Origin of the sequence: Hyphomicrobium sp. NDB2Meth4, assembly GCF_900117445.1 — a bacterium.
Classification (GTDB): Bacteria; Pseudomonadota; Alphaproteobacteria; order Rhizobiales; family Hyphomicrobiaceae; genus Hyphomicrobium_A.
In genome coordinates this window covers 417910-867371 of sequence record NZ_FPEJ01000001.1, presented here as the reverse complement: position 1 = coordinate 867371, position 449462 = coordinate 417910, and the positions used below count along the sequence as shown (strand labels likewise).

Annotated in this window: 434 protein-coding genes, 3 tRNA genes, 2 pseudogenes and 1 riboswitch (1 of these 440 running past the window's edge); of the genes and pseudogenes, 213 read left to right on the top strand and 226 right to left on the bottom strand. The window is 63.2% G+C overall.

The annotated features are described in order from the left end of the window. The 4 genes in view from NDB2M4_RS04165 to NDB2M4_RS04150 are tightly spaced (at most 59 nt apart) and all read right to left on the bottom strand, a layout consistent with a single transcriptional unit that may run on beyond the window. Positions 1 to 741: the 5' portion of an esterase-like activity of phytase family protein gene (locus NDB2M4_RS04165; protein WP_171988016.1), read on the bottom strand. The gene continues 399 nt to the left of window position 1, outside the view; the window shows 741 of its 1140 coding nt (coding positions 1-741); the start codon lies at positions 739 to 741; its stop codon lies beyond the left edge, outside the window. Beyond that, the gene (gene cobT, locus NDB2M4_RS04160) at positions 738 to 2621 is read right to left on the bottom strand and encodes a cobaltochelatase subunit CobT (protein WP_072370483.1); all 1884 of its coding nucleotides are present in this window, start codon (positions 2619 to 2621) and stop codon (positions 738 to 740) included. The genes NDB2M4_RS04165 and cobT overlap by 4 nt, the downstream gene beginning before the upstream one ends. Before the next feature lie 4 nt (positions 2622 to 2625). Beyond that, positions 2626 to 3630, bottom strand: coding sequence for a cobaltochelatase subunit CobS (gene cobS / locus NDB2M4_RS04155; RefSeq protein WP_072370480.1), 1005 nt, complete (start codon positions 3628 to 3630; stop codon positions 2626 to 2628). Between the two features lie 59 nt (positions 3631 to 3689). Next, a complete protein-coding gene (locus NDB2M4_RS04150; RefSeq protein ID WP_072370478.1) occupies positions 3690 to 4328 on the bottom strand; it encodes a J domain-containing protein in 639 nt (212 codons plus the stop codon). A gap of 99 nt (positions 4329 to 4427) precedes the next feature. Between NDB2M4_RS04150 and NDB2M4_RS04145 the strand changes: the two genes are divergently transcribed. Continuing rightward, positions 4428 to 4703 (top strand): BolA family protein, encoded by a 276-nt coding sequence (locus tag NDB2M4_RS04145; protein WP_072371792.1) that lies wholly within the window; start codon positions 4428 to 4430, stop codon positions 4701 to 4703. A gap of 181 nt (positions 4704 to 4884) precedes the next feature. On the opposite strand, the gene NDB2M4_RS04140 is transcribed toward NDB2M4_RS04145, so the two are convergent. From NDB2M4_RS04140 to NDB2M4_RS04125, 4 genes are all read right to left on the bottom strand, one after another. Beyond that, positions 4885 to 5118: a hypothetical protein gene (locus tag NDB2M4_RS04140; RefSeq protein ID WP_072370475.1), complete on the bottom strand. Its 234-nt coding sequence runs from the start codon at positions 5116 to 5118 to the stop codon at positions 4885 to 4887. Positions 5119 to 5228: 110 nt separating this feature from the next. Further along, complete coding sequence (locus tag NDB2M4_RS04135) at positions 5229 to 6566, bottom strand: HlyC/CorC family transporter (protein ID WP_072370472.1); 1338 nt, start codon at positions 6564 to 6566, stop codon at positions 5229 to 5231. A 99-nt stretch (positions 6567 to 6665) separates the two neighbouring features. Beyond that, entirely contained in the window at positions 6666 to 7802 is a 1137-nt protein-coding gene (gene aroB / locus NDB2M4_RS04130) for a 3-dehydroquinate synthase (protein WP_072370469.1), read from the bottom strand. After that, positions 7799 to 8377 carry a shikimate kinase gene (locus NDB2M4_RS04125; protein WP_072370467.1) on the bottom strand — a complete coding sequence of 193 codons (579 nt, stop codon included), beginning with the start codon at positions 8375 to 8377 and terminating at the stop codon, positions 7799 to 7801. The genes aroB and NDB2M4_RS04125 overlap by 4 nt, the downstream gene beginning before the upstream one ends. Positions 8378 to 8576: 199 nt before the next feature. On the opposite strand from NDB2M4_RS04125, the gene NDB2M4_RS20145 reads away from it, so the two are divergent. The 10 genes from NDB2M4_RS20145 to NDB2M4_RS04080 all read left to right on the top strand — a co-directional run bounded on the left by NDB2M4_RS20145 (position 8577) and on the right by NDB2M4_RS04080 (position 18678). Then, on the top strand, positions 8577 to 8723 hold the full coding sequence (locus NDB2M4_RS20145; RefSeq protein WP_171988015.1) for a hypothetical protein: 147 nt from the start codon (positions 8577 to 8579) through the stop codon (positions 8721 to 8723). 13 nt (positions 8724 to 8736) lie between these two features. Continuing rightward, positions 8737 to 10497 carry a hypothetical protein gene (locus NDB2M4_RS04120; protein ID WP_072370464.1) on the top strand — a complete coding sequence of 587 codons (1761 nt, stop codon included), beginning with the start codon at positions 8737 to 8739 and terminating at the stop codon, positions 10495 to 10497. 220 nt (positions 10498 to 10717) lie between these two features. Beyond that, positions 10718 to 11644: a site-specific tyrosine recombinase XerD gene (locus NDB2M4_RS04115; protein WP_072371789.1), complete on the top strand. Its 927-nt coding sequence runs from the start codon at positions 10718 to 10720 to the stop codon at positions 11642 to 11644. Between the two features lie 107 nt (positions 11645 to 11751). Then, complete coding sequence (locus NDB2M4_RS04110) at positions 11752 to 12720, top strand: acetyl-CoA carboxylase carboxyltransferase subunit alpha (RefSeq protein WP_244536035.1); 969 nt, start codon at positions 11752 to 11754, stop codon at positions 12718 to 12720. A gap of 188 nt (positions 12721 to 12908) precedes the next feature. After that, positions 12909 to 13922, top strand: a complete 1014-nt coding sequence (locus NDB2M4_RS04105; RefSeq protein ID WP_210186505.1) for a L,D-transpeptidase family protein — start codon at positions 12909 to 12911, stop codon at positions 13920 to 13922. Positions 13923 to 14001: 79 nt separating this feature from the next. Then, a complete protein-coding gene (locus NDB2M4_RS04100; protein WP_072370455.1) occupies positions 14002 to 14853 on the top strand; it encodes a L,D-transpeptidase family protein in 852 nt (283 codons plus the stop codon). A gap of 155 nt (positions 14854 to 15008) precedes the next feature. Next, positions 15009 to 16220 (top strand): L,D-transpeptidase family protein, encoded by a 1212-nt coding sequence (locus tag NDB2M4_RS04095; protein WP_139247079.1) that lies wholly within the window; start codon positions 15009 to 15011, stop codon positions 16218 to 16220. 155 nt (positions 16221 to 16375) lie between these two features. Continuing rightward, positions 16376 to 16960 carry a TIGR00645 family protein gene (locus NDB2M4_RS04090; RefSeq protein ID WP_072370449.1) on the top strand — a complete coding sequence of 195 codons (585 nt, stop codon included), beginning with the start codon at positions 16376 to 16378 and terminating at the stop codon, positions 16958 to 16960. Between the two features lie 12 nt (positions 16961 to 16972). Continuing rightward, positions 16973 to 18088, top strand: a complete 1116-nt coding sequence (locus NDB2M4_RS04085; protein WP_072370446.1) for a saccharopine dehydrogenase family protein — start codon at positions 16973 to 16975, stop codon at positions 18086 to 18088. Positions 18089 to 18144: 56 nt separating this feature from the next. Further along, positions 18145 to 18678 (top strand): VOC family protein, encoded by a 534-nt coding sequence (locus NDB2M4_RS04080; protein ID WP_072370444.1) that lies wholly within the window; start codon positions 18145 to 18147, stop codon positions 18676 to 18678. Between the two features lie 33 nt (positions 18679 to 18711). Here the strand turns inward: NDB2M4_RS04080 and NDB2M4_RS04075 are convergent, their stop codons facing one another. The 6 genes and pseudogenes from NDB2M4_RS04075 to secA form a co-directional block, all read right to left on the bottom strand. Continuing rightward, positions 18712 to 19452 (bottom strand): capsular polysaccharide synthesis protein, encoded by a 741-nt coding sequence (locus NDB2M4_RS04075; protein WP_171988014.1) that lies wholly within the window; start codon positions 19450 to 19452, stop codon positions 18712 to 18714. Between the two features lie 332 nt (positions 19453 to 19784). Next, positions 19785 to 20343, bottom strand: a pseudogene (locus NDB2M4_RS04070) (invasion associated locus B family protein). 126 nt (positions 20344 to 20469) lie between these two features. Then, the gene (locus tag NDB2M4_RS04065) at positions 20470 to 25194 is read right to left on the bottom strand and encodes an autotransporter outer membrane beta-barrel domain-containing protein (RefSeq protein WP_072370438.1); all 4725 of its coding nucleotides are present in this window, start codon (positions 25192 to 25194) and stop codon (positions 20470 to 20472) included. Between the two features lie 107 nt (positions 25195 to 25301). Then, positions 25302 to 25607, bottom strand: coding sequence for a hypothetical protein (locus NDB2M4_RS04060; protein WP_072370435.1), 306 nt, complete (start codon positions 25605 to 25607; stop codon positions 25302 to 25304). 717 nt (positions 25608 to 26324) lie between these two features. Next, positions 26325 to 26519, bottom strand: coding sequence for a hypothetical protein (locus tag NDB2M4_RS04055; protein ID WP_072370432.1), 195 nt, complete (start codon positions 26517 to 26519; stop codon positions 26325 to 26327). A gap of 245 nt (positions 26520 to 26764) precedes the next feature. After that, positions 26765 to 29695, bottom strand: a complete 2931-nt coding sequence (gene secA / locus NDB2M4_RS04050) for a preprotein translocase subunit SecA (RefSeq protein WP_072370429.1) — start codon at positions 29693 to 29695, stop codon at positions 26765 to 26767. A 418-nt stretch (positions 29696 to 30113) separates the two neighbouring features. Between secA and NDB2M4_RS04045 the strand changes: the two genes are divergently transcribed. The 4 genes from NDB2M4_RS04045 to NDB2M4_RS04030 all read left to right on the top strand — a co-directional run bounded on the left by NDB2M4_RS04045 (position 30114) and on the right by NDB2M4_RS04030 (position 34241). Beyond that, positions 30114 to 31082, top strand: a complete 969-nt coding sequence (locus tag NDB2M4_RS04045; protein WP_072370426.1) for a peptidylprolyl isomerase — start codon at positions 30114 to 30116, stop codon at positions 31080 to 31082. 147 nt (positions 31083 to 31229) lie between these two features. Next, positions 31230 to 32264 carry a MerR family transcriptional regulator gene (locus NDB2M4_RS04040; protein ID WP_210186504.1) on the top strand — a complete coding sequence of 345 codons (1035 nt, stop codon included), beginning with the start codon at positions 31230 to 31232 and terminating at the stop codon, positions 32262 to 32264. Between the two features lie 57 nt (positions 32265 to 32321). Next, positions 32322 to 33569: a bifunctional glutamate N-acetyltransferase/amino-acid acetyltransferase ArgJ gene (gene argJ, locus NDB2M4_RS04035; RefSeq protein WP_072370420.1), complete on the top strand. Its 1248-nt coding sequence runs from the start codon at positions 32322 to 32324 to the stop codon at positions 33567 to 33569. Positions 33570 to 33584: 15 nt separating this feature from the next. Next, entirely contained in the window at positions 33585 to 34241 is a 657-nt protein-coding gene (locus tag NDB2M4_RS04030) for a thiopurine S-methyltransferase (RefSeq protein WP_072370417.1), read from the top strand. A gap of 98 nt (positions 34242 to 34339) precedes the next feature. On the opposite strand, the gene NDB2M4_RS04025 is transcribed toward NDB2M4_RS04030, so the two are convergent. Then, on the bottom strand, positions 34340 to 34534 hold the full coding sequence (locus NDB2M4_RS04025; protein WP_072370414.1) for a hypothetical protein: 195 nt from the start codon (positions 34532 to 34534) through the stop codon (positions 34340 to 34342). Positions 34535 to 34934: 400 nt separating this feature from the next. Between NDB2M4_RS04025 and NDB2M4_RS04020 the strand changes: the two genes are divergently transcribed. Continuing rightward, a complete protein-coding gene (locus NDB2M4_RS04020; protein ID WP_171988013.1) occupies positions 34935 to 35999 on the top strand; it encodes a D-alanyl-D-alanine carboxypeptidase family protein in 1065 nt (354 codons plus the stop codon). Between the two features lie 21 nt (positions 36000 to 36020). Here the strand turns inward: NDB2M4_RS04020 and gshB are convergent, their stop codons facing one another. The 3 genes from gshB to rsmI form a co-directional block, all read right to left on the bottom strand. Further along, positions 36021 to 36962: a glutathione synthase gene (gshB, locus tag NDB2M4_RS04015; protein ID WP_072370408.1), complete on the bottom strand. Its 942-nt coding sequence runs from the start codon at positions 36960 to 36962 to the stop codon at positions 36021 to 36023. 87 nt (positions 36963 to 37049) lie between these two features. Continuing rightward, entirely contained in the window at positions 37050 to 37433 is a 384-nt protein-coding gene (locus tag NDB2M4_RS04010; protein WP_072370405.1) for a YraN family protein, read from the bottom strand. Next, complete coding sequence (gene rsmI, locus NDB2M4_RS04005) at positions 37430 to 38365, bottom strand: 16S rRNA (cytidine(1402)-2'-O)-methyltransferase (RefSeq protein WP_072370402.1); 936 nt, start codon at positions 38363 to 38365, stop codon at positions 37430 to 37432. Before rsmI ends, NDB2M4_RS04010 begins: the two co-directional genes overlap by 4 nt. Before the next feature lie 177 nt (positions 38366 to 38542). Here rsmI and NDB2M4_RS04000 point away from each other — a divergent pair, with 177 nt between their 5' ends. After that, positions 38543 to 39805 carry a penicillin-binding protein activator gene (locus tag NDB2M4_RS04000; RefSeq protein WP_072370399.1) on the top strand — a complete coding sequence of 421 codons (1263 nt, stop codon included), beginning with the start codon at positions 38543 to 38545 and terminating at the stop codon, positions 39803 to 39805. A gap of 153 nt (positions 39806 to 39958) precedes the next feature. Here NDB2M4_RS04000 and NDB2M4_RS03995 read toward each other — a convergent pair whose 3' ends face one another. Continuing rightward, positions 39959 to 40345, bottom strand: coding sequence for a hypothetical protein (locus tag NDB2M4_RS03995; protein ID WP_139247077.1), 387 nt, complete (start codon positions 40343 to 40345; stop codon positions 39959 to 39961). A 350-nt stretch (positions 40346 to 40695) separates the two neighbouring features. Further along, positions 40696 to 41562 (bottom strand): tRNA glutamyl-Q(34) synthetase GluQRS, encoded by an 867-nt coding sequence (gene gluQRS / locus NDB2M4_RS03990; RefSeq protein ID WP_072370393.1) that lies wholly within the window; start codon positions 41560 to 41562, stop codon positions 40696 to 40698. Between the two features lie 167 nt (positions 41563 to 41729). On the opposite strand from gluQRS, the gene NDB2M4_RS03985 reads away from it, so the two are divergent. Together NDB2M4_RS03985 and NDB2M4_RS03980 are read left to right on the top strand one after the other, a co-directional pair. Then, positions 41730 to 42398: a DNA-3-methyladenine glycosylase family protein gene (locus NDB2M4_RS03985; RefSeq protein WP_072370391.1), complete on the top strand. Its 669-nt coding sequence runs from the start codon at positions 41730 to 41732 to the stop codon at positions 42396 to 42398. A 145-nt stretch (positions 42399 to 42543) separates the two neighbouring features. After that, positions 42544 to 43104 carry an HNH endonuclease gene (locus NDB2M4_RS03980; protein ID WP_072370389.1) on the top strand — a complete coding sequence of 187 codons (561 nt, stop codon included), beginning with the start codon at positions 42544 to 42546 and terminating at the stop codon, positions 43102 to 43104. A 256-nt stretch (positions 43105 to 43360) separates the two neighbouring features. Here NDB2M4_RS03980 and NDB2M4_RS03975 read toward each other — a convergent pair whose 3' ends face one another. The 8 genes from NDB2M4_RS03975 to rph all read right to left on the bottom strand — a co-directional run bounded on the left by NDB2M4_RS03975 (position 43361) and on the right by rph (position 49091). Further along, positions 43361 to 43573 carry a hypothetical protein gene (locus tag NDB2M4_RS03975; protein WP_072371783.1) on the bottom strand — a complete coding sequence of 71 codons (213 nt, stop codon included), beginning with the start codon at positions 43571 to 43573 and terminating at the stop codon, positions 43361 to 43363. A gap of 1003 nt (positions 43574 to 44576) precedes the next feature. Then, entirely contained in the window at positions 44577 to 45098 is a 522-nt protein-coding gene (locus tag NDB2M4_RS03970; RefSeq protein WP_072370385.1) for a disulfide bond formation protein B, read from the bottom strand. Between the two features lie 23 nt (positions 45099 to 45121). Next, positions 45122 to 45700 carry a YqaA family protein gene (locus NDB2M4_RS03965; RefSeq protein WP_072370382.1) on the bottom strand — a complete coding sequence of 193 codons (579 nt, stop codon included), beginning with the start codon at positions 45698 to 45700 and terminating at the stop codon, positions 45122 to 45124. A gap of 9 nt (positions 45701 to 45709) precedes the next feature. Beyond that, positions 45710 to 46906, bottom strand: a complete 1197-nt coding sequence (hemW, locus tag NDB2M4_RS03960; RefSeq protein WP_244536034.1) for a radical SAM family heme chaperone HemW — start codon at positions 46904 to 46906, stop codon at positions 45710 to 45712. Next, positions 46893 to 47516, bottom strand: a complete 624-nt coding sequence (locus NDB2M4_RS03955; protein ID WP_072370376.1) for a non-canonical purine NTP pyrophosphatase — start codon at positions 47514 to 47516, stop codon at positions 46893 to 46895. Before NDB2M4_RS03955 ends, hemW begins: the two co-directional genes overlap by 14 nt. Further along, the gene (locus NDB2M4_RS03950; RefSeq protein WP_072370373.1) at positions 47513 to 47938 is read right to left on the bottom strand and encodes a VOC family protein; all 426 of its coding nucleotides are present in this window, start codon (positions 47936 to 47938) and stop codon (positions 47513 to 47515) included. The genes NDB2M4_RS03955 and NDB2M4_RS03950 overlap by 4 nt, the downstream gene beginning before the upstream one ends. Next, entirely contained in the window at positions 47935 to 48363 is a 429-nt protein-coding gene (locus NDB2M4_RS03945) for an anthrone oxygenase family protein (RefSeq protein WP_072370370.1), read from the bottom strand. Before NDB2M4_RS03945 ends, NDB2M4_RS03950 begins: the two co-directional genes overlap by 4 nt. 14 nt (positions 48364 to 48377) lie before the next feature. Then, the gene (gene rph / locus NDB2M4_RS03940) at positions 48378 to 49091 is read right to left on the bottom strand and encodes a ribonuclease PH (RefSeq protein WP_072370367.1); all 714 of its coding nucleotides are present in this window, start codon (positions 49089 to 49091) and stop codon (positions 48378 to 48380) included. A 157-nt stretch (positions 49092 to 49248) separates the two neighbouring features. Between rph and hrcA the strand changes: the two genes are divergently transcribed. From hrcA to rplS, 9 genes are all read left to right on the top strand, one after another. Further along, positions 49249 to 50307: a heat-inducible transcriptional repressor HrcA gene (gene hrcA, locus NDB2M4_RS03935; protein WP_072370365.1), complete on the top strand. Its 1059-nt coding sequence runs from the start codon at positions 49249 to 49251 to the stop codon at positions 50305 to 50307. A 69-nt stretch (positions 50308 to 50376) separates the two neighbouring features. Continuing rightward, a complete protein-coding gene (gene grpE, locus NDB2M4_RS03930) occupies positions 50377 to 50979 on the top strand; it encodes a nucleotide exchange factor GrpE (protein WP_072370362.1) in 603 nt (200 codons plus the stop codon). A 236-nt stretch (positions 50980 to 51215) separates the two neighbouring features. Then, complete coding sequence (gene dnaK / locus NDB2M4_RS03925; protein WP_072370359.1) at positions 51216 to 53141, top strand: molecular chaperone DnaK; 1926 nt, start codon at positions 51216 to 51218, stop codon at positions 53139 to 53141. 220 nt (positions 53142 to 53361) lie between these two features. Further along, positions 53362 to 54495, top strand: a complete 1134-nt coding sequence (gene dnaJ / locus NDB2M4_RS03920) for a molecular chaperone DnaJ (RefSeq protein ID WP_072371780.1) — start codon at positions 53362 to 53364, stop codon at positions 54493 to 54495. A 16-nt stretch (positions 54496 to 54511) separates the two neighbouring features. After that, the gene (locus NDB2M4_RS03915) at positions 54512 to 55099 is read left to right on the top strand and encodes an NADPH-dependent FMN reductase (protein ID WP_072370356.1); all 588 of its coding nucleotides are present in this window, start codon (positions 54512 to 54514) and stop codon (positions 55097 to 55099) included. Between the two features lie 28 nt (positions 55100 to 55127). Continuing rightward, entirely contained in the window at positions 55128 to 55841 is a 714-nt protein-coding gene (pyrF, locus tag NDB2M4_RS03910) for an orotidine-5'-phosphate decarboxylase (RefSeq protein WP_072370353.1), read from the top strand. A 36-nt stretch (positions 55842 to 55877) separates the two neighbouring features. After that, complete coding sequence (locus tag NDB2M4_RS03905) at positions 55878 to 56165, top strand: DUF1330 domain-containing protein (protein WP_072370350.1); 288 nt, start codon at positions 55878 to 55880, stop codon at positions 56163 to 56165. A gap of 66 nt (positions 56166 to 56231) precedes the next feature. After that, on the top strand, positions 56232 to 56948 hold the full coding sequence (gene trmD, locus NDB2M4_RS03900; RefSeq protein ID WP_072370347.1) for a tRNA (guanosine(37)-N1)-methyltransferase TrmD: 717 nt from the start codon (positions 56232 to 56234) through the stop codon (positions 56946 to 56948). Positions 56949 to 57230: 282 nt separating this feature from the next. Next, positions 57231 to 57884: a 50S ribosomal protein L19 gene (gene rplS, locus NDB2M4_RS03895; RefSeq protein WP_072370344.1), complete on the top strand. Its 654-nt coding sequence runs from the start codon at positions 57231 to 57233 to the stop codon at positions 57882 to 57884. 147 nt (positions 57885 to 58031) lie between these two features. Here the strand turns inward: rplS and NDB2M4_RS03890 are convergent, their stop codons facing one another. From NDB2M4_RS03890 to nifH, 23 genes are all read right to left on the bottom strand, one after another. After that, positions 58032 to 58328 (bottom strand): ferredoxin family protein, encoded by a 297-nt coding sequence (locus NDB2M4_RS03890; protein ID WP_072371777.1) that lies wholly within the window; start codon positions 58326 to 58328, stop codon positions 58032 to 58034. Positions 58329 to 58386: 58 nt separating this feature from the next. Next, positions 58387 to 59694: an FAD-dependent oxidoreductase gene (locus NDB2M4_RS03885; protein WP_072370342.1), complete on the bottom strand. Its 1308-nt coding sequence runs from the start codon at positions 59692 to 59694 to the stop codon at positions 58387 to 58389. A gap of 10 nt (positions 59695 to 59704) precedes the next feature. Further along, positions 59705 to 60811: an electron transfer flavoprotein subunit alpha/FixB family protein gene (locus tag NDB2M4_RS03880; protein ID WP_072370339.1), complete on the bottom strand. Its 1107-nt coding sequence runs from the start codon at positions 60809 to 60811 to the stop codon at positions 59705 to 59707. Positions 60812 to 60829: 18 nt separating this feature from the next. After that, on the bottom strand, positions 60830 to 61675 hold the full coding sequence (locus tag NDB2M4_RS03875; protein WP_072370336.1) for an electron transfer flavoprotein subunit beta/FixA family protein: 846 nt from the start codon (positions 61673 to 61675) through the stop codon (positions 60830 to 60832). Between the two features lie 178 nt (positions 61676 to 61853). Further along, on the bottom strand, positions 61854 to 62210 hold the full coding sequence (gene nifW / locus NDB2M4_RS03870) for a nitrogenase stabilizing/protective protein NifW (RefSeq protein WP_072370334.1): 357 nt from the start codon (positions 62208 to 62210) through the stop codon (positions 61854 to 61856). A 10-nt stretch (positions 62211 to 62220) separates the two neighbouring features. Further along, positions 62221 to 62997: a serine O-acetyltransferase gene (cysE, locus tag NDB2M4_RS03865; protein WP_083555728.1), complete on the bottom strand. Its 777-nt coding sequence runs from the start codon at positions 62995 to 62997 to the stop codon at positions 62221 to 62223. After that, positions 62982 to 64166: a homocitrate synthase gene (gene nifV / locus NDB2M4_RS03860; RefSeq protein WP_072370331.1), complete on the bottom strand. Its 1185-nt coding sequence runs from the start codon at positions 64164 to 64166 to the stop codon at positions 62982 to 62984. Before nifV ends, cysE begins: the two co-directional genes overlap by 16 nt. Continuing rightward, positions 64159 to 65346 (bottom strand): cysteine desulfurase NifS, encoded by a 1188-nt coding sequence (nifS, locus tag NDB2M4_RS03855; RefSeq protein WP_072370326.1) that lies wholly within the window; start codon positions 65344 to 65346, stop codon positions 64159 to 64161. The genes nifV and nifS overlap by 8 nt, the downstream gene beginning before the upstream one ends. A gap of 29 nt (positions 65347 to 65375) precedes the next feature. Then, a complete protein-coding gene (locus NDB2M4_RS20420) occupies positions 65376 to 65759 on the bottom strand; it encodes a NifU family protein (RefSeq protein WP_072370323.1) in 384 nt (127 codons plus the stop codon). Positions 65760 to 65786: 27 nt separating this feature from the next. Next, positions 65787 to 66107 carry a HesB/IscA family protein gene (locus NDB2M4_RS03845; RefSeq protein WP_072370320.1) on the bottom strand — a complete coding sequence of 107 codons (321 nt, stop codon included), beginning with the start codon at positions 66105 to 66107 and terminating at the stop codon, positions 65787 to 65789. 179 nt (positions 66108 to 66286) lie between these two features. Further along, the gene (gene bfr / locus NDB2M4_RS03840; RefSeq protein ID WP_072370317.1) at positions 66287 to 66784 is read right to left on the bottom strand and encodes a bacterioferritin; all 498 of its coding nucleotides are present in this window, start codon (positions 66782 to 66784) and stop codon (positions 66287 to 66289) included. Between the two features lie 109 nt (positions 66785 to 66893). Next, positions 66894 to 67232, bottom strand: coding sequence for a (2Fe-2S)-binding protein (locus tag NDB2M4_RS03835; RefSeq protein WP_072370314.1), 339 nt, complete (start codon positions 67230 to 67232; stop codon positions 66894 to 66896). 156 nt (positions 67233 to 67388) lie between these two features. Next, positions 67389 to 67979, bottom strand: coding sequence for a Fur family transcriptional regulator Irr (gene irr / locus NDB2M4_RS03830; RefSeq protein ID WP_072370311.1), 591 nt, complete (start codon positions 67977 to 67979; stop codon positions 67389 to 67391). Next, complete coding sequence (locus tag NDB2M4_RS03825; protein ID WP_072370308.1) at positions 67979 to 68695, bottom strand: nitrogen fixation protein NifQ; 717 nt, start codon at positions 68693 to 68695, stop codon at positions 67979 to 67981. The genes irr and NDB2M4_RS03825 overlap by 1 nt, the downstream gene beginning before the upstream one ends. A gap of 9 nt (positions 68696 to 68704) precedes the next feature. Beyond that, on the bottom strand, positions 68705 to 69007 hold the full coding sequence (gene fdxB, locus NDB2M4_RS03820; RefSeq protein WP_072370306.1) for a ferredoxin III, nif-specific: 303 nt from the start codon (positions 69005 to 69007) through the stop codon (positions 68705 to 68707). A gap of 40 nt (positions 69008 to 69047) precedes the next feature. Further along, positions 69048 to 69254 (bottom strand): CCE_0567 family metalloprotein, encoded by a 207-nt coding sequence (locus NDB2M4_RS03815; protein WP_072370303.1) that lies wholly within the window; start codon positions 69252 to 69254, stop codon positions 69048 to 69050. 15 nt (positions 69255 to 69269) lie between these two features. Next, a complete protein-coding gene (locus NDB2M4_RS03810; RefSeq protein WP_072370300.1) occupies positions 69270 to 69740 on the bottom strand; it encodes a NifX-associated nitrogen fixation protein in 471 nt (156 codons plus the stop codon). Beyond that, positions 69733 to 70143: a nitrogen fixation protein NifX gene (gene nifX / locus NDB2M4_RS03805; protein WP_072370295.1), complete on the bottom strand. Its 411-nt coding sequence runs from the start codon at positions 70141 to 70143 to the stop codon at positions 69733 to 69735. The genes NDB2M4_RS03810 and nifX overlap by 8 nt, the downstream gene beginning before the upstream one ends. A 40-nt stretch (positions 70144 to 70183) precedes the next feature. Continuing rightward, the gene (gene nifN, locus NDB2M4_RS03800) at positions 70184 to 71557 is read right to left on the bottom strand and encodes a nitrogenase iron-molybdenum cofactor biosynthesis protein NifN (RefSeq protein WP_072370291.1); all 1374 of its coding nucleotides are present in this window, start codon (positions 71555 to 71557) and stop codon (positions 70184 to 70186) included. Positions 71558 to 71564: 7 nt separating this feature from the next. After that, the gene (gene nifE, locus NDB2M4_RS03795) at positions 71565 to 73229 is read right to left on the bottom strand and encodes a nitrogenase iron-molybdenum cofactor biosynthesis protein NifE (RefSeq protein WP_072370288.1); all 1665 of its coding nucleotides are present in this window, start codon (positions 73227 to 73229) and stop codon (positions 71565 to 71567) included. 68 nt (positions 73230 to 73297) lie between these two features. Beyond that, positions 73298 to 74857: a nitrogenase molybdenum-iron protein subunit beta gene (gene nifK, locus NDB2M4_RS03790; RefSeq protein ID WP_072370285.1), complete on the bottom strand. Its 1560-nt coding sequence runs from the start codon at positions 74855 to 74857 to the stop codon at positions 73298 to 73300. A gap of 66 nt (positions 74858 to 74923) precedes the next feature. Beyond that, positions 74924 to 76387, bottom strand: a complete 1464-nt coding sequence (gene nifD, locus NDB2M4_RS03785; RefSeq protein ID WP_072370283.1) for a nitrogenase molybdenum-iron protein alpha chain — start codon at positions 76385 to 76387, stop codon at positions 74924 to 74926. Positions 76388 to 76461: 74 nt separating this feature from the next. Beyond that, the gene (gene nifH, locus NDB2M4_RS03780) at positions 76462 to 77355 is read right to left on the bottom strand and encodes a nitrogenase iron protein (RefSeq protein WP_072370280.1); all 894 of its coding nucleotides are present in this window, start codon (positions 77353 to 77355) and stop codon (positions 76462 to 76464) included. A 419-nt stretch (positions 77356 to 77774) separates the two neighbouring features. On the opposite strand from nifH, the gene NDB2M4_RS03775 reads away from it, so the two are divergent. Genes NDB2M4_RS03775 through NDB2M4_RS03765 form a run of 3 tightly spaced genes read left to right on the top strand, consistent with a single transcriptional unit; the run spans position 77775 to position 79053 of the window. Further along, positions 77775 to 78218 (top strand): response regulator, encoded by a 444-nt coding sequence (locus tag NDB2M4_RS03775; protein ID WP_072370277.1) that lies wholly within the window; start codon positions 77775 to 77777, stop codon positions 78216 to 78218. An 8-nt stretch (positions 78219 to 78226) separates the two neighbouring features. Further along, positions 78227 to 78577 carry a thiosulfate sulfurtransferase GlpE gene (locus tag NDB2M4_RS03770; protein WP_072371771.1) on the top strand — a complete coding sequence of 117 codons (351 nt, stop codon included), beginning with the start codon at positions 78227 to 78229 and terminating at the stop codon, positions 78575 to 78577. Next, a complete protein-coding gene (locus NDB2M4_RS03765; protein ID WP_072370275.1) occupies positions 78574 to 79053 on the top strand; it encodes a hypothetical protein in 480 nt (159 codons plus the stop codon). The genes NDB2M4_RS03770 and NDB2M4_RS03765 overlap by 4 nt, the downstream gene beginning before the upstream one ends. 107 nt (positions 79054 to 79160) lie before the next feature. Here NDB2M4_RS03765 and NDB2M4_RS03760 read toward each other — a convergent pair whose 3' ends face one another. The 18 genes from NDB2M4_RS03760 to NDB2M4_RS03675 form a co-directional block, all read right to left on the bottom strand. Then, a complete protein-coding gene (locus NDB2M4_RS03760) occupies positions 79161 to 79532 on the bottom strand; it encodes a hypothetical protein (protein WP_072370272.1) in 372 nt (123 codons plus the stop codon). A gap of 30 nt (positions 79533 to 79562) precedes the next feature. Continuing rightward, positions 79563 to 80483, bottom strand: coding sequence for an SIR2 family NAD-dependent protein deacylase (locus NDB2M4_RS03755; RefSeq protein ID WP_072370269.1), 921 nt, complete (start codon positions 80481 to 80483; stop codon positions 79563 to 79565). After that, positions 80480 to 80698 carry a hypothetical protein gene (locus NDB2M4_RS03750; protein ID WP_072370266.1) on the bottom strand — a complete coding sequence of 73 codons (219 nt, stop codon included), beginning with the start codon at positions 80696 to 80698 and terminating at the stop codon, positions 80480 to 80482. The genes NDB2M4_RS03755 and NDB2M4_RS03750 overlap by 4 nt, the downstream gene beginning before the upstream one ends. A gap of 23 nt (positions 80699 to 80721) precedes the next feature. Further along, positions 80722 to 81027: a 2Fe-2S iron-sulfur cluster-binding protein gene (locus NDB2M4_RS03745; RefSeq protein WP_072370262.1), complete on the bottom strand. Its 306-nt coding sequence runs from the start codon at positions 81025 to 81027 to the stop codon at positions 80722 to 80724. A gap of 47 nt (positions 81028 to 81074) precedes the next feature. Continuing rightward, entirely contained in the window at positions 81075 to 82226 is a 1152-nt protein-coding gene (locus NDB2M4_RS03740; protein WP_072370259.1) for a DegT/DnrJ/EryC1/StrS family aminotransferase, read from the bottom strand. Next, complete coding sequence (locus tag NDB2M4_RS03735) at positions 82223 to 82492, bottom strand: hypothetical protein (protein WP_072370256.1); 270 nt, start codon at positions 82490 to 82492, stop codon at positions 82223 to 82225. The genes NDB2M4_RS03740 and NDB2M4_RS03735 overlap by 4 nt, the downstream gene beginning before the upstream one ends. A gap of 2 nt (positions 82493 to 82494) precedes the next feature. Further along, positions 82495 to 82707, bottom strand: a complete 213-nt coding sequence (gene nifT / locus NDB2M4_RS03730; protein WP_072370253.1) for a putative nitrogen fixation protein NifT — start codon at positions 82705 to 82707, stop codon at positions 82495 to 82497. Next, a complete protein-coding gene (locus NDB2M4_RS03725; protein WP_072370251.1) occupies positions 82704 to 83042 on the bottom strand; it encodes a nitrogen fixation protein NifZ in 339 nt (112 codons plus the stop codon). Before NDB2M4_RS03725 ends, nifT begins: the two co-directional genes overlap by 4 nt. Then, on the bottom strand, positions 83039 to 83359 hold the full coding sequence (locus NDB2M4_RS03720) for a nitrogen fixation protein NifZ (RefSeq protein ID WP_072370248.1): 321 nt from the start codon (positions 83357 to 83359) through the stop codon (positions 83039 to 83041). Before NDB2M4_RS03720 ends, NDB2M4_RS03725 begins: the two co-directional genes overlap by 4 nt. A 38-nt stretch (positions 83360 to 83397) precedes the next feature. After that, a complete protein-coding gene (locus NDB2M4_RS03715) occupies positions 83398 to 83937 on the bottom strand; it encodes a hypothetical protein (protein ID WP_072370245.1) in 540 nt (179 codons plus the stop codon). Positions 83938 to 83945: 8 nt separating this feature from the next. Continuing rightward, on the bottom strand, positions 83946 to 84299 hold the full coding sequence (locus NDB2M4_RS03710; RefSeq protein ID WP_072370242.1) for a HesB/IscA family protein: 354 nt from the start codon (positions 84297 to 84299) through the stop codon (positions 83946 to 83948). A 13-nt stretch (positions 84300 to 84312) separates the two neighbouring features. Next, positions 84313 to 84537 carry a 4Fe-4S dicluster domain-containing protein gene (locus tag NDB2M4_RS03705; protein ID WP_072370239.1) on the bottom strand — a complete coding sequence of 75 codons (225 nt, stop codon included), beginning with the start codon at positions 84535 to 84537 and terminating at the stop codon, positions 84313 to 84315. A 23-nt stretch (positions 84538 to 84560) separates the two neighbouring features. After that, the gene (gene nifB / locus NDB2M4_RS03700; protein ID WP_171988034.1) at positions 84561 to 86057 is read right to left on the bottom strand and encodes a nitrogenase cofactor biosynthesis protein NifB; all 1497 of its coding nucleotides are present in this window, start codon (positions 86055 to 86057) and stop codon (positions 84561 to 84563) included. Between the two features lie 363 nt (positions 86058 to 86420). Then, positions 86421 to 87662 carry a cysteine desulfurase gene (locus NDB2M4_RS03695; protein ID WP_072370234.1) on the bottom strand — a complete coding sequence of 414 codons (1242 nt, stop codon included), beginning with the start codon at positions 87660 to 87662 and terminating at the stop codon, positions 86421 to 86423. A 1-nt stretch (position 87663) separates the two neighbouring features. Next, entirely contained in the window at positions 87664 to 89001 is a 1338-nt protein-coding gene (gene sufD / locus NDB2M4_RS03690) for a Fe-S cluster assembly protein SufD (RefSeq protein ID WP_072370223.1), read from the bottom strand. A gap of 4 nt (positions 89002 to 89005) precedes the next feature. Then, positions 89006 to 89764 (bottom strand): Fe-S cluster assembly ATPase SufC, encoded by a 759-nt coding sequence (gene sufC, locus NDB2M4_RS03685; RefSeq protein ID WP_072371768.1) that lies wholly within the window; start codon positions 89762 to 89764, stop codon positions 89006 to 89008. A gap of 30 nt (positions 89765 to 89794) precedes the next feature. Then, the gene (gene sufB, locus NDB2M4_RS03680; protein WP_072370220.1) at positions 89795 to 91276 is read right to left on the bottom strand and encodes a Fe-S cluster assembly protein SufB; all 1482 of its coding nucleotides are present in this window, start codon (positions 91274 to 91276) and stop codon (positions 89795 to 89797) included. Further along, positions 91251 to 92087, bottom strand: coding sequence for a 4Fe4S-binding leucine-rich repeat protein (locus NDB2M4_RS03675; protein ID WP_072370217.1), 837 nt, complete (start codon positions 92085 to 92087; stop codon positions 91251 to 91253). Before NDB2M4_RS03675 ends, sufB begins: the two co-directional genes overlap by 26 nt. A gap of 454 nt (positions 92088 to 92541) precedes the next feature. Here NDB2M4_RS03675 and NDB2M4_RS03670 point away from each other — a divergent pair, with 454 nt between their 5' ends. Beyond that, the gene (locus tag NDB2M4_RS03670; protein ID WP_072370214.1) at positions 92542 to 92748 is read left to right on the top strand and encodes a TOBE domain-containing protein; all 207 of its coding nucleotides are present in this window, start codon (positions 92542 to 92544) and stop codon (positions 92746 to 92748) included. Here NDB2M4_RS03670 and NDB2M4_RS03665 read toward each other — a convergent pair. After that, a complete protein-coding gene (locus NDB2M4_RS03665; protein WP_244536033.1) occupies positions 92725 to 93375 on the bottom strand; it encodes a DUF2478 domain-containing protein in 651 nt (216 codons plus the stop codon). The two genes, NDB2M4_RS03670 and NDB2M4_RS03665, sit on opposite strands and share 24 nt — an antisense overlap. A gap of 196 nt (positions 93376 to 93571) precedes the next feature. Here NDB2M4_RS03665 and modD point away from each other — a divergent pair, with 196 nt between their 5' ends. Next, positions 93572 to 94417 (top strand): ModD protein, encoded by an 846-nt coding sequence (gene modD, locus NDB2M4_RS03660; RefSeq protein ID WP_072370211.1) that lies wholly within the window; start codon positions 93572 to 93574, stop codon positions 94415 to 94417. A gap of 33 nt (positions 94418 to 94450) precedes the next feature. Here the strand turns inward: modD and nifA are convergent, their stop codons facing one another. Then, positions 94451 to 96187, bottom strand: a complete 1737-nt coding sequence (nifA, locus tag NDB2M4_RS03655; protein WP_072370208.1) for a nif-specific transcriptional activator NifA — start codon at positions 96185 to 96187, stop codon at positions 94451 to 94453. Between the two features lie 407 nt (positions 96188 to 96594). Between nifA and map the strand changes: the two genes are divergently transcribed. From map to asnB, 3 genes are all read left to right on the top strand, one after another. Then, positions 96595 to 97419 (top strand): type I methionyl aminopeptidase, encoded by an 825-nt coding sequence (map, locus tag NDB2M4_RS03650; protein WP_072370206.1) that lies wholly within the window; start codon positions 96595 to 96597, stop codon positions 97417 to 97419. Between the two features lie 16 nt (positions 97420 to 97435). Continuing rightward, positions 97436 to 98164: a RadC family protein gene (gene radC, locus NDB2M4_RS03645; RefSeq protein WP_072371765.1), complete on the top strand. Its 729-nt coding sequence runs from the start codon at positions 97436 to 97438 to the stop codon at positions 98162 to 98164. Positions 98165 to 98518: 354 nt separating this feature from the next. After that, complete coding sequence (gene asnB, locus NDB2M4_RS03640) at positions 98519 to 100516, top strand: asparagine synthase (glutamine-hydrolyzing) (protein ID WP_072370204.1); 1998 nt, start codon at positions 98519 to 98521, stop codon at positions 100514 to 100516. A gap of 44 nt (positions 100517 to 100560) precedes the next feature. Here asnB and NDB2M4_RS03635 read toward each other — a convergent pair whose 3' ends face one another. Then, positions 100561 to 101364, bottom strand: a complete 804-nt coding sequence (locus tag NDB2M4_RS03635) for a phytanoyl-CoA dioxygenase family protein (protein WP_072370201.1) — start codon at positions 101362 to 101364, stop codon at positions 100561 to 100563. Between the two features lie 179 nt (positions 101365 to 101543). Further along, a complete protein-coding gene (locus tag NDB2M4_RS03630; protein ID WP_072370198.1) occupies positions 101544 to 101855 on the bottom strand; it encodes a YciI-like protein in 312 nt (103 codons plus the stop codon). 150 nt (positions 101856 to 102005) lie between these two features. On the opposite strand from NDB2M4_RS03630, the gene NDB2M4_RS03625 reads away from it, so the two are divergent. Continuing rightward, positions 102006 to 102767 carry a hypothetical protein gene (locus NDB2M4_RS03625; RefSeq protein WP_072370195.1) on the top strand — a complete coding sequence of 254 codons (762 nt, stop codon included), beginning with the start codon at positions 102006 to 102008 and terminating at the stop codon, positions 102765 to 102767. Between the two features lie 57 nt (positions 102768 to 102824). Here NDB2M4_RS03625 and NDB2M4_RS03620 read toward each other — a convergent pair whose 3' ends face one another. Next, the gene (locus tag NDB2M4_RS03620; protein ID WP_072370192.1) at positions 102825 to 104057 is read right to left on the bottom strand and encodes an argininosuccinate synthase; all 1233 of its coding nucleotides are present in this window, start codon (positions 104055 to 104057) and stop codon (positions 102825 to 102827) included. A gap of 264 nt (positions 104058 to 104321) precedes the next feature. On the opposite strand from NDB2M4_RS03620, the gene NDB2M4_RS03615 reads away from it, so the two are divergent. Then, on the top strand, positions 104322 to 104573 hold the full coding sequence (locus tag NDB2M4_RS03615; RefSeq protein WP_072370189.1) for a hypothetical protein: 252 nt from the start codon (positions 104322 to 104324) through the stop codon (positions 104571 to 104573). A gap of 35 nt (positions 104574 to 104608) precedes the next feature. Here NDB2M4_RS03615 and NDB2M4_RS03610 read toward each other — a convergent pair whose 3' ends face one another. The 7 genes from NDB2M4_RS03610 to NDB2M4_RS03580 all read right to left on the bottom strand — a co-directional run bounded on the left by NDB2M4_RS03610 (position 104609) and on the right by NDB2M4_RS03580 (position 111585). Further along, on the bottom strand, positions 104609 to 105322 hold the full coding sequence (locus NDB2M4_RS03610) for a hypothetical protein (RefSeq protein WP_072370186.1): 714 nt from the start codon (positions 105320 to 105322) through the stop codon (positions 104609 to 104611). 119 nt (positions 105323 to 105441) lie between these two features. Then, positions 105442 to 105945 (bottom strand): hypothetical protein, encoded by a 504-nt coding sequence (locus NDB2M4_RS03605; RefSeq protein ID WP_072370183.1) that lies wholly within the window; start codon positions 105943 to 105945, stop codon positions 105442 to 105444. Positions 105946 to 106189: 244 nt separating this feature from the next. Beyond that, positions 106190 to 106621 (bottom strand): hypothetical protein, encoded by a 432-nt coding sequence (locus NDB2M4_RS03600; protein WP_139247076.1) that lies wholly within the window; start codon positions 106619 to 106621, stop codon positions 106190 to 106192. A 5-nt stretch (positions 106622 to 106626) separates the two neighbouring features. Next, positions 106627 to 107835, bottom strand: a complete 1209-nt coding sequence (gene rlmN, locus NDB2M4_RS03595) for a dual-specificity RNA methyltransferase RlmN (RefSeq protein ID WP_139247075.1) — start codon at positions 107833 to 107835, stop codon at positions 106627 to 106629. A 136-nt stretch (positions 107836 to 107971) separates the two neighbouring features. Beyond that, a complete protein-coding gene (locus tag NDB2M4_RS19910) occupies positions 107972 to 108175 on the bottom strand; it encodes a hypothetical protein (RefSeq protein WP_139247074.1) in 204 nt (67 codons plus the stop codon). Between the two features lie 209 nt (positions 108176 to 108384). Next, the gene (locus NDB2M4_RS03585; protein WP_072370174.1) at positions 108385 to 109728 is read right to left on the bottom strand and encodes a hypothetical protein; all 1344 of its coding nucleotides are present in this window, start codon (positions 109726 to 109728) and stop codon (positions 108385 to 108387) included. A gap of 105 nt (positions 109729 to 109833) precedes the next feature. Continuing rightward, a complete protein-coding gene (locus NDB2M4_RS03580; RefSeq protein WP_072370171.1) occupies positions 109834 to 111585 on the bottom strand; it encodes a cation:proton antiporter domain-containing protein in 1752 nt (583 codons plus the stop codon). Between the two features lie 301 nt (positions 111586 to 111886). On the opposite strand from NDB2M4_RS03580, the gene NDB2M4_RS03575 reads away from it, so the two are divergent. Further along, positions 111887 to 113155 (top strand): hypothetical protein, encoded by a 1269-nt coding sequence (locus tag NDB2M4_RS03575; RefSeq protein ID WP_072370168.1) that lies wholly within the window; start codon positions 111887 to 111889, stop codon positions 113153 to 113155. A gap of 121 nt (positions 113156 to 113276) precedes the next feature. Continuing rightward, on the top strand, positions 113277 to 114341 hold the full coding sequence (locus tag NDB2M4_RS03570) for a dipeptidase (RefSeq protein WP_072370166.1): 1065 nt from the start codon (positions 113277 to 113279) through the stop codon (positions 114339 to 114341). 56 nt (positions 114342 to 114397) lie between these two features. On the opposite strand, the gene NDB2M4_RS03565 is transcribed toward NDB2M4_RS03570, so the two are convergent. From NDB2M4_RS03565 to hslV, 5 genes are all read right to left on the bottom strand, one after another. Further along, the gene (locus NDB2M4_RS03565) at positions 114398 to 116707 is read right to left on the bottom strand and encodes a TonB-dependent receptor (protein ID WP_072370163.1); all 2310 of its coding nucleotides are present in this window, start codon (positions 116705 to 116707) and stop codon (positions 114398 to 114400) included. Positions 116708 to 117373: 666 nt separating this feature from the next. After that, the gene (gene hslU, locus NDB2M4_RS03555; RefSeq protein WP_072370158.1) at positions 117374 to 118690 is read right to left on the bottom strand and encodes an ATP-dependent protease ATPase subunit HslU; all 1317 of its coding nucleotides are present in this window, start codon (positions 118688 to 118690) and stop codon (positions 117374 to 117376) included. Positions 118691 to 118746: 56 nt separating this feature from the next. Beyond that, positions 118747 to 119808 carry a hypothetical protein gene (locus NDB2M4_RS03550; protein WP_072370155.1) on the bottom strand — a complete coding sequence of 354 codons (1062 nt, stop codon included), beginning with the start codon at positions 119806 to 119808 and terminating at the stop codon, positions 118747 to 118749. A gap of 17 nt (positions 119809 to 119825) precedes the next feature. Beyond that, positions 119826 to 120149: a DMT family transporter gene (locus tag NDB2M4_RS03545; RefSeq protein WP_072370151.1), complete on the bottom strand. Its 324-nt coding sequence runs from the start codon at positions 120147 to 120149 to the stop codon at positions 119826 to 119828. Between the two features lie 30 nt (positions 120150 to 120179). After that, positions 120180 to 120761, bottom strand: coding sequence for an ATP-dependent protease subunit HslV (hslV, locus tag NDB2M4_RS03540; protein WP_072370148.1), 582 nt, complete (start codon positions 120759 to 120761; stop codon positions 120180 to 120182). A 125-nt stretch (positions 120762 to 120886) separates the two neighbouring features. Between hslV and hisB the strand changes: the two genes are divergently transcribed. Genes hisB through hisH form a run of 3 tightly spaced genes read left to right on the top strand, consistent with a single transcriptional unit; the run spans position 120887 to position 122681 of the window. Next, positions 120887 to 121483: an imidazoleglycerol-phosphate dehydratase HisB gene (hisB, locus tag NDB2M4_RS03535; protein WP_072370146.1), complete on the top strand. Its 597-nt coding sequence runs from the start codon at positions 120887 to 120889 to the stop codon at positions 121481 to 121483. A 26-nt stretch (positions 121484 to 121509) separates the two neighbouring features. Then, a complete protein-coding gene (locus NDB2M4_RS03530) occupies positions 121510 to 122025 on the top strand; it encodes a DUF2628 domain-containing protein (RefSeq protein ID WP_072370143.1) in 516 nt (171 codons plus the stop codon). 2 nt (positions 122026 to 122027) lie between these two features. Beyond that, on the top strand, positions 122028 to 122681 hold the full coding sequence (gene hisH / locus NDB2M4_RS03525) for an imidazole glycerol phosphate synthase subunit HisH (RefSeq protein WP_072370140.1): 654 nt from the start codon (positions 122028 to 122030) through the stop codon (positions 122679 to 122681). 375 nt (positions 122682 to 123056) lie between these two features. Here hisH and NDB2M4_RS03520 read toward each other — a convergent pair whose 3' ends face one another. After that, on the bottom strand, positions 123057 to 123419 hold the full coding sequence (locus tag NDB2M4_RS03520; protein WP_072370137.1) for a hypothetical protein: 363 nt from the start codon (positions 123417 to 123419) through the stop codon (positions 123057 to 123059). Between the two features lie 165 nt (positions 123420 to 123584). Continuing rightward, positions 123585 to 123893, bottom strand: coding sequence for a hypothetical protein (locus tag NDB2M4_RS03515; protein WP_072370134.1), 309 nt, complete (start codon positions 123891 to 123893; stop codon positions 123585 to 123587). Between the two features lie 152 nt (positions 123894 to 124045). On the opposite strand from NDB2M4_RS03515, the gene hisA reads away from it, so the two are divergent. From hisA to hisF, 3 genes are read left to right on the top strand one after another with little or no spacing between them, the layout of a single operon-like run. Then, entirely contained in the window at positions 124046 to 124783 is a 738-nt protein-coding gene (gene hisA / locus NDB2M4_RS03510) for a 1-(5-phosphoribosyl)-5-[(5-phosphoribosylamino)methylideneamino]imidazole-4-carboxamide isomerase (RefSeq protein ID WP_072370131.1), read from the top strand. A gap of 53 nt (positions 124784 to 124836) precedes the next feature. Beyond that, positions 124837 to 125268, top strand: a complete 432-nt coding sequence (locus NDB2M4_RS03505) for a nuclear transport factor 2 family protein (protein ID WP_072370128.1) — start codon at positions 124837 to 124839, stop codon at positions 125266 to 125268. Positions 125269 to 125302: 34 nt separating this feature from the next. Beyond that, positions 125303 to 126082, top strand: a complete 780-nt coding sequence (gene hisF / locus NDB2M4_RS03500) for an imidazole glycerol phosphate synthase subunit HisF (protein WP_072370125.1) — start codon at positions 125303 to 125305, stop codon at positions 126080 to 126082. A gap of 18 nt (positions 126083 to 126100) precedes the next feature. On the opposite strand, the gene NDB2M4_RS03495 is transcribed toward hisF, so the two are convergent. Then, positions 126101 to 127759 carry a putative bifunctional diguanylate cyclase/phosphodiesterase gene (locus NDB2M4_RS03495; protein ID WP_280173523.1) on the bottom strand — a complete coding sequence of 553 codons (1659 nt, stop codon included), beginning with the start codon at positions 127757 to 127759 and terminating at the stop codon, positions 126101 to 126103. A 395-nt stretch (positions 127760 to 128154) separates the two neighbouring features. Next, positions 128155 to 128946 carry an endonuclease III gene (gene nth / locus NDB2M4_RS03490; RefSeq protein ID WP_072370119.1) on the bottom strand — a complete coding sequence of 264 codons (792 nt, stop codon included), beginning with the start codon at positions 128944 to 128946 and terminating at the stop codon, positions 128155 to 128157. A gap of 30 nt (positions 128947 to 128976) precedes the next feature. Here nth and NDB2M4_RS03485 point away from each other — a divergent pair, with 30 nt between their 5' ends. Together NDB2M4_RS03485 and NDB2M4_RS03480 are read left to right on the top strand one after the other, a co-directional pair. Next, positions 128977 to 129513 (top strand): DUF2244 domain-containing protein, encoded by a 537-nt coding sequence (locus NDB2M4_RS03485; RefSeq protein ID WP_083555723.1) that lies wholly within the window; start codon positions 128977 to 128979, stop codon positions 129511 to 129513. Positions 129514 to 129648: 135 nt separating this feature from the next. Next, positions 129649 to 129906, top strand: coding sequence for a hypothetical protein (locus tag NDB2M4_RS03480; protein WP_072370116.1), 258 nt, complete (start codon positions 129649 to 129651; stop codon positions 129904 to 129906). A 19-nt stretch (positions 129907 to 129925) separates the two neighbouring features. On the opposite strand, the gene NDB2M4_RS03475 is transcribed toward NDB2M4_RS03480, so the two are convergent. The 4 genes from NDB2M4_RS03475 to NDB2M4_RS03460 are packed head-to-tail and all read right to left on the bottom strand — an operon-like array spanning position 129926 to position 131946. Then, the gene (locus NDB2M4_RS03475) at positions 129926 to 130321 is read right to left on the bottom strand and encodes a VOC family protein (protein WP_072370113.1); all 396 of its coding nucleotides are present in this window, start codon (positions 130319 to 130321) and stop codon (positions 129926 to 129928) included. A gap of 26 nt (positions 130322 to 130347) precedes the next feature. Beyond that, the gene (locus tag NDB2M4_RS03470; protein WP_072371757.1) at positions 130348 to 130833 is read right to left on the bottom strand and encodes a DM13 domain-containing protein; all 486 of its coding nucleotides are present in this window, start codon (positions 130831 to 130833) and stop codon (positions 130348 to 130350) included. Between the two features lie 55 nt (positions 130834 to 130888). Further along, entirely contained in the window at positions 130889 to 131494 is a 606-nt protein-coding gene (leuD, locus tag NDB2M4_RS03465; protein ID WP_072370110.1) for a 3-isopropylmalate dehydratase small subunit, read from the bottom strand. Between the two features lie 20 nt (positions 131495 to 131514). After that, a complete protein-coding gene (locus tag NDB2M4_RS03460; protein WP_072371754.1) occupies positions 131515 to 131946 on the bottom strand; it encodes a hypothetical protein in 432 nt (143 codons plus the stop codon). A 464-nt stretch (positions 131947 to 132410) separates the two neighbouring features. Here NDB2M4_RS03460 and NDB2M4_RS03455 point away from each other — a divergent pair, with 464 nt between their 5' ends. The 3 genes from NDB2M4_RS03455 (at position 132411) to NDB2M4_RS03445 (ending at position 137105) form a co-directional block, all read left to right on the top strand. Then, positions 132411 to 133628 (top strand): aminotransferase class I/II-fold pyridoxal phosphate-dependent enzyme, encoded by a 1218-nt coding sequence (locus tag NDB2M4_RS03455; protein ID WP_072370107.1) that lies wholly within the window; start codon positions 132411 to 132413, stop codon positions 133626 to 133628. 17 nt (positions 133629 to 133645) lie between these two features. Continuing rightward, a complete protein-coding gene (locus NDB2M4_RS03450; protein ID WP_072370104.1) occupies positions 133646 to 136216 on the top strand; it encodes an FtsK/SpoIIIE family DNA translocase in 2571 nt (856 codons plus the stop codon). Between the two features lie 136 nt (positions 136217 to 136352). Continuing rightward, a complete protein-coding gene (locus tag NDB2M4_RS03445; protein WP_072370100.1) occupies positions 136353 to 137105 on the top strand; it encodes a LolA family protein in 753 nt (250 codons plus the stop codon). A 298-nt stretch (positions 137106 to 137403) separates the two neighbouring features. On the opposite strand, the gene NDB2M4_RS03440 is transcribed toward NDB2M4_RS03445, so the two are convergent. Beyond that, on the bottom strand, positions 137404 to 137910 hold the full coding sequence (locus tag NDB2M4_RS03440; protein WP_072370097.1) for a Crp/Fnr family transcriptional regulator: 507 nt from the start codon (positions 137908 to 137910) through the stop codon (positions 137404 to 137406). A 178-nt stretch (positions 137911 to 138088) separates the two neighbouring features. After that, complete coding sequence (locus NDB2M4_RS03435; protein WP_072371751.1) at positions 138089 to 138775, bottom strand: response regulator transcription factor; 687 nt, start codon at positions 138773 to 138775, stop codon at positions 138089 to 138091. 110 nt (positions 138776 to 138885) lie between these two features. On the opposite strand from NDB2M4_RS03435, the gene NDB2M4_RS03430 reads away from it, so the two are divergent. Then, positions 138886 to 139434 (top strand): L,D-transpeptidase family protein, encoded by a 549-nt coding sequence (locus tag NDB2M4_RS03430; protein WP_072370095.1) that lies wholly within the window; start codon positions 138886 to 138888, stop codon positions 139432 to 139434. Between the two features lie 206 nt (positions 139435 to 139640). On the opposite strand, the gene NDB2M4_RS03425 is transcribed toward NDB2M4_RS03430, so the two are convergent. The 3 genes from NDB2M4_RS03425 to tesB form a co-directional block, all read right to left on the bottom strand. Continuing rightward, positions 139641 to 140954 (bottom strand): ammonium transporter, encoded by a 1314-nt coding sequence (locus tag NDB2M4_RS03425; protein WP_072370092.1) that lies wholly within the window; start codon positions 140952 to 140954, stop codon positions 139641 to 139643. A 61-nt stretch (positions 140955 to 141015) separates the two neighbouring features. Continuing rightward, a complete protein-coding gene (locus tag NDB2M4_RS03420; protein WP_072371748.1) occupies positions 141016 to 141354 on the bottom strand; it encodes a P-II family nitrogen regulator in 339 nt (112 codons plus the stop codon). 240 nt (positions 141355 to 141594) lie between these two features. Continuing rightward, positions 141595 to 142494, bottom strand: a complete 900-nt coding sequence (gene tesB, locus NDB2M4_RS03415; RefSeq protein ID WP_072370089.1) for an acyl-CoA thioesterase II — start codon at positions 142492 to 142494, stop codon at positions 141595 to 141597. A 111-nt stretch (positions 142495 to 142605) separates the two neighbouring features. Here tesB and NDB2M4_RS03410 point away from each other — a divergent pair, with 111 nt between their 5' ends. Both NDB2M4_RS03410 and NDB2M4_RS03405 read left to right on the top strand, forming a co-directional pair. Beyond that, positions 142606 to 143871 (top strand): FAD-dependent monooxygenase, encoded by a 1266-nt coding sequence (locus NDB2M4_RS03410; protein WP_072370086.1) that lies wholly within the window; start codon positions 142606 to 142608, stop codon positions 143869 to 143871. A 51-nt stretch (positions 143872 to 143922) separates the two neighbouring features. Further along, a complete protein-coding gene (locus tag NDB2M4_RS03405; protein ID WP_072370082.1) occupies positions 143923 to 144453 on the top strand; it encodes a dihydrofolate reductase family protein in 531 nt (176 codons plus the stop codon). 11 nt (positions 144454 to 144464) lie between these two features. Here NDB2M4_RS03405 and rimM read toward each other — a convergent pair whose 3' ends face one another. From rimM to NDB2M4_RS03380, 5 genes are all read right to left on the bottom strand, one after another. After that, the gene (rimM, locus tag NDB2M4_RS03400; protein WP_072370081.1) at positions 144465 to 145022 is read right to left on the bottom strand and encodes a ribosome maturation factor RimM; all 558 of its coding nucleotides are present in this window, start codon (positions 145020 to 145022) and stop codon (positions 144465 to 144467) included. Positions 145023 to 145042: 20 nt separating this feature from the next. Beyond that, positions 145043 to 145411, bottom strand: a complete 369-nt coding sequence (locus NDB2M4_RS03395; RefSeq protein WP_072370078.1) for a hypothetical protein — start codon at positions 145409 to 145411, stop codon at positions 145043 to 145045. Between the two features lie 96 nt (positions 145412 to 145507). Further along, positions 145508 to 145888: a 30S ribosomal protein S16 gene (rpsP, locus tag NDB2M4_RS03390; RefSeq protein ID WP_072370075.1), complete on the bottom strand. Its 381-nt coding sequence runs from the start codon at positions 145886 to 145888 to the stop codon at positions 145508 to 145510. Positions 145889 to 145934: 46 nt separating this feature from the next. Beyond that, a complete protein-coding gene (gene ffh / locus NDB2M4_RS03385) occupies positions 145935 to 147512 on the bottom strand; it encodes a signal recognition particle protein (protein ID WP_072370071.1) in 1578 nt (525 codons plus the stop codon). Between the two features lie 570 nt (positions 147513 to 148082). Then, complete coding sequence (locus tag NDB2M4_RS03380) at positions 148083 to 149234, bottom strand: PQQ-dependent sugar dehydrogenase (RefSeq protein WP_072371746.1); 1152 nt, start codon at positions 149232 to 149234, stop codon at positions 148083 to 148085. Between the two features lie 54 nt (positions 149235 to 149288). Here NDB2M4_RS03380 and dapF point away from each other — a divergent pair, with 54 nt between their 5' ends. The 6 genes from dapF (at position 149289) to NDB2M4_RS03350 (ending at position 154829) form a co-directional block, all read left to right on the top strand. Then, complete coding sequence (gene dapF / locus NDB2M4_RS03375; RefSeq protein ID WP_072370068.1) at positions 149289 to 150155, top strand: diaminopimelate epimerase; 867 nt, start codon at positions 149289 to 149291, stop codon at positions 150153 to 150155. Positions 150156 to 150290: 135 nt separating this feature from the next. Further along, on the top strand, positions 150291 to 151547 hold the full coding sequence (gene mtaB, locus NDB2M4_RS03370; protein ID WP_072370065.1) for a tRNA (N(6)-L-threonylcarbamoyladenosine(37)-C(2))-methylthiotransferase MtaB: 1257 nt from the start codon (positions 150291 to 150293) through the stop codon (positions 151545 to 151547). After that, positions 151544 to 152623, top strand: a complete 1080-nt coding sequence (gene ftsY / locus NDB2M4_RS03365) for a signal recognition particle-docking protein FtsY (RefSeq protein ID WP_072370062.1) — start codon at positions 151544 to 151546, stop codon at positions 152621 to 152623. The genes mtaB and ftsY overlap by 4 nt, the downstream gene beginning before the upstream one ends. Positions 152624 to 152715: 92 nt before the next feature. Continuing rightward, positions 152716 to 153459 (top strand): inner membrane-spanning protein YciB, encoded by a 744-nt coding sequence (locus NDB2M4_RS03360; RefSeq protein WP_244536032.1) that lies wholly within the window; start codon positions 152716 to 152718, stop codon positions 153457 to 153459. Positions 153460 to 153512: 53 nt separating this feature from the next. Continuing rightward, a complete protein-coding gene (locus tag NDB2M4_RS03355) occupies positions 153513 to 154097 on the top strand; it encodes a septation protein A (protein ID WP_072370059.1) in 585 nt (194 codons plus the stop codon). Between the two features lie 171 nt (positions 154098 to 154268). Continuing rightward, positions 154269 to 154829, top strand: a complete 561-nt coding sequence (locus tag NDB2M4_RS03350) for a MarR family winged helix-turn-helix transcriptional regulator (protein WP_348533029.1) — start codon at positions 154269 to 154271, stop codon at positions 154827 to 154829. 72 nt (positions 154830 to 154901) lie between these two features. Here the strand turns inward: NDB2M4_RS03350 and NDB2M4_RS03345 are convergent, their stop codons facing one another. The 13 genes from NDB2M4_RS03345 to NDB2M4_RS03285 all read right to left on the bottom strand — a co-directional run bounded on the left by NDB2M4_RS03345 (position 154902) and on the right by NDB2M4_RS03285 (position 167947). Beyond that, entirely contained in the window at positions 154902 to 155930 is a 1029-nt protein-coding gene (locus NDB2M4_RS03345) for an aspartate-semialdehyde dehydrogenase (RefSeq protein ID WP_072370053.1), read from the bottom strand. Positions 155931 to 156117: 187 nt separating this feature from the next. Beyond that, positions 156118 to 157230, bottom strand: a complete 1113-nt coding sequence (gene leuB / locus NDB2M4_RS03340) for a 3-isopropylmalate dehydrogenase (protein WP_072370050.1) — start codon at positions 157228 to 157230, stop codon at positions 156118 to 156120. Between the two features lie 96 nt (positions 157231 to 157326). Then, positions 157327 to 157920: a DUF4337 domain-containing protein gene (locus tag NDB2M4_RS03335; RefSeq protein ID WP_072370047.1), complete on the bottom strand. Its 594-nt coding sequence runs from the start codon at positions 157918 to 157920 to the stop codon at positions 157327 to 157329. A 24-nt stretch (positions 157921 to 157944) separates the two neighbouring features. After that, positions 157945 to 158610, bottom strand: a complete 666-nt coding sequence (locus NDB2M4_RS03330) for a 2,3-bisphosphoglycerate-dependent phosphoglycerate mutase (protein WP_072370044.1) — start codon at positions 158608 to 158610, stop codon at positions 157945 to 157947. Positions 158611 to 158654: 44 nt separating this feature from the next. Next, positions 158655 to 159449 (bottom strand): 4-hydroxy-tetrahydrodipicolinate reductase, encoded by a 795-nt coding sequence (gene dapB, locus NDB2M4_RS03325; RefSeq protein WP_072370041.1) that lies wholly within the window; start codon positions 159447 to 159449, stop codon positions 158655 to 158657. A gap of 201 nt (positions 159450 to 159650) precedes the next feature. Further along, on the bottom strand, positions 159651 to 160160 hold the full coding sequence (locus tag NDB2M4_RS03320) for a GNAT family N-acetyltransferase (protein WP_072370039.1): 510 nt from the start codon (positions 160158 to 160160) through the stop codon (positions 159651 to 159653). 145 nt (positions 160161 to 160305) lie between these two features. Then, positions 160306 to 160758, bottom strand: coding sequence for a phasin family protein (locus NDB2M4_RS03315; RefSeq protein WP_072370036.1), 453 nt, complete (start codon positions 160756 to 160758; stop codon positions 160306 to 160308). 197 nt (positions 160759 to 160955) lie between these two features. After that, complete coding sequence (locus NDB2M4_RS03310) at positions 160956 to 162290, bottom strand: ATP-dependent DNA helicase (RefSeq protein WP_244536030.1); 1335 nt, start codon at positions 162288 to 162290, stop codon at positions 160956 to 160958. A gap of 121 nt (positions 162291 to 162411) precedes the next feature. After that, positions 162412 to 162669, bottom strand: a complete 258-nt coding sequence (locus NDB2M4_RS03305; RefSeq protein ID WP_072370033.1) for a PepSY domain-containing protein — start codon at positions 162667 to 162669, stop codon at positions 162412 to 162414. Between the two features lie 76 nt (positions 162670 to 162745). After that, positions 162746 to 164572, bottom strand: coding sequence for a translational GTPase TypA (gene typA / locus NDB2M4_RS03300; RefSeq protein ID WP_072370031.1), 1827 nt, complete (start codon positions 164570 to 164572; stop codon positions 162746 to 162748). Between the two features lie 94 nt (positions 164573 to 164666). Beyond that, entirely contained in the window at positions 164667 to 165422 is a 756-nt protein-coding gene (locus tag NDB2M4_RS03295; protein ID WP_072370028.1) for a hypothetical protein, read from the bottom strand. Positions 165423 to 165486: 64 nt separating this feature from the next. Continuing rightward, positions 165487 to 166818 (bottom strand): MFS transporter, encoded by a 1332-nt coding sequence (locus NDB2M4_RS03290; protein ID WP_072370020.1) that lies wholly within the window; start codon positions 166816 to 166818, stop codon positions 165487 to 165489. Between the two features lie 31 nt (positions 166819 to 166849). Next, positions 166850 to 167947 (bottom strand): hypothetical protein, encoded by a 1098-nt coding sequence (locus NDB2M4_RS03285; protein WP_072370018.1) that lies wholly within the window; start codon positions 167945 to 167947, stop codon positions 166850 to 166852. A 238-nt stretch (positions 167948 to 168185) separates the two neighbouring features. Here NDB2M4_RS03285 and trxB point away from each other — a divergent pair, with 238 nt between their 5' ends. Further along, on the top strand, positions 168186 to 169157 hold the full coding sequence (gene trxB / locus NDB2M4_RS03280; protein ID WP_072371740.1) for a thioredoxin-disulfide reductase: 972 nt from the start codon (positions 168186 to 168188) through the stop codon (positions 169155 to 169157). A 75-nt stretch (positions 169158 to 169232) separates the two neighbouring features. Further along, entirely contained in the window at positions 169233 to 169481 is a 249-nt protein-coding gene (locus NDB2M4_RS03275) for a hypothetical protein (protein ID WP_072370015.1), read from the top strand. A gap of 57 nt (positions 169482 to 169538) precedes the next feature. Here NDB2M4_RS03275 and NDB2M4_RS03270 read toward each other — a convergent pair whose 3' ends face one another. After that, a complete protein-coding gene (locus NDB2M4_RS03270; protein ID WP_072370012.1) occupies positions 169539 to 170408 on the bottom strand; it encodes an SMP-30/gluconolactonase/LRE family protein in 870 nt (289 codons plus the stop codon). 179 nt (positions 170409 to 170587) lie between these two features. Here NDB2M4_RS03270 and NDB2M4_RS03265 point away from each other — a divergent pair, with 179 nt between their 5' ends. Continuing rightward, positions 170588 to 171478, top strand: a complete 891-nt coding sequence (locus NDB2M4_RS03265) for a LysR family transcriptional regulator (protein WP_072370009.1) — start codon at positions 170588 to 170590, stop codon at positions 171476 to 171478. 397 nt (positions 171479 to 171875) lie between these two features. Further along, complete coding sequence (gene leuC, locus NDB2M4_RS03260) at positions 171876 to 173291, top strand: 3-isopropylmalate dehydratase large subunit (RefSeq protein ID WP_072370007.1); 1416 nt, start codon at positions 171876 to 171878, stop codon at positions 173289 to 173291. 48 nt (positions 173292 to 173339) lie between these two features. Here leuC and NDB2M4_RS03255 read toward each other — a convergent pair whose 3' ends face one another. Continuing rightward, the gene (locus NDB2M4_RS03255; RefSeq protein ID WP_072370005.1) at positions 173340 to 173570 is read right to left on the bottom strand and encodes a DUF1127 domain-containing protein; all 231 of its coding nucleotides are present in this window, start codon (positions 173568 to 173570) and stop codon (positions 173340 to 173342) included. A 106-nt stretch (positions 173571 to 173676) separates the two neighbouring features. Between NDB2M4_RS03255 and NDB2M4_RS03250 the strand changes: the two genes are divergently transcribed. The 7 genes from NDB2M4_RS03250 to NDB2M4_RS03220 all read left to right on the top strand — a co-directional run bounded on the left by NDB2M4_RS03250 (position 173677) and on the right by NDB2M4_RS03220 (position 178760). Then, the gene (locus tag NDB2M4_RS03250) at positions 173677 to 174603 is read left to right on the top strand and encodes a LysR family transcriptional regulator (protein ID WP_171988009.1); all 927 of its coding nucleotides are present in this window, start codon (positions 173677 to 173679) and stop codon (positions 174601 to 174603) included. Beyond that, positions 174600 to 175397, top strand: a complete 798-nt coding sequence (locus NDB2M4_RS03245) for a class I SAM-dependent methyltransferase (protein WP_072369999.1) — start codon at positions 174600 to 174602, stop codon at positions 175395 to 175397. The genes NDB2M4_RS03250 and NDB2M4_RS03245 overlap by 4 nt, the downstream gene beginning before the upstream one ends. A 2-nt stretch (positions 175398 to 175399) precedes the next feature. Continuing rightward, positions 175400 to 175816, top strand: coding sequence for a metallopeptidase family protein (locus NDB2M4_RS03240; RefSeq protein WP_244536062.1), 417 nt, complete (start codon positions 175400 to 175402; stop codon positions 175814 to 175816). 139 nt (positions 175817 to 175955) lie between these two features. Continuing rightward, a complete protein-coding gene (locus tag NDB2M4_RS03235) occupies positions 175956 to 176480 on the top strand; it encodes a hypothetical protein (RefSeq protein ID WP_072369996.1) in 525 nt (174 codons plus the stop codon). Positions 176481 to 176596: 116 nt separating this feature from the next. Then, a complete protein-coding gene (locus NDB2M4_RS03230) occupies positions 176597 to 176845 on the top strand; it encodes a SemiSWEET transporter (RefSeq protein ID WP_072369993.1) in 249 nt (82 codons plus the stop codon). Between the two features lie 240 nt (positions 176846 to 177085). Beyond that, positions 177086 to 177421, top strand: coding sequence for a helix-turn-helix domain-containing protein (locus tag NDB2M4_RS03225; protein ID WP_072369990.1), 336 nt, complete (start codon positions 177086 to 177088; stop codon positions 177419 to 177421). Continuing rightward, positions 177414 to 178760, top strand: coding sequence for a type II toxin-antitoxin system HipA family toxin (locus NDB2M4_RS03220; protein WP_072369987.1), 1347 nt, complete (start codon positions 177414 to 177416; stop codon positions 178758 to 178760). Before NDB2M4_RS03225 ends, NDB2M4_RS03220 begins: the two co-directional genes overlap by 8 nt. A gap of 135 nt (positions 178761 to 178895) precedes the next feature. Here NDB2M4_RS03220 and NDB2M4_RS03215 read toward each other — a convergent pair whose 3' ends face one another. Together NDB2M4_RS03215 and NDB2M4_RS03210 are read right to left on the bottom strand one after the other, a co-directional pair. Further along, entirely contained in the window at positions 178896 to 179783 is an 888-nt protein-coding gene (locus NDB2M4_RS03215) for an LURP-one-related/scramblase family protein (RefSeq protein WP_072369984.1), read from the bottom strand. A 95-nt stretch (positions 179784 to 179878) separates the two neighbouring features. Further along, on the bottom strand, positions 179879 to 180571 hold the full coding sequence (locus NDB2M4_RS03210; RefSeq protein ID WP_072369981.1) for a YggS family pyridoxal phosphate-dependent enzyme: 693 nt from the start codon (positions 180569 to 180571) through the stop codon (positions 179879 to 179881). 77 nt (positions 180572 to 180648) lie between these two features. Here NDB2M4_RS03210 and leuS point away from each other — a divergent pair, with 77 nt between their 5' ends. The 5 genes from leuS (at position 180649) to NDB2M4_RS03185 (ending at position 186818) form a co-directional block, all read left to right on the top strand. Beyond that, complete coding sequence (gene leuS, locus NDB2M4_RS03205; RefSeq protein WP_072369978.1) at positions 180649 to 183270, top strand: leucine--tRNA ligase; 2622 nt, start codon at positions 180649 to 180651, stop codon at positions 183268 to 183270. Positions 183271 to 183387: 117 nt separating this feature from the next. Then, positions 183388 to 183828, top strand: a complete 441-nt coding sequence (locus NDB2M4_RS03200; RefSeq protein WP_171988008.1) for a hypothetical protein — start codon at positions 183388 to 183390, stop codon at positions 183826 to 183828. 62 nt (positions 183829 to 183890) lie between these two features. Beyond that, positions 183891 to 184922, top strand: a complete 1032-nt coding sequence (gene holA, locus NDB2M4_RS03195; RefSeq protein ID WP_072369972.1) for a DNA polymerase III subunit delta — start codon at positions 183891 to 183893, stop codon at positions 184920 to 184922. A 110-nt stretch (positions 184923 to 185032) separates the two neighbouring features. Further along, on the top strand, positions 185033 to 186034 hold the full coding sequence (locus NDB2M4_RS03190) for an adenosine kinase (protein ID WP_072369969.1): 1002 nt from the start codon (positions 185033 to 185035) through the stop codon (positions 186032 to 186034). 205 nt (positions 186035 to 186239) lie between these two features. Beyond that, positions 186240 to 186818 carry a YjbH domain-containing protein gene (locus NDB2M4_RS03185; RefSeq protein ID WP_139247072.1) on the top strand — a complete coding sequence of 193 codons (579 nt, stop codon included), beginning with the start codon at positions 186240 to 186242 and terminating at the stop codon, positions 186816 to 186818. Between the two features lie 105 nt (positions 186819 to 186923). On the opposite strand, the gene coaA is transcribed toward NDB2M4_RS03185, so the two are convergent. The 7 genes from coaA to mnmE all read right to left on the bottom strand — a co-directional run bounded on the left by coaA (position 186924) and on the right by mnmE (position 194313). Beyond that, complete coding sequence (gene coaA, locus NDB2M4_RS03180; RefSeq protein ID WP_072369963.1) at positions 186924 to 187877, bottom strand: type I pantothenate kinase; 954 nt, start codon at positions 187875 to 187877, stop codon at positions 186924 to 186926. 38 nt (positions 187878 to 187915) lie between these two features. Next, entirely contained in the window at positions 187916 to 188236 is a 321-nt protein-coding gene (locus tag NDB2M4_RS03175) for a phosphoribosyl-ATP diphosphatase (protein WP_072369960.1), read from the bottom strand. Between the two features lie 97 nt (positions 188237 to 188333). Continuing rightward, complete coding sequence (locus NDB2M4_RS03170) at positions 188334 to 189212, bottom strand: ParB/RepB/Spo0J family partition protein (RefSeq protein WP_072369957.1); 879 nt, start codon at positions 189210 to 189212, stop codon at positions 188334 to 188336. Between the two features lie 23 nt (positions 189213 to 189235). Then, positions 189236 to 190054 (bottom strand): ParA family protein, encoded by an 819-nt coding sequence (locus NDB2M4_RS03165; protein ID WP_072371734.1) that lies wholly within the window; start codon positions 190052 to 190054, stop codon positions 189236 to 189238. Positions 190055 to 190056: 2 nt separating this feature from the next. Beyond that, positions 190057 to 190731, bottom strand: a complete 675-nt coding sequence (gene rsmG / locus NDB2M4_RS03160) for a 16S rRNA (guanine(527)-N(7))-methyltransferase RsmG (RefSeq protein ID WP_072369954.1) — start codon at positions 190729 to 190731, stop codon at positions 190057 to 190059. Further along, complete coding sequence (mnmG, locus tag NDB2M4_RS03155; protein ID WP_072369951.1) at positions 190731 to 192602, bottom strand: tRNA uridine-5-carboxymethylaminomethyl(34) synthesis enzyme MnmG; 1872 nt, start codon at positions 192600 to 192602, stop codon at positions 190731 to 190733. The genes rsmG and mnmG overlap by 1 nt, the downstream gene beginning before the upstream one ends. A 379-nt stretch (positions 192603 to 192981) precedes the next feature. Then, the gene (gene mnmE / locus NDB2M4_RS03150; RefSeq protein WP_072369948.1) at positions 192982 to 194313 is read right to left on the bottom strand and encodes a tRNA uridine-5-carboxymethylaminomethyl(34) synthesis GTPase MnmE; all 1332 of its coding nucleotides are present in this window, start codon (positions 194311 to 194313) and stop codon (positions 192982 to 192984) included. Between the two features lie 78 nt (positions 194314 to 194391). On the opposite strand from mnmE, the gene NDB2M4_RS03145 reads away from it, so the two are divergent. Then, positions 194392 to 196422, top strand: coding sequence for a thioredoxin domain-containing protein (locus NDB2M4_RS03145; protein WP_072371731.1), 2031 nt, complete (start codon positions 194392 to 194394; stop codon positions 196420 to 196422). 138 nt (positions 196423 to 196560) lie between these two features. Then, positions 196561 to 197532, top strand: coding sequence for a sterol desaturase family protein (locus NDB2M4_RS03140; protein ID WP_072369945.1), 972 nt, complete (start codon positions 196561 to 196563; stop codon positions 197530 to 197532). 96 nt (positions 197533 to 197628) lie between these two features. Here the strand turns inward: NDB2M4_RS03140 and rho are convergent, their stop codons facing one another. The 3 genes from rho to hemE all read right to left on the bottom strand — a co-directional run bounded on the left by rho (position 197629) and on the right by hemE (position 200735). Next, positions 197629 to 198894 (bottom strand): transcription termination factor Rho, encoded by a 1266-nt coding sequence (gene rho, locus NDB2M4_RS03135; RefSeq protein WP_072369942.1) that lies wholly within the window; start codon positions 198892 to 198894, stop codon positions 197629 to 197631. 230 nt (positions 198895 to 199124) lie between these two features. Then, positions 199125 to 199655 carry a protoporphyrinogen oxidase HemJ gene (hemJ, locus tag NDB2M4_RS03130; protein ID WP_072369939.1) on the bottom strand — a complete coding sequence of 177 codons (531 nt, stop codon included), beginning with the start codon at positions 199653 to 199655 and terminating at the stop codon, positions 199125 to 199127. Between the two features lie 3 nt (positions 199656 to 199658). Further along, a complete protein-coding gene (gene hemE, locus NDB2M4_RS03125; RefSeq protein ID WP_072369936.1) occupies positions 199659 to 200735 on the bottom strand; it encodes a uroporphyrinogen decarboxylase in 1077 nt (358 codons plus the stop codon). 435 nt (positions 200736 to 201170) lie between these two features. Here hemE and NDB2M4_RS03120 point away from each other — a divergent pair, with 435 nt between their 5' ends. From NDB2M4_RS03120 to dnaQ, 5 genes are all read left to right on the top strand, one after another. Beyond that, positions 201171 to 202028, top strand: a complete 858-nt coding sequence (locus NDB2M4_RS03120) for a pyruvate, water dikinase regulatory protein (RefSeq protein ID WP_139247071.1) — start codon at positions 201171 to 201173, stop codon at positions 202026 to 202028. Positions 202029 to 202173: 145 nt separating this feature from the next. Then, entirely contained in the window at positions 202174 to 202788 is a 615-nt protein-coding gene (locus NDB2M4_RS03115) for a Maf family protein (RefSeq protein WP_072371728.1), read from the top strand. After that, positions 202785 to 203621, top strand: coding sequence for a shikimate dehydrogenase (locus tag NDB2M4_RS03110; protein ID WP_072369931.1), 837 nt, complete (start codon positions 202785 to 202787; stop codon positions 203619 to 203621). Before NDB2M4_RS03115 ends, NDB2M4_RS03110 begins: the two co-directional genes overlap by 4 nt. Beyond that, complete coding sequence (gene coaE, locus NDB2M4_RS03105; protein WP_072369928.1) at positions 203615 to 204232, top strand: dephospho-CoA kinase; 618 nt, start codon at positions 203615 to 203617, stop codon at positions 204230 to 204232. Before NDB2M4_RS03110 ends, coaE begins: the two co-directional genes overlap by 7 nt. Positions 204233 to 204264: 32 nt before the next feature. Continuing rightward, positions 204265 to 204981 (top strand): DNA polymerase III subunit epsilon, encoded by a 717-nt coding sequence (gene dnaQ / locus NDB2M4_RS03100; RefSeq protein WP_072369925.1) that lies wholly within the window; start codon positions 204265 to 204267, stop codon positions 204979 to 204981. Positions 204982 to 205253: 272 nt separating this feature from the next. Here dnaQ and NDB2M4_RS03095 read toward each other — a convergent pair whose 3' ends face one another. Beyond that, positions 205254 to 205922 (bottom strand): DUF2865 domain-containing protein, encoded by a 669-nt coding sequence (locus NDB2M4_RS03095; protein WP_072369922.1) that lies wholly within the window; start codon positions 205920 to 205922, stop codon positions 205254 to 205256. 90 nt (positions 205923 to 206012) lie between these two features. Then, positions 206013 to 206987, bottom strand: a complete 975-nt coding sequence (locus tag NDB2M4_RS03090) for an NADPH:quinone oxidoreductase family protein (RefSeq protein ID WP_072369919.1) — start codon at positions 206985 to 206987, stop codon at positions 206013 to 206015. Between the two features lie 106 nt (positions 206988 to 207093). Between NDB2M4_RS03090 and NDB2M4_RS03085 the strand changes: the two genes are divergently transcribed. Beyond that, entirely contained in the window at positions 207094 to 207669 is a 576-nt protein-coding gene (locus tag NDB2M4_RS03085; RefSeq protein WP_072369916.1) for an RNA methyltransferase, read from the top strand. Between the two features lie 61 nt (positions 207670 to 207730). Continuing rightward, positions 207731 to 208234: an invasion associated locus B family protein gene (locus NDB2M4_RS03080; protein ID WP_072369913.1), complete on the top strand. Its 504-nt coding sequence runs from the start codon at positions 207731 to 207733 to the stop codon at positions 208232 to 208234. A gap of 23 nt (positions 208235 to 208257) precedes the next feature. On the opposite strand, the gene NDB2M4_RS03075 is transcribed toward NDB2M4_RS03080, so the two are convergent. The 3 genes from NDB2M4_RS03075 to NDB2M4_RS03065 all read right to left on the bottom strand — a co-directional run bounded on the left by NDB2M4_RS03075 (position 208258) and on the right by NDB2M4_RS03065 (position 211060). Further along, positions 208258 to 208929: a Smr/MutS family protein gene (locus tag NDB2M4_RS03075; RefSeq protein ID WP_083555711.1), complete on the bottom strand. Its 672-nt coding sequence runs from the start codon at positions 208927 to 208929 to the stop codon at positions 208258 to 208260. Beyond that, the gene (locus NDB2M4_RS03070) at positions 208899 to 210113 is read right to left on the bottom strand and encodes a murein transglycosylase A (protein WP_072369907.1); all 1215 of its coding nucleotides are present in this window, start codon (positions 210111 to 210113) and stop codon (positions 208899 to 208901) included. The genes NDB2M4_RS03075 and NDB2M4_RS03070 overlap by 31 nt, the downstream gene beginning before the upstream one ends. Positions 210114 to 210319: 206 nt before the next feature. Next, a complete protein-coding gene (locus tag NDB2M4_RS03065; protein WP_072369904.1) occupies positions 210320 to 211060 on the bottom strand; it encodes a Tim44/TimA family putative adaptor protein in 741 nt (246 codons plus the stop codon). A 155-nt stretch (positions 211061 to 211215) separates the two neighbouring features. Between NDB2M4_RS03065 and NDB2M4_RS03060 the strand changes: the two genes are divergently transcribed. Together NDB2M4_RS03060 and secB are read left to right on the top strand one after the other, a co-directional pair. Further along, positions 211216 to 211788: an FxsA family protein gene (locus tag NDB2M4_RS03060; protein ID WP_083555709.1), complete on the top strand. Its 573-nt coding sequence runs from the start codon at positions 211216 to 211218 to the stop codon at positions 211786 to 211788. A 99-nt stretch (positions 211789 to 211887) separates the two neighbouring features. Then, the gene (gene secB / locus NDB2M4_RS03055) at positions 211888 to 212400 is read left to right on the top strand and encodes a protein-export chaperone SecB (protein WP_072369901.1); all 513 of its coding nucleotides are present in this window, start codon (positions 211888 to 211890) and stop codon (positions 212398 to 212400) included. A 177-nt stretch (positions 212401 to 212577) separates the two neighbouring features. On the opposite strand, the gene thpR is transcribed toward secB, so the two are convergent. Further along, positions 212578 to 213156 (bottom strand): RNA 2',3'-cyclic phosphodiesterase, encoded by a 579-nt coding sequence (gene thpR, locus NDB2M4_RS03050; protein WP_083555706.1) that lies wholly within the window; start codon positions 213154 to 213156, stop codon positions 212578 to 212580. Between the two features lie 17 nt (positions 213157 to 213173). After that, positions 213174 to 213974 (bottom strand): arylesterase, encoded by an 801-nt coding sequence (locus NDB2M4_RS03045; protein ID WP_244536029.1) that lies wholly within the window; start codon positions 213972 to 213974, stop codon positions 213174 to 213176. Between the two features lie 30 nt (positions 213975 to 214004). Here NDB2M4_RS03045 and NDB2M4_RS03040 point away from each other — a divergent pair, with 30 nt between their 5' ends. The 3 genes from NDB2M4_RS03040 to NDB2M4_RS03030 all read left to right on the top strand — a co-directional run bounded on the left by NDB2M4_RS03040 (position 214005) and on the right by NDB2M4_RS03030 (position 218168). Continuing rightward, positions 214005 to 214700 (top strand): ABC transporter ATP-binding protein, encoded by a 696-nt coding sequence (locus NDB2M4_RS03040; RefSeq protein WP_244536061.1) that lies wholly within the window; start codon positions 214005 to 214007, stop codon positions 214698 to 214700. Continuing rightward, positions 214697 to 217270: an ABC transporter permease gene (locus tag NDB2M4_RS03035; RefSeq protein WP_072369892.1), complete on the top strand. Its 2574-nt coding sequence runs from the start codon at positions 214697 to 214699 to the stop codon at positions 217268 to 217270. The genes NDB2M4_RS03040 and NDB2M4_RS03035 overlap by 4 nt, the downstream gene beginning before the upstream one ends. Positions 217271 to 217424: 154 nt before the next feature. Further along, positions 217425 to 218168, top strand: a complete 744-nt coding sequence (locus tag NDB2M4_RS03030) for a Bax inhibitor-1/YccA family protein (RefSeq protein WP_072369890.1) — start codon at positions 217425 to 217427, stop codon at positions 218166 to 218168. A gap of 227 nt (positions 218169 to 218395) precedes the next feature. On the opposite strand, the gene NDB2M4_RS03025 is transcribed toward NDB2M4_RS03030, so the two are convergent. After that, the gene (locus NDB2M4_RS03025) at positions 218396 to 218785 is read right to left on the bottom strand and encodes a DUF2794 domain-containing protein (protein ID WP_072369887.1); all 390 of its coding nucleotides are present in this window, start codon (positions 218783 to 218785) and stop codon (positions 218396 to 218398) included. 457 nt (positions 218786 to 219242) lie between these two features. Here NDB2M4_RS03025 and NDB2M4_RS03020 point away from each other — a divergent pair, with 457 nt between their 5' ends. Then, the gene (locus NDB2M4_RS03020; RefSeq protein WP_083555701.1) at positions 219243 to 221390 is read left to right on the top strand and encodes a M3 family metallopeptidase; all 2148 of its coding nucleotides are present in this window, start codon (positions 219243 to 219245) and stop codon (positions 221388 to 221390) included. Between the two features lie 117 nt (positions 221391 to 221507). On the opposite strand, the gene NDB2M4_RS03015 is transcribed toward NDB2M4_RS03020, so the two are convergent. Both NDB2M4_RS03015 and acnA read right to left on the bottom strand, forming a co-directional pair. After that, positions 221508 to 222284, bottom strand: coding sequence for a DUF1223 domain-containing protein (locus NDB2M4_RS03015; RefSeq protein ID WP_072371719.1), 777 nt, complete (start codon positions 222282 to 222284; stop codon positions 221508 to 221510). Between the two features lie 349 nt (positions 222285 to 222633). Continuing rightward, positions 222634 to 225336: an aconitate hydratase AcnA gene (acnA, locus tag NDB2M4_RS03010; protein WP_072371717.1), complete on the bottom strand. Its 2703-nt coding sequence runs from the start codon at positions 225334 to 225336 to the stop codon at positions 222634 to 222636. 265 nt (positions 225337 to 225601) lie between these two features. Here acnA and ccmA point away from each other — a divergent pair, with 265 nt between their 5' ends. From ccmA to NDB2M4_RS02985, 5 genes are all read left to right on the top strand, one after another. Next, on the top strand, positions 225602 to 226258 hold the full coding sequence (gene ccmA / locus NDB2M4_RS03005; protein ID WP_072369884.1) for a heme ABC exporter ATP-binding protein CcmA: 657 nt from the start codon (positions 225602 to 225604) through the stop codon (positions 226256 to 226258). Continuing rightward, positions 226255 to 226920 (top strand): heme exporter protein CcmB, encoded by a 666-nt coding sequence (gene ccmB / locus NDB2M4_RS03000; RefSeq protein ID WP_072369881.1) that lies wholly within the window; start codon positions 226255 to 226257, stop codon positions 226918 to 226920. The genes ccmA and ccmB overlap by 4 nt, the downstream gene beginning before the upstream one ends. A 149-nt stretch (positions 226921 to 227069) precedes the next feature. Then, positions 227070 to 227834 carry a heme ABC transporter permease gene (locus NDB2M4_RS02995; protein WP_072369878.1) on the top strand — a complete coding sequence of 255 codons (765 nt, stop codon included), beginning with the start codon at positions 227070 to 227072 and terminating at the stop codon, positions 227832 to 227834. Positions 227835 to 227838: 4 nt separating this feature from the next. Further along, positions 227839 to 228018, top strand: coding sequence for a heme exporter protein CcmD (gene ccmD / locus NDB2M4_RS02990; RefSeq protein ID WP_072369875.1), 180 nt, complete (start codon positions 227839 to 227841; stop codon positions 228016 to 228018). Positions 228019 to 228037: 19 nt separating this feature from the next. Next, positions 228038 to 228622: a DsbE family thiol:disulfide interchange protein gene (locus tag NDB2M4_RS02985; protein ID WP_072369873.1), complete on the top strand. Its 585-nt coding sequence runs from the start codon at positions 228038 to 228040 to the stop codon at positions 228620 to 228622. Positions 228623 to 228883: 261 nt separating this feature from the next. Here the strand turns inward: NDB2M4_RS02985 and NDB2M4_RS02980 are convergent, their stop codons facing one another. Continuing rightward, positions 228884 to 229534, bottom strand: coding sequence for a carbonic anhydrase (locus NDB2M4_RS02980; protein WP_348533028.1), 651 nt, complete (start codon positions 229532 to 229534; stop codon positions 228884 to 228886). 217 nt (positions 229535 to 229751) lie between these two features. On the opposite strand from NDB2M4_RS02980, the gene NDB2M4_RS02975 reads away from it, so the two are divergent. Beyond that, positions 229752 to 231311, top strand: a complete 1560-nt coding sequence (locus tag NDB2M4_RS02975; RefSeq protein ID WP_072369870.1) for a SulP family inorganic anion transporter — start codon at positions 229752 to 229754, stop codon at positions 231309 to 231311. 70 nt (positions 231312 to 231381) lie between these two features. On the opposite strand, the gene nhaA is transcribed toward NDB2M4_RS02975, so the two are convergent. After that, positions 231382 to 232620 carry a Na+/H+ antiporter NhaA gene (nhaA, locus tag NDB2M4_RS02970; RefSeq protein WP_083555907.1) on the bottom strand — a complete coding sequence of 413 codons (1239 nt, stop codon included), beginning with the start codon at positions 232618 to 232620 and terminating at the stop codon, positions 231382 to 231384. 29 nt (positions 232621 to 232649) lie between these two features. Further along, the gene (locus tag NDB2M4_RS02965; RefSeq protein ID WP_072369867.1) at positions 232650 to 233477 is read right to left on the bottom strand and encodes a bifunctional hydroxymethylpyrimidine kinase/phosphomethylpyrimidine kinase; all 828 of its coding nucleotides are present in this window, start codon (positions 233475 to 233477) and stop codon (positions 232650 to 232652) included. Between the two features lie 274 nt (positions 233478 to 233751). On the opposite strand from NDB2M4_RS02965, the gene NDB2M4_RS02960 reads away from it, so the two are divergent. The 7 genes from NDB2M4_RS02960 to NDB2M4_RS02930 all read left to right on the top strand — a co-directional run bounded on the left by NDB2M4_RS02960 (position 233752) and on the right by NDB2M4_RS02930 (position 240731). After that, complete coding sequence (locus NDB2M4_RS02960) at positions 233752 to 234651, top strand: HpcH/HpaI aldolase/citrate lyase family protein (protein WP_072369864.1); 900 nt, start codon at positions 233752 to 233754, stop codon at positions 234649 to 234651. 179 nt (positions 234652 to 234830) lie between these two features. Continuing rightward, complete coding sequence (locus NDB2M4_RS02955) at positions 234831 to 235889, top strand: MaoC family dehydratase (RefSeq protein ID WP_072369862.1); 1059 nt, start codon at positions 234831 to 234833, stop codon at positions 235887 to 235889. 273 nt (positions 235890 to 236162) lie between these two features. Further along, positions 236163 to 236579 (top strand): succinate dehydrogenase, cytochrome b556 subunit, encoded by a 417-nt coding sequence (gene sdhC, locus NDB2M4_RS02950; RefSeq protein ID WP_072369860.1) that lies wholly within the window; start codon positions 236163 to 236165, stop codon positions 236577 to 236579. Continuing rightward, positions 236579 to 236959, top strand: a complete 381-nt coding sequence (gene sdhD, locus NDB2M4_RS02945; protein ID WP_072369857.1) for a succinate dehydrogenase, hydrophobic membrane anchor protein — start codon at positions 236579 to 236581, stop codon at positions 236957 to 236959. Before sdhC ends, sdhD begins: the two co-directional genes overlap by 1 nt. 6 nt (positions 236960 to 236965) lie before the next feature. Beyond that, positions 236966 to 238837: a succinate dehydrogenase flavoprotein subunit gene (sdhA, locus tag NDB2M4_RS02940; protein WP_072369854.1), complete on the top strand. Its 1872-nt coding sequence runs from the start codon at positions 236966 to 236968 to the stop codon at positions 238835 to 238837. A 337-nt stretch (positions 238838 to 239174) separates the two neighbouring features. Next, positions 239175 to 240023, top strand: a complete 849-nt coding sequence (locus NDB2M4_RS02935) for an SDR family oxidoreductase (RefSeq protein ID WP_072369851.1) — start codon at positions 239175 to 239177, stop codon at positions 240021 to 240023. 141 nt (positions 240024 to 240164) lie between these two features. Further along, positions 240165 to 240731, top strand: coding sequence for a hypothetical protein (locus NDB2M4_RS02930; protein ID WP_139247070.1), 567 nt, complete (start codon positions 240165 to 240167; stop codon positions 240729 to 240731). Between the two features lie 76 nt (positions 240732 to 240807). Here the strand turns inward: NDB2M4_RS02930 and pqqA are convergent, their stop codons facing one another. After that, on the bottom strand, positions 240808 to 240897 hold the full coding sequence (gene pqqA, locus NDB2M4_RS02925; protein ID WP_068459738.1) for a pyrroloquinoline quinone precursor peptide PqqA: 90 nt from the start codon (positions 240895 to 240897) through the stop codon (positions 240808 to 240810). A gap of 289 nt (positions 240898 to 241186) precedes the next feature. On the opposite strand from pqqA, the gene NDB2M4_RS02920 reads away from it, so the two are divergent. Continuing rightward, positions 241187 to 241657 carry a hypothetical protein gene (locus NDB2M4_RS02920; protein ID WP_072369842.1) on the top strand — a complete coding sequence of 157 codons (471 nt, stop codon included), beginning with the start codon at positions 241187 to 241189 and terminating at the stop codon, positions 241655 to 241657. Between the two features lie 141 nt (positions 241658 to 241798). Next, positions 241799 to 242119 carry a hypothetical protein gene (locus NDB2M4_RS02915; protein WP_072369840.1) on the top strand — a complete coding sequence of 107 codons (321 nt, stop codon included), beginning with the start codon at positions 241799 to 241801 and terminating at the stop codon, positions 242117 to 242119. Positions 242120 to 242156: 37 nt separating this feature from the next. Here the strand turns inward: NDB2M4_RS02915 and NDB2M4_RS02910 are convergent, their stop codons facing one another. Next, positions 242157 to 242567: an NUDIX domain-containing protein gene (locus NDB2M4_RS02910; RefSeq protein WP_072369838.1), complete on the bottom strand. Its 411-nt coding sequence runs from the start codon at positions 242565 to 242567 to the stop codon at positions 242157 to 242159. Positions 242568 to 242701: 134 nt separating this feature from the next. Between NDB2M4_RS02910 and NDB2M4_RS02905 the strand changes: the two genes are divergently transcribed. From NDB2M4_RS02905 to NDB2M4_RS02895, 3 genes are all read left to right on the top strand, one after another. After that, positions 242702 to 243310, top strand: coding sequence for a hypothetical protein (locus tag NDB2M4_RS02905; protein WP_072371708.1), 609 nt, complete (start codon positions 242702 to 242704; stop codon positions 243308 to 243310). A 123-nt stretch (positions 243311 to 243433) separates the two neighbouring features. Further along, positions 243434 to 244213, top strand: coding sequence for a succinate dehydrogenase iron-sulfur subunit (locus NDB2M4_RS02900; RefSeq protein ID WP_072369835.1), 780 nt, complete (start codon positions 243434 to 243436; stop codon positions 244211 to 244213). Between the two features lie 219 nt (positions 244214 to 244432). Beyond that, complete coding sequence (locus NDB2M4_RS02895; protein WP_072371705.1) at positions 244433 to 244816, top strand: VOC family protein; 384 nt, start codon at positions 244433 to 244435, stop codon at positions 244814 to 244816. A 501-nt stretch (positions 244817 to 245317) separates the two neighbouring features. Here NDB2M4_RS02895 and NDB2M4_RS02890 read toward each other — a convergent pair. Further along, on the bottom strand, positions 245318 to 245518 hold the full coding sequence (locus NDB2M4_RS02890; RefSeq protein ID WP_072369834.1) for a hypothetical protein: 201 nt from the start codon (positions 245516 to 245518) through the stop codon (positions 245318 to 245320). A 279-nt stretch (positions 245519 to 245797) separates the two neighbouring features. Then, a complete protein-coding gene (locus NDB2M4_RS02885; protein WP_244536028.1) occupies positions 245798 to 246373 on the bottom strand; it encodes a GNAT family N-acetyltransferase in 576 nt (191 codons plus the stop codon). 267 nt (positions 246374 to 246640) lie between these two features. On the opposite strand from NDB2M4_RS02885, the gene zapE reads away from it, so the two are divergent. Then, positions 246641 to 247765, top strand: a complete 1125-nt coding sequence (gene zapE / locus NDB2M4_RS02880) for a cell division protein ZapE (RefSeq protein WP_072371702.1) — start codon at positions 246641 to 246643, stop codon at positions 247763 to 247765. A gap of 19 nt (positions 247766 to 247784) precedes the next feature. On the opposite strand, the gene NDB2M4_RS02875 is transcribed toward zapE, so the two are convergent. Continuing rightward, positions 247785 to 248618: a matrixin family metalloprotease gene (locus tag NDB2M4_RS02875; protein ID WP_139247067.1), complete on the bottom strand. Its 834-nt coding sequence runs from the start codon at positions 248616 to 248618 to the stop codon at positions 247785 to 247787. 238 nt (positions 248619 to 248856) lie between these two features. Here NDB2M4_RS02875 and mdh point away from each other — a divergent pair, with 238 nt between their 5' ends. The 8 genes from mdh (at position 248857) to lpdA (ending at position 258629) form a co-directional block, all read left to right on the top strand. Then, positions 248857 to 249822 (top strand): malate dehydrogenase, encoded by a 966-nt coding sequence (mdh, locus tag NDB2M4_RS02870; protein ID WP_072369825.1) that lies wholly within the window; start codon positions 248857 to 248859, stop codon positions 249820 to 249822. Between the two features lie 35 nt (positions 249823 to 249857). Continuing rightward, on the top strand, positions 249858 to 251057 hold the full coding sequence (gene sucC, locus NDB2M4_RS02865) for an ADP-forming succinate--CoA ligase subunit beta (RefSeq protein WP_072369822.1): 1200 nt from the start codon (positions 249858 to 249860) through the stop codon (positions 251055 to 251057). A gap of 21 nt (positions 251058 to 251078) precedes the next feature. Next, positions 251079 to 251321, top strand: a complete 243-nt coding sequence (locus tag NDB2M4_RS02860) for a hypothetical protein (RefSeq protein WP_072369819.1) — start codon at positions 251079 to 251081, stop codon at positions 251319 to 251321. 132 nt (positions 251322 to 251453) lie between these two features. Further along, entirely contained in the window at positions 251454 to 252380 is a 927-nt protein-coding gene (gene sucD, locus NDB2M4_RS02855) for a succinate--CoA ligase subunit alpha (protein ID WP_072369817.1), read from the top strand. A 100-nt stretch (positions 252381 to 252480) separates the two neighbouring features. Then, on the top strand, positions 252481 to 255447 hold the full coding sequence (locus NDB2M4_RS02850; protein WP_072369814.1) for a 2-oxoglutarate dehydrogenase E1 component: 2967 nt from the start codon (positions 252481 to 252483) through the stop codon (positions 255445 to 255447). A 47-nt stretch (positions 255448 to 255494) separates the two neighbouring features. Then, entirely contained in the window at positions 255495 to 256757 is a 1263-nt protein-coding gene (gene odhB, locus NDB2M4_RS02845) for a 2-oxoglutarate dehydrogenase complex dihydrolipoyllysine-residue succinyltransferase (RefSeq protein ID WP_072369811.1), read from the top strand. 29 nt (positions 256758 to 256786) lie between these two features. Next, positions 256787 to 257215: a VOC family protein gene (locus NDB2M4_RS02840; protein ID WP_072369808.1), complete on the top strand. Its 429-nt coding sequence runs from the start codon at positions 256787 to 256789 to the stop codon at positions 257213 to 257215. A 13-nt stretch (positions 257216 to 257228) separates the two neighbouring features. Continuing rightward, the gene (lpdA, locus tag NDB2M4_RS02835; RefSeq protein WP_072369805.1) at positions 257229 to 258629 is read left to right on the top strand and encodes a dihydrolipoyl dehydrogenase; all 1401 of its coding nucleotides are present in this window, start codon (positions 257229 to 257231) and stop codon (positions 258627 to 258629) included. A 153-nt stretch (positions 258630 to 258782) separates the two neighbouring features. Here the strand turns inward: lpdA and NDB2M4_RS02830 are convergent, their stop codons facing one another. The 4 genes from NDB2M4_RS02830 to NDB2M4_RS02815 form a co-directional block, all read right to left on the bottom strand. Further along, complete coding sequence (locus tag NDB2M4_RS02830) at positions 258783 to 259835, bottom strand: TraB/GumN family protein (RefSeq protein ID WP_072369802.1); 1053 nt, start codon at positions 259833 to 259835, stop codon at positions 258783 to 258785. A gap of 120 nt (positions 259836 to 259955) precedes the next feature. Next, positions 259956 to 260912, bottom strand: coding sequence for a tyrosine recombinase XerC (locus NDB2M4_RS02825; protein WP_072369800.1), 957 nt, complete (start codon positions 260910 to 260912; stop codon positions 259956 to 259958). Positions 260913 to 260988: 76 nt separating this feature from the next. Beyond that, complete coding sequence (locus NDB2M4_RS02820; protein ID WP_072369797.1) at positions 260989 to 261339, bottom strand: chaperone modulator CbpM; 351 nt, start codon at positions 261337 to 261339, stop codon at positions 260989 to 260991. A 3-nt stretch (positions 261340 to 261342) separates the two neighbouring features. Continuing rightward, positions 261343 to 262308, bottom strand: a complete 966-nt coding sequence (locus NDB2M4_RS02815; protein ID WP_072369794.1) for a DnaJ C-terminal domain-containing protein — start codon at positions 262306 to 262308, stop codon at positions 261343 to 261345. A gap of 223 nt (positions 262309 to 262531) precedes the next feature. Between NDB2M4_RS02815 and NDB2M4_RS02810 the strand changes: the two genes are divergently transcribed. Beyond that, the gene (locus tag NDB2M4_RS02810) at positions 262532 to 264772 is read left to right on the top strand and encodes a primosomal protein N' (protein WP_072369790.1); all 2241 of its coding nucleotides are present in this window, start codon (positions 262532 to 262534) and stop codon (positions 264770 to 264772) included. Between the two features lie 14 nt (positions 264773 to 264786). On the opposite strand, the gene NDB2M4_RS02805 is transcribed toward NDB2M4_RS02810, so the two are convergent. Then, complete coding sequence (locus NDB2M4_RS02805) at positions 264787 to 265497, bottom strand: HNH endonuclease (protein ID WP_072369787.1); 711 nt, start codon at positions 265495 to 265497, stop codon at positions 264787 to 264789. Between the two features lie 412 nt (positions 265498 to 265909). Here NDB2M4_RS02805 and NDB2M4_RS02800 point away from each other — a divergent pair, with 412 nt between their 5' ends. Further along, positions 265910 to 266467, top strand: a complete 558-nt coding sequence (locus tag NDB2M4_RS02800) for a DUF1523 family protein (protein ID WP_072369784.1) — start codon at positions 265910 to 265912, stop codon at positions 266465 to 266467. Positions 266468 to 266655: 188 nt separating this feature from the next. Here the strand turns inward: NDB2M4_RS02800 and NDB2M4_RS02795 are convergent, their stop codons facing one another. Further along, positions 266656 to 267771, bottom strand: a complete 1116-nt coding sequence (locus NDB2M4_RS02795) for a type III polyketide synthase (protein WP_072369781.1) — start codon at positions 267769 to 267771, stop codon at positions 266656 to 266658. 421 nt (positions 267772 to 268192) lie between these two features. On the opposite strand from NDB2M4_RS02795, the gene NDB2M4_RS02790 reads away from it, so the two are divergent. After that, positions 268193 to 268498: a hypothetical protein gene (locus NDB2M4_RS02790; RefSeq protein ID WP_072369778.1), complete on the top strand. Its 306-nt coding sequence runs from the start codon at positions 268193 to 268195 to the stop codon at positions 268496 to 268498. A gap of 122 nt (positions 268499 to 268620) precedes the next feature. Here the strand turns inward: NDB2M4_RS02790 and NDB2M4_RS02785 are convergent, their stop codons facing one another. Continuing rightward, positions 268621 to 269334, bottom strand: a complete 714-nt coding sequence (locus tag NDB2M4_RS02785; RefSeq protein ID WP_072369775.1) for a GntR family transcriptional regulator — start codon at positions 269332 to 269334, stop codon at positions 268621 to 268623. Positions 269335 to 269885: 551 nt separating this feature from the next. Between NDB2M4_RS02785 and NDB2M4_RS02780 the strand changes: the two genes are divergently transcribed. After that, the gene (locus tag NDB2M4_RS02780) at positions 269886 to 270194 is read left to right on the top strand and encodes a formate dehydrogenase subunit delta (protein ID WP_171988007.1); all 309 of its coding nucleotides are present in this window, start codon (positions 269886 to 269888) and stop codon (positions 270192 to 270194) included. A 101-nt stretch (positions 270195 to 270295) separates the two neighbouring features. Here the strand turns inward: NDB2M4_RS02780 and NDB2M4_RS02775 are convergent, their stop codons facing one another. Together NDB2M4_RS02775 and NDB2M4_RS02770 are read right to left on the bottom strand one after the other, a co-directional pair. After that, positions 270296 to 270913 carry a PadR family transcriptional regulator gene (locus NDB2M4_RS02775; protein WP_072369771.1) on the bottom strand — a complete coding sequence of 206 codons (618 nt, stop codon included), beginning with the start codon at positions 270911 to 270913 and terminating at the stop codon, positions 270296 to 270298. A gap of 507 nt (positions 270914 to 271420) precedes the next feature. Beyond that, positions 271421 to 271705, bottom strand: a complete 285-nt coding sequence (locus NDB2M4_RS02770) for a hypothetical protein (RefSeq protein ID WP_072369768.1) — start codon at positions 271703 to 271705, stop codon at positions 271421 to 271423. Positions 271706 to 272037: 332 nt separating this feature from the next. Between NDB2M4_RS02770 and NDB2M4_RS02765 the strand changes: the two genes are divergently transcribed. The 7 genes from NDB2M4_RS02765 (at position 272038) to NDB2M4_RS02735 (ending at position 277841) form a co-directional block, all read left to right on the top strand. After that, on the top strand, positions 272038 to 272598 hold the full coding sequence (locus NDB2M4_RS02765; RefSeq protein ID WP_072369765.1) for a F0F1 ATP synthase subunit delta: 561 nt from the start codon (positions 272038 to 272040) through the stop codon (positions 272596 to 272598). A 101-nt stretch (positions 272599 to 272699) separates the two neighbouring features. After that, the gene (gene atpA, locus NDB2M4_RS02760) at positions 272700 to 274235 is read left to right on the top strand and encodes a F0F1 ATP synthase subunit alpha (protein WP_072369762.1); all 1536 of its coding nucleotides are present in this window, start codon (positions 272700 to 272702) and stop codon (positions 274233 to 274235) included. A gap of 123 nt (positions 274236 to 274358) precedes the next feature. Beyond that, positions 274359 to 275240 (top strand): F0F1 ATP synthase subunit gamma, encoded by an 882-nt coding sequence (locus NDB2M4_RS02755; protein WP_072369759.1) that lies wholly within the window; start codon positions 274359 to 274361, stop codon positions 275238 to 275240. A 15-nt stretch (positions 275241 to 275255) separates the two neighbouring features. Then, complete coding sequence (locus NDB2M4_RS02750) at positions 275256 to 275660, top strand: organic hydroperoxide resistance protein (protein ID WP_072369756.1); 405 nt, start codon at positions 275256 to 275258, stop codon at positions 275658 to 275660. Positions 275661 to 275682: 22 nt separating this feature from the next. After that, positions 275683 to 277116, top strand: a complete 1434-nt coding sequence (gene atpD / locus NDB2M4_RS02745; RefSeq protein ID WP_072369753.1) for a F0F1 ATP synthase subunit beta — start codon at positions 275683 to 275685, stop codon at positions 277114 to 277116. A gap of 49 nt (positions 277117 to 277165) precedes the next feature. Continuing rightward, positions 277166 to 277429, top strand: coding sequence for a hypothetical protein (locus tag NDB2M4_RS02740; RefSeq protein ID WP_072369750.1), 264 nt, complete (start codon positions 277166 to 277168; stop codon positions 277427 to 277429). A 16-nt stretch (positions 277430 to 277445) separates the two neighbouring features. Further along, positions 277446 to 277841: a F0F1 ATP synthase subunit epsilon gene (locus tag NDB2M4_RS02735; RefSeq protein ID WP_072369747.1), complete on the top strand. Its 396-nt coding sequence runs from the start codon at positions 277446 to 277448 to the stop codon at positions 277839 to 277841. 156 nt (positions 277842 to 277997) lie between these two features. On the opposite strand, the gene NDB2M4_RS02730 is transcribed toward NDB2M4_RS02735, so the two are convergent. From NDB2M4_RS02730 to NDB2M4_RS02715, 4 genes are all read right to left on the bottom strand, one after another. Then, the gene (locus NDB2M4_RS02730; RefSeq protein ID WP_072369744.1) at positions 277998 to 278549 is read right to left on the bottom strand and encodes an RNA pyrophosphohydrolase; all 552 of its coding nucleotides are present in this window, start codon (positions 278547 to 278549) and stop codon (positions 277998 to 278000) included. A 125-nt stretch (positions 278550 to 278674) separates the two neighbouring features. Then, positions 278675 to 279181, bottom strand: a complete 507-nt coding sequence (locus tag NDB2M4_RS02725; RefSeq protein ID WP_072369741.1) for an RNA pyrophosphohydrolase — start codon at positions 279179 to 279181, stop codon at positions 278675 to 278677. A 105-nt stretch (positions 279182 to 279286) separates the two neighbouring features. Beyond that, positions 279287 to 280675: a S41 family peptidase gene (locus tag NDB2M4_RS02720; RefSeq protein ID WP_072369738.1), complete on the bottom strand. Its 1389-nt coding sequence runs from the start codon at positions 280673 to 280675 to the stop codon at positions 279287 to 279289. After that, positions 280675 to 282111 (bottom strand): murein hydrolase activator EnvC family protein, encoded by a 1437-nt coding sequence (locus NDB2M4_RS02715; protein WP_072369735.1) that lies wholly within the window; start codon positions 282109 to 282111, stop codon positions 280675 to 280677. The genes NDB2M4_RS02720 and NDB2M4_RS02715 overlap by 1 nt, the downstream gene beginning before the upstream one ends. Before the next feature lie 187 nt (positions 282112 to 282298). Between NDB2M4_RS02715 and NDB2M4_RS02710 the strand changes: the two genes are divergently transcribed. The 6 genes from NDB2M4_RS02710 (at position 282299) to NDB2M4_RS02685 (ending at position 286770) form a co-directional block, all read left to right on the top strand. After that, a complete protein-coding gene (locus tag NDB2M4_RS02710) occupies positions 282299 to 282493 on the top strand; it encodes a twin transmembrane helix small protein (protein WP_072369732.1) in 195 nt (64 codons plus the stop codon). Between the two features lie 64 nt (positions 282494 to 282557). Next, complete coding sequence (locus NDB2M4_RS02705; protein ID WP_072369729.1) at positions 282558 to 283139, top strand: cob(I)yrinic acid a,c-diamide adenosyltransferase; 582 nt, start codon at positions 282558 to 282560, stop codon at positions 283137 to 283139. A gap of 28 nt (positions 283140 to 283167) precedes the next feature. Then, positions 283168 to 283872: a rhomboid family intramembrane serine protease gene (locus NDB2M4_RS02700; protein ID WP_072369726.1), complete on the top strand. Its 705-nt coding sequence runs from the start codon at positions 283168 to 283170 to the stop codon at positions 283870 to 283872. A 233-nt stretch (positions 283873 to 284105) separates the two neighbouring features. Further along, positions 284106 to 284858 carry an electron transfer flavoprotein subunit beta/FixA family protein gene (locus NDB2M4_RS02695; protein WP_072369723.1) on the top strand — a complete coding sequence of 251 codons (753 nt, stop codon included), beginning with the start codon at positions 284106 to 284108 and terminating at the stop codon, positions 284856 to 284858. Next, complete coding sequence (locus NDB2M4_RS02690) at positions 284858 to 285799, top strand: electron transfer flavoprotein subunit alpha/FixB family protein (protein ID WP_072369720.1); 942 nt, start codon at positions 284858 to 284860, stop codon at positions 285797 to 285799. Before NDB2M4_RS02695 ends, NDB2M4_RS02690 begins: the two co-directional genes overlap by 1 nt. A gap of 41 nt (positions 285800 to 285840) precedes the next feature. Then, on the top strand, positions 285841 to 286770 hold the full coding sequence (locus NDB2M4_RS02685; RefSeq protein WP_072369717.1) for a 3-hydroxybutyryl-CoA dehydrogenase: 930 nt from the start codon (positions 285841 to 285843) through the stop codon (positions 286768 to 286770). 137 nt (positions 286771 to 286907) lie between these two features. On the opposite strand, the gene NDB2M4_RS02680 is transcribed toward NDB2M4_RS02685, so the two are convergent. Further along, entirely contained in the window at positions 286908 to 287681 is a 774-nt protein-coding gene (locus NDB2M4_RS02680) for a pyrimidine 5'-nucleotidase (protein ID WP_244536027.1), read from the bottom strand. Further along, the gene (gene argB, locus NDB2M4_RS02675) at positions 287678 to 288625 is read right to left on the bottom strand and encodes an acetylglutamate kinase (protein WP_072369714.1); all 948 of its coding nucleotides are present in this window, start codon (positions 288623 to 288625) and stop codon (positions 287678 to 287680) included. The genes NDB2M4_RS02680 and argB overlap by 4 nt, the downstream gene beginning before the upstream one ends. Before the next feature lie 283 nt (positions 288626 to 288908). Between argB and NDB2M4_RS20575 the strand changes: the two genes are divergently transcribed. Continuing rightward, the gene (locus NDB2M4_RS20575; protein WP_072369711.1) at positions 288909 to 290846 is read left to right on the top strand and encodes a Clp protease N-terminal domain-containing protein; all 1938 of its coding nucleotides are present in this window, start codon (positions 288909 to 288911) and stop codon (positions 290844 to 290846) included. A gap of 26 nt (positions 290847 to 290872) precedes the next feature. On the opposite strand, the gene yihA is transcribed toward NDB2M4_RS20575, so the two are convergent. From yihA to rpmH, 4 genes are all read right to left on the bottom strand, one after another. After that, positions 290873 to 291517: a ribosome biogenesis GTP-binding protein YihA/YsxC gene (yihA, locus tag NDB2M4_RS02665; protein WP_072369708.1), complete on the bottom strand. Its 645-nt coding sequence runs from the start codon at positions 291515 to 291517 to the stop codon at positions 290873 to 290875. A gap of 35 nt (positions 291518 to 291552) precedes the next feature. Further along, complete coding sequence (yidC, locus tag NDB2M4_RS02660; protein WP_072369705.1) at positions 291553 to 293403, bottom strand: membrane protein insertase YidC; 1851 nt, start codon at positions 293401 to 293403, stop codon at positions 291553 to 291555. A 124-nt stretch (positions 293404 to 293527) separates the two neighbouring features. After that, complete coding sequence (gene rnpA / locus NDB2M4_RS02655) at positions 293528 to 293902, bottom strand: ribonuclease P protein component (RefSeq protein WP_072369702.1); 375 nt, start codon at positions 293900 to 293902, stop codon at positions 293528 to 293530. A 68-nt stretch (positions 293903 to 293970) separates the two neighbouring features. Further along, positions 293971 to 294105, bottom strand: coding sequence for a 50S ribosomal protein L34 (gene rpmH, locus NDB2M4_RS02650; RefSeq protein ID WP_072369699.1), 135 nt, complete (start codon positions 294103 to 294105; stop codon positions 293971 to 293973). Between the two features lie 252 nt (positions 294106 to 294357). Between rpmH and NDB2M4_RS02645 the strand changes: the two genes are divergently transcribed. The 3 genes from NDB2M4_RS02645 (at position 294358) to NDB2M4_RS02635 (ending at position 297648) form a co-directional block, all read left to right on the top strand. After that, a complete protein-coding gene (locus tag NDB2M4_RS02645; protein WP_072369696.1) occupies positions 294358 to 295839 on the top strand; it encodes a dihydrolipoyl dehydrogenase family protein in 1482 nt (493 codons plus the stop codon). A 24-nt stretch (positions 295840 to 295863) separates the two neighbouring features. Beyond that, positions 295864 to 297453 carry a sensor histidine kinase gene (locus NDB2M4_RS02640; RefSeq protein ID WP_072369693.1) on the top strand — a complete coding sequence of 530 codons (1590 nt, stop codon included), beginning with the start codon at positions 295864 to 295866 and terminating at the stop codon, positions 297451 to 297453. A 118-nt stretch (positions 297454 to 297571) separates the two neighbouring features. Next, a tRNA-Arg gene (locus tag NDB2M4_RS02635) sits at positions 297572 to 297648 on the top strand. A gap of 40 nt (positions 297649 to 297688) precedes the next feature. Here the strand turns inward: NDB2M4_RS02635 and NDB2M4_RS02630 are convergent. Beyond that, positions 297689 to 298615, bottom strand: coding sequence for an AraC family transcriptional regulator (locus NDB2M4_RS02630; protein ID WP_072369690.1), 927 nt, complete (start codon positions 298613 to 298615; stop codon positions 297689 to 297691). 99 nt (positions 298616 to 298714) lie between these two features. Here NDB2M4_RS02630 and NDB2M4_RS02625 point away from each other — a divergent pair, with 99 nt between their 5' ends. After that, complete coding sequence (locus tag NDB2M4_RS02625; protein WP_072369688.1) at positions 298715 to 299458, top strand: SDR family oxidoreductase; 744 nt, start codon at positions 298715 to 298717, stop codon at positions 299456 to 299458. A 73-nt stretch (positions 299459 to 299531) separates the two neighbouring features. On the opposite strand, the gene NDB2M4_RS02620 is transcribed toward NDB2M4_RS02625, so the two are convergent. Further along, positions 299532 to 300299, bottom strand: a complete 768-nt coding sequence (locus tag NDB2M4_RS02620) for a DsbA family protein (protein WP_072369685.1) — start codon at positions 300297 to 300299, stop codon at positions 299532 to 299534. A gap of 547 nt (positions 300300 to 300846) precedes the next feature. Here NDB2M4_RS02620 and NDB2M4_RS02615 point away from each other — a divergent pair. From NDB2M4_RS02615 to NDB2M4_RS02605, 3 genes are read left to right on the top strand one after another with little or no spacing between them, the layout of a single operon-like run. Continuing rightward, on the top strand, positions 300847 to 301815 hold the full coding sequence (locus tag NDB2M4_RS02615; RefSeq protein WP_083555892.1) for an HlyD family secretion protein: 969 nt from the start codon (positions 300847 to 300849) through the stop codon (positions 301813 to 301815). Positions 301816 to 301834: 19 nt separating this feature from the next. After that, complete coding sequence (gene rbbA / locus NDB2M4_RS02610; protein ID WP_072369681.1) at positions 301835 to 304585, top strand: ribosome-associated ATPase/putative transporter RbbA; 2751 nt, start codon at positions 301835 to 301837, stop codon at positions 304583 to 304585. Then, the gene (locus NDB2M4_RS02605; protein ID WP_072369678.1) at positions 304586 to 305719 is read left to right on the top strand and encodes an ABC transporter permease; all 1134 of its coding nucleotides are present in this window, start codon (positions 304586 to 304588) and stop codon (positions 305717 to 305719) included. Between the two features lie 16 nt (positions 305720 to 305735). On the opposite strand, the gene NDB2M4_RS02600 is transcribed toward NDB2M4_RS02605, so the two are convergent. The 3 genes from NDB2M4_RS02600 to NDB2M4_RS02590 all read right to left on the bottom strand — a co-directional run bounded on the left by NDB2M4_RS02600 (position 305736) and on the right by NDB2M4_RS02590 (position 312610). Next, the gene (locus NDB2M4_RS02600; protein WP_072369675.1) at positions 305736 to 306611 is read right to left on the bottom strand and encodes a transglutaminase family protein; all 876 of its coding nucleotides are present in this window, start codon (positions 306609 to 306611) and stop codon (positions 305736 to 305738) included. Next, positions 306608 to 309172, bottom strand: a complete 2565-nt coding sequence (locus tag NDB2M4_RS02595) for a circularly permuted type 2 ATP-grasp protein (protein WP_072369672.1) — start codon at positions 309170 to 309172, stop codon at positions 306608 to 306610. The genes NDB2M4_RS02600 and NDB2M4_RS02595 overlap by 4 nt, the downstream gene beginning before the upstream one ends. A gap of 144 nt (positions 309173 to 309316) precedes the next feature. Further along, positions 309317 to 312610 carry a transglutaminase family protein gene (locus NDB2M4_RS02590; RefSeq protein ID WP_072371691.1) on the bottom strand — a complete coding sequence of 1098 codons (3294 nt, stop codon included), beginning with the start codon at positions 312608 to 312610 and terminating at the stop codon, positions 309317 to 309319. A 195-nt stretch (positions 312611 to 312805) separates the two neighbouring features. Between NDB2M4_RS02590 and NDB2M4_RS02585 the strand changes: the two genes are divergently transcribed. Continuing rightward, positions 312806 to 313846: a zinc-binding metallopeptidase family protein gene (locus NDB2M4_RS02585; RefSeq protein ID WP_072369669.1), complete on the top strand. Its 1041-nt coding sequence runs from the start codon at positions 312806 to 312808 to the stop codon at positions 313844 to 313846. Positions 313847 to 313858: 12 nt separating this feature from the next. Here NDB2M4_RS02585 and NDB2M4_RS02580 read toward each other — a convergent pair whose 3' ends face one another. Next, on the bottom strand, positions 313859 to 315274 hold the full coding sequence (locus NDB2M4_RS02580) for a hypothetical protein (protein WP_139247065.1): 1416 nt from the start codon (positions 315272 to 315274) through the stop codon (positions 313859 to 313861). 208 nt (positions 315275 to 315482) lie between these two features. Here NDB2M4_RS02580 and NDB2M4_RS02575 point away from each other — a divergent pair, with 208 nt between their 5' ends. Beyond that, positions 315483 to 316319 carry a GGDEF domain-containing protein gene (locus NDB2M4_RS02575; protein WP_072369666.1) on the top strand — a complete coding sequence of 279 codons (837 nt, stop codon included), beginning with the start codon at positions 315483 to 315485 and terminating at the stop codon, positions 316317 to 316319. Between the two features lie 75 nt (positions 316320 to 316394). Next, complete coding sequence (locus NDB2M4_RS02570; RefSeq protein ID WP_072369663.1) at positions 316395 to 317750, top strand: Nramp family divalent metal transporter; 1356 nt, start codon at positions 316395 to 316397, stop codon at positions 317748 to 317750. A 131-nt stretch (positions 317751 to 317881) separates the two neighbouring features. Here NDB2M4_RS02570 and NDB2M4_RS02565 read toward each other — a convergent pair whose 3' ends face one another. From NDB2M4_RS02565 to NDB2M4_RS02555, 3 genes are all read right to left on the bottom strand, one after another. Further along, entirely contained in the window at positions 317882 to 320956 is a 3075-nt protein-coding gene (locus tag NDB2M4_RS02565) for a MexW/MexI family multidrug efflux RND transporter permease subunit (RefSeq protein ID WP_072369660.1), read from the bottom strand. 9 nt (positions 320957 to 320965) lie between these two features. Beyond that, positions 320966 to 322105: an efflux RND transporter periplasmic adaptor subunit gene (locus NDB2M4_RS02560; RefSeq protein ID WP_072371686.1), complete on the bottom strand. Its 1140-nt coding sequence runs from the start codon at positions 322103 to 322105 to the stop codon at positions 320966 to 320968. Positions 322106 to 322291: 186 nt separating this feature from the next. After that, positions 322292 to 323362 carry an ROK family protein gene (locus NDB2M4_RS02555; protein WP_072369657.1) on the bottom strand — a complete coding sequence of 357 codons (1071 nt, stop codon included), beginning with the start codon at positions 323360 to 323362 and terminating at the stop codon, positions 322292 to 322294. A gap of 152 nt (positions 323363 to 323514) precedes the next feature. Here NDB2M4_RS02555 and NDB2M4_RS02550 point away from each other — a divergent pair, with 152 nt between their 5' ends. Next, the gene (locus NDB2M4_RS02550; protein ID WP_072369654.1) at positions 323515 to 323946 is read left to right on the top strand and encodes a low affinity iron permease family protein; all 432 of its coding nucleotides are present in this window, start codon (positions 323515 to 323517) and stop codon (positions 323944 to 323946) included. A 5-nt stretch (positions 323947 to 323951) separates the two neighbouring features. Here NDB2M4_RS02550 and otsB read toward each other — a convergent pair whose 3' ends face one another. From otsB to NDB2M4_RS02525, 5 genes are all read right to left on the bottom strand, one after another. Then, entirely contained in the window at positions 323952 to 324779 is an 828-nt protein-coding gene (gene otsB / locus NDB2M4_RS02545) for a trehalose-phosphatase (RefSeq protein WP_083555682.1), read from the bottom strand. A 15-nt stretch (positions 324780 to 324794) separates the two neighbouring features. Next, a complete protein-coding gene (locus tag NDB2M4_RS02540) occupies positions 324795 to 325883 on the bottom strand; it encodes a carbohydrate kinase family protein (RefSeq protein WP_072369648.1) in 1089 nt (362 codons plus the stop codon). 42 nt (positions 325884 to 325925) lie between these two features. Next, positions 325926 to 327380 (bottom strand): alpha,alpha-trehalose-phosphate synthase (UDP-forming), encoded by a 1455-nt coding sequence (locus tag NDB2M4_RS02535; RefSeq protein ID WP_072369645.1) that lies wholly within the window; start codon positions 327378 to 327380, stop codon positions 325926 to 325928. 90 nt (positions 327381 to 327470) lie between these two features. Continuing rightward, positions 327471 to 329282: a glycoside hydrolase family 15 protein gene (locus NDB2M4_RS02530; RefSeq protein ID WP_072369642.1), complete on the bottom strand. Its 1812-nt coding sequence runs from the start codon at positions 329280 to 329282 to the stop codon at positions 327471 to 327473. A 315-nt stretch (positions 329283 to 329597) separates the two neighbouring features. Continuing rightward, complete coding sequence (locus NDB2M4_RS02525; protein ID WP_083555680.1) at positions 329598 to 330488, bottom strand: SDR family NAD(P)-dependent oxidoreductase; 891 nt, start codon at positions 330486 to 330488, stop codon at positions 329598 to 329600. A 164-nt stretch (positions 330489 to 330652) separates the two neighbouring features. On the opposite strand from NDB2M4_RS02525, the gene NDB2M4_RS02520 reads away from it, so the two are divergent. Next, positions 330653 to 330991 (top strand): hypothetical protein, encoded by a 339-nt coding sequence (locus NDB2M4_RS02520; RefSeq protein WP_139247064.1) that lies wholly within the window; start codon positions 330653 to 330655, stop codon positions 330989 to 330991. Positions 330992 to 331006: 15 nt separating this feature from the next. On the opposite strand, the gene NDB2M4_RS02515 is transcribed toward NDB2M4_RS02520, so the two are convergent. The 5 genes from NDB2M4_RS02515 to cbiE form a co-directional block, all read right to left on the bottom strand. Continuing rightward, positions 331007 to 332335, bottom strand: a complete 1329-nt coding sequence (locus NDB2M4_RS02515; protein ID WP_072369636.1) for a hypothetical protein — start codon at positions 332333 to 332335, stop codon at positions 331007 to 331009. Positions 332336 to 332681: 346 nt separating this feature from the next. Then, positions 332682 to 333488, bottom strand: a complete 807-nt coding sequence (gene cobA / locus NDB2M4_RS19905; RefSeq protein WP_072369633.1) for a uroporphyrinogen-III C-methyltransferase — start codon at positions 333486 to 333488, stop codon at positions 332682 to 332684. Further along, entirely contained in the window at positions 333485 to 334255 is a 771-nt protein-coding gene (gene cobM, locus NDB2M4_RS19900; protein ID WP_072369630.1) for a precorrin-4 C(11)-methyltransferase, read from the bottom strand. Before cobM ends, cobA begins: the two co-directional genes overlap by 4 nt. Further along, positions 334252 to 334635, bottom strand: a complete 384-nt coding sequence (locus tag NDB2M4_RS02500) for a cobalamin biosynthesis protein (protein WP_072371681.1) — start codon at positions 334633 to 334635, stop codon at positions 334252 to 334254. Before NDB2M4_RS02500 ends, cobM begins: the two co-directional genes overlap by 4 nt. Beyond that, positions 334632 to 335879: a precorrin-6y C5,15-methyltransferase (decarboxylating) subunit CbiE gene (gene cbiE, locus NDB2M4_RS02495; protein WP_072369627.1), complete on the bottom strand. Its 1248-nt coding sequence runs from the start codon at positions 335877 to 335879 to the stop codon at positions 334632 to 334634. The genes NDB2M4_RS02500 and cbiE overlap by 4 nt, the downstream gene beginning before the upstream one ends. On the opposite strand from cbiE, the gene NDB2M4_RS02490 reads away from it, so the two are divergent. Continuing rightward, positions 335878 to 336654 carry a cobalt-precorrin-6A reductase gene (locus NDB2M4_RS02490; RefSeq protein ID WP_072369625.1) on the top strand — a complete coding sequence of 259 codons (777 nt, stop codon included), beginning with the start codon at positions 335878 to 335880 and terminating at the stop codon, positions 336652 to 336654. The two genes, cbiE and NDB2M4_RS02490, sit on opposite strands and share 2 nt — an antisense overlap. Here the strand turns inward: NDB2M4_RS02490 and cobJ are convergent. From cobJ to NDB2M4_RS02445, 9 genes are read right to left on the bottom strand one after another with little or no spacing between them, the layout of a single operon-like run. Continuing rightward, positions 336621 to 337382: a precorrin-3B C(17)-methyltransferase gene (gene cobJ, locus NDB2M4_RS02485; RefSeq protein WP_072369622.1), complete on the bottom strand. Its 762-nt coding sequence runs from the start codon at positions 337380 to 337382 to the stop codon at positions 336621 to 336623. The two genes, NDB2M4_RS02490 and cobJ, sit on opposite strands and share 34 nt — an antisense overlap. Beyond that, the gene (locus NDB2M4_RS02480; protein WP_072369619.1) at positions 337379 to 338140 is read right to left on the bottom strand and encodes a precorrin-2 C(20)-methyltransferase; all 762 of its coding nucleotides are present in this window, start codon (positions 338138 to 338140) and stop codon (positions 337379 to 337381) included. The genes cobJ and NDB2M4_RS02480 overlap by 4 nt, the downstream gene beginning before the upstream one ends. Further along, on the bottom strand, positions 338137 to 338769 hold the full coding sequence (locus NDB2M4_RS02475) for a precorrin-8X methylmutase (protein ID WP_072369616.1): 633 nt from the start codon (positions 338767 to 338769) through the stop codon (positions 338137 to 338139). The genes NDB2M4_RS02480 and NDB2M4_RS02475 overlap by 4 nt, the downstream gene beginning before the upstream one ends. A gap of 13 nt (positions 338770 to 338782) precedes the next feature. Then, complete coding sequence (cobG, locus tag NDB2M4_RS02470) at positions 338783 to 340057, bottom strand: precorrin-3B synthase (RefSeq protein ID WP_083555677.1); 1275 nt, start codon at positions 340055 to 340057, stop codon at positions 338783 to 338785. Next, positions 340054 to 343488 (bottom strand): cobaltochelatase subunit CobN, encoded by a 3435-nt coding sequence (gene cobN, locus NDB2M4_RS02465; protein WP_072369610.1) that lies wholly within the window; start codon positions 343486 to 343488, stop codon positions 340054 to 340056. Before cobN ends, cobG begins: the two co-directional genes overlap by 4 nt. 8 nt (positions 343489 to 343496) lie before the next feature. Next, positions 343497 to 344534, bottom strand: a complete 1038-nt coding sequence (gene cobW / locus NDB2M4_RS02460; protein ID WP_072369607.1) for a cobalamin biosynthesis protein CobW — start codon at positions 344532 to 344534, stop codon at positions 343497 to 343499. Continuing rightward, positions 344531 to 344929, bottom strand: coding sequence for a DUF1636 family protein (locus NDB2M4_RS02455; protein WP_072369604.1), 399 nt, complete (start codon positions 344927 to 344929; stop codon positions 344531 to 344533). The genes cobW and NDB2M4_RS02455 overlap by 4 nt, the downstream gene beginning before the upstream one ends. After that, positions 344919 to 345668: a CbtA family protein gene (locus NDB2M4_RS02450; protein WP_072369601.1), complete on the bottom strand. Its 750-nt coding sequence runs from the start codon at positions 345666 to 345668 to the stop codon at positions 344919 to 344921. Before NDB2M4_RS02450 ends, NDB2M4_RS02455 begins: the two co-directional genes overlap by 11 nt. Before the next feature lie 9 nt (positions 345669 to 345677). Continuing rightward, positions 345678 to 345851 carry a CbtB domain-containing protein gene (locus NDB2M4_RS02445; RefSeq protein ID WP_072369598.1) on the bottom strand — a complete coding sequence of 58 codons (174 nt, stop codon included), beginning with the start codon at positions 345849 to 345851 and terminating at the stop codon, positions 345678 to 345680. 31 nt (positions 345852 to 345882) lie between these two features. Then, positions 345883 to 346078, bottom strand: a riboswitch (cobalamin riboswitch). 97 nt (positions 346079 to 346175) lie between these two features. Between NDB2M4_RS02445 and cobO the strand changes: the two genes are divergently transcribed. The 3 genes from cobO to cobF are packed head-to-tail and all read left to right on the top strand — an operon-like array spanning position 346176 to position 349089. Next, positions 346176 to 346787: a cob(I)yrinic acid a,c-diamide adenosyltransferase gene (cobO, locus tag NDB2M4_RS02440; RefSeq protein WP_072369595.1), complete on the top strand. Its 612-nt coding sequence runs from the start codon at positions 346176 to 346178 to the stop codon at positions 346785 to 346787. Further along, positions 346787 to 348307 (top strand): cobyric acid synthase, encoded by a 1521-nt coding sequence (locus NDB2M4_RS02435; protein WP_072369593.1) that lies wholly within the window; start codon positions 346787 to 346789, stop codon positions 348305 to 348307. The genes cobO and NDB2M4_RS02435 overlap by 1 nt, the downstream gene beginning before the upstream one ends. Then, a complete protein-coding gene (gene cobF, locus NDB2M4_RS02430; RefSeq protein ID WP_072369591.1) occupies positions 348304 to 349089 on the top strand; it encodes a precorrin-6A synthase (deacetylating) in 786 nt (261 codons plus the stop codon). Before NDB2M4_RS02435 ends, cobF begins: the two co-directional genes overlap by 4 nt. A gap of 99 nt (positions 349090 to 349188) precedes the next feature. Here the strand turns inward: cobF and NDB2M4_RS02425 are convergent. After that, a tRNA-Thr gene (locus NDB2M4_RS02425) sits at positions 349189 to 349264 on the bottom strand. Positions 349265 to 349716: 452 nt separating this feature from the next. On the opposite strand from NDB2M4_RS02425, the gene NDB2M4_RS02420 reads away from it, so the two are divergent. Then, a complete protein-coding gene (locus tag NDB2M4_RS02420) occupies positions 349717 to 351075 on the top strand; it encodes an ATP-binding protein (RefSeq protein WP_171988005.1) in 1359 nt (452 codons plus the stop codon). Beyond that, complete coding sequence (locus tag NDB2M4_RS02415) at positions 351072 to 351719, top strand: response regulator transcription factor (RefSeq protein WP_072369586.1); 648 nt, start codon at positions 351072 to 351074, stop codon at positions 351717 to 351719. The genes NDB2M4_RS02420 and NDB2M4_RS02415 overlap by 4 nt, the downstream gene beginning before the upstream one ends. A gap of 72 nt (positions 351720 to 351791) precedes the next feature. Here the strand turns inward: NDB2M4_RS02415 and NDB2M4_RS02410 are convergent, their stop codons facing one another. Then, positions 351792 to 352409, bottom strand: coding sequence for a response regulator transcription factor (locus NDB2M4_RS02410; RefSeq protein WP_072369583.1), 618 nt, complete (start codon positions 352407 to 352409; stop codon positions 351792 to 351794). Positions 352410 to 352519: 110 nt separating this feature from the next. Here NDB2M4_RS02410 and NDB2M4_RS02405 point away from each other — a divergent pair, with 110 nt between their 5' ends. After that, positions 352520 to 353920 (top strand): histidine kinase, encoded by a 1401-nt coding sequence (locus NDB2M4_RS02405; RefSeq protein ID WP_072369581.1) that lies wholly within the window; start codon positions 352520 to 352522, stop codon positions 353918 to 353920. A 25-nt stretch (positions 353921 to 353945) separates the two neighbouring features. Here NDB2M4_RS02405 and NDB2M4_RS02400 read toward each other — a convergent pair whose 3' ends face one another. From NDB2M4_RS02400 to hemC, 8 genes are all read right to left on the bottom strand, one after another. Then, positions 353946 to 354908, bottom strand: a complete 963-nt coding sequence (locus NDB2M4_RS02400; protein ID WP_072369579.1) for a PQQ-dependent catabolism-associated beta-propeller protein — start codon at positions 354906 to 354908, stop codon at positions 353946 to 353948. A gap of 87 nt (positions 354909 to 354995) precedes the next feature. Beyond that, positions 354996 to 356783: a quinoprotein dehydrogenase-associated putative ABC transporter substrate-binding protein gene (locus NDB2M4_RS02395; RefSeq protein ID WP_072369577.1), complete on the bottom strand. Its 1788-nt coding sequence runs from the start codon at positions 356781 to 356783 to the stop codon at positions 354996 to 354998. 87 nt (positions 356784 to 356870) lie between these two features. Next, positions 356871 to 358769, bottom strand: a complete 1899-nt coding sequence (locus tag NDB2M4_RS02390; RefSeq protein WP_072369574.1) for a PQQ-dependent dehydrogenase, methanol/ethanol family — start codon at positions 358767 to 358769, stop codon at positions 356871 to 356873. Positions 358770 to 359392: 623 nt separating this feature from the next. Continuing rightward, complete coding sequence (locus NDB2M4_RS02385; RefSeq protein ID WP_072369572.1) at positions 359393 to 359665, bottom strand: hypothetical protein; 273 nt, start codon at positions 359663 to 359665, stop codon at positions 359393 to 359395. A 252-nt stretch (positions 359666 to 359917) separates the two neighbouring features. Next, on the bottom strand, positions 359918 to 361564 hold the full coding sequence (locus NDB2M4_RS02380) for a heme biosynthesis protein HemY (RefSeq protein ID WP_072369570.1): 1647 nt from the start codon (positions 361562 to 361564) through the stop codon (positions 359918 to 359920). 25 nt (positions 361565 to 361589) lie between these two features. After that, positions 361590 to 363329 carry a hypothetical protein gene (locus NDB2M4_RS02375; protein ID WP_072369569.1) on the bottom strand — a complete coding sequence of 580 codons (1740 nt, stop codon included), beginning with the start codon at positions 363327 to 363329 and terminating at the stop codon, positions 361590 to 361592. Positions 363330 to 363408: 79 nt separating this feature from the next. Next, positions 363409 to 364146, bottom strand: coding sequence for a uroporphyrinogen-III synthase (locus NDB2M4_RS02370; protein WP_072369566.1), 738 nt, complete (start codon positions 364144 to 364146; stop codon positions 363409 to 363411). Beyond that, positions 364146 to 365087, bottom strand: a complete 942-nt coding sequence (hemC, locus tag NDB2M4_RS02365) for a hydroxymethylbilane synthase (protein WP_083555675.1) — start codon at positions 365085 to 365087, stop codon at positions 364146 to 364148. Before hemC ends, NDB2M4_RS02370 begins: the two co-directional genes overlap by 1 nt. A gap of 134 nt (positions 365088 to 365221) precedes the next feature. On the opposite strand from hemC, the gene tsaD reads away from it, so the two are divergent. The 8 genes from tsaD to NDB2M4_RS02320 all read left to right on the top strand — a co-directional run bounded on the left by tsaD (position 365222) and on the right by NDB2M4_RS02320 (position 374079). Further along, entirely contained in the window at positions 365222 to 366313 is a 1092-nt protein-coding gene (tsaD, locus tag NDB2M4_RS02360) for a tRNA (adenosine(37)-N6)-threonylcarbamoyltransferase complex transferase subunit TsaD (protein WP_072369562.1), read from the top strand. A 55-nt stretch (positions 366314 to 366368) separates the two neighbouring features. Continuing rightward, entirely contained in the window at positions 366369 to 367364 is a 996-nt protein-coding gene (locus NDB2M4_RS02355; protein ID WP_072369559.1) for an NAD(P)H-dependent glycerol-3-phosphate dehydrogenase, read from the top strand. An 83-nt stretch (positions 367365 to 367447) separates the two neighbouring features. After that, positions 367448 to 367891: an EVE domain-containing protein gene (locus NDB2M4_RS02350; protein ID WP_072369556.1), complete on the top strand. Its 444-nt coding sequence runs from the start codon at positions 367448 to 367450 to the stop codon at positions 367889 to 367891. Further along, positions 367888 to 368568 (top strand): class I SAM-dependent methyltransferase, encoded by a 681-nt coding sequence (locus NDB2M4_RS02345; RefSeq protein WP_072369553.1) that lies wholly within the window; start codon positions 367888 to 367890, stop codon positions 368566 to 368568. The genes NDB2M4_RS02350 and NDB2M4_RS02345 overlap by 4 nt, the downstream gene beginning before the upstream one ends. A 232-nt stretch (positions 368569 to 368800) precedes the next feature. Further along, positions 368801 to 370756 (top strand): acetate--CoA ligase, encoded by a 1956-nt coding sequence (gene acs, locus NDB2M4_RS02335; protein WP_072369548.1) that lies wholly within the window; start codon positions 368801 to 368803, stop codon positions 370754 to 370756. A gap of 165 nt (positions 370757 to 370921) precedes the next feature. Beyond that, entirely contained in the window at positions 370922 to 371779 is an 858-nt protein-coding gene (locus tag NDB2M4_RS02330) for an alpha/beta hydrolase (protein WP_072369545.1), read from the top strand. Between the two features lie 84 nt (positions 371780 to 371863). Further along, positions 371864 to 373210 (top strand): NAD(P)/FAD-dependent oxidoreductase, encoded by a 1347-nt coding sequence (locus NDB2M4_RS02325; protein WP_072371678.1) that lies wholly within the window; start codon positions 371864 to 371866, stop codon positions 373208 to 373210. Then, on the top strand, positions 373207 to 374079 hold the full coding sequence (locus tag NDB2M4_RS02320) for an SDR family oxidoreductase (protein ID WP_072369542.1): 873 nt from the start codon (positions 373207 to 373209) through the stop codon (positions 374077 to 374079). The genes NDB2M4_RS02325 and NDB2M4_RS02320 overlap by 4 nt, the downstream gene beginning before the upstream one ends. Position 374080: 1 nt before the next feature. Here the strand turns inward: NDB2M4_RS02320 and NDB2M4_RS02315 are convergent, their stop codons facing one another. Both NDB2M4_RS02315 and NDB2M4_RS02310 read right to left on the bottom strand, forming a co-directional pair. Continuing rightward, positions 374081 to 374791 (bottom strand): extensin-like domain-containing protein, encoded by a 711-nt coding sequence (locus NDB2M4_RS02315; protein WP_072369539.1) that lies wholly within the window; start codon positions 374789 to 374791, stop codon positions 374081 to 374083. A gap of 89 nt (positions 374792 to 374880) precedes the next feature. Further along, on the bottom strand, positions 374881 to 375069 hold the full coding sequence (locus NDB2M4_RS02310; RefSeq protein ID WP_072369536.1) for a DUF1674 domain-containing protein: 189 nt from the start codon (positions 375067 to 375069) through the stop codon (positions 374881 to 374883). 107 nt (positions 375070 to 375176) lie between these two features. Between NDB2M4_RS02310 and htpX the strand changes: the two genes are divergently transcribed. From htpX to NDB2M4_RS02280, 6 genes are all read left to right on the top strand, one after another. Next, positions 375177 to 376127 (top strand): zinc metalloprotease HtpX, encoded by a 951-nt coding sequence (gene htpX / locus NDB2M4_RS02305; RefSeq protein WP_072369533.1) that lies wholly within the window; start codon positions 375177 to 375179, stop codon positions 376125 to 376127. Then, on the top strand, positions 376127 to 377521 hold the full coding sequence (locus NDB2M4_RS02300) for an RsmB/NOP family class I SAM-dependent RNA methyltransferase (RefSeq protein WP_083555885.1): 1395 nt from the start codon (positions 376127 to 376129) through the stop codon (positions 377519 to 377521). The genes htpX and NDB2M4_RS02300 overlap by 1 nt, the downstream gene beginning before the upstream one ends. 136 nt (positions 377522 to 377657) lie before the next feature. After that, a complete protein-coding gene (locus tag NDB2M4_RS02295; protein WP_072369531.1) occupies positions 377658 to 379376 on the top strand; it encodes a heparinase II/III family protein in 1719 nt (572 codons plus the stop codon). Further along, the gene (purH, locus tag NDB2M4_RS02290) at positions 379373 to 380959 is read left to right on the top strand and encodes a bifunctional phosphoribosylaminoimidazolecarboxamide formyltransferase/IMP cyclohydrolase (protein ID WP_072369528.1); all 1587 of its coding nucleotides are present in this window, start codon (positions 379373 to 379375) and stop codon (positions 380957 to 380959) included. Before NDB2M4_RS02295 ends, purH begins: the two co-directional genes overlap by 4 nt. Positions 380960 to 380978: 19 nt before the next feature. After that, positions 380979 to 381476, top strand: coding sequence for a GNAT family N-acetyltransferase (locus NDB2M4_RS02285; RefSeq protein ID WP_171988004.1), 498 nt, complete (start codon positions 380979 to 380981; stop codon positions 381474 to 381476). Between the two features lie 88 nt (positions 381477 to 381564). Beyond that, a complete protein-coding gene (locus NDB2M4_RS02280) occupies positions 381565 to 381912 on the top strand; it encodes a hypothetical protein (RefSeq protein WP_072369508.1) in 348 nt (115 codons plus the stop codon). Between the two features lie 29 nt (positions 381913 to 381941). Here the strand turns inward: NDB2M4_RS02280 and NDB2M4_RS02275 are convergent, their stop codons facing one another. The 5 genes from NDB2M4_RS02275 to NDB2M4_RS02255 all read right to left on the bottom strand — a co-directional run bounded on the left by NDB2M4_RS02275 (position 381942) and on the right by NDB2M4_RS02255 (position 386187). Further along, complete coding sequence (locus NDB2M4_RS02275; RefSeq protein ID WP_072369507.1) at positions 381942 to 382466, bottom strand: hypothetical protein; 525 nt, start codon at positions 382464 to 382466, stop codon at positions 381942 to 381944. Between the two features lie 62 nt (positions 382467 to 382528). Then, complete coding sequence (locus NDB2M4_RS02270) at positions 382529 to 383929, bottom strand: MFS transporter (RefSeq protein WP_072369506.1); 1401 nt, start codon at positions 383927 to 383929, stop codon at positions 382529 to 382531. Positions 383930 to 384027: 98 nt separating this feature from the next. Then, positions 384028 to 384645 (bottom strand): TPM domain-containing protein, encoded by a 618-nt coding sequence (locus tag NDB2M4_RS02265; RefSeq protein ID WP_072369505.1) that lies wholly within the window; start codon positions 384643 to 384645, stop codon positions 384028 to 384030. A 51-nt stretch (positions 384646 to 384696) separates the two neighbouring features. After that, positions 384697 to 385524, bottom strand: a complete 828-nt coding sequence (locus NDB2M4_RS02260; protein WP_072369503.1) for a TPM domain-containing protein — start codon at positions 385522 to 385524, stop codon at positions 384697 to 384699. A 33-nt stretch (positions 385525 to 385557) separates the two neighbouring features. Further along, entirely contained in the window at positions 385558 to 386187 is a 630-nt protein-coding gene (locus tag NDB2M4_RS02255) for a LemA family protein (RefSeq protein WP_072369500.1), read from the bottom strand. Positions 386188 to 386432: 245 nt separating this feature from the next. On the opposite strand from NDB2M4_RS02255, the gene NDB2M4_RS02250 reads away from it, so the two are divergent. The 3 genes from NDB2M4_RS02250 (at position 386433) to NDB2M4_RS02240 (ending at position 388140) form a co-directional block, all read left to right on the top strand. Further along, positions 386433 to 387311 (top strand): ParA family protein, encoded by an 879-nt coding sequence (locus tag NDB2M4_RS02250; protein WP_072369497.1) that lies wholly within the window; start codon positions 386433 to 386435, stop codon positions 387309 to 387311. 17 nt (positions 387312 to 387328) lie between these two features. Beyond that, complete coding sequence (locus tag NDB2M4_RS02245) at positions 387329 to 387787, top strand: hypothetical protein (protein WP_139247062.1); 459 nt, start codon at positions 387329 to 387331, stop codon at positions 387785 to 387787. Between the two features lie 104 nt (positions 387788 to 387891). Further along, complete coding sequence (locus tag NDB2M4_RS02240; protein WP_072369491.1) at positions 387892 to 388140, top strand: hypothetical protein; 249 nt, start codon at positions 387892 to 387894, stop codon at positions 388138 to 388140. Here the strand turns inward: NDB2M4_RS02240 and fabI are convergent. The 3 genes from fabI to NDB2M4_RS20140 all read right to left on the bottom strand — a co-directional run bounded on the left by fabI (position 388125) and on the right by NDB2M4_RS20140 (position 390148). Continuing rightward, positions 388125 to 388898: an enoyl-ACP reductase FabI gene (fabI, locus tag NDB2M4_RS02235; protein WP_072369489.1), complete on the bottom strand. Its 774-nt coding sequence runs from the start codon at positions 388896 to 388898 to the stop codon at positions 388125 to 388127. The genes NDB2M4_RS02240 and fabI overlap by 16 nt on opposite strands. Before the next feature lie 138 nt (positions 388899 to 389036). Further along, the gene (locus NDB2M4_RS02230) at positions 389037 to 389615 is read right to left on the bottom strand and encodes an NYN domain-containing protein (RefSeq protein ID WP_072369477.1); all 579 of its coding nucleotides are present in this window, start codon (positions 389613 to 389615) and stop codon (positions 389037 to 389039) included. Positions 389616 to 389692: 77 nt separating this feature from the next. Continuing rightward, on the bottom strand, positions 389693 to 390148 hold the full coding sequence (locus NDB2M4_RS20140) for a Spy/CpxP family protein refolding chaperone (RefSeq protein ID WP_171988003.1): 456 nt from the start codon (positions 390146 to 390148) through the stop codon (positions 389693 to 389695). Between the two features lie 457 nt (positions 390149 to 390605). Between NDB2M4_RS20140 and NDB2M4_RS02220 the strand changes: the two genes are divergently transcribed. From NDB2M4_RS02220 to NDB2M4_RS02210, 3 genes are all read left to right on the top strand, one after another. Then, entirely contained in the window at positions 390606 to 391331 is a 726-nt protein-coding gene (locus NDB2M4_RS02220) for a response regulator (RefSeq protein WP_072371672.1), read from the top strand. Then, on the top strand, positions 391328 to 392575 hold the full coding sequence (locus NDB2M4_RS02215) for an ATP-binding protein (RefSeq protein ID WP_072369473.1): 1248 nt from the start codon (positions 391328 to 391330) through the stop codon (positions 392573 to 392575). Before NDB2M4_RS02220 ends, NDB2M4_RS02215 begins: the two co-directional genes overlap by 4 nt. Positions 392576 to 392760: 185 nt before the next feature. Continuing rightward, on the top strand, positions 392761 to 393558 hold the full coding sequence (locus NDB2M4_RS02210) for a DUF2189 domain-containing protein (protein ID WP_083555667.1): 798 nt from the start codon (positions 392761 to 392763) through the stop codon (positions 393556 to 393558). Positions 393559 to 393683: 125 nt separating this feature from the next. Here NDB2M4_RS02210 and NDB2M4_RS02205 read toward each other — a convergent pair. Both NDB2M4_RS02205 and NDB2M4_RS02200 read right to left on the bottom strand, forming a co-directional pair. Further along, a tRNA-Gly gene (locus NDB2M4_RS02205) sits at positions 393684 to 393758 on the bottom strand. Between the two features lie 118 nt (positions 393759 to 393876). Next, positions 393877 to 394287 (bottom strand): hypothetical protein, encoded by a 411-nt coding sequence (locus NDB2M4_RS02200; RefSeq protein ID WP_139247061.1) that lies wholly within the window; start codon positions 394285 to 394287, stop codon positions 393877 to 393879. 159 nt (positions 394288 to 394446) lie between these two features. Between NDB2M4_RS02200 and NDB2M4_RS02195 the strand changes: the two genes are divergently transcribed. The 6 genes from NDB2M4_RS02195 to NDB2M4_RS02170 all read left to right on the top strand — a co-directional run bounded on the left by NDB2M4_RS02195 (position 394447) and on the right by NDB2M4_RS02170 (position 400686). After that, a complete protein-coding gene (locus NDB2M4_RS02195) occupies positions 394447 to 394941 on the top strand; it encodes a prolyl-tRNA synthetase associated domain-containing protein (RefSeq protein ID WP_072369459.1) in 495 nt (164 codons plus the stop codon). 211 nt (positions 394942 to 395152) lie between these two features. Next, entirely contained in the window at positions 395153 to 396064 is a 912-nt protein-coding gene (gene trxA / locus NDB2M4_RS02190) for a thioredoxin (protein ID WP_072369457.1), read from the top strand. A gap of 40 nt (positions 396065 to 396104) precedes the next feature. Then, positions 396105 to 396788 (top strand): LON peptidase substrate-binding domain-containing protein, encoded by a 684-nt coding sequence (locus tag NDB2M4_RS02185; protein ID WP_072369455.1) that lies wholly within the window; start codon positions 396105 to 396107, stop codon positions 396786 to 396788. Positions 396789 to 396802: 14 nt separating this feature from the next. Continuing rightward, the gene (locus NDB2M4_RS02180; protein ID WP_072369454.1) at positions 396803 to 397018 is read left to right on the top strand and encodes a Trm112 family protein; all 216 of its coding nucleotides are present in this window, start codon (positions 396803 to 396805) and stop codon (positions 397016 to 397018) included. 95 nt (positions 397019 to 397113) lie between these two features. Then, positions 397114 to 399501, top strand: coding sequence for a PAS domain-containing hybrid sensor histidine kinase/response regulator (locus NDB2M4_RS02175; RefSeq protein WP_139247060.1), 2388 nt, complete (start codon positions 397114 to 397116; stop codon positions 399499 to 399501). 216 nt (positions 399502 to 399717) lie between these two features. Continuing rightward, on the top strand, positions 399718 to 400686 hold the full coding sequence (locus tag NDB2M4_RS02170; RefSeq protein WP_072369450.1) for a l-ornithine N(alpha)-acyltransferase: 969 nt from the start codon (positions 399718 to 399720) through the stop codon (positions 400684 to 400686). A 20-nt stretch (positions 400687 to 400706) separates the two neighbouring features. Here NDB2M4_RS02170 and NDB2M4_RS02165 read toward each other — a convergent pair whose 3' ends face one another. The 3 genes from NDB2M4_RS02165 to NDB2M4_RS02160 form a co-directional block, all read right to left on the bottom strand. Then, positions 400707 to 402596, bottom strand: coding sequence for an EAL domain-containing protein (locus NDB2M4_RS02165; protein WP_171988002.1), 1890 nt, complete (start codon positions 402594 to 402596; stop codon positions 400707 to 400709). A gap of 143 nt (positions 402597 to 402739) precedes the next feature. After that, positions 402740 to 402871, bottom strand: a complete 132-nt coding sequence (locus NDB2M4_RS20570; RefSeq protein WP_280173520.1) for a hypothetical protein — start codon at positions 402869 to 402871, stop codon at positions 402740 to 402742. A 78-nt stretch (positions 402872 to 402949) separates the two neighbouring features. Then, complete coding sequence (locus tag NDB2M4_RS02160) at positions 402950 to 403921, bottom strand: response regulator (protein WP_072369445.1); 972 nt, start codon at positions 403919 to 403921, stop codon at positions 402950 to 402952. Positions 403922 to 404112: 191 nt separating this feature from the next. Here NDB2M4_RS02160 and NDB2M4_RS20565 point away from each other — a divergent pair, with 191 nt between their 5' ends. After that, a complete protein-coding gene (locus NDB2M4_RS20565; protein ID WP_072369442.1) occupies positions 404113 to 405372 on the top strand; it encodes an ATP-binding protein in 1260 nt (419 codons plus the stop codon). A gap of 69 nt (positions 405373 to 405441) precedes the next feature. On the opposite strand, the pseudogene cqsA reads toward NDB2M4_RS20565, so the two are convergent. Continuing rightward, positions 405442 to 406659: pseudogene (cqsA, locus tag NDB2M4_RS02150) on the bottom strand (alpha-hydroxyketone-type quorum-sensing autoinducer synthase); the annotation flags it as partial. Between the two features lie 362 nt (positions 406660 to 407021). After that, on the bottom strand, positions 407022 to 407675 hold the full coding sequence (locus NDB2M4_RS02145; RefSeq protein WP_072369436.1) for a glutathione S-transferase family protein: 654 nt from the start codon (positions 407673 to 407675) through the stop codon (positions 407022 to 407024). 161 nt (positions 407676 to 407836) lie between these two features. Here NDB2M4_RS02145 and phaZ point away from each other — a divergent pair, with 161 nt between their 5' ends. Next, positions 407837 to 409066 (top strand): polyhydroxyalkanoate depolymerase, encoded by a 1230-nt coding sequence (gene phaZ, locus NDB2M4_RS02140; RefSeq protein WP_072369433.1) that lies wholly within the window; start codon positions 407837 to 407839, stop codon positions 409064 to 409066. 254 nt (positions 409067 to 409320) lie between these two features. Here phaZ and NDB2M4_RS02135 read toward each other — a convergent pair whose 3' ends face one another. After that, positions 409321 to 411603 carry an NADP-dependent malic enzyme gene (locus NDB2M4_RS02135; protein ID WP_072369428.1) on the bottom strand — a complete coding sequence of 761 codons (2283 nt, stop codon included), beginning with the start codon at positions 411601 to 411603 and terminating at the stop codon, positions 409321 to 409323. Between the two features lie 330 nt (positions 411604 to 411933). On the opposite strand from NDB2M4_RS02135, the gene mutS reads away from it, so the two are divergent. Beyond that, positions 411934 to 414642, top strand: a complete 2709-nt coding sequence (gene mutS / locus NDB2M4_RS02130) for a DNA mismatch repair protein MutS (protein WP_244536025.1) — start codon at positions 411934 to 411936, stop codon at positions 414640 to 414642. A gap of 40 nt (positions 414643 to 414682) precedes the next feature. Beyond that, positions 414683 to 417472, top strand: coding sequence for a [protein-PII] uridylyltransferase (locus NDB2M4_RS02125; RefSeq protein WP_072369422.1), 2790 nt, complete (start codon positions 414683 to 414685; stop codon positions 417470 to 417472). 27 nt (positions 417473 to 417499) lie between these two features. Here NDB2M4_RS02125 and NDB2M4_RS02120 read toward each other — a convergent pair whose 3' ends face one another. Both NDB2M4_RS02120 and NDB2M4_RS02115 read right to left on the bottom strand, forming a co-directional pair. Then, positions 417500 to 418621 carry an OmpA family protein gene (locus NDB2M4_RS02120; protein ID WP_072369419.1) on the bottom strand — a complete coding sequence of 374 codons (1122 nt, stop codon included), beginning with the start codon at positions 418619 to 418621 and terminating at the stop codon, positions 417500 to 417502. 102 nt (positions 418622 to 418723) lie between these two features. Beyond that, positions 418724 to 419383 (bottom strand): rhomboid family intramembrane serine protease, encoded by a 660-nt coding sequence (locus NDB2M4_RS02115; protein WP_072369417.1) that lies wholly within the window; start codon positions 419381 to 419383, stop codon positions 418724 to 418726. A 136-nt stretch (positions 419384 to 419519) separates the two neighbouring features. Between NDB2M4_RS02115 and murJ the strand changes: the two genes are divergently transcribed. The 28 genes from murJ to NDB2M4_RS01975 all read left to right on the top strand — a co-directional run bounded on the left by murJ (position 419520) and on the right by NDB2M4_RS01975 (position 449150). Continuing rightward, a complete protein-coding gene (gene murJ / locus NDB2M4_RS02110; RefSeq protein ID WP_072369414.1) occupies positions 419520 to 421106 on the top strand; it encodes a murein biosynthesis integral membrane protein MurJ in 1587 nt (528 codons plus the stop codon). A gap of 328 nt (positions 421107 to 421434) precedes the next feature. Continuing rightward, complete coding sequence (trpS, locus tag NDB2M4_RS02105) at positions 421435 to 422493, top strand: tryptophan--tRNA ligase (RefSeq protein WP_072369407.1); 1059 nt, start codon at positions 421435 to 421437, stop codon at positions 422491 to 422493. A 175-nt stretch (positions 422494 to 422668) separates the two neighbouring features. Next, positions 422669 to 423178, top strand: coding sequence for a universal stress protein (locus NDB2M4_RS02100; RefSeq protein ID WP_072371668.1), 510 nt, complete (start codon positions 422669 to 422671; stop codon positions 423176 to 423178). A gap of 126 nt (positions 423179 to 423304) precedes the next feature. Further along, positions 423305 to 423859 (top strand): NifU family protein, encoded by a 555-nt coding sequence (locus tag NDB2M4_RS02095; protein ID WP_072369402.1) that lies wholly within the window; start codon positions 423305 to 423307, stop codon positions 423857 to 423859. Between the two features lie 79 nt (positions 423860 to 423938). Next, entirely contained in the window at positions 423939 to 424526 is a 588-nt protein-coding gene (locus tag NDB2M4_RS02090) for a malonic semialdehyde reductase (RefSeq protein WP_072371666.1), read from the top strand. A 58-nt stretch (positions 424527 to 424584) separates the two neighbouring features. Then, positions 424585 to 425280, top strand: coding sequence for a tRNA (adenosine(37)-N6)-threonylcarbamoyltransferase complex dimerization subunit type 1 TsaB (gene tsaB, locus NDB2M4_RS02085; protein ID WP_072369399.1), 696 nt, complete (start codon positions 424585 to 424587; stop codon positions 425278 to 425280). Next, the gene (gene rimI / locus NDB2M4_RS02080) at positions 425277 to 425765 is read left to right on the top strand and encodes a ribosomal protein S18-alanine N-acetyltransferase (RefSeq protein WP_083555659.1); all 489 of its coding nucleotides are present in this window, start codon (positions 425277 to 425279) and stop codon (positions 425763 to 425765) included. Before tsaB ends, rimI begins: the two co-directional genes overlap by 4 nt. A gap of 80 nt (positions 425766 to 425845) precedes the next feature. Beyond that, positions 425846 to 426289 (top strand): Fur family transcriptional regulator, encoded by a 444-nt coding sequence (locus tag NDB2M4_RS02075; RefSeq protein WP_072369396.1) that lies wholly within the window; start codon positions 425846 to 425848, stop codon positions 426287 to 426289. A 17-nt stretch (positions 426290 to 426306) separates the two neighbouring features. After that, positions 426307 to 427188 (top strand): lyso-ornithine lipid O-acyltransferase, encoded by an 882-nt coding sequence (locus NDB2M4_RS02070; protein WP_083555656.1) that lies wholly within the window; start codon positions 426307 to 426309, stop codon positions 427186 to 427188. Between the two features lie 149 nt (positions 427189 to 427337). Beyond that, entirely contained in the window at positions 427338 to 428684 is a 1347-nt protein-coding gene (gene miaB / locus NDB2M4_RS02065; RefSeq protein WP_210186510.1) for a tRNA (N6-isopentenyl adenosine(37)-C2)-methylthiotransferase MiaB, read from the top strand. A gap of 118 nt (positions 428685 to 428802) precedes the next feature. Then, complete coding sequence (locus NDB2M4_RS02060; RefSeq protein ID WP_072369393.1) at positions 428803 to 429798, top strand: PhoH family protein; 996 nt, start codon at positions 428803 to 428805, stop codon at positions 429796 to 429798. Positions 429799 to 429806: 8 nt separating this feature from the next. Beyond that, complete coding sequence (ybeY, locus tag NDB2M4_RS02055; protein ID WP_083555654.1) at positions 429807 to 430391, top strand: rRNA maturation RNase YbeY; 585 nt, start codon at positions 429807 to 429809, stop codon at positions 430389 to 430391. Positions 430392 to 430393: 2 nt separating this feature from the next. After that, positions 430394 to 431482, top strand: a complete 1089-nt coding sequence (locus NDB2M4_RS02050) for a hemolysin family protein (RefSeq protein WP_072369390.1) — start codon at positions 430394 to 430396, stop codon at positions 431480 to 431482. Further along, positions 431479 to 433152 (top strand): apolipoprotein N-acyltransferase, encoded by a 1674-nt coding sequence (lnt, locus tag NDB2M4_RS02045; RefSeq protein ID WP_083555651.1) that lies wholly within the window; start codon positions 431479 to 431481, stop codon positions 433150 to 433152. The genes NDB2M4_RS02050 and lnt overlap by 4 nt, the downstream gene beginning before the upstream one ends. A gap of 195 nt (positions 433153 to 433347) precedes the next feature. Further along, on the top strand, positions 433348 to 433779 hold the full coding sequence (locus NDB2M4_RS02040) for a helix-turn-helix domain-containing protein (protein WP_072371658.1): 432 nt from the start codon (positions 433348 to 433350) through the stop codon (positions 433777 to 433779). 150 nt (positions 433780 to 433929) lie between these two features. Continuing rightward, positions 433930 to 435138: a methionine adenosyltransferase gene (gene metK / locus NDB2M4_RS02035; protein ID WP_072369386.1), complete on the top strand. Its 1209-nt coding sequence runs from the start codon at positions 433930 to 433932 to the stop codon at positions 435136 to 435138. Beyond that, positions 435113 to 435847 carry a tRNA (guanosine(46)-N7)-methyltransferase TrmB gene (trmB, locus tag NDB2M4_RS02030; RefSeq protein WP_083555649.1) on the top strand — a complete coding sequence of 245 codons (735 nt, stop codon included), beginning with the start codon at positions 435113 to 435115 and terminating at the stop codon, positions 435845 to 435847. The genes metK and trmB overlap by 26 nt, the downstream gene beginning before the upstream one ends. A 177-nt stretch (positions 435848 to 436024) precedes the next feature. Beyond that, positions 436025 to 436627 carry a ribosome maturation factor RimP gene (rimP, locus tag NDB2M4_RS02025; protein WP_072369383.1) on the top strand — a complete coding sequence of 201 codons (603 nt, stop codon included), beginning with the start codon at positions 436025 to 436027 and terminating at the stop codon, positions 436625 to 436627. A gap of 4 nt (positions 436628 to 436631) precedes the next feature. Next, positions 436632 to 438284: a transcription termination factor NusA gene (gene nusA, locus NDB2M4_RS02020; RefSeq protein WP_072369381.1), complete on the top strand. Its 1653-nt coding sequence runs from the start codon at positions 436632 to 436634 to the stop codon at positions 438282 to 438284. 32 nt (positions 438285 to 438316) lie between these two features. Beyond that, positions 438317 to 438958, top strand: a complete 642-nt coding sequence (locus tag NDB2M4_RS02015; RefSeq protein WP_244536024.1) for an RNA-binding protein — start codon at positions 438317 to 438319, stop codon at positions 438956 to 438958. A gap of 41 nt (positions 438959 to 438999) precedes the next feature. Further along, positions 439000 to 441771 (top strand): translation initiation factor IF-2, encoded by a 2772-nt coding sequence (gene infB / locus NDB2M4_RS02010; protein ID WP_072371654.1) that lies wholly within the window; start codon positions 439000 to 439002, stop codon positions 441769 to 441771. A gap of 189 nt (positions 441772 to 441960) precedes the next feature. Further along, positions 441961 to 442362, top strand: a complete 402-nt coding sequence (gene rbfA, locus NDB2M4_RS02005; RefSeq protein WP_139247057.1) for a 30S ribosome-binding factor RbfA — start codon at positions 441961 to 441963, stop codon at positions 442360 to 442362. Between the two features lie 6 nt (positions 442363 to 442368). Next, the gene (truB, locus tag NDB2M4_RS02000; protein WP_072369375.1) at positions 442369 to 443280 is read left to right on the top strand and encodes a tRNA pseudouridine(55) synthase TruB; all 912 of its coding nucleotides are present in this window, start codon (positions 442369 to 442371) and stop codon (positions 443278 to 443280) included. A gap of 191 nt (positions 443281 to 443471) precedes the next feature. Then, positions 443472 to 443741 carry a 30S ribosomal protein S15 gene (rpsO, locus tag NDB2M4_RS01995; protein WP_072369373.1) on the top strand — a complete coding sequence of 90 codons (270 nt, stop codon included), beginning with the start codon at positions 443472 to 443474 and terminating at the stop codon, positions 443739 to 443741. A 160-nt stretch (positions 443742 to 443901) separates the two neighbouring features. Next, the gene (gene pnp / locus NDB2M4_RS01990; RefSeq protein ID WP_072369371.1) at positions 443902 to 446124 is read left to right on the top strand and encodes a polyribonucleotide nucleotidyltransferase; all 2223 of its coding nucleotides are present in this window, start codon (positions 443902 to 443904) and stop codon (positions 446122 to 446124) included. A 59-nt stretch (positions 446125 to 446183) separates the two neighbouring features. Beyond that, positions 446184 to 447686 carry a sensor histidine kinase gene (locus tag NDB2M4_RS01985; RefSeq protein WP_083555646.1) on the top strand — a complete coding sequence of 501 codons (1503 nt, stop codon included), beginning with the start codon at positions 446184 to 446186 and terminating at the stop codon, positions 447684 to 447686. Next, positions 447670 to 448116, top strand: a complete 447-nt coding sequence (locus NDB2M4_RS01980; protein ID WP_139247056.1) for a response regulator — start codon at positions 447670 to 447672, stop codon at positions 448114 to 448116. The genes NDB2M4_RS01985 and NDB2M4_RS01980 overlap by 17 nt, the downstream gene beginning before the upstream one ends. Beyond that, the gene (locus tag NDB2M4_RS01975; RefSeq protein ID WP_072369367.1) at positions 448113 to 449150 is read left to right on the top strand and encodes a response regulator; all 1038 of its coding nucleotides are present in this window, start codon (positions 448113 to 448115) and stop codon (positions 449148 to 449150) included. The genes NDB2M4_RS01980 and NDB2M4_RS01975 overlap by 4 nt, the downstream gene beginning before the upstream one ends. The last annotated feature ends 312 nt before the right edge of the window (positions 449151 to 449462 follow it).

Below are 449462 nucleotides of genomic sequence, written 5' to 3'. Positions count from 1 at the left end.
CCAGATCCAGCCGACGTAGCGCCCTTCGTCGTCACGCATGCGCTCTGAGAAGGCGACGAGCTTGCCTTCGTTGGCGCCGCCGCGGAGAACCGCGATGGCTTCAAATCCGCCGTTCGCGGGCATGTCGCGGCTGGACTTGGGCAAGGAGACTTTGCCGCGGGCCGGTGAGAGTTCGCCGTCCTTGATGTCGTAGCGGGTGATGCGGTGCTTGCGCTCGAACGATATGAAAGCGCGGCCGTTCTGCGTCGTGCCCTCGGCGAGGGTCAGGCCTTCGGCGTCGCTGTCCCGCTTGCGCGAAAGCGGATCGCCAGCCTTCGACTGGATCGCGCCCATGCGCACATCGGTCATGGCCGAGGGCGCGCCCTTGGCGTCGTACGTTAGCTTGCCATCCATCCAAGCGCCTGCGTCGGAGATGGAGAAGAAACCCTTGCCGTCGGGATCGAGCACGAGGCCCGACCAGCCGCCGAAATATTCAGATGGCGATGTCAGCACGAGGCCGCCGCGCCAGGTGAGCTTGCCGAATTTGGCTTTGTCGCGGGTGATGCGATCGAAGCCCGCGAGCGGCTTGGCGTTGACGGTGATGGGACCGGTGACGAGGTCGACCATCGACGGCTTGGCGCCGAACGCGACGCCAGCACCGACAGCGCCAACGGCACCGATGACCGCGATGACAGCAGGCAGGCGTAGCCGCCGGCCGCCGTGAGAAGTCGACAACGTCCGCAAACGCTCACGCAAATTCAATTGACATGTCTCCGGCCCGGCAGGCGGCGCTGACGCTCGTCGTGACCTTTTTCTTCGAACAACTCGACGAGCTTGTCGGTCATGGCACCGGCCAGTTCGCTGGGATCGGTGATGGTGACGGCGCGGCGATAATAACGCGTGACGTCGTGGCCGATGCCGATGGCGATCAGTTCCACGGGAGAGCGCGTCTCGATCTCGTCGATGACCTGGCGCAGGTGCTGCTCCAGATAGCTGCCCGAATTGACCGACAAGGTGGAGTCATCGACCGGGGCACCGTCGGAAATCATCATCAGGATGCGACGCTGCTCGGGACGGGCCAACAGGCGGCGATGGGCCCAGGCCAGCGCTTCGCCGTCGATGTTCTCCTTCAGCAGACCTTCACGCATCATCAGCGCCAGCGAACGCTTGGCGCGACGCCACGGTGCGTCGGCGGTCTTGTAGATGATGTGGCGCAGATCGTTGAGGCGGCCAGGGCCCGGCGGCTTGCCTGCGGCGAGCCATTGCTCGCGTGCCTGCCCGCCCTTCCATGCGCGCGTCGTGAAGCCGAGGATCTCCACCTTCACGCCGCAGCGCTCCAGCGTGCGGGCAAGGATGTCCGCGCAGCAGGCCGCGACCATGATCGGGCGGCCACGCATGGAGCCGGAGTTGTCGAGCAGCAGCGTGACGACGGTGTCGCGGAATTCGGTGTCGCGCTCGTGCTTGAAGGAGAGCGCGTGCATGGGATCGATGATGACGCGCGTCAGGCGCGCGGCGTCGAGCATGCCTTCCTCGAGGTCGAAGTCCCAGGCGCGGTTCTGTTGAGCAAGCAAACGGCGCTGCAAGCGGTTGGCGAGGCGAGCGACAGCGCTCGATAAAGACCGCAGCTCGCGGTCGAGGTAGGCACGCAGGCGCTCAAGCTCCTCGGGCGCGGATAGCTCCTCGGCCGCGATCTCCTCGTCGAACTGGCGCGTATAGACCTTGTAGCCAAAGGCCTCCGGGTTATCGAGCACCGAGTTATTGGGGCGCCACGGCTCGGGCGTCTCGAACTGCTCGAAATCATCGAGCATCTGATCGAGGTCTTCGTCGCTTGCCGATTCCGACATCTCTTGCGTCTCGGAAAGCTCGCCCTCGGCGTCGCCCTCCTCACGCTGCTGGTCACTCGACTCGTCGCCGAGCTCTTCGGACTGCGTTTCGCCCTCGTTGCCGTCCTTCTCGTCTTTTTCCTCTTCCTCGCTCTCGTCGCGCTCCGTCTCGACGCCCTCTTCGGCCAAGTCGAGCGCGCGCAGCAGATCGCGAACGAGACGGCCGAACGCCTCCTGGTCCTCGGCGAGGGTGTCGATGCGTTTGAGCAGGTTCGCTCCGCGCTGCTCAATAGCTGGACGCCATACGTCTACGAGTGCCTGGGCCGTCTCGGGTGGTGGCAGGCCGGTGAGGCGCTCGCGAATGAGAAGGGCGACGGCATCCTCCAGCGGAGCGTCGGCAGGGGTCCGCGCTTCCTTGTAGCGACCGTGCGAATACTGGTCTTCGAGGCGCGCAGTGAGATTTTGCGCCATGCCCGGCATACGGTTCGCGCCGAGCGCTTCGACGCGAGCACGTTCGGCGGCTTCGAACACGAGGCGCGCTGAGCCGCTATGCGGCGCCAGCTTGTTATGAATTTTGACGTCGTGGCAGCCTGCGGTCAGCGCGAAGCTGTCTGCCCAGCCACGGATGACTGCGATCTCACGCTTCGAGGGTACTCGTGACGGCTCGGGAAGCTGCACGCGCGTTGAGGTGTATTCGGGCGCACCGGGCGCGAAGCCGACGTCGATGTCTCCCTCGCCAGCGACCGCGCGCAAGCAAAGCCCGATGGCCCGCTTGAGCGGCTCGGTCGGTGCCTCCTTGCGCTTGGGCGCATTACTCATGAGGTTAGCTCAGCGCGACGTTGGCTGCGCTCTCGGGCAGCTCCTCGCCGAACGAGCGCTGATAGAACTCGGCGACCAGCGGACGCTCGAGTTCGTCGCACTTGTTGAGGAAGGTGACGCGGAAAGCGAAGCCGATATCGCTGAAGACTTCGGCGTTCTCCGCCCACATGATGACGGTGCGAGGGCTCATCACGGTCGAGAGGTCGCCATTGACGAACGCGTTGCGCGTCAAGTCGGCCACGCGAACCATGTTCGCCACCTGCTTACGCTTGGCCTCGGTCTTGTTGAACGACTTCACCTTCGACAGGATGATGCGCACCTCGTCGTCGTGCGGCAGATAATTCAGCGTCGCGACGATCGACCAGCGGTCCATCTGACCCTGGTTGATCTGCTGCGTGCCGTGATAGAGGCCCGACGTGTCGCCGAGGCCGATGGTGTTCGTGGTCGCGAAGAGACGGAATGCGGGGTGAGGGCGGATCACCTTCGACTGGTCGAGAAGCGTCAGCTTGCCGGATACCTCGAGCACGCGCTGGATGACGAACATGACGTCGGGGCGACCGGCGTCGTACTCGTCGAAGACAAGCGCGGTGTTGCTCTGCAGGGCGTACGGCAGAATGCCTTCGCGGAACTCCGTCACCTGCTTGCCGTCTTTCAGCACGATCGCGTCCTTGCCGACGAGATCGATGCGGCTGACGTGGCTATCGAGGTTGACGCGGATGCACGGCCAGTTGAGGCGCGCGGCCACCTGCTCGATGTGGGTCGATTTGCCGGTGCCGTGATAGCCCTGAACCATCACGCGGCGGTTGTGCTTGAAGCCGGCGAGGATGGCGAGGGTGACCTCGCGGTTGAAGAGGTAGTCCGGGTCGAGATCCGGGACGTGCTCGTCAGGCTTGGAGTAGGCCGGGACTTCGAGGTCGGAGTCGATGCCGAAAACCTGGCGCACCGACAGCTTCATGTCAGGAAGGTTTGCCGGCTTGCCCTCGGCACCCGACTGGGTCTGCACTCGCATCTAGCAGTGTCCTCGGAGTGGTGCGGGCAGCGAAATCGGTGCGGCAGCAGTACCGGATTTCAGGCGAGACCCGCTTGCTTCAGAAAGTTATAGGCTTGGATGATCTCACGCAACTTCTCACCCGAGCGTGCATCCCCGCCATTAGCATCGGGATGGTAAACCTTCACCAACTCCTTAAACCGCGCCTTAATGTCCTCACGCGAGGCCTGGGGCGGAAGGTTTAGCGTCTGCAGGTGCTTCTTCTCGAGCGGCTTGAGCTGGCGCTGGTTCTCGCCCGACTGCTCGCGCTCTCGGGCGCGCTTGGCGAAAAAGCCATGCGGATCAAGCGTGCGGAAGGCGAATTTGGCCGCGGTCGAGGCCCTTGCCATTGCCGGGTCGGTGCCAGTTGGGTTGGAGCCCACCTTCCAGGTCGGCCGGTGACCGGTGGAGGCGCCCTTCTGGAAGTCCTCGACCTCGCTGTCCTTCATGCCGTCGAAGTAGTTGTACGAGGCATTGTACTGGCGCACGTGGTCCATACAAAAATGGTAATACTGGCCGTCCTGGCCGCGGCCACGAGGCGCGCGGTGATTGCCCGGGGCGGTGCAGCCCTTCCATTGGCAGCGCGGGTTCCGCTTTTCCTCAGCCGAAGCCTGAGCCTCGGAGCGCTCACGCTTGGATGCGACGCGGATGCTGTCGAAGTATTTTGAGTTCAGCTTCATTGTAGGCGAAGTATGATCTGCGCCGTGGTCCCGCACAAGCAGATCGACCATGAGGGCAACGCACTATTTTTTTCTGACAGCTCGACGAGGCAACCCGAAATGAGTCTGCAATCACGCATGCACGAAAAGCTGATGACCTCGCTCCACCCGACGCGTCTCGACGTGGTCAATGAGTCGCACCTCCACGCCGGTCATGGCGGATCGCCTGGAACGGGCGAGAGCCATTTCAGCCTTCTCATCGTGTCGAGTGACTTCTCGGGAAAGTCGCGCGTGGAGCGGCACCGGATCGTCAATCATCTGCTGCAGGACGAGTTCAGAGATGGGGTGCATGCGCTGGCAATCAAGGCGCTGGCTCCGGGGGAAAAAGTCAGCTGACGTATTTTACGAGAGACTTTGTGTGCGGGAGAGGCGCGCAAAGTGAGATCCGCGCCTTGGCGCAGGCGCCCTTGGTGCCCGAGCATTGCGCGCTGCGCTTGCCCACCTGGAGATAGAAAATCTCGCCTCCGCGTTTGCGAAGGCGAGATGAAAGCACTCAATCGTGCTTAGACCGAGGCGCTTAGTGCCAGCGGTGCCAACGACGATGGTGGTGATGGCGGTGCTTCTTGTAGTAGCGCTTCTTGTACCACTTGCGATGATGGCGATAGTGGGCCTTCTCGACGACACTGTTGTCCTGGCTGACGGTCGTCATCTTGCCAAGAACGTTGCCGGAGACCGGGGCAGCCTGTGCGCTACCGACAGCGGCGAACACGAGCGCACCTGCGACGGCGGCGAGGGGGAGAAGTTTCTTCATAGTAGCTCCTTTTTCTGCTGCCGCTGCCTCCACACTCTGTGATGCGGGCGGCAACGGTGCTCGGATCATTTCGTGTGACCCGCACGCAGATTTGCGGTCCGCACCTGAACCTAATCTGAATGGCCTGGAGCCTTGCCGTGCGGCGATCCGTGCTCACGCAAGCCGCTGCTGCGTGAAGCGGGAGTTGCCGCAGTGCTTATGCGCAGAGCAGTGATTTTGTTGCGCGCCTTGCGCAGAATCTCGAACCTACGCCCATAGAACGTGAACACTTGGCCGGGCTCGGGAATGTTCTGCGCCTCGTGGATGACAAGACCGGCAATCGTCGTTGCCTCCTCATCCGGCAAGTCCCATCCCATTTGCCGATTGAGATCTCGAACGGCCACCGTGCCGTCGACGTTCACAGTGCCATCCGCTTGGACGCGGATCGCTGCTTCGTGCGTATCGTGCTCATCGGCAATCTGGCCAACGATCTCTTCGAGAATATCTTCGAGCGTGATGAGGCCCTGCACTTCACCATACTCGTCGACGACGAGCGCCATCTGCGCTTTGCGCTTCAAAAACGCGTTGAGCTGATCCTTGAGCGGCGTGGTGTCGGGAACGAACCAGGGCTCGACGGCGAAGCTCATGATGTCGAGCTTGGCCACGTCCCAGCTGGAGCGGCCTAGCGCTGCGAACAAGTCCTTTGCGTGCAGGACGCCAACGATGTTCTCGGGCTCGTCCTTCCAGATGGGCACGCGCGTATACTGGCTGCGCAGCAACTCATCGATGACTTTCTGTGGCGGCTCGTCGGCATCGATGGTGTCCATCTTGGTTCGATGCACCATGATATCCGAGACCTGCAGGTCGCGAAGATCGAGCACACCGCCGAGCATGTCTGCGTCGTGACGCGCCACGCTACCTTCTTTTTTCTGAAGCTCGATGGTGCCGCGAATTTCCTCGTGCGCAGCAAGAATGTTTGCCTCGTCGTCGGCGTGCGAGGGTGTCAGCTTGAGAATGAGGCGCACGATGAACTCGACGCCCATGGTCAGCGGACGCAGCACGACGATCAGCCACTGCATCAATGGCGCGACGGCGAGCGATAGCCGATCAGGATATGCGAGGGCATAGGTCTTAGGCAGCACCTCCGCGAAGACAACAACGAGCACAGTGATAACAACGGTCGCATAGACGACGCCAACATCGCCGAGCAGGCGTATGAGCAGGCTGGTCGTCAGTGCAGAAGCGAGGATGTTGACCAGATTGTTGCCAAGCAGAACCGTGCCGATGATGCGCCCCGGCGCGGCAAGAAGCTCGTTCACCTTTTTGGCTCGCGCGTTGCCTTCAAGCTCGAGCGTGTGCATGCGCGCCCGCGACGCGGCGGTGAGCGCGGTTTCGGAACCCGAGAAGATCGCGGAAAGCACGATCAGGACAGGGACCGCCACGAGGATGAGAATGGTTTCGACTGACATCGAACCTAGGTCTGCGCCTCCGTTGCAGTTGCCGACGCACCTTTGGCGTCAGCGGTACCGCACTCTTAGCACAGCCAGCGCGACGGATCGTTAGCGGCGCTATGCCCCGTATTCGGAGGCCAGGAAGGCCCTTGTATCATCGCCCGATATGTCACGGGCGACGAATGCCTCGCCGATCCGGTGCGCGAGGATGAAGGTCAGCTTGCCTTGGCGGACCTTTTTGTCCTGGGCCATGAGCTTCATCAGCGTATCGATGTCGGGATTTTCGCCAGGGATGTCGGCGATGCGCGTCGGCAGGCCGACGGCGGCAAAGTGGGCGGCGACGCGCTTCGGTGCGTCCGCCTCCGAGCAAACGCCCAGCGCCTTGGAGAAGCGGAACGCCTGGCACATGCCGATGGCGATCGCCTCGCCGTGCAGAAGGCGGTCTGAGTAGCCGCAGAAGGCTTCGTAGGCGTGGCCGAATGTATGCCCCAGGTTGAGCAACGCGCGCTCGCCCTGCTCGGTCTCATCGCGGCTGACGACGCCGGCCTTGGCCCGCACGCTGGTTTCGACCGCCCTAGTGAGCGGCTCGTGCTGCAGAGCGAGCACATCGCGGTGGTTCTGGTCAAGCCAGGCGAAGAACGGCGCGTCGCCCAGAAGGCCGTACTTGGCGACCTCGGCATAGCCGGCGCGCAGCTCGCGCTCGGGCAAAGTCTTCAACGTGTCGGTATCGGCGAGCACGAGGCCAGGCTGATGAAATGCGCCGATGAGGTTCTTGCCCTGCGGCGTGTCGATGCCCGTCTTGCCGCCGACGGAGCTGTCGACCTGAGCGAGCAGCGAGGTGGGGATCTGCACGAAGCGGACACCGCGGCGCAGGATGGAGGCCGCGAAGCCGGCGAGGTCGCCGATGACGCCGCCGCCCAGCGCAACGACGAGATCGCCGCGCTCCAGGCCAAGCTCCAGCAGGCGCTCGCTGAGCGGCTCGAGAATGCGAAAGCTCTTGGTCTTCTCGCCCGGCGGCAAGATGATCGAGCCGACGTGGCGGCCATCGGCTTTCAGCGCTGTTTCGAGAGTTGCGAGGTGGAAGCTCGCGACGTTCTCGTCGGTGACGATGGCGCATCGGGCGGCACCCAGGCGCTCGCCGATCAGCGCAGCGGCGCGGCCGAGAAGGCCAGGGCCGATCAGAACGTCGTAGGCTCGGTCGCCGAGCGGGACGCGAACGGTGCGGACATCAAGTGTTGCGGCGGGCGCGTTCATCGAGCGACCTCAGAAGAATCGACCAGGGTCTCGCCCAGCCGGTCGACAATTTCCCCGACGATGACCTCATGTGGAACGTCGCGGCTTTCAACGGTGATGTTGGCCTCGGCGTAGACCGGATAGCGCTTGGCCATCAACTCTTGCAGCACGACTTCGGGGTCGCCCGCCTTGAGCAATGGACGATTGCCGCGGCGGCCTACACGGCGCACCAGCAGCGGCAGGTCGGCCTTGAGCCACACCGATACGCCGTTCTCGGCGACGCCGGCGCGGGTTTCGTCGTTCATGAAAGCTCCACCACCGGTCGCCAGCACCTGGGGGCCTGAGCGGAGCAGGCGTGCGAGAACTTTACGCTCGCCCTCGCGGAAGTAAGGCTCACCGTGCTCCGAGAAAATGTCCTCGATGGTCTTGCCGGCAGCCTTCTCGATCTCCTCGTCGGCATCGACGAAGGGCAACGACAGGCGCGCGGCAAGGCGGCGCCCGATAGCTGACTTGCCGCAGCCCATGAGACCGACGAGCACGACCGACCGCTGCCCGAGTGCGGAGCGGATGGCCTGCGAGGATTGTGCTTCTGACATTATCGGTCTCTTTCAGATGGCCCGAATCAGCGGATGGGGCAAAGGAAGTCAAGTCCAACCGCCCACAGGCCAATTTCGAGAAACCGCGGACCACAATTGCCCATGGTGCTCTGGCCGCCTACTTTGGATTGCAAACGAGTGCAAGTCATAATGGCGCCAACTTGCCGAGTGACCAAAGTCCTGGGGGACGGGAAAGCAAATGCCCAGCTTGTTCCGGTTTCTGTTCATTGTCGGCACCACCTGCGCGATCATCGCTGGTGGACTGTACATCCTGGCAACCGAATTCGAACCGCATACGCGCACCGTCACGAAGCCCGTCCCCGGGGTCAAAGTGCGTACCGAGTAACCCGGTTGTTGCCATGCGAAAGCGCCGCCCATTCGCCGTAGCTTTCGCTATCGCAGTCGCGCTCCTGGCCGTTGGGCCGAGTGGAACCGCCGCCCAAGCCCAAGACTGGGACCCGTTCGGAACGAGCAGCCCGCCGGCGCGAGAGCGCCCGCGTGAGGCGCCGGGCGGGGGAGACGACATCATCCGACCGCTGGGTGACAGCGGCGCCTCGGCGGTGGAGCGCGGGGACCTCACGCCCGTCATGGCGCAGGACGGCTCGGGGCTGCCGTACGAGCTGTGGCAGGGCCTCGACGTCAAGAGGCTGGAACAGCTCATCTCGGAAATCGACATGCCGCCGCGATCGCCCGCGCTGCACAAGCTGTGGCTGCGGCTGATCACGTCGAACTTACCGCCGCCGGAAGGCGGGGTTAGCGATCAGCAGTTCCTGGCGCTGCGGCTGGAGATCCTCTATCGCGCCGGACTGCTTGAGGATGCAGCGCGCTTGCTCGCAAGCCAGTCAGCCAACGATCCCCTCGTGGCGATCCTATCGGCGCGTAATTCCATCGCGCTCGGCGACAAGGATCGCGGGTGCGAGGCGATGAAGGCGGGTGGCGCTACTCCCAGCCTGCTGCCAAAGCCAATCCGAGCCGATGCGGCGCTGATCTCGGGTTACTGCGCGGCCGCGGCGGGCGATGCTGCAGGAGCCGGGCTTGCCGCCGAGATGGCCCGCGAGGAGGGCGTGAAAGAGGGCATTGGGTTGGCCGCTCTCGATGCTCTGTCGATGGGGGTCAAGCCGCACACGAAAGGCGAAGGGCGCACAGGGCTTATCGACTATCGGCTGGTGCAGGCGGCGGGCGGTAGCGTCGATGCCAAGGAACTTCGCACGAGGGCGACACCAGCACTGCTGGCGGCGCTCGCACTCGACGGGAACGCTGCGCCGGCTGAGCGTCTGGCTGCGGCGGAGGCGGCGGTCATCGTCAATGCGATCACACCGCAACAGCTTGCAGACATCTATCGTGCGCAAGGCGGCGGCGAGGCCGTCGTGTCCGATGCACAAGGCGCCGACAGCCCTCAACGGCGTGCGGCGCTATTCGTTGCCGCAGAGCACGAGATGACGCCGCAGAAGAAAGTGCGACTAATCCGGTCGTTCGTCGATGAAGCGCATCGTGCGGGCTTCTATCTCATGGCGCTACGGATGGTGGCACCGGCGTCAGACAGCATCATCCCCGCGCCCGAGCTGAGCTGGTACGCGGAAACAGGAATCGAAGCGGCGCTCGCATCTGAGAACTTCGGCAAGGCTCGGCAGTGGGCTGCGTTTGGAGCCTCGGCGAATGGCGGTGCGGGCAGCCTCAATCACTGGCTGGCGTTGATCGACATTGCTGAGGGTTCAAAAGGCAGCGGAGAAGCCGATCTTCAATATGTCGAGGATCTCGCCGTGCGCGGACGGATGGACGCGACGCTGCTACATCGCCTGGCGACCGTGCTCGATGCTTTGGAGTTCAACGTGCCGTTCCCGTTGTGGGAGGCTGCGAGTAAAACACCGCAACCGGCGGGCGGCTACCTGCCGGAAACCGGTGTGCTGACCGAATTGCAAGACGCGGCAAAGAAGCAGCAATTCGGGCGCACTGTCTTGCTGGCAATGAAAACGCTGGGACCAAATGGCTCGGAAGGCGCGCACATGATCGCGCTCGGCGATTCAATCCGCGCGCTGCGCCGGGCCGGGCTCGACGCCGATGCGCAGAGCCTCGGATTCGAGGCGCTGTTCGCGAGTTGGCCTAGGGCTATTAGTAACTGAGTGTTGAGCGACTCAAGCTGAGAGAAGCTTTGTGTGCGTTTGGTGTTGCACAGGCTGAGAGCCGGCGTTCGCGCCCGGCGCCCTTGGCGCCTTGCCGCCTGACGGCGGCGTGAAGCTCGATCTATCCGTCATCGTGATGGTGGCGCGTTTCGATAGCTTGAGTGGCGGTGCGACGTGGAGAAAATTGCGGGCGGATGGCGGATCGCGCGTCGGTGGGAAAATGAGCGCAGAACAGCGGCACATCTATGCGTTCCTGGAAATGAAGGCCGTCGAGCGCGGGGCAGCGGCGAATACGCTGGAGGCGTACCGGCGTGACCTTGACCAGTTTGCCGCTCACCTCGACACGCGAGGCATGGCGCTGACGACTGCAACAAATGCGGACTTGTCCGGCTGGCTTGCTGGACTATCGGAGTCCGGACTTAGCCCGGCGTCCCGTGCGCGCGCGTTATCGGCCGTGCGCCAGCTCTACAAGTTCCTGCTGGCTGAAGGACATGTCGAGAACGATCCGACGCATGGGCATTCGGGGCCGCGCAAGAAGCGGGCGCTTCCCAAGACGCTCAGCGTCGCCGAAGTCGACAAGCTGATCACCACGGCTGCGCAGCGAACAGAAAGCGCCTCTGGGATCGATCAGGTGCGCGCGCTGCGCCTCAATTGCCTGATCGAGATGTTGTACGCGACGGGCATGCGCGTCAGCGAGCTGGTGTCGCTGCCCCGCGCGGTGCTGGCCGGCGATGCGCGCGTGCTCACCATCAAGGGGAAGGGCGGGCGCGAGCGGCTGGTGCCGCTCAACGCGTCGGCGCGGGCGGCCCTGGAGCGCTACCTCGCCGCGATCTCGGGCGAGGGGCGGGTTTCCAGCAAGTGGCTGTTCCCGTCGAAGAGCGCCGAGGGACATTTGACGCGGCAGCGGCTGGCGCAGGACCTCAAGGCGCTGGCCGAGGAGGCTGGCCTCGATGGAGAGCGGGTAAGCCCGCACGTGCTGCGGCATGCGTTCGCGAGCCACCTGCTGGACCGGGGCGCTGACCTCAGATCGGTGCAGCAGCTGCTTGGCCATGCCGACATTTCGACCACCGAAATTTACACGCATGTGCTTGAGGAGAGGCTGAAAAAGCTGGTGCATCAGCACCATCCGCTGGCCAAGAAGCCGTGAGCCGCCGAGACAGGGGACGTTAAGACCCGCGGCGGCCGTGCCTTGACAGGAAAGAAAAGCTGGCGCGAATGTCCGCCAACCCCAGAGTTTACCGCCGAGAGGACCGCTTGGATCGCTCCCCCATCCGCACCTACCTCGACTTCGAGAAGCCAATCGCCGAGCTGGAAAGCAAGGTCGCAGAATTGCGCGCGCTCGAGGGCGAAGACCAGCCCGTTTCCATTGCGGATGAGATCAAGAAGCTGGAGCAGAAGGCCCGCGCGGCACTCATCGACACCTATTCCAAGCTTACGCCATGGCAGAAGACCCAAGTTGCACGTCATCCTGACCGGCCGCACGCGCTCGACTTCGTGAAGTCGCTGATCGAAGATTTTACGCCGCTCGCCGGTGATCGCTATTTCGCCGAGGACGAGGCCATCGTGGGCGGCCTCGGCCGATTCCGCGGGCGCTCGGTGATCGTGATGGGGCACGAAAAAGGCTCAGACACCGAAAGCCGCATCCGCCACAACTTCGGCATGGCCAAGCCCGAGGGCTATCGCAAGGCCGTACGACTGATGCAGATGGCCGAGCGCTTTAACCTGCCCGTTATTACTCTCATCGACACCGCTGGCGCTTATCCGGGCGTGGGGGCCGAGGAGCGCGGCCAGGCCGAGGCCATCGCCCGGTCAACCGACTGCTGCCTTTCTATCGGGGTGCCGCTGATCTCCGTGGTTATCGGCGAGGGGGGCTCGGGCGGCGCTATTGCCATTGCCACGGCCAACCGGATCCTGATGCTGGAGCACGCGATCTATACGGTGGCCTCTCCGGAAGCTGCTGCGTCGATCCTGTGGCGGGACTCGGCCAAGGCCATCGATGCCGCCACGAACATGAAGATCACCGCCCAGGATCTCGACCAGCTCGGGGTGATCGACGTCATCATCACCGAGCCCGTGGGCGGCGCCCATCGTGATCGAGAATCAATTATGAAGGCGACAGGGGATGCGATCGCGCGCGCCCTATCGGAGTTCGAAGGCAAGACGCCGGTCGAGATCCGCCGTCAGCGGCACGCGCGCTTCATGGAAATTGGCCAATCCATTTAATGGGTTAGCGGTCATCTCCTCAGGTTCGGCGACGGGAAGTGTCAAATTCCCGTCCAATCTGGCGTCTACCTGTGAGGCGTCCCTACACTAGCGCTACGTACAACAAGCGCGTTAGGGATTCCGTAACGCTAACGATTTGTTAAGGTTTGGGGATCGATGGTGATCACCGTGCGCCAGGGGCACTGCGTATGCGTATGATCATCCTTGGCTCTGAGATTAGAGCCCGAATTCTAGCCGCGCTGGCGCTTGTCGCCACCGCTGTCGCGCTGGCCGCTTGCGGCTCGGGCGCGCCGACGCTTACTGCCGCCGAACAGCCGCTCAGCCGCGAGACGATGTCCATGCTGGGCCGGAAGGGCATGGATACGGGCGCGCCGATCTTCGTGCGCATCTTCAAGGAAGAGTCCGAGCTCGAGGTGTGGAAGCAGCGCGATGACGGGCGCTTCTATCACTTCAAGACCTATCCGATCTGCAATTGGTCGGGAAACCTGGGCCCCAAGACAGCGTATGGCGACCACCAGGCGCCGGAGGGCTTCTATCGCGTCTCCGCGGCGCAGATGAACCCGAACTCGCAGTATTACCTCGCGTTCAATCTCGGCTATCCGAACGCTTACGACCGCGCCCTGCAGCGCACGGGCGATGCGCTGATGGTGCACGGCAAGTGCAAGTCGGTGGGCTGCTACGCGATGACCGATGCATTGATGGAAGAGATCTACCTGCTGGCGCGCGAGTCGCTGCGCGGCGGACAGGACGCATTCGAAGTGCACGCGTTCCCGTTCCGGATGACGCAAGTGAACATGGCGCGTTTCGAGGGCAACCCGAACATGCCGTTCTGGAAGACGATGAAGCAGGGTTATGACTTCTTCGAGAAGTACCGCATCCCGCCGACGGTTGCCGTGTGCGAGCGGCGCTACATCGTCAACGTGAAGATGCCGGCTGACGCATCGGCGATCCGGCCGGACGGGCGCTGCCCGCACTTCCAACGCCCGAACTACACGCCCTTCACACCCAAGCCGTACGAGCAGCAGATCGCAGAAGAGCGCATTGCCGCACCTGGACCGAAGACGCGTCAATTCGCGAATGTCGCGCCGCAGTCGCTCCCCGCCAGCGAAAGCGCGCAGAATGCGTATCAGCCTGCATTTGGCCTCGGCGGACCTGTCGAGACCGGCAGCACGTCGACGCCGGCTATAGGCTTTTCCCAATAGTGCCCGCGTGGCAGCCCATACGCGGCGTTACGCTGCGGCTGGAGCGATTGCCTGAACCGGCCGGCTTCGGCATTGTTTCATGATGTCGACCCGTAAACGCCGCTGGCCTGCGGCATTGGCGTTCGGCGCCCTCGTACTCGTTTCGATCGGGGCGTTCGCCTTTTTCTTCTGGCCGCAGATCTACGCTCTTCTCGAAGAGGAGCTGATCTACCGGCAGAAGGCCCACAACTGGAAAACGTACGCCGCGGGCGAAACGCTGCCGGGCACGCCTGACCTTGCCAATCTTTCCGGGCGGCTCGCTGGCAAGGATTTGAAGCTCGGCTCACCCATCTTCATTCGCGTCTTCAAGCGCGAGTTCGAGCTGGAGATGTGGGTGAAGCGCGGCGACCGCTTCGAGCTTTTCGAGACCTATCCCATTTGCATGTGGTCAGGCGCGATCGGGCCGAAGCTGAAGCAGGGCGACAAGCAGGCGCCCGAGGGCTTTTATACGGTCGATTCCACCGCGCTAAACCCGAACAGCCAATATCGACGCTCGTTCAATCTGGGATTTCCCAACGCGTTTGACCGGGCACATGGTCGCACCGGGTCACTCCTGATGATTCATGGCGATTGCCGCTCCATCGGCTGCTACGCAATGACCCATCCTGTTATTGATGAAATTTGGACGCTCTTGACCTCGGCGCTCAGCGCTGGTCAAAAGCGGGTTCAGGTGCAGGTATTCCCGTTCCGCATGACCGAGACAAATATCTCTCGCCATGCGGAGAATCCGAACATCGGGTTCTGGCGGCAGCTACGGGTAGGGTACGACGCCTTCATGCGCGATCGTGTCCCTCCGGTCGTGAGCGTCTGCGACGGACGCTACACAATTCGGCCTGCAGGCGGGGACAGCGACGGCAGCGCGCCTATCACAGTGAGCTGCCCTGCGACGTGAGTCGCAGTTGACAATCGCTGCTCATTTTTTCACCTGCCCAATCATGCCAGCACGAAGAAAGTAAGAGAGTTCAACATGCTGACACGTACGGTAACAATTCGCACTAAGTGCAGATCAAATACCTGCACTGGCACGCGACGTGCAAATCCGACTGCATGACGAAACCGATCGCTCACATAAAGCGCACTGCTCTTACCGTGTGCGCAGCTGTCGCCGTCCTGGGACATTTAGGGACCGCGTCAGCTCTGTCGCTGGACATCAACGACATCGCCGAAGTGCGCAAGGAGCGCAAAAAGGCGAACGCTTCAGGCAAGCTGCCACTTCCCGGCACGCCGGACCTGAAGCGGCTTGATGACCGTCTTGCAGAACAGGGTGTTGCCGAGGACGCTCCGCTCTTCATCCGCGTGTTCAAAGCCGAGTCCGAGATGGAAGTCTGGACCGGCGATGAATCGGGACGCTACTCGCTCTTCGCCACCTATCCGATCTGCTACTGGTCCGGCACGCTCGGGCCGAAGCAGAAGGAAGGCGACAAGCAGGCTCCGGAAGGCTTCTACACCGTCAATATGGAGCAGAGCATCCATAAGGGCGCGAAGTGGGAGAAGGCGCTCAACGTCGGTTACCCGAACGCGTTCGATAAGGTGAACCTTCGCTCGGGTTCGTACATCCTGATCCACGGCGGTTGCGCTTCGATCGGATGCTTCGCGATGACGAACGCCGTCAGCCAAGAGATCTACAAGCTGGCAACGCAGGCGCTGGAGGCGGGCCAACCGCACATCCCGGTGCATGTGTTCCCGTTCCGGATGACGGAGGGGAACCTCGCCAAATACAATGCTCCTGAATGGCGCAGCTTCTGGGCGAACCTGAAACAGGGCTATGACCTCTTCGAGCGGACACACCGCCCGCCGCGTGTCAGCGTCTGCGGTCCACGTTATGGTTTCACGCCCGCCAGCCGCCTTGAAGCGCTGAATCCGGGGCCGATCGAAGTTTGTCCCGAGACGGCACAGGTCATCGCCGACCTGTCGCACATCAACAAGCGCGTGGCGGAGCAGCCTGAACCACAGACGGAGACGGCGGAGATCAAGACGGCATCGCTTGCCGGGCCGGCGTCCTATCTCGGTGGTCCGATCACAGCGTCCGTCGTGAACAACCGGAGTGGCGAGAACTTCGAGCAGCAGCTCGCCCCGCGCAAGCCGCGTGAGGGCCTCAGCGAGACGCTGACCCGGCCGCTGCCCTGTTCGCTCGCTATGCCTGCGTGCCGTCGTTATGCCGCTCTGCGTGAACAGATCGCTCACAAGATAACGGTCGAACTCGACGAGTCGGATCGCTCGGTGAAAAAGAAAAAGAAGAAGCGCACGGCACATCGCTGAGGCAGCCGTCCGCGCACGAAATTGCGCCGACCCTGCCCGGGATCGTCAACATTGAGAGGGCCCGGTGCCGCATGTGGCGCCGGGCCCTCTTGCTTGCGGCTCATTCGGGCGCCATGCGATACACGCGAGAACAGACAACATAGGCGGGACCGGACATGAGCTCATTCCCAAAGCAGATTGAACGTCTCATCGAGACGGCTATTTTCGCGAGCCGCTGGATATTGGCCCCGTTCTATCTGGGGCTTGCCCTTTCGCTGTTCGTATTGCTGATCAAGTTCCTGTTCGAGCTGGTGCACATCGCGGAGATGGCGTTTACCGCGACCGAATCTCAGGTGATCCTGGGTCTCCTCGCACTCGTTGATCTCTCGCTGACGGGCTCGCTGATCGTGATCGTGATCTTCTCGGGCTACGAAAACTTCGTCTCCAAGATCGACCACACTGGGCATCGCGACTGGCCTGAATGGATGGGCACGATCGACTTCACGGCACTGAAGATCAAACTGCTCGGCTCCATCGTCGCCATCTCGGCGATCCAATTGCTGAAGCAGTTCATGTCCATCAATACGGTGAGCGACAGAGATCTCTTCTGGCTGGTGGTGATCCACGTTGTGTTCGTGGCGTCGAGCGTGCTGCTGGCTTTGTCTGATCGCATTTCTGGCGCCAACCACGGCCATGCAGAACCCGCGTCCGGCGCACCCGAAGCTTCGCCCTCTTCGACAGCGGCGAGAAAGCACGCTTAGCTCCGCGACAGCATGGGCCGCATCGTCGTCCTGGGTGGCTATGGGGCTTTCGGCGCGCACGCGGCCGAGCGATTGGCCCGCGATCCCGCGACAGAAATCGTCGTCGCCGGGCGATCGCTCGCAAAGGCGCGCGCGCAGGTGGCGAAGCTCATCGCAGGAGGCGCACGCGCGTCCCTTGAGCCGGCAGAGCTCGATGCAATGCGCGCGACTGGTGAGCGGCTACGCGCACTTGGTGCCGAAATCGTCATCAATGCATCCGGGCCGTTCCAAACTCAGGACTACAGCCTAGCGCGTGCGGCGATCGCCGCTGGCTGCCACTACATCGACCTTGCCGATGCGCGCGCGTTTGTTTGCGGTATCAGCGTCCTCGACGATGAGGCCCGCGCCGCAGGCGTCCGTGTCATCAGCGGGGCGAGTTCAGTGCCCGGTCTGTCGTCGGCAGTTGTGCGGTACATTGGTGACGGACTGGCGCTGGACGAAGTGCACATCGGCATATCACCGGGGAATAGCTTCGATCCCGGTGTGGCAACGGTCGCCTCCATCGTGAGCGCGGTGGGCAAACCCTTCACCCGGCGTGTCGATGGACGGGTGAGCATCGCGCATGGCTGGCAGGGCTTGCACCGGCATCGCTTTCCCGAAATCGGCGTGCGTTGGATGGGCGATGTCGATGTGCCCGACCTCGAGCTGATACCCGCGCATTACCCGCAGCTCTCGACCGTGCGTTTCACCGCAGGGCTTGAAGTCGGCCTGTTTCACTTGGGGCTGTGGTGTCTGTCGTGGCTCGGCCGGGCCGGCGTGCTGGGCTCGGGGGACGTGCTGGCGAAGCCGTTGCTTGCCGCGAAACGCAGTCTTTCTTTTCTTGGCTCCGACAGCGGCGGCATGTTCGTACGCGTCGCTGGCCGGGACAGCGAGGGCAAACGGCGCGAGCGCGTCTGGAATCTCATCGCGCGCGGGGGGCACGGGCCGTACGTGCCGGCCATCGCGTCTGTCGTGCTGGCAAAGAAGCTCCTGGCGGGCAGCGGTCCACCCGCTGGGGCGATGCCGTGCTTTCAGCTGTTCAACCCCGCCGACTTCGAAGCCGAGGTGCGCGACCTCGACATCAGATGCTTCGTCTGTAGGGAGGGATGAAATTCGGACGGGGAGGGCCAACATATGGCGGTAGCCAGGAATTCTTTGAGGACAGCATGACCGCTGATGCGACCGCCCCGATCAAGCCGCTCGAGCCGGAGCTGACGCCGCGTCCCGTCGATGCCGGTGTTCGCATCGGGCACGTCCATCTCAAGGTCGCCGACCTCGACAGGTCGTTGGCGTTCTATTGCGGCGTTCTCGGCTTCGAGTTGACGCAGCGCTATGGCAGGCAAGCCGCGTTCGTCTCCGCGGGCGGCTATCATCATCACATCGGTCTCAATACGTGGGAGAGCAAAGGCGGCTCGGCTCCCCCGTCGGGAACGACGGGGCTCTACCATGTCGCCCTTCTCTACCCGACGCGGGCCGCGCTCGGGGATGCGCTGCGGCGGCTGATCGAAGCCGGGATTACGCTCCACGGTGCCAGCGACCATGGGGTCAGTCAGGCTCTTTACCTTAATGACCCAGACGGGAACGGGATCGAGCTTTACTGGGACCGGGATCCGAAGGATTGGCCGCGCCTAGCCGACGGACATTTATCCATGGACACGCGGCCACTCGATCTTGACGCGCTGCTGCAGGCGGCGGAGTAACCCTCAATTCGTCGTGGCGCCGAGACCGAGACACTAAGAATGGTGCTGTCGTCCGAGCTCCTGCGCTCTTTGCAGAAGAACACTGTAACGCGAGTCCTGATCGAACCCCCCGTGCCTGATCTTATGCGTCAGTTTCAGAAGTGGGGTCCTACTGCCATCCAGAAAAGGAGCGTCTTCAGGGCTGAGCGGAGCGGGGAGTTTCTGCTTATAGGGCGTCATGTAGTGGGGGAGATCCGCTGAAATCTTAGGAGTAGCGTCCCAAATCTCCTTCACACCGGCATGGAGGCGATAGATATCGGCGAAAAGGTAGTGAAACCAGAAGTAGTGATGGCGACGAAAACGCCATCTCCAATACGATTGGCTCGCTTCGTACCAGCGCAAAACGATTTCATTGGATGCTTCTGCGGCCAGAAACCAGCTCGCAATCATTCGGTCGGGTCCGGGCGTGTCGAAGGCAAAGAACCCCTGGGAAGCAGCATCGGGGAGCCATTCATCCAGCGGCTTCAGGCAATAGACGGTCGCATCCACCCATACGCCGCCGAACTTCCGCAAAAGCGCAATTCTCAGCAGATCGCTTCTAGCGGCCGCAGGAACATATCGCAGAGAGATCGAAATCCGCTCCGAGCGGCCGAGGAATGAATCTATGGAACGCGCGTCGATGCACTGGATTCGCCAGTCAGGATTGTGATGTGCCCATGTCGTCAAGCACGCTCGCACGATTGGCGGTGCATTTTCCCAACCTTGCAGCCAGAGCATCCATATCGTCTTTTCCATCCAGCACCGTCCAACAAATAAAAGGATGTGGCTGAGACCGCCGCCCCAAACCTGCGCCGCCAGGCGCAATGCCCCAAGTCCCATAGCCCTGCGCATAGCCAGGGGCAAGGTTCGCCCCTCGATTGGACTAACGGATGTCCGCGATCACAACCGAGGCAGTCACGCGCGGATCACACGGAATCGGGCGCAGTAGAAGGAAACCGAACAAAAAACCTCACCGCGATGGCGCGGTGAGGTTGATCTGGTTCGACGCCGAGTGATCGGGGTCAACGAGTTTCGGAAGCCGTTGCGGCCGCCTAGTCCCCAATCATGCCGCTCTCGCGCGCACTGCATTAAGTTCCGTCTTTCAGCAGCTTGTCGAGAGCCCGCGCAACACCCTTTGCCGAGAACTTGATCACGACGGGTGTCGCCTGAAGGCTCTGCAATGTCATCGACATCTCTGACGACTTGCGAAGCTGCCCGATCATCGAGTTCGACGATGCCGAGGCACCCGTTCGGGAGACACGTCCTGACCGGCACAGCGACACCTGGCTGGCCGTCCAGCGAGAGCTTGATGCCCTCGTTCACCGCGAACCCCAGCGGCGTTTGCAGATTGGCGACCAACTTCCCTGCTTTGTCCTTGCCTATCGAAAGCGCACCGATGAGCTGGCGTGTCTTCGTGTTGCTGAGGCTTTGCGAGATCGCGCAGCTCTTCTGACCGTCCGCCGTTTGTGCACACGCCAGCACCCAATCGTCGAACGCCTCCTTCCACTCCTTCTGAGCGGCTGACTTCGCCGCCACGGGAGCTTTGGGAGCCGTCGTCGTCGGCTTGGACGGGTCGCTCTTGGTCTGTGCATAGGCACACGGCGAAAGAGCCAAGCCAAGAAACACGAGCGCAGCAATCCGCTTCATAGGGCACACTCACAAATCCAGCACAGAGAAATTCGGCGCGCCTGGGAAAGGCGGCCAGTGGCAGACGATGGAAAACAAAATAGGGGGAGAGACCAGCGGCCTCTCCCCCATGACTGCCTGGGGCCGTTACCAGTTGACCCGGAGCCCGGCACTGCCGGCGTAGCCGCGGAGATTGTCTTCGCCGAACTGGGCATTGCCCTTGACGAAGCCGCTGACGCCATCAGCACCGAGGCTGAAGACATTGAGACCGCCGGTGACCTCGCCGAACGTGCCGCCGGCATCGTCCGCGGCGGTGAGATCATAACCACCGCTCGACAGGGTCGCCTTGTTGTCGGCTTCGAACTCGTGCCAGGCGCTCGCTCCGATGAAGGGCTCGACCTTGTGGCCGCCGCTCACGAACGAGGTGCCGACGCGAAGGCCAAGCCGGCCGCGCAGACTGTTGCCATCCTCGAAGTTGACCGTCGTGCCGTAGATGGTGGCGTTGTCGAGGTCAGCTTCGACGTAGGACAGGGTTGCGCCGGGCTCGATGAAGCCGCCCGCGTAGTTCATGCGGTAGCCCGTATCGATCACGCCGCCGACGGACAGAACGTCCTGCTTATCATGCGTCGACAGTCCGGTGTTGGTGTAGTTCGCGTACTCGTACTTGCCGATGTTGGCCATCACCTTGCCGTCGATGAACAGGCCGCCCTCGATCCATGTCGCGTAGGCGCCGACGAGGCCGGTGCGATAATCGACGTCGGTGGTGGATCCGTCGAAGTCGAGGCTCGATGCGACGTAGCCGCCCATCGCGCCGATCATCCATGCGCCGTTGGCCGTCTCGTGCCCGAAGTCGTAGCCGCCGACGATGCCGTAGCCATCCTGGTTCGACTTGACCTCGAAGTTGCTGGTCTTGCCCAGAATGGTCCAGCTGTAGTTCTGCTCACGCTCGGTGGTGTTGCCGAGAACCTTGGCCCAGGCCCCTGGCGTCACGCTCCTGGAGCACACGGGCGTGCTGTCCTTGATGCTGCCCATCATGGCGCACTTCTCGGTGGCGGCGGAGCGCAGATCGGCGGTGCGATCCAGCCATACGCCGGCTGAGTTGTGCCACATGTTCTGTGCGGCGGTGATGAGGTGCGGCAGCTCGAAGAAGGTCTGGTCGGGCGTCGAAGCCAACAGCCAGTCGAACGAGCTCACCTGCACGCGGTAGAGGTCGTAGGTGAAGAGGCCTTTGTCGATCGGGCCACCTTCCAGATAGAAGGCATCGGGATCGCTGTTGCCCTCGATGTGCGCGACGAGGATGCCGGTCGGGTTGTAGGCGCCCGGCCCCGCATTCGTGTCGTTCACCTGCAGCGCCGTGACGCCGGTCGTGTCGCCGTTGACGATCAGCAGGTCGGAGGCAGAAGTCGTCGCCGCGGCGAGGAAGGTATCGATGGCGTAGCGGCTGTAGCCCGACCCATTGAACGAGTTGCCGGTCGTGTTGGGCACACCGATCTGCACCACGTCGCCGATGTCGTTGCCGTAGTCGACGAACCCGAGATCCACCGGCGTGACGAACCCGTAGCCCGAGGTGCCGTTCTGCATGCTCAGCACGCCGCCGTTATTGTTGAAGGCGAGGTTCTGGCCGATGAAGTTGCCACCCAGGAATTGCGTGAAGCCGGTGACATTGAAGATGCCGGAGTTGTTCACGCTATTGTCGTTGCCCAGCATCCCGTAGACGTTGAGGCCCGTCGAGTTGAACTCACCCGCGTTATTGATCGCATTCGTCGGGCCGATCATCGCGAACACCGTGAACGGACCGGCATTGATCGTGCCCGTCGAAGTGTTGTTGACCTCGTTGCCCGTCGCGCTGACGTAGAGGTTGAGACCCGACGTATTCCAGGTCGTGCTGCTGGTGTTGTTCACCGTGTTGGCGCCAACCGCCGCCAGCTGCATGTTGCCGGTGATCGTGCCGTCGTTCTGCACGGTGTTGGATCCGCCGGCGAGGCTCTGGATCACGCTGGCGTAGGTCGAGCCGCCATCCGACTGAATAGTGCCCGTATTGTTGATGTTGACGTCGCCGTCGGTCGCCACGCGGATGGTCGGATCGAACAGCGTGCCGTCACCCTGCACCAGACCGGCGTTGGTGATGGTCACGTTGTTGTCGCCCAGCAGCGAGAAGCCGGTGACCTGCACCGCCGTGCCGTTGTTGGCGAGCACGCTGCTCCCCGCGCCGACGTTGACGGCGATGTCGTTGTTGGCGAATGGCGTCGAGATATCGATGCCGTTGCCGTTGGTGGCCGTCAGCGTCTTCCCGTCTGCAAGGCTGACCGAGATGTTGTTTTCGTCGGTCGTGTTCACACCGCTGAGGGTGCGGAAGATGGTGACGCCATCGTCAGCCGCCGTAGCATCCGCGCCGAGCGTGACGTTGATCTGGCCGCTACCGCCGAGCTTGGTGATGTCCACCGCGTCGTCGCCGGCATTCAGCGTTCCATCCTCGTTCGAGGTGACCGAAATGTTGCCGTTGTTGATGAAGTTGGTGACGTTGATCGCGTCATCACCCGTCGCCGTGCCGGTGTATCCGCCCACCGCGCCCTTGACGTTCACGGTCGTGTCGCCAGGTCCGATGTTGGTGGCGAGGATGCCGAGGTAATCGGACTGGATCGAGCCACCCGGGTTGACGTTCACGAACACGCTGCCGCCGCCGATGTTGCCGGCGTAAGCGCCGACCGCCCAAGCCTGCACGGTGTTGTTGACGTCGCTGGTGGCAGTGCCGTTGCCGATGGTGAAGCTCGACACGCCGATCAGCGGCGGATCGATCTTGCCGTTGGCAGTCGCCGTGGCGTCGCCGCCGATCGAGAAGGCCGCGATACCATATAGGCCGTTGTCTGCGGTCACCTCACCGTTGTTCGTCGCCTTGGCGTCACCGCCAATAGCCGTCGAGATGATGCCGCTGCCGTTGTGGGCAATGATGGCACCTGACTCTACAGTCGAGTCCCCGCCAACTGCGGTCGAGATGATGCCATCTGTCAACGACTCGACCGTACCTCCTGCGCCGCCGGTCACGCTCGAATGGCCGCCCAGCGCCAGCGAGAACACGCCGATACCACCGTCGTTCTTCACGTTCTCGCCGCCGAGGTTGACAGCCGAGTCACCACTGCCCGAGCCAAGGTCCACTGCTGAGCTGAACACACCGAACGCGCCGTTGGCCTGAACAGCTCCGTGCATGTCGATGACCGAACCACCGTTGATCGCCAGGCCGAACACACCCGTGCTGTTGTCAGACGTTACCGTGCCGGTGTCCAAATCGACGTTGCCGTTGACGGACAGGCCGGTGACAGCCGTCCCATCTGACTTCACCGTGCTGCCCGCGCCGCTGACGATTGCGTTGCCCTTATTGGCCGCTGCGATGACGCCGAGACCACCCGCACTCGTATTGGTCGTGGTGGTGCTGGCGAGATCGATGTCGGCGTTGCCGTTTCCAGCGAACGCACCGACGCCGAGGTAGCCGGCCGTCTTCACGTCGCCGTGCGCGTCGATGTCTACACCGGCATTGGTGCTGAGGCCGACGACGCCGCTTCCTTTGGCATCGACTGTTCCGTAGTCGATTGTCACTGCGCCTTGACCGAGACCCGCGATGCCGACGTTGAGCGGACCGGCAACCGTTTGCGTAACCATGCTGCCCGTTGCGTCGATAACGACCTCACCAGTACCGAGGTTGAGACCCAACAGGCCGATGTTGTCGGCGGTGACGTCAAAGCCACCCGTGTTCAGTGTCGCATCCATGTTGCCGCCGAGCACGACCGCCATGGAGCCGATCAGCGGCGGATCGATGGCGCCGCCCAGAGTGACGCTCGCCGCGCCGGAGTTCGAAATCGCAGCCACGCCGACCGTTCCGCCTGGCGCGACGGAGGTCAGTCCATGGGTCGTGACAGTTGCGTTGCCGCTACCGAGGGCGACGCCAATCACGCCTCCGCTGAGGTTTAGTGATGTCGTAGGCACCGCGATGCCGCCACTGCCGGCGTGCGTCTCGCCGGAGTCTACGGTCACATTGCCGGTGCCCACAGCGACGATGCCTGGGCCCGTTTCCGATTTGACATAGGACGAACTATTGCCGTCGACCTTAATGTCACCGCTAAGGCCTGCGGCCAGGATGCCAAACCCACCGTTGGTGATGACAGACCCGCTCTTGTTGTCGACGGTTATGCCATTGCTGCCGGTATCGAGCACAGTTGCGCTGATGCCGCCGGTTGTGCCGTAGACTTTACCGTCGTTGACGATGTTGATAGTGCCCGCGCCCGCTGGGCTGACCAATGGAATTGGAACGCCGGTGTTCGCGATGATGCCGATGCCGCCTACAGGCGTGGCCTGCGTGCCAACGGTGCCATGGTTCGTGATGCCAATGTCCGCGCCCGATCCGTCAGTGACAGCGAATATGCCATGTGACCCGGCGCTAATGGACCCCGTGGTGTCATTTAGGATGGTTGCCGTGCCGGCCGTGGCGGTAACGATGCCGCTTCCATCGCGGGAAAATATTGCGCCCTTATTGTCGACTCCGGCGGTTCCAAGCATGCCGATGGTAACGGCATCGTCGATAGAATTGATCTGACCAGTTGCAGCGTTATTGACGGCGCCATTTCCGGCGCCGCTCAGCAAAACACCCCTGTCGCCGAGCAGACCGGCCGATTTCTCTCCGATAATGTTGTTGTTGTTTACAGTGAGCGTGCCTCCGCCCAGGCCCGTGCTTAGATTTATCGCGGTTCCGCCGGCATAAATTTTGCCGTCATTTGTGAGCGTGACGGTTGTACTTCCGAGGCCATTAAAATCCAGGACGTCGCCGAGAATAAAGATGCCGTCATCTGCGGCCCAAACCTGCCCGGAAGACGAGACGTCCATGGTAACAGTGCCGCCCCTCGTCAGAGCGTCCGAAATCGCTGTTCCGTTCGTGCTTTTAATCGGCCCTTCGATTGTCCAACTCTGGGTGGCGTTGTCATTCGTGTGGACTATTCCGACCAGGTTTCGTCGCCAGTGATCGAACTGTTCGCGTCTGGCATCGAGAACGACAGGTTCGTACCGAAAACAGCGGCGCCAACGCTGGTGTTGAAGAAATTATTGTCGGAGACCATCGCATTGGGTGCGATTGTGATGTTGATGCCGGCGCTGTCAGTGCTTGTAACGTTCTCACCATCGGTATCTGAGCCGGTGCAGTTAAACGTATCAGGCGATGGGGAGCCACTGACGTCAGCGGAGCAAGCAGCCATCGCCCTCGGCATCGCCATCAGCAGGACGGCAGCGGCCGCGCTGCACATGAGCGCGGCTCTGAGGCTTCGTCCGATATGTCGGATGGGTGGTGCCGGTGGATGGCCCGCTTGCTCGAAGCCGCGACCGGCAATAGCGCGAGACGCAATTCCACTCGCTACAGGAACGCAACGCATACAAACCCCCAACATGAACTCAACGCAACTGACGCCCGTTTCTTTTGGGCACTAAACTGACTTCGATTCCGACCTTCGGGCGCGCGGCCCTCGATCGGTGCCCCTCTCGGGGGGCCAAATCCTCGACGCCGCAGAAAATGAAACTGGCGTCCTTCTCCCCTCGAGATGCGGTTGCCGTCGCCGGCTGAAATCCGCACCGCTCCCGACCCGCCGCAGAAATAATTGGCGCGGATGGGTTGCAACTCAGAATAAGTACAACTCGCTCATCCGGAGCAAGATGCTTCGTTGACTGAACATTAGATGGACGCAGCTAGTGGCGCCGCAGTCACTAGCGAAGAAATGCCCATTTTATAAGGGTTTTTTCGATGTTTGCGCCGCACGCGTGCGGCTCGATCTATCCGAAGAAATAGGTTTCGCGAGCTGGCGAATTTCAGCCCGCCTGGGCTGGGACCCGCCTCCTCACGCCGCCAGCGGAATTGGCAGCGGTCACAGCGCCGAACGGACCTGTCAAACGCGCGGCATCCGCGGCAGCGGACCGCTGGCCGCGGGCTTGACGGTCCCGGCGGAGACAGGTGGCGTGCGCGCGAGGCGCTACTTGTGGCGCGTCATGCGACGGGCTGCGGTCAGTTCCAGGATCGAGCAAAGGCCGACGAGCGCGACGACCAGCATCACCGCGATGGTGCCGCGGAACACGTTGAAGTGCGTTGCATCCTCAGCGACGAACAAGCTGGCGATAGCTGCAGAGACGACGAGGATCGGACCGAGAAGCCAAGCAATTGCCGACATGAAACCCTCCTAAAAGGAGAGAGGTCGCCCGTAGCGTCAACGAATTGAGAGCGGCCTCTCAATGTCTCAGCACAGAATCTTATGACTTCGAGCACCGGCCGGTTTGTTCCAGATCATGTCGCGACGACGTTATCGTTGCGGCAGATGCAGGGCAGCGATGCGCTTTCGCGACCGGAGCCGAAAACAAAAAACCTCACCGCGATGGCGCGGTGAGGTTGATCTGGTTCGACGCTGAGTGATCGGGCTCAGTCTGTCTTGCCGTGGCAGTGCTTGTACTTCTTGCCAGAGCCGCACGGGCAGGGCGCATTGCGGGCGACGCGACCCCACGTGGCGGGATCGGACGGATCGACCGACGTCGTCGTCTTGCGCGTCTGCAGCGGCGGACGGCGGTCGGGAGCCGCGGGTACCGGGCCGCGGGCCTCGGCGGCGATCGCAGCGTCAGCCAGAGCAAGCTCATCCAGGCCAGACAGCGGATCGATGTGGTGAGCGTGCATCTCGGGAAGCTCGGCCATCTGCAGCTCTCCCTGCGCCTCGGGCGAAGCGAGCTCGATGTGCATCAACTGACCGGTGGTAGCCTCGCGCAGGTTGCCGAGCATCGCCTCGAACAGGACGAACGCCTCGCTCTTGTACTCGTTGAGCGGATCGCGCTGGCCGTAAGCGCGGAAGCCGATCACCTGACGCAGATGCTCGAGCGTGACGAGGTGCTCGCGCCAGAGGTGATCGAGGGTCTGCAACAGGACCATCTTCTCGATCTGGCGGAAGTTGGCCTCGCCGATTTCCCTTTCCTTCTGCGCCGCCTTCTCGTCGACGGCTTCGAGGATGCGCTCGGCGATCTCCTTGTCGGCGATGCCTTCTTCTGCGGCCCAGTCCTCGATCGGCAGGTCGACGCCGAAGATGCCGTTGATCGCCTCGTGCAGCGCCTTGACGTTCCACTGCTCGGCGTAGGCCATCTCGGGGATGTTCTGGCGCACGAGCTCATCAACGAGCTGGTGGCGCATATCCTTCACGGTCTCGGAGACGTCTTCCTCGCCCATGATGTCGATGCGCTGCTCGAAGATGACCTTGCGCTGGTCATTCATCACGTCATCGTACTTGAGGATCTGCTTGCGGATGTCGAAGTTGCGCGCTTCGACCTTCTTCTGTGCCATCTCCAGGGACTTGTTCATCCATGGGTGAGTGATGGCCTCGCCCTCCTGCAGGCCGAGCGTCTTCAAGACGCTGTCCATGCGGTTGGAGCCGAAGATGCGCATGAGGTCATCTTCGAGCGAGAGATAGAACTTGGAGCGGCCCGGATCGCCCTGACGGCCGGAGCGGCCGCGGAGCTGGTTGTCGATGCGACGGCTCTCGTGGCGCTCCGTGGCGAGCACGTAAAGACCGCCGGCTTCGAGCGCCTTCTTCTTCTGGGCCGCAACCTGGGCCTGGATCTGCTTGCGCTTATCCTCGATATCGGTCTCGGCTGGCTCGCGCCCGGCCTCTTTCTCGGCGGCGAGCCACTCCTTGAGGCTCGCCTCGACGTTGCCGCCGAGCTGAATGTCGGTGCCGCGGCCGGCCATGTTGGTGGCGATCGTCACCGCGCCGGGGACGCCGGCCTGGGCGACGATACCGGCTTCCTGCTCGTGGTAGCGCGCGTTCAGCACCTTATGGGGAATGGGATCGCCGTTGCCCTTGGCGGACCCCAGCTCAACGAGGTAGGCCCCCATTTCGGTAAGGTAGTCCTTGAGCTCCTGCTCCTTGGGCGACTTGAGCTTGTCGGCAAGGGCGAGCGCGTTGCGGCCGAGCTGCTGGATGTACTTTCGATCTTTCAGGAGCTCGGAGAGCTGCTCGGACTTCTCGATCGAGACGGTGCCGACGAGAATCGGCTGGCCGCGGCGGCTGCAGTCGGCAATCGTCTGCACGATGGCCGCGTATTTTTCCTGCGCCGTGCGATAGATCTCGTCGTCCTCGTCGACGCGGCTCACCGGGAGGTTGGTCGGGATCTCGACGACCTCGAGGCCGTAGATATCGAGGAACTCGTTCGCCTCAGTCGAGGCGGTGCCGGTCATGCCGCCGAGCTTCTTGTAAAGACGGAAGTAGTTCTGGAAGGTGATCGAGGCGAGCGTCTGGTTCTCCGGCTGGATCTCGACATTTTCTTTGGCTTCCAGCGCCTGATGCAGGCCTTCCGAATACCGGCGGCCGGGCATCATTCGGCCGGTGAATTCGTCGATGATAACGACCTGGCCGCCTTTGACGATGTAGTCGCGGTCGCGCTGGAAGAGCTTGTGGGCCTTCAGCGCCGAATTGATGTGATGGACGAGCGAGACGTTCTCGATGTCGTAGAGCGAGCCCTTCATCAAGCCGCGCTCGGCGAGCTGCGCCTCGACGCGCTCGTTGCCGACCTCCGTGAGTGAAACCTGGCGCTGCTTCTCGTCGAGCTCGAAGTCCTCGGCGCCCAGAGTGGGAATTACGCTGTCCACGGCCTGATAGAGGTCGGCGCGGTCTTCGAGAGGCCCCGAGATGATCAGCGGGGTGCGGGCTTCGTCGATGAGAATGGAGTCGACCTCGTCAACAATGGCGAACCAATGGTCACGCTGGACCATCTCGCCCTTGTCCATCTTCATGTTGTCGCGCAGGTAGTCGAAGCCCAGCTCATTGTTGGTGGCGTAGGTGACGTCGCAGGCGTAGGCGACCTTGCGCTCATCGTCATCGAGGCCATGCACGATGTTGCCGACGGTAAGGCCGAGGAAGCGGTACACCTGCCCCATCCACTCGGCGTCGCGCTGTGCGAGGTAGTCGTTGACGGTGACGACGTGCACGCCCTTGCCAGCGAGTGCGTTGAGATAAACGGGCAGCGTGGCGACGAGCGTTTTGCCTTCGCCCGTCTTCATCTCGGCGATCTTGCCCTCGTGCAGCACCATGCCGCCGACGAGCTGTACATCGAAGTGACGCTGACCGAGCGTGCGCTTGGCAGCTTCGCGGACGGTGGCGAAGGCAGGGACGAGAAGATCGTCGACGCTGGCGCCTTCGGCGATCTGACGGCGGAAGTCCACGGTGCGCTGCCGCAACTCGTCGTCGCTCAGCTGCGCGATCTCGTCCTCGAGCGCGTTGATGGCATCGACGCGAGACTGATAGCCTTTGACGCGGCGCTCGTTAGAAGAGCCAAAGATCTTTGCCGCAAATCCGCCGATCGTCGAAAGCATTCGAAGTTTTCCCCAAATGTCCGGGCTGTTGCCGGGAGGTATAGGCACTGTGTGCCGAGATATTGTCCCGCTCGCTTGATACGCCGTGACGACAGCCGGGCAGTACGGGTACCCACACGTGCCGCAGGCGGCCTTTTTTGCATTCAAGGCGCCTTGGGCGCACGAAGTCGGCCGCGCCGGAGAGATAAGGAGAGCACCATAGGCTTGTCAACGCATTGGAAACGCTTCCGCAGCGTAGAAAAACAGCGGAAATTCCTTCGCCAAGTGTCCAATTCTTAACTTGGCAGGACTGACAGGCCCCACTATCCATGGCCCCGCAGCCGGCCGGGCCCTGCCGATTTACAAGGTGCACGAACGCGCAATAAACCGCGGGTATTGGTATTTTGCCGTCCGGCCCGCCCAACAATCAGAGATCGCCATGTATCCAGCCATTCCGAAAAAGCGCGCCCTTGCGGGCTTCGCCATCCTCGCCGCAACTGTCCTTTCGGTGCCTGCGCCGAGCGCATTTGCCGACGATGCAAGCGACAAGGTCGTTGTCACAGTTGACGGCAAACCGATCACGGAAGGCGAGATGAAGCTCGCAGAGGGCGAAGTGGGCCAGGATCTCGCCCAGCTGCCGCCGGAAGTGAAACGCCGCGCCCTGGCCGAGTACCTGATCGACAACCGCTTGTTCGCCAATGCAGCGGAAGCCGCCAAACTGGGCGAGACGCCCGAATTCAAGAAGTACATGGACTATCTGCACGAGCGTGCACTGCGCGAGCAGTACTTCGAGAAGTCGCTCAAGGAGAGCGTGACCGAAGAGGAAGCCAAGAAGATCTACAATGCGCGTCTTGCGCAGATGAAGCCGGAGCCGGAGTTTGCCGCGCGCCACATCCTCGTTGCCAGCGAGGAGAAGGCGAAGGAGCTGCGCGCAAAGATCGTCGCCGGCGAGGATTTCGCGAAGGTTGCCAAAGAGAACTCGATCGACCCGGCTTCGAAATCCGAAGGCGGATTCCTCGGCTATTTCGGCATCGGACAGATGGTGCCGGAGTTCGAGAACGTCGTCACCCGGATGCAGAAGGGCGAGCTGTCGGAGCCGGTGAAGAGCGCCTACGGCTGGCACATCATCAAGCTCGAGGATCGCCGCACGAAGGCGCCGCCGAGCTTCGATCAGGTCAAAGAGACAATCATGAACTCGCTGGCTGTGCGCAAGGCACAGGAAGCCTCTGCAGAAATGCGCGGCAAGGCGAAGATCGAGTACGTCGATGCCGACCTCAAGAAGCTGGTCGAGGAACAGAAGAAAAAGCAGGCTGAAGCCATGGAAGCGGCCAAGAAGGCAGTCGAGCAGGGGGGCGCCGCGGCGCCTGGTGCTGCTCCTGGCGCGGCTGCACCAGCGGCAAAGCCCTGATCGCCAGTCTTCCAGGTGGAGTTGCAGCGGGCCGCTCGATAAGGGCGGCCCGCTTGCTTTTTGACCGCCGCAAATGTTGGAAATGGACTTGACCCGTCCCCTGGGGGCGCCTCGATAACGGCCACGGGTCCGGCGAGGAGGCTAACCGTGAGCGGCGAAGCGATGTATCTGAGACCATCCGAAGCGGCTCAGCGGGTTGGTGCTTCCGCGAAAGCGCTGCGCCTTTACGAGCAGCGCGGACTGGTGAAGCCAGTGCGGACCGCCGCGGGATGGCGCGCTTACGGGCCGCAAGAGATCGAACGCGCGGCCGAGGTCGTCGCCTTGCGCGCGATGGGTCTGAGCCTTGCCAGCATCGGCCGGGCGCTCAATGGCGAGGCCGGTGAACTCGAACGCGCGCTGGCGGCACATCAGGCCGCCCTGGAGCGGCAGTCAGCGCAGGTCGCAGCGGCGACAGCTCAGGTGCGCCGGTTGCGGGCTGATCTGGCTCAAGGGAGGGTGGCTGGCGTTGGCGACATATGCCGCGTGGTTCAGCCGAAAAGCGAGGTGAAAGCGGCTTTCGCGTTGCCGTGGCCGTGGGGCGGCGAATGGTTCGAACTGCGGGATGTGCGAGCCATCAACTACATTGTCGGCCCGCTCGGGAGTGGCAAGACGCGGTTTGCGCGCTGTATTGCCGACACGCTGCCGAGGGCGAGGTTCATCGGTCTGGAGCGCGCGACAGATGGCGGCGCCGCGGCGCGTCGGCGGATCGAGGACGATCCGCGGCTGAAAGCGCGCGTTGATGAAGCTTTGGCGTGGCTTATCGAAGATGGCGCTTCGCAGTCCGGGGCGCTGCTTACGTTGCTCGCCGACCTGGAAGCGAGCGATGCGAGCGCGCTAGTCGTCGACATGGTGGAGCAGGGCCTCGACCAGGCGACGCAAGAGGCGCTGATTGCGCATCTGCGCCGGCGTAGCGGGGTTGACCCCGTGCTGTTCCTGATGACGCGCTCGTCCGCCGTGCTCGACCTGGCGGCCGTTAGCGCGGACGAGGGGATCATCCTTTGTCCCGCCAACCACAGACCGCCAACGCGCGTCGCACCGCATTCGGGATCGCCGGGCTACGAGGCCGTTGCCACGTGCCTTGCGCCGCCCGACGTTCGGGCCAGGACGGAAGGTGTCATCGCGTGGCGACCCGAAGTAGCGTAAAGCTGCGCCGCGCGCTTAGTGTTCAGAGAAAACGTTCAGAAACGTCCGGAGCCGACGATGGGCAAACCCGCCCCGATTTCACCATTCGCCCCCCATTCCCTGCCGACCGTACCCGAGGTGCCCGGCGTGCGCTTTGCGACCGCGGAGGCAGGCATCCGCTACAAGGGGCGGACGGACCTGCTGCTCGGCGTGCTGTCGCCTGGGACGCAGGTGGCAGGTGTGCTTACGCGCTCGAAGACGCGATCAGCGCCGGTGGACTGGTGCGCGCTCGGACTGCGCGAGGGCGTGGCGCGGGCGCTGGTCGTCAACTCGGGCAACGCGAATGCGTTCACGGGCAAGAAGGGCCTCGAAACGGTCGTGATCACCGCTGATGCCGCAGCGGCCGCGGTCGGCTGCACACCAGGCGAAGTCTTCATCGCATCAACCGGCGTGATCGGTGAGCCGCTGGAAGCGGAGAAGTTCACGCACCTGCTCGGCAAGCTCGCAGCGGCGGCCGAGCCCGATACATGGCAAGCGGCCGCGCGCGCGGTGATGACGACAGACACGTTCCCGAAGCTGGCGACGCGCACCGCAAAGATCGGCACGCACGAAGTGGTGATCAACGGCTTCTGCAAGGGCGCCGGCATGATCCAGCCAGACATGGCGACGATGCTGTGCTTCGTCTTCACGGACGCCCCAATCGATGCCGCTGCGTTGCAGCCGCTGGTGGCGGACAACGCCGACCGCACATTCAATTGCGTCACCATCGACGGCGATACGTCGACGAGCGATACGCTGCTGGTGTTCGCGACGGGCGAAGCGGAAAAGCGCGGCTGTCCGCGCATCAGTGAAGCCACCGATCCGCGCATTGCCGATTTTGCCGCGGCGCTACACAGCCTTCTGGAAGAACTGGCCATCCTCGTCGCCAAGGACGGCGAGGGCATCACCAAGTTCGTCACCGTGGAGGTGGAGGGAGCGGAAGACGATCGCGCGGCGCGGCGCATCGGCCTTGCGATTGCCAATTCGCCGCTGGTGAAGACGGCGATCGCCGGCGAGGACGCCAACTGGGGCCGCGTGGTGATGGCTGTCGGCAAATCCGGCGAGGCCGCCGATCGCGATAAGCTGTCTATCCGCTTCGGCGACATTCTCGTCGCGCGTGAGGGCGAGCGGGCGCCGAGCTACAGCGAAGAGGAAGTGGCGCTCTATATGAAGCGGCCAGAGATTACCTTGCGTGTCGATCTCGGCATCGGTCCGGGGCGCGCGACGGTTTGGACCTGCGACCTGACGCACGGTTACATCGACATCAACGCCGACTATCGCAGCTGACGGAGGGCGCCCGGCATGGATCCTCAATTTTGGCGCGAGCGCTGGAACAACCAAGAGATCGGGTTTCATCAGAGCGACTACGAGCCCGCGCTGAACAAATATTGGTCTCGCCTGGAGGTGACGCCTGGGGCGAAGGTGTTCGTGCCGCTATGCGGCAAGAGCCTCGACATGGTCTGGCTGGCCGAGCATGGGTTTCAGGTTGTAGGCGCCGAGCTGAGCGAGCGGGCGGTGGATGACTTCTTCGCCGAGCGCGGAGTGGAGCCGCAGGTGCGCCGTGAAGGCAGCTTCGTGGTCAAATCTTCGGGCGCGTATGAGATCTGGTGTGGCGACTTCTTCGAGTTGCCGATGGCGGCTGTCGAGGATGTTGCCGGCATCTATGATCGCGCTGCGCTGATCGCGCTGCCTGCCGAGATGCAGCGGCGGTACGCCGGCAAGATGCTCGAACTTTTCAAGGGCAAAGTGCCGATGCTGCTGATCACGCTCGATTACGATCAGAGCCGGATGTCAGGGCCGCCGTTTGCAACGCCGCGGCAGACCGTCGTCGATCTTTACTCGGATGGCTACGATCTCGTCGATCTGATCTCGAAGGACGTCCTGGAAGGCAATCCGCGTTTCAAGGAGCGCGGCCTCACAGCGCTGACTGGAGCCGCATTCCTGTTGCAGCCGAAGTGATCTGGTGCCGCTCAGCAGAAGCTATAACGACTTCGCCCGCCCGGATCGAACAATCGATGCGAGCGGGCGAGGATCGAACGCGGTGACCGCGAGCGATATCAGTGGTGGCGGTGGTAACGGTGCGCCGGACGGCAAACCTTGACCCACTTCGTCCGCTTCTTGCCCCACTTGAAAACGGTCGTTTTGACCATGTGGCAGCGGTATCCGTCACGGGGCGCTGCATCCGCGGGGGTCGGAGCAGCAGCAAGGGCAAGCGGGGCGGCCAGCAAAGCCATCAAAGCAAAATACTTCATCGATCATCTCCTGAACTTCTTTTCGGTCGCGCATTGGGCTTAAGTGCCGCTTCACTGTGCGCGAACATTGAGAAGAACGGGCCGCGTGCACTACGTCCGTCGCGGTTGATGAAGATTTCTTCTACCTGAACGGCCATTCAGCAACGACCCAGTCAGCGGCGATCATGCCGGCATTGGGCCCTACGATCACCGGCATGGCTGTCGTGATGCCGGCACGAAATGCGGCAAGAGTTGGGGGTGGGCCCCACCGCGATAGCGCCGTATCCGGCCTGGGAACCACACAAAATCGCCCAGGAAAGGTATCGAACAAGCCCGATCGGTTAGCGGGCTGACAATTCGGTTTTTGCCGCACATACTTGCGCGGGCGAGAATCACCGATCAATCGGAGGCGTCGGGCACCTTGACGAAAGGTCTGAGCATTGCGCTGGCGGCGCTGGCGGCATGGACAACCTCAGTCCAGCCCGGACTAGCCGACTCGGCCCTGGTGTTCGACCTCGACGAAGGGCACGTGCTCTACGCCGAGGATCTGGACGCGCCGTGGTATCCGGCCTCGCTCACCAAGATGATGACAGCCTACATCGCACTGGAGGCGATCCGCGATCATCGCGCGACGCGAGAGACGAAGATTTTCATGTCGCCGGCGGGGTTCAAGCAACCTCCTACCAGGCTGGGGCTCAAAGTCGGCAAGGACATCACGCTCGACCAGGCATTGCGCGCGCTGATCATGCGGTCGGCCAACGATGTGGCCGTGGCGATGGCAGAGACGCTCGCTGGCGATGAGGCTTCGTTCGTCAAGCAGATGAACCAGACCGCCGCGCGCCTCGGCATGATGCACACGCATTTCATCAATCCGCACGGATTGCCGGCCGAGCAGCAAGTGACGACGGCGCGCGACATGGGGATTTTGGCGCGGGCACTGTTGCGCGACTTCCCCGAGGAAGCACCGCTCTACGCCATGACACAGACGCAGATCGGCAACGTCACCGTCGGAACGCATAACTCGATGCTGACCGCCTTCGAGGGCGGAGACGGCATCAAGACCGGATACACGTGCGCCTCGGGTTACAATCTGGCAGCTAGCGCTACGCGTGACGGGCGCAAGCTGATCGCCATCGTGCTCGGCGAGCGCAGCAATGCTGCACGTACTGCGCGGGCCTCGGCCTTGCTGGAGCGCGGCTTCAAGACATTCGAGTGGAAGACATCGTTTCCGATCGCGCGGATCGAAAATTATCCCAGCGAAGTGATCGGTGCCGGTTTCGAGCCGGATGCGACGCTGCTGGAGCGCTTCCGCGCGTGCGCTGCTCCTCCGCCCCCGCCGCCGCAAACCGCCGATGCCAGCAAGGCACCAAACAAGCCCGGCGCCGCTTCCTCGGAAGTGAAGAAGGTTTCGGCGCAACCGGCCACGGCGGCGAAGAAGACGACGCACGTGAAGAAGAAAAAGAAAAAGCGCCAACCGCTGGATTAGTGCGGTCCACACGCTCGCGGTTCAGCCACGCTTTGCTTCGATGGCGTTCCAGATGAGGGCGGCGATATCCGCGCCTCCGAACTGCTTCACCTGACGAATGCCAGTCGGCGAAGTGACGTTGATCTCGGTGAGGTAGGGGCCGATCACGTCGATGCCCGTGAAGAGCAAGCCGCGCTTCTTCAACTCGGGGCCGAGCCGGGCGCAGATCTCTTCCTCGCGCTCGGTGAGTTCAGTGGGGACGGCGGTGCCGCCGACGTGAAGGTTGGAGCGCGTCTCGCCGGTCGCGGGGACGCGGTTGATGGCGCCGGCGAATTTGCCGTCGACGAGGATGATGCGCTTGTCGCCGAACTGAACCTCCGGGCGATACTGCTGCACCATGAAGGGCTCGCGGAAGACGGTCTGGAACAACTCGACCAGCGAGGCCGTGTTGGTGTCTTCCTTGGTGAGGCGGAAGATGGCGGCGCCGCCGTTGCCGTAGAGCGGCTTCAAGATGACGTCGCCCATCTCGCGGCGGAAAGCCTGCACGTCGTCGATCGAGCGCGTGACGATGGTTGGCGGCATCAGGTCGAGGAAATCGAGAACGAAGATTTTCTCCGGCGCGTTGCGCACGCTGGCCGGATCGTTGACGACGAGCGTTTTGGGGTGGATGCGCTCCAGCAGATGCGTCGTCGTGATGTAGGCCATGTCGAACGGGGGATCCTGGCGCAGCAGCACCACATCCTGATCGGCGAGATTTTCAATGCGCGGATGCGACAGCTTGTAGTGGGCGCCGACCTTGTCCTCGACCTTGAGCGTCTGGCCGCGTGCGAGCAGCTTGTCGCCGTGCAGCGAGAGATCGGGCGGGGTGTAATAGAACAGCTCGTGGCCGCGCTTTTGCGCTTCGAGGAGAATGGCGAAGGTGGAATCGCCGCGGATATCGATCCGCTCGATCGGGTCCATCTGGCAGGCGACGCGCAGGGTCATCGGGGGAGCTCGCTCGAATGCAACCGGGGCGGAGTTGGTAACCCGGCAGCGGCGCGCACGCAAAGCGGCATTGGCCCGCTGCAGAGATCAGAAGCCGTTCTCGATGTGACGCGGCCAGCGGCGCGGCAGCAGCAGCATGAGGTCGAAGCCCTGCTCGTGGGCCTGGTAGCGGGGGCGGTGGGCAAGCCAGTAATCGGCCGCATTGCGGATGCGGTTGGCCTGGCGGTCGCTGACGGCCGCTTCACCCGCCTCCCGGGTCAGGCGGCGCTTGACCTCGACGAAGGCGAGGCGCTGGCCCCTCACGGCGATGATGTCGATCTCGCCGGCCCTGGTCTTCACATTGCGGCCGAGGATGCGATAGCCCTTGGTGAGCAGAGCTATTGCCGCCAAAAGCTCGGCAAGTCGTCCGCTGCGCAGGCGGGCACGGCGGACGTTCTCGTCGATCCGGCCGGGCCGGAGACCCGACGTCACGGCGCGTCCTTGCGCAGCTTGAGGCCGAGGTCATAGACGCGGCTCTTGGGGACGCCGAGCGCGTCGGCAATGGTCTTGGCGGCGTCGCGCAGGCTCATGGTGGCGAGCGCGTCGGCGAGACGGGCGGCGATGGTCTCGTCATTGACGTCAACCTGTTGCGGCGGCCCAACGAGTATGACCGCCTCGCCCTTGATGGTTGCATCAACCAGTTCGGCCGCCAGCTTATCGAGCGGGCCGCGGCGCACCTCCTCGTGGAGCTTGGTCAACTCGCGGGCGAGGGCGGCAGGGCGGGGACCCAAGACCGTGGCGAGGTCAGCGATGGCCTCGGCAACGCGCGTCGGGGCCTCAAAGAAGACCAGGGTGGCGGGCACGGCGGCGAGTTCGGCGATGCGGGTGCGGCGGCTGATGGTCTTCGGCGGCAGGAAGCCAGCGAACATGAACGCGTCCGTTGGCAGGCCGCCGACTGCGAGTGCCGTCAAAGTTGCGGACGCGCCGGGCAGGGCCTCGACATGGTGGCCAGCATCAAGCGCCTCGCGCACGAGCTTCCAACCCGGATCGGAAATGAGCGGCGTTCCGGCGTCGGAGATGATGGCAATGCGGCGACCAGCGGCAAGCTCCGCCAGGACGCGGGGGCGCTCCCTGGCGGCGTTATGCTCATGATAGGGTCGCGTCGGCACGTCGATGGCGAAGTGGGCGAGCAGCGTGCGGCTATGGCGCGTGTCCTCGCAAAGGATGATCTCCGCGCGAGCCAAAGTGGCGATGGCGCGCAAAGTCATATCGCCGAGATTGCCGATAGGCGTTGCGATCACGTAGAGGCCCGGCGCTAGGCTGCCCGCGAGTTGCTTGCGCATCTCCCCGGCGATGCGCCCGAGGATCGCGCTTTCGTCCCTGGGGGGCTTGTTGGCGTCACTGGCGGCCTCTCCAGCGGTCATGTCAGGTCACTTTCGCAATTGCGGCGTTGAATGTTCACGATAGTGGCTGAGAGGCACTTTTCCTCGGCGAATCGAAGAGATAACCAGAAGGATAGTCGAGTCGTCACGCTGTTCCGCAGCCACCGCCATTGTGACCGCCGCCGACCGACCGGGCAACGCCAGGGGGACCCCGAATAAATGCGAAAGGGCTTGAAGCAGGCCGAGGTCAGCAGGCGCGAGTGCGCGGCAGGCTTGGCAATGTTCGGCCTTTTTCTGGCTGGCTGCTCGACAAGCGGCATGGGACCGGCAGCGCCCAGCGCGGCATTGGCACCCGCTCCGGGTCAACAGGGCGCCATCAGGGCGCCGGTGAAGATCGCACTGCTGCTGCCAATGGGCGGCATGGGCGAGACCGCCTCGGTTGCGAAAAGTCTCAAGCAGGGCGCCGAAATGGCGCTGTTCGAGGTCAACGATCCGAACGTGCAACTCGTCACCAAGGACGACGGTGGCACCGAGGCGCGTGCCCGGGCGGCCGCCGAAGAAGCCATCAAGGATGGGGCTGAGATCATCATCGGGCCACTGCTTTCGCAGTCGGTAAGCGGGGCCGCCGGCGCCGCACGCCAGGCCAACGTGCCGATCCTCGCCTTTTCCAACAATACGCAGGTGGCGGGTAACGGGGTTTACCTCGTCAACTTCCTCGCCGAGCAAGAAACCGATCGCATCGTTTCGTTTGCGGCCTCGCGCGGCAAACGGCGGTTCGCGGCGCTTATCCAGAGCGACGCCTACGGCGACCTGATCGAAGCAGCGTTCCGCAACGCCGTGCGCCGCAGCGGGGGCATCGTTGCCGTCGTCGAGCGCTACCCGCTCGCCGCCAACAGCATGCTGGCGCCCGCCAAGCGGGTGATGGAGGCGATCAAGGCGGGCGAGACCGAGATGGCGCCAATCGATGCGCTGTTCGTGCCGGGCGGGCCCGAGACGCTGCCGCAGATCGGCCCAGTGATCGCTTATGCCGGCATCGACACCAAGAAGGTTAAGTTGCTGGGCAATAGCGCATGGGACTTCCCGACGGTCGGACGCGATGCGGCCTTTGTCGACGGCTGGTATCCGAGCCCTGATCCCGTCGCGTGGCGCGCGTTCTCGGAGCGCTTCGCCAAGACATTCGGCAGCGCGCCGCCGCGCATTGCGTCGGTTTCCTATGACGCGATCAGCTTCGCCATCAGCCTCGCGTCCAATCCGCCGGGCACCCGGTTCACGCAGGCGAACCTGACGCGGGCGAACGGCTTCTCGGGCGTCGACGGCATCATCCGGTTCGGCGCAAACGGCCTAAGCGAGCGCGGGCTCGCGGTGCTGCAGGTCGAGAAGTTCGGCTCCGCGGTGATCGATCAGGCTCCCGCCAGCTTCGAGGCGACGCGCCTGTCGGCCGCGGACCAGATGTCCACCGGTTCGGTTCCCGCACCGAACTAAAGCCCCAACGGTTCCAGGCCTCGCGCCTTCGCGCTCCCATGGTGTGCGGACAGCGCCAATATGCGGCGGATGCTCACGCGCTGGCTTGCGCGGATCCCTGCCTGCGCCAGAATAACGACGACGGCAGGATCCGCATTCTTCCGAGGACGGCGATCAGGCGGCGGCCAGAGCCTTACGGCGACGCTCTGGCGCGGTGCGCTCGGCCTCGGCGAGTACGGCGCGCAGGCCTGAAACATCGGCGGGCAAGCCCATAACAGGGCGCAGGTCGTGCAGAAGCTGCGTCAGCGCATAGTCAGCCGAATCCAATTGGCGCGCGGCCGACTTGTGCAGGCTCTTGACGCGCTGGAAGCTCTCGAGTGCTGCGGTGATTACACCGACAGCACGGCGCCAGTGATCCTCGACGCTGACGCGGACTGGCTCGACCAGACGGACGGCCTCGCGCTGCGTACGCCCGGAAATCTCATGCAGTGCCGTTGCCGTCGAGAAGCTCGACAGCGCAAGGGCAGCAAAATTCTTATAGGCGGCGAGGCGGCGGAGCATGGTTCGGCGGAGCTTTTTTGCGTGCTTCTTTGTCAGCGTTGCATGAGCTACCGCGAGGCGGTGAAGCTCAGTCGAGCTCCGCGAGGCGAACGCGACTGCGCGAAGCCTGACCACGCTCAGCTTATTCGCGTTATTTGACAATAGCTTCGTCCAGTTTGTTTCCATGACGTTGCCTCAAAGAAACGGATGCCGCTGCACTTCAAGGCGTAATCCTTTCAGACAAGCGTTAGCGGAACACTAACCATGACGGAATTCGCTTGCAGCGCCGCGCGATAGCGCGCGCGCCTTCTCAGCCCGCTTCACGGCGCAAACCAAGATAGCGAATAGACTCGATTTTTGATGGGTCTCGGCTATGCCAGCCCGACCATGGCGCGGATGACGGCGGCCGATTTTCCGGCAGCGCGGAGGGCCGAAAGCGCTGTGTCGCCCGCGCTTTTAGAGAGCTTGCGGCCTTCTGCGTCGGCGAGCAGGCGATGGTGATGGTAAACGGGCTCGGGCAGCCCCATCAGCACCTGCAGCAGGCGGTGCAGGTCCGTCGCGGCATAAAGATCTTGGCCGCGCGTGACATGAGTGATGCCTTGGCGCGCGTCGTCGACGACCACGGCAAGGTGGTAGCTCGCCGGCACATCCTTGCGCAGGATGACGGCGTCACCCCAGCGCTCAGGGTGGGCTTCGACGGCCGCGGCTTTGCCGGCCTCGTCCAACTCCGTGAAGGTGAGCGGGGCGCCGCCGAGCCGGTCGCGGACCTTGGCCAGAGCGCGATCCATGTCGATGCGCAGCGCAAAGCGCTCACCGTTCTCCATACGCGCCTCGATCTCGCTCCTGGGCATTGACTTGTGTAGGCCCGGATAGAGCGGTGCGCCGTCAGGATCGACAGCACCGGGAACGGCAGCCGCATCGATCTCGGTGCGCGAGGCAAAGCATGGGTAGAGCAACCCTTGCCCTTCCAGCCATTGCGCCGCCTCGACGTAGGCTGCGAAGTGCTGCGACTGGAACAGTACGGGCTGCTCCCAGGTTATGCCGAGCCATGAGAGATCTTCGAAGATGCCGGTGACGAATTCCTCGCGGCAGCGCGTGACGTCGATGTCCTCGATGCGAAGGAGGAAGCGGCCGCCGGCGCGCTTCGCCATATCGAAGCCCGTCAACGCCGACAGCGCATGACCGAGATGAAGAGGACCGTTGGGACTGGGCGCAAAGCGAAACACTGGAGAGATCATACGAGTGCGTTGCGCCTCAGTTGGGTTTGCCACAGCGGCAGACGCCGGCCGTAGGGATCATCGTTCACTTGTTTAGCAGTCTCGCGCCGCATGTGAACCTGTTCGATTTGCGGCATAGCAAATGGCGACCTACGATCGAGGCTCAGTCACGGAGTATCGCGTCCGGAATGCAAACCAAGCGCACAACGCTGCTACCTGTCGTGCTCGATGACGCGTGCATGCTGAAGGGTGTGCGTGCGCTGACGCGTTCGTGTCCGCACATGCGCATGATGCGGTCGATGACGGGCGTGCCCTCTGTGCGTCGCCATGCTTCCGGCTTTGAAGGCCTAGCGCGCATCGTCGTCGGGCAGCAGCTTTCGTTGGCGAGCGCTCAGGCAATTTGGGACCGCCTGCATCAGGCCGTTCAGCCGATGTCGGCCGAAGCGTCCCTGGCGATGAGCGATGAAGCTTTGCGCACTGCCGGCTTGTCGAAAGGAAAGGTGCGCACGCTGCGGGCGCTGAGCGAAGCGGTCGTCGCCGGGCTAGATCTCGACAGTCTCGCGCACGCGCCGGAGGAAGATGTGCACGCGGCGCTGACGGCGCTGCCTGGCATCGGACCTTGGAGCGCCGATATTTACCTTCTCTTCTGCCTCGGCCGCGCCGACGCATTCGCGGCGGGCGATCTCGCCTTGCAGATCGCCGTCGCCAACGCTTTGAAGCTGGATGAGCGACCTTCGCAGGACGAGCTTTTTGCCATCGCGGAGCGCTGGAGGCCTTGGCGGGGCGTCGCGGCACATCTCATCTGGGCGTACTACAAGGTCGCAGGCCGGCAAGCTGGAACGCGAAAAAGCGCCTAAATGCAGCGCCTTAGATGACTGCGCCACAGGGGCACAGGCAAGCTTGGCGGGGACCTTCACAGAGTTGATATGCGCCGCTAGTATCCCGGCCGAACGTTGAGGAGAACGCGATTCGTCAGGACTAAACGTATAGGACGCCCATTACGTGGATGCGCATGTGGCCATTCCGGATAGCTTTCCGGCCCTCGTCCTAAACGCCGACTTCCGCCCCCTGAGCTACTACCCGTTGTCGCTCTGGAGCTGGCAAGAGTCGGTGAAAGCCGTTTTCTTGGATCGCGTCAACATCGTCTCCGAATACGACCGCTTCGTTCGCAGCCCCACATTCGAGATGAAGCTGCCGAGCGTCGTCTCCCTCAAGACATATGTGAAGCCTGCGCTTTATCCCGCGTTCACGCGCTTCAATGTGTTCCTGCGCGATCGCTTCACCTGCCAATACTGCGGCTGCAAAGACGACCTGACGTTCGATCACGTGATCCCGCGCTCGCGCGGCGGCCAGACACGTTGGGACAACGTCACGACCGCGTGCGCGCCATGCAATCTCGAGAAGGGCGGCGCGATGCCCGAGCAGATCGGCATGCTGCCGAAGCTGATGCCGTATCGGCCGACGGTGTTCGAACTGCATCGCAACGGACGCGCGTTCCCGCCGAACTACCTGCACAAGAGCTGGCTCGACTATCTCTATTGGGATACCGAGCTGGAGCCTTAGTTTTTGCTGACACGAGTGGATGGTGGCTTGCTGTACGGCGGGCCGCTAACAAGCGGGGAGCCGCGCCTAAGGCGCGGGGCGCCTTGCGCCCTTGCCGCTTCGCGGCGCAGTGGTGGCGGCAGCCGGGTTTTCCTTCAATTGAAAAAAGAAAGGCCTCGGCAATGCGATGCCGAGGCCTTCGTCGTTCAGGGGAAGGACGACGAGAAATTCTGATGAGCCGGATGCTCGACGCTCCACATTCGCGGAGCTAGACCGTTTATGCGGCGCGCTTCATCGAAGCGGCACACAGGGATTCCGCTATCGCCTCAACCGTGCGGCTCCAATCCTCAGTCGCTTGATCGGCGGCAAGGCCGAAGGCGCGCAGCGCATCAGCCGGTGCGCCGCCATCGCGGAAGATGCGAGCGCAGGAGGCGCGGGCAACGCCGAGCGCCTGATGCCACTGCAGCGGGTTGATGTGGTTGAAACTCATTTGACGCTTCTCCTGTCTTGCGCCGCCAAAGTCCCGGCGCTTGCTCATTACGCGCCGCTTTCATTGCCCGGGCGCGGGGCTGAAAATCGTTGGCAAGCACACAGAGCGTGCTGACATCACTACGCGAAACCAGGTCATGTGATGAATCGTGGAGGCATGAAGTCTCCGACGCTCCATATGCTTGCCATCTCGTTGGAAGGTCCCTCTTTCCCCTCCGTAACGAATACGCGGCGGCTACCTTGTCGACGCCGACGCTATGGGAACGTCCGTCGATTGAGACGGACTGCCGATAGCGACGATGACTTCACCGACAACATCTGAAAGCGAACGCCACGAATGCGACTGAGATTGATACTGAGACGCCACGGTACACCTCACTGACTTGCTGACTTTTACGCGACTGACGCCACTTATGCGGGCTCTTGAACTCGACTGGCTGCAACCGCCCGGAACTACGCGAAACCATTCATCTCCGGGCGGTTCGCCTCGATTGCACACGCGCTCGGGGGAGAACGCGTCTATTGGGGGAAGTTGGCTTTACGCAAACGGACGCAACACGTGACGCAACGAACGCAACGCTTACAAACGCGATACCAAGACGGGCGGGGGACTTACGCGAGACGCAACAGACGCAGACTTTGACGCAACTTACGCAACTGGCGGGACTGCCGGGGTTCCCGATGTGACTGACGCGGACGCAACGGCGACTTTCGAGACGCGAGGCCACTCAACTCAGACGCAACGGACGCAACACCTACGCAACGCAACTGACTGCTGGGCTCTTCACTCACTCGAACGCGACGCAAACTCACTGTGGCTGTTCAACTCGAACTCGACCGCGTTGTTCCGCGAACGAGGAGGAATAGACCGTTACTTTTTGACCACGGGATGGCGCTGCCGTGACGGACCCACGGTATTTAGCTTGACAGTTGCTGAACGCAATCTGCTGCGGAAAACATCAGTTATTTGTGGATAACTTCGCGCTGTTCACGCGCGAGCGGAATCAGCGCGCGTGCAGCGCTTCATTTGCGGCGCGCAAACCGAGGAACGCGATCATCAGCGATGCGATGACGTTCCATCCGGCGAACGACAGTCCGAACATGCGCCATGCAGCCTGATCGCAGCGCACGACGTTCGTCGTCTTCAGAGCATCGAGAAGATTGCCGGCGTTGGTCGTTAGCGATTGCGGGCCGCTGCATGCGGCCGGGCCCTGCCAAAAGCCCCATTCGACGCCCGCGTGATAGACGGCGAGCGCAGCGTTACCGAAGAATGCGAGAGCGACCAGAATGAACAGCGCGGCGGCAGCGCGTGCCTGCCCAGCGCTGAGGGCAACAAGTCCGAAGAAGAGCAGAGGTACGCCGGCGTAGTAGGCATAGCGCTGCTCGAGGCACAGCTCGCAAGGCTTAAGGCCGCCGATGTGCTCGGAGCCGAGGGCAAGCAAGATGGCAGCGGCCGCGAACAGCAGGGCGAAGCCGCCGGTGCGGTAGGCTGCGTGTACTGTCGGATCCTGCGCCGAGAAAGCCATGAGCCCTGCCTTAGATCACCGAGCTAGAACATGTATTTAACAGCGACGAAGCCGCTCACCAAGACCACTACGAAAACTGTGGTGACCAGGGTCAGGCGGCGCTCGATGAACTCCTTGATCGGCTGGCCAAAGAAATAGAGGAGGCCGGCAACGAGGAAGAAGCGCATGGCGCGGGCGACGATGCAGGCGCCGACGAAGGCGAGCAGGTCCATCTTGGCGACGCCGGCGGCGATGGTCACCACCTTGAACGGAATGGGCGTCGCGCCCTTGATGATGATCGCTGGTACCCCGTACTCGTGCACGAACTGGATGAATCCGTCGAGCGCGTGCTCCTTGCCGTAGAACTTCAGGATCGGCAGTCCGATGGCGTCATAGGCGAAGTAGCCAATGGCGTAACCGAGCAAGCCGCCGAAAACGGAGGTGACGGTGGCGATGGTGGCGTACCACCACGCTTTCTCACGATTGCTGAGCACCATGGGGATGAGCATCACGTCGGGCGGAATGGGGAAGAACGAGCTTTCAATGAACGACACGGTTCCGAGCGCGTAGGGCGCACGCTTGCTGGACGCGGCGCGCATCATCCAGTCGTAGATGTTTCGCATCGGCTCTTTCTACTCGGCGGCGGAAGGAAGCTTCTCGGTCGGAAGATCGAGCGCGAGGCGTAGCACGATCTCATTCAGAATGAAGCGCCCCGATCCGCTCGCTTTTATGCGCTGTGTCCCGGGAATCGCCTCAATGAGACCCTGCTGTGTCAGCTCGGATACAGTCTTGCCCGGCAGCGGGGCGCCGCAAAGCTGTGCGAGCCTCTGCAGGTCAAGGCCTTCGGAAAGGCGCAGGCCCATCAGCAGCATCTCGTCTGCCTGCTCAGGGCGGGTGAGGGGCATTTCCTCGATAATGCCGTGCCCGTCGCGCTCGACGAGCGCCGCCCAGGCTTCAGGGTTGCGCTCGGTGCTGGTGGCGTTGCGCACGCCATCGAGAACGATGCGGCCGTGTGCGCCAGGCCCGATGCCGGCATATTCGCCATAGCGCCAATAAAGCAGGTTGTGGCGGCTTTCCTCGCCAGGCCCGGCATGGTTCGAGACCTCGTAGGCGGGCAGCCCGGCGGCGGCGGTCATCTCCTGAGTAAGATCGTAGAGCGCGAACGCCGTATCCTCGTCGGGGACGATGAGCTTGCCAGCGGCGTGAAGCGCGGCGAACGGCGTCTCTGGCTCGATGGTGAGCTGATAGAGGGACAGGTGCTGGCCGGCGATGAGAAGTGCCTCGCGCAGCTCGGCACGCCATTCGTCCGTCGTCTGTTTCGGGCGCGCATAGATGAGGTCGAAACTGAAGCGATCGAAGGTGGTCCGCGCGATCTCGATCGCAGCTTTCGCCTCGGCGACTGAGTGAATGCGCCCAAGCGACTTGAGGATGTCGTCGCGCAGCGACTGCACGCCAAGCGAGACGCGATTTACGCCCGCTGAGCGATAGCCGCGAAAGCGGCCGGCTTCGACGCTTCCAGGGTTGGCCTCGAGCGTGATTTCGGCGTCGGGCGCGACATGCCAGAGTTCAGCAGCGCGATCGAGGATGGCAGCCACCGTCTCGGGCTGCATCAGCGAGGGGGTGCCGCCGCCGAAGAAGATGCTGGAAACAGTGCGCGGGCCTAACCGCGTAGCGGTGTGCTCCAGCTCGCGCAGGAAGGCGGCGCGGAAGCGTGGCTCGTCGATGCCGCCGAAGCGGACGTGGCTGTTGAAGTCGCAATAGGGGCACTTCTGCGCGCAGAATGGCCAGTGGACGTAGAGCCCGAAGCCGGGATCGTCAGGCGGCGTCATCGAGGACGGCACGCTTGAAGTGCTCGAACGCCATGGTTCGGTGCGAGATGGCATATTTGCTGGCCGGCTCCATTTCGCCGAACGTCTCGGTGTGGCCGTCGGCGACGAAGATCGGATCATAGCCGAAGCCATTGCCGCCGCGCGGTGGCCACACGACGTGACCGTAAACTTTGCCCTCGAAGAACTGCACGTCCCCGTCCGGCCAAGCGAGGCATAGGACAGAAATGAAGTTGGCGCGCAAGGGCTCGCCGTTCCATCCCCGACGCTTAACCAACTCGTCGTGCACCTTCTGCATGGCGATAGAGAAGTCACGCTTGGGGCCGGCCCAGTCAGCGGTGTGGACGCCCGGGGCACCATCGAGGGCGTCGATCTCGATGCCGCTGTCGTCGGCTAGCGCCGGCAGTCCGGAGCCTTCGGCGGCGAAAACGGCCTTGATCTTGGCGTTACCGGTGAACGTCGTTTCGGTCTCGGCGGGCTCTTTGAGGCCCAGGTCCCCGGCGGACACGGCGGCGAGCCCGTAAGGCTCGATGAGCTTGTTGATCTCCCAGACCTTGCCGGGGTTGTGGGTGGCGACAACCAACTTGTCGCCGCGGCTCAGTCTACGCGTCATTCAATTCCCCAGATGCGCGGCTCGGCGAACTCCAGGCAATTGCCCGCCGGGTCGCGGAAGTAGATGGAGCGACCGCCATTCGGCCACTCGAAGTCGGCTTCGATGTGGATGCCCTGGCTCTCCAGGCGCTCGCGCCACTGAGTGATCTCGTCGGCGGTCGCGGCGAAGCAGACGTGCCCCTCGCCATCGGCACCGTGGGGCGGCACGGGAAGCTCAGCATCGTCAGCCGGCGCCCGGCTGGTCATCAGCGGGTTGAAGAACAGAAGCATCTGATCGCCGAGGCGATAGAAGATCTGGCGTCCGTCCGCCTTGGCGGTGGGCTGCATCGCGAGGACGCGTGCGTAGAACTCTTCGATAGCTGGAAGGTCGCGCGCATAGAGCACGGTTTCGAGCAGGCGCGCAGGAGTGGGGGTGACTGTCATGTTGCAGCCCAGATGAAAAGCGCAGTTGCCGCCGCGCCCAATGCGGTTCGGACGGCATGCAGCCGTCCCCACTTCTCGATCAGCGTGCGCGACTGCGCGCCAGCTTGTTCGATAGGCGTATCCATCAGCGTCTTATTGGTCGGCATGATCGCGAGCAAGGTGAAAGGCCAGTTGGCGATGAGCAACAGCGCGCCAAAGAGCCATGCAAGTTCCTGCGACAGCAGCCACTCCAGCATGCCTAAAGCGAAGCCGATGACGGCCAGCGATGCCTGCATGGCGAAGCCGGCGCGGTAGCTGAGCTTCCATTCCTCGAGCAGCGATTGATCGTCGAGGGTGAGACGGGCCGGCTGCTCGGCGAAGTTGATGTAGAACGCCGCGCCCGTGAAGAGAGCTGCGACGGCCAATGCAAATCCGCCGAATAGCATGTCCGGCCCCCTTGTTAGGCGACGGTCAGCTTCTGGAGTGCGACAAGCTCGCCGATGCCCTTCTTGGCGAGCGCCATGAGCTGATCGAAGCTTTCCTGACTGAATGCCGTGGTTTCTGCCGTGCCCTGCACCTCGACGATGCCACCCGATCCGGTCATGACGAAGTTGGAATCGGCATCGGCGGAAGAATCTTCAGCGTAGTCGAGGTCGAGCACCGGCGTGCCCTTGTAGATGCCACAGCTCACCGCCGCCACATGGTCGCGCAGCACGCCGTCCTCGACCATGTCGCGCAGCTTCATCCACTGGATGCAGTCGTGCAGGGCAACCCACGCACCGGTGATGGAAGCGGTGCGGGTGCCGCCGTCGGCCTGAATAACGTCGCAGTCGACGCTGATCTGGCGCTCGCCGAGCTTGGGCAGGTCGATGATGGCGCGCAGCGATCGGCCGATCAGACGTTGTATCTCCTGCGTCCGGCCGGACGGATGGCCAACCGTCACCTCGCGGCGCGTGCGCTCGTTGGTGGCGCGCGGTAACATCCCATATTCAGCTGTGACCCAGCCGCGCCCCTGGCCCTTCAGCCACGGGGGGACCCGCTCTTCGAGGCTGGCCGTGCAAAGGACATGGGTGTCGCCGAACTTGATGAGGCACGATCCCTCGGCATGCTTAGAGACAGCGCGCTCGATGGAGACACGGCGCAGTTCATCGGATTTACGTTTCGAAGGGCGCATTGAGGCTGCCGGACCGGGTTGTTGCTGGGTGCGAAGTCGGCCGAACCTAAGGGAGGGCTAGGCGCGCATCAACCAAAACCGCCGACCATTTGACGAAGCGGGGGCTCGATCCCTAATCTTCCGAGTACTCGAACACGAGGTCGAAAACACCCAAGCGATGTCCGAAAGCGTTAGCGAACTCAACAGGCTCAGCGAACGCTCGCGCGCTATTCTGAGGCAAATCGTCGAATCGTACCTGGAAACCGGTGAGCCTGTGGGCTCGCGGAATCTGTCGCGCGTGCTGCCGATGACATTGTCGCCGGCATCGATCCGCAACGTGATGTCGGACTTGGAGCAGCTGGGGCTAATCGTTGCCCCGCACACGTCGGCAGGGCGGTTGCCGACGCAGCTCGGCCTGCGGATGTTCGTCGATGCGCTGCTGGAGGTGGGCGATCTCACCTCTAAGGAGCGGCGGCAGATCGAAACGCAGATCGCCGGCAAACGCACTACCGGCATCGATGACGTGCTGCGTCAGGTCGGCGAGATGATCTCCGGGCTGTCGCACTGCGCCGGCGTGGTGCTGGCCGACAAGCAGGTGACACGCCTCAAGCATCTGGAATTCGTGATGCTGGAGCCCGGAAAGGCACTGGTGGTGCTGGTGGGCGAGGACCAGACGGTCGAGAACCGCATCATCAACTTGCCGCAGGGGCTGCCGCCATCGGCTCTAATCGAGGCCAGCAACTATCTCAATGCGCATATCCGTGGCCTCACGATTGGAGAAGCTAGGACGCATATCGAGCAACAGCTGCAGTCGGCGCGGGCAGAACTCGACGAGCTGACCAAGCGCGTCATCCAGGCCGGGCTCGCCGAGTGGTCGGGTGCGCTCGATGATCGCAAGAGCCTGATCGTGCGCGGCCAGGCCAATCTGCTCAAGGATGTGAACGCCCAGGAGGATTTGGAGCGTATCCGGCTGCTGTTCGACGATCTGGAGCGCCAGCGCGACCTCGTGCAACTGCTCGGGCTGTCGGAAAGCGCGGACGGTGTGCGCATTTTCATCGGGTCGGAGAACAAACTGTTCTCGCTGTCGGGGTCTTCGCTGGTTGTAGCGCCGTTCCACGACGAGCATCGTAAAGTCGTTGGGGTACTGGGCGTTATCGGCCCGACGCGCATCAATTACGCACGCATAATCCCCATGGTCGACTATACAGCGAAACTTGTAAGCCGCCTGTTGACTTGATTTTTCATCCTTAAGCCTGATATCCGGCTCGCAATCCCTTTAATCCGCCCAATCCCCCGCGGAGAGATCATGGCTGACGAAGACAAGAAGCCCGACCGTGAAACCGCTGCCGCAGGCAACGGTGCACCGACCGGAGACGGCGAAGGCACAGTGCAAGTTCTGGAAGGCCGGATTGCCGATCTGACGGACCGCCTGCTGCGCGCGCATGCCGAGATGGACAATCTGCGCAAGCGGACCGAGCGCGAGAAGGACGAGACAGCCAAGTACGCGATCACCAAGTTCGCGCGTGACCTCCTCGCCGTCGGTGACAACCTGCAGCGCGCGACCGCTGCGGTGCCGGCTGGCGCTGCCGACGCCGACCCCGCGCTCAAGGCGCTGGTCGAGGGCGTCTCGATGACCGAGCGCGAGTTCCTCAATGTGCTGGAGCGCAACGGCGTGAAGCGGATGGAGTCATCCGGACAGCCGTTCAATCCGCACCAACATCAGGCGATGGTCGAGGTGGACCAGCCTGATCTGGCACCAGGAACGATCGTCCAAGTCTATCAAGAGGGCTATAATCTCGGCGATCGCGTACTGCGGCCAGCGATGGTCGTTATTGCGAAGGGCGGCGAAAAGCGGCCGACCGAGGGCAAGGGCGCGCCTGAGCCCAAAGAGTCTGACGACGCTGCCTGATCGTGCGCCGTGTGACTGGCGCCGCGTGATCGATTTGGGTGAAGGCTGGGGAAAATTGACTGCGCAAGCCAGACTTGCGCCCGTTGCGCCGCTTAAAAGCCACCTTATATAAGCGTCGTTTACCGTTTGGATGCTCCATAGGGGGCCGTTTCGGTGCGCAGCTTGCGCCGCCGGATTTCCTGGACGCCGGATAATCGGGTCCGGACGGCCTGCCGCAGAAGGATGAGGATAGGCACATGGCTAAAGTGATCGGCATCGACCTCGGAACCACGAACTCGTGCGTGGCCGTCATGGAGGGCGGCAAGCCGAGGGTTCTGGAAAACGCCGAAGGCATGAACACGACTCCGTCGATCGTGGCCTTCACCGCTGACGACGAAAAGCTCGTCGGCCTTCCCGCCAAGCGTCAGGCGGTGACCAACCCCCTCAACACGTTCTTCGCCATCAAGCGCCTGATCGGACGCCGGTACGATGATCCGATGGTCGAGAAGGACAAGGATCTCGTTCCCTACAAGATCGTCAAAGGCCCCAGTGGCGATGCCTGGGTCGAAGCCCACGGCAAGCAGTATTCTCCGCAGCAGATCTCCGCTTTCATTCTGCAGAAGATGAAAGAGACGGCCGAAGCCAAGCTCGGCGAGAAGGTCACGCAGGCGGTCATCACGGTTCCCGCATACTTTAACGACGCGCAGCGCCAGGCAACCAAGGACGCCGGCAAGATCGCGGGGCTTGAGGTGCTGCGCATCATCAACGAGCCGACGGCAGCGGCGCTCGCCTACGGTCTCGACAAGAAGAAAGATTCCAAGACGATCGCGGTGTACGACCTCGGCGGCGGCACGTTCGATATCTCGGTCCTCGAGATCGGCGATGGCGTGTTCGAGGTGAAGTCGACGAACGGTGACACGTTCCTCGGCGGCGAAGACTTCGACATGAAGCTCGTTGCCTACCTCGCCGACGAGTTCAAGAAAGAGACCGGCATTGACCTGCGCAACGACAAGCTTGCGCTGCAGCGCCTGAAGGAAGCTGCCGAGAAGGCGAAGATCGAGCTGTCGAGCGCCACTCAGACCGAAATCAACCTGCCGTTTATCACGGCCGATGCTTCGGGCCCGAAGCATCTGACGCTGAAGCTCACCCGCGCCAAGCTGGAGAGCCTCGTCGACGACCTCATCGTGCGCACCAAAGGTCCGTGCGAGAAGGCGATCAAGGACGCCGGCCTCAAGGCTGCGGACATCGATGAAGTGGTTCTCGTCGGTGGTCAGACGCGCATGCCGAAGGTGCAGGAAGTCGTCAAGCAGATCTTCGGCAAGGAGCCCCACAAGGGCGTCAACCCGGACGAAGTCGTCGCCATCGGCGCGGCCATCCAGGCGGGCGTGCTGCAGGGCGAAGTGAAGGACGTTCTGCTGCTCGACGTTACCCCGCTGTCGCTGGGCATCGAGACGCTGGGTGGCGTGTTCACCCGCCTCATCGAGCGCAACACGACGATCCCCACGAAGAAGAGCCAGACCTTCTCGACCGCCGAAGACGGGCAGAATGCGGTGACCATCCGCGTCAGCCAGGGCGAGCGCGAGATGGCGGCCGACAACAAGCTGCTCGGCCAGTTCGATCTTGTCGGCATTCCGCCGGCGCCGCGCGGCGTGCCGCAGATCGAAGTCACGTTCGACATCGACGCCAACGGCATCGTGCACGTGTCGGCGAAGGACAAGGCGACCGCCAAGGAGCAGTCGATCCGCATCCAGGCCTCGGGCGGTCTGTCCGACGCCGAGATCGATCGGATGGTGAAGGACGCCGAGTCGCATGCGGCCGAGGACAAGAAGCGCCGCGAGGTGATCGAGGCGAAGAACCACGCCGAGGCGCTGATCCACTCGACCGAGAAGCAGCTCTCCGAGAATGCGAGCAACCCGGCGGTTACGGCTGCCAAGCCGGACGTCGAGAAGGCGATCGCGGATCTCAAGGAGGCCATCGGCTCTGACGACGCCGAGCGCATCAACGCGGCTACCACCGCGCTGGCGCAGGCCGCCATGAAGATCGGCGAGGCCATCTACGCCGGCCAGCAGGGCGCGGGCGGCGGCGATGCCGATGCGGGCTCCACCGCTTCCTCGGCGGGCGATGAAAACGTCGTCGATGCCGACTTCGAAGAGGTCAAGGACGACAAGAAGAAGTCGGCCTGACCCGTCAGCGCGATCAGCGATGATTAAACGCGAGCCCGGCCCCAGCGGCCGGGCTCGTCGTTAGAGGGGTCCACTTTGGCGTCGCAGTGGCTTGCGGCCACACCCTGGCCTCTCCACATACCAAACGCGCCACAAACCCTTCCCCCGCGCGTAAAACATCGCTATTTCCCACTGAAGGGCTAATTCATCTGTGCACCAATTCGAAGGATCCGCGCTGAACATGTCCAAGCGCGACTACTATGAAACGCTCGGGTTGTCCCGAAGCGCGAGCGAGCAAGAGCTGAAGTCTGCCTACCGGCGGCTCGCCAAGGAATTCCATCCCGATTGCAATCCGGGCGATGAGGGAGCCGAAATCCGCTTCAAGGAAGTCAGCGAAGCCTACGAGGTGCTGAAGGATCCGCAGAAGCGCGCGGCGTACGATCATTTCGGCCATGCAGCGTTCGAGCATGGCGGCGGTGGCGCCCGCGGCTTCGGGCCGGACTTTGCATCGTCGATGTCGGATATCTTCGACGATCTGTTCGGCGAGTTCATGGGCGGCCGGCGCGGGCAGCGTTCCCGATCGTCCCGTGAGCGCGGTGCCGACCTGCGGTACAACCTCGAGATCACGCTATCGGAGGCCTACGAGGGCAAGACCGCGCAGATCCGGGTGCCGACCTCGGTTTCCTGTGAAACCTGCTCCGGCACCGGTGCGCGGGCCGGCACCAAGCCTGTCACCTGCCCGACCTGCGGCGGCCACGGCAAGGTTCGCGCGAGCCAGGGCTTCTTCACCATCGAGCGCACGTGCCCCAATTGCCAGGGACGTGGTGAGACGATCGAAGATCCGTGCGGCACGTGCCACGGCTCTGGCCGCGTCACCAAGGAGCGCACGCTCTCGGTCAACATTCCACCCGGCGTCGAGGATGGCACCCGCATTCGTCTTGCCGGCGAGGGCGAGGCGGGGCTGCGCGGCGGCCCGGCAGGTGATCTTTACATTTTCCTGTCGCTGAAGCCGCACGAGTTCTTCCAGCGCGACGGCGCGGACATCTTCTGCAAGGTGCCGATCGCCATGACGACGGCGGCACTCGGCGGACAGATCGAGGTTCCGACCGTCGACGGCGGCGCGACGCGCATCAAGATCCCGGAGGGCTCGGAAAGCGGCAAGCAGTTCCGCCTGAAGGGCAAGGGCATGCCGGTGCTGCGCTCCAAGGTGAACGGCGACATGTACATCCAGGTCGAGGTGGAGACGCCGAAGAGCCTGACGAAGCGCCAGCGCGAGCTGCTCGAAGAGTTCGAGCGCGAGAGCCACAAAGAGACGAGCCCGGAGAGCCACGGGTTCTTCGCGCGCGTGAAAGACTTCTTCGAAGGCAAGAGCTGATCGGGCGCGAGGAACGATGACAAGCACGGTCAGGCTTTTGTTTTTTGCCGGGTCGTCGCGCACCGGTTCGTATAACCAGAGGCTTGCGGAGCTGGGCTCCAAGATTGCCGAGGCGAACGGCATCGCTTCGACCTTCGCCGACATCGGCGACTACCCGATGCCGCTCTATAACGGCGATGACGAAGCGACCTCGGGGCCGCCCGAGAACGCCTACAAGTTCAAAGAGCTGATGGCGGCGCATACCGGTATTTTCATCGCCAGCCCCGAATACAACTCATCGATCACGCCGCTGCTGAAGAACACCCTCGACTGGGTGAGCCGGGTGCGCGAGCCGGGGCCAAGCGGCGCCGAGGTCTACAAAACCCGCGTGTTCGCGCTCGGCTCGGCGTCTCCGGGCGGCATGGGCGGCCTACGCAGTCTCACGACGGTGCGGCAGGTGCTGGAGATTGGGCTGGGCGCCCTGGTGCTGCCGGATCAGTTCGCCGTCCCGCGGGCGAAAGACGCTTTCGGCGCAGACGGGCATCTCCACAACAAGGAGAGCCAGGAAATCTTCAAGGCCCTGATCCAGAAGCTTGCGCGCGCAGCGCATGTGCTGCATGGCTAGGCGCCCATCAACAGCGCCGATACGCACGATGCCTGCACCATCCGCCACCGACCGCCTGATTGTCGCCCTCGACATGCCGACCCTCGAGGAGGCGCAGAGGCTCATCGCCCAGCTCGGCGATTCCGTTCATTTCTACAAGGTTGGGCTGGAGTTGTTGTTTGCCGGCGGGCTCGACCTGGCGCGGGCGCTCAAGGCAGAGCGCAAGAAAGTGTTCCTCGACCTGAAGCTGCTGGACATCGGCAATACGGTCGAACGGGCGGTGGCGAATGCCACCGAGCTCGGGGTCGATTTCCTCACCGTGCACGGCCATGACCTGAAGACCATGCGCGCGGCTGTCGCTGGACGCGGGTCTTCGAAGCTGAAGCTTCTGGCGGTGACCGTGCTGACCAATCTCACCGCCGACGATCTAAAACAGCAGGGCGCATCCGCGAGCCCGGCCGAAATGGTGCTGCGCCGCGCTGAGCTGGCGCGCGAATCTGGGTTCGATGGTGTGATCTCTTCGGGTCAGGAAGCGGGGCACATCCGGGAGACCGTCGGCCCGGGCTTCCTCATCGTCACTCCGGGCATCCGCCTGACGGGAAGCACCACGGACGATCAGCAGCGCATCACGACGCCGGACAACGCGATCAAGGCGGGTGCCGATTACATCGTTGTCGGGCGGCCGATCACGCAGGCCGACGATCCCAAGCTCGCAGCGGAAACTTTCGTCAACCACATCCGCGAAGCGCAGTCGCAGCATTGAAGCGACGCGCGTAACAACGCCGGGAGGAGAACCAAGATGGCCAAAGGTTATGTGATCGCGCATGCGACGGTGACGGACCCCGAGAAGTGGGCGAAGTACGTTGCGAAATCGAAGATCGCGCTCGACAAGTTCGGCGGCGTGCCGATCGTTCGCGGCGGCCGGTGCCGGTTGATGGAAGGCAACGGGACGCAGCGCAACGTGGTGCTCGAGTTCCCAAGCTACGAGGCTGCCGAGGGCTACGCGACGTCGCCGGAGTACGCCGCCGCGAAGGCAGAGCGCGAGGGCGCGGGCACCATCGACATCGTCGTGGTCGAGGGCGTTTGAGCGGTTTACCCCCCTCCCTAGCTCTCCCCCGCAAGGGGGGAGGAAGCATCTTTTGGGAGCACAGCGATGGCGCACTTTCCAGAAAAGGGTGACCGCGCGGCGTGGCGCGTCAGCGTGCTGACGCTCTTCCCGGAGATGTTTCCAGGACCGCTGGGCGTCTCGCTGGTTGGGCAGGCGCTGGAGGCGGGGCTGTGGTCTTTGGCTGCGATCCCACTGCGCGAGTTCGGCGTCGGGCGGCATCGCGCCGTCGACGACACGCCGGCCGGCGGGGGTGCGGGCATGGTGATGCGCGCGGACGTATTGGCCGCGGCCGTCGATCATGTGCGTCAGGGCGAGCCCGACGCGCCGTTGATCTATCTGTCCCCGCGCGGAGAGCCGTTGACCCAAGCGCTGGCTGCCGAGCTGGCGGCGGGGCCGGGGGTAATGCTGCTGGCTGGGCGCTTCGAGGGGGTCGACGAGCGCGTGATCGCCGGGCGCCAGATGCGTGAGGTCTCCATCGGCGACTATGTGCTGTCCGGCGGCGAACTGGCGGCCATGGTGCTGATCGATGCGTGCGTGCGATTGCTGCCGGGTGTGCTCGGCGCGTCGGACTCGCTGGGCGAGGAAAGCTTCGAGGACGGCCTGCTGGAGTATCCGCAGTACACCAAGCCGCGCGAATGGGAGGGCAGGGCCATCCCCGAGGTGTTGCTGTCGGGGGACCATAAGAAGGTCGCGGAGTGGCGGCGCAGCGAGGCCGAGCGGATTACCGCGGAGCGGCGGCCGGATCTGCTCAAGCGGCGCTGAAGACTGCTCTGGCCGCCTCGTAGCGGGCGCCCTGCGAGCGCGCACAAAAGCCTTCGTTGCTTCGGTTAAGAGACGAAAATATAAGGTGCAACCGGCCTGCGACATGGATGCAGCCAGGATTCTGCGCGGGCGGGCCTGAAACGGGCCGTTTGACGCAATCACCGTATCGACAAGCCGCTGGGTTTGGGCTATGACCCGCGGCTAATTCCCCAAGGCTCGCCGTTTAGGGGTGCCGGCCAACGGCCGTGCCCCGGCGGTCTATTTCTACGGTTTAGGTGCCCTATGAACGTTATCCAAGAGCTCGAGCGCGAGCAGATGAGCGCCGTCACGGCCAAGCGCGCTGTGCCCGAATTCGGCCCTGGCGATACCGTCAAGGTTATGGTGAAGGTGATCGAGGGCGAAAACGTCCGCACCCAGGCTTATGAGGGTGTCGTGATCGGCCGCTCCGGCGCCGGCCTCAACGAGAACTTCACCGTTCGCAAGATCTCTTACGGCGAGGGCGTCGAGCGCGTTTTCCCCGTGTACTCACCCTACATCGCCGAGATCGAGGTTCTGCGCCGCGGTAAGGTCCGCCGCGCGAAGCTCTATTACCTGCGTGGCCGTCGCGGCAAGGCTGCTCGTATTCCTGAGCGTTCGGACGCGCGCGCGCGCCGCCTCAACGCTGCCTGGAAGGGCTTCAAGAAGCAGAAGGGCGAGGCCGACGATCTCACGAAGATCAAGGGCATCGACGCCGATCTCGCAGCGCGCCTGCGCCAGCTCAACTGCATCAAGCTGGAGCAGATCGCCAACTTCTCGGACGAAGACATCACGAACGTCGACGAGACGCTGCAGCTCGATGGCCGCATCGAGAAGGACGACTGGGTTGGTCAGGCCCAGGCGCTGATCGCCGAGGCTGCCGCAGCCGAGGTTCCGGCCGAGGAAGAGGCGAAGGCCTGATCAGGCTTCGCTCACCTAGCTGGTGAAATTCAAAACGGCGCGCTTCATCGGCGCGCCGTTTTTGTTTTGGGACTGCGATCATTCTATCGGCCGCGCGCCATTGCGCGCGCGGGCGTTCAGCGCTCGAGCTGAACCCGCCCAATCGGACTAGCCGAACTTGTAGAGCACGCCGTAGCCGCCGCGCGGATAGCTCCACTCGATGTCGCCAGACGGCTCGGCGATGAGGCGGCAGGTGCCGCACTCGACGCAACCGTCAGCGGCGATCTCGACCTGGCCGGCGCCGTTGAGCGCGTAGCAGCCAGCTGGGCATGCCGTGAGGAGCGCGCGCAGCTCCGGCGTCGGGCTGGCGTGCGGGCGCACCTTGATGTGCACGCGCCCGGTGTCGACGAGATATCGGTTCTGGTAGAGCTTGTCCTCGACGCGGACTGTAAGCGGGGCCGTCATATCAACCTCCAATGCCGTTCGCCGACTGAAGTGCGGATGGGTGAATGCTGCGCATGTCTCACCGCCAAGCCCGGGCCAGGCGGAAGCCGTCGGCGAAGAGGCCGAACCAGGAGCGAGCGTTGACGAAGGAGCGGATCGTCTTCTTCTCTTTCTCCACCTTCGGCGTGCCATCGACGCGCACGAAGCTCTGCATCGCCTTGTTGACGAGCTGCGGGTAGGTGAGGAAGAAATTCTGCGATTGCGTGTGAAGCAACGCTGGCATGTCTTTGTATTTCTTCAAATCTTTTATGACGAACGACTTATCCAGCATCTCCTTGTAGAGCGCCAGATTCTGCTCGGTCATCTCCTCGCGGCGCGAGCGCAACTGGAAGATGGCCTCGCCAGCGATGCGGCCCGACGTCATCGCGAGGTTAGAGCCTTCGCGGTGGATGGCGTTGTTGAGCTGGGCTGCGTCGCCGACGACGACCCAGCCATCGCCATAGAGCTGCGGGATGGCCTTGAAGCCCCCTTCAGGGATGAGGTGGGCCGAGTATTCCTTCACCTCGGAGCCTTCGATGAGCGGGGCAACAGAGGGGTGGCGCTTGAATGCGTCGAGAAGGCCGTAGGGTGTTTCGCCGGTGCGCTGGAAGTCCGAGACGAGGCAGCCCATGCCAATCGAGACGCATTCCTTGTTGGAATAGATGAAGCCCATGCCAGTCATGCCGCGGGAGATGGTGCCGGCGGCCTCGATGACCATGCCTTCGTCACCCTTGAGGTTGAACCGCGACTCGATGGTCTCGCGCGGCATGAAGTGCATTTCCTTCACGGCGAGCGCAGTGTTCTCGGGCTTGGGGATCTCACGCAGGCCGGCGCGCGTGCCGAGCAGGCCGGTGACGCCCTCGGCGATGACGACAACGTCAGCGCGGATGAGGCCGCCGGAGCGGTCGGTGCGGACGCCAATCACCTTGCCGAAGGAGTCCTTTACGAGTTCGACGACTGTGGTCTCGCAGAGGACGACGGCGCCGGCTTCCTGCACCTTCTTGGAGAACCACTTGTCGAACTGCGCGCGAATGATCGTGTAGCGGTTTGGGCTCTGCTCGTTGAAGTCCTCGGAGCGATAGTGCAAGCCGACGTGCGAGCGGTCGTCCATCATCCAGAAACGCTGCTCGACGAGATGGCGCTCCAGAGGAGCATCGTCGCGAAAGTCCGGGATGAGCTTCTCCAGCATGTCGGCATAGAGAATGGCGCCCTGCACGTTCTTGGAGCCCGAGTATTCGCCACGCTCCAGCTGCAGAACCTTCATGCCACGCTGCGCCATGGTGAGCGCGGCGGCGTTGCCTGCCATACCGGCTCCGACAACGATGGCATCGAATTTTTCCTCGATCATCGGTGCTCTCCTAGCTCGCAATACGTTCGCTGGTGCTGGCGGACAGGCGCTTGCGGAACGCTTCCGTGAGCGCGGGCAACAACCGCACGGCGTCGGTGACGAGACCGACGTGGGCGAAGTCGAAAATCGGCGCGTTCTTGTCGGTGTTGATCGCAACGATCAGGTCGGCGCCTTCCACGCCGACGCGATGCTGGATGGCACCGGAGATGCCGGCGGCAATGTAAAGGCGCGGGCGAATGGTCTTGCCGGTCTGGCCGATCTGGCGCTCCGCCGGCAGCCAGCCTTTCTGAACGACGGGGCGTGAGCAGCCGTATTCGGCACCGAGCACGGAGGCGAGCTGGCGCACGAGCTGGAAATTCTCGGGCGAACCTAGGCCCAGGCCACCGGCGACGACGACGTCCGCGTAGGCAAGGCTTGACTTGTCCGACTCGCGGTCGGCGATGAACGAGAGCACCTTGGTGACGACATCGTCCTCGACCATGGTGAACGTGTGCTCGATGAGGCGGCCGAGCGGACGCTCGACGCGGTCTGGCATGGACATCACGCGCGGACGGACGGTGGCCATCTGCGGCCGATAGTTAAGCGTGTAGATGGTGCAGAGAAGCGAGCCGCCGAAGGTTGGGCGGGTGGCTGCGAGCGATCCATCAGTGTCGACGTCGAGCGCGGTACTGTCGGCAGTGAGGCCGGTGAGCAGCGTCGTCGCCACAGCGCCGGCGAGATCACGGCCGAGGGTCGTGGCGCCGAGCAGCAGGATTTCGGGCTTATAGGTGTTGACCAGCTCCGTCATTGCGCGAGCGTAGGGCTCGTTGCGATAGTCGGTGAGGACATCGCTCTCGACGATATAGGCAAGGTCGGCGCCATAGCAGCTCGCCTCGGCAGCGGCTTCCTTTACTCCGCCACCTGGGGCGCCGAGGACGACGGCCGCGAGATCAACGCCGAGCTTGTTCGCCAGGTCGCGGCCAGCGCCAAGCAGTTCCCAGGAGACAGGATGCACGACGCCGCGCTCCTGCTCGATAAAGACCCAGACGTGCTTATAGTCTTTGAAGTGCTCGGGCAGCTCTTTCTTGGTGCCGGCACGGCCACCGGCGGCTGCGGGTTTCTTTGGTGCCTCGGCCATCGCGATCCCTCTGCGGTTCTAGTATCCGCGTGCGAGCGTCATCAGTTTCGATTCCAGCTCGGGCTGCTGTTTGAATATTTCGGCGATCAGTGCTTCTGCCGGCGTCGCATCACCCGGCTCGACCATGGTCGCCTTGGTGGCGCGCGGGCTTGGTGCAAACACCTTCTTGACGATGGTGGGCGAGCCGCGCAGACCGCACTTTGCGGTGTCCTCGATGCCGGCGTCTGCGGCGCTCCATTTGACGATCTCGGCGCGGGAGGCCCGGAGGGCATCGTTCATTGAGCCGCGGCGGATTTCGTTGGTGCCCTCCAGCATGGTGATGAGGCACGGCATCTTCGTTGCCAGCTCCTGCACACCGCCTTCAGCGCGGCGCTCCACCTTGATGGTGCGCGCTTCGCCATCGACGTCGGCGATGCGCGATACGTAGGTAAGCTGCGTAAGGCCGAGGCGCTTAGCTATGCCGGGACCGACCTGCGCCGTGTCGCCGTCGATGGTCTGCTTGCCGGTGAAGACGATATCCACAGGGCCGAACGTATCGCCGATCTTCCTGATCGCCGCTGCCAGCGCGAAGGTGGTGGCGAGAGTATCGGAGCCGGCGAAGAAGCGATCAGTGAGCAGCACCGCGCGGTCGGCGCCGAAGGTGAGCGCCTTGCGCAGCGTGTCCTCGGCCATCGGCGGGCCCATGGTGAGGATCGTCACCTGCCCGCCGAGCTTGTCGCGCAGGCGCAGCGCCTCCTCTATGGCGAAGAGGTCATAGGGGTTGATGATCGTCGGCACACCCTGACGCATGATGGTGTTGGTCACCGGGTGCACGCGGATCTGGGCGGAGTCTGGAACCTGCTTGATGCAGACGACGATGTGCATAGCGCGCCATGTCCTCGAAACGTTTCTCTAGTATGAGCAAGCGCCGTACCAACCGGCGGGACTGCTAATTTTTTCTGCGATTACGGCCACTTGTGCGGGTCGCGTTGCCGGAAACGTGTGCAGTGGAGAACGAACATGCGTGTCGGAAACACGACAGTGATCGCGCTCCTTCCGCGACCTATTTGAATAGCGAGTCGAGAGGAACGAACGCGGCTTGTGGCTTTACCTCAGGCTTAGGCTGCACGGCTTCGCGCAGCACCTTGAAGACGCGCTGGTCGATCGGCGTGGACGTGACGAAGTCATCGTAAGCGCGTTCGAGATTGGTGCGGCAGCGATCAGAGATTTCCTCGGACGACAGGCCGGTGAAGTCTTCTTTGGCGAGGTACTGGCCCATACGCTTCAGGATATGCAGACGAGCGACGCGAACGACCTTTTCGTCGTAGGGCAGCCCCAGGATGTTGAAGAAGTCCTCGGCGGAGGATGCTGCATTCAGCCTGGCGAGGATGTCGCTGTCTGTCGTGGCTATCGCCGTCATGGTTCAACTCCTAGCAATTGGGCTGGTGGAAGGGTGCATCGTCGCGCTTGGGCGCTGCACTGTTGCTGTCACGCAGGCGCTTCTGCATGTGCGCGAGACGTGTCTCGAGGAAGTCGATGCGGTCAAGCAGGCTCGCGAGGGCCTCGCCGACGGGATCGGGAATGCGATGGTGATCTAGGTCGATGCGTCCAGCGATGCGGCCGCCCGCGCGCTCGGGGCGGACGATGCGTGCAGGGATGCCGACGAGCGTGACACCCGGGGGAGCATTCTTGACGACGACCGAGTTGGCACCGATGCGCACGCCGCTACCGATGGTGATGGGGCCTAAGATCTTGGCACCGGCGCCGATGACCACGCCATCCTCCAGCGTCGGATGACGCTTCCCGGCGGACCAGGTCGTGCCGCCGAGCGTGACGCCGTGATAGAGCGTCACATCGTTGCCGATGACCGCCGTCTCACCGATGACGACACCTGATCCATGATCGATGAAGAAGCGGCGGCCGATGGTTGCGCCGGGATGGATATCGACGTTGGTGAATAGTCGGCCGAACCAGGCGGTGAGCCGTCCAGCGAACCGCCAGTTGCTGCGCCACAGGCGATTGGCGAGCCGGTGCCAGATGATGGCGTGTACGCCTGGATATGTGAGCAGTGTCTCCAGGTTGCCGCGGGCCGCCGGATCGCGAGATCGGACGCAGCGGACATCCTCAGCGAGCAGCTTAAAGAGGCCGGGCCCCAATTCAGTTTCGCCAGCGACATTGGCCTGCGTGAGATTCACGACTTCGCCCAAGTGCCCCTCCCATTGATGGTGGTCGCCGAAGCGAAGCGCACCTCGCGCCAGATCTGTGTGAGTTCCGCTTCGCCGACCGCCGCCTTGGTCGACGTTGCGAGCGCCCGAACACGCGCGAGGATGGCGGTCATCTCATGTGTATCGGCGTCGAGGTGCATCTCACCAAGGCGCGCGGAGATGGCGGCAAGGCCGGAATGCTTGCCGATGACGATCTGATGCGCGCGGCCGAGGAGAGCGGGATCAAGCGACTGGTACGTACGCCGATCCTTCAGAAGGCCATCGACGTGGATACCGGATTCATGGGTGAAGATGTGATCGCCGACGATGGCCTTGCCGGGCGGAACAGGACGCGCGGCAGCGGCCGCCACAGTCCGCGCAACATGATCGAGGCTCGTCGGGACGATGCCCGTCTGGCGGCCGTAGAGTTGCATCAGCGCGATTGCCACTTCTTCGAGCGGCGCGTTGCCAGCGCGCTCGCCAAGGCCGATGACCGTCACCGAGGCGTGTGTCGCGCCAGCGCGGATAGCCGCGAGCGTGTTGGCGGTGGCGAGGCCGAGATCATCGTGGGCGTGGATCTCGATTTCGAGGTCGGTCGCCCCGCGAAGGCGCTCGACCAGCGAATAGGTGGCAAATGGATCGAGCACGCTTAGCGTGTCGGCGATGCGGAAGCGGCGTGCGCCTGCCGCCCTCGCTGCAGCGGCTACATCGATGAGAAAATCAACGTCGGCTCGCGATGAATCTTCGCCGCCGACGGCGACGTCGAGCCCATTGGCGCGGGCATAGCCGACAACGCGATCGATCTGCTCAAGGACGGCGTCACGGCCGCCGCGCAGCTTGGCTGCGATCTGGACGTCCGAGACCGGAACGGAGAGGTTGACCATGGGCACGTCAGTTCGCAGCGCGGCGTCGACGTCGTCTGTGCGCATGCGGCACCACGCGATGGGGCGCAGCGGAAGCCCGGCATCGACGATGGCCTTGATGGCGGCGATTTCTTCCAGGCCCATCGCCGGAGTGCCGACCTCGGCCTCCGTGACGCCCGCCTCGGCGAGCGCGGCGGCGATGGCGACCTTCTCACGCATGGAGAAGGCGACGCCGGGTGCCTGCTCGCCATCGCGCAGCGTCGTATCGTTGAGGATGACTGGCGTGGCAGGGGCGGCCTGATCAAGCATGGGCGTCTCCCATGGCCGACACGCTCTCTGGCGGGAGCGCCATGTCACGGAGCTTGGCAATAACGCCGGGGATGATGTCGAGGGTGCGATCTATCTCCTCGGCTGTGGTGTCGCGCGAGAGGGAGAAGCGCACACCGCCGTGCAGCGCGGTTTCTGGCACCTGCATCGCGCGCAGCACATGGGATGGCTCAAACGAACCTGCCGCGCACGCCGATCCAAGCGACGCCGCGATGCCGGCGCGGTCTAGCAACAGGACCACGTCCTCGCCGCCGACACCCGTGAAGGCGACGTTGAGGGTGTTGGGGACGCGCTCCGATTCGCCGCCGACGATGAGGCAGCCTGGAATGGCTGCGGCAAGGCTCTCCTGGAAGCGATCGCGCAGTACGCGCACACTGGTCGCCTCATATTCGAGGTGCTGGATGGCGAGCTCGGCGGCCTTACCGAGAGCGACGATGCCGGGGACGTTTTCGGTGCCACCGCGGCGACCGCGCTCCTGTCGACCACCGACTATCTGCGGGGCAATCCGCACCCCTCGGCGCACATACAGCGCTCCGATGCCCTTGGGCGCGTGCAGCTTGTGACCCGAGATCGACAGCATATCGATGGACGTCGACTTCACGTTGAGAGGGATTTTACCCGCGGCCTGCACGGCGTCGGTGTGGAACAGGGCGCCCGCCGCCTTCGCCTTGGCCGCCAACTCGGCCACCGGAAACACAACGCCGGTCTCGTTGTTGGCCCACATCATGGAAACGACGGCGACACGATCGGACAGCGCCGCCTGATAAGCGGCCATGTCGAGTTGGCCACGTTTGTCGACAGGGATGACGTGCAGGCGAACGCCGCTGCTCGACAGGGCGTTGCAGAGCGTCAGCACCGCGGGGTGCTCGACTGCGCTGGTGATGATTTCGGTCTTCCCCGGCGACACCTCGAGCGCCGAACGGATGGCGGCGTTGGCGCCCTCGGTGCCGCCGGAGTTAAACACGATCTCGTCGTCGTGTGCTGCCCCGACGAGTTCGCGCACCTGCCCTCGGGCGAGCCGAACTGCCGCGAGCGGGGTCGCGGCGAACGCGTGCATCGAGGACGGATTGCCGAAATGCTCCTTCAAGAGAGGGAGCATCGCGTCGATCACGCGCGGATCAACGCGCGTCGTCGCGTTGTTGTCGAGATAGATCGCCGCCATGATCCGCCTCGTAAGGTACGCTCGTCAGCTCAACCGACCGGAACAACCCGCAGCGGAACACGAAGCATCGCAACCAGACGCTCCTGGACGCCGGCGATCGTAACGGATGCCATGTGGCAACCAACGCAAGCGCCCGTGAGCTTGACGTAGATGGTGTTGCCCTCGACATCGACCAGCTCGCAGTCACCGCCATCACGCTTGAGGAAGGGGCGGATATCTTCGATGGCCTTCTCGATGAGGGCGATCTTCTCCAGCGAGTCGCCATCCATGACGCGTGGCTCGGCCGGACGGGCCGGCGCCTGGGGCCGAAGCGCCTGAGGAGGGCGTGCCTGCGGCGCTGGACGCGTGAAGCGTGCAGGCACAGTCGGCTCGCGCTTTGTTACGGCTTCAGAAGTTGCAGAAACGTCGTCCACGCATGTTCTCCTTCGCTAAGTCCGAGATCAGCCGAACGACTTGCCGCACGAGCACTTCGATGCGGCATTCGGGTTGTCGAAGGTAAAGCCGGAGCCTTCGAGGCTCTCGACGAAGCCAAGGCGCATGCCTGCCAGGAGGGGAGCGGAGTCGGGATCGATGAAGACCTTCACGCCGCTCGCCTCGATGACGGAGTCATCGGAGCGGGGCTCAGCGTCGAGGCCGATGAGGTACTTGTAGCCAGCACAGCCACCGTTCTGGACCGTGATGCGCAGGCCGGCTTCTACATTGCCGGTGCGCTGCATGGCGGCCTTGATGGCGGTGGCGGCTTCGGTGGTGACATCGATCATGGGTGGACACTCCCTCGAATGGGTTCGCTATGAAGTGCATCGCAACGAGCGTGCCACCACGGTCATCCACCCCATGTCATTGTTATTATTGCGTTATCTCGGCGCTTTCTGCTTGTTAGGATCGCAACAATTGGCGTCGATAGCCGACTCTTTGTCAGCTTTGCTGCAAAGCGACAGCGCTAGTCGGCCTTGCCCTCGACTTCGTTGGCGGGGGCGGCCTGCAACTGGCCGTAGTTCTGGACGCCGATCTTGTTCAGGAGGTCGAGCTGGGTCTCGAGGAAGTCGATGTGGCCTTCCTCGTCCTCAAGGAGTTCCTCGAACAGCTCCATGGAGACGTAGTCCTTGTGCTGACGGCACAGCTCGCGCGATTTCGAGTAGAACTCCTGCGCGACGTACTCGCCCTTAAGGTCGCACTCCAGCACTTCCTTCAGGGTTTCGCCGATCATCAGAGGGGCGATCTCCTGCATCTTGGGGAAGCCTTCGAGGAAGATGATACGGGTAATCAGCTTGTCGGCGTGCTGCATCTCCTCGATCGATTCCTCGCGCTCCTTCTTGGCGAGCTTGGTGAAACCCCAGTCATCGAGGCGGCGGTAGTGCAGCCAGTACTGGTTGACGGCGCCGAGCTCGAGCTTCAGAGCCTCGTTCAGTGCGTCGATGACGGCTTTGTTTCCCTTCATGGATCGTCCCCTTCAAATGATATCTGCCGGGCCCTTTCGGCCGCCCGGATCGGTCTGCGGCCAGAATTGCGGCCTGCTACGTGGATGGCGTGTTTGAATAATCTGTGCGCTAGGCGATCTCGCGCATAGCTCGGGAGCCGCTGTCGCACGCTGCGGCCGCGCGTTCCTTGCCACGCAGGCGATCGCGCCAGGCGTTGAACTCGAGCAGCTTGCTGCGGGCGGTAGCGCTGACGGTCGCCGCGATGAGACCGCGGCGCTCCAACTCGCCTACCTTGTCGTAGATCGTCTCGACGGCAACGGGCGCGCAACCGCAGCAGTTCATGCGTTTGCTCAGATGCCGGAAGACGATGCCGGGTGTCGGGATGGGGGCGTCAGGACGGTTCAGCACGTCAATGAGCGCTGCTTCGATATCCTGGTCGGTAATGATCATGCAGGAACAGACGATCATTGCGTGCTCGCCCTTGTGGCTTGCTCTCCGGCTTCAATTCACCGGCCCCATCTTTAGTTCTTAGCAACCAGCGTGCCAGGACGGTCGTGGTTCCTATTGGCGCGTATTTTCAGTGTTTTTTCGTTGCCTCATGTGCGCAAGACAACAAGCTTCAACCTACACTTCAGAAGCGTTTGTCGGCTTTGCTGCAATCTCAACCGCGGCATCTTCCGTAGGGATCCGGCGCAGACGGACGACAACGTCGACGCGGGCGACCTCGAAACCTTCGGGTGGTGTCGGGGCGCGCTCGAGAATGACATCTTCCGTCTCCGGAATGTCGAAAACGTGCTCCTCGCCTTCGACAAGGAAGTGGTGGTGGGCGCTCGGATTGGTATCGAAGAAGGACTTAGGTCCGGCGACGCCGATCTCGCGCAGGAGCCCGACTTCGGTGAACTGGTTCAGCGTATTGTAGACGGTGGCTAGGGATACCGGCAGCTTGGCGCCGACAGCCTCCTCGTAGATCATGTCGGCGGTGACGTGGCGGTTGCCCTTGGCAAAGAGGATCCAGCCGAGCAGAAGGCGCTGGCGCGTCGGGCGCAGGCCAACCTTGCGCAAAAGCTTCTTGCACGACGACCAGGGGCAGCCATCGGCGCTGTCGTCTGAGGATGAAGCATCGCGCCAATCGATCGCCGATTCCGGCACGGCGAGGAATACGTCGTTCGATTGGCTCATGGTCTCTAACACCTCGGTCGCAGAAACGTCTTTCATCACACCATCACCTTCGGAGAGGGATTCGCCTCCAGCGCGGCGTCACGCTTCCGGCGCGCAAGACGGCTCTCACCGTCCTCGACACCGAAACAATTGTCGAAATCGCTGCAGTCGGTGCACACCGGCGTGGTGCACATAACGAAGCCCTCGTCCTCGCAGAGCATGCGATAGAAAAAGCGCTTCCAGCGCATACCGCGGGTATTGCGCTCGGCAAGCGGCGCGAAATGGCGCTTGAGCATGCGCGACAGCTCATCGCGGTTGCGCAGGCCGAGATCCTCCCACAGGTGGCTCGCCTCCATGGAGCGGCGCGCGATCATGCAGGCTAGCAGCCTGCCGATCTCGCTGCCGGGCCGGCAGTTGGCGAGGAGGAGATCGCGCACCATGGCGAGCTCATCGTCCTCGCTGGCGGCGTCCGCGCGATCCGACCAGTCAAAGTCAGTGTGAGGAAACCACCGGTCGATGAGGTCTGAAAGATCGGATTGCTTCAGCCCGATGCGTTCGCAGAGGGGGCCGTGCTCCAGCGTTGCCACAGCGATGATGCAGGCGAGAACGTGGGCATCGAACTCCCAATCGGTTTCGACGCGGGCGTCGGCCGGGTCGCAACCGGTCAACGCCCGGTATGCGGCCGGTCCACGCTTGGCGGCAACACGCATCGTAGCGGTCGGCGTTGTCCGTTGCCGCTTCTCGCTCGATGATGCATGTGCCGCCGCGGTCATTCCGTCCCCTTATGCTGCGATGCTGCTAGCCGGAGCGTGCGTCTGGCAATTCTTCGGGCAGACGCGCGCGCAAGCGGTGCAGCCAATGCAGTTGCCCGGATTGTCGATCACCATGATCTTGCGCTCGAACTCGTCGTCATCATCGTCATCGCCGGAGAGGGCGACGACTTCACCCTCTTCGTTGATGCCGCACAGATGCATGACGTCGCGGCCGCAGACCTTGAAGCACCGGCCGCATCCGATGCAGGTCGTGGCGTTGATCTCAACGAGGTACTCCGGCTCCCACGGCTTACCATCGCGTCTGGTGAACATCGTCCGTGCCCCTTCCACATTCCGTCAATTCGCGCCGCACTCAGGCGGCGCTGGCCTCAGCCTGTTTCAGTGCTGCACGAGCCTCCTCCAGCGCCTTGTAGGAGTCGTACGTCTCCTGAGCGACTGAGAGGATGCTGGTCCAGTTGATGGGCAGTTCCTCGGAGAGGTCGTGCAGGTTCATTTTCATGTTGGTGGCCTTGGCGGACAGCTTCTTGATGTCGGCCTTCAGCGCGTCGATATCAGCCACGGTCGTGCCTCTTCTTTAGTAGTTCGCGACTTCGGGATACTTGGTGATCATCTCGACAGCGGCGGTGACGAGCTTCTCGCCTTCCTCGGCCATCTTCTCGTAGGTCGGGAAGCCGAAGCGGTGCACGTCGCGCAGGTGCTTGTTGACGACGACGAGACGTCCGGCGGTGAGCACCATGCGGCCGAAGCCTTCGTGGTGCATCTTCATGATCGGCGAGACCATGATGCCAGTTGCGCGCTCAATCGAGAGCCCGACGGCGTTGTAGAAGAGCTCCAGGCGCCACAGCGTCTCGGGATCGGGATCCCCGATGAGGGGGATCTCTTTGCGCTTTTCTTTGTCGAGGATGTATGGCTCGAGCAGGTCGAGGTCAGTCTTTCCCTCCCAGGCGCCGTGCAAATCCTGCGCGCGCCACTGCTTGACCAGCTCCTTGATAAATACCGATTCCGTTTTCGGCTCGGCGACCACTGCTGCTGCAGCCTCAGGCATGTTCCACCTCGTCCTCAAAATCGAAGCTGCGCTCCTGCCCCTTCATCATGGCTTTGCGCAGCCAGGGAGGAGGCGTTCCCTTCAACACGGCTTGCAGCTTGCCGAGGATCTCGACGATGTCCTCGGGCTGGCTAACCTTGATGGGATGAATGTTCTTGGCGACGACGCGGGCTGCGCCCGATCCGCCGATAGCCGCGACATAGAGAATGGCGCAGTCGGCGATGGCATCCAGCTTCGGAAGAAGCTTGTCCTCGTTGCCGTCTTCCTGGAGATCGCCATCGAACTGGATCGCTTCGATGAACTGATGGCCCTCGGGCGACACCTCATAGATGGCGATATTCTTCGCCCAGCCGAAGTGCGCATCGACGCGCTTCAGGTCTTGAGTAGCGAACGCTATTTTCATGTTACCTCCATTGTCGCCATCGCCTGTGTCCAGGCCGGGGCTAATGAGTCGTAACCGACGCACTGGCATCATCACTCGCCTCGTTCGGGATCTTCCATGTGTCGGGTTCTGCCTCGTGCGCGTTGGCAATGAAGATGTTGCCGATGTCGAAGATCAGATCACGCGAGCCGCGATAGCCGACCGTGAGCACGTGGCCGGCACCGAGGCGGTCGAATGTCGGGATGCCGAGGCGGAACAGCGGAATGTGCAGACGCTCTGCTGCCTGGCGCCCGTGGGCGTGAGTGATGAGGAGGTCGCAGTCGGCGGCGCGGTGCTCGAGATCTTCTAGATCGCCGATCAGGACTTCGTCTGTTGGGACGAGCTCCAGCAGCGGAGAATGCGTAGTAGTAATGGCCGCGGTGATTTCGCAGCCAAGCTCGTGCAGCCAGCTGGCCGTGGCCCACAAAAGATCTGGCTCAGCGCCGATGGCGATCTTCTTGCCGCCGAACTGGAAGTGGCCGTCGAGCATGGCGTCGACCAGCTGGCCACGCTGACGACGATAGCGCCGGGGAACTGGGCGGCCGCTGACGCGTGCGAGAAGCGCCATCAGCTCGTCGTTGGGGGCGAGGCCGGTGAGGCGATCGAAGACGACAGAAGGGGCGCCGGTCTTTTCCTGCATGGCGAGCGCTGCAACGCGCATCTGCTCGCCGACGGCAATGGTGATTTCGGCGGAACCCATCGCGGCGATTTCGTCGAGCGAGATACCGCCCAGCGTCGTCGGCGTGAAATCATCGGGAATGTGGCCGTCGAGCGAGCCGGAGAGATCAGGGAGGAACGACGGGGTAAGGCCGAATGCCTCGATGATCTCTCGCAGCTCATCGATGTCGCCGGGCGTCAGGTGGCACCCGGGCAGAACGTTGACGTGACCAGTGCGGCGCGGTGCACCCGGCTGGGGGGCCGAGACTAGGTCTCGCACCATTTGCGTGACAGTCTTTGCCCAGCCGTCCTGGAAGGCATCCTTGAAATCTGGCGTCGAAACATAGACGAGCTTCACGTGGTCGAGCTCGGGATGCTTCTCTCTGATGATGCGGATGAAACCGTCGACGTCGTCGCCCTTGGTCTCGGTGACGCCCGTCGAGCAGATGCCGATGATCTTCGGCTTGGTGCGATTAGAAATGTTGACGATAGCCTGCTCGACGTTCTCGAGGCCGCCCAGCACGGTTGCGACCTCGCTCATGGCCGTGGTCTGCATCGGGATGGCTTCGCGGAAATGGCGAACGAACAGCACCAGGCCGAACGACGTGCACCCTTGAGAACCGTGCAGCAGCGGCATGCAGCCCTCGACGCCCATGAAGGCCAGCGTGCCGCCGATCGGCTGGCTCATCTTGAGCGGGTTGACCGTGCAGGCTTTCTTAGATGTGGAAACCTTTGCCATCAGCGCCTCACGCAGCTTCCGTCACGGACGCGGTCTCGCTGACGCGCGCGAGGATGGACGCAATCGAGCCCGCGCACTTGCCGCAGCCACCACCAGCGTGCGTGTGCTCCGTGATGCGCTCGACCGTCGTCAGCTTGTGGTCGCGGATCGCGTCCTCGATGGTGCCGGTGTCGATGGCCTTACAGTTGCAGACGTTCTGCGCGCGACGCTTCTGCTCGGCCAGCTCCGGGTTGGCCGCAAGCTCGGCTGCTTCTTTGGCTATGGCGGCGTCGGCAACCTCTTCCCAGGTGGTCTCGTCCCAGGGCGCGGGGCGGCGGACCTGCTCCCAGATCGGGTTGGACAGCGCTTTGTCAATCTCGCGCACCAGCTCGACCATGCCGACGTAGCCGGCGTAAGCGTGGTGGCGCTCCTGGTTGATATCGAGCCAGGGCATCTTCGCCTTGAGGGCGATGAACTGCGAGCGGCCGCCCGACAGCATGATGTCGGCCTTCGCCTCCTTGAGCATCTTGTACATCTCGCGGGGCGTCATATCGTCGATCATGTGCGCGTCCTGGCCCATGATCTCCTTGATCTTCTCTTTGTCTTCCTTGGTCGACTTCTTGACGCTGGTGCCGACGATTTCCATGCCGCCTTCCTGCAGCGCGGCAACGACCGACCACGACTTGACGCCGCCGGTGATGAGCAGCACGCGCTTGCCGGCGAGACGCTGCTTGTAAACTTCAATCTCTTTCCAGGCGCGCGCTTCCTCGCGGGCGATCACCGCCTCGGTGCGCTCCATCAGCTCGGCGGGCGCGCCACGTTCGATGAGGAGGCGGGCGATCTCGCGCAGGGAGTCGCTCATGTCGCCGATGCCGTAGAAGGAGCCCTCGAAGTAGGGAATGTCGTAACGCTCCTGCATCTTGCGGGCGATGTTGATCATCGCCTTGGAGCAAACCATCATCGCGGCCTTGGCGCGGTGCGAGCAGGCAACCTCATGGTATTTGGCGTCGCCGGAGATGCAGGCGAGGATGCGGATGCCAAGCTCGTCGAGCAGCGGCTTCACCTGCCATAGCTCGCCGGAGAGGTTGTATTCACCGATGATGTTGATGTCGTACGGCGTCGTGTACTCGGGCTCCTCGGTGCCGATCACGTAGTCGAGGATTGCTTCGCCAGCGAGCTTGTTGCCGAGGTTCTTGGCGCCGACGAAGCCGGGCGAATAGATGGGAACGACGGGCTTGCCGAGCTTTTCGGTGGCGGTCTTGCAGACAGCGCCGATGTCGTCTCCGATCATCGCGGGCACGCACGTCTGATAAACGAAGACGGCCGGCGGATCGTACTTCTCGATGATTTCCTTGATCGACTTATAGAGACGCTTTTCGCCGCCGAAGACGACGTCGGTCTCGTTGATGTCGGTGGTGAAGCTGGTGCGATAAAGCTGCGATCCAGACGACTTGGCGCCGCGGTTGTCCCAGGAGTTGCCTTCGCAGGCGATGGGGCCATGCACCAGATGAGCGACGTCAGTGATGGGTTGGAGTGCGATCTTGGCACCGTCGAAAGCGCATCCGCCGGCGGCACCGCCAGGCGTCAACTGCTTAGTGCAGCCCTTCTTGCGTTCTTTCTCCGACTTGCCTTGGTTCTTCCCGCAGCCGGGCTCGTTGAAGACCTCCTGGATCTTATTGGCGAGCGTGCTCATCGGGATCTCCCAGACAACGGGCCAAGAAGCGGGGCGCCGCCCACCACGAGGGCAGACGGCGCGACCGGTTAGCGGATGATGTCGAACGAGTAGTCGGACTTCGACGGCACGTTCGAGTTGTTGTCGATCTCGTCAAAGATCTTGTCGAGGATCCACACCAGCACGTTGAGGCCGCCCTGATAGCCCCACACCGGATAACGGTGGTGATGGTGGCGATCGAAGATCGGGAAGCCGATGCGGATGAGCGGCGTGCCCGTATCGCGGTCGAGGTACTTGCCGTAGGTGTTGCCGATCAGGAAGTCGACCGGTTCAGTGAAGAGCAGCGAGCGCATGTGCCAAAGATCGCGACCGGCATATGCGTGGCAGTTGGCGCCGAAGGGCGAAGAGGCGAACAGCTCGTTGCAACGCTTCTCCCAGGTCTTGCCGCCGTTGGTCGAGAGAACGTGCACCGGCTCTGCGCCCAGCTCCATGAGGAAGCCGGCAAGGCCGAGCGTGAGGTCGGGATCGCCGTAGATCGCGAACTTTTTGCCGTGGATGTGCGCGCTGGAGTCAGCCATGGCGTCGACGAGGCGGCCACGCTCCTTTGCGAGCTCCTCGGGGATCGGCTTACCGGTGATGCGCGAGATCTCCATGAGGAACTTGTCGGTCGCGGCAACACCGATCGGGTGGTTGAAGGCGACGACTTCCTGTCCCTTGCCCTGGATGTAGGGGAGCGTCTTCTCAGTGCAGAACTCCTGCATCGAGATGGTCGCCTTGGCGTGCACGGCGTTGGCCGCTTCCTCGAGAGTGGTGCCGCCGTCGTACATGCGGAACTCGCCGTCGCTCGGCGTGTCCCAGACGTCGGAGTTGTCACCCAGGATGGTGTAGTCGACGTTCATCAGGCTGAAGATGCGCTTGACCTCGCGCAGGTTGCCTACGGTGTAGCCGTCGAAACCGCCGATGAAGTTGATCGTCTCGTTGGGCTGGCGCTCGAGTTTGGGCGCGGTGCCTGCCTTGCCATCCCAGAAGTGCTCGAAGATGCCCTTCATGACGTTGTCGTAGCCGGTGATGTGGCTGCCGACGAAGGCAGGCGTGTGGGCGAAGGGAACGTCGTACTCCTGCGGAACGGAGCCCTTTTCCTTCGCCGTCTTGATGAAGGCGTTGAGGTCGTCGCCGATGACTTCAGCCATGCACGTGGTCGACACCGAAATCATCTTCGGCTTGTACATGTTGTAGCTGTTGGCGAGGCCGTCGATCATGTTGTTGAGGCCGCCGAACACCGCCGCGTCTTCGGTCATCGACGAAGAAACGCAGGAGCTCGGCTCCTTGAAGTGGCGCGAGAAGTGGCTGCGGTAGTAAGCGACGCAACCCTGCGAGCCGTGCACGAACGGCAGCGTAGATTCGAAGCCAACCGCGGCGAATACGGCGCCGAGGGGCTGGCAAGCCTTAGCCGGATTGACGGTCAGCGCTTCGCGAGCAAAGTTCTTTTCGCGATACTCTTCCGTCTTAGTCCACTCACGGACGCGCTCAACCTCGTCCGCCGGCACGGCATTCTCAAAGTTCTTCTTCTTGTTCTCGAGCATCTCCTTGTATTCCGGCCCGCGGAATAGGTCGAAGTGGTCGAGGACGTTGTCGGCGTTCTGCGCCATGGCGGAATCCTTCCAAACGAATTGGGTGAGGGTGGCCGCGCCCGCTCAAGGCGCGGCCAGCGGTTGTCAGTTCCAAGGAGTCTTTGCGAGCTTCCAGACTGGCGCGTTGATCGCCATGTCCATGTCGCGTGCGAAGATCGCGAAGCCGTCGTAGCCGTGATAGGGGCCCGAGTAGTCCCAGGAGTGCATCTGGCGGAAGGGTACGCCCATCTTCTGGAAGACGTACTTCTCCTTGATGCCAGAGCCGACGAGGTCGGGCTGGATCTTCTCGACGAACTTCTCGAACTCGTAGCCGGTCACGTCGTCATAGATGAGCGTGCCGTCTTTCACGTAGTGCGTGGTGCGCTGGTAGTCGTCGTTGTGGCCGAACTCGTAGCCGGTGCCGACAACTTCCATGCCGAGGTCTTCGTAAGCGCCAATGACGTGGCGCGGACGCAGACCGCCGACGAACAGCATCACCTTCTTGCCTTCGAGGCGTGGGCGATACTTGGCGATGGTGGCGGCCATCAGCGCCTGATACTTGGCGATGACGCGCTCAGCGCCTTCCTTGATCTTGTCGTCGAAGTGGCTGGCGATGCGACGCAGAGACTCGGCGATCTTCGAGGGTCCGAAGAAGTTGTACTCGACCCACGGGATACCGTACTTCTCTTCCATGTGGCGCGAGATGTAGTTCATCGACCGGTAGCAGTGCAGCACGTTCAGCTTGGCTTTGGGCGTTGCCTCGAGCTCAGCAATGGTGCCGTCACCAGACCACTGGGCGATCACGCGCAATCCCATCTCCTCGAGCAGGATGCGCGAGGACCAGGCGTCGCCGCCGATGTTGTAGTCACCGATGATGGCAACGTCGTAGGGCGAGGACTCGAACGGAACCGGCTTGCCGGCAGACTTGTCGAACACCCAGTCGCGAACGGCGTCGTTGGCGATGTGGTGGCCGAGCGACTGCGATACGCCGCGGAAACCTTCGCAGCGAACCGGAACGATGGTCTTGCCGCCGTATTCCTTGGATTTCTGCTTGGAAACGGCTTCGATGTCGTCGCCGATGAGACCGATCGGGCACTCCGACTGAACGGTGATGCCCTTGTTGAGCGGAAACAGATCCTGGATTTCGTCCATGATCTTGGCGAGCTTCTTATCGCCGCCGAAAACGATGTCCTTCTCCTGGAAGTCGGAGGTGAACTGCATCGTGACGAAGGTGTCGATGCCCGTGGTGCCGATGTAGTAGTTGCGGCGTGCGGCCCACGAATACTGGCCGCAGCCCACCGGGCCGTGGCTGATGTGGATCATGTCCTTGATCGGACCCCAGACCACGCCCTTCGAGCCGGCATATGCGCAGCCGCGAATGGTCATGACGCCCGGGATGGACTTGATGTTCGACTTTACGCCGCAGTCGGGCTTACCCTCTTCGTAAGTGCCGATGTGCTTGGCGCGGCGCTTTGCTGTCTTCTCGGGATAGACCTCGAGAACCTCGCTGATGAGCGCCTTGTTGCGTGCCTTGATGTCTTCGAGCTTTTCCGCTGTCGCTAGGCTCATGGTGCTACCTCGAAATTGCCTGCCTAGTCGGTCCCGCCGATGCGGGACCGACATTGGGTGTGTGGTGACGTCGCTTAGGCTGCAGCGCCGGATGCCAGCTCGGCAGCCGTCTTGCCGACCTGAGACTCGTCGACCGCCTTCATGATGCCGTGCTCCATGAGGAGATCTTCGAGCTCGTCCATCGTGATCGGGGTCGGGATGATGCCCTTGCCGATGTTGGCGTCGACCTTCCGGGCGAGCGTGCGATAGTGCTCGGCCTGCTTGGAGTCGGGCGCGTACTCGACGACGGTCATGCGGCGCAGCTCGGCGTGCTGCACGATGTTGTCGCGCGGCACGAAGTAGATGAGCTGGGTGCCGAGCTTCTTGGCCAGAGATTCGGCCAGCTCGAGTTCCTTGTCCGTCTGACGCTCGTTGCAAACGAGGCCGCCGAGACGCACACCGCCCGAGTTGGCGTACTTCAGAATGCCCTTGGAGATGTTGTTGGCGGCGTACATGGCCATCATCTCGCCAGACATAACGATGTAGATTTCCTGGGCCTTGTTCTCACGGATCGGCATAGCGAAGCCGCCGCAGACAACGTCGCCCAACACGTCGTAGGAAACGTAGTCAACGCCTTCGTAAGCGCCGTTCTCCTCGAGGAAGTTGATCGAGGTGATGACGCCGCGGCCGGCGCAACCAACGCCCGGCTCGGGACCACCCGACTCGACGCAACGGATGTCCTCGAAGCCAATCTTCATGACGTCGTCGATTTCGAGGTCCTCAACGCTGCCGGCTTCGGCGGCCAGGCTGAGAATGGTGTCCTGGGCCTTTGCGTGGAGGATGAGGCGCGTGGAGTCAGCCTTGGGGTCGCAACCGACGATGAGGATCTTCTTCCCCATCTGTGCGAGAGCGGCCAGCGTGTTCTGCGAGGTGGTCGACTTACCGATGCCGCCCTTGCCGTAGAATGCGATCTGCCTCAGTGATGACATTATGGTCTCCTTCGTCCCGTGTGTGCGTGTGCGCTAATTGCGCTGGTCCTTCCTGCGGTGTGGCTGCTGTGTGATTTCTGGATGTCGTGCTCGCCCGCATGCGCCCATCGATCCAGCAGCCAACCGCCTGCAATGAAGAGTTTTGCAACGACTGTGCCAGCCTTTTCAGGCGGCTGAATTGCGCGTAATTACAGCCGCTTACGGCTCGCGCGGCGGTGTTGTTGCGAGATGTTCTAAACCCGACATTCGCGCCGGGCTGGGCGACATCGGGGGTGGCGCCTGTATGAAAGAACACAACGCAGATCAGGGACGGGAATGCAGAATCGCCGGTTTGTGCGGGATTTGCGCGGGGCTCTGGCCGGGAGGGCGCTGGTATGAGCTTTGCTTCGCCTCAATGAGGAATAGATGGCGAGGTCAACATGCAGATTGGGGTCGAATCTTCGCGGGCGGTCGAGAACAAGCGCATCTTCGTCGTCGATAACGACGAGATCATCCGCTCAGCGCTGCAATTCATGCTGCACGACGAGAACGAGACGCACGAGCTCAACAGTCTCGACCATGCCTTTCAGAAGGCTGTCGACTGGAAGCCGGATCTACTACTGCTCGGAACGAATGTCGTGCAGGAGAAAGGTACAGCCGTACTGGCGGAAATCGCGACCCGTCTCCCCGACACCAAGGTCATGCTCGTGGCGGACGCCGCAAACGATCCTCTGGCGCTGTCGTGCCTCGAATCCGGGGCGCACGACATTCTTGCAAAGCCACTGACGATCGAATCGGTGCGCTACAAGGTGGACGTGCTGCTTGGGCGTCGTAAGCTGCCGATGCTGTCGCTCGATTTGTTGCAACCCATACAGAGGCTGTGAAAAGCGCCATGCGGGTTCGGGCTGCATTCAAGCGCATCGGCATGGGCGAAGCGCGCAACCTCATAGAAGGCCGCGAGTGTGAGCTTCTGATCCTCGACGTGCGGGATCAAAGAAGCTACGCGGAGGGGCATCTCCCCGCGGCGCGTTGGGTCTCCGACAAGGAAGTGTACGAGCTGCTGACGAGCCATCCGAAGCAGCATCCCGTCCTGATCTACTGTTACCATGGCAATGCCAGCCAGACCTACGCGCAGACGTTCGTCGATTTCGGATTCGAGGATGTGTTCAGCCTCGATGGCGGATTCGAACTTTGGCGTACTGTCGAGGGAGCGCCAGTCGAGATTCCCGGCACTCAGTCATGAACAATGTGCTCGCGCTCGAGAAGCTGATCGACTTCGGCGCGCTGCCCCAATCAATCGACAACTTGGTGCAGCGTGGGGTCGCCGCTTACCGCACAGACCGGGCGGAAGCCGACCGCCTGTTCCGCGAGGCGCTGGAGGAAGGGCCAGAGCATCTGCCGCTCTATTTCTGCCTCTACAAGATTCACACGTATCAAGGCAGCCTCGACCTGGCGTTGGAAGCGGCGGAGGCGGGCTTGCGGGAGGCGGCGCGGCAAGCGGGGTGGGCGGACGATTTTCGTGCGTGGACACCGCCTGGCGAGCCGATCGATGGACCCGGCCGCTTTGCGCTCTACACGCTAAAGGCGCTGGCATTCATACGGCTGCGTCGCGAGGAGCCCGCCGAAGCGCGCGAAGCGCTCCGGCATCTTGAACGGCTCGATCCAACCGGATCAATTGGATGGCCAGTGGTCGCCAGTCTGGCCGATGCGCTGGTGTAGTGCTCTCTCCGTCGTTACATGCACGGCCCGGAGCCACCTGCGCAAAAAAGGAGGCCAGCCTCGCGGAGGCTGGCCTTTGAGAGTTCGTTGCAGAGACGGCTCGCCGCTTAGGCCGGCAGGGCGATAGACTTCACTTCAATTGGGAAGTCGGCAACCGTCGAGATTTCGCTGAGCTTGATCTCGGCCTTGCCAGGGCCGACAGAAAAATCGGCGACTGTCGTACCATCCGCCTTAAATGCGCGCGCAAAGCCCGGTGTGCCGACAGCACTTGCCTTGACGGGATTGCTCTCGAACTGAGGTGCGGCGCTGGCGGCGAACGCGGGTGTTGCGAAGGTGAATGTCGCAAGGACTTCACTGCGCTCCACGGGAGCATCCGCGCTCACCGGACGCGCTACCGAGTAGAACACCAACTTGCCGCCGGCGAGCTCTGCCTTGATCTCGTCGGGGTTCTTTCCCTCAAACGCTGAGGCCACTTTCATCGTCTTATCTCCGTCAATCGTAAAGTGCGATCAGTGTTGCGCCGCCATCCAGGCGCCGTTGGCCGTTGCCTCGCGCGGCTGCACCAGATCGCCGATGAACTTGTCGAGCGGGATGGCGATGCGCTCGATGTTCTGCTCGACCAAGAAGCGTGCCTCGTTGCGGGTCGGCTCATCGGGCAGGACAGCCCAATGCTTGTCCGAAGAGCGCTTCATGATCTGGCGCGCGAACGTGCGCTCGAGCTGGTTGGCGAAACGGCAGCCAAGGAACAGGAAGTGACGACCGCGCCGGATGTTCTGCACCGGCTCGGGGATCGGCGTTTGAATGTCGATCTCTGTGAGCACCTCGACATAGTCGGTGTCGGACACCAGGAAGTTTGCGGCGGGACGCACGGAGCCGAGCGGCTGATAGAGCAACGTTGCCCAGTTTGCTGCTTCGACCGGCGCCACGGCGGGCGGCATGCCTTCGGCGGCGCTGGTCGCTGCGGCCCCGGCGTCCACGCGCGTTCCGTCCGGACGCAGGTAGTGCACCCAGTTGCCGAAGTGCTCCGATTGGCTGACGCCCTGGACGATGCCCCAGGACGGCCGTCCCGCAAGCGCCTGCTGAGGGAGGTCGTCATACCAAGCGTGCACGAGCAGCGGCAGCTTGGGCTGGGCGGCGAAGAACCGGTGCAACACCGTCGGCGGAACCTTCGGGTCGAAGGCTTCAGCCATTGCCTTGGCGACAGTCTTGCGATGCTTGAAGTTCTCGATGAACTGCGCCGCCGCAGATAGGTTATTGCGGATCTTGTGCGGCACGCTCGCCTTCGCGGTGAGGCGTGCGACCAACTGATCTGCGGAGGTCGGCACCGGGCAATCGTCACCGGTGAGCGCCAGTACGCTTGGTCCCAGATACGGGATGAGCGTGCCGGCTCCGAGCGCCGAGCGAATTGCCTCGATGCTGCCTTGGCTCATTGAATCGTTGCTCCGCTCTTGAGCGCTTCAATGCGCGTGCGCGTTTCACGGAAAACGCCGCGGCCGCCGGACAGTGGCTGGTACTGCCCCTTCAGCTCCTCGCTCAGGGTGTCGAACCACTTCTGTGGCGTCGCGCCCGCCGGGCGCTCGCCGATCTCGGTGACGCTGCCGTCCGGCGCAAAACGGACATGCACAAGCACCATTGCCTCTCCCATTTCCGTACTCCTTCTGTTGGCTGTTAGAATCCCGACGAGAAGCCCAGAAGCTCCACCGTCACGTTGTCTGTGCCAAAGCGCGCCTGGCATGCGAGCCGCGATTTCGAGCCGACGCCGACGATGGTGTCGAGCTTCTCGTTCTCAGCGCGCTGAACCTTTGAAAGGCTGCGGCGGCCGTCGTGGACGAAGATATGGCAAGCGCCGCACTTGGCGTTCCCATCACACTTGTGCGCGATGCCTTCCTCGGCGGCGAGCAGGGCATCGAGGACGCGTGCGCCTTCGACGACATCCACTGTTTTGCCGGATGGCATGATCGTCATGGTGGGCATTATTTTGGTCTCCTGGATAATCCGATGGCTGTGTTGTTCGGGTCCGCCTACAGGTAGATGGCGGTACCAGCACCCACGTTGATCGATGCGTCCTTCATCGTTCCGATGATGAAAGCTATCTGCTCTTCAGTCAGGTGAGTGTGGAATGGGAGGGCGACAGCGCGATCAGCCACCTTCTCGGTGACGAACAAACTTCCGCGCCGGTAGCCGTACTCGATGTAGCGGCGCTGCACGTGCAGCGGAGTGGCGTATGCGGCCGCCTCGATACTCTCGGTGTGCAGGTCCTCGACGATGGCGTCGCGGCTGGAGCGCGAGAAGCGAGTACCGAGATGCACGACGTAAAGGAACCAATGCACGACGTCGACGTCGGGGCCGATGTAGGGATCCTTGATGCCCTCGAACGACTGAACGTAATCGTAGTACCAGCGCTCGGCGCGCTTGCGCTTTTCTAGGATGACCTCGAGCCTCTCGAGCTGCACCAGACCAAGCGCGGCCGACATGTCGCTCATGGCGCACTGAAAGGGTGCCGTCATGCCAAAGACCACGGATGAACGGTCCTCGGGGCGGCGGCTGCGCAGCTGCCGCAGTTTGCTGGCGAGGTCGTCGTCATCGGTAACAACCATGCCGCCTTCGCCGCATACGAGGGGGCCTGGCTGTGAGAAATCGAACACGGACATGTCGCCGAAGGTGCCTACCTTCTTGCCCTGGTAGATCGACCCGATGGCCTCGGTGGAGTCCTCGATCAACACGGTGCGATGGCGGTTTGCCACCTCGCGCAGTTTGTTCCATGGCGCCGGATGGCCGTTCACGTTGGCGCCGATGATGGCCTTTGTGCGCGCGCCGATGACGGCTTCCGCCTTCTCGGGCACGATGGTGCCGGCCCAATAGTCGATGTCGGCGAACAGCGGGCGGGCCCCTAGCGCGGCGATGGCGTGGGCGCTTTCGCGCCAGCCATAGGGCGAGGCCACCACCTCGTCGTTAGCTGTTATTCCGGCCGCCTGCAGGGCGAGCACAATGCCCATGGTCCCACTGGATACCGCGACAGCATGCCTGCGTCCGAGGTAGTGGGCGAATGCCGCCTCGAAGCGCTGGACGACCGGCCCGGCGGAGATGCGCGGTGACTGAAGCACCTCGCTCACCGCATCGAGCTCGTCGTGCGTGATGTCGGGATCAGAAAGTGGGATCCACGTGGGCTTCATGACAGCGTCTTGCGCTCCGCTACAACAAGCCCCGTCGCGCGGCTGGGGTCATCGGTGAGGCGCCAGCAATGATCGGCGCTGTCGACCAGGTAGAGGCTGAAGCGGCCGTACTCGCGGAACGGCGTTTCGGTGTCGATGTCGGAAACATCGCAACGCGTGAGGGACAGGTCGGGGAAGCGCTCACGAAGCTCGGCGAATACCGTCTCGGGAGGACGCGTCGTCAGAACCTGTTCAATGTCGGCAATTTCGTCCTGTTCAAGCGACATGACTATTCCCCACTCAGCTTGCGCGCCTCGACCGTGATCGGGAGCATGGTTTCGGGTGCCATCTCGGGAAGCTGCAGCTTCCATCCATTTGCGAGCATGATGAAACCGCCCCACATATCGGGCTTCTCAACCTCGACGATCGGCTCTTCCAAATCCTTCTTGGGCACGTAGGCGGAAAGCTGGCCTTCGTGGCTCCTGCGGATCATCACCTTCATTCACTGGCGTCCTTTTGTTTGACATCGATCGTCGGTGGTGCGCTGGAGAGCTCGATCTCGTTTTCGAGACAGCCGACGATGCGGCGCTCGTTGAACTCGACCAAGTAGATTGCGACGTTCGCCTCGACGTGGCGGCCTACCTGCACGATCTCACCGACGTCGCCGACCTTGGCGAGAAGCTCGTCCTCGGGAACGTCGGGGAAAGAGCCGTCATTGAAGAGATCGACGGTGGCGCGCACGCGCTGGCCCCATTCGAACTTGGGGGCGACTGGCTCGCGCGGGATGACAGCCTCTGCTGGTGCCGCCGTTTCGGCAGTGCTCGTTTGCTCGCTCATAGTTCGGACTCCGGCGCGGATGCTGCCGGCGCGGGCGCGGGCTCGGGATTGGCGGGCTCGAGCTCCTTGCGCTTCATGCCGACGCGATAGCCCGTGCTCACGAACTCGACGCCGTAGATGTAGAACTGCTGCAAGAACGTGCCGATGCTGACCACGTAGCCCTCCTCGCCCTTCTTGACGAGAATCTCGCCGATGTCCTTGCCGGGGAACGTCCCGTCATTTCGGATCGTGCGGCGTGAGCGCACCTTGGCCCCGTAGTCGTACAAAGGCGGGTCGTTGAGCTCGACCGTGTCGCTATCGCGGCTGATGTTCGTCATCGTCGCACCTCGTGGATCAGAAGCGTTTTGCGTTGGTGTCAGTCGTCGTCATCATCGCGGCCCTTGCGCTCGAGCACTTCGAGAAGCACGCGGCCGCCCAGTTTGTTTGTGGGATCGAGATCGAGAAGCTTCTCCACCGCAAGGCGCGCTTCGCCCTCGTTGCCGAGGCGCATATTGAGGTACGCATAGCCCTTGAGCGTGAAGAGATAGAAGCGCGGCAGCACTGCGTCCCAACCGCTGAAATCCGCGTCGTCACGCGCGACGTCGCGCCAATTGCTGCTGAGCCCATTCTCGCGGGCTGCCTTGGCGAGGCATACGCGCGCAACGTCGAGCGCCTCATCGAGACGGCCTTTGTAGAAGTAAAACCGGTAGAGACCGATCAGCACGGCCGCATGGCCCGGGGCGAGCGCCTCGGCGTCACGCAGGTGCTGCTCTGCAAGGTCTGCGTTGTGATAGGACAAGCTCGCCATGCGCAGATGGTGTTCGGCAGCGGCCGGGAGACCTTGACCGAGCAATACGCTCGCGATGAGCGCGTCGTCCGCCAGAGGTGCCTCCATGCTCCTGACCGCTGCCGTCATCGTCGCCCCTAACTCAGCTTGAGCGACGAAGCGTCAACTGCCGGCGCCTTCTCCGAGGAGCAGCCGCACGACTTGGCCTTGGGATCGTGGAACACAAACCCGGTCTGCAGCGGCGAGTCGACGAAGTCGACCGTGACTCCGTCGAGCAGCAGTCGGCTTTCGGCCGGCAGGAAGAACTTGACGCCGCTCACGTCCACGACAGCATCGCCCGAGCGCGGTTGCGTCTCGACGCTGAACTGTGCCGCCAGTCCGGAGCAGCCTCCCGCCGTAACCTCGAGACGGAACCCGCTTCCCGGACCGCCGTCGAAGCGCAACATGCGTTGGATGAACTTCTGTGCAGCGGGTGTTACGCTCATGTCCATGGAAGCGTCCTCCTCAAGCCGGCGCCTGGTAGCGCGGATAGGAGGTGTCGATGATGCACGTATCATCGACCGGGCACACCGCGACGCACTGCGGGATGTCGAAGTGACCGATGCACTCGGTGCACTTCTTCGGGTTGATAACGAACGTGCCGTTCTTCTCGGAGATGGCGACGTTCGGGCATTCCGCCTCGCAAGCCGAGCACGATGTGCACTGCGATGCGACGATCTTGTAGGCCATTTATCAGCTCCAGTTAGTCGAGTTTAAGCGTTGATGAGCGCGCCCTGGCGGATGTCGGCATCGCCACGCGTGACGTGCTCGATCTCTCCGCTCTTCACGCGCTGCAGGTAGTCCTTGAAGTAAGAGATTGCCGACTGCTCGATGAACTCCATCGCGTACTGATCGACGGGCTCGATGCCGGCCTTGAGCAGATCGTTCTTGGGGCAACCGCCGATCTTGGCGACGAACACTGCCGCGCAGTCGTTGATGGCGCGGATGACCGTCTCTAGGCTCGCTTCGTCGCCAAAGCCGCCCTGGCAGTAGAGATCGACGCGGCGATGACCGACGAACTTCGCACCGGAGGTGGAGAGCTCGTAAATCTGGAACTCTTTGGCGTGACCGAAGTGCTCGTTGATGCGGCCGCTGCCCTTGGTGGCGACAGCGACGAGAATCTTGATGTCGCTCATCTCGCCGGCCATCGTGGCAAGCTCTGCCTGCTTGGCTTCAACCTTGGCCTGACGTTCGCCTTCGACCTTCTCCTGATAGGCCTTGCGCGTGTCGAGGTCGTATTTGACGTCCATCTGCATGATCTTGTCGGTGGTGAACTCCGAAGAGCGATCCTCACCAAGCAGACCAACGGCGTCGGCGCGGCACTGACGGCAGTGACGCATCATGTTCATCTCGCCTTCGCAGTCGTCCTGCAGCGCCTTCAGCTCCTGCGCCGTCGGACCACGCTGGCCGGTGAGGCCGAAGACGGTGCCGTGCTCGGGCGCGGAGATGAGCGGCATGATGTTGTGCAGGAAGGCGCCGCGCGATTTGACGGCCTTGTTCACCTCGACAAGGTGCTTGTCGTTGATGCCTGGGATCATCACCGAGTTGATCTTGCAGAGGATGCCGCGCTCGGTGAGCATCTCGAGGCCGCGCAGCTGGTGCTCGGAGAGAATGCGCGCTGCTTCGACGCCCTCGATGCGGCGGTGATTGTAGAAGATCCAGGGATAGATCTTGGCGCCGATTTCCGGGTCGACCATGTTGATGGTGATGGTGACGTGATCGACGTTGAACTTCTGGATCGTGTCGACGTGCTCAGGCAGGGCCAGACCGTTGGTCGATAGGCACAGCTTGATGTCGGGGGCTGTCTGCGAAATCAGCTCGAAGGTCTTAAAGGTCTTGGCAGGGTTGGCGAGCGGGTCGCCAGGGCCTGCGATGCCGAGCACCGTCATCTGCGGGATGGTCGATGCGACCGCGAGCACCTTCTTGGCCGCCTGCTCAGGCGTCAGCTTCTCGCTGACCACGCCGGGGCGCGATTCGTTGGCGCAATCGTATTTGCGATTGCAGTAGTTGCACTGGATGTTGCAGGCCGGCGCAACGGCGACGTGCATGCGTGCATAGTGGTGGTGCGCTTCCTCGCTGTAGCAGGGATGGTTCTTCACCTTCTCCCAGATCTCAGCGGGCATATCGCCCTGACCTGCGCCAGTGCCGCAGCTCGCCTTGCCGCTGCCGCCCTTGGTGCCGCAGCCTTTGTGCTCTGCAATTTCCTGCATCACCTCGTCGAGTGAGCGCGGATCTTCCTTCGCTGCCTCAACGTTGCGTTCAACTAGTCCGTCCATAGTGCCGACCTCGCTATGCCCGTGGTGGCGATTGCATCGGCGGCCGAGCTTTTGTCCCGTGTCGGCCGACGACCCAATCGCCGTCTAGAAAGGCTCTAGGCAACTTGCGTGCCACGCGTCGCACGCTCTCCAACACATTGAAATAACGCCGCTTTCCAATTGTCGCTTGCGATGTCGCGATGCCGACAGCGGCGCGAGAAATGTCGGAGCTGTTGGGAACCCGACATCGGTCAGGAGCGCGCATGCGTCGTGCGTCGCGGAGGCGACGAACGACGAAGTGCGGCGATAGCGGATTGGTCAGGCGAAGAGGTCGCGCGCTTTGATCAGCGCTTCTGCCAGGCGGTCGACTTCGCTGCGCGTGTTGTAAAGCGCGAACGAGGCGCGACACGTGGCGCCGACGCCGAAGCGGCGCAGCAGCGGCATGGCGCAATGGGTGCCGGCGCGGACGGCGACGCCCGATTGATCGATGAGGGTCGCAAAGTCGTGTGCGTGCGCTTCCTTCATTTCGAAGGAGACGATGGCTCCCTTGTCGGCGGCATTGCCAATGATGCGCAGGGAGTTGATCTCGCGAAGCCGCTCGTGAGCGTACTTCGTCAACTCGGTCTCGTGGGCGCGGATGCGCTGCTTCCCGATGGAAGCGATGTAATCCAGCGCGGCGCCAAGACCGATCGCCTCGACGATCGGTGGGGTGCCGGCTTCGAAGCGGTGCGGCGGCACGCCGTAGGTGATCTTGTCCTCGAACACCTCGTTGATCATTTCGCCGCCGCCGTTGAAGGGGCGCATGCTCTCCAGAAGCTCGTACTTGCCGTAGAGAGCGCCGATGGCGGTCGGCCCGTAGAGCTTGTGGCCAGTGATGACGTAGAAATCCGCGTCGATGTCGCGCACGTCGGCGTCGAGATGGACGCAACCCTGCGAGCCGTCGACGAGCACGGGGATGCCGCGCGCATGAGCGAGGCTCACGACCTCCTTCACCGGCACGATGGTGCCGAGCACGTTCGACATGTGGGTAATGGCCACCATGCGCGTGCGTGGCGATAGCAGCTTCTCGAACTCGTCGATCAGGAAGTTGCCGTCGTCGTCGACGGGCGCCCACTTGATAACGGCGCCGTACTGCTCGCGCAGGAAATGCCAAGGAACGACGTTGGCGTGGTGCTCCATAATGGAGAGCACGATTTCATCGCCAGGCTTGATCCGGTCGCGGCCGAACGTATAGGCCACCAGATTGATCGCCTCAGTGGCGCTGCGTGTGAACACAATCTCGTCCGCGCGCTCGGCATTGAGGAACGCGCGCACCTTTTCGCGGGCTTCCTCGAACGCGGCTGTGGCAGCGTTAGACAGATAGTGCAGCCCGCGGTGCACGTTGGCGTATTCGGACGTATAGGCGTATTGCATGCGGCCAAGGACGGCTTCCGGCTTCTGCGCGGATGCAGCGTTGTCGAGATAGACAAGCGGCTTGCCGTGCACGCGCATGCTGAGGATGGGAAAATCCTCACGCACGCGCTCGACGTCATAACTGCCGTTCTTGACCGCTGGATGCATGTCAGTGTCCCCGTGCGTCCATCGTCGCATCGACGATGGCGCTGAGCGCAACGCGGACGCCCTCGCTAGAGATGCCGTCGATCACCTCGCCAAGGAAGGCCTTGATGAGCAGCGCCTCGGCTTCGTCTGCGGGAATGCCGCGGGCCATCAGATAGAACTTCATCTTTTCATCCAGCGCGCCACAGGTGGTGCCATGGCCGCACTGGACGTCGTCGGCGAAGATCTCGAGCTCAGGCTTGTTGTCGGTCTCGGCCGTCTCCGAGAGCAACAGCGCTTGAGACATCATGCGCGCGTCGGTCTTCTGCGCCTTGCGGCGCACCATGATCTTGCCTTGGAAAACCGCGCGGGCGGTGTCGTCCAGAACAGACTTGTATAGCTCGCGGCTCTGGCAACCTGGCGAGGCGTGGTCGAGAACGAGTGTTGTATCGGCGTGCTGGCGGTTCTTGAGCAGGTTCGCGCCGCGCAGATCGACGATTGCGCCCGTCCCGTTGCAGGTGACGAACAGCTGGTTGCGCACCATGGCGCCGCCGCTTGTGAGCGCGAAGTCGCGGAGACGAGCGCCAGCGGCCAGCACCGCGCCGGTGGTCGACACGTGGATGGCGGCAGCGGCATCACTGCCGAGCTTGACGTGATCCAGCTCTGCATCTTCGCCGAGATCGACGTTGATGGCGCTGTTGACGTGGTATTCCTCGGCGCCGAAGGCCTCGTGGCTCTCCAGCAGGGTCAAGCGTGCGCCGGCGCCCAAGGAGACCTGCGAGCGCACGAAGATGCTGGCCGGCTTTTCGGCGCAGTTGGCAAAGACGAGATGGATTGGCCTGGCAATGTGCTTGCCTGCCTCGACGGCGATCACCACGCCGCCCGCCATGAACGCGGTGTTGAGCGCGTACGCGATGTCGCCCTGGCTGACGTTCGAATCGCTAATGCGCTTGACCACCTCGGCATCGCCAGCGGCGAGCGCGTCAGCGAGCGAGGTGATGGTCAGGCCGTCATCGAGCTTGGTGAGATCTGACTGCTCGGCAACGAACGTTCCGTCAACGAAAACGAGGCGGCGCGGCTTGATGGCTGCGAAGGCACGCCCCGCATCGTTGGCGCGCTGGCGCTCTACAGCTCCTGGCGGTGCCGCGAGTGGGCGTGCTTCGCGCAGGAACTGGCGCAGGTCGGTGTACTTCCACTGCTCGACGCGGCGCGTGGGCAGCCCGCACGCCTCGAAGCGCCCAAACGCGGCGGCGCGCTGCGCCTTGACGTTGGCGCTGCCGGGAAGGTCTGCACCGACCTCGGCAAACGCCTTGATGAAGGCTTCGTCGGCGGCGGTTCTAACCGGGCGTGCTTCCATGTTCATCGGTTCACGCTGCCTCTTCTACGTACTCGGCGTAGCCGTTGGCTTCGAGTTCGAGCGCAAGCTCCTTGCCGCCGGTGCGGACGATGTGACCCTTGGAGAAGACGTGCACGACGTCGGGAACGATGTAGTCGAGCAGGCGCTGGTAGTGGGTGATGACGATCATGGAACGATCGGGAGAGCGCAGGCGGTTCACGCCATCGGCGACGACCTTCAGCGCATCGATGTCGAGACCTGAATCTGTCTCATCGAGGACGCATACGCGCGGCTCCAGAAGCGACATCTGCAGTGTTTCGGCGCGCTTCTTCTCGCCGCCGGAGAAGCCGACGTTCACGGGACGCCGCAGCATTTCCGGATCGATGCCGAGCTTCTCGGCCTCGGTGCGGACGCGGCGAAGAATCTCGGGCGAGGAAAGCTCGGGCTCGCCACGCTTCTTGCGCTGCGCGTTGAGCGCAGCACGCAGGAAGGTCATCGTGGTGACGCCGGGAATTTCCAGCGGATACTGGAAGGCGAGGAACAGGCCAGCGGCGGCGCGTTCATCGGCAGCCATGTCGAGGATGTTGGCGCCGTCGAGAAGGACCTCGCCGCCCGTCACGTCATAGTCGGGCTTGCCGGCCAGCACATACGACAGCGTGGACTTGCCGGAGCCGTTCGGCCCCATGATGGCGTGCACCTCGCCTTTGCCGATGTCGAGGTTCACGCCGTGCAAAATCTTCTTGCCGGCAATCTCGGCCTGAAGGTTCTTGATCTGCAGTAAGGGCGTCATTGCATATTCCTTCATCCGTTGCGGGCTGGATCAGCCGACGCTGCCTTCAAGTGAGATGCTGATGAGCTTCTGGGCCTCAACGGCGAACTCCATGGGGAGCTGCTGCAGCACATCGCTGACGAAGCCGTTGACGACGAGGGCGACGGCTTCCTCGCTCGAGAGGCCACGCTGCATGCAGTAGAACAGCATCTCCTCGGAGATCTTCGAGGTTGTCGCCTCGTGCTCGAACTGGGTCGACGCGTTGCGCGCCTCGATGTAGGGCACCGTGTGAGCGCCGCACTCTTCGCCGATGAGGAGGCTGTCGCAGTTGGTGAAGTTGCGCGCGCCGGTGGCCTTCTGGTGCGCCGACACGAGACCGCGATAGGTGTTTTCGGAGCGGCCGGCAGAGATACCCTTGGAGATGATGCGGCTCGTCGTGTTTTTGCCGAGGTGAATCATCTTGGTGCCGCTGTCGACCTGCTGGCGGCCGCTGGAGATGGCGATCGAGTAGAACTCGCCGCTGGAATTGTCGCCGCGCAGGATGCAGCTGGGGTATTTCCAGGTGATGGCAGAACCGGTTTCGACCTGCGTCCAGGCGATCTTGGCGTTGGCGCCGCGGCAGTCGCCGCGCTTGGTGACGAAGTTATAGATGCCGCCCTTGCCGTCGGCGTCGCCCGGGTACCAGTTCTGAACCGTCGAGTACTTGATCTCGGCGTCGTCGAGCGCAACCAGCTCGACCACGGCGGCGTGAAGCTGGTTCTCGTCGCGCTTGGGCGCCGTGCAGCCTTCGAGATAAGAAACGTAGGCGCCCTTGTCGGCGATTATGAGCGTGCGCTCGAACTGACCGGTCTTTTCCTCGTTGATGCGGAAGTAGGTGGACAGCTCCATTGGGCAGCGCACACCCTCCGGCACGTAGACGAACGAGCCGTCGGAGAAGACCGCCGAGTTTAGCGTGGCAAAGAAGTTATCGGTACTCGGCACGACGGAGCCGAGGTACTTGCGCACAAGGTCTGGATATTCGCGCAGCGCCTCGGAGATCGGCATGAAGATCACGCCAGCCTTGGCAAGCTCTTCCTTGTAGGTGGTGGCAATGGAGACGCTGTCGAACACGGCATCGACGGCAACTTTCGGGCGGCCATCGGCGCCGACGACACCCGCCAGCACCTCCTGCTCCTGCAAGGGAATGCCGAGCTTCTCATATGTCTTCAGGATTTCCGGATCGACCTCATCGAGTGAGTTCAGCGTCGGGCGCTTCTTGGGCGCAGAATAGTAGTAGAGGTCCTGGTAATCGATCGGCGGATAGTCGACGCGCGCCCAGTTCGGCTCGCGCATGTTGAGCCAGCGGCGGTAAGCTTCCAGCCGCCACTCGAGCATCCACTCCGGCTCTTCCTTCTTCGCCGAGATATAGCGGACGATGTCTTCGGAAAGACCTTTGGGGGCCTTTTCCGATTCGATCTTGGTCTCGAATCCGTACTTGTACTGCTCGACGTCGATGCGCCGAACGTGATCAACGGTCTCCTGGACGGCCGCCATTCTTCTCTCCGCTAATGCATACGTTGTTGGCGCTCGAGGGCGTCGTGTCGCCGCCAGACTTGGCGCGCTGGCGCGCAAGCTGTTTGACCTCGGGGTCGGGATCGTCCTGAAGGCGCGCCAACACCAATGGCGTGCCGCGCTCTGCGACGACGTAACGGACGCGTAAATCGTCATCTTCGACCAGCGCCATCAATTGCTTGGGCTCCAGCCGTGCAGCGACGGCGACGCGCACCAAGGGATCTGGATCGAACGACATGGCCGGCAGCACGTCCGACTTGATGCGGCGCGCCACTTCGCGGCGCACCTGGGGATCCGAGTCGTGCATGGCGATGGGCAGCACGTCCTCGGGCACGCGCTTTACGGCACCAAGGCGCACCCAGTAGTCGACATCGTGCAGCATGGCGACGAGCGCTGCGCCTTCCAGCCGCTGCGCCAGAACCATGCGCACCTTGCGATCAGGGTCATTGGAAAGATGGGCGATGCGGTTCAGCGGCAGTCGCTGCGCAACCATGGTGCGCACGTCCGGCTCGGGGTCGTCCATCAGAGGAGGCAGCAGGAAGATGCTGGCGTACTTGGCGGCCAGCACGCGCGTCTCGAAATAGGGGTGCTTCAGGTACTTGTCGGCTTCAGCGGGATTTGCAGCGAAGAAGCGATCGATGCGGCGGGCGCGCTGATCGCGGACGCAGATGCGACCGAGATCGCAGCGTGCTTCAGCGCGGATCGGCTCATGCGGGCAGTCGCCACACTGGACAGGGCGGCCAAGCCAATCGATGGCCGCCAGCGCAGCGTTTGCGTCGTCCGCGCCGCTCATTGCCGCGCCTCCGCGGCGAACTTTTCGCTGACGCAGGTCAGAGGCCGGCGCCGTTCCGCGCTGGTTGCGCTGCTGCGTTTTGCAATGATGCGAGACCGTTCGCCTGCGCTGTGACTCGCCATCTGTTCGCTCCGAAAGGCCTGACGACCGAAGTCGTACCGTCACCCTTTCAAGCCGCGTGCCAGAGATTAACTGGTTGAATTTGAATAGTTATAATGTGCGCGTCGGGGATTTCTGTCTGTCGTTCCCGCGACATAGATGGCTGATGCGTGTCGTATGTCCGACACCAGCGGATGACATCGCAGCCGTGGGCGCGGATGTGCTGACAGTGCGGCGAGCGCTGAATAGCCGGAGCGATGATGCGGCATCGCCGGCAATGGCTCGGCGTCGAGAACGGCCCGATAACCAAAGCAGGCAACAATGCCGCGATCGGAATTCAGCAGAGGCAAAGCTCATGAAGCTCAGCGCACGCAACGTGCTCCCTGGTCGTGTGGTCGCCGTGACGAAGGGGTCGACCACCGCTCACGTGAGGGTGGAGTTGGCACCTGGGCTGATCATGACGTCGTCGATCACCAACGAGGCGGTCGACGACCTCGGTCTCAAGGTCGGCGATGCGGTATCGGCGGTGATCAAGTCATCAGACGTTATGATAGGGAAGTAGCCGCGCGTCAGTCGTGTCCGCAGGTGGCGGTTGCGCGGCTGCGGCTTCGAACACCTGCTCGAGGCTGGCCAGCAGGCGCGCGCGACCTTCACGCTGCGATATACCGCGCCACCAATCGTCAATGATGCTGCGCTCGCACGCCAGCGTCGTCCCGTATCCGCCGGTAAAACTGATCCAGTCGTCGTAGCACTTGTCGGAAACTGCGGTGAGGATCGGAAGACCCGCCACCACGGCGTCGGCGATTTCGGCGCGCAGGCCACCGCCACTCGCTTCCTGCTTGGAGAACTTGTTGACTATGACGAGTTCGACGTTCTCGGCGATGGCTCGGCTGACTGCTACGGCAGCGTCCGCCAGGCCGGACGGATCGAGCTTGCAGGCAGATGACGCGGCGCCCAGCGATTGACTGATCGAGATAGAGCGTCCGGTCATGAGGTCGATAAGCGACATTCCGGCCCTGGGATCGGCTGCCTTCTTGCCGTTGAACTGCACGACGCCGCCGATGCGGTGGCCTTCGCGGACGAGATCGGCGGCAAAGCCGGCAAGCAATCCATCGACATCGTCTTCGCCGGAGCGATAGATGACGCCTGCAAGTTTCAGCAGGTGCTCGTGGTAGCTCATAAATTGCATGTCGCTCTCCGCAGATGAGGCCCGCAGGGCCGCTACTCACGATTGAGCAATCTGCATGCCGAAGTGTAGCCGACCATGAAATCGGGCGTAAAGACGGGAAGAGGGGCGGTTGCTACGCGCGGCATTGTCTGAAACCCGACGCACTTGTGGCCAATCCCACGCGCTGCGACTCTAAGTTTCTCAGAGGACCACTGGCATGACTGCGGCATTTCCGAGCGAGCTCGAGGCCCTGCTGGCCGACGACGTTCCCTTTGGCGATTTGACCACCGCGGCGCTTGGCATCGGTGGCGCGGCGGGCCGGATGACTTTCAGGGCGCGCGGACCAATGGTAGTGGCGGAGGTCGAAAGCGCCGTGGCGCTGCTGCGGCTGGCGGGGTGCGAGAGTGTTACGGCGCAGACGCGCTCGGGCGCCAGCCTTGAATCTGGCGCGGAGATCCTCACGGCCACCGGAACTGCGGAAGCATTGCATCGCGGCTGGAAGGTGTCGCAGACGCTGATCGAAGCGTGGTCGGGCGTAGCCAGCGCTGCGCGTGCGATCGTGGAGGCCGCGCGTCGCGTTGCCCCCGATATCGGCATCGCCTGCACGCGCAAGAATACGCCAGGAACCAAATCGTTCGCGGCGCGCGCCGTACAGGCCGGCGGGGCTTCGATGCATCGGCTCGGCTTGTCGGAAAGCGTGCTCGTCTTTCCGGAGCACCGGGCTTTTCTCGCCGACGTTCCTCTCGCCGAGCTCGTTGCGCGTCTGCGGCGGGCGGTGCCTGAAAAGAAACTGGTCATCGAGGCTAAAAGCATCGCCGCGGCGCTTGAAGCGGCGGCGGCGGGCTTCGACGTGATACAGGCGGAGAAGTTCAGCCCGGCGGAGGTCAGAGATCTCGTCGCGGCATTGAAGAGCGCACCGAAGCGGCCACTGGTTGCGGCGGCTGGCGGAATTACAACGGAAAACGCGGCCGAATATGCGGGGACCGGCGCCGACGTGCTGGTGACGTCGATGCCCTACTTCGGGCGGCCGCGCGATGTCGCCGTCACCATAGAGGCTGTGTGAGCAAGGAGAAGTGACGCGCGTTGTCAGCGCGCGTCAGAAGTGGCGGATCTCGATGCCGTGCTTTTTGAGCGCGTAGCCAATCTGGCGCGGCGTCAAACCGAGAATGCGCGCGGCCTTGGCCTGGACCCAGCCCGCCTTTTCCATGGCCTCTACGAGGCGATCGCGTTCGGTCGAGGGAGCGCCATCGCCATCGAGCGCTCCACCCATATCAGACTCTGAAATGGGCGAGCGGGCTTCAGCTGGCACCGGCATCGCCGGCCGCGCCGGCTCCGCCGATGTGGGCATAACGGGAAGTGGGATTTGCGGCTTGGGGCGCTCCGGAAGCGAATTTCCGCCGCCGCCCTTCCACAGCAGCGAAGAGAGGCAGAGATCGTGGCGGCAAGCGAAGTCGTCATCGACAATTGAAGCGCCGGAGGCCAGCGTCGCGGTGCGGAACACGCAGTTTTCGAGTTCGCGCACGTTGCCTGGGAAGTAGCAGGCCTTCAGCACGTCGATGGCACTGGAGGCGAGCTTCAGGTTGCGATTGTTCTCTTTGTTGAAGCGGGTGAGGAAGCTCTCGGCAAGAAGAGGGATGTCACCTTTGCGCTCGCGCAGCGAAGGAATGCGCAGCGGCACGACGCTGATGCGATAGTAGAGGTCGGCGCGGAACGTGCCTTGGCTGACAGCCTCCTCGAGATCGCGGTTGGTGGCAGCGACGACGCGCACGTCGACTTTCTGGGTCTTGGTGCTGCCGATGCGATCGAACTCGCCCTCCTGCAGGACGCGCAGGAGCTTGGCCTGGAACGCAGGCGAAATCTCACCGATCTCGTCGAGGAAGATGGTACCGCCATCGGCAAGCTCGAAGCGGCCTTTGCGCGAGGCGATGGCGCCAGTGAATGCACCCTTCTCGTGGCCGAACAGTTCCGATTCCAGCACCGATTCAGGTAGGGCCGCGCAGTTGACCTTAACGAAAGCTCCCTTGGAGCGGGTCGACAACTCGTGAATGGCGCGGGCGCAGAGCTCTTTGCCCGTTCCGGACTCGCCGCGGAGCAGTACCGTCGCATTCGATTTGGCGACGATCTCGATCTTGCTCAGCAGCGCGCGAATGGCGGCGCTGTCGCCGATGATGCCGGCGACACGCGACCGCTCCTTGCCCGGCTTGACGCTCGTCAGCTCTTTTTCGAGCCGACGGCTCTGATCCATCAGGCGCTCGCGGTCGCGGGAGATGACGCGATGCAGATGGATGGTCTGGCCAATAAGGTTGGCGATCATCGACAGGAAGCGAACGTCGTGATCGGAGCGGAATTCGCTGCCTTTGTCCCACACACGCACGATCGACAGGGTGCCGACGACGCGGTCCTCAATCTTGATGGGAACTCCGATGAAGGAAACGGGCTGCCCATCGGCGGTCGAGGTGGTTTCCCGCGATGCCCCGTGGAAGAGGGGGTGTTCGCCGGCGTTCTCGAGCACCAACGGCATGGACGTCGCAATGATCTGGTCCAGCACCTTGCGGGGCAAGTGCTGGTGACCCTCGTAGGCGACCTCTTCCGTCCATACGGTGCCGACGACCATGCCGGGCACGTCGTCATCGTCAAGGAGGACGATGGTGCCGTGCTGCATGTCGAGGAACGAGGACAGCAGGTTGAGGACGTTGGAAAGTGTCGTCTCGAGCCGCGCCGGTTTGGCGAGAATCTTCGAGACTTCGTAGATGCCGATCAGAGCGACCTCGCCCAGCTGTTTGGGGGCGGGCGCTGACGGCATTACAGTCGTCGGCTGCTTTACAGAAATCATTTCACCGCCTCGCGATATCGACGGTTCGAGGAGACTTGGTGTTCTCCGCTGCATCGCAAAAGCGTAATCGGGAGATCGAAAAGTGTCGCGCCTAAGTTTCCGCCAGCGCGTGATAATCGGAGCGGCAACGTGCACGTTTGGGCCGCAAAGCCCTGTAAAATGGGGCTTCTAGACTGACGGACATCAGGCTAAATCTATTCCAGTTTGAAGTTTTGCGACAACCGGCCGCTGTTGGTCAGCCACTCGATGCGGACCAGGGCTCTGCTCGCACCTCTTGGGACGCCGCAAAGCGCCCATTAAATGGGTGGGCAGGCCGGGTGCATCTAAGTATGCTCCTTGGTCAACAGCGTCCAGCGCTCATTAACGTCATGGTCTCGGCTCCGCCGGGCCAACAGGATTCTTCAGAGATGTCGAATGTTGAAGTCGGCCGCACGGCTGATCGGGATGGAAAGGTCAAGCGGCACGGGCCCGAGGGCTTCGCCGGGATGCGCAAGGCGGGCCAGCTCGCCGCCCAAGCGCTCGATATGCTGACCGAATACGTGCAGCCGGGCGTCACCACAGAAGAACTCGACGAGCGGGTTCTGAAATTTGCGCTCGACAACGATGCCTATCCGGCACCGCTGAACTACCGCGGCTTCCCAAAGGCAATCTGCACCTCGATCAACCACGTCGTTTGCCACGGTATTCCGGGGCCGAAGCCGCTGCGCGAAGGCGAGATCATCAACATCGACGTCACTCTGATTGTCGATGGATGGCACGGCGATACCAGCCGCATGTATCCTGTCGGACAGATTTCGCGCCGGGCCGAGAGGCTGATTTCGGTCACCTACGAAGCTCTGATGCGCGGGATTGCCGAAGTGAAGCCCGGCGCCACGACCGGCCATATCGGCGCTGCGATCCAGGCGTTTGCAGAAGGCGAGCGCTGCTCCGTGGTGCGTGACTTCTGCGGCCATGGGCTGGGACGCACGTTCCACGACCGCCCGAATATCTTGCACTACGGCGAAGCGGGCGAAGGCGTCGTGCTAGAGCCCGGCATGCTTTTCACGATCGAACCGATGATCAATCTCGGTCGGCCGCACGTGAAGGTGCTGCCTGACGGATGGACGGCGGTGACGCGCGATCGCGAGCTGTCGGCGCAGTTCGAGCACAGCGTCGGCGTCACGGAGACGGGCTGCGAGATCTTCACCAAATCGCCCGCGGGCCTCGATTTCCCACGCTTTGCCGCGAGCTGAGGTCAGCACCAACGCCATGCCGGATCGCGAGGAGAGCGGGGTCAACGAACAAGGCGCGCTCTTCAAAGCCGCGACGCCCGATCATGCAGGCCATCGCCAACGGCTGCGCGAGCGCTTCCGCAAGGGCGGCGCCGACGCGCTGCCGGATTACGAGCTTCTAGAACTGCTGCTGTTCCGGGCTCTGCCGCGCAGGGATACGAAGGGTATCGCCAAGCAGTTGCTCGCGCGGTTCGGCACGTTCGCGGAGGTGATCAACGCGCCGGAGCAACGGCTCAAGGAAGTGAAGGACGTCGGCGATAGCGTCATCACCGAATTGAAACTGGTGCGGGCGGCCGCTTTGCGCATGATGCGGAGCGAGTTGGTGCAGCGTCCGGCGCTGTCGTCGTGGAAGCAAGTGCTCGACTATCTCTACGCAGCACAGAGCCATGAGCACCGCGAGCAGTTTCGCATTCTGTTTCTGGACAAGCGCAACCGGCTGATCGCCGACGAGGTGCAGCAACAGGGGACTGTCGACCATACCCCGGTCTATGTGCGGGAGGTGGTGAAGCGAGCGCTGGAGCTTTCAGCGACGGCGATCATCCTGGTGCACAATCATCCCTCGGGCGACCCGACGCCGTCGCGCGCGGACATCGACATGACGAAGCAGATCATCCAATCGGCGGCCCCACTGGGGATCTCCGTCCACGACCACATCATCGTCGGGCGCGAGGGGCATGCGAGCCTCAAATCGCTGCAGCTGATCTGAGCCGTCGCCGCGCGGGCATATTCCCGTGTACAAGCTGGTGGGCTATTCACGGCCCGGAGGGTGCCATTCGGCGCTTGTTGGCGAAGCAGATCGTCGCATGCGGCGGCACTCGTTTAGTGCTGAGACATCCCTAAATTATGCTGTGATGTGAATAACATGCCCGGCTTTGCCTCCCGCGCCTCAATTGGGTGCTGGATGGTCAGGTACTGGCTTTATGGGACGAAGTTGCGTACGCAACGGCCTGCTGCGGCCGATGTTTTGCGACGTTGTGTAACTCACCCTTTACCAGAACATTGTCGACTACAACCTAAGCCGAATCGCGCGGCCTGCGATTCTCGACCCCGATGAGGACCCATGTGCGGCATCGCCGGATTGATCGACCTTAATGGCAAGCGGCAGCCCGACGCTGCAATCGTCCATAGAATGGCTGATGCCCTATGGCATCGCGGACCCGACGAGGACGGCTATCTGATCCGTCCAGGCATCGGCTTTGCCAACCGGCGTCTTTCGATTGTCGGGCTTGGCGATGGCTCGCAGCCGATCTTCAACGAAGATGGCACCGTCGCCGTGGTCTACAACGGCGAGCTGTTCGACTATCCCGAGCGCAAGGCGGAGCTGGAGGCGAAGGGCCACAAGTTCCGCACGCACACCGACACCGAAATCATCGTCCACCTCTATGAGGAGTACGGTGAGGGCGTGTTCGAGCAGCTCAAGGGACAGTTCGCGATTGCGCTGTATGACTTCTCCAAGCGCACCGTGTTTCTTGCGCGCGATCGCGTCGGCATCTGTCCGCTGCACTGGAGCCGTCAGGGCGACTGGCTGTATTTCGGATCGGAGATCAAAGCGCTGCTGGCATCAGGCGCCATCGACGCGGCGCCCGATCCGCGCGGCATCGATCACCTCTTCACGTTCTTCAGCATGGGCACGCGGCGCACTATGTTCGAGGGTGTGCACTCGCTGCTGCCTGGGCATTACCTGAAGATGCAGTTCCGCGGCGACGGCAAGCCCGCGGAGATCGTCGAACGCCAGTATTGGGATTTCGACTTCCCCAACGCGGGCGAGGAACTGGACGGCGATGCCACGACGCTGATCGACGAGTTCGAGGCGCGGTTCCGCCGCGCGGTCGAGATTCGCCTGCGGGCCGATGTGCCGGTCGTCGGTTATCTGTCGGGCGGTGTCGATTCCGCCTACGTGCTGGCGACGGCTTCAAAGCTGCGTGGCTCCCCAGTTCCGAGCTTCACCATCCAGGTGCCCGGCAAGGGCCTGGACGAGACGTCGGATGCGCTGTTCACGGCACGGGCGCTCGGCTGCAAGCCGACGATCTTGCGCTCCGACAGTACGGTGATCGCAAACACCTATCCGCAACTGATCGCATCGACCGATTGCCCGGTGATCGACACTTCGTGCGCGGCCCTGTGGCGGCTGGCGCAGGAGGTCAGCGACCAGGGCTACAAGGTGGCGCTGACGGGTGAGGGATCGGACGAAGGCTTCGCCGGGTACATCTGGTTCAAGCTGCGCAAGCTCAGCTACTTCATGGATGCAGGCGGCACGTACGCATCGGATGCGGTCAACCGCATGTTCCGCATGCGCATGGCGCCTTACATGACGAAGGCACAGCTAAAGCGCATCGACGACATGATGGGACGCGCGCACGCGCAGACGCTAATCTACCATCTCGTTGGGCAGTCGCGCGATCGCTACTTCAGTGCCGAAATGAAGGAGCGCATTGGCGATCACGTTCCTTACGAGGACGTGCCGATCGACGCCGACCGCGTGCGCAAGTGGGATCCGCTCAATCAGTCGCTGTATTACGGCTACAAGGTCCATCTGCCGGGGCTGCTGCTGAACCACAAGGGTGACCGCGTGGCGATGGCGAACAGCGTGGAGACGCGCTACCCGTTCCTCGACGAGGACGTGATCTCATATGTCTCGAAGCTCGCTCCGCGGTGGAAGCTGCGCGGGCTGATGCGCGACAAGTACCTTCTGCGTCATGCCGCTGCGCGCGTGCTGCCGAAGGAGAGCGCGTGGCGCAAGAAGGGCATGTTCCGCGCGCCGCTGGCCGAAAGCTTCTTCATCAATCCGCCGCAGTACGTGCGCGACCTGATGAGTCCGGAGTCGCTTGCCCGAACCGGATACTTCGACGTCGAGACCGTGCGGCGCGACTACGAGGCGATTGGCCGGGGCGAGGACAAGAACATCAACGTGTTCCTGAAGATGGGCCTCACCGGCGTGCTGTCGACGCAGCTCTGGCACCAGCTCTACATGGGCGGCGGGCTGTGCGAGCTACCGCAAAACTCCCCGCGCCCCGAAGTGGAGCGTCCGGCAGCCGTCTCCGCGCCCGCCGCGGCTTAGACGCCTTTAGATCGGGGCGGCGACAGCGCCGCCCCGCGCCTTTTTTACTCGAGCGACCCGAGCGCGTTCCTGATCGCGATCTCGACTGGCGAATAGTCGTCACCCTCAGCGCGCGCTAAGTGCAGCTGCCGTTTCGGCAGGAGGGGCGGCTGCGCCATGATGCGGGGTTCAGTCCCAAAGTGGGGCTGAGCAGAGTGCACCAGGAATGGATGGCACAGATAGACCGTTCCCGCCTCTCCAGTCGCCAGGGTTTCTTCTCGTGATGGCGCAGCTTCAATGACCGGCACAAGTTCTCGCAACGTGAGGCCGGCATCGCCAGCTGGTGCCAACGCTCGCGCAATGTCGGCATGGGAGCCAACTCGAATGCGAGTCGGCGCGTCCCTTTCTCCGACGTTCGAGAAAAGGAACAGCATGAGCAATGCGCGTCCCTTCGAGACGACGTTGACGCGCCAGTCCATGAAGTCTGGCTTCTCCCAATCGAAGCTCACGTCGACATGCCAACCGGTGTCGCCGGGATCGCTTGCAGACGGAAATCGAACTGGAAATGTCCCCATGGCGCGGCAAGCGAGCCAGCGGTCACGTCCCACGAGCTGGTCAAAGGCTGCGTGAAGCACCTCGGTGTTCGCCGCAGCGACGAACGGCGCTTCGGTATACATGCCGAGGCGAATTACCGGCTCGGACCATGTGTGTGGTTCGTCGGGATCGCAGCCGGTGTCACGCCAGATTCTGGCCCGCACCGCCTCCGCAATTGAACGGTCGAACGCCGCGTCAATCTTGACGAAGCCATCGTCGATGAAGTTTTGAATCTGCGCCTCGCTGAGAGGGTGCAATCCATATGTATCGGGCATGCATTTTTCCAAACATCGGCCAGCCGCGCCCACGACGGGGCGCAGTTGCTGGCAATCTGACCTTCAGGTGAGAACGGGCGTCTCTAGGACGAGCGCACTCAGGCTTCGAAGAAGGTCGATGCGATGTGGAAGATGATCATGCTCATGGCGCTTGCAGCTTAACAGAGGCACTGCGGCAATCAACCGACGGGCGGCAGCTTCACTGGCTGGGCGGCATCTTTGCCGACGACGGTGGTCCATTCGCGCACCCACCATCGGGTGACGAGGCCGGCTGCGACGTAGGGATCGGCCTTGGCGAAATTTTCGGCCACCGCGGGGCTGTTTCCGGAAAAGACGATCATGGCGCCGTCGGCGGGATTGGCGAACGCTCCGCCAAGAAACAGCTCACCGCGTTCGATCAGCGGTGCCGCAAGCGCCATATGCGCGGCGCGCAAGGGCTCGCGACGTTCAAGGTAATCGGGGACGTATTCGTAGAAGAGAACGTAGTGCATGCGGTGGGTCCCGAACTGAGGTGACGCGATTGCCGGAGAGGCGACTTAGGTCAGCGGGTGGTTATCGCAATTTCCGGCGCGGGCGATAAGCTCGCCTGATAGCCTTTTTCGCTTCGCTGCTCGCGCACACCGCTGCGCCGTACCAGAGCCATGACATCCGTGGAAAGCGCAGAGCCCGTCGATTTCTTCCGAACCGCGCACGGCCGATTCAGCCAGATGGTCGAAGCGGGACGCGGGCATCCGGGCCTGATCCCAGCGCTCGCGTCAGAAGCGTTCGATCTCTTCGAGGGCAACGTCACGCTGCAGACAGAGGGCCTGCAGGTCCTCGCCTGCCACAAGGGTTGTCCCGCCTGCTGCTGCATCCGCGTGACGGCGACGGCGCCGGAAATTTTCCTGCTAGCCGACTACATCCGACGGGTGGATGCGACAGAGGCCGGCGCGCAGCTCCATCTGCCAGGGCGCATCGCCGAGGCAGATGAGGTTGCGTGCGGACTGGCTTCCGAGCCGCGTATGGCGGCGCAGTGCTTCTGTCCGCTGATGGTGCGGGACAGCTGCATCATTCATCCTGTCCGGCCGCTCGCGTGCCGCGGACATGCCTCGTTCGACAAGATGGCGTGCATCGACGCAGCGGCGGGGCGCGAGGTGGATGTGCCCTTGTCGGAGCCGCACGCGGTGATGCGCAGCCTGGTGCAGAACGCGCTGCAGTCGGCGCTGCGCGTGCACGGGTATGCGTGGCGGGCTTACGAGCTGATTCACGGGCTGCATCTGGCGCTGCAGATGCCCGATGGCGCGCAGCGCTGGCTGCGGGGCGAGGATGCGCTGGAGGAGGCGCTGATCCGCGATACCGATTGGAACGGCCTTGCGGCGGCGTTTGACGGACTCGTCGGCGATGGCGCTGGCGCGCCGGCGTAGATGCAAAAACGGCGACGACCGTGAAGCCGCCGCCGTCTCGTTTTGTCGTCGCTAAATTCAGCCCTTGCGGTCGCGCAGGCCGAGGGTGCGCAGGCGCAGCGCGTTGAGCTTGATGAAGCCGGCGGCGTCCTTCTGATCGTACGCGCCCTTGTCATCCTCGAACGTGACGAGCGTCGACGAATAGAGGCTCTTGGGGCTCTCGCGGCCGATGACGATGACGTTGCCCTTGTAGAGCTTCAGCGTCACTTCGCCCTCGACGTGCTCCTGGCTCTTATCGATGGCGGCCTGCAGCATCTCGCGCTCGGGCGAGAACCAGAACCCGTAATAGATGAGCTCGGCGTAGCGCGGCATCAGCTCGTCCTTGAGGTGCATGGCGCCGCGGTCGAGGGTGATCGACTCGATGGCGCGGTGCGCGTGCCAGAGGATGGTGCCGCCGGGCGTTTCATAGATGCCGCGCGACTTCATGCCGACGAAGCGGTTTTCGACAAGATCGACGCGGCCGATGCCGTTGTCGCGGCCGTAGTCGTTGAGCGTGGCGAGGATGTTCGCGGGGCTCATGGGATTGCCGTTGATGGCGACGGGGTCGCCCTTCTTGAAGCTGACAGTGATGACCGTTGGCTTGTCGGGTGCCTCCTCCGGCGAGATGGTGCGCTGGAAGACGTAAGGCGGCGGCTCGACGTTCGGATCTTCGAGCACCTTACCTTCCGAAGAGGAATGCAGGAGGTTGGCGTCGACGGAGAACGGGGCCTCGCCGCGCTTGTCCTTAGAGATGGGGATCTGGTTCTGCTCGGCGAAGGCGATGAGGTCCTCGCGGCTCTTGAACTCCCAGTCGCGCCAGGGGGCGATGATGCGGATCGACGGCTCGAGCGCGTAGTAGGAAAGCTCGAAGCGGACCTGGTCGTTACCTTTGCCGGTGGCGCCGTGGCAGACGGCGTCGGCGCCGGTGGCGCGGGCGATCTCGATTTGCTTCTTGGCGATGAGCGGGCGGGCGATCGAGGTGCCGAGCAGATAGATGCCCTCATAGAGAGCGTTGGCGCGGAACATCGGGAAGACGTAGTCGCGGACGAATTCCTCGCGCAGGTCTTCGATGTAGATGTTCTCGGGCTTGATGCCGAGCATCAGTGCCTTCTCGCGCGCCGGGTCCAGTTCGCCGCCCTGGCCGAGATCGGCGGTGAAGGTGACGACCTCCGCGCCGTAGGTCTGCTGCAGCCACTTGAGGATGATCGAGGTATCGAGGCCGCCGGAGTAGGCGAGCACGACCTTTTTGATCGGCTTGGGCTTGGAGGTCATGGAGAGCTCGTTCGTTAGGTTGGATGCACTGCGAGTTCAATAAGCGCACCGCCCTGTACGGCATTCCGCACAGCTGCGCCATATCGGCGGGCACCTTGTCGCGCGAAATGCGCGCTTGGGAGAGGTCGGCGGGTCCGGAAGCGGATGTGCTCGGATTGCATCATCCACTCGGCAGATTGCTGGCTGGGTATGTTCGGCCCGTTCAATTTGGTGAGTGTTCCTGTTATATTCTCATTGGTCGTTAGGCTCGGGGGACATCGTTTCATGCGTATTCATTTTCGGCAGATCGCGCTCGCTGCCGCCGTGTTGCTATCGTTCAGCGTCGCTGCCGACGCCGCGGACGAGAAGAAAAAGGTCGAGAAGAAGCCGCCGTCCGAATGCGCGGGGCTCGACAACAGCGCCTGCACGGCTATGGCGCAGTGCTCTTGGTACAAAGAGATCACGATGAAGAACGGCAAGAAGCGCAAAGCGCACTGCCAGAAGAAATCGACACGCTTCAAGAAGAAGACGACTTAGCCCTGACGGCGGCCGCATGAGGCGGCCGAGTTACGTCAGTGCAGCTTCATTGCCGTCAGCATGGTGCCGACATTCATCGGCACGGCCGTGAAGAGCGTCAGCATCTCCATCGGCGGCCAGACGCCTCCGCCGGCGGCGTGACCGCCTTCCGACTGATAGCTGGCGAACGCCTTCTGGATCGACCGGCGGGCCGTCTCGGCGGCATCCATGACGGCTGCGTTGGCTTCGGCGGTCGGCCATGCCACGGCGTGCGGCACGCCTTGCGAGATCATCATGAAAGCCATGGGCCAAGCGGCTGTCGGCGGTGTGAACGGGAACGCCGCCAGCCAAGCCGACATCGGGTCGGCCTTGGTGGTTGCAGGTTTGACGGGAACCGCTGTCATGGCGGTGAGAGCGCCGCTCATGACGTCGGCGAACTGGGCCATCGCCTCCCAGGGGTTGGTCGGCATCGCCGGCGTCTTAGGGGCCGGAGGCGCGACCGGGCCCGGAAGTGCCCACATGAAGGGGTTGGCGGCAAAAGGATTGCTTGCCGGGGCTGCTTTGGATTTGGAGGCCGGCATCGGCACCGGCCACTGCCAAGGCGCTAGCTCACGCTTGGTTGACTGCGGTTGAGGCTGAAGAATGGACGACCAGAAGTTCAGCACCTGGTCGGCGAATGCAGCGTATGCGGCAGTGCCTGCTGCAGAGTAGCCGAACGCTGCCTCAGCGCACTGGCGGGCGAAGCGTTGCTGGAGCTCAGGGTCGAGCATGCGGTGAACCTCTCCTTGCCCCCGCAACACGATATTTCATCAAGAGTAGCCTCTTCGTTGCGTCGCAACAACACAATTGCGCGTGAAAAAGGCTTGGTCTTTCGGTGGTTGCCGGAAGCTCAGGTCGGCTGAGGCGCGGGGGTGTCGCCCTCTGTCGTGTCCGGTTCGGGCGTCGTAGCAGCGGGCGTAGTGCCGCTGCGCCTGCCCCCGGCGCCGCGTCCGGCGAACAGCCAATAGGTGAAGCCGGACAGGATTCCGACAGTTGCGAAGGCGGCAACGGCGTAGTCGTTGAGGATCGAGGGCTGGCCGGGGACCTCATAGAGGAAGATGGCCAGCAGGCCGCCCAACGCGATCGTGGTAGCTGCGAGCACGTAATAGAGAAGCGAGCGCACGCGTGTCAGCTCGGCAATCCCGATGAGGATGAGCGCGAAGGGAAAAGCGAACAGCGCTGAATGGGTTGCGGCGAGGAGCGCGAGGATGCCAGCGTTGGTGAGGCGCTCGGGCTGGGCCTCGGCGGGAAGGTTCGCCAGCTCGATGGGGCTAACGACGAAGGCGACGGTCGCGACGCCGGCGACGAGACAGGCGACGGCAAAGCCGAAAAGAACGCGCAACAGCGTAAGCATGGCCAATCCCACTGGTTTCCACCCCGGCCGGAGCTTACAGGGCCTCGCTCGCGTGGCTCAACCGAAAAAGGCTGGGGCTGGCTAATGGGCGACACAAGCTGAGAGAGGCTTTCTGTGCGGTGGGGGCTGTGCAGGCTGATAGCCGGCGCTCGCGCCGGGCGCCGTTGGCGCCTGGCCGCCTGACGGCGGCTGAGTTTATGGGCGACACAAGCCGAGCGAGGCTTTGCGTCCGGTGGCATCGTGATCAGGCGTTGCGGCCGGCGATGAGCCAGTAGACGAAACCGCCGGCAAAGCCCGCTGTGGCGAAGATTTGCCAGACCAGCGCCTCCGGCGTGGTGATGGTGCCGCTCTGGCCGTAGCGGGCGAGCAGGGGAATGGCCGCGAGCGCGACGCCGCCGCCAGCCACGTAGTAAATCCAAGAGCGGATGCGGGCGATCTCGCCGACGATGACGACGAGAAGCGCAGGGATGAGCGTGAGGCTCGCAATCAGCATCAAGCTCTGATCCATGATGGCGAAGAGCTGTTCGGGATCGTCCGTTTCGATCGGCGCAGCATGGAGGAAGGCGGTGATGCGCTCGAGCCCGAGCGTCACCAGAATGAACATCACGGTGAGCGATGCAGCGAGCATAGCAAACGGGATGACGATAAGCAGGCGCCCGGCAGTTCTCCAGAACACGAAGCTCAGTCTCCGCTGCTTGCGAGCTGCGCGGGGACGGCGCGCTCGGAAGCGCGCTGCTTGATGCTGGCCGACTTGAGCTGGCCGCACGCTGCGTAGATGTCGCGGCCGCGCGGCGTGCGCACCGGGCTTGCGTAACCCGCGCGATTGACCACTTCGGCGAACCGCTCGATCTGGTCCCAATCGGAGCACTCGTACGGTGCACCCGGCCAGGGATTGAAGGGGATGAGATTGATCTTAGCCGGGATGCCGGCGAGAAGGCGCACAAGCTCTTTCGCCTCGGCGAGGCTGTCGTTGACGCCCTTCAGCATCACGTATTCGAACGTGATGCGGCGCGCGTTCGACAGGCCGGGATAGTTGCGGCAGGCTTCCAGCAACTCGGCGATTGGATACTTGCGATTGATCGGCACGAGCTCGTCGCGCAGCTCATCGCGCACGGCATGCAGCGAGATCGCGAGCATGGTGCCCGTATCAGCACCCCAGCGCGCAATTTCCGGCACGACGCCCGACGTCGACAAGGTGATGCGGCGCTTGGAGACCGATAAGCCTTCGCCGTCGGCCGCCACTTCCATGGCAGCCTTGACGTTGTCGAAGTTGTAGAGGGGCTCGCCCATGCCCATGAGCACGATGTTGGTGATCTTGCGCTCGGAGGAGGGCAGCAGGCGTCCATCACCGGGCGGTGTGGCGCCGGGCCAGTCGCCGATGCGATCGCGTGCCAGCATGATCTGGCCGACGATCTCCTGGCCAGTGAGATTGCGCACGAGGCGCTGCGTGCCGGTATGACAGAAGGTGCAGTTCAGCGTGCAGCCGACCTGACTGGAGATGCACAGCGTGCCGCGATCGGATTCGGGGATGTAGACGGTCTCCACCTCGGGCGGGCGACCATCACGCGCTTGCGCGGGCAGTCGCAGCAGCCATTTGCGCGTGCCATCGACGGACACCTGCTCGGAGACGATTTCGGGGCGGCTCAGCGAATAACGCTCGGCGAGATTGGCACGAAGCTCCTTCGCCACGTCGGTCATCTCGGAGAAGTCCCGCACGCCGCGCACGTAAAGCCAGCTCCACAACTGGTTGACGCGCATGCGCAGCTGCTTCTCAGGCACTCCGGCAGCGGCCAGCGCGGCGCGCAGGCCATCACGGGTGAGCCCGGCCAGAGACGGCTTGTCGGCTACGACGGCGTTGGCCCCAGCCGTGGTTTCAAGGGCGAGCGACATGGCAATTCCAAGAGAGAACACCCAAGAGGGCATCCAGGCGAAAGATCTGCCCTTATCTAACGATGCTGCCCTAATACAGCAAATCCCCGGATCCAGGGGACCCGGGGATCTGCATGAAAGCGCGGTTCAGGTCCGGCTAGGCAGCCGGAACCCACCGTCCTGCGACATAGCCAAAGGCAACCGCGTCGGGATGCAGTCTTGCAGACTGATGGAGACCATCGACCTGCTTCACATCACACTCGCCGAGAACTGCTTGGGGGCGGGCTGCTTTGACCACGTCGTGAAAGCCGCTGAGAAGGATCACTCTCTTACCGCGGACTTCGATCTTCGGGCATGCCATGCGTCACCTCCTTCGCAGGAGATCAGCGCCACGGGAGAGACTGGGTTCGGGGGGAGAATTCCAACTGCCAATGGCAGCGACCCGCAGCTACTCCTAATCACCTACAACCTCACTATACGTGCCTATTGCGACACGTAAAATAACTTTCCATTGCATGGGCGTAAGAAGGATGTTGACAAAATTGGAGCTTTGTTGCGTCGCGCAACGCCTCATTTGCCGAGCGGCACGTTCAGCTGCAGCCGACCCATCCAATTGTCAGCGGTCGAGGCCGTTCCACTTTCAACGCCGCCGGTTGCATTCAATTTCGCACCGTCCTTGAGGCCAACAGCTACCCCAGCTTCGGCTTTCAACTGCACATCCGTCGGTCCAACGGTCGTGACTGCGGGATTGAGCGCCTGCAGATCATCGAAGCCGACGAACGCTCCAACCGCGGCGCGCGGCTCGATGAAAGTCTGATCGTCGAGTGCGAAGCGCTTGGAGATTTCAGGGAGCACCTCGACCTTTCCGGTGCCGACGGCTTTGGTCTCGTTGGTCGCAGAGTCGCGCAGGGCATCTTCGATGTAGACGAGGCCGACGCTGGGGGCGACCTTCCAGCCGCCGAACTCACGCGTGCCCGTCAGCTTGCTGCGAACAAGACGGCGGGCGGTGAGGCTGTCATCGATGGCGGCGCTTGCAACGGCGTTTTCGGTTTCGCCCCACGCTGCGCGCGTGTCAAACACGACGCCGGGACCGAGCTTCATGCTCATGTAGGGTCCGAGCATCCAGCCGCGCGCCGCCATCTCGGGCGTGTCCTGGTCGAAGGTTTCGACGCCGCGATCGAGTTGGGCGAGCGCGCCGACCATGATGTCGGGGCTGAGCATCGACCGGGTGCCGAGATAGAGGACGCTGAGGTTGTTGCCGGTATCGAGGCTGCTGTCGTAGGCCTGCATCCGGCCCTCGAGCCAGAAATCGACGATGCCAGGATCGACCTTCTTGTTCCCCTGAGCGGCCGCCGTGATCTCTGACAGGCTGACGGAGAACTCAACGCCATTGGCGCGGCCGTTGTCGCCGACAGACACGTTGCTCGACAGCGGCTTGTCGCCATTGGCAATCGGTGTGGGCGCTCTATCTATGCGGAGCCGATCGGGTTCGCGGGAGTTGAGCAGCGCCTTGCGGCGTTCGAGGAAGGCGGCATTTGCCGCTTCCGTTTGCGTAGAAAGGCAGGTGACGCGGATGCTGCCCGCGCCGACAGCGGCGGAATACTGGAAGGAATAGCTTCCGGCCTCCGGCGCTTTGAAGGTCGCCGATGTGGTCGTCCCGCCGACGAGCGTTGCCGGCGCGCCTTCGCCACCGACAAGAGCAACCGTGGCGCTGGTGGCGGAAAATGTCAGCAGGTCGCCGGATTCGAGCGATATCTGACGCGTGGCCGTACCAGACGCAGAGATCGTGGCATTCAGGGTACCGGCGTTGGTGGCTGCGCAGCCGCCCTCGCCAGCGAGCGCGCTATGCGCATAACCCGCGATGACCGCGGCCGCGGCCAAGCTGGCCAGCAGGCTCTGATATCCATCGATCATTCTCATCGCCCCGCTACGCAATAAACGCGATTCGAAGCCTTTGTTGCAGAGCAAAATCGACGGAAGTATGAAACCGCGCCAATATGTTAGCTGCGCGCACAAGGCTTATGCTGTGCGCCGCTCCTCTGACACGAGGCGCGCGACCATGGTATCGGCGATCTCGCGGGCTCCCTCGACCACCGCGTTCGCCCCGAGTTTGGAGAGATATTCGGTCTCCTCGGAAGAATGGGCGTGGGCGACGATGAAGAGCGAGGGATTTGCAGCTCGGGCCTGGGCGACGATCTGCCCCGCCTCGAAAGCTTCAGGAACGGCGACCAAAAGTGCGCGCGCTTTCGATAGATTGGCGGCAGACAGTGCCGACGGTGCGCTGCCCGCGAGGGCTTCGATGCCAGCAGCGCTCAGCTTCTCTACAATCGCGTCTTTCTCCTCGATGACTACGAGCGGAATTTTGGCGGCGGCCAGTGCCTCGCCGATCCAGCGACCGATGTTGCCGTAGCCGATGAGCACCGTGTGCCCTTCCTGCGTCGTGGCTTCGATTTCGGCCTTCGCCTGACTTGCAACCGGGGCGGGGGCTGGACCTTCGGCCGGTGCAGTCGCAGGCGACGGCTGCGGCGGTGGTTGAGTGGTTGCCGGCGCCGCGGCGGCGCCGTCGCGTGCTTCAAGCCACGGCTTCATGCGATCGAGGAGCATGAATAGCAGCGGGTTGAGCAGAATCGTGATGATCGCGCCAGCAAGGATCAACTCGCGGCCAAGTTGGGGCATGAGCCCCAGAGTGACGCCGAGGCCGACGAGAATGAACGAGAACTCGCCGATCTGCGCGAGGCTTACTGCGATCGTCGCTGCCGTTACCCAGGGGCGGCGGAACAAGCGAACGATGACGAGCGCGGCAACCGACTTGGCGATGATGATGATGGCGACCGTGGTGAGCACCAGGAACGGCGCGTTCAAAAGAATCGCCGGGTCGAACAACATGCCGACGGAAATGAAGAAGAGGACCGCGAAAGCATCGCGCAGCGGCAGGGTCTCGGAAGCTGCCTGCTGGCTCAGCGCGGATTCCGACAGGATCATGCCGGCGAAGAAGGCGCCGAGCGCGAAAGAGACGTCGAAGAGCTGCGCGGCACCGTAGGCGCATCCCAGCGCGATGCTGAGGACCGCAAGCCGGAAGAGCTCGCGCGAACCGCTGTGGGCCACATAGTGCAATATCCACGGGATCACCCGGCGGCCGACCACCAGCATGACGACGACGAACGCGACCAATTTGGCGACGGTGATGGTGAGGGTTTCGAAGATGTTGGTAACGCCGAAAGGGCTGGCGTTTTCCAGACTTCCGTCGAGCAGGGGCACGAGGGCCGGCAGCAGAACCAGCGTCAGGACCATCACAAGGTCTTCAACGATCAGCCAGCCGACAGCGATGCGGCCGCGCTCCGTGTTTATGATGCGCCGCTCTTGCAAGGCGCGGAGGAGCACGACGGTGCTGGCAACAGACAGGGCGAGGCCGAACGTCAGTCCTGCGCCAAGGGGCCATCCCAGAAGATTGGCGAGGCCCATGCCGAAGGCAGTCGCGACGGCGATCTGAAAGATAGCGCCGGGGACCGCGATGGCGCGCACGGACCATAGGTCTTTAAGGGAGAAGTGAAGACCGACACCGAACATCAGAAGGATTACGCCGATCTCAGCCAATTCACTGGCGAGCGACTGATCGGCGACGAATCCAGGGGTGTAGGGGCCAAGCACGACACCCGCCAGCAGATAGCCGACAAGCGGGGAGACGCGGATGCGTTGTGCGATGGCTCCTAGCAGAAATGCGAGGCAAAGACCGACAACAATGGTGGTGATAAGCGGAGTGTCGTGCGGCATTCCTCGGAGCGGTTCCTTCTTCGTTGAGAGCCCATATTACGGACGAGAAGCGAAATTGATACCCACCTGTCGCTGACGGTCGCGTGAACGGGCGCGCTAAATTCACGCGGCTGTGTTGCTTCGGGTGCCGCGTGGGCGTGCGGCAGTTGATCCGTCCGGCGCGAAGGCGCTCGACTGACACCAACCTCCCGCTCGCGATTAACGGTTTCACCGTGCTGGCGCCGCAATCAGAAGACACAGTTTGGGGGATATTTAGCCCGTGCTAAGCAATGGGCATAAGTTGCGTGGGAGAACGCCCAAAATGTCCCTGAGAACGAACGCGCTGGCGACCGCTTGCGCCGTTGCATGCACTCTTTCCGGATCGCTGACAGCCGTCGGCGCCGAGTTCACGTACAACGAGAAGACCAACGCGGACCTCGCTAAGAAACTGAATATTCCCGTCTATTTTGCAGTTCCGAAAAGCGCGTGGGCGCCGCTGCCAAAAAGCTTCAACACCTCCGATAAGCTGGTAGAGTTCAAGCACCCGGACGGCGTCAACGCCAAGGGCGACGTCGGCTTGCGCCTGATCGTGGCGAAGAGATCGGGGTTGGCCGCGCGGTTGGGGAAGAGTGGGCTGGTGCAGACCGGCGACATCCTGCTGACGTTCCGGACCGAGTGGGGCGGCGCGGGGGCTTATCCCAACATCCAGATGGGCATTAGCCACACCGGTTTCGGATATGTCGACAAAGGCGGCACGCTGCGCAATCTCGACAACCCGCTCGATGGCGAATACGTCGGGCGCGGCGACCTGACCAGCGAGCACTACCGGACGCTGAACTTCCTGCACATCATCCGTCCGCGCGATCTAACGGATACGCAGAAGGCCAACCTGCTGGCTTGGGCGACGCGCCTCAACGCCAGCGCCGGCAAGGTCTATCCAAGCCAGATCAGCTTCAACCAGGACTACAACGCACCAAAGTACAAGCCGGGCTCGAACCTCGACTTCGTGAAGCAGTTCGGACAGATCGCGCTCGGGCAGGGCCATTCGGGCAAGCCGCTCGATATGTACTGCTCGGAGTTCGTATTTGCGCTGCTGTCGCTACGCGACTGCGATCCGGCCAAGGACGGCGAAGCCTTCAAGGGCAGCCGCGTGCCTGCGTGCATCAAGATGCCGATGCAGCCGATGAAGGCGACCGGCAACGTGCTGCCGACGCACGGTCGCAGCACGTACTCGGGTCTTGCCGATGGCCCGATGCTGGTCATCGACCAGATGGATTTGTCCGACGAAGCGCGAAAGCCGCTGCTGGAAAGCATCTTTGTCGAGAACCCGGCCGGCATGTCGAAGATGTCCGTTGGTCACCGCAAGGTTGCCGAAGAGATGCAGCCGCGGTTTGAACGGCTCAAGAGTTACTACGTCGGCATGACTGGCCGCATGTGGCAGAACTGGCGCGCGCGCCTGATCGGAACCGGATTCAACTGGGCCGGCATCGCCGAGAACTATTCGCCTACCTCGTACCTCATCAACACGCTGCTGCCCGAGAACAACAACAGGCGCACCATGGACTACGTGGCGACAGTGGTGATCAACTAGAGCCGTTCCGCGGTTCATTGAACCGCGGGCCGGCCCTAGGTCTTTAATTTGTCGTGCTTCTTATCGGAAAACCGGCTCCCACTTTTCCGGAAGCACTCTAAGCGGGACCGCAGCAGACCCCATGAGCATTGATCGCCGGCAGTTCGTACAGGGGGCCGTAGCCGCCTCCTGCGCGCTGTCGCCCATTGCAAGGGCGCAGGCATCGCCGCCCATTTACATCGGCGATATGCACGCGCACCTGTTCTTCTTCGGCATGGGCGCTTCACCGGAGAAGAGGCCGTTAGGTCCTACGATGGCGGCCGGCAACGCGACGCTGGTGGCGTGGTCGCTTGTCGGGGACGTGCCATGGCTGCGCGTCACCCCAAAGGGCATCAAGCAGAATGGTCAGCCCAAGCGCGGCGAAGCCGGGGCGTGGTTCGAGAGCGATCTTGCGCGCATCAAGCAGCACCTCGATCAGCAGAATCTGAAGCTGGTCCTCACCCCCGAGGACATCGACAAGGCGGTGGCAGGCGAGCCGCACGTCGTGCTCACGGTCGAAGGGGCGACATTCGTCGAGGACAATCCGGCGCCGATCGAGCACGCCTATGAACTCGGCATCCGCAGCGTGCAGCTGGTGCACTACATCGAAAATCCGCTGGGAGACTTCCAGACGGAGCGTCCGCAATACGGTGGGTTGACCGATCTCGGCCGCAAGGTGATCGAGACGTGCAATCGGCTGGGGATGCTCGTCGATCTGGCGCACTGCACCGATACGGCGGTGCGCGAAGCGCTAGAGGTCGCCAAGCAGCCGGTGGTCTGGTCGCATTCGTCGGTGACGCGCACGCGGCAGCCGAACTGGAAGATGCCGGTGTGGCAGGCGCGGCAGTTGCCGATCGATACGGCGAAAATGATCGCCGGCAAGGGCGGCGTTGTCGGGCTGTGGCCGATGCGCTCGGATGTAGGAGCGACGCCGGAGGCCTACGCGGAGCGTTTGTGGGAACTGGGTGAGTGGATCGGTATCGATCACGCCGGTATCGGCACGGACATGAATGCGATCGCACGGCCGGCGATCACGAGCTATGCGGACGCGCAAAAGATGGTTCGCTATTGGCAGAAGGCCGGCTTTGCCGATGAGAGCATCCGCAAGCTGGCGATCGGCAATTTCGCGCGGGTGCTGAAGCAGGCGATGAGCGCGCGGGAAGCCTGACGCCGCCGCCACGAGGTGCGTAGGGGGCGGCGCCAGAAGCGCCACCCCCTTCTTTGTCAGAACTTCACTGTGACGCCGGCATTGAAGGAGCGGCCTTCGCCTGCAACAGCCCCGATGGTTCCGACCTGACCGCCGGCCTTGTAGCCGGCCCAATCGACGCCACCCAGCGGCGGGTAGTAGAGCTGGTCGAACACGTTATCGACGCCGACATCGAAGCGCATGTTCTGCCACTCGTAGCTGGTGCGCAGATTGAGGATTGCATATCCGGGCGTCTGCGGCTCATTGCGCAGCTCGTTGATCTCGGCTTTGCGGCTGACCGCAACCAACTCGGCAATGCTCGACCAGTTGCCGAGGCTATGCTGAAGCGCCAGGCGAACGTTGAACGGCATCATGTGATAGAGGTTGTCGCCACTATCGAGGTTCTCGCCGTTGACGTAGCCAACCACGCCCGACACGTCGAAGCGACCGTCTCGCTTGCTCTCCCACAACAGTGCCGAGCCTGACACGTTAACGCCGTAGAGGCGTGCGTCGTGATTGGCGAAGCGCAGGGTGACGAAGTTGGCGTTGGACATCGCGGCGACGTAGTCGGCGTCGATGTAGTCTTCGACGTAGGTGTAGTAGGGCGTGATGTGCAGCATCCAGTCACGATGCGCCTTGTCATGCCAGCCCGCGGTGAAGCTGAGCGTGTGGCCCACCTCGGGGTCGAGATCAGGGTTGCCGATGTAGCCGTTGCCGTCGCCATACCAACCGATCATCGTGGCGGCCATGCTGCCGACACCCCAAGAGTAGCGCTCATAGAGGCTGGGCGAGCGAGTCTTGCGGGCATAGCCGAACTCGTACACCTCGTTCGCCGATGGCTCGTAGCGGGCCATGGCGGTGATGTCGAAGTTCACGTCCGTGCGCGAGCGATCCTTGCTGTTGAAGGCGGCTGCGGCCGCGGCGTCGGGATTGGGCATCATGCACATGCCCATCATCATCATCAGACAGCTGGCATCGCTATAGGCCTGTACGTTGCCGGTATCCATCCAGACGACGTCGTTGCGGGCGCCGATCATGGTGGTCCATGAGCGATCCCAGCGGTGCTCCCACTCAAGGAAGGTGCCGAGGCGATCGCGGCGCCCGCCATTGATGTTCCAATAGGTGTCGGGCCCCATCATCATGCTGCCGGAGAGCGGCGGCCACCAATCGTCCAAGCCCTGGTGGTGGAACTCGTTGCCGATGCGGACCAGATCGGTACTGGAAAGCGGGATCTCCGCCTTGACCGAATAGCCCGCATCGGTGCCTTCGGTGCGCATCGGCATGGCACCCGGTTGCTTGTCCTCGAGGATGTCCATCGCGTGGCTGGTGTTGTGATAGAAGGCGCGCGCGTCGAGGAGACCCCAGTCGAAGCGGCCGACGTAGCGCGCGTTGAGCATCCACGCCTCGTTGTCGACCATGTCCATGCGCTGGTTGATGAACCCCTGGTAGGGGATCGTCGCATAGGTGCCCTGGACGACGAGCAGGTTGTCGGCGTCCTTGGCGGCGAAGGTCAGCGAGTGGTTGGCGGCCTGATATAGGGTCGAGAGGACCGTAGCGCCGTCACCGCCGCGCTCGTAGTCGTCGGCTTTGGTCCAGGAACCAGCGTACCCCACGCTGACGTTCTGTGTCGCGGCGTTGGCTGTGGCAGACACACCGACCTTGTCGCCGTTGCTGCGATAGAACGTCGAGAGAGAACCCGAGGTCTTTACGCCATCGCCCGTGGCGAACTCGGGAATGGCGGATTCGACGACGATGGTGCCGCCAAGGCTGTCGCCGCCCTTGCTGACCGGGGTGACGCCCGCGATCACTTCGGCAGCGACGATCTGCGATGGATCGATGTAGGACAGCGGCGGGTTCATGTGATTGGAGCACGCCGAGGTCACAACCATGCCGTTGAGCAGCACCTTCACGCGGTCGTCGTTGAGGCCGTTGAGGACCGGCAGACTGGACAGTCCGCCACCAGAGAAGATGCTGCCACCGGGCGCACGGCTCATGATCGCTGCCGTGTCGCTGGACGTCGGCGCCTGCGACTGGATGGTCTTGCGGTCCACGCGCGTCGTGTTGAGCGGCACGGCCATGCCCGAATGGCCGACGCCGATATCCGCGGGGCCATGGCCCATGGCGGCGTGATCATCCTCGCCATTGGCATCGCCGGCGGTGGATTGCTGCGCGGACGACTTCTTCGCCACCTTCTTCTTGGTCGGCTTGTTCGGCAGCTGCTTCTGCTCGACGACGACGGGCGGAAGGGCTGTCGAGGCTTCTTGCGCGGATGCCGTTGCACCCGCCGTTACCGCAATGATTGCGACCGCGCTCGCGCAAGCGAGCGGTACGCCGTAACTCCGATACATGAACGCTACTCCCAGGGACGCTACTTGAGCGCGCGCGCTTCAACAGGCGCTGCGACGCTTGACGCAGAACGACGTGGCCGAGGCACGCGTGCAGCATCACGCTGCTGGCGGATTGCCTTCACGATCCACGCGGTCAGGCCTGGGCGGGCGGTCCGCGGCTTCTGGCAGGGATGGTCGTTGCGCTCGCGACATCCTCATGGGAGGCGAGTGCTAGTGGCGCATGAATGTGCGCAGGTGGAGCCACGACGGATGGCGCAGGCGCCAGAGCAAGCTGGAATGCCGCGAGGCCTTTGCAGATGGGGCAGCTGGAAGATGGTGCCCCCGGCGCGGAGGTGCCGGCCGCATTGCTCCCGTCAGTGGTGCAGATTGTTTGTTCGGCCAAGCCGAACTCGGCCGCGAAAAGCTGATGCTCGAATTGCGAGGTGAGGTGAAGGGGCAGGAGCAGCGCGTAGAACGCCAGCCCCAGAAGCGCCAACGCTCCGGCCAGTCGATTACGCGGCAACTGAACTCGACTTTCCATGCGGGCCAAAGTACCGGTCCGGCTGCACGCCGTTCAAGAGCGAGTGCACTGCATCATGCCGAACCTGCAGAGGGATGTGTCAGCGGGAGCACAAAGCGATGCAGATCAGTCCGGCGGCGAATGGCCGTCGGTAGATCCCGCGAACGCTAGAGAATGAACTTGGACAGATCGGCGTTCTTGGCGAGGTCGCCGATGCGATCGTTGACGTATGCCGCATCGACCGTGACCGATTGTCCGCCGCGGTCGGAAGCGTCAAACGAGATTTCATCGAGGACGCGCTCCATCACCGTCTGCAGGCGGCGGGCGCCGATATTCTCGACGGTCGAGTTGACCTGAACGGCGGCGTCAGCGAGCGCGTCGATGGCATCGTCGGTGAAGTTGATGTTCAGACTCTCGGTGGCCAGCAGCGCGATGTACTGCTTGATGAGGCTTGCCTCCGGTTCAGTGAGGATGCGGCGGAAGTCCTCTCGCGTCAGGGCCTGCAACTCGACGCGGATCGGCAGGCGACCTTGCAGCTCGGGCAGCAGGTCTGACGGCTTGGCGACGTGGAACGCGCCCGAGGCGATGAACAGCACGTGATCGGTTTTCACCGGCCCGTATTTCGTCGAAACGGTGGTGCCCTCGATCAACGGCAGGAGATCGCGCTGGACGCCTTCGCGCGAGACATCGCCGGTGGCACGCCCGGAATCGGAGCGCGAGCAGATCTTGTCGATCTCATCGAGGAAGACGATGCCGTTGTTCTCGACGGCGCTTATGGCTTCGCCCGACAGCGTCTCGCTATCGATGAGCTTGTCGCTCTCCTCGGCAATCAGAACGTCGTAGCTGTCGGCGACGGTGACGCGGCGCGGCTTCATGCGCTGGCCGAAGGCCTTGCCGAGCATGTCGCCGAGGTTGATTGCACCGATGGAAGCTCCCGGTGCGCCGGGAATGTCGAACATCGGCAGGCCAGCACCGGGTGCCTCGGACACCTGGATTTCGATTTCCTTGTCGTTCAGCTCGCCGTCGCGCAGCTTCTTGCGGAACGACTCTCGCGTGCCGGGCGAAGCGGCGGGGCCAACGAGGGCGTCCAGAACGCGCTCTTCGGCGTTCTTTTCGGCGCGCGTGCGCACCTCCTTGCGCTTGCCGTCCTTCACGAGCGACAGCGCGACCTCGACGAGATCGCGGATGATGCTGTCGACGTCGCGGCCGACGTAACCGACTTCGGTGAACTTAGTGGCCTCGATCTTGATGAATGGCGCGCCAGCGAGCTTGGCGAGGCGGCGCGAGATTTCCGTTTTGCCGACGCCGGTCGGTCCGATCATGAGGATGTTCTTGGGCAGAACCTCTTCCTTTAGGTCCCCGACGAGCTGCTGGCGGCGCCAGCGGTTACGCAACGCAATCGCCACGGCACGCTTGGCGTCGGCCTGCCCGACGATGTAGCGGTCCAGCTCGGAAACGATTTCACGCGGGGAGAAGTTGGTCATCGGTGGGTCCTGTGGTGTCGTGCGCCGGGCGCCATCTTATCTGGCGCCTTCCTCCGTTATACGGAAGCGGGTGGGACGAATTGGCGGAAGCTGCCGAGAGGCAGCGTATTGACGGCAGCGGCGCGCAGGCGGCGCCACTGGGCCGAGAGTAGCAGCACAAGAGCGGCAAGGCCCAGTAGGGTCAAGGAAACGGAAACATCTTTCGCCAGGCTTTCTGAAAGCAAATAGCCGATGGCGATGCCGGCGTAGGTTAGCCCGGAGACCAGCAGCGCGCGACGATCGAGCACGAGCGCGACCAGACCGAAGGCGGCAAACAGAGCGAGAACGCCAATCGCCTTGGCGACGCCAAGCTCTTCGGCGGGACCGAAAACCAGCGACGTCATGGCTTGTACCAGCAGCGGCGCGGCGAGGAGATGCAGCCAGAAGCCGACATCGGACCGGCGCGTCACGCGTCGCGGGTCAGTCGCGTCAACGCAGGCGGCTGCGACGAAGATGATGGCACCAAGGATGGCCAGCAGCAGGGGTTGATGGTCGCTGGTCCACTGGGCGTCGATCATGCCGCTCGCGCCGACGACCGCGCAGGCGAGCCCGCCAGCGACGATGGCAGTGTCGATCGGTACGTTGAAGCGCCAGCGGTGGAGCGCTGCGGAGAGGGCGGTGCCAAGTCCGCAGAGCAGCCAAGTCATAGAGGTGGTCGGCTCGGCCAGAACGCCAGTCGCCTGCATTGCCACGGCGGCGGCGCCATAGGCGACGATACCGCCGGCCGAGGCGAACATCAGGGATAGTGTTATCGCGGGCAGGGCCAACCGAAGGCGGCGGGCAAACACCTCGGACAGGGCCCACGCTGCGACCATGCCGAGCGCGGCGAAGACAACGCCGGAGCCGAGCGTGCTCGACAGGCCGAAGAGGGCCGAGACGAGAAGCAGGATGCCGATGGCGACGAAGATGTCGTTGAAGCCACCGATGAGGCGGAAGCGCTCATCGTCGGGGTCAATAGCTGCCGATTGATCGGCCGGCGGCGTGGCGGCATCAGCGGCCAGTGCGCGCAGACGGGTCGCTTGCTCGGCGGTGATAATGCCCTGGGCGACGCCAAGGTCGATGTGCTCGTCGCGGATCATGCGGCTCAAGGATGCCGTCAAGCCGAGACGAACTTGAGGCCGACGATGCAGGCAACCAGGGCGAAGAGCAGCATCATGCGCTGCGGCGTTGCGACCTCGCCGAAGGCCCATACGCCGAGGACTGCGGTGCCGGCGGCACCAATACCCGTCCAAACAGCGTAGGCGGTCCCAAGCGGGACGCCTTCGAGGGAGCGGTTGAGGCAATAGAGGCTGAGCCCGGCGAGAGCAAAAAACGTGAGCGTGAAGCCGAGCCTGCTCGGGCTCAATCCGCCCGAGAAGCGAAATGCCGTCGTCGCCGCCACCTCTAGTGCCCCGGCGGCGATTAGGAACATCCACGCCATGCGTCGTCTCCCCTGCGGCGTTACCGGTCTTTATTCGTCCCGCCGCGTGGACGGCAGGCTTTCGATGACCAGGTTATCGTTGGTGTAAACGCATATCTCAGCAGCAATAGCCATGGCTTTGCGGGCAATCGTCTCAGCGTCGAGCGGCTGGTCGAGCAGCGCGCGGGCCGCCGCGAGCGCATAGTTGCCGCCCGATCCGATGCCCATGACGTGGCGCACGGGCTCCAGGACGTCGCCGGTGCCGGTCAAGACCAGGGTGCTTTCGGCGTCGGCAACCAGCATCATGGCTTCGAGGCGGCGCAGATAGCGGTCGGTGCGCCAGTCCTTGGCGAGTTCGACGCAGGCGCGGGTGAGCTGGGCGGGATACTGCTCCAGCTTGGCTTCGAGGCGCTCGAACAGGGTGAAGGCATCAGCCGTGGCGCCAGCGAATCCGCCGATTACGTCGCCCTTGCCGAGCCGGCGAACCTTGCGGGCATTGGCCTTGATAATGGTGGCGCCGAGGCTCACCTGACCATCGCCAGCGATGACCACACGACCATTTTTACGAATGGTGAGTATGGTGGTGGCGTGCCAGGAGCGCGGAGCATCCGCGGAAGAACCAGAAGTTTGCATTGCATTAGCATCCAGACGGCGGGTTTTGAGGCCCGCAAGGCGCTTGCCGCGGCGCTGGAACGGCAGGGCTCAAGCTGATAAACGCTCGTTTCCAGCGAGGCAAGCCATTAGCCAAGAGGCCTAACTTGAAGCGGCAGGCGACGATTTCCCGCAAGACCAAGGAGACCGAGATCACCGCGACGGTCGATCTCGACGGCACCGGCGCGTACGATATCTCGACCGGCGTCGGCTTTCTGGACCACATGTTGGAGCAGCTTGCCCGCCATTCAATGATCGACATCACCCTCAAGGCGAAGGGTGACCTGCACATCGATTTCCACCACACCACCGAGGATGCCGGCATTACGCTGGGACAGGCGGTGGCGAAGGCGCTCGGCGACAAGAAGGGCATCACCCGCTACGCCGACGTGCACCTGCCGATGGACGGCACGCTGACGCGCGTCGCGGTCGACATTTCGGGCCGGCCGTACCTGGTGTGGAATGTGGAGTTCACGCAGCCGAAACTCGGTGAAATGGACACGGAATTGTTCCGCGAGTGGTTCCAGGCGTTTGCGCAGAACGCCGGCATCACGCTGCACGTCGCCAACCTCTACGGCGACAACAACCACCACATCGCCGAGACTTGCTATAAGGGGCTGGCGCGCGCTCTTCGCGCTGCGAGCGAAGTCGATCCGCGCCAGGCGGGCCGCGTACCCTCGACGAAGGGCACGCTTGCCTGCTGACGAACCTTTTCGCGTGAGGCCGTTCCGTGGTCATCTACACCGTGCATGAGCCGCCGAACGCATCGGCCAATCGGCTGGAAAGCGCCGAGCAACTGCTGTTCGTGAAGGACGGCTTTTCCTGGCTGGCGGCGCTGCTGCCAGCCGTCTGGCTGCTGTGGAAGCGGATGTGGCTGGAATTGATCGCCTTCATGGCGCTCGCCGGGCTCATCGTTTGGGCGTTCACGGCACTTGGCGCGCCCGACCTCGGCAATGGCATATTGCTCGCCATGCAGGTGCTGTTCGGTTTCGAGGCGGGCAACCTCTACAGCGCCTCGCTGGAGCGTCGCGGTTGGCCCCTGGTCGGCACGGTGTCGGGTAGCTCGCGCGAAGATTGCGAGCGGCGCTTCCTGGAAGTATGGCTGCCGACGCGCACGGAGATCCCGGCTGCGCCGACTGTCGCCGTGGGTTCTGGCGCACGGCCTTCCTGGACGCAAACCGCGCTGGCGCAAGCCACAGGGATGTTCAAGCGCGGGGATCGCGCACCGGCTGGGACTGAAGCTTAGAAATGCAGCGCGTTGCCATCATCGATTACGGCTCGGGAAACCTTCACTCCGCGGCCAAGGCCTTCGAGCGCGCCTCACGTGAGTGTGGGGCTGATGCCGAAATCAACGTGACGAACGATCCGAAGGTGGTCGCGACGGCGGATCGCGTCGTGCTGCCGGGTGTCGGCGCATATGCCGATTGCAAGCGCGGGCTGGAAGCGGTCGCCGGTATGCGCGAAGCGCTGGAAGAGACAGTGCGCGGCAAGGGGCGGCCGTTCCTCGGCATCTGCGTCGGCATGCAGCTTATGGCGACTCGCGGGCTCGAATTCGAGGTGACGCAGGGGCTCGACTGGATTGGCGGCGAGGTGCGCCACATCGAGCCGAACGATGCGAGCCTGAAGATCCCACACATGGGCTGGAACACGCTGACGGTGATCACGCCGCACGCGCTGCTGGCGGACATTCCGACCGGGCCTCAGGGACTGCACGCATACTTCGTGCACTCGTATCATTTCGTCGCGAACGATCGCGCGTCGGTGGTGGCCGAGACAGACTACGGCGGGCCGGTGACGGCGATGATCGCCCGGGACAACATGGCGGGCACGCAGTTCCACCCCGAGAAGAGCCAGACGCTGGGGCTGAAGCTGATCGCGAACTTCCTGAAGTGGAAGGTGTAGTTTTTACTGGCACAAGCTACGGCGGCTCGCACTCAATGCGCGTGTTGCTCTGCTGAGGGCCGGCGCTCGCGCCGGGGCGCCACGCTTTGCGCCGCCGATTCACGTCCTCACCGTTAAACGCTCGGACGATCGGGGCGCCGTGCGCCCTTGCCGCTTCGCGTCCAAGAGGGCCGCGGTTCACTGGTCCACTTCCCTCGTGCTGGCGAAGCCGGCAGGAGCTCCACTCCCGGCAACGAAAAAGGCCCGATCCGGGGGAACGGATCGGGCCGGGCGCCTCACGCAATACCGGAGGGGGAGACTTGGACTGAGATACGCGGACTGAGAGAACGCAGGGACGCGGGACTAGGGGACGCAACAGCTACTAGAGACGCAAACTCAACAAGCTTCGGCGAGGGGCAGCTCCTGCTGATCGTCGACGAAAGGTTGGGGCATCGGAAAGGCGATGACATTGGTGTCGCCACCGGTTTCGACGCCGGCGCGCCGCTGGCGGAACCAGCGCAGCGCGGTGTTGGTCATGACCGCCTCATCGCGGGTCGCCTGGATGAGGAGGCCGTCATCGGGGTCGAGCATGCCGCGCAGCTGCGCCTCAATCTCTTCCTCGCGGGCGTCTGTCTTCACGTACCAGGTCTGCTCGAGCGGGCGGGCCCACGAATGACCGAGAGCCATGATCTGCTGCGCAAGGATGTGCTTGTTCCGGTGTGGCTGGGCCAGGTCGTAGGAGATGATGAGGGTGCGCATAGCGGTGTCTCTCTGAGCTGGATCTGTGAGGGGAGAGACGCGATACTGGGGTCTGATTGCGCTGCATTTGCGGCGCTGCGAACGTAGGGAGAACATCGCACGATTCAGTGGCGGTGTCCAGCATTTGTTCTCATGCTGTTCTACGTTGTTCTACTCGCGGCAGTGTCATTCGAAGAGCGAAAGCTGACCCTGATGGCCGTCGCGTGGGTGGCGCTGGTGCGGGCCAAAATCGACGCGATCCATCAAGCCCGGATAGCGTTCCTCGAACACTTCGAGGGCCTTAGCGCGGGCGGCGGCGAAGCGCACGCCTTCCCAAATTTCATAGAGGCGACGCGGATCGCAGCCGTAGCGTCGTACGAGGTCCTTGCGTCGAATACGCAGCCAACGGGCGATCCAGATGTCGACGGCATCCGCCTCGGTGAGCGGGCGGCGGGCAAGCGCCTTCGGAACACTATTGAGGAACGCAACGGCCATGGCAGTGACTTGGGTGATCGCTCTCGCGGTTACTAGGGTGGCGGACGTGGCCTTGACTTATCTGGCCACAAAACTTCTATCGCTCGCAATAACAGCGAACTGATGGCCAGCATCTTCTATCCGGCTGGCGAACCGACAGGAAGCCACCGCAAGTGATCCTCTTTCCCGCGATCGATCTCAAAGACGGCAAATGCGTGCGCCTGAAATTGGGCGAAATGGATGCCGCCACGGTATTCAATGACGATCCGGCAGCGCAGGCGCGCACCTTCGAGGAACAGGGCTTCAAGTACCTGCACATCGTCGACCTCAATGGCGCCTTTGCCGGCAAGCCGGTGAATTCGGCAGCGGTCGATGCCATCCTCGATGCGGTGCAAATGCCCGTGCAGCTCGGCGGCGGCATTCGCGACATCAAGACGATTGCGAACTGGATCGACAGCGGCGTCGACCGGGTGATCTTGGGCACGATCGCCGTGCGCGATCCAGAGCTGGTGCGACGGGCTTGCGTCGAATATCCGGGGCGGATCGCGGTTGGCATCGATGCCAAGGGCGGAAGAGTGGCCGTCGAAGGCTGGGCGGAAACGTCCGAGCTGACCGCGGAGGAACTGGCGAAGCGCTTCGAAGATGCCGGTGTGTCGGCGATCATCTACACGGACATCGAGCGCGATGGCGTGCTCAAGGGCCTCAACCTCGAAGCGACGGCGAAGCTGGCGCGTTCGACGAGCATCCCGGTGATCGCGTCGGGCGGGCTTGCCTCCATCGACGATGTGAAGGCGCTGCTGCAGCCGGAATACGCGATGTTAGAGGGTGCGATCAGCGGACGGGCGCTTTATGACGGGCGTCTTGATGCAGGCGAAGCGCTGGCGTTGCTGGCCGCGGGAGCGGGAAGCTAGCCGGGCTCGTCAACGCACGGTAGCCTGTTTACTCAGATGGCCTGGGCCGGTGCATGACATCGCGAGAATCGATCACAAAGGAACGTGCGCTCGAAGTCGTCCTGGCTGCGGAAGCGGCCTGGAATCGACGCGATCTTGCCGCTCTGCGCGAGATGTATACCGAGGATCTGACATACTTCTCGAACTGGGGTGGCGAGAATAATGGTCCCAGGACCATCACCGGCCGGCAGGCCTATCTCCTCCGTCTCGCCGGCCTACGAGATACGAGCGACATCGACATCAAGCTGGTGAGCTTCAGCCTTTCAGGCAATCAGGCGAGAGCGAACTTCGAGTTCACATGGCGCGACCCGCAAACGGGCATGAGTCACAGTGCCACCAGCCGCAACGTCATCGTGTTCTCGGGCGACCGAATCTGCAGGCTCGAGGTCTATCAAGACGCTGCCGCACTGGCTACATTTGCAGCGCTGCTCAAACGACCCCAGTAGGGGGTCTCGATACAATCCCACGACGAAGGCCAAAATGACCCTGAAAACCCGCATCATTCCTTGTCTCGACGTGAAGGACGGCCGTGTCGTCAAAGGCGTCAATTTCGTCGACCTGATCGATGCGGGCGATCCTGTCGAAGCGGCCGCGGCTTACGATGCTGCAGGGGCTGATGAACTCTGCTTCCTCGACATCACCGCGAGCCATGAGGATCGCGACAACATCTTCCACGTGGTGGAGCAGACGGCCGAGCGGTGCTTCATGCCGCTGACCGTTGGCGGGGGCGTGCGCACGATCGAGGACATCGGCAAACTGCTGAATGCGGGAGCCGACAAGGTGTCGATCAACACCGCGGCGGTGAAGAATCCGCTGTTCGTCAAAGAAGCATCCGAGAAGTTCGGCGCTCAGTGCATCGTCGTCGCCATCGACGCCAAGCGTGTCTCGCAACCGGGCGAGACGCCGCGGTGGGAGATCTTCACACACGGCGGGCGCACGCCGACGGACATCGATGCCATAGAGTTTGCAAGGCAAGTTACCGAACTTGGTGCGGGCGAAATCCTGCTGACTTCGATGGATCGCGACGGCACGAAAGCCGGTTTCGATCTGGAGCTGACGCGGGCGATCTCCGACGCGGTGACTATCCCGGTGATCGCGTCAGGCGGCGTCGGCAATCTCGATCATCTGGTCGAGGGGATTACGCAGGGGCACGCGAGTGCGGTGCTTGCCGCATCGATCTTTCACTTCGGCACCTACACGATCGGCGAAGCCAAGCAGCACATGGCCGAAGCGGGCATCGCGGTGCGGCCTGCCAGCTGAGCGGCGCCGCACGTCATCTCAGGCTGCGCAGGTGTGCCGCTGCGCGCATTCCATCAGCACCGCGCCAAGCTCGGCCGCCGGGACCGGACGACCGATGTAGAAGCCTTGCGCGCGCTTGCAGCCTGCACGCGTCACAGTATTCAGCTCGTCAATGGTCTCGACGCCTTCCGCCACCGTGCCCATGCCCAGGTCGTCAGCGAGGCTAGCGACGGCGCGCACCATTGCCGCGTTGTCGCCGTTGCCCGCAGGATGGGCACGTACGAGCGCGCGATCTATCTTCACCTTGTCGAACGGGAAGGACCGCAACGAGCTCAATGAGCCGGTGGACTGGCCGAAGTCGTCGAGCGTGATGCCGACGCCAAGCTCGCGCAGCTCATGCAACGTGTCGCACAAGCGGCCTTTGTCACGGCAGATGAGCCCCTCGCTGATTTCAAGCTCGAGCCGGCTGGCCGGCAAACCGGCGGCCGACAACGCGCCCTCGACGACGCTTGCGAGATCTCCGCTCTCGAACTGCAGCAGCGACAGGTTCACCGTTACAGACAGCTCACTCGCCCAGTGCGTCGCGTCGCGGCAGGCCTGGTGCAAAACCCAACGTCCGATGTCGACGATCGCACCGGTCTTCTCGGCCACGGGCAGGAAGTCGGTGGGGGCGATCAGGCCGTCGTGTGGATGTGCCCAGCGGAGAAGCGCCTCGCAGCTGACGACATTATGCGAGTGCAAGCTGAGGATCGGCTGATAGTGGAGCTGAAACTGATCGCGGCTGAGGGCTGAATGAATATCCAGCTCTAGACGCCGCTGCGCCATGATCTGGCGATTGCTGTCGCGATTATATAGCTCGAATCCGCGACGGCCTGCAGACTTGACGTTATACAGCGCGACATCGGCATTCTTCAGGAGTTCATCGGGCGTGCGTCCGTGGACGGGCGCGCGCACGACGCCAAGACTGGCGCTGACCGTGATGACGTTGCCGAGAATGTTGTAGGGCCTGCCAACGGCAGCAAGGACGCGCTTGGCGAGGCGCTCGCACTGTTCGCTGCGCCCGGCCCCGGATTGTATGATGGCAAACTCGTCACCGCCGAGACGGGCGAGAAAATCAGTGCGCCGGATGCACGAGCGAAGGCGCTGCGCGACGGCCTTCAGCAACGCGTCGCCGATGGGATGGCCGTAGGTGTCGTTGACCTCTTTGAACTCGTCGAGATCGAGCCAGTGCAGGGCCAGCGTGCAGCCTTTGCCCAGTCCCTTCAACGCGTGCTCGAAGGTCTCGCGAAAATAGAAGCGGTTGGCGACGCCCGTCAGTGCGTCGTGGTGCGCGAGCCATTCTATCTTTTCTTCGGCGCGACGCTTTTCGGTGATGTCCTCTTGAATGTCGACCCAGCCGCCATCGGCAAGCGGCTGATACGTCACCAGCAACGTGCGTCCGGAACGGAGGTTCTGCACCTGGGTGAAAGACTGGCCCTGCGCCAGCTTGCCAAGATGCGTCGAAAGCCAATCGGAGAACCGTGCTTCGTCGAGCGCGCAATCGCGGCCAGTGGTCTGGCGCAAGTGATATTGGACGATGTCTCGCAGGTGCGTCCCGGGTTGCGTCAGCTCCTCGGGAAGCTCGTAGATCTGCCTGTAGCTCCTGTTGCAGACAATCAGGCGCTGTTCGGAATCGAACATGGAGAGCCCGCGAACCATATTGTTCAGGGCGAGCTCGAACCAAGCGTTGAGTTGCTCGAGAGTCCGTTTTTGCTCCAGCAGAACGTCGGTGGCGGCTATCTCCGCGGGATCCTGACGCTCGGCGTTAGTTGGACTGCAACCGCAACTGGGTGTGGGTTTCCTACCCATAGAGAATTGTGCCCCTCCACATGCCAGGCTGTGGCCCGTATGCGAGGACGATACGCAGTCATATGTATGCGCTGACTTAAGTGAACGCGCGGCGTTTCAATCAAATGGCGCGGGCGGCGTTAAGGAATTGGCCGCCGAGAGACGCGACTAACCGGTATTTATCGGGCTTCGCGAGCCGCGAACGTTAATGCCGAGCGATTCCTCCAACCTTTGTAGCAATCACAATATGTGTCCGGGCGCTTACCTCAGTCAGGACACGGCGTTTTTGCGTCGAAAAGGCAGATATCGCGAACGAGGCAATCCGGACATTCCGGACACCGCGCTTTGCAAACGTAGCGGCCATGCAGGATGAGCCAGTGGTGGGCGTGTAGAGCGAACTCGGCAGGAATTACCCGAAGCAGATCCTCCTCGACCTCGAGTGGTGTCTTTCCGCTCGATAGGCCTGTTCGATTTGCAACTCTGAACACATGCGTATCGACGGCCATGGTCGGTTCGCCGAAGGCGACATTCAGAACCACGTTCGCCGTCTTGCGGCCGACGCCGGGAAGCGCTTCGAGCGCTGCACGATCATGCGGGACATTGCCGCCGTGGTTGGCGACGAGCTGGCGAGACAACTCGATGACATTGTGCGCCTTGTTGCGATAGAGCCCGATCGTCTTGATGAAGTCGCGCACCTGATCCTCGCCCAGGCGGACCATCTTTTCCGGCGTGTCGGCAATTTTGAAGAGGGCGCGCGTAGCCTTGTTGACACCGGCGTCGGTGGCCTGGGCGGAGAGCACGACAGCTACCAGCAACGTGAAAGGATTAACGTATTCGAGCTCGCTCTTGGGCTCGGGATCGGCTGCTTGAAAGCGCGAGAACATCTCCTGGATTGCGTCTTTGGAGAGGCGCGTGCGGCTGCGGCCCCGCGTGCGCTTAGCGCTCGTCGCAGGCGGCAGCTCGTCGCGCCGCACTTTACCTTTGGCAGGCTTCGCCGGCGCTTTCGCCGCCGCCGCTTTTGTTTGTTGCTTCGCGGCTTGGCCGCCCTGCCTCTTCATAACTGCCGTTCCCCGCGCTAGGCTTGGCAGATGAGCGAAAACCTCGATCCGAGACAAGCGCCAATCGTGCCGCGCACAGAAACGAGCGCGGGCTCGCGCGAGCGAGGCGAATTCCGAGCCGTGCTTTATCCGCATCGCTCGCTGGGGCCGAAGGGGTTTCTGGTGCTGATGATCGCCATCGGCAGCGTGAGCTTCATCACCGGCATGGTGTTCTTGATGAAGGGTGCCTGGCCGGTGTTCGGCTTTTTCGGGCTCGACGTTGCGCTGGTCTACCTCGCCTTTCGCCTGAACTATCGCGCGGGACGGCTCTACGAGAAAATCGACCTCACGCCACAGGCGCTGACGATCACGCGCGTGCATCCTTCCGGCCAGCAGGAAAGCTTCGACTTCAACCCCTACTGGGTGCGCGTCTTCATTGCGGAAGGACCGCAAGGGCGCACCGATCTGCGGCTCGCCTCACATGGGCGCGAGTTCGCATTTGCCCGATTTCTCACCGACGATGAGCGCCGCGAGTTCTCGCATGTGCTGTCGGGGGCATTAGCCGAAGCACGAGCCGCACTGGCCTAAGCGCTGGCGTTCGTTTCCCAAATACCCGGCATTTGAATCAATCCTTCAGCTCAGATCGAGCGTGAAAGCAACCTCGCTCCGCTAACCATGGATCAGCCGGATAAACCGGCATGAGTTCATGCATCGGAGGGACAGATGCGCGGATTATTCGTAGGTGCTCTGGTGGCAGGGCTCGCGCTGACGATGGGCGCTCACTCGGCAGACGCGGGCCGCTACCGGCAGTACAGCAGCGGCGGCGACTGCAAGCCGTACAACGGGCCGTTCGGCTTCTACGGCAACATCTGGTGCCAGCCGAGCGAGTCCTCTTACCTTCGTAACCTCGGTGCGCAGTGGCCGCAGAAGACTCCGAAGAGCCTCCGCTATCCGAAGCCGTCGTCGAACTACGAGTGGTAAGAGTGCAGCACGCGGCCGCTCAGGTGAAGCGGCCGCCGCGTTGCAGGACCTCGATCTTGTAGCCGTCGGGATCTTCGATGAAGAAGAACTTTCCGAACGGCTTTCCATCATGCGTCATCTGCTTGATGTCCTTCGGCGTGAGGCCGGCGGACTTGATGCGCGCGTGCTCCGCTTCGAGATCGTCGACAGCAAAAGCGATGTGGCCATAGCCGTCGCCGAGCACATAAGGCTCGGTGCGGCCCTTGTTGACGGTCAACTCCACTTCGAAGGGCGATTGCGCGCCCTTCATGTAGATGAGGGTGAAGTCGGGGAAATCGGCGCGCTGAGAAATCTCGAGGCCGAACGCTTTGTTGTAGAAGTCGACGCTGCGGGCCTCGTCGAGAACACGCACCATCATGTGGATCGGCTTAGCCACGCGGCCTCCTAGTTTTGCTGCTTGTGCTAGCCCTCGAACGCGAGGTCAGCGGGCGATATCAGAACCCCGAACTGCTGACACCAAATGACGACGCTCGGATAGGCCTTCAAATCCGTCCCCGCGGGGATCGCATATTTTTGGCTGCCCTTGAAGCTGCGAAGCTTTCCGAGATCGACAAATTTTGCGTCTGCCAGATCTGCCGAGGAGCGAACGCCCTGCTTGGGCACAAGGTAGACGTGAAGGTCGGGGCCAGGGCCAACTTCGAAGTCCGGCTCCAAGAACACCACGCCATCATATACCGCGACGCCTCCCTTGCCGTAGTGGACCGGGTCGGATGGGTTGGCGTGGATGAAAGAGCCTTTGGCGAGCCGCGTTGTTTGCTCGGCGGCGGTCAATTGCTCAGTCGCAGGCGGTGGCGGGAAGACGTAGGGGAAAAGGAAAAATCCGAGAGCAGTGCCGAATCCGGTGCCGAGAATTCCGCCCGCGACAAAAGTTAGTGCTGATCGCCACATGGCGCCCTCCCGGTGATCCATCGATAACCGGGATACGGGAGGGCGGGAGCGGCTGTTACAGCCAGGGCCGCGATTCAGAGGCCGACGTCTCGAACTTCTCGATCGCCTGCTTCTTCTCGAGCGTCAAGCCGATGGCGTCGAGGCCGTTGAGCAGGCAGTGCTTGCGGAACGGATCGATGTCGAACTTGATGACGCCGCCATCGGGGCCACGGATCTCCTGCTTTTCCAGATCGACGGTGAGGGTGGCGTTGGCGCCGCGGCTCGCATCGTCCATCAGCTTGTCGACTTCGGACTGCGGCAGCTTGATGGGCAGAATGCCGTTCTGGAAGCAGTTGTTATAGAAGATGTCAGCGAAGTCCGGCGCGATGATGCAGCGGATGCCGAAGTCGAGCAGCGACCAGGGTGCATGCTCGCGCGAGGAGCCGCAGCCGAAGTTCTCGCCGGTGACGAGGAGCGTCGCCTGGCGATAGGCCGGCTGATTGAGGACGAACTCGGGGATCTCCTTGCCTTCCTGGTCATAGCGCATCTCGTAGAACAGGCTCTTGCCGAGCCCGGTGCGCTTGATGGTCTTCAGGAACTGCTTGGGGATGATCATGTCGGTGTCGATGTTGCGCAGCGGCAGCGGGGCGGCGACACCGGTCAAGGTCGTGAACTTGTCCATGCTGGCTTTCTTTCAGCGCCTTACATTCTGAGCCCGTCTGCGAGAGCCTGGAAATAGCCCTCGGCCGAGGCCAAGCGGTCGATATGGGTAGGCTTGCGGCCCGCGACGACGGTTTTCGTCAGCTCCCCTGGCCGAAGCAACTCTAGGCGCCTTTTAACTCCTGCGAGCTTGCGCCCGTCAAGGTGATGCTCGAGAACCTCGACCATTGTTTCGATGTAGCCGCTGATACGCCCGAGTTCGCGCACGGCCCGCTCACGCGCCGACCGGTCGCGCGGGGCTGCCTCGAGCTGCCTCAGGGCCACGCTGGCGCGATCAAGGGTGGCGGCGATCTTCTCGGCGTAGGCCGCAACCCGCGCCCGGCGGGCGCCGTCGAGGGCGCTAAGGGCCGCAAGCCAGCAGTGCACAGTCTCGGCGATCGAGAGGATACAGCGGGCGTATTCGGCGATGGGCAAGGTGTCGCGCTCCGGGTACGAGGCCAAGCTAGCCCGTTGGAGAGGCGCGGGGATTTTTCTCGTATAACCAACGGAACGGTGCGCAGCCGGCCATTTGTCTACGAATTTTTAACCTAAATTATTCACCCTCCGGTTCAGCGCCAATGGCGATCCAATCTGGACCCTCGGAGATGCGTATGTACCGAGTTCTTCTGGCGACCCTCCTCGCCCTCCTAGCCGTTCAACTGTCTGGCTGCACCGGTTCGCTCCGCCTCGGAAGCAGCGTGCATGTCGTTACGGCAGAGCATCTCCTGGCGCGCGGCTGATCGACAAGAGCGCTCGCGCGCCCGCAGTCCCGGCGGCATCACCGATCGTAATTCTCTGACTGCCTGAGCGTAGTCGCTGTAGACGCTGGCTCGCGCGGCCGCTATTGGCAGCGACAGCAGCAGCCGACAGCGGCTGCCGTCGGCACTCAGGGTTCGACCATGGCCACGCCCTCCGGACTGGCAGCGCTTGCCAACGGCGCTGTGCTTTCGCCTTTCACGCAATTGCGGAAGCTGCTGGGTTCGTCTCCAGCCGGGCATCAAGTGCCGATCGATCTGACAATCGGGGAGCCGCGCGAGCCGATGCCGGCGTTCGTGGCGAGCAAGCTGGCCGAGGCCGTGGCGAGCTACGGGCAGTATCCACCGATTCGGGGCACGCAGGCTCTGCGCGAGGCCATCTCGAAATGGTCGGAGCGACGTTACGGTGCCGCCGCGGCGCCGGACGCCGACAGCGAGATTCTGCCGATAAATGGCTCACGAGAAGGGCTTTTCCTTGCCGCGCTATCGGCGGCGGGGCGCAAGAACGTCAGCGGACGGCAGGCCGTTCTGATGTGCAATCCCTATTACAGCGCATACGTGGGCGGCGCCCTTGCGGTCGATGCGGAGCCGGTGTTCCTCAATGCCACCGCGGAAAGCGGATTCCTGCCGGACCTGGATGAGCTGGAGCACGACAAGGCGCTGCTGGAGCGCACGGTGGCCTTCTATCTCTGCTCGCCGGCGAACCCGCAAGGTGCGGTCGCGAGCCGCGAATACATACGGCGGGCGCTCGATCTGGCGCGCGCGTACGATTTCATCTTGTTCTTCGACGAGTGCTATTCCGAGATCTACTCGGATGTGCCTCCGCCCGGAGGACTGGAAGTCGCGGCGGCGACACCGCAGCGGTTCGACAATCTTGTCGTCTTCAATTCGCTTTCGAAGCGCTCGAACCTGCCAGGGCTGCGGTCGGGGTTTTGCGCGGGCGACAGGGAGTTCATCGAAATCTTTGCGGAGCTGCGCAACATGGTGGCGCCACAGGTGCCTGGACCGACGCAGTTCGTGTCCGCCGCCGTGTGGTCAGACGAGGCCCACGTTGAGGCAAACCGGGCGGCGTACCGGGCAAAATACGACGTCGCCGACCGCATTCTGGCGGGCAAGTACGGTTACCAGCGGCCCGCAGGTGGTTTCTTTTTGTGGTTGGATGTCAGCAAGTTTGGCGGTTCTGCTCAGGCAACAGTAACCTTATGGCAAGACGCAGGTGTCAAGGTGATCCCTGGTGCCTACCTGGCGCAAGCCGGGCGCAATGGGATCAATCCAGGAGCAGACTATGTGCGCCTGGCACTGGTCCGCGATGCGGTGACCGTCGGTGAGGCACTCGAACGATTAGTAGTAGTACTTGCGTAGCGTAGAGTACGTTCGAAATGCGTCCCCTCGAGTCAAGCGACCCGAGACGCCTGCTTCCGGCTACTGTCGAAGACAGGCTGATTGGATTGTCAATCCGTGCCGGTGGGCTCGCGCTCCTGGTGTCAGTAGGTGCGGCCTGGGCCAGCCTGCTCACCTGGTCGCAAGCGGATCCCAGCCTGACGCACGCTGCTGATGGAGCGGCAACCAACGCGCTCGGCTCGGCCGGCGCGATCTTTGCCGACGTGCTTCTCAACACATTAGGTTTTGCGGGCGTGTTCGTTCTGCTCGCTCCCATGTTCTGGGGGCTGGAGCTGATGCTCGCCGAGCGCCTCTCCGCTAACCGCAAGAAGACGAGCCTCTTCCCTCTGGCGGTCTTGCTGCTCGCGGGCGGGTTCGCCGCGCTGCCGTTGTCGGCCGGCTGGCCGTTCGGCCATAGCTTCGGCGGCATCGTCGGCGACTGGGTGCAGAGACTGACGGCAACCCTGTTCGACGCCGTGGGCGCTGAAAGCATGCTGCCTCTCGCCGGCCTCGCCTACTTCCTGTGCGGCTTCGGCATGCTGGGCTACAGCCTCGGCCTCGAGCGCGACGACATCATGCGGCTCGTGGAGCGCAGCCGGCGGCTGTCGCGCCGCCGCGGTCCACTGATCCCCGAATGGATGGGCGAATATTTCGCCAAAGCGCAGGTCACTTTCGAGCCGGCCGACAGCGTCACCGAACCCATTCGCTACACCGTTCCAAGCGAGCCTAAACGCAGTGCGCCGCGCCGCGAGCCGTTCCTTCCGGGGCCGGCCACGTTCGAGCGGCCGCAAAATGTGCAAGCTGCGTTCGCCGAGGCCGTGGTCGCACGCCGCGCTGGCGATGACATCCCCGCGGGACGCGACGCAGAATTCGACGACAGCACTGATGCAGAGAGCCGCGCCATAGCCCGCCGCTTTGCTCCGGCCAACGCCAAGCGCTCAGCCGATGGCGAGCCGCAGATCGTCGAGGTTGCGCCAGAAACTGCGAAGCGCGGCGGCAAGGCGAAGCGCTCCAATATGCTTGGCGGCATTGCCCAGACACGCGTGGCGCCCGCTTATCGCGCGCCTTCGATGAACCTGCTGCGCCGGCCGGCCTCGAAGAATACCCCGACGTTCACTCAGTCGGTGCTGCGCGGCACCGCGCGGCTGCTCGAAGAGGTTCTGGCCGACTTCTCCATCAAGGGTGAGGTGCGCGAGATCCGCCCGGGTCCGGTCGTCACTCTGTTCGAACTGGAGCCTGCGCGCGGCACCAAATCCTCACGCGTCGTAGCGCTTGCCGAAGACATTGCGCGCTCGCTGAGCGTGACGTCGGCGCGCGCCGCCATCGTGCCGGGCCGCAACGTGATCGGGATCGAGCTGCCCAACGTGCGGCGCGAGACCGTGTATCTTCGCGACATTTTCGAAGCCAACGCATTCACCGCATCCGACGCGGCGCTGCCGATGGCGCTCGGCAAGTCGATCGGCGGCGAGCCGATCGTGGCCGACCTTGCGCGCATGCCGCATCTGCTCGTTGCCGGCACCACCGGCTCTGGCAAGTCGGTGGGCATCAACGCGATGATCCTGTCGCTGCTCTATCGGCGCTCACCTGAAGACTGCCGGCTTTTGATGATCGATCCGAAGATGCTGGAGCTGTCGGTTTACAACGGCATTCCGCACCTTCTGACGCCTGTCGTGACCGATCCTCACAAGGCCGTCGCGGCCCTCAACTGGGTCGTTGGCGAGATGGAAGAGCGCTACAAGCGCATGGCGGCGCTGTCGGTTCGCAACATCGAGGCGTTCAACGGCCGCGTGAAGAAAGCGCAGAGCCGCGGCGAGCAGCTGACGCGCACGGTGCAAACGGGCTTCGACGAGGCAACGGGCGCTGCCGTCTACGCCGAGCAGGAAATGCCTGCCGAGACGATGCCGTACATCGTCGTGGTGGTCGATGAGTTCGCTGACCTGATGATCGTCGCCGGCAAGGAGATCGAGGCCGCCGTGCAGCGCCTGGCGCAGATGGCGCGCGCTGCCGGTATCCACCTCATCATGGCGACGCAGCGGCCGTCGGTCGATATCGTCACCGGCACCATCAAGGCGAACTTCCCGGCGCGCATCAGCTTCAAGGTCGCCTCGAAGATCGACAGCCGGACGATCCTCAACGAGCAGGGCGCCGAGCAATTGTTGGGTCAGGGCGACATGCTCTATTCGCTGGGCATGGGGCAGATCATCCGTGCGCATGGCCCGTTCGTTTCCGACGAGGAAGTCGAACGGATCGCGGAGGCACTGCGCAAGCAGGGGGTCCCGGAATACATCGACGGAATAACCGATACGCCGCCCGCATCGGACGGTCCGGGTGCGGACGCGCGTGCCACGAGCGAGGACGACCTCTACGACATGGCGGTCGCCATCGTGCTGCGTGATCGCAAGGCGTCGACGAGCTACATCCAGCGGCGCCTGTCGATCGGGTACAACCGTGCTGCCGATCTGATCGAGCGCATGGAGCAGGAAGGCCTGATCAGCGCAGCAGGGAGCACCGGTAAGCGCGAGATCCTGGCGGCCGGCAGAGAGGGTGTCCGGGCGGCCGCAGCGGGCTAGTATATCCTCCGCGGATGCTCGATACGCCTACATCTAGACGCAATGTTCGGCGATGAGCGCTGGCGGGAGTTTTCGCGCGCTCGCGGATATCCTATCAAAGCTGAGTTCGGGACGATTCGGGAGACGTCGGGGGTCCATGCACGAGTTGAGAGCAATCGCAATCGCGGCGATGGCATCCATGTGCTTGCTGGCAGGGCCGGCGAGCGCTGCGGGCGAGGACTCTTCCAAGCCGCTCAATGTACCTGCCCCGGCACCTGCAAGCCCACCGCCGTCCCCAGGTTCAAGCTCCGCATGGAGCGCGGAAGTCGCGCCCGCGAAGGCTGGAGAGGGGCTCAATCTCAATCCGCAGCAAGCCGACCTCGTCCATAAGGTGTCGGACTACTTCAGCAAAATCGACACCTTGCAGGGCAACTTCGTGCAGACGGGTGCCGACAACAAGCGCATGCGCGGCAAGTTCTATCTGATGCGTCCGGGCCGCTTCCGCTTCGACTATGCGCGGCCATCGCGACAAGTCGTCGTCTCGGACGGGCATTACCTCGCTATCCAGGATTACGACCTCAACAACGAGGACCGGGTCGCTCTCGACGACACTCCGTTCCGCCTGCTCCTGCGCAAGGACGTCGATCTCGTACGTGACGCGCGGATCATGGAGGTGCAGCAGTCCGACGACCTGCTCGTGGTCGGGCTGGTCGACAAGGACCCCAATACTCTCGGTCAGATCAAGCTATTCCTTTCCACCAAGCCCGCCCTGGAACTTAAGGAGTGGGTTACCAAGGATGCTCAGGGGCTCGATACCCGGGTACAGGTCTCCGACCTCACCAAGAGCGCCGAGCTGGATGCTGCCTTGTTCAAGATTCAGTCCCTGGGCCGCCCCATGACCATGCCCTGAACACCGCCCACTGTGGCTGTTCGGGCTCTGGGCAACAGGAGGCTGGGGAAAACCCAGGCGGTGCTGGTAACATTTTTGTGATCGGCGCCCCCCGGCTCTATTGAACTTCAGCCCTTTGCGCTTAACTCAATGCAGTCAGGCGATGTCACCCTGTATCGGTAGTGCCCCCCGTCTAGCCGAAAGACATCGTCTGAGGTGCCGGCTTCCCTCCCGGCACCGCGCGCGAAAGCGCTCTCGACGCCCAACCCCTCCCCCCGGGGTTGGGCGTTTTTTCTTTCCCAAATTGTTCAGCCGCCCCTTACCTGGCGGCCTGGAGCGGCAGCCGCGCCGACGCGCGGGTCGCCTGAGGCTTTGCGCCCGAGAGATGGGCATCGGCCCGCTTCAATATCTCAGCCACGTTGCTTAGCCGCTTGGCGAGGTTCTGGGCTATGCGCCCGGCCAAGTCGGGATCCTCCAGCATTTGCTGATGCATGGCATCCCGGGTGAGGTGGACTGCTCGGACCTTGGTGCGGGCGACAACGGTCGAACCAAAAGTAGTCTCGACGAGCATTGCGGCCTCCCCCAACAGGGATCCGGGCGGAATGGGCTCCGACCGCTGGGCCAGCTCAGGTCCGCTGACGCGCACAGCGTTGCCGCCGATGATCACAATCGCCGCATCAGCCGTTGCGTTCTCTTCGGTGATCGTAGCGCCCGGCGTGTAGGAGACACGCTCAGCATGACGGGCAATGCCCGCGAGCTGCAGCGGTGTCAGTCCGCGAAAGAGCGGCAACACGGCCAAGTGTCCGGCGAAGAGCTCCAAGCGCATCCTCTCGCGTGGCGTTCGCGTTCGCGAACTTGTCACCAGCTGGTCCACATTCGATGAAGCGATGCCGGGCACCAGCAAGTGCTCGCAAACTCATGCGATTCGACCCCGTGGGCTATGACTAGCGCACAACAGGGGCCCGCAATGTCCACATGATATCCAGATGCGCTGTGGAAAAGTGTCAGGGAACCAGACGGTAGCCGCCCGTCTCAGTGACGAGCAGCTCGGCGCTCGATGGGTCCTTTTCGATCTTCTGACGAAGCCGATAGATGTGCGTCTCCAGGGTGTGGGTGGTGACGCCCGCGTTATAGCCCCAGACCTCATGCAGAAGCGTGTCGCGGGAGACCACCTTATCGCCGGATCGGTAGAGGTATTTGAGGATCGAGGTCTCTTTCTCGGTGAGACGGATCTTCGCGCCCTTGTCGGTGATCAGCAGTTTGGAGGCAGGCTTGAAGGTATAGGGTCCGATGGCGAAGACGGCATCCTCGCTCTGCTCGTGCTGACGCAGCTGCGCCCTGATGCGGGCGAGAAGCACGGCGAATTTGAATGGCTTGGTGACGTAGTCGTTTGCACCGGCGTCGAGCCCGAGAATCTGGTCGGCGTCAGACACATTGCCGGTGAGCATGATGATGGGCGTCTTGAAGCCTGACTTGCGCAGGTGGCGCACAGCTTCGCGGCCATCCATATCGGGCAAGGAGACGTCGAAGATGACGAGATCGAAGTGGTCCGAACGCGCGTGCTCCATTCCCTTGGAGGCGAGCCCCGCCGTCTCCACCTCAAACTCGTCGTGGAGAAGGAGTTGGTCTTTCAGAGTTTCGCGCAATTCCTCGTCGTCATCGACGATCAGGACGCGTCGGGCATTGCTCATCTTGTTCTTCGCTCCGGCACGGACATAACCGTGAAGCCGCAGACAGTTGGCTGCGGCCCACGACGGCTTTATCTGAGGGATGCGAATAGCACGCGCGCCGGGAAGCTCCAATGAAGACGCAGGGTAGGACACCCCTAACAGGGGCTAAAATCGTCGTGAGGAGCCTTTCGGCCCGATCGACGCGCGGTGTGCTGACTTATGGCACCCTGAGCTTTCCCTGCGTACTGGGGCGCAGCGGGCGGACTGCGCTGAAGCGAGAAGGCGACGGGGCGACGCCAATCGGAGAATTCGCTTTGCGAGAGGCGTTCTACCGGGCCGACCGGATCGGCCGCCCCCGGTTGCCTCTGCATGTCGCCGCGACCCGGCCGAAGGATGGATGGTGCGATGCCGTCGGCGATCGGAACTACAACCGATTTGTTCGCCATCCTTACCCTCAGAGCGCAGAGCATTTATGGCGCCAGGATCGACTCTACGATCTCGTGGTCGTGCTTGGCTGTAACGACAGACCGCGCATCGCGGGGCGCGGCAGCGCGATCTTCATGCACGTGGCGTCGCCAGGCATGAATCCGACCGAGGGGTGCGTTGCGCTCGAGCCGCAGCATCTGCGGCAGCTGATGTCAGCGTTGCGACGCGGCGCCAAGATCAAGATCGTGGCCTGAGGCGCGATTGCCCTTTTCAACCTGATGATTGAGTAGCGGCGCAAGGCGCGGCTGAGGGCGTTGTCGCGCGTCAAGACGCACAAACAAAAAACGGCCCGGAATGCCAGTGGCACCGGGCCGAGTTTAGAGCACGCCTAGGGGAAGGCGCACGCTCGGGAGAAGACACGGGACGCGAGGGGGTTAAGCCTCGCGTCCCGCAGGAGCTACTACTGGATGGACTCGCCATGCAGCGCGACGTCGAGGCCTTCGACCTCGGCGGACTCGCTGACGCGAATGCCGATCGTGAACTTCAGGATGAAGAGGATCACGGCGGTGGCAACGGCCGACCAGACGACGGTGGCGATGACGCCGTAGATCTGGATCGGAACCTGCGCGAAGTTGCCTTCGAGCAGACCGACCTTGCCGCCGTAAGCCTCGGCGGCGAAGACACCCGTCAGGATGGCGCCGACGATGCCGCCGACACCATGTACGCCGAAGACGTCGAGGCTGTCGTCGTAACCGAGGGCCTTCTTCACGCCGGTCGAGAAGATGTAGCAGATGACACCAGCAGCGATGCCGATAACGATGGCACCCTTGGGATCGACGAAGCCGCAAGCCGGGGTGATGGCGACGAGGCCAGCGACGGCACCCGAGGCCATTCCGAGCAGGGTCGGCTTACCATGCACGAGCCACTCGGAGAACATCCAAGCGAGCGCGGCAGCGGCGGTTGCGAGTTGGGTGGTGGTCATTGCGACAGCAGCGCCGGTGCCAGCCGAGAGGGCCGAACCGACGTTGAAGCCGAACCAGCCCACCCACAGAAGCGAGGCGCCGATCAGCGTGTAGACGATGTTGTAAGGCGCGAGGCTCTCGGTACCGTAACCCTGGCGACGACCAAGGATGATGCAGGCGACGAGACCAGCGATACCGGCGTTGATGTGAACGACCGTGCCGCCAGCGAAGTCGAGAACGCCGTCAGAAGCAAGGAAGCCACCGCCCCACACCCAGTGCGCGACCGGAACGTAGACGACGAACATCCACGCGGCCATGAAGATCAGCAGCGCAGAGAACTTCATGCGATCAACGACAGCTCCGATGATGAGCGCCGGAGTGATTGCAGCGAAGGTCAGCTGGAAGCAGGCGAAGACCAACTCGGGGATGGTGCCCGAAAGGCTCGCAGGCGTGACACCGGCAAACAGGGCCTTGGAGAGGCCGCCGATGTAGGCGTTGTTGGCACCGCCGTCGGTGAAGGCAAGCGAGTAACCGGCGAGGAACCAGCAGACCGTCAGAAGGCAGAAGGTGGCGAACGTGGCAGCAAGAACGGACAGCACGTTCTTCTTGCGGACCATGCCGCCGTAGAAGAGCGCGAGGCCAGGGACCGTCATCAAAATAACGAGAACGGTCGAGGTGAGCATCCACGCGGTGTCGCCCGAATTCAGCGTGGGAGCAGCATCCTGTGCCAGCGAGGGCAACGTTGATCCTGCGTAAAGTGCAGCGGCCGCACAGGCGGACGTCGCCAGTCTTTTTAGTCCGTTGAAGTTCATCCTGAAACTCCCCTTCCCTTCCTGTAGTACTTGGACTGCGTCCTTAACGACGGAGCCCGCTTCAAAGCGCGTTATCGTCTGCCTCGCCGGTACGGATGCGTACGGTGTGCTCGATGGGTGAAACGAAGATCTTGCCATCGCCGATCTGGCCGGTCTTGGCAGCGCGTTGGATCGCCTCCAGCGCCTTGTCGACTTGAGCTGACGGAACCACCACTTCCACCTTGATCTTTGGAAGAAAGCTCACGGCGTACTCAGCGCCGCGATAGATCTCGGTGTGCCCCTTCTGGCGTCCGTAGCCTTTGACTTCAGTGACCGTCATCCCCTGGAGGCCAAGGTCGGTCAGCGCAGTGCGAACCTCCTCGAGCTTGAAGGGTTTGATGATTGCCGTGATCAACTTCATGCGTGTCCCTCTCCCTGACGCGTTCACCGCTGCTGCGGCGAACATTTCGTCTTGGTTCTGGTCGAACTGGCCGTTAGCCGGACCCTTGACCGTTGAAAACGGAGTCAAGACGCGTGCCAAGTTGATGGTGTCTGCGCAACCAATTGGATTCGCACAGAAAAATCTGCCGGGTTTTCAGGCGACCCGCTATTTTGCACACTCGAATTGCATTATTTTTGTGCGAATAACAGTTAGTGCCTATCAATTGGGCACGAACGCGGAGGTGCGCTGCCGCATCAGCCCTTCTTGCACGACCGAGGCAATGAGCTGGCCGTCGCGGGTGTAGATACTCCCGCGGCAGAACCCGCGTGCGCCGAAGGCACTGGGGCTGTCCTGGACGTAGAGCATCCACTCGTCGGCCCTGAACGGGCGGTGATACCAGATGCCGTGGTCGAGGCTCGCGAGTTGTACGTCGGCGTCGAACAGGAGCTTGCCGTGCGCGATCAGCGCAGTGTCGAGAAGGGTGAAATCGGAGGCATAGGCGAGAACGGCCTGATGAATAACCGGATCATCGGGGAGCGTACCGTTGGCCCTGATCCAGATGCTCTGGGCGGGCGGCTTCTTCTCGCGGGTGAAATAACGCGACAGGTCGGGAGCACGCATCTCGATGGGGCGCTCGCGGCTCCAGTAGCTACGCATGGCCGGCGGTAGCGCGTCGATGTGCTGGTCGATGACGTCCTTGGGGTTGGGGAGGGCCTCCGGCGGCGGCAGATCGGGCATCTGGGCCTGGTGCTCGAAGCCCGGCTCGTCCTTGTGGAACGAGCTGCTCATCGAGAAGATGGGGCGGCCGTGCTGGATCGCCTTGACGCGCCGGGTGGTGAAGCTGCCGCCATCGCGGATGCGCTCGACGTCGTAGAGGATTGGACGCGCGGGGTCGCCGGCGAGGAGGAAGTAGCCGTGCAGGGAGTGCATCAGCCGGCCGGGCTCTACGGTGCGTGCCGCGGCCACCAGTGATTGGCCGAGCACCTGCCCCCCGAAGACACGCTGCCAGCCCTCTATGCCGCGCGGGCCGAGGAAGAGATTGTCCTCGATGGGTTCGAGGTCGAGCGTCCTGAGGAGGTCTTGGAGCGCGCTCTGCGGTGCGGCATCATTGGTCGACATAGGGCCTCGCTGGGATCTTCGGATGGTGGCGGGGGTGGGGATGCTGGCGTAGGATAGATGGCAACTTCTGGCCTTTTCACCGCACCTTAGCCCCAGACTTCCGGACGAGACATGGCGCAACGAGACACGGCGCAGCAAGACGGGGCGAAACAGGCCCTCAGCTTCGATGTCGCAATTTCAGGTGCGAGCTTCGCCGGCCTAGCGCTCGCATGCGCCCTCACCGATGCGCTCGGGCCTGAATTCAGAATCGCCATCATCGATCGCGTGGCGACGGCTGAGCCTCGCCCGGACGCGAGGGCGTTCGCGCTGTCGGCCGCCTCGCGCCATTTGCTGGAGGCGATCGGGGTGTGGGAGCAGGTTGCCGTCGACGCGCAGCCGGTCGATGGCATCGACATCACCGATTCAGCTCTGGAAGCCGGCGTGCGGCCGGTGCTGCTCGCCTACGACAACACGACTGAAGCCGGCGAAGCAGCAACGCATATTCTGCCGGTTGAGCCCCTGTGGCGGGCTTTACGCAGCGCAGCTGCGGCGCGGAGCGGGATAACACTGCTGGCGCCCGCGGAGGCAAAAGGGTTTGTCGCCGAGGAGGCCGGGGCGCAGCTTACGCTTGCCGACGGACGCGAGGTGACGGCGTCGCTGGTCGTTGCCGCCGACGGACGCCGCTCAGCGCTGCGCGAGGCTGCCGGCATCAAGGTGATCGGCTGGAGCTATCCGCAGACGGGCATCGTCACCACCGTGCAGCACGACCGGCCGCACGGTGCGCGCGCGGTGCAGCACTTTCTTCCCAACGGGCCGTTCGCCATCCTGCCGCTTACCGGCAACCGGTCGTGCATTACGTGGACCGAGGATTCACGTGAAGCAAAGCGCATCATGGCACTCGACGATGCCGGCTTTCTCGCCGAGGTGGAGAAGCGTTTCGGCGGCAAGCTCGGGCGTGTGAGTTTGGCCGGACCGCGGCAGTCGTGGCCGCTGGAGCTTCACCTAGCACGTCGCTACGTGGGTCCCCGATTTGCCCTGGTGGGCGATGCGGCGCATGGCGTGCATCCGATTGCCGGCCAGGGGCTCAACCTGGCTTTGCGCGACGTCGCGGCGCTGACGGAGACGGTGGCGGAGAGCGTGCGGTGCGGATTTGGGGCCGGCAACGCGGAAGGCCTGAAGCGCTATGAGCGCTGGCGCCGTTTCGACTCGGCGATCTCGGCCGGCACATTCGATGCGATCAATCGGCTGTTCGGCAACGACGTGACGCTGCTGCGCTCGGTGCGCGAAGCAGGGCTCGGCATCGTCGATCGCGTTCCGGCACTAAAGCGCTTCTTCGTCGCTGAGGCGGCAGGCCTTACTGGAGAGCTGCCGCGCCTACTCAAAGGCGAGCGGGTCTAGTCGAGCATTCCGACGCCAAATGGCAGCGAAGGCCGGGAGTGAAACGGAATAATGGCTCTACTGGTCTTCGCTATGAACATGTCGTTGGACGGCTACGTCGACCACGACAAGTTTGGGCCCAGCCCAGCGCTTTTTCGTCATTGGATAGAGCACGTTCGAGGCCTGTCTGGCAGCGTATACGGTCGCCGGATGTACGAGGTGATGCGCTACTGGGATGACGATCATTCGGATTGGGGCGCAGACCATCGCGAGTTCGCGCTGGCATGGCGGCAGCTCCCTAAGTGGGTCGTGTCGCGCTCGCTGAGTTCGGTCGGTCCTAACACAACGCTGGTCGAGGGTGATGTCGGCTCCGAGATAATGGGGCTCAAGTCCCAGCTCGATGGAGAGATCACTGTTTCCGGTCCAGAGCTGGCCGGAAGCCTCACTGATATGGGTCTCATCGATCAGTACCGGCTGTACCTCCACCCCGTCGTCCTGGGTCGCGGCAAGCCCTTCTTTGCTGGCCCGCGACCGCCGCTGCGCCTGGCCGCCAGCGATCGTGTCGATGAGAGTGTGATCCGGCTAACGTACGTTCCGGCTTGAGCGGCATGCGTCTAGCCGGCGGCGTTTTCGTCCGGTTCGCCGCCTTCTTCATCATCGTCGTCGGTCGAGATCGGCATGACGACGACAACGCGGCCAGCGGGGACGTCGACGACAGGGACGTAGGTGTCGGTGAAGGGAATGAGCTCGGTGCCGCGCTCGCCGGTGAGCTTCACTTCAAGCAGATCGCCCGCGCCGTAGTTCTGAACCGCGACGACCGTGCCTAGCGTCTCGCCGGCTTCGTTGTCGGCGCGCAGACCTTCAAGGTCGGTGTAGTAATACTCGCCTTCATCGGCAGCGGGCAGGCTGGCGCGGGGCGCGTAGAGGTCGGTGCCGCGCAACGCTTCAGCGCCATTGCGATCATCGACGCCAACGATGTGGGCGACTACGCCCTTGGGTCTCACCCGCAGGACCTTGAGCTTGAATTCCTTCGCGCCGTCGGCGGATTGCAGGGGGCCGTAGGCACCGATGTCGGCCGGCTCGCCAGTGTAGCTGTCTATGACGACATCGCCGCGAATGCCGTGCACGGTGACGATGCGGCCGAGCAGGACGCGCTGTCTTTGGTCGGTCATCAGGGCCGTGGCGAGTTCATCTATGTTGGCGGCGGGCCAAGGTACCTGATCTGCACGCCGAGGGGAGCCCCGTCGATCTGCAGAAACGCGGAGCCTTCACCCGGAGCATCGGCGAAAGCGCCGACCACGTCGAGACTGGCGCCTTCGGGGCCTGCCGTGAAGCCGGTGATGAGGATGCCGCCGGCAGGTATTTCGAGCTGCAGGCGAACCTTGTTGAGGTTGCGCCTGGCGTCGAACTCATAGGTGCCGGAGAACACCGCGCCCATCGGATCGGAGCCCAGCACCTTGCCGTCACGCAGGACGGCGAGGCCGCGGCCTTCCTCGGGCTCGCCATTCAGCGAAGCTGCAAAGCGAAGCGCGTAGAGGCCGTTCTCGAGCATACCTGTCATCCCCCTCGGCAAGGCGCTGATGCCTCGCCGGGGAGATTTTGCACGCCAAGGTTGAACATGGCGTGATCGGCACGCGCAGACTAGTGCGCGCAAACCTTACTCGGCCGAGGCAGCAGCGGCGGCAGCAGCTTCGGCGGCCTTGGCGGCCTTGTCTGCCTGCGCGGCCTCGCGCTCCAGGCGCTTCTTCTTCGGCTTGGCCTTGGACGGGTTGTTCGAGGCCGTGCGCTTCATCAGACCAGCAGCATCGAGGAAGCGAGCGACGCGGTCCGTCGGCTGGGCGCCGACCGACAGCCAATGCTTGCAGCGGTCGAGGTTCAGCTTCACGCGGTTCTCGTCGTCCTTCTTGAGCATCGGGTTGAAGGTGCCGACCTGCTCGATGTAGCGGCCATCGCGCGGCGAGGTGCCGTGGGCGACGACGACGTAGTAGTAGGGGCGCTTCTTGGCGCCGCCGCGGGCGAGACGAATCTTGACGGACATTGCGTTCTTTCCTTCGTGTGTTGTTTCGATGTGTTGGTGTTGAGAGCTACTTTTTCTTTCCCGGAAGACCGGGGAATTTCGGTAGGCCGCCGCCGAGGCCGGGGAGGCCGCCCCCCAATCCGGGGAGCTTGGGAATGCCGCCGGTGAGGCCAGGCAGTCCCTTCGGCAAACCACCGCCTTTGGGGATCGCGTCGCGCAGCTCCTGGGGAAGCTGTTCGAGTGCCTTGGGATCGAGGCGGCCCAGCTCGTCCTGCATGGCGGCCATCTCGGCTTCGCTCGGGGCAGCACCGCGGCCGCCGCCGACGAGCCGATTGAGCATGCCGCGGTTCTTGCCCAGCGACTTCATCATGTCCGCCATCTGGCGGTGCATTTTGACGAGCTTGTTGACGTCCTCGACCTTGGTGCCCGAGCCGGCCGCGATGCGGCGCTTGCGCTTGGCGTCGAGCACCTTCGGGTTGCGGCGCTCATGCGGCGTCATCGAGGTGATGATGGCGTGCTGACGCTTGAGGATGCTGTCGTCGAGGTTCGCTTCGGCGATCTGGTTCTTGATCTTACCCATGCCCGGCAGCATGCCGAGAACGCCGGACATACCGCCGATGCGCTGCATCTGCTTCAGCTGCTCGGCCATGTCGTCGAGATCGAAGATGCCCTTCTTCATCTTCTCGGCGATCTTCGTCGCCTTCTCGGCGTCGATGGTCTGGGCGGCCTTCTCAACGAGGCTGACAACGTCGCCCATGCCGAGGATGCGCGAAGCAACGCGCGAGGGATGGAAGTCTTCGAGTTCGTCCCACTTCTCGCCGACGCCGAGCAGCTTGATCGGCTTGCCGGTGACGGCGCGCATGGAGAGCGCAGCGCCACCGCGGGCATCGCCGTCGGCACGCGTCAAAACGATGCCGGTGATGCCGACGCGCTCGTCGAACGACTTGGCAACGTTGACGGCGTCCTGGCCGGTGAGGCTGTCAGCAACGAGCAGCGTTTCGTGCGGGGTGGCGATGTCGCGCACCTCCGCGGATTCGCGCATCAGCTCTTCGTCGATGTGGATGCGGCCGGCGGTGTCGAGCATGACGACGTCGTAGCCGCCGAGCCTGCCAGCATCGAGCGCGCGCTTGGCAATCTGCTGCGGGGTCTGGCCGGCAACGATCGGCAGCGTGTCGACGCCGGTCTGCTCGCCGAGAATGCGGAGCTGTTCCTGTGCTGCGGGGCGCCGCGTGTCGAGCGAGGCCATCAGCACTTTTTTCTTGTCGCGATCGGTGAGGCGCTTGGCGATCTTCGCGGTGGTGGTGGTTTTACCGGAGCCCTGCAGACCGACCATCATGATCGCAACCGGAGGCGCGGCGTGCAGGTCGATGGCCGAGTTCTCCGAACCCAGCATCGCGACGAGCTCGTCGTTGACGATCTTGACGACCATCTGGCCCGGCGTGACGGAGCGCAGAACCTCCTGGCCAATCGCCTTCGCCTTCACCTTCTCGATGAAGTCGCGCACGACATCGAGAGCCACGTCGGCTTCGAGCAGAGCGCGGCGCACTTCGCGCATCGCCTCGGCGACGTCGCTCTCGGTGAGAGCACCGCGGCGCGTCAGCTTGTCGAGAATGCCCGACAGGCGGTCTGACAGCGATTGGAACATGCTCGTCCTTCACCAGCGGGTGCGGGATCTTCGAGGAAGATCCGTTAGCCCAAACGAAAATGGCATCCGCGGGCGCAACGCGCTGGCGGATGTTGACCCCCCTGCATCATTCGCTCGACATCGCGAGGAGCGCACAGGGCGGCGGCTCTGAGGTCAGGGCCGTCGTGATTGGGGCGGACAATGCCCTCGGGGGGCGGTTTCTGTCAACCTGGGCCCGGTTAGCGGGAGATTTCGCCTAGATTCTGCTGCTCGGCCCGTGCCTGGGCGGCATGCTTGGCCTCGCGGCGGACGCGGCGGCGCCACTGGCGGGCGATTTTAGTGACCCGGCGCAGCGATTTACGCTCGGCGCGCGTGAGACAGATGCACCCACCGCAGCGGGGGCAAGGGCGGGGCGTAACCAACGAGAGTTGTAGCAGCCGGCGGCTGGCGCGGGATATCGGAACTGGAGAGCTGTTAGGGTCGCTCATAGGGTGCTCTTTCGATAGCCGCGGGGTCATCTCCCGCGATTATCCTCAAGTCGCAACCATCCGCCAGGGTTCCCTTCGCACGGGCGCATGTTGTCTCAGGCCGCTATTTCGGCGGCGTGAGACGAAGCACCTCGCCGTCGTCGTCGGTGAGCAGCCAGAGGGCGCCGTCCGGGCCCTGGCGCACGTCCCGGATGCGCTTAACCTTCTCGCGCAGCAACGGCTCGGCGGCGACGACATTGTCGCCATCGAAGACCAGGCGATGCAGCTGCGTGCCGGCGAGGCCGCCGACGAAGGCGTTACCCTTCCATTCGGGGAACAGGTCGCCGTTGTAGAAGGCGAGGCCGGAGGTGGCGATCGAGGGGACCCAATAATAGACGGCGGGCTCCATGCCCTCTTTCTCAGAGCCCTCGCCGATGGGCAGGCCCGAATAGTCGATGCCGTAGGTGATGATGGGCCAGCCATAGTTCTTGCCGGCTTCAGGGCGGTTCAGCTCATCGCCGCCACGGGCGCCGTGCTCGACCGTGTAGAGCTGGCCGTTGTCGGGGCGGATGGCCGCGCCCTGAATGTTGCGGTGGCCGATGGACCAGACCTCGGGTGCCCAGCCGGGAAGCTTGGGGTTGTCGGCGGGAATCGAGCCATCAGCGTTGATGCGGATGACCTTGCCGATATCGTTGGCAGGGTTCTGCGCTTCAGCGCGCAGCTTGTTGCGCTCGCCCGTGGTGATGAAGAGCGTGCCGTCCTTGGCCCAGACGAGGCGCGAGCCGAAGTGGTGGCCGCTCGAAGTGGCGGGCTGCTGGCGAAAGATGACCTTGACGTCCTCGAGCTTGGCGGCGTCACCATCAAAGACGAGCTTGGCACGGGCGACGGAGGTGCCATTCTTGCCGTCCTCGCGCGGCTCGCCGTAAGAGAAATAGATGACGCCGCTCGAGGCAAAGTCCGGCGCGAGCAGGACGTCGAGAAGGCCGCCCTGACCGACGGCCGCCACCTCGGGCACACCGCCGACAGGGGGCGAGAGCTTGCCGTCCTTGGAAATGAGGCGCATGCGGCCGGGGCGCTCGGTGACGAGAAGGCGCCCATCGGGCAGGAACTGCATGCCCCAAGGGTGCTCAAGCCCTTCGGCAAAGGTTTCGAGGTTGAACTTGCTGGGTTGGGCAGGTGCGGGCGCGTCGGTTATCACAGCGGCGGCTGGCGCAGCGCCCCATAGGAGCGCTGTCATAAAAAGCGCCGACAAAGTGCCCAGACGCGGGGTGGTCATCGGCCCGTTCTCCATTCGATTGTCTTTTCTCATCTCTGGGCCATATATGAGCGCATGACCGATACCGCCAGCATTCCATTCCGTAAGATGAACGGCCTCGGCAACGATTTCGTCGTGCTCGACGCGCGCGAGACGTCGCTGGCGCTCGGCGCGGACGAGGTGCGCCGCATCGGCGACCGCAACGGCGGGATCGGCTGCGATCAGATCATTGTCATGGAGCCGTCAAAAAAGGCGGACCTCTTCATGCGCATCTTCAATGCGGATGGGTCTGAGGTGAGCGCGTGCGGGAACGCTACGCGTTGCATTGCCCTCATCGCTGCGGAAGAAAGCGGACGCGACGAGGTCAGCGTCGAGACGAGCGCGGGGCTATTGAAGGCCAAAGTCGACAGCGCCGACAGCATCACCATCGACATGGGCAAACCGCGCTTTGGCTGGAGGGATATTCCGCTCGCCGAGCCGTTCGAGGATACGACAGGTATCGAGCTGCAGATCGGGCCGATCGATGCGCCAGTGCTGCATACGCCGTCCGTGGTGAACGTCGGCAACCCGCATGCGATCTTCTGGGTCAACGACGTGAACGCGCACGACCTCGGACGTTTCGGGCCGCTGCTGGAAAACCACCCGATCTTTCCTGAACGGGCAAACATCTCGCTGGCACAGGTGACGGGGCCCAATAGCCTTAAATTAAGGACGTGGGAACGCGGAGCCGGATTGACGCGGGCCTGCGGGACGGCGGCATGCGCCGCCGCGATTGCTGCGGCGCGCAAAGGCCTTACCGATCGGCAAGTTGCAGTCGAGCTGCCGGGTGGTACCCTCTACATCGAATGGGCCGAAAACGACCACATCATGATGCGCGGCCCGGCAGAGCTGGAGTTTGAGGGGACGATCAGTGCAGATACTCTGTCGCGCGCACCCGTCTAGCGAACGACAAAGTTGTCCGGTATGACCGCCCTGACGTTAACTTGCCGAATATCCCGTTTGCCTCAGGCTCCTCATGCGCGGATCGGCTTGGACGAGCACCGCGCAACAGTTTCAACCGAGGCAACCTGAGTAGTGATGGCCGACCCTCAAGTCATAACGCTCGGCTGCCGACTCAATACCTACGAGTCCGAGGTGATCCGCCGGAATGCCGCGGCGGCCGGGCTCAACGATGCAATCGTCGTCAACACGTGTGCGGTTACGGCAGAGGCCGTTCGCCAGGCCACCCAGACGATCCGCAAACTGCGACGTGAAAATCCCTCCGCGCGCATCATCGTGACGGGCTGCGCAGCGCAGACCGAGCCAGAGCGCTTTGCAGCGCTCGATGAGGTCGACCACGTTATCGGCAACGCCGAGAAGATGAAGGCGGAGACGTTCCTCGGCCTTTCGACGGACGATTGCGAGCGCGTTCAGGTCGATGACATCATGAGCGTGCGCGAGACGGCGGGCCATCTGATCGATGGGTTCGGTTCGCGCACGCGGGCTTACGTACAGGTGCAGAACGGGTGCGATCATCGCTGCACCTTCTGCATCATTCCTTTCGGACGCGGACCTTCGCGCTCGGTGCCTGCGGGCGAAGTGGTGACGCAAATCCGTCGTCTCGCCGAAGGCGGCTGCCGCGAGGTGGTGCTGACGGGCGTCGACATCACCGCTTACGGCGCAGACCTTCCCGGCTCGCCGTCTCTCGGCATGCTCGTGCGGCAGGTGCTGAAGCACGTGCCGGAGCTGGAGCGGTTGCGGTTGTCGTCTATCGACCAAGTGGAGACTGACGAGCACCTGATGCGAGCCATCGCAGAAGAAGAGCGATTGATGCCGCACCTGCATCTGTCGATGCAGGCTGGAGACGATATGATCCTGAAGCGCATGAAGCGGCGTCACAGCCGGCGCGACAGCGAAAAGTTCTGCGCCGAGGTGCGCCGTCTCAGGCCCGACACCGTGTTCGGCGCCGATCTGATCGCGGGCTTCCCCACCGAGACGGAAGAGATGTTCGAGAATTCGCTGAGCATCGTCGATGCGTGCGAGCTGACGTATTTGCACGTGTTTCCCTATTCGCCCCGCAAGGGTACACCGGCCGCGCGCATGCCTCAGGTCGATCGTCCTGTGGTCAAAGAGCGGGCGGCGCGGCTGCGGGAGAAAGGGGCGGCTGCCTTGGCGGCATTCCTCGATAGGCAGGCGGGGTCGGAGGTAGAGCTCCTCATCGAAAAGAGCGGCCTTGGACGCACTCGCCAGTTCGCAGAGATGCGCCTGCCGGTCGACGTCGCTGCGGGGGCGATGGTGCGCGCGCGCGTGAGCGGACACGACGGGCAACGGTTGTCGGGCGAGGTCGTGGCGTGAGCGGGAAAGTGCAAGGCGCATTCAGTCGGCTGTGGGGCGGCAAGCGGGCCGCAGATCAACCGGCTGTAGAGACGGAGACGCCTGCCGCGGTGGAAGCCGACGCTCTGCAGACCGTGGCCGATCCCGCGTCGCTGACTGCCCCGGAAGAAGCTGCGCCCGTGAAAACGAGCTGGTTCACCCGGCTGAAGCAGGGCCTCGGAAAGACATCCACGAAGCTGACGGACGGCATCACCGGTCTCTTCACGAAGAAGAAGCTGGAAGCGGCGACGCTCGATGATCTGGAAGATCTGCTGATCGAAGCCGACCTCGGGATCGCGACCGCCGAGAAGATCATTACGACGCTGCGCAAGGGGCGCTTCGAAAAGGACATCAGCGCCGACGATGTACGCGCCGTTCTCAAGACAGAGGTCGAAGACGTGCTGCGACCGGTGGCCAAGCCGCTGGTGATCGACGGTAAGCAAAAGCCGCACGTCATCTTGATGGTGGGCGTGAACGGGACGGGCAAAACGACGACAATCGGCAAGCTCGCTGCGCAGTTCCGCGCCGAAGGCAAGAAGGTGATGATGGCGGCGGGCGATACGTTCCGCGCGGCAGCCATCGAGCAATTGCGCATCTGGGGCGAGCGAACAGGTGCCGAAGTCGTTTCCGGGGCGACGGGCGCCGATGCCGCCGGCCTCGTCTACGACGCATTCTCGCGCGCAAAAGATGCAGGGGTCGATATCCTCCTCGTCGATACGGCCGGCCGGCTGCAGAACAAGGAAGGCCTGATGGAGGAGCTGTCGAAGGTGGTGCGCGTACTGCGCAAGATTGACGCGACGGCACCGCACGACGTTCTATTGGTGCTGGACGCGACCACCGGGCAGAACGCTCTGTCGCAAGTCGAGGTATTCCGCGAGCGCGCCGGCGTCACTGGGCTGGTCATGACCAAGCTCGACGGCACGGCGCGGGGCGGCATCCTAGTCGCCATCTCGGCCAAGCATAAGCTGCCCGTGCATGCCATCGGCGTGGGCGAAAGCGTCGACGACTTGCAGCCGTTCGATGCGGGCGAGTTCGCCCAAGCCATCGCAGGGAGCTAGCCGTAGCGGCATGGGCAACCTAAATAGCTTGCGAATAGAAAACCTTAAGTGGAACAGGTGATCTGCGGCAGATGAATGCGCTGAAGCGATTTATGCCTTTCAACGCCGAGCAGTGCGTGAACATCCTCAGCGAGTTCGGTCCGCTGGTGTTGATGTTCATCGTGAACGCGATGTACGGCATCGCGGCTGGCACCTGGGCCCTGATCATCTCAACGGTGATCGCCATCGTGACGATGTACGTCGTGCTGCGGCGATTGCCTATCTTCCCGCTGATCGCCTCGACCGTGACCATGGTTTTCGGCGCGCTGACGATCATCACCCATGACCCGATGTGGGTGCAGATCAAAGTCACGATTTTCAATGCAATGTTTGCATTGTTTCTGTTCGGCGGGCTTTGGTTCGAGCGGAACTTCTTCAAGTACGTCTTCGAGAAGACCTTCCACTATACGAAGATCGGGTGGGATAAGTTCACTTGGAACTTCGCGTGGTTTTTCGTCTTTACTGCGGTTGCCAACGAGTTCGTCCGGCTGACCTTCAAGGATGAGCAGATCTACAATTTCCTTGGTATGCAAATGGACGGCGTGGGGATCTGGATCGCGTTCAAAGTCGCGTTGATCATGCCCCTTTCGGGTCTCTATGCCTGGTACCTGACGCGCCTTATGCAGCGCTATCGGATTCCTGAGGACGAAGTAGCCGCGCTGGCGCAAGATGCAGCGTCAGCCCCGGCGGGCGCGGACATGGCAGCCGAGCCTTCCGCCTCGGCCACGCCCAAAGCCGGTCTCCGGGCCGCCACGACCGGCCGGACCGAGAGCGGGCACGAGGCGAACGTAGGATAATTGACTGAGCGCGTCGCACGCAGCGGTCGCGGGACTGGGGAGCCAACCGAACTATGACTGAAGATGCAACCAAGCCGGACGAGGCTTCGGCCACGCGGGCCCAGCTCCTGAAACTTGCCGTCGAGGTCGGACCGCTGGTCGTATTCTTCATCGTCAATGCGCGCGCGGGCATCTTCTGGGGCACGGGCGTGTTCATGGTGGCCACGATCGCTGCGCTCATTGCTTCGCGCTTCATGTTCGGGCGGGTGCCGGTGATGCCGCTCATCTCGGGTGCGTGTGTGATCGTATTCGGCGGCCTGACGCTGTGGCTGCAGGACGACCACTTCATCAAACTCAAACCGACGATCGTGAATGCCCTGTTCGCCGCGGCGCTGTTCGGCGGACTTCTCGCCGGCCATTCTCTGCTTAAAGTCGTGTTCGGGGAGGTATTTCGCCTCAACGAGGACGGGTGGCGCAAATTGACGCTGCGATGGGCGTTCTTTTTCGCTTTTCTCGCGATCTTGAATGAAGTGGTGTGGCGCACAGTCTCCACCGATGCCTGGGTGAGCTTCAAAGTATTCGCGATCATGCCTCTGACGATGATTTTCGCTCTCGCACAGATAGGACTGCTGAGAGCACATGAAATCCCCGCAGACTGAGCTTGGCGCAGCCGGATCATCCTTACGCTGATCTTCTGCCGACATAGTAACGCCAAGAATATTCTTGCGCTTTAGTTGCAAGAATGGGCGTTTTGCTCTGGACGAATTGGGGAAACTGGTATTTCCTCCAGCCCGTAACCTAACTTTCACTCCAAGCCAGCAGGGGCGCGCATGGGGGGTCGACGTGTTGCCGTTCGCGACACTCGAAACGTGCTCGTCTTTGCCCAGAAATCTGAAATGACACGTCACAAGGCAAAGCGAGCAATGGCCGGGGGCAAACTCGAGCGGTCACCTATTCACCTGCTGCATCGAGCTGGCCAGTGTGCAAGCGACATATTCCAAGACGAGATGGGCTCGGGCGACCTGACGCCACGGCAATTCGCCGTGCTGCTGGCCGTCTCGCAGAATGAGGGCCTGAGCCAGACGCTGCTGGTGGAAAAGACCGGCGTCGATCGATCGACGCTGGCCGATATCGTCAGACGGATGCTGAAGAAGGGCCTTCTGCAGCGCCGCCGCACGAAAGAGGATGCCCGCGCTTATGCCGTCAAACTGACGGAGGAGGGCTGGCGGGTTCTCAAAGCCACCGATCCGCTGGCGAAGCGCGTGGACGAGAAAATACTTGGCGTGCTTCCCAACCAGCAGCAGCGCGAACGCTTCATGCAGGATCTCAACCAGATCGTGAAGGCGCTGGGCAAGCTACAGGCGCGCAACGGTCTCGACCGGACCGAATAATCGAAAGCACAAGAAAGCAATTGGCCGGGCAAGTGATGCTTGCCTGGCCAATTCATGTTGCTCGCCGACTGCTCAAGCCGCGTTCGGCAGCAGGTTGCGGTTGATGATCGTCTCGGCGATCTGCACCGTATTCAGCGCCGCACCCTTCAGAAGATTGTCCGACACGCACCACAGCGCGAGCCCGTTTTCGACGGTGGCGTCCTCGCGGATGCGCGACACGAAGGTGGCGAATTCGCCCGCGGCCTCGACCGGCGTCACGTAACCGCCGGGCTCGCGCTTATCCACGACCATCACGCCAGGTGCCTCGCGCAGGATAGCGCGTGCTTCCTCGGGGCTAATCGGGTTCTCGAACTCGATGTTGACCGCCTCGGAGTGGCCGACGAACACGGGCACGCGCACGCAGGTCGCCGTGAGCTTGATCTTGGGATCCAAGATCTTCTTGGTCTCGGCGAGCATCTTCCACTCTTCCTTCGTGTAGCCGTCCTCCATGAAGACGTCGATCTGAGGAATGCAGTTGAAGGCGATCTGCTTCGTGAACTTCTTTGGCTCGACCTCCTGGCCGGGGACGTACATGCCCTTGGTCTGCGACCAGAGCTCGTCCATGGCTTCCTTGCCGGCGCCGGACACCGACTGATAGGTCGAGACGACGACGCGCTTGATCTTGGCGGCATCGTGCAACGGCTTCAGCACGACAACGAGCTGCGCCGTCGAGCAGTTGGGATTGGCGATGATGTTCTTCTTGGTGTAGCCGGCGACAGCGTCGGCGTTCACCTCGGGCACGATCAACGGCACGTCCTGGTCATAGCGCCAGCACGACGAGTTATCGATGACGATGCAGCCCTTGGCGCCGATGCGCGGGGACCACTCCTTGGACACGGCCGAGCCCGCGGACATGAGGCAGAAGTCCGCCTTCGAGAAGTCGAACTGCTCCAGGTCCTGGCATTTGAGGGTTTTGTCGCCGAATGAAACCTCAGTGCCGAGTGAGCGGCGAGAGGCAATGGCATAGACCTCGTCCGCGGGAAATTCGCGCTCGGCGAGGACATTCAGCATTTCGCGGCCCACGTTGCCCGTGGCGCCGACGACGGCGACCTTATAACCCATGGGAGAACCCGATTTTCTTCGATGCAGCGACATGCTGCATTCGTCGGGCTCACTTACGCGCGGTTGCCTGCTGGCGCAAGGGGTGGCGGGGCAGGTCCTGGCCTGCCCGCACCTAGTCTATGGGCCCGCACCCGGCAGCGCCAGCGGGGCGCTTCCACCCGCCGGCCGCGCAGAGCTGGCCGCGATTTCAGGCGGCGAGCTTTTGCAGCTCGGCGAGAATGGCGCTGCCCATCTCGGCGGTGCCGACCTTGGTCATGCCCGGCTGCATGATGTCGCCAGTGCGCAGGCCCTGGGCGAGGACGCCGGCGATAGCCTTGTCGAGCAGATCGGCCTCGGCGCCCATGTCGAAGGAGTAGCGCAGCGCCATGCCGAAGGAAGCAATGGTGGCGATGGGGTTGGCGAGGCCCTTGCCGGCGATGTCGGGCGCCGAACCATGCACGGGCTCGTACAGCGCCTTGCGCTTTCCGGTCTTGGGGTCAGCGGCGCCGAGCGAGGCCGACGGCAGCATGCCGAGCGAGCCGGTGGCCATCGCGGCCTCATCCGACAACACGTCGCCGAAGAGGTTATCGGTGACGATGACGTCGAACTGCTTGGGGTTGCGCACGAGCTGCATGGCGCAGTTGTCGGCGAGGATGTGCTCGAGCTGCACGTCGGGCGCGTAGGACTTGTGAACCGCGGTCACGACCTCGTTCCACAGGACGCCGGTGCGCATGACGTTGCGCTTCTCGGCCGAGTGCACCTTGTTGCCGCGTTTGCGGGCGAGGTCGAAGGCGACCTTGGCGATGCGCTCGATCTCGCTCGTCGTGTAGATCTGGGTGTCGACAGCGCGCTTCTCGCCGTTCTCCAGGGTGACGATTTCCTTCGGCTCGCCGAAGTAAACGCCGCCTGTCAGCTCGCGCACGATCATGATGTCGAGGCCTTCGACCAGCTCGCGCTTGAGCGAGGAGGCATCGGCGAGCGCCGGATAGCAGATGGCAGGGCGGAGGTTGGCAAACAGGCCGAGGTCCTTGCGCAAGCGCAGGAGACCGGCCTCGGGGCGCACCGCATAAGGGACGCCATCCCACTTGGGGCCGCCGACGGCGCCGAAGATCACGGCATCCGCTTTCTGGGCCTTGTCCATGTCGGCGTCGGAAATGGCGACACCGTGTACGTCGTAGGCTGCGCCACCCACCAGGCCGGTGTCGGTGGCGAATTTGACCCGCCCTGCTTTGTTGAGGAAGTCGATGATGCGCTCGACCTCGGCGATGGTCTCGACGCCGATGCCGTCACCGGGAAGCAGAAGCAGATTGTACGTGGTCATTCGCTCGGTGCCTGACTGGAGATTTGAAAAAGCGCGGTAGTGCTATCGCCTCGGCCCCATCGCGGCAAGGGGGGCCGGGGTGCCGGGCTAGGGCGCTCAGCCGATGTAGGGGATGTGATAGAAGAGCAGGAAGCCGTTTAGGGTGAGGACCGTGCCGAGCGCGCTCAGAAGGCCGCTGAGGACCAGTAGAGCGCTTCCTCCCGTGATGATGGCCACGGACGCCAGGACGATGGCGATCTGCAGCATGGCCTGTCCGTAGTCGAAATACGGATCCTTGGACATCGCCAGGTCGCGTTGCTTTTCGAGCTCCTTCGCCCGCGCAGACAGCTCCTTGGTGCCTTCGCCGGTGTCGGGCTCGGACGTATAGCGGGCTTCGTCAGCGCGCAACTTGTTCATGCGCTCGTCGATCATGGCGCGCGCGGCCTCGGGCATGCCTGGCTGCGTCGCGAGCAGGACCTCGAATTCGGAGATCATCAGGCGAATTTCGTGCCGACGGATGTTCTTGGCCTGGAAAAAGGCCCAGGTGTTGGCTGCTTCGATATTGCGTGCGGTGGCGTCCTTTGTGGCGTTTCCACCGCCGACCCCTGCAACGGCGAGGATGACTGCGAGGATGCCGATGTAGACGGCAATCAGTCTATCGCGCTGCCTCTTTCCGGCGTCGACGGCGTCGGCCAAATCCTGGAATGCCATGTGCCCCCCTAATGCAAGCCGGCGTCAGACCATGTCTTCCGGCGGGGCATCAATGCTGCGCGATGGCAGCAGATCGTTACGGTCAACAGGCACGCCATCGGCGCCGAGATTATAGAGGATGGGCGCGCCGGTCGCCAATTCGCGGCTGAGAATCTCTTCGCCGGTCAGATTCTCGAGATTCATGATCAGGGCGCGCAACGAGTTGCCGTGCGCGACGACGAGCACCTTCTTGCCCGCAGCGAGATCGGGCCAAATGCGCGAATTGTAGTAGGGCATCACCCGGTCCTCGGTGTCCTTCAGGCTTTCACCGCCGGGCGGGGGGATGTCGTAGCTGCGCCGCCAGATGCGCACCTGCTCCTCGCCCCAGCGCTGCTTGGCTTCATCCTTGTTGAGGCCGCAGAGGTCGCCGTAATGGCGCTCGTTGAGCGCTTCTTCGAAGACGATCGGGATCTTCTCCTGGCCGAGCTCGGACAGGATGATGTCGAGGGTGCGCTGCGCACGCTTCAATTTGCTGGTGTACGCGACGTCGAACTTGATGCCCTTGGCGCGCAGCATACGCGCTGCCACCAGGGCTTCGATCAGACCCTTTTCGGTGAGGTCGGGATTGCACCATCCGGTGAAAAGGTTACGGCGGTTCCATTCGCTTTCGCCATGGCGAACGAGCACGAGCTGGCGGTCGGCCGGCTCCAATGGCGCCTTAGGGTCTGTAGCTTCGATTGGACGACCTTCCACGATCACAACCCCAGCACGTCAGACATGGCGTAAAGGCCGGGAGCTTTGCCTTGGCCCCATTGCAGCGCCTTCACGGCACCGCGTGCAAAGATCGAGCGATCACCGGCGATGTGAGACAACTCAATGCGTTCCCCGGCGCCAGCGAAGATAACGCTGTGCTCGCCAACCACACTGCCACCGCGCAGGGTGGCGAAGCCGATGTCGCCGCGCTGACGCGGTCCGGTGTGACCGTCACGGGCGCGCACGGCATGCTGGCCAAGGTCGATATTGCGGCCCTCCGCTGCGGCAGCACCGAGCATGAGGGCGGTACCGGAAGGGGCATCCACTTTATCGCGGTGATGCATCTCGACGATCTCGATGTCGAAATCCTCATCGAGGGCTTCGGCCACGCGTCGCGTCAGAGCGACGAGCAGGTTCACACCAAGGCTCATGTTGCCGGCCTTGATGATAGGGGCGTGACGGGCGGCGGCAGCGATGTGCGCCTCGTCCTCGGTACTGAGGCCGGTGGTGCCGATGACGTGAACGGCGCGCGCATTAGCGGCGAGGCCGGCAAACTCCACCGTGGCCTTGGGCGACGTGAAATCCAGGATGCCATCGCAGCGGGAGATGGCCTCGAGGGCATCGGCGGTGACCGGCACCCCCAGCGCCTTCAGGCCGGCGACTTCGCCCGCGTCGGCGCCAATCAGCGGCGAGCCATGACGCTCAACGGCCCCTACGATGGTGCAGCCGGCAGCATGCGCCGCGCGCAAGAGCTCCTGACCCATGCGCCCAGCAACGCCCATCACGGCGACTTTCATCCGGAAACCTCGGTGTCGATCGAAGGATGCGCCGCGATATAGCAGCACAAGCGCCTGTGAGGGAAGTTGAGCGGCATCAAAACTTTGGTTGGACGGTGAAACGTCGCTGCCGGCGCGACTTAATGAACCAATCTGGTGCCTGCAGCGTTGCCCAGGGAGTTGGCCCAAATGGCCCCAAGACCGGGCTTGGCCATGCCGATCTCAATCCCAGCCGAAGGCGACCTTCTGGAGGCGCGCAGTGCCGAATCGCTCGTAGGCCGTGGCGACAGGTCTGCCGCCCCGACCCCAGTAGAAGTCCGACGCGGATGCATTGTCGGCCAGGGCCCAGACGAGCAGACCGCTCAATCTGCGTTCGTCGAGGCGGTAGCGGCAGGCTTCGAACAGGCACTCGCCAAAGCCGAGCCCCTGGTGCGGTGGGGCCATGTAGAGCTCATAGATCTCGCCTTCAAAACGGCCTCGGGTGCGCGAGGGACCCAATGTGGCATATCCAACGACATCACCCGATACTTCGAGGACGAGGTTGTCGCCATCAGACCGCAACGTCTTCGCCCACCAGTCGGAGGTGCGGCGACGTATCATGCTGTCGAGCTGAAGGTGAGGAATGATGCCCTGATAGGCGTTGTGCCAACTCGTGCGGAACACCTCGCTCACAGCTGCGGCGTCGGCCGGCTGGCCGGGTCGGATGTCGCAATGGGATCGTTCGCTCAGCATCTGGATACACTACGCCACAACCGTAAATCAGACTATGCGAGGCTCCCGCAGCAGTTTGCTGAAAGTTGGGCGCACTTGAAACGACAAAGGCCGCGGACATGCCGCGGCCTTCAAAACTCGATCGTCGCGCCGTTCGGCGAAGCGATTAGCCGACCTTCTTCATCTGGTCGAAGGTCTTGGTGGCAGCCGAGTTGAGGCTCTCGAGCGTCTGGCGGCTGATCTTGCTGGACAGCTCGAAGAATTCCTTCGTCTGCGCGCTGGCAGCGGCAAGCTGCTGCTTGAAGAAGTCAGCCTGGAGACGAGCAACCTCGGGAAGCGTCTTGGCTTTTGCCATGGCTTCGGCGGCCTCGAAGGCAGCTTCGGCGTTGACGGTCGCGGTGTGCAGGAACTTCTCGCTGAACGACTTGGCGCCAGCCTGGGCGGCGAGGACGATCTCCTCGACGGCCTTCACGCTGTCCTGCGTCGCGGCGTTCATCTTGGTGTAGGCGTCGCGGGTCTTGGCAACGCTCTCCTCAGCGAAGGCCTGTACGTTCTCGGGGATGCGCGCTTCCTTGGCGGCGGCGAACATGTCCTGGGCCTGGCGGGTGAAATCGTTCATTCTTCTCTCCATTCCACTAATATTTGCGGCCGCGGGCGAGCGGCTTATGAAGTCGGGCACAGGCTGCTATTAGCACCTGTGTACGTCTGGCGAATGATACTCTACACGGTTTTTTGTGCAGTGCAACATAAATGTTTGTGCGCTGCGTCAAAGGCAGTTGGCGGAGGATTACGCCCGGCGCGGGGGACCGTCTTGATCTAGCGCAAGCCGAGTGGAGAAAATCGGTCGCGGTAGCCCATGGCCGATGGGTCGAACATGATGTCCGACGGACGAAGCGGGCGAGCCAGCGCCAGACCTTCGAGGGTACGGCACCGGGAAAGCGCTACATACGCCTGGCCGTGCGCGAAGGTACCCCGACCAAGGTCGATATAGACCTTATCCAGGGTCAGCCCCTGGGATTTGTGGATTGTAAGAGCCCAGGCGAGGCGCAGAGGGAACTGGCGGAATGTGCCAGTAACGTTCTCGACGACCTTTTCGGCGCTTTGGTCGAAGGCATAGCGCCGGGATTCCCAAGAAGCCTGCTCGATCTCATGAGTCTTGCCGTCGAGCTCGATCCAGACGCGCTTGTCCTCGAGGCGGGCGACGCGAGCGATGGAGCCATTGACCCAGCGCCTGTCGGGATCGTTGCGCAAAAGGATGACCTTGGCGCCTTCCTTCAAAATGAGGCTGGCATCGGTGGGGTGGGCACCATCGGAATATTCGCCCGTGATACCGGCTTCATAATTGCGGGCCGGGCTCGGGAGTGCATCGAGGTAGGCCATGTTGATGCGCTGGGCGGCGGCATTGGTCGGCGTCAGGATGACGTAGGGGTCGCCTTCGCCGAGCGTTCGGATCGGATGCGTGCGCTCGTTCAGCGCTTCGAGGTCCTCTTCGGTCGCGTCGCCGTCGCGGATGCGATTGAGCACGGTGAGGAATGTCTCATCGCTCTGGCGGAAGACCTGATCCAGCTCCAGCAGCGAAACGCCGACGCCCTCGTTGAGGGCCGATACCTGAAAGAAGAAGGGTCCGCCGAACTCGCTCTCCAGGTGCTGGGCAACATCGCCCTGGATGACCGGTGGGAGCTGATGCAAATCGCCGAACAGCATCAGCCGCACGCCGCCGAACGCTTCGCGCGGGCGTCCGCGATTGACGCGAAGCGATTGGTCGATGGCCCACATCAGGTCCGAGCGCACCATCGACACCTCGTCGATAATGATGACCTTGAGTTTGCGCATGACGCGGCCATTGCGGCTGCGCTTGATATCGTCGGGACGGATCAGCCGAGGAGGAAACCCGAAGAACGAATGGATTGTCTGGCCGCCGACGTTGACCGCGGCTAGTCCGGTGGGCGCGAGCACGACCGTCTCTTCGGTGATGTGGTCGCGGAGCACACGCAGCAGCGTCGATTTGCCGGTGCCGGCGCGGCCGGTGACGAAGAGATGCCCTTGATCGTAACGCGCGAAATCTATGGCGCGCTCGAACTCCGGCGGCGGTGTCACGCCAGCGGGCCAGGCAATCGGCGTTCCGCTGATCATGTCCTTTGCGTTCGACAACCTGCCCCCGTCACGCTCGCTTGGCCGATAGCTCCAAGTAGTCCCCGCGGCGCCAGAAAACAATCGCGCCGGCCGATCGTGCATCGGCCGGCGCGCATGTAAATCAGTTGCCGACTGGCTTTCAATCGCGCGTGATCGAGATCACCTTGAAGCTGCCGTCGAGCTTCACGTCGTACTGGTTGCCGTCCTTGCACTTGACGTCGTCAGCTTCGAAGAGACTGGAAGCCTCGGTCTCTTTTTCAAACGTGCCGCCTTCGCAGCCCCAATCGGACAGCGTCTGCTTGATCTTGCCGGCTTCATCCTCGGCCGGCTTCGAGTCGGCGAATGCCGGAGCACTGCAGAACGCCAACGCGATTGCCGCAATTGCGAAGTTCTTCATGGAAGTTCCTCCTTCGTTGAGTGCCACGACTCGCTATAACACGCGTATTTTGCGGGGCACACCGCGAATTTGAAACTTAGGCCACGTCGCGATCGCGAGCGCGTTCCATTTTCTTGCGCTCGTTAGGATCGAGCCAACGTTTGCGCAGCCGGATCGACTCTGGCGTCACTTCAACGAGCTCGTCGTCGGTGATGTAGCTCATCGCCTTTTCGAGCGTGAGCTTGATCGGCGTCGTCAGAAGAACGGCGTCGTCCTTGCCCGCAGCGCGAACGTTCGTGAGCTTCTTGCCCTTGACGACGTTGACTTCGAGATCGTTGTCGCGCGTGTGCTCGCCGACGATCATGCCGACATAGACGCGTGTCTGGGCGCCGATGAAGAACGGCCCGCGATCCTGCAAGTTGAAGATGGCGTAAGCTGCGGCCTCACCGTCCGAATTGGAGATCAGCACGCCCGTGTGGCGGCCGGCGATCTCGCCCTTGTAGGGCTCGTAGGCGTGGAACAGCTTGTTCATGACGGCGGTTCCGCGGGTGTCCGACAGCAACTCTGACTGATAGCCGAGCAGCGCGCGGGTCGGCACGTGGAACACGAGGCGCGTGCGTCCACCACCGGAGGGACGCATCTCGAGAAGCGAGCCTTTACGTTCGGAAAGCTTCTGCACGACGATGCCGCTGTGGCCATCGTCGACGTCGATGATGACCTCTTCGATCGGCTCCAGACGCTGGCCGTCCTCGTCTGTCTTGAAGACAACCTTCGGGCGCGAAACGGTGACCTCGAAGCCTTCGCGGCGCATGTTTTCGAGAAGGATCGCCAGCTGAAGCTCGCCGCGACCAGCGACATCGAACGACTCGGCGCCGTCCTTGGAGTCGGTCACCTTGATGGCGATGTTGCGCTCGGCTTCCTTCATGAGACGGTCACGAATGACACGGCTCTGGACCTTGTCGCCTTCTTGACCGGCAAACGGGCCGTCGTTGATGCGGAAGGTCATCGACAGCGTCGGCGGGTCCACGGGCGGCGCCTCGATGGGCACCTCGATAGACGGATCGCACAGCGTGTCGGAAACGGTCGCCTCGCTCATACCGGCGAGCGCTACGATCTCACCTGCGCCGGCCTCTTCGACCGGAACGCGCTCTAGGCCGCGGAAGGCCAACACCTTGGAGACTCGGAACGTCTCGACGACCTCGCCTTCGCGGTTGAGGGCCTTGAGCTGCTGGTTCGGCTTGACGGTGCCCGAGGAAATGCGGCCCGTGAGGATGCGGCCGAGGAAGCTGTCGGCTTCAAGCGTGGTGGCGAGAATGCGGGTCGGGCCCGGCTCCAGTGCCGGCGGCGGCACGTGGCTGACGATGAGGTCGAACATCGGAGCGAGGCTTTCCTGCGGTCCCGCAGGATCGAGCGCCATCCAGCCGTTGCGGCCTGATCCGTACAGCACCGGGAAGTCGAGCTGCTCGTCGGTCGCATCGAGGTTGGCGAAGAGATCGAAGATCTCGTTGAGCACATCCTGATGACGCTCGTCGGGACGGTCGATCTTGTTGATCGCCACGATGGGGCGGATGCCGCGCTTCAGGGCCTTGGAGACGACGAACTTCGTCTGTGGGAGCGGGCCTTCCGAGGCGTCGACCAGCACGACGACACCGTCGACCATGTTGAGGATGCGCTCGACCTCGCCGCCGAAGTCGGCGTGGCCTGGCGTATCGACGATGTTGATGCGGGTGTCCTTCCACACGACGGAGGTGCACTTGGCGAGGATGGTAATGCCTCGCTCGCGCTCCAAGTCATTGGAATCCATAGCGCGTTCCGCAACCTTCTGGTTCTCGCGGAAGGAGCCGGACTGCTTCAGCAATTCGTCGACGAGGGTCGTCTTACCGTGGTCGACGTGAGCGATAATGGCGATGTTTCTGAGCTTCATCCGGGGACTTTGTGCGCTGCAAAAGATGCGCGGACCTAGCATATCGGCGTGTATTCCGATAGGGGCCCTGCCTCAGATGCCGCTTAACCAGGCATTAGGCAGGCTCTTCGCGGGTCCGCAACTGGCCCAGCAGCTCGTCGATTTCCGCCCTGCGGGGCGCTGGGTGTGACGTATATGTAGCGGCTTGCTGCGCTTTCAAGCGCTCGGCTCGCCGGGTTGCCCCTGGCTGCTTCCGGCGACGGGCCGCGTGCGGGATGATCGGATTGTCCGGTTCTCCGATATCGAGCTCGACCAGGAAGCTTTCGCGCAGCGCGTAGAAGGCCTGCAGGATCGCGTCACGGATCAGCTTGCGCTCCTCGGGCGAGACGCCTCCCTTGGCCGGGTCGAGGGTCTGCAGCGCGCGCCGCATATCGTGCAGCGGGGCGTATGGATAAAGGCCGATCAGTTCGTCGGTTTCGCCCACGTTCGCGTAGACGACGCGCATGTTGTCGATGGTCTCGCTGATGCGGCAGAAGGCGGCGAGGTAATCGTCGGGGGTGGGAGCTGACTTCTCGCAGAATGCGAACAGGGCCGACTTGGTACGGACGATGCCGCGCCACTCTTCCTCCAGGCGCTCGATGAACTTGGAGCGCTTCTGGAAGACGTTGGCGAGGTAGGCGGCGACGACCGTGACCAGCACCAGGGACATGTCTTTCAGGTAGTCATAGATGTCGGTGGCAAAGCGCGCCGCCTGGGTGCCTTCGAGGCCGGGGATGCGGGGCGCGAGCTTGGCCGCGACCGAGATCGCAAGGATGACGACGAGCACGACGTAGGTGCGGCGCAGGGTTCTATCGAGCTTCGAGCGGGTCATCGGCGTGCTCCCCAGTTGGAGCGCTACGCATGTGCAAGAATTGCGGCGAAGAGAGGGGCGTGCCCTAGACGTGGCGGTCCATGGCGGACGCGTCGCGCGTGTCGCGCATCAGCGCATAGACGGCGAGCGAGATGGCGATGCAGCCGGTGACGTACCAATAGAAGGCGTGCTCGTAGCCGATCTCTTTCAGGTACAGCGCGACGTATTCCGCGGTGCCACCGAACAGCGCGACGGTGACGGCGTAGGGGAAGCCGACGCCCATGGCGCGCACGCTGGTTGGAAAAAGCTCAGCTTTCACCACGGCGTTGATGGCGGTGTAGCCCGAGACGATGAGGAGGGCCGCCATGATGAGGAAGAACGCCGTCCATGCGCTGTCGGTGTTCTGCAGAGCGGTGAGGATCGGCACCGTCAGAAGGACGCCAAGGACGCCGAACGACAGGAGCACCGGGCGGCGGCCAACGACATCCGAGAGCGCGCCGACAAGCGGCTGCAGGCACATATAGAGAAACAGCGTCGCCGCGGCGATGATGGTGGATGTCTCTTTCGGCAGTCCGACAGAGTTGACGAGGAACTTCTGCATGTAGGTCGTGTACGTATAAAAAGCGACGGTGCCGCCGAGCGTGAGGCCGACGACAATCGCCACCTCGCGCGGATGGCGCAGCAGCCCTTTTAACGGACTTTCACGCACACCCGCCGCGCGCGCTGCGACGAAAGCCTCGCTCTCGTGCATGTCGCGACGCATGAAATAGATGACGACTGCCAGTCCAGCGCCGATGAAAAACGGGATGCGCCAGCCCCACGCGTCGAGCTGCTCAGGCGTCAGCAGGAACAGCTGCAAAGACAGCAGCACCAGCATGGCGAGAAGCTGACCGCCAATCAGCGTGACGTACTGAAAGCTCGAATAGAAACCGCGATGATCGGGGTGCGCAACTTCGGACAGATAGGTGGCACTGGTGCCGTACTCGCCGCCGAGGCTGAGGCCTTGTATGAGCCGCGCCAAGAGCAGCACAACTGGCGCTGCCAGACCGATGGTGGCGTAAGTCGGCGTCATGGCAATGATGAGTGATCCAAAGCACATCATCAGCACCGAGATGGTGAGCGACAGCCGGCGGCCATGGCGGTCGGCGATGTGGCCAAACATCCAGCCGCCGAAGGGACGCATGAGAAAGCCGACGGCAAAGATTGCGGCTGCGTTGAGAAGCTGCGCCGTGGGACTTTCAGACGGGAAGAACGACTTGGCGAAGTAAAGCGCGAAGGCGGAATAGGCGTAGAAGTCGAACCACTCGACGAGATTGCCGGCCGAGCCAACAAAGATCGCCTTGATGCGGCGGGCTGTGTCGGCGAGCGACGTTTCTGGCGTCGCTGTCTTGGCGCCGCCGCCCGCGCGATGATCCATCCTCCGATGTCCTCCTATTGGCTGTGCGTCGCTACGCACGCTTCAGCATCGAGCGCAGTTCGTCGAGGCGCTGCTTGGTCTGCATGTCGATGGCATCCTTGATCGTCATCATCTGCTTTTCGATAACGGCTGTCAGCTCGCCGGCCATGCTTTCGCGTGCAGAAGCATTCATCGTCGCCAGCGTTTCGCGGATATGGGCGAGACCTAAATCACGCTCGATGTGCTGGCCGATGCTCTCGAGGAATTCGCGCGCGAAGTTGGGTACCTCAAGACGAGCCATGGCGGCGAGCGCGCGGCGACGCACAGCCGTATCGGGGTGGGTCAGCGCAGAGCGCATCAGGCGGTTGTTGAGCGTGGTCGGTACGCGCACGAGGCGCTTCTTGACGCTGTCGGGGCTGACGGTGCCGTTCTCCAGCGCATGCGCCATCGAGATTTGATGGCTCCACTGCTGGAAACGCAGCAACAGCGTACGCACGACGATGATCGACAGCGTGACGACGATGGCGATGCGCACGGCGTTTCCGGTCCAGCCGTTGTAGACGATCTGCGCGCTGAGGTTATCGGAGTAGTTGACGAGATTGGCCCACGCGTTGAGCAGCGTGTTGACGATTGGAATCTCGTTGACGACGCAGGCGAGGTATTCGCCGTATTCGCTCGGCAGGCTAGGGCGATGACGGAGGATCTGGGCTAGCCCGGTGTGCTCGACGGTCTGGATGAGCGCCGCGACGCCTAAAATATAGAAGGCGGTCGAGGAGGCGAGGATCGGCACGTTGTTGACTGCATCGAGCGCCGAGAATGTCATCTTGTCGGCGGCGAGCGAGCCCTCCATCACGCGCTTTTCCTCGTACATGATGCGCAGGCTGGAGGCGATGATGAGGATGTGAATGATGAGGAACAGCGACAGCGACCAGAACAGAGGCTGGGTATTGAGTCCGGCGACGGCGAAATAGAGAACGGCGGTGTTGGCGGCGAGCCAAGCTATGACGCGCCAGATGGCGACGTCTCCAGTCTGATGGTCAGGGCGGAAGATGAAGTTGAGGACGCCGATGAGCGGCCAGCAGACGCTCGTCCATGCCTTGTCGAAGGCGCCGAACGCCCGCGTGATCAGTCGCTCCCGTACTTCCGCCATAACGCAAACCCCGTCCCTGGCCCGGTCTCCGGGCTCCCCCATTGCAAGCTAACGTAGCATGGCCATTCGGGACAACGTGTGTCCGGCCAGCTGCAGGCTGAAGGGACGAAAGTGGAGGGCGCGAAGCGTCCCCAGCGAGCCCATTCCGGCGCATTGACCTTGGCCCTTGCAGGGGTCTAACTGCCGCCCAATCTTATTGAACCTTGGCCGCGACCGCGCGGCCGGGCAGGAGGGCGAGATGGCCAATTCCAGGCACGTGAAGGTTTTGATCCTCGGTTCGGGGCCTGCCGGGTACACGGCGGCGATCTATGCGGCGCGCGCAATGCTCAAGCCGCTGCTGATCCAGGGCTCGCAGCCGGGCGGCCAGCTCACAATCACCACGGATGTCGAGAACTACCCGGGCTTTGCCGAAGGCGTGCAGGGTCCGTGGCTGATGGAGCAGATGCAGGCGCAGGCCGAGCACATGGGCACCGAGATCGTCATGGATCTCATCACCAAGGTGGACCTCAAGACCCGCCCGTTCCGGCTCGAGGCCGATTCAGGCGACGTCTATACGTGCGATGTGCTGATCATCTGCACCGGCGCCCAGGCGCGCTGGCTCGGGATCGAGTCCGAGGAGCTGTTCAAGGGCTATGGCGTGTCGGCGTGCGCGACGTGCGATGGCTTTTTCTATCGCGGGAAGGACGTGGTCGTTGTCGGCGGCGGCAACACGGCTGTCGAAGAGGCGATCTTCCTCACCAACTTCGCAAAGAAGGTGACGGTGGTGCATCGGCGCGATCATTTCCGTGCGGAAAAGATCCTGCAGGACCGGCTGGCCAAAAATCCGAAGATCGAAGTGATCTGGGATCACGCGGTCGATGAGATCGTTGGCGCCGAAGAGCCGAAGTCGGTCACCGGTGTAAAGATCCGGAACGTGAAGACGGGCGCGATTACCGAAGTGCCGGCAGACGGCGTGTTCATCGCCATCGGCCATGCGCCGGCGACGGAGCTGTTCAAGGGCCAGCTGGAGCTGACCCGCTCCGGCTATATCGTGACGCGGCCGGACTCTACGGCGACTGCGATCCCGGGCGTGTTCGCCGCGGGCGACGTGAAGGACGAAGTCTATCGTCAGGCGGTGACGGCGGCGGGCATGGGCTGCATGGCTGCGCTCGAAACCGAGCGCTACCTCGCGACGCTTGAGATCGAGGCCGAGACGGAAGCGGCCGAGTAATCGGCGAAGGTCACAAGATTGACGTCAAGCCGTTGAATAGAGGCGCCCTCCAAAAGCGAATCACTGGGGGACGCCATGACTTTCCTGAAGTGTGTTGCCGTGTCCGCTGTGCTGGTGCTCGCCGCCGGCGCCGCATCCGCCAACGAGATGGACGCAACAGCACATGATCTTGCCGCCAAATGCGCGGCCAAGAACGGAACCTTCGATGCGGTTTCGAACGCGTGCAATCTGCCGAGCGAGGATTCGCCGGCGAGTGATCTCGTCATTGGGCCGATGATGACGGTGATCGGCACCGACACGCACGAGGGTTCTGACGGGCAATAGCCTTCATTCGCAATCGTTTGAATGCGCGGCCCGCTTCCAGCAGGCCGCGCTTTTCGTTTATTCGACCTTATAGGCCGCGACCTTGTCTTCCATCATCAGCGGGATGAGCAGCAGCTTGTCGGAAGCGACGTAGCCGATGTCGGCGGTGCCCTGCTTGAGAGCAAGGATCTCGTCGGCTTTGCCGGACCGCGCGATGCGGAACACTTTGCCTGCGACCCAGTCCGAGACGATGAAATCATCGCCGTCGGCTTCGATGCCGTCGAGGTTGCCGACGGGTGCGCCGTCGCCGAGGTTCGACACCTTCTTGTCGGCGAGAGCGACCGAGATGAGGTTGGCGGGCTCGGACTTCGGGGCCGAGGTGCCGGGAGCGCCCCACGCGGCGACGATCAGCTTGTCACCGTCAATCGTGAGGCCGTTGGGGAATTTCAGCTCGGGCCCTTCGAGCCACTTCTCCAGCTTGCCGCCGGCCAGGCGCCAAATGGTGCTGGTGTTGGAATCCGAGATGTAAACGCTGCCGTCCTTGTCGGCGACGACGTCGTTGAGGAACGTGGCGCCGGGCGCCTCGAACTTGGCGAGGATCTTGCCGCTGGCGGGATCGATCTCGACCAGCTTGTCGATGTCGGCGGTGTAGAGCTTGCCACCGGACAGCGCCATGCCCTTCGGCGCATCGAGACCTTTGGCCCATTCGAGTGCGATGATCTTACCGTCGGCGAGCGAAAGCTTTGAAATGAAGCCGTTGCCGTCCTTATCGGTGGGCTGGCCGGCGACGTTGCTGACGTAGGCGAAGCCTTCGGCAGGGACCGGCAATACCGATTCCGGTGTCTTGAAGCCCGGCGTCTCCCAGAGCTTGGCGGGTTCTGCGACTGCCCCCGCAAGCGCTGCTCCGCTGGCAAGCAGAAGAGCCATGGCTGCACCGATCGACTTCATCGCGACACCTCCTAGAGTTCGTTGTTTGAGTTGCTGTTGCTATATAGGCTGCGCGACCGCGTCACCCTACCCATGCGTCCAACGCTGGTCTAAGTTGCACCGCAACAATGTCGATGCGGCCGTCCTGAAGCCTCTTCGTTCAGGGCAGGGATGCTCGGCCAGGACGCGGTGCCCGACCCATGGACTGGGACAAGCTCAGGATCTTTCACGCAGCGGCAGAGGCAGGGAGCTTCACGCACGCTGGTGATGCTTTGCACATGAGCCAGTCGGCTGTGAGCCGTCAAGTCTCGGCGCTGGAACGCGACCTGAAGGTGACGCTGTTCCATCGCCATGCGCGCGGGCTCGTGCTCACCGAGCAGGGCGAGCTTCTGCATCGCACCACCTCCGACGTGATCAATCGGCTGCACACAGCCGAGACGCTACTGTCGGATACGACGTCGAAGCCATCAGGCGAATTGCGCATCACGGCGCCGGTGGGCTTCGGCACGATGTGGCTGACGCCGCGGCTGCGCGAGTTTCACGATCTCTATCCGGAAATCCGCATCGAGCTGCATCTCAACGACGACCAGCTCGATATCGGCATGCGTGCGGCGGATGTCGCCATCTGGACAAGGGAGCCGCCGCAGTCGGATCTCATCCGGCGCATGCTGTTCACCAGCCGGGTGCGGGCGTTCGCCTCAACGCAATACGTTCGCCGGTTCGGTGCGCCGAAGACGTTGGATGAGCTGGATGGACACAGCATCGTCTCGTACAGCGGGCAGCCGGCACAGCATCTCACGGCCATTTCTTGGATCGAGACCGCCGGCCGCGATGGCCGAGGTCCGCGCGAGCCGGCCTTCAGGGCGAACAGCGTGATGGCGTTGCGCATCGCCATCCGGGCGGGCATCGGGATCGGCATGATCCCCGACTACATGACCGAGAACGAGGGGGACCTGGTGCCGGTGCTGACGGAGATCGAGCCGCCGACGCTGCCGATCCTGTTCGTCTACCCGGAGGAGTTGAAGGCCTCCAAGAAGGTGCAGGTGCTGCGCGACTTCATGGTCGCCCAGGCGCGGCAGTGGAAGTTCTGATTTTTCTTGCCTGACACGAGCTGAGCGAGGCTTGTTCCGCGGCTACCGTCGCGCAAGTTGAAGGCCGCGCCAAAAGGCGCGGGCGCCCTTGGCACCTTGAAGCTGGCGCAGGCCCCGACCTGGTCGGGGTGACGTTGAGTGTCGGCGCGCCCTGTAATCCCGTCGTCCTCGGGCGTCTCCCGACGATCCAACCGCCTGGCGTCCCCCCCAGGGCGCGCCGACACTACGGGGGGTTTGCAGCCGGCGCGGCAAGACGCTATCTAACGGGCGGTTTCTTCAGCATCGGCGGCTAAGAAGCGAAAACCTCCACCCTCGTGCGCGGACGACCGCGGCATCAGGGCGGCTCTTTGCGTTGCCCAGGCTGGCCGGTAAGGCCTATCGAAACAAGAGACGCGGCATGGCTAAAACACTCTATGACAAGATCTTCGACGATCACGTGGTCGAGCGTCAGGACGACGGCACCTGCCTGCTCTACATCGATCGCCACCTTGTCCACGAGGTGACGAGCCCGCAGGCGTTCGAGGGCCTGCGCATGACGGGCCGCAAAGTGCGCGCTCCGGAGAAGACGCTGGCCGTCGTCGACCACAACGTGCCGACATCGGATCGCACCAAGGGCATCGACGACGAGGACAGCCGCATCCAGGTCGAGACGCTGGCGCAGAACGCGCGCGACTTCGGCGTCGAATACTTCAACGAGCTCGATAAGCGGCAGGGCATCGTCCACGTCGTTGGCCCCGAGCAGGGCTTCACGCTGCCGGGCACGACGATCGTATGCGGTGACAGCCATACCTCGACGCATGGCGCCTTCGGCGCGCTGGCGCACGGCATCGGCACGTCGGAGGTCGAGCATGTGCTCGCCACGCAGACGCTGATCCAGCGCAAAGCGAAGAACATGCTCGTCTCCGTCGACGGCAAGCTGCCGGCCGGCGTCGGCGCCAAGGACATCATCCTTGCCATCATCGGCGAGATCGGCACCGCCGGCGGCACCGGCCACGTCATCGAGTACGCGGGTGAAGCCATTCGCTCGCTGTCGATGGAAGGGCGCATGACCGTCTGCAACATGTCGATCGAGGGCGGCGCGCGTGCCGGCATGATCGCGCCGGACGAGAAGACGTACGAATTCATCAAGGGGCGCCCCAAGGCGCCGAAGGGAAGCGCGTGGGACGCCGCCATGCGCTACTGGGAGACGCTGCAGACGGACGCGGGCGCGCACTTTGATTCCGTGGTGAAGCTCGATGCGGCCAGCCTGCCGCCGATCGTCACCTGGGGCACTAGTCCGGAAGACGTCGTGTCGATCGCCGGCCTCGTTCCCGATCCGGCGAAGGTCGACAACGAGAACAAGCGCGCCTCCATGCAGCGCGCGCTCGACTACATGGGCTTGAAGCCCGGCACGCGGATGACCGACGTCGGACTCGACGTGGTGTGGATCGGCTCGTGCACGAATGGGCGCATCGAGGATCTGCGCGCGGTGGCGAAGATCGTCGAGGGCAAGAAGATCTCCGATCGCCTCGCTTACGCGATGATCGTGCCCGGATCGGGCCTCGTCAAAGCGCAGGCGGAAGCTGAAGGCCTCGACAAGATCTTCAAGGATGCGGGCTTCGAGTGGCGCGAGCCCGGATGCTCGATGTGCCTCGGCATGAATCCGGACCAGCTGAAGCCGGGACAGCGCTGTGCGTCGACGTCGAACCGCAACTTCGAAGGCAGGCAGGGGCGCCTCGGGCGCACGCATCTGTTGTCGCCGGTGATGGCGGCAGCGGCGGCGCTGGAAGGGCACTTCGTCGACATCCGCTCGTGGAACGGCGGCGCGGTCTAATCCGCGCCTTCATCCGGAGGCGCTGAGCGTTGCGCGGCGCTCTCCGGGTCACTGGCGGTCGGTGGGCAGGTCCCACCAGGGGCGGCTGGCCTCGCCGACAGCATCCGCGCGTGAAACCGCGAAGTCCTTGAGCGCGGCGTCGCCGAGACGCATCAGCTCCCGCCGCTCGCGGGCCACCTGATTGGCGCGCTCGACGAACCTGAACAGCTTTGCAAAGCCCGACCCTGAACGGCGGGAGAGGGTCTTGATGCCGCTCCCTTCCTCGTCTGCCTTTGCCATCGATTCTCCTCCCACGATGCTGGCAAGGCGTATCTAGGGGGCCCACTTCCATAAACATATCGAATGTTTATTATGCTTCGCATCATGGTTGCTTATGGTGCTTGTGATGGCAGCCCTATCTCGAAATATCGACGTTGCCCTGCTGCGCGCCTTCGTGGCGGTGGTGGAAACGGGGAGCGTGACGCGGGCGGCGCATCTGCTCAATCTCACGCAGGCGGCGGTGAGCCAGCAGTTGAAGCGGCTGGAAGAGCTGTTCGGCGTGGCGCTGTTCGACCGTAGCAATCGCGCGCTGCGCACGTCTGCGGAGGGCGAGCGGTTGCTGCCACACGCGCAATCGATGCTGACCATGAACGATGCGGTTTGGGGATTGATGAGCAAGCCGCATTACGAAGGCGAGCTGCGTGTGGGCGTACCCCACGACGTGGTGGAGCCGAACCTGCCGCCGGTGCTCAAGCGGTTCGACAGGGCGTGGCCGAGGGTGCACGTGACGCTGATCTCGGGCATCACGGTCGATCTTCTGGCGGCGCTCGAGGCGGGCGAACTCGACGTCGCGCTGTCGACGCTGCCGGACACGCCCGACAAAGCCGAGCTGCTGCTGCGCGACCCCTTGGTGTGGGTCGGCTCGCCGGGCGGCCAGGCGCACTTGCGCCAGCCGCTGCCGGTGTCGTTCGGCAGCCCAGCGTGCGCGTTTCGCGCCTCGGCGCTGGCGGCGCTGGCGGCGGTTCGGCGGGACTGGCGCCCGGTGTGCGAAGCAACCGTGCTCGACGCCGTCAAAGCCACGCTCTACGCCGACACGGCCATCGCGCCCATGCTGCTGTCTGCGGTTCCGGCCGATCTCACGGTGCTGGAGGCGGCGGACGGTTTGCCGCAATTGCCGCCGTTCTGCATCAACATGCATTTTCACCGCAGCGGACGCTCGGCCGTGGCCGAGGAGTTCGCCGCGTTCGTGCGGCAGGAATTCGCCTCGCGTTACGGCGAGCGGCGGCAGGCGGCATCGGCCGCGGCGGAACAGATTGAGATGGAGCGTCCATGAAGCGATCGCTGGTGCAAGAGCAGTTCGGCGTTTCCGCATCCGACTATGCCAGCTCGGCTGTGCACGCGCGCGGGCCGAGCCTGCAGCGCCTTGTGGACGTCGTCGCTCCGCAGGCGACGTGGCGAGCGCTCGATATCGCGACGGGCGCGGGCCATACGGCGCTGGCGTTCGGCCCGCTCGTCGCGCACGTCGTTGCCTCGGACATCACCGACGAGATGCTGGCGGAGACTGCGAGGCTGGCGGCGGAGCGCGGGCTTTCCAACGTCGAGACGGCGAAGGCGGATGCCAGCAAGCTGCCTTTCGATGATTCGAGCTTCGACCTCGTTACGTGCCGACTGGCGGCGCATCACTTCCCGGACCCCGGTGCGTTCGTTGCCGAAAGCTACCGTGTGCTGCGGCCGGGCGGGACAGTCGCACTGGTCGACAACGTCAGTCCCGACGAGGCCATACTGCCGCTCGCAACACCCGCCGAGGTGATGAATGCAGCGCGGGCATTCAACGTCTACGAGAAGACGCGCGATCCGAGCCATGCGCGGGCGCTGACGGTGGAGGAATGGCACGGACTGATGCAGCAATCCGGATTTACGGTTGCCAGCTCCGAACTGCTCGACCAGCACATTCCGTTCCAGTCGTGGGCGCAGCGCATGCGGTGTACGCCCAAGACGGTGGAAGTGCTGAGGTCTATGCTGTTCGACGATGACCTCCTACGTACATTCCTGCGCCCGCGCGAGGAGGACGGCGGGCTGGTATTCACGCTGCAGGAAGCCATCATCGTCGCGAAGAAACCAGGATGACCATGCAAACAGCAATGAACTGGGAGGGCATTGCCGCCCCCGACCTCGCGACGTTCGAGGAGATGGCGCTGATCGCTTGGGAGCGGCTGCCCGATGCCTTCCGTGCGCCCGCCGGCGACCTGCTCATCCGGGTGGAGGACTTTGCGACCGACGAAGTGCTGGACGCGCTCGACATCGACGATGCGTTCGATCTGCTCGGCCTCTATCAGGGCGTTAGCCTAGAGAAGAAGAGCTTGCTCGATATCGCGCCGCAGCCGGACATGGTGTTTCTCTACCGGCGGCCGCTGCTCGACGAGTGGGCCAACTCGGGCGAGACGCTGGGCGACCTCATCACGCATGTGCTGGTGCACGAGGTGGGCCATCACTTCGGCTTCTCCGATGACGACATGGCGCGAATCGAAGCAGCTGTGGGCAACTGAGACATGCAAGTCGCAATCGGGATAACGCGTCGTAATCCTAATGCGAAATTTGCATAGCTCGCCCCGCAAGCTTGTAAGTGGATCGGTTCGGCGCCATGCTAAGGGGAGAGGGCTATTTCGGGATTCCACGAGTTTGCCGATGATTATCCGCCGCGGCGCGCGCCGCTTGGCCTGGGGCCTCATTGCATTGCTGGCATTGCCGGGTCCGGTGTTCGCACAGGACCCGAAAACGCCGACGCCTGAGGACTACATCGCGCATACCAACGGCGAAGCAACGTTCATTCCCGCCGGAGAGTTCAAGCTCGACGGCATCACGATGTATTGCGGCACGCGGCCGACCGTCATCGACAACAATCTCGACGATTATGGCGCGGCGTATCCCGGCTTCCTGATCATGAACATGCGGCTGCTGTCGCGCGTATCGACGCCGGTGAAGCTGTGGATCTACTCGCACGAGTGCGGGCACCAGTTCCGCGGTCCGGACGAGGAAACCGCGGACTGCTTCGCCGTGCAGCGCGGACGGCGCCAGGGCTGGCTTTCGCCCGGTGGCGTCGATGAAATCTGCCAATTCATTTCGCCGGCCAAGGGCGATGCCATGCATTTTTCGGGCTCACACCGGTGCGAATACATGCGCCAGTGCTTTTCTGAATTCGGCATTCGCTGAAGCTGGCTGTGCCGGCTGCGGCCGATAGGCTAGGCAAGCAACTTTCCAAGCTCGCAAGCGCTTTCCCGGATGGGCGAAAATGTGCCCCACACGGAAAGCCAATAGGATCCCTCAGGATGGTGACGCTGCTCGGGCTGCTGGCCGGTTTGATGACGACGGTCGCCTTCGTGCCGCAGGTGATCAAGACGTGGCGCACGCAGGCGACGCATGACATTTCGCTGGCGACGTTCGCGATCTTCACGACCGGCGTCTTTGCGTGGCTGGTCTATGGGATCGTGATCCGGGATGCGCCGCTGATCATGGCCAATGCGGTCACCTTCGTCCTCGCCGGCACGATCCTCTACCTGAAGATCAAGAACGGGTAGGGCGCCGCGTTCCCGATCGGGCACTTTTGGTCGATTGATGCGTGGTTCTGGCTAGAAGTTCCCGAGCGGGAATATTGGGCGTTGAAGGGGCGGCTGCGGGTGCTTATGTTCCCGATCGGGAATATGGGGTCGCGCTGAGGGGCGAATCCGGTTATAAGTTCCCGATCGGGAATTTATGGGCCGTCGGAGCTTGATCCGGGCCTCCAGGTTCCCGAGCGGGAACTCCGGGAGACTTGGGTCATGGCAGAGAAGCCAACAACAGATCGCCCCGCCACGGAGCTGGAAAAGGCGGCGCGCGCACAGGCGCAGCAGCTCGGGGCCATGGTGCGCGAGCGGCGCGAGGCGTTGGGGATGCGCCAGGACGACGTGGCGCTGGCGACCGGCGTCGGCCATCGCTTCATCGTCGAGCTGGAAGCAGGAAAGCCCTCCTGCCAGCTCGGGCGGGCGCTGGTCGTTGCGGCGGCGGTGGGCCTGCGTCCGTTCGATCTGATGAGCGCCAACAACGGCGACGACAACGCGCTGCTGCCGGACCTCGCCGACGATCTGCCCGACATCGCGGACGACGATCATGGCTGAGCTGCCCGTCTTCTATGAGAGCCGGATGGTCGGCAGCATCCTGGTGCAGAGCGACGGGCCGAGTTTCACCTATGCGCCCGAATGGCTGACGACGCGCGGCGCGTTTCCGATCTCGCTGCTGATGCCGCTGTCGCCGCGGCGGGTGCCGGCCCGGCTGTTCCTGCCATGGGCAGCGAACCTGCTGCCGGAGTCGACGCAGTTGCGCGCCATCGGACTGCAGCTGGGCGCAGCGCCCGAGGACGTGATCGGCATCCTGTCGGAGCTGGGCCGCGATACAGCGGGCGCGCTGTCGATCGGCAAGCCGGGCACGACGAGCACGCACGACTGGAAGCCCATCCCCAACGACAAGACGCTGGAAAAGATCCTCAACGAGCTGCCGTCGAAGCCGTTTCTGGTGGGCGAGGATGGCGTGTCGATGTCGCTTGCCGGCGTGCAGACGAAGCTGGGCGTTGCCATCGACGAGAAGGGACGCATCTGCGTGCCGATCAATGGCGCGCCGTCGACGTGGATCATGAAGCCTGATTCAGAGCGGCTGTTCGGCGGCGTACAGAACGAGGCGCTGTGCCTGGTGCTGGCGAAGCGGCTCGGTCTCAACGCACCGGAGGTCACGACCGGCAAGGCGGGGAAGCGCACCTACCTGATGGTGAAGCGCTATGACCGCGTGGAGCAGCAGGGGCGCTGGCGGCGTCTGCACCAGGAGGATTTCTGCCAGGCGCTCGGCAAGCCGCCGTCGGCGAAATACGAGTCGAACCAGACCGGCGTGCCGGGGCCGACGCTGGCGGAAATATTCGCGACGACCCGCAATGCAATGCAGGCGCCGGACGTCGTCAACCTGCTCGACTACGTGATCTTCAACGTGCTCGCGTGCAACACGGATGCGCACGCGAAGAACTATTCGATGATGATTTCAGGGCGCGGTTTCAAGCTGGCGCCGATCTACGACATCATGTGCGGTGAAGCGTGGGAGCACGTCACGCGCAACATGGCGCAGAAGATCGCGGGGAAGAACCGCGGCGAGCATCTGAAGCGGCGTCACTGGCAGCGATTTGCGGCGGACGTCGGGCTGAATGCCGGCCGGCTCATTGCGCGCGTCGAAGTGCTGGCGAAGGGTGCGCTCGCCGAGGCGCGCAAGGCGGGTGATGACGTTGCGGCGATGCCGGCCGGCGGGCATCCGCTGATCGAGACGGTTGCGGGTGCGATCGAGAAGCGCGCGCGGGCGCTGCTGTCAGGGCTTTCGGATGATGCGGGCGCGGAGCCAGACGCTCCACCGGCAAAGACAAAGCCGGCAGCGAGCAAAGGGCGGCGTGTGTCGAAGCCCAAAGCCGCGCGGCCTGCTTAGAGCGTAATTCAGCGGCTAAAAATCACCCGTGGCGGGTGCCCGCTCGCAACCTTGCGAATGCCTAGAGACGTTTGCGGAAGCTGGCGTGGATGGCCACCTTCGTGGCCATGACGGAGTGCAGGCTAGTCGCCAACTTCAGCGGACGCGGCGGGGGTTCTTGTAGAGGTCGAGCTCCTGGGCATCGAGCTTGGGCTTGACCTTGCCTTTGACGATGTCGCGCCAGAGGCGGCGCATATAGCGGCGACAGTCGCCATTGAAGACCTGCATGGCGCTGAAGAACTGCAGCACAGTGAGCAGGCGGCGGTCGGCGTGCTCGACCTTCACCTTGCCCTTCCACTTGCCGCCGATGGAGAACACCTTGCCATCGAGGTGGCCGATCTTCTTGCCCTGCTGGTCGTAGAGCGTGTAGTCGCCGCCGAGGTTGATGAAGTCGCGCTTCAGCCGATAGAAAATCGGCTGACCGTCGGCGTCAGGAATGAAGAAGCCGAAGTGCTCGGGGAGGAATGGCCACTTGTTGGCCGAGCGCTCGAGGTAGACGACGAAGTCGTCCTGATCGGTGTTGATGGAGAAGACCATCACCGGCTCACCGCGTGCAGCAATCGTCGACTGCAGCGAGCGGCCGATCATCAGGTCCATGGTGGCGCGCCAGTTGAGGTTGTCGGTGAAGAGCTTGAAGACGAGGCGCTTATCGTTCGCTTCGCCCTTCTTCCAAGTGTCCTCGCGATAACCGATGAGGCCGGTGCGCTCGCCGCCTTCAGTGACATCGGCAAAGATGTCCATGTCGGAGGTGAACTGGCGCGACTTGGCGCGATTGCGCGTGTGCTTGTAGACGCCGAACTCAGTGGCGTTGAGGTCGGTGATCCAGATGTCGACGATGAAGTGGTAGTAGCCATTCTTGATGGCCTTGGCGGCGGTCGCCTTGGTGACGCCTTTGACCTTCGTCACCTCGCCGCGGGCATCATTGGCCGCATCGGAGACGGCGGCGTCGGTGCTTGCATCAGCCCGAGCTGCGACAGCGTTCATGCAATGGCCTCCAGCTAGCGAATCAGTTGCTGAAGCCTAGCATCGGGTTGCGCTTGCAAATTTGGCAGGCGCGATTTCGCTTTGGAAAACCACCGTTAGAGCTTCGGGCGGTGGCCGAAGATGGCGCTGCCGACACGGACATAAGTGGCGCCGAAAGCGACGGCGGTTTCGTAGTCGTCGCTCATGCCCATGGAGAGGCCTTTGAGGCCGTGCTCGGCGGCGAGCTTGGCGAGAAAGGCGAAATGGATCGCGGGCTCCTCTTCGACCGGGGGAATGCACATCAGCCCGGCGATCTCGAGCTTCAGCTCGTCGCGACAGAGGCGCAGCAGCTCAGGCAGTTCGGCGGGGGTGACACCTGCCTTCTGCGGCTCCTCGCCGGTATTGACCTGAATGAACAGCTCCAGCGTCTTTCCTTGCTTCTGCATCTCCTCGGCGATGGCGCGGGCGATCTTGGGCCGGTCGATGGAATGGATGGCGTCGAACAGCTCGACCGCCTCTTTGGCCTTGTTCGATTGCAGGGGACCGATGAGATGCAGGCGCATGTCGGGGTACTGCTCCCGCAAGGCCGGCCACTTGCCCTTCGCCTCCTGCACGCGATTTTCGCCGAACTGGCGCTGGCCGGCCGCGAGCACGGGCAGAATCTCCGGCGCATCAAAGATTTTCGAGACGGCGATCAGCCTGATATCGTGGGAAGCGCGGCCGGCTTCCTCGGCCGCCGCTGCAATCTTTGCCTCGACCTCGGCGAGCCGCCCCACGGCTCCGCCCGCCGCTTCCGTGTCTGGTGTCATCGGACCGCCTTGACCAAAGGTGCTTTAGGGCTCATTACGCCGCTCAAAGCCGCTAAATCCTGAGAGTTTGACGCCGTATGGCTACTCAATACGACGCGCCCGCACGCGAAAAGCACTGGCAAGAAGTCTGGGAGAAGGCGGATATTTTCCGCGCTTCCAACAACGACGAGCATCCCAAGTGCTACGTGCTCGAGATGTTCCCCTATCCTTCGGGGCGCATCCACGTCGGGCATTCCCGCAACTACACCATGGGCGACGTCTTCGCACGCTACAAGCGCGCCAAGGGCTTCAACGTGCTGCACCCCATGGGTTGGGACGCGTTCGGCATGCCGGCCGAGAACGCCGCCATGGAGCGGAAGGTGCATCCGGCGGAGTGGACCTACCAGAACATCGACACGATGCGGCGGCAGCTCAAATCCATGGGCTTTTCGCTCGATTGGTCGCGCGAGGTCGCGACCTGCTCGCCGGAGTACTACCGCCACCAGCAGAAGCTGTTTCTCGACCTGCTGAAAAAGGGTCTCGCCTATCGCAAGTCGTCGAAGGTGAACTGGGACCCGGTCGACCACACCGTGCTCGCCAACGAGCAGGTGATCGACGGGCGCGGCTGGCGGTCGGGCGCGCTGGTCGAGCAGCGCGAGCTGACGCAGTGGTTCTTCCGGATCACCGACTATGCCGACGAGCTGCTGGAGGCTCTCGGCACGCTCGACAAGTGGCCGGAGAAGGTGCGCCTGATGCAGGCGAACTGGATCGGCCGCTCTGACGGCCTGATGGTTCGCTTCGCGCTCGACAAGAAGACGGCGCCGGAGGGGGAAACCGAGGTCGAGGTCTATACGACGCGGCCCGATACGCTGTTTGGCGCTTCGTTCGTGGCGCTGGCTCCCGATCACCCGCTAGCGAAGGCCGCGGCGGAGAAGAATCCTGCGCTCGCCAAGTTCTGCGAAGAGTGCCGGCACATGGGCACTTCCGTTGCCGAGCTGGAAACGGCGGAAAAGCAGGGCTTCGACACCGGCATCCGCGCGGTGCATCCGTTCGACAAGAACTGGACGCTGCCCGTCTACGTCGCGAACTTCATCTTGATGGACTACGGCACCGGCGCCATCTTCGGCTGTCCTTCGGGCGATCAGCGCGACCTCGATTTCGCGCGCAAGTACGACCTGCCGTTCAAGCCGGTGATCCTGCCGCCGGGTGAAGATGCAGCGACGTTCGCCATCAACGAAAAGGCCTATGACGGCGACGGCGTGATGTTCAACTCGTCGTTCCTCGACGGCATGACGACAACGGCGGCGTTCGAGGAAACCGCGGCGCGGCTTGAGAAAGCCAAGCTCGGCAAGAAGCCTGTGGGCCAGCGCAAGGTGAACTATCGCCTGCGCGACTGGGGCATCTCGCGGCAGCGCTATTGGGGCTGCCCGATCCCCGTGATCCACTGCGAAAAGTGCGGGACGGTGCCGGTTCCGGAAGCCGACCTGCCCGTCGAGCTGCCGAAGGATGCGACCTTCGACAAGCCGGGCAATCCGCTCGACCGGCATCCGACGTGGAAGCATGTGAAGTGCCCGACGTGCGGCGGAGAAGCGCGCCGCGAGACGGACACGATGGACACGTTTGTCGATTCCTCTTGGTACTTCGCGCGGTTCACGTCTCCGCAGGCCGAGGTTCCGGTCGAGAAGGACGCTGGCGCCTACTGGCTGCCGGTAGATCAGTATATCGGCGGCATCGAGCACGCGATCCTGCATCTGCTCTATTCGCGCTTCTTCACGCGCGCCATGTGCGACACCGGCAACCTGAAGCTGTCGCAGAACGTGCGCGAGCCGTTCGCCGCGCTGTTCACGCAAGGCATGGTCACGCACGAGACCTACAAGTCGCGCCATGGCGGCTGGCTGCAGCCGACGCAGGTGCGGCTGGAGGGCGAGGGGCCTGGGCGCAAGGCGTTCGAGATCGCGACAGGTGAGCCGGCAGTGATCGGCTCGATCGAGAAGATGTCGAAGTCGCGCAAGAACACTGTGGACCTCGACGATTTCGTTTCCCGCTACGGGGCCGACGTGGCGCGGTGGTTCGTGCTGTCGGACAGCCCGCCGGAGCGCGACGTGATCTATACGGACGTCGGCGTCGAAGGCGCGCGGCGGTTCGTACAGCGCATCTGGCGCATCGTCGATCAGGGTGCCGAGGCGACGGTGCCGGCGGGGACGCCGAAGCCCGACAGCTTCGGGCCGGAGGCGACGGCTCTGCGCCGTGCCACGCACAAGGCGCTGGACAACGTCGCCCGCTCAATCGAGAGCCTGCGCTTCAACGTGGCGGTGGCCCAGGTCTACGAGTTCGCAAATGTTCTCTCGTCCGCCCTGGGGAAATCGGGGACAGATTTTGCCTGGGCGCAGCGCGAGGCGCTGGAGTTCCTGGTGCAGATGATCGGCCCGATGATGCCGCATTTGGCCGAGGAAAGCTGGGCGCGGCTCGGATACAACACACTGCTGGCCAATCAGGCGTGGCCAGAGGCCGATCCGGCGTTGCTCGTTGACGATACGATTACCATTGCCGTACAGGTGAATGGTAAGCGGCGGGACGAATTGACGATTGCCCGAACGGCTGATCGTGGGGAGATCGAGGCGGCAGCGCTCCAATTGGACGCTGTGCAGCGGGCTCTCGAAGGGCGACCAGCCAAGAAGGTCATCGTTGTGCCGCAGAAGATTGTGAATGTCGTCGTGTAGGCCGAACACGGGGGACGGCGCTTGAACGCTAGCCGCCGAGGGACGATCCGGGTTTTGTTGGCGTGTGCCGCAGCATCTATGCTCGTGGCAGGCTGCGGTGATTCCGGCTTCCGTCCAATGTACGCTTCGAGCGCCCTAACCGGCGGCCCGGACGTCAATGAAAAGCTTGCTCAACTCGAGATCGCGCCCATCCCGGGCCGCGTCGGGCAGCGGCTGCGCAACGAGCTGATCTATCAGTCTACCGGCGGCGGACATGCGCAAGAGCCGGTGTATCGCCTCGAGATCGTCATCCGCGAGTCGCTGACGCCTACCCTGGTGCAGCAGGACGGTAACTCGTCGGGCAGCGTCTATAACCTCAACACCACGTTCCGCCTGGTGCGCCTCGCGGACAAGTCGGTTGCGCTGCAGGGCCAGAGCACCGGACGCGTGGCGTTCCAGCGCTTCGACAGCGTGTTCGCCAACGTGCGTGCGCGTGAGGATGCCGAGGATCGCGCGGCCAAGACGGTTGGCGATGAGTTGAAGGGCCGTCTGGCAGCCTATCTCTCCGGCAACGCCTGATCGCCTCGTCGTCTCCGGCTTCCATGTTATAGAGCGCGCCTGCAATCGGACGCGCGCACATCATGGTCGCCATCAAAGCACATCAGGCGAATGCCTTCCTAAATCCGCCGGGGCCCAAGGTCCCGGCAGTGCTGTTCTACGGCACCGACGTCGGACTCGTCGCCGAACGCGCGCAGAAGCTTGCGGCGCTGGTTGCGGCGCGCGACACCGGCGAGATCGTGCGCCTGGACGATACCGACCTCGACACCGATCCTGATCGTTTGGCGGTCGAATTGCAGACCATCCCGATGTTTGGCGGCTCGAAGGTCGTGCGCGTTGCGGCGGGCCGAAGGATCAACGCGGCGGCACTGCAGCCGCTGATCGACGGCAACACGCTTACGGCCACATTGATCGTGGAAGCGGGCAACCTGAAGCCCTCCGACTCCATGCGGGCGCTGTTCGAGAAGTCGGCCAAGGCGGCAGCGGTCGCCTGCTACGCGGACGAAGCCGCCGACATCGAGGGGCTCATCCGCGAGGTGCTACAGGCGCATGGGCTCGGCATTACCTCGGACGCGCGAGAGCTGCTGGTGGCGCGCATGGGGGCCGACCGGGTGATGTCGCGCGGGGAGATCGAGAAACTCGCCCTTTACGCATCCGGGAAGCATGAGGTCGATGCCGCTGACATCGAAGCGATCGTGGGGGATGCCTCGGAGCTGGCCATTGACCGGACCCTCAATGCCGCGGCGTCCGGCGACGGGAAGCGGGCGATCGAGGAATTCTCGCGCGCTATTGCCTCAGGTGAGAGCCCGCAGATGATCATCGCAGCACTGCAGCGCGCCGTGCAGCGGCTGCATCGCATACGGGGGGATCTCGATGCTGGGGCGTCGTTCGAAGATGTCATGCGGCAGCAGCGCCCGCCGGTGCACTTCAAGCAAAAGGATGCGTTGGGGCTGCAATGCCGCATGTGGAATTCGCCGCGCTTGAACGAGGCGCTGAAGCGGACCGCCAGGGCGGCGAAGGCTGCGCGGCTCAACTCGGCGCTCGAGGAAGCTATCACCGAGGACCTGCTTCTCGCGGTGGCGGCTTTAGCGCGTCAACGCGCCGGGAGGGCTTAGGGCCATCGGCTGGTTAACCTCTCCAATGGCTTGTTTTGGCTAGCAGGACTGGCGACTTGTCCCGGACGGCCGGGTGCCTATAGTGCGCCCATCTCGAAATCGGGGGGATCATGCAAGAGACGCGGTACGACGTTGTCGGCATTGGCAATGCGATCGTCGACATCATCGGGCGCTGCGACGACGGTTTCCTGTCGAAGCACGACCTAGCCAAGGGCTTCATGCGTCTCATCGATGCCAGCGAGGCGGACAGACTCTATGGGCTGATGGGTCCTTCGATTGAGCGGTCGGGCGGCTCAGCAGCCAACACGATTGCGGGTCTTGCTTCGTTCGGCGGACGTGGTGCCTTCATCGGACGGGTGGCCGACGATCAGTTCGGCAAGGTCTTCTGGCACGACATCCATTCGGCAGGGGTGGCGTTCGATACGAGCCCGGCGGCGAATGGACTGCCGACTGCCGTTTGCCTGATCCTCGTTACGCCCGACGGCGAGCGCACGATGAATACGTTCCTTGGTGCCAGCACCGAGCTCGGCGTTGAAGAACTCAATGCAGAGATGATCGCTGCGGCGAAGATCACGTATTTGGAAGGCTATCTGTTCGACAAGCCGGAGGCGAAAGCCGCGTACTACGCCGCGGCTGAGATCGCGACGAAGGCTGGGCGCAAGACCGCGCTGTCGCTATCCGATGCGTTCTGCGTCGACCGGCATCGCGCCGACTTCCGCAAGCTGATCAAGGACGGCACCGATATCCTTTTCGCCAATGAGAAGGAGATCACGGCCCTCTATGAAGTGAACAGCTTCGACGAGGCCGTGGCGAAGGTGCGCGGTGAATGCCAGATTGCCGTGCTGACGCGATCGGAGGCCGGGTCGCTGATCGTAACGGCGAACGAGACCGTCGACGTTCGCCCGGTGCGCGTTGCCAAGGTGGTCGATGCGACTGGCGCGGGCGATCTCTACGCCGCGGGCTTCCTCTATGGATATACGCGCAACCTCAATCTGGCGGACTGCGGGCGCCTCGGGAGCCTCGCGGCGGCGGAGGTGATCAGCCATATCGGTGCGCGCCCCGAGCGTCCTCTATCTGCGATCGCCCAGCAGGAAGGCCTGCTGCCGCGCTGATGCGGGCGATCGCCCTACGTCAGGTTCGTGATGCAAAGCGAGGGTGCAATTGGGCCACAATAACCACCGATTGCATCGGCTCGCTGCTACAAGACATTTATTCTCCCTAGCAACGCACTGACTCACCAACATAATCCCCACAGACATCTGAGCGATTCGGGTTCGATTTAGATCGTTCTCGTCCAAGGTCATGGGGACCGATTGCATGCCGACCATGCAGCCGCGTTATGGACGTCCGAGGGGCAGTGGCCTCGACGACAGTCAGCAGCTCGAGAGCATTGCCGCCCTCCTTGCGGCCAATCCCGGCCTCAAACCGACGACCGCAATCCGCTCTCTTGGCGTTGAAGATCCATCCGCCATTCGCCGGCTGCGCGACAAGTTTCGCGTGGAGCAGGCGCGGCTGATGGCGAATGCGCGCCCCGAATTCCACAACATCGGACACTCAGTCACCCAAGCCCGCCGCGGCCAGCCTCTGCGCTCGGCGGTCTCTCGGCGGCAGCTCAAGAGTGTCCGCAGCAATGTTCCGGCCGGCCTTCCCAAGGCACCGGACAACGATATCGCCGCCGAACCCGCTCATGTAGCGACGCAGCCGCCGCTGCTCGCGAACTGGTTTGACTTTGGGCTTCGAGCGATGACGACGGCGATAGACCAGCATGCGGTGCTTGCCCAGCACTGGCTGCGTCACCCTGCGGTGGAGAACGCCGTGCGAGCCCAGCTCGCAGTCGGTTCCTTTCTCGTTGCGGTCAGTTCACCGCGAAAACCGCTGACGCCGCGCACTCATTGAGCGGCATCTCCTGCACATCGACCTAGAGCTAGAGCACGTCACTTGACGGGCCGCCTCCCCAAGGCGGCCCTTTTTTTGTCCGGCGACGTCTGCTCGCAGACGAGCTCAGAGCTTGCGCAGCGCGACGGATTCGATGTGGTGGTCGGCGGCCTTGCGCAGGATCAGGCGCGCGCGCTGGCGGGTCGGGAGGATGTTTTCCTCGAGGTTTCTGAGGTTGATCGAACGCCAGATGTCTCGCGCGCGAGCGACGGCCGCATCAGGCGAAAGACTGGCGTACTGGTGGAAGTATGCCGCGGGGTCGCGGAATGCGGTCGTACGCAAGCGCATGAAGCGGGCGACGTACCATTCGCCGATCACTTCGGGTTCTGCGTCGAGGTAGATCGAGAAGTCGAAGAAGTCGGACACAAAGGGGATGGCCTGGCCGTCGCGTGGCATGCGCGCCGGTTGCAGCACGTTGAGCCCTTCGACAATGAGAATGTCCGGGTTCTCAACGACGACCTTCTGGTCCGGAAGGATGTCGTAATGGAAGTGAGAATATACAGGCGCTTCAACGCGTTTTACGCCTGACTTCACACTCGCCAGGAAGTTTAGCAAGCGCGCGGTGTCGAAGCTTTCCGGGAAGCCCTTGCGGTCCATGATCTGGCGCCGCTCCAGCTCAGCGTTGGGCCAGAGGAAGCCGTCGGTGGTGATCTGGTCGACGCGCGGATGATCGGGCCAGCGGGCCAGCAGGGCTTTCAGCACACGGGCCGTGGTGCTCTTGCCGACCGCAACCGAACCGCCGACTCCGATGATGAATGGCACCTTGCCGTCCGTGCGGCCGAGAAACTTCGACGTGACGGAATGGAGCTGCTGGGCGGCGGCGACGTAGAGATTGAGAAGCCGCGACATCGGCAGGTAAATCGTCTCGACCTCGTCGACCGAAAGCTCTTCAATGAGGCCGGAGAGCTGCTCGAGCTCGCTCTCCTTCAGAGTCATCGGGGTATCGGCGCGCAGGCGGGCCCATTCCTCGCGCTGAAAAACGCGGTAGGGCGAGAACTGGAGATCTTCTCGGTTCGGCATCGGGGCCAGCGGCAGGGGCCTGATTGTTATTCGTTATATCAACGCTTAGTGCGCTCGGCCTTTTCTTTCAAACCGGACGTTCCCATCCGTTTGTCCAAGACGGCCAGAACATCGGCGAGCGCTACGTTGCGGCTCTCGAGCAAAACCAGCAGGTGATAGAGAAGGTCGGCGGCCTCTCCCTTAAGCGCCTCGTCACTTTCTCCGACCGCGGCGATGACGGTCTCGACGGCTTCCTCGCCGAGCTTTTTGGCGCAGCGCGCAGGGCCCGCATCGAGCAGCTGACGCGTATAGGAACTGTCGGCGGTCGCCGCGCGGCGGTCCTTAATGGTGGCTGCGAGTTGCAGCAACACGTCGCTCATATGGCGATCCTCAACGGGCGCAAGGGGTTACTGCGCCCGGCAGATGCAGCAACAGGGGCCTCGCGTCAAGCTGAGCGGCCCCCGTCTGGCCAGCCGGTCAGCCGCCGAGGCGCTGGCGGATGTAGTCGAGCTGATCGAAGTTGCCGAACTTGATGACGAGGTTTCCGCTCTCGCCCGAGCCGCGCTTGATCTCGACTTTGAGGCCGAGAATGTTCGACAGATCCTTCTCGAAGGCTTTGGTGTCCGGGTCTTTTTCGCGCGGAATGCGGGGCACGGGCATCGCCGGCGGAATGACATCGCCGCTTTGGACCAGGGCTTCGACTTCGCGCACGTTGAGAGCCTGGTCAATGATGCGCTGAGCCAGCTGGTCGGCGTCGTCGCGCCCAATCAGAGCGCGGGCGTGGCCGGCGGTGAGGCGGCCGTCCTGCACCATGGTCTGGACACCATCGGGCAGCTTCAAAAGGCGCAGCGTGTTGGCGACGTGGCTGCGCGATTTGCCGATGATCTCAGAAAGCTGCTCCTGGCTGTAATCGAATCGCTCGACCAGCTCACGATAGCCGGCGGCTTCCTCGATGGCGTTGAGGTCGGCGCGCTGCACGTTCTCGATGATGGCAAGCTCGAGCACCTCGCGGTCGTCGAGGTCGCGAGCGATCACGGGAACGGTGTGAATGCCAGCGAGCTGAGCGGCGCGCCAGCGGCGTTCGCCGGCGACGATTTCGTAGCCGTTGCCGTCTGGCGAGGGGCGCACGATGATCGGCTGGACGAGGCCCTTGGAGCGAATCGAATCAGCGAGCTCCGTTAGGTCCTCGTTGCGAAACTCCTTGCGCGGATTGAGCTTGCTGGGGCGGACTTCCGCCGTCGGCACCATGCGCTGCTCGCCCTCGGGCGGAAGATGCACGCGCCCGGGCTGCATCGGCTCCCCGATGAGCGAGGCAAGACCGCGTCCGAGGCGGCTCTTCTGCATTGGTGCGTTCATGGTTCCTCTGGGCGTTAGCTCTTCTAGGCCGCCTGGTTACGACGCTCGCGCTCGATGATTTCGGTCGCGAGTTTGATGTAGGCCTGACTGCCTGCGCAGTCGAAGTCGTAGAGAAGAATGGGCTTTCCGTGCGATGGCGCTTCGGCGACGCGGGTGTTACGCGGAATGATGGTCTCGTAGACCTTCGGGCCGAAGAAGGCGCGGACGTTTTCGGCAACTTCGCGCGAAAGCGAAGTGCGCGCGTCGTGCATGGTCAGAACCACGCCCTGGATTTCCAACGATGGATTGAGCGTGGCTCTGATCTGGTCGATCGATTCCTTGAGCTGCGAAATACCCTCGAGCGCGAAGAACTCGCACTGCACGGGAACCAGAACGGCGTTGGCGGCCGACAGCGCATTGAGCGTCAGAAGATTGAGCGAAGGCGGGCAATCGATCAGCACGTAATTGAAGCGCTGATCTTCCGGCAGAGCGCGCTGGCGCGCGATCATGGCGCCAACTGCGTCACGCAGGCGGAACGGCCTGTTCGAATCAGTCAGCTCGGCTTCGATGCCAACGAGGTCGTTGTTGGCGGGAACGACGTAGAGCCCCGGAACGGCCGTGGGCTGCGCGCATTCGATCAGGCCGATACCGCCGGTGAGAACGTCGAAACTCGTTTTCGGGCGGGCTTCGATGTCGATACCGAGGCCCGTTGAAGCGTTGCCCTGCGGATCGGTGTCGATAACGAGAACGCGCTCGCCAATAGAAGCCAGCGCGGTGCCGAGATTGATGGCGGTCGTCGTCTTGCCGACGCCGCCCTTCTGATTGGCAATTGCCAGAGTCCGGGCCTCTCCCGGACGCGTCATGCTCATCGCCGTTGACCCTCCTGCTTAGCCTGCAGCGCCCGGACTACGACGATTCGAGCACCGGCATCTGTCAGGCTGGGCTGCAGCGCACTTTCGAACGCCCACCGCTCCCTGGCCGCATCAACTTCCGTCTCGGCTTCGCGACCCTTCAAAAACAGCCCAGTTGTATGAGCCGAGAAGGCCGGAGCCGCCAATTCAAGCAGACGCGGCAAGGGCGCCAACGCGCGTGCGGTGATCACGTCGACGCCGCCAAGCTTAGTTTGAGTCGCAACTTTTTCGATTCGCTCGGGTTGGATGTCCACAGCTGCTCCAGTGCGACGGGCGACTTCGCGGAGAAAGGCGGCCTTGCGGGTGTCGCTTTCGACCAAAGTCATCTTAGCCCCTTCCCGGTCTGCGAGGAGAATCCCCAAAACGAGGCCCGGAAAGCCGGCGCCGGAGCCCAGATCGAGCCAATTTCGAGCTTCGGGCGGCGCCAGAGCGAGGAGCTGGGCCGAATCGGCGAAATGGCGGTGCCAGATGTCGGCCAGGGTGCTCGGGGCCACGAGATTTATCGTTTTCTGCCACTGGCGAAGCAGGGTCTCGTAGGCGGAAAGTTTCTCAGTCGTTTCACGTGAAACGCCGAAAACGCGAGCAAAATCAGCGGGCGAATCGATTTTCGCGGCAGGGACTGCGCCCATCAGGCGGATTTCCGGGCAGGGGCTGATTTGAGCTGGGCGAGGACGAGAAGCAGGGCGGCCGGGGTGATTCCGTCGATGCGGGCGGCGTGAGCGATCGTGGCCGGGCGGTGCTTATCGAGCTTCTGGCGGACCTCGGTGGAAAGGCCGGGCAGGGCCGCATAGTCAAAGCCCTGAGGAATGGCGAGGGCTTCGTCCCGGCGCAGGGCGGCAACATCCAGCTCCTGGCGCTCGACATAGGCGGCATAGTGGGCATCGACAGCCACCTGGTCGGCGACAGCGGGGGGCAGGGCGGCGATTTCCGGCCAGATGGCGGCGAGGCGGGCCATGTCGACGTTCGGAAGGGCCAGAAGCTCAAAGGCAGTGCGGCGGCGGCCATCGCGATTGACGTCGAGGCCGTGGCGACCGGCTTCCGTCGGCGTGAGAGATAACTTTAAGATCAGCTCCGAAGCCGCTGATAGCGCTTTCTCTTTCTCCGCATACGCAGCGCGCCGGTCGGGGCCCACACAGCCGATCTCGAGACCAAGCGGGGTGAGCCTCTGGTCGGCGTTGTCGGCACGCAGGCGCAGGCGGTACTCCGCCCGCGAGGTGAACATGCGGTAGGGCTCGGTGACGCCGCGGGTGACGAGGTCGTCGATCATCACACCGAGGTAGCCGTCGGCGCGGGAGACGACGAAGTCCGGCTCGCGGCCGCCGGCGAGGATGGCGGCGTTGATGCCGGCGGCGAGGCCCTGGGCGGCGGCTTCCTCGTAGCCGGTGGTGCCGTTGATCTGACCGGCGAGAAACAGGCCTGGCAGGCGGCTAACTTGAAGGCACGGGGTCAGTTCGCGCGGATCGACGTAGTCATATTCGATGGCGTAGCCGGGCCGCTTGATGACGGCATTTTCCAGCCCTGGCATGGTGCGGATGAAGGCTTCCTGCACGTCGGCGGGCAGCGAGGTCGAGATGCCGTTGGGATAGACGGTGTCGTCGTCGAGGCCCTCGGGTTCGAGAAAGACCTGGTGGGTCTCGCGGCCGGCGAAGCGGACGACTTTGTCTTCGATCGACGGGCAGTAGCGCGGCCCGGTCGATGAGATTTGCCCGGAATACATGGCCGAACAGCCGAGGTTGGCGCGGATGATGGCGTGCGCCGCCTCGGTGGTGCGAGTGATGGCGCAGGTCACCTGGGGCGTGGTGATCCGGTCGGTCAGGAAAGAGAAGGGCACCGGGGGATCGTCGGCTGCCTGCTGCTCGAGGCTGTCCCAGGCAATCGACGCCTTCGATAGCCGGGCCGGGGTGCCGGTCTTGAGCCGGCCGAGCTGGAGGCCGAGGGCGTAGAGGCGGTCAGACAGCTTGAGGGCCGGCGCTTCGCCAGCGCGGCCGGCGGGGATTTTTTCGTCCCCCAGATGGATCAGGCCGTTGAGGAAAGTGCCGGTTGTGAGGACCACGGCGCCAGCGGAGAGCCGGCGGCCATCAGCCGTCACGACGCCGCCAACGCGCCCATTGGACACGATCAGGTCCTCGACGCCGCCTTCGACGACTTCGAGGTTCGGCGTGGCGCGGATCGCGGCCTGCATGGCGGCGCGGTAGAGCTTGCGGTCAGCCTGGGTGCGTGGCCCCTGGACGGCGGGGCCCTTGGACCGGTTGAGCAGGCGGAACTGGATGCCGGCAGCGTCGGCGACGCGGCCCATGAGGCCGTCGAGGGCGTCCACCTCGCGCACCAGGTGGCCTTTGCCGAGGCCGCCGATGGCCGGGTTGCAGGACATCTCGCCGACGGTGGCGAAGGAGTGGGTGACGAGGGCCGTGCGGGCGCCCATGCGTGCGGCTGCGGCCGCGGCTTCGCAGCCGGCGTGGCCGCCGCCAACAACGATCACGTCGAACCTAGCGTCTGACATCTGCAAAATCCGGGTGTTGAGCCGCGAACCTACTGGAGAGGGCGTGCCGAATCAAAGGGCCGGATCGTGGTTAAGAGAGTGTTTCACGTGAATCACGACCCGGGCATGCTCGGCAAAGGGCAAGGGCCTGCAGGCGAGTTTCACGTGAAACGTTTTGTTGACAGGTGGCTGGGAATCAAACCGCCTGGACACTTTAACGAGGTGTTTCACGTGAATCGATTTGGCAGCCGGAGTCCGCAAGGGACTCGGTTGGTTAAGAAAATGTTTCACGTGAATCAAAGTTGCTGCATCAACTTATGGTTAATAATCTGTTTCACGTGAATCACGTCTGCCTGCCGGCCATGGTTAATCAAGTGTTTCACGTGAATCGTCGTCCGATCTATTTGCCGATGCAGAAGCGGCCGAAGATTTCGCCCAGGACATCTTCTACATCGATGCGGCCGGTGATGCGTCCCAGCGCACTTGCCGCCTGGCGAAGGTCCTCAGCACGCAGTTCCTGTTCCATCATGTTGCCCTGCATGAACGCATGTACTGCGCTCATGCATTGCGTGAGTTGCTGGCGGTAGCGCTCGCGGGTGATGGCCGGTGTCGTCGAGGCGCCGATGCGGTCGCGTGCAGCTGCCGTGATCGCGGCGACCAGCTGCGGGAGTCCGGCTCCGGTCTTGGCTGAGATGGCGACATGGCCGGCACTCAGGGCGGCGCCGGGGATATCTATTTTGGTGGCGACGGGGATGAGAAACTTGTCCCCGCGGCTGATGTCCTCAGGCGGGGGCGTGGCGACGGGGGCTGTCGCATCGCTCAGCCAGAGGATGAGGTCAGCCTCTCTGGCGTGTGCCAGTGCACGGCGGATGCCTTCCTTTTCGACCTCACCAGACGCGGTGCGGATGCCTGCGGTGTCGGTGACGATGACTGGTAGACCTTCCAGATCGAGACGCACCTCGATGGCGTCGCGTGTCGTGCCGGCCTCCTCGGAGACGATAGCAGCTTCTCTTCGCGCGAGAGCGTTCAAGAGGCTGGATTTGCCGGCGTTGGGGGGACCGGCGAGGACGACGCGGAAGCCGTCGCGCAGGATCTCGCCGCGGTGACCATCATCGAGGTGGGCGGCGATTTCTCCTCCCAGCGTGCGGACGATGGCGAGCGCGCGGTCCGCTGCGTCGGTCGCGACATCGTCCTCGTCGCTGAAGTCGATGGCGGCTTCCATGAGTGCACTGGCTTCGAGGATGTCACGGCGCCAGCCTTCGTAGAGGTTCGAGAGCGCGCCGCGCATTTGTGCCAGCGCCTGGCTGCGTTGGGCGTCGGTCTCCGCGTCGATGAGATCGGCGAGGCCTTCGATCTGCGCGAGGTCGAGTTTGCCGTTCTCGAACGCGCGGCGGGCGAACTCTCCAGGCTCGGCGAGGCGGCAGCCTTCAAGGCTTCCGAGGGCAGAGAGGACGGCTTTGACGACCGCCGGGCTGCCGTGGAGGTGCAGCTCGGCCATGTCCTCGCCGGTCTCGGTGCGTGGGGCGGCGAACCAGAGCACCAATGCCTCGTCGAGGAGGTCTCCGCTGTGAGGGTCTCGGATGCGTCTCAGCGCGGCATAGCGATGATCGGGACGGGGTGGTGACATCCGATCGAGGACATCCCCAGCGCAGGGTCCACTGATGCGGATGACAGCTACACCGGAGTGTCCTGGTGCGGTCGAAAGGGCAAAGATTGTCGTTGGTGCGGCCATGCACTGAACTAGCCGTTAGGGCGTTAAGGCCCCATGTTAGCCGCGGGCCGCGGTTTGGACCGGCAGCAGGGGAAGGTGATGAGCGAGAACCGCCTTAGCAGAGAGACGAGCCCATATCTCCTGCAGCATAAAGACAACCCCGTCCACTGGTGGGCTTGGGGGCCCGATGCGCTCGCCGAGGCGAAGCGCACGGGCAAGCCGATCATGCTGTCTGTCGGTTATGCCGCCTGCCACTGGTGCCACGTGATGGCGCACGAGAGCTTCGAAGACCAGGCGACTGCTGCGGTGATGAACGAGCTGTTCGTCAACATCAAGGTGGACCGCGAGGAGCGTCCCGACATCGATGCCATCTACATGAGCGCGCTGCATACGCTGGGCGAACATGGTGGATGGCCGCTGACGATGTTCCTCGATGCCGATGCGCGTCCCGTTTGGGGTGGCACCTACTTTCCGAAGGATACGCGATACGGCCGGCCTGCGTTCGTCGATGTGCTGAAGCGCGTCGCGGCGGTGTTCCGCGATGAGCCTGAGAAGGTGGCAGAGAGCGCGCGCGAACTAACGGCGGCGCTGAAGAGGGAGCCGCGCGAAGGTGCTGCGGCGGCGACCATCGATGACCGGCTTTTGAAGGATCTCACCGTGCGCCTGGTGCCCGCGGTCGATCCTGTATTCGGCGGCCTGCAGGGCGCACCGAAGTTTCCGCAGTGGAGCTTCTTCTGGCTGTTGTGGCGCGGCGGCATTCGCTACGACCATGCGCCGGCGCGCGAGGCGGTGATACGCACGCTCGATCATATCTGCCAGGGCGGCATTTACGATCATCTCGGTGGAGGCTTCGCGCGCTACTCGGTGGATGCCTTCTGGCTGGTGCCGCACTTCGAGAAGATGCTCTACGACAATGCGCTGCTGATCGACCTGATGACGGAGGTCTATCGCGAGACGCGTTCGGAGCTCTACCGGGTGCGCGTTGCCGAGACGGTCGGATGGCTGCAGCGCGAGATGATTGCAGAGGGCGGCGGGTTCGCAGCTTCGCTCGATGCCGACTCCGAAGGCGAGGAAGGCAAGTTCTACGTCTGGTCACCGGAAGAGATCGTGGGCGTACTCGGTGAAGAGGACGGGCGGTACTTCGCGCAGGCTTACGACGTCACTAAGGACGGCAATTTCGAAGGACACAACATCCTCAACCGACTGCAGCAGGTGCCACTGCGCAGCGCGGAGGAGGAGGCACGGCTTGCGACCTTGCGCGTGAAGCTGCTGGCGGAGCGTGACAAGCGCGTGCGTCCCGGCTGGGACGACAAGGTGCTGGCCGACTGGAACGGGTTGATGATCGCGGCGCTGGCGCGGGCGTCGGTGGTGTTCGGCGAGCCGTCATGGCTGGGGATGGCCCAGCGCGCGTTCGACTTTGTGGTGACGCGCATGAGCCGCGATGGTCGGCTCCTTCACAGCTATCGCGACGGACGCGCCAAAGCTCCGGCGACTGCGAGCGATTACGCGAACATGATCTGGGGTGCGCTCAGATTGTTCGAGGCAACGGCTTCGAAGCACTACTTCGATCAAGCGGCTGCATGGGTAGATGTGCTCAACAAGCACTATTGGGTGGCAGACGGTGGCGGCTACGCGACGTCGGCCGACGATACTGACGATGTCATCGTTCGACTCAGGCCGGGAAGCGACGATGCGACACCAAATGCCAATGCCATCATGCTTGCCAATCTCGTTGCTTTAACAACTATAAGCGGGGATGAGCGATTCGCGGAGCGCGCCGCGGCATTGGTGGCGGCGTTCGCCCCGGAGGTGGGGCGCAATATTGTCGCACATACCGGCCTGCTTGCTGGTGCGTTCGACTATCTGGCGCCACAGCAGGTCGTGATTGCCGGAGATCAGTTTGAAGGTGGTGCAGAGCTGATCAAGGTCATCAGAAGTATTTCTTTGCCCGGGGCTCTAACATACGCTCTGCATGACGCTGCGAGTGGTGCGACATTACCGGGCCTCGCCGGTAAGAATCCTGTTAACCGGGTTGCGACAGCTTACGTGTGTCTTGGGCCGCAGTGCTCACCGCCGCTGACAGCGCCCGACGAACTCGCTCGAACGCTAAAAGAACAACGAAGTCTGTAAACAAGCTCAATACGCGTGAGGTGACATCATAGAGCTGGTTGAGTTTGCCCGTTGGCCATCGCCATTGCGCGCATCTCTGCCGGTAATCGGATGTCGGAGTTAGCTGGAACTCGTGACGCCCCTTTCGGAGACTTGCTGATGTCGGCACTACGCACGATCGTGCGCTACGGCTATGCACCCTTCATGATGTTCGGCCTGACGGCCGCTGCCTATTGGGTGGTTTCCGAGCTTGTGGTCGCGCAGGGCCACACGTGGGCCTATCTGCTGATCCTGCCGCTGCTGGTAATCGCCTATGCTACGGCGTTCGGCGCGGAGAAGATCGCGCCCTTCTTCGATGACTGGAACGATCACGAGACGCACGGCGACAATACCGCCAACTTCCTGCATCTCGTCGTCTACGAGTATCAGGCAACGGTCGGCGTGCTGCTGATCCCGGTGATCTGCTGGCTGTTCCCGTTCCAGGGCCTGTGGCCGACGCAGTGGCCGATGTGGGCGCAGGTGATCATGGCGTTCGTTTTCGCCGACTTCGCGTTCATGGCGATGCACTACATCAGCCACAAGTGGGCTCCGATGTGGCGGCTGCATGCGGTGCATCACGGCGTCGGACGGCTTTACGGCTTCAATGGCGTGCTGCGGCATCCGCTGCACCAGGTGATCGACATGGTGGTCGGCAACATGCCGCTGGTGATCATCGGCATGCCGGTGCCGGTGGCCGTGGTGCTGGGCTTCCTCATCACGGTGACGCTGATTGTGCAGCACTCGAATGTGGATGCACAGCTGGGACCGCTACAGAAGCATCTGTCGATCGGACGCGTGCACCACATGCACCATGTGAACTGGGGCACCGAGGGCGACTGCAACTTCGGGCTCTTGCTGACGATCTGGGATCGCCTGTTCGGCACGTTCCAGCCCGAGCCGTCGCGGCCGATCACGGCCAAGGACATGGGTGTCGACGAGCTGCCGCATTACCCCAAGGGCTACATCGAGCAGGTGCTGCTACCGCTCTACTACAAGCCTGGGCAGGGCGAACCGGAGCGCTATAAGCCGAAGGCGCAGCCGGCCGAGACACCCGCTCAGGAAGCACGCCGCATCGTTGACGCCGCGGAGTAGGTCGGGATCGGAAGAACGACCTATCAGCGACATTGCAGACAAACAAAAAGGGCCGCGTGAAGCGGCCCTTTTCATGTGAAGCGCGCTGGTGCGCGATCAGGTGTTCATCGACTGGAAGAACTCGCCGTTGGTCTTGGTCGAGCGCAGCTTGTCGATGAGGAACTCGATGCCGTCCTGAGTGCCCATCGGGTTGAGGATACGGCGCAGGACGTAGACCTTCTTGAGCTGGTCCTTCGGAACGAGCAGGTCCTCCTTGCGGGTGCCGGACCGGGATACGTCGATCGCCGGGAAGACGCGCTTGTCGGAGACCTTGCGGTCGAGAATGATTTCCGAGTTACCGGTGCCCTTGAACTCTTCGAAGATGACTTCGTCCATGCGCGAGCCGGTGTCGATGAGGGCCGTCGCGATGATGGTCAGCGAGCCACCTTCTTCGATGTTGCGGGCCGCACCGAAGAAGCGCTTCGGGCGCTGCAGGGCGTTGGAGTCGACACCGCCGGTCAGCACCTTGCCAGAGGACGGCACAACGGTGTTGTAGGCGCGACCCAGACGCGTGATCGAGTCGAGCAAGATGACCACGTCGCGCTTGTGCTCGACGAGGCGCTTTGCCTTCTCGATGACCATCTCCGAGACCTGCACGTGGCGTGATGGCGGCTCGTCGAAGGTGGAGGAGATCACTTCACCCTTCACCGAGCGCTGCATGTCGGTGACCTCTTCCGGGCGCTCGTCGATGAGCAGCACGATGAGGTAGCACTCGGGGTGATTGGTGGTGATGGAGTGGGCGATGTTCTGCAGCAGCACCGTCTTACCGGTGCGCGGCGGAGCGACGATCAGAGCGCGCTGGCCTTTGCCGAGCGGGGCGACGATGTCGATCACGCGCGGGGAGAGATCCTTGACGGTCGGATCCTCGGTCTCGAGCTTCAGCCACTCGGTCGGATAGAGCGGCGTCAGGTTGTCGAAGTTGATCTTGTGCTTGGTCGCCTCCGGGTCCTCGAAGTTGATCTTCGAGACCTTCAGGAGCGCAAAGTAACGCTCGCCTTCCTTGGGTGAGCGGATCACGCCTTCGACGGTGTCGCCCGAGCGCAGGGCGAAACGCCGGATCTGCGAGGGCGAGACATAGATGTCATCGGGGCCGGGCAAATAGTTGGCGTCGGGCGAGCGCAGGAAGCCGAAGCCGTCCTGCAGCACCTCGACGACACCCGTGCCGACAATTTCAACCTCTTTGGCGGCGAGCTGCTTCAGGGTCGCGAACATCAACTCCTGCTTGCGCATGGTTGATCCGTTCTCGACGCCGTGCTCTTCCGCGAAGCTCAGCAGCTCCGTAGGAGTCTTGAGCTTGAGGTCTTCGAGCTTCATTTCCTTCATGGAATGCTCCGGAGGGCCACGGCGGATGAGGCGGGATGTGAAAGAGGCCGTGGCCGGAAGGTGGGGGGTTTCGTAAGTCGTGGCAAAGCCACGAGGCGGTCGGCCTTACCCCTTGAGGTGGGGCCTTGGCGACCAACTCATAGGCCTGAGCGGCCCCGAGTCGATGTGGAATTAGCAAGGCTTATAGCAGATCGAAAAGCCAGAGAAAAGCTATTAGGTCAAGATTTAAGTCAGAACGGCTTCACCACAACAAGAAGCACGATGACGATCATGAGGACCGTCGGCACCTCGTTCCACATGCGCCAGGCGCGCTGGGAGGTGGTGTTGGCATCGGCGGCGAAACGACGGACAGAGGCTGAGAAAAATCCGTGCACGCCGGACATGGCGAGTACGAGTGCCAGCTTGGCGTGCATCCAGCCGTCGGAGAAGAAGGCCCCCTGCCAGGCGAGCCAAAGCCCGAGCACCCAAGTGAGCACCATGGCCGGGTTGATGATGACGGTGAGTAGCCGGTGCTCCATGACCTTGAAGGTCTCGGATTGGGCAGAGCCCTTTGGCGCCTCGCAGTGATAAATGAACAGTCGCGGCAGATACAACATGCCCGCCATCCAGGCGATGACGGCGATGATGTGCGCGGCCTTGATCCACAGGTAGGCGGCATCTCCAAAGATGAGCCAGCCCGCCACGAGCAAACCTACCGTGATCGCCAGCGCGACCGCTGCGCGTTTCGCTGGTGAGGCGCTGTGCGGCGGCAGATCGGCCATGGTTCAGACGTCCGGCTTTGAGGAGCGAACGCGCTCGACCAGCTGGGCGACGTGCTCGGGCGGGGTCTGCGGAATGATGCCGTGTCCGAGGTTGAAGATGAACGGTGATCCGCGAAGCGCGTCGATCGTTGCATCGATGCGCGCATCGAGCATGGGACCGCCGGCGGCCAGTAACAGCGGATCGAGGTTGCCCTGCACGGCAACGCCCGCTCTCTGCGCAAGCTCCTGCATCTGTCGCAACGGCATGGCCGTGTCGCATCCAAGTCCCTCGACGCGCGTTTCGTGCGCGTAGCGTTCTGCGTTGCTGCCTGCCCCACGCGGAAAACCGATGATCGGCACCTGCGGGTGGCGGCGTCTCAGCTCTGCGGCGATTCTACGGGTCGGCGCCACCACCCAATCATCGAATTCCCCATCCGGGAGGTTGCCGGCCCAGCTGTCGAAGATCTGCAGGCAGTCGGCACCGGCGCGCACCTGGCCGTCGAGATATTCGATCGAGGTCTCGGTGACGATGTCGATCAGCTGCGTGAAGGTTGCGCGATCGCGGTAGGCGAGGGTGCGGGCGGCGGCCTGGTCGGATGAACCCTGGCCACCGACCATGTAGGTCGCCACGGTCCACGGGGCGCCGCAAAATCCGATCAGCGCCACTTCGGGCGGCAGATCTTGGCGCAGGCGCTGGACGGTTTCGTAGACGCGGGAGAATTTTTCGCCCGTGGCGCCGGGGTTCAGGCGGGCGAGACCGGCGGCGTCGGTGATCGGATCGAGGCGCGGGCCTTCGCCCTCGACGAAGCGGACGCCCTGGCCAAGCGCGTCGGGGACGACGAGGATGTCGGAGAACAGGATCGCCGCGTCGAAGCCATAGCGGCGGATCGGCTGCAGGGTGACTTCAGCGGCAAGGGCCGGCGTGTAGCACAGGTCGAGGAAGCCGCCGACGGAGGCGCGCACTTGGCGGTACTCCGGCAGGTAGCGTCCAGCTTGGCGCATGAGCCAGATCGGCGGTGGCCAGCAGGCTTCGCCGAAAAGGACCTCCAGCAGCTTGCGCTTGGGAAGGGATTTGGCCGAAGCCTGTGCGGGTGCACCCATCTGTACTTAAACCAATCTAGAATCTTAGACTTTTATTTTTACTTCTCTTACCCCAGGGGGTTCTGAGGATTAGCAGTTTGTCCTAGCCTAATCCGAAGGTCGCGCACAGGGGTAGACGAGCGGTTGCTGATCTGGTGGTTCGAAAGGTCCAGAGCCACTAGAGCGATTTATGGACTGTCCAAACAACGCTCTAGGGCATGTTGGGCCGCTGCAACTGCTACGGCGGACATGTTGAGAGGTGCTGGACGAGGGGCCAAGAACACTCCAATCCTCATGGAGAGGCGTACTCCCTGTTGGACAGTCCCGGATTGGGAGAATGTGGGGAGTGTCGTGGACGAAATGACGGGGCTCTGGCATCAAGCCGGCGGGTTGCAGTGCCTCTCTGGATAACTAGGGCGGTTATCAACATTCCATCCCGCTGATATGGCGAGGGTCATGGCAAGCGATTTGCCGAGTTTCTTTCACCTGCATCTCGTGTCGGATTCGACGGGCGAGACGCTCACCACAATCGCTAAGGCGGCATCGGTGCAGTACGCGCTGGTGCGTCCGATCGAGCACGTGCATCCGCTCGTCAGAACTGCGCGGCAGATGAAGCGCGTTTTGCAAGAGATCGAGCAGGCTCCGGGGATCGTGCTCTATACGATCACCAATCATGAGCTTTCCGAGGAGTTGGAGAAGCGCTGCAGCGAACTGAAGATTCCCTGCCTCGCCGTTCTGCAGCCGATCATGCAAGTGCTGGAGAGCTATTTGGGAGCGCCGCGGACACCGACGGTGGCCGGCCAGCATGTGCTCGATGCCGACTATTTCCGGCGCATCGATGCCCTGAACTTCACGATGGCGCACGATGACGGGCACCTGCCCAACGATCTCAATGACGCCGATATCATTGTGCTCGGGATATCGCGGACATCGAAGACGCCGACCTGCATTTATCTCGCCCAGCGCGGATACAAGACGGCCAACGTGCCGCTGGTGCCGTCCATACCGCTGCCCGAAAAGCTGACGAAGCCACATAGCGCTTTCGTCGTGTGCCTGATTGCGAGCCCGGATCGCATCGCTGAAGTGCGGCGGCATCGGGCGATGCTATTGGCCGACCGCAACCTCGGCGATTACGTCGATCGCGACCGCATCAACGCGGAAATTGCCTATTCACGCAAGGTGTGTGCGCAGAACGGGTGGCCGGTGATCGACGTGACGCGGCGGTCGGTGGAGGAGTCGGCGGCCCAAATCCTGAAGCTGCTGCACGATCGCGATGCGGCTAAGGAAGAAGCAAAGAACGTCAGTGATGGTTGAAGACTCTTTAGATTTGCGGTGACGCAAGTGGAGAGAGGCATTTGTGCGGCGATGTTGAACGGGTGGATGGCCGCGCCAAGGGCGCGGGGCCCGTTGGGCCCTTGCCGCTTCGCGGCGAAGAGGCGTGACAAGCGTGGAAGGCAACATGAGCTCGGGTGTGCGGGAGATTGTTCTGGCGTCAGGAAGCCGGGCGCGGCGGGAAATGCTGGCCGCAGCGGGCGTGCCGTTCACAGTGCAGGCCGCGGATGTCGACGAGCCGGCAATTCGCGCGCAGCTATTCGCAGAGGACAAGCATATCGCGCCGGAAAAGATCGCGGAGAAGCTGGCGATTGCGAAGGCGGAGGACGTGAGCGGCAAGCGCGCCGGGTGCGTCGTCATCGGTGCCGATCAGGTGCTGGCGCTCGACGGTGAATTGCTGAGCAAGGCACCGAATATCGAAGCTGCGCGCGAGGCGTTGCAGCGGTTGCGCGGGCGGACGCACGAGTTGCACTCCGCGGTGGTGTTCGCCGAGGACGGCAATGTGAGCTTCACGCACGTTGGCACAGCGAAGCTGACGATGCGGGATTTCTCAGACGGTTTCCTCGATGACTACCTGAACCGTGCGGCCGACCGCGTGACGCAGACGGTGGGCGCCTATGAACTGGAAGGGCTGGGCATCCAGCTCTTTGAAGTGATCGAGGGCGACTATTTCACGATTCTCGGCATGCCGCTGCTTCCGGTGATGACCGAACTGCGCTGGCGCGGGATCTTGTCGACATGAAACGTGCCTGCGTCATCGGTTGGCCTATCGAGCATTCGCGCTCGCCGATCATTCACGGCTATTGGCTGATGAAGTACGGCATCGATGGCAGCTATATCAAAGAGGCGGTGCGGCCGGACGAGGTCGCAGACTTTTTGCGCTCGCTGGACAGGCGCGGCTTCGTTGGCTGCAACGTGACGGTGCCGCACAAGGAGCTGGCCTACGCGATAGCCGACGAGCGCGAGGCCTCGGCGCGCGCGGTGCAAGCGGCGAATACCTTGTGGCTGGAAGGTGGAAAGCTGCACGCTGCCAACACCGACACATACGGCTTCATGACAAACCTCGACCATGCGGCTCCGGCCTGGAAAGCGCATGATGGGCCGGCTTGTGTGCTGGGCGCGGGCGGCGCGGCGCGGGCCATCGTGCACGGGGTGCTCGAAGCCGGCGTGGACGAGGTGCGCATTTTCAACAGGACGCGGCAGCGGGCGGAGGTGCTCGCCGAAACGTTCGGTCCGCGGGTGAAGGTGTTCGACTGGGACGCGCGCAGCGAGGCATCGCGCGAGGCTTGCGTGCTGGTCAACACGACTGCGGCAGGTCTCAAGGGCGCGGGTACGCTGGGAATGGACTTTGCCGGCTTCAATCCGGATTGCGTCGTCGCCGACATCGTCTATGTGCCGCTCGAAACCGAGCTGCTCGCCGAAGCGCGGAAGGAGGGCTTGCGCACCGTGGATGGGTTGGGGATGCTGCTCTATCAGGCTGTGCCTGGGTTCGAGAAATGGTTCGGCGTGCGCCCACAGGTGACTGACGAACTGCGCGCAATTCTCATCGCCGACGTCGAGGGGAAAAAATGCTGATCGTGGGGCTCACTGGCTCGATTGGCATGGGGAAGTCCACAGCCGCAGCTTTCCTGCGCTTGCGGGGCGTGCCCGTGTTCGATGCCGACGCGGAGGTGCACCGCCTCTATGCCAGTGGAAAAGCGGTGGAACGGATCGAGCGGGCCTTTCCGGGAACGACAACGCAGGCGGGTGTCGATCGCACACGGTTGAGTACGGCGATCATCTCGCATCCGGAACGTCTGCGCGAGCTGGAAGCAATCGTGCACCCGATGGTGCGGGAGTCGGAGCGATCGTTCCTGCGCGCCGAGGCGCGGCGGGGCACGCAGATCGCTGTCCTCGAGATTCCGCTGCTCTTTGAAACCAACGCGAACAAGCTGGTCGACGTGGTGATCGTGCTTTCCGCCCCGGCCGAGATCCAGCGCGAGCGGTTGCTCAATCGCGTCGGCATGACGAAAGAGAAGCTGGACGGGCTGCTGGCGCGGCAGATGCCGGATGCCGAGAAGCGCGCGCGGGCCGATTTCGTCGTCGACACGGGCAGCGGGACGGCGGCAAGCGAGGCGCACCTCGACAAGATCCTCGCCGAGCTGGAAACGTGGTCGGGTGAGGCTTATGCCCGCGAGTGGGCTTGACCGGACGAGCCGAATCGCGGCGTCAAAATAGAATGCGCGAAATCATCCTCGATACGGAAACGACTGGTCTCGACCCGCTCAAGGGAGACCGTCTGATCGAGATCGGCTGCATCGAGCTGATCAACCGGATTCCTTCGGGCCGCGAGTATCACTGCTTCATCAATCCCGAGCGCGACGTGCCGAAAGAGGCCGAGAACGTGCACGGGATCTCGACGGAGTTCCTGCGTGACAAGCCGAAGTTTGCGCAGGTGGCGCACTCGTTCCTGGAGTTCATCGCCGAGGATGGGCTCGTCATCCACAATGCGGCGTTCGACATCGGCTTTTTGAATTTCGAGCTGGGGCGCTTGTCGCTCGGGCAGATCGCGATGGATCGCGTCACGTGCACGCTGCAGCTTGCAAAGCGGCGCCATCCCGCGGGTCCGAACAATCTCGATGCCTTGTGCAAACGCTACGGCATCGACAATACCAAGCGCACCAAGCACGGCGCGCTCGTCGACTCGCTGCTGCTGGCCGAAGTCTATATCGAGCTGCTGGGCGCACGGCAGGCGGCGTTCGTCGAGCTATCGATGGGATCGTCGAATGCGCAGGGTGGCGAGATCACGACCTTGCAGCGTGGCAACGCGCAACAGCGGCCGAGCCCGCTGCTGCCTCGCCTCTCGGTGGACCTTGAAAAGGCGCACGCAGAGTTCGTTGCCTCGCTGGGCGAGAACGCGATCTGGAAGAAATTTATGGTCGCCGACGCTGGTTGAAGTTCTGTTCTTTCTAGACTGACACAGGCGTCGAGAAGCTCGCTTTGCGGTGAGCGCAGCGCGAGTGGATAGCCGCGCTTTTTTGCGCCGCCGATTCACGTCCTCGCAGATAGACGCTCGGACGATCGGAGGCGGGGCGCGGGGCCCTTTGGGCCCTTGCCGTTGCGCGGCCAAGAGGAATGCATGCTCACCAGAAGAGCAAGCCGGCGCTAGCGTGGACCCCGACCTCCGTCGGGGTGACGTTGGGCGTGCATCGGTAGGGTGAGGGGCTTCTAATAGCGGCGGAGGCCGCCGTCCCAGGGAGTCTGCTGCGGGCCGTCGTTCTCGCGCATCAGATAACCGCCGATGTCGCTGGCGGGCTGGCCGGCGTAGCGCTGCTCAGAGTTGCGCATCTCGGCAAGCGCGCGATCATCATCCTTGTAGCCCTGATGACGGGCAGCCGTTTCCGCAGACCAAGGCGCGGGTTTGCAGGTGCAGCCCTCCACCAGTTTCTTACGATAGAGGAATGCTGTCGGCGTCTGCGCGTAGGGGCGGCCAGCCATGTCGACCATGGTTTCGATGGTGCCGCCGTTGGTCGGGTAATAGTAGAGCTGCGCTTCGCCATCGCAGCGCGCCTGGCAGGTGCGCGCATCCTGGTAGAGCCGCTCGCGGCCGACATTGTCGCCGATGGGGAAATAGAAGCCATCGCATGTGCGCACGCACAGCGACCGGTAGCGCGTGTTGTCGCGCGGCCAGCCATCCTCGGAATAGCCGTAGCCGTAGTCGAAGCGCTGTCCGCCGTAGCCGAAGTTATACGTCGGCGCTGGCATGCGCTCGGCTGGGCGGGAATTGCCCCAACCGAACAGACGGGAGAAGAAGCCCTCGGCGAAAGCCGGCTCGTACGCGGCAGCAGATGCGGCCAGCGCGCCGAGGGCAATCATCATGGCACGCGACTGACGCATCTCGACGCTGACGCTCCGCAACTAAACTCAACGGACGTAGCATCGGCCCAACATGGCAAATAAAGTCTGAATGCGCGTGTCTTTGCGCGGCTAAATCGTCAGGACGACTTTGCCGACGGCTTGCCGCTTCTCGATGACGGCGAGCGCATCGCGAATGTCATCCAACGCAAAGGTGCCGTGGATGCGCGGATTGAGCTGGCCTTTCGCGACCCAATCGAGCACCTGCACCATGTTGGCGCGGTGGCCGGCTGGATCGCGCTTTACTGCTTCGCCCCAGAAAACGCCCAACGCATCGCAGCCCTTCAGCAGCAACAGATTGAGCGGGATCTTGGGAATGTCGCCGGATGCGAAACCGACGACGAGGAAGCGGCCTTGCCATGCGGTTGCTCGCAAAGCTTGCTCCGATGAGGCGCCGCCAACGCAATCGTAGACGACGTCGACGCCCTTGCCATCGGTGAGGGCGCGCAATGCATCCTTGAGGTCGGTGCCGCTGTAATCGATCGCGTCGTCGGCGCCGTGAGCTTTGGTGACGGCGAGCTTCTCGGGAGAGGACGCAACGGCGATGACGCGTGCGCCCATCAGCTTGGCGATCTCAACCGCCGCAAGGCCGGCGCCGCCGGCGGCACCCAGCACGGCGATACTCTCGCCCGGCTGCAAGCGGGCGCGATCCTTGAGGCCGTGAATGGCCGTGCCGTAGGTGACCGAGACGCCGGCGGCGACGACGTCGCTGACGCCGTCAGGAATGGGGATGACGGCTTCGGCCTTGGCGATGACTTTCTCGCGGGCGCCGCCCCAGCCGATGTAGGCGGCGACGCGCTCGCCAACCGTCAGGCCAGTGACACCCGGGCCCAGCGCCGCAACGGTCCCGGCAATCTCGGCAGAGGGGGAGAAGGGCAGGTCGGGCTTTGACTGGTACTTTCCGCGCGTGATGAGGGTGTCGAAATAGTTGAGTGCGGCAGCCTTAACGTCGATCAGAATCTCGCCGGGGCCTGGCTGCGAAACAGCCAAGTCGTCGATGACGAGCGCGCTGGGACCCTCGAGGCTCTTGCAAAGTGCTGCTTTCATGTAAAACCTCCCGCCAACAGGGTAATTTCGCCCAGAACGCCATCGACTACGCCCTTCCACCACGCCCTGGAGCGCGCCGCAAGCGGCCGCCGGGCACGAGAGCCAAATGACCGACAGACAACAGAGCACCTGGCCGCCCACGCCGCGCGGCTACTTCGCGATCGGCGCGGAGCGCATGTCCAAATCGTTGAACCTCGGCAACCTGATGCGCTCGGCGCACGGGTTCGGTGCCAGCTTCACATTTACGGTGGGGGCGACGTACCGGGCGCTGGAGGCGTTCGCGGATACGTCGAAGAGCCAGCTGCACCTGCCGCACTACAACTGGGCGAGCCTCGACGACATGGCGCTGCCCAATGGGTGCAAGCTCGTCGGGATCGAACTCGTTGAAAATGCAGTCGATCTTCCGAGCTTTAGACATCCGTTGCGCGCCGCGTACGTGCTGGGACCGGAACAGGGTTCGCTGTCGGACGAACTGCTGGCGCGGTGCGAGCACGTGGTGCGCATCCCAACGAAATTCTGCATCAACGTCGCCATGGCCGGGGCCATCGTCATGTACGACCGGGTACGCACCATGGCGCGGTTTCCGGATCGGCCAGTGGGCGAGGGAGGTCCGGTGGCAAAAGCGTCCGCCGATGGATCACGCTCTCGCGAAACCGGGGGTAAGGTGGGCCCCGAAGGGTGACACTCCGGTCACGGGTGCATATGCTCACCTCAAATCGCGCTCAGCTGGGGAGGGGAGCCTTATGCGCACGACAATGGCGTCAGCTATTCTGACCTTCGCATTGGCGACGGCTGCTTCGGCGCAGACCGTCGAACTCGTCGAGAAGCAGGGCTCATGGAGCCTTTATGCGGATGCGGCGACGCCGAAGACGGTGTGCTTCATCGCTGCGCAGCCATTGGCAGTGGAGCCGCTGGGCGCCAACCGCGGCCCGATCTTCTTCTATATCTCTGCGTGGCCGAAGGAAGGCGTGAAGGCCGAGCCGAGCGTGAAGGTGGGCTATCCGGTCAAGCCGGACGCGGACATGAGCGTTACGGTGGGCACCGACACCTTCAAGCTGTTCGTCAAAGGCGAGCGCGGGTTCGTACAGGATCCGAACGAGGAGCTGAAACTGATCGAAGCCTTGAAGAAGGGCTCGAATGCCTTCGTGAAGGCTACCTCAGCGCGCGGCACGGCGACGACGGATACGTACTCGCTGGGTGGCATCAGCGCCGCTCTCGACAAGCTCGCGGCGACCTGCTCGGGCTGACGCGGAGCGATCGGCGGAGCCGGTCAGTAGTCTCCGGGAGTACCGGGGCGCTTGCGAAGGTGCACGTAGAGGGCGCCTTCGCCGCCGTGGCGGATGGCGGCTACGGTGAAGCCGATGATGATCGGGGCGATGTCCGGCTCGGATAACCAGCGCGGGACGTTGCGGCGGAGCACGCCGCGGTCAACGTTTTCGTAGTCGAGGCGCTCGTCGAGCGCAGTGCGCTGTGGCGCGCCCTTCCCGGTGATCACCAGCACCCAGCGCTTGCCGCTTGCGTAAGCGCGGCTGAGGAAACGTGTCAGCGCCGCGTGTGCCTCGCTCTGGCGCATGCCGTGCAGGTCGATGCGGGCTTCGATCTCGATCTTGCCGGAGCTGACCTTGCGCGTCTTCTTGCGTTCGAGGTTCGCGGCTGACGGCGGGGGTGGGGCCTTGGTGATGCGCACCAGGGGCGTCAGCGTCGGCGGCGAGGGCTTCAGGACCCGCGATGGCTCAGCACTTCGGGCCGGCTCTCGTTTTGGCGGTGGGGGTGGGGTCTCGATATCTTCGAGGGCGGCGTGAATTCTGCCCTTCTTGCCTTTAATAGGCTCGATGGAGCGCGCGGTGTGCTCCCAAAGCTCGCGTTCTTCCTTTGAAATACGCGCCCCGGCTTTCTTACCCGGCGGCTGCTTCACTGGGCGGCCTTCACGGTCGTGTGCCATTTCAGGTGCTCGCCGAACCTGATGCCGGATCCGGCCGCCTGGGTCACCGTGGGAAGCAGCACGAAGAAGTTTCCTTGATGCCTCGTCGTGCCAGCGATCTTTCCAGCCGAGGCGCCGGAGCCAAAGTAGATGTCGCCCCGCTCGGGGCCTTTGATCGCCGAGCCTAAGTCCTGAGCCACCATCAAACGATTAAAGCCGCTGCCCTTGGTGGCGTGAGAGAGGTCGGGGACGCTGAGATAAATGGGCGTGCCGAGCGTGTGGAATCCGGTGTCGACGGCAAGACTGCGGCCGGGCGTCAATGGGACGGACATGGCCCCCATGGGGCCGTCGGTGTCGCCGATCTCGCGGAAGAAGATGAACGACTTGTTCTGCCACATGATCTGCTGGCCGCGCGCTTTGTCCTCGCGCAGCCACTTGCCGAGCGCCTGCATGGACATCTTGTTCGCAGGGAGGATCTTGTTGTCGATCAGGTAGCGGCCGATCGAGGTATAGGGATAGCCGTTCTTGCCATCGTAATTGATGCGCACGGTGGTGCCATCGGTGAGATGGATGCGGCCCGAGCCCTGGATGTGCATGAAGAACACTTCGACCGGGTCTTCGAGGTAGAGAAGTTCGAGGCCTTTGCCGGCAAGCGCGCCCTGCTCGATCTCGGCGCGCGTGGGGTAGGGCGAGGTCTCGCCGGTCGATGTCTTGCGCAGATGGGTGAAGCCCGTCTGCTTGGAAGCGCGGTCGGCTTCGTCGACGACATTGGTGAGATCGGTGGGACGCTTGTAGACGGGAGTCTGGAATTTGCCTTGGCGCGTGCGCGAGCCTTCCAGCACGGGTTCGTAATAGCCGGTCAGCAGTCCGGCGGTTTTGGTCTGCACCACGCGATGCGGGGTGAAGTGCGTTTCAAAGAACGTCTTGGCCTTTGCCTTGGTGAGCGATTTTAGGTCCTGCGCGGCCCGGCATGTGGAGGCCAGCTCGCCGACGGGGACGTGGCACTGCGACCGCGTCTTACCCGATGCAGATTTTCCGGCCATGCGAGCAACTGCATCGCAAGACTTGAGGAAGGTCTTCAGGGCGGCGAGGTGATCATCGGTATCCCAGCCGGGGAGATCGGAAAAGGTTGCCGGCTCGAGCTTGGGCTCGTTGCTCTTGGGAGCCTCTGGGGCGGGCGGAGGCGGGGCGGTGTCGTTGCTCATGGCTGCAGGTGCGGAACTGGGAGCGAAGGCGGGCGCGTCGAATGATTGAGCATGGGCGGCCACGGCTGCGGCCACCCACCAACACACAGCAGCCAGGGCGCGATAGCCTGCCATGGTCGCTCGCGTTCCCCCCGTTTGAACCCACCAGCCGCTTTGCCCGCGGCCCAGAGCCTTTCTGCTCGCACGCCCCCGCGTGCAAATCTACCTCAGGCGGGCGACTGCGTGGCAATCAGACGCCAATTCGGATTGGCGCGTGCCTTGGCGGACGAAATATCGCGGCTGAAGGTCCAGATGTCAGTGACCTCCTTAATGCGCTGCGGATCGCCGCCGATGATCGCACCAGCCTTGTCGCGCGTCGCGGAGATGAGTTCGCTGACGAAGCGCACGGTGACAGAGGCAATGCCGCTCTTGAGCTCCGATTCCACGATGTCGGCCTTCTCGATGCCGACGAAGCTTTGGTCAACCTGCTCGCCGCGCGCCTCGCGCTCGGTGATAGCGCGGTTGAAACCGTCGTAGACGTCGCGGCTGAGGAGGTCGCGCAACAGCTTGCGATTGCCTTCAGCAAACGCGGTGACGATCATCTCGTAGGCCTGTTTGGCGCCACGGATGAAGGTATCGGGCTCGAACGCTGGATCCTGGCGCGCGATGTCGACGAGGCCAGCGCGGGCGGCCGGTTCGGCACCCGCGTAGTTCTTGATGCGCTCCTCGGCGTCGACCTCGGTGACTTCGGCGGCCGGTGCAGGAGCCTGAGCATCGCGCTCACGACGGGGCATGGCGACGACGTTGTCGCCCGATGCGGCGGCCTCCTGACGGGCGCGTTCAGTGCGATAGCGCTCGACGCGGGCTTCCTCGTCACCCGTACGGCGTCCCAGGACGCTTCTCAGCTTCAGAATCACGATGACCGCGACTATGAGCGAGATAAGGGTGAAGAGATCGATCTTCTCCATGGACGGCTGCCTTCCTGGCAATCAACAGCGTGACTGGATACGACAGCAATATATGATCGTGTCTTAATCCCGGCCCAAGGGGGCGATGGGCCTCATCCGTCCGCCATCAAGGGGTTTAGAGTGGTCTGACTGCAAGGTAAGGCACAAATGCTGCAATGCCAACCCGATTGCAGGCCGATGGCAACCTGACGGGTGGCATGCTCAACAACCCGCTAGTGCGAGGTGAACAGTCGAAAATGTTGTCGCCGGTGCGCGCCTTTACATTGCTGCTTCTGCTGGGGTTCCCGCTGCTGGAAATTGCCGTGCTGATCGAGGTCGGCGCGGCAATCGGCTTCTGGGCAACGCTAGGGCTGCTTGTTTTGGCAGCAGTCGCCGGGATGCTCATCATACGTAACCAGGGCGTTTCGATGGTCGGGCGAATGTTCGACAGCATGAGCCGGGGCGGGTTTGCCTTCGCCTCGATGGTGGATGGCTACGTCGTTATTCTCGCCGGCAGCCTGCTGATCCTGCCCGGTTTCATCTCCGATGCGCTGGGCCTTGCGCTGCTGGTGCCGCCGCTGCGGCGGCTTATCCTCGGGGCAGTCATTCCCGGCTTCACCGACGCCCGGCGAGACGGCAGGGGCCGGCCGGCCGGCCCGCAAGGAGATCGAGACGCTTCCGGAGCCAAAGAGCCGATCATCATCGAGGGCACATACGAGCGTCTCGATGACGATGACCGCCCGCGTTAGCGCAACTATATCGGCAGGCTCCCACAGCACGATTGTCGCAGCGTTGCCTGCGTGTTAGCTAGCCCGCCTCGGTTGCAACACTCATGATGGAATTCTTCGATGGCCAGCTCCAACAATGGCAACGGCAATGGCAAACCAGACGAGGCCGCTAAGTCTGCCCCGCCGCCGGTTCAGGTGAAGGTCGTCGCGCAGTACATCAAAGATCTCTCGTTCGAGAACCCGAACATCGAGAAGATCATCAAGGATCCGGGCGATCAGCCGAACCTGCAGCTGTCGATCAATGTGGGCGCCAAGGGCATGGGCCCGTCGCTGTACGAGAGCACGATCGATTTCAACGCGCAGGCGGTCAACAAGAACGGCGAGATCTATCAGCTGGAGCTGGTCTATGCAGGCCTGTTCCGGATCGAGAACATCCCCGAGCAGGCGCTGGAGCCGTTCCTCCTGGTCAACTGCCCGACGATCCTGTTCCCGTTCGTGCGCCGGATCGCAGCGGACCTGACGCGCGAAGGCGGCTTCCCGCCGCTGCTGCTCGATCCGTTCGACTTCGCTTCGCTCTACATGAGCCGCCAGCAAGAGATGCGCGCGCGGGCAGAGAACGAATTGAAGAATTAATGTGACACGAGCGGCGCAAAGCTTGTTGTGCCGCGGCCAGTCGCTCGTACGACGTCATCCTCGGGCTTGTCCCGAGGACCCAGCTATTCTCTTGAAGTGAACGTCGGAGCTGGTGGCGCGGTGGATCCTCGGCATGAAGCCGAGGATGACAGCGGATGCATCGCCCGCTGCGTCGGGTTACCAGCCGTAGTCTAGATCGAGGTCGTGGGCGTATTCGCCGCCGCGCAGGTTGAAGGCTTCCTCGATCGCGTAGGGTCCGCCGCCGGTCTTCGGTTTGGCCGAGAAAAGCACGAAGCGCGAGACGATAAAGGGTTTGGTGCGGAAGGCTCCGAGGCGTTGAAGTACGCGCGCCACTTCGTCGGCGCTGGCATATTTCAGGCGCGCGAGCGTGACGTGCGGCTTGAACTGACGGCTATCGGGTGGAAGCCCTGCCGATCGGGCGGCGCGGTCGCAGGCGCGGGCCAGCGCTTCGAGCGGGGCCGACTCCTCGACGCCCGCCCAAATAGAGCGGGGCTCGTTTCCGCCAAAGACGCCGATGCCGGAGAGGCGCAGCTCGAAGGCGTCGAGGTCGATGGATTCCAGGCGATCTGCAAATTCCGTCGCCTGCGGGCGCTCGATATCGCCAACGAAGCGGAGCGTCAGATGCAGGTCCGCCGGGTCGGTCCAACGGCCACCGCCGGGTAGCGGCACCTTGAGCCGCGCGATTTCCTCGCGCTGCTCAGCGGGGATTTCGATGCCCGTGAACAGGCGCGGCATAGCTCGACCTTTCTCAATCAGCTTTTGGGCGTGGCGCGGCGTGCCTCGGCGCGGGCGATCAGTTCTTCCACCGACGGCGTGATCTGGCGGACGATCTCGGAGACGCCCTTGGAGTTCGGGTGCATGCCGTCTTTCTGGTTCAGCTTGGCGTTCAGCACCACGCCTTCGAGAAAGAAGGGATAGAACACTAGAGCGTGCTCTTTGGCGAGATCGGGAAAGATGGCGTCGAAATCGTCGGAGTAGGTGTCACCCCAGTTGGCGGGCGAGCGCATGCCGGTGAGCAGCACGGGAATGCCGCGCTTATTGAGCAGGGCCAGGATCTTCTGCAGGTTTTCGCGCGTGACCTTGGGGTCGATGCCGCGCAACGCGTCGTTGGCGCCGAGTTCGAGGATGACAGCGTCGACGTCGTCGCCGATGGCCCAGTCGAAGCGCGCGAGACCGGCTGCCGTGGTATCGCCCGCGACGCCAGCGTTCGAGATGACCACGTTATGGCCGCGTGCGCGCAGTTCCTTCTGCAGCTGGACGGGAAAGGCCTGACTCTGGCGCAGGCCGTAGCCGGAGGTGAGGCTGTCGCCGAATGCGACAATGCGGACGGGTTTGCCCGATTCTGCGGCGGCGCTCGCAATCTGGATGCCCGCTACGGCACTGAGAAAAACGGCCAGCGCCGTCAAAATGTTGACGAGCGCCGTCTTAGATACCACCTGAGACGAGGCCAAAGCGTTGCTTCCTGCATACATCGGCTTCATGCTTCTCCCCGACAGATCAAGGATGGCCTCAACGTTCCCCCATGACGTAAAGGCGCCGTCAAGTTCAGACAAGCCTTCCCTCCCGGCATACCGCAAAGAGGAATCGTGACCGAGCCGATTGTCGATTTGAAGAACGTGCGCCTCACGCTGCCCAGCAGAGCGGGGCCGGTGAGTATTTTGCGGGATGTCGATCTCAAGGCTCGCGAGGGCCAATCGCTGGCCATTGTCGGGCCGTCCGGATCGGGAAAAACATCGCTGTTGATGGTGATGGCCGGGCTCGAACGGGCGACCAGCGGCCAGGTCAAGGTGGCTGGGCACGACCTCTCCAATATGTCCGAGGATGAGCTGGCGCTGATGCGCGGGGCCTCGCTCGGTATCGTGTTTCAGTCGTTCTATCTCGTGCCGACCATGACGGCGCTGGAGAATGTGGCGCTGCCGCTGGAGTTTGCGGGTGCAGCCGACGCGACGGTGACCGCGCGCGAATTGCTACAGGAAGTCGGGCTCAGCCATCGCATGGAGCATTTTCCGGCGCAGCTTTCCGGCGGTGAGCAGCAGCGTGTTGCCATTGCGCGGGCGTTGAGCCGGCGGCCGAAGCTCATTCTGGCGGACGAGCCGACCGGCAATCTCGACCGGCTGACGGGCGGGCAGGTGATCGACCTGTTGTTCGGCTTGCAGCGGCGGCGCGGCGCGACGCTCATTCTGGTGACGCACGATGAGCGTCTGGCGTCGGCCTGCGAGCGCACGATCCGCATGTCCGATGGGCGCGTCGATACCGACACGGAGGCCGCCCTCACGTGACGGCAGCAGATACACTCAATTCATCACCGAACGCGGGGCAGGTCAGGCTGCCGCTGATCCTTTCGATTGCTGCGCGCGAGCTGCGGGCCGGGTTTTCGGGCTTCCGCATTTTCATCGCTTGCGTGGCGCTGGGCGTGATGGTGATCGCGAGCGTCGGCGCGGTGTCCGATGCATTGCGTGGCGGCTTCGAGCGCCAGGGCGAGGCGATCCTCGGCGGCGATGCGACGCTGGCGCGAACGCACGTCAAGGCCGATGAGGACGAGCGGGCGATCATCGACACGTTCGGGCGCGTCAGCGAGACGGGCACGATGCGTACGATGGCACGGCGCCCCGATGCCAGCGATCAGGCGCTGGCTGAATTGAAGGCGGTGGACGACGCCTATCCGCTGGTGGGCAAGGTCGAGATCGCCGATGGCATCGACCTGAAGGACGCGCTGGCCAAGGGCGCGGTGGTCGATCCGGCGCTGCTGGAGCGTCTGAAGCTCAAAGTCGGCGACGAGATGGGGCTGGGCGATGCGCGGGTGAAGGTTGGCGGCGCGCTGAAGTCAGAGCCTGATGGGATCACCGACCGGCTTACTTACGGTCCGCGCGTGCTGATCTCGGAAGCAACGCTGGAAAAGACGGGCCTGATCAAGCCCGGCACGCTGGTACGCTGGCGCTATGCGGTCAAGCTCGGGGATGCTGCAGCCAGCGATAGCGAGCTACTGGCGCTGCGCAACAGGATCGACAGCGAGCTGCCGGATTCGGGCTTCACGGTTGCGGATCGGCGCGATCCCTCTCCGCAAGTGACGCGCACGCTGGAGCGGTTGCGGCAGTTCCTGACGCTGGTGGGGCTGACGTCGCTGCTGGTCGGCGGTGTCGGCATTGCCAATGCGGTGGCGACGTTCATTGACAGGCGGCGCAAAGTGATCGCGACGATGAAGAGCATCGGTGCGACGAGCCGGATGGTGCTCGGCATTTTTCTCGCCGAGGTGCTGGCGGTTGCTGCGGTGGGTGTCGGCATCGGGCTCGCGCTGGGCATGCTGGCGCCGTTCGTGCTCGACTGGCTGTTCGGCGATCTGCTGCCGATCGCCGCGGAAATGACAGTGACGCCGCTCAGCATCGTGACGGCGCTGGTCTACGGCTTTGGCGTGGCGCTGCTGTTCACGCTGTGGCCGCTGGGCCGCGTGGAGCGCGTCAGCGCTTCGATGCTGTTCCGCGACGAGGTTTCGTCGGAACGGACGCTGCCGCGGCCGTGGGTGATCGTGAGCACGCTCGGCATTGCGCTGGCGCTGTTCGCGTTTGCGGCGCTGACGTCCGATTCGCAGCGCATTGCCATCTTTTTCGCCATTGGACTCGTGGTCGTGTTCGCGGTGTTCTATGCGCTGGGCATCGCGGTGACGTGGCTAGCGCGTCGCGTGCCGCGGCCGCGCTATCCGGAGCTGTCTTTAGCGATTGCCAATCTCGGTTCGCCAGGGGGACTGACGCGCTCGGTGGTGTTGTCGCTGGGGGCGGGGTTGTCTCTGCTGGTCGCGGTGTCGCTGGCAGATGCGTCTTTAGTGCGGGAGCTGCAGCAGCGGCTGCCATCCTCGTCGCCCGACTATTTCGTGCTCGACGTGCCGAAGGACGACTTTGCGGCAATGCGCGGGCTGATCACGCGGCAAATCCCAGGTGCTGTACTGGACGAAGCGCCGATGTTGCGGGGACGGCTGGTGCGGCTCAACGACGTGCCGGTGGAAGAGGTGAAGGCGCCGCCGGAAGCACAGTGGGTGCTGAATGGCGACCGGGGTCTTTCCTATTCGGACGACGTGCCGGCGGGTTCGCGGGTGGTCGAAGGCGAGTGGTGGCCGAAAGACTACGACGGCGAGCCGCTGGTGTCGTTCGAGGCAGAGCTGGCCAAGAAGCTGGGGCTGAAGCTTGGCGATACGGTCACGGTGAACGTTCTGGGGCGCAACGTGACGGCGAAGATCACCAGTCTGCGCGAAGTGCACTGGGAAAGCCTCGCCATCAACTTCGTGATGTTGTTCTCGCCCAACACGCTGCGGGGGGCGCCGCACAACCTCTTGGTGACGGTGTCACTGCCGCCTGGCACCCCGCTGTCCACCGAGGGCGACGCGATGCGCGAGGTGGCGAGGGCCTATCCGTCGATGACGGCCATTCGCGTCAAAGACGTGCTGGTGATGGTCAATGACGTCTTCACGAAGGTGATGACGGCGGTTCGCGCGGCCGGAAGCGTGACGCTGATTGCGGGCGCCCTGGTGCTGGCGGGGGCGCTGGCGACGGCGCAGCGGCGGCGGATCTTGGAGGCGGTGATCCTCAAGACGCTCGGGGCGACGCGGCGGCGGATTCTGACCGCGCACTTCCTCGAGTACCTGATCCTGGCGGCGGTGACGGCGCTGTTTGCGGTGGGTCTGGGGGCCCTCGCGGCGTCGATCGTGGTGACGCAGCTGATGCATGTTCCGTTCGTGTTCTCAGTCGGCGCGGTGGCTTTGGCGCTCGCCGTGTCGGTGGGTCTGGTCTTCCTTTTCGGGGGCGCGGGTACCTGGGCGATTCTACGCGCTCCGGCGGTACCGTACCTCAGATCAGAGTAAGCTATTGAAAAACCATCAAATGTGTTCGACGCAAAAGTGCTGGCTGTCGATTCTTACATTTTCGTAAGCCTTGAAAGGTTCGCAGTGGCAGATCATATTTCGTTACGCGATTTGGCTACGTTTGGCCGAACCAAGGGATCTTAGGGATAGAAATATGTCTCAGCTCGACAACAGGTACGCAACTCCAGCCTATCCGGGCCGCACGTCGGCTGCGGTAGACGAGGGCCTGCGCTCCTACATGCTTGGCGTCTACAACTATATGGCCGCCGGCGTGGCCCTTACGGGCATTGCCGCCTACCTGACGTACTCGTTCGCCGTTTCCGGCGGGCAGATCACGCCCTTCGGCGAGGCGCTCTACAATTCTCCGCTGAAGTGGGTCGTCATGCTCGCCCCGCTCGGCTTCGTGTTCTTCCTCTCCTTCCGCATCGAGAGGATGAGCACCAGTGCGGCGCAGATGACCTTCTGGGCCTTCGCGGCCGTTATGGGCATCTCGCTGTCGTCGATCTTCCTGGTCTTCACCGGCCAGTCGATCACGCAGATCTTCTTCGTCACCGCGGCGACGTTCGGTGCGCTCAGCCTGTGGGGCTACACGACGAAGCGTGACATCTCCGGTTGGGGCTCATTCCTGTTCATGGGTCTGATCGGCATCATCCTCGCCTCGATCGTGAACATCTTCCTCGGCTCGAGCGGCCTGCAGTTCGCGATCTCGGTCATCGGCGTGCTCGTGTTCGCCGGCCTCACCGCCTACGACACGCAGCGCATCAAGGACACCTACTTCCAGGTGGCCGGCAATGCAGAGCTGGCGGCGAAGAGCGCGATCATGGGCGCCCTCAGCCTCTACCTCGACTTCATCAACATGTTCATGATGCTGCTCAACCTGTTCGGTCAGCGCGAGTAGTTCTGAACGAAGACGCAAGAAAGGCCTCGAAGCTTACGCTTCGGGGCCTTTTTTGTTTGGGTGACACGAGGCGGCTGGAAGCTTTGCATGCGGTTGGCCGGGTGCAAGCTGACAGCCGGCGCCAGCGCCGGGCGCCCTTGGCGCCTTGCCGCCTGACGGCGACCGAGCCGCTTCAGCGTCGAAGTTCGTGGAGCCATGGATCCACGGCAGCCGAGGATGACAGGGAGTCAGGCGGAGACGAGGCGGGGCCGGTCGAGGACGCTCAAGACGCGCAGAAGATCGTGGCCGCGTTTGAGGATCAGTCCTGCCGGCGCAACGACGCTGTAGGCGCCTTGCTTGCGGGCAAGCTTGGGGCTCTTCTCGATGCGGTAGAGCGGGATTTCGCTGGAGCGCCGGAAGACCGAGAAGACCGCTTTATCGCGGCCCAGGTCGATAGCGTAGTCGCGCCATTCGCCGGCGGCGACCTTGCGACCGTAAACGGCGAGGATGGCGGTGAGCTCCTGCCGGGTGAATGCCGTTTGACGCTGAGATTCGGGTAGCGGGCCGGATGCGGCCGATGTGCTGCGAGAGCCGCCTGCCACAGGCGGCGCAAAAATTATCGGGTCGGATTCGCTCAATGGCTCCTCCCTGTCGCGATATCGTCATGATTGCGCCGGTTGAGGACGATTTCAAGCACCAGAGTGCCAGGAAACATGCCGTCTGGTGACGCGGAGCTGTGCGCAAAGCGCGCAGGAGAGGGGCACGGAATTACCCCGACATAGTCAAAATCGCTCCCCGACCTCGACAATGATCCGCCCCAAAGCGAAGCGAATGTATCAACAGTTGCCTCAAGACCCGGTCCGAGTAAGCCGCTTGGATTCTCAGCCCCCCAGCCCCCGGGCAGCTTCAGGACCGGGTTTTTAGGTAGCCTTCCCGTTGTACTTCATCCCCCCAAATGGGCCGGTCCCCCACTGGCCCAATTTTTTTGCGTTGCTGCTTTCACGCGGCGGCGCGTGGTTTGTCGCCGCGCGCATCTGGACGTTCACGCGCCGATGTCTACCTTGCATGCAAAGCGCTCGAGGCCGGGCGCGCGGCATGGAGCGGATCGACGTGGCGAAGAAGTCGGAAAAATCGAAGGTAAAGTCGGCGGCGCAGAAGAAGGTTGCCGCGCGGGTGGCGAAGGCGCGTGCAAAACTGCCTGCACGCAAGAAGCCGAGCAATCCGCTGCTGACGCGCTGGAGTGCCGCTTTCGGCATCCCACCGTTCGCGAAGATCGAGCCGCACCATTACAAGGGTGCGTTCGCCGAGGCGCTGAAGGAGCACAAGGCGGACATCGCGCGGATCGCCAATCAGGAAGCGAAACCGACGTTCGCCAACACGATCGTGGCGCTGGAGAAGAGCGGGCGGCTGCTCGATAAGGTCGCTTCGGTTTTCTACAATCTCACCGGCGCCGACACGAACGATGCGTTGCAGGCGATCGAGCGCGAAATGGCGCCGAAGTTCGCCGCACATGAAACGGCGATCATGCTCAACTCCAAGATCTTCAAGCGCGTCGAGGATCTCTACGAGCGTCGCGATACGCTGGGGCTCGACGACGAGCAGCGTCGCGTGCTGGAGCTGCGCTACAAGTGGCTCGTGCGCGCGGGCGCGAAGCTAGGCGCCAAGCAGAAGGCACGGGTCGGCGAAATCAATCAGCGCCTGGCGACGCTCGCCACGCAATTCTCGCAGAACGTGCTGAAGGACGAACAGTCCTGGCGCATGGTGCTGGAAGAGAGCGATCTGGAAGGCCTATCCACGGCACTGCGCGATGCGGCGGCGCGGGCTGCCGCGGATGCCGGGCTTGCCGGCAAATACGTGATCACGCTGTCGCGCTCGTCGATCGAGCCATTTCTGCAGTTTTCGTCGCGCCGCGACCTGCGCGAGCAGGCGTTCAACGCATGGATCCGTCGTGGCGAGATGGGCAAGGACACCGACAACCGCGCCATTACCGCGGAGATCGTGGCGCTGCGCACCGAGTTCGCCAATCTGCTCGGGTTCAAGACCTACGCCGACTACTCGCTGGAAGAGACGATGGCGAAGACGCCCGGCAGCGTGCGCGATCTGCTGACAGCGGTGTGGGATCCGGCGGTGAAGCGTGCCGGTGAGGAGCGCGACGCGCTGCAGGCGCGGGCGCGGTCAGAGGGCAGCAATTTCGCCATCGCGCCGTGGGACTGGCGCTACTTCGCGGAGAAGGAGCGCAAGGCGCTCTATGACGTCGATGAGGCTTCGACGCGGCCGTACTTCAAGCTCGACAACGTGATCGCGGCGGCGTTCGAGACCGCGGGCAAGCTGTTCGGACTGAAGTTCAAGGAGATGAAGGATGCGCCGCGCTACCACGAGGATGTGCGCGTCTGGGAAGTGACGAACAAGCGTGGCGATCATGTCGGCGTGTTCCTCGGCGACTACTACGCGCGGCCGTCGAAGCGTTCCGGCGCGTGGATGAGCGCGTTCCGCTCGCAGTCGAAGGTGGCGGGCGAGGTGGCGCCGATCATCGTCAACGTGATGAACTTCGCGAAGGGTGATGATGCGACGCCGAGCCTGCTCTCGCTGGATGATGCGCGCACGCTGTTCCACGAGTTCGGGCACGGGCTGCACGGGCTGTTGTCCGACGTGACGTATCCGTCGATCTCGGGCACGGCGGTGACGCGTGATTTCGTCGAACTGCCGTCGCAGCTTTACGAGCACTGGCTGATGGTGCCGGCGACGCTGGAGAAGTTCGCGCTTCACCACGAAACCGGCAAGCCGATGCCGCCGAAGCTTTTGAAGCGGATCAAGAAGGCGCGCAACTTCAACCAGGGTTTCTCGACCATCGAGTATCTAGCGTCGGCGTTCGTCGACATGGAACTGCATGCGCGCGAGGACGAGGGCGACGTGGATGTCGGCAAGTTCGAGAGCGAGACGCTGAAGCGGCTGGGCATGCCGAGTGAGATCGTGATGCGGCACCGGATTCCGCACTTCCTGCACATTATGGGCGGGTATGCGGCGGGCTATTACAGCTACCTGTGGTCAGAGGTGATGGACGCCGACGCGTTCGCCGCGTTCGAGGAGGCGGGCGACCACTTCGACAAGGCGACCGCGAAGAAGCTGCGCAAGTTCATCTATTCTGGCGGCAATCAGCGCGATCCGCTGGAGGCGTATGTCGCGTTTCGCGGCCGCCCGCCAGAGATCAAGGGCATGCTGAAGAAGCGCGGGCTGGCGGGTTAGGTTTTGTAAGTGGCGACACGAGCCGAGAGAAGCTTTGCATGCGGCGGGAGTGGTGCGGGTGATGGCCGCGAAGATGGCCATCACCGAGCAAGCGCTTTGGCCGGGATGACAGACTAGCTACCAGAGGCCGGTCCAGGCGGCGCCGATGATGGGGCCGGCTTTGCCCTCCTGAAGGAGTACGATGGCGGCTTCGGTCTCGGGACGCATGATGGCGGTGCGAGCAAGCTGCAGGCTCATCGCCTTGCCGTTCCATGAGCCGACCGGCAGCATTTCGCGGACGATGTTGGTGTAGGTGAGGGTCTTGCCCTTGTTGTCGCCGCGCTCGATCGGCACCTCGGCGCGCTTCTGCACCACGGCGAACCAGATGGTGGCGTCCTTGTAGTGATGTCCGGCTGGGGCGTCGCCGGCTTCGATCTTGATGGAGTTGCGCTCGTACCAGAAGCGCACCGGGATGCGGGCGCCGCGCAGTGCTTCGTCGGTGACCTTGATTGCGTCCTCGATGGCGTCGGCGTTGGAGCCGTTCACGCCGATCATGCCGTTGACGACGACTTGCGGTGTGTAGATGGCGCCATCACCGCGGGCCTTGGCGTAGGCGCGCTGGCGCTCGGAGTTCTTGTCGGAAGCGAGCGTGTCCTTCCAGCCGAGATAGTCCCAAATATCGACTGGCAGCGTGATCGCAATCACGTTCGGCCGTCCGGCGAACCCGGCGAGCACGTGATCGGCGGGCGGGCAGGTGTCGCAGCCCTGGCTGGTGAACAGCTCAAGGACGTTCTTGTAGGGCGGGAAGGACGGGTTAACGCCGGGCGAGACGTCCTGTGCCCGCGATGCGGGGGCCGGCATGAACAGGGCGCAGGCCGCGATACAGGTCAGGGCGATGGTTGGAACTAGCCGCATGGGGGCAAAATACACCGAAAGGGCTTGCTCCATAAGACTAGGCGCAGGGCGTAACGATACAACAGAACTCACAAAGCTGTGTTCGGGGTTTTACTGGGCGACACCATTGGAGAGAAGCTTGTTCGACAGCGGCTGTCGAACACGTTGAGATCCGCGCCACCGGGCGCGGGCGCCCTTGGCGCCTTGTCGCTCTGCGACCAACAGGGTTCGCGGCTTGGTTGGGCTTGGCGCTGCGGATTCATGCCCTCGCTGGCAGGTGCTCGGGCCACCCCCACCCCAGCCCTCCCCCCGGGCCAAGGGGGGAGAGAAGGAGGGCGTGCCGCCCTCCTCCGCGAAAGGGGCGTCAGGGTCAGGCGGCGGCGAGGTTGCGCAGCACGTAGTGCAGGATGCCGCCGTTCCTGAAGTACTCGAGCTCGTCGAGGGTATCGATCCGGCAGATGATCGGCACCTTCTTCACCGAGCCATCGGCCGAGATGATTTCGGCCTCCATCTTCTGGCGCGGCTGGATGGTGGTGAGGCCCGGAATGTTGACGACTTCATCGCCCTTCAAGCCGAGCGTCTGCCAGTTGGTTCCTTCCTCGAACACGAAGGGCACGATACCCATGCCGACGAGGTTGGAGCGATGGATGCGCTCGAAGGATTGGGCGACCACCGCGCGGACGCCGAGCAGGTTGGTGCCCTTGGCCGCCCAGTCGCGCGAAGAGCCGTTGCCGTACTCGACGCCAGCAAAGACTACGAGCGGGATCTCGTCGGCCTTGTAGCGCATGGCGGCGTCGTAGATCGACATCTGCTCGCCCGAGGGATAGTGCACCGTCCAGCCGCCCTCCTTCACGTTGCCGGCATCGTCGCGCACCATGAAGTTCTTGATGCGGATGTTGGCGAACGTGCCACGCATCATGACCTCGTGATTGCCGCGGCGGGTACCGTACTGATTGAAGTCGGCGACGGCGACGTTGTGGTCGGTGAGGTATTTGCCGGCGGGTGACGCGGTCTTGATGGAGCCGGCGGGCGAGATGTGGTCGGTGGTGATCTTGTCGCCGAAGAGACCCAAGATGCGGGCGCCTTTGATGTCGGTGATGGGCGTGGGCGTCTTTTCGATCTGCTCGAAATACGGCGGGTTGCGCACGTAAGTCGATTCATCGTCCCACGAGTAGGTGAGGCCCGATCCGCTGTCGATGGCGCGCCAGTTGGCATCGCCGTTGAAGACGTCAGAGTAACGGTCGAGGAACAACTCGCGCGTGATGTTCTCGATGATGAACTTCTGGATCTCGTGGGAGCTGGGCCAGATGTCCTTCAGGAAAACCGGCTGGCCATCGCTGCCGATGCCGAGCGGTTCTTTGGTGAGATCCTTCTGCACCGAGCCGGCGAGTGCGTAGGCGACGACGAGCGGGGGCGAAGCCAGATAGTTCGCCTGCACGTCGGGGCTGACGCGGCCTTCGAAGTTACGGTTGCCGGAGAGGACAGCAGCGGCGACGACGCCGTTCTCGTTGATGGCGGCGGAGATTTCCGGCGCCAACGGACCGGAGTTACCGATGCAGGTGGTGCAGCCGAAACCGACGAGATTGAATCCGATCTTGTCGAGGTAGGGCTGCAGGCCGGCCTTGTCGAGATAGGCGGAGACGACCTGCGATCCAGGCGCGAGCGAGGTCTTCACCCACGGCTTGGAGGTGAGGCCCTTCTCGGCGGCTTTCTTAGCCAGGAGGCCGGCGGCGATGAGCACGCTGGGGTTCGAGGTGTTGGTGCAGGACGTAATGGCGGCGATGACGACGTCGCCATGCCCGATGTCGAAGTCACGGCCTTTGACGGGCACGCGCTTTGCGAGTTCGCCGGGCTTTTTGTATTCGGTCTCGAGTGCGGTGGCGAAGCCGGAGGAGATGTCCGTCAGGGCAATGCGGCCCTCGGGACGCTTGGGCCCGGCCATCGACGGCACGACGGTTGAGAGATCGAGCTCCAGCGTGTCGGTGAAGACCGGATCGGCCGAGCCAGAAACGCGGAACATGCCCTGCGCCTTGGCGTATTCCTCGACGAGGTCGATGCGCGAAGACTCGCGGCCGGAGATCTTCAGGTAGTTGAGGGTCTCGTCGTCGACCGGGAAGAAGCCGCAGGTGGCGCCGTATTCAGGAGCCATGTTGGCGATGGTGGCGCGGTCGGCGAGCGACATGGAGTCGAGGCCGGGGCCGTAGAACTCGACGAATTTGCCGACGACGCCCTTCTTGCGCAGCATCTGCGTGACGGTGAGCACGAGGTCGGTGGCGGTGACGCCCTCGTTCAGCTTGCCGGTGAGCTTGAAGCCGATCACCTCGGGCAGCAGCATCGACTGCGCCTGACCGAGCATGGCGGCTTCGGCTTCGATGCCGCCGACGCCCCAGCCGAGAACGGCCAGGCCGTTGACCATGGTGGTGTGGCTGTCGGTGCCGACAAGGGTGTCAGGATAAGCGAGGACGGTGCCGTCGGCGTAGGTGCGGGTCCAGACGGTCTGGGCGAGGAATTCCAGGTTCACCTGGTGGCAGATGCCGGTGCCGGGCGGGACGACGCGGAAATTGTCGAAGGCGCCCTGGCCCCACTTGAGGAAGTTATAGCGCTCGGCGTTGCGCTGATATTCGAGCTCGACGTTGTGGGCGAAGGCCTGGGGAGAGCCGAAATCGTCGACGATGACCGAGTGGTCGATGACGAGGTCGACGGGGACGAGCGGGTTGATCTTCTTTGGATCGCCGCCGAGGGCCTTCATACCGTCGCGCATGGCCGCGAGGTCGACGACCGCGGGCACGCCGGTGAAGTCCTGCATGAGTACGCGGGCGGGGCGGAAGCCGATTTCCTTGCCGGCCTTGCCCTTATCGACGAGCCAGGCGGCGACGCCCTCGATGTCAGTCTTGGTGACTGTGCGGCCATCCTCGTGGCGGAGCAGATTCTCCAGGAGGACCTTCATGGAATATGGAAGCTGCGAAATGCCCTCGAGGCCGTTCTTCTCGGCCTCCGGCAGCGAATAATAGGTGTAGGTCTTACCTCCCGCGGACAGCGTCTTGCGACACTTGAAGCTGTCCAGCGACACCAGCTGCGCGTCTGTCAAATTCGTCTCCTTCGTTTCGCAGTCGACGGCCTGCGATAGCCGTTACTCCCCGATCGTCAACCCTGCCGATAGTACGGCGGGGGACGGCGCGCGTTTATGCTGGTAAGGTCGGCAGCTCGGAAGCCTTGTCCACGGGGAACCGATGGCTTATTGCGTCCGACCCGCCAGTCCAGCGCGCATCCATTGCCCATCTTGCGGGATTTTCCCACCCTTTCGCTAGCGCATTCTGACACACGGATGATCAAGAGCCGTGCAGCTCGTTGCTGAAAATCTAACCTTGGAGCGGGGCGCTCGCAGAATTGCGAATGGCGTCTCGTTCGTACTCGAGAGCGGGACAGCGCTGCTGCTGACCGGGCCGAATGGCTCGGGAAAATCAACACTTCTGCGCGCCTTGGCGGGCTATTTGCGGCCAAGCGAGGGAACGGTGAAAGTGCGCGGAGAGAACGGTGCCTTCGAAGGCAGCAGCGAATCCGGCGAAGTCGCCGAGGTGTGTCATTTCGTCGGCCATCTCGACGGGATAAAGACGCACCTGACGGTGAAGGAGAACCTCGCTTTCTGGGCGACGTATCTGGCGGGGCCCGCTGATGCGAAGCAGAGCACGGCGCATCGGGTCGAGGATGCGCTGGAGCAGTTTGCGCTCGATGCGCTGGCGGAAATTCCGGCGGGGTACCTTTCCGCCGGCCAGAAGCGGCGTCTGGGCCTTGCGCGTCTCGCCGTCGCCAAGCGGCCGATCTGGCTCCTGGATGAGCCGACCGTGTCGCTGGACGTTGCCTCGGTGAAGGTGCTGACCGATGCCATCGACGCGCACCTCAAAGCGGGCGGCATGGCTGTGATCGCGACGCATTTGCCGATGGAATTGGCAAGCGTGCGATCGATGCAGCTCGGGCGGGCGCAGGTGCCTGCATGAGTGCGTTTCTTGCCCTTCTCAGCCGCGACCTCCGTCTGGCGGTGCGCCAGGGCGGCGCGCTCGGCACGGCGCTCGGTTTCTACATGCTGGTGGTCACGCTGCTGCCTTTAGGTCTCGGGGCTGACCTCAATCTGCTTTCGCGGATTGCGCCGGGCGTGCTGTGGATCGCGCTGTTGCTGGCAGCATTGCTGTCGCTCGGGCGGGTGTTCTCATCCGACTATGAGGACGGCACGCTGGATGTGCTCGCTACCGGGCGGTTGCCGATGGAACTGGTGGTCGGGGCGAAGGCGCTTGCGCACTGGATCTCTACCGGTATTCCGCTGGCGCTGATGGCTCCGGTGCTGGGCCTGCTGCTCAATCTCGAACTCAGCGCCTACCCGCTTTTGTTCGGCACGATGCTGGCGGGGACGCCGGCGATCTCGTTCATCGGCGCGGTGGGCGCGGCGCTGACGCTGCGGGCCTACCGCGGCGGGCTGCTAATCGCGCTGCTGGTGCTGCCGCTCTATGTGCCGACGTTGATTTTCGGCATGGCGGCGATCAATGGGCTGCTCGGGGCTTCGGGTACGATGAGTGCGTTCCTGATCCTCATCGCCCTGTCGCTGGCGTCGGTGGTGCTGTGTCCGCTCGCCGCGGCCGCTGCGCTGCGGCTGCAGATGCAATAAGAAGGGCAGTAGGCCGTAAGGCAGTAGGCAGTCGGGGTAGGGCGGGGCGAGTTCACCTTACTGCAATGCAGCAGGGCTATTTGCTTGCCTCTGCCGGATTGCCCGTTGTTCATTTGCGCTTCAGCGCGCAACCGCTTAGATCGTTTTCAATGACGCAGACCCTGACCCAGCGACTGGCCAATCCGACCCGCTTCATGGAGCTTTCGGCTTCCGTGTTGCCGTGGGTCGCTGGCGCCGCGGCTCTGGTGATCGGTTACGGGCTCTACTTGAGCTTTTTCGTTGCCCCGCCCGACTATCTGCAGGGCGAGACGGCGCGGATCATGTTCATCCACGTGCCGTGCGCGTGGCTGTCGATGGCGGTGTACGCGATCATCGCCATGTCGTCGTTCGGACTCCTGGTGTTCCGGCATCCGCTGGCGGACGTATCGGCCAAGGCGGCGGTGCCACTCGGCGCGGCGTTCACGTTCCTTGCCCTGGTGACGGGTTCGCTGTGGGGACGGCCGACGTGGGGCACCTACTGGGTGTGGGATGCCCGCCTGACGTCGGTGCTGATCCTGTTTTTTCTTTATCTCGGCCTGATGGCGCTGCGCTCCTCGATCGAGGATGAAGCACTAGCGTCGAAGCTCACGGCGATCCTGGCGCTCGTCGGCATCGTCATGCTGCCGATCATCAAGTTCTCGGTGAACTTCGGAAACACGCTGCATCAGCCCGCTAGCGTGATCCGCGCGGGCGGTCCGACGATCGATACCGCGCTGCTGGTGCCGCTGCTGGTGATGGCTGTGGGCTTTACGCTGATGTTTGTCGCCATGCACCTCAAAGCGATGCGCAACGAAATCATGCGGCGACGGGTGAAGGCGCTGCAGCTTGCCGAGGTGGAACGCGCGCAGGCATCGCAACTGGCGGCGGCGGAGTAGCAGTATGGACCTCGGATTGGACCTTGGGCCGCACGCAAGCTTCATCTGGGCAGCGTATGGCGTCGTCACGGTGGTGATCGGCGCGATGATTGCCTGGCTCATCCTCGATGGGCGCGAGCAGGAGCGGCGGCTGGCAGATTTTGCGGCACGTGGCGTCAAGCGGCGCAGTGCCTCGCGGGCCTGAACAAGAAAGCACAACAGCGATGACCAACGAGCCTGCGCCAAGCACGCGTAAACGCGGTATCGGCTGGGTGTTAACGCCGGTTCTGGTGTTTGCCGGACTGGTGGCGCTGTTCGCCTTCGCGCTGCAGGGCGGAGATCCCTCGAAGCTGCCGTCGGCGCTGCTGGGCAAACCGGCACCCGTGACGGAGTTCGCGCCGCTGGAGGGCCTGCTGGCTGATGAAAAGCCGGTGCCGGGGTTCACGAGCGGCGAACTGGCGACCGGCAAGCCGGTGATCGTCAACTTCTGGGCTTCATGGTGCGCCCCCTGTGCGGAGGAGCAGCCGCTGCTGGTGCAATTGCAGAAGCGCTCGGGCGTTGCGCTGTACGGGGTGAACTACAAGGACGACCCAGTGGCGGCGCGGCGATTCCTCGGCCGCTACGGCAATCCTTTCGCGGCGGTGGGTACCGATCCCAAGGGGCGCGGCGCGATCGAGTGGGGCGTCTATGGCATGCCCGAGACGTTCGTCCTCAACGGCAAGGGTGAGATCGTGTTCAAGCACGTGGGGCCGGTCTCGGTGCAGAGCATCGAGGAGAAGCTGATGCCGGCGATTGTTAGAGCGCAGTGACACGAGCGGATAGAAGCTTGTTCGATGGCAAAAGTCGCGCAAGCCGAAATCCGCGCCGTTCTTGCGCTGCCGATTCACGCCCTCGCTGGTAGACGCTCGGGCGATCGGAGCGACAGCGCCGGGCGCCGTTGGCGCCTGAGCATGGCGCGCTTCGCTCGCCACGCTGGGAGAGTGCTGTGATCCCAGCTCGCATCCCCGCATCGGTCATCCTCGGGACAAGCCCGAGGATGACAGTTCTGGAAGGTCTGAAGCGATCAGGCTCTAGAGCGGGAAGAATTCGCCGCGAGAGTGGTTCAGCACCGATAGCGTGCCGGTGGCGATGTCGAAGTAGGCACCGTGAATGGCCAGCTTTCCTTTGTCCTCGGCCTCGGAGACGAAGGGGAAGGTGCGCAGGTGCTTGATGGAGGTCTTGACGCCCTCCTTCTCCAACGCGGCCTGGCGTTCAGCCTCGGTGGCGGTCTGATGGGCCGCGACAACCCGCAGGCGGGCATCGTCGAGCATCGACATCCAGCGCGAGATGAACTGCGCTTCGGTTTGCTTGGCGGCGCTCTGGTCAAGAGCGGCTTTGACGCCGCCACAACCAGAATGGCCCATGACGATCATGTGTTTGACGCGCAGGTTGAGCACGGCAAACTCGATCGCGGAGCTGACGCCGTGGAACTTGCCACCCGTCTCGTAAGGCGGGATCAGGTTGGCGACGTTGCGCACGACGAAAAGCTCGCCAGGCATGGCGCTGAAGATCGTTTCAGGGTCGACCCGGCTGTCGGAGCACGAAACGATCATGGCCTCGGGGCTCTGCCCGTAAGCGGCCAGCTCTTCGTATTCCTCTGCCTTGGGCAGGAAGTGGCGATGGTGGAACCGGCGGTACCGGTCGGCGAGTTTTTCGGGAAAGCTGCTCATGGTCTGTTCCATGCCCGCTTCTCCAAGCGAAGCGGAGATGTCAAATCGTCCGAGTGGAGCGCCGCGTCAAGCGTTGAGTTAACGCTCGTTTTTCAATGAACGGCGTGCACTTGCTGTGATGCAACTCAGGGTCTATGTTCCGGCCTTCCGGGGGAAATTTGAATACGGAGCACATTGGGGCTGCCGTGCGTCCGCCGGTCTGAATGGGCAGTGAGCGGACGATCACAGAATGAAAGCGTCTTTTTCATCGCAGACTTTCGGTCGCGACTTCATGGCATCGATTGTCGTGTTCCTGGTCGCCCTGCCGCTCTGCATGGGCGTTTCTCTGGCTTCGGGGCTTCCGCCGACAGCGGGCATCATCACTGGGATCATCGGCGGTATCGTCGTCGGCTTTCTCGCGGGCTCGCCGTTGCAAGTGAGCGGACCGGCCGCGGGACTGACAGTGCTGGTATGGCAGTTCGTGCAGCAGTGGGGCGTCGAGATGCTCGGCGTCGTCATTCTGTTCGCTGGCCTGCTGCAAGTTGCGGCAGGTTTGTTGAAGCTGGGGCAGTGGTTTCGAGCAGTTTCGCCAGCGGTCATCCACGGAATGCTCGCGGGCATCGGCGTTCTCATTCTCGCATCGCAGTTTCATGTGATGCTCGATTCAAAGCCGATCGGTGATGGCATCCACAACCTGATCGGCATCCCCGGCGCGCTGTTGAATGCGTTCAGCAGCGGCGGATCGCATCTCACGGCATTCCTGGTCGGCGCAGCGACGATCGCGACGATTTTTGCCTGGGGCGCGCTGACGCCGAAGAGCTGGCGATTGATGCCCGCTCCGCTTGTCGGCGTGCTGGTTGCTATTGCGATCTCGGCTGTGCTGAAGCTCGACATCAAATACGTGGAGGTGCCCGACAACATCTGGTCTGTGACGATCCTGCCGACGTGGGATCGGCTGGCCCGGATCGTCGAGTGGCCCATGATTATCGGTGCAATCTCTATCGCCTTCATCGCTAGCGCGGAGACGCTGCTGTGCGCGACGGCGGTCGATCAGATGCACAGCGGACCGCGCACAAAATATGATCGCGAGCTCGCGGCTCAAGGCGTCGGCAACGCGATCTGCGGCGTGCTCGGCGTACTGCCGATGACGGGTGTGATCGTGCGCTCCAGCGCAAACGTCGAGGCGGGTGCAGTGACCAAATGGTCGGCGATCATGCACGGATGTTGGCTGTTGCTGTTCGTGTCGGTCATTCCTTTCACGCTGTCCTACATTCCGCTGTCGGCGCTCGCGGCGATCCTGGTGTTCACCGGGTACAAGCTGGCTTATCCGAAGATCGTGCCGGCGCTGCTCAAGTTCGGGCGCGGCGAGGTGGTGATCTATTTCGTCACCATCGCGATGATCGTGGCGACGAACCTCCTGGAAGGCGTGCTGGTCGGCCTGGGACTGTCGCTGATCAAGCTGCTCTACGCGTTCTCGCATCTGGAAGTGGGCAGGGACGAGAACGCTGCCGAGAACCGTGTCGATCTGCACCTCAAGGGTTCGGCAACACTGATCCGGCTGCCGAAGCTGGCGGCGGTACTCGAAACGCTCAAGCCCGGGACGCAAGTGCACGTGCACATCGGTGAGCTAGACTACATCGATCATGCCTGCCTCGATCTGTTGTCGAACTGGGATCGCCAGCATGCGGCGAGCGGGGGCTCGCTGACGATCGAATGGGACGAGCTGTCGAAGAAATATCATCAGCGCCGGTCGTCCAGCATCAGGGCGGCGCGGCAGCAGCAGGCAACGGCGAGCAAGCTCAGCGCATAGAGCCGCTGTCGAAATCAGCTGAGAAGATTGCGAGCGCAGCGGGGTGACCGCTGCGCTCGATTCATTTTGCCTACGCGCGTGTCGCGCGCTGCTCGAGGGGCGTGCGTGGTTTGGTTGCCGCCTTGAGGAACAAGTAGCCGGCGATCGCGGATGCCAGCGACCCTAAGATGACGCCGATGCGGATCTCGGCGGCGCGCTCGGCGTCGACGAAGGCCAGCATGCCGATGAACAAGCTCATGGTGAAACCGATGCCGCCGAGCCAGGCAACGCCGAAGAGCTGCGGCCAGGTCGAGCCCTCCGGCTTCTGCGCCAGCCCCATGGCGATAGCTGCGCGCGAGAAGGCAAAAATGCCGACCGGCTTACCGATGAAGAGGCCAAGGGCAATGCCAAGGGGGATGGGGGCGATGAGGTGATAGAACGTCATCCCTGCCAGCGAGACGCCAGCGTTGGCGAATGCAAATAGCGGCAGCACGGCGAACTTGACCCATGGCCCGAGCGCCTCTTCGAGGTTCTCGAGGGTGCCATGCCCACCGCCGGGCGGGCGCGCCAGCGGGACGGCGAGCGCAGTGACGACGCCTGCGAGCGTCGCGTGAACGCCCGATTTCAGCACGCAGACCCAGATGAACAGACCAACGAGGATGTAAGGCGCCGTGCGCGTGACGCCCTTGGCATTGAGGACGGCGAGGGCCGCCACGCCGACACTGGCGAGCCCGAGTGCCTCGACGGTCAGGTGCTCGGTGTAGAAGACGGCGATGACAATGATGGCGCCAAGGTCGTCGATGATGGCGAGCGCGAGCAGAAATACCTTGAGGGCCAACGGAACCCGCGGCCCGAGCAGGGCGAGCACGCCGACGGCGAAGGCAATGTCGGTCGCCGTGGGGATGGCCCAGCCATGCAACGCGATGTCGTCGTTGCGGTTGATGGCCCAGTAGATGAGAGCGGGCACGAGCATGCCGCCGACGGCGGCAATTGCGGGAAGCGAGGCCTGTTTGACGCTTGAGAGCTCGCCAACGGCCATCTCGCGCTTGATCTCGAGGCCGACGAGAAAGAAGAAGACGGCCATCATGCCGTCGTTGATCCACAGCAGCAGCGGCTTGTCGAGATTGAGGGCGCCGACGCGGACCGTCACGGGTGTCGAGAGCAGGGCGTCGTAGAGCCAGCTTGCCCCAGAATTCTGCATCAGCAGGCCGACGATCGCGGCGACGAGCAGAACAATGCCGCCTGCGGCCTCGTGCTGGAAGAAGGCCTTGGCTCCGTCGACGCGCTGAATGATCGTCTTTCTGGGGCGGTTTTGCGTCCTACGGGCCATCGAACCTCTTGTCCTCGCGTTGGTGCCGTTCAGGCGGATGCTGCGGGCAGCACCCGCGCATTGGCCCATAAAGCACTTGCTCCCGCGAGGGGCAATTCATCGCGGCCCATGCTGGCGGCTACGCTGGCGTCCACCGCGGATGCGGAGGCACCAAGACAGTAGGCGGGTGAGAAATCGTTCAGCTGATTGCCGAGGAACATCGACGATAGGAGATCGCCCGTGCCGTGCGGGGCAGAAACGCGGCGGCGCACGTAGCAGGCGAGGCCCTGGTTGTTCTGGAAGAGGATGTTGGCGAGGCGGTTGTCGCTGGCAGGTATGGAGGTCGCGAGGACGGTCGGTACGCCCAGTGCGGCGGCAGCGCGGCGCGCGCTCTCGGGACCGTCGACAGGATCGCCGCCAGACAGCCAGGACAGCTCGAAGCTGTTCGGCGTGGTGATCGAGGCGAGAGGCAGGAGCTGATCGCGGGTGGCCTCGGCGGTCCCGATCGAAAGGTACATGCCCTCCGGGTCGTCTCCGAAGACGGGGTCGCACATATAGATGGCGGCGGCGTTGGCGCTGCGGACGCGCTCGACGGCCGTGCGGGCGAAGCGCACGTGTTCGGGCGTCGGCAGATAGCCAGTGAGGATGGCGGCCGTGTCAGCGAGCCAGCCGTTCGCGTCGGCGGCGTCGAGCATGGCTTGAAGCCGAGCGACTTCGACTTCGCCGCCAGCGTAGTGCGGGTATCCCGGGTGGCTGGAAAGTATGACGGTTGGGAAGGCCATCACTTCGTGGCCGAGCCAATGCAGCGCCGGAACGATGGCGGCAAGGCCGACCGAACCGAATGCAACGTGCGAGGAAAGAGCTAAGATGCGGGCCATGGGGTGACTGTGCCGAAGGTCGCGGCATTCGCCAAGCAGCGAAGCGTCGCGAAGTTGTGCGCGGTGCTTGGTGTTCTGCGGAAGGCACGATATTGTGCGATGCACAAGCGTCCTGATCGGAAGCTCGCGAGCTAAGGGGGCGAGCGAGTTTCCGGAGCAAAAATGGACGTTCTGATCATTGAGTTGCTCGTGCGATTCAGATCGAGAAATTCGTTCGGCGCCCAGCACCTCGTGATGGCGACTTTCTCGATCATCACACAAGAGGGAGCAGAGGATGACCGTCCGCCCGCGACGTAGTGTGCTCTACATGCCTGGCGCCAATCAACGAGCGCTCGAAAAGGCAAAGTCACTTCCAGCAGATGCGCTGATCCTCGACCTCGAGGATTCCGTTGCCCCGGAAGGCAAGGTGGCGGCGCGCGACAACATCTGTGAAGCGGTGCGCGGGGGCGGATATGGCCGGCGCGAACTGGTGATCCGTGTCAACGCCATCGAAACGGCTTGGGGCATGGACGACTTGCGGGCCGCGGCCAGCGTCGAGCCGGATGCCATCCTGGTGCCGAAGGTTTCGACGCCGGGCGATATCGTGACCGTCGCGAAGGTGCTGGGGGCGATCAACGCTCCCCCGAAAGTGCGGCTGTGGGCGATGATGGAAACGCCCAGCTCGGTGCTCAACAACCGCGAGATTGCAGCGCTGGGCGCGGACCCGGAAAACCGCCTCTCCTGCCTGGTGATGGGCACGAACGATCTATTGAAGGAGTCGCGGGCGCGGGCGCTGCATAACAGGATCGCCGTGGTGCCGTGGCTGGCGATGACGATCGTGGCGGCGCGCGCGTACGGCCTCGATGTGCTGGATGGTGTCTACAACGATTTCCGCGACGATGTTGGCTTCCGCGAGGAGTGCGAGCATGGGCGCACGCTGGGAATGGACGGCAAGACGCTGATCCATCCTTCGCAGGTGGGACCTTGCAACGAGGTGTTCTCGCCGACGGAGGAGGAGGTCTCGTGGGCGCGCAAGATCATCGCTGCGTTCGACGAGCCCGCCAACCGGCACAAGGGCGTCATCACGCTCGAGGGGAAGATGGTGGAGCGTCTCCATCTCGTCATGGCGCGGCGGACGGTGGCCATTGCGGACGCCATCGAGGCCATGCGGAAGACGGAAGAGGAGTGGTTTTGAAGGCTGCTGCGGCGCTGGCAGCGGCCGAGGGAAGCGCCAGCTTCTGCCCCTCACCCCGACCCTCTCCCCATGAAGGATGGGGAGAGGGAGACCAGCGTTAGCGGCGAAAAGGCAGTCGACAGAGCGCCTCTTTGTGACTATTCGGCCCCCGAGCCCTCCAAGAAGGACCGATTTCAGCGATGACCTCGACAAAGACCAATCCCGGCAACTACTTCGAAGACTTCAAGTTCGGGCAGCTGATTGTGCACCCGACCCCGCGCACGGTGACGGTGGGCGATGTGGCGCTCTACACCAGCCTTTACGGCACGCGGTTTGCGGTCCAGTCGTCGGATGCGTTCGCAAAGGCCATCGGGTATCCGAAGTCGCCGCTGGACGACCTGCTGACGTTCCACGTGGTGTTCGGCAAGACGACGCCGGAGATCTCGCTGAACGCCATTGCCAATCTCGGCTATGCCAACTGCCGCTTCCTGAAGCCGGTCTATCCGGGGGCGACGCTGGCTTCGACGTCTGAGGTGATCGGCCTCAAGGAGAACTCGAACCGCGAGACGGGCACGGTTTACGTGCGCTCGATCGGCCGCGACGAGACGGGCGATGTGGTGCTCGACTACGTGCGCTGGGTGATGGTGCGCAAGCGCGACAAGGAAGCGCCGGCGCCTGAAGCCATCGTGCCGAAACTGCCTGATCGCGTGGACCCGGCCGAGATCGGCGGCGCGGTACCGAAGCTCGATATCGGCAAATACGACTTCGCGCTGGCCGGATCGCCCTATCGCTGGGGTGACTACGAAGTGGGCGAGAAGATCGCCCATGTCGACGGCATGACGCTGGAAGAGGCCGAGCATCAGATCGCGACGCGCCTCTACCAGAACACGGCGAAGGTGCATTTCAACCAGCACACCGAATCCAAAGGCCGGTTCGGTAAGCGCATCGTCTATGGCGGCGTGGTCATCTCGCTGGCGCGGGCATTGTCGTTCAATGGGCTCAACAACGCGTTCCATCTGGCGGCGATCAACGGCGGCCGGCACGTCTCGCCGTGCTTTGCGGGCGATACGGTCTATGCCTGGTCGGAGGTGCTGGAGAAGGCGGAGCTGCCGGGCCGCACGGACGTCGGCGCACTGCGCATCCGGCTGGTGGCCGTGAAGAACAACGATTGCGCCGATTTCCCGCTGAAGAAAGAGGACGGCCAGTACGCCGAGGGCGTGCTGCTGGAGCTCGACGCCTGGGTGCTGCTGCCGCGTTGATTTTTGCGGGGTGACTCGGGTGGAGAGAAGCATCGCCTGTGGCGGATGTAGCGCAAGCTGATAGCCGGCGTGACTTTTGCGCTGCCGATTCACGCCCTCGCTGGTGGGTGCTCGGGCGATCGGAGCGACTGCGCCGGGCCGTTGGCGCCTGAGCGCCGCAGGCGGCGGTTTGAAGGGCCGATGGGTGCAGGTTGGGCTGGATGTGGCGAATGGCGAATTGCAGGGGGGCGGTCGGCGCGCTAGAACCGCTCTAAACCTAGCGACGAGGACCATATGGCCGGGGTGACACCAGAGCGGACGCGCGCGCGGCCGCTTTCTCCGCACCTGCAAATCTACAAGCCGCAAATCAACATGGTGATGTCGATCGTGCATCGCATCACCGGGACGGCGCTCTATGTCGGCACCGTGCTGCTGGCCTGGTGGCTGTTCGCGGCGGCGACTGGCCCGGAATACTTCGCATTCGTCAACGGCCTGTTCGCCACGTGGTTCGGCATGGTGGTGCTGGTCGGCTTCTCCTGGGCGCTGATACATCACGCGCTGGGCGGCTTGCGCCACTTCGTGTGGGACACGGGCGCAGCCTTCGATATTCCCAGCGTCAATCTTCTCTCGTGGGGCACGATTATTCTATCGGTGCTGCTCACCGGCGCGCTTTGGTTCTACATCGCCTGCGAACGCGGATGGGTGCAGTGATGGCAATGACGACACCTCTGAAGCGTGCGCGCGGTCTTGGTTCCGCACATGAAGGCCCGGGACACTTCATCAAGATCCGGGTGACGGCTGCGGCCAATCTCATCCTAGCGGCATTTGCGGTCGGGCTTCTGGTGAAGCTCGCGGGCGCCGACCTTGCGACGGTGAAGGCGACGATGGCGAATCCGCTCGTCGCCATCGCGCTGATCGCGCTGATCGTGTCGATGACCGTGCACATGCGGCTCGGCATGCAGGTGATCATCGAGGATTACGTGCACGGCGAAGGCATGAAGATGCTGACGCTGCTGGCAAACACATTCTTCTCGGCGGCGATCGCGGCAATTGCGATCTTTGCCGTGCTGAAATTGAGCTTCGGGGGCTAGGCGATAATGGCCGAGAAGAAGAACGGTTCTGCGAAGGCCAACGGCGCAAAGAAGCCGGACAAGGCTGCGGGCCCCGCGGTCACTGGCCATGCCTATCCGATCCATGATCACACCTACGATGTCGTTGTCGTCGGCGCTGGCGGCGCAGGATTGCGCGCGACGTTGGGATGCGCGGAAGCCGGCCTCAAGACGGCGTGCGTGACGAAGGTGTTTCCGACCCGCTCGCACACAGTGGCGGCGCAGGGTGGTGTGGCGGCAGCGCTGGGCAACATGGGGCCCGACGATTGGCGTTGGCACATGTACGATACCGTGAAGGGCTCGGACTGGCTCGGCGATCAGGATGCGATCGAGTACCTGTGCCGCAACGCTCCGGCTGCGGTTTATGAGATGGAGCACTACGGCGTTCCGTTCAGCCGCACGCAGGAAGGCAAGATCTACCAGCGGCCGTTCGGCGGAATGACGACGCAGTTCGGCGAAGGACCGCCGGCGCAGCGGACGTGTGCCGCGGCCGACCGCACCGGTCACGCGATGCTGCATACGCTCTATGGCCAGGCGCTGCGCTACTCAGCGGAATTCTTCGTCGAATATTTCGCGCTCGACCTGCTGATGGATCAGGACGGCGCGTGCCGCGGGATCCTGGCGCTGAACCTCGATGACGGGACGATCCATCGCTTCCGCGCGAAGAAGACGATCCTGGCGACGGGCGGATATGGGCGCGCGTACTTCTCGTGCACGTCGGCGCATACCTGCACCGGCGATGGCAATGCGATGGTGCTGCGCGCGGGGCTGCCGCTGCAGGACATGGAATTCGTGCAGTTCCATCCCACCGGCATCTATGGCGCGGGCGTGCTGATCACTGAGGGTGCGCGCGGAGAAGGCGGGTACCTCACCAACAGCGAGGGCGAGCGCTTCATGGAGCGCTATGCGCCGCACGCGAAGGATCTTGCCTCGCGCGACGTCGTTTCACGCTCGATGACGGTCGAGATCCGCGAAGGACGCGGCGTCGGTCCGGACGGCGACCACATCTACCTGCACCTCGACCATCTCGATCCGAAGATCCTGGCGGAGCGGCTTCCCGGAATCACGGAGAGCGCGAAGGTGTTCGCGGGTGTCGACCTCCGTCGCGAGCCGATCCCGGTGCTGCCGACGGTGCACTACAACATGGGCGGCATCCCGACGAACTTCCACGGCGAAGTGCTGACGTTGAAGGACGGCAACCCGGATACGGTGGTGCCTGGCCTGATGGCGATCGGCGAAGCTGCGTGCGTGTCGGTGCACGGCGCCAACCGCCTCGGTTCGAACTCGCTGATCGATCTCGTTGTGTTCGGACGCGCCGCGGGCCTGCGCTGTGCAGAGACGCTGGAGGCCGGTGCCGCGCAGCCCGACCTTGCTCCAGAGATCACCGATCGTGCGCTGGCTCGGCTCGATCGCTTCCGTTACGCGAAGGGCTCGACGCCGACGGCCGATTTGCGGCTTCGCATGCAGAAGTCGATGCAGTCGCACTGCGCGGTGTTCCGCGATGGGCCGGTGATGGAGGAAGGCGTCAAGCAGATCGGTGAGATCTGGCGGGCTTCCGACGACATCCGTACGACCGACCGCTCGCTGATCTGGAACTCCGATCTCGTCGAGACGCTGGAATACGACAACCTGATCGCGCAGGCGGCTGTGACGGTGACGGGTGCCTTGAACCGGCAGGAAAGCCGCGGTGCGCACGCGCGCGAGGACTTCCCCAATCGCGACGATGCGAACTGGATGAAGCACACGCTGGCGTGGGCCGATTATGGCTCCAAGAACGTGAAGCTGGATTATCGCCCGGTGCACACGTTCACGATGACCAACGAGGTCAAGTACATCGAGCCGAAGGCGCGTGTTTATTAGTTTTGGCGTGACACGGGCTGAGAGATGCTTTGTGTGCGGCGGCTGTCGCGCGAGCTGATAGCCGCGCCTAAGGCGCGGGGCGCCTTGCGCCCTTGCCGCTTCGCGGCCGAGCCGTTCATCCGCGGGTTTTTCCCGAAGACGCCGGTCGTTCGGCTTTGAACGCATCTGATTTATCGGTGGCAAACTTTTACCGCGGAAACCGAGGTTCGCGGCTGCTCTCGGACGGCTCGCGGGTTTCCCAGGCGCGCCCAGTGCGGATATACAAGGCGCTCCTTTCACGTAGCAACCGACCCGCCGGCGCTGCCGGATAGAAGGGCGGCGAGAAAGCGGGGTCGACATGCGCACAGTTCTGATCACGGGGGCATCAGGCGGCTTTGGCCTGCTGACGGCCGTCGAGCTTGCCAAGCGCGGCTGGCGTGTGATCGCTACAATGCGCAATCTGGAGCGCCGGGGCGCGCTCGAAGCAGCGCTGGCTAAATCGGGCGCTGCGCAGAATGTCGATTTCGTGCAGCTCGATGTGACGGATGCGGCGTCGATCGCCAAGGGTGTCGAGGAGACGCTTGCGATCACGGGCGGCTTTCTCGATGCGGTGGTGAACAATGCAGGCGTGGCGGCTGGTGGCGCATTCGAGGACATCCCCGACGTCGAGCTGCGGCGCGTGATGGAGACGAATTTCTTCGGCGTGATGGCGCTGACGAAGGCGCTGCTGCCGACATTCCGCAAGCAGCGGTCGGGGCGCATCCTGATCGTGTCGAGCGAGGCGGCGTTCGCCGGTATGCCCGGCAACTCGATCTATGTCGCGTCGAAGTGGGCAGTCGAGGGGTGGGCGGAATCGCTGGCTTATGACGTCGAGCAGTTCGGGATCAAAGTGCTGCTGGTGGAGCCGGGGCCCTATGTCACCGACATCTGGCAGGCCTCGCCCCGGTTTGCGCCGCCCGAGAGCGTCTATCGGCGGTGGAGTGAGAATGTGTTCCGGGCAGGCGATGGCCACGTTGCTGCGAAGGGGCGTGATCCACAGGAAGTCGCCGTGAAGATCGCCAACGTGCTGGAAGCCGACCGGCCCTCATTTCGCAATCCAGTGCATCGCTTGGCGCACTTCAGTCATTTTGCTCGCGGCAAAATTCCAAGTCAGGCTCTGCGGCGGTTTGTGGAGACTTACCTAGGGCTTAGGCGGGTGCGGCTGTAACCCGGCGGCAACGGAGGTGAAGTCACCGCCGTTCAGGGCCATTGCCAGCCTAAAATCGCGCACGATTTTATGCGAGTTTCTGACGCCTCCAGCCAGATCGGCGCGGGGAGGCGCGTACGCTGACCTATCGGGAAACGAACAATGGAAATCAAATTTGGTGCGCGGCTAGCCGCTATGGCAGCCGCCTTTTGTGTTGTGGCTGTCCTGCCTGCGGCGGCCGCTGAGGATTGCAAAGACACGGTTGTTGCAGAAGGAAAGCCTGCCACACTTCGCGATCTCGGAGCTTATCCGAACTCGCTGCTGGCATGGCGCTCTGCCGTGAAAGAGAAGTTCGGCGGCGAATATAACTCCTGGCGCTATGCCAAGGACGCCAAGGTCGACTGTAAGGAAAAGGGCGGTCAGTGGACCTGCGTGCGCACCGCGAAACCCTGCCTCGACCTGCTCAACCGCACGATCGGCGGCGCCAAGGAAGCAGTGGCCCCGAAGCGCGACTGCAAGTCGGATTCTCTGAGCTCGTACGGCGCGGCTAAGAAAGACAAGAAGGATGCGCTGGAGCAGGCCACGATCGGCTGGGAGCTCGACGTGCGCAAGAAGCATGGCAAGGACTACGCCGTGTGGAAGAACGCGAAGGAAACCGACGTCGACTGCCACGACGTGAAGGCCGGACTGCAGTGCATTGCAGTGGGCACGGCATGTAAGCCGCTCTAAATAAGCTACATCGCAAAAGAAAAGCGGCGACCGAGATACTCGGTCGCCGCTTTCGTATCAGCTTACCCGGTAAGGGTTAGATGATGTCGATCTCGGCCGGCATGTAGGACGTGACCTCGAGGCCAACTTCCTGCTCGCGAACGGCCGGCTTGCTCCAAACCTTCATGATTTCCTCCTGTTGAACGACCGGCGAGCCGCCTGCTCGCCTGTTCCGATAAGAGGAATATAGTGTCGCAGCCTGATAAACAGAAATCGCAATCACGTGAAGTGCCCATAAGAATAGCTTATCGGGTCGATAACGTGCCGGCGGCGTTAAACGCATCCCGCTGATAACCCAGAAAATTTTACTAAAACGCCGAGGTCGCCCTTTGCTGAACTCTCAGCGCGATCATGTAGCTTTCAGCCCGCATCCCGCTCTTTGAAGCGGGAACGAGTTTTCTTAGAGGGGCTATTTCATGCGTGCTGTGAAGTCTTCGCTGTCAGCCATTGCCGTTGCAGTCGCGGCGCTGACCATGTTCAACGCGGCCGCGAGTGCCGAGACCGCGGCCGAAGTTCCGAAGGACTCATACTACGACGATCCGCTGACGCAGGCGGAGCGCAGCGGCATTGCTCAGGAGGAGAACGTGCTCCCGAGCGACGGGCAGGCTTCAGTTCCGCCGTCGGGCGACGATGGCGTCATCCCGGATTCCGCCGTCGACCAGGCGAAGAGCGCACCGCAGGGACCGCCTCCCACGGATGAGGAGCTCGGCCAGCGCGGCGACGACGAGGCCAACGTCGTCATCCAGGACTCGAAGCGCAATTTCAAGGTCACCCACAAGAGCATGGAAGAGTGCATGAAGGACTGGGGGCCGCAGACGCAGATGACGAAGGAAGAGTGGGCGGCGAGCTGCCGGACCACGCTCGAATACTTCCCCGACGGCCAGTGAGTTCGCGCGCGGCGCTTTGAGGGCGCCGCGCCCTCTCCGGCTTCGCGGCCAGACTTGGCTGCGCTAGGTTTGCCTCTACATTGCGATTCGCAGCGGCGCAGATTTCATCCGGCGCCTGCGCGAGCGAGGGAGGACGCCCAAATGGCCTTGACCAGAGCTATCCTGATTGCGGCGGGACTACCGCTGCTGGCTGTTGGAGCTACGGCGCCTGCCGCGGCGGCTATCAAGTGTAATGACGGCAATCAGCTGATCCAGGGCAACTGGATGGCGACGCCGTATTGCCAGGACAAGCTGCTGGCGGAAGTCGCTAATGCGCGCGGGTTCAAGACAACGTTCGCGGCGATCCGTAACAACCCCAACCACAAGAAAGAGCTGTGCCGGTTCCTTTACACGGACATCCGGGTGCAGATGACGTGCCTCGATGCCGGCGTGCCGGAGTATTTCGGCGGTGGGGCGCGGTAGAGGGGCGCGAGCCTTCGCGCGCTCTGATCCGGAAGCGTCAGCCGCCGCGCAGCTTTTCCGCATCGGCGATAATCCTGGCGTGGTCGAACGCCAGCTTCTGCTCTCGCCAGTTGTCGACCCACTCGGCGGCAGCGGCATCGTCGCCTGCTACCGGCTCGGCGGACGCCACGTTGGCCAGGTAGGCAATGGAGCAAGTGTGGCCGCGCGGATCGCGATCAGGGTCGGAATAGACGCCGACGAGCGTCAGCTCGCCCACGTTGAGCCCAGTTTCCTCGCTTAGCTCGCGGCGGCAGCCGTTGTCTGTGGTCTCGCCGATCTCGACAAAGCCACCTGGGAGGGCGTAGGCCCCTTGAAACGGCGGGTTCTTGCGGCGAATGAGCAGCAACCTGCCGCGCCCGTCGAAGACGACGCAGTCGGTGGTGAGCGCTGGCGTTGGAGGAAATGCCATAGGGGCAGTCCTTTTCGGTGCCGTCATGATAGAGGTTCAATGTCGACCAGTCGTGCGCCGGCCGTGATCGGGATAAAAGGGCCAGTTTTCTGATGCGGAGCCGCTTCTTCAAACCGACGGGCCCAACAAACACGATGGCCGATAAGAAACCGGAAAGCCCAAAGCCGCCGGTCAGCGAGGGGGAAACCCGACTGGCGCCTGATCCGTTCACGGCGGTGCTGCCGGCGTTGTCGGCTCTCGGTGCGATTGCTTCTATAGCGACGATCAACTGGACGGCGCAGGAGCGGACGCCCGATCGTGCGCGCTCGAAGCGCAAGGCCGGGACGGCGCTGCGCGACCTCGAAACATGCTGTCTTGGACTGCAGGAGATCTTCCGGCGGTTTCAGCGCAATCCGAAGCTGTTCGCGGGCGAGGGTGCGCCCGCCTCTTCGCCCCTGAAGTTCGGCGTGCACGGGCCGCGGGTCGGCGTCGATGCCGCGCGGCTGTTCCAGCAGCTCATCAACGACGTGGCATCGATGCTGGTGCTGGCCTCGCAGAATGCGTTCGATGTGATGTCGGCGGTCGAAGATGGCGAGATCGAAGCCCCAGAGGAGCTGTTCTTCGGCTTCGGTGAGCAGCAGGAGCGGCTCAACAAGCTGATCCAGAGCCGGGCGACGCTGAAGGTGTCGGTCGATACCGGAGCCGAGGTTGCCGTGCGGCTCACCGAACTGGTGCGCGAGCTGAAGAAGCATCGGCCCGAATAGCCAAGCACTAAAGTAGGGATTCATTTGCCCCGACGCGACGTCAGCGGACGTTGACAGGGGCTGCGCGGCGGCTTCATTTGGGGCATCGCATACCCGTCGGCGCAAGAGGAAGGCTCCCCTTCAATGGTCCAGCTTACGCTTCCCCGCAACTCGACTGTTCAGCGTGGAAAGACCTGGAACCAGCCGGAGGGCAAGGGGACCTGGAAGGAGTTCCGCGTTTATCGCTGGAACCCAGAAGGGGATGAGAACCCGCGCATCGATACCTACTGGATCGACACCGAGCGCTGTGGGCCGATGGTTCTCGACGCGCTCATCAAGATCAAGAACGAGATCGACCCTACGCTGACATTCCGCAGGTCCTGCCGTGAGGGCATCTGCGGTTCGTGCTCGATGAACATCGACGGGACGAACGGGCTCGCCTGCCTCAGGGGCTATGAGGAGATCAAAGGCCCGGTGAAGATCTATCCGCTACCGCACATGCAGGTGGTGAAGGATCTCATCCCCGATCTCACCAATTTCTATGCCCAGCACCGGCTGATCGAGCCGTGGCTGAAGACAGATACGCCGGCTCCGCCGAAGGAATGGCGCCAGTCGCACGAGGACCGGCAGAAGCTCGATGGCCTCTACGAGTGCATCCTGTGCGCCTGCTGTTCGACGTCTTGCCCGAGCTACTGGTGGAATTCCGACCGCTATTTGGGCCCTGCCGCGCTGCTGCAGGCGTTCCGCTGGGTGCAAGATTCGCGCGATGAGGCGACGGGCGAGCGGCTCGACAACCTCGAGGATCCGTTCCGGCTGTATCGCTGCCATACGATCCTGAACTGCACCAAGGCTTGCCCGAAGGGGCTCAATCCGGCCCAGGCGATTGCCGAGCTGAAGAAGCTGATGGTCGAGCGCAGAGTTTAGGTTTTGTGGTGGCACAAGCTGCGGGAAGCTTGCTGTGCGCCCGCCGCTGAACGAGTTGATATCCGCGCCTTTGGGCGCGGGGCCCTTTGGGCCCCTGCCGCCTGCGGCGGCTTCCAGAGCGACACGGGCTTAAGAGACGCTTTGCGCTGCACTCTGATGTTGCCGCGGTGATGGAAGCTTGCGTAGATGACCACCTGCTTGGCTCAGGAGCGGACAATCATGCTCGATCACATCGGCTTCCCGGTTAGCGACTTTGCCCGCTCGAAGGCGTTCTACCTGAAAGCGCTGGCGCCGCTGGGCGTGCGTATCGTGATGGAAGTTGTGCTGTCGGAGGATGGCGAGGACGGCTACGCCGGCTTCGGGATCGAGCGGCCGCACTTCTGGATCGGAACGGGCAAGCCGCTGGTCGGGCGGCTGCACGTAGCGTTTGCCGCCAAGTGCCGGGCCGACGTGCGCGCCTTCTATGATGCCGCGATTGCCGCCGGGGGCATCGACAATGGCGGGCCCGGGCTGCGGCCGCATTATCACGAGAACTACTACGGCGCCTTCGTTCTCGACCCCGATGGGCACAACATCGAAGCGGTGAATCATCTTCCAGAGTGAAGGTGACACGGGCTCGAGAGGCTTTGTATGCCTCGGACTTTGTGCTTTTGGGCGCTGCTTGCGGCTCGGCGCGGGCGCTTTAGCGTTGCCTTATGGGGCGGCCGTTTGGGCTTTTTGGCCTTCGGGATTGGTTTTGCTGAACATTGATCTGGGCTGATTCGGACCCTGATCCGGCGTCTCGTTTCCGCGCCGGCGGGCTATGCAACATTCTGATTCGGGCTAGGCGAGGTAGCGGTTCGGGTGCCTCCGGGAGGGCGCGCCCCGGTTAATCCGGGGGCCTGTTTCGGCCCTCCAAGCGGCGACGATTGGCCCCGTGCGGATAAGGGCAAAAACCGGCCAAAACGCCCGCAAAACCGGAATAGAGCAAATGGCCAAAAGAAAAGACCGGCGGCGCTATAGCGACCACCGGCCTTGAAGGGTTGGAAGGGGCGGGCGCTGTTAAGCGCCCTTCTACTTCCTATGTCGCGCGGAACGAGGGGACTGGCGCGTTACCCGGACTGCTTAGGCAGCCTTGCGGGCCTTCTTCGCCGGCTTGCGAGCAGCCTTGCGAGCGGTCTTGCGGACGGTCTTCGTGGCGGCAGCCTTGCGGGTCGTCTTGCGGGCAGCCGGCTTACGAGCCGTCGTCTTACGGGCAGCCGGCTTCTTGGCAGCAGTGCGAGCCGGGGCCTTCTTCACTTTGCGCTTCACAGCTTTCTTGACCATTGGTGTTCTCTCTTTCTCGGTTTCTATCTCTCTCAGTCCGAATCAGTTTCGAACCAAAAAAATCATGTGCAAGTTCCAACATTTTGTTGACACGAAATTGCAAATTGAAAGCTAACAACACGCGCATTCACTGCCGTGTGTTGCGAGAAATCATCATTTTTGTCGAGTTTCAATGGTCTGCACCGTCTTCTGCAGACTCTGAATGCACTTTCGACTCGTGCATCGCTTCGTGCGCGAAGATCAATTCGCGCACGAAACTGACGGTGCGAGTTGCGAAGTTCAGGCGGCTTTGAGCACGCGCGAGTGCAGATCGAGCACGGCCATCATGTAGCCGAAGCGATCTTCGACGGCCTCGGCGAGGATGGAGAAGTAGTTCGGACCGGCGGGAATGATCTCGCCGACGATCTCGCCGTACTCGAAGCGGAGATCGGCTCCGAAGTGCGCTGCGATCGCTCGCATCTTGCCGTTCTCGGCAAGGCAGCTGAGGCACAAGTGCTGTACGCCCCGGTTGCGGGCGGCGCGAATGACGCGGCCCATGAGCTCGGTGCCGATGCCGTGCTCCTGCAGCGGCTGCTCTACCGAGAACGCGGCTTCGGCTTCGCGCCCCCAAGTGTCGCCGAGCTTCTTGAGTTCGGCAGCGGCGCGTAATTCCGAGCCTTCGAAGTAGCCGTAGACGATGCCGCTCATGTCGACCATGCGCGCGGCATAGTCTTCAATGAAGGAGTCGGACACGCCGTGGGCAAAGCGCATGCGCCGGCTCGCTTTGTCGAGGCGCAGCAGGTGGTCGCGAAATTTCTGCCACTCGGACGGCCATAGTTTGCGTATGTCGCCGGGCAGCTGGTGTTGGTCGCTCATGACGAGGTCCCTCCGCATTTGATCGGACTTCGCCGTCGGCCTCGACGGGTTGGTCCTGTGAACCCGCGCGTATTCGCGGGCAGTGCCGTTCTTTCGTGTTGCGTCGCACAATATGCGTATGTGATGGCGGGATTACCATGTGCGAGGCGCGACCAAGAGGCGCGAGGCCTGCGGCAATCCCCGTGGCATAGGTGGTGACATTGCGTCGCGGGATTGCGGCGTGCCTGAAGAATGAGCAATCCGGCTGATGCGCGGGGTTTGAATCGAATGCAGGAGCTACCGAGCGCGCGTCTGGCTGCGCAGATTGCTGCGGGCGAGTTGGACGCGGATCCGGCGCAACGGGATGCCGCGACGCGGCTGGACGATCTTGTGCGCGCTGTGGATGGGTGGCGGCCGCCAACGAATGGTCTGCGTGCCTTGTTCGCCCGCTCCAAGGGTGCCGCACCACGCGGTCTCTATATGTATGGAGAGGTCGGGCGCGGGAAAACGATGCTCATGGATCTCTTCTTCGCGTGTGCCGACGTCACCCCGAAGCTGCGCTGCCACTTCCATGAGTTCATGGCCGACGTGCACGAACGGATCGGCAAAGCGCGGCGCGAGGTTGAAGGCGATCCCATCCCGCATGTAGCGGCGTCGATCGCCAGCGAGGCGCGTCTTTTGTGCTTCGATGAGCTGCAGGTGACGGACATCGCCGATGCGATGATTCTCGCACGGTTGTTCACGCATCTTTTCGAGCGGCACGTGGTCGTTGTCGCGACGTCGAACTCGGCGCCGCAAGCGCTGTATGAGAACGGACTGAACCGCCAGCTGTTCGTGCCGTTCATTGCGCTGATCGGCAAGTACATGGATGTCATCGAGCTGAAGTCGGCGAAGGACTACCGCCTGGAGAAGCTGGCGGGCCAGCCGCTCTACTTCTCACCAATCGATGATGACGCCAGGGTTGCGATCGATGCGCATTGGGACCGTCTGACAGGGCGCCACCCAGGGCAAAGCGAGACATTAGAGGTGAAGGGGCGGCAGGTGCGGGTGCCGCTCGCCTCGATGGGGGTGGCGCGCTTCAGTTTTGCGGACCTTTGTGAGGCGCCGCTGGGGACCGTCGACTACCTCAAGATTGCGCATGCCTTTCATACGGTGATCATCGACGGTATTCCCGTGATGGCGCGGGAGCAGCGGAACTCGGTGCGCCGGTTCATCAATCTGATCGACACGCTCTATGACAATAAAGTGTGCCTGATCGCGTCCGCGGCGGCGGAACCGGATGCGCTGTGTCTGGACGATGCGGGGGCGAAAGCGTTCCAGCGCACGGCCTCGCGGCTCATCGAGATGCGGAGTGAGGCGTATCTGGCGGACCGCGCCAATCGTGAGGGGGCGACGACGGCCAGCGCCGACTAGGCTGCGGGGGCGACCGTTCTTACCGAGCCGGGTTTATGCTGCCGGTTGCCTCGGGAGGGGCGAATCGCTGCGCCGAAGGCTGCTTGGTGCCGATGCCGAAGGGCCAGCCATTGTCGGGGGTGGGCTCGGGTGCGCCGGTGGCGTCAGCCGGGGCTTCGGCGACGCGGCGTGTGTCGGCGCGTGCGCCATATAGAAGTACGGCACCTTTGACGTCGCCGGGCTGCAGGCCGTGCCGCTTCTCGTCGTAACGATAGGACATGAGTTGCCCGGCGGCGCTGGGATGATCGAGACCGATGGCATGGCCGATCTCGTGGGCAATGGTGTAGCGCAGATCGTAGACCCCGAGGCGGCCGTCAAAGCCGATCTTCCAGGGCTGCTTCGGGTTGAGGCAAATCAGCGAGCGGGCAATCACCTTCCTGTCGGGGCTGGCGGGCTTCAGCTCGACGTTGGTGAATGCGCGGCCAATGGGTTTGGTCTGCGCGCCGATGATGATGTCAGCCTTTGCCGGATCGTCGGTGTAGCGGAAGGAGAGGTTGGCAGCCTTTTCCCACATGCGGAACGCGGCAGCGACCTCGGCGCGGAATTGTGGGGTGGTGATATTGGAAGGCGCATAGGCGTTCTCAGGCGGAAGCATCGAGGGACAGTTGCGTGCTCCCGGCGTTTCCACCGCGCCCTGGGCGAATGCGTAGGTGAGACCCGCCCCCCGACCGAAAGTAGGAGTGCTCCACTTTACGGTCTGGTTTTCGAGATTGAGCAGGCGGAAGCCGAGAAAAGTCGCGGGCTCGGCGGCATTGCCGGTGCCGGCCAGCAGCATCGTTCCGATGGCCGAGAAGGCCAATAGAGCGGCTCGCAAATCCTTCTCCCCCGTGCGTGCGGCGGTGTTCTCGTCGCTGTCCTCGGTCCCTCGCCATTGAGGTCTGCGGCGCAGATGACTGCGCCTCAAATCACAGCAGCACTGGCCTTATGTCCGGGCTTTCCCTGCCACTGGGGCTAGTCTAAACGTAGTCGTGACCGAGTTGTGGCGGTCCGAGGGAGCCGCGGGCCGAAGCCGCACAAATCAATTTTCTTAGATAAGAGGGAGCTTGAGACGCATGGCGCGGACGAAGATCGCCTTGATCGGCGGCGGTATGATTGGTGGAACGCTCGCGCACCTGATCGGCCTCAAGGAGCTGGGCGATGTCACGATCTTCGACATCGCTGAGGGTCTACCGCAGGGCAAGGCGCTGGATATCGCGCAGTCGGGCGCGGTCGAAGGGTTCGACTGCCAGCTCAAGGGTACGAATGCTTACGCGGACATCGAGGGCGCGGACGTGTGCATCGTCACCGCCGGCGTGCCGCGCAAGCCGGGCATGAGCCGCGATGATCTCATCGGCATCAACATCAAAGTGATGGAGCAGGTCGGCGCCGGCATCAAGAAGTATGCCCCCACCGCTTTCGTCGTCGTCATCACCAACCCGCTCGACGCTATGGTGTGGGCGCTGCAGAAGGCCTCGGGCCTGCCGCGCAACATGGTGGTCGGCATGGCCGGCGTGCTGGATACGGCGCGCTTCCGTCACTTCCTGGCGACGGAGCTGGGGATCTCGGTGGAAGACGTGTCGGCCTTTGTGCTGGGCGGCCACGGCGACGACATGGTGCCGCTGGTGCGCTACTCGACGGTTGCCGGCATTCCGCTGCCGGACGTGGTCCGGATGGGTTGGATGCGCCAGGAGCGCCTCGACGAGATCGTGGAGCGTACCCGCAAGGGCGGCGGCGAGATCGTCGCGCTGCTCAAGACCGGTTCTGCCTATTACGCCCCGGCCTCGTCGGCGCTGGAGATGGTCGACAGCTACCTGAAGGACAAGAAGCGCATCCTACCTTGTGCCGCCTACCTCAACGGTGAGTACGGTGTTAAGGGGCTCTATGTCGGCGTGCCGGTGATTGTCGGCGCGGGCGGCGCAGAGCGCGTGATCGAGATCGACCTCAACGCGACCGAGCGCAACATGTTCATCAAGTCGGTGGAGTCCGTGAAGGGCCTCGTCGACGCCTGCACGAAGATTGCCCCGCAACTGGGCGCCTGAAAGTTCACTGCCCGCCTTTAGCATAGGAGCACGGAATGAATATCCACGAGCACCAGGCCAAGGAATTGCTGCATCAGTTCGGCATCCCGACGCCAAAGGGGTTCGCGGCGTTCTCCGTGCGTGAGGCGGGTGAAGCGACGCAGCAGCTGTCCGGTCCGATTTACGTCGTGAAGGCGCAGATCCATGCCGGCGGCCGCGGCAAGGGCAAATTCAAAGAAGCTTCGGCGGGCGAAAAGGGCGGCGTGCGGCTGGCTAAGTCGCGCGCCGAGGTGCAGACGTTCGCTGAGCAGATGCTGGGCGCGACGCTGGTAACGGTGCAGACCGGGCCGGATGGCAAAGCGGTCAACCGTCTCTACGTGACCGAAGGCGTCGAGATCGAGCGGGAGCTTTATCTCTCGGCGCTGATCGACCGCACTACCTCACGCGTTGCCTTCGTGGCGAGCGCGGAAGGCGGCATGGACATCGAAAAGGTCGCGCACGAGACCCCTGAGAAGATCATCTCGGTGACGATCGATCCGGCGAGCGGCTACATGCCGTTTCATGGGCGGCGTATCGCGTTCGCGCTGGGCCTCAAGGGTAAGCAGGTGGGTCAGTGCGTGAAGCTGGTCGGCGATCTCTACAACCTCGTGCTCGCCAAAGACATGAGCATGCTGGAGATCAATCCGCTGATCACGACGAAGGACGGCCAGCTGTCGTGCCTCGACGCGAAGATGAGCTTTGATTCCAACGCGCTCTATCGGCATCCGGACATCGTCGAGATGCGCGATCTCAGCGAAGAAGATCCGGCCGAGGTCGAGGCATCGAAGTATGATCTGTCATACGTGAAGCTCGACGGGACCATCGGCTGCATGGTCAACGGCGCCGGCCTTGCCATGGCGACGATGGATATCATCAAGCTCTACGGAGCGGAGCCAGCGAACTTCCTCGATGTCGGCGGTGGCGCCACAAAGGAGAAGGTGCAGGCCGCATTCAAGATCATCCTGTCCGATCCGGCGGTGAAGGGCATCCTGGTCAATATCTTCGGCGGCATCATGCGCTGCGATATCATCGCGGAAGGCGTGGTGGCGGCGGCGCGCGAGATGGGCATCACGGTGCCGCTGGTCGTGCGCCTCGAAGGCACGAACGTGGAACTGGGCAAGAAGATCATGGCCGAAAGCGGCCTCAAGATCGTGCCGGCCGACGACCTCGACGATGCCGCGCGCAAGATCACCGCGGCGGTGAAAGAGGCTGGCTGAGGCCGGCCGGCTGGCGGTAGCATGGGGCTTCTTTTCATCGTCTTTGCGACGGCAGCAACGGTATGCCTGGGCGTCCTCGCAATCGGTCGGCTGTTGGGTGCGCGCTGGGGCTACGTCGCGGCGGAGATCATAGCTTTCGGCGCGATTGGCACGTGGTGGCTGCTCAATCTGCCCTCCGGCGTGCCTTTCATTCTCATTTTTCCTGGATTGCCGATCGCGGGCGCCGTTGTCGGCGCGCTGTTGCTTTTGGCTGGTCCGCGCTGATCTCGGTCGGATCGCGGCGGGTGCCGAAGTTTGCGGCATCTGGCCAAAAAGTCTGGCTTGATGCACTGCAAAAATGGGCCCAAAGAGAGTGCGAAGGCGGAGCGCTAGTGCTCGGTCGCAACGGGCGGCGATATGGCTATTCTCGTAGACAAGTCCACGAAGGTCATTTGCCAGGGCATTACTGGCAGCCAGGGCACATTTCACACGAAACAGGCAAAGGCTTACGGCACGAAGATCGTCGGTGGCGTAACGCCGGGCAAGGGCGGTTCGACACATCCCGATCCCGAGCTCGCCGATGTGCCGATGTTCGATACCGTCGCTGAGGCGCGTGAAGCGACCGGCGCCGACGCGACATCTATCTATGTGCCGCCGCCGTTCGCTGCCGATGCAATTCTGGAAGCGATCGACGCAGGATTTCCCTTCATCGTCGCCATCACCGAAGGCATCCCAGTGCTCGACATGGTGAAGGTGAAGCGCGCGCTGCAGGGCTCGGGCTCGCGGCTGTTGGGACCGAACTGCCCAGGTGTGCTGACGCCGAACCAATGCAAGATCGGCATCATGCCGGGAAACATTTTCAAGGCGGGCCGCGTGGGCATCGTCTCGCGCTCGGGCACGCTGACCTATGAGGCGGTGAAGCAGACGTCGGACGCGGGCCTTGGCCAGTCGACCGCGGTCGGCATCGGTGGCGATCCGGTGAAGGGCCTCGAATTCATCGAAGTGCTGGAGATGTTCCTCGCGGACCCCGAAACCGATTCCATCATCATGATCGGTGAGATCGGCGGTTCGGCAGAGGAAGACGCGGCAGAGTTCATCAAATCGGAAGCCAAGAAGGGCCGGTCGAAGCCGATGGCGGGCTTCATTGCCGGCGCAACGGCTCCTCCGGGCCGGCGAATGGGCCATGCCGGCGCCATCATTTCAGGCGGCAAGGGCAAGGCCGAAGACAAGTTCGAGGCGATGCGTTCGGCGGGAATTGCCATCGCGCCAAGCCCAGCGGCCCTCGGGACCACCTTGATGGACGTCCTTAAATCGCAAACTAGGCATGCCAAACTCGCTGAGTAGGCATATGCTGCACTGCACACCATATTCCCTGCGGACCGCGCGCCTTCCCCCAAATAGCCGGCGTGGCGATCGCTGCATCAACATGCGTTGAGACCCAGCAATGACCCGCAATCCCCTCAATGAAGCCTTCCTGCGCACTTCGTTCCTAGATGGCGCCAATGCCGCCTATGTCGAGGACATGCAGGCCGAATACGAACGCAATCCCGGCTCGGTAAGCGATGAGTGGAGGCTCTTTTTCGAGAGCCTGAAGGAAGAGCGCTCAGGCGGCGGGGAGAGCGAACGGGGCCCTTCATGGGGTGTGCCGGCGCCGGAATTGCTGGAAAACGGCGAGATCGTCTCGGCGCTGACGGGCGAATACGAAGCGAGCGCGCGTCAGATTCAAGCGAACCTCAAGGCGCGGACGCATGCGCTGGGCTTTGAGATGTCGCCGGCGGCGTCGCTCAGGGCGACTCAGGATTCGATCCGCGCGCTGATGCTGATCCGCGCCTATCGCGTGATGGGGCATCTGGCGGCCGATCTCGATCCGCTGGGGCTGGCCGACCGCAAGGTGCATCGCGAGCTGAAGCCGGAAACGTACGGTTTCACCGAAGCCGACCTCGACCGGCCGATCTTCATCGATCGGGTGCTGGGGCTGGAGACGGCCACGATGCGGCAGATCCTGCGCATCCTGCGCCGCACCTACTGCCGGCACATCGGCGTGCAGTACATGCACATCACCAGCCCGGCGCAGAAAGCGTGGATCCAAGATCGCATCGAAGGCGAGGAAAAGGACATCCGCTTCACCGTCGAGGGCAAGCGGGCCATCCTCAACAAGCTGATCGAAGCGGAGACGTTCGAGAAGTTCTGCGAGGTCAAATACACTGGCACCAAGCGCTTCGGTATCGACGGCGGCGAGTCGATGGCTCCTGCGCTGGAGCAGATCATCAAGCGTGGCGGCCAGCTCGGCGTTAAAGAGATCATCATCGGCATGGCACACCGCGGGCGCCTCAACGTGCTCGCCAACGTGATGGCTAAGCCGCACCGCGCAATCTTCCACGAGTTTAAAGGCGGATCGTTCAAGCCGGACGACGTCGAGGGCTCAGGTGACGTGAAGTATCACCTCGGCGCCTCGTCGGACCGCGCGTTCGACGGCAATAACGTGCATCTGTCGCTGACCGCCAACCCTTCGCACCTGGAAATCGTCGATCCGGTCGTGCTGGGAAAAGTGCGCGCAAAGCAGGACCAGCGCGGATGCGCGCCGGGCGAGCGCACCCCGGTGATGCCGCTGCTGATCCATGGCGATGCTGCGTTTGCCGGGCAGGGCGTCGTTGCCGAGTGCTTCGGCCTGTCGGGGCTCAAGGGGCACCGCACGGGTGGGTCGATCCACTTCATCATCAACAATCAGATCGGGTTCACGACCAATCCGCGGCTTTCGCGGTCCTCGCCCTATTGCTCGGATGTGGCGCGCATGATCGAGGCGCCGATCTTCCACGTGAACGGCGACGATCCGGAGGCTGTGGTTCACGTTGCGAAGATCGCAACGGAATTCCGGCAGAAGTTCCAGAAGCCTGTCGTCATCGACATGTTCTGCTACCGGCGCTACGGACACAACGAGTCCGACGAGCCGATGTTCACGCAGCCGTTGATGTACAAGGCGATCAAGTCGCATCCGACGGTGATCGACATCTACGCCAAGCGTCTGGCCGAAGAAGGCGTGGTGCCGATGGAGGACAGCCAGCGCATGCAGGCGTCGTTCCGTGCGCACCTCGAAGAGGAATTTTCCACCGCCGACAACTTCCGCCCGAACAAGGCCGATTGGCTCGATGGCCGTTGGGCGGGCATGGGATTTGCCGAGGATGACGAGCGCCGCGGCAACACCGGTGTCGACATCGAGCGGCTGAAGATCATCGGCCGGCGCATCACGTCGATCCCGCCCGACTTCAACGCGCACAAGGTGGTGCGGAGGCTGTTGGATCGCCGTCGCGAGATGGTCGATACGGGCGAGGGCCTCGATTGGGCGATGGCCGAGCATCTGGCTTTCGGCTCACTCGTGTCCGAGGGCTTCCCGGTGCGTCTGTCGGGCCAGGATTCAGAACGTGGCACCTTCTCGCAGCGCCATTCGGTGCTCATCGATCAGGATACCGAGCGCCGCTGGACACCGCTGAAGCATGTCGCGAATGACCAGGCGCGGTTCGAGGTGATCAACTCGATGCTGTCGGAGGAGGCGGTGCTCGGGTTCGAGTACGGCTACTCGCTGGCGGAGCCGAATGCGCTCGTAATGTGGGAAGCGCAGTTCGGCGATTTCGCGAATGGCGCGCAGGTCGTGTTCGACCAGTTCATTTCGTCCGGCGAGCGCAAGTGGCTGCGCATGTCGGGTCTGGTGTGCCTGCTGCCGCATGGCTACGAGGGCCAGGGCCCGGAGCATTCCTCGGCGCGGCTCGAGCGCTACCTGCAGCTGTGCGCTGAGGACAATTGGCAGGTCGCCAATGTGACGACGCCCGCCAACTACTTCCACATTCTGCGGCGGCAGATGAAGCGCAAGTTCCGCAAGCCGCTGATCCTGATGACGCCGAAGTCGCTGCTGCGCCACAAGCGCGTGGTGTCGCCGCTCGCCGATCTCGGGCCAGACACGACCTTCCATCGCGTGCTGTGGGACGATGCGGAACACAAGCCGAGCGAGAAGATCAAGTTGGTGTCGGACGAGCGCATCAAGCGCGTCGTGCTGAGCACCGGCAAGGTCTACTACGATCTTTACGAGACGCGCGAGGCCGCGGGCATCGACAATGTCTACCTGTTGCGCGTGGAGCAGCTCTACCCGTTCCCGGCGCGCGCGCTGATGCATGAGCTGAGCCGGTTCCCGCAGGCCGAGATCGTGTGGTGCCAGGAAGAGCCCAAGAACATGGGCGCGTGGAGCTTCATCGAGCCGAATCTGACGTGGGTGCTGGAGCGGATCAACGCGACGTACAAGCGGCCGGTATACGCGGGGCGTCCGGCGTCGGCATCGACGGCGACGGGGCAGCTCTCGAAGCATCTCAACGAACAAAAGACACTTGTCGAAGCAGCATTGACGGGCCCGGCGAACGGGTAAGCGCAACCGTGCGCCAACGATAATTTGGCGGGGAAGTGAGACGGAAAATGGCGACCGAAATTCGTGTGCCGACCCTGGGCGAAAGCGTCACCGAGGCGATTGTCGGAAAGTGGTTCAAGAAGTCCGGCGACACGGTGAATGTGGATGAGCCGCTGGTCGAGCTCGAAACCGACAAGGTGACGGTCGAGGTTCCCGCGCCCGTGGCCGGTGTGCTCGGTGACATCAAGGCGACGGAAGGCGAAACGGTTGCGGTTGGTGCGCTGCTCGGCGCGATCACCAATGGAGCCGGTGCAGCCGCCCCAAAGGCCGATAAGGCTCCAGAGCCAAAGAAGGCCGATGCAGCCCCTGCGAAGGTCGAGGCCGCTCCCGCCGCAACGGCAACGTCGATGCCGCCCAGCCCTGCTGCCAGCAAGAAGCTCGCTGAAGCGGGCATCGATGCCAGTGAGGTGAAGGGATCGGGCAAGCGTGGACAGGTCCTGAAGGAGGACGTTCCGGCGCCGGCCGCGAAGAAGGCGCCCGAGCCCGCGCCGCCGTCGGCTCCAGCTCGTGGGCTGGCTCCAGTTCCCGTTCCGACGCAGCATTTGCGCGTTCCGTCACCATCGAATGATGCGGCGCGCGAGGAGCGTGTGCGCATGACGCGTCTGCGCCAGACGATCGCGCAGCGCCTCAAGGATGCGCAGAACACCGCGGCGATGCTGACGACGTTCAACGACGTCGACATGGGCGCGGTGATGAAACTGCGTAGCGAATACAAGGATCTGTTCGAGAAGCGCCACGGGGTGAAGCTCGGCTTCATGGGCTTCTTCGTGAAGGCGTGCCTGCAGGCGCTGAAGGAGATACCGGCCGTCAACGCCGAGATCGACGGCGATGAGATCATCTATAAGAACTACTATCACATCGGCGTGGCGGTCGGGACCGAGCGCGGCCTCGTCGTGCCGGTGGTGCGTGAAGCCGACCGAATGAGCCTCGCCGAGATCGAGGGACAGATTTCCGACTTCGGTAAGCGCGCCCGCGACGGCAAGCTGAGCATCGATGAGATGCAGGGCGGCACCTTCACGATCACCAACGGCGGCGTTTATGGCTCGCTGATGTCGACGCCGATCCTCAACGCGCCGCAGTCGGGCATCCTCGGGATGCATCGCATCGAGGAGCGCCCGGTGGTGCGCAATGGCGAAATCGTGGCGCGCCCGATGATGTACCTCGCTCTCAGCTACGATCACCGCATCGTCGATGGCAAAGAGGCGGTCGCTTTCCTTGTTCGCGTCAAAGAGTGTCTCGAAGATCCGCAGCGGTTCCTATTGGAGCTCTAAGCCCGTGCGATGGCTAAGGAGCAAGCACCATGGCGGAGGAAGTCATTTCTGCGATCGAGGTCTATTTGACCGTTGAGAATGCGGCCGCGGCGATCGCCTTCTACGAGAAGGCTTTTGGAGCGAAGGTTGCGTACAAGGAGTTGACCGCTGATGGCGCGCGCGTGCAACACGCGTCGCTTTCGGCATTCGGTGGCAACTTCATGCTTTCGGATTATTTTCCCGACTACATCACTGATGTTGCGCCGCGTTCCTCGCCCGAAGAGAAGGGCAGCATGGCGGTGCAGATCAATCTCAATTCGCCGCTGGAAGTCGATGGCGCCATCGCGCGAGCGGCCGCCGCCGGAGCGGTGGTGACGGCCGCTGCGACCGACACTTTCTGGGTCATGCGCTACGGACGCGTGCGTGACCCGTTTGGTTACGTGTGGGCGTTCAGCGCGCCCCTTCCCTTAGGACCTTGAACGGAGAACTGCCGTGGCCGCCTACGATCTGATCGTCATCGGTGCAGGGCCGGGCGGCTATGTGTGCGCCATTCGCGCCAGCCAGCTCGGAATGAAGGTGGCGATGGTGGAGAAGCGGGCGACGTTCGGGGGCACATGCCTCAACGTCGGCTGCATTCCTTCGAAGGCGCTGCTGCACGCCTCCGAGCTGTTCGATGAAGCGGGCCACGCATTTGCCAACATGGGCATCGAGGTGAGCCCCAAGCTCGACCTTGGCAAGATGCTGGAATTCAAAGATGCGGCGGTGAAGGGCAACACCGATGGCGTCGCGTTCCTGCTACGCAAGAACAAGGTGGATCATTTCCACGGCACGGGCCGCATTAAAGGACCGGGCGCGGTCGAGGTGACGTTCATCAACGGCGAGAAGCAGGACGTCGATGCAAAGTCGATCGTGATCGCCACGGGATCGGATGTCGCCAAGCTGCCGGGTATCGAGATCGACGAGAAAGCCGTCGTGTCGTCGACCGGGGCGTTGTCGCTGGAGAATGTGCCGAAGCGGCTTTTGGTGATCGGCGGTGGCGTGATCGGGTTGGAGCTTGGTTCGGTGTGGCGGCGACTCGGCGCGGAGGTGACGGTCGTCGAGTTTCTCGATCGCATCCTGCCGGGCATGGACGGCGAGGTGGCCAAGCAGCTGCAGCGCACGCTTTCCAAGCAGGGCATGGCGTTCAAGCTCGGTCACAAGGTGACAGGCATCAAAAAGAAGGGCGCTGCGCAGATTGTGACGATAGAGCCGGCGCAGGGCGGGGATGCGGCAACGATCGAGACGGATGTGGTTCTCGTCGCCATCGGACGCGTGCCGTTCACGGGTGGGCTCGGACTTGCGGAAGCGGGCGTCAATCTCGATGGCCGCGGGCGCGTGGTGGTGGATGAGCACTATCAGTCGAGCGTGCCGGGCATCTATGCGATTGGCGATGTGATCGAAGGTCCGATGCTGGCGCACAAGGCCGAGGACGAGGGCATTGCAGTTGCGGAGATCCTCGCCGGGCAGGCGGGGCACGTGAACTACAATGTCATTCCTGGGGTGGTCTATACGGCCCCGGAAGTGGCGAGCGTCGGCAAGACCGAGGAAGAGCTGAAGGCGGCTGGCGTCGCCTACAACGTCGGCAAGTTCCCGTTCACGGCGAACGGCCGCGCCAAGGCGAACCAGCAGACCGATGGTTTCGTGAAGATCCTCGCGGATGCTGCGACAGACCGTGTGCTGGGCGCGCACATCATCGGTACCAACGCGTCGGAGCTGATCGCGGAGTGCGCGGTGCTGATGGAGTTCAGTGGCTCGGCCGAGGATCTGGCGCGGACCTGTCACGCGCACCCGACCTTGAGCGAAGCCGTCAAGGAAGCTGCGCTCGCCGTCGACAAGCGCGCTATTCATTTTTAGAGCGACGTCGTCCAACGGTGTTGGAGTTCGCTGATAGCCAGCGCATTTGTCGCCGCTGCCGATTCACGCTCTCGTTGGTAGATGCTCGGGCGATCGGAGCGGGGCGCCGGGGCGCCTTGCGCCCTGGCTGCCGCGCGATGACGAAGACGTGAGTTACTCCACCGGGGTGACGGTGTAGCCGGCGTTACGGATCAGCTCGACGAGGCCAAGGTCGCCGGGAAGATGCAACGCGCCGACGGCGACGAAGACGCCGCCCTTGTCGAGCAGGGGTTCGGCGACAGCGGCCATCTTCGCGTTGCGCTCGAAGATGAGCTTCTGCTGGAAGCCAGCGAAGGCTTCATCGCCAATGCCCGCTTCCTTGGCGAGCGCGATCTGGAACGGCAGTGCGGCGCTGATCTTGCGCTTCAGGTAGAGCTGCACCAGCGTTTCCATCATGTCGTCGGTGCGATCGGCAAAGCGCAGGCTGGAGCGCAGCATGTCGAGCTGCTGCTTCTCGGGGACCGAAGCGAGCGCTTCGATTTGTGTCGAGATGGTTTCGAGACCGATGACGTCCTTGCCCTCGGACTTGCCGATTTCGGCGATCTTCATGTCGAGCACGCGGGCGCCGCTCTGCACCTTGGCGCGCTCGCAGTCCGACGTTGAAAGGATCATGGTAACGATCCACGGCTTGAACAGTGCCGCCAGATCCACCGGCATTCCGGAGCGGCCAATGATGGATTTGACGACGTCGTACTCGCTGGTCGAGAGTAGACCGTCGAGGCGGCGCCCGTCAGTGAACATTACGAGCGGCGCAGACTTGGCAATGACGGTGGACGTTGCGGTCTCGGAGATGTCGGAGACTTCGAGCGCGACTGTCTTTGAAGCTTTGATGGCATCCTTGACGGCTGGTGACAGGCTGGTGACGCGATCGTCGGTCAAATGCACGGTGCCAAACAGGTAGGAGGTCGGGCGGCCTTCCTTCTCGATCTTCCAGAGGATGGCGTCCGCGTTCTTGGCAGAAGCAGCGGCGGCCATGATGGCGGCGTAGGCTTGCGGATTGCGGGCCTCGGTCTCGGCGAGCATGTCGTTGCCGCGGCACGTTTGGGCGGCGGCAGCAGGGGCTTCCTTGTCGGAATCCTTCGACTTGTCTGTGGCGTTGGCATCGGCGGCCGAGAGTGCGGCTGCGACTGCCATGATGGCGACAGCGAAACGCGAACGTAGGCGCATACGACTTTTCTACTCCGGTGCAGCTTGGTGCCTGCTTTTACAGCGCAAGCGCCGAAGAAAAGAGGCAAAAATGCGTCGCCGTTTACCAAGACGTGCTCTGAACGCCCGTTTTACGGGGCTTTATGAGCGCGGGTGAGCTGCGTCATAGACGGCAAGAAGGCGTTCCCGGTCGACTTCAGTATAGGCCTGCGTCGTGGAAAGGGAGGCGTGCCCGAGCAGCTCCTGGATCTGGCGAAGGTCGCCGCCGGCGGACAGAAGGTGCGTCGCGAACGAGTGGCGAAGCGCGTGCGGTGTGGCGGTCGCGGGCAGTCCGAGTTCGCCGCGCAGACGCTGCATGGCGAGCTGGATGATGCGCGGCGACAGTGGCCCGCCCTTGGCGCCACGGAAGATCGGGGCATCGGGTTCGAGCTGATAAGGGCAGAGTTCGCGATAGCGGGCGATGGCTTGGCGCACGATGGGGAGCACGGGAACGAGGCGTTCCTTCTCGCCCTTGCCGACGACGCGAAGCACGTCGCGCTCCACTGTCGGCGCGTCCTTGGTCTTGAGGCTGAGCGCTTCGGCAATGCGCAGTCCGCAGCCATAGAGCAGGAGCAGCACGGCGACGTCGCGGGCATTGACCCAATCGAGTTCGGCTTCACCGCGCGCCTCTACAACTTCTGCAGCCTTGGCGACGGTCAAGGGCTTTGGCACCGAGTGCGGAACCTTTGGCATCGCAAGCTTGAGGATGGCGCGGTTCTCGACGATGTCCTTGGCTTCGAGCCAACGGAAGAGCTGGCGCAACGCAGAGAGCGAGCGCGCGAGAGATCGGCTGACAGTGCCAGTGCGGCGGCGCGAGGCGAGGAAGCCGCGGAAGACTTTGAGATCTAGGCGAGCGAGATCGGCGAGGCAGGGCGGATGGCCGAGGTCGCGGGCAAGAAAGGCGAGGAACTGGCGCACGTCGCGGTCATAGGCTTCGAGCGTCTTGTCGGCGTGACCGCGCTCGTGGCGCAGGTGCGCAAGCCAGGCGGCGACGGCGCGCTCGAGATCGGCGCCGAGCGGCAGCTCAAGCTCTGCGATGTCGTCGGCGGTCGTAGACACGTGCCCCCTCACCGTTCGCTGTGTTCGCGACCTCTCCCCAGCGGGGAGAGGTTAGGCGATTCGAACGGTTGAGAAGTTAATCGGCGTCGTGCGGGTCGGGGCGCGTGGACGTCGTGCGCAGGCGTGCTTCGAGCGCGTCGATGCGATCGAGCAGCTCCAACGCGAGGGCTACGCCCGGCAGGTTGACGCCGAGATCGCGTTGCAGGCGGCGCGCCTTCTCGATGCGCACGATGGTCGTCGCGGAGAAGCGCCACTGCTGCGACTTGGCGCCTTCGGAAAGACCGCGCGGCTCGATCACGCCTTCGTCGATCAGCTCCATCACCCATTCGGCGTGCACGCGGCAGGTGCGCGTGAGCTCGCCAAGCGTGACTTCCTCTTCATCGAGTACGACGAGGGTGGGCTGGCTCTGCTTGGTATCGGCTGGCATCGGTTACACTCCCAAGCCCGCGCGCGGATTGAACGGCATCTCGCGCTCCATTTCTTTATATAGTTCCTTGGCCTTTTCGGTGTCGGCGGGCGGTAGTTCGATTTTCAGAACGGCGTTGAGATCGCCCGGAGGATTGCCGGGGATGCCCTTGCCCTTGAGGCGCATGGTGCGGCCCTTGGTGGAGCCGGGCGGGATCTTCAGCATGACCGCGCCCTCCGGCGTCGGGGCCTTTACCGATGCGCCGAGCGCCGCCTCCCAAGGCGCGATGGGCAGATCAAAGGTGACGTCCTTGCCGTCGACCTTGAAGACCGGGTCGGGCTCGAACGCCACTTCGAGATATAGGTCGCCCGGCTGACCTTTGCCGATGCCGGGCGAGCCCTGACCCGCGAGGCGGATGTGCTGCCCTTCGCGGACGCCTTTGGGGATGGTGACGGAAAGCGTGCGGTTTTTTACGGCGACGTGTCCCGTCTCATCCACCTCGGGCACGCGCAGAGTGATGTCGCGCTTGGCACCGGTGTAGCTGTCGCGCAGCGGAATGACGATCTTGGCGTGATGGTCCTCGCCCTGGGCGTGGAACTCGCGCTGGGAAAAGCCACTGCGGCCGCCGCCACGTGCCCCGCGCGCACGCGCCTGGCCGAACAGGCCTTCGAAGAAATCGGAGAACTGCGAGGGGTCCGCCTCGGTGTAGCCGCCGCCGGAGAATTCGAAGCCCTGATCCCAGTTGGGCGGCGGGCGGAACTGCTGGCCCTGCTGCCAGTTGGCGCCGAGCTCGTCGTAGGCGGCGCGCTTCTCGGGGTCCTTGAGGACTTCGTAGGCTTCGCCGGCGTCCTTGAACTTGGCCTCGGCGCCGGCCTCTTTGTTCACGTCTGGATGAAAGGTGCGCGCCATCTTGCGGTATGCGCGCTTGATGTCGTCCTGCGAGGCGTTCCGCTCGACGCCGAGGATCTTGTAGTAGTCCTTATATTCCATGGGGTAACGCGTTCCTGGAGAGAGCCCGCGATGCCTGGGGCGGCGCCAGCTTAGCTGCAGCCCCTCGATCCGAAGTTAATCTGTGGTATCGGCAAGGAAAATTGTTGCGGCCAGCGGCCGGGTCAACCGCGCGCTGGTGCCGCGCCTTGGGGGCGCCGTCGCAGCGGCCTAGGCTTGGCAGTTCGATTCGCTTTTCAGTCACCGCGGGAGTTTGCGCGCGCCGATGCAGAGTCTGTTCGAGCCTTTGGATGGCGAGACGCGGGCCACTCCCTTGCGGTTGGCGCCGGTGGTGCTCGCGGTCGCACTCGACCAGACGTACGATTACATCGTGCCCGACGATGTGGAGATCGAGCCGGGCTGCTTCGTGATGGTGCCCTTCGGCCCGCAGAGCCGTATCGGCGTGGTGTGGGACCGGCCCGTTGCCAATCCCAATGGCGAGCCGCAAAAGCCGATCGATCCGAAGAAATTGAAGACGATCACCGGTCGGCTCGATGCGCCGCCGCTGCCGCCAATCACGATGCGGTTCGCGGAGTGGATAGCGAAGTACACGCTGGCGCCGCTGGGCATGACGGTGCGCATGATGATGAGCGCGCGGGCGGTGTTCGAGCCGCAGAAGCCGCGCTTCGGTGTGACGATTGTTGCGGATGCGCCGGTGCCGGCGCGGATGACCCCGGCGCGGCAGCGTGCGTTGGACATTGCCGGCGACGGTGCGATCCGCGCCAAGGCGGCACTGGCGCAGGCGGCGGAATGCTCGACGGGCGTGATCGACGGGCTGGTGCAGTCGGGCAATCTGGTCGAGGTGGCGATCCCGGAAAAGCGGCCGCCGGTGCCCGACCCGAAACATCGCGTGACCGAGCTGAGCCCGGAGCAGGCGGTGGCGGTGGACGCGCTGCGGTCGGCGGTCGATGGCGGAAACTTCTCGGTGTCGCTGCTCGACGGCGTGACCGGCTCGGGCAAGACGGAAGTTTATTTCGAGGCGGTGGCGCGCACGCTGGAGCGCGGTCATCAGGCGCTGATCATGCTGCCGGAAATTGCGCTGACCGATCAATTCATGCGCCGCTTCACGGGGCGGTTCGGCGCGATGCCGGTCGAATGGCATTCGGCGCTGTCGGGCCCGGAGCGCGGTCGCGTGTGGCGGCAGGCGGCGAATGGGGAGGCGCGTGTCGTCGTCGGTGCGCGGTCGGCGCTGTTCCTGCCGTTTTCAGACCTCGGCCTCGTCATCGTCGATGAAGAGCATGACAGCGGCTACAAGCAGGACGACCGCGTGCATTACCAGGCGCGCGACATGGCGGTGGTGCGCGGCAGTCTCGGCGGCTTCCCGGTGATCTTGGCTTCGGCGACGCCGTCGATTGAATCGCACGTCAACGCGCGCAATGGGCGCTATCGGCACGTGGTGCTGCCGGGGCGTTTCTCGGGCGCGTCGCTGCCGGACATCACGGCGATCGATCTGCGCGTTACGCCGCCGGAAAAGGGCAAGTGGCTGGCGCCGCCGCTGGTCGAGGCGATGATACGCACACTGGAAGACAAGCAGCAGACGCTACTGTTTCTCAACCGGCGTGGATATGCGCCGCTAACGCTGTGCCGTGCGTGCGGCCATCGCATCGAGTGTCCGCAGTGCACGGCGACGCTGGTGGAACATCGTTTTCGCGGACGGCTGCATTGCCATCACTGCGGCTTTTCCATCGCGTTGCCGGAGAAGTGTCCGAAGTGCGGGGAAGCGGGCTCGCTCGTTGCGTGCGGGCCGGGCGTGGAGCGCGTTGCGGAAGAAGTGGCCGAGCGGTTCCCGGATGCGAAGGTGGCGCTGCTGTCGTCGGATCTCATTCCGGGGCTGACGGAAATGCGCGAGATCATCCGCAGCATCGAGGCGGGCGGCATCGACATCGTCATAGGCACGCAGATCGTCGCCAAGGGGCATCACTTCCCGAACCTTGCGACGGTGGGGATCGTCGATGGCGATCTGGGTCTGGCGCAGGGCGCCGATCCGCGCGCGGGCGAGCGCACGTTCCAGCTTTTGCATCAGGTGACGGGGCGTGCTGGGCGTGCGCTGGCGGAAGGGCGCGGCTATGTGCAGACGTACATGCCCGATCATCCGGTGATGAAGGCGATCATCGAGAGCGACCGCGAGGCGTTCATCGAGCAGGAGATCAAATCGCGTCAGCGCGGAATGCTGCCGCCGTTCGGGCGGTTGGTGGCGCTGGTGGTTGCCGCGCGCGAAAAAGAGACGGCGCAGCTCGTTGCGCGTGACATCGCGCATCGCGCGCCGCGCTCTTCGATGATCGAGGTGTTGGGGCCGGCGGAGGCGCCGATCGCGGTGATCCGCGGGCGGCATCGTTGGCGCTTGCTGGTGAAGGCGCCGCGCGAGATCGATGTGCAGGCGTATTTGCGCGCGTGGCTGGCCGATCTGCCGCCGTTGAAAGGCGACGTGCGGCTGACGGTCGATATCGATCCGTATAGCTTTTTGTAGGGTCAAGCCTTCTCTTATGCACGCGCATTTTGGGCGCGCGGCATCACTTTGACGTAGTAGGTCGAGGCTCTCACCCGGGGGTCGTTGCCGCCCAATTGAATCCCGCCGTAAACTGCAAAACGCCACAGTGAGGCGAGGGGATTGGCGCGATCCATCATTCCTTCATAGATCAGGGCATCCCCTCCAATCGAGGTGACCGGCACTTGGCGCGACGCCCTCAAGTAGAACATCGGTGCATAGAGCTTCTCACCTTCGCTTGTAAGGAGCATTGGCTCGATATCGACCTCATTCGCCACTATGACGTGCCAGTGGTGCCAAATTAGCCCCATCGTCAGGAATGACACCCACGTCTCAATTTGCTTGGTGTCGATTGGAACGATGCTGGTGCGCTCCATGTTGCCCCAAGGCGTGGGTAGCCAAATTGGCTTGTCGATATGCCGCGTAATCTGTGACCGAAGCGCTTGATTCGCCCGCAGCCGCTTCGGGACCATTGTACTCAAAACTTCCAATGCATCGGAGTGCCGACCGCCGAAGGGAAGCACAGTTGTCAGCTCCCATTCGAGCTGCGACTTGGTGTTGTTGCACCTCCTACAGGCCGGGACCGCCGGGAGATTTGAGCGATGACGCTCAAGTACAAATTCGCGTGCCAGCACGTGGTCGCGCGTCTCCGAGAGGCCGACGCCGCCACAGTATACGCAGGTCTTTCCCTTGTATTTCTTGCTCATGGGGAGACGGAACGCCGAGTCGCGCTCGCGGGCAAGCCAAACCCGCTCCCGTCCCGGTGCTGACACTTGCGTGGATTCCGGCCGTCCATGCGAAGCATGGCTCTGCCAATACGCCAGGATCGCGTTTCATTGGAGAGCGGGTGCCAAGTCCGCGTCGCCCCGACGAAAACGCCAGGTTTCGTTGCAGTTCGAGGTCGGTATCACTTTCGGCCTCGAGCACCACAGCTTCTTATGCGATGCGTAATGTTTACGGCGGCGCGCGGCTTTGTCGGCGAGGGCGTGCTTAAGCGCGGACAGAGCCGTCGCCGACGACATGCTCCAGCTGGCGGCGCTCAGCGGAGAATTGCCTTCGCCTCAGCCAGCCGGGTATGCCAACATCGCGGCCCGCGACACGCCCTGTGAGGATTGAAGAATGCTCTACGCTTGGACGTCGATCGGTTTCATCGTCCTGCTCGCTATTCTGCTGCTCGCTTTCGTCCTGTGGCGGAGGGACAGTCTCGTCTTCGCTATCGCTGCGCTGATCGTTGGCGTACCGCTCTGGTTCGCATGGGAGTACGCGCGTCCAACGTGGACGACGGGCGTCATAACCGGAACGGAAGTGCGCCGCAGCGATCCCGATGCGCGCGGCAACACCACTGACGTTCAGTATATCTACATGCGCAACCTGTCCGGCCGGGGTCTCGAACTGACCAACGAGGACTCCTGGTGGTGGTTGAAGCGGAATAGCGACCGCGTATTCAACGATGCCAAGGCAGCCGAAAAGAGCCAGGGCGAGACGACGGTGATGTGGAACCGGTGGCGCTCCACGCTCTTCAGCTTTTATCCGAACGTGCTCGCCATCGGGTCGGCAGGGTCCTGGCCGTTCTGGTCGCTGCGCACCATCGGCTTTTATGGTCTGTCGATCGGTTTCTGGCTGGCGTTTTTTTACGCCTTCATCTGGCTGAGCCGCTCGCGCGCGCCGGACGTCTGATGCGGCTGGCAGCGGCTCGCCAGCATTCTCGACGCCGGACATAGAGTGATGCCGGCATTTCCTGGCGACGGTCGAGCGCGCCGATAGTGACGTGGATGGCCGACTTCTCGGCCATGACGGAAGTGGAGGCGACTGCCTACCTCAACCGGACAGGCGTGCGAGGATGGCAGTTGGGGGCTGATGTCTCGCTAAAGGTCGAGGACGACGAAGTAGCCGGAGAAGCCGGGGCCGAATGCAGCGAGCAGGTAGCGCCCGTGGGCTTTATCGGCGATCGCTTCCTTGAGCACGAATAGCGCTGTCGCCGACGACATGTTCCCGTAGTCCCTCAGCACCTGCCAGGAGTAGCGGAGCTGATCGCGCGGGATGCCGAGCGTGCTTTCTATCGTGGTGAGGAGCTTGCTTCCGCCCGGGTGAAGCAGAAGGCCTTGAAAGTCATTCGGCGACAGGCCTTCGCGCACGAAGAACGGCACCAGACCTTCGATCAGCCGATCGCGCATCAGCGCAGGCAAGTCGGGGCTCAGAACGATGCCGAAGCCATCGTCCTTGATGTCAAAGCCCATGATGTGCTCGGTGCCGGACCACGTGTGCTCGCCGATGGCGCCGATGCGCGCGAGCGCGGTGCCACCGTGGGTGTGCGATGGGTTGTTGCGGTCGCGACTGCGGAGCACGACGCCTGCCGCTCCATCGCCGAACAGCGCCGCGGCGACGAACATCGTCAGGCGCGGGTCGTTGATGCGCAGGCAGAGCGAGCACAGATCGACCGTTAGGAACAGCACGTTCGATCCGGGCTGAGCCTGCGCCATGCGCGCGGCGCGGGACAAGCCGGCGACGCCCCCGCCGCAACCGAAGCCGAAGATGGGCAGGCGCTGAACGTCGGGGCGGAACGGCAGCCGGTTCATCAGACGGGCTTCCAGAGTGGGGATTGAAAGCCCGGTGATGGTGTTGGTGACGATGGTGTCGATGTCGCTCAGCGACAGGCCGGCCTGGGCGACGGCGTCGAGCGCGACTTGTTCCAAGAGGTCGAGCGCGTTGCGCTGGAAGGTTTCTGTGCGCTCCTCCCAGGTGTGCGTGCGCAGGTACCATTCCTTCGGCTCGACGGAGTAGCGGCGCTCGATGCCGGTATTGGTGTAGAGCGCGTCGAGGCGGGCAAACTGCGGATAGATCTTATGGGCGCGCTCGGAGACTTCGGCTTGCCCGGTGACGTGCTTGGGCACGGCGGTTGCGACAGAGGCGATTTCGACCTCGACTTCGGCCTTCGGCGTTCGGGTCCGTCGAACGGCGACGGGCTCGGTGTGTATCGTCATGTCCGACCTGATCCCTGTGCTGTCGCAGCGAAAGGGTCGAGCATGCGTGATCAGTGTACTGATCGCCATGAAAGGTCGCGCGTATAGTGTAGCGGGCGTTGCGAACGGACTAAGTATTTTTCGTGGGTGGGGCTGACCTAATGGGCCGGCCAGGAGGATTTGGGGCTGTCTACCCGTGCCGCCGGAGCGAGGCGCATCGCTTCGCCTTTAGCATAACTTGAGTGGAGCCGCGGCGGCCGCGGGAGTATCGCCGAAGCGTCATATGAGGTGCGAGGCCGGCCGGGTGCTGGCTGCGTGGCAAAAGCGGCACGCGGTCCAGCTCGTTTCAGGCAGCCCTGATTGCCGCAGAGTGAATCTGTTGTGGCGGACCGCGCGCTTAACTAGTTTCGATCGCGGGATAAATTGTCCTCTGGAGGGGCACATGCGCGCGTTGAAAATGGGCTTGGCCGCCGCGGCGGTGATGTTCTCGTTTGCGGCCACGGCACAGGCTGGCGATTGCATCAAGGTGGAAGGGCTGGGCGAAGCCATGACGCATGACATCGCCGAGGTGTTTGCGACGCATGGCCTTGCGAACATCATCTATGGCAAGGGGCGCGTGGGTAAGGGCCCCGTCCACACGAAGTGTGTAGATGGCCCGACCACAACGACGTGCCGTTCGTGGCAGACGGCGTGCAAAGCGACGGCGCCGCATACCTGCCTCGGCGCGTGGCTCTGCTTGCCGATGTGAACGGGTGGTTCGACCGCCGGGTCACGCCTCGCCGTGTTTGCGGTCGATCGCGATCCGGCGCGCCATCTGTAGGGGTGAAGCGTTTGCGTCGGCGACCAATGGGTGCGGCAACGACGCAAACGCTAGTCGATCTTTACGACGTACTTCGCGTCCGGGAGATGAGAGAATCCGATCCGCCGCATGAGCGGCTCGCCCGAGAACGAATAAGCGACCAAGTGCAGCTTCAGGACGACCGAGCGGGCCTTCACGTACAGCGCGTTGGCGACCTTGTCTGTGACTTCGCAGAGGGTCAGCTGTTCGACGGCCTGCCCCAGAATCACACGGTATCTCTGCGCCAGCTCAGCCAAAGTGTAATCGACTAACCCCAAATCGAGATCGATCCCCGGGAACCGCTTCGCGGCAATTGAGATGTCTTCGTATACGTAGGGATTGCCGTTGTGGCTCTTGACCCTCGTGGCACGAAGTACCTTGTCGGATTGTTCGAGCGCCAGCTCACGGCACTCGTCTTTCGAGGCATTGGCGATGCCCTCCTCGAGCGTCTCGCTGATGGCTTGGATGGAGCTGCCGTCATCCAGGCGCAGGAGATCAAAGCGCTGCCGATTGGCGATACCCGTCTGATCTAAAATGAATGTGCCACGCCCTTGGCGCCGGACGATCAGGTGGCTCGCTTCGAGTTTATCGAGCGCTTTGCGCATCGTGCCGGTGCTTACCCCTAGCTTCCTCGCCAGTTCGATTTCGTTAGGGATCACTTGACCCGGCTTCCAAGCCCCTTTCGCGATAAGCCCAATGAGTTCATTGGCTACCTGGCAATAAAGAGGTTGGCGGTTCAGCTGCATGGGATGCTCGTTGTCATGCTGGCGGGGCGGGGCGGCGGCGCATGCGATTTCAATTAAGGATCCAACCAAAATTGAGATGCGTTCATTGATCCCACTCAAACAGTGTCGTGCAAATCGGTGTTCTGTCCACACAGTCCTTTATAGGAGTGCCGATTGGGCGAAGTTACCTGTAGAAAATGTGGTTTCACCGTCAGTTTCGATCCCGCAAATGGCGTGCTCAATCTCCAGTACGATCATGATGCTTGGCGGCTTCAGTGCCAGCATCCGGAAGCGAGCAGCCTTGGCACGTGCCCCGCAGTCCTTGAGCAGATCAGCGCCGCGATGAAAACGATTGCCAAGAATGGGAGCAATGGGAGCTCTGAAGGCTAATCGGCTCTTGCGCGATTGCCGAAGCTTCTGGATCTGAGCGATTGGCGGTGCGTTCGGCGGGCGGCCTCTGGCTGGCCTGAGAGCTCGTACATGGAACAAGAATCGATGACGGATGGTTGGAGGGGCGTAGACTGATCAGTCCGGGCCTTGCACCGGTGCCCGGATCACAAGGGATTCACACCATGGAAACCCGCGACGTCGTCCGCATGGCGAACCAGATCACCGACTTCTTCGCCGTCTATCCTAAATCAGAGGCGCTCGATGGGATCGCGAAGCACATCCACGCAACGTGGGAGCCGCGTCTGCGCAATACATTGAAGGCGCATATCGACAACGGCGGAGAGGGGCTGAAGCCGCTCTGCATGGAAGCGATGATCGGGTACTTCAAGGGAGGCAAGAGCCCGAATGCGCGGCGCGTCGACCCCACCCGGTCGGATGCGCCGAAGGGTGCCGAGCCAAGTTTCGCGCTCGGGGGTGGCGACGGCGGCTAATGGCCGATCGGCATCGCCCGGAAGTGCATAGTTTCGAAGGCCGAAGAGCCGGACCCCGAGAGGCCCGGCTTTTTCTGGCGGGGAGCCAAGTGTGTCGCTGATCAGGCGCTGCGGATGTCCTTGGCGGCGCGCATCAGAATTTCGACAATAGCGGTTTCCGCGTCGGCGCTCTGTTCGAGCTGCTTGGCGGCGACGTCGCGCAGATTTTCCAGAGCAGCAGCGACGAGCTTGGGCACGTCTGCGCCGCGTTCGCTGTCACGCTCGCGGCGTCTGCGAGCGAACTTCTCGCCGATGGCCGCCATACGCTCGAGGATCATGTCGGCGAACTGGCGGTTCTCGGTCAGATACTCGCGGCCGGAGTCGGTGATGGCGTAGGTTTTTTTGGCGCCTTCGCTTTCGGCGGTGGCGTATCCGGCTTCCTCCAGAAACGTCAGCGTCGGGTAGACGACGCCGGGGCTCGGGCTGTAGGCGCCGCTGGTCTTCTCCTCGATGAGCTTGATGAGCTCGTAGCCGTGGCGCGGCTGTTCCTCGATCAGAGCGAGGGTCAGCAGCTTCAGGTCGCCGTGGGCGAGCATGCGGCCGATGCGGAACCAGTCGCGATCATCGCGATCGTGGCGGCCGCCGTGGCCGTGACCGTGTCCGCGGCCCATGCGGCCGTGCCGGCCCCCGGGTGCGCAGCGGTGGTGGCGCTCCTCGCGCTCCATTCCAAATTCTCTCATTCCAAACATTTTCTGTCCTTTGGTGGATTCGATATATCTGAAGATAGTCAGATTTAAGTGCTATCGCAAGATATATCTTTTTGAGCTGGGCGATGCGAGGGCGCGGATCGAGGTGGTCGACTTCGTGCCGGCGCAGGCCGGCACCCGCGAGTGAGCCTCGCCCGGCTCCTCAAGCGAGGCATGTCTGGATCCCGATCTTCATTGGGATGATGGGGGGGCGGGCCGTGCCGCGGGACTTTGCTTGCCCGACGGCGGTTCGAGGGGCTGAAGTCGACATGGATGGATGGGCGACTGCGCGGACATCACGGAAATCGGGCGCGCAGGAGCGCAAAAGAAAAGGGCCAGACCTGGGGGGAAGGTCTGGCCCGGGACTGGCGCGAGGGTGGGGGCGCTCAGTCATTATCTCTGGGGGTCAAAAAAGCGTCGGGTAGTGGCAAATTTCTTGGTTCAGTATTGGGTCGCCGGAGGCGAGGGAGCCTCCGGCGCGGAAGCCGGAGCCGCTGATGGCTAGCGGCGCGAAGCCTCCGAAGCGATGACGCCGAGCATCAGTGCGGCGGCGCCGATGGCGATGTACTTGCCGGTGTTGTCCCTCTTCCGGTAGTGGCGGGCGTAATAGCGATCGCGGCCGTGACGGGGACGATACTCGCCGTAGCCGCGGTCATAGTGGCGGCCGTAATAGTCGCCGCGGTAGCCGCGATCGTGGGCGCTGGCGGCGGTGGCGAAAGTTCCCAGACTGGTTACCGCGATGGCCGCGGCGGTGATGATCGAGGTGAGCTTGCGGGTGGTGGTCATTGTTTTCCCCTGTGATCCGGTTGCCGGCGTCGTCACCGGCTATGAGGGGCATTCAATACTTTTCGGGCTGAACCCGTTCTGAAGGGCACGTGCAGCTTTCGTTCATCTTGAAAATTGCTGGAGTGCCGCCGCGAATGCGGCATTGCGGCGCCTATCACCCGTTGAAGGGCTGCGCGGTGCATGTTAGAGAGGCCGCGCACTTTTGAAGGGGGTGTTCTGGTCGGGTGCCGGGACGCTCTTTTAGTGCAAGAAGAATTCCTCAAAGCGGGGGAGGGTGTGGGCGAGCCGATACGGCCCGATGCCTCTGCCTTGTCCGCGGGCGCGAGATTGACGTGGCAACGGAAAATCAGATGACGTCAGGGGTTGCTGGGCGCTACGCCGCGGCGCTGTTCGATTTGGCGCGCGATCAGGGCGAACTCGACAACGTCGACCAGGACCTCGGCAAGGTTCAGTCGATGCTCGATGGCAGCGAAGATCTCAAGCGGCTGGTGAACAGCCCCGCTTTCGCTGCCGAGGAGCAGGACCGCGCGCTGAAGGCCGTTATGGACTGGGCTTCGGTCGGTGCCACCACCAGCAACTTCCTCCGCGTCGTGGCTCGCAACCGCCGCCTGTTCGCCGCCGAGGACATGATCAAGAATTTCCGGCAGCAGCTCGCGCAGCATCGCGGCGAGATGGTTGCCGAGGTGCAGTCGGCGCAGCCGCTCAACGACGAGCAGCTGGCGACGCTGAAAGACCAGTTGAAAGCGTCCTTCGGCAAGGACGTGCGGCTCGATGCCAAAGTCGACCCCTCGCTGCTCGGCGGTCTGGTGGTCAAAGTCGGCAGCCGCATGTTCGATTCATCGCTGAAGACGAAACTCATGAACCTGAAAGTCGTGCTCAAGGGAACCGACTGATCGGCTGAACCGGCTGCAGCTCGTCTGCGGCCGTTTTTGTGATTGGAAGGGCGGGCAAGGGCCCAGCACGAACAAGAAGCGCTGTAAGGGAAGAGGCAAGTATGGACATCCGGGCCGCAGAGATCTCCTCGATCCTCAAGGACCAGATCAAGAATTTCGGCAAGGAAGCCGAGGTCTCAGAAATTGGCCAGGTGCTGTCCGTCGGTGACGGCATCGCCCGCGTCTATGGTCTCGACAATGTCCAGGCCGGCGAGCTGGTGGAGTTCCCGGGCGGCATCAGCGGCATGGCCCTGAACCTCGAATCCGACAACGTTGGCGTCGTGCTTTTCGGCGACGACCGCGGCATTAAGGAGGGCGACACCGTCAAGCGTACGGGCGCCATCGTCGAGGTTCCGGTCGGCAAGGGTCTGCTCGGCCGCGTGGTCGACGCTCTCGGAAACCCGATCGACGGCAAGGGCCCGATCCAGTTCACCGAGAAGAAGCGCGTCGACGTGAAGGCGCCCGGCATTCTGCCGCGCAAGTCGGTGCACGAGCCGATGGCTACCGGCCTCAAGGCCGTGGACGCCCTGATCCCCGTTGGCCGCGGCCAGCGCGAGCTGATCATCGGTGACCGGCAGACCGGCAAGACCGCGATCATTCTCGATACGATCCTCAATCAGAAGGCGATCAACGCCGCTGCCAAGAGCGACAAGGACAAGCTGTTCTGCGTCTACGTCGCCGTCGGCCAGAAGCGCTCGACCGTCGCCCAGTTCGTCAAGGTGCTCGAAGAGCACGGCGCACTGGAGTACTCGATCATCGTCGCCGCTACGGCTTCGGAGCCGGCCCCGCTGCAGTATCTTGCACCGTTCACGGGCTGCACGATGGGCGAATTCTTCCGCGACAACGGCATGCACGCCGTGATCGCCTATGACGACCTCTCCAAGCAGGCCGTCGCCTACCGCCAGATGTCGCTGCTGCTTCGCCGTCCGCCGGGCCGCGAAGCCTATCCGGGCGACGTGTTCTATCTCCACTCGCGTCTTCTGGAGCGCGCCGCGAAGCTCAACGACGAGCACGGCGCCGGCTCGCTGACGGCGCTGCCGGTCATCGAGACGCAGGCCAACGACGTGTCGGCCTACATTCCGACGAACGTGATTTCGATCACCGACGGCCAGATCTTCCTCGAGACCGACCTTTTCTATCAGGGCATCCGCCCGGCAGTTAACGTCGGTCTGTCGGTGTCGCGCGTCGGCTCGTCGGCGCAGACCAAGGCGATGAAGCAGGTTGCCGGCAAGATCAAAGGCGAACTCGCTCAGTACCGCGAGATGGCCGCCTTCGCTCAGTTCGGCTCGGACCTCGACGCGGCGACGCAGAAGATGCTTGCACGCGGTGCACGTCTCACCGAGCTCCTGAAGCAGCCTCAGTTCTCGCCGCTGCAGATGGAAGAGCAGGTTTGCGTGATCTTCGCTGGTACGCGCGGTTATCTCGATGCGATCCCGGTCGGCGCCGTGACGAAGTACGAGCAGGACCTGCTGAACCTGCTGCGCACCGACGGCAAGGACATCCTCGAGGACATCCGCACCAAGAAGGCGCTGTCTGAGGATACCGAGAAGAAGCTCGTCGCCTTCCTCGACAAGTTCTCCAAGGGCTTTACTGCCTAACTAAGGGTGTCATGGTCGGGCTCGCCCCGACCAACCATCCATCGGCTGGCTCCGGCGCAAGCGGAGATTTGGGTCCTCGGGACAAACCCGAGGATGACAGTGTGAGAAGGAAGGCACGGCCCGATGCCGAGCTTAAAGGACCTCAGAAACCGCATCACCTCGGTGAAGGCGACGCGCAAGATCACCAAGGCGATGCAGATGGTCGCCGCGGCGAAACTGCGTCGCGCGCAGGAAGTGGCGACGGCGGCGCGTCCCTATGCCGAGCGCATGGACCAGATGATCGCCAACCTCGGCTCGCGCATCACCGACAAGGGCTCGGCTCCGCTGCTGGCGGGAACGGGCCGCGATCAGACGTACCTGCTGATCGTGATGACCGGCGAGCGCGGTCTCGCCGGTGGTTTCAACACCAACATCTCCAAGCTCGCCCGCCAGGAAGCTCAGCGGCTGCTCGCACAGGGCAAGACCGTGAAGATGATGATGGTGGGCCGCAAGGGCGCCGAGGCGCTGAAGCGCGAGCTGGGCAACCATTACATCGATCGCATCGACCTGCGCGCCGTGCGCCAGATCGCGTTCGCCAATGCGGATGAGATCGCGGGCAAGGTGCTGAAGCTGTTCGAGGCCGGCGAATTCGATGTCGCGAAGCTGTACTTCGCGGAGTTCAAGTCGGTGATCAAGCAGGACCCCGTGGCTCTGCAGCTGATCCCGGCGAAGATCCCCGAGACGAAGGCACAGGCGACGGGCGGCGCCGAGGCGATCCATCAGTACGAGCCGAGCGAAGAAGAGGTCCTCGGTGATCTCGTCACGCTCAACATTTCGACGCAGATCTTCCGCGGCCTGTTGGAGAACGTCGCTTCGTTCTACGGCGCACAGATGAGCGCCATGGATTCGGCGACGCGCAACGCGGGCGAGATGATCAACAAGCTCACGCTGAAGTACAACCGCACGCGCCAGGCGATGATCACCAAGGAGCTCATCGAGATCATCTCGGGCGCCGAGGCACTTTAGGATCGCAAGGTAGCTATGGCCTACACGACCACAGCGACGACGAAAGGCGGCCGGGACGGGCGCGCAGTCCTCGAGGACGCGAAGCTCGCACTGGCGATGGCGCTGCCGAAGGATCTCGGCGGCTCCGGCGAGGGGCACAACCCCGAGCAGCTTTTTGCCCTCGGCTGGTCGTCGTGCTTCGGCCAGGCGGTACTGCTGCTGGCGAAGAAGCATGGTCTCGACGGACAGGCCGCCAAAGTCACGGTGGCCGTCACGCTCGACAAGGACGCAACGAGTTTCGCGCTGAAGGCCGACATCAAGCTGTCGGTCCCCGGCGGTGAAAAAGAAAAGGTCGAGGCGCTTCTGAACGAGGCGCACGAGATCTGCCCGTATTCGAAGGCGACGCGCGGAAACATTCCCGTGACGCTGTCGGTCGCCTGAACACTTTCTGTTGGAGACGCACATGGCAAACAAAGTTGGTCGCATCCGCCAGGTCACGGGCGCAGTCGTCGACGTGCAGTTCGACGATCACCTGCCGGCCATTCTCAACGCTGTCGAGACGACGAACCAGGGCTCGCGCCTGGTGCTCGAAGTGGCGCAGCATCTCGGCGAGAACACGGTGCGCACGATCGCCATGGACTCGACCGAAGGTCTGGTGCGCGGTCAGGAAGTGCGCGACACGGGCTCTCCGATCATGGTTCCGGTGGGCGATGCCACGCTGGGCCGCATCATGAACGTCATCGGCGAGCCGGTGGACGAAGCGGGTCCGATCAAGGGTGCCGCTGAATATCCGATCCACGCTCAGGCGCCGGCCTTCCAGGACCAGGCGACGGAAGCTGAAATTCTCGTCACGGGCATCAAGGTCGTCGACCTGCTCGCTCCGTACGCCAAGGGCGGCAAGATCGGCCTGTTCGGTGGTGCCGGCGTCGGCAAGACCGTGCTCATCATGGAGCTGATCAACAACGTCGCCAAGGCTCACGGCGGTTACTCGGTGTTCGCCGGCGTCGGCGAGCGCACGCGTGAGGGCAACGACCTCTATCACGAAATGATCGAGTCGAAGGTGAACCTCGACCCGAAGGAGAACAACGGCTCGACCGCTGGCTCCAAGTGCGCACTGGTGTACGGCCAGATGAACGAGCCCCCGGGCGCGCGTGCCCGCGTTGCTCTGTCGGGTCTGACGGTTGCCGAGTACTTCCGCGACCAGGGCCAGGACGTGCTGTTCTTCGTCGACAACATCTTCCGCTTCACGCAGGCGGGTTCGGAAGTGTCGGCTCTGCTCGGCCGTATTCCTTCGGCGGTCGGCTATCAGCCGACGCTCGCCACGGACATGGGCGCCCTGCAGGAACGCATCACCACGACGAACAAGGGTTCGATCACCTCGGTGCAGGCCATTTACGTGCCGGCCGACGACTTGACCGACCCGGCGCCGGCAACCTCGTTCGCGCATCTCGACGCGACGACCGTGCTTTCGCGCTCGATCGCTGAAAAGGGCATCTATCCGGCCGTGGACCCGCTCGATTCCACCTCGCGCATGCTGTCGCCGATGATCGTCGGCGAGGAGCACTACGAGGTTGCTCGTAAGGTTCAGTCGATCCTGCAGCGTTACAAGGCTCTCCAGGACATCATCGCCATTCTCGGCATGGACGAGCTTTCCGAAGACGACAAGCTGATCGTGGCACGCGCCCGTAAGATCGAGCGCTTCCTGTCGCAGCCGTTCCACGTGGCCGAGGTGTTCACCGGCTCGCCGGGCAAGCTCGTGTCGCTCGCTGACACCATCAAGGGCTTCAAGGGCCTTTGCGAGGGCGAGTACGATCACCTGCCCGAGCAGGCGTTCTACATGGTCGGCAACATCGAAGAAGCCAAGGCGAAGGCTGAGAAGCTCGCGGAAGCGGCCTGATCTTAACAACGAACGGGCTCTATTCGAGCCAATAAGAGGGACAAAGATCATGGCTGTGGACGCACCGGCTGGTGGTGACTTCGGCTCCTGCTGCGAGGAGCTGAAAGATGCGATGAGCGGCGAGGAGTTCGAGCCGCTGATCACCGTCGGCGACGACGGCGTGCTTTACATGTCGGTGGGGCTCATCGATCTCGAAGACGAGGAGCCGGGCATGGTGGACCACCCGCTCTTCTTCTGCCCGTTCTGCGGGACGAAGCTGCAGGACGTGGAAGACGTTCGCAGCAAGACCGGCGACAACGGCCTCGACGACTGACAGGATAGACTAGGTCATGGCAGCGACATTAAATTTCGAGCTGGTGACGCCTGAGCGTCTCGTGTTCTCAGGCGAGGCCAACCAGGTCGTAGTGCCGGGTGCGGAAGGCGACTTCGCGGTTCTTGCGGGGCACTCGCCTTTCATTTCGACGCTGCGCCCGGGCGTGCTCGAAGTGACGCTGCCGCAGGGGAGCCAGCGCCTGCTGGTGAAGAAGGGCGTCGCGGAGGCGGATCCTGACCGCCTCACGATCCTCGCTCAGACGGCTGTGCCGCTGGAAGAGCTGACGGGTGAGCGGCTCGCCAGCGAGCTGAGGGCTGCCGAAGAGCAGCTCGCGGCGGCCAAGGACGATCATGCGCGCATGGTTGCCGAGGGGCTGCTCGACGTGCTCAAGCGCATGCAGCTGAAGAGCTAGTTTTTTTTAGCTGACACAGGCTGAAAGAGGCTTGGTGTGCGGCGGTTGGCATGCGGCGGCCGCGCCGGGCGCCTTTCCTCAGCATGCCGGGCTTAGCTCGGCATGCTGACTGCATTGGCGCGTGCGCGCTCCGACGGCGCCCCGTACCAAATTACTTTATTCGGCGGCTATGCGGGTGGGAGAGCTGCGCGCGAAGCGAGCGAATTCCTGCGCCACTTCCTCGTAGACGGGGCGGCGGAAGTCCATCGCAAGGCGTGAGACCTCGGACAGCGGCACCCATTGCCAGGCTTCGAACTCGCGCTTCATCGAAGGAGACTTGGGCTGGATGTCGATCTCGCTGTCGGTGCCTTCGAAACGCATGGCGTACCAGCGCAGACGATGTCCGGCATACTTGCCCTGCAATGCGACGCCTAGAAGCTCGGAGGGGAGCTCATAGGTGAGCCAGCCGGGGATCTCGCCGATCAGCGAGGCATTGCGCACGCCGGTCTCTTCCCACAGCTCGCGGAATGCAGCTTCGCGTGAAGGCTCACGCGGTTCGATGCCGCCCTGCGGGAGCTGCCAGAAGCTTGCAGCCATGTCTTGCCGCTGGCGCGCCCACCGCGGCGTATGTTGGCCGACCCAAACAAGTCCTTCGGCGTTGAACAGCACAACGCCCACGCATGGACGTAGCGGCAGACCGAGGCTTTCCGATTGAGCGAGTGCGGACATGGGCGGTGGTACCGGCTCCCTGTCAAGGGCATTGATCAACGAATCATGCGACAGTTTAGAATGAAAAATCCAGCCATTCTATGGCGTTATTGGCCCAAATTTGCGCCTGTGTGGCGCCCAAGCCGTCAATTCCCAGCCACAGCAAGGCCTTTAAAGGCTTCGACGACGTGGACGTAGACGTCGCGCTTGAACGGAACGATGAGGCTCGTCACCTCTGAAAGTGGGGCCCATTTCCACTCGCTGAACTCGGGCTTGTGGCCGGCCGGGGGGGCAATGTCGATCTCGCTGTCGTCACCGAGGAAGCGGACGGCGAACCATTTCTGCTCCTGCCCGCGATAGCGCCCGCCCCAAGCCTTACCGATGAGATGGTCCGGAAGGTCGTAGCGAAGCCAGCCGTCGGTCTCGCCGAGGATGCGAACGGTGTGCATGCCGGTTTCCTCGTAGAGCTCGCGCAGGGCGGCGCCGGCAGGATCCTCGCCTGGATCAATGCCACCTTGCGGCATCTGCCACCATTCCCCACGGCCTTCCTCCTCACCGGGCGCATCGGCGCGCCGGCCGATCCAGACGAGACCTTCGGGGTTGATCACGGTGATGCCGACGCAAGGGCGGTAGCCGGGCGTAGGTTTGGTCATGGCAGGGCATCCATGCTGCAAGGGTGGCGGCGCAAAAGAAGATGGGCGCCAGTGGCGCCCATCTAAAGCTTCATCATGACGATCGGGTGCTAGGCGCGTTGACCGTCAGTTCTTCGCCTTTTCCTTGGCGTCGTCCGTTGCCGGAGCCGGCGTCGCCTTGGCCGTGATGGCGTCGGTTGCCGTGCCGCGCAGGAACGAGAGTGCGTACTGAAGCTGGGTGTCCTTCTCGGGCTCCTTGGGAACGTAGGCCGACGAACCCGAGACTTCCTTCACTTCCTTGCCGTCCTCGCTGGCTCCGTTCTCCGGGTTACGGAGATGGCCGCGCAGGCTCGCCTCGCCACGGGAACTATCGGCGGCCGAGGTCTGCTTCTTCTTCAGCTCGTCGGGCAGCTCCTGCTCGATGAGGATGTCAGGATCGATGCCCTTGGCCTGGATCGAGCGGTTGGACGGTGTGTAGTAGCGTGCGGTCGTCAGACGGATGGCGCCGTTGGCACCCAGCGGGATGATCGTCTGCACCGAGCCTTTGCCGAACGAGCGCGTGCCGACGATGGTCGCGCGCTTGTGGTCCTGCAAGGCGCCGGCGACGATCTCGGAAGCCGAGGCGGAGCCGCCGTTGATCAGCACGACGATCTTCTTGCCGTCGGTCAGATCGCCAGGGTGAGCCTGAGCGCGCTGCGTCTCCTCGTTATTGCGGCCCTTGGTCAGCACCACGGCGCCACGATCGAGGAAGTCGTCAGAGACGGCGATCGCCTGGTCGAGCAGACCGCCTGGGTTATTACGCAGGTCGATGATGTAACCCTTGAGGTCCTTGCCGATCGTCTTCTTGGCGTTCTCGATGGCCTTCACAAGGTTGGCGTGCGTCTGCTCGTTGAAGGTGGTGATCTTGATGTAGGCGATGTCTTTCTCGTTGTTCGCCTTCACCGCGTTGATGCGGATGATGTCACGCGTGACCTTCACGTCGAAGGGATCATCGGTGCCCTTGCGCACGATGGTGAGCGTGATGGGGGTGTTGACGGGCCCGCGCATCTTCTCGACCGCCTGCTCGAGCGTCAGGCCGACGATCTGCTCGCCGTCGAGGTGGGTGATGAGGTCGTTAGCCTGGAGGCCTGCCTTGGAAGCGGGCGTGTCGTCGATGGGCGAGACGACTTTGACGATGCCGTTCTCCATCGTCACCTCGATGCCGAGGCCACCGAACTCACCGCGCGTCTGCACCTGCATGTCGCGGTAGTTCTTGGGGCTGAGGTAGGACGAGTGCGGATCCAGCGCCGAGAGCATGCCGTTGATTGCGGATTCGATCAGCATGGTGTCGTCGGGCTTCTCGACGTAGTCGGAACGTACGCGCTCAAGCACATCGCCGAACAGGTCGAGCTGCCGATAGAGTTCGGAGTTCTCGGTGGTCGCTGAATACGTGCGCGTGACGTTCAAAAGCGTCGTGGCGCCGGCAAGGCCGGTCATCAGCAGGAACGTCCAGAATGCAAATTCCGTCTTGCGCATTATCCTTGCACCTTTCGATGACCTGCCACCCACCATGGGTCGGGGTCTACGGGCTTTCCGTCCTTGCGAAACTCAACGTAGAGAACGGGGGCGTTGCTTGTCGTGGGCTGAGACTGTTGAGGCCAACCAGTCATTGTTCCTACCGGCTCGGCGGCTAGAACGAATTGGCCTGGTTGGACATCGATCTGCGAAAGTCCCGCGAGCAGGACATGATAGCCACCGCCCGCGTTGATGATCAAGAGTTGGCCATAGCTACGAAACTCGCCAGCGTAAACGATCCAACCATCGCATGGTGACGTGACTTGGGCACCCTGGCGCGTTTCCAGCACTATACCTTTCGACTGGCCGCCGAACTGAGTTTTCTCGCCATAGCCTAAAACCTGGCGTCCTTGAGCGGGTAGCGGAAGGCGCCCAGTGGCCTGAGAAAAGGCGATTTCTGGCTTTATTCGGCCTGGATTCCCGAGTGTCGCACCTGGGCTCAACACGACGACATCAACACCCTTGGACGTGCCACTGGCGGCGTCGGCGGGTGGCGATTTTTGAACGGGCGGAAGCGCTGTCGGTGCGGGGGGAGCGACCTGCGGCGGCGCAGATGAATTTTGCGTAATGTTCGCTGCGGCGACTTCCTTCTGTCGCGCATCGTAGGCTCCGAGGCCCGTGTTGTCCTTCACCGCCTGGTCGAGCTTGCTGATCAGCTCGTTCAAGTCTTTCACACCGCGCGATATGTCGGCGGCTGCCGAGCGCATGCGCGCCAGCTCGGATTGCCGCTGGTCGAGCGTGACCTTCTTCTCTTCCATCAATCCGGCGAGACGCGTGCGCGCATCGCTCAGACGGGTCATCTCGGTTTTCAGCTCATCGCGCTGCGAGCGGATTTCTCCCATCACGCGCGCGAGTTCGGTGAGGCGCGTCGTCAGAACCTTCGCCTGCTCACCGAGTTCGGGGAACGCTGCGGAGAGGAGCATGGCGCTGCGGACCATCTCGAGCGCATCCTCGCGCTGCGTGAACATAACGGGCGGCGGGTTGCGTCCCATGCGCTGCAGGGCGGCGAGCAGCTTGGAGATTTGGCTGTTGCGCTGGTTGAGCGAGCCTTTGAGGATGCGCTCCTGCTCCTGCAACTCACCCAAGCGTGTCTCGATCATGGTGAGCTGCGCTTCGCTCTTCTGGATGAGGTCGGCGGTTTCGAGCAAACGCGAGTTGATGCGCTGGCGCTCGGCAGCCAATTCATCGACGTCGGTTTCGAGCGACTTGGTGCGCTTCTGTACGTCTTCCAGTTCGCTGCGCTTGGTCTCCAGGCGCCGCTTAGCGTCCTCGGCCTGGTCGGGAGCCTGGGCAAAGGCGGGCGTCAACGGCGGGAGGGCAATGGTCGCAATGCCAACGGGAATGCCGGCGGCGAGGCAGTAAAGCCCGGCAATAGAAATCGATCGAGCCAAGTGCAACGGCCGCTACCTCCCCCCTCTAGGTTCTGGCGAAGAACCACCAGAAGCCTCAATTACGGCAATTATGGCGCGCATGAACTTGCCAATGGCTTGCGCCGCAAGGTCAACGATTCGCTGAATATTCGATACGGTTTGCGGGCGGGGGTGCGAGGGCGTAAGGAATGGCTGGAACGGAGCCTGAACGCCTATGGAAACTGCCTTATATCACCTGACGACCTTGACCGTCGCGGCCGTGGTCGTGGTGCTCATGCTGGGACTTTGGAACCTGTCGCGGGGCTCGAACCCCAACCGCAGTCAGAAGTTGATGCGCTGGCGCGTCGGCTTGCAGGCGGTTGCGATCACGGTCATCGTGCTGTTCGCCATAGTTCATAACTATCATTAAGCATTGCCCTGGCGCTCCCTCCCGGTGCGCCGTGCGGTGTTGAGGCCAACTGGGGTCGCAGCGAATGGTCGTACTCAGCAAGATCTACACGCGTACGGGCGACAAAGGGACCACTGCGCTCGGCAGCGGAGAGCGTGTGCCCAAGCACGCGCTGCGGATTTCGGCTTACGGGACGGTCGATGAGACCAACGCCACCGTCGGCATGGCGCGGGTGCACCTGGGAGCGGGACATCCGGGCCTCGATGCCAAGCTGCTGCGCGTACAAAACGATCTGTTCGATCTCGGCGCTGATCTTTGCGTGCCGGACCGGGGCGAGAAGCTCGAATACGAGCCCTTGCGCATGAGCGACGGGCAGGTGAAGCGGCTCGAGGACGAGATCGACGAGATGAATACCGAGCTGAAGCCGCTGCGGTCGTTCGTGCTGCCCGGCGGGTCGCCGGCGGCGGCGGCGCTGCATGTCGCGCGGACCGTGTCGCGGCGGGCGGAGCGGCTCATGGTGGAGCTCTCGGAAGATCCCAGCGAGCCAGTCAGTGCCGCAGCTCTCAAATATATCAATCGCTTATCGGATTTCCTTTTTGTTGCCAGCCGCTACGTAAATGATCGCGGCCGAAGTGACGTGCTTTGGGTCCCGGGGCAGAACCGGTGACCGGTTTTTCAAGCCTGGCAGGCCCTCCGTGTTCATTCCGCTGCGCGATGACAACTCGCTGAAATCCATCCCCTTTCAATACGTCACCGTTTCGCTGATCGCGGTGAACGTATTGGTTTTCCTGTTAGAGATGAGCGGCATGAGCGAAGCCGCGGTGGCGAGCTTCGGCGTCACGCCGCGAGATTTGTTCGGCACGACTGTAGTGCTGGCGCCGACCTCGTTCGGCGACGGAGAGCACGGGGTCAGCACGGGAGCAACGCTCCTTACCTACATGTTCTTTCACGCAGACCTGTTCCACCTCGTCGGGAACATGCTGTTTCTGTGGGTGTTCGGCGACAACGTAGAAGACGCGATGGGGCATATTCGCTTCCTGATCTTCTATCTGGCGTGCGGTGTGTTCGCGGCGCTGTTCCACTCGTGGATGGTGCCGGACAGCGACCTGCCGCTCATCGGCGCCAGCGGGGCGGTTGCGGGGGTGATCGCCGCCTACCTGATGCTGCATCCGCGCGTCAACGTGTGGGTGCTGGCGTTCAAGGTGATCCCGTTGCGCATTACGGCGGGGCTGGTGCTCGGCCTCTGGATCCTGGTGCAAGTCGTCATGGTTTCGATGCCGGACGTGGGGCCGGTTGCGTGGTGGGCGCACATTGGCGGCCTGATTGCCGGTGCGGTGCTGATCCTATTCATGCGTAGACCGGGCGTTCCGCTGTTCGACCGGGGCGCTCAGCCTGCCTGAAGTTCCCGCGCCTTTGGCATCCTAGCGAGCATAATTGGCCGCGGTATGGGCAAAGTGCGCCCAATTGACTTGCATTCTGCGCCCTCGTAGGTTCTCTTTTCGCAGTTGCGAATAGAGCAAACACAAGGCCTGCGACTGGGGAATTCGCGTGATCGGGCGCTTCGGCGTCGCGCCGCACAAGCGATATCCTCGAAGTCAGTAGACCATCAAAGAACGCTTGGAGAGCCGACGGCATGAAGATCCTGGTGCCGGTCAAAAGGGTCGTTGATTACAACGTTAAGATTCGTGTTAAGCCGGATGGCTCGGGTATCGATCTCGCTAATGTGAAGATGTCGATGAACCCCTTCGACGAGATCGCAGTCGAAGAAGCCGTACGCCTGAAAGAAAAGGGCGTGGCAACCGAGGTCGTCATCGTTTCGATTGGTCCGGCGAAGGCGCAGGAGACGATCCGCACTGCGCTCGCTATCGGCGCCGATCGTGGCATCCTCGTTGAGACGCCAGACGCGCCAGTCGAGCCGCTCGCGGTTGCGAAGATTCTCAAGGGCATCGTCGAGGCGGAGCAGCCGGGCATCGTCATTCTCGGCAAGCAGGCGATCGACGACGACTGCAACCAGACCGGACAGATGCTCTCGGCGCTGCTCGGATGGGCGCAGGGCACGTTCGCTTCCAAGCTCGAGATCGCTGACGGCGCTGCCGTCGTCACGCGCGAGGTCGACGGTGGCCTGGAAACGGTGCGCTTGAAGCTACCGGCCGTGGTGAGCACCGACCTGCGTCTCAACGAGCCGCGCTATCCTTCGCTGCCGAATATCATGAAGGCGAAGAAGAAGCCGCTCGACACCAAGAAGCCGGACGACTTCGGCGTCGACATCAGCCCGCGCCTCAAGGTTCTGAAGATCTCCGAACCGGCGACGCGCAAGGCGGGCGTGAAGGTCGGCAGCGTTGCCGAGCTGGTGCAGAAACTCAAAGCCGAAGCCGGAGTGCTCTGATGGCAATTCTTCTGTTGGCCGAGCACACGAACGGCGAACTTCAGCCGGCGACCGGTAAGGCTGTGGCGGCGGCAAAGCAGATCGGTGGCGACATTCACGTGCTCGTCGCGGGTCACAACGCCAAGCCGGCTGCCGAAGCGGCGGCAAAGATCGCTGGTGTTTCCAAGGTGCTGCTGGCCGATGCGCCGCAGCTGGAGCACGGTCTCGCCGAAGAAACGGCGGCGCTCGTCGGGTCGCTGATGGGCAACTATGACGTGCTGGTGGCGCCGGCGACGACGTCGGGCAAGAACGTGACGCCGCGCGTTGCGGCCGTGCTCGACGTTATGCAGATCTCCGACATCACCAAGGTCGTCTCGCCGGACACGTTCGAGCGGCCGATCTATGCGGGCAATGCCATCCAGACGGTGCAGGCGCCGGAAGGAAAGAAAGTCATCACGGTGCGTATCTCGGCCTTCCCCGACGCGGGCGAGGGCGGATCGGCACCTATCGAAGACGTGACGCCGCCGGGTGCTGTCGGCTTGTCGAGCTTCGAGAAGGCCGAGCTGACGAAGTCGGATCGACCGGAGCTGACTTCGGCGCGGATCATCGTTTCGGGTGGTCGCGGGCTGGCCTCGGGAGAGAACTTCAAGAAGTACATCGAGCCGGTGGCTGATGCGATCGGGGCGGCAGTCGGTGCTTCGCGCGCGGCGGTCGATGCCGGCTTCGTGCCGAACGACATGCAGGTCGGCCAGACCGGCAAGGTCGTGGCGCCGGACCTCTACATGGCGGTCGGCATTTCGGGTGCGATCCAGCATCTCGCCGGCATGAAAGATTCCAAGATCATCGTTGCGATCAACAAGGACGGCGAGGCGCCTATCTTCCAGGTCGCCGACTACGGTCTCGTCGCCGACCTGTTTCAAGCTTTGCCGGAGCTTGAAGCTGAGCTGAAGAAGGCCGGCTAGTAGCGGACAAATCGGGCTTCGGATCAGAAGGACTTGCGGAAATGAACGTGGCGGTCAAATCGGCGGACAAGCCGAAGGGCGAACACAAGACTCCCCAGGTCATCAAGAAGGTCGGCATAATCGGCGCAGGGCAGATGGGCACCGGCATTGCCCACGTCATCGCGCTGTCCGGCTATTCGGTGGCGCTCAATGATCTGAAGAAGGAGCGGGTCGACGAGTCGGTCCGCACCATCGAGAAGTTCATGAACCGCCAGGCGGAGAAGGGCCTCATCGAAGCCGATGATGTCGCGCCGGCGCTGAAGCGCATCGGTTTTGCACCGAATTTCGAATCTTTCGGCGACTGCGACCTCGTCATCGAGGCCGCCACCGAGGAAGAGGGCCTGAAGCGCAAGATCTTCACCGACGTCTGCTCGTATCTGAAGCCTGGTACGCTGCTTGCGACGAACACGTCGTCGATCTCGATCACGCGTCTTGCCTCGACGACGGACCGGCCCGAGCACTTCATCGGCATGCACTTCATGAATCCGGTGCCGCTGATGGAGCTGGTGGAGCTGATCCGCGGCATCGCGACCGACGACGAGACGTTCACGGTCACGAAGTCGTTCGTCGAGAGTCTCCACAAGACGGTGGCGGTGAGCGAGGATTTCCCGGCCTTCATCGTCAATCGCATCCTGCTGCCGATGATCAACGAAGCCGTGTACACGCTCTATGAGGGTGTCGGAACGGTGGAGGCGATCGACAAGGCGATGCGGCTTGGCGCGCACCATCCTATGGGGCCGCTGGAGCTTGCCGACTTCATCGGTCTCGATACGTGTCTGTCGGTGATGCAGGTTCTTTACGAGGGCTTGTCGGATTCGAAGTATCGCCCGTGTCCGCTGCTCGTGAAGTACGTCGAGGCGGGTTGGCTCGGCCGCAAGACGAAGCGCGGCTTTTACGACTATCGCGGCGAGACGCCGGTTCCGACGCGGTAGTTTTTTCTTTTCTGCTACGAGTTTCGAGAGAATTGTCGGGCGTCTAACGTCGCGCGAGCTGATGGCCGGCGCTCGCGCCGGGGCGCCTTGCGCCCTTGCCGCCTGACGGCGGCGAAGCCCTGCAGGGCGTACCGGTCTTAGCGCTTGCGCAGCGCTTCAAGGAATTCGGTGAGGTCGTCGGTTGCGTGGTGGATGTGCTCTGGGAGCGCGCGCCACTTGCGCATCTCGGCTTGCGCGGGGTGGTCCATGTAGTCGGAGCGCACGAGCACGGTCGTCATGCCGAGTGCGTGCGCGGCTTCGAGGTTATGGGGCATATCCTCGAACATTGCCGCTTCGGGTGCCATGACGCCGTGGCGCTGGACCATGCGATTGAAGGCGTCGGGCGATGGCTTGGCAATGAACTCGCACGCGGCGATGTCGCAAATGTCTTCCATCAGGTGGAGAACGCCCAGCTTCTCGGCGACGCGTTCGGCGTGGCGGCGCGAGCCGTTGGTGAAGATGATGCGGCGGCCGGGCAGCGCTTGGAGCGCGCTGGCGAGCTCAGGGCTTTCGCTCAGCGGGGCGAGATCGATGTCGTGCACGTATTCGAGGAAGGCGTGCGGGTCGATCTTGTGCAGCTTGATGAGGCCGGTGAGCGTGGTGCCGTAGTCGTGATAGTAGCGCTTCTGCAGGTAGCGGGCGTGCTCGAACGGAACGTCCAGCAGCTTGGCGATGAACTGCCCCATGCGCTGGTCGACCTCGGCGAAGAGATTGCACTTCGATGGGTACAGCGTGTTGTCGAGGTCGAAAATCCAGACACGGGTTGCGTCGAAGCGGCCCTTCATCGAGGCCGCATCGTCAGTGATCGCTGGCGATTGATCTGTGATGCCGGTGCTACGACCCTCAAACCCATCGGTGCGGGTTGCGCTCATTCGGCGGCTGCCTGGGGCCGGCGGCGTGCGCGGCCGAGCAACGTGCCGACGCCGTGCGAGGTGAACAACTCCAGCAACACGCAGTGCGGGACGCGGCCATCGATGATGACGACGGCTTCGACGCCTGCTTCCACAACCTCGATGCAGCCTTCGATCTTGGGGATCATGCCGCCGGAGATGACGCCATCTTTGATGAGCTGGCGGGCATCCTCGATGGTGAGCTGGGAGATCAGGCTCTTGTTCTTGTCGAGCACGCCTTCGACGTCGGTCAGCAGCAGCAGGCGCTTGGCCTTCATGCGGGCGGCGAGGGCGCTGGCGAAGGTGTCGGCGTTGATGTTCAGCGTTTCGCCGTCGCGGCCGATGCCGACGGGAGCGATGACCGGAATGAGATCGGATTTCGAGATCACGTCGACGATGTGCGGGTTCACCTCGATCGGGTCGCCGACGTAGCCGAGATCAACTGCCTTCATGAGGTTCGATTCGGGGTCGGGCATCTCGGTGATCTTCTTGGCGATCATCAGATTGGCATCCTTGCCGCTGATGCCGACCGCCTTGCCGCCCTGGCGATTGATGGCCGAGACGATGTCTTTGTTGATGAGGCCGGAGAGGACCATCTCGACGACCTCGACCGTGGGCTTGTCGGTGACGCGCAGCCCATTCACGAAGTCGGATTTAATCTCCAGCTTCTTGAGCATGCCGGCGATCTGCGGGCCGCCGCCGTGCACCACGATAGGGTTAACGCCTGACTGCTTCAGGTAGACGATATCCTGGGCGAAGGCGTCGGAGAGCGCCGAGTCACCCATGGCGTGGCCGCCGAACTTTATGACAACGGTCTGCTCGTCGTACTGGATGAGGTGCGGCAGCGCCTCGGCCAGGATGCGGGCCTGAAGGTGCGGAGAGGGGCTTTGGTCGGAGGCACCTTGAGGCGGCGTTGTCGGCTTCATATTCCTGGCCCGAATTTGCTGCTGCCGGATAGCGCCGGCCCGACAATGGAAGTCTACACAACTGGAGGCCTGCACTTATACCGACGCGGCCCGCGTCGCCAAGCCCCAGCATCTTAAGCTCACGCTGATTCCCGCCGTGACTTTGCGCCGCCAGCCTGCAACGAATTTCCCCCGCATTCACCTGCTAGAGAAGATGGGAGAAAAGTGCGCTATTCAACTCAGCGGTGACCGGGATTAAGACCCTCCTTTCCGCATCCTCCCACCATCCAGGGGAAGCTCGTTCATGAACGCCGACGGCTTGAGCCGTATCGCCATGTCGTCCGGACTCGCCGCGTCGCTGTCGCGGGCGACCGAGTACGCGCGCGCGCAAGGGCACGGCGAGGTCACGCTCGAGCACATCCTGCTGGCGCTGTGCGACGACCCGGACGCGGTGCTGGTGCTGGCAGCGAGCAACGTCAATCTGTCGGAACTCACCACTGAGATCGGGCGGCATCTCAGCGCGCTGCCGACGCGGCCACAGGGTCCAGAGCGGGACCTGATGGTGGCGGGGGACTTGAAGCGCATTCTCGAAGCCGCTGCGGCCGCTGCGCGCGGCGGGCGTCGGCGCGAGATCAATGGCGCCATCGTGCTGGCGGCGATCATCGGCGATGGCAAAAGTGCCGCGGCGCATGTGCTGAGTTCGCAGGGGCTGACGTTCGAAGCGGCGATCCGGGCGCTACAGAGCAAGCCAGCCGCCGCTCCAGAGCCACCCACTGCGCCTCCTGCAAGGCCGCTGCCGCAGCCGGACGCCGAGTCCATCCTAGCGAGCGCGCGCGAGCGGGTGCAGTCGCGCACGGGCGGGCGCCCGGCACACCGCGAGGAAGTGCACGAGGAGCCGGAACTCGAATCGCACGAGGCCGGCGAGGATCACTACGAGGGCGAGGAAGGGGAGGGCGAGGACTTCGAGCGGCGCGAGCCACATTTCGAGCCGGAGCCTGTACCTCGCACGGCGCCTCCTGCGGCTGCGCCCCCGATGACGCACAGGCAACCGCCGCCAGCGGCGCCAGTGAACCCGCCGGCGCCACCTGCGATGCGAGAGCCAGCGTTCCAACCGCCGCCTCCCCCTGTCACTCAACCGGTGGAGCCGCGGGCGCGAGAAGGCGCATCTACTCCAGCGTATGAGCCTCAGCACCGCGAGCCGACGCGAGCGCCCTATGGGCAGAACGAATACGCACCTGAGCCCTACGAAGAGCAGGCGAGATACGACCAAGCCAACTACGGCAATCAGGCTGACTACGGGCAGGACGAGAGCTTCGCCGCTCCGGACTACGACGAGGGCGGTTACGCAGAGCGAGAGCAGCGCCATCGCGGCTATGCACCGCCACCTTCTATGCCGGCCTCTCCGCCGTTCCCACCTCCGGTGCCGATGCCGAGCCCGCATGAGGGCTGGGCACCGCCGCCGACACCCGACGTTGGGGCTGAGCGGCCGCCCTATCCCGCCCGCCCGCCGATGCCGCGGGAGGCCTATGCGCCGGCGCCGATGCCGCCCCAAGCCCCGGGCGGGCCGCCGCCGCTGGCTCCATGGCCGGAGCCAGAGCGGCCCGTCGCGGCGCAGTCTTTCCCGGGCGGGGCCTCTCCTCCAGGGTTTCAGGCGAACCGTCAGGCGCCACCGCAGATGCAACGGCCAGGCAGCCGGCATCCCGCGCCGCGCGCCGAGATCGGCCAGCTGGTCGAGAATATTCCGCGCTCGATGCGTGTCGCCGTGCCGGCGATGATCGAAGTCAGGATTGCGCGCGCCGACGTCAAGGCGCTGGCCGAGGGGCTGCAGGGCGGCGGAGCCGCTTACCAGCACGACGTGGCGATTACGAAGGCGATGTCGGTGCGGCTGCGGGCGCCGGACGGTGGATTTTTCATCGAGACGGCGTCACCGGAAACTCAGTGGATCGAGCGCAGCGCGCTGCTGTCCGAGGATGACTTCGCGAGCTGGCGCTGGCATGTGACGCCACGCGATGCGGGACGCAAGCGGCTGCAACTCATCATCTCGGCGCGCACGATGAGTGCCGACGGGATGGTGGCGGAGACGGCGCTGCCCGATCAGGTGATCACGGTGCGCGTGCGCACCAACTATGGACAAGTCGCATCGCGCTGGATCGGCTGGGGTGTCGCGGCTGTGGCGGGCGGCCTGCTCGCCAAGTTCGGCGAAGGGGCATTCGCCATGCTCGGGAAGATGATCTCGGGCTGAGCGCGAAAGATAGCGCTGCCGCGTTGTCAGGCGCGGTCGGCGACGATGCCGGCGATGGTGGCGCGCAGTTCGGTGACGCCGATGTTCTTTTCTGCTGACGTCTCGATCACGACCGGGAATGCGGCGGGGTGCTTGGCGATCTTTCGCTCGGTTGCCTCGCGCACCTTGGCCAAGTCGGTCTCGTTGATCTTGTCGATCTTGGTGAGGGCCACTTGGTAGGTGACGGCGGCGTCATCGAGGATCTCGGCGATCTGCTCGTCGGTCGGCTTGATGCCGTGGCGAGCGTCGATCAGCAGAAATACGCGGGCGAGCGTGGTGCGGCCGCGCAGATAGTCGGTCACCAGAGCGCCCCAGGCGGCGACTTTCTCGACCGGGGCCTTGGCGTAGCCGTACCCCGGCATGTCGACGATGAAGAGCGGATCGCCAGGGCTCTCGAAGTAGTTCAGCTCCTGGGTGCGGCCGGGCGTGTTGGAGGTGCGGCAGAGGCCGTTCTGGCGAACGAGCGCGTTGATGAGGCTCGACTTGCCGACGTTGGAGCGGCCGGCAAAGGCGATCTCGGGCCGGTCGGCAGGCGGAAGGAATTCGAGCGCCGGCACGCTCTTCAAAAGTTGCCAGCGGCGCTCGAAGAGGCGCTCTCCAGCATCGAGCAGCGATTGGTCGAGCTCGGTCATGGCAGCGCCTCTGTGCTCCTATCGAGCGGTTGCGATCAGTCGCTCTTTCGACGTTTCACCAAGTCGGCGCCTTTTCCAGCCAGTCCGGTCAATGATCGGAACTGGCGGGAGATGTTGCCAGCAAGGTGAACCTCGGCTCCATGCTTCTTCATGATGTAGAACTGCTGGCCCAGCGAGAGCGTGTTGCTCCAGGCCCAGTAGATCACGAGACCTGCCGGGAACGAGGCGAGCAGGAAGGTGAAGATAACGGGCATCCAGTTGAAGAGCTGTTGCTGAACCGGGTCGGGCTGCTGAGGATTGAGCTGCATCTGCAGCCACATCGTGATGCCCATGACCAGCGGCCAGACGCCGATGTGCAGGAACTCCGGCACGGCGAACGGCAGAAGGCCGAACAGGTTGAACAGCGACGTCGGATCGGGCGCGGAAAGGTCCTTGATCCAGCCGAAGAACGGCGCGTGCCGCATGTCGATGGTGATGTAGAGCACCTTATAGAGTGCGAAGAACACCGGGATCTGCAGGAGGATCGGCAAGCAGCCTGCGACCGGGTTCACCTTCTCGCGGCGATAGAGGTCCATCAGCTCTTGCTGCTGCTTGACCTTGTCGTCCTTGTAGTGTTCGCGGAGCTGCTCCATCTGCGGCTGCAGCTTCTTCATCTTCGCCATTGCAGCGTACTGCTTGTTGGCGAGCGGGAAGAAGGCGAGGCGGACGAGCACGGTGAGGATGAGAATCGTGACGCCGAAGTTGTGGACGTACGAGTTGATCAGCTCCATCAGCCGGAACAGCGGCTTGGTGAAGAAGAAGAACCAGCCCCAGTCGATCAGCAGGTCGAACTGCTGCACGCCGGCGGCCTGATACTGCTGCAGCAGCTGCATCTGCTTGGCGCCGGCAAAGAGCTGCGAGGACACCTTGCCGGTTTCGCCGGGCGCAACGGTGATCATGTCGCGCATGTAGTCGGCCTGGTACGAGGCCTGCTCGCTGGGCAGCTTAGGCGGCTGAGCCGAGAATGTGGCGCGATACTGGGCGTTCTGCTCGGGGATGACGGTCGAGGCCCAGTACTTCTCGGTGAAGCCGAGCCAGCCGCCGGTTGCCGGCTCGAACGTCTGGGTGCCGTTTTCGACCGAGTTGGAATAGGTGGCCCGCTGTTCGCCCTGGGCGCCGATGACGCCAATCAGACCTTCGTGAAGGATCCAATTGTGCTCGAGCTTGGGCGTGCCGTAGCGGTGCACGCGTGCATAGGGCGCCAGCGAGATGGCGGCGCCCGTCTTGTTCTCGATCTCGTCGACAAGCTTGAACATGTAGTTGTCGTCGACGGAAACGGTACGCTTGAAGATGATGCCCGCGCCGTTGTCCCAGGTGAGGGTGACGGGCGTCGAAGGCGTCAGTGTGCCCGATCCCTGCCAGAGCGTGTCGCGATCAGGGACTTTCAGGTTCGATCCTGCGGCGGGAACCCAGCCGAACTCGGCAAAATAAGGATGCGGCGCGTCGTTGGGCGCCAGAAGAACGACGTTGGGGCTCTTGGGGTCGACCGTCTCGTGATATTTGACGAGCACCAGGTCGTCGAATCGACCGGAGCGCAGCGCGATGGACCCGCGGACAGACGGCGTTTCAATGGCGAGGCGCGGCGAGGTCTTGATGGCGGTGTCGCTCGGAGAAGCCGAAGCCCCGGGGATGCCCATCGACGGGCTCGCCGGCTGGGAAAGCTCTTTACCCGGGACGGCCTTTGCCTCGACTTCCTTCTTCAGAAGCTCTTGCTGGGCCTGCTGGCGCGCCTGCTCCTCTTTCAGCTTCGGGCCGGCGTAGAAGAACTGCCAGCCGAGCAAAACGGCCATCGACAGGGCGACGGCGATCAGGAGATTTCGTTGTTGATCGGGATCTTGCGACTTCATTGGTCCTCAGCGCGCCGTTCTCGTTGCCCGATGGAGCCAACCGCAATCAAGCGATGGGCGGCACCTGCGCTCATCTGGGCGCTAGTGCCAATACTCCGAGAGCATCCGAACGCAAAGTCGGAAGTCATGCATTCTTCGATCCCCGGCGCTTTTGCCCCGGGGGTTGATGAACGCGGGTGAGAGCTAAATCGAGGTCCGCCCGAAGATCGGGAAAGGCGCGGTCTATGGCGCCGGTGCGAGCTATGATCACGTAATCGAAGCCGGGGAGCATCTGATCGGCTCGCAGGGCGGCCGTCAGCGCGCGGAACCGGCGCCGGATGCGGTTGCGCTGAACGGCGCCGCCGACCTTCTTCGACACGGTAAATCCAAAGCGGGCGGGCCCTGGCTCTGGCTCGTCGCGGCGCGCGCGGGCCTCCAAGACGAACGTCGGCGCACTCCAGCGCCGGCCGCCTCGGACCCATAGAAATTCGCTGCGCTTTTTTAGGGTAGCAGGTGCCACTGCGCAGGTTCCCTGTCCGTCCAGGGCTGCGCATGACGGCGGCCGACAGGAGGGTTGGTCCCACCCGTTCAGGCCGACAGGCGCTTGCGGCCCTTGGCGCGCCGGCGATTGATCACGCGGATCCCGCCTTTGGTCAGCATCCGCTTGCGAAAGCCGTGGCGACGCTTGCGGACGAGCCGGCTCGGTTGGTAAGTGCGCTTCACGATACAGCTCCAGTGCCCGTCGCGAAAAGGGCTGCCGACCGAGGCGATCGCCGTCGGCGCGGGCCCTATGCTTCTTAAGGATTGGCGGGCTTATACGGGCTCGCTGGCGTCAAGTCAACGCGGGCTGCGCACCGTTAATCCACGGCCGGAAAGGGCTCTTATGGTGCACGGGGAGCCCAGAAGTGGCAAATGTGGATTTACCGCCTCGCGGAGGGCAATCCGGCCCGCCCGGCGCGGTCAGGGGGGCGATGCATGGAGCAGGAAAAATCGACACCTAAGCCGGCGGAGGCACCGGCTGCTGCGGTCGATATGAGCGACGAGGCGGTCGACGCGGACATCTGCGTCATCGGGGGGGATCCTGCGGGACTTGCTGTCGCAACCGCTGCTGCTGCGTTCGGTCGCAAAGTGGTGCTGATCGAGCAAAAGCAATTGGGCGGTGAGCCGCTCTATTACGGTCCGCTGGCAACGCGCGCTCTGGCTGCGGCGGGGAACCGTGCGCAGAACATGCGTACGGCGACGCCGCTGGGGGTATCCGCCCGCGAGCCGGAAATCGATCTGCGGGCGGTCAACGAGCACGTCCGCAGTGCCGTGTCGGGGCTTGCGCCGAACTTTGCACCGGAGCGGTTCGTCGGGCTCGGCATTCGCGTGCTGCATGGCACCGGCCGCTTCATCAACAAGCGGACTGTCATCGCGGGTGAAAGCCGCATTCGCGCGCGGCGCTTTGTTGTCGCGACAGGCGGGGTGCCGCGGACGCCAGCGATCAAAGGCCTTTCCAGCATTCCGTATCTCACGGTGGAGACGGTATTCTCCACGACCGAGAAGCTTCACGACCTCATCGTCATCGGCGCAGGTGCCAATGCGATCGAGCTAGCGCAGACGTTCGGGCGGCTCGGATCACGCGTCATGGTTCTCGCGGAGGGCAAAGCGCTCGACGAGCAGGACCCGGAGCTGACGAAGTTTCTCATCGAGCAGCTCGGCCAGGAGGGAATTGGCGTCTACGAGAACACAGTGATCGATAGCGTCGACGGCGGCCTCGGACGCGTGCGCGTCAACGTCACGGTGGGAGCTGAGAAGCACGTCGTCGAGGGCAGCCACATCCTGGTGGCGGCCGGCCTTAAGCCCGCGACGGCTGACCTCGGCCTCGAGGCGGCGGGCATCCGGCACGATGAACGCGGGATCAAGGTCAACAGCGGACTGAAGACGACGAACCGGCGCGTGTTCGCAGTGGGGCGGGTGGCAGCTGCACCTGGCCCGACGGCTGCCGACTATCAGTCGAGCGTCGTCATCCAGCGGGCTCTTCTGCACATGCGCGTCAGCATAGATCCGCGTCTCATTCCCCGCGTCGTCTACACCGAGCCGGGCCTCGCCTGGGTCGGGCAGTCCGAAGCGGAGGCGGGCAGTCCGGCAAAGAAAATCGACGTGCTGCGCTGGCCTTTCCGGGAGAATGACCGTGCTGTGGCCGAGGGGGCCGCGGTCGGCCACATCAAGGTGATCACCAGCAAGGAGGGTCGGATCCTCGGCGCGGGTATCGTCGGGACGGACGCGGGTGAGCTGATCTCGATGTGGGCCCTGGCCCTATCGCAGGGGCTCAACATCAAGGCGATGGCGCAATGGGTGCCGGCCTACCCGACGGTCAGCCAGATCAACAAGCAGGTCGCGACCAGCTACTATGCCGGAAAGCCGGGCAATCCCACCTTACGCAAGGTTATCGATTTTCTTGCTAAGTTCGGATGAGGGCCGAAGACCCAGAGGACGCGCGTGCTCCGCGACGACAAGAATGAGGTGGCGCACTTAACTTTCGCCGATCGGTGGAGGCGGTGGCGGATTCCGGGCTGGGCACAAAAGTACCAGCAGAACTGGCGCGACCTCGGTCTGCCGGCCAAGCTGCTGATGCTGACGGCCGTGTTCGTCATGCTGGCCGAAGTGCTCATCTTCCTGCCCTCGATTTCGACCTTCCGCGTCGATTGGCTGAACGAGAGGCTAACTGCAGCACAGTTGGCGACACTCGCGGCGGAAGGGTTTCCAGGCGGCGACGTGCCGTCGGGCCTTCGCGCGGAGATGCTGCGCACCGCGCAAGTAAAGGCGATCGCATCGCGGCGGCAGGGCGTGCGCCGGCTGGTGCTGCCGGTCGATCCGCAGATGACGATCGATGCGCACTATGATCTGCGGCAGAAGCCGGAGAGCTGGCTGGAAGGCGTCGGGCTGAAGCTGGAACAGATCGGCGATGCCATCGCGGTGTTCTTCGCGCGTGATGGGCGCACGATCCGCGTACTGGGCAGCATCGGCGATGATCCAGACGACCTCGTCGAGATCGTGATGCCCGAAGCTCCGCTGAAGGCAGCGTTGAGGTCGTACGCACTCAACATCCTCGGAGTATCGATCGTCATATCGCTGGCGACGGCGGCGCTCGTCTATTTCGCGCTGAGCCGTCTGCTGGTGCGCCCAATGATGCGCATTACGCACGCAATGGTGCATTTCAGCGAAGATCCGGAGGATGCTTCGCGCATCATCGTCCCCACAGGGCGGCGCGATGAGATCGGCACGGCGGAGCGCGAGCTGAGCGAGATGCAGCGGCAGCTTACCGGCGCGCTGTTGCAGAAGACACGGCTGGCGCAGCTCGGCCTCGCGGTGAGCAAGATCAATCACGATCTGCGCGGCATGCTGGCCAATGCGCAGCTCCTTTCCGACCGCCTGACGGTGATTCCCGATCCGACGGTGCAACGGTTCGCGCCCAAGCTGATTGCTTCGCTCGATCGCGCCATCAACTTCTGCAACGACACGCTGCGGTTCGGGCGCGCGGAGGAGGCGCAGCCACGGCGGGAGCTGATGCTGCTGAAGCCGCTGGCAGAGGAAGTGGGCGAGGCGCTGGGGTTGCCGCGCGAGGGCAGCATCGATTTCGTCCTCGGCATGGACGACACGCTGCGCATCGACGCCGATCGCGATCACCTGTTCCGCATCCTGTCGAACTTCGTGCGCAATGCCATCGAGGCGATCGAAGGGGCGCCGCCGGAGCCGATCGGGGTCATCGAGGTCAAGGCCTGGCGTGATGGGCGGCGGGTGCTGGTCGAGGTGCGCGACAATGGTCCCGGGGTGCCTAAGAAGGCGCGCGATCATATGTTCGAGGCGTTCATCGGCTCGCAGCGCAAGGGCGGGACGGGGCTGGGGCTCGCCATCGCGGCCGAGATCATCGGGGTGCATGGCGGCCAGGTGCGACTGCTCGACACGGCGAAGGGCGCGGCGTTCCAGTTCGAAATTCCCGATCGCGGCGTGCATGCGAGCGCCGATGGGGCCGCGGCCGGGGCCCAATCCACAGTCCGTTCGGGGGAAGGCTCGTCCGGGGCGGCATAAGAGGCCCCCAAGGCTCTTGCGCGGTGGCGGCTGAACGATTAGTAGTTGCGGCCTTCGGCGTCGGTTCACCGGCTGCCGGACGTTTCAGGCCTCTGCGTGGCCATCAAGATCGCAGAATGCGCCCGTAGCTCAGCTGGATAGAGCACCAGACTACGAATCTGGGGGTCAGAGGTTCGAATCCTTTCGGGCGCGCCAGTTTTCCATCTTCGACATTTTGGAGCAGTGTTGGTCGTGGCTAGCGGCCGGCCGGGATTGCGTACGGCTCGAGGTTGCGGGCAAAGCGGCCGGGGGGTTGGCCGACGTGGCGGGCGAAGGCCGTGCTGAAGGTGCTCGCCGAACCATAGCCGACGCGCTCGGCGACCTCGGCGATGTCGATCTCCTTTCGCCGTAGCAGGTCCTTCGCCAGCGCCATGCGCCAGGCGAGAAGGTATTCCATCGGCGGAATGCCAACGTTGCGCGTGAAGCGATCGAAGAACGCCGAGCGGGACAGCCCAGCCTCCTTTGCAAGCTGCGCCATTGTCCAGCCGCGTGCGGGGTTTGCGTGCATCTGGCGAATAGCTTCGGCCAGCCGCTCATCGCCAAGGCCGCGGAGAAGCCCGGCGGGCGCATCGGGTGCCTGCGTCAGCCGCAGGGACTCGACGAGCAGAATCTCTACGAGACGGCTGAGGACCAGATCGCGCCCCGGTTGCCGGCCCGCGGATTCGTCGGTGAGGAGTTTGACGAGCGTTGATAGCCGCTCGATGCCTCGCACGTGCACTTGTTTGGGCAGCATCGAGACAAGCAGCCCTGAATCCTCGCCCTGGAAGATGAAATAGCCGCCGAGGAGACGCACGCTTGGTGGCTCATCATCGTTGCCGTGGTGGACGTCTGACGAAGCGGAGGCGGCGGCGCGCTTGGCGTCGATCAGGTTCGGGGTGACGGGGTCGAAGCCGGAAATTGTGAAGCCCGGGGTCGTCGGCAGGAGCACGAAGTCGCCGGCTTCGAGCGCGAGAGGCGGTTGTCCGTCGACGGCGAAGCGGCAGGAGCCTTCGACGACGACACAGAAACTCGGATGGCCGAAATCGGAGTAGCGGACGCCCCATCTGCCCGAGCCGCTGATGCCCTTGGTGAACACAGCTTCGGGTCGCAGCAGCGCGATGACTTCGGAGAGGGGGTCGACCATTTCTGGACGATAACAAATCAAATACGGACTTTCAATCGTAGATAGTCCTGCCGCGGGAGGGCATCCTTGAGCCATCGAGACCCCTCAAGGAGAAATCTCATGAAGACCGCACTGATCACCGGCTGCTCGTCAGGCTACGGGCTCGAGACCGCTCGCTATTTCCTCGACCAAGGCTGGAAGGTGATCGCGACGATGCGGACGCCGCGCGAGGGTGTCCTGCCAGCTTCGCCCGCGTTGCGGCTGCTGGCACTGGATGTGACGAGCGAGGCGAGTATCGCGGCGGCGATCGAGGCTGCCGGTCCGATCGATGTGCTGGTCAACAATGCGGGCATCGGGGTCGTCGGAGCGTTCGAGGCGACGCCGATGGCGCACATCCGCCGGGTGTTCGAGACGAACACGTTCGGCGTGATGGCGATGACGCAGGCGGTCATTCCGCAGTTTCGTGCGCGGCGCTCAGGCGTGATCGTCAACGTGACGTCGAGCGTGACGCTGGCGCCCATGCCGCTGGCGGCAGCCTACACTGCGAGTAAGCAGGCGATCGAAGGCTTCACGGGCTCGCTGGCGCACGAGCTTGCACACTTCAATGTCCGGGCGAAGCTGGTCGAGCCGGGGTACGCGCCGACAACGAACTTCGCGCACAATACGCAGGTGCGGATCGAGGATCTGATCCCGGAAGCGTATGCGGATTTCGCGGGGCCGATCTTTGCGGCGTTCGCGCAGCCGGCACTGGTCACAAAGGAGACGGATGTCGCCGAAGCGGTTTGGCTGGCCGCGAACGATGCTTCCAGCCGGCTTCGCTTTGCTGCCGGCGCCGATGCCGTAGCGCTGGCCCGCGCCGCGTGATCGCCCCTGTGTCAGCCGTGGGCTATGGCGCTGCGGCTGACACAGGTGGACGGCTCTGGCCGGCTTGCCGCCGTCAGCAGACGTCGCAGCCGGACTTGCGGATCTGGCCGACGGCCTCGCCGAGCTGGGCTTCGAGGTCTTCGGGTGCGCCGGAGATGCCGTTGTGGCCGATGACGAACAGCGGCGTGATGTTGGCGTTGAGGCTGTCGGCGAGGTTCTTGGTGCGCTTCAGTTCGTCGGCAATGCTGGCTGACTGGGCGTCCTTCTTCAGCTTGGCGATGTCGAGCCCGAGCTTTTCGGCGATCTCCAGCGCGCGCGCTTCTGTCGCCTTACCCTTCAGCGCAAGGAGGGCATCGTTCAGCGGCTCGAACTTGCCCTGCTGGTGGGCGGCGAGAGCAAGGCGGGCAACGGCTTCGGAGTCTGGGCCGAAGCTCGCCACATCCTTCATCACCAACGTGACGTCCGGGTTGGCCTTGAGAAAGGCGCGGACCTTGGGGTACGACGCGCGGCAATACTGGCAGTTGTAGTCGTAGAACTCGACGATCTTCACCTTCGCGTCCTGGGCGCCGATCTGAGGCGAGCCGGATGCGTAGAGTTCATTCTTGTAGCCGCGCAGGATTCTCTTGGTGTTCTCGACCTGCTCGTCCTGCTCCAGTTTCAGCAGGGCTTCGCGGAGCACCTCGGGGTGCTGCATGATGTAGTCGCGGATCATGGCGTCAAAGCCAGCGCGATCCTTGGGCAGCGCATTGCCCGATGAGTCTTCGGCCCGCAAGGTGCCTGCCGCGAGGGTGGCAGCGAGAGTGGCAATGGCGATGATATTCAGCGGCTTGAAGGTGGGCATCGATCCTCGGGGGGCTGGCGGACGGGGGGCTGTGCGCGAGACACCAGCCCAACCTTAAGGTGCGCTTAAGTCTCTGGTCGCGTGGCGAAGGCTAGAGGGCATCGCCGCGCGGCTGTTGCAGCTTTCGCCGGTTTGTTCGATGGGGGAGATTGTGTTGCGCGTCTGAGAGATGAAGTCGATCCGATCATCGGCCGACAGTATCGTTGAGGGACCCGTCGAGCGCTACGCGCAAACGTGTCCATAACGGTGGCAGCTTTCATGGTAAGCTTCCTACCGGATCAATCGCAGCCTGTGGCCCTCGCTTTGCGCCAAAGCTGCGCTGCCGGCCATACGGCGCAAGCATCGGGGCAGGGTTCGGTTGTGTCTCCTCTGCTTGAGCGAAATCAAACTTATGCGTTAGGGATGCGTGCATCGTGCAGTGCAATAAACCCCCTTGCGGATCTGCACGGACATGCTGAACCTCCTGTTGCGCCAACCGATACAGTGGAAAGCCTTGATGCCCGGCCAGCAGACCCAGACTGCGTCCTCGTCTCGGCCCACAGCGAAGATGATCGTTCTTGTCGCGCTCGCGGCAATCGTCGTGGCCATGGGCGGCTATCTGGCGTGGCGCAAATTCTCGACGCCCGCCCTTCCGGCGGGGATCGCGAAGGCTAACGGGCGCATCGAGGCGGAGCGGGTGGACGTCGCGACGAAGCTCGCGGGGCGCCTCAAAGAGGTGCTGGTCAAAGAGGGCGATAGCGTCAAGAAGGGGCAGACGCTGGCGGTGATGGACACAGCCGAGCTCGAGGCACAGATGAACGACGCCAAGGCGGAGGCGCGGCAGGCGGAGCGGCAGCTCGACCAGGCCATCGCGCTCTTGGCTCAGCGCAACAGCGAGCTGACGCTGGCGAAACAGGAACTGGAGCGGTCACAGAAGCTCGCGCAGAAGGGCTATACGCCGAACGAAGTCGTCGAGCAGCGGACGTCGGCGAAGATTTCGGCGGATGCTGCCGTCAACAGTGCGCACGCGCAGATAGACGTCGCCAAGGCGGCTATCGAGTCGGCGACGGCGCGGGTGGCCCGCATCCAGACGTATCTCGATGACAGCATCCTGACCGCGCCGCGTTCGGGGCGTGTGCAATATAGGCTGGCGCTGCCGGGCGAGGTGTTGGCGGCCGGCGGCAAGGTGCTGACGCTGCTGGACGTGACGGACGTTTATATGACGGTGTTCCTGCCAACGAGCGAAGCAGGGCGGCTGGCCATCGGGGCGGAAGCGCGCATCATCTTCGACGCCGCGCCTCAGTATGTCGTGCCTGGCTACATCTCGTTCGTGGCGACGGAAGCGCAGTTCACGCCCAAGTACGTCGAGACGCAGAGCGAGCGCGAGAAACTGATGTTCCGCGTGAAGGTTCAGCTGCCAGCCGACGTTCTGGAAAAGTACAGCGCCCTGGTGAAGACGGGCGTGCCGGGTGTTGCCTATATTCGCCTGTCGCCCAGCGTGCAGTGGCCCGACAACCTGACCGTAGCGCTCCCTTGAAGCTGCGAGACCCTTTGTGATGACCGATGGCGATCACGCCGTTGCCGAACTCAAGGGCGTGACGCATCGCTACGGCCAGACGCTGGCTCTCGACGATGTGTCCCTCGTCATTCCGGCCGGCCGGATGGTCGGCCTCATTGGCCCGGACGGCGTCGGCAAGTCGACGGTGCAGGCGCTGATTGCCGGCGTGCGCAAAGTGCAGACGGGTCGCGTGACGGCGCTGGGTGGCGACATGGCGATCGCCGCGCATAGGGATGGCGTATGCGCCCGCATCGCCTACATGCCGCAGGGCTTGGGCCGCAATCTCTATCCGACGCTGTCGGTGTACGAGAACGTCGATTTTTTCGGGCGGCTGTTCGCGCAGAGCGAGGAGGAGCGACGCTGGCGCATCGTCGACCTGTTGCAATCAACGCAGCTGGAGAAATTCGCAAACCGGCCGGCGGGCAAGCTGTCGGGCGGCATGAAGCAAAAGCTGGCGCTGTGCTGCGCGCTGATCCACGACCCCGACCTATTGGTGCTGGATGAGCCGACTACGGGCGTCGATCCGCTGTCGCGCAAACGGTTCTGGGAGTTGATCGAGCGTATCCGCGCGCGCCGCAAGGGCATGAGCGTGCTGACCGCGACGGCGTACATGGAGGAAGCGGAAGGGTTCCAATCGCTGATCGCGATGGACGATGGCCGCGTGATCGCAACTGGAACGGCGAGCGAGCTGAAGCAATTGGCGGGATGCGACACGCTGGAGGAGGCGTTCGTCGCGCTGCTGCCGGAAGAAAAGCGCATCGGCCATCGCAAACTGCACGTGCCGCCGCGTGTGCACCACGACGGGGCGCTCGCCATCGAGGCGAATGACCTGACGAAGAAGTTCGGCGACTTCACTGCGGTTGATCGAGTGACGATCAGTATCGAACGGGGCGAGATTTTCGGGTTTCTCGGCTCGAACGGCTGCGGCAAGTCGACGACGATGAAGATGTTGACCGGGCTGTTGCCGCCGACGTCGGGTTCGGCGTCGCTGTTCGGGAAGCCAATCAACGCGCAGGACATAGATACGCGGCGGCGCGTTGGGTATATGTCGCAATCGTTCTCGCTCTACAGCGAGCTATCGGTGCGGCAAAACCTAGAGCTGCATGCGCGCCTGTTCCAGGTGCCTGCGGATGCGGTGCAGCCGCGCGTCGACGAGATGCTGGTGAGGTTTGGCCTCGGTGATGTGGCCGACGCGATGCCTGACGCGCTTTCGCTCGGCATGCGGCAGCGACTTCAGCTGGCGGTCGCGGTGATTCACAGGCCCGATATGCTCATTCTCGATGAGCCGACATCGGGCGTCGATCCGGTGGCGCGAGACAGCTTCTGGGAGCTGCTGATCGAGCTGTCGCGCAAGGATGGGGTGACGATCTTTATCTCGACGCACTTCATCAATGAGGCAGAACGCTGTGATCGCATCTCGCTGATGCATGCAGGGCGCATTCTGGCGATGGGGGAGCCGGATGCGTTGCGGGAAGCACGCGGCGCGGCGACGCTGAGCGATGCGTTCATCGACTATCTGGAAGAGGCGGACGGCAGGCAGGACGCGGAAGATGCCGCGGCAGAAAAGGCCCTGGCGCAACCCGAGCCTGAGCCCGAGACGAAAGGTGACCCATTAGGCCTGAAGGTAAGGCTGGCACGCATATGGGCATTTGCGCGGCGCGAGACGCTGGAGCTGATCCGCGATCCGATCCGCATTGCGTTCGCAATCATCGGGCCGGTGGTGCTGCTGCTGACGATGGCGTACGGCATCTCATTTGATCTGGAGAATGTGCGCTATGCCGTCCTCGACCGCGATCAGTCGCAGGAAAGTGCGATTCTGGGGGAGGCTTTTTCTGCGTCGCGCTATTTCAGCGAGCAAAAGAAGCTGACGAGCGAGGCGGACATCGATGCGCGCCTGCGTTCTGGCGACATCAAGGTGGCGATCGGCGTGCCGCCTGAGTTCGGACGCAACCTGCTGCGCGGGTACACGCCGGAAATCGGTGTCTGGCTCGATGGGTCGGACACTTTCAGGGCGGAGACGGCGCGCGGTTACGTGCAGGGCGTGATCAACAATTATCTAGAGGATCTGTCGCGGCGTGAGACAGGGTCGGTGCCCAATCTAAGTCCGGCCGATGTCGAGGTGCGCTTCAGATATAATCAGGCTTTTCTCAGCATCTACGCGATCTCGCCGGGCGTCTTGATGATGCTGATGCTGATGTTCTGCACGATGCTCACGGCGCTCGGGATCGTGCGCGAAAAGGAAATGGGGTCGATCATCAACCTCTACGCCGCGCCGGTGAGCAAACTGGAATTCCTGCTCGGCAAGCAGCTACCCTACATTGGGATCGGCATGGTCAGCTTTGCGGTACTGACCGCGATCATCGTGTTCGTGTTCGGCGTGGCGGTTAAAGGCAGCCTGCTGGCGCTGGCGACGGGTGCGTTGCTGCTCGCGGGGGCCGCGACGGCGTTCGGTCTCGTCATCTCGACGTTCGTGCGCTCGCAGATCGCTGCGATCTTTGGTTCGGCCATCATCGTCATGGTGCCGACAGTGAACTTCTCCGGCATGATGTATCCGGTGTCGGCGCTGGAGGGGAACGCGAAGGTGATCGGCACGCTGTTTCCGGCCCTCTATTTCCAGCGCATCAGCTCGGGTGTGTTCAACAAGGGGCTGGGCTTCGCGGAGCTTTATCGCAATCATCTCGTGCTGGCGCTGTTCTGCGCCGTGTTCCTGACGGCGGCGGTGCTGCTGCTGCGGAAGCAGGAGGCTTGAGTGAAGCGCTCGCTGGAACATGTCTATCGGCTTGGCATCAAGGAGCTTTACAGTCTCCGGCATGATCCGGTGCTGGTGCTGCTCATCCTCTATACCTTCACGCTGGCGATTTACACGGTGGCAACGGGCGTGCGGACCGAGGTGCGAAATGCGTCGATCGCCGTCGTCGATGAGGACGGGTCGGATCTGTCACGGCGTATTCGCGATGCATTCATTCCGCCGTATTTCAAGCCGGCTGCGGTGCTGCCCTCGGTAAAGGATATCGATGCTGCGATGGATGCCGGGACGTATTCGTTCGTGCTGGTGATCCCCGTGCGCTTTCAGGCAGACGTTGTTGCGGGGCGCAGGCCAACGTTGCAGCTCAACGTCGACGCCACGGCGATGACACTCGCTGGCAACGGCACGCTTTACGTGACGAACATCCTGCAGAACGAGCTGGCCGACTATGTCAGCCGCAGCGAGGAGGGATCGTCGCTGCCCGTGAAGCTATCGGTGCGCTCGAAGTTCAATCCGAACCTCGAGTCGAGCTGGTTCATGGCGGTGATGCAGATCGTCAGCAATATTACGATGCTTTCGTTGATCCTGTCGGGTGCGGCGGTGATCCGCGAGCGCGAGCACGGGACGATCGAGCATCTGCTGGTGATGCCGGTGACGCCGGCGGAGATCATGCTGTCGAAGATCTGGGCGAGCGGGCTCGTCATTGTCGCGGCGGCGCTGCTTTCGATTACGCTGGTAGTGAAGGGGATGCTCGGCGTGACGATCAACGGGTCGATCACGCTGTTCATTTTCGGTGCAGCGATCTTTCTATTCGCGATGTGCTCGCTCGGCATTGCGCTTGCGACGTTCGCGCGGTCGATGCCGCAGTTCGGGCTGTTGGCGATTCCGTTCTTCGTGGTGATGAACATGCTATCGGGCGGTGTCACGCCGCAGGAGTCGATGCCCGATGCGCTGCGCTACATCATGCAGATCGCACCATCGACGCACTTCACGAGCTTTTCGCAGGCGGTGCTGTATCGCGGCGCGGGGCTCGATGTGGTGTGGCCGCAATTGGCGGCGATGACCGTCATCGGTGTCGTGCTGTTTCTGGTCGCGGGCTGGCGCTTTCGCGGGACGATGGCGGCGGCACAGGGATGATGTGTTGCGCGTGCAGTCAGCTGATGGGGACCACGTCGACGCCTACCACGACAGCGTGCTCATTGCCGCCGAGCAGGATGCCGCTGATCGGACTGACATCGTCATAGTCGCGGCCGTAGGCGATGGTGATGTGCTCGTCCTTGGGGATGAGGCCATTGGTGGGATCGAAATCAACCCAGCCGAATTCGGGCGACCAGATGGAGATCCAGGCGTGCGAGGCGTCGGCGCCGGCGAGGCGCGGCATTCCAGGCGGTGGATGGGTGAGGATGTAGCCACTGACGTAGCGCGCTGAGAGGCGGAGCGAGCGCAGGCAGGCGAGCGCCAGGTGGGAGAAGTCCTGGCATACGCCGCGGCGCTGCTTCAGCACTTGCGTGACCGGTGTTGAAACGTCGGTCGCGGTGGAGTCGAAGGTGAATTCGGAATAGATGCGCTCGATCAAGCTCCATGCGCCGGAGAGAACCGGGCGGCCGGGGGGGAACGACTGGCGCGCGTAAGCTGCGATGTCGCGTGTCGGTCGCGTGTTCCGTGAGGCGCAGGAATAGCATCCCACCTCCACATCCGTGTGGGCCTTCGGGTCGGCAATGCGATGGACGACCTCCTCCCACGGTGCGGAGGCTGCGAGATCGATGGGTCCGGCTGGCGTCACCGAAATGGTGCTGCGGGCCTGAACGATGAGCTCTTTATGGTCCTGCTCGATATCGAACATAACGACGCGGTTGCCGAAGTAGTCCGTGCGCTCGGTGCGGATGGTCGGCGCCGGTTCGATGACGAGCGTATGCCCCTTGATGCGCTGGCGCGGGACGGCGCGCGGCGACATGTGGACGATGTGCTGACTCTGCACCACGGGGCTCGAGTAGCGGTACACGGTGCGATGATTGACATCGTAGATCATGGCTTGGGTTCCAAGCGAGTGTGCACGCGATGCGGCTGATCTTCGAGAAGGCTGAAGTAGTGCCGCTCGATCGCCGTTGTGAGCTGCGGCAGCAGACGAAGCTGCTTGCGAAGAGCGCCTTGCAGGTCGGAGCGGGTTGCATCTTTAGCCAGGGCCTCGACATCGAGGTGGCGCACGGACGACAGCATCGAAAGGATGAGACGGCGCTCGTCGGTGAGGTTGGTGCTCGCCTGGGCCTGCGGCAGGCTGCCGAGGTGCTGGGAAATGCTGGCGAGTTGATAGGCGAGGCTTCGCGGGTTGGTTTCATCGAGCAGCAGCAGGTCGAGGACCAGCGCCAGCATCGGATCGAGGCGGTAGCGCGAGCGGTACGTGATGAAGCTGTCGGCGACTTCGAGCAGATAGAGAAGCCGGCCGGATTCTTCCTCTTGCGGCATCGGCTTGCTGAAGAGCCAGAGAACCGCCTCACTCAGATTGCCGGCGCGCTCGATGCGTCGGCCCATGTCGAGGAATGACCAGCCCTTGTTGCGCGTCATATTTTCGTGGAAGAGGCCGTTGAAGGCCGCGAGCCAGCCGAGCCCGTCCTCAATGAGATCCAGCAGTGCGTCGGGCGGGCAGTCGACGATGGCGCGGCGCCAGTCGGTGCCGGGGCGGAAGTGATTGAGGACGCGAAATGCTTCGAGGGAGAGGCGGTCGCGCGTGAGATTGGCAACGCGGTAGAGCTTGTCGAGCGTGTCGTCGAGGGTGTGGCGTCCGTCCTTCGAGGCAATGAGTTCATGCGCCACGCTTTCGATGGCGACGGCGTCATTCACCTCGTAGTGCGCGGGTGGGGCATGCTCCTCGGTTGCCAGCGCATCAAGGCAGGCGCGGGCCGCACGCTGCACTAGCGCGGGGACGCTGTCGCCGCGGGTCGGCTGCAGGGCGCTGCGCAACACGCGCATGATCCAGTCGGCGCGTTCGGCATAGCGGCCGAGCCAGAACAGGTCGTCGGCGACGCGGCTTTGAATGACACGTGGTGAGCGCTGTACGCGGGCGGTCTCGATCCTGTTCTGCCAGAGGCTCTGGTGCGGCGGCACCTCGCCATCGGAAATGATCCAGACGTCGTGTGTGCGCGGCTCCGGCGCGCTGAGCGCGACGGCGAGGTTGGGCACGATGGCCATGGCAAGGCCGCCCGGCATGACGGTGAGGCCTTCGGACGTGGCGGCAACGAAGAAGCGCACGGCGAAGGGTTGCGGTGTGAGGCCGCGCGAAGAGAAGGCCGGCATTGTGCCGAAGCCGACGCGCTCCTCGGCAACGAGCATCTCGCCATGCAGCTCTATCTCCTCGATGAGGGCGTGGCGCTGCGCTTCGGTGAGACTGGAACCGAGCTGGCCATATTGTGCGCCGCCGGGGCGGCCTGTGCCCTCCTGGGCCGAGCGGATGACCATGCGGTCGAGATTGGCGATGACGTGACGCCGATTGGCGGCGTCGCCGAGCCAGCGCCGCGGCGTGTCGGCTAGCAGCAGGTCCTCGCGAAACAGTCTCCGGCAGATGGCGGGCAGATAAGGCGCCAGGCCGCGGTTCTGAGCGACCGCCGAGCCGAGGGAGTTGCGTACGAGTTGAGGTGATTTGCGGCAGGCCTGCACGAGGCCGGGAGGGCCGCCGTAGCGACCGGCGTCAAGCTCGAGCGGATCGGCTGTGCGGCCCTCGATGCAGCGCACGATGAGGTCGACGCGCTGCAGGCCCTCCAGGGTCTTTAGATAGACGTTGTCGCCGGCCGTGCGCAGGTCGCCGCCTTCGACGAGGAGGTAGCCAAGGTAGCGAGCGAGGTAGGCGTGGCTGAAATAGTCGTCATGCAGGGGGCCTGGGGTGAGCAATGCGATGCGCGGATCGCGGCGGCCGGTCAGCGCCGTCAAGCCGGCTTGAACGCTCTGAAAGAAGGGCGCGAGCCTCAGGCTGTTGCAGGCGTCGAACAAATCGCCGGCGACCTGCGTGTGCACCACGCGATTGGCAAGCGCATAGCCGACACCCGCTGGCGTCTCTGTGTGATTGTCGATGATGCGCCAGCTTCCGTCTGGCTCGCGCGCGAGGTCGACAGCGTAGAACTGGAGATAGCCGGCGGCGGGCTGGATGCCGCTGCAAGGTGACAGGAATGCAGGATCGGAAAAGACCAAGCCCGATGGTATCAAGCCGTCGCGAAGAAGCTGCTGCTCGCCGTAGATGTCGGTGAGGATGGCGTTGAGCAGGCGCGTGCGCTGCAGGATGGCCTTTTGGAGTGCGTGCCATTCGCTGCTGGCGAGGATCAGTGGGACGAGATCCACCTCCCAGCGTTTCCCCGGCGCAGCGGGGTCAGCGAAAATGTCGTGTGCGATGCCCATCTCGCGGACGCGGCGATTGAGCTGCTCGGCGCGGTCGGTCTGCGTGGATGATGGCAGGGTGGCGAGCGCATCAAGAAACGGGCGCCAATGCGGGCGCACGTTCCCGGCGGCGTCGATCATCTCGTCGTAGCCGCCGCTTTTCGCCGGCGCGTAGCCGGTCAGAAGATCCCCGCCGGTCGTCTGGGCGAGCCGGGCTTCAAGATTCATGGGAGCAACCCAGAGTTATTATCATTTGGAGCCGGCCTGGCCGCAGCGTTCGGCGGGAGGATAGTGCTTCGCGGAAGGGGTGGCCAGCGCCGCGGGGGTGCGGGGCGCTGTTGCGCCCAGCCGTGTTCCGCGGTGCATTGCGGTTCAGGTTCTGAGGTCCAGCGTCATCGGGTAGTCGGGATTGATCTCCGCCGGGGCCGGCGAGGCGCGACCCGGGGTGTGTCCCAGGCGCTCGAAACGCGCCAGGCGGCGCCCCTCGGCCTCGTAGGCGTTGATTGGGGAAACCTCGAAGTTGCGGCCCCCGGGGTGGGTCGAGTGATATCGGCAGCCGCCGACAGAGCGGCCCGTCCATGTGTCGATGATGTCAAACACGAGCGGGACGTGCGGAGCGATGGTCGGATGCAGGCAGGAGGCGGGTGCCCAGCCGCGATAGCGAACGCCAGCGACCTTTTCGCCGAAGGTGCCGGTGGACGTGAGCGGTAGGCCGCGCAGATTGCAGGTGACTGCAAAGCGGCCGTTGGCGCCATCCTGCACCTTCACCTGCAGGCGGTCGAGCGAGTTGTCGACGAAGCGGGCCGTTCCACCGGCGGTGCTTTCCTCGCCGAGGACGTGCCAGGGCTCGAGAGCCTGACGCAGCTCGACGTTTATGCCGTAGGCGTCGACCTCACCGATGAGCGGGAAGCGGAATTCGTAGTGCGGCTTGAACCAATCGAGTTCGATGGGAATACCGGCGTTCTTCAAGTCGCCGATAACCTCGGAGAAGTCCGCCCACAGGAAGTGCGGGAGCATGAAGCGATCCTGTAGCGCGGTGCCCCAACGCGCGACCTTGCCGCGGTAGGGCTTGTCCCAGAACATGGCGATGAAGGATCGCATCAGGAGTTGCTGCACGATGCTCATGCGCGCGTGCGGGGGCATCTCAAAAGAGCGGAACTCGACGAGGCCAAGGCGGCCGGTGGGGCCGTCGGGTGAGTAAAGCTTGTCGATGCAGATTTCGGCGCGGTGGGTGTTGCCGGTGACGTCGACGAGCAGGTGGCGGAAGATGCGGTCTACGAGCCACGGCGGGATGCTGCCGTAAGCGGGGTCGGGCACCTGCTTCAGAGCAATCTCGAGTTCGTAAAGCGATTCAAAGCGCGCTTCGTCGAGGCGCGGGGCCTGGCTGGTCGCGCCGATGAACAGGCCGGAGAACAGATACGAAAGCGAGGGATGGTTCTGCCAATAGGCGACGATGGAGGCGAGAAGGTCGGGGCGGCGCAGGAACGGGCTGTCAGCCGGCGTGATGCCGCCCATGACGATGTGGTTGCCGCCGCCGGTGCCGGTGTGGCGTCCGTCGAGCTGGTACTTGTCGGTGCCCAGGCGCGTCTGGTGGGCTTCCTCGTAGACGGCAGAGGTGATGGCCACGACTTCCTTCCAGCTGGTGGCCGGATGGATGTTGACCTCGATCACGCCGGGGTCGGGCGTGACCTTGATGACGTTGATGCGCGGGTCGTTCGGCGGTGAATAGCCTTCGATGTGCACCGGCAGATTCGTGGCGGCGGCGGCTTCCTCGATCGCGGCGGTGAGGGCGGCGAAATCGAGGGCGTCCGATACCGGCGGTAGGAACACGCACAGGTGTCCGTCACGCGGTTCGATGGCGAGGGCTGTGCGCACGGAGCCATAGATCTCGCTGGGGCCGAGTGGCGGAGGCACCGGAGCTGGGCGCAGCGTCACAGCCTTGCGCTGCTGGATGAGGATTTCGCGCTCGGGCAGCGGGGGCATGTCGCTGAAAGGATCTCGCGGGAGCACGTGCGGGAAGTCGACAGCAGGTAGCGCGGGCAGCGAGTTCATGGGCAGGCGGAAGCCGGCCGGCGAGTCTCCCGGCACGAGATAGAGCTTGTTGCGGCGCAGGCCCCAACGTTCCGTGACCCAGCGGCGTCCTAGATCGGGCGAGTGCCAGACCTGCACCGGCAGAACGTAACTGACTGGCTTGTCCAGGCCACGCTCGAACACGCGAACGATGCGCGCGCGCTCCTCGGGATCCTGCAGCTTGTTTTCAGCGGGCGTGACGTTGATCGGCAACTTCTGCTCGACGAGGGCGTAGTAGCCGGGATCTTCAAAGGCTGCGATGCCGCTATCGGCGGGGACGCCGAGCTGGGTGCACAGCGCTGCCATGAGCTTGCCAGCGTCCTCGATCGTCGCTTTGGCAGGTTTGCTCTCGCGATCGATGAGCTTTTCGTCGGCCCACAAGGGCTCCTGATCGCGGCGCCAATAAAGAGCGAAGGCCCACCGCGGTAGCTGCTCACCGGGGTACCATTTGCCCTGACCGTATTGCAGGAGGCCTCCGGGCGCAAAGCGGTTGCGCAAGCGGCGGATCAGATCTTCCGCGTAGGCGCGCTTGGTCGGGCCGACGGCGGCTGTCTTCCATTCGTCACCCTCCATGTCGTCGATCGAGACGAAGGTCGGCTCGCCGCCCATGCTCAGGCGCACGTCGGCGCTGTCGAGGCGCGTGTCGACGGCGTCGCCGGCCGCGATGATCTGCTGCCAGGTTTCTTCGCTGTAGGGGAGCGTGACGCGCGGGGTTTCAAGAATGCGCTCGACGCGCATTTCGAAGTCGAATTCGACTTCCGCCGGTTCGTGGCCGCCGCTGATGGGCGCGGCGCTCGACGGCTGGGGCGTTGCTGCGAGCGGAATGTGACCCTCGCCCGCGAGAAGGCCGGAAGTCGGATCAAGGCCGATCCAGCCGGCGCCAGGAACGTAAACTTCCGTCCAGGCGTGAAGGTCAGTGAAGTCCGCGGTGGCACCAGCGGCGCCGCCGTCGACGGGCTTCACGTCAGGGCGAAGCTGGATGAGGTAGCCGGAAACGAAGCGCGCGGCGAAGCCGATGTTGCGCAGAAGCTGAACAAGCAGCCAGGCCGAGTCGCGGCATGAGCCGGACGCTTTGGTGAGCGTCTCCTCGGGCGTCTGGATGCCGGGTTCGAGACGTACGCAGTATTGGACGCCGGAGTGAAGCCTACGATTGACCTCGATGAGGAAGTCGACGGTCCCCATCTTGTGGGTCGGCATGCCGGAGAGAAACTTTCGCACGAGGGGCCCGGCGGGATCGGGCATCAAGTACGGCGTCAGCTCCTTCTTGAGGTCGGGGTCGTAGGAGAACGGCCAGTCGCGCGCGCTTTCCTCGACGAAGAAGTCGAACGGGTTGATGACCGCCATGTCGGCCACGAGGTCGACGGTGACGACGAAGCGGTCGGTCTTCTCGGGCAGGACCAGACGTGCGCAGTAATTGGCGAACGGATCCTGTTGCCAGTTGAGAAAGTGAAGCTTGGGCTCGATGTTGAGCGAATAGCTGATGATCGGCGTGCGGCAGTGGGGTGCCGGTCGAAGCCGGACCACCTGCGGGCCCATTCCGATCACGCGGTCATAGTGATAAGCGGTCCGGTGCGTCAGAGCGACATGGATTGGCATCAGTACCCGTTCAGTAAGGAGTGCCTTTGTGCGGTGCAGCGACTGAACATAGAACAACTTTCGTTGCGCACGAAGAACAGGCATTGCCACTCGATTGTGCGGGATGCACTAAAGTTAGGCATTCGATAACGGGTGGATGCTGCGGGGGATCGCGCTACAGAAGGCAGGGGCGGAAATTCGGGGGTTGGGAATCGGGTGAAAACTTTCAAGTGCGGAGCCTGCGGCAACACTGTCTATTTCGAGAATGTTCAGTGTTTGCGCTGCGGACATCCGCTGGGCTTCCGTTCCGACAAGCTGGAGATCCGCGCTCTCACTGATGAAGGGGATGGCCTTTACCGCGACTACCGGAAAGGTGCAGGTGCGCGCTACCTGCGCTACTGCGCCAATACCGGGCAGGGTGTTTGCAACTGGCTGGTGCCGGCGGACTCGCCTTCGCAGTACTGCACCGCGTGCGAACTGAACCGCACCATTCCTGATCTTTCCGATCCGGCAAATGTGTTCGCGTGGGGTGAGTTCGAGCGCGCGAAGAAGCGGCTCATCTATTCGCTGTTGCGGCTGGGGCTGCCGCTCGATGGCGCTGCGGTTGGAAAAGCCCCGCTCAACTTCGATTTCGTCAATGACGCGCTCACCGGACACCTCGATGGGGTGATCACGATCGCTGTCGGTGAAGCGGATGCAGTGGAGCGTGAGCGTCAGCGCAAGGCGATGGCCGAGACGTACCGCTCGCTACTCGGGCATCTACGTCACGAGAGCGGTCATTACTATTGGATGCTGCTGATCGACGGCACGCGAGAGATCAGTCGCTTTCGCGAACTGTTCGGCGATGAACGGGAGCACTATGGAGCGGCGCTGGAGCGACATCATGCTCAGGGGCCGCCGACGGATTGGTCACTGCGCCATGTGTCGGCTTATGCGAGCGCGCATCCATGGGAGGATTGGGCCGAGACGTGGGCGCATTACCTGCACATGGTCGACGCGCTCGATACGGCGGCGGTGCATCGCATCGAGCCGCGCGCGGGACGGTTCGGCGCGAGCGGATGGACGCCGTGGCAACTTGATGTTTACAGCACAGAGAGCTTCGACTCGCTCGTCCGGCGCTGGGTGCCCTTGACGCTGGCGCTGAATGACATCAATCGCAGCATGGGACATGACGATTTCTATCCGTTCGTAATTCCCGATCTAGCCGTGACAAAGCTCGCATTCGTGCATCGGGTCATCCGGTGGGCGATGCATTGATCGCCCACGCTGTCAGAAGCGGATGAGGGCGCCGCCGAGGAGCAGGTCGAGATCGTCGATGGGCGCACCGGCGATAGGGCCGCTGGCAACGCGATTTTGAAGCTGGCGCAACGTGAGATCGCCACTGACGTGGTGGTAGGCGAGGTAGACGATCATCGCCGCGTTATCGATGCCCTGCGCGATGCCGCCGCCCCAGATGTCGACGTTCGATTGCCAGACCGTCCAATCTCCGGAGCCGGTCGGATTTAGCGGGTCGCCCGGGCCGACGGTCAGTACGGTGGGAGCGCCGCCGCTGTAGCTGTAGTAGCTGGCGTAGAGCGTCGACTTGCCGAGGGCGTTGAACTGGCGCTCGATGCCGATCTGACCGGCGAGGAAATAGCCCTGCTGTTCGACGCCAGTGCCATCGAAGCGAACCGTGGTGTCGACGATGCCGTCGTTGGTGAGGTTAGCACCGAAATTTACGAACAGGCCGGTATCGAGGTGCTTGGCACTGACGGAGCCGCGGACCTGCTGACATGCGGTTGCGTCTTCGCCGCGGGTGAAGAATGCCGCCGGGCAGACGCTGCGCGTGCGCGATCCTGGCTGCAGCTGCAGGAAGCCGATACCGGCGGCAACGTCGAAGCCGGCTATCTCCTTGCGGTAGCGTAGCGCGACGTCCCAAAAGTCGGTGACGACCCAATCTGCTGCGAACGTGAAGCCATTCCAAGTCGGGGACACGTATTTCATCAGCGAGAAGCCGCGCTGGCTTTCGCCGGGCTGATCGCCGCCCGCGCCGATGATGCGCCGCCAGCTCAGAAGGCTTTGCGTCATCTCGCCGTTGCGCGAGGAACGGAGAAACATGCCGAGGCCCGCGTTTTCGGGAGCTGAATAGGCGTCGAACGCTTCGGTCTGAGTGACGTTGGAGCTGGCGATGCGATCGGTCGCGGCGAATGCAGTGCCCAGGTATCCAGAGCCGAATCTCTTGTTCCGGAGGAACCAGACGGAGCTGCGCAGGTCGAAGCCGGTCGGCGGGCGTTCGTCGAAGCCACCGGCCGCGGTCTGCGTCACCAGCTTGGAGTTGGCGGTTCTGATGCCGATGTCGATGGCATATCCGGCTTCCCAGTTCGGGCTTATGGCGACGGTGCCGACGAATGCGAAGCGAGAGCGCTGGTTGTCATTGGTGACGACGTAGGCGTTGTCCTCGCCGCCGTCGTTCCAGTACATGACGGCGTTATTGACGAGGCCGGTCAGGGTCACCTTCAGCGTGCGGTTGCCTTTGGTTGCAACCGTGGCTTCCAATTCAGCCACGCGCTGCTCCAGGTCAGTGCAGCAATCATCAGCGATATTGGGACCGTAGGCGTGCGCAGATACGCTCGCCGCGGCCGTGCACAGCAGCGCCAGCATCAAGAGAGCGAGGATCGAGCCTTGCCCCGCGTTGGGCACGCGCAAATGCCTCTCATCGTTTGGTTTTTGACGCGTGACACCAGGAGGCCATATCAGATTCGAGGCGGGTCGCCGAAGGGGCAAGCGGGTGAGCCGCGCATCATGCAGCCTTCAGGTCGCCGGGGGGCAATGCTGATTTTTGTTTTACGTTTTGTTGGGTGATGGGAACTAGAGTGCCGTCAGATCGTCCGACTAAAGAGGGGTTTTCAGGGCGATGAGGGGCTCTCTGATCCAGTCCATCGTTGCAAATCCGCGTGAAAGCGCCCAGGACGCCATTCTTGCAACCGCGGTTCTCGTCACCGGGCTGCTGCTGGCGGTCGAGTTCGACCTTTTCAATTTCGCAGACCAGCTTTCCACCGAAGAGCGAAAGATCACGCTGCTGGAAGCCATCGGGCTGACGGTGCTGCTGGCCTTTTGCATTTTGGCCTTCGTTATCCGCCGGTTGCGCGAACAGGCGCTGGATGCCGAGCGGCAAGCAGAGGTGGATGCGGAAATCGAGGAGCTGCGCGATCAGGCCTTTCGCGACGTGCTGACGGATCTGCCAAACCGGCGCGCGGTGATCGGGCGGTTGAAGGCGATCGATCTGTCGGACGGGCGCTCGCGCGCGTTCTTCATGATGGATCTCAACGGCTTCAAGCGGGTCAATGATCAGTACGGGCACGCGGCGGGCGACTGCGTGCTGCGGGTGATCGCAGATCGCTTCAAACGGGTGTCACGTCCGTCGGATCTCCTTGGCCGACTGGGCGGAGATGAATTCGCGGTACTAGCGGACGACGTGGATGAAGCGGGCGCAGCGGCGCTGGGAAACCGGTATCTGGATGCGTTGCGTAATGACGTCTGGGTCGACGGAATCGGACACCGCGTCGGCGTCGCTATTGGCGTGGTGCTTGTCCCGCGTGACTGCCGCAGGGCCGAGGACGTTCTCGCTAATGCAGATGCGGCAATGTATCGTGCCAAGACGTTTGGGACGTCGGCGCTGGTATACTTCGGTGACCCGGATCAGCCTGACTTACATGCGCATGGGCTGACACACAGCACAGCGACCCATTGACTCCTATTTCGCGCGGCAACATATTTGCAGTTGCAAATCATTTGCAACTGAGGCCGGTGTGGTCAGATTGGGCGAATGCAGGAAGTAACGCGCGCACGGGGTGGGGTCGCGGCCTCCAAAGAACCAGGCTGGCGCAATCAGCGCGGTGAACCTTCGCTACGCGAGGTATGGGGCTCTATTCCCGTTCATGGATCGGGATGGCGCCGGCTTCTGGCGTTTCTCGGCCCCGGTTACCTCGTGTCGGTCGGCTATATGGACCCGGGCAACTGGGCGACCTCTCTCGCCGGTGGCTCGACGTTCGGCTACACGCTGCTGTGCATTGCGCTGCTGTCGAATGTGATGGCAATCCTGCTGCAAGCGCTGTGCGCGCGGCTGGGCTTCGCCACGGGACGCGATCTGGCGCAGGCATGCCGCGATGCTTTTCCACGACCGATCAGCAATGTGCTGTGGGTGATGGCGGAGATCGCCATTTGCGCCACCGATCTGGCCGAGGTGATAGGCACTGCGATCGGTCTCAACCTGCTGTTCGGTATCCCGCTCGAGATCGGCGTGTTTATTACCGCGCTCGACGTGTTTCTCATTCTCTATTTGCAGAACCTCGGGTTTCGCTGGATCGAGGCGTTCGTCGTCGGCACGCTGATGGTGATTGCGGCGTGCTTCGGAGTGCAGGTGGCGTTGGCCGATCCTGACTGGCGCCAGGTGATCCTGGGTTTTGCGCCGACGGTGGAGATCGTGCGCAATCCGGAGATGCTGTATCTGGCGATGGGCATCCTTGGCGCGACGGTGATGCCGCACAATCTGTATTTGCACTCCTCGATCGTGCAGACCCGGGCCATCGGGGATGACATTGAATCGAAGCGCGAGGCGATCAAGTTCGCGACGATTGATTCCTCAATCGCGCTGATGCTGGCGCTGATCGTCAATGCGTCGATCCTGATCCTGGCGGCGGCGACGTTCCACAAGGCGGGGCATAGCGGCATTGCCGATCTGGAGCAGGCGCAGCACCTGCTGGCGCCGCTATTGGGCTCGTCGGCGGCTGCAGCGCTGTTCGGTGTGGCGCTGCTGTGCTGCGGTCTCAACTCCACGGTGACGGCGACGCTGTCGGGTCAGGTGGTGATGGAAGGCTTCATCAACGTGCGGCTGCCGTCTTGGCTGCGGCGGCTGGCGACGCGAAGCCTTGCGCTCATCCCGGCGAGTATCGGTGTCATCCTCTATGGCGAAAGCGGCACAGGTTCGCTGCTGATCCTCAGTCAGGTTGTGCTGAGCATGCAGCTGCCCTTTGCAATCGTGCCGCTGGTGATGTTCACGGCCGACAAGCGGAAGATGGGCGTACTCGTGGCCCCGCGATGGGTGACGGCGCTGGCGGTGATCGTGGCCGTGGTGGTGATCGCCCTCAACATCAAGGTCCTCTACGACCTGTCAGTCGGGTAGAGACGCGCGCCGCGCCCACTGCAACCCTCGGCTTTATGCCGAGGGCCCAAGGTTCAGCATTCTCTTTCGAGCGAAGGTCTATGCGTCGCGATGGGTCCTCGGTACAGGCGCGAGGATGACGCTGGAGGGGGCTATTCGGCTGGGCCGTGGATCACCTGCGTGGCGTGGGCGTCGCGGCGGTGCTCACGCGCGATGTAGGTGTAAACCGCGGGTGTGACGAACAGCGTGAACAGCGTGCCAATGGTCATGCCGAACGCAATGACGATGCCGATGGCGAAGCGCGAGGCTGCGCCGGCGCCGGAGGCAAAGATCAGCGGCACCATGGCGATGACCATGGCGGCCGTGGTCATCAGGATGGGCCGGAGGCGGATGGCCGCGGCTTCCTCGATGGCCTCGCGGCGACCCATGCCTTTTTCGATCTGCAACTGATTGGCGTAGTCGACCATCAGGATGCCGTGCTTGGAGATGAGGCCAATCAGGGTAACGAGACCAATCTGGGTGTAGATGTTGATGGTGCCGAGGCCGAACGTGAGCGGGAGCAATGCGCCAAACATCGACGTCGGCAGGGCGATGAGAATGATCAGCGGATCGCGGAAGCTCTCGTACTGGGCAGCGAGCACTAGGTAGATCACGACCAGCGCGAAAATGAAGGTGACGACGAGACGGTTGCCTTCCTGCTCGTACTGGCGGCTTTCGCCCTGGAAGTCGTAAGTGAAGCCTTCGGGAAAGAGTTCTTTCGCCTTGGCTTTGAGGAAGGTGATGACCTCGCCAATGGTGCGGCCCGGGAATGGCACACCCTGCAACATGGCCGAGTTCAACTGTTGGAAGCTGGTCAATGCGTTCGGCTGCACGCTCTCGCGCACATCTACGACGGTCGAGAGCGGCACCATCTGTCCGGAGGACGTCTTCACCTGGTAGCGCTTGATCCAGTCGGGCTGGAGGCGGAAGTCGCGCGGCACCTGCGGAATGACCTGATAGCTGCGGCCATAGAGGTTGAAGCGGTTGACGTAGTTGCCACCGAGCAGCGTCGCCAGCGAGGCGCCGATGTCCTGCATGGTGATGCCGAGGCTGTTGGCCTTGGCGTGGTCGATCTTCACCTCGATCTGCGGTGTGTCGAACTTCAAGTCGCTGTCCGCGAAGATGAAGAGGCCGCTCTGCATGGCCTCCTGCTGCACCTTCTGCAGCACCTGGGCGAGCTGCTCGTAGTCAGAGGTGGTGGTGATCACAAACTGGAGCGGCGGGCCGCCGGTCGAGCCCGGGAGCGATGGCTGACCGAAGGTCAGGACCTGCGCGCCGGCGACGCCGTTCACCTTCGGCTGCAGCTCTTGAAGGATCTGCGCTTGCGTGCGGTTGCGCTCTTCCCACGGCTTGAAAAGGATGCCGGCGAAGGCCTGATGCACGTCGCCACCCATACCGTTGATGGCGAAGACGTGCTCCTTCTCGGGAACGGTATTGAAGATCTGGTAGAGGTGGTTCGTCACCTGCTCGGTGTAGTCGATGTTGGTCGCGGGTGGCGTCTTGACGAGATTGAAGAGGATGCCCTGGTCCTCTTCGGGAGCCAGCTCCTGCTGCGCGGTCGCGTACATGAGCGCGGTAGCGATGATGACGCCGAACAGAACGAGGAGCGTCACGGGGCGGTAATTCAGTGTGCGGGTGAGGCGACGCTGGTAGCGGTTCTTGAGCCGTTCGAAGGTGCGGTCGAGGAAGCGCACGAAGCCGCCGGCCGACAGCTCGCTGGTGAGCAGTTTGGAGCACATCATCGGTGACAGTGTCAGGGCGATGATGCCCGACACGATCACCGCGCCGGCGAGCGTGAAGGCGAATTCGCGGAACAGTGAGCCGGTCAGGCCGGAAACGAAGCCGATGGGGGCATACACGGCGGCAAGGGTGATAGTCATCGAAATGACCGGAACGGCGATCTCGCGCGCGCCCACAATAGCGGCGTCGTAGGGCGACAGCCCTTCCTCGATGTGGCGATGAATGTTCTCGACGACGACGATGGCGTCGTCGACGACGAGGCCGATGGCGAGCACGAGGGCCAGTAGTGTCAACAGGTTGATCGAATAGCCGAGCGCGAGCAGCGCAAACATCACTCCGATGAGAGACAGCGGGATGGTGACGATCGGGATGAGCGTGGAACGGAGGCTGCCGAGAAACAGGAAGATGACGACGATGACGATCACCGCCGCCTCTATGAGGGTCTTTTCGACTTCGGAGATCGAAGCGTCGATGAACTTAGTCGAGTCGTAGGCGATGGCGGCGGACATGCCGGGCGGCAGCTCGGCCTCGATGGCCGGAAACTCCTTGCGCACGTCGTCTATGACGGTGAGCGGGTTTGCGGTTGGCGTCGAATAAATGCCGATGAACACCGCCTTAAGGCCGTCGAAGACGGAGGTGGAATTCACGTCCTCTGCGCCGAGCGAAATTTCCGCGATATCGCGCAGGCGGACAAGCGCGTCACCGCGGGCGGCCACAACCAGTTCGCCGAATGCGTCCGCGCTGGCAAGCGAGGTCTCGGCGTTGATAGTGGTCTCGACGAAGTCGCCCTTGATCTGTCCGGCGGCGGTGGTGAAGTTGTTGGTGGCGAGCGCAGTGCGCACCTGCAGCGGCGTGACGCCGAGCGAGGCCATTTTCTCGGGGTTGAGCCAGATGCGCATGGCAAAGGTCTGGCCGCCGAGGATCTGGGCATTGGCAACGCCGTTCACGGTCTGCAGCTTTGGCTGCACCACGCGGGTCAAATAGTCGGTGATCTGCGAGGCAGACAGCACGTCGCTGTTGAACGATAGGTACATCAGCGCAGTCGACTCGCCGGTCTGCTTTACGACCACCGGGTCCATCGATTCCGGTGGCAGCACGCTGCGCACCTGATTGACCTTGGAGAGGACGTCGGTGACGGCGCGATCGGGATCGGCGTTGAGGCGCAGGTTGAGCGTGACGGTGGAGACGTTCTGGCGTGACGTAGACGTCAGCGTGTCGATGCCTTCGGCGCTTGCCACCGCCTGCTGAATGGGAACGGTGATAAAGCCCTTGATCACGTCGGCGTTGGCGCCGGGATATGACGTGGTGATGGTGATCGTGGTGTTCGACAGCTCGGGGTACTGGCGCACCTGCAAGTTGAACGCGGCGCTCAGGCCCACCAGCAGGATGAGCAAGCTGACGACGGAGCTGAGAACGGGCCGGCGAATGAAGATGTCGGTGAACGACATGGCGGGTCCCTATTGCAGCGGACGGGTGGCCGGCGGCACCAGCGCCTGCGAATTGTCGACGCGAACAAGCGCACCATTGGTGAGCTTCACCTGGCCGCTGGTGACGACCTGATCGCCTGCCGCAAGCCCGGTGGTGACGGCGACGCGCTCGTCGCGTACCTGACCCGTTTTGATGAAACGGCGCTCGACAGTGTAGATTGTGTCCTCAGGCTTTGCTGGCGCGGCCTGGTCTTCCTTGCGCTTCAGGACGTAAACGCTGTCGCCGTAGAGGCTGTAAGTGACGGCGGTGCGGGGCACGGTAATGACGCTGTTCGGTGCGCCCGCGAGCACGGCCACGTTGGCGAACATGCCCGGAAGGAGCGTGCGATCGGGGTTCGGCAATGTACCGCGGACGAGGAGGGTGCGCGTCTCCTGCGACACGCGGGCGTCGAGCGAAGTGATCGTGCCGGCGAAGACGTGGCCCGGATAGGCGTCGACTGTAAGATCGACGGTCTGGCCGACGCGGAGCTTGCCGACGTTCTGCTCGGGCATGGGGAAGTCGACCCAGATCGGGTCGAGCGCCTGCAGCGTGACCATGGCAAGGCCGGGCGAGATATATTGGCCAAGCTCGACGTGGCGGATGCCGAGACGTCCGGCGAACGGTGCAATAATTCCCTTTTGGGCGATCAGTGCCTTGATGCGATTTACGGCGGCAACGGCAGTGTCGCGCTTGGCGCGCGCGGTATCGACGTTAGCCTCGGAGGCGACCGATTTGATCAGGAGGTCGGACACGCGCTTGAACGCGACCTCGGCCTCGAGAAGCGTGGCCTGGGCGCTAGCCAGATCAGCCTGCTCGACGGAGATATCGAGCTGCACAAGCTTGGCGCCAGCGGTAACATCCTGGCCGCTCTCGAAGTTGATGCCGGTGACGATGCCGGCGACCTGCGAGGCGATCTCGACGCCTTGCGATGCGATCAGCGTGCCGATGGCGGGCAGACGTTCGACCCATTCCTCGGTCTTGGCGGCTTCGGCGGTAATGGTGGCGGGCGGCGGCACCTGGGAGCTAAGGAACTCCTGGATCATCTTCGGCATGAAGACGAGCTTGAAGAACGCGATGCCGCCAATCAGTGCGCTCATTATGATGAGAGCGATTAGAAAGCGCTTGATCATGGCCCCGAACCCCGACAACCGGCGAGAGCACGCAGATGCGCGGTGAGCGCTATCAGCGTGCTGCAACCCTAGAATTATTCTGGATGAAAAAGCCCGTTGGGGCAGCCGGGCCCCCGCCCCATCCAAGCGGCGTATGTGTGGCCTGCAATCCTGGGGTCGTCAACCGTCCGGGCGGGGACTACTGACTCAATCTGTCGTCTTGTGACGATTTGTGAAGCGGGCGTTGCCGAGGCCGGTGCCGATGGTGAGCACGCCCCAGCGGGTATAGTCCTGCATCTGGGGCAGTTCGCTGAGGCCCTGCACCACGGCGTCGTTGTGAATGACGACTTGCGTCTCATGCCCGCCGATCAGCGGTAGCTGCTCGCGGACGCAATCTGCTAGGTTGAAGCGGCTGCTTTCCCAGTTGCCGGGCAGGTTCTGAGCGCCCGCCTCGATGGACCCGTCTTCGCGGATGACGCCGGGGCAGCCGATGCCGACGACCGGGGCGAGTTTCAGATCTTTCTTCTCTGCGATGGCAATGTGCTCGGCGAGCATCTCGATCAGCCGGGCGACGGCGCCGTCGCGTTTGGTTTTCTCGTCGCCATGGCGCCAGAGGTCGGACGCGAACACTTCTGCCTTGGAGAGATCTTTGGCCTTCTTGAGCCGTGTCTCAACGATGCCGACGCGTATGTTGGTGCCGCCGATATCGACGGCGAGGATGCCGTCGTGGCCTTCGAGCATCCAGGACGGCATCAGGTGGGCGGCGCCGATCAGGCCGGCCTCGTCGGGATCATTGTGGATGAGCTCCAACTCGATGTCATAGTCGGCAGCCTTGAGAAGGACCTCGGTGCGGCCTGCGGCGAGCTCCCCGACACGACTGCCGCGGAAGCCGCCGCCGATGACGATTGCTTCGGTGTCGCGCCAGGCGGCGACTTTTACGAAGCGCTTGATGACGGAGAACAGCGTCTGGGAAAATTCTTCAACGGCGCTGTGCACGATGCCTGCGGCTTCGGGGTCTCCGTCGGCGAGGAGCTTATCGATCTGCTTCTTGCTCAATTGTTCGGAGGTGGTGTCGCCCAAGGGATCTGCGCCAAGCTTGCGCAGCGGCTCGCGCCATTTGTCGAGCATCTCGTGAAAGGCGCCACGGCTGGCCTTGTCGCCAACGAAGCCGTCGTCGTCTTTTACCTCCAAGTTGTAACTGTCGACCTCGACGCTGGGCAGCACTTTTCCGCCATGCGCGTTGATGACTGGACGCTCGCTTGCTGTCTTAACGCCCATTGACCTACCCAAAATGTTTCAGGATCGACCGCGCTCGGTTCGGTCGCGCTAGATAAAACTCGGGTGTGAGGAAAAGAGTTCCAGCCATGTGGAGGCCGGAACTTCGGTTTGCTGGGGCGCGTTGTGGAGGCCGATCAGTCGGGATGTCTCCAATGGCGTCGTTTTATCCCTCGCAGCTGAGCAACAAAAATTCATCGCTATTTACGCGCTTCGTGCGCTGGTGCTCTCGCGCAGCGGGGAGCCCCTATGCGTTCACGGCTGCGGTTGCCGTGGTGGCGGTGTGGATCGTTACCGGACCGTTGTTCGGATTCTCGGACACGTGGCAGCTCGTGATCAACACGGGCACGACGATTGTAACGTTCCTGATGGTGTTCGCCATTCAGGCGTCGCAGAACCGCGATTCCGAAGCCATCCAAGTGAAGCTCGACGAACTGATCCGGTCGATCGAGGGGGCGCGCAATACGCTGCTCGACTTGGAGGAGCTTGAGGAAGCGGAGATTGAGCGGCTGCGCAAGAAGTACCGCGAGCTTGCCGAGAAGGCGCGCGATGGCGGCGCGGCGGATTGCCCGCCGGCGCCGACGTGATCGGGTTATTTGCGCAGCAGCAGTTCCAGGCGCTGGAGCCAGCTTATCACTTCCGCGGGGCCGGCGAATTCTGCGCCTTTGCGGAACTGCTCGCCGGCGACGCGCAGACCTGCGCCCCCTAGCCGGAACGCTGCTTCGAGTGCCGGGATGTCGCCGACGTCGTCACCGATCATGATCGGCTTGCGGTGGGCAAAGTCGGGCAGCTTCAGCATCGTCTCTAGGGCCGTGCCCTTGGAGTGGCCGGCAGGAATGATCTCGAAGAGCTGGCGACCGGGGCAGAGCACGAGATCATCGGCGTGGCGGGCGACAAGCGCGCGCAGCTCGGCTTCTAGCGAGGGAGCGAGATGAGGGGCCAGCCGATAGTGAACCGCGATGCCTGGGCCCTTCGGCTCAGCGATGATGCCGGGCAGCTTCTGTACGTGATGCATCACGTCGTCGATGAGAGCGGCGGGCAGCGAATTGGTAATGCGTGTGACGGCGCCGCCGGGAAGCATGCGTAGCTCGGCGCCGTGGACGCCGGCTCCGATGAATTCGATGGGCGTAAGCAGCATGTCGATTTCGGCGAGCTGACGGCCGGTCAGCAAGGCGAGAGCGCCGCCGAGGCCATCGGAGATGCGCTTCAGCAGTTCGACCAGTCCAGTGGGTACGCGCACCTCGCCCGGCGTCGCTGCAATGTCGAGCAGGGTGCCGTCGCAATCGAGAAACAGGGCGATGTTGTGTACGTCGCCGCCGAGGAGGCTGCCGGCGGAGATGGGAGGAAACTCAACGGCATGTTCCTCCGTGAAGACCAATTCTGCCGGTTGCTTTCTCGCGGCTACGGCTCTGTCGGTCATCAGGCCAGGTTCCCCTCACATCTTCCATCTGCGCAGTTTTTGTCCGGAGCTGGCGCCGAGACGCTGCTCCAGGGCGTGCCGCCCCAATAACCCGGACTGCGTGTCAATGAAAGCCACGACGTTCGCGGCATTGATTGTCGCAGCCTTCAATGCGACGTCGGCCGGGTAGCCGAGGGTGATGAAGGCAGAGAATGTCGCGCCCATTGCGTCGCCCGCGCCTGCTGTGCTGGCGACGTCCGTGGGCTCGGCGGGGCAGTAGATCATGTCCGCGTCAGAGCAGACGAAAGCTCCGTTGCTGCCATCGGTGAGCATAATGTGGCGTGTGCCGCGGGCCCGCAATGCCGCGAAGAAAGTCGGCAAACTCATTTCGAAGGTGCCCGATTGCAGCCCGCGGGTCAGCAACGGCGGCGCCTGATCACCAGCGGTGATGCGCGGCATGGGGCTGCTCGCGGCGGAGTTGGTCAGCCGGGGCAGGAGCGCTTCGGCCTCGCGGCGGTTGAGTGCGAGGATGTCGATCGCGGCGAGATTTGCGAGGAACGCGTCGGGGTGCACCGCGAGCTGGCGGATCGTTGCGTTGACGGCGATGAGGGCGCCTGCGGTACGCGCCATGCGTACTGCCTGGGGGAAGCAGTCGGCGGATTTGCCGGAAAGGCTCGAGATGTAGACCAGGTCGACGTCGAAAGCCTCGCGAGCGAGGTCTGCCGACTCGAGGTGGGCATTCGCACCGCGAAACGTGAAGACGGCTGCGTTGCGCTCGTGGGACGAGATGATCATGGAGGCGCCGGTAGGGGCGGTGGCGTCGCGGATGATCCAGCGCGTCGATACGCCTTCCGCGGTGAGGCGCGACAGGATGAAGTCGGCGCGCGCATCGCGGCCAAGCTTGGCGATGGCGGATGCGTCAAGGCCGAGGCGTGAAAGGGCGACAGCCGCGTTGACGGCGCCGCCGCCGCAATGGGTGGAGATATCGTGCGCTTCCGTCTTGCGTCCTTCTTCGAGCAACAGAAAGGACGTCTCTGCATTCAACATCGACATGCGTTCGATGCTATCGCTTTCTATCGTCGCGATCGCGTCGACCGTTGCGCCACCGATGCAGAGTGCCTTCATGTGTGCCTCTCAGGCGGCATGTGGTGGCCCGCACCGCTTCACTCATTGATGGCGCGCGCGTGGTGCGACGCGGGCCATCTCGATTTCCTGCAACGCGCGGCGCGCCGCTTCCGAAGGCGAGGTGGGGATCGCGAGTGGCGCGCTACGGCTGGTGCTTTCCAACGAGTCTAGGAAGGAGCGGCACCATGCGTAGGTGTCGTTGCGGCGGATGTCCGACAGGAGCGCCTCGTGGCGTTCACGCCGTTCGGTCAGGTCCATGTCGAGCGCCTTCTTCAGCGCGTCGGCCATCTCCTCGATATCGTAGGGATTGACGATCAATGCTTCTTGCAACTGCTCAGCAGCACCGGCGAATCGCGACAGTATGAGAACGCCGGGATCATCGGGATCCTGGGCTGCGACGTATTCCTTGGCGACGAGGTTCATGCCGTCGCGCAGCGGGGTGACGAACCCGACGCGGGAGTTGCGGTAGACGTCGACCAGCAATTTACGCGGCGTGGAGCGATGGATGTACTGGATCGGCACCCAGTCCAACTCGCCGAAGCGGCCGTTGATACGGCCCGAGAGCGTTTCCAGCTCATGACGGATGTCAGCGTAGGCGGTGACCGTCTCGCGCGTCGGCGGTGCGATCTGCGAGAGAAGAACTTTGCCGTGGTAGTCCGGGTATTTCTCGAGGAAGCGGCTGAAGGCGCGGAACTTCTGCGGCAGCCCTTTGGTGTAGTCTAGGCGATCGACACCGAGGATGCGGGTGGTGGACAGCTTTTTAGCAGTGTGCTTGGGGCGCGAATCCACGAATGCATCGACGTCGATGGCAACCGGAAAGGCGGCGATCGACAGCTCGCGATCGAAGGCGCGGATGCGCCCATCCTGGAGAATGCGGCCGAAGACACCATCCTGCAGGTAGTCGATCAGATTGCCGACATCGACCTTGGTCTGCAGCCCGATGAGATCGTAAGCGGCGAGGCCTCGTGCCAGCTCGCGGTGCTCGGGAATGGCTAGGAACGTCTGTGCGGGCGGCACCGGGATGTGCAGGAAAAAGCCGATCGGATTGGTGACGCCGAGTGCGCGCAGCTCCATGCCGAGCGGGATCATGTGATAGTCGTGCACCCAGATGCTGTCGTCGGGGCGCAGGAGCGGGTGCAGCGCGCGTGCGAACCGCTTGTTCACCTCGAGATAGCGCTGATAGTAGCCAGCTTCGAACTGGGCGATATCCAGGCGATCGTGAAACACGGGCCAGAGCACGTTGTTGGAATAGCCAATGTAGTAGGCTTCATGCTCGCGGGCGCTGAGCGGTAAGGTGGCGACGGTGGCGTTGCCGAATTTGGTGAAGTCAGGATCGCTGCGCTGCTCGTCGCGGCGCTCGCCGATCTTCCCGCTCCAGCCGAGCCAAAGTCCGCCGCGCGTGCGCAGCGTATCGGCTAACGCGACGGCCATGCCTCCCGCTTGTGAAGCTTTCGAGAGGTCGGCGACGCGATTTGAAATGAGTACGAGGCGGCCCATACTTCTCCTGTCAGTCTCAGGAGTAGATTCGGTATTGGGCGATAAACGTTTAGGTCGCGTTTTAGTTCCAATTGAGCAATTCGCGGCGGGTTAGCTGGCCACCCAAGCGTCTTCCCAGCTGCGGGATAACTTCATCGCGGTGTTAATGATGCCCGCCATGCAATAGGTCTGAGGAATGTTGCCCCAGAGCTGGCCGGAGACGGGATCAATGTCCTCTCCGAGCACGCCAAAAGTATTGGTGCGCGAGAGAATGTCGGTGAAGATGTCGCGTGCCTTTTGCGTCTCGCCGATCAAGGCCAAGGCATCGGCGTACCAGAACTGGCAAGCGAGAAATGCAGTTTCGGGCGCTCCGAAATCGTCGTCGGCGACATAGCGCATCATGAAGCCGTTGCGGCCCAACTCGCGGCCGATGACTTCGACGGTTGAGCGATAGCGCTCGTCATCGGCGCGCAGCAGCCCGAACTCGGCGGCGAGCAGCACGCTGGCGTCGAGGTCGTCGTGCTCGAAGGCTCCTGCGAGGGCGCCCCACTTCTTGCTCCAGGCGCGGGAGAGGATCTCATCACGGATTTTGTCGGCCTCGGCGCGCCAGTACCCGGCTTGCTCGTTGAGCGACAACAAGCCGGCAAGGCGCGCGAGCCGATCGCAGGCAACCCAGCACATCATTGCCGAATAGGTATGAATGCGTGCGCGGCCGCGATATTCCCACGGACCGGCATCGGGCTCGAGGTAGCGTTTGCGTGCCAGGTGTCCGAGCGGTTCCAACCGGCGAAACAGCGCCGCATCGCCCATGCCCGGCAGACGCTCGTCGATGAACATATGCGAGGCGCCAAGGATGATGCTGCCGTATGCGTCGTGCTGGGTTTGCTCGGCGGCCTGGTTGCCGATGCGGACAGGCCCCATACCGCGGAAGCCGGCGAGGTTTTCGGCAATGCGCTCGGTGAGCGGCAGATTTGGGATGATGCCGTAGACTGGCTGCAGTGGGGTCTCGGTTTCGACGGCAATGGTGGTGATGTAGTTGAGGTAGTTTTCCATCGTCTGGGTCGCGCCCAGACGATTGAGTGCGCTGACCACAAAGAAGGCGTCGCGGAGCCAACAGAAGCGGTAATCCCAATTGCGTTGCGTGCCGGGGGCCTCTGGAATCGACGTGGTCGCGGCTGCGATGATCGCTCCCGTTTCCTCGAACTGGCAAAGCTTCAAAGTTATGGCAGCGCGGATGATCGCAGACTGCCAGTCGAGCGGGATGCCGAGGCCGCGCACCCAATTCACCCAGTAGCTGCGCGTGCGTTCGAGAAACTCGCGGCTGATGCTGTCGACGGAGGCTTGGAGCGGTTCGTCCGAGCCGAGTACGAGCGTCACGGGATTTGTCAGCGCGAAGGGCGTTTCGTGGGCAATGTAGGAGAGCGGCGCGTCGGTGGTGACGCGCAGTACATCGGCGCCACCGCCAAATCGCATGTGGTTCGATCCGATGGCGGGGGGCTCGGCGGGTTGGCCGTAGTTGAAAGTCGGGCGCAATCGGATCGTGATACGGGGCAGACCGCGCAGGGGTTCGATGCGGCGGATCAGCTGGGCGGGGTGGAACGCGCGCTCATAGAGCATGAAACGCGGGGCAAAATCGGTGATACGGACGGCGTTGCCGCTCGCGTCCTCTAGTATTGTCTCGACAATGGCGGTGTTGCGGACGTACGCGGCGTGCGTCGTCGTCTGGCCCTGCATGACGACGTCGCAGAAGCCCTTTTCATCGTCTCCGGCCAAAAGGCGTGAGAAAACGGGATCTGAATCGAACCTCGGGAAGCACCACCAGACGATGCGCCCGTTGGTGTCGACAAGGGCAGACGTTCGCCCGTTGCCGATTGGAGCGAGGTCCAGGTTTGCTGAGGGATTGGAAGCGTTGCGACCGGGCATCCTGCACTCACTGCTCGAGTATCGGCGTTTAGGGCGTCGACGCGCGGCTGTCCAGGAATGTTCCCTGGATGGTGAAGATGAGATGTCGCGGTGGGTGAGAAGGTTCGACGCGGGCTGAGATGGGGAGCGTCGACGGCAAGATTCAAGAGACTTATGCAAGGAAGACGCGGCAGCGCGCACAGAGCGAGTTTAACGATACTCGCCGGCGCGCCACCGCGCCGACTGCGCCGTGATACGCTAGACACAATTCCCGACGCCGAACGACACTAAACGGAAATTTGTTTCGAGAAAGGAAATGACGTTGCGGTGCGGCAATCACGCCGACGGGTTGCCGACGTCGTGCCAAGGCCGCTCGTCGCGTCGGCGCAAGAGCCAGCCCATAAGCGGAAGCAGCAGCGCGTGGGGGATGATCCAAACGGCTATTTGCAGGAGCTTGCCGGTCAGGCCGGGCACATAATGGTGCCAGCCGAGCTTGAAGGCGAGGTAGGATTCGAACGCGACCTGGCGCGCACTCAAGGCGATTAGTAGCTGGCGGTAAAAAGAAAGTTCGGTGCCCATTGCTCTATGGAAACCGGTGTCCACCGGGCCAGGGGCCACGGCCAACATGCGCACGCCGCGACCGGCGTTCTCTGCAGCCAGTGCGCGAGTAAGTGATACGACATAAGCCTTGCTGGCGTAGTAAACGGCCTGGTTGGGCCCGGGGATAAGCCCTCCCAGGGAGGCCAAGTTGATAATGCCGCCATGGCCGCGGGCAAGCATGTCGGGGAGGACTGCACGGGTCATCCGGGTCAGGGCCGTGACGTTGAGATCAATAAGGTGCGCGATCGCTTCCTGGGATTGATGAGCGAATGGCCCGGCGAGCCCCACGCCGGCATTGTTGATGAGCACTTCTATATAGAAGCCATTCGCGCCGAGCTGGGCGGTGATGCGGTCGATCGCTTCCGGGTTGGTGACATCCATGGGGATGGCCATTGCGGTGACGGCGTAGTCTGAGGCAATCAGTCCGGCCGCAGCTTCGAGCGCATTTGCTCCTCGCGCGATGAGGGCAACGTCGTGGCCGGCGCGGCCAAAACGCCGGGCCAATGCCAGTCCGATCCCTTGTGAAGCGCCCGTAACGACGACGATGGGCTTGAGGCCTCTGACAGCTTCGAGGGCAGCCTCTTGAGGTTCGGCATAACGAGCAAGCCAGCGATCGATCAGGCGCATCAGGGCTCCATCATCGGTTCGGGGTCGACTTGGAAGTCAGATATTTCATTCGGTGCGATCCGATGAGGGAAACTTAAGAGGATCTGAATAGTTCTATTCAATCCTGGACAGGCGGCTCAAGGCGGCCGCAACAGCATCATGCGAGCATGAGGTCGGGTGCAGGCATGGAACATCGGGTTCAAATGGACTATTCGGCGACGCGTTATCAGTCATCGGCGAAGCAGGCGCTGGCGCAGCGGCCAGCCTTTATGCGTGGGCCGATACAACACGCGCGGGTGGTGGCTGGGAGCCGTAAGCTGAGCGCAATGATCCGCAGCGTATCGCCCAGCGGGATCAAGCTCGACGGTGTATTCGGCCTTGCGGCGGGCGATACCGTGACGGTCATGTTGCCCTCACAGGACGTAGTGAACGGGACCGTGGACTGGTCGGTGGGCGGTTTCTGTGGCGTGACCTTCGCTCAGCCGCTGGCCGAGGATCATCCTGCGCTGAACGCTGAAATCTGATGCCTGTGCCGCCTCTTATCTCAGGAGGCGGCGCCACCACGGCATGGGTTGCTTAGGTGGCAGCCGGGCTGGTGGAGGGCCTGCTGCGGCGGGTGCCCTCGAGGCGGCCGGCGGCACAGAGGGCCGCGCGACCGGCGGTTGTGGCGTCAGCGCGTTATGGAGCGTCGCTCGCTCCTGCAGGGACAGCACCCCGGCGGCTTCGAGCTCGGCGATCTCGTTCAGCAGCGGTCCAATCGCACCTTTGCCGGTGGTGACGAAATTGAAGTGTGCCTGTTTCATCAGATCAAGCCGTCGGCGGTAAGCGGGCGAGGCAGCCCGGACGCTGCGCGCCAGGGTCTGGCATTGGCGAGGCGGGAAGTGCATCGCCGCCCACTGCAGTTCGCGCTCCAGGTGGGCGGCTTCCGCATCCGTTCCCGTTCCAGCATTCAGATAGATGGCGACGTTGCGCATCAAGTCCTGCATGCGGGAAACTATGGGGTCGGAGGCGGGGACCGGCTCTTCATCAAGCATCCTTAGGAATTGATCGAGGTCGTGACACGGCGCCTTGCCGGTAGGCGCGGTGTGCGCCGTGCGCGGTGGCGCCTCGTGTGCTGTGCCGGCATAGCCCGCCAGCGGTGCGCCCTGCGGCATGGGCAATTCCACGAGCATCTGCCCGAATTCGGTCGAGACGATGCTAGCGGCATGGGCAAAGAACTGCTCCTCGTCGACGGACATCGCGCCGAGATTTCGATGCACGCCATCGGTGCCGAAGGTGCAAAGCCAAGCCGTGTCGAACGGTCCGTGCTCTAGTGCCACCATGAAGAGCGGCATACGCGTGATGCGGCTGACGACGGCTAGCACCAGCGAGTAGCGCACGGCCGATGGGAGGCCGCTGCGTGCGGCGATGGCCGCAGGGTTCCTGAGGAAGAGCGCGATATCGTCTCCGGCGCGAAATACTCGCGTCGGGGCGCAGCTTGCGATGTCGGGCATGCTCGGGTTGAACGGAAGCGGTGCAAACGGAGATGGCAGCGGCGCGGCCGGGAGTGGCTCGAGGCTGTCTGTCGTCGACTGAGGCAGCAAGGCGCTGGTGCGATCGTCATAACGAAGCACTTCGGCGGGACGTGCGAGTGCTAATCCGGATGCGAGGTCGAGCGACATGGGGGGCTCGCGCGACGGCAGCACGGGAGAGTTCGCGAGTGCGGCGGCGATCGTGTCGACAGCCGACGTATTCGCGAGTGGCTGTTCACGTATCTGAATCTGGCGGCTGAGTGGGCTGGGCGCTTCGATGCTGTGCGCGTTACCGTTGCCGTGAGCATCGGTGGCGAAGGAGGATTGGTCCGCGTCAAGTCGGATGGCGATGGGCATGGGCGCGCCTTTGTCGACGACAGCCCTCTTCTTGTCGCCACTTATTGTTTGTTTCCCGGAACGCGCGCCGCTTCGCGAAGCCGAAGTTCTTTTTGATCCCCGCCACGATTAAGCGTCGGGCCGGATTGGCTGGCAAGCGTTGCCAAGTCGATCAGCTAAAAGCGTTGCCGATCGGCATCGATCTTTGGTCGTGCTCAGAATCACCAGGCTTAGAGGCCGAACGACCTCTGTGAAGGGCGCGAACCCAGGAAATGCGCGAAGTATGCTCCCCGAACAGCGGCCAGCGAGCGTAGGCTCGGTCGGAGTTCAAGGGGGCTATGCGGCAATCGTTCTGACGGGATTGCCATTAGTCCCCGCCCGGTTTTCCAGTTTGCTGGGGCTCGCGGCGGAGCCACGGGGTGATCTCGCCACGCAAGGCGGCTATGGCGCCGATAACGATGAGGGCGGGAGCGGTGATGGCATGCTCGCGCGCATCGCGGGCAGCGTGCTCCAGCGTGGTGTCTAGTGTGCGCTCGGCCTCGTACGTGGAGGCCATGATGAATGTAACCGGCGTTCGAGCGTCCATCCCAGCGTCCCGCAAAACGGCGCAGATCCGCTCCAGGTTCGAGATTGCCATGTAGAAAATGATGGGCTGGCCGGTGCGTGCCATCGCCGCCCAATCGCGCATCGCCTCCTCGTCGAGCGCGCGATGCCCCGTCGCCAGGATAACGGCGTGATTGGTCTGGCGTGTCGTTGCGGGAATGCCGGCAAGGGCTGCCGCAGTCAGGCCGGAGGTCAGGCCAGGAACGATGCGGAAGGGCACGCCGGCACGCGCCAGAGTGATCGCTTCTTCGCCGCCGCGTCCGAACACAAAGGGATCGCCCCCCTTGAGGCGGACAACCTTGCGACCAGCACGGGCCAGCTCGATGAGCCGGTCGTTGATGTCGGCCTGATGCGCGGATGGCTTTCCGCCGCGTTTGCCCGCCGACAGTATTTCGGCGCCCTCTGATGCGAATCCCAGCACGCGCTTGTCGATCAGCTCGTCGTGCACCACGACATCGCCAGACTTCAGCGCATGCACGGCCAGCAGTGTCAAAAGGCGAGGATCGCCTGGCCCTGCGCCGACAAGCCAGACTTCGCCGGAGCGGAATTCGGGGAAGGAGAGGTCAGTCATTGCCGGCCTCCGCGGAAGCGCCGGTCATAGCCTTTGGAATAGAGAGCGCTTTCGGCAAAGTAGTCGGCGGCGAGTGTGCGACCGACCAGGATGAGTGCGGTGCGCTCGATCGCGCCAGCGCCAGCGTCTGCGATTGCCTGCTGAAGCGTAGCCAGCGTTGCGCGAACGACTTTCTCGTCCGACCATGTCGCGCGGTAGACGACCGCTGCGGGGCAGTCCGCCCCATAGTGTGGCGTGAGATCGGTGACGACATCTTTGAGCACATGAATCGATAGGTGGATGGCAAGCGTGGAACCAGTTGCGGCGAAGGCCGCCAGGGTTTCGCCGGGTGGCATGGACGATGCCCGCCCAGGCGTGCGCGTGAGGATGACCGACTGTGCGACCTCCGGCAGCGTGAGTTCTTTGCTCAGGACGGCGGCCGCGGCGGAGAACGCGGGGACGCCCGGTGTGACCGTATAGGGAATGGCGAGCGCATCGAGGCGGCGTAGCTGCTCACCCATGGCGCTCCAGATCGCGAGATCCCCGGAATGCAGCCGTGCGACGTCCTCGCCGCGGCTGGTGGCTGCCTGCATTTCGGCGATGATGTCGTCCAATGCTAGTGGCGCTGTATCGATGATGCGGGCGCCGGGAGGGCAATGGTCGAGGACGGCCTTTGGTACAAGGGAGCCCGCATAGAGACACACGGGGCAGCGCGCGATGAGATCGCGTCCGCGCACGGTGATGAGGTCGGGGGCGCCCGGCCCTGCGCCGATGAAGTGAACCGTCATGGTGCACCGCCTTCGGCTAATGCGCAGGTTGCGACGGATGTTGCGTGGCGTGGCGCAATAAGACGGGCGCCCGGCCCTGCGGCCGCGAGTGCGGCGGCTTCGGCGAGACAGTTCACCCCCTTCAGTGACCGCACGCGTGCAGAGAAGGTGAGCGTGTGCATGCTCATTTTCTGCAGTGCGGTTTGCGGGACCAGTACAATGCTGAGCGACAGCCGCTTGGCGGCTTCGAAGATGCCGAACTCATCGTGCTTGTCAGCGCTCGTTGCCAGCGCGCCAAGTTTGGACTGTGCGATTCCGGAGCGCGCGAGCGCACCATGCAGCGCCTCGATCACGCACTCAGCGCTGGTTCCACGACGGCATCCAATACCTGCGACGATCATGGCTTCACGGCCCGCCAATGTGTGACGGGCATGGCGGGGCGCCAGCCTGAAAGCGTGCCTACCGGTGCGGCACGGGATATTTCGATGCGCGTTAGGTCGCCGCCAAGCTGTCGAAATGCGTCCAGCAGCGCGGCCTCTCCTTCAAGTGTGACCGCGTTGGCGACCATGCGTCCGCCGGGCCTGAGTGCCGACCATGCGGGGGCGATGATGCCATCGGTGATGCCGCCGCCGATGAAGATTGCGTCGGGTGAGGGCAGGCCCGCAAAAGCATCGGGTGCGCGACCGGCAACGATTTGCAGCTCGGGCGTGCCGAGCGCAGCTGCGTTGCGAGCGGCGGTGTCGGCGCGCGCGGAGCATTCCTCTATGCCAATGGCGCGCAACGTTGGGTCAGCGAGCAGCCACTCGATGGCGATGGAGCCGGCGCCGAGGCCAACATCCCAGAGAAGCTCGCCCCTGCGCGGTGCCAATGATGATAGCGTGATCGCGCGAATCTCGCGTTTCGTAAGCTGCCCATCGTTGGCAAAAAGAGCGTTGTCGAGTCCGCTGACGAGGCTGGGTTGGATGGCGCCGGGCTGAGCTGCGACTTCAATCGCAATCGTGTTGAGAGCAGCAACCGGATGGGCGAACCCCATAGTGGCGGTTGTCCGGAGAATGCGCCCATCGGGTGATCCCATGCGCTCCAGCACAGTGATTGGTGAATCGCCGAGACCGCGTTCGGTGAGCAGCTTGGCGAGCTTTGCAGGCGTCGTGCCGTCCCACGAAAGAGCAAGAATGCGCGCGCCATGATGGAGGTGGCGGCCGACCGCCCGGAGATCGCGTCCGTGCAGGGAAATCGTCGCGACATCCTGCAGCGCCCAGCCAAGGCGGGCGGCAGCAAGGGAGAATGCCGACGGCTGGGGCAGGCACACCATTTCACTGGGGTCTATGATCCCGGCGAGTTGCTTGCCGATGCCAAAGTGGAACGGGTCTCCCGTAGCAAGAACGGTGACCGAGTTTCCGCGCAGCGCAACGATGCTGGCAAACGCGTCTTCGATGGGCCGCGGCCATGCAAGCTGGCGCCCCTTGATCAGACTGCCCGCGAGCTTAAGATGTCTTTCGCCGCCGACGACGAGATGGGCGGCAGCGATCAATCGGCGAGCGACCGGCGACAGTGCGTCGACACCATCCTCGCCAATTCCAATGAGAGATAACCAGGGTTCGGGCGCGTTGCGCGGAGCCAAGGCGGAGTTTGCAGGGTCAATCATGCGCGTTCTCATCCTCGGCGGCACGACTGAGGCACGCGCACTGGCGGCGGAGCTGGCGCTCGATGAACGCTTCAGCCCGATCTATTCCCTTGCTGGCCGCACAGCGGCGCCACTGCTGGCGGGTACTCGTACGCGCATCGGCGGGTTCGGTGGTGCTGAAGGGCTTGCGGCTTGGCTGCGCCATGAAGCCATCGACGTGGTGATCGATGCGACGCATCCTTACGCCGCGCGTATCTCGGTCAACGCCGTTACGGCTGCGCGGGAATGCGGTTTGCCGCTGCTGCGATTGCATCGGCCGCCCTGGCAGCGAGAGCGCGACGATGATTGGCGCGACGTCGCAAATGCCGAGGCGGCGTGCGCGGCGTTGGGGACGGAGCGCCGACGCGTGTTTCTCGGAATCGGTCGCAACGAGCTGGCGGTGTTCAAGCACGCGCCGCAGCATCGGTATGTGGTGCGGGCAGTCGACGCGCCAAATCCTGTCGATCTGCCGCCGCTCGCCGACGTCATTCTGCAGCGCGGCCCATTCACGCTGGTCGATGAGCTGTCGCTGATGCGCGAGCGCGCGATCGAAGTCGTCGTGAGCAAGAATTCGGGCGGCGCGGCGGCGCAGGCCAAGATCGTGGCGGCGCGTCAACTCGGTATTCAGGTCGTGATGATCGCCAGACCCGACCAGCCGGATGCGAACGAGTGCACCGACGCCGAGGCCGCATTGCGTTGGCTCGATGGCCTTGTGGACACGGCTCATGGGCGGACGACCTCCGCGCGAGGCGTGTAGACAAGCGGCTGGGCTGCGGTGCGTTCGATCAAGCGCGTGGTGCTGGATCCGATGATGACGAGCGTTCGCATGTCCGCGGGCTTGGACGTCGCATTCGCAAGCGTGGTGATCTCCAGCGCCGCGGATGAGGTGCCTGCTGCCCGGGCGAAGAGGACGACAGTGGCGCCGGACTTATGCCGCTGCAGCAGCTCGAAGGCGCGCGCGAGCTGGTGCGGTCGCGCTTTTGAGGCGGGATTGTAGAGGGCGATGACGAAGTCGGCCGATGCCGCAGCGACAAGGCGGCGGCTGATCGTCTCCCACGATTTCAGATTGTCCGACAGCGATATGGCGCAGAAATCGGCGCCAAGCGGCGCGCCGGCAAGGGCAGCGGCAGCGAGCATCGCGGTGACGCCCGGCTCAACGCGCACGTCGAGGTCGCGCCACCGCGCATCGCCCGTCTCGATTGCTTCCATGACGGCGGCAGCCATCGCGAAAACCCCAGGATCTCCGCCTGATACGACAGCTACGGTGCGTCCTTCGGCTGCGAGCGCGAGCGCGTGCATCGCTCGATCGATCTCGACGCGGTTGTCGGACGCGTGTCGTTTCTGGCCGTCTCGCAGGGCAACGCGGGCAAGGTAGGTCTCGTATCCGACGAGGTCGGTAGCCGTCCGCAAGGCTTCGGTCACGGCAGGGGTGGTGAGTTCCGCATCGCCCGGGCCGAGGCCGACAATAGTGAGCTTTCCCGTCATAGCCGCCGCCCTTGGCCGGGGATGAGTATGATGGCGAAGTAGGGCACGGTGACATCGCCGTCGTGGTCGCACAGCGGCAGCACTCGTTCTTCGCTCATGGTGCCTCGCTCGACGTAGATGGCGCGGCCGAGGAGGCCTGCGGCATCGATGGCGCGGCGAACTTTAGCGAAGTTACGTCCGACCTTCATGATGACAGCGGCATCCGCGTTCGACAGACGGTCGATGAGTGTCGCCTCGGGCAGGGTCCCAGGCATGACTGTCAGGACATCGTCGCCCCACGTGATCGGCGCATTGGCGCGCGTCCAGCAGCCGGACATACCAGTGACGCCGGGTACCACCTCGACCGGGTGGTGCTTTTCAAGCCGGCGCCACATGTGCATGAACGAGCCGTAGAAGAACGGGTCACCCTCGGCGAGAAGGCCAACGGAGCGTCCGCCGTTGAGCTCGACCGATAGCGCGTCGGCGGTCGCGGCGTAGAACGCTGCGATAGCGCTCCGATAGGCGGGATCCGCAGCGGGGATCTCGTCGGTGAGCGGGTATTCGAGCCGCATTTCGCGTTGGCCGGTAGACAGAAGTGGCGAGACGATGCGGCGGGCGTTGCCCTCGCGGCCACGCTTGGCGAAATAGGCGATGACGTCGACGGAACCGATCAGCCCCGCGGCACGCAGCGTCGTGTAGCGCACGTCGCCGGGGCCGACGCCGATCCCGTAGAGCGTGCCGGCGTGCGCGCAGCCCGCGATGGCTTCGAGCTTCGTCATTCTTTGTCACTCGCCAGGGCATTGATGGCGGCGGCTGCAATGGCGCTTCCGCCTTTTCGCCCGCGCACGATAAGGAACGGCGCGGGGGGATCGGCGGCCAGCGCGTCTTTCGATTCCGCGGCACCGACGAAGCCAACAGGAACGCCGATGATTGCTGCCGGGGGAGGTGCGCCGTTGGCGATGATGTCGAGCAGATGAAAGAGGGCGGTGGGTGCATTGCCGACAGCGACTACAGCGCCGGCAAGATGCGGCCGCCACAACTCGACTGCCGCCGCCGAGCGCGTGGTTCCGAGGGCTCGCGCCATCTCCGGCACTCGCTGATCCGACAGCGTGCAGATGACGGCGTTATCTGCAGGAAGGCGAACCCGCGTTACGCCGTGGGCGACCATCTGCGCATCGCAAATAATTGGTGCCCCGGCGTGCAATGCTTTGGCCGCGGCTTCGGCGAATTCAGCTGACTGCTCGATGTCTCCAGCGATTTCGACCATCCCGGACGCGTGGATGATGCGCACGGCCACCTTTTCGGCGCGGCCACTGAAGCGCGATAAGTCGGCTTCGGCGCGAATGATGGCGAACGAGTTGCGGTATATTTCGGCGCCGTCGCGCAGATAGTCGTGAGTGGGACGCACGATACTGCTTCCTTCAGAGGTGCTGCATTGATGCGAGGTCGCGTAGCGTGAGCGTGCGCACCGGCTTGTCGCGTGCGGTTCCGTGCTTAACGAGAGCGAATGTGTCGCCGGTGCCCACGAGGGTGACGTCGGCTACTTTGGAGCGCGCGCAGCCTTTGTTGCAGCCAGAAACGTGGCAGGAGTGGATTCCAAGTCGCGCCAGTTGCGGCGCGAGGGTGCGGGCGGCCTGGTGTGTGTCGACCGAGGAGGACGCGCAGGAAGGCGCGCCGGGACAGGCATCGATCGAAAGCAGGGAATCGTTCTCGTCGATCAGCAAGCCGAGCGCGGCGGCGGATGCCGAAAATGCGGCCGCCTGCTTTTCGTCGTGCGTCAGCGCATAGAGAGAGCGCCATGGCGAGACCGACAGCGCTGCGATACCAGTGTCGGCGGCAGCCTGTGCCAGGTGGCGAAGATGGCGCGACGTCATCCGTCCAAAGGCAGCGGCTACGCCCGCGGCGACAACGCGGCCCGCCTGATTGCGCACTATCCCCAGGGGGTGCACGCAAGCGCGATCGGACAACGTTGGTAGCGCTTTGATGTGCCAGGCGGTGCAGCGCGACGCTATCTGGTCGAGCGTGTCGACGCTGAGGTCGCGCATGTGCCGCTGGCTGGCGCTCCTGTGCTCCATGAAGCCCGCCGCAATTGCCGCGGCGGTGGCAGCAGCGTCATCCGGCGTGGTGGCGCCGAGCCAATGGGTGCCGAGCGGCGTATCGGTGCCGATGGCCACTACGACTTGTTCGTGCTCATCGCGATAAGCGCGCAAGCGGATGTCGGCGGCGATGTCGCCAAGCGACAGGAGCCCGCCACCATCGACAGCGAAGGAGAATTTGTCGGGCAGGCCATGGGCCCCGAGCCGCATGCTGAGCGCAGAGGCGAGTGCAACCGCAAGCGGTCGGATGGGGGTGACTTCTCCATCACCCGCGCCTGCGAGCGGAGCCAATAGAATGTTGTGGGTGGAAGCTTCATCTTCGGGTAGCAGGCCAGCTGCCTCGAGTTCATGCCAAACCGCGGGCAATGCGTTTTCAGCCGCGCCGCGGATCTGCAGGTTGGCGCGACGCGTGAGGTCGATCAGTCCATTGCCGTGATCATCGGAGATGGCTGCGAGCGCGACGAGATCGTCTGGCGCTAGCAAGCGGCGCTGCGTGTTGAGGCGCACGATCAGCCCATCGCCCGTTGCCATGGGGCGGCGTACCGTCGGGCACCAGCCGCGGACGCGATAGTCTTCGCTCGTCGATCCTAGGCGGGTCATGCGCGTGCCCGCTGGTCGCTTGGTGTGGTGCGCAGCGCAGCCAATTCGGCGTGCACCGCGTTTCGCCGCGGAGTCCACAGTCCACGGCGGATGGCGTCCTCCAAGCGTGCGCAGATCGCCAGTGCGGCAGCGGGATTAGCAGAGGCGAGGCGGTGCAAGGTGTCGGCATCGGCGATGATGGCGTCGTGCACGGCATCGAACAGATGAGATGGGGCCCCGGCTCCCGTGGCGGCAAAGGCATAAAGCGCGTCGACGGCCTGGGCGACCTCTGCGACGCCTCGGTGCCCGTGCTTCAGCATTCCCGCGATCCAGCGCGGGTTTGTGAGACGTCCTCGCACAATGCGGGCAATCTCTTCCGGAATGGTCCGCGCGATGGGGGATTCGGGATGGCTGGTGTCGATATGATAGAGTCGGGGATTGCGTCCCGCCATTTGCGCGGCAGCAGCAAAGCCGCCGACGAAATCAGCAACGCCATCGCCATCCAGGATGTCGCGCTCGCGGTCGTCCTGGGGGTGAACCAGAGCGTCGACGGCGGAGATGCGCGCGGCGAACTCAGCTGCCGCTTCGCGATCCGAATCCGAAGCGCCGAAGGCTCGAGTCGCAGTTTGCAAATAGGCGTGGGCGAGGTCGTCGCGCGTCGCCCAGCCGGTATCGAGTGCGGCATCGGCTGCGCCCGCGCCGTAGACGTTGGCACCTCCCCCGAAGATGCGGGCGAGACTGCCCCCGCTTCTGCGCGCTTTGGCCAAGGGATTGTCTGCGTCGTCCTCTTCGAGCGCGGCGACGCGGGCCACGGCCATGTCGAACAGAGCGATCTGCATCTGGAAGATGTCGCGGAAGAGCCCGGAGATGCGCAGCGTGACGTCGATACGCGGCCGGTCGAGCTTGGCCAGGGGGAGAACCTCGATCCCGGTAACGCGGTTGGACGCATGATCCCACGTGGGGCGCGCGCCGAGATAGCTGAGTGCCTGCGCGAGGTCGTCGCCCCCAGTGCGGAGCGATGCTGACGCCCAGAGATCGAGCATTACAGCTCGTGGGTATTCGCCGCTGTCCTGTAAATGCCTGCGCACGACTTCGGCGGCAGCGCGTCCGCCGATGATCGCCGCGGTGCGGGTCGGAATGGCGCGAGGGTCGATCGTGGTCAGGTTGCGTCCGGTTGGAAGTACGTCAAGCCGGCCGCGCGTCGGGGCGCCGGCAGGACCCGGCGCGACGCGTCGCCCGTCGAGGGCCGCGATCAGGGCTTGGCGCTCGCGTGCGGCGCATGCAGCTAGGGCCGCGCGAATGTTAACGACCGCGGGGGAATCGGGCGGTGTGTCGAGGCTGCGCGCCGTCGCGTCTGTCAGCGTGTCGATTACATCCGCCGTCGCGGCGCGGCCAAAGACGTGGAGACTGTCGCGAACAGCGAGGTCCTTGATGTCGCAAAGCTGGGCGTCGAGCTTGGCAATGGCAAGGCGCGGCGGGTCGCTCGCCTCGACACCGCAGTCCTGCGCCAGTCCCGAGCGCCAGGCGCGCTCCATGATCTCGGCTTCGAGCAGCTGCGCGCGTCGGCGGTCGATGGTTTCTGCTTCGCTGTACTCCTCGAGCAGGCCTTCCAGCTCGGCGAGGCCACCATGCAGGCCCGCTGCGCTGAGAGGCGGTGTCACGTGTCCGATGGTTACGGCGGAAATGCGCCGCTTGGCTTGCACTGCCTCGCCGGGGTTGTTGACAATGAACGGGTAGACGACGGGCACTGGTCCGAGCACTGCTTCGGGGAAGCAGCTTTCCGATAAGGCGACGGCTTTCCCTGGCAGCCATTCCAGCGTGCCGTGGGTTCCGAGATGAACGAGTGCGTCGATCCGCGCGACACGGTTGAGGGCTGCATAGAGTGCGACGTAACCGTGCCGGGGCGGGCACGAGGTGTCGTGATAGCCTTGCTTGCGATGGCCGCTTGAACCCCGGTCCGGCTGCAACAACAGCATCACATTTCCGGTGCGGAGGCACGGAAAGGAGAATGCGCCGTTGCGGAAGGCGGGATCGTCCTCCGGGCGGCCCCAGGCGGCGACTATCTCATCGCGTACGGGCGCAGGCAACGCATCAAGGTGCTCGGCGTAGGCGTCGAGGTCTAGCGTGATGTGGTCGTTCGGTTGCGTGGTGAGTTGGGCGATTAGCTCGTCGGGAGCGACATCCGATTCGCTGGCGGTGAAGCCGGCCTCGCGAAGCGACAGCACTATTTCAAGGGCGCTTTGCGCTGTGTCGAGCCCGCAGGCATAGCCGGTGCGGCCGCCGCGCGCGCGATAGTCGGAGAGCATCACTGCAAGGCGGCGTTCGCTGCGTGGCGTGAGGCCAAGGCGCGCCCACGCTGCAGCGAGTTTCGCGACGAACAGGATGCGATCCTCGGCCGGAGCGTGGACGACGCCGGCATACTGCAGTTCGTCGTCGATCGCGGCTTCGGCCTTGAACGATATGGCGCGCGTAAACAACCGCCCATCGATCTCCGGGAGGATGACATTCATTGCGAGGTCGCTGGAGGGAAGGCCGCGCGTAGATGCGTCCCATGCCTCGCGGTCGGTGCCGGAAAGCGCGACCTGCAACACAGGGCAGTCCGCGGCATCGAGGACAGTCGTGTCGTCGTGTCGTCGCGCCGAAAATGCCGTCGCGTTGACGATGACCGAGGGGCGCCGGGCGGCGATCAGCGCGGACAACACGCGCTCGGCAGCTGGATCCTTCAGGCTGGTGAGCGCGATGCCGGTGGCGTGCAGGCCTTGAGCCTCCAGCTGCCGCAACATCGACATGACAGGCGCGAAGTCACCCGCAAGAAGGCTGGCGCGATAGAAAATTACAAAAGCGCTCGGCTGCTCTGTCGCGAGATAGTCCTGCAGTTGCGTGCTGCTGACGACTTCGCCGCGAGCCGAGATGATGATCGTCGCACCGTGCGGGATCGGGGGCGCCTGTGACTGGATCGGTTGCCCGCGGGCCAGCTTGGCGGCGGCGTTGAGGGCGAGCGCCATGTTGTCCGGGGCGCCGTGGCGGAAGTAGGCATCGAACTGTGCGAGACGCTCGGGCTCGACTGTCGAGAGCGCGGCGAGGCGCGCGTCGGGGCGGTCATCGCCTGGGAGTGCGATAAAGTTCGCGCCCGATTTCCGGCATGTCTCGGACAGCCGCTCCAGCCCGTAGCGCCAATAGTCGAGACCGCCGAGAATTCTAACAATGACGACTTTGGCCTTGGTGATCACAGCGTCGATGTAGAGGTCAACCGACATCGGGTGACGCAGCTTCTTCAGGCTGGCAAGTCGCAAGGTTGGAAGCGTGTCGCGTTCCTTCCTCCATGCGGATGCCAGCGCAGAGAGGTCGCTGTCGCTGAAAGACAATACGACCATATCGGCGGCCGTCTGTCCGAGATCGACGGCGACGTCTGCCTCATCGAGCGATGCTGACTGGGTGGCGAGGAGGTGCACGACGGCGATCAGCCTCCCGCCATCGTGCGTGCAATCGCCTCTCGGTCGAGGCCCCTTCGACCGATGACGACGATGCGGCCCAGGCGGGCTTCGTCGGCTTTCCATGGGCGATCGAACTGGTGCTGCAACCGTTGCCCGACGCCCTGAATGAGAAGCCGCATGGGCTTGCCTTCGACCTCGGCGAAGCCTTTGACGCGCAGGATGTCGTGCGCGGCGGTGGCTGAGATGATGCGGTCGATGATCTTTGCCGGTTCGGTCACCTGAGGCACGTCGACGATGAAGGTTTCGAAGTCCTCGTGGTCGTGCTCGTCCTCGGTGTCGTGGTGCGAGGGGCGCGCGGCGAGGTCGGTTTCGGCGGCGGCGTTGAGGCCGAGCAAGATTACGGGGTCCAGCTTCGCCCCTTCGGCGGCGACGACCTTTACCGCCCTGGGTATGGCGGCTTTGATTTCCGCCGCAACACGCTCGCGCGCGGTGTCATCGAGCAGATCGGCCTTGTTGAGAATGATGAGATCGGCGCACAGAAGCTGATCCTGGTAGACTTCCTCGAGCGGATTGTCGTGATCGACAGAGGCATCGTCGGCGCGCTGCTGTTTCAGCTGCTCGGGATCGTCGGCGAAGCGGCCGGCAGCGACTGCCGCACCGTCCACCACGGTGATAACGCCGTCGACGGTGACTCGCGACGCGATCGCCGGCCAGTTGAAGGCCTGAACAAGCGGCTTTGGCAGGGCGAGGCCGGATGTCTCGATAAGGATATGCTTCGGTGGCTCGGGTAGGGCGAGCAGGCCCTCCAGAGCCGGCACAAAGTCGTCCGCGACAGTGCAGCAGATGCATCCGTTGGAGAGCTCGACGATGCTGCCTTCCCCGCAGCTGGCTATTCCGCAGCTTTTGAGAATCTCGCCATCGATGCCGACGTCGCCGAACTCGTTGACGATAACGGCAAGTCGGCGGTTGCCGGCGTTCTGCAGCACGTGACGGACCAGCGTCGTTTTTCCCGCCCCGAGAAACCCGGTGATGATGCTGCAAGGGATCTTGGCAATGTCGGTCATGTGCTCTCCGGCGCAGGTTGCTCAAAGCCAAGCGGAGGGATGCGGGAGATCACGCCTTTGCGGAACGCAGCAGGGCGCTCGGCCCAGGGCACGATGCCGTCTGCGGCGCGCTGATAGGCAAGTGCGGTCGTAACGATGTCGGCAAGATGCGCTTCGGTTTCGAGGTCGCCGATGACGTAGGTCCACTTGCCACCTGCGGCGAGCGCGATGGTGCTGGGGCGCTTGCACACGGCGAGGCATTCGACCTCGCGCACTGTGATGCCGTCTGCATTGCTGTCGGCGAGGCGCGCTTTGAGCTGAGTGGCGAGCTCGGCTCCCGGTCGTGCCGGACTGCCGTCTTCCTCGCTCCGCTGGCGACAGGAGATGCATACGAAAATATCGACTTCAGAGCCCATCGGCGCTGTCCTCCCCTGCGCCGATGCGCGTCCAAAGCAATCCAACGAAGTAGCCTGTCGCGATCCAAAGCGTCGCCTGAACAGCGAGCGACGTGGCGGCAAAGCGCGCCGCGAGTTCGGCAGGAACGAGATCGCCGCTGGCTTCAGCACCCAGGTGCGGTGCGCCAATTGCGTGCGGTGCGATCAGCAGGATAACTGCGATCAGACGCAACCAGGGCTGCTCGGCGCGCAAGAACAGCCACAGTGCAGCTGCCGTTGCCGCGCATGTCGTCAGCCACCACTGCTGCCTGGCGAAGAGGTCCGCGGCCATCATGCCGGGGATTTCCGGGGCAAGGCCCATGGCGGGTGCAAGACCGGCGGTAGCAAAACCTGCTGCGCCCCATGCCATGGCGTTCGTCTCGTTGATCCGGTCGCCGCTCCAGAGCATGCCGGCGATGAGTATCAGGGCAAAGCCGACGGCGGTGCCGATGGTGGCGATGGCGGTGAAAAGCGTGCGCTCCGGGCCCTCGGACGGCTGCCATTCGCTGGCGGTTTCGGCGTGCTCGTGCGCGTCGTGCACGAGGATCAGCCGCGCGGGCGCGAACGCGCTTGCCGCGGCTGCGTGCGCGGCAGCCGGAGCGTTCTCGAAGCGCTCGGCTTCAAGGATTTGTGGCGTTGTGGTGTAGGCTTGCAGCAGAGCCACGATAAGCCCTGCCAGCAGCCCGGCCAGAAGGCCGACCGCGAAAACCCGCGTGAGCATCAATGTGGCTCAGTGACAGGGAAAGCTGAGCGCGTGACGCGTGTCGTGGGCTGCGTTGTGGACCATCGAAGAGTGCGCAAAGCCCGTGGTCAGCACCAGGCCGATGCCAAACGCGAATGCCGCGAGTGCTGCGATGCGAACATCAATGCGCTGAGATTTGCCATGCGTGATGGCTGTCGTCATAACTGCCTCCTCGACCCACCCACCGGGGCCATTCGGGTTGCGTTGCGACGGCAGGTCTCCTGGCTCTCGGTTCAACGCCTGCAACGACCTTCCCGGTTTCCCAGTGGTGTGCTTGTCGCAGGCTCGCCGATTACAGTTGCGGGGGCAGCTGCGGTATTGGTCTCACTCAGACCTCACCGCATTCCCTTTGAATCCCCTTGCGGGGAACCGTCGTAAGGTTTGATAAGACGCCGCTTGTAACGGCGTCAATGACAATTGCGTCGCGCACCCACGAACGCAATCCGCTCTGATGCAACGAGCGGCAGTTGAAGAACGGAGGCTGAGATGCCCGATACCGCCGTGGATACCGACCGCCATAAGGCGAAGATGGCAAACCGGAAGGCCGCGCAAGACGCCGAGGTTGCGGGCAAGACGATCGAGAAAGGGCTTCTCATCGTTCACACCGGAAAGGGCAAGGGAAAATCCACGGCCGCGTTCGGTCTGTTGCTACGTGCGCTGGGACGGGGCTTCAAGGCTGGCGTCGTTCAGTTCGGCAAGGGCGCGTGGGATACCGGCGAACGCTACGCCATCGATCGGTTTCCCGGCCAGGTCGAATGGTACGCGCTGGGCGAAGGCTTCACATGGGAGACGCAGGATCGCGCGCGTGACGTTGCGGCGGCAGAACGCGCTTGGGCGAAGGCACAAGCCCTGATGGACGATCCTTCCATCCGCCTGCTGATATTGGACGAGCTCAACATCTCGCTGCGCTACGATCATCTCGATTTACAGTGTGTTCTGGAGGCGCTGGCGCGCAGACGGGCCGATCTTCATGTCGTGGTGACGGGACGCAATGCCAAACCTCAGCTTATCGAGGCAGCGGACCTCGTCACGGATATGACGCCGGTGAAGCATCATTTTGCGGCGGGCGTGAAGGCGCAGGAAGGTATCGAGTTCTGATGGTCGCCAAAGCGATCATGTTCCAAGGGACCGGATCGGACGTCGGCAAGTCGATGCTTGTCGCCGGCTTGGCGCGGCTGTTGCGAAATCGCGGTCTCATCGTGCGGCCTTTCAAGCCGCAGAACATGTCGAACAACGCTGCGGTGACGGCGGATGGCGGCGAAATAGGCCGCGCACAGGCGCTGCAGGCGCGCGCGGCGGGCGTGGCGCCGAGCGTGCATATGAATCCGGTGCTGCTGAAGCCGCAAAGCGATGTGGGCGCACAAGTGATCGTGCAGGGGCGCGTTGTCGGCAACGCCAGAGCGGCGCAGTACCAAGGCATGAAGCCAGATCTCATGCCGGCGGTTCTCGATAGCTTCGAGCGGCTGTGCGGCGAAGCGGACATCGTTCTCGTCGAAGGCGCCGGCTCGGCCTCGGAAATCAACCTGCGCAGCGGCGATATCGCCAACATGGGGTTTGCGCGTGCAGCCGACGTGCCGGTTGTCGTGATCGGCGACATCGAGCGCGGCGGGGTAATTGCCAGTCTCGTCGGCACGAAGTCAGTTCTGCCGACAGACGACGCGCACATGATCGAAGGCTTCCTCGTCAATAAGTTCCGCGGCGATCCGGCGCTGTTTGCGAACGGCATGACGGCGGTCGCTACGGCAACGGGATGGCGCGCGCTGGGCCTCGTTCCTTATTTCGAGGATGCGCGCCTGTTGCCGGCCGAGGACGTGCTTGGCCTTGCAGAGCGAGAGACGAAATCTCAGGCCGCGCGCAAGATCGTGGTGCTGGCGTATCCTCGTGTTTCGAACTTCGACGACTTCGACCCGTTGCGCATGGAGCCGCACGTCGACATTGCATTTCTGCGTCCCGGTGAGCCGATTCCGGGAGATGCCGATCTCGTCATCCTGCCTGGGTCCAAGTCGACCATTGCCGATGTTGCGGCACTGCGCGCCTGCGGTTGGGATGTGGACCTCAAAGCGCATGTGCGGCGCGGGGGACGCGTGCTTGGCATTTGCGGCGGCTACCAGATGCTGGGGCGCTGCGTCGCTGATCCTGATGGCATGGAAGGGCCTGCGGGGGCGTGCGAAGGCTTGGGCCTTCTCGAGGTCGAGACAACGCTCGGCGGAGACAAGATGCTGGTCGACGTGTCGGGTGTTGCGGTGGATGGTCCTTCGTTCAAAGGCTACGAGATGCACGTCGGCCGAACGCGCGGAGCGGACTGCGCGCGACCTATGGTGGTCTTCAGCGATGGTCGCGCTGACGGGGCGCGCAGCGCCGATGCGCGCGTCGAAGGCTGCTACGTGCATGGCCTCTTCGCCGACGACGTGTACCGGAAGCACTTCCTACAGGGGCTTGGCGTCGAGGCCGGCTTCGTGCGGTACGAGGATCGGATCGAAGAAACGTTGGATCGCCTGGGTGAGCATCTGGCCCGGCACATCGACATTGACGCGCTGATGGAGATCGCGCGCCAGCCGCGGATATCCATGCCGATGACTGGCGAAGTTGCAGCATCGCGCGTGCGCAGCCGGACATGAAGCGTATTCGGGCCATCGGTGTCGGCGCGGGCGGCATTGACCTACTCACAGTGCAGGCCATCGAGGCGCTGCGCGCAACGGACGTGTTCTTCATCTTCGACAAGGGCGAAGAAAAGGCTGAGCTGGCCAATCTGCGCAAGGCAATCTGCGCACGCTACTGCACCGAGCGGCCATACAGGTTCGCGATCCTGCCCAGCCCGTCGAGGGATGCATCGCTGTCCTACAAGTCGGGCGTCGACGCTTGGCACGCGGAGCGGGCAAGGGCGGTCGCTGAGGCGATCGACGAGACCTTGAGGGAGGGAGAGACCGGGGCATTTCTCGTGTGGGGCGATCCGGCTCTCTACGACAGCACGTTGCGCATTCTGGACGCGGTCGCCGCAGCAGGTTGCGGGATCCACTACGACGTCATTCCCGGCATCAGCAGCATACAGCTGTTGGCGGCGCGCCATCGCATCGCGCTCAATACGATTGGCGATCCGGTGCTGATCACCACCGGCAGACGGTTGGCGTCGGCGTTTCCGGAGGCGCACACGAGCGTCGTCGTGTTTCTCGACAACGGCGAGGGGTTGCGCTCGCTCGCCGGCAGAGAAGCGCACATCTACTGGGGTGCCTATCTCGGCACGGATGACGAGGTTCTAGCTGAAGGTGAGGTGGCCGGCGTGCTGGAACACATCCTCGCCGTGCGCGAGGCGCGCCGACGGGCGAAGGGGTGGATCATGGATGTCTACCTGGTGCGCGTCCCACCGGCAGCGCCCTTGCAGAACGGCAGCGTTGGCGCGTGACCACCGCCGCTCGGTGGGCCCTGGGGGACCGCTACACTCGCCTCGCTACGCAGCGCGACGAAAGTGCGTTATGTGTCAAGGCGTTATGGCTGTTCAGGATGGTGCCGCAAGAGGGATTCGAACCCCCGACCCCGTCATTACGAATGACGTGCTCTACCGACTGAGCTATTGCGGCTTTTGGCTGCTATATCAATTGCCTGGGGCCGGCGCTGGGTGGGGCGAGGCCCTTGATCCCGGCGCTTAGCTGCCAGGGCAGCGTCAGAAGCCAGCCGAATAGACTAAACCGGCCCGCGGTTCAAGATGCCAGCGCGCTGAAATACCGGGTTGCTCCCAGGACGGCGAGCGTTCCGGCGGCGTGCTGGATGGCACGGGCTTGCGACGCACTCGGGAGGTTTTGGATGGTGTTGCCGGGAAAATGAGCCCGGCCGCATTGCCACCATTTCGGCTGCCAGAGTGCCTCCACACAGCGTAAAGCAAGGTAGGGCCGCCCGCGGGGTGCGCAGTTTGGCTACGGATTTCAACTGGATGCATCGCCGCTGGTGGAACGACCTTCCCGTTAGGTGGCAATTGATGATCTCGATATCGATCATCAGTGTCGGCGCCGTGTTGCTTTCTATTGCGCTGGCCGTGATCGACGCGCGCAGTCGCGTGGAGGTTGAGGTCAAGGCGTCGATGGAGCTCGCGCAGCAGCTCGTCAACGACATGGTAAAGCGGATGGCTGCCGATGGTCGCGGCGGTGAGCTGTTGGAAGCTCTGCCGGAGCAGCTCAAGTACGTTCGCCACGCGCGCATTCTCGTCAGCAACAAAACCGGCGATCTGGTGCAGGTCGCTCCGACCACAGGGGCCAGCTCAGATGACGAGCGGCCCGTGTTCATGCATCCGGAGCGGGCACCGCAATGGTTCGCAGACCTGGTCGGCCCGACAGTCGGAACGCGCGAAGTGCGTGTGCTGCTGGGCGAGAACCGCGTGGGAAGCGTCGTCATCGTCGGCGAGCCGCGCGATGAATTGGGCGAGGTGTGGGAAGAGGCCTCGCGGCGCGCGGTGATCTGGCTGGGTATTACCGCCATGATGCTGGCGCTGCTGTACGTGGTGCTGGGTCGGCTGCTCAATCCGCTGTCGGGGCTCGCGAGCGGCATGCAGGAGCTCGAGGACGGGCATTACGGAACCCGACTGGCAGAGCCGCGCGTGCATGAGCTGGCGGTGATCGCTTCGCGGTTCAACACGCTTGCAGAAGCGCTGGAGAAGGCGCGTGCGGAGAACACGCAGCTCTATCAGAATGTGATCGATCTGCAGGAAGATGAGCGTCGACAGGTTGCCAACGAGCTGCATGACGAGGCTGGTCCTTGTCTATTCGGCATTACCGCCAATGTTTCCTCTATCGGGCGGATTGCAGAGCAGGCGCCGGCAGCACAAGGCGACCCCATACGGCAGCGTGTGGATGAAATCCTTACGGTCACGGAGCGATTGAAGACCATCAATCGCGATCTGCTGCGCCGGCTGCGGCCAGTGGAACTGGGCCGGATACCCTTGAACGAGCTGATCGGCAGCCTTGTTGCAGGTTTTGGTCGTCGGCATCCCGAAGTGTCGTTCAGCGTTGCCATTGGTTCCCTTGCGCCGGGTTATGGGGAAGCCGTAGACCTGACACTGTTCCGCTGCGTGCAAGAAGCAGTGACCAATGCTCTTCGGCACGGTGGTGCAACACGCATGAGCATCGATCTCCGCGAGGAGCCAGTAGCGTCCAACGGCTCGGGTCAGTCACGAGTCCTGCAGCTGACGGTGCACGACAACGGCGGCGGGTTTGATCCAGGTGCGTCGCTGGGTATCGGTATGACTGCGATGCGTGAGCGGGTGGGTGGGCTCGGCGGCTCAGCCAATATCGAGAGTGCTCGTGGTGGCGGCACGACTGTTTCTGTCGTCGTGCCATTGCCGGCGGGGAAGGGTGCGCATCGTCCACGAGAAGAATTGATTGAAGGCCACATGCAATGAAAGTGCTGGTTATCGACGACCACCCGATTGTCATTCAGGGCTGCCGGCGGCTGCTGGAGGACATGGGCGTTGAAGAAATCCTGGTCGCGGCCAGCCTGTCCGAAGGCTTTCGTATCTATCGTCAGAAGCATCCCGATGTGATCATCGTCGATCTGTCGATGCAGTCGGGTGCTCTTGGTGGCCTTTCGTTCATTCGTCGCCTGCGCGTTCACGATGAGCGCACGCCAGTGCTGGTTCTCAGCATGCATTCCGATCGCATGATCGTCAGCCGGGCGCTGGAAGTCGGCGCCAACGGATATCTTCTGAAAGATACGTCGTCGGAAGAGTTCGTGAAGGCGTTCAAGCGCGTGCGCGACGGCTTGCCGTATCTCAACCACGATCTGGCATCGCAGATCGCATTCATGGAGGCGCGCGGCGATCGCAATCCGCTCAGCCGGATGACGCTGCGCGAACTGCAGACGCTGTCACTGATCGCCGAGGGAAAGCCCTATATCTCGATCGCCGAAGAGCTGCACGTCAGCTACAAGACGGTCGTCAATACGAGCGCGCAACTGAAGGCGAAGCTTGGCGTGAGGACATTGCCGGAGCTGATGCGCATCGCAATCCAGCATCTGCCTGCAAACGCTAGCAAAACCGGCCTCTAGGCAGTCCGTGAGGTTGCCCGCCGACGCGGTCCGCCAGAGCGGGCCGGCTCGTTTGCGACAAGGCAGAGACGTTCAGACGATCTTCTGTTCGACGGCGATGCGAATGAGCTGCATCGGGGTGCGCGCGCTGAACTTGGTGCGCAGAGAGGCGCACGTCATCGCCACCGTTTTATAGGAGACGTTTATCAGTGCGGCGATCTCGGACATGCTCTTGCCCTTGGCGAGGAGGCGCAACACCTCGCGCTCGCGCTGGGTCAGCGAGGCGCCAGCTTCGCCTGCGCCGACGCGCAGAAAGGCGATTTTCTGCGCCATCTCCGGGGCCAGCGAGTGGCCGCCGCGATAGACAGCGCGGATCGCGCCGATGAATTCCTGCGGATCGTCGCTCTTGCAGAAGTAGCCGCGAGCGCCGCACTCGATCGCCTGCGCGGCGAACATGGAGTCATCGTTCATGGAGAACATGAGGATGCGCGCGGACGGATCGCGCACGACGATGCGGCGTGCCAGCTCGAACCCAGACACGTCGGGCAAGTTGATGTCGATGACCAATACGTCAGGCATCTGCGCCGCGTGCACCTCCTGGGCGGTGGCGGCGTCGCGCGCTTCGATCATTTCCATGTCATCGGCCTCAGCGAGCAGCGCACGGCAGCCCGACAGGACGATGGGATGATCATCGACAATAAGAACCTTCACGTCAGTCTCGTCTCGGCTTCCAAAGCATAACAATATAACATACCAGAGCTGGCGCCCGCCTGGGAATGGGTTCCAGCCCGCGATAGCGTAATTGTGAGGCTTATTCTTCCATGTCTATCCGCTTCCGGCTCAATGCGCTGTTCATAGCGCTGCTGCTGCTGGCGCTCATGTCGTCCGTGATCGTCATGGTGGTGAGTGCGGGGCCGCGCATCAGGGCCGAGAATGACAGCATCAAGCGGCTGGGCGTCGAGTTCGTCGAGACGGCGATCGCCAGTCTGCAGGGCACGCCGGATCCGGGCGAGCGCCTCAAGGTGTTACTGGAGCATCTCGGGAATCTTCGGCACGTCAACATCTATCGCGAAGGTGATTTGGACGCGGCGAAGGCTGCCGCCAAGCCGGTCGAGGGCGAGGCGCCGGCGTGGCTCAATGCGCTGGCGGAGCCTTCGCCTGCGGTCGAAATGCCGGTGCGGGTGAACGGGCAGGATTTCGGCACGCTGATCATTGCGCCGCGGGCTGATCACGAGGCTGCGGAGATTTGGGAGTCGATCGAGACGACCGTGGTTGTGGGCGGGTTGCTCGCGATCGCAACGGTGCTGGCGATGAGCTTGCTCGTGGGGCACCTGTTGAAACCGATCAAGACGGTTGGCGAGGCACTGCTTCAGCTCGATTCCGGACGCTATGACGTCGCCGTTCCGGAGGAAGGCCCGCCGGAGATCGCCGACATCTGCCGCAAGCTCAATCGCCTGGCGGCGACGCTGGACGGGACGATTTCAGAGAACCGGCGTCTCGCTCAGCGGATCGTTTTCATTCAGGACGAGGAGCGCAAGGAACTCGCAAGAGAGCTGCATGATGAGCTCGGGCCGTACATGTTCGCCGTGCGTGCGGCGGTGACGGCGCTTAAGGGCGAGCTGCAGCGAGGGGGGAACGACCGGGCGAAGCTGCTTGCATCGTGCGATACGATCGTTGAGCGAATGGAGATGATCCAGAGCAAGAACAGGCGCGTTCTGCACAAGTTGCGCCCGATCGGGCTCGACGAGTTCGGATTGAAAGCGAAGCTGAAGTCGCTCGTGGCGCTGTTGCAGGAGGATCATCTGGAGATGACGATCAACCTCGACGTCGATGATGCGGTCTCCCACTGCGATGAGACGAGTAATCTTACGATTTATCGCGTGGTGCAGGAGGGCCTGACGAATGCGCTGAAGCACGGGCAGGCGACGGTGATCGACGTGGGCGTAGAAATAGCGAACGCGCCGGGGGCGCCAGCCGCGATGCAAACGCCGGGGCAACCTGCCGGGCAGCCTGTGGTGCGAGTTACGATCTGCGACGATGGCCGTGGTTTGCCGGATGGCATGAAGCCCGGTTACGGCATCGCCGGTATGTCAGAACGGGTGCGGGCGACGGGGGGCGACATCAAGATTGGCACGGCCAGCAGCGGCGGCGTCGCGCTGGAAGCGCGGATTCCGGTGGCGCTGGAACGCGGCACGGCGGCCGGCGGCAGGATGGCGGTGTAGAGCCTGCTGTTTAAAAGCTACGCAATCAGGGTTTAATGGCGATGCCCCATGGCAGGCGCCCGACGGGGACGGAGCGCTCGGCCCGCAGGCTGGGCACGTCGATAATTGTGATGTCGTTGGTGAGGCCGTTGGCGACGTAGAGCTTATCGCCGTCGGGAGACAACTCCATGTGCCAGGGACGCTGTCCGACGAGGATGTAGTTCGTCACCTTGAGGCTTTCGACGTCGATGACGGCGATACGGTTGGCGCGACCGAGGGCGACGAACCCGCGCTTACCATCCTTGGAGAAGCGAATGCCGAGCGGCTGAATGAGCTCGGAGCGCACGCCTTCGATCTCAAATCCAACCTTCCTGGTAATTTTGTAGGTTTCGGCGTCGATGACGGCGAGAGTTCCGCCGACCTCGGACGTGACCCAGAAGCGCTTGCCGCCAGGCTCATACAGCGCTGCGCGCGGGCGCGTATCCACCAGCACGTTCGCAATGAGCTTGAATGTGGTGGTGTCGATGACGTGCGCCATGCTGGTCGATTCTGACGTCGCGACTGCGTGCTTGCCATCGGGACTGAATGCCACGCCTTCGGGTTCGATGCCGACGGCGATTTCGGCTTCGACTTTGCCGCTCGCGATGTCGAGGACGGAGACCATGGCGTCGTCCTCGTTGGCGATGAACATTCGCTTTCCGTTCGGTTCGACTTCGAGGTACTCGGGGTCGGCAAGTGTGGGGATGGATCGTGTGACTTCCAGCTTTTCGGTGTCGATGACGTCGATGGCGTCGTCATCTCCGGCGCAGACGAGGACGGATTTGAAGTCCGGCGTGATGCGGATGCCGCGAGGGCGCTGACCGACCTTGATGACTTTCACCGGCTTCATGGTCTCGCTGTCGAGAACGGTGACGGTGTTGTCCTTTTCGTTGCTCACGAACAACTGGGCGGCGTCGGCAGACGCGGAAGCCAAAAGGGAGGCGAGAAGCAGGCTTAGTGGTCTGCGCATTCTATCTGTCCGTTGTTCGTGGACGCGAGGCGCCTCTCTTGAGAACTGCCGCGGTCGTCATGGCATCATGATCGTAGACGATGCCGTTCAGTTTGGCGCGGGAACGGAAAGCAACTGCAGTGCGCTTGTTGCGACCTCGTTGCGCGCGTCGCGTGCGATATCAAGGGCCGTCTTGCCAATGTTGTTTTTGAGCGCGGGGTCGGCCCCCTTCGAGAGAAGAAAGCCGATCATCGGGGCGTTGTTGTTGCCGGCCGCAACCATGAGAGGCGTGATGCCCGAGGCTGATTTGGCATTGACGTCAGCGCCGTGCTCGATGAGCTCTTTGGCGATGTCGATCGGCGTGGGGCCGCCAGCGAGATGCGTGGTGCGGGCCTGCGGCGCAATCTTGGAAGCGATGAGCATCAATGGCGTAACCTTCTGGCTGCCATTGGCGCTGCTGACATCGCCGCCGGCATCAATGAGCGCCTGGGCCGCAAACAGCTTGTCATCTCCGATGGCAAATTCGAGCGGCGTATAGCCTTGCTTGTTCCTGGCGTTTACGTCGGCGCCGTGGGCGACGAGCAGCTTGATGGAAGGCACGTGGTTGCGGTTGATGGCGTAGGTGAGCGGAGTGATGCCGTCGTTGTCAGGCTGATTGGGATCGGCACCGTGCTCGATAAGAAGCGAGGCCAGGTCGGAGCTTCGGTTTTGGATTGCGACGTGCAGCGGTGCCAAGCCCTGATCGTCGAGGGCGTTGGCCTTGGCTCCCTTTGAGAGCAAGAGCTGCACGCGGTCCTTGTCGAAGCTGAGGATGGCATTGGCGAGTTCGGTGCGGATGTCGGCGCCGTCCGCCAGCCAATTCTCGAGCTTGTCGTCGGTGACGACCTGGTCGGGCGAGGGAGTGGCCTCGCGCTCCTGCCGCTTGGCGGATTCGAGGTAGCGCTCCGAATATTTGCGGGCGACCTCCTTATCGTAGGAACCGTGCGAAGGGATATCGCCGGAGACCACGCAGTCGCTGCACTGAACGAGCGGGACGCCATAGTCCGCTAGGATTTTCGCAACCTCGTCGCGGCGCGCCATCAGCGCATTGTCGAGCATGAACTTCAGGACCACGTCGGTGTTCTGCACGCCGATGGAGAGCGAGAACTCAAGCGGGATGCGGTCTTCCATGAGGTTGACCGGTTGCAGCGTGATGGGCTCGTGCTTCATCGTCTTCAGCCAGCCCGCGAACGGGCCCCAGACGCCGACGACGTCGAGCTTGCCGTCCATTACGTCCTGCACCTGGCGCCAAGGCTGGTTCTCCGGCCGCAGGTCGGCGTCGGAAGTGACAAGCGCGAGGGAGTCGAGGTTCTTGATGCCGTGCTGGGCGAGCACGATGCGGATGGCCGAGTGCTGGTAAGTACCGATGCGCAACTTCTTCAGGCGCGGATCGTCGAGGCTCTTGAAGTCGTAGTGCTTGTCGGTGGGATAGGCGAGCACGTAGGTCGAGCGATAGATCGGGATGCTGGTGAGCACCGAAGCTGAATCCGACGGCATGTCGAGCAGCACGTCGCACTCGTTGTTGGCGAATGTCTCGCGAGTAAGTCCGCGTTCAAGATAGGGGCGCCAGAAATAGCTGACGCGCGCGCCCATCTCGGCGGCGACCGCCTCGATGATCTTGTTCTGAAAGCCCTGCTGCTGATTGTCTGACAGGGGCATGTTGCCGGGGTCGGCGCAGACCGAGAGCTGCGTGATCTTTCGCTGCTTGGCGGCGCGCTTGGCGGCGGCGATCTCGGCTGGGGTCAGCTCCTCGTAGGGTGCTGAGAGAGTGTAGTCCTTGCGCTCGGCGGATTCGACATTGGTGCTGCCGATGACGCCCAGAATAGCCGCGGCGAACAGAAATACGCGCTGATGCATTGGGTACGACTTCGCTGATTGCAGAGGCGGAAAAGGCGCCCGGTGCGCGCAGCACCGGACGCCAGCTTTCGTGGATCTCAGGCGGGCTTATTCACCGAGACGGAAGGTGTAGAGCATGCCGGCCTGCGGGATCTTGTCGAGGCCGGTTGCCTTCGCCATGGCCGTGGCACCGATGGCGCCGTACTTGTCGTCCATGTCGAGGCCAGCAGTGACCGGGATGCCGATCCAGCCGCCGAGGCCGGCGAAGATCGACACGTACTGCTTGCCCTTCACCTTGTAGGTGATCGGGTTGCCGATGATGCCCGAGCCGAGACGCTTCTGCCAAAGAACCTTGCCAGAGTTGCGGTCGACAGCGCGGAAGTCACCGTTGTTCGAACCGTAGAACACGAGGCCGCCGTCGGTGACCATGGTGCCGCCCCAGTTCGGATACGGATCGGGGATTTCCCAATCAGCCTTGCCTGCAAGCACGTCGAACTTCTTCAGCTTGCCAGCGATGCCGGGCTTCTCGGGGTACATGTACACGTTGGCGAACACGTAGACCGTGCCCTGCTGCGTGTGCGTGCGCTCCTGAGGTTCGTCCTCCATGCACCAGTTGTTGGTGGGGCAGTAGAACTTGTTAGGCTCCTTAGGATCGACCGAGCACGGCTGCTGGTCCTTGCCGCCCATCGCAGACGGGCAAGCCTGGGTGTTGCGGCCAACCTCGAACGGAGAATGCTCGCGCACCTTGATCGGACGGCCGGTCTTGAGGTCGACCTTCTCGGCCCAGTTCACCGTGACGAACTTGTTGGCGCGCAGCAGCGTGCCGTTCTCGCGGTTGAGGACGTAGGCAAAGCCGTTACGGTCGAAGTGGGTGAGCGTCTTCACCTTCTTACCGTCGACGTCCATGTCGGTAAGAATGTTCTCGTTGACGCCGTCATAGTCCCACTGGTCGAACGGAGTCATCTGGTAGGCCCAGGCGACCTCGCCGGTGTCGACTTTGCGGGCGAAAATGGTCATCGACCACTTGTTGTCCCACTTGCCGGTGTTGCACTCTTCGTGGGTCTTGTCGCCGCAACGATAGCTCGGGCTCCAGTGGCCGGGGTTGCCGGTCGACCAGTAGACAAGCTTCAGTTCCGGATCGTAGCTGCCCCACGCCCAGTAAGAGCCGCCGCCGATCTTCCACTCGCCGCCGTTGGTCTCAGGATACGTGGAGATGCCGAGATCCTTGCCAGCGGTGCCGAAGTGCGGGTTGGCCTTGTTGGTGTCGGGCGTCATGCAGACGTCTTTGTCGGCACCCGTCGAGTGGCAGTTCCACACGACCTTACCGGTGTCGATGTCGTAGGCCGTGAGGCGGCCGCGGGCAGCGAACTCGTCACCACCGAAGCCGGCGATCACGAGGTTCTCGGCGATCAGCGTCGGACCGGTGATGGTCTCGCCGTGCTCGGGATAGGCGTGCTTGACGACCCAGACCTCTTTGCCGGTCGAAGCGTCGAGCGCGATCACGAAGCCGTCGAGGGTGTGATAGACGACCTTGCCCTTAGCGTAGTTGACGCCGCGATGGACGGTGTCGCAGCAGGCGCGCGGAACAGCCGATTCATCACGATCGGTCTTCTTAACGTAGTTCCACACCTGGACGGGGTGATCGGGATCGGTGAGGTCAAGTGCCTGGACGATGTTGCACTGGGCCATGTTGGGGCAGCCAGAGGAGAAGAACATCATCGGCTTGCCGTCGTGCTCGACGACAACAGGCTGACCTTCGTGGCCGCGCAGTGCGCCGGTCGACTGCGACCAGACGTACTCGAGCTTCTTGATGGTGTCGGTGTTGATATCCTTCAGGTCCGAGTGGCGCGTCAGCTTGTTGTCGCGACCGGGGGCGGGCCACCAGTCGGGATTCTTGGCGCGGGCGTCGATTTCCTCGGATGCCGTTTCGGCTATTCCGGGACTTGGCATTCCCACTGCGCTGGCCATCAATAGGCCGGCGAGTAGGAGAACCGAGCTGCGTATCATGTGGTTTCCTCTCCTCTTTGCAGACATGCCACGTTCCTTCCCGGGAGCGGCACGTTGGCCCCGGGTCGAGTAACGACAGAAGTTCCGGTTCAATCGAGTGTCGGCAGGATCGCTTCGAGTTTGTTCGACTGAAGAAGCGAGGTGGCGATCTCCTTTGCCATTAAGGAACCTCGCGGGGGTGCTCGCTCAGCAAATGCGTACGTTGAGATCAGGCACCGGGCCGCGTCGTCGTGGCACAGGGACCGTAGGCAACCGGGTGCAATCGAACCAGCGGTAGTCTTCCTACGGACGTAACAAAGTTTCACATGCGCAGGCTTCGCTTTTCCCGGTGAGGCAAAAGCCGCTGAGTCAGCATTTTTTATCGGTGTCGAGGGGCTGGGGCCGGGCGCTCACGGCCCTGGCTTATCAGGGTGGCGCCAATTCATGCGCAAATTGAATGGGATCTATTTGCTGATTGGAACTTGCTCATGCCAATGCCGTGGGCCGATGGCAACGTCTGTCGGGAATAAATCCCAACTCGCGCTTCGCATAGGTAGGCGCTGGTGACGTGAATGTTGCTCTTGGGCGCGGCTCGCTTCGGGAAAAATGCCTTCGTGGCGAGCCGCGCTGAATTTAAGGTGCGGCTACTTCCAGCCGGCTTCCTTATCGCATGTCTTCACCTCGTCGGGATGCGTCTTTTCCCACTCGGTGATCGACTTTGTCTCGCTGTCGCTCATCGCATTGTTCATGCAGACGCAGTACTTGCGCACCACATCTTCCGTGGCGCCTTCCTTCTTGTTGTCGGCAATGCACTGGTTGATCCAGGTGACGTCGTCTTCGGTCGTGTCGGCGTAGGCGGAGGGAACGACCAGTACTGCGGCCGTGGCAATCAACAGTGCGAAAGCCCTGGTGGACATCGGTGTTCTCCGAATGGTTCAGCCGCGGAACGCGGCCGAGCGGCACGCTACGCCCGCGGCGGCTGGTGCGGCAGTGGTGCGCTGCGGGCTGGTTGTGGAGAGCGGCTGAAATGGCCGGTGGTGTGACCTCGGCCATGACCGGGGCCTTGGCCGGCGCCGTTTTGGGCGCGTGGCACCTCATCGTCTTGATAAGACGCACCGATCACGGCCGCTGCGTGGCGAAGCGCAGCCGGCGTCCAGAGCGCGGGGAGATCAGGCGCGTTGCGGCCGGAGGGGCAGGTCGGGATCGCCCTCTCCGAAGTCTGCGCCAGGATCATCGGGCGCGCGCGGAGCGACGAACACGCGGGTCGGTTGCTCGCCGTTGCGGCCTTTGATGGTGGGCGTGCGCCGGGATGATGCCGCCGTCGTCGTGACGGCGGTTACGTCCGTCGCGGCAGCCTTGGCAGCAGCGGACTGGTCCGGACGCTCGGCGCGTGGAGATGCCGCGGGTGCGATGCGCGCAGATGCGTCGTCGTCAATCGCGCTGGGTGGAGCATTGTCGTCGTCATCGCTTCGCATGCCGAGTGCCGCGAGCTCCTCGAGCTTGCTCGCTAGCGCTGCGTCGGCATTCTTCTCGACCGTCTCGACGGGCACGCGCCATTGGAACGCATCGAGCGCGCCCGAGACTGGAGACACGGGCATCCAACGATCGGCGACAAAGCCGTCGGCAGTCCACGCGGGATCGCGCGGGGCGTTGACGGCGCGGGCCAGCCACTCGCGCACGCGGCCTTTGTCTGCGTTCTGCTCGCCGTCGATGCGTGCCATCAGCGTCGCGACGCGCTGTGTCATGCGCGATGGGATCAGCGGCTCCAGCGCAGCGCGGGCTTCGTCGAACTGATGCGCCTCGATCGCGGCATTGGCGACGGCGATCGGCGCTTCGATGGAGTTGGGGCTGAGCGCGGCGAGCTGGCGTACGCGGTCGAGGCGGTCGCGCGGGCTATCACCGATGCGAGCGTACGCGTAGGCGGTTGCCAGATCGGGATGGGGGGCGCGGCTCCAAGTGCGCTGCAGGATCTTTGCTGCGCGCGGCGTGTTTCCGCGCGACGCCAGAAGGCGTCCGGCAATGGCGGCCGCGGGCACGAGATCGGTGGCGAGGCTGTTGGCTTCGACTGCGAGGTTCAGTGCGCGCTCCGGATCAGCTTCTTCGGAGGCCTGAGCTTGCGCGGTCAGCAGCACTGCGCGGCGACGGTCGGCCAACGGGCGTTCGATATGTCCGTTCTTGCGTGCGACGGCGAGAGTGTCGAGTGCTCCCTCCCAATCGCCCTCACGGCATTGCAGATCGAAGAGTGCGTCGACCGCCCATGCAAGCTTGGGGTTGAGCGCAATGGCGCGCTCGGCGAAATGACGCGCTGCTTCAGTTTCGTGCTCGCGCTGGGCTTCCAGGAAAAGACCGCGCAATCCGAGTTGCTCGGTATCGGGCGAGGCGAGCATGGCCTCGAAGATGCGGCGCGCGGTTGTGCGGTCGCCCGTGAGTTGGGCTGCCTGGGCGCGCAGGAGATGCGTCAGCGGTTCATTGGGCAGGGATTTGCGTGCCTGGATGGCTGCACGCGTTGCGGCGGTCTTGTCTCCGGCCGAGAGCGCGATCATGCCGCTGGAGAGCGCATCAAGGCCCAGCTTCTGACGGCGCTTGCTCAGCACGTTGCCGACGGCGGCGGGGCTGTACCAGATGTTACGAACAATCGACCAGCCGGTGAATGCGACAGCAACGAAGACTGCCAGCAGCACCGTCGCGCGGAACACGCTCGTCTCGATGTGGTAGCCCTGCCATTCCATGATCAGCTCACCGGGGCGGTCGGCAAGCCAGGCCAGTCCGGCGGCGATGAACGCGATGGCAACGATGAATGCTATGAGGCGGAGCATGCGACGCAATCTCTACTGAAGCGCTCTATTGAGCGGCTTTGCCGGAATCGGGGGCGGGCGCGGCGGCGAGTGAGGCCTTGAGCTGGGATTCGACCGATGACAGGGCGTGATCCACAGCTTCGCGGGCCTCAACCTTTCTCAGGAACTCGGCGGCCGCCTCACGTGCAGGGGCCGGCAGAGTCTTTGCCAGTTCCAGAACGTCAGTGAGCCGATCTTCGTTCAATGCCGTTTCGATGCGAGCGACGGTCGCCTCAGTGCTCTTGTCCTCGGCGTTCGGTGCGGTCTTGCGTACGCGCACTACCGACTTTGCGCCCGCCAGCAGACGGTCGACGATGGAGCCGTCCTGCTGCTGCTCCTCGGCGTCGATGATCGTGAAGGCGATCGGCTTGAACTGCTGGCGCAGCTCAGTCGTGGTGGGGACGCCGTCGAGGGCGAAGCGGTCCAGCGGCGCGAGGTCGACTACCCCGCCAGCCACCTTTCGGGTCTGCTCGAGTTCAGTCGCATATGGCTTGCCGCGATCGATGGCACGCTTGAGGTTGGCGAGTTCGAGCGAGAGCACGATGCGCTCGGCGGTGCTGCGGCGGTCGCCTTCACTCTTGAGGACTGTTTGCACGTCCTGCTGGAGCGCAGCGAGCTTGTCGGACAGCGGAGTGACCGCCGTCGAGACGTCCTCGGGGCGGGCGAAGGCAGCCAGGCGCGCGTAGACGTCGGCCTTGAGGCGCTTCAGATCCTCTTGGACGGTCTGGAGCGCGGCGCTGGTCTGATCGACATCGGTCTTGAGGCTGTTAAGTCCAGTCGAATTCTCGGTGGCTTCGGCCTTCAAGGTGGAAACCTCGCGGTCGAGACGCTGGGCGCCGGCGCGGGCAGCCTCTCCGGCCTCCGTGGCGGTACCGATTCCGGTCGCAAGCTGCTCGGCGACGCCCTTGCGCAGGGCGTCGAGCTGGATGGACATAGTCTGCTCGAGATCGGCAAGCTTGCCGGTGATGGCTGCGAGCTGGGGAATGCGGCCGCTCTGCGGATCGCTCTCGGCGGCCTTGGCCATCGTTGCGAGCTGTTCCTCGAGCTTGGTGATGCGCTCTGCCTCCGGCGAGCCTTCGCCCTGGGTGCTGAGCTTCTCGTTCAGAGAGTTGAGGGTCTTGTCGAAGTCAGCCTGCTTCTGGCTGATGCCGCCGATGTTGGTGTCGAGTTGCTCAACCTTGCTGAGTTTGGCTTCGGCGGCGGCGAGCCGGGCGGCGAGTTCCGTCGAGGCGGAGCGCTGGCTGCGGGATGCTTCGATCGCGGTGAGGCGCTGCTCGAGCGCCGCGGTCTTGTCGGGCTCGCTGGTGAGTGAGATGCCGAACTGGCTGACGAGTGCATCGGCGGCCAGAAGCGCAATCAGACCGCCAACGAGGCCGGCCGCGACGTGGGTGAAGAATCCGCCATGGCCGCGTGCAGCGGGCGGCTGGGCGGCGCCGGGTGGCGGGGCGCCGACTGTCGGTTTGGCGTCCTTAGCGGGCTTGTCGCTCTTGGTGTCTTTGTCGGTTTTGGCGGCATCAGGCTTCGTCGTGGAGGCAGGCGTGCTGGAAGCGCTACTCGCGGCCGATGCGGCTGAGGTTGCGGTCGTAGACGGCTTATCCTTTGCCGAGGCGTCGGCGGTGGCCGGCTTTGCCGGTGCCGGGGGAGTGAGGTCTTTAGCCTTGAGATCAAGGGTCGCGTGCGGGCGGGGGCCCTGCGCGGAGGCGGAACCCGCCGGCTTGTTCTCGGGCTCTTTCTTATCGGCCGTCATTTCTGAAATACCTCGCTGCGGATACGTCCGCTTCTCGCCGTCCGGGCGTGAAGCATTGGCACGCGGGCTGGACGCTAGCCTACACTCCTGACCAGAGCGTTGCTACACGGGCAACTACGGACAGCATCGCCTCCAAGTTCGGGCTCTCGGCCACCTCAATCTTCTTGGGGGAGAGAGGCTTAACGGCCGCGGCCACGGCCGGAGAGAGGCACAGCAACACGAGGTTGCGGGCCGGCGCTTCCAGGCCGGAAGCCTTGACGAGTTCAGTGAAGATTGCGCCGGTTCGCGGCGACATCAAGATGACGGCGTCGACTTCTTGGTTTTGCAGTAAAGCCTGGGTTTGCGGGCTGAGGGCGCTGGCGGGCTGACTGCGGTATGCTGGGATTTCGCGAACGGCGATGCCATGGGCCGCAAGCGCTTCCTTTAGGTCGAAAGCGACTACATCTCCGCGGAGGTGGGCAAATTCGCCTCCTAGGCTGCTGGCCTGCGCGGTTATGATCGGAACCAGCTCCGCCCCGGTGCCAGGCCCTGTAACGATATCGGAAAAGCCAAGCTCGCGGGCGAGGCTGGCGGTTCCCGGGCCTACAGCAATCATTGGCAGCTTGCGTGCGGTATCGAACGCTTGGCTTTGGGCGAGAGCGCGCACGCCGTTGCGACTGGTGACGATGAGCGCCGTTCCGCCTTCGAGCGCGCGGGTCTCGATGGGGAGCAGTTCCATCTGCAACAGGGGCTCGGCCACGACGGAATGGCCAAGAGCTTCCAGTTGCGCGCTGAAGGCGGCGGCTTCTGCCTCAGGCCGGGTGATCAGCAGGCGCATCAGCCGGCCGCGTGAAAGTCAGGTCCGGCGGCGTCCAGGATGGTGCGGGCAACCTGCTCTCCCAGCGTGACCGCGGTGTCGTTATCCGCGTCGGCCGCGATGTCGGCAACATGGACGCGCTGGCCGTCGGTGGAGAGGACCTCGCCGCGCATACGCAGCTTGGCGCCTTCGAGCTGCGCAAAGCCCGCAATCGGCGTGCGGCAGGAGCCTTCGAGCTGGGCGAGGTAGGCGCGCTCGGCGGCGACGCACAGCGCCGTATCTGCGTCATTCAGCGGGGCGAGCAGATCTTCGATTTTATTGTCGCCCGTGCGGATTTCGATGCCGATGGCGCCCTGCGCAACCGCGGGCAACATGACATCGTCGTTCATGATCGCGGAAATGTGCTGCGACAGTCCAAGGCGGTTGAGGCCCGCGCAGGCTAGGAACGTCGCGTCGGCGACGCCTTCTTCCAGCTTGCGCAGCCGCGTCTGCACGTTGCCGCGGAACTCCACGACTTGGAGGTCTGGGCGGGCGTGAAGAACCTGCGCGCGGCGCCGGGGCGAGGAAGTGCCAACGATAGCGCCCGCTGGCATGTCAGCGAGCGAGGAATATTTGAGGCTCACGAAAGCGTCGCGCGGGTCCTCGCGCTCGAGAATGGCTGCGATAGAAAGGCCCGGTGGCAGAAACGCAGGCACATCCTTCATGGAGTGGACGGCGAGATCGATGTCGCCGGCGAACAGCGCCTCTTCGAGCTCCTTGGTGAATAGACCCTTGCCGCCGGCTTCGATGAGGGGGCGGTCGGTGATCTTGTCTCCCGTCGTCTTAATGATGACGATCTCACACTGATCGTCGCGAAGGCCGTGGGCGGCGGTGAGCCGCTCGGCCACTTGGTGCGCCTGGGCAAGGGCGAGGGGCGAGCCGCGCGTGCCTATGCGGACTTTCACAGCCTCTTCAACTTGCAAGCTCGTCTCTCCGGGTGCTACGCGAACGCCAGATCAGCGGCCTGCCCTGGTGCGGGCCGCGGCCGAGCCATCTATGCCTGTGCCGGCCCGTGAACGCAAACGCGGTATCGTCTCTACCCAAGATGCAAGAAACAATGCCGACAAGTGCTAGGCCCGGTGTCGTTCTGGGTATTGAGACGAGCTGCGATGAGACCGCTGCCGCAGTGGTTCTGCGCACGCCCGGGGGTGACGGCCGCATCCTGTCCAGCATCGTGCGCACGCAGTGGGAGAAGCACCGGCCGTTCGGAGGCGTGGTGCCGGAGATCGCGGCGCGCGCGCATGTCGAGTGTCTCGATCTACTTGTGCGGGATGCGCTGGCCGAGGCCGGTATCGGACTTGGCGACCTGTCGGCGGTTGCGGCGACGACGGGGCCGGGGCTCATCGGCGGTTTGATCGTCGGCGCGATCACCGGCAAGGCGCTGGCGCTGGCGCAGGGGCTGCCATTCATTGGGGTACATCATCTGGAAGCGCACGCTCTCACCGTGGGGCTCACCGAGGGGATCGCGCCGCCGTACCTGCTGCTGCTCGTTTCAGGCGGGCATACGCAACTCTTGATCGTGCGCGGCGTCGGCGACTACGAGCGATTGGGAACGACGATCGACGATGCGTTGGGCGAAGCGTTCGACAAGACGGCGAAGTTGCTCGGTCTCGGGTTTCCGGGTGGTCCCGCTGTGGAGCGGGCGGCACGCGGAGGGCGCGGTGACCGGTTCGATCTGCCGCGTCCGATGGTTGGGCGGCCGGAGCTGCACTTCTCATTTGCGGGGTTGAAGACGGCGGTCCGCCGCACCGCGGAGAAGCTGGCGCCGCTGAGCGATCAGGATGCGGCGGACATCGCGGCTGCCTTCGAGGCTGCCGTTGCCGATGCCGTTGCCGATCGCTGTGCACGCGCGATGGACGTGGCGCGGGTGCGTATCGGTGGAGATGCACCGCTGCGTCTGGTGGTTGCGGGCGGTGTTGCAGCCAACGAGAAGCTGAGAGGGCGTCTGCAGCAGCTATGCAAGGCGCAGGGTTTCACCTTTCATGCGCCGCCAATTGCCCTATGCGGCGACAACGCTGCGATGATCGCGTGGGCGGGAGCAGAGCGGCTTGCGCGCGGTCTCGTCGATCCGCTCGGCGCACCCGTGCGTCCGCGCTGGCCGCTCGATATGCATGCGGCGCCTGCTATTGGCGCGGGCGTGAAGGCATGAAGCTGGCGGCTGTGCTAACAAGGGCGTCGGGCGAGTTTTGCGGCGGGGGCCAGCGATGAAGATCGACAGGATTGGCATCGTCGGGGGCGGCGCATGGGGGACGGCCCTAGCGCAAGCAATGCGCCACTCGGGCCGCGACGTGGCACTGTGGGTGCGCGAGCCTGATGTCGTGAGTGCCATCAATGCGCACCACGTGAACGACACCTTTCTTCCCGGCGTCGCGCTCGATCCGGGGGTCAGGGCTACCGGAGAGTTGGCGGACGTGGCTGCAGCCGACGCGCTGCTGCTGGTGGCGCCCGCGCAGCACGTGCGTTCGATGGCGCGAGTGCTTCGGCCATCGCTGCGCCCGGGGCAACCCGTGGTGATCTGCGCCAAGGGTATTGAGCAGGCGAGCGGCCAGATGATGGGCGACGTGATCGCCGCTGAGCTGCCGGATGTGACGTTGGCGGTGCTGTCGGGCCCGAGCTTTGCCGCGGATGTCGGGCGCGGACTGCCGGCGGCGCTGACCGTTGCTTGTGCGGACGAGACGGTCGGGCGCCTTTTGGCTGAACGTCTGGGCGGACCGGCATTCCGCCTTTACTGGACGAATGACGTGATCGGCGTGGAACTCGGCGGCGCATTGAAGAACGTGCTGGCGATCGCTGCGGGCATCGTCGACGGAAAGGGTCTGGGCGCGAGCGCGCATGCAGCGCTGGTTACGCGCGGATTTGCCGAGATGCGGCGTCTTGGAGCGGCGCTGGGAGCGCGCCCGGAGACGTTGATCGGGCTTTCGGGGCTAGGCGACCTCATCCTTACGTGCGGCAGCCCGCAGTCGCGCAACATGTCGCTGGGCCGTTCGCTGGGGCGCGGGGAGTCGCTCACTCAAGCGCTGGCGGGCAAACTTGCGGTGACTGAAGGCGTCTATACGGCGGCCGCGGTGAAGCGCATTGCCGAGGAGAAGGGCGTCGAGATGCCGATCGCCTGCGCGGTCTGCGACGTGGTCGAAGGAAAGCTTGGGGTCGATGCTGCCATCGAGCAGCTGATGCAGCGGCCTTTGAAAGCCGAAGATTGAGCTTGGCGCAATGCGGTGTCTACGCTTGACAGCGGCGCCGGGGTGCGCGACGCCCGTTTCGACATAGATTCAGGAATTGCACTATGCCGGCCTATTGGCTGATGAAGTCCGAGCCCGATGCATTCTCGTGGAACGATCTGGTCGCCAAGGGCGCGAAGGGCGAGCCTTGGAGCGGGGTGCGCAACTTCACTGCACGCAATTTTATGAAGGACATGAAGGTCGGCGACCTTTGCTTCTTCTATCACTCCAATATCGGCAAAGAGGTGGTTGGGGTTTGCGAGGTGATCGAGCCGGCCCATCCCGATCCAACTGATGACACCGGCAAATGGGAGTGCGTCGACGTGCGCGCCGTGGAGGCTATGCCCAAGCCTGTGACGCTCTCTGATGTGAAAGAAAACCCGAAGCTTTCCGAGATGTCGCTGGTGAAATCGTTCCGGCTCTCGGTGCAGCCGGTGACGGCGGCGGAGTGGGCAGAGGTGTGCCGCATGGGCGGATTGAAACGACCGGCTAAGAAGTCAAAGAAATGACAAAAGCGGCGGCGCGGCTCGACCTGAACAGCCGAGAAGCCGCGCAAGCGTTCATTGCCGGCAACACGCAAGTGTTGACGCCACCGCTTGTGCCTGAGGTCCGTTTGCATCTTGCCGAGGAGTCGCTGCCGATCTGGCAGAAGACTGAAGACGAGCTTGGCGAAATGAATGTGCCACCGCCGTTCTGGGCCTTCGCCTGGGCGGGCGGCCAGGCTCTGGCGCGCTATATTCTCGACAATCCCGGTTTGCTCGCAGGCAAGAAGGTGCTGGATCTGGGCTCCGGATCCGGGCTCACCGCGATTGCCGCCATGCAGGCGGGCGCCGCGTCGGCTTTGGCTTCAGACCTCGACCGGTTGTCGTTGGCGGCGGTGGAACTCAACGCGACGCTCAATGGGGTTGCCGTAGAGACGACGGCGGAGAACCTGCTCGAGGGCGAGCCGGGGGATTTCGATGTCATCCTCGTCGGCGATCTCTTCTATGAGCGCCAACTGGCGGAACTCGTCACCCGATTCATCGAGGCGGCCGCCGCGAAGGGGGCGGTGGCGTTGATCGGGGATCCGCAGCGCAACTATTTTCCGAAGGGACGGTTCGAAGTCGCGGCAGAGTATCGGGTTCCGGTGACGCGTGAACTGGAGGACGCCGAGATTAAGCGAACGAGCGTCTGGCGCCTTGGCTAGTACCGATATCGGAACTAGGCTGAGAAATTAGCGTTTCGGCGCGTTTTCGCGGTTGGGGCCAACCCCTTTGACCAAGGTCATTGGGCTGCCGTCCTTTGTCTGCATGGTGCTGCGCCAGGAGCGGGAGCGGTTCTGCTGTGCGCGGATCTGTCTTCGCCGAAGTGCCAAATTGCCCTCACGAAGCGCCGTCGGCATAATGGCGGCAACGATGAAAAACTCTGGGAGAACGCCCATGTCGGGGAAGGTTTATCCGGTTCCGGGTGAATGGCGTGAGCGCGCCTTCATCGATGAGAATGGCTACAAGACGCTATACGAGCGCTCGGTGAGCGATCCGGACGGATTTTGGGGCGAGGTCGGCCGCCGCCTGGACTGGATCAAGCCGTACACGAAGGTGAAGCACACCTCGTTCGATCCGCATAATGTTTCGATCAAGTGGTTCGAGGACGGCACGCTGAACGTCGCGGCCAACTGCATCGACCGGCATCTGGCGACGCGCGGCGATCAGGTCGCCATTATCTGGGAAGGCGATGATCCGACCCAGGAAGAGCAGATCACCTATCGGCAGCTGCATGAGCGCGTTTGCAAGTTTGCGAATGTGCTCAAGTCCTACGGGGTCAAGAAGGGTGATCGCGTCACTATCTATCTTCCGATGATCCCCGAGGCGGCGTACGCGATGCTGGCGTGCGCCCGCATTGGCGCGATCCATTCGATCGTGTTCGGCGGCTTCTCGCCGGAAAGCCTTGCTGGGCGCATACAAGACGCGGAATCAAAATTCATCGTCACGGCCGACGAGGGCGTGCGTGGCGGCAAGTTCGTGCCGCTTAAGAAGAATGCCGACGATGCACTGGCGCGTGTCGGCAAGGGCGATGAGAAGGTGCTCGTTGTGCGGCGCACGGGGCGCCCCGTGGCGTGGACAGCCGGGCGCGATCTTTGGCTGCACGAGGAAACCGAGAAGGTTTCCGCCGATTGTCCTCCCGAGGAGATGAACGCAGAAGATCCGCTGTTCATTCTTTATACGTCTGGATCGACCGGCACGCCAAAGGGTGTGGTGCATTCGTCCGGCGGTTATCTCGTCTATGCGTCGATGACGCACCAGTATGTTTTCGATTATCACGACGGCGACGTCTACTGGTGCACGGCGGATGTCGGCTGGGTTACTGGGCACAGCTACATCGTCTATGGACCGCTGGCGAACGGCGCCACCACGCTGATGTTCGAAGGCATTCCGAACTACCCGACGCAATCGCGCTTCTGGAACGTCGTCGACAAGTGGAAGGTGAACATCTTCTACACGGCACCTACCGCAATTCGCGCGCTGATGGGGGCTGGCGATGATTTCGTGAAGGCTTCCGACCGGTCGTCGTTGCGGTTGCTCGGCAGCGTCGGCGAGCCGATCAACCCCGAAGCGTGGGAGTGGTATTATCACGTGGTCGGCGAGGATCGCTGCCCGATCGTCGATACGTGGTGGCAGACCGAGACAGGCGGCATCCTCATTTCGCCGCTGCCCGGAGCGACGGCGCTGAAGCCCGGCTCGGCGACGACGCCGTTCTTCGGTGTGCAACCGGCGCTGGTTGACGATAAGGGCGCAACCCTGGAAGGGGCTGCCACCGGCAATCTCGTCCTCCTCGACAGCTGGCCCGGTCAGGCGCGCACGGTTTATGGCGATCACGAGCGCTTCGTGCAGACGTACTTCAGCACATATCCCGGCACCTATTTTACCGGAGACGGCTGCCGCCGGGACGAGGATGGCTATTACTGGATCACCGGCCGCGTCGACGATGTGATCAACGTTTCCGGGCACCGGCTCGGTACCGCGGAAGTCGAGAGCGCGCTGGTTTCGCATCCGAAGGTCGCCGAGGCGGCTGTGGTCGGATATCCGCACAATCTCAAGGGCCAGGGCATCTACTGCTACGTCACGCTCGTCAGCGGGGAGGAGTTTGGCCCCGAGATGGTGAAAGAGCTGACCGCCCACGTGCGCAAGGAGATCGGTCCGATCGCGTCGCCCGATCTCATCCAGTTCGCGCCCGGCCTGCCGAAGACCCGCTCGGGCAAGATCATGCGGCGCATCCTGCGCAAGATCGCCGAGGACGAGTTCTCCAACCTGGGGGATATTTCGACCCTAGCCGATCCGGCGGTGGTGCAGGATCTGATCGAAAACCGGCAGAACCGGCGAGACGCGGCGAGCTAAGCTGCCGTAATTCATTGGTATTGTGGTGAAGGGAAGGGCGCTCTGCGGGGCGCCCTTTCGCTTTTCAGTCTCGCCTTCTCAATAGATCTGGCCCGAGTCCCGCGCGGAACAGCGGCGCGGCGGCCGTCCCCATAGCCTGTCTTCATCGAATGAGGAGACAGCGCCATGACCGCCACCCTGCACACGACGTCGAAGGACACGGCTTCCAAGGGTTTGCGTTTCGAGGGTGGCAGGGTTGGCGTGCTCTTGTTGCACGGGCTGTGCGGTACGCCCGCTGAGATGCGCTTCGTCGCCATGGGGCTGTCCCGCGCTGGCTACACCGTGCACGTTCCCCAGCTCGCTGGACACGGCAACGAAAACACCGGCAGCTGGCAGGATTGGTACATGTCGGCGCGTGCGGCCCTGATCGATCTCCGCCGCGAGTGCGACACGGTCATCGTCGGCGGTCTCTGCATGGGTGCCATCCTCGGCCTCCATCTCGCCGCGCGGAACCCCGGCAAGGTGCAGGGCGTGTCCTTGTTCTCGCCGACGCTGTGGATGAATGGCTGGGCGATGCCGTGGACGGCGCGGCTGTTCAAGCTGGTGCGGTCGCGCTGGTTCGCTGGCTTTATGACTTTCCCGGACGCTGCTTCGCTCGGCATCAAGTGCCCCCGCGTGCGCCAGTTCGTGCAGCAGGCCCTTTCTGGTGAGGGCTGCGAATACGGCCGCGCCGGTGTCCCCGCGACGATGGTTCTCGAGCATCGCCGCATGGTTGATGCTGCGAAGAAGCTCCTCCCGCGCGTGAAGCAGCCGACGCTGATCGTGCACTCGCTGGAAGATGATTACGCAGCCATCAACAATGCCGAGTACCTCAAGGGCGAATTGACGGGTCAGGTCGACCTCGTGGTGCTGAACGACAGCTATCACATGGTGACGCTCGACAAGCAGCGCCATGTGGTGGTCGAAAGCACGCGCGCGTTCGTGGCCCGCATCGTCGAAGAAGTCCGCAATATCGCGTCGCCGGCGATGCCGGTCGCGGCTTAAGGGCAGTCGAATGACTGCCCAGCGGGCTGTGCTAGGGTGAGTGCATTGCACGGCCGCACCAATTTTCAAAGTATGGATGATCGCATGGCTGCCGAGACACATTTGCGCGCGGACAATTATTGGGACCGCAGCAAGGTCACACGTGCGCCGGGGCGCAAGATTGACTGTGACGTGTCGGTCGATGTTGCGATCGTAGGTGCAGGGTACACCGGGCTTTCAACGGCATATCATCTGAAGGCAGCCGACCCGTCGCTGAATGTGGCAGTGCTGGAAAGCGAGACGGTCGGGTACGGTGCGAGCGGGCGTAACGCCGGCTTCGTGATGACGTTGTTCGGCGCGTCGCTGGGCCTCATGAAGACGCTGCATGGCGCGGAGAAGGTGCGCGCTGCGCATGCGCATATGGAGCGCTCGATCGCGGCACTTGAGACGATGCTGGAAGAACACGCGCTCGATTGCGATTACCAGCGAAGCGGATTTCTGAAGGTGGCGACGACGCCGCGGTATGCGGCGCGCATCAGGGACGAGATTGCGACGCTGGAAGCGCTCGGTATCCACGGGCATCAGTGGATCGGTCCCGAGGAACTCAGTGCGCGTGTGCACTCGCCGACGTATCTCGGCGCGATGGTCGAGCCGGGATGCGGTCTCATCAATCCGCGCAAGTGGGTTGATGGGCTCGCGGGCGTGGCGCAGAGCGCGGGCGCGAAGATCTACGAGAATTCGCCAGTGAAGAATGTGCGCCGCGAGGGCGGCAGGTTTCGCCTGGAGAGCAACGGCGCGACTGTGACTGCGGAAAAGGTCGTGTTTGCATCGAATGGCTATACGCACCTCATTCCCGGCATGCGTTTAAAGCAGCTGCCGGCATTCGTGTTCATCGTCGTGACGGAGCCATTGAGCGAGGCGCAGCGAGCATCGATCGGATGGGCGGGGCGCGAGGGCGTCGAGGATGGCCGCAACTTCATGCACTTCTATCGCCTGACGCCAGACAACCGGCTGCTTATGGGTGGCGGGCCGGGGTTCGTGCCGCTCGGTGGCCGCATGAATCATGACACGCATCCTGCGGCCTGGCGGCATCTGGAGGAATTCATCGCGACGACATTTCCCGGATTGGCCGGTATCAAGATTGCGCATCGCTGGGGCGGGGCCTTCTCGGTGACGGCGGATTCAACGCCTCAGATCGGTACGCTGCATGGTGGCGCCGCTGCCTATTCGGTTGGCTGCACGGGGCACGGCGTTGCGCTGGCACACATGAACGGACGCATCCTGCGCGACTTGATCCTCGACAAGAAAACCGACCTCACGGATCTGTGGTTCGTCAACAGGCGGTCGCTGCCGCTGCCGCCCGAGCCCATCGGGTCACTGGGCGCCAAGGCGGTTACAGCGGCGATGGCGCTCGACGACTGGTGGTGCGATCGGGGTGCGACGCAGCCATGAAACCTATCCGCAAGATTGCCGTGATCGGCGCCACGGGAATGCTAGGGCTGCCGGTCGTACGAGCGCTGGCCGACGCTGGCTTCGAGGTGACCGCGCTGGTGCGTAACCCCGACAAGGCGCGGCGCGTGCTTCCAAGCAAAGTCGCTGTCGTCGAGGCGGATGTGCGGGACGTTGCTGGCCTGCGGCGCGGCCTCGCGGGGCAGGACGCCATCTACCTCAGCTTGTCGGTAGCGCCGGGCGAAGCGCCGGGTGATTTTCACACTGAAAAGCAGGGACTGGAAAACATTCTTGCGGCAGCGCGCGATGCGGGAGTTGGGCGCATTGGGTACCTCTCTGCGCTGGTGCACGACACGGACAGCCGCTGGTGGGTGATCGATATCTGGCGCGAGGCGCTCGCGCGCATCAAAGCGTCGGGCATCGCGTATACAATCTTCTATCCGTCGAACTTCATGGAGACGCTGAAACAGCGGCACGTCGTCGGGACGCGGATGATGATGCTGGGACGTGCGAAGCATCCCAACTATTGGATCGCGGGCGACGATTATGGGCGCCAGGTTGCGAAGGCGTTCGCTTTGCCGTCGGCCGCGGGGCGTGAGTACGTCATCCAGGGACCTCAACCGCTGACCTACGATGAAGCGGCGGAACGGTATGTCGGGGCTACGGGCGGGCGGCTGCAAATCACGCGTGTGCCGTTGTGGCTCGTGAGGCTCGGCGGGCTGTTCTCGCGCGAACTCGATTTCAACGCGCGCATCATGCACGCGGTGCTGAACTATCCGGAGACATTCAAGGCGCAGGAGACCTGGGACGAGCTCGGCGCTCCGACGACTACGATCGAAGACTTTGCGCGCCGGGGCAGCAAGGCTGCTTAGGCTACTTGCAGCTGACGAGCGTGCCGCGGTCGAGGTGCAAATGGTCGTGATGCGCCTCGTTGAACTCAGGTCCGATCGCGACGCGGAAATAGTAGCAGGCGCGGCGGTGAGCTTCGCGCAGGAAGCGGCCCTCAGGGGTGTCACGCTTATAGTCGGCGGTGATGCTCATCTGCTTGCCGTTCGCGAGGCGAAAGGCGCCGATGTCGACCGCGTTGGCGAACGAGTGCTGGCTGCGCATGTCGATCCAGCGCTTGTTGCCGATGATGTTTCGGCAGTTGTAAGTGCCCATGTCCTGTACCCAGGCGACGCGGCTGCCGAACATCTGGTTGGCGAGCGGCTGCACGCCGTACTCCATCCATAAGGCCAGCGCAGTGGCGGCCTCGCACGTGAGCTGCCCCAGCCCGATCTCGGCGCCGGCGACTTCAGCGACGCGCACGGCATTGGTCCAACCGCAGCCGTTGGTCTGGACCTTATCGGCAATGGGGGTCGCCAGGATGTGCGGGGCGTTCAGGATCGCTGCGCATTGCTGGGGATCGCGGCGCAGCGCGGCGAGCCTGAAGTCGACGAACCAGTGCGGCGGGTCTTCCAGTGAGATGGGTGCAAAGGGCGCGTAACGCTGCGGCACGATGCCGAACCAGAACGCGGCAAAGGCGACGAGCGCCAGGAGCAGGGCAAGAAAGGCGCGAAGGAAGGTCAGGCCGCGGCGGCGCATTGGGAGTTCCTGAAGGCTGTTAACAATTGACTACAGCCTTTGGCGCAGGCCGCCAACAATGGAGACGGCCGCGCCGAGACAGAGCGATGTCAGAAGTCGGAAGCGATGCCGCCTTTTTCCCAGTCGCCATAGCGGGCGGGATCGGGGCCGTCACGGCCGCCAACCTCGGGAGCAGGCTTTTTCTGGTTTTCTTCGCGTGCCTTGCGGCGAGCCTCTGCCTCGGCCAGGGCGCGCTCGGCGGCAGGCGTCAACGGTCGCTTATCAGTGTTCGTGCTCATGTCTCGCAACGGGCCTCGGATCGGGACTGATGGGCGGGACTGGTGGTTGCCAAAGTCCCTCTCCATATAGCATCTCTCTGGTTGCTGAAGGCGGAGCTGCGACAACAATGAACTACGTCAAGACGGCCATGCTTCTCGCGGTGCTGACCGCGATCTTCGTGGCGCTGGGCGCTTTGGTTGGCGGACAGACCGGTATGGTGTTCGCGTTCATCCTGGCGATGGGGATGAACTTCTTTAGCTACTGGAACTCCGACAAGATGGTGCTGCGCATGTATGGCGCGCACGAGGTCGACGAGCGGACGGCGCCGGAATACTACGGGATCGTGCGGCACCTGGCGCAGCGTGCCGGGCTTCCGATGCCGCGCGTCTACGTCATGGACAGCCCCCAGCCGAATGCATTCGCGACGGGGCGCAATCCGGCGAATGCTGCGGTGTGCGCTTCGACCGGCCTGCTGCAGGCCATGCGGCCTGACGAGCTGGCGGGTGTGATGGCGCACGAGCTGGCGCACATCAAGAACCACGATACGCTGACGATGACCATCGCGGCGGCGATCGGTGGTGCCATTTCCATGCTGGCGCAGTACATGCAATTCGGCATGCTGTTCGGCGGCAACCGCGATGGAAATTCGGGCCCGGGCGTGATCGGATCGCTGGTGGCGATTTTGATTGCTCCGCTGGCAGCGATGCTGGTGCAAATGGCGATCAGCCGCTCGCGCGAATACGTTGCCGACCGCAACGGTGCGGAGATTTCCGGCAGCCCGCTGTCGCTGGCGTCGGCGCTTTCGAAAATTCAGGGCTATGCGCACCGCATCCCCAACGAGGAGGCGGAGGCCGCACCGGCGACCGCCTCGCTGTTCATCATCAACCCACTGTCGGGGCGCGGCATGGACAACCTGTTCTCGACGCATCCCAACACCGAGAACCGCATCGCGGCGCTCGAGGCATTGGCGCGGCAGATGGGGCAGACGGGTATTCCTCGTGGGGATGATCATGGCGACACGTCAGACGGGCCGTGGTCACAGGGCGCGCGCTCGGCGTCGCGCGGTCCGTGGGGTTGATGCAAGTGGCGAAGGGCGGCACGTCGATCATTCAGAAACCGCGGCGTGCCCATTCGCAGCCTCGACAATCTAAGCCGAGTGCCCCGCTGCCGCCGGGCTTACCAGCGCGTGAAGCGGCAGTGCGCTTGCTGAGTGTGGTGTTGAACGAAGGCCATGCGTTCGACGGAGCGCTGACGAAGGAGTTTCAATCGAGCACACTGGAGCCGCGCGATCGGGCACTCGCTCGTCTTATCGCGTCTACAGTGCTGAGGCGTCTGGGCCAGCTCGAAGCCATCCTCAACGGCTATCTCGAGAAGCCGTTGCCGAAGAAGCAGGGCGCGCTATGGCCGATCCTGTTGTCGGGTGCGGCGCAGCTTCTGCTTCTCGATACACCGCCGCACGCTGCGGTCGGTCTTGCGGTCGATCAGGCGCGTCGGGACCGCCATGCCGGGCGCTATGACAAGCTGGTCAACGCTTTGCTTCGGCGTGCGGGCCGCGAAGGCAAGGCGGCGCTGGAGCAGCAGGACGCTGTAGCGCTCAACATTCCGGCGTGGATGCTTCAGCGCTGGATGGCGGCTTATGGAGCGGAGGCGGCGCGGGCGATCGCAGTCGCCTCGCTGAACGAAGCGCCCCTGGACGTCAGCGTCAAATCGGAGCCGGAAGTGTGGGCCGAACGTCTTGGAGGCACACTTCTGCCGACAGGTTCGGTGCGGCTTGCGGCGGGCGGGCGCGTCGACGCGCTCCCAGGGTTCGCGGAAGGCGCGTGGTGGGTGCAGGATGCGGCCGCAGCGTTGCCGGCGCGACTTCTCGGCGATGTAGCGAATAAATCGGTCGTCGACCTGTGCGCGGCTCCGGGCGGAAAGACGGCGCAGCTTGCTGCCGCCGGGGCGCATGTCACCGCGCTTGATCTCGCGGGCACGCGGCTGCAGCGCTTGCGTGCGAACCTCGAACGACTGCATCTCAACGCGGAGCTTGTCGAGGCCGATGCGGGAACGTGGTCTCCCGAGCGCCGCTTCGATGCGGTGCTGCTCGATGCGCCGTGCACGGCGACCGGCACGATCCGGCGGCACCCCGACATTCTGCGGCTGAAGCGGCCCGAGGATGTCGCAGCGCTGGCGGAGATACAGGAGCGGCTGCTCGATAATGCTGCGGGAATGCTCGTGCCCGGCGGCACGCTGCTCTACTGCACGTGCTCTTTAGAGCCGGAAGAGGGTGCGAATCAGATCGTGCGCTTTCTTGAGCGGCATCCGAACTTCAAGCGCCGGCCGATCGTGGCGGGCGAATCAGGTGTGGCTGCGGAGTGGCTGACGCGTGACGGCGATCTGCGCACGCTCCCCTCGCATCTGTCTTTTGCACAGCCGGAGTTGTCCGGGCTCGACGGATTTTATGCCGCGCGGCTCGTTCTCAACGGTTGATCCGCAGCCAATCGCAATCTGCGCACAGGCATGGGACGTCCGTGCCTTGTGTTGGCCGATGAGCGGCGCTAACCCGAACCTATGGTGGTAGACACATCGAGGCCTGCCCGAGCCGGGTGGGCGCTGCGGGGCTCGCATGGCTGAACTGACGCTCAAGGAGCGGCTGCGCAAGGCTGCACTCGCGGTCGACGAGTCTGGCAGGCGGCCGGGGTTCGCCAGCGTCATCGCAACGCCGCTGAAGCGTTGGGTCACGGCGAGGACGCCGGTCGAGTATCTGCTGATCGTACCCCAAGACCTGCGCACCGCCGATCCGAGCTTCTGGACGGAGCTGGAGCATGGGCAGTTCGGTCTTGCCGGTAGCCTCCTCATGCTCAAGGGACGCTCGCCGTTCGAAGCGGATGCGCCCAACGCGGCGTGGGCCAGTGAGCTGCACGGGTTCGGGTGGCTGCGCAATCTCGATGCGGTGGGCAGCGAAGAAGCACGTCTAACCGGGCGTCGGTTGGCGCTCGAATGGACGTTGCGCTTCGGGCACGCGCGGACGGGTGTAGCGGCGGCGCCTGCTGTGAGCGCACGCCGGCTGATCTCGTGGTTGTCGCATGCAAACTTCCTCTTGGAAGATGCCGATCCCGAAACCTATGGGGCCATTACCCGAAGCCTCGGGCGGCAGCTTGCGCATTTGTCATCGACGTGGCGTGAGGCGCCGGATGGCTACGAGCGGCTGCTCGCTGTCATGGCGCTGGCCTTTGCGGTGTTGTCGCTGGCGGGACACGACAAAAAGCTGCGCGATGTTGAAGCGAACCTCGCGGCGGAACTGTCGTGGCAGGTGTTGGCCGATGGCGGACACATCACGCGCAACCCTGCTCTGCTGGTGGAGCTGCTGCTCGATCTGCTGCCGCTATGCCAGTGCTTCACAGCGCGTGATCGCAAGTTGCCGCTCGGGGTAAGCGAGACGCTCGAGCACATGCTGCCGATGCTGCGTTATCTGCGTCTGGGTGATGGCATGCTGGCGCGGTTCAACGGCGTTGGGTGTTCAGAAGCGGCGGCGCTGGCGACCGTTGCTGCCTATGACGATGGCTCGTTAGGGCCGCTGCGTGAGGCGCGGGCTTCGGGATATGCGCGCCTCGAATGCGGCGCGACCACCATCATTGCGGATGTGGGGCGACCGCCTGCGTTGGCGCAGTCCTCGCAGGCGCAGGCTGGCTGTCTGTCGTTTGAGATGAGCGATGGCCGAGAGTTGTTGTTCGTCAACGGTGGGTTGCCGGGGCCTGCTGCTGGCGATTGGTTTCCGGCGGCGCGTGCGACCGCGAGCCACAACACACTGGTGCTAGCTGAGACATCGTCCTCGCGGCTCATCACACATCGAAAGATCGAGGCGCTGACCGGCGCTCCGCCCCTGCGCTATCCCGAGCGGGTCGAGTGGCAGCTCGTGGAGGGCGATGGGGTGAGCCTCGAGGCGAGCCATGATGGTTACTACCGGCGGCATGAACTCATTCACAGCCGCCGGCTGCAACTGACGGCGGATGGCCTGCGTCTTCAGGGGCGTGACCGGCTGGATGGGCTCAATGGCAAAATCCGCCTGCGCGTCGATCTACCGTTCGCAATTCATTTCCATCTGGCGCCGAGTGCGCGCTGTGGCCGCGGCGACGCCTTCGACGAGGCCGTTATAACGCTGCCCGGCGGCCAGCGCTGGCGTTTCAGCGTCGAGGGCGCTGCTCTCAGCATCGAAGAGAGCGTATATTTCGCCGAAAATGCCGGACCCCGGCCGCGGCAGCAAATCGTGCTGCGTGGCGTGACCTTCGGGGAAACGGAAGTGAATTGGGTCGCTGAGCGACTGCCGGAAGGAAATCTGGAATGACCACCGCCCCGCGCGTTGCCCGCGCGCTTCTTTCTGTCTCCGACAAGTCGGGGCTGATCCCGTTTGCGCGTGCTCTGGTCGATATGGGCGTCGAGCTGATCTCGACAGGTGGAACCTCGGCGGCGCTGCGCGAGGCTGGGCTCGCGGTGAAAGACGTGTCCGAGGTTACCGGATTTCCGGAGATGCTGGATGGCCGCGTGAAGACACTGCATCCAGCTGTGCACGGCGGTCTGCTGGCGATCCGCGGCGACGCCGATCACGAGGCTCAGGCGGCTGCGCATGGCATCGCACCGATCGATCTCCTGGTGGTCAATCTTTATCCGTTCGAGGCGACGGTGGCGAAGGGCGCCGACTTTGACGACTGCATCGAGAACATCGACATCGGAGGGCCTGCGTTGATCCGCGGCGCGGCGAAGAACCATGCGGGCGTGACCGTTGTGGTGGAGCCGGCCGACTATGACGCCGTGCTCGAAGCTATGCGCGCCAACGATGGTGCGACGACGCTGGAGCTACGCCGCAAGCTGGCGGCCAAAGCGTATGCACGCACGGCTGCCTACGATGCGGCGATCAGCCAGTGGTTCGCGAAAGAGGTGGGCGATGAGATGCCCGCGTGGCGTTCGTTCGGCGGACGGCTGAAGCTGCCGCTGCGCTATGGTGAGAACCCGCATCAGCAGGCGGCATTCTATGCTTCGGGCGATGTGCGTTCGGGCGTTGCTTCGGCCCAGCAGCATCAGGGCAAGGAGCTGTCCTACAACAACCTCAACGATACGGACGCGGCGTTCGAGCTCGTTGCGGAGTTCGGCGTCGACAAGCCGGCGGTGGCGATCATCAAACACGCCAATCCGTGTGGGGTGGCGACCGGCGAGAGCCTGAAGGACGCTTATCTCAAAGCGCTGCGCTGCGATTCCGTCAGTGCCTTCGGCGGGATCATCGCGCTCAACGGTCTGATCGATGCGGAGGCCGCGGAGGAGATCACCAAGATCTTCACCGAGGTGGTGATTGCCCCGGCGGCGAGCGAGGAAGCGAAGGCGATCTTCGCGGCAAAGAAGAACCTGCGACTGTTGACGACGGATGGTCTTCCCGATCCGCGTGCGGCTGGCACGTTCGTCAAGTCGCTAGCAGGCGGATTGCTGGTGCAGTCGCGCGACAACGGCGTGATAACCGCGTCTGACCTCAAGGTTGTGACCAAGCGTGCGCCGAGTGAACAGGAGCTGGCCGATCTGCTGTTCGCGTTCAAGGTGGCAAAGCACGTGAAGTCGAACGCCATCGTCTACGTGAAGGATGGGGCGACCGTGGGTATCGGTGCAGGGCAGATGAGCCGGGTGGATTCTTCGCGCATCGCCGCATCCAAAGCGGCAGATGCTGCTGCCGCACTCGGATTGTCCGAGCCGCTGACGCGCGGGTCCGTCGTAGCCTCGGATGCCTTCTTCCCGTTTGCGGATGGATTGCTGACGGCAGCCGAGGCGGGAGCCACCGCTGTCATTCAGCCTGGCGGTTCGATGCGCGATGAAGAGGTGATTGCTGCGGCGGACGAGAAGGGCCTCGCGATGGTGTTCACCGGCATGCGGCACTTCCGGCATTGATATGAGCGGGAGCGGCGAGGTGGTCGTCCGCTTACGCCCGGCGCATCGCGGCGACTGGGACTTGATCCGCTCGTGGCTGGCGCGACCTGATATCGAGGCCTGGTGGGGGCCTCGCTCGGCGACTGAGGCCGAGGTCAATATCGCTCTCGGGTCGGGGCACGCGCTGTCGCGGATCATCGAGGCGGACGGTAGGCCGGTCGGCTATGCGCACGCTGTCGACGCCACGATGTGGGGCGAGGAGCTGCCCGACGACCTAGAGCCGGGCACCTGGGACCTCGATTTATTCATTGCGTCTGAAGAGCATCGCGGCCGTGGCGTCGGCCACGTTGCCTTGGCGAAATTGAAAGAAGAGGTGTTCAGTACGACGCTTGCCACCTCGGTCTGCGTGTTTCCATCCATCCGAAATGAACGGGCCGTCCGGGCCTACGAGAAGGCCGGTTTCAAATGGAAGCGGGTCTGGAACGACCCTTTGATGGGCCCGTCGTGGTTCATGATTGCGGAGCGTCCGGCAAGGTAGGCGGCGTAATCGTCGCACTTTGTTGTTGTTTTTGGTCATTGGCCCTAAGGTTAACCGCCGATCCATCCAGCATTGGGGGACCACCGCTGTGAACTCTATCGTCCGCGTGATCATTTTTATCGTGATCGTCGCCGCCATTGTGGCGGGTATCGTCTACGTCTACACGCCACTGCCTGCTCCGCACGAGGCAGCACCTGCTGCGGCTCCGGCCGAACCTGCCGCGCCAGCGCCTGCGGCTGAGCCGGCGCCTGCCGCTCCGGCAGAACCAGCTCCGGCACCTGCTGCTCCGGCACCTGCCGCAGAGACGCCGCCGGCTGCTCCGAGCGAAGCTACGCCGCCGGCTGAGCCTGCTCCGGCCGCACCGAGCGAGCCTGCTGCTCCCGCCGCTGAGCCCGCAACTCCGCCGGCTGAACCGGCGCCGGCTCCCTCGCCCTAATCGGGCGATGTCGTCGTGACATCAGGCGCTTAGTGCCACTGTGACTTGGTTGAGGGCTCGTGCTGATCGTGCGGGCCCTCTTCCTTTGGAGTGGCCTCCTTTGGCGCGGGCGTCGCGTCAGTCGACTTCTTTGCGTCTTTGCTCAACTCGTCGGCCGCTTCCTTCGCCTTGTCGAGCACCTCAGCCGTCGCCTTCTTGGCCTTGTCGAGAACCTCGCGGGCGGCTTCTGCTGCCTTGTCGAGAAGCTTCGTCGACTCTTTGGCCTCGTCGATTGCCTTGCCGCTCTCCTCTTTGCCCTTCTCGATACCGGCGCCGGCGTGCTCCTTGGCGGCGTCGATGGCCTTGAGGATGGCCTCCTTGGCCGCGTCGATGGCTGCGCTGGTGGCATCCTTCGCGTCATCAATCACTTCGCCAGCGCTGCGCTGCGGCGGCGCGGGCGGCTCAGTTTCCTCAACGCGGGGCGCGTTCTGAGGCGTCGTGGTGCCCTCAGCGGCGATGACGACGCTTGCCGGCAAGATCAGCAGCGCGGCCAGAAACGGAAGAGGACGGGTCATCTGCAATCACTCCTTGTCGTGATGCGAAGCGGTGTTGTTACCCCGAAAGATGGGGATAGACGTCATTGGGCACTAGATGCCGCTGTCGGCTGGCGGACCGGAACCATCAGCGCGATACCGACGATCAGGAACAGCGCGATGGCCGACATGCCGAGGCGCTGGCTGTCGGACAGCGTCGTGACGAGGGCCACGAGCAGGGGCGCCATAAAGGCGGTAACCTTTCCCGAGAAGGCGAAGAGGCCGAAGTACTGCGTAATCTTCTCCGGCGGGGCGAGGCGGGCGAGCAGCGAGCGGCTGGACGACTGCACGGGCGCCGAGACGAGGCCGACGATGATAGCGAAGGCGAGGAATACTTTCTCGCCGGCCGATGAGAAGGGCGAAGAGTCGGCAAGCTTCGGGGCAACGTCCACGAAGAAGAAGACGTGATCCTTATCGACCGAGAGAATGCCGATGGCGCCGAACAGCAAGACTACGAGCGCCGACACGATCACGAACTTGGCGCTGATGCGGTCGTCGATGACGCCACCGAGGAGCGCGCCGAATGCGCCAACCAGGGTCAGGATGATGCCGAAGAGACCAAGCTCGAGCGGCCCCCAGCCGAAGACGCCTGCACCGTAGATGCCGCCGAACGTGAAGATTGCCGTGAGGCCGTCGGTGTAGATCATGCGGGCGATGAGAAAGAGCATCATGTCCCGGTTGTGCGGTAGCGCACGGACGGTGTCCCAAAGCTCGGCGGTGGCGTGGCGACCATCGCTGACGCGCTTCTGGCGGACGTCGGGCACGAACAGGAAGAACGGGATCATGAAGACGAGGTACCAGAGCGCGGAAAGCGGGCCGACGATGCGGTCTCCTTCGCGCGCTGCGGTGTCGAGGGACAGAAGCGGCGTAAGACCAAGCAACGTCTTCCCCGAGCCGTCGACGGGAACGATCAGTCCGGCGACAAGAAAGAGGCTGGCGAGGCCGCCAAAGTAGCCGCAGGCCCAGCCGGCGCCGGAGAGGCGGCCAAGCTCGCTCTGCGGGGCAAGGCTGGGCATGAAGGCGTTGGTGAAGACGGCCGTGTACTCGGCGCAGACGGTGGCGCAGACGAACGCGAATAGGACGATGAAGATCGTCGAACTCGGCGCGGCCGGTGTGGCGATCCAGAGCGTCGACATTGCGGCAGCGAGGATGACCGAGAACAGCGCGATCCAAGGTTTGCGGTGGCCGCGTCCATCGGCGAAGGCGCCGAGGAAGGGGCTGCCGAGGGCGATGAAGATGCCTGCGACCGCTGCGCCGTAGCCCCAGAGAGATTGTCCATGAGGCCCGTTGCCGACGACGACGTTGGCGAAGTAGGGCGCGAAAAGGAACGTTAGGATCAGCGTGTAGAAGGGCTGAACCGCCCAATCGAACAGCATCCAGGAGACGCGCGCCTTGAGCGGCGCCCGCTGCGTTACGTCGGCAGCAGAGTGAGCGGTCGTTGCCATATCCACGGTTCAGTTCCCCATCCAGGTGCCCCGGCGCCCGCCCTATAGCACGGAAAAAAGGCAGGGGCGGCGTCACCTCGACGCCGGGTGAATTGGGTCTACTGAAGGATGATGAGGTGGTCCGGGAGCTCGTTGGGATCGCTGGAGCCGGGGGGGAAATGGGCTGCGAGGGCGGTGCCGATGGCTCCAATGGCGGCGACAAAGCCCTCCGTGGGCTGGCCCGCGCCGATTGCGGCGGTCAGGTCGTCGATGATTGCCTGCCAAGTGCCGTCCGGCACTTTTGCGTCGATTGCCTGGTCGGCGATGATCTCTGCATAGCGCTCGGCCACAGAGACAAAGAGCAGCACGCCTGTGCGGCTTCCGGTGGTGTGGAGGTTCTGGGCAAGGAATTGCTCTACGGCGCGGCGGTGAGCGTGCATGCGCCTTATGCTGGCAGGAACCAGCGCTGTTCGGACCCGGAGCGGCATCAGCGCGGCCGTGACGATGGCAAACACGGCGAGCTGCACGAGGTAGATCTGCACGATGGATAGCTGCGTGAAGTAAATCAGCACCCAGGGCACTAACAGGCTGACAATGCCGGCAATGAGCGGAGGCACATAGTGATAGCCGTCGCTCTGTGCGGCGACGACGACGACAATTTCGCCGGACGTGCGCTGTTCGGCATCGGCGATGGCCGCTGAGATACGCGCTTCGTCAGCCATGGAGAACAGTCTCATCGTTGGGCTTCCATAAATGGGCCTTCCGGGCGCCTGCTGATTCACGCTGCATTACCAGCTTCCCGATGAGCCGCCGCCGCCAAAGTCACCGCCACCTCCCGACCAGCCACCGCCTCCTCCGCCGCCCGACCAACCGCCGCCCCAGCTGCCGGAGTCGACGGGATAGAAGACAGGTCCGCGTCGTCGCTGCGGGCCTCGGCCGGCTGCGGCCTGCTGGGCTTGCTGATTGACGGACTGGACGACGGCGAAAAATACGAACAATGCGACGCCGATCCAGAAAAGGATCAACATCATCTGCCAAAAGTCGAGTTCGTCGGAAGCCTTGTGGGCGCGCTGTTTCACTTCCTCGGCGTCGCCGAGAACCACGTCCTTGATATCGCGCACGCCGGCGGCGATCCCCGCCGCGTAATCGCCGCGGCGAAACTGAGGGATGATCGCATTCTCGATGATGAGCTTGGACATGGCGTCGGTGAGCTGTGGTTCGAGACCGCGACCAACCTCGATGCGCACTTTGCGCTCATTGGGGGCGACGATGAGAAGGACGCCGTTGTCCTTGCCCTTCTGACCGATGCCCCACTTGCGGCCGAGCTGATAGCCGAAATCCTCTATGGGGTAGCCCTGCAACGAGTTGAGCGTGACGACGGCGAGCTGATCGGTCGATTTCTGCTCGAGCTCGGTGAGCTGCGCTTCAATCGCGGCTCGCTGCTCAGGCGAGAGCAGACCCGCCTCGTCAACGATGCGGCCGGTGAGTGCCGGGAACGTCGGCTCGGCCAAAGCGATCAGCGGCGCTGCCATTAGGAGCAGCGTCGCTAGCAGCAATGTCGCGAGGGAACGCTCAGCTATCGGCGGCAGCCGAGCACTCCAGGTGGCGGGCATCATCAGACGCCTCCAAATCGGTCAGCGGCGAGCCATTTACTTCTTGGTGCCGAAGTCGACCTTGGGCGCTTTCATTTCCTCGGCAGGGATGTCGAACGTCGCCATTTCCTTCGACGAGGGGTACATCACGGCCCGCCAGATACGGCCGGGGAACGTGGTGATCTCAGTGTTATAGGCGCGTACCGACTGGATATAGTCGCGCCGCGCAATGGCGATGCGGTTCTCGGTGCCTTCGATCTGGCTCTGGAGAGCGAGGAAGTTCTGCCCCGACTTGATATCCGGATAGCGCTCGACGACAGCGAGCAGGCGACCGAGCGCGCCGCCCAACTGGTTCTGCGCATCCTGGAATTTCTGCATGGCCTCGGGGTTGGTGAGGATGTCGGCCGGGATGTTGGCCTGCACCTGCGTTGCCTTGGCGCGGGCCTCGACGACATCGGTCAGGACCGTGCGCTCTTGATCGGCAAAGCCTTTGACGGTCTCAACGAGGTTCGGGATGAGGTCGGCGCGGCGCTTATACTGGTTGAGGACCTCTGACCAGGCGGCTTTCGCGTTCTGCTCGTAGGTGGGGATGGTGTTGATTCCGCACCCGGCCAGCGAGAGCGAGATGGCGGCAAAGAGAATCGCTGCGATGGGGCGCGCGAGACGAAGCGCCTGCGTGTGAGCCATGACTAAAGGGCCTCCAAGGGATGAGACGGCGAGATTACCTCTAGTGAAGGTTAAGGGCGGGACAATGGTGCCTGCGGTTCGTCCGGCGACGGTTTACAGGAGGCTATCTGGCGCCACGAAGTTGCGTGCGTCGTGCGGCGCGATTGTGGTGCGTTCCCATGGTTGCCATATTCCCGCGCAATGCAAGGTGGTTGGGTGCTCCAGGATCGGGGTGCCGAGGGGCCGGGTGGGGAAGTCCAGACAGCATGCGCAACTCGATCGCAGTGATGAACACCAAGGGCGGCGTCGGCAAGTCGACGCTGGTTCTAGCCCTCGCCGAGACGATCTCGGCGTACCACCGCAAGAACGTATTGGTGATCGATAGCGACGCCCAGGCCAGCGTCTCCAGCATGCTAATGAGCGTTTCGAGCCTCTATAAGCTTCAGAGCGAAGGGGCGACGATCGTCGACTATCTCCACGGCCGCGTGCTCAAGAACCAGGTAATCGACTGGCCGAAGTTCATCGTGCGCAATGTCTCGGACGTCGATGACGCGCGCTCGGTGTTCCTGCTGCCGAGCGATATGCAACTCACGCTGCTGGAGCGGGAGGTCTCGAAGGAGAACCTGCACGGGCGCCTGCGCGAGGTGATCGGCGAATTGCTCAACGGTGTGCGACGCGTGTTCGACATCGTGCTGATCGACTGCCCTCCGGGGCTGTCGGTGCTGACGGAGTGCTGGCTGCGCGAGGCCGACTATCACATCTCGCCGACAAAGGCGGATTATGTGTCCGTATGCGGGCTCGAGGTGTTCCGCCGCTTCAAGAGCCTCAATCCCGAGATGGGGTTTGCGCAGAACCTCGGCGTCATCGTCAATATGAAGGAGCCGAACTCGGTCTCCGACGAAGAATATCATCGCTGGCTGCAGGACAACCCGGACAACGCCTGCTTCGCGCAGGCGATTCCGCGGATGCCCGCGCTGCAGGATGCGGCCAACTTCCAGACCTATGAGCGTAGCTATTTGGCGAAGTATCCGGGGCAGGTCGGAACGGCGGTTCGCAACCTGACCAACGAGGTTATGGCGCGGCTCAGCGAAGACGCCGGCGAAGGGACGCAGCCCGAAAATTCTCCGGCTGCCGCCAGCGCCTGACATTGAGGCTCAGCGCCATGCAGCACGGTTTCATCTCCAGCATCTCCCGGGGTGCGGCGGCTTTGGCCTGTGGCTTGGCCCTCGTTGCTCCAGCGGCCGCTCTGGAGGTGAAAAGTTGCGACGAAGCGCATGTCGGGCTGGAGGATCTGATCGCTCCGGCTGCCAAGCATAGCCGCACCTTCAAAGACGATTCCATCAGCGTCTATTCGGTCGACACCGTGGAGCCTGTGTGCTGCGCGGCGGGCGTAGCGGTAGTCATGCCGGATGTCAGCGACGAGGCGGGCGGCAGCAAATGCGTGGCGGTGGTCGGTGTCGCGTCGATCCAGCTCGATGAAGCGACGGCCGAAGAGGATCCGGCCAAGGGGCTGCTAATCACGATCCCGACACGGGTTTTCAATGATGTCGCGGACTCGGCGCCAGGTGATCCGATGCGGATCCGGGTCGATGTTGATAAAGGGTCTGCGACGCTCGAATGATGCTGCCGCATTGGTGTGGCAACCGCATTTATTTCGAGTGAATAGGAACTTTCAAGACTCGCGCCTCTTCTCTTTGAAATTCCATTGGGAATCAGGGGCCAAAAATGACCGATAAATTTACAGGCGAACTACTTTCACGCATGACGCCGGCGCTGCAGCGCAGGTACGACGTTGCCGCTGCAATGCCACTCGAAATCAAACTGCGGCTCGAGCGGCTGCGGCTTCTCGACATCATCCGCGAGGAGCGGCAGCTGGTGGCGGCTTCCGAGACAAAGGTCGCGATCTGCGATGCAGCCGAGACCATGCCGGTGACGGCTAAGACATCGCCGATCGTTCATCACGCCATAATGTGAAAACCTGCGTCGGCGTAGGTCACCGAACCAGTGAGCGGAGAGCCTGCGTCGCTGGCAAGGAATGCCGCGACTTTGCCGATCTCTTCGATGCTGACCAGCTTCTTTGCCGGCGTGTGCTTGCGCACTTCGTCCAGCAGCTCATCGAAGCGCTCGATGCCGGATGCGGCGCGCGTCTTCACCGGGCCGGCGGATATGGCATGGACTCGGATGGACTTGTCGGCAAGATCGGCGGCGAGATATCGGACGCTGGATTCCAGCGCGGCCTTCACCGGGCCCATCAAGTTGTAGTTCTCGACAACCTTGTCGGCGCCGTAGAACGAGACTGTCATGAGGCAGCCGCCGCTCGTCATCAGCGGCAGAGACAGCTTTGCCATGCGGATGAACGAGTGACACGAGACGTTCATCGCCGTTGCGAAGCCGTCGGCAGAGCAGTTGACCAGCGACGTGTGCAGGTCCTCGCGCGGGGCGAAGGCGATGGAGTGAAGCAGGAAGTCGAGCCTGCCCCAGCGTTTTGTGATGCCGTCGAACACGGCTTCGAGCTGACCCGCGATGCGTACATCACACGGCCCGACTAACTCGGCGGACAATTCGTCCGCGACAGGGCGTACGAACGGCTCGGCCTTTTCGTTGAGATAGGTGACCGCCAAATCGGCGCCGGCTTCGCGGAAAGCCCGCGCGCAGCCGGCGCCGATGCTGTGTTCGTTGGCGATGCCGACGACAAGGCCACGCTTGCCCGCGAGATCAACGATTGCCGTCATCGGGTACCTCACCTTAGTGCGCTCTGCCCGTGCACGAAACGTTAGGCAGCAGAGCCTCAGGATTTGGTAAGTTCGATGACGGTTGCTCGTGACCCAGCTCAAATGCCGCACATCTTGCGGCGGCTCTCTTGTGGCGTTTCAGTTCGCGGCGCTTTCAGGCATCTCGGGGCGGCGACCGTTCATAGGCCGTCTTTCCTCGCGCCGCTCCTCCCGGCCGATGATGGGTCGCAGGTCGTCCAGTTCGAGGAAATAGTCGGCCTGCCGGCGTAGGTCATCGGCAAGAAGGGGCTCGGCGCGCAATGTCGAAACGATTGTGACACGCCGCGCCCTGCCTTGAAGAGCAGCCAGCAACGGGATGTAGTCGGACGATCCGGTAAACAGCACGAAGTGATCGATGCGGTCGGAGATCTGCATCGCATCGACGGCCAAGTCGACGGCGATCGCGCCCTGACAGCCGGCGGTGGTCAAGTCCTTGGCGATCCGGCTGATGACTGAGAAGCCATTGTAGCTGAGCCAATCGAGCAGCGGTCGCAGTGTACTTTGCGAGCGGTCGGGAGAAAGCGCCGCGTAGTAGTGCGCTCGAACGAGATAGCCACGCTGCTGGAACATCGCCAGCAGGCGCTTGTAGTCGATGTCGAGCTTCAATGCCTTTGCGGCCCGTTCCAAGCTGGGGCCGTCGATGAGGATAGCTAGACGCTCGGGAATGCTGTGAGCCATGGAGTTGCCTTCAGATTTGCCTGACCATCTCGCAAAGAAAAAAATCGGGGCGGCGATAATTGCCGCCCCGCCGGGCACTAACGCCCGGGTGGCGGCAACGGGGGGCCATTGTCGCCAAAACCGCTATGTGGGGGACCGGGAGGTGCGGGTGGCACCATGCGAGCTTCGATGAGCGCCAGCTTCTGCAGCTGATCCGGGGTGAGCTTGGTGCGGAGGCTCTCGATCGCGCGCTTTAGAGCTTCAGCACTGCGGCCGCGCTCGATGGTGTCGTCGGCGATCCGTTGCACCATCTCGAACGGCGCGCGTGCCGCTTTCGGTGCATCGGAGCCCTGGACGACCTGCTCGGGGCGCGGCGGCTTCGGCGGCTGCATCACGCTGATCATCGCGTCGGTGAAGTCGCGCCAAGCGTCCAACTGGGCGGAACGAATTCCGAGTTCGACTTCGAGGCGAGAAAGGTGCTCGGCGACGTTCGGCGGAGGGCCGCGATGCGGGCCTTTTGCAGGTGCCCCTGCGGCCATCATCGGACTTGCCATCGGCCCGGGGACGCCAGGGCCTCGGTCAAAGCTCGGAGGGCCCGGCATCTTTGCCGAAGGCCCGACGTCGGGCCGACCCGGGAGTGGTGCCTGCGCCAGGAGCGTGCGCTCGTCCGTTTCAGCGCGGGCAATGACAGCGGCAGATTCGTCGGCTGAAGGTGGCGACGGCGTCTGTCCCCAGGCAGGGGGGGCGAAGAGCGGCAGGCTTGCCACGAAGGCTAACCGGGCCAGCAGGGGTGTGCGGTACATTAGCGGGCTTCCTTAACGTTGGCACCCCACTGAAGTACTGCGCTTTGTTTTCCCGGGTTCGTCCTGGTGTGTCCGAACATGTCGCGAAACGGCAAATTTATGTCGAAACGTTGCCGATCGCCGGGGCCACATGGTTCGTTACAAAATGCCCCTCGCTCGCCACATGTCGTCCGGCTATCAACGGATAGTGGAGATGATGTTTGAGACGATGACTACGAGTGCAGCCCAAATTCTGGTCGTTGATGACGATGCGGAAATCCGCAAGTTGTTGGCGCGCTACCTCGAGGGGCAGGGCTTCCGCGTGCAGCTCGCGGGGAGCTGCCATGAGATGCGCGATCGCTTGAGCAACGGCCAGATCGATCTTGTCGTGCTCGATGTTATGCTGCCCGATGGATCAGGGCTCGAAGTCTGCCGCGACTTGAGGGCACAGCGATCAAGCGTGCCGATCATTTTGCTTACGGCGCTGAAGGAAGACGTCGACCGTATCGTGGGACTTGAGATCGGGGCCGACGACTATCTGGGCAAGCCGTTCAATCCGCGCGAGCTAAGTGCTCGCATCCGGGCCGTGCTTCGGCGTCAGGGCGGCACGGATCCTGTCGGCGAAGGTAAGGTGTATCGGTTCGACGGTTTCACAGCCGATTCTCATCTGCGGCGCGTCGTTGATCCGCAGGGAGAAAGCATTGATCTGACGGGCGCGGAATTCGACCTGCTGCAAACTTTTTTGCAGCGGCCTGGACGCGTCCTGTCGCGTGACCAGCTTCTCGACTTGACGCGCGGGCGCGATGGCAATGCACTCGACAGGTCGATCGATGTGCTGATGAGCCGGTTGCGCAAGAAGCTTGGCGACGGGGGCTCCGGTCAGCTGTTCAAGACCGTGCGCAATGGCGGATATCAACTTGCCGCCAAGGTGGATGTCACGGACACGGGCGCATGAACTCGCTACGTGTGAAGTTGGCGATGCTGCTGGTCGTGGTGATCGTCGCGGTCGTGGGGTTGTTGACCGCCGTAATGGTATATTTCCTCGGGCCGCCGCCAGGGCGACGGCACTCGATCCAGCCGGTCGTCGAAGTGATCGAAATGCTGGCGCGTGCTGCGGAAGCACCAGGCGTTTTGCCGCTTAAGCATACGCTGCCAGGCGGCATGTTAGACCCGTTCATCACGGATAACCTGCAGGAAGAGCTGCGCCAGCGCGGATCATCGCTCGACGTCCGCGCCTACAGGGGTGGCCCCGAACAGCCAAGCTTTATCGCTGCGCGAATAGAAGGAAAAGGTTGGCTGACGATGCCACTTCCCGATCTCCCGCCGCCAGGTGCAGGCTGGGGCGTGATGGGCAAATGGTTGTTGCTGCTGACCTTCGGCGCGGTGACCATCGCGGTGTTTGTGGCAAATCGCATGGTGCGGCCCCTGGTGCTCTTAGAGAATGCCGTCGAGGCAGTCGGACCCGATGCGATCCTGCCGGAGCTGCCCGAGCAGGGGCCGGCCGAGGTGCGGGCAACGGCGCGGGCGCTCAATCTTCTGTCGGCCCGCTTGCGGTCGGCGATGGAGAGCCGCATGCGCCTCGTTGCGGCGGCGGGTCACGATCTGCGCACGCCGATCACCCGGCTGCGGTTGCGCGCGGAGTTCGTGGTGAATGCGGAAGAGAAGGAGGCGTGGTTGCGCGACCTCGACGAGCTGGAGCGCATCGCGGACAGTGCTATCGAGCTGGTGCGCGATGAGTCCGACAAGGCACCGCCGCAGGATATCGATCTGGCAGCGTTCGTGCGCGAGACGGCCTTGGAGCTGCGCAACCAGGATCTCGACGTGGAGGTTGGGGAGACCGAGCCAGTGGAGGTGCGCACGAGGCGGCTGGCGCTGAGTCGGGCGCTGCGCAACCTAATGATCAATGCGGCGACGCACGGTGTGCGGGCGCATGTTGTCGTCACCGAGGCGGACGGAAAGGCCCTGGTCCGCATCACCGACGAGGGGCCGGGGATACCCGAAGGGGTCATCGGGCGTGTGTTCGAGCCGTTCTTTCGGGTCGACCCGGCGCGTCGCCAGAGCATTCCCGGCGCGGGCCTAGGGCTGTCGATTGCTCGCGAGATCATCCAGCGCGCTGGCGGGGCGGTCAGAATCTACAATGGTCCGCATGTCGGTCTCGTCCAAGAGATCGAGCTTCCGATTGCGCAGCGCGCATCCTGATCGAGCCAGTCTGCTCTCCCACTGACCTGGGTCATGAATGTGCCGCCTTTTCCTGGAGGCGCACGCAATGGTGCATTGATTGTCGCAGGCAGCATTGGCAAACTCTGAAATTGAGTTGGATCAATTTGGCTGCGCGCGCTGGTCGCACGTCGCCATCCCGTTGCTCGCAGTGCGGGGAGGGTTTCATGCCGGCAGATGGCGCTTTGCTGATGCTCATCGATGAACAACGACTGGGGTTCAAAGTCCGCAGCGTCCCGCTGGACGCCCCATGGACATGGCTTGCCAAGGGTTGGCGAGACCTGTGCGCGATGCCTTTTGCCAGCCTCGGCTATGGAGCCGTGTTCTGTGCAGTGGGCTGGCTGACCTTTGCCGTGCTGAGCCAACACGACGTCAGCTCGCTCATTGTCGTGCTAGCTGGCGGTTTCTTGCTGGTGGCGCCGCTGTTCGGAGCTGGCTTTTACGAGATGAGCCGGCTGCGGGAGAAAGGCGAGCGGGTGACGTTTCGCTCGGTCGTCGATGGCTGCGCGGGGGCGGTCGGGCGGCTCGCGATGTTCGGTATCGTGTTGTATTTCGCTTACTTCCTTTGGGTCGAGCTATCGTTCATGCTGTTCACCGTGTTCCTCGGCGGAACGGAAGTTCCCGAAGCCAGCACATTCTTCCATCAGCTGATTTTCACGAATGCAGGGCTGGGCTTGCTGTTTGCGGGCGTGCTCACAGGGGCCGCCCTGGCCGGGCTGGTGTTCTGCCTCTCCAGCGTTGCTGCACCACTGCTGCTGGTGAAGGACGTCGACCTTGTGACGGCTATGGCGACGAGCATCAGGGCGGTGCACGCAAACCGCGGACCGATGCTGCTTTGGGCGGCGATCATTGCCGGTCACATGGCGCTGGGCTTGGCGACGCTGTTTGTCGGCCTGCTCGTCATCTTCCCGTTGCTGGGGCACGCGACTTGGCACGCGTTCCGCGATCTGGTCGACCTCGACTGATCGGCGTTCGCGGGCGCTAATTCTTCTAACGTGAGACGTTGGAGCAGGCGGCTGCGCGCGAACTCACGCGGCTTGCCAGGAAGCGCAGCGTGCTTTCGCGAAGACATTGATTGTATTGAGAAAATTGGAGCGGGCGATGAGATTCGAACTCACGACCCTTACCTTGGCAAGGTAATGCTCTACCCCTGAGCTACGCCCGCATCCGATGGGTAACCGTCGCGGCAAAGCGCGGCGGAGCCGCCTTATGGCGCAACTGCGCCGGCTTTGCAAGATCCCTTAAACGGGCTTGCAAAAATGGTTGGCCGGCGGGCCCGAGGGTCAGCCCTTTTCCCCCGTGCCAGCCTTGAAATAGCTCTTCAAGGAGCACTGGGAATAGCCGCCCTCGGAGAAGAGCCGCTTCACTTCCTTGAGGGCCTGCTGGCGACCAGAGCCGACCGCGGCGGCGCATCCGGTCTTGGGGTCGGTACAGCACATAACCGCAAAAACGTGATCCATGCCGTTCGTGCTCGCCGGCTGCTCGGCACAGGTGGAGGAGACCTGCTTGCAGGCGAGCACAGCCAGCTTTTTGGCCTGATCTTTTGTGGTGGCCCAGACAACCGTCGAAGAGTTCTCGAGATTGGGGGCGATGGCGGCCCAACGTTCCTGGGCGCCCGCCGAAATCGAGGACATTGTCAGCAAGACTAGGCCGAGGCCCAAGATCGCGCAGGTAGCGGAAGCTCTGGCAGGCATCGGGGCTCCTCAGATGACGGACTGCCGATGCTAGCCTTGGGCGGTACGCCCTTCAAGCGTGGGGCGGGCCGAAAGCGCGTCTATCCGCCGGCAAGCGGTTGGCGGGCGCATTCTGGCTGCTTAATTAGGGTCTTCGACTTGCAACAAACGAGTTTGCAGATGCCCGTATCCCGACAGGAGCTGTTCGATCGCCTCGCTGAACTCGGCATCGAAACGCGAACGCTCGAGCACGAGGCCGTGTTCACCGTCGCGGAAAGCAGCGAGGTAGAGCGACAGCTTCCGGGTGCCCATACGAAGAACCTGTTTCTCAAGGACGAGAGCGGGGCGCTGTTCCTGGTGGTGGCAATCGCGACGACGCGCGTCGATCTCAAATCCCTATCGCGGACGCTAGGGGCGAAGCGCTTCAGTTTCGGCAAGCCGGAGCTGCTTCAGGAGGTGCTGGGGGTGCCGCCGGGATCGGTTACGGCGTTCGCGGTGATCAATGACGTATCAAAGCAGGTGGCTGTCGTGCTCGATGCGGATCTGCTGAAGCATGAGACGATCAATTGTCATCCTTTGGAGAACACTGCGACAACCAACATTGCGTGGGGGGACCTGATGCGCTTCATTCGCTCCTGCGGGCATGAGCCGCGCGTCGTGGAGCTTGCAGACTAGGCGTCCCAGGGGCGTAGTTCTACGCTCGGCTCCAGCAAATTCGCCGCTGAGACAGCGACTTGTAGATTCGCATCCAAACCCCGATCTGGCTTGTGGCCAATGTCTCGAGGAGGTGCTGGCCGCAGAGGCCTCGAATTAGGTCGCCCAAACGGCGTTTTCTGGTATTCAGAAGCGGTCGACGGGGCATTTGATCCGTCGCTAGGAGAGGAACATGGAATTCGGGCTGAAGGCATCTGCGACAGGCGCAGCCGATGCCGACATCATCAAGGATTCAACGTCGGCTTCCTTTGCCAAGGACGTGATCGAAGCCTCCCGCACGGCCGTTGTCGTGGTGGACTTCTGGGCTGCGTGGTGTGGTCCATGCAAGCAACTGACGCCGATACTTGAGAAGGTTGTCAGGAGCTACGGCGGCAAGGTCCGCCTGGTGAAGATCAACGTCGACGAACATCCAGCTATCGCCGGGCAGCTGCGCGTGCAGTCTTTGCCAACGGTGTACGCCTTCCGCGACGGTCGTCCGCTCGACGGTTTCATGGGCGCACAGCCCGAGAGCGCGGTTCGCGAGTTCATCGAGCGGCTGATCGGCGGCGACGCCGAGGACGACATCAACGCGGTACTGGCGACGGGCGAGGAAGCTCTCCAGGAAGGCGATGTGCAGGCGGCTGCGGAAGTCTTTGCGGCGGTGTTGCAAGAGCATAAGCAAAACCCGGTCGCACTCGCAGGGCTTGCTCGCTGTTATCTGCAGACGGGCGACATCGACCGCGCCGAGCAGATGATCGGTTTGATCGCGCCGGACGATCAGAAGTCGCCCGCGGTCGAGCAGGTGCGCGCGGCGTTGGAGCTGGCGCGCAAAGCTGGCGGCGAGGACAATCGCGCTGAGCTGGAAAAGCGCGTTGCCGCCAATCCGGCTGACATGCAAGCGCGCTTCGATCTGGCCGTGGCGCTGGCCGCGCGTGGAGCGAAGGCGGAAGCGGTGGAGCACCTGCTCGATCTCGTTCGCCGCGATCGCATGTGGAACGAAGAGGCGGCCCGCAAGCAGCTCGTGCAGCTCTTCGAGGCGTGGGGCTTCAAGGATCCCGCTGCAATCGAAGGCCGGCGGCGGCTGTCGTCGATCCTATTTTCGTAGGCTCTAGCCAATCTCGCTGCAGTGGAAGGATTCGAGCCCAGTGTCCCCGACTGACCGTTACCGGCGCCCAGCAGATCTTCCGCCACGCATTCCGGTTTTCCCTCTGCGTGGTGCGATTTTGTTGCCGCGGGCGACGCTGCCGCTCAACGTGTTCGAACCCCGCTATCTGGAGATGCTGGACGACGTGATGGCCGGGGACCGGCTGATTGGAATTATTCAGCCCGCGGCTGCCGATGTGGGCGAATTCGAGGAAAGCCCGCTTGAGTCCGTGGGGCTGCGGAACGTCGGCTGCGTCGGCCGGGTCACGAGCTATCAAGAGACGGACCACGCGCGGCGGATGATCACCCTTACGGGCATCATGCGCTACGACGTCCTCGACGAGGCCGTCACCGACCTGCCGTATCGCGTGATGAGCGTGAGCTATGATCGATATGCCAGCGATCTGAGCGAGGGCCTGGGCGAAGAGCAGGTGGACCGCACGAACCTTCTGCGCGTGCTGCGGTCGTATCTCGATGCCAACAAGCTCGAGGCCGACTGGCCGGCGATACAACGGGCTTCGAGCGAGTTTCTGATCAATGCACTTTGCGTGATGTCGCCTTATGGGCCTGAGGAAAAGCAGGCGCTGCTCGAAGCTCAGGATCTCAAACGCCGCGCGGATGTGCTGGTGGCGTTGGCCGAAATGGAATTGGCGTCGAGTGGAAATAGCGGCAGCACGCTTCAGTAGTCTGGAATTCTGGGATGCCGCAGACACCGCAATCATCCGGGCAGAAGGTCGACGCGAAGCTGCTCGAGGTGCTGGTTTGTCCGCTAACCAAAACGCGGCTCGACTATGATGCTGAAGCGCAAGAGCTGATCAGCCGTGCCGCGGGGCTAGCGTTTCCGATCATTGACGGCGTTCCACGCATGCGCCTATCCGACGCGCGCGCCTTGGATGCGGGTCCTGCGGGTCGATAAGACGCCGATTAACCAACTCGCTTCAACGTTTAGCAACCACCGTATGATTGCTTTGACGCAACCTCATTCAGTTTTGCGTAACGGGTTTGATTGGTGTGAAGCGTCTCAAATTAGCGGACGCCCCGGGTGTCGTGCGGGCCGGCGATGCAAAGTCGCGCAGGTCACGTGAGTACACCTCGGAGCGTATAGCCGGCATCCCTTCCGGGGTGCTTGCAGGGCGCCATTCGGCTGATCCCAATTCGCAATCCGTCATCTCCTTGCTGATGCTGCTGTCGGGGCTTTGCTGTCTCGTCGTGGCGTTTGCGCTGCTGCCGGGTCCTCTCTCGGCGCTGCAGGTTTTTATCGCCCTGGGACTTGGGCTGACGCTGGTCTCGATCTATCTGGCGTTCACTGCTCGCGCGGGTGCCGGCGCCGCGCAGATGGAGAGCGTCGCGCGCATCGAGCGGCGGCTCGAGCGGCTGCAGGATGCACGGTGGGAGTTGAACGAGGAGGAGGCTCGCTATCGCGCGCTGCTCGATTCGCAGGAGGAAGCCATTCTGCGGCGCGACGAGCATGGGCTGCTGACCTTCGCCAACAAAGCCTTCCTGGATATGTTCGGGCTCAAGGCAGAAACTGCATTGGGGACGCCGTTCGTCGCCAAGCTGTGCGAGGAATGCGCGCACGAGCCGCTGTCTACGACGAGCGGCGTAAGACGGCAGCGGATTGTGCAGCACGTCTTGACCGTGGCGGGGCCGCGCTGGATCGAGTGGGAGGAGCAGCTCGTCGCCGGACCTGACGGCACACGCCTGGAAGTGCAGTGCGTGGGCCGGGATGTGACGCAGCGGAAACGGGCGGAGATGCACCTGGCGGAGGCGCGTGATCTGGCTGAATCGGCCAACCGCGCGAAGGGCCGCTTCCTCGCGACGATGAGCCATGAAATTCGTACGCCGATGAACGGTATCCTCGGCATGGCAAGTCTTCTGTCCGAGACCGAGCAGACGCCGGAGCAACAGACATACGTGCGCGCGATCGATCAGTCGGCGCGCACGCTGTTGGCGCTGATCGACGAGATTCTGGATTTCTCCAAGATCGAGGCTGGCAAGCTGGCGCTCGTTGAAGCGCCCTTCGCGCTTAATGTGTGCGTGCAGGAGGCCGTCGAACTGTTGGCACCGCGCGCCCACGAGAAGGGACTCGAGATTGCCTGGACGGTCAGCCCGCAGCTGCCGAACATGGTCATCGGCGACGAGGCGCGCTTCCGGCAGATCCTACTGAACCTGTTATCGAATGCGGTGAAGTTCACCGACGCGGGCGGTGTCAGCGTACGTATCACGCGGAGGGGCGAGCCGGTTGGCTCGCGAATCGACATTGAGATGACGGTCGAGGATACCGGCATCGGGATGTCGGCCGAGGACATGCGTGTCCTGTTCTCGGAGTTTGAGCAGGCGGACGTTGCCGTGCGACGCCGTGAGGGTGGGACGGGACTGGGGCTCACCATTTCCAGAGAGCTTGCCCGGGCGATGGGCGGAGATATCCGCGTCACCAGCGAGCTTGGCAGGGGGTCGGTTTTCAGCGCTGCACTGATGCTGCAGCGCGCCAGGAACGATTCGACAGATGGTGAGGCGATCGCAGGGGCGGACGATGCCCGCGTACTGCTGGTGTTCGACCGCCCGCTAGAGCGCCGGGCGTTGGGAGAGGTTCTCGATGCCGCAGGGGTCGCCGCGACAGAGTGCGGTTTCGCATCGGCCGTAGACCATCTCATAGCTGCTCAACGCGAGGGTGCGCCGTTCGACCGCATCGTCATTGATGGGGCGGAGGGGGTTGCGGAAGCGGGAAAGCTGCTGAGCAACGCGCGCGAGATCAATAAGGAGCGCGGTGTGCGCGGCATCGTGCTGGTCAACGTGCTCGCGCGCTCGATGCTGTCGGAATTCCGTGATGTCGGATTTGATGCCTATCTCGTTAGGCCAGTCCGGCCGAGCTCGCTGATGATTCAATTGGGCTTGCAGCGCAATGGGGCAGGTGACGGCGCGAGAGAGCGTGATTGTGCGCGTGAAGTTCCTGTGGGGGTTCGAGCCGGTTCGGTGCAACGCGTGCTGCTTGCGGAAGACAACGAGATCAATCTGCTGCTGGCCAAGCGCGTGCTCGAGAAGTGCGGCTGTGAATACGTTGCCGTCTCGAACGGTGCGGAGGCCGTGGCGTTCATGCAGCGGTCGTTGGCGGGTGATGCCGAAGCCATCGATCTGGTGTTGATGGATATTTTCATGCCTCACCTCGACGGCATGGAAGCGGCACGCGCGATCAGAGCGCTTTATGCGCGGGAATCCGATACCGTGAAGGCGCCTCCAATCATCGCGCTGACGGCAAGTGCCTTTGCCGAGGACCGGCAACGGTATCTGGAATCTGGCATGGACGACTACCTCGCCAAGCCGTTCGACAAGGCCGGATTGGAGGGCGTACTGCGCCGCTGGTTCGGCCCATTGCCGGGAAGCCACACCGACCCGGCCTGAATTGCGCCGCAGGCCCCCCGCAATTTCGCACACATGATCAGCGAAAGTGCGCTACCCCCATGGGCAACAAGTAAAAAGTCTGTCATGGAGACATGCTATGCGGCGCAGTTGGCGGGGGATGCCAACAACGCTGCTCGACCGACTGCGCAAGGCGCTTCAAGCCAGGCTTCGGGAATCGTATGATGCCAGCGGGACTGGCAGGGGAGAGATCTAGCGATGAAGCAGGCGGCCCGGCGGATGGCCACCCGGTTGGCCCGTAGCCCGAAGTGGCAGGCGGTCCCCGGCGGTCTGTTGGCACTGCGCGCCCTGAGTGATGCGGGTAACGCGGGATTCCCCTTGCGCAAGCCCGACAAGGTCTATGGCAAAATCGGCAATCTCGAAGTGCGCCTCACGCGCAAGTGGCGTGACATCAAGCTTGCCCAGCGGCTGCGCTACCAGGTGTTCTACGAGGAAATGTCGGCGGTGCCGTCGTTGCGGGCGGAACTGCGCCGCAGGGATGAAGACCCCTACGATTCCGTCTGCGATCATCTGCTAGTGGTCGACGAGGCGGCTGGCCAGACAAACGAATCGTGGGGCGGGGCACGCCGCCAGAAGGTGGTGGGCACGTATCGCGTGCTGCGCCAGGAGATCGCCGAGCGTACGTTGGGCTTCTACACGCAGAGCGAATACGATATCGCGCCGCTGATCGCATCGAAGCCGCATCACCGCTTCATGGAGCTTGGGCGCTCATGCGTGCTAGAGCCGTATCGCAACAAGCGTACGGTCGAGCTGCTTTGGCATGGTCTGTGGACCTATGTGCGAGAGCACAAAGTCGATGTGATGGTTGGCTGCGCCAGCCTCGCTGGCACCGATCCCGATCAACACGCGATGGCGCTCAGCTTCCTGCATCACAACGCGCTGGCGCCTCCCGAGTGGCGTTGCCGAGCGCACGACAATCTCTACATCAACATGGACCGGCTGCCGCGCGACAAGGTCGACGCCAAGGCGGCGCTGAAAGCGTTGCCGCCGCTGGTGAAGGGGTATCTGCGTCTCGGTGCCTATGTCGGCGATGGCGCAGTGATCGACCGGCAGTTCGGGACTACCGACGTGCTGATCATTCTACCTGTCGAAAAGATCGATCCGCGCTACTTCGAGCACTTCGGTGCGCCTAACGAGGTAAAGAGCCGCGTGGCTGTCGACGCTTAGCGCGCGACGTTCATCAAGGGCTACTTCTGAGTTCGCCGGGGCTGCGGCTTCGGGGCTGGCGTTGTTGCGTCGAGCGCGGCAAGGCGCAGCGCGCACTGCTTGATCGCGCGCTTGATGCCGCTCACGCGAACCGGCGGGCTGAAATAGAAGCCCTGTGCTTCGCTATAGCCTGCGGCGCGTACTGCTGCGAGGCTGGCAGCGGTCTCAACGCCCTCCGCCACTGAGCGCATGTTCAATTCGCGTGCGAGGTCGGCCACCGATTTGACGATCGCCACGCAGTCGTGGTGCTCGGGAATGTCGCGCACGAAGCTGCGGTCGATCTTGAGCTTCTTGAAGGGGAAGCTGCGCAGGTAGTTCAAAGTCGCAAAGCAGGTGCCGAAATCGTCGAGCGAAATGAGCACGCCAAGGTCGTGCAGCTTGCGCAGGACCTCCTGCGTGCGGGCCTGATCCCGCATCAGAACCGTCTCGGTGATTTCGAGCTGCAGTCGCTGAGCCGGCAGTCCGGTCGCTTCGAGCGCTTCGATCACCGTCTCGTAGACATTGCTGGATTCGATCTGCACGGCGGATAGGTTCACCGCGACCTTGATCCCGTCCGGCCACTCCTTGGCATCAAGGCATGCCTGACGCAGAGCCCAACTGCCCATGCGGACGATCAGCCGGGTCTCTTCGGCGATGGGGATGAATTCGGAAGGCGGGATCATGCCGCGGCTCGGGTGCCGCGAGCGCATCAGGGCTTCGAAGCTGGAAACGCGGCCCTCGTGCAAATCGACGATCGGCTGATAGTGGAGAGCGAACTCGCCGCGGTCCAATGCGTCCTGCAACTCGGCGCGCAAGGGATTTGGCGAAGCGGACGGGGTGACGGCTCCGGGAGCGTAGATGGCATGGATGCCGCGCCCCATAGACTTGGCGCTGTAGAGCGCCATGTCGGCGCAGGCGAACAATTGCTCGGGATCCTGGCCGTGATGAGGTGCCAGCGCGACGCCGATGCTGGCGTCGACCTGCAGGCAATGTCCGTAGACATCGTGGGTGCCGCGGATGTTTTGCAGCAGGCGCCGCGCGAGATTATCTGCGAGGTCCTCGCGGTCAACGCCGACTTGAAGAATGGCAAACTCGTCGCCGCCGAGGCGGCCGACAACGTCGCCGGCACGCAGGCTGCTCTTCAGCCGGGCAGCTACGCTTTTCAGAAGGCCGTCGCCGACGAGGTGGCCAAGGCGGTCGTTCACCTCTTTGAAGCGGTCGAGGTCCATCCAGAGAAGGGCAAATCCCTGGCGGGGATCATAGGTCTCGAACTGCTGCTCGAGACGCTCACGGAAGTGGAAGCGGTTCGGTATCTCGGTCAGCGTGTCGTGGCGTGCAAGCCATTCGATTTTTTCGTCCGACTGACGCTGGGCCGTGATGTCCTCCTGCATGTCGACCCAGCCGCCATTCGATAGAGGCTGGTACGTCACGCGGATAACGCGGCCGTCAGGAAGATTCTGAATCTCTTCGCGAGGGCTGCCGTGCTGCAGCCTGGCAACGTGCTCTTTCACCCACTCGAGAGCGGCTGCCCTTGTCAGCTTCTTGCCCTTACGCTGCATATGATAGCAGAGGATTTCAGCAAGCGGCGTGCCGGCGCGTGTCATGTTCGCGGGCAGGACATAAATGTCGGCGTAGGCCTTGTTACAGACGACGAGACGTTGCTCGCCGTCGAACATCGACAGGCCGCGGCCCAAGTGATTGAGCGCAGCTTCAAAGCAGTTATTCAGTTGCTCGAGCTTCTCGTTGCGACGAAGGAGCGTACCGAGCTGCTGCTCGAATGTTGCCTGCAGACGTGCGACATCGTCGGCCGGCGCGGGAGACTGAGCTTTCCCTTCGCGCGCACCTTCCTGCTTCCCCGCCTCTTGGGCAAGCTTGAGCAAACTGTTCCTCACGTGTGGCATTCCCTGGAGTTGCCGCAGGGTCCCAACAACTCTATCGGATTGATGGTCTCCACAATGCTAACCGATAACAATAAGGTCGCTAAATAGTTTAGCGGGCCAGACCCTCAGAATTGCGGCAGGTCGCGACGGCAACCTCAGGGTGCGGCATCATAGTAGTACTTCACGCAGAGCGTGATCTCGTACGGCTCCGAAGACACTTCAACGTGGTGCGCGGCGCCGGGTATGATTTCGGAACCCTTTACAGCCGTCTGGGTCGTCGCGCCCATCCGCCGCGCCGACACCGGCTTGCTCAGCTTTTCTGGCAGAACTACTGGATGCGCGCGCAGCAGTTCTTGTGGGTGGCCTTAGGCGGTTTGGCTGCGAAGCGGCATTTCATCGGCTTGGCGGTTCACGACGCTGTAGCACCAGCGGCTGGAGGCCGACAAAGACTGTGCGGGCCAGATGAAGCGCGTCCAGCTCGATTGATAATCGGGGTGATAGTGGCCGCCATTGGTAGGGAACCACGCGTGGGCCTTGCGAGTGCGAAGGAGGCGCACCATGTCGTCGGGCGCGCCCTGGCTTTCCGCGGCCGCACACTGGCTCGCAGCGCTTTCAGCGTCGGAAATGAGGAGAAAGTACTCGTTGCCCTCGGCGTCACGCATCATGATGCCCTGGGGCGCGTCGGAGATGTAGTGTTCCACGATCTCGTACTTTTCGGAGAGATCGCGGAATAGTTCGACGAACGTCGGGTCGTCGAAGAAAGTGGGCTTCTGCAGGGCGAGTGCACTCTGAATTGGCGCAGAGATTTCAGCGAAGTACTGGTTCTGCAGGCGGTTGATCTCGCGGCGCAAGGCATAGGTCACGCTCGAGTCCTGCTTCTGTAGGAAGCAGTCGATGACGCCTTCATTGAAGGCGCCGATGGCCGTTTCCAGGCCGGCTTTGCCTGTGAGCAGGATAATCTTCACCGGCAAGTCGCGAATAGATCGCGAGAACTCTACGCCTGTCATCTTCGGCATATCGAAGTCGACGACGGCGACGGAGACGCGCTGTTCGCGGGCTCTATCATCGATGATCGACTGAAGCTCTGAAAGCTGCAGTTTGAGTACGAGATCACCGAACCGACTGGCTTTGCCGGGGTGCATTTCAGAGACATCGCGAAAGTAGCGTCCGAAGTTGGGATGCTGGTCGGCCTGGGCGCGGAGATGCTCCAGCGCTGCGTCGGGGCGTGTGAAGGTCTGGCACGAGACCTCTTCGCTAAACTGAAAATCCAGGCTTTCGAGAAAAAGCGGATCATCGTCAAGCACGAGGATCGAAGTAGGATGGTAGAATGGCGTCATTGTACCGCCGGATCCTTAGAGATGCGATGCACGTTCCGTAAGGATGTTGGTACTAGGTTTTCGTATCGTATCCGGTACGGTGACTGCTAAAAGTTTAAATGTTCCAATTGGCTGAGCACAATTTACTAAGACCGCTTCTGCGGGGGTCGCGTAGCGCTGCCAAAGCGCGACCGTTCGCGGTCTCGCGCCTGGTGCAGGAGCTATCGCGCCGTTACATCGAGTATCACGCGCACGCACAGCGCAAGATTCGCGCGGCTGCCGTTATCGGCGTGCTCGGCTTTCCCGTGTTCTATCTGACCTGGAAGTATGTGCTGCCGCAGCCTTACGAGAGCTTGCTGCTGCGTGGCATTGGCACAGCTCTTTGTCTTGCGCTGGCGCTATCGCCGTGGTGGCCCCGGCGGTTGCAACGGTATGCGGTGCCCTTTTCGTACTTCACCTTTCTATTCAGTCTGCCCTTCTTCTTCACGCTGATGCTGCTGCTCAACGACAGCAACTCCACGTGGCAGATGTCGACGCTGGCAGCGCTGATTTATGTCGTGCTGCTGTACGATCTCGTGAACGCCATTGTCGTTCTCATCGTCGGGTCGTTGGCGGCGATTGCTGCCTACCTGCTGATGACGGGCGGTGCGCCAATACCGATTGGCTACTGGACGACGCTTCCCGTCTTGATGTTTGCGCTGACGGCGATCTTCGGTCTGGCGTACAGCGACAACCTGATCGCGCGTGAAAAGCTCAAGGCCGCAGCTTCGCTCGCAAGCCAGGTCGCGCACGAGTGCCGGACGCCGTTGACTGGCATTCGCTTCGAGGCAGATGGATGTGAGCGGCTCATCGCGCGACTGCCGCCATCGCCGGCGCGCGACAAGCTGGCGGCATCGCACAGCCGGGTGCGGCAACACATTACGTCGGCCAACTCCGTGATCGATCTGCTGTTGTCGAACGTGGCGCAACATCACCGCGGATCGCCAGCGAGCGAACTGCATAGCATGCGCCAGGTGGTGAAGCAGGCGATCGAGCGTTACAGCTTCAAGCCCAATCAGCGCGAGCTGGTGCGCCTCGATATCGACGAAGACTTTCGGTTTCGCGGATCCGATCTGCTGATGACGCACGTCCTCTTCAATCTCATGAAGAATGGTCTGCGGGCGATCGAGGCGCGGGGCGGGAGCGATCACTATCTGTCGATCTCGCTGCGGCAAGGCGAGGGGATGAACCGGATTATTGTCATCGACACCGGGGAGGGCGTCCCCCCGGAGTTGCGCAACTACCTGTTCATCCCGTTCGTGTCGGCGCAGAGACCCGGTGTCGGCACCGGACTCGGATTGTCATTCTGCCGGATGATTGTGGAAAGTGCCGGCGGGACGATTTCGTGCGAGTCGGAGGTCGACTTCGGAACCAGCTTCACGATTGATTTGCCCGCGGTTCAGCCAGTCGGAGAGGACGCGACTGCGGTCTGACCGCGGCCTGCGCGCAGCGCTTGGCGTCAATTGGCCAGGGCTGGTCGATTTGCGCTTGGTCGAGCGCCACTCGGCCATGCCGACCTCGTCGCGGATTTCGTCGCAGACCCCGATGATGCGATCTAGGTCTTGGCGGCTCAGACCACAGTTGACCGTAAAGCGGATGAGGCAGCGCTTCTCGGGCGTTGCGGGCGGGAAGAAGATGGCGCCGAATACGCCGCGCTTCTCCAGCGCGTCACGCAGCTGTGTGGTCTGGCGGATGTCGCCTGGCTCGAGCGCGATGATCTGCGCTTTCGATGCCGCCACGTTGTAGCCGAGCGCATCCAGGCCCTCCTTGAGGTAGGCGTGGTTGGCGTGCAGCTTGTCGCGGCGCCAATACTCCGTCTGGAACACGTCGAGGACGGCGTCGAAGCCGGCGACTTCGTGCTGCATGACGGAGGTGCTGAAGATCGCGGGCAACGCCTCGTAGCGGAAGTATTCAATGTTCCGTCGCGAGGCGACGACGAGGCCACCGCGGCTGGCAACAGCTTTGGAGAGCCCGACAGTTCTAAAGTGGACGCGATCGGCGAGACCCAGTGCGACGACGAGGCCGGCGCCCTCAGGGCCCTGGGCACCGAACGAGTGTGTCTCGTCAACGACCAGCGCCGCTCCGTGGCGCTCACAGACCTCTACCAACTCGGCAAGGGGGGCGATGTCGCCATCGGTGCTGTAGAGCGCGTCAACACAGACGAGCCCCGGCCCGCTTTGGGCTAAGGCTTTATCGAGCGACTGTGGATCGTTGTGGCGGAAGAGGACGGCGCGGGCGCCAGCGCTGACGACGCCCTCGTGCAGCGAGATGTGCGCCTTCATGTCTAGATAGACCGGCGCATCGCGCATCGCGAATGATTGGATCAGGCCGACGTTGGCGGTGTAGCCGGAGGAGCAGAGGACGCAGTCTTCGGCCAGCATCAGGCGGGCGACGCGCTGCTCAAACTCGCCCGTGACATCGCGCTCGTGGTGGATCCATACGCGGGAGACGGCATCGCCATGACCGCCAGCGCGCAGGGCCGCGATCTCGCTCTCGATCACATGGGGATGGCCGGCGAGGCAGAGATAATCATTGCTGCGGACTTTGATGTCGCCGGGGCGCGGAGCTCTCCCCTGCAGGGGATGGGTCCCCTGCCAGAGGTCGACCTTCCTGCGCACGTGATAATCGTCAACGCGGGTCCGCAGAAAGTCAGGCTCTTTCGGACTTTGAATTTCAGTGCGCGGCTTATTTACTCTCTTATCGACAACTTTAAACAACACTGCCCACCCTCACTGTTAATGAGTTCTTAACTACGAAAGACGTGGGTTAACCGCAATCCCATTTCTGCCGACCGGGAGCGGAATCGCCTGGAATGCCGAGTTTCTTGAACTTGTATTTGCACCATCAGCCAATTTTCGAGCTGAATTGGGGCAGCGCTTAATAGATAGTTAACCAATACGACACGCCAATGGCGGAACCCCCCCCCGCGGCGAAACGTCCGCGAAGTGCAAAGCTTTTCTAAAATTTACGAATTACGTATGCGGATTAATTGCGGTGCGCAAAGTCGGGCAATTATCCCGAAGCGGCGGGATAAGCCGACTTAATCCGCGAGTGGTCATAAGATGGAACTGGGCTAGGTCGACTAGAACTCGACGTCGAGTTCCTCGAGTTCGTCAGGTTCGAGTTTTGCAGCCTCGATCCACTCGGTCATTGGCGCCCAGTTTGTGATTGTCTCGCAATAACCGGCACAATCGCTATCCAGCTTCACATCATAGGTGAGGAAGCGGGTACACACTGGCGCGTACATTGCGTCGGCCATGGAGGGCGTGCCGAAGAGGAAGGGACCGCCGTACGTATCGAGGCAGTCGCGCCAGATGCTGGTGACGCGCTCGATGTCGCCAAGCGCGCCCGACCAGACAGAAAAGCCCGAATAGTGGGCCTTGAGGTTCATCGGCAAAGCGGAGCGAAGGTTGTGAAAGCCGGAGTGCATCTCGCCGGAAATCGCGCGGCAGTGGGCACGGGCGGCAATGTCTTTTGGCAGAAGGCCAGCTTCCGGCTTTAGCTCGGCGAGGTATTCGGCGATGGCAAGGGTGTCCCAGACCTTGACGTTGTCGTTGACCAGGCAGGGGACCAGGAACGAGGGCGAAAGCAGCAGCAGTTCGGCGCGGGTCGAGGGATCGTCAGTCGACATGACCTCCTCGTGGAAGTCGAGCCCGGCCATCTTGCAGAGCAGCCAGCCGCGCAGCGACCAGGACGAATAGTTCTTGCTGCTGATCGTGAGCACCGCTGTTGCCATTCTGCCTAATCCTTAAGCGTTTGCCCGGCTTGGCCGGGTGTAGACGGTGTTGCAAAAAAACGCTCGCGCGTTGCCCCAGGATGCACTAGCGTTTGTGCGCCGCACAATAGGCCTGATGATCAAATTTCGCCGAATGTGTCAGCCCGTTTGAATGAGACTAGATGCTCTACCTCGCCTATCAAGCCCACTCCGACCTCGTCGAGCCGGCGAAATCGATCGCCCGCCACTCTTTGGAGCTTCTCGGTGCTCTGGCGCCTGGCTCCTGGGGGCACCACGCCAGCGTTCCCATCATGCGGAACCTGTCGGCGACGTATGAGCTGGTCGCCCGCGCGGGCCTCACACATACACGGCCAGATTATCGCATTCCTGCGGTGACGGTCGGCAATCGCGAGGTCGAGGTTACTGAAGAGGCCGCGCTGACGCTGCCTTTCGGCACGTTGCTGCACTTCAAGAAGGACATCGACTTCGAGCAGCCGCGGGTTCTCGTGGTGGCACCGCTATCGGGCCATTTCGCGACGCTGCTACGCAATACGGTGCGCACCCTGCTCGCCGATCATGACGTTTACATCACCGATTGGCACAACGCGCGCGATGTGAGCCTGGACGCGGGCCGGTTCGGGTTCGACGACTACGTTTCGTACATCATGCAGTTCCTGGAGAAGATGGGGCCGGGGTCGCATGTCGTGGCGGTGTGCCAACCGTGCGTTCAGACGCTTACCGCGGCTGCTGTGATGGCTGCGGAGGGCAATCCAGCTCAGCCCGCCAGCATGACGCTGATGGCGGGTCCGGTCGATGTGCGCGTCAATCCGACCAAGGTGAACGGCCTTGCGCAGAGCAAGTCGATAGACTGGTTCGAGCGAAATCTGATTGCGCGCGTGCCGTGGCGCTATCCCGGCGGGGGGCGGCAGGTATACCCGGGGTTCGTGCAGCTGTTCGCGTTCATGTCGATGAACATCAATAGGCATTACACAGCGCATCAGGAGCTGCACGAGCACCTGCGCAACGGCGAGTACGAAAAGGCGCAGGTCATCAAGACCTTTTACGACGAATACTTCGCGGTTCTCGATCTGACGGCCGAATTCTACCTGGAGACGGTGAAGTGGGTGTTCCAGGATGCGCTGCTGCCGAAAGGCGAGCTCACGTATCGGGGGCAGCCGGTCGATCTCAAAGCGATCCGCAAGACAGCGCTGCTGACGGTCGAGGGCGAGCGCGACGACATATGCGGGCTCGGGCAGACCGCGGCGGCGCACGACCTGTGCTCGAGTCTCAGGCCGCACCTCAAGCGCCACCACATGCAGGTAGGCGTCGGGCATTACGGAGTCTTCAGCGGGCGCCGCTGGGAAGGCCAGATCTATCCGCTGGTGCGGAACATGATCTTGTCTATGGATTAGTTTTGGTGACACGAGCGGCGAGAAGCCTGCTGTGCGATGAGCGCCGCGCAAGCTGAAATCCGGCGCTTGCGCCGGGCGCCCTTGGCGCCTTGCCACTTGCGGCGGCGGGCGTTGCGGCTTCCTCCTCTCACCGTCATCCTCGGGCTTGTCCCGAGGACCCAGCTATCCGCCCGCAGCGCGCGTTGGAGTTGCGGCCCGCTGGATCCTCGGCGTGAAGCCGAGGATGGCAATTGGGGTAGGCGCGCGGAGGGTGCTCAGCGGCCGGCATCGTGGGCGGCGATGGCGGCCATGTTGACGAGGTCGCTGTCCTTGGCGCCGAAGCCGCAGATTTGAATCGGACGCGACAGGCCAACGAGGATCGGGCCGATGACGGTTGCGCCGCCCAGTTCCTCCAGCATGCTCGTGGCGATCGAGGCGGCATGGAAGGCCGGCATGATCAGCACGTTGGCGGTATCGGACAGGCGGCAGAACGGATAATGCCGCATCAGATCGCGGTTGAGCGCGACATCTGCCGCCATATCTCCGTCGTACTCGAAATCGACTTGGCGTTCGCCGAGGAGCGCGATGGCTTCGCGGATCTGGTCGGAACGCTCGCCGCGCGGCTGTCCGAACGTGGAGTAGGCGAGCAAGGCGACGCGCGGTTCGATGCCGAAGTTGCGGGCGGCGCGCGCGGCCTCGACGGTGATGTCGGCAAGCTGGGCCGCCGTCGGCACCTCGTGCACACTAGCGTCGGCGATGAGCACGGCGCGTCCGCGCACGATGGCGAGCGACACGCCAATGACGGTGCGGCCGGGTTCAGGATCGAGCACGCGCTGCACATCGTCAAAGACATTGCGCCAGTTGCGCGTGATGCCGGTGACGAGCGCGTCGGCATAGCCGTGCGCGACCATCAAGGCACCGAAGATATTGCGCTCGTTGGCGGCGAGGCGCTGGCAATCGCGGCGCAAGTAGCCGCGGCGCTGCAGGCGCGCGTAGAGGTAGTTGGTGAACTCCTCCAGATGCGGGCTCTTGCGCATGTCGACGATTTCGTACTCGGGTCGCTGCGACATGCCGAGCGCGCGGAACTGCTCGCGAACGGCGTCAGCGTTGCCGACGAGGATGGGAACGCCGAAGCCTTGCGAGAAATAGCTGTGGGCTGCGCGGATTGCGGCGGGCTCCTCGCCTTCGGCGAAAATCATGCGTTTTGGGTCCTGGCGCACGGCGCTGTAGGTGGATTGCAGCCAGCCGGCGATCGGGTCGAGGCGGCCTTCGAGGCGCGCGACATAGGCTTCCATGTCAACGATGGGCTTGCGGGCGACGCCGGAATCCATCGCAGCCTTGGCGACAGCGACGGGGACAGTAGATATGAGGCGCGGATCGAACGGCGCGGGAATGATGTATTCGGCGCCGAAGGTGGCGTGACGGCCGTAGAAAGCGGCGGCGACCTGATCGGGTACTTCGGCGCGGGCCAATTCGGCGAGCGCGTGCGCTGCGGCGACTTTCATCGCTTCGTTGATGGTGGACGCGCGCACGTCGAGGGCGCCGCGGAAGATGAAGGGGAAGCCGAGGACGTTATTGATCTGGTTCGGGTAGTCGGACCGGCCGGTCGCCATGATGGCGTCGTCGCGGACGGCCGCAACCTCCTCGGGTGTGATCTCGGGGTCGGGATTGGCCATGGCGAAGATGATCGGCTTGGGCGCCATCGAGCGCACCATGTCCTGGGTGACGGCGCCCTTGGCGGAGAGGCCGAAGAATGCGTCGGCGCCCTTCAGGGCGTCAGCGAGCGTGCGCGCCTTGGTCTTGGCGGCGAAGGCGGACTTCCACTGGTTCATGCCCTCTTTGCGGCCCTGGTAGACGACGCCCTTGGTGTCGCAAAGGATGACGTTCTGCTTGGGGATGCCGAGATTGACGGCCAGCTCGAGGCAAGCGATGCCGGCGGCGCCGGCGCCGTTGACGACAAGCTTGATGTCCTTCAGGTCGCGGCCGGTCAGCTCGGCAGCGTTGATGAGGCCAGCAGCGGCGATGATCGCGGTGCCGTGCTGGTCGTCGTGGAAAACGGGGATGTCGAGCAGCTCTTTCAGCCGCTGCTCGATGATGAAGCACTCGGGCGCCTTGATGTCTTCGAGGTTGATGCCGCCGAACGAGGGCCCGAGGTAACGCACCGAGTTGATGAACTCATCTGGGTCCTCGGTGCTGACGAGAAGGTCGATGGCGTCGATGTCGGCGAAGCGTTTGAACAGCGCGCCTTTGCCTTCCATGACCGGTTTGGCAGCGAGCGCACCAAGATTGCCGAGGCCGAGGATCGCCGTGCCGTTGGAGACCACCGCGACCAAGTTGCCCTTGTTGGTGTAGTCGTAGGCGGTGGCAGGATTCTCAGCGATGGCGAGGACAGGTACGGCGACGCCGGGCGAGTAGGCGAGCGCGAGGTCGCGCTGGGTGGTCAGCGGCTTCGTCGGCGTGATTTCCAGCTTGCCGGGCTTTCCCTGGGCGTGGAACTGCAACGCTTCTTGATCGGTGAAGCGCGCCTTGGCTGCCTTGGAGCTGCGGGCGGTGGTCATGGGCGGATGTCCGGTTGAAAGGGGCGCGAACAATATGCTCGCAGGCGAGATCAAACAATCACTTAGCGGACGCGGTTGTGTTGTCCGTGAACAAGTCCGGCACAGCGTTTGACCCGTGTTGCGGTCTCGTTATCGTTGCGAGCCGCCGAGGGGAGCGGCAGTGGGGGACAGCCGCCAATGGCGGGAAAGCGCGCAAGAATAAGAGATTTAGAGGCTTTGCCAGAGGACGAAGCGGTGCAGGATCACGCGCCCGCAGAGCCTCGGAGCGACCCCGGCGCGCAGCCCCCTGCGGCGCCCGCGTCTCCGACTAATGTCGAAGCCACGCCATCGATGGCGCAGTTCCTGGAGATCAAGGCGGCGAACCCCGATTGCCTGCTCTGGTATCGCATGGGCGACTTTTACGAGCTGTTCTTCGAGGACGCGGTGGCGGCCTCGGCGACGCTCGGCATCGTGCTGACCAAGCGCGGCAAGCATCTGGGTGAAGATATTCCGATGTGTGGCGTGCCGATCCATCGCGCGGATGAATATCTGCACCGGCTGATCAAGGCGGGCCATCGCGTGGCGGTGGCCGAGCAGCTCGAAGATCCGGCCGAGGCGCGCAAGCGTGGGGCAAAGGCGGTGGTGCGCCGCGACGTGGTGCGGCTCGTGACGCCGGGCACGCTGACCGAGGACACGCTCCTAGATGAGAAGGCGCGCAACTATCTGACGGCGCTGTTCCGCAGCGGCGGGCAGGGCATGGGTAGTGCACTGGCGATGGATGGCAGTCTCGCGCTCGCTTCGGTTGATATCTCCACGGGAGAGGTGGAAGTCGGCGAGGTGATGGGCGCGGATCTGCCCGGTGAGCTGGCACGGCTCTCCCCGAGTGAGGTGATCCTACCCGATGCGCTTTATGCCGATGGTGAGCTGCGCGCCTGGGTGGAGCGCGTTGGAGCGGCGCCGACGCCGGTGCCCAGTGCCTATTTCGACAGTCTTGCGGGTGAGGCAGGGCTAAAGGCGCAGTTGAAGGTTGCCGAGCTTGGCGCGTTCGGGAGCTTTTCACGGGCAGAGCTGGCGGCGATCGGCGCGGCGCTGAAATATATCGAGCTGACGCAGATGGGGCGGGCGCCGGTTCTGCGCGCGCCCAAGCGATCGGGATCGGATGCGATTCTGCTGATCGATGCGGCGAGCAGGGCCAGCCTGGAGCTAGTGCGCTCGGTCTCGGGCGAGAAGCAGGGCTCGCTGCTGTCGTCGATCGATCGCACGCTGACGGGTGCGGGTGCGCGCGAGCTGGCGGCGCGGCTTGCAAGCCCGCTGCGCGATGTGACCCGCATCAACGCGCGGCTAGATGCCGTGGGATACCTCGTCGATCAGGAGAACCTGAGGCGCGATCTGCGCGAGGCGCTGCGGTCCGCCCCCGATATTGCGCGGGCGATCTCGCGACTCGGGTTCGGGCGCGGTTCGCCGCGCGACCTGGGCGCGGTTCGCGATGGCATCGGCGTGGCGGAAAGCTGTGCTCGCCTATTGACTACGGCGGGTGCCGGCATGGGGCTGCCAGCGGAGCTAGCGCGTATCGCAGGAGAGCTGACCGTCGTCGCCGGTGGGCTGCGCGAGGAGCTACAGGCGGCGCTGGCCGATGAGCTTCCACATTTAAAGCGTGATGGCGACTTCGTGCGCTCGGGCTATCGGGCGGAGCTGGACGAGGCGCGGCGCCTGAAGGAAGACGGCCGTGGCGTGATGGCCGGGCTCGAAACCAAGTACGTCGAGCTGACCGGCGTAAAAACGCTGAAGGTGCGCCACAACAATATTCTCGGCTTTTACATCGAGGTGACGCAGGGCAACGCCAAGCCGCTGCTAGAAGGCCCGCTGGCGGAGCAGTTCCGGCATCGCCAGACGATGGCGAATGCTGTGCGGTTCTCGACCGTGGAACTGGTCGACATCGAAGGGCGGATCGCGTCGGCGACGGAGCGCGCGCTGAACCTCGAGCAGGAGATTTTTGCCGAACTCGCGGCGGCCATCCAAAAGGAAGCCGATGAGCTGGGGCGTGTCGCGGCGGCGATTGCTGAGCTTGATGCGACGGCGGCTCTGGCAGAGTTGGCGCGCTTCGAAGGCTACACGCGCCCGCAGATCGATACGAGCCAGGTGTTCGATATCCGCGGCGGTCGCCATCCGGTGGTGGAACAGGCGCTGCGTGTAGCCAAGGCGAATGCGTTCATCGAGAACGATTGCGTGCTGGGCGAAGGCGCGGGGGCAGGCGGCGACGAGGAGACAGCCAAGGGACGGATCTGGCTGGTTACTGGCCCGAACATGGCGGGCAAATCCACCTTCCTGCGCCAGAACGCACTTATTACCGTGCTGGCGCAGATGGGCTCCTATGTGCCGGCGCGCTCGGCGATAATCGGCGTGGTCGACCGGCTGTTCAGCCGCGTCGGCGCTTCGGACGATCTGGCGCGCGGGCGGTCGACCTTCATGGTCGAGATGGTCGAGACCGCGGCGATTCTCAATCAGGCGAGTGAGCGCTCGCTCGTCATCTTGGATGAAATTGGACGCGGCACCGCGACGTTCGACGGCCTCTCCATTGCCTGGGCGACCGTGGAGTACCTGCATGATGTGCTCAAAGCGCGGGCACTGTTTGCAACGCACTATCACGAGCTGACAGTGCTCGCGCGGCGGCTCGACGGTGTCGCCAACGTGACCATAGACGTGCGCGAATGGCACGATGAGATCGTGTTTTTGCACAAAGTGAAGCCAGGGGCGGCCGATCGCTCATACGGGATCCAGGTCGCCAAGCTGGCCGGATTGCCGGCGGATGTTGTTGCAAGGGCACGCGAGGTGCTGGGGTTGCTCGAAAAGAGCGAAAACCGCAAGAACGCCCGAAACGGCGGCCTCGACGAGTTGCCACTGTTTGCTGTAAGTCGCACGGTGACCGCTGCTCCGCCGGCGGGACCTTCGCCGCTGGAGAAGGCCGTCGACGACTTGCAGCCCGACGAGTTGAGCCCGCGCGCGGCGCTCGATGTGCTCTACCGGCTCAAGGCGATGCGGCGGGGGGAGCCGGAACATTAGTTAGGAGAATTGCGGTCAGTCAGCCGACGCCGCGCAGGCTATGGACAAGGCTATCCAACAGACCGCTCCCTACTTCGACTCGCAGCAGCTACGCGCTGAGTTGACGGCGAACTTGCGCGACAACGGCGGTGACATCGAGAAAGCCCGTCCCGCTATGATCGAGCGGCTGAAGCAGCTAGTGGCGGAAGCGCGCGATGCAGCGCGGAGGGGCTTGGAAGCCGACCACAGGGGGCGGCGGTGTGCGGCTGGCCTGTCGCAGTTTCAGGATGAGCTGACGCGCGTCCTTTACGATTATACGGTCGCGCACGTCTACCGGGCAACCAATCCGTCCGACGCCGAGCGCATGGCGATCGTGGCAACGGGCGGATATGGCCGCGCACTGCTCGCGCCGGGGTCCGATATCGATCTGCTGTTCCTGCTGCCGTACAAGCAGACGGCATGGGGCGAGAGCGTCGCCGAGTACATGCTGTACGTGCTTTGGGATCTTGGCTTCAAGGTCGGGCACGCGACGCGCACGGTCGACCAGTGCGTCAAGATGAGCGCCGACATTACGGTGCGCACGTCGATGCTGGACGCGCGGCTCATTCACGGCGATGCGCAGCTCTACAGCGAGTTCGAAGATCGCTTCCGCAATGAAGTGGTGGCAGGCACGGCGCGCGATTTCATCGACGCCAAGATGGAAGAGTACGACTCGCGCCACAAGCAAACGGGCGGCAGCCGGTATCGTGTCGAGCCGAACGTGAAGGACGGCAAAGGCGGGCTGCGCGATCTGCACACGCTGCACTGGCTGTCGAAGTATCTTTACGGTCAGGGTGTCGGCGCGGCGACTGTGGCTGCGGGTATCTTTCAGCCGGACGAAGTGGCGACGTTCCGGCGGTGTGAAGATTTTCTCTGGACGGTGCGCTGCTTTTTGCATTTCGGCAGCGGGCGGGCCGAAGAGGTTCTGACGTTCGACGTGCAGCCGTGGCTGGCGCGGCAGCTCGGCTACAACGATCGTGGCGGATTGCGCAGCGTCGAGCGCTTCATGAAGCACTACTTTCTCGTCGCCAAGGAGGTTGGCGACCTGACGACGATCCTGTGCTCGGCGCTGGAGATGCAGCAGCTCAAAGCGTCGCCGGGCATCTCACGCTTCTTGCGTCCGCTGAACTGGAAGCAGCGCCGACAGCTGCGCGTGCGCACGGATTTTCGTATCGACAACGATCGGCTCAACGTCGCAGACCCGGACGTGTTCAAGCGCGATCCGGTGAACCTCATACGCTTTTTCGCCGAAGCGCATCTGTCGAACTCGTTCCTGCATCCGGACGCAATCCGCCTGTTGCGGCAATCGCAAAGGCTGATCGACGATAGCCTGCGCGAAAACCCCGAAGCGAACCGGATTTTCATCGAGCTGCTGACCGGGCACGCCAACCCGGAAATGTCGCTGCGGCGCATGAACGAGGCGGGGGTGCTGGGGCGCTTCGTGCCGGAATTCGGGCGCGTCGTCGGCATGACGCAGTTCAATATGTATCACAGCTATACCGTCGACGAGCACCTGGTGCGCACGGTGGGCATGCTTGCGGACATCGAGCGCGGCGGTACTGGCGAGGAGCTGCCGTTATCGACGGAGATCATCGGGACGATCAAGAACCGTCGCGCGCTCTATGTGGCGGCGTTCCTGCACGACATCGGGAAAGGGCAGACAGAGGATCACTCGATCGTCGGTGCGCGCATCGCCCGCGTGTTGGGACCGCGGCTCGGCCTGACGCCGGCAGAGACCGAGACGACCGCGTGGCTGATCGAGCAGCATTTGACGATGAGCAATATCGCGCAGAGCCGCGATCTGTCCGACCCGAAGACGATCCGCGACTTTGCCGACGTGGTGCAGAGTCCTGAAAGGCTGAAGCTTTTGCTGCTGCTCACGGTTGCGGATATTCGCGCGGTGGGCCCAGGCGTATGGAATGGCTGGAAAGGCCAGTTGCTGCGAACGCTCTATTACGAGACCGAACCGCTGGTGGCTGGCGGCCATACGCAGATGCAGCGCGGCCAACGCACGGCGGAGGCGCAGATCGCGCTGCGCCAGTCGTTGACCGATTGGTCCAACGAGGAAATCGATCGCTACATCGACCGGCATTATCCGGACTATTGGCTGCGGACCGATGCCGAACGCCGGGTCGAGCATGCGCGTCTTCTGCGCCGGGCCGAGGTTGAAGGCCTGCATCTCGCCACAGACACGCGCACCGATGCCTTTACCGCCATAACAGAGCTGACGATCGTCGCGCCCAATCATCCGCGGCTGCTGTCACTGTTTGCGGGCGCGTGCGCAGCGGCCGGCGCTAACATCGCGGGCGCGCACATCATGACGACGCGGGATGGCTATGCGCTCGATACGTTCCTGCTCAACCGCGCTTTTAGCCAAGACGAGGACGAGCTGCGGCGCGGAAAGCGGATCGGTGATCTGATCGGGCGGCTGCTGCGCGGAGATGCCTGGCTGGATTCGCTGCTTGCCGACCGCGGGCCGCCGACACGCCGAGTGATGGCGTTCACGGTGGAGCCGGACGTCATCATCAACAATGGCCTGTCGGATCAGTTCACTGTGATCGAGGTGGCGGGGCGCGATCGTCCGGGCCTTCTCTACCAGCTGACGAGCACGCTTTCGAACCTGATGCTCGACATTACGTCGGCGCACGTGACCACGTTCGGCGAGAAAGCCGTCGACGTGTTCTACGTGACCGACCTGACGGGTAAGAAGGTCGACAGCAAGCAGCGGCAGGAAACGATCCGCAAGGGCCTGCTCGAAGTCCTAGAAGAGCCGGGCGAGGATGCGCAGGCGGTGGCGCCTCCGGCGGAGTAGGCGGGGGGCGCGGGTGCGTCTTGCTGATCAGCGGGAGACGAGAAGCTCGACGCGGCGGTCGAGCTGCCAGAGGTCTTCCTGGCTGAAGTCACCGCGCACGACGCCGGTGTAGGGCTCCGATTTGCCCTTGGGGACGAGGTCCAGCTGTCCGTTATAGCCGCCCTCGCGCAGGAAGCGGGCTACCGTCTCCAGGCGATCACGAGACAGGTTCATGTTGAGCTCGTCGCTGCCGCGCTCGTCGGCGTGGCCGGTCAGCGTGATCCTGGGAAACCGTTTGATCTGCAAATATTCGAGCAGAAGCTTGGCAGCGCGGCGGCCTTCGCCCGTCAGTGTCGCCTCGTTGTAGACGAAGGTGACGGGGACGGGCACCGAAGCGCGCGGTAATGCTTCCGGTAGCGGGTCGGTCCTAGCGGCGGCAGACTTCTGCGTGGCGGCGCTTTCGGGCAACGGCGTTCTTTCGCCGGCCGGTGCTGGTGACGCGCTGCTGGACGGCGCGGCCGCGGCGGGCGCTGTCGGCGCAACGGCGGGCTCTGGAACGGTGGCGCGGTCCTCGGTCTTTTCCTCGGCCTTGCGCGCTTCGGCGACCATGCCTTCGAGGCTCTTCAGCATGTTGGAGGTGACAGCGCGAGCCGTCTTCTGGCTCGTCTCGGCAGACTCCGCGGCGGAGGATGGCTTCTTCGGCGCTTTCGGTTCGGCGGCGGCGAAGTCACGTGGGACAGAGCCGGGAGGCGCTTTGAACAGGGCCAGCTTGCCGTCGGGATTTGAAATTCTCCCCTCGGTCGTGAAGGTCCACTCGCCGTTTTCGTCGACCTGCGCGGTGCCGATCTCTTTGCCGTCGACGGTGATGGTCACAAGTGAATTGGGTTCGCCGCGGCCAGCGAAGACTGAGGTGCCTTCAGGATCGATGCGGGCAATGTCGAAGCTTGCCGAGCCATCGGAGGGGGTGGGGTTGCGCTCGAGAGCTTTGTGCAGCGCATCGATATCGTCCGCAGGCTGCCGGTTCGCGGTGTCAGCCTTGGTTGCCGGTTCTTCCTGCTTCTTGGCCTCACGGTCGACGGAGGGAAGCTGCGGTTCGAGACCGAGCAGCCAGACAGCTCCGCCGAAGAGCATCAGCAGCAAAAGGACGAATGTAAAAGCCAGCCGCAGCATCGCATTTTCCCGAGCTTTGGCACGCAGCCTCGGCACCAAACAAACTGATGCGCCAATTAGCCCAAGGGTTCAAGGCGAGGCAATGGCAATTGCGCCGTCCGGTCAGGCGGAAATGCGCGGATCGTTACTATTACCTCGGAAGAGGAAGGCCATCAGGAAGCCCGCCACGAAGCCGCCGACATGGGCCATGAAGGCCACGCCCCCCTGTTCCTCGCCCTGGGTCGTGGCGAGGGATCCGACGCTGGAGAAGAGCTGGAGGGCGAACCAGAGACCGAGGACAAGGATCGCCGGTACGGCAACGACCCCGCCGCGCATCAGGACGTTGACCTTTCCGTTGGGGAACATCAGCAGGTAGGCGCCTAGCACGCCGGCGATGGCCCCGGAGGCTCCGAGGTTCGGGATGTTGGATCCCGGACTGATGAAGTACTGAGCGAACGTCGCGGCGATGCCGGCGAGCAGGTAGAACAGCAAATACTTCAGGTGGCCGAAGTTGTCTTCGACGTTGTCGCCGAAGATCCATAGATAGAGCATATTGCCGCCGAGGTGCATCCAACTGCCGTGCATGAACATCGCGGTGAAGATCGTCACCAGGCTGCCGGACGGGTCGGCGCCGAAACGCGCCGGGGTGAAGGCCCACTGCTGGATGAAAGCCTCTCCCGCCTGAGTCTCCTGCAGGAAGACGAGCACATTGATGGCGATGAGGGCGTAGGTAACAAACGGCGTTGAACGCCGCGTGGAATTGTCGTCTCCCAGGGGGAACATCGGCCCTATCCTCCACAGCCTACGTGCATCGTTGTCACGCAATCACGGTAGCGATGTCAACGATGGCGCAAATGGCAGCAAGTGCAGCAAGAGGCCGCTTGCTCTCCGCCCAAGGCTCGGCTACCGCTCACCGCCCATGAAGCTTTATCGCTCCTTCGCGACCGTCGGCGGCCTCACGCTGTTGAGCCGCGTATTCGGCTTTCTACGCGACATCCTTATCGCCGCGATCCTGGGATCGGGCATGGTGGCGGACGCGTTCTTCGTGGCGTTCAGGTTCCCCAACCTGTTCCGGCGGCTGTTCGGCGAAGGCGCATTCAACGCCGCGTTCGTGCCGCTGTTTGCGAAGCGCTTGGAGGGCGAGGGGAAGGAGACGGCGCGGGCGTTCGCCGAGGAGGCGATGTCGGGGCTGGTCTTTATCCTGCTGATCCTGACGGTGATCGCCGAGATCAGCATGCCGCTGCTGATGTACGGGTTGGCGCCAGGGTTCAGCGAAACTCCGGAGAAGTTCGATCTCGCCGTGCTGCTGACGCGCATCACGATGCCGTACCTGCTGTGCATGTCGCTCGTCGCGCTGATGTCGGGCGTGCTGAACTCATTCGGGAAGTTCGTCGAAAGCTCGTCCGTTTCCATCGTACTCAACGTGACGATGATGGCGGCGACGCTGATCGGCTTGTGGCTCGGATATCAGAACGATCCGACGGCAGGTGTGATCCAGGCGTGGGGCGTGTTCGCGGCGGGCATCCTGCAGCTCGTGGTGCTGCTCGATGGTCTGCGCCGCAATGGTATCTGGCTGAAATTGCGCCGGCCGCGGATGACGGAAGGCATGCGCCGCCTCATCCAGCTTGGCATCCCCGGCGTGATCGCTGGTGGCGTCACGCAGATCAACATCGTGATCGGCACGGTGATCGCCTCGATGCAGAATGGCGCGGTCTCGTATCTCTACTACGCCGACCGGCTGTATGAACTGCCGCTTGCCATCGTGGGGATTGCCATCGGCGTGGTGCTGCTGCCGGACGTGGCGCGGCATCTGAGGGCCGAGAACCATGAAGCGGTGATGGATAGCCAGAACCGCTCGTTCGAGTTTGCAATGCTGCTGACGCTGCCGGCTGCGGTTGCGCTCGCGGTGGTGCCGACTCCGATCGTAGCATCGCTGTTCGAGCGTGGGGCTTTCACGGCCTCCGATACGCCGGCAACGGCGTGGGCTCTGGCGATCTTCGCGATCGGTCTGCCGAGCTTCGTGCTGATCAAGGTGTTTTCGCCGGCGTACTTTGCGCGCGAAGATACGCGCACGCCGATGATCTACGCGACGATCAGCCTGACGGCGAATACCATCGGCTCCATCGCGTTGTTCTTCGTGTTCCGCCATCTGGGGTGGATGCCGCATCTGGGCATCGCGGTGGCGACGACGCTGGGCGGCTTCCTCAATGCCGGGCTGCTCTATGCAACTCTCGCCCGCCATGGGCACTTCATCGCCGACAAGCGGTTGAAGCAGACGCTGCCGCGGATCATCGCGGCGAGCATCATCATGGGCGTGGTGCTGTGGGTTGTTGCTGATCTGCTCGATGGCAAGTTCAAGCCGCCGACGCCGGAATTCGAACGCGCCGCGGCGCTGGTTGCGCTGGTCGGGTCGGGGTTCATCGCCTACGTCGTCGCGGTGTTTGCCACCGGGGCGCTGGACCGGAAGCAGTTGCGCCGGTTCCTGTCGCGGAAGAGTCCGAGTTGATTTTGGGCTGACACGGGCGGCGGGAATCTTTGTGTAGAGCGGACGGTGCGCGAGCTGAGACCCGGCGCTTGCGCCGGGGCGCGTTGCGCCCTTGCCGGTTTTGGCCGCTAGTGGGAGGTCTCCCTTAAACGTCACGGCCGCGCAGGCGGCTGTCTACGCCAGCGTCGGCGTTGGTGTGCTCTCCAATCGTCGAGTCCGAGGAAGCTTGCGTGGATGGCCGTCTTCACGGCCATGACGGAGTGGAGGGTATGCCTTCCATGCGGTCCGCGATGCTTGCGCGTTTGGGCGGGGCGCGCCATAACGCGCGCAATCACTTCAAGGGGCTCCCATGGCATTCAAAGAGCGCGTCTTTTCCGGCATGCAGCCGACCGGCAGCTTGCACCTCGGCAATTATCTTGGCGCTATGGTGCAATGGATCGAGATGCAGAAGACGCACGAGTGCATCTACTGCGTTGTCGACCTGCACGCGATCACGGTGTGGCAGGACCCCAAGGAGCTGAAGAACGCGATCCGCCAGGTGACGGCGGCCTATATCGCGTCCGGCCTCGATCCGAAGAAGAGCATCGTCTTCAATCAGAGCCAGGTGGCGGCGCACGCCGAGCTGGCCTGGGTGTTCAATTGCGTTGCCCGGCTCGGTTGGCTGAACCGTATGACGCAGTTCAAGGAGAAGGCGGGCAAGGACCGCGAGAACGCTTCGGTTGGCCTTTACGCCTACCCGAACCTGATGGCGGCCGACATTCTCGCCTATCAGGCAACGCACGTGCCGGTGGGCGAAGACCAGAAGCAGCATCTGGAGCTGGCCCGCGACATCGCCCAGAAGTTCAACAACGATTTCCGCGAGCAGATCGTCGAGGCCGGGTACGAAGACGGCATTCTCTTCCCGCAGCCCGAGCCGGTGATCACCGGGCCCGCAACGCGCGTGATGAGCCTGCGCGATGGCACCAAGAAGATGTCGAAGTCCGAGCCGTCGGACATGTCGCGGATCAATCTGATGGATGACACGGACGTCATCGCCGACAAGATCAAGCGGGCGAAGACCGACATGGAGTCGGCGCCGCCAAGCAACCTCGACGAGCTGAAAGCGCGGCCGGAAATCGACAACCTCGTCGGCATCTATGCGGCGCTGGCCGGCACCAGCAAGGAAGCCGGATTGCAGATGCTGATCGACACCTCGAAGGAGGGGCCGAGCATCTTCACGGGCTTCAAGAAAGCCCTGACCGAGGTCGCGGTGGAGAAGCTGGGGCCGATCCGCGCTGAGATCGTGCGTCTGATGGGCGATCCGGCGGAGATCGACCGTATCCTCGCCGACGGGTCGGCGCGTGCGCGGGCGATTGCGACGCCGATAATGAACCAGGTCAAAGACGTGGTTGGCTTCGTAAGAAGTTGATCGGGACTGACACGAGCGGCGGGGCGCCTTGGCCCTCGCCGCCTTCTGTGGCCAAGAGTGGCTAACGTCCCCGCTTCGACATCCGAACAGCATCGCGCTGCGCTCGACGTTTCCGGGATGCCAAGTGTGTGCGAGAGTTATGGCGTGAGTGGCCGCAGCATGGCAGCATGACAAGATGACTACGGGAATCAAACGCCGCTCGTTCGAAGCCGACAAATTTCGGAAGTTTCTCGTGATCGTCGACGAGACTCCCGAGGTTGAGGCGGCGCTCTATTACGCGGCCAACCGCATGCAGCGCTCTTCCGGATCGCTGGTGCTGCTCTACGTCATCGTGCCGCAGGAATTCCAGCACTGGATCAACGTGCGCCAGCAGCAGATCGAGGAGGAAACAGCCAAGGCGAAGGCGCTGTTCCGGCTCATGCGGCGCAAACTCAACCTCGCTGGCTATGAGAACGTCGCCTGCGAGGAAGTGATCCGCGAGGGCGCAAAGGGCGAGGAAATCCGTAAGTTGATCGATGAGGACGAGGATATTGCCGTGCTGGTTCTCGGGGCGTCGGCGGAAGCTGCCGGTCCCGGACCACTGGTTTCATCGCTCGCCGCGGGCAGCGCCATGGGCAAGTTTCCGATCCCGATCACCATCGTGCCGGGGACACTCGCACTGGAGGATGTCCGCTCCTTGGATTAGAAGGCTCGGATCAAAAGCCTCTCCTGGGCCTCGAAATCTCGGGCCGGGTAGACTATCTTTAGAAAACTTCTAAGCTGAGAAGGAAGGCCGGGTGCCCCGGCATGCCAGATCGGAAAGGCTAGGCCGATGTTCATTCAGACCGAAGCGACCCCCAATCCGGCGACGCTCAAGTTCATCCCGGGGAAGTCCGTGCTTTCCGAGGGCACGGCCGACTTTACCGATAAGGGCGAGGCGCTGGCGTCTCCGCTCGCTTCACGCCTGTTCGATATCAAGGGCGTGCGCGGCGTGTTCCTGGGGTCGGACTTCATCTCCGTCACCAAAGGTGACGAAGAGTGGCAGCACCTGAAGCCCATGATCCTTGGCGCGATCATGGAGCACTACATGTCGGGTGCTCCGACGGTCGAGGAAACGGCCAACGACGAGGAGGGCTCCAGCTCCTACGATCCGAAGGACGAGGCCGTCGTCTCCACGATCAAGGAACTGCTGGAGACGCGGGTGCGCCCAGCGGTGGCTCAGGACGGCGGTGACATCACTTTCTCTAGTTTCCGCGACGGTGTCGTCTATCTGCACATGCGCGGCGCCTGCTCCGGTTGCCCCAGCTCCACGGCGACGCTGCGGCACGGGATCGAGAACCTGCTTCGGCACTTCTGCCCCGAGGTTCAGGCCGTCGAGGCGGTCTAATCCCCGTCAGGCCATCGCAAACCCCGCCAAACGGCGGGGTTTTTCGTTTCATCGAAGTCAGTTGATCGAGGAGATCACCATGCGCGAAGTCGATGACAGCGTGCTGGCACAGGCCTTTCTCGACGCGCGCACGCACAATGCGTGGCAGGCGAAGGACGTGCCCGACAGCCTTCTGCATAGGCTGATCGACATCGTGAAAATGGGACCGACGAGCGTCAACTGCCAGCCCGCGCGGTTCGTGTTCGTGAGGTCCAAAGAAGCGAAAGAGAAGTTGAAGCCGCTGCTCAGCGAGGGCAACCGCGCGAAGACAATGCAGGCACCGGTCTGCGTGATCATCGGGTACGATCTAGACTTCTACGAGCATCTGCCAAAGACGTTTCCGCACAAGGACATGCGTGGATCGTTCGCCGGCCAGCCCGAGAAGATTCGCGAGACTGCTTTCCGCAACGGGACTCTGCAGGGCGCGTATCTCATTCTTGCCGCACGGCTTCTGGGGCTCGACTGTGGACCGATGTCTGGCTTCGACAATTCAGGTGTCGATGCAGCCTTCTTTGCGGGGACGAGCATAAAATCGAATTTCCTCTGCAACCTCGGCTATGGCGATGCGTCTGTGCTGCGTGAACGGTCGCCGAGGCTCGGCTTCGACGAGATTGGCCGAATTGTCTGACACCCGCGCGTATTTTTCGGGTGGTGTAACCGGCGCGCCATGCGTATAGGCTTCGCCCATGCATATTCTCGCTTTCGATACATGTTTCGACGGCTGCTCGGCGTGCGTCGCCGAGTTGCGCGGTGGAGCTGTGTCGGTGCGGAGCTCGCTGCTTGAACGTTTCGAGACGGGTCATGCCGAGCGGCTGATCCCGATGATTGGCGAGGTGATGGCGAAAGCCGATCTCGGCTTCCATCAGATCGATCGCATTGCCGCCACAACTGGTCCAGGTACGTTCACCGGGACGCGGATCGCCATTGCGGCCGCGCGCTCTCTGGCTCTGGCGACCGGGGCCGGTACGATCGGAGCATCGAGCCTTGCGGTCATGGCCGAGGCGGCGCGCGCGAAGATCGGCGACAAGCCTCTGGCGGTGGTCGTCGATGCGCGACGTGGCGAAGTCTATGCGCAGCTGTTCGGCGCGGGCGGTGGTGCCGATGCAGTCACAGCGCCGATGCTGCTGTCGCTCGATGATGCCGCTGGGCTCGGCGGTTCGGAACCCATTGTGCTGGTCGGGTCAGCCAGCCGGGCCGTGGCAGAGATTGCTGTGCTGAAAGGGCGGGTCGTTTATCCGACGCTGCCCGATCTCATCCCAGATGCTGTCGCGCTGGCGCATCTTGCCGGATCGCTGCCCCTGTCAGAGGTACCACTGTCTCCTCTCTACCTGCGTCCACCCGATGCGAAGCCCCAGGATGGAAAGGCCGTCGCCAGAGCATGAGCCAGGCAGCAATCCCACTCGATCCCAGAAACTTCAGTCTTTTGTGGGCGAGCCCCGACCGGGCCGAAGAGATCGCTGCTCTGCACGCCCAGTTGTTCGATCCGCCTTGGGATGCTGCCAGCATCACCAATTCCATTGAACATCCGGCATCTGCGTCGTTTATCGCGCAGGTGCGCGAGCCCAACGCGCTCGTGGGATTCATCCTCGGCAACATTGCCGCCGACGAGGCGGAGATTCTCTCGGTGGGCGTTGCACCAGAGTGGCAGCGCAGGGGAATTGGCCGGCGCATGGTCGAAGGGCTCGTGCGCGCTGCGCGCAGGGCGGAGGTCAAGCGCGTCTTTCTCGAAGTGGCGTCGGACAACCACGCGGCGGGCGCCCTATACACTGGCATGGGGTTCGTGCCCGCAGGTGGGCGCAAGGGCTATTACAAACGCTCCGACGGCACCCAGGCGGACGCGATCATCCTCGCGCTCGACCTGGCGTAACTCACCTTCAGAAGTGGACGGCTTGTGGGGGTTTTCCTATAAGTCGGTGACCGTAGCGAGAGTGGAGAAACCACCGCCGCATGGCCGAATCTGCAAATCCAGGGTTGAGCCGCATCGAACGCCTATGTGCCGAGCAAGGGCTGCGGATGACCGGCCAGCGGCGCGTCATTGCCCGCATTCTTTCGGCTGCCAAGGATCACCCGGATGTGGAAGAGGTGCATCGCCGGGCGAACGCCGAGGACCCGCGCATCTCGATGTCGACGGTCTACCGCACGCTAAAGCTGTTCGAGCAGAAGGGGATTCTCGAACGGCATGATTTCGGCCTGAAGCGCGGCTTCTATGAGGTTGCCTCGCGCGAGCATCACGACCATCTGATTGATGTGGCCACCGGCCGCGTGATCGAGTTCCGCAACGAGGACATCGAAGCGCTGCAAGAGCGGATCGCGCGCGAGCTCGGCTTCAAGCTGGTGGGCCACAGGCTTGAGCTTTATGGCGTGCGCACGAAGTCGGCGAAGAAGCCGTAGCCCACGCGGAGAGAGTTATGGGTGCGTTTCGCGGTGGTGCTGTTCTGGCGGGCTTCTTCGCACTCACGGTGCCTTTGATGCCTGTGCAGGCGCTGCTCGTGCAGTCTGGATCGCGTCGGGCCCGCACATTTCCGCATTGGTACCATCGACAGGTCTGCCGCCTGCTCGGCATCCGCATCAAAATTACCGGGAAGGTGGCGAGCGATCGCCCGGTGCTGATCATCGCCAATCATACGACGTGGTTGGACATCCCGGTGCTGTCTGCCGTGGCGCCGGTGTCGTTCGTTGCCAAGAAGGAGGTGGCGAACTGGCCGTTCGTGTCCTCGCTGGCGCGGCTGCAACGCACGGTCTTCGTCGACCGTTCGCGGCGCACAGCGGTGGGTGCGACGGCGGGCGAGATCACGGGGCGGCTGGCGCGGGGCGACACCATCGTGCTGTTTGCAGAGGGGACGTCGAGCGACGGTAACCGTGTTCTGCCCTTCATGACCTCGCTATTTGCGGCGGCCAAGCCTTCGGCCGGTGAGGTGGGCGCCGCCCCGGACGCCGTGGTGCAGACGTTGTCGGCCGTCTATACGCGCCTGCACGGCCTGCCGCTGGGCCGGGCGGATCGGCCCGGGGTGTCCTGGTTCGGGGACATGGAAATGCGCTCCCACGCATGGGAGTTGCTGAAGGCAGGGCCATTGGACGTGGAAATCCGCATCGGTGCGCCCGTTCCCCTCGCCAGCTTTACCGATCGCAAGGAACTGGCGCGGCACAGTGAAGGGGAAGTCCGCGAGAACGTCGTGCGCAGCCTGAGGGCCAAGCAGGACGGTGACAAGGTGGACGTCGCCGATCCGGTAGCCGCACCCGCCGCCGTCAGGGTACGTGTCGCCGCAGATCCGGGGCAGAAGTGGACGTAGGGAGCATCGCTCGATAGACAGGTGGACCCGCACCGGCTGGCCGGCCGGGCACGAAGCCGAGCGGTAGTTGGATGCCCATGGACGATCGTCTTCCGGAGATTGAAGAGGATACGGCAGCATCGGTGCTAGCCGAGCCCGCCCAGGCTGAGATGCCGCGGGCTGGACGCAAGGTGTTCGTGCGCACGTTCGGCTGCCAGATGAACGTCTATGATTCCGAGCGCATGACCGAAGCGCTGCAAGCCGACGGATACTCTGAGACGAGCGCCATCGAGGATGCCGATCTCGTCATTCTCAATACCTGCCATATCCGCGAGAAGGCGGCGGAGAAGGTTTATTCCGACCTCGGGCGCATCCGAGTGCTGAAAGAAGAGCGTGCGGCCGCCGGCAGCGACACCGTAGTCGCCGTGGTCGGATGCGTGGCGCAGGCCGAGGGCGCGGAGATATCGCGGCGTGCGCCAGTGGTCGATCTAGTCGTCGGGCCGCAGAGCTATCATCGCCTGCCGCAGCTCATTAGGCGTTCGCGCGCCGAAGGGCGCTCGCTGGTCGAGACGGACTTTCCGGAAGAAGAGAAGTTCGCGCACCTGCCAGCGCGGGCGCCCACGCGCAACGTGACGGCGTTCCTCACCGTGCAGGAAGGATGCGATAAGTTCTGTACGTTCTGCGTGGTGCCGTATACGCGCGGCATGGAATATTCGCGCTCGGTTGCGGATATCGAGCGCGAGGCACGGTCGCTGGTGGATGCCGGTGTGCGCGAGCTGACGCTGCTGGGGCAGAACGTCAACGGTTATCACGGCGATGGCCCAGGCGGGCGGACGTATTCGCTCGCCGATCTGGTGCGCCATCTTGCGCGCATCGATGGGCTGGAGCGGCTGCGCTACACGACCAGCCATCCGCGCGGCATGAGCGATGACCTGATCGCGGCGCACGGGGACGAGCCGAAATTGATGCCCTATCTGCATCTGCCGTTCCAGGCGGGTTCCGATCGCATCCTGGCGGCGATGAACCGGAAGCACACGGCGCAGGAATACATCAATCTCGTCGCACGCATTCGGGCAGCACAGCCGGATCTGGCGCTGTCGACCGATGTGATCGTCGGGTTCCCGGGGGAGACGGACGCCGAGTTCGAAGAAACGCTGGCGGTGTTCGACGAGATTGGCTTTGCAGCCGCATTCTCGTTCAAGTACAGCGCCAGGCCCGGCACGCCGGCAGAGAAACTCGATGGCCAGGTGCCCGAGGCGGTTAAGACCGAGCGGCTGGCGCGGCTACAGGCGCGGATCGAAAAACACCAGTGGGACTTTGCCGCGCGCTGCGTTGGGCGGACCCTCCCCGTGCTGTTCGAGCGGCCTGGACGGCACCCTGGTCAGCTGATCGGGCGCTCGCCGTTCTTGCAGGGTGTGCATGCCGAAGCGCCTCAAGAACTACTCGGCCGCATTGTTCCTGTTGAAATTTCATCCTTCGGTACCAATAGTCTAGCCGGTGTCATACGTCCGGAGTGATGATCCGGTAACGCTATGGCGGCCTTTGGTCTCCCCGGCGCTGCGGGGTGGCCCGTGCTTGTGCTACGTTAATCATCTGGAAGTGACGATTCGCAGCGAACGACGTCTGGAGCGCCGATTGGCAGCATTTCGTGGGAATCCGGTCGCTGGACCGGGACGATCACCCAAGGCCCAGGTTGCAAGCAAGCGCCTGGTCGTGCCGTTCGAGGACAACCGTCATCTGACGCGGCTCCTCGGAGAATACGACAGTCACCTTGCCCTGATGGAAGATCGCCTCGGAATAGAGGCGCATGCCCATGGCAACGTCGTCACCCTCAGCGGTCCTGAGGCGGAGTGCGATCTGGCGCGGGTCGTGCTGGAAGAACTCTATGGCCGTGTTGCGGCTGGGGATGCCATCGGCGCGGGCGACTTCGACGGGCTCATCCGTCATGCGCGCGAGGAAAGTGTGCCGGGTGACGGGCAGGCGCAGATCACCACGCGCCGCCGCGTAGTCAAGGCGCGCACGCCGACGCAGAGCACGTACATCCGGGCGCTGGACAAATCCGATCTCGTATTCGGCATCGGTCCGGCTGGCACCGGCAAGACATACATCGCTGTCGCCTATGCCGCCCATTGCCTGGAACGCGGCATCGTGGAGCGGATCATTCTTTCGCGTCCGGCTGTGGAAGCGGGCGAGCGGCTCGGCTTCCTTCCGGGCGATATGCGCGAGAAGGTCGATCCTTATCTGCGGCCGCTGTACGATGCTCTCTACGACGTGCTGCCGCCGGAGAAGGTCGAGAAGGACCTTGAAACGGGCGTTATCGAGATTGCTCCGCTGGCCTTCATGCGCGGGCGAACGCTGGCCAATGCCTTCGTCATTCTCGATGAAGCGCAGAATACGACCAGCATGCAGATGAAAATGTTCCTCACCCGCCTTGGCGAAAATTCGAAGATGGTGGTGACGGGCGACCCGAGCCAGATCGACTTGCCGTTCGGGATGAAATCGGGGCTCGAGGAAGCGACGTCTCTACTAGACGGCGTCAAGGGGATCGAGACGATCCGGTTCACCGGCAAGGACGTTGTGCGTCGTGATCTCGTCGCTCGTATCGTTGAAGCATACGACAGGCAGAAGTAGTTCGTATCATGCCAAGTATCTCACCGGGCTCGGCGGCATCGCCGAACGATGGTGCCGAGGTCGCTGATGGCGACCCTCCGATAAGTAGCGTCATCGATGTTGTGCATGACGGCGGCGACTGGGAAGCGGTTGCCGGCGCCGATGAACTCGTGCGCGTTGCAGCCCGTGCAGTCACGCAGGACTTGGCGCTGGAGAACATCGAGGTTTGCGTTGCGCTGTCGAGCGATGAACAAGTCGCTGAACTGAACGGCAGTTATCGCGGCAAGCCAACTCCCACGAATGTCCTGTCATTCCCCGCGGTGCCGATGTTGCCGATGGAGGGCGACGCGCGCTTTCTCGGTGATATTGCGCTGGCGCTCGAAACCCTGCAGCGCGAAGCGGACGATATGGGTGTTCCGGTGGCTCACCACCTGCAACACCTCGTCGTGCACGGGTTTTTGCACCTCTTGGGTTACGATCACCTGACGGACACAGAAGCAGAGGAAATGGAGGCGCTAGAAGTTCGCATTCTTTCACGGCTAGGCATTGCTGATCCTTACGCCAATGCCGGAGATCCGATCGGGCAGAACATGTCTGACAGCGAACGCGATTGAACATGAGTAACGTCCACGCACCCAAAGATTTGCCGGCTACGATATCCGACGCCGACGATGGAGAGCCTTCCAATGGGCCCTCCAACGGAATTCTCAACGCACTGTTAAGCCGCATCGGACTGCGGTCGCCCAGCCTGCGCGAACTGCTCGAGGCCGACCTGAAGGGCGGGACTGACGCGGATGCCAGCGCTGCCGCATTCTCGACCGAAGAGCGCGAGATGCTGCGGCGGCTATTGAGGTTCGGGGGGCTGCGCGTCGACGACATCATGGTGCCGCGTGCCGATATCATCGCGCTCGAAGAGAGCGATTCACTGGCGGACCTGCTGAGGACTTTCAGCGAGGCGGGCGTCTCACGCATTCCGCTCTACAGCGAGACGCTGGATGATCCGCGCGGCATGATCCACGTAAAGGACTTGTTCCGCTGGCTGACGCAGGAGGCGGCGGAAGGGGCTATCAACACACCCATCGCCGTTGCCGACAAGGACAAGGCTGACCAAGCCACGGGGTCGAAGCCTGCAGAAGGCGAGCCAGCTTACTTCGATTTCAAGCGTGTCGACCTTTCCCGGCCGATTGCGTCGGCAAAGCTGCGGCGGCCGGTGCTCTACGTTCCGCCCTCGATGCCGGCGACGAACCTGCTCATTCGCATGCAGGCAACGCGTATCCACATGGCCCTGGTGGTCGACGAGTATGGCGGTACCGATGGTCTCGTGACCATTGAAGACCTCGTCGAGCAGGTGGTCGGTGATATCGAGGATGAGCACGATGTCGCCGAGGCGGCGTATATCGTCGACGATCCGAAGTTGGGCCTTATCGCTTCCGCGCGCACGCCGATCCAGCAGCTCGAGGAGCATCTTGGGCTCAAGCTGTTGAAGCCTGAAGAGGAGGAGGACATCGATACGCTCGGCGGGTTGATGTTCTCACTGCTGGGCCGCGTTCCTGTTCGCGGTGAGCTGGTGCGTCACCCGAGCGGCATTGAACTCGAAGTTCTGGATGCGGACGCCCGACGGCTCAAGAAGGTGAAAATCCATCGGCCCCGCGCGCATGAGACGCGGGATCGCTCGGCGGCGGCGGTAGAGACCGAGGGCACGTGAGCGGCGCTATAGCACCGGTGCAGCGGGGGGCGGTTTCCGCCGGGGCGCGTGTGGTCGACACCTTCGCGCAGGCGCGACAGCTCGTCGCCGCCGCGTGCGGCTGGTGGCGCGTGGCGATTGCTTTCGGCGCCGGTGCACTTTCGGCGCTTGCGATGGCGCCGTTTTTTGTCACGCCGGTTCTGTTCGTCACACTGCCAGTGCTGGTGTGGTTGATCGATGCTTCCGACGGCAATACCCCACGTGCCCGCTTTTTGCGGGCGGCGGGCGCCGGCTGGTGGTTCGGCTTCGGCTATTTCCTGCTTGGCCTTTTTTGGGTGGGCGAAGCGTTCCTGGTGGAAGCGGACAGGTTCGCTTGGCTGATGCCGTTCGCCGTGGTGATGCTGCCGGGAGGGCTGGCCCTGTTTACCGGCGCGGCTACCGGGATCGCGCGGCTCGTTTGGCCGGGGGGCTTTGCCCGGGTGCTGGTGCTGGCGCTGGCCATTGCCATGGCCGAGTGGCTGCGCGGCCACGTGCTGACGGGCTTTCCTTGGAATGTGCTGGGCTATGCGCTGACGTGGCCTTTGGAGCTGATGCAGTCGGCGTCGCTTTTGGGCATTTACGGGCTGACCCTGCTGGCAGTGACGATATTCGCGGGGCCTGCGGTTGTCGTTGCCGATGGCAAGGCACAAGCGCCGACGCGGGCTGTGGGGGCTGGGCTCGGCTTGGCCGTGCTTCCGATGTTGGCGCTCTACGCCTATGGGGCGTGGCGGATGCCGGCTGAAGCGTCGCCGATGCTCGATGGCGTCAAGGTTCGCATCGTGCAGGCGAGCGTTCCGCAGCGAGACAAGTGGCGGCCGGAAAAGCAACGCGAGATCTTCGAGGATCAGCTTGCGCTTTCGCGTCGCGATGCTTCAGGCAAGCAGGACGACCTGGCGGGGATCACGCATCTGATCTGGCCAGAGGCGGCTATGCCGTTTCTGCCGCTGGAGCATCCGGAAGCTCTGAACGAGATCGGCAAGCTGCTGCCGGATGGAACGCAGCTACTGTCCGGTGCGCTGCGGGTGAAGCATGCGGAGTCTCCGGTGGGGGGACAGCAGGCTTTTAACAGCTTGATGGTGTTCGGCCCCAATGGCGCCCTCGAACACCTTTATGACAAGATCCATCTGGTGCCCTTCGGTGAGTACCTGCCGATGCAGTCGGTCCTCGAGAGTATTGGTCTGGAACAGCTCACGCGCTGGCGCGGGGGGTTCTCTACCGGTGTGGAGCCTCGGCCGCTTCTCTCTATCGCCGGGCTGCCGCCGGTCGCTGGACTGATCTGCTACGAAGCGATCTTTCCGGCTTCCATCGTGCAGGGTGCGCAGCGGCCTGGGTTGATCGTCAACGTGACGAACGATGGTTGGTTCGGCGATACGACGGGGCCTTGGCAGCACTTCCACCAAACCAGGGTGCGGGCAGTAGAAGAGGGGTTGCCGATCATACGGGCTGCAAACAACGGCGTGTCAGCCGTTGTTGATCCTTACGGAAGAGTTACCGCGATGCTTATGCTTAACGAGCGCGGCGTCGTCGACAGTGGAATACCCGCGTCTATCCGGGCGCCGGTTTATGCGCAGTTCCACGATTGTACTTCCGCAGCTCTAGCGCTGATCTTCCTTGGTGCTTCTGTTCTCTTCGCACGACGTAGACGGGATTAGAGACAATTTGGCTGTTGTTCTGGCGGGGGGCAGCGGTCATAGATATGTGGTCGGATCAATTCGACCAAAAGAGCGCCTCGCAGGGTGTGGGCAAAGCAACCATCTCGCGAGTCAAGCGCGCAAAAACAACTAATATCGACAGTTAAGGTATGCGGCATGTCGAGAGAAAACACACTGGGCGACAACGAAACAGAAGTGGTGGAAGAGCGTGGCTCGCGGCGCGCCAACCCCGTGGATGTCCACGTGGGCGGACGCGTGCGTCTGCGCCGCATGCTGCTGGGAATGAGCCAGGAAAAACTCGGCGAGCACCTGGGGCTCACTTTCCAACAAGTGCAGAAATACGAGAAGGGCATTAATCGCATAGGCGCCAGCCGGCTCTTCGACCTGTCCCAGGTGCTCGGGGTGCCGGTGCAGTTCTTCTATGAGGAATTGGTGATGTCGGGCATGGACGGAGCCGCTGCAGGCTTTGCCGAGCGTCCGGCTGAGAGCTACGCTGCCGAGTTCCTAGGCAGCCGCGACGGGCTGGAGCTCAACAAGGCTTTTGCCCGGATCACGGATCCTCGGGTGCGCCGTTCGATCGTGGACTTGGTGCGCGCTTTCGCCGGCGAACAGGCCCAAGGCGAATAAGCAAATCAGCTTTGCCGATATGCATTTGGGCAGCGACGTTAAGGACGCCGTTGCAAGCGTGACGCGCTTTGCGCGCCCTTGACCGGGCGCGCAAAGCTTGAGAAAACCCCGGCGAATTCGAGCCAAACACCGAAGAAACGGGGCAACTGAGTGGCACGCAAATCCTACCTGTTCACAAGCGAATCCGTTTCCGAGGGGCATCCCGATAAAGTCTGCGATCGCATCTCTGATGAGATCGTAGATCTTTTCTATCGCGAGGGGCCGAAGGCGGGCATCGATCCGTGGGCTATTCGCGCGGCGTGCGAAACGCTCGCGACGACCAACAGGGTTGTCATCGCTGGTGAGACGCGCGGCCCGGAGACGGTGACGAAGGATTGGATCGCGCACGTTGCGCGGATGGCGATCCGTGACATCGGCTACGAGCAGGAAGGCTTCCACTGGGACAAGGCCGACATCGAAGTGCTGTTGCACCCGCAGTCGGCTGACATTGCTGCCGGTGTCGATGCGCTGCAGCCGGGCACCAACAAGGAAGAGGGTGCCGGCGATCAGGGCATCATGTTCGGTTATGCGTGCACCGAAACGCCTGAACTCATGCCGGCGCCAATCTACTACGCGCACAAAATCCTGCGTGACCTTGCCGAGGCGCGCCACAAGAAGGAAGGCCCTGCTGCAATGCTCGGGCCTGATTCCAAGAGCCAGGTCACCATTCGCTACGAGGATGGCAAGCCGGTCGGCGTGACGCAGATCGTCGTCTCGCACCAGCACATCGATGAGGCGCTGAGATCCAAGCAGATCCGCGATATCATCGAGCCGTTCGTGTTGAAGGCGCTGCCGCAGGGCTGGATCAACAAGGACACGATCTGGCACGTCAATCCGACGGGTAAGTTCTTTATCGGTGGTCCCGATGGCGACTGCGGCCTGACGGGCCGCAAGATCATCGTCGACACGTACGGCGGCGCTGCTCCGCACGGCGGCGGCGCGTTCTCGGGCAAGGACCCGACGAAGGTCGACCGCTCGGCTGCCTATGCGGCCCGCTATCTCGCGAAGAACGTCGTTGCTGCAGGCCTCGCGGACCGCTGCACGATCCAGGTTTCGTACGCCATCGGCGTCGCCAAGCCGCTGTCGATCTATGTCGACACGCACGGCACCGGCAAAGTCGAGGAAGCGCAGCTCGAGAAGGCGGTGGGCGAGGTGATGGATCTGTCGCCGCGCGGCATCCGCAAGCACCTCGACCTCAACAAGCCGATCTACGCACGCACCTCGGCCTACGGCCACTTCGGCCGCACGCCGGATGCGGAGGGTGGCTTCTCGTGGGAGAAGACCGACCTTGCCGATGCGATCAAAAAGGCCGTTGGCTGACGCTGGCGCCGAGGTGGAGACTGAGGTCAACGCGCTCGAGCTGCGCTCGTTCGGGCGGCGGCGCGGACGCAAGTTGAGTGCGCGGCAGCAGCATCTTCTGGATGATGTGCTGCCGCGGGTGTCGTTGCCCATTGGCACGGCGTGCACACAGCCAGTTTCAGAGCTTTTCCCGTCGGCTTGCTCGCGGGTGTGGCTAGAGATTGGCTTCGGCGGCGGTGAGCACCTATTGTGGCAGTCGCGTGCAAATCCCGAGGTCGGGCTGATCGGTTGCGAGGTGTTCGAGGACGGCGTCGTCAAGGCGCTGTCGGGCATCGAGACGGAGGGGCTCGAAAATGTGCGCCTGTGTGCGGATGATGCGCGCGCGCTGCTGCGTTGGCTTCCGGACGCCTCGATTGATCGCGTGTTCATTCTCTTCCCCGACCCGTGGCCCAAGAAACGCCACGTCAAGCGCCGCCTGATCAATCGCGCACTTCTCGATGAACTGGCGCGAGTGATGCGACCGGCCGGGGAGCTGCGCATCGGCACCGATATCGGCGATTATCTGCGGACGATCCTCATGGCTTTCAGGGGGCATCCCGCCTTCTCGTGGATGGCCAAGGGGCCTGGGGATTGGCGCGTTCGGGTCGCGGACTGGCCGCCGACCCGGTACGAGGCCAAGGCCGAGCGAGAGGGCCGCAGGCGCTACTTTTTGCGCTTTCGGCGGGCCTGATCGATTACGCGGGAGATGCGCCGCGGCCGCCCGGTGGGCGGGCTCTTGCGCGGGCCGTCACGATCCCGTAATATTTCCGGGCTCATGATCATCTCAACTGTCAGGAGTGGGCCCTCGCGGTCCGCTCTTTTTGTATTGGCATAAGGGATCGGCGTTCTGGCCGTAGACAAGCCGCATATGCAAGTTGGCGAAAGCGCCTCCACGGATCGATTCATCGTCGAAAGCGGGCCTGCTGCGCGGGTTGCCGAGCTCATCGAGCCGGCGCTGAGCGACCGTGGGTTCCGGCTTGTACGTGTCGTCGTTTCGGGGGGCGACAACGCGACCCTGCAGATCATGGCCGAGCGGACCGACGGGACGATGACGATCGAGGATTGCGAGACCATATCCAAGGAGGTCTCGCCGCTACTCGACGTGCATGATCCGATCGTGGGTGCATACCGGCTCGAGGTTTCGTCGCCGGGTTTAGATCGACCGCTGGTGCGTCCGTCCGATTTCGAGGATTGGGCCGGGCATGAGGCGAAGATCGAGGTGAAGGAGCTGATCGACGGGCGCCGGCGTTTCCGCGGCATTCTCGAGGGCTTCGAGGACGGTGAAGTGCGCATCGAGGTCGATCTCGGTGCTGCAGGCAAGAACGTGATCGGCATTCCGGTGGACCTCGTTGGTGAGGCGCGGCTGGTGCTGACAGATGATTTGATCCGCGAGGCTCTACGCCGCGCAAAGAAAGGCAACGCCTTGTCCGATGGTGCCGAAGCACCGGTGACGGACATCGAGGAGGAATAAGACCATGGCAATGGCTGGGATCAGCGCCAATAGGCTCGAGCTCCTGCAGATCGCGGATGCTGTCGCCCGTGAGAAGACGATCGATCGCAAGATCGTCATCGAGGCGATGGAAGACGCTATCCAGAAGGCGGCCAAATCGCGCTACGGCGCGGAGAACGACATCCGCTGCGAGATCGATCCCAAGACCGGCGAAGCGCGGCTTTCGCGCGTGCTGGCCGTAGTCGACGAGGTCGAGAATGACGCCACGCAGATCAACCTCGATGATGCGCAGCGCCGCAACAAGGATGCGAAGGTCGGCGATCTGATCGCTGAGCCGCTGCCGCCGCTCGATTTTGGCCGCGTCGCCGCTCAGAACGCCAAGCAGGTGATCGTGCAGAAGGTGCGCGAAGCCGAGCGCGAGCGTCACTTCAGTGAATACAAGGATCGCATCGGCGAGATCGTCAACGGCACAGTGAAGCGCGTCGAATACGGCAACGTGATCGTCGATCTGGGCCGGGCCGAGGGCATCATCCGCCGCGACGAAATGATCCCGCGCGAGAACGTGCGCTATGGTGATCGCATCCGCGCCTATATCTACGACGTGCGCCGCGAGCCGCGCGGTCCGCAGATCTTCCTGTCCCGCGCCCGCCCCGAGTTCATGTCGAAGCTGTTCGCGCAGGAAGTGCCGGAGATCTACGACGGTGTCGTCGAGATCAAATCGGTCGCGCGTGATCCGGGCAGCCGCGCCAAGATCGCGGTTATCTCCAAGGATTCCTCCATCGACCCGGTGGGCGCGTGCGTTGGTATGCGCGGCAGCCGCGTGCAGGCGGTGGTGAACGAGCTGCAGGGCGAGAAGGTCGACATCATCCAGTGGAACCCGGATGCTGCCAGCTTCATCGTCAATGCGCTGGCGCCGGCCGAGGTCACCAAGGTGGTGCTCGACGAAGACTCCAACCGTATCGAAGTTGTGGTGCCGGAGAGCCAGCTTTCACTGGCCATCGGCCGTCGCGGACAGAACGTGCGGCTTGCATCGCAGCTGACGGGCTGGGACATCGATATCCTCACCGAGCAGGAAGAGTCGGAGCGTCGGCAGAAGGAATTCTCCGAGCGCTCGAACATGCTCATGGAAGCGCTGGATGTTGACGAGGTCATCGCTCAGCTGCTGGTGACTGAGGGCTTCGCCTCGATCGAGGAAGTCGCTTACGTCGATCTTGGCGAAATCGCGCACATCGAAGGCTTCGACGAGCACACGGCGAACGAAATTCAGACGCGTGCGCGCGAGTATCTCGACAAGCAGGAAGCCGACCGAGATGCGAAGCGGCGCGAACTGGGCGTAGTGGATGACATCGCCAAGGTGCGCGGCGTCAACACGGCGATGATGGTCGCCATGGGCGAGAACGGCATCAAGACGCTGGAGGACTTGGCTGATTGCGCGACCGACGATCTCGTCGGCTGGACCGAGCGCAAGAAGGAGAAGGACTCCGAGCCCGTGCGTCACAAAGGCGTACTCGAGAGCTTCGATATCGGCCGGAAGGAAGCCGAGGACATGATCATGTCGGCGCGCGTGCTGGCCGGTTGGATCAAAGCGGAAGACCTAGAGCCGGCTGTCGAAGAGACGGTCGAAGGTGAGGCCGTGGCTGAAGCCGAAGGCGGCGAAGATGCCGCCGGCCAAGGCTAGACGGTGATGTTGGCGGCGAGAAAGGGATCGGATTGGGCGCTGAATTGCTCGAAGACGCGGAAGACGGTGAAGCGCGGGGCTCGCTCCGGCGTTGCGCTGTCACGCGCGAAGAGCTGGCGCCAGACGATCTGATCCGCTTCGTCGTCGACCCTTCAGGTACGATCGTTCCGGACCTTTCCCGCAAGTTGCCGGGCCGTGGTGTTTGGGTGAAGTGCGATCGGGCGGCAGTCGAGGCTGCGGTCAAGACGAATTCGTTCGCCAAGAGCCTGAAACGGCAGGTGAGCGTCCCCGAGGACTTGCCTAAGCGCATTGACGACCTATTTTTAGGTCGTCTCTCCAACGCGCTATCGCTGGCCAACAAGGCAGGTCTCGTCTCCACTGGAGCCGAGAAGGTCGAGAAGCTTCTCGGCGGTGGCCGAGCCGTTGCACTTGTGCATGGCGCGGACGGAACTGCCGAGGGACGACGCAAGTTGGACCGCAAGTTTTCGGCGATTCAAGGGGATAAAGGCCAATCTGCCCCCATTGTTGATTGGCTCACCATCGAACAATTGAGCTTGGCCATGGGCCGGTCAAATGTGGTACATGCTGGCCTCATACAAGGCGGAGCCACGAAGCGGGTACTGAGCGAGGCCGAGCGCATACGGCGCTACCGGTGCGGTATGGGTGCATCCTGAAGGCCGCAAAACCGGGATTTCGGAGTTTGAACGAGAAGAGCATGACAGAGACCAAGGACAACACCGACAAGACGCTCCGCGGAGGCGCGCGCAAGCCGCTGTCGCTGCAGCGGACCGTCGAGAGCGGCCACGTCCGACAGAATTTCAGCCACGGCCGTTCGAAGTCGGTAGTCGTCGAGAAGCGCAAGACACGCAAGCTCTCCGGCCCCGGCAGTGGAGAGCCAGAGGTCGCGAGCGCTGCTCCGGTGGCCGAGGCGCCGGTCGCACGTCGACCGATCCCCGCGGCTCCAGTGGAGAGAGCGACGCCGGCCGTCGGCCGCGGACTTTCCAACGAAGAGCGTGATGCTCGGGCCCGCGCACTTGCGGCAGCGCGTGAACGCGATGACGTCGAGCGTGAGGAACGCGAGCGCGTTGCTGCCGAAGCGGCGGCTGCTCCTCCGCCGCCCCCGCCACCAGTTCAAGAAGCCGCGCCGCCGCCGCCGCCTGTGGCGGAAGCGCCCGCTGCGCCGCCGGCTCCTGCTCCTGCTCCGGCTGCAACACGTGCGCCTGATGCACGGGCTCCGGCCAGCCGGCCGGAGGGCCGTTCGGAAGGGCGTCCGCAGTATCAGCGAGATCGTGGTCCGGATTCACGCGGCCCAGATTCGCGGGGTGGTCCCGGTGGGGCATCTCAACGTCCGCCGCGCCCGCACGATGGCGGACAGCGTCCGCGCACGTCGTACAATCCTGCCTTGCAGCCTCGTGAGGGTGGACGCCCGCGCGAGATCGACATCCCGATGCCGGTGCGGGCCAAGCCCGAACCGGAAGCGCCGAAGCGCGTGGCGCGTCCGGAGGCTGCCGAGGAGGACGAGGGTCGCGGTGCCGCGAAGGGCAACCGCAAGGTCGCCGGTGTGGCGCGCACGCCTACTCCGAAGCCGGACGAGCGTCGCGAGCGCGTCAAGCTGACGATCAACAACGCTTTCGATGAGAAGCAGCGCGAGCGTTCGCTTGCCTCGCTGAAGCGCAAGCGTGAGCGCGAGAAGCTCAAGGCGATGGGCATTCCCCAGACGCGTGAGAAGATCGTGCGCGAAGTGGTGATCCCCGAAGTGATCACCATTCAGGAACTTGCGAACCGCATGACGGAACGCGCCGTCGACATCATCAAGTACCTGATGAAAGAAGGCGCGATGCACAAGATCAACGATGTGATCGACGCCGATACGGCGGAGCTCATCGTGCAGGAGTTCGGCCATACGCCCAAGCGTGTGTCGGAAGCCGACGTCGAAACCGGTTTCATCGGCGACAAGGATGACGAAGGTCATCTCGAGCCGCGCGCCCCGATCGTTACGATCATGGGTCACGTCGACCACGGCAAGACGTCGCTGCTCGACGCCATCCGCCAGACCAACGTGGTGGCTGGCGAGGCTGGCGGCATCACGCAGCACATCGGCGCCTATCAGGTGAAGACGCCGAGCGGCGACAAGGTGACGTTCATCGATACGCCGGGCCACGAGGCGTTCACCGCCATGCGTGCCCGCGGCGCGAAGGTGACGGACATCGTCGTTCTCGTGGTTGCCGCCGACGACGGCGTCATGCCGCAGACGGTTGAAGCCATCAATCACGCCAAGGCTGCCGGCGTGCCGATCATCGTTGCGATCAACAAGATCGACAAGCCGCAGGCCGATCCCACACGCGTGCGGACAGAGCTGCTGCAGCACGAGATCGTGGTCGAAAGCATGTCGGGTGAGACGCTAGACGTGCCGGTGTCGGCACTGAAGCGCACCAACCTCGACAAGCTGCTCGAGGCGATCCATCTGCAGGCAGAAATCCTCGATCTCAAGGCCAACCCGAACCGGTCGGCCGAAGGCATCGTGGTCGAAGCCAAGCTGGAACGCGGCCGTGGTCCGGTCGGTACCGTGCTGGTTCAGCGCGGCACGCTGAAGGTCGGCGACATCGTGGTGGCGGGCAAGGCGTGGGGCCGCGTTCGCGCTCTCATCGACGAACTCGGCGCCAACGTGCCGTCGGCGGGTCCGTCGATTCCGGTCGAAATCCTCGGCTTCGACTCCGCGCCTGAAGCCGGTGACCAGTTCGCCGTCGTCGAAAGCGAAGGCCGTGCCCGCGAGATCACCGATTATCGCGTGCGCAAGCGCCGCGACACGATGGGCTCGGCTGGCACTCCGCGTACTCTCGAGCAGATGATGCAGTCGCTGAAGGAGACGGGCCGCAAGGACTTCACGCTGCTCGTCAAGGGCGACGTGCAGGGCTCGGTCGAGGCGATTGCAGGTTCGTTGCGCAAGCTCGGCACCGATGAGGTCGCCGCGCAGATCGTGCACTCGGGCGTCGGTGGCATCACCGAATCCGACGTGGCGCTGGCGAACGCGTCGAAGGCTGTCATCGTCGGCTTCAACGTCCGCGCCAATGCGCAGGCCAAGGCTCTGGCCGAGCGCGACGGCGTCGAGATCCGCTACTACAGCATCATCTACGATCTCGTGGATGACGTGAAAGCAGCGATGTCGGGCCTTCTGGCGCCGACGATCCGCGAGGTCTACCTCGGCAAGGCGGAAATCCTCGAGGTGTTCAACATCTCGAAGACCGGCAAGGTTGCCGGCTGCCGCGTTACCGAAGGCAAGGTCGAGCGTGGTGCCAAGGTGCGCCTGCTGCGCGACGACGTGGTGATCCACGAGGGTACGCTTTCGACGCTGAAGCGCTTCAAGGACGAGGTGAAGGAAGTGCCCGCCGGTCAGGAATGCGGCATGGCCTTCGCCAACTATCAGGACATCCGGGCGGGTGACCAGATCGAGTGCTTCAACATCGAGACGGTGACGCGGTCGCTTTAAGCCGCTCAGGTGCGCAGATCCGTTCGCCAACCGGCGAACGGTCGCGCTCCGCGAGGCGGCGGTTCGAGCTTTGCTCGGCTTCGCCAAGACCGCCGGGCCGCCTTGCTCCCTGGGCCTTCGGGCCGACCTGTTTACGTTTTGTGATGCCATCAGGCGGTCCAATCCCGTCATGGCAGATGGATTGAATTCGTGACGAGATCAAAGAAAACGGGGGGCTCAGCGCCCCCATCCCAGCGTCAGCTCCGCGTTGGCGAACTGGTTCGGCACAAGCTGGCGGAACTGCTAGCGCGTGGCGAAATTCACGACGACATCATCGCAGCGCATGTGATCACGGTACCGGAGGTGCGGCTGTCGCCGGACTTGAAGCTGGCGACCGTCTACATCGTGACGCTGGGTGACGCCGACACCGACGCGGTGCTGAAAGCGCTGGATCGCAACAAGCGCTTTATCCGCGGAGAGATTGCACAAGCGGTGAATTTGAAGTTCGCGCCCGACTTGCGCTTCCGCCGCGACGAGACGTTCGAGGAGGCGAGCCGCATCGATGCGCTGCTCGCAAGCCCGAAGGTCCGCCAGGATGTCGATAAGGACTAAGCCCCGATGGCACGACGCAAGAAGGGAAACCCGGTTCATGGCTGGGTGGTGCTGGACAAGCCTGTCGGCATGACGTCGACGCAGGCTGTCGGCGCGGTGCGCCGGTTGTTCGGGGCGCAAAAGGCCGGGCATGCCGGCACGCTCGATCCACTGGCAACCGGCATCCTGCCGATCGCGCTCGGCGAGGCGACGAAGACCGTTCCATTCGCCGTCGATGGCGAGAAGGCCTATCGCTTCACGGTGCGGTTTGGTGCCGAGACGGATACCGACGACGCGGAAGGGCAGGTGGTGCGCACGTCGGCCGTGCTGCCGACGCTGGAAGACATCGAGAACGTGCTGCCCGATTTTACTGGCGAGATCAGCCAGGTGCCGCCCGCATTCTCGGCGATCAAGGTGGATGGCAATCGCGCGTATGACCTCGCCCGCAGCGGCGAGACGGTCGTGCTCGATCCGCGCTGGATCGTGGTCGAAGACCTGAGGCTGGTCGATATGCCGGATGCGGCGACCGTGGTGCTGGAAGCCGAATGCGGCAAGGGCACCTACGTGCGGGCGTTGGCGCGCGACATCGGCCGGGCGCTTGAAAGCGCTGCCCATGTCATTGGGCTGCGGCGGACGAGGGTCGGGTCGTTCGACGAAGAGGCGTCTGTGCAACTCCAGACGCTGCAGGACGCCTTCGAGGCCGGCGATATCGACCAGTACCTGCGGCCGGTCGAGGCGGCGCTGGATGACCTGCCGGGGCTCAGCGTCGGGCCGAACGATGCAGCGAGCCTCTCCAGGGGCCAGGCGGTGCTGGTGCGCGGGCGCGATGCGCCGGTGCTGAACGGGGCCGCCTATGCCCACTTCAAAGGACGCATTCTGGCGCTTGGCGAACTGGAGAAGGGTGCTTTCCGGCCGACCCGCGTGTTCAATTTCGGCTGAGGGTCTGGCTTGGTCCAAAAGGTTCGGCGTTAACCCTTCGGAAGCCCTTTTTTACGGCGATTTCCCCTCGCCGCGGAGGGCGTCTCGTGTATAAGACCCGCACTACTTCGCGACCCTGCTGGACGACATCCCGGCTGTGGCCGCTTCGCGAGGGCTGAGCCCTCATCACATCTCAATAGAAAGGATACCCGATGTCGCTGTCTGGAGAGCGCAAGAGCGCGCTCATCAAAGATAATGCCACCAAGGCCAACGACACCGGCTCGCCGGAGGTTCAGATCGCGATCCTTACGCAGCGGATCAATGACCTCACCGAGCACTTCAAGCTTCACAAGAAGGACAACCATTCGCGTCGCGGTCTGCTCAAGATGGTCAGCCAGCGTCGCCAGCTGCTCGATTACGTGAAGCGCAAGAACGAGCAGCGCTATCAGTCCATCATCGAAAAGCTCGGCATCCGCCGCTAATCACATCAAGCACTCGGAAGGCCGGTGCGATGTGCCGGCCATCCGTGGGCAACCCCCGAGAGGCATCTCGCCTCGCACCTCGGCCAAGAGCCGAGGGTGGCGCTGCGGCACTCCGGCCGCTTCGCGCAACGCACCGAGATGAGAGAGAGAAAGAACGCACATGTTCGATATCCATCGTGTTGAAATTGACTGGGGCGGCCGTAAGCTGACGCTCGAGACTGGGCGCCTTGCCCGTCAGGCGGATGCTGCCGTTTATGCCCAGTATGGCGAGACCAGCGTGCTGGCGACTGTCGTCGGCGCCAAGTCGCCGAAGCCCGGCATTGATTTCTTCCCGTTGACCGTGAACTACCAGGAAAAGACGTACGCCGCGGGCAAGATCCCCGGCGGCTATTTCAAGCGCGAAGGGCGTCCGACCGAGAAGGAGACGCTGACGTCGCGTCTCATCGACCGCCCGATCCGCCCGCTGTTCGTCGAGGGCTTCAAGAACGAGACGCAGGTCGTCGTCACCGTGCTCTCGCACGACATGGAGAATGATCCCGACATCCTGTCGCTGGTGGCCGCTTCGGCTGCGCTGACACTGTCGGGTCTGCCGTTCCTCGGTCCGATCGGCGCTGCACGCGTCGGCCTCATCGGCGGCGAGTTCGTGCTCAACCCGATGATCGACGAGATGGCGGAATCGACGCTCGACCTCGTCGTGGCCGGCACCACGGACGCCGTGATGATGGTCGAGTCGGAGGCCAAGGAGCTTCCCGAGACGCAGATGCTGGAGGCCGTGATGTTCGGCCACAAGCATTTCCAGCCGGTCATCCAGGCGATCATCAAGCTTGCCGAGAAGGCCGCCAAGGAGCCGTGGGACATTCAGATCCCCGACGCGCAGAAGTATTCGGCGAAGGTTCGCGAGTTGGCCGAGGCTGACCTGCGCGCCGCCTTCTCCACCAAGGAGAAGCAGAAGCGCTATGAGCTGAAGGCCGAGGCCAAGGCGAAGGTGAAGGCCGGAATCGAGATTCCGGACGATCCCAACGAGCAAGTGCTGCTGTCGGACACGTTCAAGGCGCTGGAAAGCGAGATCGTGCGTGGCGACATCGTCAGGACGGGTCGCCGTATCGACGGCCGCGATCTGAAGACGGTTCGTCCCATCGTCTCTGACGTGCACGTGCTGCCGCGTACGCACGGCTCGGCGCTGTTCACGCGCGGTGAGACGCAGGCTCTCGTCGTTGCGACGCTGGGCACCGGCGAAGACGAGCAGTTCGTCGATGCGCTGGAAGGCACCCGCAAAGAGCGCTTCCTGCTGCATTACAACTTCCCGCCTTATTCGGTGGGTGAGACGGGCCGCATGGGCTCTCCGGGCCGTCGCGAGATCGGCCACGGCAAGCTGGCGTGGCGCGCGATTCGCCCAGTGATGCCGGGCCAGGAAGACTTCCCCTACACGATCCGCGTCGTGTCGGAGATCACCGAGTCGAACGGCTCGTCGTCGATGGCGACGGTGTGCGGCACCTCACTGGCCCTTATGGATGCCGGCGTGCCGATCAAGTCGCCGGTGGCCGGCATCGCCATGGGTCTGATCAAGGAAGGCGAGAGCTTCGCCGTTCTGTCGGACATCCTGGGCGATGAAGATCACCTCGGCGACATGGACTTCAAGGTGGCTGGCACCGACCAGGGCGTCACGTCGCTGCAGATGGACATCAAGATCACGGGCATCACCGAAGAGATCATGCGTGTTGCGCTCGATCAGGCGCGCGAAGGCCGCATGCACATCCTCGGCGAGATGTCGAAGGCGCTGAGCTCGACGCGTACCGAGCTCGGCGAGCACGCTCCGCGCATCGAGACGATCAAGATCCCGACCGACAAGATCCGCGAAGTGATCGGCTCGGGCGGCTCGGTGATCCGCGAGATCGTTGCCGAGAGCGGCGCCAAGATCGACATCGAGGACGACGGCACCGTGCGTGTCGCGGCCGCCAAGCGCGAGTCGATCGAAGCCGCCCTGAAGCGCATCAAAGAGATCGCTTCGGAGCCGGAAGTCGGCACGATCTACAAGGGCAAGGTCGTGAAGATCATGGACTTCGGTGCGTTCGTGAACTTCTTCGGCGCCAAGGACGGTCTCGTTCACATCTCGCAACTCGCGCCGGGTCGTCCGGCGACGGTCGGCGAGGTCGTGAAGGAAGGCCAGGAAGTCTATGTGAAGCTTCTGGGCTTCGACGAGCGCGGCAAGACGCGTCTGTCGATGAAGATCGTCGATCAAACGACGGGCCAGGAGATTCCGCGTGCCGAGGGCGAGGAACCGGAGCAGGAGTTTTCTGCAGCGCGTCCGCCGCGTCGTGACCGCGAAGGTGGTGGCGGCGGCCGAGACCGGCGCCCGCCGCGCCGGGATCGCGAAGCTGGCTAAGCTGAAAATAACAGAGGCCGCCGATTACATCGGCGGCCTTTTGCTAATGAAGGGTACTAGTGCTGGTCAGCAAGTTTAATCTGATGCGTGCGACGGTGAGCTTTGTTGCCGTCGGCATGCTCATCCTGCTGGGCATCGTCGGCCTCTCTTATTGGATGCTGGATCGTACGGGGCAGTCGACCGAGGAGTTGATTGCAACGCGTGACATGCGGAGCAGGCTGGTTGACCTTTTATCCGTCGTCCAAGACGCGGAGACTGGGCAACGCGGATTTCTTCTCACCGGCGAGGACCGTTACCTCACGCCATATACCGTGGCTGTGCGCGCGACGGACGAGAAGTTCGATGCGTTGCGGCGGGCCCTCGCCAGGCAACCCGATTCCGAGCAATTCCTCAGTGACCTGAAATCTGCGCTTGACGACAAGCTCGGCGAGCTTTCGCAGACAGTCGAACTCAGGAACGGGGGCAAAATCGATGAAGCGATGGCGCTCGTCCGCTCGGACCGCGGCAAAGATCTCATGGACCGGATTCGGTCGCTGATCGGTGGCCGGCGAGAGATGGTCGAGGCGCGCCTGAACCGAGCCGTGATCGCGCAAAGAGACAATGCTCTGATCCTGCAAAGGAGCATCATTGCCGGCGGTATTCTCATACTTCTGGCGGGCGCCGGGGCCGCATGGACGCTGACCCGTTACACGCGGGAGCTGGTTCATGCGCGATCGGAACTCGAGGTACTCAACTTCGGGCTCGAAGAGAGAGTGAAAGAGCGGACGGCTGATCTGGAGCGGGCCAACGAAGAGGTTCAGCGCTTTGCGTATATCGTGAGCCACGACCTGCGAGCTCCGCTCGTAAACGTGATGGGCTTTACGACGGAACTCAAAGCCTCCTTGGAGCCGCTGCAAGAGATCGTCAACGATCCAGTTGTCCAGGAACTGCCGAGGATCGCCGAGGCGAAGGCCGCGGTCGAAACGGATATTCCCGAGGCGCTGTCGTTCATCAAAACATCGACGAAAAAGATGGATGGTCTGATCAACGCCATTCTCAAGCTGTCGCGCGAGGGACGGCGCGTGCTCAATCCGGAACGGGTTGACCTCGAGGCTTTGTTCGCGGGGATCGAGGGGAGCGTCCAGCACCAGCTGCAGGAAAGCGATGGTTCGCTGGTCGTGGAGACTGCTTTGCCCACGATCGTCGGCGACAAGCTTTCGTTGGAACAGGTCTTCGGCAATCTGATCGACAACGCCCTGAAATATCAGGCTGCGGACCGGCCACCGGTGGTCAAGATCCGGGTCCGCCCTCAATCGGACAGTATGGTTATGATCGAGGTTGAGGATAACGGTCGAGGAATTGCCGAGCAGGACCATACGCGCGTGTTTGACCTGTTTCGGCGGGCAGGCAAACAGGACAAGCCGGGAGAAGGGATCGGACTTGCCCACGTGCAGGCGCTGGTTCGGCGCATGGGCGGGCAGATAACTCTTGCTTCGGAGCTTGGAAAGGGCACGACGTTTCGAGTAAGAATTCCACGCAACCTTCGATTTGTATTGGAGCGCTTAGGTGAGTTTAGAGGGTAAACCCGTCGCCATCGTTATGATCGAAGACGATGAGGGTCATGCGCGGCTCATCGAGCGCAACATTCGTCGTGCCGGTGTGAACAACGAACTTATTCCGTTCACAAACGGGTCTTCGGCGCTCGAATATCTGCTTGGCGCGGACGGAAGCGGAGAAGTCAGTGCGGGACGTCAACTGCTCGTCTTGCTGGATCTCAACCTTCCCGACATGACGGGCATTTCAATCCTCGAGAAGATCAAGAACAATCGACATGTGAAAAGATCGCCCGTCATCGTTCTCACTACGACGGACGACGCGCGCGAAATCCAGCGCTGTTATGATCTCGGTGCCAACGTCTATATCACCAAGCCGGTCGACTACGATAACTTCGCCAATGCAATTCGACAGCTTGGGTTGTTTTTCGCCGTGATGCAGGTGCCGGAGACTCAGTGACCGACCGCGTCGCACGCATTCTCTATATCGATGACGATCCTGGTCTCGGGCGCCTCGTGCAGAAGGCGCTGCAGGGAGCGGGTTACGTCGTCGTTGCGGTTACCTCCGGCGAGGCGGGATTGGCGAAGCTCGGGGCTGAACAGTTCGACGTCGTAGCGCTTGATCATCACATGCCAGGGCAAGACGGGCTCGATGTGCTTGTTCAAATTCGTGCCCTGGCGGACGCTCCACCCGTCGTCTATGTGACCGGTTCCGATGATAGCCATGTTGCCGTGTCTGCATTGAAGGCCGGTGCAGTCGATTACGTATGGAAAGACGTTCAAGGGCACTTTCTCGATCTGCTGGTCCAGGCGGTTGGCACCGCTCTCGAAAAGGAGCGGTTGCGGCGGGACAAGGAGGCGGCCGACCGTGCAATCGTCGAAGCGCGCGACAGGGCCGAACTCTTGCTGCGCGAGGTCAATCATCGCGTTGCAAATTCACTCGCCATCGTAGCTGCGCTGACAAATCTGCAGCGCAACTCGCTGACGGATCCATCGGCGCGTCGCGCGCTCGATGAAATGCAGGCGCGCATCCTAGCGATAGCGGGAGTGCATCGCCGCCTCTACACGTCGCAGGACGTACAGTGGGTGGATATGCAGGCATACTTCGGCGGCCTCATCGAAGAGTTGCGCAGCGCCATGCTGGCGTGGGGCAGCGACTACGAGATTTCGCTCGAGGCGGATCCGATCAGCTTGCCTACGGACAAAGCGGTTTCGCTCGGCATCATCGTGACGGAACTGGTGACGAATGCCTACAAGTACGCATACGTCGAAACCGAGCGGGGTGATATCCAGGTCCGGCTGGTGCGAGAGGGGGAAGCGGCGCGCCTCAGTGTTATCGATGAGGGTGTGGGCTTCGTTGGCGCAAAGGCGTCCGCGGGTGGGACGGGGCTAGGCACCCGGGTCATCAAGAGCATGTGCGTCCGTCTAAGTGCGGAGTTCGTCTATGCGCCAACAGAACGGGGAACGCATGCGATGCTGCGCTTTCCCCTGTAGTTGGGCGGACGGCGTTTGAGCTTTGCGAGGCTGCGACGTTGAGTGTTGATCAAGGTCAAGTCTTCGAGGCGGGAGTTGGAGCACATTCTTCGCAGCCACTATCCCTTTCCCTAGGAGGAAGGCCCTTCCCAAGAATTCCCATTCCCGGGGCCGCGTGGTCAATTCTGGGGTGCCGCTGCCGAGCGATCGGCTGGCACCTCTTTTTTTTTGTGGTAGGCGCCAAGCTTCTCCGATGGGGAGTGTTTGAGGCAATTTTCTGCGGGCGTACTAAGCGGTGATTGGCGCGGTTTGAATATGCTCTCCATCGGTGAT

Bases quoted from the DNA above. Each gene is read 5' to 3' on its own strand.
- cobT (WP_072370483.1), bottom strand. From the start codon at position 2,621: ATGAGTAATGCGCCCAAGCGCAAGGAGGCACCGACCGAGCCGCTCAAG.
- cobS (WP_072370480.1), bottom strand. From the start codon at position 3,630: ATGCGAGTGCAGACCCAGTCGGGTGCCGAGGGCAAGCCGGCAAACCTT.
- NDB2M4_RS04150 (WP_072370478.1), bottom strand. From the start codon at position 4,328: ATGAAGCTGAACTCAAAATACTTCGACAGCATCCGCGTCGCATCCAAG.
- NDB2M4_RS04145 (WP_072371792.1), top strand. From the start codon at position 4,428: ATGAGTCTGCAATCACGCATGCACGAAAAGCTGATGACCTCGCTCCAC.
- NDB2M4_RS04140 (WP_072370475.1), bottom strand. From the start codon at position 5,118: ATGAAGAAACTTCTCCCCCTCGCCGCCGTCGCAGGTGCGCTCGTGTTC.
- NDB2M4_RS04135 (WP_072370472.1), bottom strand. From the start codon at position 6,566: ATGTCAGTCGAAACCATTCTCATCCTCGTGGCGGTCCCTGTCCTGATC.
- aroB (WP_072370469.1), bottom strand. From the start codon at position 7,802: ATGAACGCGCCCGCCGCAACACTTGATGTCCGCACCGTTCGCGTCCCG.
- NDB2M4_RS04125 (WP_072370467.1), bottom strand. From the start codon at position 8,377: ATGTCAGAAGCACAATCCTCGCAGGCCATCCGCTCCGCACTCGGGCAG.
- NDB2M4_RS20145 (WP_171988015.1), top strand. From the start codon at position 8,577: ATGCCCAGCTTGTTCCGGTTTCTGTTCATTGTCGGCACCACCTGCGCG.
- NDB2M4_RS04120 (WP_072370464.1), top strand. From the start codon at position 8,737: ATGCGAAAGCGCCGCCCATTCGCCGTAGCTTTCGCTATCGCAGTCGCG.
- NDB2M4_RS04115 (WP_072371789.1), top strand. From the start codon at position 10,718: ATGAGCGCAGAACAGCGGCACATCTATGCGTTCCTGGAAATGAAGGCC.
- NDB2M4_RS04105 (WP_210186505.1), top strand. From the start codon at position 12,909: ATGCGTATGATCATCCTTGGCTCTGAGATTAGAGCCCGAATTCTAGCC.
- NDB2M4_RS04100 (WP_072370455.1), top strand. From the start codon at position 14,002: ATGATGTCGACCCGTAAACGCCGCTGGCCTGCGGCATTGGCGTTCGGC.
- NDB2M4_RS04095 (WP_139247079.1), top strand. From the start codon at position 15,009: ATGACGAAACCGATCGCTCACATAAAGCGCACTGCTCTTACCGTGTGC.
- NDB2M4_RS04090 (WP_072370449.1), top strand. From the start codon at position 16,376: ATGAGCTCATTCCCAAAGCAGATTGAACGTCTCATCGAGACGGCTATT.
- NDB2M4_RS04085 (WP_072370446.1), top strand. From the start codon at position 16,973: ATGGGCCGCATCGTCGTCCTGGGTGGCTATGGGGCTTTCGGCGCGCAC.
- NDB2M4_RS04080 (WP_072370444.1), top strand. From the start codon at position 18,145: ATGACCGCTGATGCGACCGCCCCGATCAAGCCGCTCGAGCCGGAGCTG.
- NDB2M4_RS04075 (WP_171988014.1), bottom strand. From the start codon at position 19,452: ATGGAAAAGACGATATGGATGCTCTGGCTGCAAGGTTGGGAAAATGCA.
- NDB2M4_RS04065 (WP_072370438.1), bottom strand. From the start codon at position 25,194: ATGGACGTCTCGTCTTCCGGGCAGGTTTGGGCCGCAGATGACGGCATC.
- NDB2M4_RS04060 (WP_072370435.1), bottom strand. From the start codon at position 25,607: ATGTGCAGCGCGGCCGCTGCCGTCCTGCTGATGGCGATGCCGAGGGCG.
- NDB2M4_RS04055 (WP_072370432.1), bottom strand. From the start codon at position 26,519: ATGTCGGCAATTGCTTGGCTTCTCGGTCCGATCCTCGTCGTCTCTGCA.
- secA (WP_072370429.1), bottom strand. From the start codon at position 29,695: ATGCTTTCGACGATCGGCGGATTTGCGGCAAAGATCTTTGGCTCTTCT.
- NDB2M4_RS04045 (WP_072370426.1), top strand. From the start codon at position 30,114: ATGTATCCAGCCATTCCGAAAAAGCGCGCCCTTGCGGGCTTCGCCATC.
- argJ (WP_072370420.1), top strand. From the start codon at position 32,322: ATGGGCAAACCCGCCCCGATTTCACCATTCGCCCCCCATTCCCTGCCG.
- NDB2M4_RS04030 (WP_072370417.1), top strand. From the start codon at position 33,585: ATGGATCCTCAATTTTGGCGCGAGCGCTGGAACAACCAAGAGATCGGG.
- NDB2M4_RS04025 (WP_072370414.1), bottom strand. From the start codon at position 34,534: ATGAAGTATTTTGCTTTGATGGCTTTGCTGGCCGCCCCGCTTGCCCTT.
- gshB (WP_072370408.1), bottom strand. From the start codon at position 36,962: ATGACCCTGCGCGTCGCCTGCCAGATGGACCCGATCGAGCGGATCGAT.
- rsmI (WP_072370402.1), bottom strand. From the start codon at position 38,365: ATGACCGCTGGAGAGGCCGCCAGTGACGCCAACAAGCCCCCCAGGGAC.
- NDB2M4_RS04000 (WP_072370399.1), top strand. From the start codon at position 38,543: ATGCGAAAGGGCTTGAAGCAGGCCGAGGTCAGCAGGCGCGAGTGCGCG.
- NDB2M4_RS03995 (WP_139247077.1), bottom strand. From the start codon at position 40,345: ATGCTCCGCCGCCTCGCCGCCTATAAGAATTTTGCTGCCCTTGCGCTG.
- gluQRS (WP_072370393.1), bottom strand. From the start codon at position 41,562: ATGATCTCTCCAGTGTTTCGCTTTGCGCCCAGTCCCAACGGTCCTCTT.
- NDB2M4_RS03985 (WP_072370391.1), top strand. From the start codon at position 41,730: ATGCAAACCAAGCGCACAACGCTGCTACCTGTCGTGCTCGATGACGCG.
- NDB2M4_RS03975 (WP_072371783.1), bottom strand. From the start codon at position 43,573: ATGAGTTTCAACCACATCAACCCGCTGCAGTGGCATCAGGCGCTCGGC.
- NDB2M4_RS03970 (WP_072370385.1), bottom strand. From the start codon at position 45,098: ATGGCTTTCTCGGCGCAGGATCCGACAGTACACGCAGCCTACCGCACC.
- NDB2M4_RS03965 (WP_072370382.1), bottom strand. From the start codon at position 45,700: ATGCGAAACATCTACGACTGGATGATGCGCGCCGCGTCCAGCAAGCGT.
- hemW (WP_244536034.1), bottom strand. From the start codon at position 46,906: ATGACGCCGCCTGACGATCCCGGCTTCGGGCTCTACGTCCACTGGCCA.
- NDB2M4_RS03955 (WP_072370376.1), bottom strand. From the start codon at position 47,516: ATGACGCGTAGACTGAGCCGCGGCGACAAGTTGGTTGTCGCCACCCAC.
- NDB2M4_RS03950 (WP_072370373.1), bottom strand. From the start codon at position 47,938: ATGACAGTCACCCCCACTCCTGCGCGCCTGCTCGAAACCGTGCTCTAT.
- NDB2M4_RS03945 (WP_072370370.1), bottom strand. From the start codon at position 48,363: ATGCTATTCGGCGGATTTGCATTGGCCGTCGCAGCTCTCTTCACGGGC.
- rph (WP_072370367.1), bottom strand. From the start codon at position 49,091: ATGCGCCCTTCGAAACGTAAATCCGATGAACTGCGCCGTGTCTCCATC.
- hrcA (WP_072370365.1), top strand. From the start codon at position 49,249: ATGTCCGAAAGCGTTAGCGAACTCAACAGGCTCAGCGAACGCTCGCGC.
- grpE (WP_072370362.1), top strand. From the start codon at position 50,377: ATGGCTGACGAAGACAAGAAGCCCGACCGTGAAACCGCTGCCGCAGGC.
- dnaK (WP_072370359.1), top strand. From the start codon at position 51,216: ATGGCTAAAGTGATCGGCATCGACCTCGGAACCACGAACTCGTGCGTG.
- dnaJ (WP_072371780.1), top strand. From the start codon at position 53,362: ATGTCCAAGCGCGACTACTATGAAACGCTCGGGTTGTCCCGAAGCGCG.
- NDB2M4_RS03915 (WP_072370356.1), top strand. From the start codon at position 54,512: ATGACAAGCACGGTCAGGCTTTTGTTTTTTGCCGGGTCGTCGCGCACC.
- pyrF (WP_072370353.1), top strand. From the start codon at position 55,128: ATGCCTGCACCATCCGCCACCGACCGCCTGATTGTCGCCCTCGACATG.
- NDB2M4_RS03905 (WP_072370350.1), top strand. From the start codon at position 55,878: ATGGCCAAAGGTTATGTGATCGCGCATGCGACGGTGACGGACCCCGAG.
- trmD (WP_072370347.1), top strand. From the start codon at position 56,232: ATGGCGCACTTTCCAGAAAAGGGTGACCGCGCGGCGTGGCGCGTCAGC.
- rplS (WP_072370344.1), top strand. From the start codon at position 57,231: ATGAACGTTATCCAAGAGCTCGAGCGCGAGCAGATGAGCGCCGTCACG.
- NDB2M4_RS03890 (WP_072371777.1), bottom strand. From the start codon at position 58,328: ATGACGGCCCCGCTTACAGTCCGCGTCGAGGACAAGCTCTACCAGAAC.
- NDB2M4_RS03885 (WP_072370342.1), bottom strand. From the start codon at position 59,694: ATGATCGAGGAAAAATTCGATGCCATCGTTGTCGGAGCCGGTATGGCA.
- NDB2M4_RS03880 (WP_072370339.1), bottom strand. From the start codon at position 60,811: ATGGCCGAGGCACCAAAGAAACCCGCAGCCGCCGGTGGCCGTGCCGGC.
- NDB2M4_RS03875 (WP_072370336.1), bottom strand. From the start codon at position 61,675: ATGCACATCGTCGTCTGCATCAAGCAGGTTCCAGACTCCGCCCAGATC.
- nifW (WP_072370334.1), bottom strand. From the start codon at position 62,210: ATGACGGCGATAGCCACGACAGACAGCGACATCCTCGCCAGGCTGAAT.
- nifV (WP_072370331.1), bottom strand. From the start codon at position 64,166: ATGCTTGATCAGGCCGCCCCTGCCACGCCAGTCATCCTCAACGATACG.
- nifS (WP_072370326.1), bottom strand. From the start codon at position 65,346: ATGGCGGCGATCTATCTCGACAACAACGCGACGACGCGCGTTGATCCG.
- NDB2M4_RS03845 (WP_072370320.1), bottom strand. From the start codon at position 66,107: ATGATCGATGTCACCACCGAAGCCGCCACCGCCATCAAGGCCGCCATG.
- bfr (WP_072370317.1), bottom strand. From the start codon at position 66,784: ATGAAGGGAAACAAAGCCGTCATCGACGCACTGAACGAGGCTCTGAAG.
- NDB2M4_RS03835 (WP_072370314.1), bottom strand. From the start codon at position 67,232: ATGATCGTCTGTTCCTGCATGATCATTACCGACCAGGATATCGAAGCA.
- irr (WP_072370311.1), bottom strand. From the start codon at position 67,979: ATGAAAGACGTTTCTGCGACCGAGGTGTTAGAGACCATGAGCCAATCG.
- NDB2M4_RS03825 (WP_072370308.1), bottom strand. From the start codon at position 68,695: ATGACCGCGGCGGCACATGCATCATCGAGCGAGAAGCGGCAACGGACA.
- fdxB (WP_072370306.1), bottom strand. From the start codon at position 69,007: ATGTTCACCAGACGCGATGGTAAGCCGTGGGAGCCGGAGTACCTCGTT.
- NDB2M4_RS03810 (WP_072370300.1), bottom strand. From the start codon at position 69,740: ATGCCTGAGGCTGCAGCAGCAGTGGTCGCCGAGCCGAAAACGGAATCG.
- nifX (WP_072370295.1), bottom strand. From the start codon at position 70,143: ATGAAAATAGCGTTCGCTACTCAAGACCTGAAGCGCGTCGATGCGCAC.
- nifN (WP_072370291.1), bottom strand. From the start codon at position 71,557: ATGGCAAAGGTTTCCACATCTAAGAAAGCCTGCACGGTCAACCCGCTC.
- nifE (WP_072370288.1), bottom strand. From the start codon at position 73,229: ATGAGCACGCTCGCCAATAAGATCCAGGAGGTCTTCAACGAGCCCGGC.
- nifK (WP_072370285.1), bottom strand. From the start codon at position 74,857: ATGGCGCAGAACGCCGACAACGTCCTCGACCACTTCGACCTATTCCGC.
- nifD (WP_072370283.1), bottom strand. From the start codon at position 76,387: ATGAGCCTAGCGACAGCGGAAAAGCTCGAAGACATCAAGGCACGCAAC.
- nifH (WP_072370280.1), bottom strand. From the start codon at position 77,355: ATGTCATCACTGAGGCAGATCGCATTCTACGGCAAGGGCGGCATCGGT.
- NDB2M4_RS03775 (WP_072370277.1), top strand. From the start codon at position 77,775: ATGCAGATTGGGGTCGAATCTTCGCGGGCGGTCGAGAACAAGCGCATC.
- NDB2M4_RS03770 (WP_072371771.1), top strand. From the start codon at position 78,227: ATGCGGGTTCGGGCTGCATTCAAGCGCATCGGCATGGGCGAAGCGCGC.
- NDB2M4_RS03765 (WP_072370275.1), top strand. From the start codon at position 78,574: ATGAACAATGTGCTCGCGCTCGAGAAGCTGATCGACTTCGGCGCGCTG.
- NDB2M4_RS03760 (WP_072370272.1), bottom strand. From the start codon at position 79,532: ATGAAAGTGGCCTCAGCGTTTGAGGGAAAGAACCCCGACGAGATCAAG.
- NDB2M4_RS03755 (WP_072370269.1), bottom strand. From the start codon at position 80,483: ATGAGCCAAGGCAGCATCGAGGCAATTCGCTCGGCGCTCGGAGCCGGC.
- NDB2M4_RS03750 (WP_072370266.1), bottom strand. From the start codon at position 80,698: ATGGGAGAGGCAATGGTGCTTGTGCATGTCCGTTTTGCGCCGGACGGC.
- NDB2M4_RS03745 (WP_072370262.1), bottom strand. From the start codon at position 81,027: ATGCCCACCATGACGATCATGCCATCCGGCAAAACAGTGGATGTCGTC.
- NDB2M4_RS03740 (WP_072370259.1), bottom strand. From the start codon at position 82,226: ATGAAGCCCACGTGGATCCCACTTTCTGATCCCGACATCACGCACGAC.
- NDB2M4_RS03735 (WP_072370256.1), bottom strand. From the start codon at position 82,492: ATGTCGCTTGAACAGGACGAAATTGCCGACATTGAACAGGTTCTGACG.
- nifT (WP_072370253.1), bottom strand. From the start codon at position 82,707: ATGAAGGTGATGATCCGCAGGAGCCACGAAGGCCAGCTTTCCGCCTAC.
- NDB2M4_RS03725 (WP_072370251.1), bottom strand. From the start codon at position 83,042: ATGAGCGAGCAAACGAGCACTGCCGAAACGGCGGCACCAGCAGAGGCT.
- NDB2M4_RS03720 (WP_072370248.1), bottom strand. From the start codon at position 83,359: ATGACGAACATCAGCCGCGATAGCGACACGGTCGAGCTCAACGACCCG.
- NDB2M4_RS03715 (WP_072370245.1), bottom strand. From the start codon at position 83,937: ATGACGGCAGCGGTCAGGAGCATGGAGGCACCTCTGGCGGACGACGCG.
- NDB2M4_RS03710 (WP_072370242.1), bottom strand. From the start codon at position 84,299: ATGGACATGAGCGTAACACCCGCTGCACAGAAGTTCATCCAACGCATG.
- NDB2M4_RS03705 (WP_072370239.1), bottom strand. From the start codon at position 84,537: ATGGCCTACAAGATCGTCGCATCGCAGTGCACATCGTGCTCGGCTTGC.
- nifB (WP_171988034.1), bottom strand. From the start codon at position 86,057: ATGCAGGAAATTGCAGAGCACAAAGGCTGCGGCACCAAGGGCGGCAGC.
- NDB2M4_RS03695 (WP_072370234.1), bottom strand. From the start codon at position 87,662: ATGCATCCAGCGGTCAAGAACGGCAGTTATGACGTCGAGCGCGTGCGT.
- sufD (WP_072370223.1), bottom strand. From the start codon at position 89,001: ATGAACATGGAAGCACGCCCGGTTAGAACCGCCGCCGACGAAGCCTTC.
- sufC (WP_072371768.1), bottom strand. From the start codon at position 89,764: ATGACGCCCTTACTGCAGATCAAGAACCTTCAGGCCGAGATTGCCGGC.
- sufB (WP_072370220.1), bottom strand. From the start codon at position 91,276: ATGGCGGCCGTCCAGGAGACCGTTGATCACGTTCGGCGCATCGACGTC.
- NDB2M4_RS03675 (WP_072370217.1), bottom strand. From the start codon at position 92,087: ATGAGCGGCGCGGACGACGCAAACGCTGCGCTGGCGGCCATCGATTGG.
- NDB2M4_RS03670 (WP_072370214.1), top strand. From the start codon at position 92,542: ATGAAGCTCAGCGCACGCAACGTGCTCCCTGGTCGTGTGGTCGCCGTG.
- NDB2M4_RS03665 (WP_244536033.1), bottom strand. From the start codon at position 93,375: ATGCAATTTATGAGCTACCACGAGCACCTGCTGAAACTTGCAGGCGTC.
- modD (WP_072370211.1), top strand. From the start codon at position 93,572: ATGACTGCGGCATTTCCGAGCGAGCTCGAGGCCCTGCTGGCCGACGAC.
- nifA (WP_072370208.1), bottom strand. From the start codon at position 96,187: ATGATTTCTGTAAAGCAGCCGACGACTGTAATGCCGTCAGCGCCCGCC.
- map (WP_072370206.1), top strand. From the start codon at position 96,595: ATGTCGAATGTTGAAGTCGGCCGCACGGCTGATCGGGATGGAAAGGTC.
- radC (WP_072371765.1), top strand. From the start codon at position 97,436: ATGCCGGATCGCGAGGAGAGCGGGGTCAACGAACAAGGCGCGCTCTTC.
- asnB (WP_072370204.1), top strand. From the start codon at position 98,519: ATGTGCGGCATCGCCGGATTGATCGACCTTAATGGCAAGCGGCAGCCC.
- NDB2M4_RS03635 (WP_072370201.1), bottom strand. From the start codon at position 101,364: ATGCCCGATACATATGGATTGCACCCTCTCAGCGAGGCGCAGATTCAA.
- NDB2M4_RS03630 (WP_072370198.1), bottom strand. From the start codon at position 101,855: ATGCACTACGTTCTCTTCTACGAATACGTCCCCGATTACCTTGAACGT.
- NDB2M4_RS03625 (WP_072370195.1), top strand. From the start codon at position 102,006: ATGACATCCGTGGAAAGCGCAGAGCCCGTCGATTTCTTCCGAACCGCG.
- NDB2M4_RS03620 (WP_072370192.1), bottom strand. From the start codon at position 104,057: ATGACCTCCAAGCCCAAGCCGATCAAAAAGGTCGTGCTCGCCTACTCC.
- NDB2M4_RS03615 (WP_072370189.1), top strand. From the start codon at position 104,322: ATGCGTATTCATTTTCGGCAGATCGCGCTCGCTGCCGCCGTGTTGCTA.
- NDB2M4_RS03610 (WP_072370186.1), bottom strand. From the start codon at position 105,322: ATGCTCGACCCTGAGCTCCAGCAACGCTTCGCCCGCCAGTGCGCTGAG.
- NDB2M4_RS03605 (WP_072370183.1), bottom strand. From the start codon at position 105,945: ATGCTTACGCTGTTGCGCGTTCTTTTCGGCTTTGCCGTCGCCTGTCTC.
- rlmN (WP_139247075.1), bottom strand. From the start codon at position 107,835: ATGTCGCTCGCCCTTGAAACCACGGCTGGGGCCAACGCCGTCGTAGCC.
- NDB2M4_RS19910 (WP_139247074.1), bottom strand. From the start codon at position 108,175: ATGGCATGCCCGAAGATCGAAGTCCGCGGTAAGAGAGTGATCCTTCTC.
- NDB2M4_RS03585 (WP_072370174.1), bottom strand. From the start codon at position 109,728: ATGATCGATGGATATCAGAGCCTGCTGGCCAGCTTGGCCGCGGCCGCG.
- NDB2M4_RS03580 (WP_072370171.1), bottom strand. From the start codon at position 111,585: ATGCCGCACGACACTCCGCTTATCACCACCATTGTTGTCGGTCTTTGC.
- NDB2M4_RS03575 (WP_072370168.1), top strand. From the start codon at position 111,887: ATGTCCCTGAGAACGAACGCGCTGGCGACCGCTTGCGCCGTTGCATGC.
- NDB2M4_RS03570 (WP_072370166.1), top strand. From the start codon at position 113,277: ATGAGCATTGATCGCCGGCAGTTCGTACAGGGGGCCGTAGCCGCCTCC.
- NDB2M4_RS03565 (WP_072370163.1), bottom strand. From the start codon at position 116,707: ATGTATCGGAGTTACGGCGTACCGCTCGCTTGCGCGAGCGCGGTCGCA.
- hslU (WP_072370158.1), bottom strand. From the start codon at position 118,690: ATGACCAACTTCTCCCCGCGTGAAATCGTTTCCGAGCTGGACCGCTAC.
- NDB2M4_RS03550 (WP_072370155.1), bottom strand. From the start codon at position 119,808: ATGATCCGCGACGAGCACATCGACCTTGGCGTCGCCCAGGGCATTATC.
- NDB2M4_RS03545 (WP_072370151.1), bottom strand. From the start codon at position 120,149: ATGGCGTGGATGTTCCTAATCGCCGCCGGGGCACTAGAGGTGGCGGCG.
- hslV (WP_072370148.1), bottom strand. From the start codon at position 120,761: ATGCAAACTTCTGGTTCTTCCGCGGATGCTCCGCGCTCCTGGCACGCC.
- hisH (WP_072370140.1), top strand. From the start codon at position 122,028: ATGCAGCGCGTTGCCATCATCGATTACGGCTCGGGAAACCTTCACTCC.
- NDB2M4_RS03520 (WP_072370137.1), bottom strand. From the start codon at position 123,419: ATGCGCACCCTCATCATCTCCTACGACCTGGCCCAGCCACACCGGAAC.
- NDB2M4_RS03515 (WP_072370134.1), bottom strand. From the start codon at position 123,893: ATGGCCGTTGCGTTCCTCAATAGTGTTCCGAAGGCGCTTGCCCGCCGC.
- NDB2M4_RS03505 (WP_072370128.1), top strand. From the start codon at position 124,837: ATGACATCGCGAGAATCGATCACAAAGGAACGTGCGCTCGAAGTCGTC.
- hisF (WP_072370125.1), top strand. From the start codon at position 125,303: ATGACCCTGAAAACCCGCATCATTCCTTGTCTCGACGTGAAGGACGGC.
- NDB2M4_RS03495 (WP_280173523.1), bottom strand. From the start codon at position 127,759: ATGGTTCGCGGGCTCTCCATGTTCGATTCCGAACAGCGCCTGATTGTC.
- nth (WP_072370119.1), bottom strand. From the start codon at position 128,946: ATGAAGAGGCAGGGCGGCCAAGCCGCGAAGCAACAAACAAAAGCGGCG.
- NDB2M4_RS03485 (WP_083555723.1), top strand. From the start codon at position 128,977: ATGAGCGAAAACCTCGATCCGAGACAAGCGCCAATCGTGCCGCGCACA.
- NDB2M4_RS03480 (WP_072370116.1), top strand. From the start codon at position 129,649: ATGCGCGGATTATTCGTAGGTGCTCTGGTGGCAGGGCTCGCGCTGACG.
- NDB2M4_RS03470 (WP_072371757.1), bottom strand. From the start codon at position 130,833: ATGTGGCGATCAGCACTAACTTTTGTCGCGGGCGGAATTCTCGGCACC.
- leuD (WP_072370110.1), bottom strand. From the start codon at position 131,494: ATGGACAAGTTCACGACCTTGACCGGTGTCGCCGCCCCGCTGCCGCTG.
- NDB2M4_RS03455 (WP_072370107.1), top strand. From the start codon at position 132,411: ATGGCCACGCCCTCCGGACTGGCAGCGCTTGCCAACGGCGCTGTGCTT.
- NDB2M4_RS03450 (WP_072370104.1), top strand. From the start codon at position 133,646: ATGCGTCCCCTCGAGTCAAGCGACCCGAGACGCCTGCTTCCGGCTACT.
- NDB2M4_RS03445 (WP_072370100.1), top strand. From the start codon at position 136,353: ATGCACGAGTTGAGAGCAATCGCAATCGCGGCGATGGCATCCATGTGC.
- NDB2M4_RS03440 (WP_072370097.1), bottom strand. From the start codon at position 137,910: ATGCGCTTGGAGCTCTTCGCCGGACACTTGGCCGTGTTGCCGCTCTTT.
- NDB2M4_RS03435 (WP_072371751.1), bottom strand. From the start codon at position 138,775: ATGAGCAATGCCCGACGCGTCCTGATCGTCGATGACGACGAGGAATTG.
- NDB2M4_RS03430 (WP_072370095.1), top strand. From the start codon at position 138,886: ATGAAGACGCAGGGTAGGACACCCCTAACAGGGGCTAAAATCGTCGTG.
- NDB2M4_RS03425 (WP_072370092.1), bottom strand. From the start codon at position 140,954: ATGAACTTCAACGGACTAAAAAGACTGGCGACGTCCGCCTGTGCGGCC.
- NDB2M4_RS03420 (WP_072371748.1), bottom strand. From the start codon at position 141,354: ATGAAGTTGATCACGGCAATCATCAAACCCTTCAAGCTCGAGGAGGTT.
- tesB (WP_072370089.1), bottom strand. From the start codon at position 142,494: ATGTCGACCAATGATGCCGCACCGCAGAGCGCGCTCCAAGACCTCCTC.
- NDB2M4_RS03410 (WP_072370086.1), top strand. From the start codon at position 142,606: ATGGCGCAACGAGACACGGCGCAGCAAGACGGGGCGAAACAGGCCCTC.
- NDB2M4_RS03405 (WP_072370082.1), top strand. From the start codon at position 143,923: ATGGCTCTACTGGTCTTCGCTATGAACATGTCGTTGGACGGCTACGTC.
- rimM (WP_072370081.1), bottom strand. From the start codon at position 145,022: ATGACCGACCAAAGACAGCGCGTCCTGCTCGGCCGCATCGTCACCGTG.
- NDB2M4_RS03395 (WP_072370078.1), bottom strand. From the start codon at position 145,411: ATGACAGGTATGCTCGAGAACGGCCTCTACGCGCTTCGCTTTGCAGCT.
- rpsP (WP_072370075.1), bottom strand. From the start codon at position 145,888: ATGTCCGTCAAGATTCGTCTCGCCCGCGGCGGCGCCAAGAAGCGCCCC.
- ffh (WP_072370071.1), bottom strand. From the start codon at position 147,512: ATGTTCCAATCGCTGTCAGACCGCCTGTCGGGCATTCTCGACAAGCTG.
- NDB2M4_RS03380 (WP_072371746.1), bottom strand. From the start codon at position 149,234: ATGACCACCCCGCGTCTGGGCACTTTGTCGGCGCTTTTTATGACAGCG.
- dapF (WP_072370068.1), top strand. From the start codon at position 149,289: ATGACCGATACCGCCAGCATTCCATTCCGTAAGATGAACGGCCTCGGC.
- mtaB (WP_072370065.1), top strand. From the start codon at position 150,291: ATGGCCGACCCTCAAGTCATAACGCTCGGCTGCCGACTCAATACCTAC.
- NDB2M4_RS03360 (WP_244536032.1), top strand. From the start codon at position 152,716: ATGCCTTTCAACGCCGAGCAGTGCGTGAACATCCTCAGCGAGTTCGGT.
- NDB2M4_RS03355 (WP_072370059.1), top strand. From the start codon at position 153,513: ATGACTGAAGATGCAACCAAGCCGGACGAGGCTTCGGCCACGCGGGCC.
- NDB2M4_RS03350 (WP_348533029.1), top strand. From the start codon at position 154,269: ATGGGGGGTCGACGTGTTGCCGTTCGCGACACTCGAAACGTGCTCGTC.
- NDB2M4_RS03345 (WP_072370053.1), bottom strand. From the start codon at position 155,930: ATGGGTTATAAGGTCGCCGTCGTCGGCGCCACGGGCAACGTGGGCCGC.
- leuB (WP_072370050.1), bottom strand. From the start codon at position 157,230: ATGACCACGTACAATCTGCTTCTGCTTCCCGGTGACGGCATCGGCGTC.
- NDB2M4_RS03335 (WP_072370047.1), bottom strand. From the start codon at position 157,920: ATGGCATTCCAGGATTTGGCCGACGCCGTCGACGCCGGAAAGAGGCAG.
- dapB (WP_072370041.1), bottom strand. From the start codon at position 159,449: ATGAAAGTCGCCGTGATGGGCGTTGCTGGGCGCATGGGTCAGGAGCTC.
- NDB2M4_RS03320 (WP_072370039.1), bottom strand. From the start codon at position 160,160: ATGCTGAGCGAACGATCCCATTGCGACATCCGACCCGGCCAGCCGGCC.
- NDB2M4_RS03315 (WP_072370036.1), bottom strand. From the start codon at position 160,758: ATGAACGATTTCACCCGCCAGGCCCAGGACATGTTCGCCGCCGCCAAG.
- NDB2M4_RS03305 (WP_072370033.1), bottom strand. From the start codon at position 162,669: ATGAAGAACTTCGCAATTGCGGCAATCGCGTTGGCGTTCTGCAGTGCT.
- typA (WP_072370031.1), bottom strand. From the start codon at position 164,572: ATGAAGCTCAGAAACATCGCCATTATCGCTCACGTCGACCACGGTAAG.
- NDB2M4_RS03295 (WP_072370028.1), bottom strand. From the start codon at position 165,422: ATGACCCGCTCGAAGCTCGATAGAACCCTGCGCCGCACCTACGTCGTG.
- NDB2M4_RS03290 (WP_072370020.1), bottom strand. From the start codon at position 166,818: ATGGATCATCGCGCGGGCGGCGGCGCCAAGACAGCGACGCCAGAAACG.
- NDB2M4_RS03285 (WP_072370018.1), bottom strand. From the start codon at position 167,947: ATGGCGGAAGTACGGGAGCGACTGATCACGCGGGCGTTCGGCGCCTTC.
- trxB (WP_072371740.1), top strand. From the start codon at position 168,186: ATGGCCAATTCCAGGCACGTGAAGGTTTTGATCCTCGGTTCGGGGCCT.
- NDB2M4_RS03275 (WP_072370015.1), top strand. From the start codon at position 169,233: ATGACTTTCCTGAAGTGTGTTGCCGTGTCCGCTGTGCTGGTGCTCGCC.
- NDB2M4_RS03270 (WP_072370012.1), bottom strand. From the start codon at position 170,408: ATGAAGTCGATCGGTGCAGCCATGGCTCTTCTGCTTGCCAGCGGAGCA.
- NDB2M4_RS03265 (WP_072370009.1), top strand. From the start codon at position 170,588: ATGGACTGGGACAAGCTCAGGATCTTTCACGCAGCGGCAGAGGCAGGG.
- leuC (WP_072370007.1), top strand. From the start codon at position 171,876: ATGGCTAAAACACTCTATGACAAGATCTTCGACGATCACGTGGTCGAG.
- NDB2M4_RS03255 (WP_072370005.1), bottom strand. From the start codon at position 173,570: ATGGCAAAGGCAGACGAGGAAGGGAGCGGCATCAAGACCCTCTCCCGC.
- NDB2M4_RS03250 (WP_171988009.1), top strand. From the start codon at position 173,677: ATGGCAGCCCTATCTCGAAATATCGACGTTGCCCTGCTGCGCGCCTTC.
- NDB2M4_RS03245 (WP_072369999.1), top strand. From the start codon at position 174,600: ATGAAGCGATCGCTGGTGCAAGAGCAGTTCGGCGTTTCCGCATCCGAC.
- NDB2M4_RS03240 (WP_244536062.1), top strand. From the start codon at position 175,400: ATGCAAACAGCAATGAACTGGGAGGGCATTGCCGCCCCCGACCTCGCG.
- NDB2M4_RS03235 (WP_072369996.1), top strand. From the start codon at position 175,956: ATGATTATCCGCCGCGGCGCGCGCCGCTTGGCCTGGGGCCTCATTGCA.
- NDB2M4_RS03230 (WP_072369993.1), top strand. From the start codon at position 176,597: ATGGTGACGCTGCTCGGGCTGCTGGCCGGTTTGATGACGACGGTCGCC.
- NDB2M4_RS03225 (WP_072369990.1), top strand. From the start codon at position 177,086: ATGGCAGAGAAGCCAACAACAGATCGCCCCGCCACGGAGCTGGAAAAG.
- NDB2M4_RS03220 (WP_072369987.1), top strand. From the start codon at position 177,414: ATGGCTGAGCTGCCCGTCTTCTATGAGAGCCGGATGGTCGGCAGCATC.
- NDB2M4_RS03215 (WP_072369984.1), bottom strand. From the start codon at position 179,783: ATGAACGCTGTCGCAGCTCGGGCTGATGCAAGCACCGACGCCGCCGTC.
- NDB2M4_RS03210 (WP_072369981.1), bottom strand. From the start codon at position 180,571: ATGACACCAGACACGGAAGCGGCGGGCGGAGCCGTGGGGCGGCTCGCC.
- leuS (WP_072369978.1), top strand. From the start codon at position 180,649: ATGGCTACTCAATACGACGCGCCCGCACGCGAAAAGCACTGGCAAGAA.
- NDB2M4_RS03200 (WP_171988008.1), top strand. From the start codon at position 183,388: ATGTACGCTTCGAGCGCCCTAACCGGCGGCCCGGACGTCAATGAAAAG.
- holA (WP_072369972.1), top strand. From the start codon at position 183,891: ATGGTCGCCATCAAAGCACATCAGGCGAATGCCTTCCTAAATCCGCCG.
- NDB2M4_RS03190 (WP_072369969.1), top strand. From the start codon at position 185,033: ATGCAAGAGACGCGGTACGACGTTGTCGGCATTGGCAATGCGATCGTC.
- NDB2M4_RS03185 (WP_139247072.1), top strand. From the start codon at position 186,240: ATGCCGACCATGCAGCCGCGTTATGGACGTCCGAGGGGCAGTGGCCTC.
- coaA (WP_072369963.1), bottom strand. From the start codon at position 187,877: ATGCCGAACCGAGAAGATCTCCAGTTCTCGCCCTACCGCGTTTTTCAG.
- NDB2M4_RS03175 (WP_072369960.1), bottom strand. From the start codon at position 188,236: ATGAGCGACGTGTTGCTGCAACTCGCAGCCACCATTAAGGACCGCCGC.
- NDB2M4_RS03170 (WP_072369957.1), bottom strand. From the start codon at position 189,212: ATGAACGCACCAATGCAGAAGAGCCGCCTCGGACGCGGTCTTGCCTCG.
- NDB2M4_RS03165 (WP_072371734.1), bottom strand. From the start codon at position 190,054: ATGACGCGTCCGGGAGAGGCCCGGACTCTGGCAATTGCCAATCAGAAG.
- rsmG (WP_072369954.1), bottom strand. From the start codon at position 190,731: ATGGGCGCAGTCCCTGCCGCGAAAATCGATTCGCCCGCTGATTTTGCT.
- mnmG (WP_072369951.1), bottom strand. From the start codon at position 192,602: ATGTCAGACGCTAGGTTCGACGTGATCGTTGTTGGCGGCGGCCACGCC.
- mnmE (WP_072369948.1), bottom strand. From the start codon at position 194,313: ATGGCCGCACCAACGACAATCTTTGCCCTTTCGACCGCACCAGGACAC.
- NDB2M4_RS03145 (WP_072371731.1), top strand. From the start codon at position 194,392: ATGAGCGAGAACCGCCTTAGCAGAGAGACGAGCCCATATCTCCTGCAG.
- NDB2M4_RS03140 (WP_072369945.1), top strand. From the start codon at position 196,561: ATGTCGGCACTACGCACGATCGTGCGCTACGGCTATGCACCCTTCATG.
- rho (WP_072369942.1), bottom strand. From the start codon at position 198,894: ATGAAGGAAATGAAGCTCGAAGACCTCAAGCTCAAGACTCCTACGGAG.
- hemJ (WP_072369939.1), bottom strand. From the start codon at position 199,655: ATGGCCGATCTGCCGCCGCACAGCGCCTCACCAGCGAAACGCGCAGCG.
- hemE (WP_072369936.1), bottom strand. From the start codon at position 200,735: ATGGGTGCACCCGCACAGGCTTCGGCCAAATCCCTTCCCAAGCGCAAG.
- NDB2M4_RS03120 (WP_139247071.1), top strand. From the start codon at position 201,171: ATGGCAAGCGATTTGCCGAGTTTCTTTCACCTGCATCTCGTGTCGGAT.
- NDB2M4_RS03115 (WP_072371728.1), top strand. From the start codon at position 202,174: ATGAGCTCGGGTGTGCGGGAGATTGTTCTGGCGTCAGGAAGCCGGGCG.
- NDB2M4_RS03110 (WP_072369931.1), top strand. From the start codon at position 202,785: ATGAAACGTGCCTGCGTCATCGGTTGGCCTATCGAGCATTCGCGCTCG.
- coaE (WP_072369928.1), top strand. From the start codon at position 203,615: ATGCTGATCGTGGGGCTCACTGGCTCGATTGGCATGGGGAAGTCCACA.
- dnaQ (WP_072369925.1), top strand. From the start codon at position 204,265: ATGCGCGAAATCATCCTCGATACGGAAACGACTGGTCTCGACCCGCTC.
- NDB2M4_RS03095 (WP_072369922.1), bottom strand. From the start codon at position 205,922: ATGCGTCAGTCGCGTGCCATGATGATTGCCCTCGGCGCGCTGGCCGCA.
- NDB2M4_RS03090 (WP_072369919.1), bottom strand. From the start codon at position 206,987: ATGAAAGCAGCACTTTGCAAGAGCCTCGAGGGTCCCAGCGCGCTCGTC.
- NDB2M4_RS03085 (WP_072369916.1), top strand. From the start codon at position 207,094: ATGACCGACAGACAACAGAGCACCTGGCCGCCCACGCCGCGCGGCTAC.
- NDB2M4_RS03080 (WP_072369913.1), top strand. From the start codon at position 207,731: ATGCGCACGACAATGGCGTCAGCTATTCTGACCTTCGCATTGGCGACG.
- NDB2M4_RS03075 (WP_083555711.1), bottom strand. From the start codon at position 208,929: ATGGCACACGACCGTGAAGGCCGCCCAGTGAAGCAGCCGCCGGGTAAG.
- NDB2M4_RS03070 (WP_072369907.1), bottom strand. From the start codon at position 210,113: ATGAGCAACGACACCGCCCCGCCTCCGCCCGCCCCAGAGGCTCCCAAG.
- NDB2M4_RS03065 (WP_072369904.1), bottom strand. From the start codon at position 211,060: ATGGAGAAGATCGATCTCTTCACCCTTATCTCGCTCATAGTCGCGGTC.
- NDB2M4_RS03060 (WP_083555709.1), top strand. From the start codon at position 211,216: ATGCCAACCCGATTGCAGGCCGATGGCAACCTGACGGGTGGCATGCTC.
- secB (WP_072369901.1), top strand. From the start codon at position 211,888: ATGGCCAGCTCCAACAATGGCAACGGCAATGGCAAACCAGACGAGGCC.
- thpR (WP_083555706.1), bottom strand. From the start codon at position 213,156: ATGCCGCGCCTGTTCACGGGCATCGAAATCCCCGCTGAGCAGCGCGAG.
- NDB2M4_RS03030 (WP_072369890.1), top strand. From the start codon at position 217,425: ATGTCTCAGCTCGACAACAGGTACGCAACTCCAGCCTATCCGGGCCGC.
- NDB2M4_RS03020 (WP_083555701.1), top strand. From the start codon at position 219,243: ATGGAGCGGATCGACGTGGCGAAGAAGTCGGAAAAATCGAAGGTAAAG.
- NDB2M4_RS03015 (WP_072371719.1), bottom strand. From the start codon at position 222,284: ATGCGGCTAGTTCCAACCATCGCCCTGACCTGTATCGCGGCCTGCGCC.
- ccmB (WP_072369881.1), top strand. From the start codon at position 226,255: ATGAGTGCGTTTCTTGCCCTTCTCAGCCGCGACCTCCGTCTGGCGGTG.
- NDB2M4_RS02995 (WP_072369878.1), top strand. From the start codon at position 227,070: ATGACGCAGACCCTGACCCAGCGACTGGCCAATCCGACCCGCTTCATG.
- ccmD (WP_072369875.1), top strand. From the start codon at position 227,839: ATGGACCTCGGATTGGACCTTGGGCCGCACGCAAGCTTCATCTGGGCA.
- NDB2M4_RS02985 (WP_072369873.1), top strand. From the start codon at position 228,038: ATGACCAACGAGCCTGCGCCAAGCACGCGTAAACGCGGTATCGGCTGG.
- NDB2M4_RS02980 (WP_348533028.1), bottom strand. From the start codon at position 229,534: ATGGAACAGACCATGAGCAGCTTTCCCGAAAAACTCGCCGACCGGTAC.
- NDB2M4_RS02975 (WP_072369870.1), top strand. From the start codon at position 229,752: ATGAAAGCGTCTTTTTCATCGCAGACTTTCGGTCGCGACTTCATGGCA.
- nhaA (WP_083555907.1), bottom strand. From the start codon at position 232,620: ATGGCCCGTAGGACGCAAAACCGCCCCAGAAAGACGATCATTCAGCGC.
- NDB2M4_RS02965 (WP_072369867.1), bottom strand. From the start codon at position 233,477: ATGGCCCGCATCTTAGCTCTTTCCTCGCACGTTGCATTCGGTTCGGTC.
- NDB2M4_RS02960 (WP_072369864.1), top strand. From the start codon at position 233,752: ATGACCGTCCGCCCGCGACGTAGTGTGCTCTACATGCCTGGCGCCAAT.
- NDB2M4_RS02955 (WP_072369862.1), top strand. From the start codon at position 234,831: ATGACCTCGACAAAGACCAATCCCGGCAACTACTTCGAAGACTTCAAG.
- sdhC (WP_072369860.1), top strand. From the start codon at position 236,163: ATGGCCGGGGTGACACCAGAGCGGACGCGCGCGCGGCCGCTTTCTCCG.
- sdhD (WP_072369857.1), top strand. From the start codon at position 236,579: ATGGCAATGACGACACCTCTGAAGCGTGCGCGCGGTCTTGGTTCCGCA.
- sdhA (WP_072369854.1), top strand. From the start codon at position 236,966: ATGGCCGAGAAGAAGAACGGTTCTGCGAAGGCCAACGGCGCAAAGAAG.
- NDB2M4_RS02935 (WP_072369851.1), top strand. From the start codon at position 239,175: ATGCGCACAGTTCTGATCACGGGGGCATCAGGCGGCTTTGGCCTGCTG.
- NDB2M4_RS02930 (WP_139247070.1), top strand. From the start codon at position 240,165: ATGGAAATCAAATTTGGTGCGCGGCTAGCCGCTATGGCAGCCGCCTTT.
- pqqA (WP_068459738.1), bottom strand. From the start codon at position 240,897: ATGAAGGTTTGGAGCAAGCCGGCCGTTCGCGAGCAGGAAGTTGGCCTC.
- NDB2M4_RS02920 (WP_072369842.1), top strand. From the start codon at position 241,187: ATGCGTGCTGTGAAGTCTTCGCTGTCAGCCATTGCCGTTGCAGTCGCG.
- NDB2M4_RS02915 (WP_072369840.1), top strand. From the start codon at position 241,799: ATGGCCTTGACCAGAGCTATCCTGATTGCGGCGGGACTACCGCTGCTG.
- NDB2M4_RS02910 (WP_072369838.1), bottom strand. From the start codon at position 242,567: ATGGCATTTCCTCCAACGCCAGCGCTCACCACCGACTGCGTCGTCTTC.
- NDB2M4_RS02905 (WP_072371708.1), top strand. From the start codon at position 242,702: ATGGCCGATAAGAAACCGGAAAGCCCAAAGCCGCCGGTCAGCGAGGGG.
- NDB2M4_RS02900 (WP_072369835.1), top strand. From the start codon at position 243,434: ATGGTCCAGCTTACGCTTCCCCGCAACTCGACTGTTCAGCGTGGAAAG.
- NDB2M4_RS02895 (WP_072371705.1), top strand. From the start codon at position 244,433: ATGCTCGATCACATCGGCTTCCCGGTTAGCGACTTTGCCCGCTCGAAG.
- NDB2M4_RS02890 (WP_072369834.1), bottom strand. From the start codon at position 245,518: ATGGTCAAGAAAGCTGTGAAGCGCAAAGTGAAGAAGGCCCCGGCTCGC.
- NDB2M4_RS02885 (WP_244536028.1), bottom strand. From the start codon at position 246,373: ATGAGCGACCAACACCAGCTGCCCGGCGACATACGCAAACTATGGCCG.
- zapE (WP_072371702.1), top strand. From the start codon at position 246,641: ATGCAGGAGCTACCGAGCGCGCGTCTGGCTGCGCAGATTGCTGCGGGC.
- mdh (WP_072369825.1), top strand. From the start codon at position 248,857: ATGGCGCGGACGAAGATCGCCTTGATCGGCGGCGGTATGATTGGTGGA.
- sucC (WP_072369822.1), top strand. From the start codon at position 249,858: ATGAATATCCACGAGCACCAGGCCAAGGAATTGCTGCATCAGTTCGGC.
- NDB2M4_RS02860 (WP_072369819.1), top strand. From the start codon at position 251,079: ATGGGGCTTCTTTTCATCGTCTTTGCGACGGCAGCAACGGTATGCCTG.
- sucD (WP_072369817.1), top strand. From the start codon at position 251,454: ATGGCTATTCTCGTAGACAAGTCCACGAAGGTCATTTGCCAGGGCATT.
- NDB2M4_RS02850 (WP_072369814.1), top strand. From the start codon at position 252,481: ATGACCCGCAATCCCCTCAATGAAGCCTTCCTGCGCACTTCGTTCCTA.
- odhB (WP_072369811.1), top strand. From the start codon at position 255,495: ATGGCGACCGAAATTCGTGTGCCGACCCTGGGCGAAAGCGTCACCGAG.
- NDB2M4_RS02840 (WP_072369808.1), top strand. From the start codon at position 256,787: ATGGCGGAGGAAGTCATTTCTGCGATCGAGGTCTATTTGACCGTTGAG.
- NDB2M4_RS02830 (WP_072369802.1), bottom strand. From the start codon at position 259,835: ATGCGCCTACGTTCGCGTTTCGCTGTCGCCATCATGGCAGTCGCAGCC.
- NDB2M4_RS02820 (WP_072369797.1), bottom strand. From the start codon at position 261,339: ATGCCAGCCGATACCAAGCAGAGCCAGCCCACCCTCGTCGTACTCGAT.
- NDB2M4_RS02815 (WP_072369794.1), bottom strand. From the start codon at position 262,308: ATGGAATATAAGGACTACTACAAGATCCTCGGCGTCGAGCGGAACGCC.
- NDB2M4_RS02810 (WP_072369790.1), top strand. From the start codon at position 262,532: ATGCAGAGTCTGTTCGAGCCTTTGGATGGCGAGACGCGGGCCACTCCC.
- NDB2M4_RS02805 (WP_072369787.1), bottom strand. From the start codon at position 265,497: ATGAGCAAGAAATACAAGGGAAAGACCTGCGTATACTGTGGCGGCGTC.
- NDB2M4_RS02800 (WP_072369784.1), top strand. From the start codon at position 265,910: ATGCTCTACGCTTGGACGTCGATCGGTTTCATCGTCCTGCTCGCTATT.
- NDB2M4_RS02795 (WP_072369781.1), bottom strand. From the start codon at position 267,771: ATGACGATACACACCGAGCCCGTCGCCGTTCGACGGACCCGAACGCCG.
- NDB2M4_RS02790 (WP_072369778.1), top strand. From the start codon at position 268,193: ATGCGCGCGTTGAAAATGGGCTTGGCCGCCGCGGCGGTGATGTTCTCG.
- NDB2M4_RS02785 (WP_072369775.1), bottom strand. From the start codon at position 269,334: ATGCAGCTGAACCGCCAACCTCTTTATTGCCAGGTAGCCAATGAACTC.
- NDB2M4_RS02780 (WP_171988007.1), top strand. From the start codon at position 269,886: ATGGAAACCCGCGACGTCGTCCGCATGGCGAACCAGATCACCGACTTC.
- NDB2M4_RS02775 (WP_072369771.1), bottom strand. From the start codon at position 270,913: ATGAGAGAATTTGGAATGGAGCGCGAGGAGCGCCACCACCGCTGCGCA.
- NDB2M4_RS02770 (WP_072369768.1), bottom strand. From the start codon at position 271,705: ATGACCACCACCCGCAAGCTCACCTCGATCATCACCGCCGCGGCCATC.
- atpA (WP_072369762.1), top strand. From the start codon at position 272,700: ATGGACATCCGGGCCGCAGAGATCTCCTCGATCCTCAAGGACCAGATC.
- NDB2M4_RS02755 (WP_072369759.1), top strand. From the start codon at position 274,359: ATGCCGAGCTTAAAGGACCTCAGAAACCGCATCACCTCGGTGAAGGCG.
- NDB2M4_RS02750 (WP_072369756.1), top strand. From the start codon at position 275,256: ATGGCCTACACGACCACAGCGACGACGAAAGGCGGCCGGGACGGGCGC.
- atpD (WP_072369753.1), top strand. From the start codon at position 275,683: ATGGCAAACAAAGTTGGTCGCATCCGCCAGGTCACGGGCGCAGTCGTC.
- NDB2M4_RS02740 (WP_072369750.1), top strand. From the start codon at position 277,166: ATGGCTGTGGACGCACCGGCTGGTGGTGACTTCGGCTCCTGCTGCGAG.
- NDB2M4_RS02735 (WP_072369747.1), top strand. From the start codon at position 277,446: ATGGCAGCGACATTAAATTTCGAGCTGGTGACGCCTGAGCGTCTCGTG.
- NDB2M4_RS02730 (WP_072369744.1), bottom strand. From the start codon at position 278,549: ATGTCCGCACTCGCTCAATCGGAAAGCCTCGGTCTGCCGCTACGTCCA.
- NDB2M4_RS02725 (WP_072369741.1), bottom strand. From the start codon at position 279,181: ATGACCAAACCTACGCCCGGCTACCGCCCTTGCGTCGGCATCACCGTG.
- NDB2M4_RS02720 (WP_072369738.1), bottom strand. From the start codon at position 280,675: ATGCGCAAGACGGAATTTGCATTCTGGACGTTCCTGCTGATGACCGGC.
- NDB2M4_RS02710 (WP_072369732.1), top strand. From the start codon at position 282,299: ATGGAAACTGCCTTATATCACCTGACGACCTTGACCGTCGCGGCCGTG.
- NDB2M4_RS02705 (WP_072369729.1), top strand. From the start codon at position 282,558: ATGGTCGTACTCAGCAAGATCTACACGCGTACGGGCGACAAAGGGACC.
- NDB2M4_RS02695 (WP_072369723.1), top strand. From the start codon at position 284,106: ATGAAGATCCTGGTGCCGGTCAAAAGGGTCGTTGATTACAACGTTAAG.
- NDB2M4_RS02690 (WP_072369720.1), top strand. From the start codon at position 284,858: ATGGCAATTCTTCTGTTGGCCGAGCACACGAACGGCGAACTTCAGCCG.
- NDB2M4_RS02685 (WP_072369717.1), top strand. From the start codon at position 285,841: ATGAACGTGGCGGTCAAATCGGCGGACAAGCCGAAGGGCGAACACAAG.
- NDB2M4_RS02680 (WP_244536027.1), bottom strand. From the start codon at position 287,681: ATGAGCGCAACCCGCACCGATGGGTTTGAGGGTCGTAGCACCGGCATC.
- argB (WP_072369714.1), bottom strand. From the start codon at position 288,625: ATGAAGCCGACAACGCCGCCTCAAGGTGCCTCCGACCAAAGCCCCTCT.
- NDB2M4_RS20575 (WP_072369711.1), top strand. From the start codon at position 288,909: ATGAACGCCGACGGCTTGAGCCGTATCGCCATGTCGTCCGGACTCGCC.
- yihA (WP_072369708.1), bottom strand. From the start codon at position 291,517: ATGACCGAGCTCGACCAATCGCTGCTCGATGCTGGAGAGCGCCTCTTC.
- yidC (WP_072369705.1), bottom strand. From the start codon at position 293,403: ATGAAGTCGCAAGATCCCGATCAACAACGAAATCTCCTGATCGCCGTC.
- NDB2M4_RS02645 (WP_072369696.1), top strand. From the start codon at position 294,358: ATGGAGCAGGAAAAATCGACACCTAAGCCGGCGGAGGCACCGGCTGCT.
- NDB2M4_RS02630 (WP_072369690.1), bottom strand. From the start codon at position 298,615: ATGGTCGACCCCCTCTCCGAAGTCATCGCGCTGCTGCGACCCGAAGCT.
- NDB2M4_RS02625 (WP_072369688.1), top strand. From the start codon at position 298,715: ATGAAGACCGCACTGATCACCGGCTGCTCGTCAGGCTACGGGCTCGAG.
- NDB2M4_RS02620 (WP_072369685.1), bottom strand. From the start codon at position 300,299: ATGCCCACCTTCAAGCCGCTGAATATCATCGCCATTGCCACTCTCGCT.
- NDB2M4_RS02615 (WP_083555892.1), top strand. From the start codon at position 300,847: ATGATCGTTCTTGTCGCGCTCGCGGCAATCGTCGTGGCCATGGGCGGC.
- rbbA (WP_072369681.1), top strand. From the start codon at position 301,835: ATGACCGATGGCGATCACGCCGTTGCCGAACTCAAGGGCGTGACGCAT.
- NDB2M4_RS02600 (WP_072369675.1), bottom strand. From the start codon at position 306,611: ATGATCTACGATGTCAATCATCGCACCGTGTACCGCTACTCGAGCCCC.
- NDB2M4_RS02595 (WP_072369672.1), bottom strand. From the start codon at position 309,172: ATGAATCTTGAAGCCCGGCTCGCCCAGACGACCGGCGGGGATCTTCTG.
- NDB2M4_RS02590 (WP_072371691.1), bottom strand. From the start codon at position 312,610: ATGCCAATCCATGTCGCTCTGACGCACCGGACCGCTTATCACTATGAC.
- NDB2M4_RS02575 (WP_072369666.1), top strand. From the start codon at position 315,483: ATGAGGGGCTCTCTGATCCAGTCCATCGTTGCAAATCCGCGTGAAAGC.
- NDB2M4_RS02570 (WP_072369663.1), top strand. From the start codon at position 316,395: ATGCAGGAAGTAACGCGCGCACGGGGTGGGGTCGCGGCCTCCAAAGAA.
- NDB2M4_RS02565 (WP_072369660.1), bottom strand. From the start codon at position 320,956: ATGTCGTTCACCGACATCTTCATTCGCCGGCCCGTTCTCAGCTCCGTC.
- NDB2M4_RS02560 (WP_072371686.1), bottom strand. From the start codon at position 322,105: ATGATCAAGCGCTTTCTAATCGCTCTCATCATAATGAGCGCACTGATT.
- NDB2M4_RS02555 (WP_072369657.1), bottom strand. From the start codon at position 323,362: ATGGGCGTTAAGACAGCAAGCGAGCGTCCAGTCATCAACGCGCATGGC.
- NDB2M4_RS02550 (WP_072369654.1), top strand. From the start codon at position 323,515: ATGGCGTCGTTTTATCCCTCGCAGCTGAGCAACAAAAATTCATCGCTA.
- otsB (WP_083555682.1), bottom strand. From the start codon at position 324,779: ATGACCGACAGAGCCGTAGCCGCGAGAAAGCAACCGGCAGAATTGGTC.
- NDB2M4_RS02540 (WP_072369648.1), bottom strand. From the start codon at position 325,883: ATGAAGGCACTCTGCATCGGTGGCGCAACGGTCGACGCGATCGCGACG.
- NDB2M4_RS02535 (WP_072369645.1), bottom strand. From the start codon at position 327,380: ATGGGCCGCCTCGTACTCATTTCAAATCGCGTCGCCGACCTCTCGAAA.
- NDB2M4_RS02530 (WP_072369642.1), bottom strand. From the start codon at position 329,282: ATGCCCGGTCGCAACGCTTCCAATCCCTCAGCAAACCTGGACCTCGCT.
- NDB2M4_RS02525 (WP_083555680.1), bottom strand. From the start codon at position 330,488: ATGCGCCTGATCGATCGCTGGCTTGCTCGTTATGCCGAACCTCAAGAG.
- NDB2M4_RS02520 (WP_139247064.1), top strand. From the start codon at position 330,653: ATGGAACATCGGGTTCAAATGGACTATTCGGCGACGCGTTATCAGTCA.
- NDB2M4_RS02515 (WP_072369636.1), bottom strand. From the start codon at position 332,335: ATGCCCATCGCCATCCGACTTGACGCGGACCAATCCTCCTTCGCCACC.
- cobA (WP_072369633.1), bottom strand. From the start codon at position 333,488: ATGACTGACCTCTCCTTCCCCGAATTCCGCTCCGGCGAAGTCTGGCTT.
- cobM (WP_072369630.1), bottom strand. From the start codon at position 334,255: ATGACGGTTCACTTCATCGGCGCAGGGCCGGGCGCCCCCGACCTCATC.
- NDB2M4_RS02500 (WP_072371681.1), bottom strand. From the start codon at position 334,635: ATGATCGTCGCAGGTATTGGATGCCGTCGTGGAACCAGCGCTGAGTGC.
- NDB2M4_RS02490 (WP_072369625.1), top strand. From the start codon at position 335,878: ATGCGCGTTCTCATCCTCGGCGGCACGACTGAGGCACGCGCACTGGCG.
- cbiE (WP_072369627.1), bottom strand. From the start codon at position 335,879: ATGATTGACCCTGCAAACTCCGCCTTGGCTCCGCGCAACGCGCCCGAA.
- cobJ (WP_072369622.1), bottom strand. From the start codon at position 337,382: ATGACGGGAAAGCTCACTATTGTCGGCCTCGGCCCGGGCGATGCGGAA.
- NDB2M4_RS02480 (WP_072369619.1), bottom strand. From the start codon at position 338,140: ATGACGAAGCTCGAAGCCATCGCGGGCTGCGCGCACGCCGGCACGCTC.
- cobG (WP_083555677.1), bottom strand. From the start codon at position 340,057: ATGACCCGCCTAGGATCGACGAGCGAAGACTATCGCGTCCGCGGCTGG.
- cobW (WP_072369607.1), bottom strand. From the start codon at position 344,534: ATGACCGACATTGCCAAGATCCCTTGCAGCATCATCACCGGGTTTCTC.
- NDB2M4_RS02455 (WP_072369604.1), bottom strand. From the start codon at position 344,929: ATGGGCTCTGAAGTCGATATTTTCGTATGCATCTCCTGTCGCCAGCGG.
- NDB2M4_RS02450 (WP_072369601.1), bottom strand. From the start codon at position 345,668: ATGCTCACGCGGGTTTTCGCGGTCGGCCTTCTGGCCGGGCTGCTGGCA.
- NDB2M4_RS02445 (WP_072369598.1), bottom strand. From the start codon at position 345,851: ATGACGACAGCCATCACGCATGGCAAATCTCAGCGCATTGATGTTCGC.
- cobO (WP_072369595.1), top strand. From the start codon at position 346,176: ATGCCCGATACCGCCGTGGATACCGACCGCCATAAGGCGAAGATGGCA.
- NDB2M4_RS02435 (WP_072369593.1), top strand. From the start codon at position 346,787: ATGGTCGCCAAAGCGATCATGTTCCAAGGGACCGGATCGGACGTCGGC.
- cobF (WP_072369591.1), top strand. From the start codon at position 348,304: ATGAAGCGTATTCGGGCCATCGGTGTCGGCGCGGGCGGCATTGACCTA.
- NDB2M4_RS02415 (WP_072369586.1), top strand. From the start codon at position 351,072: ATGAAAGTGCTGGTTATCGACGACCACCCGATTGTCATTCAGGGCTGC.
- NDB2M4_RS02405 (WP_072369581.1), top strand. From the start codon at position 352,520: ATGTCTATCCGCTTCCGGCTCAATGCGCTGTTCATAGCGCTGCTGCTG.
- NDB2M4_RS02400 (WP_072369579.1), bottom strand. From the start codon at position 354,908: ATGCGCAGACCACTAAGCCTGCTTCTCGCCTCCCTTTTGGCTTCCGCG.
- NDB2M4_RS02395 (WP_072369577.1), bottom strand. From the start codon at position 356,783: ATGCATCAGCGCGTATTTCTGTTCGCCGCGGCTATTCTGGGCGTCATC.
- NDB2M4_RS02390 (WP_072369574.1), bottom strand. From the start codon at position 358,769: ATGATACGCAGCTCGGTTCTCCTACTCGCCGGCCTATTGATGGCCAGC.
- NDB2M4_RS02385 (WP_072369572.1), bottom strand. From the start codon at position 359,665: ATGTCCACCAGGGCTTTCGCACTGTTGATTGCCACGGCCGCAGTACTG.
- NDB2M4_RS02380 (WP_072369570.1), bottom strand. From the start codon at position 361,564: ATGCTCCGCCTCATAGCATTCATCGTTGCCATCGCGTTCATCGCCGCC.
- NDB2M4_RS02375 (WP_072369569.1), bottom strand. From the start codon at position 363,329: ATGACGGCCGATAAGAAAGAGCCCGAGAACAAGCCGGCGGGTTCCGCC.
- NDB2M4_RS02370 (WP_072369566.1), bottom strand. From the start codon at position 364,146: ATGCGCCTGCTGATCACCCGGCCTGAGGCAGAAGCCGCCGCCTTCAGC.
- tsaD (WP_072369562.1), top strand. From the start codon at position 365,222: ATGCCGACAAGTGCTAGGCCCGGTGTCGTTCTGGGTATTGAGACGAGC.
- NDB2M4_RS02355 (WP_072369559.1), top strand. From the start codon at position 366,369: ATGAAGATCGACAGGATTGGCATCGTCGGGGGCGGCGCATGGGGGACG.
- NDB2M4_RS02350 (WP_072369556.1), top strand. From the start codon at position 367,448: ATGCCGGCCTATTGGCTGATGAAGTCCGAGCCCGATGCATTCTCGTGG.
- NDB2M4_RS02345 (WP_072369553.1), top strand. From the start codon at position 367,888: ATGACAAAAGCGGCGGCGCGGCTCGACCTGAACAGCCGAGAAGCCGCG.
- acs (WP_072369548.1), top strand. From the start codon at position 368,801: ATGTCGGGGAAGGTTTATCCGGTTCCGGGTGAATGGCGTGAGCGCGCC.
- NDB2M4_RS02330 (WP_072369545.1), top strand. From the start codon at position 370,922: ATGACCGCCACCCTGCACACGACGTCGAAGGACACGGCTTCCAAGGGT.
- NDB2M4_RS02325 (WP_072371678.1), top strand. From the start codon at position 371,864: ATGGCTGCCGAGACACATTTGCGCGCGGACAATTATTGGGACCGCAGC.
- NDB2M4_RS02320 (WP_072369542.1), top strand. From the start codon at position 373,207: ATGAAACCTATCCGCAAGATTGCCGTGATCGGCGCCACGGGAATGCTA.
- NDB2M4_RS02315 (WP_072369539.1), bottom strand. From the start codon at position 374,791: ATGCGCCGCCGCGGCCTGACCTTCCTTCGCGCCTTTCTTGCCCTGCTC.
- NDB2M4_RS02310 (WP_072369536.1), bottom strand. From the start codon at position 375,069: ATGAGCACGAACACTGATAAGCGACCGTTGACGCCTGCCGCCGAGCGC.
- htpX (WP_072369533.1), top strand. From the start codon at position 375,177: ATGAACTACGTCAAGACGGCCATGCTTCTCGCGGTGCTGACCGCGATC.
- NDB2M4_RS02300 (WP_083555885.1), top strand. From the start codon at position 376,127: ATGCAAGTGGCGAAGGGCGGCACGTCGATCATTCAGAAACCGCGGCGT.
- NDB2M4_RS02295 (WP_072369531.1), top strand. From the start codon at position 377,658: ATGGCTGAACTGACGCTCAAGGAGCGGCTGCGCAAGGCTGCACTCGCG.
- purH (WP_072369528.1), top strand. From the start codon at position 379,373: ATGACCACCGCCCCGCGCGTTGCCCGCGCGCTTCTTTCTGTCTCCGAC.
- NDB2M4_RS02275 (WP_072369507.1), bottom strand. From the start codon at position 382,466: ATGACCCGTCCTCTTCCGTTTCTGGCCGCGCTGCTGATCTTGCCGGCA.
- NDB2M4_RS02270 (WP_072369506.1), bottom strand. From the start codon at position 383,929: ATGGCAACGACCGCTCACTCTGCTGCCGACGTAACGCAGCGGGCGCCG.
- NDB2M4_RS02265 (WP_072369505.1), bottom strand. From the start codon at position 384,645: ATGAGACTGTTCTCCATGGCTGACGAAGCGCGTATCTCAGCGGCCATC.
- NDB2M4_RS02260 (WP_072369503.1), bottom strand. From the start codon at position 385,524: ATGATGCCCGCCACCTGGAGTGCTCGGCTGCCGCCGATAGCTGAGCGT.
- NDB2M4_RS02255 (WP_072369500.1), bottom strand. From the start codon at position 386,187: ATGGCTCACACGCAGGCGCTTCGTCTCGCGCGCCCCATCGCAGCGATT.
- NDB2M4_RS02250 (WP_072369497.1), top strand. From the start codon at position 386,433: ATGCGCAACTCGATCGCAGTGATGAACACCAAGGGCGGCGTCGGCAAG.
- NDB2M4_RS02245 (WP_139247062.1), top strand. From the start codon at position 387,329: ATGCAGCACGGTTTCATCTCCAGCATCTCCCGGGGTGCGGCGGCTTTG.
- NDB2M4_RS02240 (WP_072369491.1), top strand. From the start codon at position 387,892: ATGACCGATAAATTTACAGGCGAACTACTTTCACGCATGACGCCGGCG.
- fabI (WP_072369489.1), bottom strand. From the start codon at position 388,898: ATGACGGCAATCGTTGATCTCGCGGGCAAGCGTGGCCTTGTCGTCGGC.
- NDB2M4_RS02230 (WP_072369477.1), bottom strand. From the start codon at position 389,615: ATGGCTCACAGCATTCCCGAGCGTCTAGCTATCCTCATCGACGGCCCC.
- NDB2M4_RS20140 (WP_171988003.1), bottom strand. From the start codon at position 390,148: ATGGCAAGTCCGATGATGGCCGCAGGGGCACCTGCAAAAGGCCCGCAT.
- NDB2M4_RS02220 (WP_072371672.1), top strand. From the start codon at position 390,606: ATGACTACGAGTGCAGCCCAAATTCTGGTCGTTGATGACGATGCGGAA.
- NDB2M4_RS02215 (WP_072369473.1), top strand. From the start codon at position 391,328: ATGAACTCGCTACGTGTGAAGTTGGCGATGCTGCTGGTCGTGGTGATC.
- NDB2M4_RS02210 (WP_083555667.1), top strand. From the start codon at position 392,761: ATGCCGGCAGATGGCGCTTTGCTGATGCTCATCGATGAACAACGACTG.
- NDB2M4_RS02200 (WP_139247061.1), bottom strand. From the start codon at position 394,287: ATGCCTGCCAGAGCTTCCGCTACCTGCGCGATCTTGGGCCTCGGCCTA.
- NDB2M4_RS02195 (WP_072369459.1), top strand. From the start codon at position 394,447: ATGCCCGTATCCCGACAGGAGCTGTTCGATCGCCTCGCTGAACTCGGC.
- trxA (WP_072369457.1), top strand. From the start codon at position 395,153: ATGGAATTCGGGCTGAAGGCATCTGCGACAGGCGCAGCCGATGCCGAC.
- NDB2M4_RS02180 (WP_072369454.1), top strand. From the start codon at position 396,803: ATGCCGCAGACACCGCAATCATCCGGGCAGAAGGTCGACGCGAAGCTG.
- NDB2M4_RS02170 (WP_072369450.1), top strand. From the start codon at position 399,718: ATGAAGCAGGCGGCCCGGCGGATGGCCACCCGGTTGGCCCGTAGCCCG.
- NDB2M4_RS20570 (WP_280173520.1), bottom strand. From the start codon at position 402,871: ATGGGCGCGACGACCCAGACGGCTGTAAAGGGTTCCGAAATCATACCC.
- NDB2M4_RS02160 (WP_072369445.1), bottom strand. From the start codon at position 403,921: ATGACGCCATTCTACCATCCTACTTCGATCCTCGTGCTTGACGATGAT.
- NDB2M4_RS02145 (WP_072369436.1), bottom strand. From the start codon at position 407,675: ATGGCAACAGCGGTGCTCACGATCAGCAGCAAGAACTATTCGTCCTGG.
- phaZ (WP_072369433.1), top strand. From the start codon at position 407,837: ATGCTCTACCTCGCCTATCAAGCCCACTCCGACCTCGTCGAGCCGGCG.
- NDB2M4_RS02135 (WP_072369428.1), bottom strand. From the start codon at position 411,603: ATGACCACCGCCCGCAGCTCCAAGGCAGCCAAGGCGCGCTTCACCGAT.
- mutS (WP_244536025.1), top strand. From the start codon at position 411,934: ATGGCGCAGTTCCTGGAGATCAAGGCGGCGAACCCCGATTGCCTGCTC.
- NDB2M4_RS02125 (WP_072369422.1), top strand. From the start codon at position 414,683: ATGGACAAGGCTATCCAACAGACCGCTCCCTACTTCGACTCGCAGCAG.
- NDB2M4_RS02120 (WP_072369419.1), bottom strand. From the start codon at position 418,621: ATGCTGCGGCTGGCTTTTACATTCGTCCTTTTGCTGCTGATGCTCTTC.
- NDB2M4_RS02115 (WP_072369417.1), bottom strand. From the start codon at position 419,383: ATGTTCCCCCTGGGAGACGACAATTCCACGCGGCGTTCAACGCCGTTT.
- murJ (WP_072369414.1), top strand. From the start codon at position 419,520: ATGAAGCTTTATCGCTCCTTCGCGACCGTCGGCGGCCTCACGCTGTTG.
- trpS (WP_072369407.1), top strand. From the start codon at position 421,435: ATGGCATTCAAAGAGCGCGTCTTTTCCGGCATGCAGCCGACCGGCAGC.
- NDB2M4_RS02100 (WP_072371668.1), top strand. From the start codon at position 422,669: ATGACTACGGGAATCAAACGCCGCTCGTTCGAAGCCGACAAATTTCGG.
- NDB2M4_RS02095 (WP_072369402.1), top strand. From the start codon at position 423,305: ATGTTCATTCAGACCGAAGCGACCCCCAATCCGGCGACGCTCAAGTTC.
- NDB2M4_RS02090 (WP_072371666.1), top strand. From the start codon at position 423,939: ATGCGCGAAGTCGATGACAGCGTGCTGGCACAGGCCTTTCTCGACGCG.
- tsaB (WP_072369399.1), top strand. From the start codon at position 424,585: ATGCATATTCTCGCTTTCGATACATGTTTCGACGGCTGCTCGGCGTGC.
- rimI (WP_083555659.1), top strand. From the start codon at position 425,277: ATGAGCCAGGCAGCAATCCCACTCGATCCCAGAAACTTCAGTCTTTTG.
- NDB2M4_RS02075 (WP_072369396.1), top strand. From the start codon at position 425,846: ATGGCCGAATCTGCAAATCCAGGGTTGAGCCGCATCGAACGCCTATGT.
- NDB2M4_RS02070 (WP_083555656.1), top strand. From the start codon at position 426,307: ATGGGTGCGTTTCGCGGTGGTGCTGTTCTGGCGGGCTTCTTCGCACTC.
- miaB (WP_210186510.1), top strand. From the start codon at position 427,338: ATGCCGCGGGCTGGACGCAAGGTGTTCGTGCGCACGTTCGGCTGCCAG.
- ybeY (WP_083555654.1), top strand. From the start codon at position 429,807: ATGCCAAGTATCTCACCGGGCTCGGCGGCATCGCCGAACGATGGTGCC.
- NDB2M4_RS02050 (WP_072369390.1), top strand. From the start codon at position 430,394: ATGAGTAACGTCCACGCACCCAAAGATTTGCCGGCTACGATATCCGAC.
- trmB (WP_083555649.1), top strand. From the start codon at position 435,113: ATGCGATCAAAAAGGCCGTTGGCTGACGCTGGCGCCGAGGTGGAGACT.
- rimP (WP_072369383.1), top strand. From the start codon at position 436,025: ATGCAAGTTGGCGAAAGCGCCTCCACGGATCGATTCATCGTCGAAAGC.
- nusA (WP_072369381.1), top strand. From the start codon at position 436,632: ATGGCAATGGCTGGGATCAGCGCCAATAGGCTCGAGCTCCTGCAGATC.
- infB (WP_072371654.1), top strand. From the start codon at position 439,000: ATGACAGAGACCAAGGACAACACCGACAAGACGCTCCGCGGAGGCGCG.
- truB (WP_072369375.1), top strand. From the start codon at position 442,369: ATGGCACGACGCAAGAAGGGAAACCCGGTTCATGGCTGGGTGGTGCTG.
- rpsO (WP_072369373.1), top strand. From the start codon at position 443,472: ATGTCGCTGTCTGGAGAGCGCAAGAGCGCGCTCATCAAAGATAATGCC.
- pnp (WP_072369371.1), top strand. From the start codon at position 443,902: ATGTTCGATATCCATCGTGTTGAAATTGACTGGGGCGGCCGTAAGCTG.